This window comes from Aequorivita sp. CRS11 (assembly GCF_059693805.1).
In genome coordinates this window covers 1-349,188 of record NZ_JCATIG010000005.1, presented here as the reverse complement: position 1 = coordinate 349,188, position 349,188 = coordinate 1, and the positions used below count along the sequence as shown (strand labels likewise).

General features: G+C 38.8%; 306 protein-coding genes and 5 tRNA genes. 138 read left to right on the top strand and 173 right to left on the bottom strand.

The genetic code is table 11. The features are described from left to right. Nucleotides 1-187: 187 nt before the first annotated feature. On the bottom strand, nt 188-769 hold the full coding sequence (locus AC58DT_RS12420) for a hypothetical protein (protein WP_497217132.1): 582 nt from the start codon (nt 767-769) through the stop codon (nt 188-190). Nucleotides 770-1,082: 313 nt separating this feature from the next. Here AC58DT_RS12420 and AC58DT_RS12415 point away from each other — a divergent pair, with 313 nt between their 5' ends. Further along, nucleotides 1,083-1,757 (top strand): class I SAM-dependent methyltransferase, encoded by a 675-nt coding sequence (locus tag AC58DT_RS12415; RefSeq protein ID WP_497217131.1) that lies wholly within the window; start codon nt 1,083-1,085, stop codon nt 1,755-1,757. 162 nt (nt 1,758-1,919) lie between these two features. Beyond that, entirely contained in the window at nt 1,920-3,044 is a 1,125-nt protein-coding gene (locus AC58DT_RS12410; protein ID WP_497217130.1) for a M23 family metallopeptidase, read from the top strand. A gap of 76 nt (nt 3,045-3,120) precedes the next feature. Here the strand turns inward: AC58DT_RS12410 and AC58DT_RS12405 are convergent, their stop codons facing one another. The 3 genes from AC58DT_RS12405 to AC58DT_RS12395 form a co-directional block, all read right to left on the bottom strand. Continuing rightward, nucleotides 3,121-4,023, bottom strand: coding sequence for a DMT family transporter (locus AC58DT_RS12405; protein ID WP_497217129.1), 903 nt, complete (start codon nt 4,021-4,023; stop codon nt 3,121-3,123). A gap of 85 nt (nt 4,024-4,108) precedes the next feature. Next, entirely contained in the window at nt 4,109-4,423 is a 315-nt protein-coding gene (locus AC58DT_RS12400) for a thioredoxin family protein (protein WP_497217128.1), read from the bottom strand. Nucleotides 4,424-4,436: 13 nt separating this feature from the next. After that, nucleotides 4,437-4,892 carry a hotdog fold thioesterase gene (locus tag AC58DT_RS12395; RefSeq protein WP_497217127.1) on the bottom strand — a complete coding sequence of 152 codons (456 nt, stop codon included), beginning with the start codon at nt 4,890-4,892 and terminating at the stop codon, nt 4,437-4,439. Between the two features lie 247 nt (nt 4,893-5,139). Between AC58DT_RS12395 and purK the strand changes: the two genes are divergently transcribed. From purK to AC58DT_RS12380, 3 genes are all read left to right on the top strand, one after another. Continuing rightward, entirely contained in the window at nt 5,140-6,294 is a 1,155-nt protein-coding gene (purK, locus tag AC58DT_RS12390; RefSeq protein ID WP_497217126.1) for a 5-(carboxyamino)imidazole ribonucleotide synthase, read from the top strand. Nucleotides 6,295-6,367: 73 nt separating this feature from the next. After that, nucleotides 6,368-6,859, top strand: a complete 492-nt coding sequence (purE, locus tag AC58DT_RS12385; RefSeq protein ID WP_497217125.1) for a 5-(carboxyamino)imidazole ribonucleotide mutase — start codon at nt 6,368-6,370, stop codon at nt 6,857-6,859. A 141-nt stretch (nt 6,860-7,000) separates the two neighbouring features. Beyond that, complete coding sequence (locus AC58DT_RS12380) at nt 7,001-9,019, top strand: M3 family metallopeptidase (RefSeq protein ID WP_497217124.1); 2,019 nt, start codon at nt 7,001-7,003, stop codon at nt 9,017-9,019. 82 nt (nt 9,020-9,101) lie between these two features. Here AC58DT_RS12380 and AC58DT_RS12375 read toward each other — a convergent pair whose 3' ends face one another. Then, nucleotides 9,102-10,556: a M20/M25/M40 family metallo-hydrolase gene (locus tag AC58DT_RS12375; RefSeq protein WP_497217123.1), complete on the bottom strand. Its 1,455-nt coding sequence runs from the start codon at nt 10,554-10,556 to the stop codon at nt 9,102-9,104. Between the two features lie 169 nt (nt 10,557-10,725). On the opposite strand from AC58DT_RS12375, the gene AC58DT_RS12370 reads away from it, so the two are divergent. Together AC58DT_RS12370 and AC58DT_RS12365 are read left to right on the top strand one after the other, a co-directional pair. Beyond that, nucleotides 10,726-11,274 carry a sigma-70 family RNA polymerase sigma factor gene (locus AC58DT_RS12370; RefSeq protein WP_497217122.1) on the top strand — a complete coding sequence of 183 codons (549 nt, stop codon included), beginning with the start codon at nt 10,726-10,728 and terminating at the stop codon, nt 11,272-11,274. 5 nt (nt 11,275-11,279) lie between these two features. After that, nucleotides 11,280-11,534: a hypothetical protein gene (locus AC58DT_RS12365; protein ID WP_497217121.1), complete on the top strand. Its 255-nt coding sequence runs from the start codon at nt 11,280-11,282 to the stop codon at nt 11,532-11,534. Here AC58DT_RS12365 and AC58DT_RS12360 read toward each other — a convergent pair. After that, nucleotides 11,531-12,349, bottom strand: coding sequence for a UbiA prenyltransferase family protein (locus AC58DT_RS12360; protein WP_497217120.1), 819 nt, complete (start codon nt 12,347-12,349; stop codon nt 11,531-11,533). The two genes, AC58DT_RS12365 and AC58DT_RS12360, sit on opposite strands and share 4 nt — an antisense overlap. A 131-nt stretch (nt 12,350-12,480) precedes the next feature. On the opposite strand from AC58DT_RS12360, the gene gcvP reads away from it, so the two are divergent. The 3 genes from gcvP to AC58DT_RS12345 all read left to right on the top strand — a co-directional run bounded on the left by gcvP (nt 12,481) and on the right by AC58DT_RS12345 (nt 17,013). Beyond that, complete coding sequence (gene gcvP / locus AC58DT_RS12355) at nt 12,481-15,330, top strand: aminomethyl-transferring glycine dehydrogenase (protein ID WP_497217119.1); 2,850 nt, start codon at nt 12,481-12,483, stop codon at nt 15,328-15,330. A 103-nt stretch (nt 15,331-15,433) separates the two neighbouring features. Beyond that, a complete protein-coding gene (locus tag AC58DT_RS12350; protein ID WP_497217118.1) occupies nt 15,434-16,492 on the top strand; it encodes a 3-oxoacyl-ACP synthase III family protein in 1,059 nt (352 codons plus the stop codon). Further along, the gene (locus AC58DT_RS12345; RefSeq protein ID WP_497217117.1) at nt 16,492-17,013 is read left to right on the top strand and encodes a class I SAM-dependent methyltransferase; all 522 of its coding nucleotides are present in this window, start codon (nt 16,492-16,494) and stop codon (nt 17,011-17,013) included. Before AC58DT_RS12350 ends, AC58DT_RS12345 begins: the two co-directional genes overlap by 1 nt. Here the strand turns inward: AC58DT_RS12345 and AC58DT_RS12340 are convergent, their stop codons facing one another. After that, nucleotides 17,014-18,570 carry a T9SS type A sorting domain-containing protein gene (locus AC58DT_RS12340; protein WP_497217116.1) on the bottom strand — a complete coding sequence of 519 codons (1,557 nt, stop codon included), beginning with the start codon at nt 18,568-18,570 and terminating at the stop codon, nt 17,014-17,016. 53 nt (nt 18,571-18,623) lie between these two features. Here AC58DT_RS12340 and AC58DT_RS12335 point away from each other — a divergent pair, with 53 nt between their 5' ends. The 4 genes from AC58DT_RS12335 to AC58DT_RS12320 all read left to right on the top strand — a co-directional run bounded on the left by AC58DT_RS12335 (nt 18,624) and on the right by AC58DT_RS12320 (nt 22,226). Next, nucleotides 18,624-19,478, top strand: coding sequence for a glycosyltransferase family 2 protein (locus AC58DT_RS12335; protein ID WP_497217115.1), 855 nt, complete (start codon nt 18,624-18,626; stop codon nt 19,476-19,478). Between the two features lie 71 nt (nt 19,479-19,549). Further along, nucleotides 19,550-20,656 carry an alkaline phosphatase gene (locus AC58DT_RS12330; RefSeq protein WP_497217114.1) on the top strand — a complete coding sequence of 369 codons (1,107 nt, stop codon included), beginning with the start codon at nt 19,550-19,552 and terminating at the stop codon, nt 20,654-20,656. Nucleotides 20,657-20,724: 68 nt separating this feature from the next. After that, nucleotides 20,725-21,465, top strand: a complete 741-nt coding sequence (locus AC58DT_RS12325; protein WP_062621748.1) for an MlaE family ABC transporter permease — start codon at nt 20,725-20,727, stop codon at nt 21,463-21,465. Beyond that, a complete protein-coding gene (locus AC58DT_RS12320; RefSeq protein ID WP_497217113.1) occupies nt 21,462-22,226 on the top strand; it encodes an ABC transporter ATP-binding protein in 765 nt (254 codons plus the stop codon). The genes AC58DT_RS12325 and AC58DT_RS12320 overlap by 4 nt, the downstream gene beginning before the upstream one ends. Nucleotides 22,227-22,229: 3 nt before the next feature. Here AC58DT_RS12320 and AC58DT_RS12315 read toward each other — a convergent pair whose 3' ends face one another. Genes AC58DT_RS12315 through AC58DT_RS12305 form a run of 3 tightly spaced genes read right to left on the bottom strand, consistent with a single transcriptional unit; the run spans nt 22,230 to nt 25,348 of the window. Continuing rightward, nucleotides 22,230-23,666: a DUF389 domain-containing protein gene (locus AC58DT_RS12315; RefSeq protein WP_497217112.1), complete on the bottom strand. Its 1,437-nt coding sequence runs from the start codon at nt 23,664-23,666 to the stop codon at nt 22,230-22,232. Next, nucleotides 23,667-24,746, bottom strand: a complete 1,080-nt coding sequence (locus tag AC58DT_RS12310; protein ID WP_497217111.1) for a mannose-1-phosphate guanylyltransferase — start codon at nt 24,744-24,746, stop codon at nt 23,667-23,669. A gap of 5 nt (nt 24,747-24,751) precedes the next feature. Continuing rightward, nucleotides 24,752-25,348 (bottom strand): SprT-like domain-containing protein, encoded by a 597-nt coding sequence (locus AC58DT_RS12305; RefSeq protein ID WP_062621756.1) that lies wholly within the window; start codon nt 25,346-25,348, stop codon nt 24,752-24,754. Nucleotides 25,349-25,598: 250 nt separating this feature from the next. On the opposite strand from AC58DT_RS12305, the gene AC58DT_RS12300 reads away from it, so the two are divergent. Beyond that, the gene (locus AC58DT_RS12300; protein ID WP_497217110.1) at nt 25,599-27,980 is read left to right on the top strand and encodes a TonB-dependent siderophore receptor; all 2,382 of its coding nucleotides are present in this window, start codon (nt 25,599-25,601) and stop codon (nt 27,978-27,980) included. 72 nt (nt 27,981-28,052) lie between these two features. Further along, on the top strand, nt 28,053-29,210 hold the full coding sequence (locus tag AC58DT_RS12295; protein WP_497217109.1) for a PepSY-associated TM helix domain-containing protein: 1,158 nt from the start codon (nt 28,053-28,055) through the stop codon (nt 29,208-29,210). Here AC58DT_RS12295 and AC58DT_RS12290 read toward each other — a convergent pair. The 6 genes from AC58DT_RS12290 to porU all read right to left on the bottom strand — a co-directional run bounded on the left by AC58DT_RS12290 (nt 29,200) and on the right by porU (nt 38,512). Then, on the bottom strand, nt 29,200-29,880 hold the full coding sequence (locus tag AC58DT_RS12290; RefSeq protein ID WP_497217108.1) for an SDR family NAD(P)-dependent oxidoreductase: 681 nt from the start codon (nt 29,878-29,880) through the stop codon (nt 29,200-29,202). The genes AC58DT_RS12295 and AC58DT_RS12290 overlap by 11 nt on opposite strands. 76 nt (nt 29,881-29,956) lie before the next feature. Continuing rightward, nucleotides 29,957-31,636, bottom strand: a complete 1,680-nt coding sequence (locus tag AC58DT_RS12285) for a pyruvate dehydrogenase complex dihydrolipoamide acetyltransferase (RefSeq protein ID WP_497217107.1) — start codon at nt 31,634-31,636, stop codon at nt 29,957-29,959. A gap of 3 nt (nt 31,637-31,639) precedes the next feature. After that, nucleotides 31,640-32,638 (bottom strand): pyruvate dehydrogenase (acetyl-transferring) E1 component subunit alpha, encoded by a 999-nt coding sequence (gene pdhA, locus AC58DT_RS12280; protein WP_497217106.1) that lies wholly within the window; start codon nt 32,636-32,638, stop codon nt 31,640-31,642. Between the two features lie 346 nt (nt 32,639-32,984). Continuing rightward, nucleotides 32,985-33,467 (bottom strand): cytidine deaminase, encoded by a 483-nt coding sequence (gene cdd, locus AC58DT_RS12275; RefSeq protein WP_497217105.1) that lies wholly within the window; start codon nt 33,465-33,467, stop codon nt 32,985-32,987. Nucleotides 33,468-33,471: 4 nt separating this feature from the next. Beyond that, on the bottom strand, nt 33,472-34,641 hold the full coding sequence (gene porV, locus AC58DT_RS12270; RefSeq protein WP_062621770.1) for a type IX secretion system outer membrane channel protein PorV: 1,170 nt from the start codon (nt 34,639-34,641) through the stop codon (nt 33,472-33,474). A 34-nt stretch (nt 34,642-34,675) separates the two neighbouring features. After that, on the bottom strand, nt 34,676-38,512 hold the full coding sequence (gene porU / locus AC58DT_RS12265; protein WP_497217104.1) for a type IX secretion system sortase PorU: 3,837 nt from the start codon (nt 38,510-38,512) through the stop codon (nt 34,676-34,678). Nucleotides 38,513-38,735: 223 nt separating this feature from the next. Here porU and gldJ (AC58DT_RS12260) point away from each other — a divergent pair, with 223 nt between their 5' ends. Further along, nucleotides 38,736-40,409 (top strand): gliding motility lipoprotein GldJ, encoded by a 1,674-nt coding sequence (gene gldJ / locus AC58DT_RS12260; protein ID WP_497217138.1) that lies wholly within the window; start codon nt 38,736-38,738, stop codon nt 40,407-40,409. A gap of 69 nt (nt 40,410-40,478) precedes the next feature. Beyond that, nucleotides 40,479-41,759 (top strand): UDP-N-acetylmuramoyl-tripeptide--D-alanyl-D-alanine ligase, encoded by a 1,281-nt coding sequence (locus AC58DT_RS12255; protein WP_497217103.1) that lies wholly within the window; start codon nt 40,479-40,481, stop codon nt 41,757-41,759. Nucleotides 41,760-41,761: 2 nt separating this feature from the next. Here the strand turns inward: AC58DT_RS12255 and AC58DT_RS12250 are convergent, their stop codons facing one another. The 14 genes from AC58DT_RS12250 to AC58DT_RS12185 all read right to left on the bottom strand — a co-directional run bounded on the left by AC58DT_RS12250 (nt 41,762) and on the right by AC58DT_RS12185 (nt 54,431). Next, the gene (locus tag AC58DT_RS12250) at nt 41,762-42,190 is read right to left on the bottom strand and encodes a phage tail protein (protein WP_497217102.1); all 429 of its coding nucleotides are present in this window, start codon (nt 42,188-42,190) and stop codon (nt 41,762-41,764) included. After that, on the bottom strand, nt 42,191-42,646 hold the full coding sequence (locus tag AC58DT_RS12245; protein ID WP_497217101.1) for a phage tail protein: 456 nt from the start codon (nt 42,644-42,646) through the stop codon (nt 42,191-42,193). Nucleotides 42,647-42,825: 179 nt separating this feature from the next. Continuing rightward, nucleotides 42,826-42,900: transfer RNA gene (locus AC58DT_RS12240), tRNA-Val, on the bottom strand. Nucleotides 42,901-42,953: 53 nt separating this feature from the next. Beyond that, complete coding sequence (locus AC58DT_RS12235) at nt 42,954-43,934, bottom strand: YitT family protein (protein WP_497217100.1); 981 nt, start codon at nt 43,932-43,934, stop codon at nt 42,954-42,956. Nucleotides 43,935-44,047: 113 nt separating this feature from the next. Next, nucleotides 44,048-44,125: transfer RNA gene (locus tag AC58DT_RS12230), tRNA-Val, on the bottom strand. A gap of 65 nt (nt 44,126-44,190) precedes the next feature. After that, complete coding sequence (locus AC58DT_RS12225) at nt 44,191-45,408, bottom strand: bifunctional folylpolyglutamate synthase/dihydrofolate synthase (RefSeq protein ID WP_497217137.1); 1,218 nt, start codon at nt 45,406-45,408, stop codon at nt 44,191-44,193. Between the two features lie 12 nt (nt 45,409-45,420). Next, complete coding sequence (locus AC58DT_RS12220; protein WP_497217099.1) at nt 45,421-47,919, bottom strand: T9SS type A sorting domain-containing protein; 2,499 nt, start codon at nt 47,917-47,919, stop codon at nt 45,421-45,423. 62 nt (nt 47,920-47,981) lie between these two features. Further along, nucleotides 47,982-48,800 carry an energy transducer TonB gene (locus AC58DT_RS12215; protein WP_497217098.1) on the bottom strand — a complete coding sequence of 273 codons (819 nt, stop codon included), beginning with the start codon at nt 48,798-48,800 and terminating at the stop codon, nt 47,982-47,984. Nucleotides 48,801-48,855: 55 nt separating this feature from the next. After that, entirely contained in the window at nt 48,856-49,248 is a 393-nt protein-coding gene (locus AC58DT_RS12210; protein WP_045081168.1) for an ExbD/TolR family protein, read from the bottom strand. Beyond that, nucleotides 49,248-49,946 carry a MotA/TolQ/ExbB proton channel family protein gene (locus AC58DT_RS12205; protein WP_497217097.1) on the bottom strand — a complete coding sequence of 233 codons (699 nt, stop codon included), beginning with the start codon at nt 49,944-49,946 and terminating at the stop codon, nt 49,248-49,250. The genes AC58DT_RS12210 and AC58DT_RS12205 overlap by 1 nt, the downstream gene beginning before the upstream one ends. Nucleotides 49,947-49,994: 48 nt before the next feature. Further along, nucleotides 49,995-51,374: a sodium:proton antiporter NhaD gene (gene nhaD, locus AC58DT_RS12200; protein ID WP_497217096.1), complete on the bottom strand. Its 1,380-nt coding sequence runs from the start codon at nt 51,372-51,374 to the stop codon at nt 49,995-49,997. Between the two features lie 22 nt (nt 51,375-51,396). Further along, nucleotides 51,397-52,623: a Glu/Leu/Phe/Val dehydrogenase dimerization domain-containing protein gene (locus AC58DT_RS12195; protein WP_497217095.1), complete on the bottom strand. Its 1,227-nt coding sequence runs from the start codon at nt 52,621-52,623 to the stop codon at nt 51,397-51,399. A 149-nt stretch (nt 52,624-52,772) separates the two neighbouring features. Then, nucleotides 52,773-53,330, bottom strand: coding sequence for a DUF922 domain-containing protein (locus AC58DT_RS12190; protein ID WP_497217094.1), 558 nt, complete (start codon nt 53,328-53,330; stop codon nt 52,773-52,775). 42 nt (nt 53,331-53,372) lie between these two features. Beyond that, nucleotides 53,373-54,431 carry an anhydro-N-acetylmuramic acid kinase gene (locus AC58DT_RS12185; protein WP_497217093.1) on the bottom strand — a complete coding sequence of 353 codons (1,059 nt, stop codon included), beginning with the start codon at nt 54,429-54,431 and terminating at the stop codon, nt 53,373-53,375. 249 nt (nt 54,432-54,680) lie between these two features. Between AC58DT_RS12185 and AC58DT_RS12180 the strand changes: the two genes are divergently transcribed. Further along, the gene (locus AC58DT_RS12180; protein WP_497217092.1) at nt 54,681-55,823 is read left to right on the top strand and encodes an acyl-CoA dehydrogenase; all 1,143 of its coding nucleotides are present in this window, start codon (nt 54,681-54,683) and stop codon (nt 55,821-55,823) included. Nucleotides 55,824-55,919: 96 nt separating this feature from the next. On the opposite strand, the gene AC58DT_RS12175 is transcribed toward AC58DT_RS12180, so the two are convergent. Next, complete coding sequence (locus AC58DT_RS12175) at nt 55,920-57,803, bottom strand: putative porin (RefSeq protein ID WP_497217091.1); 1,884 nt, start codon at nt 57,801-57,803, stop codon at nt 55,920-55,922. A 201-nt stretch (nt 57,804-58,004) separates the two neighbouring features. Here AC58DT_RS12175 and rnhB point away from each other — a divergent pair, with 201 nt between their 5' ends. The 6 genes from rnhB (at nt 58,005) to AC58DT_RS12145 (ending at nt 66,176) form a co-directional block, all read left to right on the top strand. Next, on the top strand, nt 58,005-58,604 hold the full coding sequence (rnhB, locus tag AC58DT_RS12170) for a ribonuclease HII (RefSeq protein ID WP_497217090.1): 600 nt from the start codon (nt 58,005-58,007) through the stop codon (nt 58,602-58,604). A 105-nt stretch (nt 58,605-58,709) separates the two neighbouring features. Next, on the top strand, nt 58,710-61,163 hold the full coding sequence (locus AC58DT_RS12165; RefSeq protein WP_497217089.1) for an NHL repeat-containing protein: 2,454 nt from the start codon (nt 58,710-58,712) through the stop codon (nt 61,161-61,163). Between the two features lie 101 nt (nt 61,164-61,264). After that, nucleotides 61,265-64,201 (top strand): hybrid sensor histidine kinase/response regulator transcription factor, encoded by a 2,937-nt coding sequence (locus AC58DT_RS12160; RefSeq protein ID WP_497217088.1) that lies wholly within the window; start codon nt 61,265-61,267, stop codon nt 64,199-64,201. Nucleotides 64,202-64,490: 289 nt separating this feature from the next. Beyond that, nucleotides 64,491-64,799 carry a hypothetical protein gene (locus AC58DT_RS12155; RefSeq protein WP_497217087.1) on the top strand — a complete coding sequence of 103 codons (309 nt, stop codon included), beginning with the start codon at nt 64,491-64,493 and terminating at the stop codon, nt 64,797-64,799. Nucleotides 64,800-64,924: 125 nt separating this feature from the next. Then, the gene (locus tag AC58DT_RS12150) at nt 64,925-65,464 is read left to right on the top strand and encodes a hypothetical protein (RefSeq protein WP_497217086.1); all 540 of its coding nucleotides are present in this window, start codon (nt 64,925-64,927) and stop codon (nt 65,462-65,464) included. A gap of 22 nt (nt 65,465-65,486) precedes the next feature. Then, complete coding sequence (locus AC58DT_RS12145) at nt 65,487-66,176, top strand: TapB family protein (RefSeq protein WP_497217085.1); 690 nt, start codon at nt 65,487-65,489, stop codon at nt 66,174-66,176. Between the two features lie 33 nt (nt 66,177-66,209). On the opposite strand, the gene lipB is transcribed toward AC58DT_RS12145, so the two are convergent. Further along, nucleotides 66,210-66,923 carry a lipoyl(octanoyl) transferase LipB gene (lipB, locus tag AC58DT_RS12140; protein ID WP_497217084.1) on the bottom strand — a complete coding sequence of 238 codons (714 nt, stop codon included), beginning with the start codon at nt 66,921-66,923 and terminating at the stop codon, nt 66,210-66,212. Between the two features lie 180 nt (nt 66,924-67,103). Between lipB and AC58DT_RS12135 the strand changes: the two genes are divergently transcribed. Next, nucleotides 67,104-69,347, top strand: a complete 2,244-nt coding sequence (locus AC58DT_RS12135) for a zinc-dependent metalloprotease (protein WP_497217083.1) — start codon at nt 67,104-67,106, stop codon at nt 69,345-69,347. A gap of 320 nt (nt 69,348-69,667) precedes the next feature. Here AC58DT_RS12135 and AC58DT_RS12130 read toward each other — a convergent pair whose 3' ends face one another. From AC58DT_RS12130 to AC58DT_RS12120, 3 genes are read right to left on the bottom strand one after another with little or no spacing between them, the layout of a single operon-like run. Next, nucleotides 69,668-70,207: a hypothetical protein gene (locus tag AC58DT_RS12130; RefSeq protein WP_497217082.1), complete on the bottom strand. Its 540-nt coding sequence runs from the start codon at nt 70,205-70,207 to the stop codon at nt 69,668-69,670. 55 nt (nt 70,208-70,262) lie between these two features. Next, the gene (locus tag AC58DT_RS12125) at nt 70,263-71,003 is read right to left on the bottom strand and encodes a hypothetical protein (protein ID WP_497217081.1); all 741 of its coding nucleotides are present in this window, start codon (nt 71,001-71,003) and stop codon (nt 70,263-70,265) included. Between the two features lie 4 nt (nt 71,004-71,007). After that, entirely contained in the window at nt 71,008-71,166 is a 159-nt protein-coding gene (locus AC58DT_RS12120; protein WP_076692431.1) for a YqaE/Pmp3 family membrane protein, read from the bottom strand. 196 nt (nt 71,167-71,362) lie between these two features. Here AC58DT_RS12120 and lysS point away from each other — a divergent pair, with 196 nt between their 5' ends. The 3 genes from lysS to AC58DT_RS12105 all read left to right on the top strand — a co-directional run bounded on the left by lysS (nt 71,363) and on the right by AC58DT_RS12105 (nt 74,346). Continuing rightward, complete coding sequence (lysS, locus tag AC58DT_RS12115) at nt 71,363-73,054, top strand: lysine--tRNA ligase (protein WP_497217080.1); 1,692 nt, start codon at nt 71,363-71,365, stop codon at nt 73,052-73,054. A 421-nt stretch (nt 73,055-73,475) separates the two neighbouring features. Continuing rightward, the gene (locus AC58DT_RS12110; RefSeq protein ID WP_497217079.1) at nt 73,476-73,904 is read left to right on the top strand and encodes a DUF4890 domain-containing protein; all 429 of its coding nucleotides are present in this window, start codon (nt 73,476-73,478) and stop codon (nt 73,902-73,904) included. 94 nt (nt 73,905-73,998) lie between these two features. Beyond that, entirely contained in the window at nt 73,999-74,346 is a 348-nt protein-coding gene (locus AC58DT_RS12105) for a hypothetical protein (RefSeq protein ID WP_131807708.1), read from the top strand. Nucleotides 74,347-74,454: 108 nt separating this feature from the next. Here AC58DT_RS12105 and hemL read toward each other — a convergent pair whose 3' ends face one another. From hemL to AC58DT_RS12090, 3 genes are all read right to left on the bottom strand, one after another. Continuing rightward, nucleotides 74,455-75,744, bottom strand: a complete 1,290-nt coding sequence (hemL, locus tag AC58DT_RS12100) for a glutamate-1-semialdehyde 2,1-aminomutase (protein WP_497217078.1) — start codon at nt 75,742-75,744, stop codon at nt 74,455-74,457. A gap of 66 nt (nt 75,745-75,810) precedes the next feature. Beyond that, nucleotides 75,811-76,647: a glucosaminidase domain-containing protein gene (locus AC58DT_RS12095; protein WP_497217077.1), complete on the bottom strand. Its 837-nt coding sequence runs from the start codon at nt 76,645-76,647 to the stop codon at nt 75,811-75,813. 1 nt (nt 76,648) lies between these two features. Further along, a complete protein-coding gene (locus AC58DT_RS12090; protein WP_497217076.1) occupies nt 76,649-77,572 on the bottom strand; it encodes a 1-aminocyclopropane-1-carboxylate deaminase/D-cysteine desulfhydrase in 924 nt (307 codons plus the stop codon). 244 nt (nt 77,573-77,816) lie between these two features. Between AC58DT_RS12090 and AC58DT_RS12085 the strand changes: the two genes are divergently transcribed. Genes AC58DT_RS12085 through AC58DT_RS12070 form a run of 4 tightly spaced genes read left to right on the top strand, consistent with a single transcriptional unit; the run spans nt 77,817 to nt 83,561 of the window. Beyond that, nucleotides 77,817-78,635 (top strand): phage tail-like protein, encoded by an 819-nt coding sequence (locus tag AC58DT_RS12085; RefSeq protein WP_497217075.1) that lies wholly within the window; start codon nt 77,817-77,819, stop codon nt 78,633-78,635. A 44-nt stretch (nt 78,636-78,679) separates the two neighbouring features. Then, complete coding sequence (locus AC58DT_RS12080; RefSeq protein ID WP_497217074.1) at nt 78,680-79,492, top strand: phage tail-like protein; 813 nt, start codon at nt 78,680-78,682, stop codon at nt 79,490-79,492. A gap of 22 nt (nt 79,493-79,514) precedes the next feature. After that, nucleotides 79,515-80,330, top strand: coding sequence for a phage tail-like protein (locus tag AC58DT_RS12075; RefSeq protein WP_497217073.1), 816 nt, complete (start codon nt 79,515-79,517; stop codon nt 80,328-80,330). 42 nt (nt 80,331-80,372) lie between these two features. After that, on the top strand, nt 80,373-83,561 hold the full coding sequence (locus AC58DT_RS12070) for a choice-of-anchor B family protein (protein ID WP_497217072.1): 3,189 nt from the start codon (nt 80,373-80,375) through the stop codon (nt 83,559-83,561). A gap of 263 nt (nt 83,562-83,824) precedes the next feature. Here the strand turns inward: AC58DT_RS12070 and AC58DT_RS12065 are convergent, their stop codons facing one another. Then, complete coding sequence (locus AC58DT_RS12065) at nt 83,825-86,317, bottom strand: DUF5686 and carboxypeptidase-like regulatory domain-containing protein (protein ID WP_497217071.1); 2,493 nt, start codon at nt 86,315-86,317, stop codon at nt 83,825-83,827. A 36-nt stretch (nt 86,318-86,353) separates the two neighbouring features. Continuing rightward, nucleotides 86,354-87,334: a pyruvate dehydrogenase complex E1 component subunit beta gene (locus AC58DT_RS12060; RefSeq protein ID WP_497217070.1), complete on the bottom strand. Its 981-nt coding sequence runs from the start codon at nt 87,332-87,334 to the stop codon at nt 86,354-86,356. A 219-nt stretch (nt 87,335-87,553) separates the two neighbouring features. On the opposite strand from AC58DT_RS12060, the gene AC58DT_RS12055 reads away from it, so the two are divergent. The 4 genes from AC58DT_RS12055 to AC58DT_RS12040 all read left to right on the top strand — a co-directional run bounded on the left by AC58DT_RS12055 (nt 87,554) and on the right by AC58DT_RS12040 (nt 91,956). Further along, complete coding sequence (locus AC58DT_RS12055) at nt 87,554-88,294, top strand: electron transfer flavoprotein subunit beta/FixA family protein (protein WP_497217069.1); 741 nt, start codon at nt 87,554-87,556, stop codon at nt 88,292-88,294. Nucleotides 88,295-88,408: 114 nt separating this feature from the next. Beyond that, on the top strand, nt 88,409-89,374 hold the full coding sequence (locus AC58DT_RS12050) for an electron transfer flavoprotein subunit alpha/FixB family protein (protein WP_497217068.1): 966 nt from the start codon (nt 88,409-88,411) through the stop codon (nt 89,372-89,374). A gap of 155 nt (nt 89,375-89,529) precedes the next feature. Beyond that, the gene (locus AC58DT_RS12045) at nt 89,530-90,153 is read left to right on the top strand and encodes a bifunctional nuclease family protein (RefSeq protein WP_497217067.1); all 624 of its coding nucleotides are present in this window, start codon (nt 89,530-89,532) and stop codon (nt 90,151-90,153) included. 93 nt (nt 90,154-90,246) lie between these two features. Further along, nucleotides 90,247-91,956, top strand: a complete 1,710-nt coding sequence (locus AC58DT_RS12040; RefSeq protein ID WP_497217066.1) for a NupC/NupG family nucleoside CNT transporter — start codon at nt 90,247-90,249, stop codon at nt 91,954-91,956. Here the strand turns inward: AC58DT_RS12040 and AC58DT_RS12035 are convergent. Further along, nucleotides 91,953-92,318 carry a hypothetical protein gene (locus tag AC58DT_RS12035; protein WP_497217065.1) on the bottom strand — a complete coding sequence of 122 codons (366 nt, stop codon included), beginning with the start codon at nt 92,316-92,318 and terminating at the stop codon, nt 91,953-91,955. The genes AC58DT_RS12040 and AC58DT_RS12035 overlap by 4 nt on opposite strands. Nucleotides 92,319-92,464: 146 nt before the next feature. Between AC58DT_RS12035 and AC58DT_RS12030 the strand changes: the two genes are divergently transcribed. The 5 genes from AC58DT_RS12030 to AC58DT_RS12010 all read left to right on the top strand — a co-directional run bounded on the left by AC58DT_RS12030 (nt 92,465) and on the right by AC58DT_RS12010 (nt 96,500). Beyond that, nucleotides 92,465-93,289, top strand: coding sequence for a thymidylate synthase (locus AC58DT_RS12030; RefSeq protein ID WP_497217064.1), 825 nt, complete (start codon nt 92,465-92,467; stop codon nt 93,287-93,289). Between the two features lie 19 nt (nt 93,290-93,308). Next, the gene (locus tag AC58DT_RS12025) at nt 93,309-93,743 is read left to right on the top strand and encodes an energy transducer TonB (protein ID WP_497217063.1); all 435 of its coding nucleotides are present in this window, start codon (nt 93,309-93,311) and stop codon (nt 93,741-93,743) included. Between the two features lie 4 nt (nt 93,744-93,747). Continuing rightward, entirely contained in the window at nt 93,748-94,248 is a 501-nt protein-coding gene (locus AC58DT_RS12020) for an energy transducer TonB (RefSeq protein WP_497217062.1), read from the top strand. A 100-nt stretch (nt 94,249-94,348) separates the two neighbouring features. After that, nucleotides 94,349-95,512 (top strand): ergothioneine biosynthesis protein EgtB, encoded by a 1,164-nt coding sequence (gene egtB, locus AC58DT_RS12015; RefSeq protein WP_497217061.1) that lies wholly within the window; start codon nt 94,349-94,351, stop codon nt 95,510-95,512. A gap of 16 nt (nt 95,513-95,528) precedes the next feature. Beyond that, nucleotides 95,529-96,500: an L-histidine N(alpha)-methyltransferase gene (locus AC58DT_RS12010; protein WP_497217060.1), complete on the top strand. Its 972-nt coding sequence runs from the start codon at nt 95,529-95,531 to the stop codon at nt 96,498-96,500. Between the two features lie 65 nt (nt 96,501-96,565). On the opposite strand, the gene AC58DT_RS12005 is transcribed toward AC58DT_RS12010, so the two are convergent. After that, a complete protein-coding gene (locus tag AC58DT_RS12005; RefSeq protein ID WP_497217059.1) occupies nt 96,566-97,651 on the bottom strand; it encodes an aminotransferase class V-fold PLP-dependent enzyme in 1,086 nt (361 codons plus the stop codon). Nucleotides 97,652-97,737: 86 nt separating this feature from the next. Here AC58DT_RS12005 and AC58DT_RS12000 point away from each other — a divergent pair, with 86 nt between their 5' ends. Genes AC58DT_RS12000 through fabD form a run of 4 tightly spaced genes read left to right on the top strand, consistent with a single transcriptional unit; the run spans nt 97,738 to nt 100,482 of the window. Then, nucleotides 97,738-98,175 carry a 2TM domain-containing protein gene (locus AC58DT_RS12000; RefSeq protein ID WP_497217058.1) on the top strand — a complete coding sequence of 146 codons (438 nt, stop codon included), beginning with the start codon at nt 97,738-97,740 and terminating at the stop codon, nt 98,173-98,175. Continuing rightward, nucleotides 98,172-98,657: a dihydrofolate reductase gene (locus AC58DT_RS11995; RefSeq protein WP_497217057.1), complete on the top strand. Its 486-nt coding sequence runs from the start codon at nt 98,172-98,174 to the stop codon at nt 98,655-98,657. The genes AC58DT_RS12000 and AC58DT_RS11995 overlap by 4 nt, the downstream gene beginning before the upstream one ends. A 60-nt stretch (nt 98,658-98,717) precedes the next feature. After that, a complete protein-coding gene (locus AC58DT_RS11990) occupies nt 98,718-99,563 on the top strand; it encodes a fructosamine kinase family protein (RefSeq protein ID WP_497217056.1) in 846 nt (281 codons plus the stop codon). Nucleotides 99,564-99,600: 37 nt separating this feature from the next. Beyond that, complete coding sequence (fabD, locus tag AC58DT_RS11985; protein WP_497217055.1) at nt 99,601-100,482, top strand: ACP S-malonyltransferase; 882 nt, start codon at nt 99,601-99,603, stop codon at nt 100,480-100,482. Nucleotides 100,483-100,817: 335 nt separating this feature from the next. On the opposite strand, the gene AC58DT_RS11980 is transcribed toward fabD, so the two are convergent. From AC58DT_RS11980 to AC58DT_RS11970, 3 genes are all read right to left on the bottom strand, one after another. Next, nucleotides 100,818-101,009, bottom strand: coding sequence for a hypothetical protein (locus AC58DT_RS11980; protein ID WP_497217054.1), 192 nt, complete (start codon nt 101,007-101,009; stop codon nt 100,818-100,820). Between the two features lie 102 nt (nt 101,010-101,111). Continuing rightward, nucleotides 101,112-102,131, bottom strand: coding sequence for a UDP-glucose 4-epimerase GalE (gene galE, locus AC58DT_RS11975; protein WP_497217053.1), 1,020 nt, complete (start codon nt 102,129-102,131; stop codon nt 101,112-101,114). After that, nucleotides 102,131-103,288: a DegT/DnrJ/EryC1/StrS family aminotransferase gene (locus tag AC58DT_RS11970; protein ID WP_497217052.1), complete on the bottom strand. Its 1,158-nt coding sequence runs from the start codon at nt 103,286-103,288 to the stop codon at nt 102,131-102,133. Before AC58DT_RS11970 ends, galE begins: the two co-directional genes overlap by 1 nt. A gap of 114 nt (nt 103,289-103,402) precedes the next feature. Between AC58DT_RS11970 and AC58DT_RS11965 the strand changes: the two genes are divergently transcribed. From AC58DT_RS11965 to AC58DT_RS11950, 4 genes are all read left to right on the top strand, one after another. After that, entirely contained in the window at nt 103,403-104,638 is a 1,236-nt protein-coding gene (locus tag AC58DT_RS11965; RefSeq protein ID WP_497217051.1) for a 3-deoxy-D-manno-octulosonic acid transferase, read from the top strand. 153 nt (nt 104,639-104,791) lie between these two features. Beyond that, the gene (locus AC58DT_RS11960) at nt 104,792-105,016 is read left to right on the top strand and encodes a hypothetical protein (protein WP_497217050.1); all 225 of its coding nucleotides are present in this window, start codon (nt 104,792-104,794) and stop codon (nt 105,014-105,016) included. Between the two features lie 30 nt (nt 105,017-105,046). Continuing rightward, nucleotides 105,047-105,298 (top strand): hypothetical protein, encoded by a 252-nt coding sequence (locus tag AC58DT_RS11955; RefSeq protein ID WP_497217049.1) that lies wholly within the window; start codon nt 105,047-105,049, stop codon nt 105,296-105,298. 45 nt (nt 105,299-105,343) lie between these two features. After that, nucleotides 105,344-105,595, top strand: coding sequence for a hypothetical protein (locus AC58DT_RS11950; protein WP_497217048.1), 252 nt, complete (start codon nt 105,344-105,346; stop codon nt 105,593-105,595). Between the two features lie 36 nt (nt 105,596-105,631). Here the strand turns inward: AC58DT_RS11950 and AC58DT_RS11945 are convergent, their stop codons facing one another. After that, entirely contained in the window at nt 105,632-106,414 is a 783-nt protein-coding gene (locus AC58DT_RS11945) for a LexA family transcriptional regulator (protein ID WP_497217047.1), read from the bottom strand. Nucleotides 106,415-106,517: 103 nt separating this feature from the next. Here AC58DT_RS11945 and AC58DT_RS11940 point away from each other — a divergent pair, with 103 nt between their 5' ends. The 4 genes from AC58DT_RS11940 (at nt 106,518) to AC58DT_RS11925 (ending at nt 109,374) form a co-directional block, all read left to right on the top strand. Continuing rightward, nucleotides 106,518-107,801 (top strand): putative DNA modification/repair radical SAM protein, encoded by a 1,284-nt coding sequence (locus AC58DT_RS11940; protein WP_497217046.1) that lies wholly within the window; start codon nt 106,518-106,520, stop codon nt 107,799-107,801. Further along, nucleotides 107,798-108,565, top strand: a complete 768-nt coding sequence (locus AC58DT_RS11935) for a TIGR03915 family putative DNA repair protein (RefSeq protein WP_497217045.1) — start codon at nt 107,798-107,800, stop codon at nt 108,563-108,565. Before AC58DT_RS11940 ends, AC58DT_RS11935 begins: the two co-directional genes overlap by 4 nt. 157 nt (nt 108,566-108,722) lie before the next feature. Next, complete coding sequence (locus tag AC58DT_RS11930) at nt 108,723-108,860, top strand: hypothetical protein (RefSeq protein WP_497217044.1); 138 nt, start codon at nt 108,723-108,725, stop codon at nt 108,858-108,860. Between the two features lie 79 nt (nt 108,861-108,939). Continuing rightward, a complete protein-coding gene (locus AC58DT_RS11925) occupies nt 108,940-109,374 on the top strand; it encodes a hypothetical protein (protein ID WP_497217043.1) in 435 nt (144 codons plus the stop codon). 16 nt (nt 109,375-109,390) lie between these two features. Here AC58DT_RS11925 and AC58DT_RS11920 read toward each other — a convergent pair. From AC58DT_RS11920 to mutS, 3 genes are all read right to left on the bottom strand, one after another. Then, nucleotides 109,391-109,474, bottom strand: a tRNA-Leu gene (locus AC58DT_RS11920). 61 nt (nt 109,475-109,535) lie between these two features. After that, nucleotides 109,536-109,608, bottom strand: a tRNA-Gly gene (locus AC58DT_RS11915). A gap of 98 nt (nt 109,609-109,706) precedes the next feature. Continuing rightward, the gene (gene mutS, locus AC58DT_RS11910) at nt 109,707-112,322 is read right to left on the bottom strand and encodes a DNA mismatch repair protein MutS (RefSeq protein WP_497217042.1); all 2,616 of its coding nucleotides are present in this window, start codon (nt 112,320-112,322) and stop codon (nt 109,707-109,709) included. Nucleotides 112,323-112,454: 132 nt separating this feature from the next. On the opposite strand from mutS, the gene AC58DT_RS11905 reads away from it, so the two are divergent. Then, on the top strand, nt 112,455-112,994 hold the full coding sequence (locus AC58DT_RS11905) for a TrmH family RNA methyltransferase (protein ID WP_497217041.1): 540 nt from the start codon (nt 112,455-112,457) through the stop codon (nt 112,992-112,994). A 16-nt stretch (nt 112,995-113,010) separates the two neighbouring features. Here AC58DT_RS11905 and AC58DT_RS11900 read toward each other — a convergent pair whose 3' ends face one another. From AC58DT_RS11900 to AC58DT_RS11880, 5 genes are all read right to left on the bottom strand, one after another. Further along, a complete protein-coding gene (locus tag AC58DT_RS11900) occupies nt 113,011-113,922 on the bottom strand; it encodes a geranylgeranylglycerol-phosphate geranylgeranyltransferase (RefSeq protein ID WP_497217040.1) in 912 nt (303 codons plus the stop codon). Nucleotides 113,923-113,947: 25 nt separating this feature from the next. Beyond that, nucleotides 113,948-114,844, bottom strand: coding sequence for a hypothetical protein (locus AC58DT_RS11895; protein WP_497217039.1), 897 nt, complete (start codon nt 114,842-114,844; stop codon nt 113,948-113,950). A gap of 5 nt (nt 114,845-114,849) precedes the next feature. Further along, entirely contained in the window at nt 114,850-116,298 is a 1,449-nt protein-coding gene (locus AC58DT_RS11890) for an MBOAT family O-acyltransferase (protein ID WP_497217038.1), read from the bottom strand. A gap of 68 nt (nt 116,299-116,366) precedes the next feature. Then, entirely contained in the window at nt 116,367-118,871 is a 2,505-nt protein-coding gene (locus AC58DT_RS11885) for a T9SS type A sorting domain-containing protein (protein ID WP_497217037.1), read from the bottom strand. Between the two features lie 85 nt (nt 118,872-118,956). Then, a complete protein-coding gene (locus tag AC58DT_RS11880) occupies nt 118,957-119,895 on the bottom strand; it encodes a mevalonate kinase family protein (RefSeq protein ID WP_062621914.1) in 939 nt (312 codons plus the stop codon). A gap of 216 nt (nt 119,896-120,111) precedes the next feature. Between AC58DT_RS11880 and AC58DT_RS11875 the strand changes: the two genes are divergently transcribed. Both AC58DT_RS11875 and AC58DT_RS11870 read left to right on the top strand, forming a co-directional pair. After that, on the top strand, nt 120,112-121,242 hold the full coding sequence (locus tag AC58DT_RS11875) for a hypothetical protein (RefSeq protein WP_497217036.1): 1,131 nt from the start codon (nt 120,112-120,114) through the stop codon (nt 121,240-121,242). Between the two features lie 108 nt (nt 121,243-121,350). After that, nucleotides 121,351-124,602 carry a CHAT domain-containing protein gene (locus AC58DT_RS11870; RefSeq protein ID WP_497217035.1) on the top strand — a complete coding sequence of 1,084 codons (3,252 nt, stop codon included), beginning with the start codon at nt 121,351-121,353 and terminating at the stop codon, nt 124,600-124,602. Here AC58DT_RS11870 and AC58DT_RS11865 read toward each other — a convergent pair. Further along, a complete protein-coding gene (locus AC58DT_RS11865; RefSeq protein WP_497217034.1) occupies nt 124,599-125,681 on the bottom strand; it encodes a diphosphomevalonate decarboxylase in 1,083 nt (360 codons plus the stop codon). The two genes, AC58DT_RS11870 and AC58DT_RS11865, sit on opposite strands and share 4 nt — an antisense overlap. A gap of 330 nt (nt 125,682-126,011) precedes the next feature. On the opposite strand from AC58DT_RS11865, the gene AC58DT_RS11860 reads away from it, so the two are divergent. From AC58DT_RS11860 to AC58DT_RS11840, 5 genes are all read left to right on the top strand, one after another. Continuing rightward, on the top strand, nt 126,012-127,601 hold the full coding sequence (locus AC58DT_RS11860) for a T9SS type A sorting domain-containing protein (protein WP_497217033.1): 1,590 nt from the start codon (nt 126,012-126,014) through the stop codon (nt 127,599-127,601). Nucleotides 127,602-127,769: 168 nt separating this feature from the next. Then, nucleotides 127,770-128,159, top strand: coding sequence for a hypothetical protein (locus tag AC58DT_RS11855; RefSeq protein WP_497217032.1), 390 nt, complete (start codon nt 127,770-127,772; stop codon nt 128,157-128,159). A gap of 228 nt (nt 128,160-128,387) precedes the next feature. Beyond that, nucleotides 128,388-130,721, top strand: coding sequence for a T9SS type B sorting domain-containing protein (locus AC58DT_RS11850; protein ID WP_497217031.1), 2,334 nt, complete (start codon nt 128,388-128,390; stop codon nt 130,719-130,721). Between the two features lie 81 nt (nt 130,722-130,802). Continuing rightward, a complete protein-coding gene (locus AC58DT_RS11845) occupies nt 130,803-131,903 on the top strand; it encodes a DUF4407 domain-containing protein (protein WP_497217030.1) in 1,101 nt (366 codons plus the stop codon). A 107-nt stretch (nt 131,904-132,010) separates the two neighbouring features. After that, the gene (locus tag AC58DT_RS11840) at nt 132,011-135,013 is read left to right on the top strand and encodes an aminotransferase class III-fold pyridoxal phosphate-dependent enzyme (protein WP_497217029.1); all 3,003 of its coding nucleotides are present in this window, start codon (nt 132,011-132,013) and stop codon (nt 135,011-135,013) included. Nucleotides 135,014-135,154: 141 nt separating this feature from the next. Here AC58DT_RS11840 and AC58DT_RS11835 read toward each other — a convergent pair whose 3' ends face one another. Then, nucleotides 135,155-136,075, bottom strand: a complete 921-nt coding sequence (locus tag AC58DT_RS11835) for an AI-2E family transporter (protein ID WP_497217028.1) — start codon at nt 136,073-136,075, stop codon at nt 135,155-135,157. Nucleotides 136,076-136,224: 149 nt separating this feature from the next. On the opposite strand from AC58DT_RS11835, the gene AC58DT_RS11830 reads away from it, so the two are divergent. After that, nucleotides 136,225-136,653 (top strand): YybH family protein, encoded by a 429-nt coding sequence (locus AC58DT_RS11830; protein ID WP_497217027.1) that lies wholly within the window; start codon nt 136,225-136,227, stop codon nt 136,651-136,653. Here the strand turns inward: AC58DT_RS11830 and AC58DT_RS11825 are convergent. The 9 genes from AC58DT_RS11825 to ruvC all read right to left on the bottom strand — a co-directional run bounded on the left by AC58DT_RS11825 (nt 136,650) and on the right by ruvC (nt 144,429). Further along, nucleotides 136,650-137,645: a metal-dependent hydrolase gene (locus AC58DT_RS11825; protein ID WP_497217026.1), complete on the bottom strand. Its 996-nt coding sequence runs from the start codon at nt 137,643-137,645 to the stop codon at nt 136,650-136,652. The genes AC58DT_RS11830 and AC58DT_RS11825 overlap by 4 nt on opposite strands. A 113-nt stretch (nt 137,646-137,758) precedes the next feature. Continuing rightward, nucleotides 137,759-138,583 carry a hypothetical protein gene (locus AC58DT_RS11820; protein WP_497217025.1) on the bottom strand — a complete coding sequence of 275 codons (825 nt, stop codon included), beginning with the start codon at nt 138,581-138,583 and terminating at the stop codon, nt 137,759-137,761. Between the two features lie 170 nt (nt 138,584-138,753). Then, complete coding sequence (locus AC58DT_RS11815; RefSeq protein ID WP_497217024.1) at nt 138,754-140,526, bottom strand: MutS-related protein; 1,773 nt, start codon at nt 140,524-140,526, stop codon at nt 138,754-138,756. Nucleotides 140,527-140,542: 16 nt separating this feature from the next. Further along, entirely contained in the window at nt 140,543-140,902 is a 360-nt protein-coding gene (locus AC58DT_RS11810) for an MmcQ/YjbR family DNA-binding protein (protein WP_497217023.1), read from the bottom strand. Next, nucleotides 140,899-141,510, bottom strand: a complete 612-nt coding sequence (locus AC58DT_RS11805) for a DUF4230 domain-containing protein (RefSeq protein ID WP_497217022.1) — start codon at nt 141,508-141,510, stop codon at nt 140,899-140,901. Before AC58DT_RS11805 ends, AC58DT_RS11810 begins: the two co-directional genes overlap by 4 nt. A 4-nt stretch (nt 141,511-141,514) precedes the next feature. Further along, on the bottom strand, nt 141,515-141,865 hold the full coding sequence (locus AC58DT_RS11800) for a DUF4260 domain-containing protein (protein WP_497217021.1): 351 nt from the start codon (nt 141,863-141,865) through the stop codon (nt 141,515-141,517). Between the two features lies 1 nt (nt 141,866). Then, a complete protein-coding gene (locus AC58DT_RS11795) occupies nt 141,867-142,613 on the bottom strand; it encodes a cyclase family protein (RefSeq protein WP_497217020.1) in 747 nt (248 codons plus the stop codon). Next, a complete protein-coding gene (hemW, locus tag AC58DT_RS11790; protein WP_497217019.1) occupies nt 142,613-143,770 on the bottom strand; it encodes a radical SAM family heme chaperone HemW in 1,158 nt (385 codons plus the stop codon). The genes AC58DT_RS11795 and hemW overlap by 1 nt, the downstream gene beginning before the upstream one ends. Before the next feature lie 50 nt (nt 143,771-143,820). Then, nucleotides 143,821-144,429 carry a crossover junction endodeoxyribonuclease RuvC gene (ruvC, locus tag AC58DT_RS11785; RefSeq protein ID WP_497217018.1) on the bottom strand — a complete coding sequence of 203 codons (609 nt, stop codon included), beginning with the start codon at nt 144,427-144,429 and terminating at the stop codon, nt 143,821-143,823. A 41-nt stretch (nt 144,430-144,470) separates the two neighbouring features. Here ruvC and AC58DT_RS11780 point away from each other — a divergent pair, with 41 nt between their 5' ends. From AC58DT_RS11780 to AC58DT_RS11770, 3 genes are read left to right on the top strand one after another with little or no spacing between them, the layout of a single operon-like run. Further along, complete coding sequence (locus AC58DT_RS11780) at nt 144,471-145,427, top strand: hypothetical protein (protein WP_497217017.1); 957 nt, start codon at nt 144,471-144,473, stop codon at nt 145,425-145,427. After that, a complete protein-coding gene (locus AC58DT_RS11775; protein ID WP_497217016.1) occupies nt 145,424-146,551 on the top strand; it encodes a glycosyltransferase family 2 protein in 1,128 nt (375 codons plus the stop codon). Before AC58DT_RS11780 ends, AC58DT_RS11775 begins: the two co-directional genes overlap by 4 nt. A gap of 50 nt (nt 146,552-146,601) precedes the next feature. Continuing rightward, entirely contained in the window at nt 146,602-147,492 is an 891-nt protein-coding gene (locus AC58DT_RS11770) for a hypothetical protein (protein WP_497217015.1), read from the top strand. On the opposite strand, the gene AC58DT_RS11765 is transcribed toward AC58DT_RS11770, so the two are convergent. The 10 genes from AC58DT_RS11765 to AC58DT_RS11720 all read right to left on the bottom strand — a co-directional run bounded on the left by AC58DT_RS11765 (nt 147,493) and on the right by AC58DT_RS11720 (nt 157,490). Then, complete coding sequence (locus AC58DT_RS11765) at nt 147,493-147,972, bottom strand: hypothetical protein (protein ID WP_497217014.1); 480 nt, start codon at nt 147,970-147,972, stop codon at nt 147,493-147,495. Nucleotides 147,973-148,099: 127 nt separating this feature from the next. Further along, complete coding sequence (locus AC58DT_RS11760) at nt 148,100-149,515, bottom strand: M56 family metallopeptidase (RefSeq protein WP_497217013.1); 1,416 nt, start codon at nt 149,513-149,515, stop codon at nt 148,100-148,102. Then, a complete protein-coding gene (locus AC58DT_RS11755) occupies nt 149,512-149,880 on the bottom strand; it encodes a BlaI/MecI/CopY family transcriptional regulator (RefSeq protein ID WP_497217012.1) in 369 nt (122 codons plus the stop codon). The genes AC58DT_RS11760 and AC58DT_RS11755 overlap by 4 nt, the downstream gene beginning before the upstream one ends. A 128-nt stretch (nt 149,881-150,008) precedes the next feature. Beyond that, a complete protein-coding gene (locus AC58DT_RS11750; protein ID WP_497217011.1) occupies nt 150,009-150,563 on the bottom strand; it encodes a nitroreductase family protein in 555 nt (184 codons plus the stop codon). Nucleotides 150,564-150,617: 54 nt separating this feature from the next. Further along, nucleotides 150,618-152,684 carry a glycosyltransferase family 9 protein gene (locus AC58DT_RS11745; RefSeq protein ID WP_497217010.1) on the bottom strand — a complete coding sequence of 689 codons (2,067 nt, stop codon included), beginning with the start codon at nt 152,682-152,684 and terminating at the stop codon, nt 150,618-150,620. Nucleotides 152,685-152,771: 87 nt separating this feature from the next. After that, nucleotides 152,772-153,392, bottom strand: coding sequence for a hypothetical protein (locus tag AC58DT_RS11740; protein ID WP_497217009.1), 621 nt, complete (start codon nt 153,390-153,392; stop codon nt 152,772-152,774). Nucleotides 153,393-153,501: 109 nt separating this feature from the next. After that, on the bottom strand, nt 153,502-155,166 hold the full coding sequence (gene gldJ / locus AC58DT_RS11735; protein ID WP_497217008.1) for a gliding motility lipoprotein GldJ: 1,665 nt from the start codon (nt 155,164-155,166) through the stop codon (nt 153,502-153,504). 243 nt (nt 155,167-155,409) lie between these two features. Continuing rightward, entirely contained in the window at nt 155,410-155,805 is a 396-nt protein-coding gene (locus AC58DT_RS11730) for a hypothetical protein (RefSeq protein WP_497217007.1), read from the bottom strand. Nucleotides 155,806-156,512: 707 nt separating this feature from the next. Continuing rightward, the gene (locus tag AC58DT_RS11725; RefSeq protein ID WP_497217006.1) at nt 156,513-156,950 is read right to left on the bottom strand and encodes a DUF5675 family protein; all 438 of its coding nucleotides are present in this window, start codon (nt 156,948-156,950) and stop codon (nt 156,513-156,515) included. Then, the gene (locus AC58DT_RS11720) at nt 156,951-157,490 is read right to left on the bottom strand and encodes a hypothetical protein (RefSeq protein WP_497217005.1); all 540 of its coding nucleotides are present in this window, start codon (nt 157,488-157,490) and stop codon (nt 156,951-156,953) included. Nucleotides 157,491-157,722: 232 nt separating this feature from the next. Between AC58DT_RS11720 and AC58DT_RS11715 the strand changes: the two genes are divergently transcribed. Further along, nucleotides 157,723-157,938, top strand: coding sequence for a hypothetical protein (locus tag AC58DT_RS11715; protein ID WP_497217004.1), 216 nt, complete (start codon nt 157,723-157,725; stop codon nt 157,936-157,938). 367 nt (nt 157,939-158,305) lie between these two features. Here AC58DT_RS11715 and AC58DT_RS11710 read toward each other — a convergent pair whose 3' ends face one another. Then, a complete protein-coding gene (locus AC58DT_RS11710; RefSeq protein WP_497217003.1) occupies nt 158,306-159,127 on the bottom strand; it encodes an RteC domain-containing protein in 822 nt (273 codons plus the stop codon). A gap of 141 nt (nt 159,128-159,268) precedes the next feature. Between AC58DT_RS11710 and AC58DT_RS11705 the strand changes: the two genes are divergently transcribed. From AC58DT_RS11705 to AC58DT_RS11675, 7 genes are all read left to right on the top strand, one after another. Beyond that, nucleotides 159,269-159,988 (top strand): LytTR family transcriptional regulator DNA-binding domain-containing protein, encoded by a 720-nt coding sequence (locus AC58DT_RS11705; protein WP_497217002.1) that lies wholly within the window; start codon nt 159,269-159,271, stop codon nt 159,986-159,988. Nucleotides 159,989-160,201: 213 nt separating this feature from the next. After that, nucleotides 160,202-160,360 (top strand): hypothetical protein, encoded by a 159-nt coding sequence (locus AC58DT_RS11700; RefSeq protein ID WP_497217001.1) that lies wholly within the window; start codon nt 160,202-160,204, stop codon nt 160,358-160,360. After that, nucleotides 160,347-162,485, top strand: a complete 2,139-nt coding sequence (locus AC58DT_RS11695) for a tetratricopeptide repeat-containing sensor histidine kinase (protein ID WP_497217000.1) — start codon at nt 160,347-160,349, stop codon at nt 162,483-162,485. The genes AC58DT_RS11700 and AC58DT_RS11695 overlap by 14 nt, the downstream gene beginning before the upstream one ends. Further along, a complete protein-coding gene (locus AC58DT_RS11690) occupies nt 162,482-163,159 on the top strand; it encodes a response regulator transcription factor (protein WP_497216999.1) in 678 nt (225 codons plus the stop codon). The genes AC58DT_RS11695 and AC58DT_RS11690 overlap by 4 nt, the downstream gene beginning before the upstream one ends. 48 nt (nt 163,160-163,207) lie before the next feature. Then, nucleotides 163,208-163,879 carry a hypothetical protein gene (locus AC58DT_RS11685; RefSeq protein ID WP_497216998.1) on the top strand — a complete coding sequence of 224 codons (672 nt, stop codon included), beginning with the start codon at nt 163,208-163,210 and terminating at the stop codon, nt 163,877-163,879. Nucleotides 163,880-164,030: 151 nt separating this feature from the next. Beyond that, nucleotides 164,031-165,602, top strand: a complete 1,572-nt coding sequence (locus AC58DT_RS11680) for a MauE/DoxX family redox-associated membrane protein (RefSeq protein ID WP_497216997.1) — start codon at nt 164,031-164,033, stop codon at nt 165,600-165,602. Between the two features lie 13 nt (nt 165,603-165,615). Then, on the top strand, nt 165,616-165,879 hold the full coding sequence (locus AC58DT_RS11675) for a DUF6520 family protein (protein ID WP_417857512.1): 264 nt from the start codon (nt 165,616-165,618) through the stop codon (nt 165,877-165,879). A gap of 44 nt (nt 165,880-165,923) precedes the next feature. On the opposite strand, the gene AC58DT_RS11670 is transcribed toward AC58DT_RS11675, so the two are convergent. From AC58DT_RS11670 to AC58DT_RS11660, 3 genes are read right to left on the bottom strand one after another with little or no spacing between them, the layout of a single operon-like run. Next, a complete protein-coding gene (locus AC58DT_RS11670; protein ID WP_497216996.1) occupies nt 165,924-168,455 on the bottom strand; it encodes an alpha/beta hydrolase family protein in 2,532 nt (843 codons plus the stop codon). Between the two features lie 16 nt (nt 168,456-168,471). Further along, the gene (locus AC58DT_RS11665; RefSeq protein ID WP_497216995.1) at nt 168,472-169,884 is read right to left on the bottom strand and encodes a RagB/SusD family nutrient uptake outer membrane protein; all 1,413 of its coding nucleotides are present in this window, start codon (nt 169,882-169,884) and stop codon (nt 168,472-168,474) included. A 15-nt stretch (nt 169,885-169,899) separates the two neighbouring features. Further along, on the bottom strand, nt 169,900-172,959 hold the full coding sequence (locus AC58DT_RS11660) for a SusC/RagA family TonB-linked outer membrane protein (RefSeq protein ID WP_497216994.1): 3,060 nt from the start codon (nt 172,957-172,959) through the stop codon (nt 169,900-169,902). Nucleotides 172,960-173,544: 585 nt separating this feature from the next. On the opposite strand from AC58DT_RS11660, the gene AC58DT_RS11655 reads away from it, so the two are divergent. Beyond that, the gene (locus AC58DT_RS11655) at nt 173,545-173,910 is read left to right on the top strand and encodes a helix-turn-helix transcriptional regulator (RefSeq protein WP_497216993.1); all 366 of its coding nucleotides are present in this window, start codon (nt 173,545-173,547) and stop codon (nt 173,908-173,910) included. A 40-nt stretch (nt 173,911-173,950) separates the two neighbouring features. Here AC58DT_RS11655 and AC58DT_RS11650 read toward each other — a convergent pair whose 3' ends face one another. The 4 genes from AC58DT_RS11650 to AC58DT_RS11635 all read right to left on the bottom strand — a co-directional run bounded on the left by AC58DT_RS11650 (nt 173,951) and on the right by AC58DT_RS11635 (nt 179,059). Next, nucleotides 173,951-175,240: a hypothetical protein gene (locus AC58DT_RS11650; RefSeq protein ID WP_497216992.1), complete on the bottom strand. Its 1,290-nt coding sequence runs from the start codon at nt 175,238-175,240 to the stop codon at nt 173,951-173,953. Between the two features lie 2 nt (nt 175,241-175,242). After that, on the bottom strand, nt 175,243-177,447 hold the full coding sequence (locus tag AC58DT_RS11645; protein ID WP_497216991.1) for an ATP-binding protein: 2,205 nt from the start codon (nt 177,445-177,447) through the stop codon (nt 175,243-175,245). A 1-nt stretch (nt 177,448) separates the two neighbouring features. Next, complete coding sequence (locus tag AC58DT_RS11640) at nt 177,449-178,711, bottom strand: DNA methyltransferase (protein ID WP_497216990.1); 1,263 nt, start codon at nt 178,709-178,711, stop codon at nt 177,449-177,451. Between the two features lie 114 nt (nt 178,712-178,825). Then, nucleotides 178,826-179,059 (bottom strand): DUF2188 domain-containing protein, encoded by a 234-nt coding sequence (locus AC58DT_RS11635; RefSeq protein ID WP_497216989.1) that lies wholly within the window; start codon nt 179,057-179,059, stop codon nt 178,826-178,828. A gap of 267 nt (nt 179,060-179,326) precedes the next feature. On the opposite strand from AC58DT_RS11635, the gene AC58DT_RS11630 reads away from it, so the two are divergent. Next, nucleotides 179,327-181,105 (top strand): hypothetical protein, encoded by a 1,779-nt coding sequence (locus AC58DT_RS11630; protein WP_497216988.1) that lies wholly within the window; start codon nt 179,327-179,329, stop codon nt 181,103-181,105. Between the two features lie 639 nt (nt 181,106-181,744). Beyond that, the gene (locus AC58DT_RS11625) at nt 181,745-183,028 is read left to right on the top strand and encodes a DUF4365 domain-containing protein (RefSeq protein WP_497216987.1); all 1,284 of its coding nucleotides are present in this window, start codon (nt 181,745-181,747) and stop codon (nt 183,026-183,028) included. 44 nt (nt 183,029-183,072) lie between these two features. Here the strand turns inward: AC58DT_RS11625 and darG are convergent, their stop codons facing one another. The 26 genes from darG to AC58DT_RS11495 all read right to left on the bottom strand — a co-directional run bounded on the left by darG (nt 183,073) and on the right by AC58DT_RS11495 (nt 220,879). Further along, nucleotides 183,073-184,128 carry a type II toxin-antitoxin system antitoxin DNA ADP-ribosyl glycohydrolase DarG gene (darG, locus tag AC58DT_RS11620; protein WP_497216986.1) on the bottom strand — a complete coding sequence of 352 codons (1,056 nt, stop codon included), beginning with the start codon at nt 184,126-184,128 and terminating at the stop codon, nt 183,073-183,075. 3 nt (nt 184,129-184,131) lie between these two features. Then, complete coding sequence (gene darT / locus AC58DT_RS11615; protein WP_497216985.1) at nt 184,132-184,758, bottom strand: type II toxin-antitoxin system toxin DNA ADP-ribosyl transferase DarT; 627 nt, start codon at nt 184,756-184,758, stop codon at nt 184,132-184,134. A gap of 341 nt (nt 184,759-185,099) precedes the next feature. Continuing rightward, the gene (locus tag AC58DT_RS11610; RefSeq protein WP_497216984.1) at nt 185,100-187,934 is read right to left on the bottom strand and encodes a type I restriction endonuclease subunit R; all 2,835 of its coding nucleotides are present in this window, start codon (nt 187,932-187,934) and stop codon (nt 185,100-185,102) included. 35 nt (nt 187,935-187,969) lie between these two features. Continuing rightward, the gene (locus tag AC58DT_RS11605) at nt 187,970-189,730 is read right to left on the bottom strand and encodes a GmrSD restriction endonuclease domain-containing protein (protein ID WP_497216983.1); all 1,761 of its coding nucleotides are present in this window, start codon (nt 189,728-189,730) and stop codon (nt 187,970-187,972) included. Nucleotides 189,731-189,773: 43 nt separating this feature from the next. After that, the gene (locus tag AC58DT_RS11600; protein WP_497216982.1) at nt 189,774-190,223 is read right to left on the bottom strand and encodes a GIY-YIG nuclease family protein; all 450 of its coding nucleotides are present in this window, start codon (nt 190,221-190,223) and stop codon (nt 189,774-189,776) included. A gap of 6 nt (nt 190,224-190,229) precedes the next feature. After that, complete coding sequence (locus tag AC58DT_RS11595) at nt 190,230-191,420, bottom strand: PDDEXK-like family protein (protein WP_497216981.1); 1,191 nt, start codon at nt 191,418-191,420, stop codon at nt 190,230-190,232. Nucleotides 191,421-191,468: 48 nt separating this feature from the next. Beyond that, nucleotides 191,469-192,698, bottom strand: coding sequence for a hypothetical protein (locus AC58DT_RS11590; protein ID WP_497216980.1), 1,230 nt, complete (start codon nt 192,696-192,698; stop codon nt 191,469-191,471). Between the two features lie 12 nt (nt 192,699-192,710). Then, a complete protein-coding gene (locus tag AC58DT_RS11585) occupies nt 192,711-193,940 on the bottom strand; it encodes a restriction endonuclease subunit S (RefSeq protein WP_497216979.1) in 1,230 nt (409 codons plus the stop codon). Nucleotide 193,941: 1 nt separating this feature from the next. Further along, the gene (locus AC58DT_RS11580) at nt 193,942-195,504 is read right to left on the bottom strand and encodes a type I restriction-modification system subunit M (protein ID WP_497216978.1); all 1,563 of its coding nucleotides are present in this window, start codon (nt 195,502-195,504) and stop codon (nt 193,942-193,944) included. 59 nt (nt 195,505-195,563) lie between these two features. Further along, complete coding sequence (locus AC58DT_RS11575; RefSeq protein WP_497216977.1) at nt 195,564-196,178, bottom strand: hypothetical protein; 615 nt, start codon at nt 196,176-196,178, stop codon at nt 195,564-195,566. Beyond that, the gene (locus tag AC58DT_RS11570; protein ID WP_497216976.1) at nt 196,171-196,962 is read right to left on the bottom strand and encodes a hypothetical protein; all 792 of its coding nucleotides are present in this window, start codon (nt 196,960-196,962) and stop codon (nt 196,171-196,173) included. Before AC58DT_RS11570 ends, AC58DT_RS11575 begins: the two co-directional genes overlap by 8 nt. Then, the gene (locus AC58DT_RS11565) at nt 196,952-200,632 is read right to left on the bottom strand and encodes a hypothetical protein (protein ID WP_497216975.1); all 3,681 of its coding nucleotides are present in this window, start codon (nt 200,630-200,632) and stop codon (nt 196,952-196,954) included. Before AC58DT_RS11565 ends, AC58DT_RS11570 begins: the two co-directional genes overlap by 11 nt. Then, entirely contained in the window at nt 200,625-202,565 is a 1,941-nt protein-coding gene (locus AC58DT_RS11560) for a hypothetical protein (protein WP_497216974.1), read from the bottom strand. Before AC58DT_RS11560 ends, AC58DT_RS11565 begins: the two co-directional genes overlap by 8 nt. An 81-nt stretch (nt 202,566-202,646) precedes the next feature. Then, complete coding sequence (locus AC58DT_RS11555; RefSeq protein WP_497216973.1) at nt 202,647-204,575, bottom strand: ATP-dependent DNA helicase; 1,929 nt, start codon at nt 204,573-204,575, stop codon at nt 202,647-202,649. 497 nt (nt 204,576-205,072) lie between these two features. Beyond that, nucleotides 205,073-205,822, bottom strand: a complete 750-nt coding sequence (locus AC58DT_RS11550) for a hypothetical protein (protein ID WP_497216972.1) — start codon at nt 205,820-205,822, stop codon at nt 205,073-205,075. Between the two features lie 267 nt (nt 205,823-206,089). Continuing rightward, complete coding sequence (locus AC58DT_RS11545) at nt 206,090-209,074, bottom strand: DNA polymerase III subunit alpha (protein WP_497216971.1); 2,985 nt, start codon at nt 209,072-209,074, stop codon at nt 206,090-206,092. Further along, the gene (gene dinB, locus AC58DT_RS11540; protein ID WP_045081302.1) at nt 209,074-210,288 is read right to left on the bottom strand and encodes a DNA polymerase IV; all 1,215 of its coding nucleotides are present in this window, start codon (nt 210,286-210,288) and stop codon (nt 209,074-209,076) included. The genes AC58DT_RS11545 and dinB overlap by 1 nt, the downstream gene beginning before the upstream one ends. Before the next feature lie 324 nt (nt 210,289-210,612). After that, on the bottom strand, nt 210,613-211,917 hold the full coding sequence (locus AC58DT_RS11535; RefSeq protein ID WP_497216970.1) for a leucine-rich repeat domain-containing protein: 1,305 nt from the start codon (nt 211,915-211,917) through the stop codon (nt 210,613-210,615). A 134-nt stretch (nt 211,918-212,051) separates the two neighbouring features. Continuing rightward, nucleotides 212,052-212,125: transfer RNA gene (locus tag AC58DT_RS11530), tRNA-Asp, on the bottom strand. Nucleotides 212,126-212,284: 159 nt separating this feature from the next. Continuing rightward, complete coding sequence (locus AC58DT_RS11525) at nt 212,285-213,214, bottom strand: DUF58 domain-containing protein (RefSeq protein ID WP_497216969.1); 930 nt, start codon at nt 213,212-213,214, stop codon at nt 212,285-212,287. An 11-nt stretch (nt 213,215-213,225) separates the two neighbouring features. Further along, nucleotides 213,226-213,687, bottom strand: a complete 462-nt coding sequence (locus AC58DT_RS11520; RefSeq protein WP_497216968.1) for a copper resistance protein NlpE — start codon at nt 213,685-213,687, stop codon at nt 213,226-213,228. 5 nt (nt 213,688-213,692) lie between these two features. Further along, nucleotides 213,693-214,238, bottom strand: a complete 546-nt coding sequence (locus AC58DT_RS11515; protein WP_062622015.1) for a ClpP family protease — start codon at nt 214,236-214,238, stop codon at nt 213,693-213,695. A 93-nt stretch (nt 214,239-214,331) separates the two neighbouring features. Then, entirely contained in the window at nt 214,332-214,649 is a 318-nt protein-coding gene (gene trxA / locus AC58DT_RS11510; protein ID WP_062622016.1) for a thioredoxin, read from the bottom strand. A 101-nt stretch (nt 214,650-214,750) separates the two neighbouring features. Next, nucleotides 214,751-219,181, bottom strand: coding sequence for a DNA polymerase III subunit alpha (dnaE, locus tag AC58DT_RS11505; RefSeq protein WP_497216967.1), 4,431 nt, complete (start codon nt 219,179-219,181; stop codon nt 214,751-214,753). A gap of 262 nt (nt 219,182-219,443) precedes the next feature. Continuing rightward, nucleotides 219,444-219,893, bottom strand: coding sequence for a ferritin-like domain-containing protein (locus AC58DT_RS11500; RefSeq protein WP_497216966.1), 450 nt, complete (start codon nt 219,891-219,893; stop codon nt 219,444-219,446). A gap of 191 nt (nt 219,894-220,084) precedes the next feature. Beyond that, the gene (locus AC58DT_RS11495; protein WP_497216965.1) at nt 220,085-220,879 is read right to left on the bottom strand and encodes a DUF6252 domain-containing protein; all 795 of its coding nucleotides are present in this window, start codon (nt 220,877-220,879) and stop codon (nt 220,085-220,087) included. A 135-nt stretch (nt 220,880-221,014) separates the two neighbouring features. Between AC58DT_RS11495 and AC58DT_RS11490 the strand changes: the two genes are divergently transcribed. From AC58DT_RS11490 to AC58DT_RS11460, 7 genes are all read left to right on the top strand, one after another. Beyond that, a complete protein-coding gene (locus AC58DT_RS11490; protein WP_497216964.1) occupies nt 221,015-221,617 on the top strand; it encodes a 30S ribosomal protein S16 in 603 nt (200 codons plus the stop codon). Between the two features lie 11 nt (nt 221,618-221,628). Further along, nucleotides 221,629-222,153, top strand: coding sequence for a ribosome maturation factor RimM (rimM, locus tag AC58DT_RS11485; protein ID WP_497216963.1), 525 nt, complete (start codon nt 221,629-221,631; stop codon nt 222,151-222,153). A 107-nt stretch (nt 222,154-222,260) separates the two neighbouring features. Beyond that, complete coding sequence (locus AC58DT_RS11480) at nt 222,261-222,998, top strand: tRNA1(Val) (adenine(37)-N6)-methyltransferase (RefSeq protein ID WP_497216962.1); 738 nt, start codon at nt 222,261-222,263, stop codon at nt 222,996-222,998. Nucleotides 222,999-223,048: 50 nt separating this feature from the next. Beyond that, nucleotides 223,049-224,227 carry an acyl-CoA dehydrogenase family protein gene (locus AC58DT_RS11475; protein ID WP_497216961.1) on the top strand — a complete coding sequence of 393 codons (1,179 nt, stop codon included), beginning with the start codon at nt 223,049-223,051 and terminating at the stop codon, nt 224,225-224,227. 132 nt (nt 224,228-224,359) lie between these two features. After that, on the top strand, nt 224,360-224,905 hold the full coding sequence (locus tag AC58DT_RS11470) for a cysteine peptidase family C39 domain-containing protein (RefSeq protein ID WP_497216960.1): 546 nt from the start codon (nt 224,360-224,362) through the stop codon (nt 224,903-224,905). A 102-nt stretch (nt 224,906-225,007) separates the two neighbouring features. Beyond that, nucleotides 225,008-225,904 (top strand): metallophosphoesterase, encoded by an 897-nt coding sequence (locus tag AC58DT_RS11465; protein ID WP_497216959.1) that lies wholly within the window; start codon nt 225,008-225,010, stop codon nt 225,902-225,904. A gap of 13 nt (nt 225,905-225,917) precedes the next feature. Beyond that, nucleotides 225,918-226,610 (top strand): SGNH/GDSL hydrolase family protein, encoded by a 693-nt coding sequence (locus AC58DT_RS11460; RefSeq protein WP_497216958.1) that lies wholly within the window; start codon nt 225,918-225,920, stop codon nt 226,608-226,610. Here AC58DT_RS11460 and AC58DT_RS11455 read toward each other — a convergent pair. From AC58DT_RS11455 to trmB, 7 genes are all read right to left on the bottom strand, one after another. Further along, nucleotides 226,607-226,936 carry a 2Fe-2S iron-sulfur cluster-binding family protein gene (locus AC58DT_RS11455; protein ID WP_497216957.1) on the bottom strand — a complete coding sequence of 110 codons (330 nt, stop codon included), beginning with the start codon at nt 226,934-226,936 and terminating at the stop codon, nt 226,607-226,609. The two genes, AC58DT_RS11460 and AC58DT_RS11455, sit on opposite strands and share 4 nt — an antisense overlap. Nucleotides 226,937-226,939: 3 nt before the next feature. Next, nucleotides 226,940-227,992 carry an NAD(P)/FAD-dependent oxidoreductase gene (locus AC58DT_RS11450; protein ID WP_497216956.1) on the bottom strand — a complete coding sequence of 351 codons (1,053 nt, stop codon included), beginning with the start codon at nt 227,990-227,992 and terminating at the stop codon, nt 226,940-226,942. A 64-nt stretch (nt 227,993-228,056) separates the two neighbouring features. Further along, complete coding sequence (locus AC58DT_RS11445; RefSeq protein WP_497216955.1) at nt 228,057-228,299, bottom strand: NifU family protein; 243 nt, start codon at nt 228,297-228,299, stop codon at nt 228,057-228,059. Between the two features lies 1 nt (nt 228,300). Then, entirely contained in the window at nt 228,301-229,440 is a 1,140-nt protein-coding gene (locus AC58DT_RS11440) for an Mrp/NBP35 family ATP-binding protein (protein WP_497216954.1), read from the bottom strand. Nucleotides 229,441-229,579: 139 nt separating this feature from the next. Beyond that, entirely contained in the window at nt 229,580-229,903 is a 324-nt protein-coding gene (locus AC58DT_RS11435) for an MGMT family protein (RefSeq protein ID WP_497216953.1), read from the bottom strand. Nucleotides 229,904-229,905: 2 nt separating this feature from the next. Further along, nucleotides 229,906-230,532 carry a LysE family translocator gene (locus AC58DT_RS11430; RefSeq protein ID WP_497216952.1) on the bottom strand — a complete coding sequence of 209 codons (627 nt, stop codon included), beginning with the start codon at nt 230,530-230,532 and terminating at the stop codon, nt 229,906-229,908. 38 nt (nt 230,533-230,570) lie between these two features. Further along, the gene (gene trmB, locus AC58DT_RS11425; protein ID WP_497216951.1) at nt 230,571-231,245 is read right to left on the bottom strand and encodes a tRNA (guanosine(46)-N7)-methyltransferase TrmB; all 675 of its coding nucleotides are present in this window, start codon (nt 231,243-231,245) and stop codon (nt 230,571-230,573) included. A 12-nt stretch (nt 231,246-231,257) separates the two neighbouring features. On the opposite strand from trmB, the gene AC58DT_RS11420 reads away from it, so the two are divergent. Continuing rightward, nucleotides 231,258-232,379, top strand: coding sequence for a glycosyltransferase (locus tag AC58DT_RS11420; protein ID WP_497216950.1), 1,122 nt, complete (start codon nt 231,258-231,260; stop codon nt 232,377-232,379). Here AC58DT_RS11420 and AC58DT_RS11415 read toward each other — a convergent pair. Both AC58DT_RS11415 and AC58DT_RS11410 read right to left on the bottom strand, forming a co-directional pair. After that, nucleotides 232,353-233,390, bottom strand: a complete 1,038-nt coding sequence (locus AC58DT_RS11415) for a sensor histidine kinase (protein ID WP_497216949.1) — start codon at nt 233,388-233,390, stop codon at nt 232,353-232,355. The genes AC58DT_RS11420 and AC58DT_RS11415 overlap by 27 nt on opposite strands. A 92-nt stretch (nt 233,391-233,482) precedes the next feature. Then, nucleotides 233,483-234,163: a response regulator transcription factor gene (locus AC58DT_RS11410; RefSeq protein WP_497216948.1), complete on the bottom strand. Its 681-nt coding sequence runs from the start codon at nt 234,161-234,163 to the stop codon at nt 233,483-233,485. A gap of 290 nt (nt 234,164-234,453) precedes the next feature. Between AC58DT_RS11410 and AC58DT_RS11405 the strand changes: the two genes are divergently transcribed. Both AC58DT_RS11405 and AC58DT_RS11400 read left to right on the top strand, forming a co-directional pair. Next, on the top strand, nt 234,454-235,389 hold the full coding sequence (locus tag AC58DT_RS11405; RefSeq protein WP_497216947.1) for a T9SS type A sorting domain-containing protein: 936 nt from the start codon (nt 234,454-234,456) through the stop codon (nt 235,387-235,389). A gap of 77 nt (nt 235,390-235,466) precedes the next feature. Further along, on the top strand, nt 235,467-236,456 hold the full coding sequence (locus tag AC58DT_RS11400) for a LuxE/PaaK family acyltransferase (protein WP_497216946.1): 990 nt from the start codon (nt 235,467-235,469) through the stop codon (nt 236,454-236,456). A gap of 164 nt (nt 236,457-236,620) precedes the next feature. Here the strand turns inward: AC58DT_RS11400 and tyrS are convergent, their stop codons facing one another. Beyond that, the gene (gene tyrS / locus AC58DT_RS11395) at nt 236,621-237,919 is read right to left on the bottom strand and encodes a tyrosine--tRNA ligase (protein WP_497216945.1); all 1,299 of its coding nucleotides are present in this window, start codon (nt 237,917-237,919) and stop codon (nt 236,621-236,623) included. Between the two features lie 107 nt (nt 237,920-238,026). Between tyrS and AC58DT_RS11390 the strand changes: the two genes are divergently transcribed. After that, a complete protein-coding gene (locus AC58DT_RS11390; protein WP_497216944.1) occupies nt 238,027-239,037 on the top strand; it encodes an NAD-dependent epimerase/dehydratase family protein in 1,011 nt (336 codons plus the stop codon). Here the strand turns inward: AC58DT_RS11390 and AC58DT_RS11385 are convergent. The 3 genes from AC58DT_RS11385 to AC58DT_RS11375 all read right to left on the bottom strand — a co-directional run bounded on the left by AC58DT_RS11385 (nt 239,029) and on the right by AC58DT_RS11375 (nt 241,615). Continuing rightward, nucleotides 239,029-239,460: a DUF4296 domain-containing protein gene (locus AC58DT_RS11385; protein ID WP_497216943.1), complete on the bottom strand. Its 432-nt coding sequence runs from the start codon at nt 239,458-239,460 to the stop codon at nt 239,029-239,031. The two genes, AC58DT_RS11390 and AC58DT_RS11385, sit on opposite strands and share 9 nt — an antisense overlap. After that, complete coding sequence (locus AC58DT_RS11380) at nt 239,460-240,800, bottom strand: dihydroorotase (protein ID WP_497216942.1); 1,341 nt, start codon at nt 240,798-240,800, stop codon at nt 239,460-239,462. The genes AC58DT_RS11385 and AC58DT_RS11380 overlap by 1 nt, the downstream gene beginning before the upstream one ends. 65 nt (nt 240,801-240,865) lie before the next feature. After that, nucleotides 240,866-241,615, bottom strand: coding sequence for a polyprenol monophosphomannose synthase (locus AC58DT_RS11375; RefSeq protein ID WP_497216941.1), 750 nt, complete (start codon nt 241,613-241,615; stop codon nt 240,866-240,868). Nucleotides 241,616-241,675: 60 nt separating this feature from the next. Here AC58DT_RS11375 and AC58DT_RS11370 point away from each other — a divergent pair, with 60 nt between their 5' ends. Both AC58DT_RS11370 and AC58DT_RS11365 read left to right on the top strand, forming a co-directional pair. Beyond that, nucleotides 241,676-242,383, top strand: a complete 708-nt coding sequence (locus AC58DT_RS11370) for a DUF4271 domain-containing protein (protein WP_497216940.1) — start codon at nt 241,676-241,678, stop codon at nt 242,381-242,383. Nucleotides 242,384-242,415: 32 nt separating this feature from the next. Next, nucleotides 242,416-243,165, top strand: coding sequence for a uroporphyrinogen-III synthase (locus AC58DT_RS11365; RefSeq protein ID WP_497216939.1), 750 nt, complete (start codon nt 242,416-242,418; stop codon nt 243,163-243,165). Nucleotides 243,166-243,236: 71 nt separating this feature from the next. On the opposite strand, the gene pckA is transcribed toward AC58DT_RS11365, so the two are convergent. Both pckA and AC58DT_RS11355 read right to left on the bottom strand, forming a co-directional pair. Continuing rightward, nucleotides 243,237-244,838 (bottom strand): phosphoenolpyruvate carboxykinase (ATP), encoded by a 1,602-nt coding sequence (gene pckA / locus AC58DT_RS11360; RefSeq protein WP_497217136.1) that lies wholly within the window; start codon nt 244,836-244,838, stop codon nt 243,237-243,239. Between the two features lie 70 nt (nt 244,839-244,908). Continuing rightward, on the bottom strand, nt 244,909-245,280 hold the full coding sequence (locus AC58DT_RS11355; protein ID WP_497216938.1) for a DUF423 domain-containing protein: 372 nt from the start codon (nt 245,278-245,280) through the stop codon (nt 244,909-244,911). 97 nt (nt 245,281-245,377) lie between these two features. On the opposite strand from AC58DT_RS11355, the gene AC58DT_RS11350 reads away from it, so the two are divergent. Further along, complete coding sequence (locus AC58DT_RS11350) at nt 245,378-246,745, top strand: saccharopine dehydrogenase family protein (protein WP_497216937.1); 1,368 nt, start codon at nt 245,378-245,380, stop codon at nt 246,743-246,745. Between the two features lie 112 nt (nt 246,746-246,857). On the opposite strand, the gene AC58DT_RS11345 is transcribed toward AC58DT_RS11350, so the two are convergent. From AC58DT_RS11345 to AC58DT_RS11335, 3 genes are all read right to left on the bottom strand, one after another. Continuing rightward, nucleotides 246,858-247,547, bottom strand: coding sequence for a zinc metallopeptidase (locus AC58DT_RS11345; protein ID WP_497216936.1), 690 nt, complete (start codon nt 247,545-247,547; stop codon nt 246,858-246,860). Between the two features lie 53 nt (nt 247,548-247,600). Beyond that, nucleotides 247,601-250,609 (bottom strand): leucine--tRNA ligase, encoded by a 3,009-nt coding sequence (locus AC58DT_RS11340; RefSeq protein WP_497216935.1) that lies wholly within the window; start codon nt 250,607-250,609, stop codon nt 247,601-247,603. Nucleotides 250,610-250,695: 86 nt separating this feature from the next. After that, nucleotides 250,696-251,508, bottom strand: coding sequence for a UbiA family prenyltransferase (locus AC58DT_RS11335; protein ID WP_497217135.1), 813 nt, complete (start codon nt 251,506-251,508; stop codon nt 250,696-250,698). A gap of 180 nt (nt 251,509-251,688) precedes the next feature. Here AC58DT_RS11335 and AC58DT_RS11330 point away from each other — a divergent pair, with 180 nt between their 5' ends. The 6 genes from AC58DT_RS11330 (at nt 251,689) to AC58DT_RS11305 (ending at nt 255,768) form a co-directional block, all read left to right on the top strand. Next, entirely contained in the window at nt 251,689-252,567 is an 879-nt protein-coding gene (locus AC58DT_RS11330) for a cell division protein FtsX (RefSeq protein WP_497216934.1), read from the top strand. 63 nt (nt 252,568-252,630) lie between these two features. Then, the gene (locus tag AC58DT_RS11325) at nt 252,631-252,894 is read left to right on the top strand and encodes a DUF3098 domain-containing protein (protein ID WP_497216933.1); all 264 of its coding nucleotides are present in this window, start codon (nt 252,631-252,633) and stop codon (nt 252,892-252,894) included. Further along, on the top strand, nt 252,894-253,688 hold the full coding sequence (locus AC58DT_RS11320; protein WP_497216932.1) for an undecaprenyl-diphosphate phosphatase: 795 nt from the start codon (nt 252,894-252,896) through the stop codon (nt 253,686-253,688). Before AC58DT_RS11325 ends, AC58DT_RS11320 begins: the two co-directional genes overlap by 1 nt. Next, a complete protein-coding gene (truB, locus tag AC58DT_RS11315) occupies nt 253,688-254,377 on the top strand; it encodes a tRNA pseudouridine(55) synthase TruB (RefSeq protein WP_497216931.1) in 690 nt (229 codons plus the stop codon). The genes AC58DT_RS11320 and truB overlap by 1 nt, the downstream gene beginning before the upstream one ends. A 71-nt stretch (nt 254,378-254,448) precedes the next feature. Then, complete coding sequence (locus tag AC58DT_RS11310; RefSeq protein WP_497216930.1) at nt 254,449-255,171, top strand: hypothetical protein; 723 nt, start codon at nt 254,449-254,451, stop codon at nt 255,169-255,171. A gap of 27 nt (nt 255,172-255,198) precedes the next feature. Continuing rightward, a complete protein-coding gene (locus AC58DT_RS11305) occupies nt 255,199-255,768 on the top strand; it encodes a DNA-3-methyladenine glycosylase I (protein ID WP_497216929.1) in 570 nt (189 codons plus the stop codon). A 5-nt stretch (nt 255,769-255,773) separates the two neighbouring features. On the opposite strand, the gene AC58DT_RS11300 is transcribed toward AC58DT_RS11305, so the two are convergent. The 6 genes from AC58DT_RS11300 to AC58DT_RS11275 form a co-directional block, all read right to left on the bottom strand. After that, nucleotides 255,774-256,115, bottom strand: coding sequence for a hypothetical protein (locus AC58DT_RS11300; protein WP_497216928.1), 342 nt, complete (start codon nt 256,113-256,115; stop codon nt 255,774-255,776). A 159-nt stretch (nt 256,116-256,274) separates the two neighbouring features. Next, nucleotides 256,275-256,610 carry a hypothetical protein gene (locus AC58DT_RS11295; protein WP_497216927.1) on the bottom strand — a complete coding sequence of 112 codons (336 nt, stop codon included), beginning with the start codon at nt 256,608-256,610 and terminating at the stop codon, nt 256,275-256,277. A gap of 139 nt (nt 256,611-256,749) precedes the next feature. Next, the gene (locus AC58DT_RS11290) at nt 256,750-258,498 is read right to left on the bottom strand and encodes an agmatine deiminase family protein (RefSeq protein WP_497216926.1); all 1,749 of its coding nucleotides are present in this window, start codon (nt 258,496-258,498) and stop codon (nt 256,750-256,752) included. Between the two features lie 70 nt (nt 258,499-258,568). Further along, nucleotides 258,569-259,210: a leucyl/phenylalanyl-tRNA--protein transferase gene (gene aat / locus AC58DT_RS11285; RefSeq protein ID WP_497216925.1), complete on the bottom strand. Its 642-nt coding sequence runs from the start codon at nt 259,208-259,210 to the stop codon at nt 258,569-258,571. A gap of 98 nt (nt 259,211-259,308) precedes the next feature. Next, on the bottom strand, nt 259,309-259,686 hold the full coding sequence (locus AC58DT_RS11280) for a DUF3127 domain-containing protein (RefSeq protein WP_497216924.1): 378 nt from the start codon (nt 259,684-259,686) through the stop codon (nt 259,309-259,311). A gap of 30 nt (nt 259,687-259,716) precedes the next feature. Then, nucleotides 259,717-260,592 carry a flavin reductase family protein gene (locus AC58DT_RS11275; protein ID WP_497217134.1) on the bottom strand — a complete coding sequence of 292 codons (876 nt, stop codon included), beginning with the start codon at nt 260,590-260,592 and terminating at the stop codon, nt 259,717-259,719. Between the two features lie 120 nt (nt 260,593-260,712). Between AC58DT_RS11275 and AC58DT_RS11270 the strand changes: the two genes are divergently transcribed. Then, entirely contained in the window at nt 260,713-261,867 is a 1,155-nt protein-coding gene (locus AC58DT_RS11270) for a sensor histidine kinase (protein WP_497216923.1), read from the top strand. Nucleotides 261,868-261,869: 2 nt separating this feature from the next. Then, the gene (locus AC58DT_RS11265) at nt 261,870-262,217 is read left to right on the top strand and encodes a hypothetical protein (protein ID WP_497216922.1); all 348 of its coding nucleotides are present in this window, start codon (nt 261,870-261,872) and stop codon (nt 262,215-262,217) included. Here the strand turns inward: AC58DT_RS11265 and AC58DT_RS11260 are convergent. Then, the gene (locus tag AC58DT_RS11260; RefSeq protein WP_497216921.1) at nt 262,207-262,602 is read right to left on the bottom strand and encodes an HIT family protein; all 396 of its coding nucleotides are present in this window, start codon (nt 262,600-262,602) and stop codon (nt 262,207-262,209) included. The two genes, AC58DT_RS11265 and AC58DT_RS11260, sit on opposite strands and share 11 nt — an antisense overlap. Before the next feature lies 1 nt (nt 262,603). Next, the gene (greA, locus tag AC58DT_RS11255; protein ID WP_497216920.1) at nt 262,604-263,080 is read right to left on the bottom strand and encodes a transcription elongation factor GreA; all 477 of its coding nucleotides are present in this window, start codon (nt 263,078-263,080) and stop codon (nt 262,604-262,606) included. Between the two features lie 183 nt (nt 263,081-263,263). Between greA and AC58DT_RS11250 the strand changes: the two genes are divergently transcribed. Further along, nucleotides 263,264-263,701, top strand: coding sequence for a hypothetical protein (locus AC58DT_RS11250; RefSeq protein ID WP_497216919.1), 438 nt, complete (start codon nt 263,264-263,266; stop codon nt 263,699-263,701). A gap of 13 nt (nt 263,702-263,714) precedes the next feature. Here the strand turns inward: AC58DT_RS11250 and AC58DT_RS11245 are convergent, their stop codons facing one another. Beyond that, nucleotides 263,715-265,895 (bottom strand): TonB-dependent receptor, encoded by a 2,181-nt coding sequence (locus tag AC58DT_RS11245; RefSeq protein ID WP_497216918.1) that lies wholly within the window; start codon nt 265,893-265,895, stop codon nt 263,715-263,717. 367 nt (nt 265,896-266,262) lie between these two features. On the opposite strand from AC58DT_RS11245, the gene AC58DT_RS11240 reads away from it, so the two are divergent. Further along, complete coding sequence (locus tag AC58DT_RS11240) at nt 266,263-268,722, top strand: ATP-binding protein (protein ID WP_497216917.1); 2,460 nt, start codon at nt 266,263-266,265, stop codon at nt 268,720-268,722. Between the two features lie 2 nt (nt 268,723-268,724). Here the strand turns inward: AC58DT_RS11240 and AC58DT_RS11235 are convergent, their stop codons facing one another. The 9 genes from AC58DT_RS11235 to AC58DT_RS11195 all read right to left on the bottom strand — a co-directional run bounded on the left by AC58DT_RS11235 (nt 268,725) and on the right by AC58DT_RS11195 (nt 275,721). After that, on the bottom strand, nt 268,725-270,086 hold the full coding sequence (locus AC58DT_RS11235) for a sigma-54-dependent transcriptional regulator (protein ID WP_497217133.1): 1,362 nt from the start codon (nt 270,084-270,086) through the stop codon (nt 268,725-268,727). 124 nt (nt 270,087-270,210) lie between these two features. After that, a complete protein-coding gene (locus AC58DT_RS11230; protein WP_497216916.1) occupies nt 270,211-270,645 on the bottom strand; it encodes a hypothetical protein in 435 nt (144 codons plus the stop codon). 214 nt (nt 270,646-270,859) lie between these two features. Then, on the bottom strand, nt 270,860-271,264 hold the full coding sequence (arfB, locus tag AC58DT_RS11225) for an alternative ribosome rescue aminoacyl-tRNA hydrolase ArfB (protein ID WP_497216915.1): 405 nt from the start codon (nt 271,262-271,264) through the stop codon (nt 270,860-270,862). Continuing rightward, a complete protein-coding gene (locus AC58DT_RS11220) occupies nt 271,261-272,805 on the bottom strand; it encodes a DUF4301 family protein (protein ID WP_497216914.1) in 1,545 nt (514 codons plus the stop codon). The genes arfB and AC58DT_RS11220 overlap by 4 nt, the downstream gene beginning before the upstream one ends. 87 nt (nt 272,806-272,892) lie before the next feature. After that, nucleotides 272,893-273,423, bottom strand: a complete 531-nt coding sequence (locus AC58DT_RS11215; RefSeq protein ID WP_497216913.1) for an AAA family ATPase — start codon at nt 273,421-273,423, stop codon at nt 272,893-272,895. After that, complete coding sequence (gene pnuC, locus AC58DT_RS11210; protein ID WP_497216912.1) at nt 273,420-274,058, bottom strand: nicotinamide riboside transporter PnuC; 639 nt, start codon at nt 274,056-274,058, stop codon at nt 273,420-273,422. The genes AC58DT_RS11215 and pnuC overlap by 4 nt, the downstream gene beginning before the upstream one ends. Beyond that, nucleotides 274,042-274,302 carry a thiamine-binding protein gene (locus AC58DT_RS11205; RefSeq protein ID WP_045081418.1) on the bottom strand — a complete coding sequence of 87 codons (261 nt, stop codon included), beginning with the start codon at nt 274,300-274,302 and terminating at the stop codon, nt 274,042-274,044. The genes pnuC and AC58DT_RS11205 overlap by 17 nt, the downstream gene beginning before the upstream one ends. An 87-nt stretch (nt 274,303-274,389) precedes the next feature. Then, entirely contained in the window at nt 274,390-275,082 is a 693-nt protein-coding gene (locus AC58DT_RS11200) for a phosphoglycerol geranylgeranyltransferase (RefSeq protein ID WP_497216911.1), read from the bottom strand. A 3-nt stretch (nt 275,083-275,085) separates the two neighbouring features. Then, the gene (locus AC58DT_RS11195) at nt 275,086-275,721 is read right to left on the bottom strand and encodes a 4'-phosphopantetheinyl transferase superfamily protein (protein ID WP_497216910.1); all 636 of its coding nucleotides are present in this window, start codon (nt 275,719-275,721) and stop codon (nt 275,086-275,088) included. A gap of 93 nt (nt 275,722-275,814) precedes the next feature. On the opposite strand from AC58DT_RS11195, the gene ahcY reads away from it, so the two are divergent. The 6 genes from ahcY to AC58DT_RS11165 all read left to right on the top strand — a co-directional run bounded on the left by ahcY (nt 275,815) and on the right by AC58DT_RS11165 (nt 282,610). Next, nucleotides 275,815-277,131 (top strand): adenosylhomocysteinase, encoded by a 1,317-nt coding sequence (gene ahcY, locus AC58DT_RS11190; RefSeq protein ID WP_497216909.1) that lies wholly within the window; start codon nt 275,815-275,817, stop codon nt 277,129-277,131. Between the two features lie 113 nt (nt 277,132-277,244). Next, complete coding sequence (locus tag AC58DT_RS11185) at nt 277,245-277,715, top strand: very short patch repair endonuclease (RefSeq protein WP_497216908.1); 471 nt, start codon at nt 277,245-277,247, stop codon at nt 277,713-277,715. After that, the gene (locus AC58DT_RS11180) at nt 277,708-278,847 is read left to right on the top strand and encodes a methionine aminotransferase (protein ID WP_497216907.1); all 1,140 of its coding nucleotides are present in this window, start codon (nt 277,708-277,710) and stop codon (nt 278,845-278,847) included. The genes AC58DT_RS11185 and AC58DT_RS11180 overlap by 8 nt, the downstream gene beginning before the upstream one ends. A gap of 133 nt (nt 278,848-278,980) precedes the next feature. Next, entirely contained in the window at nt 278,981-281,260 is a 2,280-nt protein-coding gene (katG, locus tag AC58DT_RS11175; protein ID WP_497216906.1) for a catalase/peroxidase HPI, read from the top strand. A 73-nt stretch (nt 281,261-281,333) separates the two neighbouring features. Continuing rightward, complete coding sequence (locus AC58DT_RS11170; protein ID WP_497216905.1) at nt 281,334-281,810, top strand: ankyrin repeat domain-containing protein; 477 nt, start codon at nt 281,334-281,336, stop codon at nt 281,808-281,810. 20 nt (nt 281,811-281,830) lie between these two features. Then, complete coding sequence (locus AC58DT_RS11165) at nt 281,831-282,610, top strand: amidohydrolase (RefSeq protein WP_497216904.1); 780 nt, start codon at nt 281,831-281,833, stop codon at nt 282,608-282,610. Here AC58DT_RS11165 and AC58DT_RS11160 read toward each other — a convergent pair. Together AC58DT_RS11160 and AC58DT_RS11155 are read right to left on the bottom strand one after the other, a co-directional pair. Continuing rightward, nucleotides 282,597-284,201: an Ig-like domain-containing domain gene (locus tag AC58DT_RS11160; protein WP_497216903.1), complete on the bottom strand. Its 1,605-nt coding sequence runs from the start codon at nt 284,199-284,201 to the stop codon at nt 282,597-282,599. The genes AC58DT_RS11165 and AC58DT_RS11160 overlap by 14 nt on opposite strands. Nucleotides 284,202-284,280: 79 nt before the next feature. Further along, a complete protein-coding gene (locus AC58DT_RS11155) occupies nt 284,281-284,943 on the bottom strand; it encodes a ComF family protein (protein WP_497216902.1) in 663 nt (220 codons plus the stop codon). 83 nt (nt 284,944-285,026) lie between these two features. Here AC58DT_RS11155 and AC58DT_RS11150 point away from each other — a divergent pair, with 83 nt between their 5' ends. Both AC58DT_RS11150 and AC58DT_RS11145 read left to right on the top strand, forming a co-directional pair. Then, complete coding sequence (locus AC58DT_RS11150; protein WP_497216901.1) at nt 285,027-285,914, top strand: DUF8428 domain-containing protein; 888 nt, start codon at nt 285,027-285,029, stop codon at nt 285,912-285,914. A gap of 85 nt (nt 285,915-285,999) precedes the next feature. Then, on the top strand, nt 286,000-287,538 hold the full coding sequence (locus AC58DT_RS11145; RefSeq protein ID WP_497216900.1) for a glycine--tRNA ligase: 1,539 nt from the start codon (nt 286,000-286,002) through the stop codon (nt 287,536-287,538). Between the two features lie 73 nt (nt 287,539-287,611). Here AC58DT_RS11145 and AC58DT_RS11140 read toward each other — a convergent pair whose 3' ends face one another. Together AC58DT_RS11140 and AC58DT_RS11135 are read right to left on the bottom strand one after the other, a co-directional pair. Continuing rightward, nucleotides 287,612-287,995 (bottom strand): hypothetical protein, encoded by a 384-nt coding sequence (locus AC58DT_RS11140; protein WP_497216899.1) that lies wholly within the window; start codon nt 287,993-287,995, stop codon nt 287,612-287,614. Between the two features lie 39 nt (nt 287,996-288,034). Continuing rightward, nucleotides 288,035-291,499, bottom strand: a complete 3,465-nt coding sequence (locus AC58DT_RS11135) for a DUF8818 domain-containing protein (protein WP_497216898.1) — start codon at nt 291,497-291,499, stop codon at nt 288,035-288,037. A 124-nt stretch (nt 291,500-291,623) separates the two neighbouring features. On the opposite strand from AC58DT_RS11135, the gene AC58DT_RS11130 reads away from it, so the two are divergent. Then, entirely contained in the window at nt 291,624-292,388 is a 765-nt protein-coding gene (locus AC58DT_RS11130) for an exodeoxyribonuclease III (RefSeq protein ID WP_497216897.1), read from the top strand. 2 nt (nt 292,389-292,390) lie between these two features. Beyond that, nucleotides 292,391-293,428, top strand: coding sequence for an NADP(H)-dependent aldo-keto reductase (locus AC58DT_RS11125; RefSeq protein ID WP_497216896.1), 1,038 nt, complete (start codon nt 292,391-292,393; stop codon nt 293,426-293,428). A gap of 96 nt (nt 293,429-293,524) precedes the next feature. Here the strand turns inward: AC58DT_RS11125 and AC58DT_RS11120 are convergent, their stop codons facing one another. The 3 genes from AC58DT_RS11120 to radA all read right to left on the bottom strand — a co-directional run bounded on the left by AC58DT_RS11120 (nt 293,525) and on the right by radA (nt 297,482). Then, the gene (locus AC58DT_RS11120) at nt 293,525-294,889 is read right to left on the bottom strand and encodes an acyl-CoA dehydrogenase family protein (RefSeq protein WP_497216895.1); all 1,365 of its coding nucleotides are present in this window, start codon (nt 294,887-294,889) and stop codon (nt 293,525-293,527) included. A gap of 64 nt (nt 294,890-294,953) precedes the next feature. Next, complete coding sequence (locus tag AC58DT_RS11115) at nt 294,954-296,087, bottom strand: peptidoglycan DD-metalloendopeptidase family protein (protein WP_497216894.1); 1,134 nt, start codon at nt 296,085-296,087, stop codon at nt 294,954-294,956. A 33-nt stretch (nt 296,088-296,120) separates the two neighbouring features. Next, on the bottom strand, nt 296,121-297,482 hold the full coding sequence (radA, locus tag AC58DT_RS11110) for a DNA repair protein RadA (protein ID WP_497216893.1): 1,362 nt from the start codon (nt 297,480-297,482) through the stop codon (nt 296,121-296,123). A gap of 47 nt (nt 297,483-297,529) precedes the next feature. On the opposite strand from radA, the gene AC58DT_RS11105 reads away from it, so the two are divergent. Together AC58DT_RS11105 and AC58DT_RS11100 are read left to right on the top strand one after the other, a co-directional pair. Further along, complete coding sequence (locus tag AC58DT_RS11105; RefSeq protein WP_497216892.1) at nt 297,530-300,397, top strand: sensor histidine kinase; 2,868 nt, start codon at nt 297,530-297,532, stop codon at nt 300,395-300,397. Further along, complete coding sequence (locus AC58DT_RS11100) at nt 300,398-301,051, top strand: response regulator (protein ID WP_497216891.1); 654 nt, start codon at nt 300,398-300,400, stop codon at nt 301,049-301,051. Between the two features lie 2 nt (nt 301,052-301,053). Here the strand turns inward: AC58DT_RS11100 and AC58DT_RS11095 are convergent, their stop codons facing one another. The 4 genes from AC58DT_RS11095 to panC all read right to left on the bottom strand — a co-directional run bounded on the left by AC58DT_RS11095 (nt 301,054) and on the right by panC (nt 304,463). After that, the gene (locus AC58DT_RS11095; RefSeq protein WP_497216890.1) at nt 301,054-302,202 is read right to left on the bottom strand and encodes an alpha/beta hydrolase; all 1,149 of its coding nucleotides are present in this window, start codon (nt 302,200-302,202) and stop codon (nt 301,054-301,056) included. A 79-nt stretch (nt 302,203-302,281) separates the two neighbouring features. Continuing rightward, nucleotides 302,282-303,253, bottom strand: a complete 972-nt coding sequence (locus tag AC58DT_RS11090) for a lysylphosphatidylglycerol synthase transmembrane domain-containing protein (protein ID WP_497216889.1) — start codon at nt 303,251-303,253, stop codon at nt 302,282-302,284. A 1-nt stretch (nt 303,254) separates the two neighbouring features. Then, nucleotides 303,255-303,605, bottom strand: a complete 351-nt coding sequence (gene panD, locus AC58DT_RS11085) for an aspartate 1-decarboxylase (RefSeq protein WP_062622913.1) — start codon at nt 303,603-303,605, stop codon at nt 303,255-303,257. 12 nt (nt 303,606-303,617) lie between these two features. Then, nucleotides 303,618-304,463 carry a pantoate--beta-alanine ligase gene (gene panC, locus AC58DT_RS11080; RefSeq protein ID WP_497216888.1) on the bottom strand — a complete coding sequence of 282 codons (846 nt, stop codon included), beginning with the start codon at nt 304,461-304,463 and terminating at the stop codon, nt 303,618-303,620. 129 nt (nt 304,464-304,592) lie between these two features. Between panC and AC58DT_RS11075 the strand changes: the two genes are divergently transcribed. From AC58DT_RS11075 to AC58DT_RS11035, 9 genes are all read left to right on the top strand, one after another. After that, complete coding sequence (locus AC58DT_RS11075; protein ID WP_497216887.1) at nt 304,593-305,399, top strand: glycogen/starch synthase; 807 nt, start codon at nt 304,593-304,595, stop codon at nt 305,397-305,399. 66 nt (nt 305,400-305,465) lie between these two features. Next, complete coding sequence (gene bamH, locus AC58DT_RS11070) at nt 305,466-307,010, top strand: BamH family beta-barrel-assembly machinery protein (RefSeq protein ID WP_497216886.1); 1,545 nt, start codon at nt 305,466-305,468, stop codon at nt 307,008-307,010. Nucleotides 307,011-307,019: 9 nt separating this feature from the next. Continuing rightward, complete coding sequence (glmS, locus tag AC58DT_RS11065; RefSeq protein WP_497216885.1) at nt 307,020-308,867, top strand: glutamine--fructose-6-phosphate transaminase (isomerizing); 1,848 nt, start codon at nt 307,020-307,022, stop codon at nt 308,865-308,867. Nucleotides 308,868-308,908: 41 nt separating this feature from the next. Beyond that, a complete protein-coding gene (locus AC58DT_RS11060) occupies nt 308,909-309,631 on the top strand; it encodes a sulfotransferase-like domain-containing protein (protein WP_497216884.1) in 723 nt (240 codons plus the stop codon). Between the two features lie 8 nt (nt 309,632-309,639). After that, nucleotides 309,640-310,533 (top strand): aminotransferase class IV, encoded by an 894-nt coding sequence (locus AC58DT_RS11055; protein ID WP_497216883.1) that lies wholly within the window; start codon nt 309,640-309,642, stop codon nt 310,531-310,533. Nucleotides 310,534-310,700: 167 nt separating this feature from the next. Then, nucleotides 310,701-312,206 (top strand): F0F1 ATP synthase subunit beta, encoded by a 1,506-nt coding sequence (gene atpD / locus AC58DT_RS11050; protein ID WP_497216882.1) that lies wholly within the window; start codon nt 310,701-310,703, stop codon nt 312,204-312,206. A 93-nt stretch (nt 312,207-312,299) separates the two neighbouring features. Further along, a complete protein-coding gene (locus AC58DT_RS11045) occupies nt 312,300-312,575 on the top strand; it encodes a F0F1 ATP synthase subunit delta/epsilon (RefSeq protein ID WP_497216881.1) in 276 nt (91 codons plus the stop codon). A 144-nt stretch (nt 312,576-312,719) separates the two neighbouring features. Further along, a complete protein-coding gene (locus tag AC58DT_RS11040) occupies nt 312,720-313,574 on the top strand; it encodes a cupin-like domain-containing protein (RefSeq protein WP_497216880.1) in 855 nt (284 codons plus the stop codon). A gap of 41 nt (nt 313,575-313,615) precedes the next feature. Further along, the gene (locus AC58DT_RS11035; protein ID WP_497216879.1) at nt 313,616-314,131 is read left to right on the top strand and encodes a DUF6646 family protein; all 516 of its coding nucleotides are present in this window, start codon (nt 313,616-313,618) and stop codon (nt 314,129-314,131) included. A 60-nt stretch (nt 314,132-314,191) separates the two neighbouring features. Here the strand turns inward: AC58DT_RS11035 and AC58DT_RS11030 are convergent, their stop codons facing one another. From AC58DT_RS11030 to AC58DT_RS11010, 5 genes are all read right to left on the bottom strand, one after another. Continuing rightward, entirely contained in the window at nt 314,192-314,383 is a 192-nt protein-coding gene (locus AC58DT_RS11030; RefSeq protein ID WP_068762576.1) for a helix-turn-helix transcriptional regulator, read from the bottom strand. Next, complete coding sequence (locus AC58DT_RS11025) at nt 314,380-314,793, bottom strand: hypothetical protein (protein ID WP_497216878.1); 414 nt, start codon at nt 314,791-314,793, stop codon at nt 314,380-314,382. Before AC58DT_RS11025 ends, AC58DT_RS11030 begins: the two co-directional genes overlap by 4 nt. 84 nt (nt 314,794-314,877) lie before the next feature. Beyond that, nucleotides 314,878-315,354, bottom strand: a complete 477-nt coding sequence (locus AC58DT_RS11020; RefSeq protein WP_497216877.1) for a regulatory protein RecX — start codon at nt 315,352-315,354, stop codon at nt 314,878-314,880. A gap of 85 nt (nt 315,355-315,439) precedes the next feature. Then, the gene (locus tag AC58DT_RS11015) at nt 315,440-316,984 is read right to left on the bottom strand and encodes an Rne/Rng family ribonuclease (RefSeq protein WP_497216876.1); all 1,545 of its coding nucleotides are present in this window, start codon (nt 316,982-316,984) and stop codon (nt 315,440-315,442) included. Nucleotides 316,985-317,338: 354 nt separating this feature from the next. Then, nucleotides 317,339-317,629, bottom strand: a complete 291-nt coding sequence (locus tag AC58DT_RS11010; protein ID WP_014782104.1) for an HU family DNA-binding protein — start codon at nt 317,627-317,629, stop codon at nt 317,339-317,341. Between the two features lie 129 nt (nt 317,630-317,758). On the opposite strand from AC58DT_RS11010, the gene mutY reads away from it, so the two are divergent. The 7 genes from mutY to rpmA all read left to right on the top strand — a co-directional run bounded on the left by mutY (nt 317,759) and on the right by rpmA (nt 323,012). Further along, the gene (mutY, locus tag AC58DT_RS11005) at nt 317,759-318,823 is read left to right on the top strand and encodes an A/G-specific adenine glycosylase (RefSeq protein WP_497216875.1); all 1,065 of its coding nucleotides are present in this window, start codon (nt 317,759-317,761) and stop codon (nt 318,821-318,823) included. Between the two features lie 110 nt (nt 318,824-318,933). Then, nucleotides 318,934-319,389, top strand: a complete 456-nt coding sequence (locus AC58DT_RS11000; protein ID WP_497216874.1) for a single-stranded DNA-binding protein — start codon at nt 318,934-318,936, stop codon at nt 319,387-319,389. Nucleotides 319,390-319,410: 21 nt separating this feature from the next. Beyond that, nucleotides 319,411-320,733: a gliding motility-associated protein GldE gene (locus tag AC58DT_RS10995; protein ID WP_497216873.1), complete on the top strand. Its 1,323-nt coding sequence runs from the start codon at nt 319,411-319,413 to the stop codon at nt 320,731-320,733. Next, complete coding sequence (gene gldD, locus AC58DT_RS10990) at nt 320,720-321,283, top strand: gliding motility lipoprotein GldD (protein ID WP_497216872.1); 564 nt, start codon at nt 320,720-320,722, stop codon at nt 321,281-321,283. The genes AC58DT_RS10995 and gldD overlap by 14 nt, the downstream gene beginning before the upstream one ends. A 91-nt stretch (nt 321,284-321,374) precedes the next feature. Beyond that, nucleotides 321,375-321,833 carry a DUF4199 domain-containing protein gene (locus AC58DT_RS10985; RefSeq protein WP_497216871.1) on the top strand — a complete coding sequence of 153 codons (459 nt, stop codon included), beginning with the start codon at nt 321,375-321,377 and terminating at the stop codon, nt 321,831-321,833. 181 nt (nt 321,834-322,014) lie between these two features. Next, nucleotides 322,015-322,713: a 50S ribosomal protein L21 gene (gene rplU, locus AC58DT_RS10980; RefSeq protein ID WP_497216870.1), complete on the top strand. Its 699-nt coding sequence runs from the start codon at nt 322,015-322,017 to the stop codon at nt 322,711-322,713. Nucleotides 322,714-322,748: 35 nt separating this feature from the next. Beyond that, on the top strand, nt 322,749-323,012 hold the full coding sequence (rpmA, locus tag AC58DT_RS10975) for a 50S ribosomal protein L27 (RefSeq protein WP_045081398.1): 264 nt from the start codon (nt 322,749-322,751) through the stop codon (nt 323,010-323,012). Between the two features lie 76 nt (nt 323,013-323,088). On the opposite strand, the gene AC58DT_RS10970 is transcribed toward rpmA, so the two are convergent. Then, nucleotides 323,089-324,069, bottom strand: a complete 981-nt coding sequence (locus tag AC58DT_RS10970; protein WP_497216869.1) for a DUF1028 domain-containing protein — start codon at nt 324,067-324,069, stop codon at nt 323,089-323,091. Between the two features lie 325 nt (nt 324,070-324,394). On the opposite strand from AC58DT_RS10970, the gene AC58DT_RS10965 reads away from it, so the two are divergent. Then, complete coding sequence (locus AC58DT_RS10965; protein ID WP_497216868.1) at nt 324,395-326,515, top strand: tetratricopeptide repeat-containing hybrid sensor histidine kinase/response regulator; 2,121 nt, start codon at nt 324,395-324,397, stop codon at nt 326,513-326,515. A gap of 39 nt (nt 326,516-326,554) precedes the next feature. On the opposite strand, the gene AC58DT_RS10960 is transcribed toward AC58DT_RS10965, so the two are convergent. The 7 genes from AC58DT_RS10960 to AC58DT_RS10930 form a co-directional block, all read right to left on the bottom strand. Beyond that, the gene (locus tag AC58DT_RS10960) at nt 326,555-329,011 is read right to left on the bottom strand and encodes a T9SS type A sorting domain-containing protein (RefSeq protein ID WP_497216867.1); all 2,457 of its coding nucleotides are present in this window, start codon (nt 329,009-329,011) and stop codon (nt 326,555-326,557) included. Nucleotides 329,012-329,158: 147 nt separating this feature from the next. Next, nucleotides 329,159-329,905, bottom strand: a complete 747-nt coding sequence (locus AC58DT_RS10955) for a succinate dehydrogenase/fumarate reductase iron-sulfur subunit (RefSeq protein WP_045081400.1) — start codon at nt 329,903-329,905, stop codon at nt 329,159-329,161. Between the two features lie 48 nt (nt 329,906-329,953). Beyond that, nucleotides 329,954-330,331 (bottom strand): four helix bundle protein, encoded by a 378-nt coding sequence (locus AC58DT_RS10950; protein ID WP_497216866.1) that lies wholly within the window; start codon nt 330,329-330,331, stop codon nt 329,954-329,956. Nucleotides 330,332-330,381: 50 nt separating this feature from the next. Beyond that, on the bottom strand, nt 330,382-332,385 hold the full coding sequence (locus tag AC58DT_RS10945) for a fumarate reductase/succinate dehydrogenase flavoprotein subunit (RefSeq protein ID WP_497216865.1): 2,004 nt from the start codon (nt 332,383-332,385) through the stop codon (nt 330,382-330,384). An 11-nt stretch (nt 332,386-332,396) separates the two neighbouring features. Next, a complete protein-coding gene (locus tag AC58DT_RS10940) occupies nt 332,397-333,059 on the bottom strand; it encodes a succinate dehydrogenase cytochrome b subunit (protein ID WP_062622941.1) in 663 nt (220 codons plus the stop codon). Between the two features lie 152 nt (nt 333,060-333,211). Then, on the bottom strand, nt 333,212-334,318 hold the full coding sequence (locus tag AC58DT_RS10935; protein WP_497216864.1) for a T9SS type A sorting domain-containing protein: 1,107 nt from the start codon (nt 334,316-334,318) through the stop codon (nt 333,212-333,214). A gap of 44 nt (nt 334,319-334,362) precedes the next feature. Further along, nucleotides 334,363-337,203, bottom strand: coding sequence for a WD40/YVTN/BNR-like repeat-containing protein (locus tag AC58DT_RS10930; protein WP_497216863.1), 2,841 nt, complete (start codon nt 337,201-337,203; stop codon nt 334,363-334,365). 797 nt (nt 337,204-338,000) lie between these two features. Between AC58DT_RS10930 and AC58DT_RS10925 the strand changes: the two genes are divergently transcribed. After that, nucleotides 338,001-338,513, top strand: a complete 513-nt coding sequence (locus tag AC58DT_RS10925; RefSeq protein ID WP_497216862.1) for a hypothetical protein — start codon at nt 338,001-338,003, stop codon at nt 338,511-338,513. 476 nt (nt 338,514-338,989) lie between these two features. Here AC58DT_RS10925 and AC58DT_RS10920 read toward each other — a convergent pair whose 3' ends face one another. The 3 genes from AC58DT_RS10920 to AC58DT_RS10910 form a co-directional block, all read right to left on the bottom strand. Then, nucleotides 338,990-340,075: a hypothetical protein gene (locus AC58DT_RS10920; protein WP_497216861.1), complete on the bottom strand. Its 1,086-nt coding sequence runs from the start codon at nt 340,073-340,075 to the stop codon at nt 338,990-338,992. 780 nt (nt 340,076-340,855) lie between these two features. Beyond that, entirely contained in the window at nt 340,856-341,632 is a 777-nt protein-coding gene (locus AC58DT_RS10915; protein ID WP_497216860.1) for an RNA polymerase sigma factor, read from the bottom strand. Between the two features lie 6 nt (nt 341,633-341,638). Then, complete coding sequence (locus tag AC58DT_RS10910) at nt 341,639-341,827, bottom strand: hypothetical protein (protein WP_497216859.1); 189 nt, start codon at nt 341,825-341,827, stop codon at nt 341,639-341,641. Between the two features lie 123 nt (nt 341,828-341,950). Between AC58DT_RS10910 and AC58DT_RS10905 the strand changes: the two genes are divergently transcribed. The 7 genes from AC58DT_RS10905 (at nt 341,951) to AC58DT_RS10875 (ending at nt 347,829) form a co-directional block, all read left to right on the top strand. Then, complete coding sequence (locus AC58DT_RS10905) at nt 341,951-342,370, top strand: helix-turn-helix domain-containing protein (protein WP_497216858.1); 420 nt, start codon at nt 341,951-341,953, stop codon at nt 342,368-342,370. Between the two features lie 277 nt (nt 342,371-342,647). Continuing rightward, complete coding sequence (locus AC58DT_RS10900; RefSeq protein ID WP_497216857.1) at nt 342,648-343,772, top strand: tyrosine-type recombinase/integrase; 1,125 nt, start codon at nt 342,648-342,650, stop codon at nt 343,770-343,772. Nucleotides 343,773-343,945: 173 nt separating this feature from the next. Then, on the top strand, nt 343,946-344,491 hold the full coding sequence (locus AC58DT_RS10895; protein ID WP_497216856.1) for an STM3941 family protein: 546 nt from the start codon (nt 343,946-343,948) through the stop codon (nt 344,489-344,491). Between the two features lie 243 nt (nt 344,492-344,734). Then, nucleotides 344,735-345,553: an AraC family transcriptional regulator gene (locus tag AC58DT_RS10890; RefSeq protein ID WP_497216855.1), complete on the top strand. Its 819-nt coding sequence runs from the start codon at nt 344,735-344,737 to the stop codon at nt 345,551-345,553. A gap of 76 nt (nt 345,554-345,629) precedes the next feature. Continuing rightward, the gene (locus tag AC58DT_RS10885) at nt 345,630-346,106 is read left to right on the top strand and encodes a hypothetical protein (RefSeq protein ID WP_182043840.1); all 477 of its coding nucleotides are present in this window, start codon (nt 345,630-345,632) and stop codon (nt 346,104-346,106) included. A gap of 2 nt (nt 346,107-346,108) precedes the next feature. Continuing rightward, entirely contained in the window at nt 346,109-346,537 is a 429-nt protein-coding gene (locus AC58DT_RS10880) for a DoxX family protein (protein WP_182043839.1), read from the top strand. Nucleotides 346,538-346,539: 2 nt separating this feature from the next. Continuing rightward, the gene (locus AC58DT_RS10875) at nt 346,540-347,829 is read left to right on the top strand and encodes an APC family permease (RefSeq protein WP_182043838.1); all 1,290 of its coding nucleotides are present in this window, start codon (nt 346,540-346,542) and stop codon (nt 347,827-347,829) included. Between the two features lie 246 nt (nt 347,830-348,075). Here AC58DT_RS10875 and AC58DT_RS10870 read toward each other — a convergent pair. Then, nucleotides 348,076-349,188, bottom strand: a 1,113-nt coding sequence (locus AC58DT_RS10870; protein WP_497216854.1) for a transposase, incomplete at its 5' end; no start/stop codon positions are given.

Genomic DNA, 349,188 nt, shown 5'->3' with positions numbered 1-349,188 from the left:
ATGGTATTGAAATAGTGATAATCCTATCGGAATTATCAACATTCCAACACCCCAAAATCATCATTATGAGATAATTAAAATAAAAATATTATTTTTGAAGAACGGGATTAGTGCTTTTCATAGGATACATTGTTGTGTGCTGGCGTTGTGCGTAATGTTTCGATTTAGTTTCAATTTATATTTTTTGTCAATCAAAGAAAAACTCAAAATGAGCAAATATAAAAATGACAAACAAAAGAATAGTTGATAAGCATAAAATCAAGAGTTTTCGATTTTTTTTAAATTTAGGAATGAAAATTAATATTATCGATGCTATTAGTAAAAATAAAATCGTAACAAAAGAAGCTGTTCCTAAGACACTATCAAAATAATATTGAATTTTCCAAAATTCATTTCTATCAATAACTTTATATATGTTGTCAAATAAATAATCTGAAAATATCATAATTAAAAGAAATGTCAAGGTCATTATCCATTGAACTTTTGACAACCACAAATTCTTTTTAAAAATCAAATGCAACAATAAAACACTTTCGATATAAATTAAGTAGGGGATAATCGCCATTGGATAATGAAAACCCCAGTGTCTATATTTTGCCAAATTATCTCGGCCGTAAGAAAAAGTCGCTTGTGTTTCGATGTAACCTGGAACTAATTCAGGATTAGTTATGTAATTCCAGTTTATTATCAGAAATACGCTGAATGCAGTACATAGCAAAAGGATTATTCCGATAATAGTGTTATTTATAAATTTAGAATATTCTGTCAAAATAAAGGTTTATTTTTTTTCGCTTGCACACAACATGTATATATACGACATCCCTATTGCTGCTATACCACACATGTGCGAAGGTTTAATTAATTTATTCAAATGTATCAAAATTCAAAACCCACCAATTACGGAAAACCGTAAAGGGTTCTTATTTAATCGGGGAGAATACCAAATATAGGGTTTTATTTTTTTATTGGCTGTATGATTTAGATCAAGAGTCATTAGTTATTAGTTATTAGTTATTAGTTATTAGTTATTAGGAAAAGTGAGAGAATTATAATAGTACATTTGGATATTTATAAATTTATTGATGGAGAGCAACCAAAACCATCCCAAAAAACCAAAACCCCCGTGGCCCACAAAGGCAGCTATGGAGCAGGTTTATGCACAAAACCTTTGGGGTGGGGATAATGCAGATTTCTACTCTGGCGAGGGCTCGCATCTGCCTGCCATAGTAAAACCGTATCTGGAGGCTGTAACGGCTTTCTTAACTTCCTTTTCACCCCCGCTGACGGTATGTGATTTAGGTTGTGGCGATTTTAACGTAGGTAAAAACTTGGTGCCACATACCAAAAAGTACATTGCAATAGATATAGTGCCCAGCCTCATAGTCCGCAACCAGCAACTATTTAAGGCTCCTAATTTGGAATTCCATTGTCTGGACATTGCAACAACCCCTTTGCCAGCTGCAGATTGCGCCATCCTCCGGCAGGTACTTCAGCATCTATCAAATGCCGAAATACAAAGCATTGTAAACAAGTTGGCTGCTTATAAATATGTTATTCTAACGGAACATATTCCCAATGGTGCTTTTAAGCCCAACAAGGATATCATCTCCGGACAGGGCAACAGATTAAAAGTAAAAAGCGGCGTAGATCTATTGGCTACGCCTTTCAATCTCAAACCAAAAGAAGAAACACTACTATCAGCAGTTGTATTAAACGACGGCAAAGGAGTTATCAAAACCACACTCCTATATCCATAAATAAACTTAATCGCAAAACACCTCAATCCCCCCTTTGAAGGGGGCCAGGGGGATGTCAACCACAACAGAAAACAGTACCCCCCCTTTGAAGGGGACTAGGGGGATGTTAGTCCCCTCAAAAAAATCTCCTATCTTTAAAATTTCAATTACAAAACCCCAACCATGTTATTCAAAAACCAAAACATATTAATAGCACTTTTCATAATCCTCCTCGCCGCCTGCAACAAAAACGAACCCCAAAATGACGCATACGACCTGCTGGTAGCCTTACCCACCCCGCCAGTGAAAGTAATAAACACCAGCGGCACTTGGTTTGTGTATGAAATGCATATAAAAGTCCCCACCCTTCAAAAAGTAGAAATCTTCAACAATAGCAATCTACAACTGTCCTATTCCGATTTCATCACCAGGGACGATTTGCATATAGCCAGTATCTGGCTGCCCTACCCTGCACAGGGCTGGGAAAAGGAAGAGTTGGTGCACCTATTTCAGTATGAAGATGCCGAAGGCACTGCAAAGCAACACACCTTCACCTTAAAAATAGAAGAAGAATACCTAGACCCTATAACCATTGCCTTTCCTGTGCCCCAAGGTATCTGGTTGGCGGAAGCTGCGGCTGGCCCAACCTCCTACCACACCCGCGCCATTTTCCCCTATCCCGAACCTGTTTTTGATCCCACCCAGCAAGGTTATTTAATAGGAAACAATCCCCAGCGCTACGCCATAGATTATGCCAAGCTGGTTGATGGCCTGCCCTATCAAAACGACGGCAGCCAACTGGAAGATTGGTACTGTTATAATCTTCCTATACTTGCCGCTGAAGGTGGAAAAGTGATTTTTACTGAAAACAACATTCCAGACAATATGACCCCGGGTGAAATAGACTACCCAATAGACGCCTCAAACGTGACCGGCAATGTAGTTTATGTAGAACATGCAGACGGCAGCATAGGCACCTACTGCCACCTTGTTCCCAATTCCGTTTTGGTTGAAGCGGGAGACACAGTAACCAAAGGCCAAGAGCTGGGCCGTTTGGGAAATTCAGGGAATTCCTTCGCCCCGCATCTGCATATGCACGTGCTCACCAATCCAGAAGGCAAGCAAATAGTTGAATACGCTGACGGCCTTTATTTTGAAAGCTTGCCCTACAAATTTTCACAATTTACGAAGTTGGGCGCCCTTCCCCCGGGATATATGGACGAACCTCCGTTGACACCCTTCGTACCTACAATGGCGGAAACGCAAAGCAATACTTACCCTTCTGAAAGCGACGTTATAGAATTTTGAAATTTTAAGACTAAAAAAGGTGTTGTTTATTGAGTGGTAAGCGTTGGAGCTTAGTCCTTTTTCAGAAAAAATAAAATTACTCCCCACCCCTGAACCGCAACTGTTTAAAGCTTATCTTATCGAAAGTCAGCCCGCCCACAATAAGAAAGAGTCCAATGATTGTGGGAAAGCGAATAGGTTCTTCCAAAATAAAATAAATTACCACCAAAGATAGAAAGGGCACCAAATAGACAAGATTACTCACCTTAGCTGCCGTAATTGATTTTTTAAGGGCGATGGACCAGATAACGAAGGTGATTCCCATTTCAAAAAACCCAACATATACCGCGCTTAGCCACGATTTTAGATTGACGAATACTATTTCTGAAGTGAGTAGCAAGGCAATAACTATATAAATAAAACCGAAGAGAAAATTGAGGAACAATTTACTTAGTTCATCGCGTTCATCCTTAATGTTGAAAATCCAGAACAGGGCCCAAATTATAGCCGATGCCAGCCCAAAAACCACCCCTTGACCGTTGGAAAAAGACAAATTAATCAAGTTCCCCCCCGTGGCAATAATTAGCACCCCTATAAAGCTGATACCAATGGCGACCACATTCTTGAAACTTATTTTTTGATTGAGCAATGGCACTGCCAGCAAACTGAGCATGATGGGCCAAGTATAATTAAGCGCTTGGGCTTCTTGGGCAGGCAAGAGTTCATAGGCCTTAAACAAAATGATATAATACAGAAACGGATTAATGGCGCCATAAAATGCCGACTTCAAAACAGCCTTTGCAGGAAGCTTAGTTAAATTGGCAAACTTCTTTCGCACCGCCATCATTACGCCCAAGGTCAATAAAGCAGTTGCCGAAGACCAGAACAGCAACTGCATAAAGCTATAACTCTGAAGTGCTATCTTCATACTGGTAGCCACCGTACTCCATAAAACTACAGCGATACCCGCATAAATATATGCCTGTTTTTGATTTTTCATTTAGGCCCTTTTTTAGAAGTTTAAATGTAAATTGATAAAAAAGTTTGACCAAGCTATTCTAAATATATTTTATGCAAGAGAAGTTTTAAAAAATCATATTATAGGGCCGCTCAATTTTATCTTTAAGTTCCTGAATCCCCATCAACCTAACTTTTCTCAAAAACTCTTTTCCTTCAAAAAACACCAACAAAGTAGGTGCGGAAAAAACACCGAATTCCCCAGAGATTTCTGGTGAATTTTCTATTTTAATGTGAAGAAATTTTACCGCAGGAAATTCTTCTGAAAACAGCGCTTCCACCTTGGGCCGTAATGCTTCACAAACGCCGCAATTGGGTGCGGCAAAGTAAACCGCTACGGCAGTTTCAGCAACAATTATTTCGTGTAAAGCAGCAGCTGTCATTATTTGTAAAAAGTTAATTTTTGTCGTCCGCGTTTTCTTCGGAATGGGTATTCATTCTAATAAAATTATAGACTCCTTTTCCTTCTGCTATTAATCTGTCGTTTTGAAAAGCTTTCATCCGTGCCACGAGTATTCTATTGCCAAAGCGAATAATTTTCCCTTCAACCATAATTGCTTCCGGTTCGGCACCTCGCAGATAATCTATCCGCAAATCTATGGTGGCAATTTTGTCGTCCAGCGAGGTAAAATGGGTCGCGCCAATTACGCCGCCCACAGAATCCATAACGGTTGCAATTACGCCGCCGTGCCAGCGGTTATTTCTAAAGTCGCCCACCAATTCCTTTCTAAACGGCACACTAATGCGCACGAAACTCTTTTCGAGCAGTTCAATTTTTAACCCCAAAAACTTATGCATTGGGATGGTTTCTTCAAAAGTGGTTTTTATAAGTTGGAAATTGTTTTGGAGCATTTTGTAGTCGTTTTGCTATTTTCAAATTCGTTTTTCAAAATTAGGGATAATAGCTAACATTGGGTGAAACTTTAAGTTGGGAAAAATAGTCGTTTCACGAAATTCGAAATACCTATCTTTGCATTCGTAAAAAGCGTTAAGCGTTAAGCGTTAAGCGTTAAGCGTTAGGCGTTAGGCGTTAGGTGTTAGGTGTTTGGCAATAAGCACAAGACGACTGATAACAGATAACAGACAACACACAACAGACATGAACTACTTCTCCACCAACTTCACACTTGGCATCCTGGGCGGCGGACAATTGGGCAAAATGATGCTTTACGAAACCCGCAAGTGGGACATCCGCACCAGCGTCCTCGACCCCAGCGCAGAAGCCCCCTGCCGCATAGCCGCAGACCACTTTCAGCAAGGAGACTTAATGGATTATGAAACCGTTTATAACTTCGGAAAAAAAGTAGACGTACTCACATTTGAAATAGAAGGCGTAAACATAGAGGCCTTGGAAAAGCTGGAAAGCGAAGGCATAAAAACGTATCCCAGCGCTGCAACACTCAGAAATATTCAGGACAAGGGGGTGCAGAAACAGTTCTACAAAGACCACCAAATACCTACCTCACCTTTTAAGGTTTATAAAGACAAGTACGACCTCAACGAAGCCATAGTTAGAAAAGAACTACACTTTCCCTTTGTATGGAAAAGTTGCACCGGCGGTTATGACGGGAAGGGCGTAAGCATTATCCGCACCGCAGAAGATGTAATTCCACTTTCGGAAGGCGCTTGTATTGCTGAGAAACTGATTCCTTTTAAAAATGAATTGGCTGTAATAGTAGCCCGCAACCCTTCCGGGGAAGTAACCACCTATCCAGTGGTAGAAATGGAATTCCACCCAGAAGCCAACCAAGTGGAATACGTAATCTGCCCCGCCCGTATAGACGAAGCAGTTGCGCAAAAAGCAAGAGCCGTAGCCACAAAAGTTTCCGAAGCGTTTAAGCACGTAGGCCTTTTAGCGGTAGAAATGTTCCAAACAGAAGACGATGAAATATTGGTAAACGAAGTAGCTCCAAGACCCCACAACAGCGGCCATTACAGCATAGAAGCCAGCTACACCAACCAGTTTGAGCAGCAAATAAGAGCCATTTTAGGTTTACCTTTGGGCAACACCGATAGCAAAGTTGGTGGTATTATGGTTAACTTAGTAGGCGCCGAAGGCCACACCGGCCCAGTTGTCTATAAAAACATAGAAAACATTTTGGCGATGGAAGGCGTAACGCCACACATATACGGCAAAAAAGAAACCCGCCCCTTTAGAAAAATGGGCCACGTAACCATAGTAAACAAAGACCTCAACAAAGCGCGAAAGATTGCGGAGGAGGTTAAGAAAACGATAGAAGTTATTAGTAAATAAATAAGCACCAAATTTCAAGTACCAAATTCCAGAAAAATGGATTTGGGATTTGGAATTTTAAAATTTGGAATTTATGCCGAAAGTAGCAATAATAATGGGCAGCACCAGCGACCTGCCAGTAATGCAGGAAGCAGTAGATATTTTAAAAGGATTCGACATAGAAGTGGAAGTGGACATCGTTTCTGCCCACCGAACTCCGGACAAACTTTTTGATTACGGAAAGAACGCACATACCCGTGGTATTGCGGTAATTATTGCAGGCGCGGGAGGCGCGGCGCATCTTCCGGGAATGATTGCTTCGCTTTCGCCACTTCCTGTAATCGGCGTGCCCGTAAAATCCAGCAACTCCATTGATGGGTGGGACAGCGTGCTTTCCATACTCCAAATGCCCGGCGGTGTTCCCGTTGCCACAGTTGCATTGAATGGCGCAAAAAATGCGGGGATTCTTGCCGCACAGATTATCGGCGCTTCAGATAAAGCTGTTTTGGATAAGATTGTGGCCTACAAAGAAAGCCTTAAAAAGAAAGTTGAGGAAGGGGCAGAAAAAGTACGCAGTAGTCAGTAGTCAGTAGTCAGTAGTCAGTAGTCAGTAGTCAGTAGTCAGTAGTCAATGTTATGTGTAAAATATAATCTATAAAAACTTTCAACCTTTAAACTTGAAACATTTTTTATAAACTCATAAACTTTTAAACTCATAATCTTTTTTATGAACCCCCTATTACAACCATACAACACCGCCCCATTTTCTAAAATTGAAAACGCACATTTCCTGCCTGCCATCAGCAAATTAATTGTCGAAACTAAGGCTGAAATTGATGCAATCACTTCAAATTCGGAAGACCCGACTTTTAAAAATACAGTGGAAGCCCTTGAAAATACAGGAGAACTTTTAGACCGCGCAACAAGTATTTTTTTCAATTTGAATAGCGCCGAAACTAATGACGAAATTCAAAAGATAGCACAGGAAATTTCGCCTATGCTTACGGAATTCAGTAACGATATGTTATTGAATGAAGCTTTGTTCGAAAGAATAAAAACGGTTTATAATCAAAAAGATACTTTAAATCTTTCCGATGAACAGCAAATGCTGCTCGATAAAAAATACAAGGCTTTTTCAAGAAACGGTGCCAATCTTTCCGAAGAAAAGAAAACCCAATTACGTAAAATTGATGCTGATCTTTCTAAGTTGAAACTTACTTTCGGGGAAAACGTTTTGGCGGAAACAAATAGGTTTGAACTTCACATTACTAATGAAAAAGATCTCTCCGGCCTACCCGAAGGGGTAATTGAAGCCGCCGCCCAAACCGCCGAGGAAAAAGGAAAAGAAGGTTGGGTTTTTACTTTGGATTACCCAAGTTACGTTCCTTTCTTGACCTATGCAGACAACCGCGAGCTTCGCAAAAAATTGGCGATTGCCTTTGGTGCAAAAGGTTTTCATAATGACGAATTGGACAACCAACAAAATGTATTGCAGATTGCTAACCTTCGCCATAAACGAGCAATTTTATTGGGCTATAAAAGCCACGCACACTTAGTACTGGAAGAGCGCATGGCCGAAACTCCCGAAAAGGTAAAATCATTTTTGGACGAATTGCTTGAAAAGGCAAAACCTGCAGCGCAAAAGGAATTTGATGAATTGACCGCTTTCGCGAAAGAACTTGACGGTATCGATCATTTGGAAAAATGGGACGGAGCATATTATTCCGAAAAATTGAAACAGAAACTCTTCAATCTGGACGATGAAAAGTTGAAGCCTTATTTTGAATTGAAAAATGTTATCAAGGGCGTTTTTACCGTTGCGGAAAAACTCTACGGACTTCATTTTGAAGAAGTGCAAAACATAGACAAATATCACGCAGACGTAAAAACCTATGAAGGAAAGGATGATGAAGGCGAGTTGGTCGCCATCTTTTACGCAGACTTTCATCCACGTGCAGGAAAACGAAATGGCGCTTGGATGACTTCCTATAAACCGCAACAAATAATAGACGGCAAAAATGACCGTCCGCATATTTCCATAGTTTGCAATTTTACTAAGCCTACGGCTAGCAAACCCTCACTTTTAACTTTTAATGAAGTAACAACGCTCTTCCACGAATTTGGTCACGCCCTACACGGCATGCTTGCAAACACTCACTACTCCAGCCTTTCGGGAACCAGTGTGTATTGGGACTTTGTGGAGTTACCCAGCCAGATTTTAGAGAACTGGTGTTACGAAAAAGAGACTCTGGAACTCTTCGCCACACATTACAAAACAGGAGAAGTAATCCCGATGGAATACGTTGAAAAAATAAAGGATTCTGCTACTTTTTTGGAAGGAATGGCAACTTTGCGACAGTTAAGTTTTGGAATGCTTGATATGGCTTGGCACGGCAGCGATCCTTCAGGAATAAAAGATGTAAAAGCTTTTGAGGTTGCCGCTTTTGATGACACCCAACTTTATCCCGACGTGAAGGAAAACTGCATGAGCACTTCGTTTTCACATATATTCCAAGGGGGTTATTCGGCAGGTTATTACAGCTACAAATGGGCTGAGGTTTTGGATGCGGATGCATTCGCACTATTTAAACAAGAAGGCATTTTCAATAAAAAAGTAGCCGATAGATTTAAAGGTTTCGTGCTTTCACAGGGAGGAACGATGGACCCGATGGAACTCTACATAAAATTTCGAGGGCAAAAGCCAGATCCCGAAGCACTTTTAAAACGGGCGGGATTGCTTCAATAAATATTTAAGGCTTCAAAAGTTCAGAACTTTTGAAGCCTTACATAATTTGCAGATCAATAAAAGCTTATTGCCTACAGCTATATCAATTCAATATAAATTTCTTTGTGAATGCATGGCCATTTTCCAAAGTGAACTGCGCAATATAAAAACCTTTGGCAAATTGCTGAAGGGTTACACTTCCAGATTCATTGTTCATTTCTTCAGAAATTATTCTTTGTCCCGCTACGTTATAAACAGTTACCTCCTTAACGTTTGAAACTGTATTGTTCAAACGATAGTTTAATGTTTTGTCTTTCACGAAAACCCGGATAGCATTATCAGAGAAGTCATCCACGGATAGAATTTGGGGTTTGGCAGCTTCGATCAAAAACTCCAATCCCAATTTTGCGAATTTTACAGAATGTGTTGTTTCTCCAAAGAAAGAATAGACATCTCCTGGACTGTGAATATTTGGATTGTCTTGCCCCATTGCTGCTTCAAATGGGAAAGCGGCGTCAAAACCATTATCTGCCCAACTGGCATGATCTGAACAACCATAACCACATTCTGTATAGCCATAGGTAAAGTTATGGTTATTGTTTGGGTTATTGCTGTTGTAATGATCCATCAATTCGGTCAAATATGTATTCAACGAATTGCTGTTGTACCAATCTGTGGTAATATAAATATCGCTATTGGAGCCATTGTAGCCCGTCATATCAAACTGTACATATGCAGCAACATTAACTCCTTGATTGGCATAATCCTCTGCAATTTCAGCTGAACCTACAAGACCAATTTCCTCGGCGGCAAAAGCCATTACTTCTATACTTCTATTAGGAACAAAATCTTTTTCCAATAGCACACGTACCATTTCATTCAGGGAAGCAATTCCCGAGGCATTATCATCTGCGCCCGGCGCATTGTTTTTATCGCCAAAGGTTGTGGAATCTATATGTCCACCAATAATTACAAATTCATCTGGCGTATTCGCGCCATCAAAGGTTAAAATTACGGAAGGCATCTGGGTATTTACGTGGTTGTAGATTCGGGTGTGTACATCGGTTCTTCCAGCGGCCAGAATCATTGCGTCCCATTTTGCCTGTTGATCCATAACTGCTTGTACCGCTTGTGATTTGGTGTGGTATCGAGTTCCGTAAGCTTGAAGCTCTAAGATATCATCTTCAATATTCTGTCCATCCACAAGGTCTAAGCATTCGTTTACAAATGTATCTTCAGTGATGCTATAATCTATCTGTGGGCCACGGTTTGCAACTTGGTTTAAGGCTTGAACCGCTTTTTCTTCGGAAGCCCTGAATATATAACCAGGACCGTGGGTACGTACATTGTCGTGGATAGCATGGGCCACTTCTTCAGAAAGCAACACCGCTGCCTGCTTATCGTTGCTTGCTAAAATTGCAATATCCTCTGGATAGAGCGTTTTAAAAGTAATTGCATCGGCAGCATCCATTGTGGCATAAAAAGCATTGCCGTGTTGGGCAAAGCCTGTAAAAGTGAATAAAAGGAACATTAAAATTCCTGTAGTAAATTTTTTCATTGGGAAGTATATAGGATTAATTCCTGTAAAAATAAGACATCTATTGGACTTAGGTTTAAAATATAAAAGTTTAACTATTTCAGCAATAACCCCATAAAACTAAATGGCCGGTAATTTCGTATATGTTTGTAAAACTTCCCTATTTTTGAAATAGGCAAAAATTATTCTTTTGGAACTACTGAATCCAGACCAATGGGTTGACAAATATGCTGATTACCTCTACAATTACACAATTGTAAGGGTAAACGACCATATTGTGGCGCAGGATCTGATTTCAGAAACTTTTTTGGCGGGACTTAAATCGAAAAACAACTTTAAGGGAGAGGCAACGGAACGCACTTGGCTCATCTCTATTTTAAAGCGAAAAATAATCGATTATTACCGCAAGATAAATTCCAAAAAAGGAAAGGCTGAAGTACACATTACATACCGCGATGACGACTCTGAAGGCGACTGGCTGGAAGAAAATGCTGCCGACCCTTTTGACAAAACGGCTGAGGACAAAATGGAAAACCGTGAACTCGGGCTGGCAATTTTGGAATGCTTGGATCAACTTCCTGAAAAACAAGCACGTATTTTCAAGATGAAAACTGTTGAAAATTTTGACACCGAAGCCATTTGTAAAGAATATAATATTACGCCGTCTAACCTTTGGGTAATAATACACCGAGCACGTAAGTCGTTGGCAGAGTGCTTGGAAAAAAATTGGTTTAACTAAAAAATATGAAGTTTTTTTTAAAATGTGACGATGCCGCACACGTTTGCGACAAAACCCAGTACAAAGAAGCTGGTCTATTTGATAAACTAAAGTTGAAGATACATTTGCTAATGTGCAAATTGTGTCGCGGATACGCCAAACGCAATACCAAGCTTACCGAGACTATGCAGTCTGCAGACATCAAAACCCTTTGCCCAGAAGTAAAGGAACAAATAAAAAAGAAGCTTCAAGATGAAATAAAAAACGGGCACAACTCCTAAAACTGTTCAAACAGTTTAAAAACTAGCAACCATAAAATTGGCAGCCCCTCCACCCAAAAAGAAGAAAAATATCGGTTCTGCACTGGTTTTGAAATAACTAAAAGCCACCCTAAAACCACACAGAAAATTAAAAGGCTTATAATGTAGGCCACTTTAAAGTCTTTTTTAAAAAATTCACATCCCAAGCACAGTAAAAGTACACTCAGCCCCAATAACTTCGCATTTCTCACCCCCACTTGCTGTGGAAGGGTTTTGAGGTTTAAGCCATCATAAGGTATATCACGTATTTCAAAAGGGAGAATAAGCGCCACCACAATTAAAATGCGCTGAAAAAATGTAAGCAGTACATCCAAATCTATTTTCACTTCAGAAGCTGCAAAAGGCAAAATCACGGTTACTCCCGCCCATACAAATGCCACCACAAAAATCTTAATTCCTGAAAAATTTCGAAGATTTTTACTTCGTATAAAAGGAACCGCATAAAAAAAGGTGGTTAGCCCAAAGGCGGCAGCAATCAACAACACATCTATGGGCAACCGAAAAGCAATAGTGGCAAGCGCCACAAAACAAACCGCAGATAAAACCTGGATGGTTTTTAAGGAATTGGTTAAACTACGGTGGTGCAGACCGGCAACTTTAGCATATTTCACAAAATTATAACCCGTTAAAGCGCCTAAGAAAACAAAGCTCCACAATTCCCAGGAAATGGTTAGGCCATACTCCAAAACGGTAATTGCCAGGAGTGCCACAACTGCCAAAGCAACGTGAATGCTGCTGTTTATATAAAATGCAAAAACACGGGAGAAAACCTTCATACTCCCAAAAGTAACCAAAGTGTTTATAACCTTGTTATTTAGTTGAAAAAATTAAGTTTTCAACTTCTTAAAAGGGAGCTATTTCACGTTTAATATTGTAATTTTGCCACCTAAATTTCAAACGCAAATTAATGAACACAGATTCTTTTGCTTTAAGGCATATCGGTCCCCGGGAAAGCGATCTTCCCGAAATGCTTAAAACCATTGGTGTAAGCTCTATTGATCAACTTATTTATGAAACCGTTCCAGACGATATTCTGCTGAAAAAAGCACTCGATCTGGACACGGCAATGAGCGAGCAGGAATATCTTGAGCATATTACCGAACTTTCCACAAAAAACAAACTATTTAAAACATACATAGGGTTGGGTTATCACCAATCCATCACCCCTCCGGTAATTCAACGAAATATCTTGGAAAATCCGGGATGGTATACAGCTTATACGCCTTACCAAGCCGAAATTGCCCAAGGAAGACTGGAAGCCTTGCTAAACTTCCAAACCGTGGTTAGTGATTTAACAGGAATGGAACTCGCTAACGCCTCCCTTTTGGACGAATCAACGGCGGCTGCAGAAGCAATGGCGCTTTTGTACAACGTTCGTGAAAAGGAAAAGAAAAAAAATAATGCCTCAAAGTTTTTTGTTTCTGAAGAGATATTGCCGCAAACCCTTTCATTGCTACAAACCCGTTCGGAGCCTTTGGGAATTGACTTGGTCGTGGGCAATCACGAAGATTTCGATTTTTCGGAAGAGTTTTTTGGAGTAATCCTTCAATATCCTAGCAGAACTGGGAAGGTTCACAATTATAAAGAATTCATCCAAAAGGCGAATGACAACCAAATAAAAGTTGCCGTAGCTGCAGATATTTTAAGCTTGGTGATGCTGGAATCTCCAGGTCATTTCGGTGTTGACGTAGTTGTTGGAACCACCCAGCGATTCGGGATTCCTTTAGGTTATGGTGGCCCACACGCAGCTTTTTTTGCCACAAAAGATGAATATAAAAGAAGTATTCCGGGCCGTATAATTGGTGTTACAAAAGATACCGACGGCAATCGCGCCTTACGAATGGCACTTCAAACAAGAGAACAGCACATAAAGCGTGACAAGGCAACTTCAAACATTTGTACCGCCCAAGTTCTTTTGGCCGTTATGGCTGGAATGTATGCGGTTTATCACGGACCGGAAGGTTTGAAATACATTGCAAGAAAAGTACATAACGGGGCTGCAACACTTGCTAATGCTTTGGAAAAATTAGGTTTTGAACAAATAAACGAAACTTATTTTGACACCATCGCCATCAAGACCGATGCTACCAAAATTAAATTTTTAGCGGAAGCGAAGGAAGTGAATTTCTATTATCCCGATGATGAAACGGTTTCAATCTCAATCAATGAAACTACAACTCCAAAAGATTTAAATAAGATAGTTTCAATCTTTTCTGAAGCCATCAAAAAAGATTTCCAAAAAATTACCGAATTGGAAACTGGCAATAAAATACCAAAAGAAGTAGCTCGTAAAACAGCATTTTTGCAGCAGGAAGTTTTCAACAAATACCACAGCGAAACCGATTTGATGCGCTACATCAAAAAACTGGAGCGCAAGGATCTTTCCTTGAACCATTCCATGATTTCCTTGGGCTCTTGCACAATGAAATTGAACGCCGCGGCTGAAATGCTTCCGTTGAGTGACCCAATGTGGGGCAATATGCACCCCTTTGTTCCCGTGGAACAAGCTGAAGGTTACCAAATTATTCTGAAAAAATTAGAAAAGCAACTTACTGAAATCACAGGTTTTGCCGGGACATCCTTACAGCCCAATAGTGGCGCGCAAGGTGAATATGCCGGCTTGATGGTTATTCGCGCTTATCACGAATCGCGTGGTGAAAGCCACAGAAACATATGTTTGATTCCATCTTCCGCACACGGAACAAACCCCGCAAGTGCAGTTATGGCTGGAATGCAGGTAGTTGTAACAAAATCTACGGAAGAAGGAAATATTGATGTAGATGACCTTCGCGAAAAAGCGATACAGCATAAAGACAATCTTTCTTGTTTGATGGTTACTTACCCATCAACACATGGAGTTTATGAATCTGCAATTCGAGAAATAACAAGTATCATACACGAAAACGGCGGACAGGTATATATGGACGGTGCCAATATGAATGCACAGGTTGGTTTGACCAATCCCGGCGCCATCGGAGCAGATGTTTGCCACTTGAACCTTCACAAAACCTTTGCTATTCCGCACGGTGGTGGGGGACCAGGCGTTGGCCCCATTTGTGTTGCAGAGCAGCTGGTTCCTTTTTTACCATCAAATCCTGTTATTAAAACTGGGGGAGAAAATGCTATTACTGCAATTTCCGCTGCGCCCTATGGCAGCTCTTTGGTTTGTTTAATTAGTTATGCATATATCTGCATGCTTGGCGTAAATGGCTTAAAGAAAGCTACGCAATATGCAATTTTGAACGCAAACTATATCAAAGAAAGGCTGAACGGCCATTATGAAGTGCTTTACGCCGGCGAGCGCGGCCGTGCTGCCCACGAAATGATAGTGGATTGCCGTCCGTTCAAAGCAAAAGGAATAGAAGTTACAGATATCGCCAAACGATTGATGGATTACGGTTTCCACGCTCCAACGGTTTCTTTCCCAATTGCAGGAACGTTAATGATTGAGCCTACTGAAAGCGAAAGCAAAATGGCCCTGGATCAATTTTGTGAAGCAATGATTTCTATTAGAAAAGAAATTGAAGATGCTGAGAAAGACGAGCCAAACAACGTGCTGAAAAATTCACCACATACTTTAGAGATGCTCACTGCCGATGTTTGGGATTTCCCATATAGCAGACAGGAAGCGGCATTTCCATTGGAGTATGTTTCAGACAATAAGTTTTGGCCGTCCATACGTAGAGTAGATGAGGCATACGGTGATAGAAATTTGATATGCACCTGCAACCCGATAGAAGCTTATATGGAAGTCTAAAAAAGTTTGCAGTATTCGGTTTAATTCTGAAGGGATTTACTGAAAACTGCGACTAAATACTAATAACTGATTTTTCCGTATTTTTAACGAAACTTTCTAATTTATGAATGTCAAGATTACAGGCATAGGCAGTTATATTCCGAGTGAGGTTGCCAAGAACGAACATTTTGGTGACCATCATTTTTATAATGAGGATGGCACCCGCTTTGGCAATGAAAATACCGTAATTATTGAAAAATTTAAGGCTATTACGGGCATACACGAAAGACGCTATATTCCCAAGAATTTATCAACTTCAGATATTGCCTCGTTTGCGGCGGAAAACGCTATAAAAAACGCAGGCATAGATAAGGAAACGCTGGATTATATTATTGTGGCCCATAATTATGGTGATGTAAAACACGGTGCCGTACAGAGTGATACGGTGCCGAGTATTGCTACCCGTGTGAAACACAACCTTAAGATTCAAAATCCTACTTGTGTGGGGTACGATGTACTTTTTGGCTGTCCCGGTTGGGTAGAGGGCATGATACAGGCTTATGCTTTTATAAAAGCTGGCATAGCTAAAAGATGTTTGGTTATTGGCGCAGAAGCACTTTCGCGCGTTGTGGATCCACACGATCGTGATTCTATGATTTATAGTGATGGTGCTGGTGCCGCAATAGTTGAAATTAGTGAGGAATCCGGTGGAATTCTGTCGCATTTCAGTGCCACTTATGCTTTTGAGGAAGCACATTTTATCTTTTTTGGCGAAAGCAACAATTTAGAGAAAAAAGACAACCGCCGCTATATTAAAATGTACGGTAGAAAAATTTATGAATTTGCACTGAACAATGTACCCGACGCCATGAAAACCTGCTTGGACCAAAGCGGGGTTGACATTGACGAAGTGAAAAAAATTTTCATCCACCAAGCCAATGAAAAAATGGACGAGGCCATCGTAAACCGTTTTTATAAACTTTACGACAAGACCGCTCCTGAAAAAATAATGCCCATGAGTATCAATAAACTGGGCAACAGTAGTGTGGCGACTGTACCAACACTGTATGACCTAGTATTGAATGGCGAGCTGGAAGGACACTCCATCCAAAAAGGAGATCTGGTTATTTTTGCAAGTGTTGGCGCGGGAATGAATATTAATGCGATAGTTTATAAAGTGTAATGTACGAAGGTAAGTTTCCAACGAAAAGATACAAACACACGCTTCGCTTTTTAAAGAATGTTATTTCAAAAGAAGAAAAAATACTCGATTTAGGCGTTCCCAACCCTTTCTCAGAAATTCTCACACAAGAAGGTTTTGACGTTACAAACACCAAAGGCGAAGATCTCGATTTGGAAACGAGCGTTGTAAAAACGGAAGAGTTTGATGTAGTTACAGCTTTTGAAATCTTTGAACATTTGGTATCACCCTTTAACGTTTTAAAAGATATCCAAGCCAAAAAGCTGGTAGCATCCGTACCTTTAAAACTTTGGTTTGCTTCGGCTTACAAAAGTAAAACAGATGAGTGGGACCGACACTATCATGAGTTTGAGGATTGGCAGTTTGACTGGCTTTTGGAAAAAGCTGGCTGGCGAATTGTAAAGCGTGAAAAATTCACCAATCCCATAAAAAAAATTGGCATACGCCCTATACTTCGTAGAATTACACCAAGATATTATTTGGTTTATGCTGAAAAGTTATAGTTATTGTTTTATCAATTTAAAACTTCTTGAGTTTTTATCTTCAATGGCAATTGTTACTATATATTCGCCGACCGGTAAATAAGAAACATCAAATAGATTTGTATTTACATTATCATAACTTACTATCTCTCGTCCATTAATGTCAAAAATTTTGATGTTGGAGACACCTTCGATTTCATTAAGGCTAAAAGAATTTCTTGATGGATTGGGGTAAAGAAAAATAGCATTAGACTCGGGCACAATCTCTTCAATGGATAAAATTTCACCCAATTGTAAAATCCATACACTTCCTTTTTCAAAACCTCCTTCATCATCAGAAAAAGCTCCAACTGCAATACAATTTTTTTCAGTTAATTTCCCAATATTACTTACACTGAAACCAAATGAATCCTCTTCATCAATATCTCCATCAAAATGTTGAAAACCTTCTGTGTATTTAACGTAGCTATTTACAGTACCATCATTATTTAAATTGAGAATATAAAAAGCCCCGAAATTAAATGCCCCATCATTTTGATACCCTCTGGCTCCAACTACTATCTCAATCATTTCATCGCCATTTAGATCTCCCATCAAGTCAATTGATTTCCCAAAAAACATTTCATCATTAAATTCAGCATCAAAATTTCCTGAAATATCACTTATTTTTTGCAAGTTATTCACCGTGCCATCTATATTCATAAACAAAATGTATATAGCGCCCCTATTTAAACCCCCATCATCATCTCTATATGCTCCCACAGCCAAATCAATTATACCATCGCCGTTTAGATCCCCAATATTTGCAATGGAACCTCCAAAATAATCACCTTCCTCTAAAATACCGTTTAATCCACCTTGTGTATCACTTATTTTTTGATAATTTTTTACCGAAAAATCACCATTTAAAAATAAAATATAAACTGCACCTCTATCTGAACCTCCGTCTGGATCTCTTCTAGCTGAAACTGCAATATCCTTAAATCCGTCACCATCTAAATCTCCAATAGATTCAATATCTGTCCCAAATACATCTTCATCGTCTAGCGGTGCGTCAAACCCTCCTTCAGTATCGCTAATTTTAGCATAGGAATTTACCGTTCCATCTGTATTCAAAGTTAAAATCCAAGCGGCTCCATGCCAATAGCCTCCATCTCCGTCATATTCTGCACCAACCCCAATTTCAATTAAGCCATCGTTATTCAAATCACCTAAATATGATATTGAGGTACCGAATATATCCCATTCATCCAGCTGTCCATCAAAACCACCTTCGGTATCACTAATTTTTTGAAAACTGGCTACTGAACCTTCAACGTTTAAAAAAAGAACATACACTGCTCCATGATTAAATCCACCATCATCATCTTTTATGGCAGACGCCGCTACATCATTAATTCCATCACCATTTAAATCGCCAATTCCTTCAACAGCATAACCAAACCAATCTTCATTATCTAAACTATCACCAAACCCTCCAATTTCAAAACCTATTTTTTCGTAAATAGTTACATCATAAATCTGTGCAAAAGTTGGATTAATGAATAAAAATGCTATAAAAAATAATAATCTGTGCATAAGGGAAATTTTAATATTACATAATATCACTAAATATATAATATTTTTACAAAATGAAGATATACATCATCATACCTGCCCACAATGAAGAAGCATATATCCATGAAATGCTTCAATCAATTGTAGGACAGACCTTTATTCCAAAAAAGGTAATCGTTGTAAACGATAGTTCAACAGATGGCTCGCAAAAATTAATCGATCAATTTTCAAAAAAATATTCTTTTATTCAAAGCGTTCTTCACCATTCTGCAAAACTGCATGAACCCGGAAGCAAAGTAATAAATGCTTTTTACAAAGGTTTTGAAACTTTAGATACTGATTTTGATTTTATAGGAAAATTTGATGCAGACATCGTCTTGCCTCCAAATTATTTTGAAAATGTTTTAGCGCTCTTTTCTTCCGATGAAAAAATCGGCATCGCTGGCGGTAACCTTTACATAGAAAAAGAAAACTGTTGGGAGTTTGAAGCCATTTCAGAAAAAACAAAAGTGCGCGGGCCCATAAAATTGTACCGCAAAAAATGCTTTGAAGATATTGGAGGTTTAAAAAAGTCCATAGGCTGGGACACTGTGGACGAACTCCTGGCGCAATATCACGGTTGGAAAGTAAAGACAGATACCTCGCTTCACGTAAAACATTTAAAACCCACCGGGAAAGTTTATTCAAAGTCTTCAAAATACAAACAGGGTGAAGCTTTTTATAAAATGCGCTATGGGTTTTGGCTCACGCTTATCGCCTCGGCAAAGCTTGCTTCCAAAAAAAATAGTTTCCAGTTTTTCATGAATACCATGAAGGGTTTTTCCAAAGCGAAAAGAGCAAATCATAATTTTATTGTCTCAGAAAAAGAAGGCGAATTTATTAGAAAACTTCGTTGGCAAAAAATTCGCGAAAAATTGGGAATGCGTTAATTCTACATTTCGCAACCTTTCTTTAACATCCGAACATTTTATAATTCCTACTTTTGCAAATAAAATCCCCAATGCAAGTAAAACGTTTCTTCCTCAGCACTTTTTTAGTATTAACAACCCTTTTTACTTCCTGTGTTTCTGTTCAAGTAAAGGAGAACACGGTATCAAATATTTCTTCTGAAATAAAAAAACCTAAAAACATTATTCTTTTAATTGGCGACGGGATGGGGCTTAGCCAAGTTTCCGCAGCAATTTATTATAAGGATGGCAAACCCAACTTCGAACGTTTTAGCACAATTGGACTCAGCAAAACTTCATCTGGCAGCGATTTGGTTACAGATTCAGCCGCTGGAGCCACAGTTTTTTCGGCAGGTGTAAAAACGTATAACGGTGCAATTGGTGTTGACAAGGACACCATAGCAGTACCGACTATTGTTGAACAATTATCAAAACGCGGTCTATCTACAGGCATTGTTGCAACATCTTCCATTCAGCACGCTACTCCTGCAAGTTTTTATGCACACGTAAAAAGCAGAAGAATGTATGAGGAGATAACCGAATTTGCTCCAAATTCCGGCGTAAACTTTTTTGCAGGTGGGGGATTGAAATTCTTTAACAAAAGAAAAGACGGAAAGGATTTATTGGCCGAAATGAAAGCCAACGGTTATAAAGTGACAACAGATCAACTTCCGCAAGCACCCGTTGAACAAAAAGAGCTCATTTTGCTAGCAGAAGATGGAATGCCGAAGATGAGCGAAGGCCGCGGCGATTTTTTACCAAACGCCACAAAACTGGCTTTGGAAAAACTTTCAAAAAACGAAAAAGGCTTTTTCTTAATCGTTGAAGGAAGCCAGATAGATTGGGGCGGCCACGACAATGATGCAGATTACCTTATACAAGAGCTTATGGATTTTGACAAAACTTTAGGGGTTGCATTGGATTTCGCAAAACAAAACGGCGAAACTCTAATAATTGTAACCGCAGACCACGAAACTGGTGGATTTACACTTGCTTCTGACGGTAGTGATTACAACAAAATTAAACCTAGTTTTTCTACTCCCGGACATTCCGCTACAATGGTTCCAGTTTTTGCTGAAGGTCCCGGCGCCACCCTATTCAACGGAATTTATGATAGCAACCAGATTTATCATAAAATGATGGCCTTTTTTGATAAATAAAAGCTAAAAAAAGCTTTTTCAATCTACAGTGCCCTAATTTTAGTATTTTAGCTATAGCTATCTTTTTTATGAAGTACTTACAAGATATTGGTTCCTATTTTTTAATGCTCAAAAGGGTGTTTGGCAGTTTTACCAAAACATCGGTTTTGCGGCATCTTATCTTTAAGGAAATAAACGATTTAATAATTAGCTCTTTGGGGATTGTTGCTTTTATTTCCTTTTTCGTGGGCGGTGTAGTTGCAATACAAACCGCGTTGAATATGGATAATCCCTTGATTCCAAAAAGCCTGATAGGTTTTGCAACGCGCCAATCGGTAGTTTTGGAATTTGCACCTACCTTCATTTCAATAATTATGGCCGGAAAAGTGGGTTCGTTTATCACCTCAAGTATTGGCTCGATGAGGGTTACAGAGCAGATTGACGCTTTAGAGGTTATGGGTATCAATTCACTTAATTATTTGGTATTTCCAAAAATTGTTGCCTTAATGTTCTATCCTTTTGTTATTGTATTTTCAATGTTTCTCGGGATAATGGGCGGATGGGTAGCCGGGGTCTATGGAGGGTTCGCCAGTTCTTCAGATTTTATCGCGGGGCTACAGGAGGATTTTATACCCTATCACTTATTCTATGCTTTTTTCAAAACCTTTGTCTTTTCATTCATACTGGCAACAGTGCCCTCGTGGCAAGGGTATTATATGAAAGGTGGTGCGCTGGAAGTGGGCAAGGCAAGTACCAACTCCTTTGTGTGGACCAGTGTATTGATAATTGCCGCAAACTATATTATAACCCAACTCCTTTTAAGCGCATGATAAAAGTAGAAGACGTACATAAGAGTTTTGGTGACGAAGAAATCCTTAAAGGAATAACCACAGAGTTTGACAAGGGAAAAACAAACCTCATCATAGGACAGAGCGGTAGCGGAAAAACCGTTTTGCTTAAATGCCTTTTGGGTCTCTTTAGACCTGAACAGGGGAGAATATATTACGAAGACAAGGCCATCCAAGATATGGACGACGAAGAACAACGCAAGCTTCGCGAAGAAATTGGGATGCTTTTTCAGGGTGGGGCGCTATTTGACTCCATGAATATTGAAGAAAATGTAATGTTTCCGCTGCGGATGTTTACCAAGCAAAAGAAAGCCGATATGCTTGAAAGGGTAAATGAAGTGTTGAAACGCGTGAATCTTGAAAACGTAAACAAGAAATTCCCTGCTGAAATCTCTGGAGGGATGCAAAAGAGGGTTTCCATTGCACGGGCTATTGTAAACAAACCAAAGTTTCTTTTCTGTGATGAACCAAACTCCGGCCTTGACCCAAAAACCGCAACGTTAATAGACACACTAATTCAGGAGATAACCCACGAGTACGATATTACTACTGTTGTTGTAACCCACGATATGAACTCAGTAATGGAAATAGGCGAAAAAGTGGTTTTGCTGAAACATGGAAAACTTGTTTGGCAGGGCACCAATCAGGAAATCTTCAAAACCGATAACGAAGATGTAACCAATTTTGTGTATTCCTCAGATCTTTTCAAAAAAATCCGTGATGTTCAGCTGAAAGAAGGGTAATCCTTAAGGATATTCAGAAACCTGAAGCGTATCCAATTTCATTTTAAACTTTAGCCAAGCCTCTATTTTTTTCAAATCTGCTTTTCGATCATTGGTCGACACATTTCTTTTCCAGCGAATGTTAACCACAGGAAGTGTATCCGTTTTTTTGAAATCTGTAGTTATTTTGTTTGAATAGCTGAAAGTTTCAATATTATCATAATTGATTTTTATTTCTTCGCTAAGCTGTTGAAAAGGTACATTTTGGATTTTCAAAAGCGCTACTTCATTCTCCAGAAAACGAATTTGTTCGTCTTTATCCTGAATTATCTGTTCATTTTTAACATATAAATCTTCTAGGATACCCGCTTTAATTTCTCCAGATAGCTTTGCCGCCATTTCGCCACTTTGGTCGGCCCCTTGATAAATACGCAAACGGCTACCTTCTAAATTTTCCGTCTCTTCAAGTTGCGTTAACCAGTCATTTATCTTATTCTGTGGAACGGGACGTCCTATTAAGTAAACGTCAATGTTTTTCGACTTATAATCCTGTGTGAATTTAACAACCTCAGCTCCCTCATAATTAATAACATTCTTTACAAACTCCTTTGTTTTATTTTCAAAAACCTGCTGGTCCAATAATTTAATAAACAGCCAAACACTTGGAACCATTACCGCAATTGCAATCAAGGAAGCGATCTGCGCAGTTCGTTTTCTACGTTTGCTGTTTGCATAACGCACCAATGGAAACTGCAATATTTTGGAAACGATAAAGGTGGCCAGCGCGATAAACACCGCATTTATTGAGAAAAGATAAAGTGCACCTCCGGCATACGAAGCATTGCCAATGGCCAAGCCATAACCCACGGTGCACAATGGCGGCATAAGCGCGGTGGCAATGGCCACACCAAAAATCACACTCGCTATTGTTCCACTTTTGGTTTTAGCGACTATCAAGCCCAAACCGCCAAATATGGCGATCAATACGTCTAATATGGTCGGGTATGTCCTGGCAATAAGTTCCGGTGTTTCTTCCGTAAGCGGAGAAAGCTTAAAATAAAGAAAAGCAGTAAGTACACTCAAAAAAACCATTACCCCAAGATTTATGAGGGAGCGCTTTAGCGTATCCACATCATTAATGGCCACGGAAAGACCGATCCCCACAATAGGGCCCATTAATGGCGAAATAAGCATCGCACCAATAACCACAGCGGTGCTACTCACGTTCAACCCAATGGAGGCGACGAATATGGAAAATATAAGAATCCAGGCAGTGTGTCCCTTAAAGGAAATATCTTTTTTAACGGCCTCAATCGTTGCATCGCGATCTGAGTCTGAACGAATATCAAAAAGCTCAGTCAGGAATTTTTTTATACTCTGCCATGTATTGAGTTTTACATTCTCAAACTCGTCATCGTTGGGTGTAATTTTTATATCGTTATTATTTTCAGTTGTACTCATTTACACATATTTTTTACCAAATTTATGCGACACCTCGTTCAAAAGTTCCTTAATCTGCTGTTCCTTCTTCTTCGGAAACAGTAACAGAACATCTTCTTTATCTACCACAATATACTCTTCAATTCCGTCTAAAACAACAAGTTTCTTTGTATCGGTAAATATCATATTACTTGCCGAATTCTTCAATAAAGTTTCAGCATTTACAACTGCGTTTTGGTTTTCGCCCTTTTCCAGTTTATCGTAAAGCGCGCCCCAAGTTCCCAGATCGTTCCAATCAAAGGTTGCTCTTTTTACAAAAACATTGCCTGCTTTTTCAAGAATCCCGTAATCAATCGAGATGTTCTCTGCTTCGGAATAATTTTTTTCAATGAAATTTTTCTCTTCGGAAGTATTCAAAACAGCCATTCCTTTTGAAAACAATGAATTCATTTCAGTCAAATATTTTTCAAAGGACGCGACAATACTTTTGGCGCTCCAAATAAAGATGCCCGCGTTCCAAAGAAAATTTCCAGCCGAAAGAAATTGTTTAGCAGTTTCATAATCAGGTTTTTCGCGAAATTGCTTTATTTTTTTAATTTCCGAAACATCGCTTTTGTCGCTTTCAATATAACCGTAACCTGTATTTGGAAAGCTTGGCTCAATTCCTAAAGTGAGTAAAATATTATCTTTTTCTGCTGCATCAAAACATGTTTTAATATCACTTGCAAAAGCATTTTCATCCTCAATCCAATGGTCGCTGGGCGCAACAAGCATTAGGGCGTTCGGATTTTCTTTTTTTATTTTTAAGGCGGAAAGCAAAATACAGGGTGCGGTATTTCGCATTGCAGGCTCCAGCACTACCTGTTTTTCTGAAATTTCCGGCAATTGCTTCAGCGTAATTTCCAGATATCGTTCATTGGTAAGAATATATATATTTTCCGAAGGAATGATCTTGTTGAGCCTAGAAAAGGTTTTTTGCAGCAACGTCTGTCCAGTGCCCAGCATATCGTGGAACTGCTTTGGAAATACTTGGGTGCTCACGGGCCAAAATCGGGAACCGATTCCGCCTGCCATAATCACTGCGTAATAATCTTTGTTCATTTAAACTATTTTAAAAATTCCACCTCAGCATTTGGATTGAAAAGATACATTCTTCCCGTGGCCACTTCCAAACATTCAAAACGTTTTACGCGCTGTTTGCCGCGCTTAAAAATTTTACCATTGTACAATCTGAAATGTCCTCCAAAGGGAATTTCAAAGATATAGTTTTTATCGTTCTCTGGGTCGAACTGCTTTAATGCCAAAGCCAACGTTGCATCGGTATCGCTCGAGGCTTTTGGGTTTTTGAAATGGCGGGCCAATAAAGGCAACAATTGATTTGGAAAAACCTCAGGCCGCAAAAAAGGCAACATCAAAAGCTGAAAGGTACGTTTCCACTCCAGCCCATGGGGTTTTATAAGCCTCCCGTATTTTGTGAACGCCTCCAAATGCGCAATTTCGTGCACGAGCGTGATTAAAAACCGATACTTATTCAACGACGCATTTACGGTTATTTTGTGCTGGCCATTGGGCATTTTTCGGTAATCGCCGTGGCGGGTAACGCGCTCGTTTACGATTTTGAGATGGACATTGTGGGTTTTTATCAGTTCAAAAACAGAAGCTACGGAAGCTTGGGGAATATATTTTTCGAGGATTTCTGTCATATGCGGGAAAGAGTTGCCAACTTTTCTATCAACGTCAAAAATAACCAGTCTTGTACAATATCGCGAGCGTTTCAGTGATAAAATTGTGGCTATTAATTGATTTTTTCAAAATATTTATGCTTCCATATATTTTGGTTTCAGGATATTAGAAATCGTTATTTAAAATTGCTCTAAATAAACTTTGAAATTCAAAACTTCCGATTTAGATTTGCATCCAATTTAAAACCAATCTAAATAAAAATAATACAAAATGAAATTCATCACCACCCTATTTTTACTCTTGGGCACACAGTTTATATTTTCACAAGAAATAACAGAAATCAACGGCACAGTAACAGATGTTGACAATAATCCAATTCCCTTTGCAAGCGTTTATCTTCCCGAACTGAAAAAAGGAAATGCAGCCGATGCCGACGGAAAGTTTACCATCAAGAACATACCTTACGGACTTTGGCAACTTTCGGCGAGCGCCGTGGGCTACAAAGCTTCTACCATTACCATAAATTCTAACGAGCCTGTTTTGAATGGAGTACGTTTTCAACTCGCCCACGACAACGAACTCGACCAAGTGGAAGTTTTCGGTAACCGAAACGACCACCCCGACAAAATTGAATCCATTACCCGATTGCCGCTAAAACCTTATGAACAGATCCAGAGTATCTCAGTGCTTTCAGAAAAATTGATTGAGGATCAAGGAGCGCTGACCATTTCCGAAGCCACCAAAAACGTACCGGGCGTTTACACTTTCGCAACCTATGGCAATAAACGGGAAAGTATGTCGTCCCGTGGATTTAGGGGGATTCCTATTTTGAAAAACGGAGTACGGATTCATTCAGATTTTCGCGGTGTCGGTGTTCTGACAGATATGCAAGGTGTAGATAACATCCAAGTCCTAAAAGGAACCGCCTCCATTACACAAGGCGTAGCAACCGATTTGGGAAGTCCGGGGGGAATCATAAATATTGTTACCAAAACTCCAAAATATACTACCGGAGGAAGCGTGAGTCTGCGCGGAGGAAGTTTTGGGCAAATACGGCCTACATTCGATGTTTATGGGCCACTTAACAAAGAAAAAAATATTGCGTTCCGTTTGAATGGTGCTTTGGAAAGAGCCGATAGTTTTAGGGATTTGGTGGAAAAGGAAAGTTTTTATTTCAATCCTTCCTTTGAATGGAAGATTAATGAAAAGACAACGGTAACTTTAGAATTGGATCATTATTACGACAGCCGTACCCCAGATCTGGGCACTGTAAACTTGGCTGAAAATGATATGAATGCAATTTATGATCTTCCGCATTCACAATTTTTAGGTTTTGAAAACGATCGTTCCATCACCGAAAATACTACCTATGCAATCAGAATGGATCGTGAATTAAGCGAGAAACTTACATTAAAAGGAGCTTTCTATAGTTCGTCACTAAGCTTGGATGATAAAGGTGCCGGTTTGGGAAAAACTATTGAGGAAAATGAAATGCCTATTTACAATATTCGCCAACGCAGCTACTCCACCTCTACCCGCGATGACAACAACAGTGTGCTCCAATTTGACTTGATTGGGGATGATGTTTACACAGGTTCTATAAAACACACTTTCCAAGTTGGGTTTGATTATCGGGCCTCACGGTTTAGCACTACCAGCCAATCTGCCGGCGTGGTTGACACTATTAATGTTTTTCAAAACATAGAACACAGATTGCCCAATGTTACCCTGGGAGAAGCAAATGTGAACGGCGGAAAAACAAATTCATTAGGTTTTGTTGCCCAAGACGTGATTTCTTGGAACAGTTGGCTGAAAACATTTTTAGGCGCTCGTTACAGTTCAACCGAAACGCTTTCAGAAGTTGAAAACACACGTAGCGATGCTTTTAATCCGCTGGGAGGAATTATAATTTCGCCAATAAAAAATGTAAACGTTTTTGTTTCATACACCAACAGTTCCTATCCACGAACAGCTTCACGTTTGGGTCAAAATGGAGAAGAATTGGGGAATGAGCGCTACGACCAATTAGAAACAGGTTTCAAAACAACTTGGCTCAACGACCGACTGCGATTTAACTTGACGCTTTATAAAATCAACAACAAAAACATAAACCTTCCTGTTTATGACGAAACTTGGACAAACATTTTATACTACGCAAAAGGCGGAAACGATCAACGCCAAGGTATCGAAGTAGAGCTTACCGGACGGCCACTTGAAAATCTGGAGCTGATTGGCGGGTACGCATATATTGATGCGCAATATAAAGAGCATACCTCCTATGTTTATGGTTCTGCACCGCTAAATACTCCAAAACATACCTTTAATGCCTATGCCAATTATTCTTTCAGAAATAACATTTTGGAAGGGCTTTCGGTTGGCGCTGGTGCTTATTATACCGGAGAACGTCCTATCAATGATTGGTCGTCTGGGCCTGTTACCCACCAAGGAATTGTGCCAAACCAAAAACCCTTTGATGTAGAAGCCTACACCTTGGTAAATTTTCAGGCGGAATACAAATTCAATAAAAACTGGAGTCTTCAATTTTTGCTGAACAATGTTTTCGATAAAATAGGTTACAACGCCTATAGAACCAGTTATATCAATCAAACCGATCCACGAAACTTTGCAGGAGTCCTGCGCTATAATTTTTAGTTGTTTGAGTGTTAGTTTATAAAGGCATGACTTAGGTTGTGCCTTTTATATTGTTTTAAAATTTTCCTATTTATGAAATCAAAAAAATATACTGTCCGAAAGTTTATAAGCGACGTCCATCTGTGGCTGGGAATTGGCAGCGGCATCATTCTGCTGATTATTTGTTTAACAGGAACGGTGCTAACTTTTGAAGAAGAAATAAAAAGTCTTTTTTCTGAGGAAATGATCGTTTCTCCAAAAGAAACTGTTTTTCCAATAGAAACGCTAACAACAAACCTTGCCGCTGAAGGTGAAGTGACGCGCGTAAGCATAAGCCCAGAAAAAACAAAACCATACGAGTTTTCGGTAAAAACGAACAAAGAAGACAGACGTGGAACAACCTTTTTTGTGGATCAATATAATGGAACTTACACGAAATCGGAGCCCAATGTGCTTGACGGATTTTTTATGACAATGTTTAAAATGCACCGTTGGCTTCTTTTGGATATGTCTATAGGTAGACCGATTGTTGGTGTGGCTACTATCATTTTTTTGATACTTTCCATCACAGGTATTGTGCTTTGGTTTCCGAAGAAGAAACTGAAAAAATTGAAATGGAAACATCTAAAACCCGGCTTCAAAATAGCTTGGCGCGCAAAATGGAAACGCGTAAACCACGATTTGCACGTAACCTTGGGATTTTACACGGCTATATTTTTAGTGATTATGTCGCTCACCGGCCTTTTTTGGTCTTTTGAATGGTACAAAGATGCGGGAAGCGCAGTTTTGGGAACGGAAGTTTTTGGCGGGCGCGGAGGCGGACCAAAAATTGATTCCAAAGCAAATCCCTCTTCAAAAACTATAGATTTTGCCGAAGTCATAAAAATCACGGCAAGTGAATTGCCTTTTGAAGGAACCACCGTTTTTCAAATTCCCGCTGATGAAAAAGATATTTTTAGCATTCGCAAATACCACGATGAAGATTTTTTGGAAACTGCCGTTGATGAACTGAAAATTGATCGCGATGGCACTATTATTTCAAAGGAAATTTTTTCAGAAAAACTGTTGAATGTTCAAATCGCAAGTTCTATAAAAGCGATTCATATGGGAACTATCTTTGGATGGTTTTCAAAGACTATTTACTTTATTTCCTGTTTGATTGCAACAAGTCTCCCAGTTACAGGAATCATTATTTGGCTGAACAAACTGAAGAAAAAACCTAAAAAAAAACAGAAACCACTCAAGGGGTAGTACTCGAAACCTGCAATATTTTTCCGTTATAAAATTTATTTCCAGTGAGGGAAAAATCCATTATATATTGGGCCATTTCGGTTGCGGAAAGCGGCGCTTCAAAACCAGGGAAAGCCTCTTCCAGCATTTCAGTTTGCACCGAGCCCAACGCCAAAACATTGAAGGATGGGCCGGTTTCTTTATACTCTTCGGCAAGCAATTCAGTTAGCGTAATGATTGCACCTTTACTACTGCTATAAGCACTCAAGCCTGGGAATTTCACACTGCCCTGCACGCCGCCCATACTGCTAATGTTTACTATATGCCCGCTCTTTTTCATAAATGGAAGTACGGTTCTCATTAATGAAGCAACGCCAAAAACGTTCACGTCGTAGCATCTTTTAAATTCTTCGGAAGTGATTTCTGAAAAAGGTTTGTTCACCAAAAAACCTGCGTTGTTTATCAAAACATCAACAGATTTCATCCCTGTTTGAAGATATGCGGAAAGCTTTAAAATTTCAGATTCATTGGCAATGTCAAATTCCAAAGCCGTAACATTCTTCAGCTTTAAATCTGAAATAGGTTTTGAATTCCGCGAAAGCGCCAACACATTGTGTCCAGCATCCGAAAATAATTTTACCATCTCAAAACCGATTCCTCGGGAAGTGCCTGTGATAATTATGTTTTTCATTTTTTAAATATACACAAATCCCGATAGTTTCTTTAATGAGAAAGCTATCGGGATTTAATTAAATTCTTAAATTTTCTTATACAAACATCGTCACGGGATTTTCAATATACTGTCGTAATGTTTGCAGGAATTTAGCTCCTGTAGCTCCGTCAACCGTGCGATGGTCGCACGCCAAAGTTACTGTCATAGTATTGCCTACCGCAATCTGTCCATTTTTCACTACTGGTTTTTGAACGATCGCCCCAACTGACAAAATTGCTGAGTTTGGCTGGTTTATGATAGAAGTAAATTCGGTTATTCCAAACATTCCAAGGTTTGAAACCGTAAACGTGCTACCTTCCATTTCCTGTGGCGTAATTTTCTTGTTTCGCGCCTTTCCGGCAAGTTCCCTTACCTGTGCGCCAATTTGTGAAAACGTCATTTGGTCCGCAAATTTCAGAACAGGAACCAATAAACCTTCGTCAACCGCAACAGCAACGCCTATGTGAATGTGCTTAGCGATTTTAGTCACTTCTGGCGTCCATTGGCTGTTTACCTGGGGATGCTTTCTCAAAGCCATCGCACAAGCTTTTATTACCATATCATTAAAGGAAATCTTTACATCCGGATCTGCGTTTATTGCTTCGCGGGCTGCTATGGCATGATCCATATCCAACTCAACTGTCAAGTAATATTCCGGTGCTGTGAATTTAGATTCAGCCAAACGTTTTGCAATGGTTTTGCGCATTTGGGAATTTTTCACCTCCTCAAAACTTTCAGTTCCCACAGGAATGTAAGCTTGGCCACCACCAGCGGCAGGTTGGTAATTTTCAATATCGCTTTTAACGATACGGCCGTTCTCACCACTTCCGCGAACTTGACGCAAGTTGATTCCTTTTTCCTCCGCCAGTTTTTTCGCCAAAGGTGAGGCAAAAATGCGGCCTTCATTTGTGTTTTGCGAAGATTCTGATTTCTTTTCGGAAGAGGTTTCCTTTTTTGTTTCTTCTTTTTTTGAATCGGAATCTGAAGTCTGCTTTTCTTCCTTTTTATCTTCCGAAGATTTTTCTTCTTTAGTTGAAGACTTTCCGTCTTTTTTAAAGTTTTCGGCAATGCCGGAAACATCGGTGCCCTTTGGGCCAATGATTGCTAGCAAAGCATCAACCGAAGCAGATTCCCCTTCGCCCACGCCAATTTTTAAAAGCGTTCCTGCGTAGAACGATTCAAATTCCATGGTGGCTTTATCGGTTTCAATCTCTGCTAGAATATCACCTTCTTCCACTTTATCGCCTTCGTTTTTAAGCCAAGTGGCAACGGTACCTTCAGTCATGGTATCACTCAAACGGGGCATGGTGATTACCTCAACGCCTTCTGGTAATTTTGCTGAAGCGGAAGCACTTTCAGATTTTTCTTCGGAAGCTTTTTCTGTAGCATCCTTACTTTCTTCTTTGTCTTTCTTACTTTCTGCTTTTTTATCAGAGGTTTCTTTAGTAGCCTTTTTATCTGAAGATTTCCCATCAATCAAATCTGAAATATCTTCATCCTTTTCACCAATAATCGCCAAAAGCGAATCTACTTTAGCAGTTTCCCCTTCTTTGATTCCAATGTGAAGTAAGGTTCCTTCATAAAAGGATTCGAACTCCATCGTGGCTTTATCGGTTTCAATTTCGGCAAGAATATCACCTTCCTTTACGGCATCGCCCACTTTTTTAAGCCAGGTGGCTACCGTGCCTTCTTCCATCGTGTCGCTCAAACGCGGCATGTTTATTACTTCTGCCATTTCTTATAATTTATCTGATAAAAAAGGGTAATCTTCCTGCTCATATACAGCATCAAACATTACATTCTTTTCTGGATATGGAGACTCTTCTGCAAATTTTTCACATTCTTCAACCAACTCTTTTACTCTCTGGTCAATTTTTTTAATCTCCGCCTCCGTTGCCCATTTGTTTTCATAAATCTGGTGCAGCACATATGAAATTGGATCTTCTTCCTGCTTTTTGGCAACTTCTTCTTTGGTGCGGTAATGCTGCGCATCACTCATGGAATGCCCACGATAACGATACGTGCGCAATTCCAAAAATGTAGGGCCATCACCGCGACGGGCGCGTTTAATTGCCTCATCCATTTCCTTCGCCACAACTTCTGGCTTCATTGCGTCTACTGGCTTGCAGGGCATTTCATACCCCAACCCAAGTTTCCATATATCTGTGTGGTTGGCCGTTCGTGCCACGGATGTTCCCATAGCATAACCATTATTCTCCACACAAAAAACAACTGGAAGTTTCCAAAGCATTGCAAGGTTGAAAGTTTCGTGAAGTGAGCCTTGGCGGGTTGCGCCATCGCCCATATAAGTAAGCGTTACAGCATCTCTTTCAAAATATTTATCTGCAAAGGCCAAACCGGCACCAAGTGGAATTTGTCCACCAACAATACCGTGCCCCCCATAAAAGCGGTGTTCTTTGGAAAAAATATGCATGGAGCCACCCAAACCTTGCGATGTTCCGGTACCCTTTCCGTATAATTCTGCCATTACTTTTTTGGGATCCACGCCCATCCCAATGGGCTGTACGTGGTTTCGGTAAGCGGTTATCATACGGTCTTTTTTAAGATCCATAGCGTGCAATGCACCTGCCAGCACGGCTTCCTGACCATTGTAAAGGTGTAGAAAACCCCTTACTTTTTGATTGATATATACTTGCGCCAATTTGTCTTCAAACTTGCGCCAAAAGAGCATGTTTTCGTACCAATCCAGATACGTTTTTTTGGTGATTTTCTTCATCTATCAACTATATGGTTTTCCCGAATGGGAAAATTTATTAAACGGATAACAAAAGTAGCACTTAAATAGGTTAAATCACAAATTCCAAATTCCAAATACGAAATAAATTCCAAATTCTCATTAAATTCCAAATTCAAAGCACCATCCCGATAGCTATCCGGAACAAATAAATCTCAAAATTCAAAAAAACAAATGACAAACTCGGTTGTTAATAGATTATTTAATGACAACTAATATTTCAGAAAATAATAAATTCAAAGTTTGAATTTTTATTGTTGAGCTTTTTTTGGTTTTGGAATTTGTTTTGTTTGGAATTTGGTGCTTGAGATTTGGTGCTTTTTTTTCTTTAGAGGTATTTTGCATCAAAGCCAAGCGGCAACAAATCCATTACAGAAGCCACTTTGATGATTTCTCCGGTTTCGCCCATAAAGTAGATTGCTATTGGGCTTTTTTGTTTTTGTTCATACTCCGCCAAAGCTTGGCGGCAAGCCCCGCAGGGGGCAATGGCCTCGGCAACTTTGTGGCTTTCGGCACGTACGGTAATTGCCAAGGCGGTAATTGTTTTATGTGGAAAGTTAGCGCCAGCGTTAAATACTGCAACCCTTTCAGCACACAGACCAGATGGAAAAGCTGCATTTTCTTGGTTGTTGCCCGCAACTATTTCTCCGGAAGAAAGCCGCAACGCCGCCCCTACCCTAAAATGCGAATAAGGCGCATAAGCATTTTCACGTGCTTGCTGCGCCTTATTCATCAATTCTTGAATGTCTTTTGGAAGTTCGGAAATGGATTCGAAAACTTCTAGTGCGATTTCAATTTTTTGTTTTTTCAAACTATTAATATTCGTCGTAGGTATCGCCGAAGTTGAAAGTCAGACCAAAACGAAGGGTCCCGTCCAATGGGCTGTTTGCCAATTTGGAAGTAGAGAACAAATACGAAATATCGATATTGATTGCGGTGTAACGAAAACCTGCTCCGATTGAAGCAAACTTTCTTGAACCCTTATCATCACTTTCGTTAAAATAACCTCCCCTAAAAGCAAAAACATCTTGGTACCAATATTCTGCACCCAAAGCCCAAGTAAATTCTTTCAACTCTTCGCTGAAACCATCAGGAGCATCGCCAAATGATGAAAACATTCCTCCGAAAAAGCTTTCGTTATAATAATCATCTTCATTATTAATGAAACCATCGTTGTTTGAATCGCTAGGTGTTGGAACCAAAAGCTTATTAACTTGTGCAGACACACCAACTTTATTGTATTCGTCAAGAATAAAATCAAAACCACCACCCAAAGCAAGGTTTGTTGGCAGGTTACTTTCTGAACCTACTTCATCATATTTTAGCTTCGGACCTATGTTTGAAATATTGAAACCCATTCTCCAGCGACCGTCAAAATCGTTATAAGGTATTTCTTCACTTTGGTAATATCCAGCAATATCAACAGCAAATGAATTTGCGGCAGAAGCATCTGCCAAGGCAGTTTGAAGTTTCAGATCTGAACGAATATATCTACCGGCAACGGCCATTGCAAAACGCTCGCTAAGTCTAAGGGAGTATGAAACGTCAAACAGCAATTCGTTTGGTTTAACCAGCAAAGGCTCTTCATCTGCTGTTTGGCGTAACTCAATCTCTCCATTACTGAAATAACGGAAACTAGCTGCTACAGCACTACGCTCATTCAATCTATTATAATAAGTTAAATTTCCTAAGAATATATCGTTCACCAATTTGCTTAAGTAAGGAGTGTATGTTACCCCAACACCTTGTTTTGACAAGGAGAAAGCATATTTTGCAGGGTTCCATTGTTGTGAGAAAGCATCTGCAGAAGTAGTGACCCCTATATCACCCATACCTGCTGCACGTGGATCTGCAGCTATCAAAATAAAAGGAACACCTGTTGTGATTACGCGATTCTCGATTCCTGTATTTTCGTTACCCGGATCTTGCGCCATACCCTTAAAGGCAACTAAACTTAATAAAATTGGAATAAATAATTTCTTCATATTAAATAATTTTGGACAAATATAATTTTAATTTTTAAAGGATTACTAGTTTCTCGAATTTTTCAACCCGCTGATTGGTTAACGAAGATCTCACCGTTATCTTGTACACATACACCCCTTTTCCGATACGGTCCCCAAAATCATCACGCCCGTCCCAAGTAATTTCACGGCACAGATAGCTTCCGGATGGTGGCAGGGTAGCGTTTTGGGTCCAAACTACTTTTCCGGTTACGGTAAAAACCTGGACTTGCACATCCAAGGTTTCATCGGGCCTGTTATGATTGAACCAAAACTGGGTATAATTTACAAATGGATTGGGATAATTAAGTACGCGGGTAATTTCGAGCTTGTCGTTCCCAGCAACGATAAACTGTATTTCAGCGGTAGAAGAGTTATTATAAACATCCCACGCCTTGAGGGTAAGTGTATGCAACCCATCTTCGAGATCCCGGAATTTATATGTAGCTTTTCCTTTGGAATAATCGTCAACATCAGCTTGATAAAATTCATTCAGTAAAAATGGGTTGGACTCATCTCCGTCTAAAATTGCAACTATATCGTGACCAATACCACTCGCTGTATTAATACCGTTGGGATCTTCCAGCTTTGCAAGCAACATCGGGGAATCGTCGGTTATACCCCCTGAAACAAAACTTTCATCATTCATATATAGTTTAATTAAAGGACCTTCATTATCCTCGGGTGCGTTTTCGTTTAAACCACCCACATCTAAGTCTAAACTCACGCCTGCTTGATCCTCAAATGTATTATCTCGTTTGGAATACAAGCTTACCCTGCCTTTGCCTACGGGTATTTGTATATCCCGGGGAACTACAAATTCAAATTCAAACACACCATTGGAAACAGTGGCCTGTCCATTGAAAATTCCCTCGCCCAAGGTTATAAAATCCATCACAAAGTTGAAATTATCGTTATCCAAGGTCTGGCGCATTACGTTTTTATCAAACACCTTTGCCTCAAGAATACCATTATAATCTGTCATAAGCATTCCTGATTCATTTAAAACCTCACCTTCAAGTTTTATTTTACTCAAGGCTTTTAATGTATCTGTAGCTTGGCCAATGGGCACTCCATTTAGTTTTGTTAACCGAATACTTTTTTTAGGAAAAGCCAAGTTCATGGCCGGATCGCCAATATAAAATACCACACGTCTTAAATCGCTATCAATTTCCTGTTTAGAGAGACGGAGTCCCTCAGCAGGTGTATTTGGCACATCCCTTCCGTATCCAAAAAGATTATCTGCCAGTAATTGGTTAAACTCAACTCCCGTAGAAACATAGATTGCCCGAGTAGTAGTTACCAAGGAAATAGCGCCGCCTTGCCTGTTTTGATATGTGAGCTCCCCAGCCGTTATGCGTAAAGGATTATCAAACTTTGTAAACTCGCAGGTTACCGTTACCATACAAGGAAGGTTGTCCTTGTTAGTGAAGTTTTGGGCTGCTTCTTTTGTGTAGATGTATTCTGAAGCGAGTCCGTCTTCACCTCCGTGCCCAAAGTAATCAATGATTATTGCCCCAACGTCAAAAGCGCTTTTTATGGCTTCGTTCACCTCTGGATATCTATTCCCTCCGGCTGAAGCTTCTTGCTGATAGGCATCAGTATGAATTTTTTTTATGTTTATGAAAGGTTTCTCTTGTGAAATTTCATCGCCAAGCGCATCCAGTTTTAGCTCCAACTGTTTATCGTTATCTTTATCGATATCGTCTGATATTAATACGAAATTGGTTCTCCAGTTGCCATAGGAACTTTCAGAAGTATATTTTATTATTTTGTCTACCATTGCATTGGCGAGTGAAACATCATCAGCCAATATTCTTCCCATAGCTATATCCAACAAATCATTGTCATCCCTGCCCGTACCAATGGCGCCTTCGCATTCGTCCATATTTCCGAAGAAATCATCAGACATATACGATTGTGCAATGCTTACACCCGTAAGGGTCTGGAAGGTTGGCACAATATTATTGTTGTTTGCAAGTCTATTTTTATAATCGATGGAAGCATCACCGATAATGCCCACATATTTTACGCGTTTTGCTTCTGTTGACGCATTATGGTAAACGTAGCGCACAAAGTTTCGGATGGCGCTGATATCCTGCCTCCCCGAGCTGAATTCTTCATAAATCTTATCTGTGGTAACAACCTTTACATTTAAGCCCTGAAGATTTTTATGGTATGTAGCCAACCGCAAAGCAGGCTGAATAAGGAATGGCGCAGTAATTATAATGTAATCAACATCTTGAAAATTACCCGAGGCATCTTTAAAAATAGTGCCTTTCAAATTTTGGTTCTGAACTACCGGCTGTGCTGTTTTAATGGGGACAAAATAGTTATTTGGGTTTATCGCTACATATTCACGAACCTCACCAAGTGTCTGTTTAAAGCTAAACGTGGACGCGTTCCCTTCATTTTGTTTGGAAGTTATGAATTGCGTATCGGTAACATCCCAAACTTGTGAAAACTGGGAAGCATTACTAATTTGATATTCACCCACGCCAGCTAGTGTAGTTGCAGCCTTATATCTGAAATTAAACTGCCCATCCACTCCGCTCAATTTGCGGACTGCCCATAATCCTATATAGTCCAAATATGCTATGCTCGATGGATTACCGGCATTGTTGTACATTAAATCTACCTGTACTGATTCATTACTTGCTGCAATTTCCTCATAATAATCATCCAAATCCAACAACCCTCCTATTCCCAATCTGCTAAATGTAATTGGGTCCAAGCTCGTGCTGTTTACGGTTACAGCCATAGAGGTATTACTTTCAGAGGCCGCAGCAGATTTGATAGTTAACTGCATAGGCTTGCCTGCAACTATATTCGGAAATTCAAAAGTGAAGCTCTGTTCATTTTCGATATCAAAACGATTACCGAACCACTTTCTTCCCAACTTTGTAGGGCTTTCTTCGTCTTCTTCGTGAAATTTATAATCGTCAAATTCGTTGATTGTAAATTCTACAGCGCCCGTAGGTTCTACCATGGCCCTTACCCTTTTGCCCGGGGCTCCATCAGCAGTGATGTAATAATATGATTCGTTACTATAAGGGTTTAAGTTAGAATCGTTTTCTTCAACATAACCCTCGGTGTTTGACCCATAAAACAATATATAATCGCCCCCATCAAAAGAGCCATCTTCTTCACCCACAACCTGGATTGCGTTTTCGGGAAGATCAAAAAATTTGTTTTCTGAATTCAACAACGGCAAAGATTTTCCGCCAAAACCATATATTTTTATATTTCTTGGATTGATACCGTCGGTATTCATTCCCAAGCTGTTCAGGAAAGATTTATCAATTTTATGGATGCCCGTTTTTTCTACCTTAAATTTAAACCATTGCCCTGTGGCAAGTACAGAGTTTATAATTTCTGGAGTATAATCGGGGCAGGCTTGTGGAGTATAACGGTAATCTACATTAAAGGATATAACTTTTTGGTAGCCCCCAGAAGTTTTAACAATAGGTGAAATTTTCAATATTGTGAAAAGCTTATCCCTAGACCGGGTGCTACCTATACTATATTCCAGATTGTTCGGCACCAGCTCTGTATTGATTTTGTTCAATTCTGCGGAGGAAACGGAACCATAACGAACATTGGTAATTCTTAAAGAATTTTTATCAGCAATGTTCGCATCTTCCCATTTTGTTTGGTAGATGACCCTCTCCTTGTTTAATTGAAGCTTTAAGGACGCGATAGCCTTTTCTTTCGCAGAAACTGATGATTTATTAACCCCGACACTGCTGGCAGTTGGACTGGAATCTCCCCAATCTATGGTTACACTTTTTGACTGTGCCTTTCCTATAAAAGGCATAACAAATAAAATAAAAAGAAGTATTGCTTTTCTCATTAGTACCAATAACGCTTCAAATATACACTTAGTATAAGCCAACACCCCTAAACTTTTTCTCTATTGTGGTATTAGGATAATAATTTTAAAACTAATACGTTTGCATTCGGGATTGGTCGTAAAACCTTTTAAAACCCCACAGCGCAATAATAACAAAATATTATTGTGTTTTTGTCGTTAATTACTATATTGCGAACCCAATTTTATCATATTTGAATCTATGATGTTAAGAAAAAACCTAGCATTAAAGCTATTTGTTACTGTAATAGTGGCCTCACTCTTTGTAGGTTGCAACAAAACTAGGGACTATAAAAACAGTTCCCGTGCCACTGGTTGGAAAATGAACGCCAAAGAAGGCGGCTTTCAGTATGACCCCCAAACCAAAGAACAGGAAACTGGCCCAGGGCTAGTATTTGTTGAAGGAGGAACCTTCACTATGGGAAGAGTTCAGGACGATCCAATGCACGATTGGAACAACTCTCCAAATCAACAGCACGTACAATCCTTTTATATGGATGAAACAGAGGTTACAAACCTTATGTATCTTGAATACTTAGATTGGTTGAAAAAAGTATTCCCACCCTCTGATGAAAACTACAGAAGAATATATGAAGGCGCAGTACCAGATACACTTGTATGGAGAAACCGCTTAGGTTTTAATGAGGTTATGACCAATAACTACCTTCGTCACCCTGCGTATGCAGAATATCCAGTGGTTGGTGTTAGTTGGGTACAGGCAGTTGAATTCAGCAATTGGAGAACAGACCGTGTAAACGAAATGGTTTTGGAAACCGCAGGTGTTACATCGCGTAACGCACGTTATGATGTTGAACCGGGTGAAACTTTCAACACAGAAACCTATTTAAATGCTCCAACGCTAACCTACGGAGGTAATGATTCTATTACCCGTGGAGGAAAAAAATCTGAATCTATTGCCAAAAGAAGCAAAGACAGCACAAACTTATATATTCAGCGTAAAGATGGCTTATTAATGCCTTCCTACCGTCTGCCAACCGAGGCAGAGTGGGAATATGCAGCACTTGGCCTAGTGGGTCTTCGTAATTATAATGTTTACAGAGGAAAGAAAAAGTATCCTTGGGAAGGTCAGTACACTCGCTCTGGAAAAAGAAGATCTCGAGGTGACCAATTGGCAAACTTTAAGCAAGGTGATGGTGATTACGGAGGAATAGCAGGATGGAGTGATGACGGTGCAGATATAACTGCACAAGTAAAATCATACGAGCCAAACGACTTCGGACTTTATGATATGGCCGGAAACGTTGCAGAATGGGTTGCCGACGTTTACCGTCCGATTGTAGATGATGAGTTTAACGACTTTAACTATTACCGTGGAAACGTTTACACCAAGAACGCTATTGGTGAAGACGGGAAAGTAAAAGTGGTTACTATGGACTCCATAATTTATGACACATTAAGCAATGGAAAAATCGTAGCCCGCAACTTACCTGGAGAAATTCTTCAAGTGCCGGTTGATGAAAACGAAACTTATTTACGCACAAACTTCTCCGAAAGCGACAACCGTGATTACAGAGATGGTGACAAACGTTCGTCCCGTTACTATCAATCATTCGCTGACGATGAAAGCGAAAGTGGTGATGGAACGAACCGTATGTACAATTCGCCTATCCAAAAAGTATATGCTGATAGCACTGGTGCATTAGATCGTCAATATGACAAATCTTCAAGCAGAACAACTTTGGTGGATAATGAAGTTCGTGTTTACAAAGGAGGTTCTTGGAGAGATCGCGATTACTGGCTAGACCCAGCGCAGAGACGTTATTTCCCGCAAGATATGGCAACAGACTATATCGGGTTTAGATGTGCTATGAGTCGTGTGGGTTCAAAATCCAAAAAAGGAAAACGCCCTAGAAACTAAAATTTCAAAATTTATAAAAACAGCCCTCCTGGCATACAGCTTCGGAGGGTTTTTTAGTATATTTATTTTATGAATATAGCAACTCTACATCACTATTTTTTACAGAGTAACGGAATAAGTACAGACACTCGTAAAATATTCAGGGACTGTCTTTTCTTCGCTTTAAAAGGTGAAAATTTTAACGGAAATCTTTTCGCCCAGGAAGCATTGGACAAAGGTGCATTTAAGGTTGTAGTGGATGAAGAAGTTTTTCATAAATCAAACGGGGAAACAATTTTAGTTGAAAATGTACTTTTGGCGCTTCAACAATTGGCGAGTTTTCATAGAAAATATTTAGCCCTCCCTATTATTTCCCTTACTGGAAGTAATGGAAAAACTACTTCCAAAGAACTCATTAACGCAGTTCTTTCCCAAAAATTCAACACTGTTGCAACAGAGGGTAATTTAAATAACCACATAGGCGTTCCCTTAACGCTTATGAAGATGAATAAGCAAACCGAAATAGGTATTGTTGAAATGGGCGCTAACCATTTGGGCGAAATCAAATTGCTGAGCGAAATTGCACAGCCCGATTACGGCTACATTACAAACTTCGGGAAGGCTCATTTGGAGGGATTTGGAAGCCTTGAAGGCGTAGTACAGGGCAAAACCGAACTTTATCAATTTCTGAAAAAACACAATAAAAAAGTTTTTGTCAATGCCAATGACCCTAAACAAATGACCAATTCAGAAGAAATTGACAGAATAACATTTGGCACTGAACAAAGTGATTTCAACATTCAATTATTGGACAGTTCGCACCATCTTTTGGTAGCGTTTGACGGCACAAATATTCAAAGTAATTTAGTGGGCGCTTATAATTTTGTAAACCTTTCTGCGGCCATTGCAATAGGCTCCTATTTTAAAGTTTCTTCTGAAAAAATTAAAGCTGGGATTGAAGCATATGTGCCCTCCAATAATCGCTCGCAGTTAATAAAAAAAGGCTCTAACAGCATTTTAATGGATGCCTATAATGCTAATCCAACAAGTATGCTTGCTGCTTTGGAGAATTTTAAACATACCCATGGCGGAAACAAGATATTGTTTTTGGGAGATATGTTTGAACTGGGAAAGGATGCCAACAAAGAGCACCAAAACATCGTTAATTTTTTAATAGAAAATCCTTTTGGAAAAGTCTATTTAATAGGAAGCAATTTCTTTAAAACATCAAACACTGCTTCTCATATAAGGCAATTTGAAACTTTTGAAGAGTTAAAAAAGGAGCTCATAAGCGAAAATCCCAGCAATGCTACAATCTTAATTAAAGGCTCCCGTGGAATGGCTCTGGAAAGGGTTTTGGACGTTATTTAAAATTATTGAAAAGAACCATAAGCAAGTTCTAAAGATTCAATCATAATCTTATTATCAGAATTTAAATCTGAAACCGCCCATTTTACGGGCCAGGCATTCACAAAACTCCAAGATTTAAGAATATTTCTGGCTTCATCCAGCAAGTTAACAATTATATTTTTGGTCTCGATTGAGCTTTCTAAATTACCGTTAAAGCTTCTTAAACACCAAGTTACTATTTCAGAATCTATGGAAGCCATACCTCGCTTTAAAACTAAGTTTGAGAATTTTGCAGAAGGGTGAACGCGATGTTTGAAGCTGTTATCTGAAATTTCCTCTGTGTTCATTTCCATTGAAATTCCAGATAATTCCTTAAAAACAACAGTGTGGTTTGCAGTTATATCACTAAAACTTAGTTGAAAATAAAAAGCCACGGGAAGAAACTCATTCATCTATCCGTTTTTAATAGTTAAACCTTCATGGCGGAGTTCTAAAGTTTCTACAGTAACTTCATTTGCATCCGATTTCATATCAGTTGCTGTTATTTTTGTGGGCCGAGCATTGTTTAAAGTCCAAGTCATTACAGGGCTTCCAGTTTCGTCCAAAAGTTGGATGGTAACAGTTTCTCTTTTTATGGTATTCATTTTTATGGCATCATACCATTTTCTGAAATTGATGTCATTTATAAAGATACCCTTCTTCAAGGTTACATTTCCTGTTTTAGTGATACCCGGCATATCTATCGTAGAAAATTGCACGCTATCATTGTGCCTATATTCTATTACTTGGGCTTCAATATCTAAGCCTGAAACTTCTTGAAAGGAAGCTTCATTATCCTGTGAACCTAAATGTACAGTAAAGTAAAATTTGGGTAAAGGCCAATTACTATCTTGCGCTTCTCCTGCCATTTTATATAGTATAAAAGTGATTATATAATATTAGTTATAAAAGCTTTTATTCCTATAAGTACTACTACGTATATTATAGAAACAAAAAAAATCCCGAAGAAAATTCTCATCGGGACTTTTTATGTTGGGACATACTGTTCCGAAGTACCTGTAGAACAGTGACTTTAAATATTATTTTGTGGGTCATACTGGATTCGAACCAGTGACTTCTACCCTGTCAAGGTAACACTCTGAACCAACTGAGTTAATGACCCTTTTTTATTAAATGCGAAGATACAAATTCCAAAATCCAAAAGAAACAAGATATCTATTTGTCGAATTTTTTTATAGGTTTCTTTTTTATCATTCCGCCTTTTGCGTCCTTCACCGAAGTCATAATCATAAACGCCTGCGAATCAATCTTATCTACTTCCGTCTTCAATTTACTCATTTCCAAACGTGTAATTACAGTATATACCACATCTACGGGCTTTCGGGTTTCACCTTCTTTTGCAAACCCATTTTCGGCTTTAAAAATAGTACAGCCACGGCCCATTTTTTCAATAATGGCCAAGCGTATTTCCTCATTCTTTTCTGAAATAATGGTTATTCCCATAAATTCTTCAATCCCGTCAATTACAAAGTCAACCGTTTTTGAAGCGGCGAAATAGGTAAGGATTGCATACAATGCGATTTCCGTAGAAAGAAAATAGGCCGCCGTTATAAAAATGATCACATTGAAAATCATAATTACATTTCCCACCGTTAGGCTTGTTTTTCGGCTTATGAATATTGCCAAAATCTCGGTGCCATCAATAATTGCACCGCCCCGAATGGCCAACCCTATTCCCAGCCCTAAAAAAAGTCCGCCGAAAGCGGCCACTAGAATTTTATCATCGGTAATCAACGGATAGGGTATTAGCGCAACCGCAGTTGCCAAAAGTATAATGCCTAGCACACTTTTTATTGCAAATCTTCTGCCTACTGAAAAATATGCCAACGCCAAAAAAGGAAGGTTAAAGCACACCAACAACAGTGGAAATGAAATACCCGCCAGTTCATTTACCATCAGTGAAATACCCGTTACCCCGCCATCTATAAAACTGTTTGGCATCAAAAAACCTCGCAAACCGAAAGAAGCCGAAATTACACCCAACAGCAAATAGAAAAAATCCCAGACTTCGTGAACTACTTCTACCTCTAGGTTTTTTACCCGTTTTTCAAAAGGCTCAGAAATCTGTGAAGGTTTCTTATGCTTTTGACGGTTTTTTACAACGTTGACTATTATGTTTTTAAAGAATGGGTTCAAGGATTTTTGTTTTTAAAATATGAATTCAGCCAAAGTTAAACTTATTAATTTTAATATGAAATGTGGAATAGTATAATAAAAAAACCGAAGCTTTCACTTCGGTTTTTAAAATCTGGTGGGCGATGAGGGGTTCGAACCCCCGACCCCCTCGGTGTAAACGAGGTGCTCTGAACCAGCTGAGCTAATCGCCCTCATTGTTTTGAGGTTGCAAATATAAGTTAGTTTTTAATTCCCGCAAACATTTATTTGAAAAAAATCACAAAACTTCCGCAACCACAAAAGTACTTCCGCCTACAAAAATCAAATCATTTACTGAAGCCGCATTAATCGCGGCCTTATAAGCTTTTGAGACTGAAATATATTCCTCTCCCTCAAGCCCAAAACCTCTTGCTCTGGTCAATAACAGTGAAGCATCCAAACCCCGCGGAATATTGGGCTTACAGAAATAGTAAGTTGCGTTTTTTGGAAATAGAGGCAAAACCGAACCCAAATCCTTATCGCTTACAACACCAAGAACAATATGAAGGTTTTGAAAATCTTCTTTTGCAAGCTGCGCCAGCACCATATGTAACCCTTCTTTATTGTGTGCCGTGTCGCAAATTGCTGTGGGATTCTCGTTTAAAATTTGCCAACGCCCCATTAAACCTGTATTTTTCACTGTATGCTTCAATCCGGTCTGAATATTTTCTTCGGAAATATTCCAACCTTTTTCCTGCAAAACTTTCAAAGTTGCCAAAACAGTTTTTATGTTTTTTTGCTGATAAAAGCCTTTTAAATCAGAAGTATGTTTTGAACTATCACAAGTTTCAGCAAAAGAAATTGGCGCATTCCTTTTCGAAGCAATTTCTTCAAAAACCTGTTTTGTTTCCGGCAGCGTTTCTCCAATAACAACAGGCACTCGATCTTTAATTATCCCAGCTTTTTCTGATGCAACTTTTTCCAAGGTATCCCCTAAAAACTGAGTGTGATCCAAACCTATATTCGTAATCACCGAAACTTCGGGCGCAAGGATATTTGTGCTGTCCAGCCTGCCGCCCATCCCTACTTCAATAATGGCAACATCCACTTTTTCATTTCTGAAATAATCAAACGCCAAACCCACCGTCATTTCAAAAAAAGAGAGTTGATTGTCTTCGAAAAAAGGTTTGTGTTTTTCGACAAAATTTGAAACGTATTGCTCCGAAATCATTTCGCCATCAATCTTTATCCGCTCCCTGAAATCCTTCAAATGCGGCGAAGTGTAAAGCCCGGTTTTATAGCCCGCTTCCTGAAACACCGAAGCCAGCATATGGCTCGTACTGCCTTTACCATTGGTACCGGCAACATGTATACTTTTAAAACTTTCTTCAGGATTTTTTAGATAAGCGGCAAGCTTTATGGTCGCGGCTAAATCTGCTTTATAGGCAGACTGCCCCACCCGTTGGTACATTGGCAGCTGTGTGAAAAGCCACGCGATGGTTTCTGAATAGTTGATGGCCAAAAGATTTTATTTAACAATCAGTATTTTTGTGGTCTGTTTTTTTCCTTCGGAAATTTTCAAATAATAAATTCCGGGCTGAAAATTTTCAACGGAAAGCTGAAGCTCCTTGCCCTTGAAATCAAGCTGTTTCACAACTCTTCCCATAACATCATATATTGATACAGAAGATTTCTCAGAATTAGATGCGTTTGAAATCGTAACCATTTCTGAAGCAGGATTTGGATACACTTTTACTTCCGAAGAAAACACGGTTTCATCTTGGGTTAAAATATCATTTGAAATATCAATTTTATATGTTGAGCGCCCAAAAGTAGCGGCGAACAAAAACTGGGATCCTTCGTGAATATGTAAATCCGTAACTACTACGGAAGGCAGATTCTCCCCCAAAACGCTCCAATTCACGCCTTCATCGGCAGTGGCGACAACGCCCACGTCGGTAGCCACAAAAAGATTTCCAAAACCGTCCTGCACTATATCGTTTACGGGAATATCTGGCAAACTGGCGGAAATATCAACCCAATTGTTTCCCAGATCAGTGCTTTTATAAACGTGGCCCACATCTTCTCCATATCGATATCCCGAAAGCGTTAAATAAACCGTGTTCGGGTCTTCCCGGGAAGCCAGGATTTTGGTAACCCATCTGTTGGGAACTCCCGCAGAGATATCTGTCCAATTAGAACCTCCATTTTGCGTTACCCACGCTTTTCCATCATCAGTACCCACAAAAATAATTTCATTGTCCAAGGGCGAAACACTAATGGTTGTTATTGTGCCGTATGTAAGGTTTCCGCTGTGGGGGCCATTGGTCAAGTCTGGACTTATTGCCGCCCAATTACCAGCGGCATTTGTGGTTTTATAAACTCTATTTGCACCGTAATAAAGGGTTTGCGAATTTGAGGGATCAAAAGTAATAGGCGTATCCCAATTCTTTCGGTCGCCACCGGAAATTCCACTAGTAGCATTGGAAAACGAGCTGCCATTGTTAGTAGATTTTCCCAACGACCCATATTGATATAGCGCATAAATTACATTCGTATTTGTAGGGTCAACCAGCGGTTGAAAGCCATCGCCGCCATAGATTATATTCCAATCCGTTAAACCTCCTGTTTGGGTACGACTTGTGCTGTTGTCTTGGGCTCCACCATAAATTTTATTTTCGTTTTGCGCATCTACGTGCATTCTATAAAATTGTGTAATGGGAAGCTTTACATTCTTTACCGAAGAAGAACCACCATTACTGCTGTAATAAAGCCCACCATCATTTCCGAGCAAGACTTCTCCAGGCACAGAAGCGTTGAAGGCAAGCGCATGCTGGTCAACATGTGCGTTTGTAAAAGAATTTCCCCAACTTACTCCTCCGTTTGTAGATTTTTGCACTTCAAAATCCACATTGTAGATTGTGTTTTCATCTGTGGGATCGATAAAAATTCCACCAAACCACCAATGAAAACCTACATCGGTCAACTGACTTGAGTTAACGGCAGTCCAAGTATCGCCGCCGTTTGTGGTTTTATATACACCTTGAATGTTTCCCGTTGCATCTGCGTACCGGGTATAAAGCACATTTGGGTTTGATTGCGAAATATCTATACTGATTCGCCCTTTTTGGAAAGCTAGGTTTGGCAAACCGTTGGCCAGTTCCGTCCAATTGGTACCACCATCCGTGGTTCTATAAATTCCCGAGGTTATTCCACCGTATTGTCTATTGTTTGGGCGCCGAATACGTTCCCAACTTGCTGCATAAACGATATTTCCATTGGTGGGATGAATCGACATATCTATCACTCCTGTAGAGTCACTAACAAACAGAACCTGCTGCCAGCTATCGCCTCCGTTCGTTGTTTTATATACGCCGCGATTGGCACTATTTCTGAACAAGGGCCCCATTGCCCCAACAAAGGCCGTGTTGTCGTTATTTGGGTCTAAAACAATTTTGCCCACGCTGCCTATATCCGGCAAACCTTTGGATTGCCAAGTTGCACCACCATCGGTACTTTTATAAATTCCATCGCCATCGTAAACTAATGAACCTCCACCAGCATTTACTTCACCTGTTCCAACCCACACTAAATTATTGTCTGTTTTTGAAATTTCTATATCGCCAATGGAAAGCATTTGCTGCTCGTCAAAAATTGGGGTCCAATCATCGCCACTGTTTATGGTTTTAAAAATCCCGCCCGATGCAGCACCCACATAATAAACTTCGGGTTGTGTGGAAGGAATTTCAACATCGGTGATTCTTCCTCCTATATTCAGCGGGCCGCTGAACTCCCAAATAGCAGTAGCATTACCTTTATTTGCAACTTGGCGTTTCCATTCTATTGCTTCGGAATATGCCGCAGTGTTCAATTGCCCATTGGGATAGGCTCTTTGCATAAACATAAAGTCGTGCGGATATTTTTCTTTTTTTTCTTCTTCGGAAATTTTTGAAATGGTTTTTTCGGAAGAATTTTTACATCCAACAAAACAAATTATAATTAGCAGAAAAGTAGAAATACGAAGCATAGTATCTTTTTTTGAAGTTTAAAGATACTGAAAAAATAAAGGCATTCCTTTAAAGGAATTTGCTATTGTGACAGACTGAATTTATAAATAATCTTGCCAATCTGTTTTGCGGGAGCTTTATCGTCGGCATTAAATTTTGTGGCCAAAGCGGCTCTTTTGGCGGGCTCCAATAAACAACGGGTATTGTTTGTTGTTCCGCGCACACCTGGGGTTGCACTAATCACTCTCCCGCTGCGGTCCACTTCTATGCTAACCACAACCGTTCCAGCCTCGTTGCAATCCTGTACAAACTTTTCCTTATTCAGCGCTTTTCTTCCACCGAGTAAATAATTACCATCGCCATCCAAACCTTTGCCGGTGCCGTAATACGCACTTGCGTTGGGATCGCCATCGGGGCTTCCCTTGTCACCCGGGTTAGCGTCGTTGCCTTCGCCTCCTTTTGCGGTTCCGTCACTTTTTGGGCCGTTTAAAATACTTGAAAGCGCATCGGTGGTAGCTTTATCGGGTTTGGGATCTGGCTTTTTTACTTCTTTTTTAGGCTGTTCCTTTACTGGAGTTTCAGTTTGCTCCTTTTTGGGTTTTTCCTTTTTAATTACCGGTGCGTCTTCATTGTCTTGGGTAACTACTTCTTCCTTTATTTCAGACTTTGGTTGTGAAACAGGTTGAGCTGTGGTTTTCTGCGGTGCGGACTGAATTTTTTCAGTGGGCTGTATGTTTCCACTACCAGTATCGGTAGTTCCAAAATTTACCGCTATGCCCTGCTCCAATGGAGGATCCATATATTTCATCCCCACATAAAACAAAAGAATAAGAATGATTACATGCACAATTACCGTGATGGTCATACTTTTTCGTTTATGTTCAGTATCGAGCAGGCTCATGGGTGAGAATTATTATTTCTTTTCTTTTTCAAAAAATATGCCGAGAAGCATTTTATTAGTTCGGACGAACCGCTAGCACCACTTTAAAATTGTTGCGGTTTGCTATATCCATCACAAAAACGGCATCTTCAATGGGCACTCCCTCTTCGGCGCGTAGAATGATAGTAGGTTCTTCTTGCCCGGCAAGTGTTTTTTTCAATTCGCTCTCTATGCTGTATTCACTTACACGTTCTTTATCTACATAATAAGCGCCATCTTTTGTGATGCTGACGGAAGCTTTCTGCACATTTGACGTTTTTCCTTTTGCCTTCGGAAGTATCAAATCCAAAGCATCTGGTGTTATTGCAGGCGAAGTAAGCAGGAAAAACACCAATAACAGAAAAACAATATCTGTCATGGAACTCATGCTGAACTCGGCACTAACTTTATTTCTTCCTCTTAAGTTCATTAAGCAGGTTCATTTAAAATGTCAAGAAAATCAACAGCCGTGGCTTCCATTTGGTGTACAACTTTATCAGTCTTAACAACCAAATGGTTGTAGCCCATATAGGCAATAATACCAACAATCAAACCTGCCACAGTGGTGGTCATTGCAGTATAAATACCTTCGGCAAGACTTCCCATTTCGGCCTGGCCGCTACTGGTGGCGAGTTGGTGGAAAGCCAAAACCATCCCGATAACGGTTCCCAAGAAACCAATCATAGGGGCTGCTCCCGCTATAGTTGCCAAAACACTTACGTTTTTTTCGAGTCTGTACACTTCCAAACGCCCTGCATTTTCAATTGCAGTGTTTATGTCTTCCAAAGGGCTTCCTATTCGGGAAATCCCTTTTTCGGTCAAATGCGAAACCGGTGTATTATTCTGGGCGCAAAGCACTTTTGCTGCCTGAATGTTGCCTTTTGCTACGTGATCACGAATCTGGTTCATAAAGTTGCTGTCCATTTTGGAAGCAGCCTTAATGGCGAAAAGGCGTTCAAAATAAATATACACAGCAACAAACAAAAGCACAAAAAGCACCATTATTATAACTTGTCCGGCCACTCCTCCGTTTAAAAGAAGGTCCATTATGGAAAGGGTTTTTTCTTCAGAAATCGGTTCAAGATCCTGCGCTACCTCAGCACCCTCTTGAATAAAGAAGTTTAACATAAAAAAGGTTTTGTTTTAGTGAATAACGGTATAAGGTTTCAGAAATTGTTATGCATTGTGAAATAGCACTCTTTCGATTAAAAGGAATACTCCAGCACCTGCAATAAAACCAATGAATGCAAGCCAAGCAATCTTTTTAAGATACCAGATAAAGTCTATGCGCTCCATTCCCATTGCAGCCACACCAGCGGCAGAACCGATAATGAGCATACTTCCGCCCGTACCGGCAGAATAGGCAATAAAGTGCCACAAGACGGAGTCCATTGGCAAATCGTACATTCCCATAGAAGCAGCTACTAAAGGAACGTTGTCTATAATTGCAGATAAAATACCAAGCAAGATAACTACGATATCCTGATTGGGGATGGCGCTTTGCAACACTTCGGCCAAGTAGCGAAGCGTTCCTACCTCTTCCCCGTTAACAACTCCATATACAAGACTTTCAAGCCCTGCAACGGCCATTAAGATTCCGAGGAAGAAAAGAATGCTCGAAATTTCAATACGCGACAATGCTTTGTGTGCGGAATACAGGTGTCTTCTTTCCTTGCTGAAATCTTCTTCTGGATGAATATATTCTGAAACAAGCCAAACCACACCCAAAGCAAGCATCATGCCCATATAAGGCGGTAAATGCGTTAATGTTTTAAAAACAGGTACGGAAACAATCATTCCCAAACCTAGAAATAACATGGTCCTGCTGCTCAAAAGCGCTTCCTCCTCTTTGTCTTCACGCGCGTCAACCTCAATGTGTCCACGGAAGGCGGGCATATAGCTTGCTACTATGAATGGCAGGGCAAAACAAACAATGGAAGGTATTACTACATATTCAATTAGGCCCGCAGCAGATACTTTTTTGGCAATCCAAAGCATGGTGGTCGTAACATCACCAATTGGAGACCAAGCTCCACCCGCATTAGCAGCTATTACCACCATTGCGGCATACCAAAGTCTATCTTCTCTTTTATGAATCAGCTTTCTTAATAATGTAATCAATACAATAGTTGCGGTAAGATTATCAATAATTGCAGAAAGGAAAAATGCAAGTACCCCAATGATCCACAAAAGCTTTCGTTTGCTCTTTGTTTTAACGGCACTTTTCAGAACTTCAAAACCGCGGTGAAGGTCAATGATTTCAACAATCGTCATAGCTCCAATAAGAAAAATGAGTATTTCAGCCGTTTTTCCTAAATGATGAAGTAGCGTTCCTTCAAAGCCTTCCATGGCATGTTCACCCCCGGAAAGAAAATTAAAAGCCTGCTCTTCTGTATTTATTACATCAAACCATCCACTGGTAAACCCAATGGCCAAAACAGCCCAAATAAGCGAAGCCATAATAAGAGCAGGTACCGTTTTGTCAAGTTTTAAGGGATGTTCTAAGGTTATAGAAAGATATCCTATTACAAAAATTAAAATGATAATTGATTCCATAATAAATGCTGATTATTGAAAATTATAACAATTGCTTCAACGCTATTTCAAAAGCGGTTTTGCTAATGTTTGTTTTTGTACTGTTGTTATCAAAAGTATTTTGTATCGCGTTTTTGATGGTAATGGATGTATCGTTAAAGATAGCCTCATCCGTCATTTGAACTTTACGCTCCATAAAGTATGCAAAAACACGTGCCATTCCGCAGTTACTAATAAAATCTGGTATCAAACTCACGCGCTCATCGGTAAATTCCATTATAGGCCCGAAGAAAATTTCTTTATCGGCAAAGGGCACATTCGCACCACAACTTATAACTTCCAAACCAGTTTCAATCATTTGTGAAATCTGTTCTTTAGTGATCAATCGCGAGGCCGCGCAAGGTGCAAAAATCTCTGTTTCAAGTTTCCAGATTTTCTCATTTATCTCCTCAAAAGGGATCATTTTATCAGCAACTAAAGTATTACCGTCCTTTTTAAGAAAAAGTTGTTTAATCTCTTCAAAAGAAAAACCCTCTTTATTGATGATTCCTCCGTCGCGGTCAATAATGCCCACAATTCTGACTCCCATCTGCGAAAGATAATAAGCAGCAGCGGCACCAACATTTCCAAACCCTTGAATCACGGCACGTTTTCCTTTTACACTTCCACCATAAATATCGTAATAATGATGTACAGCTTCGGCAACGCCATAACCAGTTATCATATCGGCCACAGTGTATTTTCTGGAAACATCTGGGGAGAAATTTACGTTCTCCAAAACTTTTATAACTCCCTGGCGCAACTGACCAATTCTGTTGATTTTATCTGCTTCCGTTGGGGAAAAATGTCCGTTAAAAACGCCCTCCTGCGGGTGCCAAACAGCGCTTTGTTCGGTCATTGGGATTACCTCGTGAATTTCATCAACGTTTAAATCGCCTCCAGTACCGTAATACGCTTTTAGCAAAGGCGAAACTGCCTTAAACCAGCGTTCCAAAACACCTTTTTTACGTGGATCCGAAGGATCAAAGTTGATACCGCTTTTGGCGCCGCCAATTGCTGGTCCTGCTACCGTAAATTTCACTTCCATTGTTTTTGCAAGTGAGAGCACCTCATTGGCGTCAAGTCCCTTTCGCATTCTGGTTCCACCTCCGGCAGCACCGCCGCGCAAAGAGTTAATGACCGTCCAGCCTTCGGCCTCGGTTTCGGGGTCATTCCAATGAAAAACAATTTCGGGATCTTTTTCTTCGTACTTTTTAAGTAATTCCTTCATTAAGTGTGGAGAGTTAAGTCACTCCTTCGCTAAAGCTTCGTAGTGTGAGGACAAATATAAAAAACTTGTGAGGGGTTTATATTTTTTTTAGGTAAAATTTATGGAAGAAAAGCTAACGGTGAAAAATGGTTGATAAGAAACTTGAAGACTTACTTGAATTCATTCAGTTCCATAATTTCATTCAATACCTTATTTATCCAAATATTATTTTCCTCAGTTAGTATACCATTCTTTGTTTGGGAATCGTACATTTTCTGATATTCCCTGCATTCTTGCCATAAAATCTCATATGCCGAAGCATAAACAGCAAACCGTTGTTCATTAACACTCTTTAATTCTGAAAATTTTTTCCTGATTTTTCGCGCGTATAATTCAGCAATATCAAAGTGCAATTGCTCATGGGCAAGTAACCCATCCGTTCTGGATGTTGCCCAAGACTTATCTTTATAAAATTTTGCCACTACAGTCAAATTCTCATAATTTTGAATATTATCTTCAGCATCTACTAAAACATTTTCAGGGATAATTTCAATCTTATAACTTGTCAATGCATTTCCAAAAAGATTGGGATCCAGAGCTCCTGTGAAATCTTTCCATTCTAATTTTTTGTCTTGATTCCAAATAATTTTATTCGATTCATATTCATCATCAGTATTTTGAGACAAAACTACCGTAGTAAAAAGAAAGATAATCCAGTAAAGTTTCATATATATTAATAATAGAAGAAGCGAAAGATAATAATATTATAATTATCTATAAACTTTCCCCGAGGAATGATCTTTTTTAGCCCCCGTTACACTCGCCAAACAATTTACCTCATCGCGGAATTTCAACACACCCAAAAGTCCAAAAATAAGGGCTTCCTTATATTCTAAAATTTCTGCTGAAGGAATAATAACCTCAACCGGAGCGAGATTTTTCAAACGTTCAATCAAAAAAGAATTGTATGCGCCGCCCCCAGTAATTAATACGGAAACTTTATCTGAAAACTGATTGGCAAGCTGCACGGCAATGTGCTCCGTAAAGGTTCGCAAAATAGCTTCGGAAGAAATTTCAGAAGCTTCCAATAACGGAAAAATATACCCTTTCACCCATTCCAAACCCAAAGATTTCGGAGGTTTTTCAACATAAAAAGAAAGTGCGTTCAATTTTTGAAGCAACCCTTCGTCCAAGTTTCCGGAAGCGGCCAATTTTCCACCTTCGTCAAAATCCTTTCCCAGTTTTTCGGCATAATGATTTAAGACAATATTCACTGGGCAAATATCATACGCAATTCGTTCGCCGTTTTTTTCAAAGGAACAATTTGCAAAACCGCCCAGATTCAAACAATAATCATATTCGGAAAAAAGCAATTTATCTCCTATGGGTACCAGCGGAGCGCCCTGTCCGCCCAACTCCACATCCTGCACTCTAAAATCGCAAACTACAGTGTGGCCGATCATTTTTGAAATGCGCGGCAGATTGCCTATTTGATATGTAAAACCCTTTTCGGGCTGGTGCAGAATGGTATGGCCATGGCTACAAACTGCGTCAATTTCAAGAATGTTATGTTTTTTTATGAATTTTGAAATCTCTTCGGAAAGCCTTTCGGTGTATTTAAAATCCAGCCGCTCAAGTTTCTCTTCGGAATAATTTATGGCTTCGCGCAGCTCGTTTTTCCAAAATGATGAATAGGGAACAGTTTCCGTAGCGAGTATTTCAAAATTCCAAACTTCATTAGAATAGTCAAAAACAATTTCCGCCAAATCAATTCCGTCCAGCGAAGTGCCGCTCATAACGCCGATGATATGGTATTTTTTATTTTTCAACTTTTTGGGAACATTATAAGTTTAAAGATACTAATGATGTTTTGAAAAATTCCAAATTACAAGCTCCAAATTCCAAAGAAAATCCAAATTACAAGCTCCAAATTCCAAAACTGGTTTTTTTGGATTTTGGGATTTGGGGTTTGGTGCTTTTTGTTTTTTGGAATTTGGAATTTGCTTTTTTGGAATTTGCTTTTTATAAGTACCTTTGCTCTTTCTTGTTAAAATATAACTTTTACTTATAAAAAGCCTATGGATTTCAGTCTATCCGAAGAACAGTTAATGATTCGCGACGCCGCTCGCGATTTTGCCCGCACCGAATTGCTTCCGGGCGTTATAGAACGTGATAATCATCAAAAATTCCCGACCGAACAAGTGAAGAAAATGGGCGCGCTCGGGTTCCTGGGAATGATGGTGGACCCAAAATACGGCGGCGGCGGAATGGATACCGTGAGTTACGTTTTGGTTATGGAAGAGTTAAGCAAGATTGACGCTTCGTGTTCCGTAATCGTTTCAGTAAACAATTCATTGGTGTGCTATGGCCTTCAAGCCTATGGAAATGAAGATCAAAAGCAAAAATATCTAACAAAATTGGCAACGGGTGAAAAGCTGGGCGCGTTTTGTTTGAGCGAACCGGAAGCGGGTAGCGATGCAACATCACAAAAAACAACTGCCATTGACAAAGGCGACCATTATATTTTGAACGGTACCAAAAACTGGATTACCAATGGTGGAACCGCAGATTATTATTTGGTAATCGCGCAGACCGATAAGGAGAAAAAACACAAGGGCATCAATGCATTTATTGTTGAAAAAGGCTGGGAAGGTTTTGAAATTGGCCCAAAGGAAGACAAGCTTGGTATCCGTGGGAGCGACACCCATTCCTTGATTTTCAACGACGTAAAAGTTCCTAAGGAAAACAGAATTGGCGAAGACGGCTTCGGTTTCAAGTTTGCGATGAAAACACTTTCCGGGGGAAGAATAGGTATAGCGGCACAAGCCTTGGGGATTGCCGCTGGAGCTTATGATTTGGCTCGCGAATATTCAAAGGTTCGTAAAGCATTCGGAACCGAAATCTGCAACCATCAAGCCATTGCCTTTAAACTTGCCGATATGCACACTAGCATTGAAGCTGCACGTCACTTAGTGATGAAAGCAGCTTGGGACAAGGATAACGGCAACAATTATGATATGAGCGGTGCGATGGCAAAACTATACGCCAGCCAAGTAGCCATGGATGTTTCCGTAGAAGCGGTACAGGTTCACGGCGGAAATGGCTATGTTAAGGAATATCACGTGGAACGCTTGATGCGTGATGCAAAAATTACTCAGATTTACGAAGGCACTTCAGAGATTCAGAAAATTGTAATTTCTAGGGGGCTTTTGAGGGATTAAGAAGAAATTAGGTCTCGACTTTAGTTTATCCTGAGCGAAGTAAGTCGAAGGGCTCGATCAAACAAAACATCAAACCCGTCCAAAGTGGCGGGTTTTTTAAAGGAAGAAATTCCACACCAAACCAAAGCGCAATACATTGTCGCGATACGGCTGGCCGGGGGCTGAAAAATATTCGTTCTTTCCGCCGAAGAGTGCGGTAAAGTTTTCATAAATAAAGTAAATCCGCGTCTGCCGTATTTTCGCATTGAAAAAAATATCCACCAAAGGGAAACCACCCAATTCCTGCTCGTTCTGCACATAAAACTCTGCGAGCACAGGGTCGTAAGCATTCATGTTGTATTTGGTGAAATATTTAAAACCCACCCCAGTCTGCAAAAACAAAGCGCGTTTAAACCAATGATCCTCAAAATAAAGTGTGTTTCTAGTAATAATTTGCGGCACGTTAAAAACCGTTTCACCACTCAAAACTTGCTGGTACATTACGGTATTTTCCAATCCGAAGTGCCCAAATTTAAAGTCCTTTTCAGCCGTTATCTTTAAATAATCTACCCGTTCCGAAGCCTGCAATGGTGAAGGTGTGCTGTCATTTTCCTTGATTCCGAAGTAGGCGTAATCGTCAATTCCCGTATAGCTTACAGACGCATTTCCAAATTTTTTGGTGTTTATTTGAAATTTCAGTTCCTGGGTTTTAACATTATTCAGCTCGGTCTTCCAATTGTAGTTTTGGTAGTCGCTTTGGTACAGCAAAAAGTTGAAATTGGGGGCCACCGAATGTACGGTTATGGAAGCTTCCGCATTATAATCTTCATTCAAATCAAAAGATGCTGCGCCTTGCAGATAGTTTCCATCATAATCGCCGGCCACATTTATCGCCCCTTTTCCACGAAGCTTAAACCCTCGATATTCCTTTTCGTAAGCCGCACCAGCTTCAATGATATTTCCTTTAATTCTGTTGGGGATACGCTGTTCGTCTAAAATCAATACTGAATTGTACCCATAATTGAAATCGTTATAGCCTGCCCAAGCCGTAATTTTTCCGATAAGCGAGTTGTTAAAATCGGCATACGCCTTTACGTTGAAATCTTCAAGTTTCGTTTTAGTAAATAAATCAGTTGCTTCATACGAGGGCCCAAATTCTGCAAATGACGCGGTTTGGTTGTATCGAAAAAATTTGTCCTCATAGCTCAACACGTTCCCAATTGTCAATACCGAATAGCCCGTACTGTCGGGCTGGCTCAACAATTCGTAATAATGATCGCCGTAAAAACGAAGGCCTTCCAGTTTGTTTTCCGCATTCTCAAATTTCACGTCCAATCTTCCACGGTCGCGAAATTCGGGATCGTCATTAATAAAAAGCTGCAAGGAATTATCGGTCAACCCGCCATTTTCCTCATTCAAAATATCCTGTGCGGCTACGTGGGCACGTGCAACGTAACGTTTGTTTTTGGTGTGATAATTTGCCGTAAAAAGAAAGTTCCCCGTACTCGTTAAAATATGTTGGTATTTCCCCAATGACCGAACCCCTTTATAGCCAATTGAAAAATTGAACTGTGGCGAAGTATTTACCGTAAAAAAAGCATCTAGCTGCTGCCCCTGCTCGTAGGCAGTTTTAAAGTAGAGTTCCGTTAATGGCGTGGGCACATTAAAATAATTTACATCTTCAATTTCCTTATAATTGAAATGATGCGACTGAGCCACAAAAAGCGGTTTCAAATTCAACCTATCAAAAGAATAGGCAAGTGAATTATATGTCTGCCCCACGTTTGAAAATTGTAGCAGTTCAAAATTGTCCCTTCTCAAATAATTAAACTTATATTTTTTCTTGATTGAGAGCGTAGTATCTACGAATGTTGTATCGCGCGCCGTTGAAATGATTTTATAATAATCAATAGGCGGTTTTTCTTTTGTTGCATTTGGAGTTTGCGAAAACACAGTTGCCGGGGCACAAACCAAAAAGAAGAGCAAAAACAATTTTTTCATCTAGTGTGTTTCTATTGGGCAAAATAACGAAAAATATGTTCCAACTATTGGTTAAATTTCAAATTTCAAACTCCAAATTCCAAATTTCAAATTTTAGCCTTTAGGAATATGGGATTTGATTTTCATTTGGAATTTGTTTTTTTTGAGATTTGGCGCTTCTTTATTTGACGGTTGCTTTAATTTTTAAGAATTTTGAATAATATGCTAAAACTTAAAATCAATCATAATCTTCTGGAATGCGGCACCGATGAAGCAGGACGAGGCTGTTTGGCAGGGCCCGTTACCGCCGCCGCAATAATTCTTCCAGATGATTTTAAGCATCCATTTTTGAACGACAGCAAGCAACTTTCCGAAAAAAAACGACTGGAACTTAAAGCTATTATCGAGCGCGAAGCCATCTGTTTCAACGTGGTTCACGTGATGATGGACGAGATTGACAAAATAAACATTCTGAACGCTTCCATTTTAGGAATGCACCGCGCCATTAACGGACTCTCCTGCCCTCCCGAATTTATTGCCGTTGACGGAAACCGATTTAAACCTTTTGAGAAAATTCCTTTTGAATGTGTGGTAAAGGGCGACGGAAAATTTCTGCACATTGCAGCTGCCTCCATTTTGGCAAAAACCTACCGGGACGAATATATGGCCACACTCCACAATGATTTTCCGCAGTACAATTGGAAACAGAACAAGGGCTACCCTACCAAAGAACATCGGGAAGCCATTTGCGCTCATGGAAGTACTGTTTTTCACAGAAAAAGTTTCAAACTTTTACCAATGCAACTTGAGCTCAAGCTATAAGCTACACAATACTTCTGTGATAAAGAATTTGGACTGTTGAAAACCCGTCAATAAACTATTTCGACAATTTACAAAACCATCACATTTCCTTGCTACTTTTGTGTTATGGGAAAAATTCTGGGGAAACTTTTAGCACTTTTACTTTTTGTGCCAATGCTTTTGGGAATTTTTGGAAGTTGCGATAAAACACCTCCAAAAACGGGCACTTTGATGGATTTTGTTCCCGAAGATGCATCGGTAGTTTTTAAAATTTCAAATTTTGAAACTTTGCAGGCAGATATGGAAGCCAATTCACTGCTCTCAAAATTTGAAAATACGGCGCCCTATTCTTTTTTTACTGAAAAAAAAGTGGTGTTTAAAAACCTGCATCCCACTTCGCAAAGTCTTTTATGTATCAATCAAGTGAATGATTCCATTTCGGCATATACCTTTATTTCGAAACAAACGACAAATCTTTTTCAGCCAGATTCCATTAAAAACAAAACCATTGAAACATTAAAAATTGATGAACAAACATTTCAACGCATTACCATTGATAAGGAAATAGCCTATTCCGCAATTATTGATAGTGTTTTTGTGGTTTCTTCTTCGCAACAAATCCTGCAAGATATTTTGAAAGGAAAAACCGAAGGGGAAGAGACCTTCAAAAAAGTCTTCAACCTGCCTTCGTCAAACAGTTTTACTGCTTTACTGCGCGGCAATACAATCGCGATTAACGATTCCACAAAAATAAATTTCACGTCGTGGAGCGCGCTTGACGTGGCGATAGCGCCCGAATCTTTTACTGCCACGGGAATAACACTCGCTACTGACAGCATTCCACAATTGCTGAACGTTTTTGAAGGCCAAGTGCCGCAGCAGAACGACGTTTCAGCATTAATACCAACAGATGCTTTGGGCGCGGTGAGCTTTACATTTAACGATGCCGAAACTTTTCAAAAGAAATTACGAAATTTTAGAGGTGAAAAGGAAACCGTAAAAACTACCGGGATTTTTGGTTCGGTGAGCGAAGTGGGAAGTATTCAGCTTAAAACCGAGACCGCAATTTTTATAAAAAGCATTGATGCCGCGTTGACGAACGATGCGTTGGCGCGCTTTGTAACTTCCAAAAGTATTTTTCGGGAAATTGAAATAAGCAGTTTTGGCGAGCCGCAATTGTTTGAGCAAACTTTTTCGCCTTTTATAAATTCCGGAACGGCAAACTATATTTTTCAGCTTGATAATTTCTTCGTATTTACCGAAACCGAAAGCACCGCCGAACAACTTATCAGTGCGTTTCAAAACAATAATACGCTGAAAAATACTTCCTATTTTGAAAATACCGCGAAAGATTTGAGCACGGCGTCTTCGTTATTAATCTTGAAAATGCAGGGCGAATTTTCAGAGGCCATTTCAGGATTTTTCAATTCAAAAAGCAGTGCGGAAATCAAAAATATTTCTTTTGAAGAATTTCCGCTGGCAGCGCTTCAGTTTAGTTTTGATAGAAATTTTGCGCACGTAACACTGAGCTGCAAAGAGGCGGGCGCCACAGCAAAAAGTATATCGGGCAAGGTTTCGGAAAAATTCAATTTAAGCCTGGAATCCGCACTTTTAAATAACCCTCAATTGATAGAAAGCAACAATGGAAGTAGTAATGTTGCAGTTCAGGACATTGCCAATAAACTTTATTTTATTTCGGGAAGCGGAAAAATTCTTTGGTCAAAAAAATTAGGTTCTCCCATTTTGGGGAAAATTGAAACTGTTGAAATTGCCGGACGTGGCAACAAGCAAATTGCGTTTGCAACGAATGATGCATTTTATATTTTGGACCGAAATGGGAAGGATGCGAAAGGATTTCCAATAAAATTTAAAGACAAAGTAACACAGCCACTTTCTGTTTTTGATTACGACAACAACCGAAACTACCGATTTGTGGTTGTACAGGGTAAGGAAGTTTTAATGTATGACAAAACCGGGAAAACCGTAAAAGGCTTTGGCTTTAACAAAGCAAAAGACAACATAGCGCAATCGCCCGTACATATACGCATGGGTAATAAAGATTATATAATTGTTGCGGAAGAAAACGGTAAGCTGAATATTTTAAGTCGTGTTGGGAAATCGAGGGTTTCGGTTTCAAAGAATTTCAATTTTTCTGAAATTCCCGTTGCGGAAGAAGACAATACCTTTGTGGTGATAACAAAGGAAAACACCAAAGAGCGCATTTCGCAGGACGGAAAGATTTCTTCCCAAAAACTGGATGTGGGCAATAACTATTGGTTTGCCATACTGGGAAATACAAAAGTAACATTGGATGACAACCTTTTGCGGATTAATGGGAAACTTGCTGAATTGCCCCTGGGACTTTACACCAAGCCCCAAATTTTTTCAATAAACCGAAACAGCTATATTACCATTACAGAAACACAGGAAAAAAAGGTCTACGTTTTTGATAAAAATGCTGCGCTTCTCAATGGTTTTCCTGTTTATGGCATATCAGCCGCTTCAATGGGTGAAGCCAATCCAAAAAACCTAGTTGTTAAAGGAGATAACAACAGTGTAGTTTTTTACATTATTGATTAATTCCACAATAATTTGTTAGCTAGTATATTAGTCAGCTATCCTCAGCTTTGGTTCAAGTATTTTGCGTAAATTTAAATCGCAAACCAACCTTTTTGAACTTTATGAGAGCGCTCCTCTGCCTCCTTCTTTTGCTATTGGCTGATACTGCTTTTGGCCAAAATGAATTGCGCGAAATAAAACCTTCGCAGGGTGACTCCGTTATACTTGCCAATTTCAAAAAAAAGGTTTCACAATCCATCAATGCAAGTCCTGATAGTGCTCTAATTTATATTAAGGAGTTGCGTGAATTCAGTACTAAAAAGAATTATTTGGCTAGTTTAACCGATGCCGATTATCTCTATGCGCACTATTTCCGAAGAATACAGAAACCTGACTCTGCAATATTTTACTTCAAAAAACAGATTGAAGATTCAAAAAATATCAATTATTTCCGTGGCATGGCACAAGGCTACAATGGTCTTTGCAGAACCTACTATTTAATCGGTGAAATAGATAATTCAATCAAAGCCGGAAACCAAGCGCTTAAGTATGTGAAAAAAATTGACGATACCGGAAATTTTATTTTTGCAGATACCCAAAATGCTTTGGCAATCGCCTATTCAAGACAAAACAAAATGGAAGCCGCCATTGCACATTTGCTGGTTGTAGATTCCGTCCATAAAATAACCCCGATCCGCGGAGATATTATTGCTGCAGCATACCAAAGCTTGGGCAACATTTATCTTGAACTTAAAGATTACGATGCCGCCGAAAAATATTATTTAAAGGCAAACGACGAATTTAAAAAAATACCCGGGGCAGGTGATTTCTATTTCCATACCACAAATGTGTTTTTAGGACAAGTTTATTATCACAAAGGGCAACTGGAAAAGGCCGATAAACTCCTTTCCAAAACACTGCTTTTTTATGAAAACATAAAAGAAGAAAGAACGGTCGCAGAAATAAACAATTATTTGGGATTAGTAAATCTTGCAAAAGGAAACCTCAAAAAAGCAGAAACTTATTTACTGAATGCCTTTAATTTTCAGCAAAAAAACGATTACTCGCTTGAAGCAGCCCAGTCAGCATTGCAATTGGGGAAACTAAACATTAAAGAAGGGAGCGCTACAAAGGCAATAACTTTCCTGGAAGAAGCAATTGCATTTAATAAAGACATAAATAATGGCACCATAAACCAAAATGCCCACACTTTATTGGCAGAAGCCTATGCCCTACAAGGAAATTATAGAGCAGCTTTTACAAATTCCCAAATCGCAAAAAAAATAAATGATTCCATACAACTGGCGCAAAGTGCCGAAAAAATCAAAGAAATAGAAGGTGTATATCAAACCGAAAGCAGGGATCGGGAAATTGCATTGTTAACAACTAAAAATGAACTTGCAGAGCAGCAAAAACGAAACCAGCGCAATATGCTATGGGGAATTCTGGCCCTTATCGCCATTGCTGGAATTTTTGTTTTTTTTCAGTTTAAAAACCGACAGAAAACCACTAAAAAGTTACTTGAGTTAGACACTGCAAAAAACACATTCTTTACAAATATTTCACATGAATTCCGAACTCCTCTTACATTGATAAATGGCCCTATAGAAGACCAGCTCGATTCAGAAAAATTATCGACTTCAGAAAGAAAAAACTTAAAAGCAGCACTTAGGAACACACAACGATTAAAGGATTTGGTAGATCAGCTTTTGGCATTGGCCAAATTGGAAAGTGGAAATCTAAAGTTAAATATCCGATGTGCAAATATGCCCAATTTTTTAATAGCTAGCGCTGAAGCCTTTATTTTTAATTGTACTGAAAACAATATAAATTTTACCGTAAAGGTGCCGAAAGATGAAATAAACGACTGGTTTGATCAGGATATTTTAGAAAAAATACTTTATAATTTAATTGGCAATGCAATAAAGTACACACCCGAAAATGGATCAATAACCTTAAAGGGCGCAAGAGTAGATAACAAGTATGAAATTTCAATAATAAACTCTGGAAGGTATATTCCACTGGAGCAGCAAGAAAAAATCTTTGAGCGCTTCTATCAAACAAGCTCCAAAAATCCCGGGACCGGTATTGGTCTTTCCCTCACAAAGGAATTAACTGAAGTTCACAAGGGTTCCATCTCTATAAAAAGTGAGGAGAGTGGCTTCACGGAATTTAAAGTACAAATACCCGTGAATAAAAGTATTTATTCTGACCAAGAAATTTTTTCAGAATGTGAAGAATCTGGACAACCCGAAAAACCTGCTATTTTTGAATTATCTGCCCAAAAGGAAATCATTTTGCCCGAAGATGCTCCAACTATCTTGGTAATAGACGACAGCAAAGACATTCGCGATTATGTGAGTTCTATTTTTGAATATACCTTCACCGTCCATACTGCAAGTAATGGTAAGGAGGCCTTTGAAATTGCAATTGAAGTAATCCCAGATATTGTTATAAGTGATGTAATGATGCCTGGCGAAGATGGTTTTACGTTTACAAAGCACCTCAAAGAACACCAACTTACCTCTCACATTCCTGTAATACTGCTTACCGCCAAAACGCAGATTACCTCAAAACTGGAAGCAATGGGCATCGGCGCAGATGCCTATATTACTAAACCTTTTAATAGTCAATTACTGAAAGCTTCAGTTGAAAATCTTATTGAAAACCGAAGAAGGCTTCAGCAACGCTTTGCACAGGAGGTGGTCCTAATGCCGAAAGATATTGCTATTTCTTCTGCGGACGAAAAATTCCTGGATTTGCTTCAGAAGGTTTTGGATAAAAATATAACTGATTCAAACTTTACGATTGAAGATTTTGGGAAAGAAATGGGCGTGAGCCGCATGCAATTGCATCGAAAATTAAAAGCATTGACAGGACAATCAGCTTCCGAATTCTTAAAAACGCAACGCCTTAAATTGGCTTTAAAATTATTAAAGGAGAAAAAGATTTCCATTGCTGAAGTTGGTTACACAGTCGGTTTTAACGACCCGTCGTATTTTACCAAATGCTTCAAACAAGAGTTTGGACGTTCTCCTTCTGAATATTTCTCCACTTAACATAAACTGGCTCTAGAGCTTGCTAATACTGACTATGTTACATATGTTATAGCATCGGTTACAAAATTCACAGTACTTTGAAAGGCAACAACATACTTTTACTTCACCTTTTTCCCTGTTATGAAAAAAAGTAAACAATATTCCGGCAAACTGGAAATTGTTCCGGGAAAACAGATTTTTTTAAACATAAATAATCTGTCAAGAGGAATATACACTTTAAAAATAATGCTAAATAATAAAGTAGTAAAAGAAGTAACCTTTAAAAAGTAAACCTTAAAAATCAGATATTATGAAAATAGCTTTAACCATCTTATTCATTTGTACAGCCAGTGTTTGCAATGCACAATTTTTGGACAAACTGGGAGACAGAGCTGCCAACGCCGTGGAACGTACGGTAGAAAGACGTGTAGAAAAAGAAACCACAAAAAGTACGGACCGTGTGCTGGACACCATTGTAGATTCTCCCAAAAAGAAAAAAAAGAAAGAGAAAAAAAGAAAGAAGAAATCTTCTAGCGGAAACGTAATTGGCGGAGATCCTGTGGACGATACCACACAGTCAAAAAGCCAACAAAACGAAGAAGGCATTATAGAAGAATAAAAGAGCAATTAACTTAGTTTCTGGAACCCTATAACCTCATTGTGTCGATACAAAACAGCATTATATTTATGGTTGTTAGTTTTCTCCCCATATTCACTAATTAGAAATTTTAAAAATTAGAAATTATGAGAAATTCAATCATTTTGAGCATTTTATTACTGAGCCTAAGCCTAACAAGCTGTAAGACCACTATTCCAGACAGAGATTCCGTGGTACCAACAATATTCTTTCAATTAACTGGCAGTGGACTTTCCACGGGCGATGTAGAGATAACAGAAACTTTTGATTTTGATAATCAAGCATTGTACTTGGAAAGAAACAAAACCTACAACGTACTTCTCTCTGGTAAAGATTCTGGAGGGGTTTCTCAAATAACTTGGGAACTTCCCAACAATGGGATTGTAGAAATACCTGACCCCATCCCAAGTCCTTGGACCGACGGCGCTGGAAGCATCGGCACTAGGCTTTTACAAGTTGAAGGTAACCGTTCAGACCCGCGATCGTCCATACTATTGGGCACTAAAATAATTGGACGAACTTTAGATACAGGTGGAACCGAGAATAGAGATTTTGTTTTCACTGTTAAAGATTACCACGATAACACACTTAATAAAACCTTGAGGGTAATCATTGGCGCGGGACCTACGCGTATTGGACCAAGATAATAATTAACCTAAAATAATATTTATGATCAAGACATTCATTATTTCATTATTGTTATTAGCAACAGTATTTCCACAAGCGAATGCACAAACTGGCTGCAGTAAGTTTTATCCCTTAAAGGAAGGAACAAAGGCCGAGTTAACATCTTATGATAAAAAAGGGAAAATAGCTGCGGTGGTAGATTATACTGTTTTAAACAAAACCCAGACTTCCGAAGGGGAAGTTGCTACAATGAAATCTTCCATTAAGGATGACAAAGGGAAACTGATAGCCGAAACAGAATATGACGTTACCTGCGATGGGACCAAAATTTCAATTGACTACAACTCGATGGTAAGCCCTATGATGATGGAGCAGTTTCAGAATATGGAATATGATATTAGCGGGGTTGATTTGGAAATTCCCAACAACCTATCCGTAGGTCAAGAGCTTCCAGATGCCGAAATGAATATGAAAATAAGTATGAGCGGCATTAACATGAATATGGATCTGACCATAACAAACAGAAAAGTAATTGGCAAGGAAGACGTTACAACTCCTGCCGGAACGTTCTCTTGTTTTGTGATAACCTACGATATGAGTACAAAAATGGGAATGACCCAAACAAGTAATTCAAAACAATGGATTGCCGAAGGTGTAGGGATGGTTAAACAGGAAGACTATCAAAGAGGAAAAGTATCCTCAAGCAGCGTACTCACTAAATTTTCAAAGTAAATTAAAACCAAATTAAATTTCAAAAACCGAGGCTTAGGCTTCGGTTTTTTCTTTTATTTCGGCATCAAAAAGTATCAGAAAATGTTTTAACAACCTTACTTTTACTTCCGCTAGGTTAATTTTTGTTTTACCTAATTCAACATTTAAAGAGGTAACCGCCTTTCCCCTAATTCCACAGGGAATCATATGGTCAAAATAACCCAGATCGGTATTCACATTTAAAGCAAAGCCGTGCATGGTAACCCAACGACTTGCCCGCACGCCCATAGCACAAATTTTTCTTGCAAAGGGAGTGCCTACATCAAGCCATACACCTGTTTCTCCTTTACTTCGCTCAGCTTTTAAGCCATATTCTGCCAAGGTGAGAATAATCATTTCTTCCAAAAAACGCATGTATTTATGAATATCGGTAAAGAAATTTTCCAGATCCAATATCGGGTAACCCACAATTTGTCCTGGACCGTGATATGTAATATCCCCTCCTCGATTGATTTTATAAAATGAAGCGTTTATGTCAGCAAGTTTTTTTTCAGAAATAAGTAGATTCTCCAGATGGCCGCTTTTTCCAAGGGTATACACATGCGGATGTTCAACAAAAAGGAAGAAATTGGGCGTTTCATATTGCAAATTCTCTTTACTGTTTTTGCTTTTTATCTGTAAAATCTTTTGAAAAAGATTCTCCTGGTAATCCCAAATTTCTTTGTAATCCCTTAACCCCAAATCATTTATTTCCAAATATTTGTTCAATTATTCTTTAGATTTTTTTGCGAACCAAAATTATCAATTAAAAATGTTTGAAATGGGTATTTCTATGCTTTTTTGAAGTTTTTTATACTTTTTCTTAAAGTTAATTTCTTAAAAATTTATTAAATTCCTTCAAGACTCTTATCTTTACGGTTCTAAACATTCATATAAACTACATCTAAAATGAAAAAAAGTACTTTTAAACCATTTCTGATTGTATGTCTTTTGCTTTTAAGCTTTGGATTGCAAGCACAGAATGCGTTGTGGAGCAAAGTATCGCCCACAGAGACGCAAAACCGACAGAAAGCCTTCCGCAATGCTATGCCGCAGGACTTTAACCTTTATTCCCTGAATACAACAGCTCTTAAAAACCAGTTGCTTAATGCACCTGAAAGATTTACACGTCTTTCAAATGTTGTAATTGAGCTTCCAACAAATAATGGCGAAATACAACGTTTCCGCGTTTATGAAGCTTCTATTATGGAGCCAGCGCTTCAGGCACAACACCCAAACATTCGTTCATACGCAGCCCAAGGTATTGATGATCCTTCTGCAGTTGCTCGTTTCAGTGTTTCAAATGTAGGAGTACACGTGATGATTTCATCTCTAAACTATTCTACTATCTATATTGATCCTTACACTCAGGACAAAACTTACTATATAGCTTATAATAGAGATCAGGTTCCTGCAGATCCTAATGCCCCAGTATGTATGGCTGAGGATAACGAAATTATCGATATGCCATTGGATTACAGAAATGCTGATGATGGAGTTCTTAGAACATACCGTCTTGCCTTGGCTTGTACTGGGGAATATGCACAGTACCACCTTAACCAACAAGGAATAGACCCGGGAGAGCCAGACCCTGTTAAGAAGGCCGCTGTTCTTTCTGCCATGAACGTTTCTATGACACGTGTAAATGGTGTATATGAAAGAGATGCTTCTCTTACCATGGTTATAATTGCAAACAATACCGATATTATATACTTAAATGCAGGATCTGACCCGTACACCAATAACAGTGGAGGTACAATGTTAGGTCAAAATCAAACTACTTGTGATAACGTAATAGGAAATGCCAATTATGACATCGGACACGTATTTAGTACTGGCGGTGGTGGAATTGCTGGTTTACGCGTACCATGTGTAACAGGTCAAAAAGCAAGAGGTGTTACTGGATTAACTGCTCCGATAGGAGATATATTCAATATCGACTTTGTGGCTCACGAAATGGGACATCAATTTGGCGCTAACCACACCTTCAACAACTCTTGTGGTAACAATAGAAATGCTGCAACTGCAGTAGAGCCAGGAAGTGGTTCTTCTATTATGGGTTACGCAGGTATTTGTCCTCCAAACGTACAAAGCAACAGTGACGATTATTTTACTGCTATAAGCATTCAAGAAATTTGGAACTTTATTAAAAACGGTTCTGGACAATGTGCTACGCAAACTCCAACCAACAACCTACCTCCCACTGCAGATGCTGGTCCTGATTATACACTTCCCATATCTACTCCATTTATCTTAAAAGGTATCGCTAGTGACCCAGATGGAGATGTATTATCACATTGCTGGGAGCAGATGAACCCACAGGTTGCTCCTATGCCACCTCAAAACAGTTCAACCTCTGGCCCGGCTTTTAGAACCAATGATCCTATTGGCTCTCCAGACAGATATATGCCCGCAATTGGAACTGTACTTGCTGGAAACACCCAAAGCACTTGGGAAGTGGTACCTTCTGTAGGAAGAACTATGAATTTCAGATATACCGTTCGCGACAATGTTGCCGGAGGTGCCGCCTCGGCAAGCGACAACGTATTGTTAACTTTTGATGGAGGTTCTGGTCCATTTGTGGTTACATCACAAAACACAGCCACTACTTGGACTATCGGAAATACCGAAACCGTGACTTGGGATGTTGCAGGAACCGATGTAGCTCCAGTAGATAGCCCTAATGTAGACATCTGGTTTTCTACCGATAACGGCCAGACATACCCAATTGCAGTTGCATTGAACTTACCAAACAACGGAAGTGCAGTTGTTAACGTACCAAACCTTAACACTACTACGGGTAGATTAATGGTTATTTCATCAAACAATATCTTTTACGACGTGAACAATGCTACGATTACTGTAGATGGTGTAGTGGGCGTTGAAGACTTTACATTTGATAATTTCTCAGTGTATCCAAACCCATCAAGCGGCACTTTCAATCTTTCTTTTACACCAGCTTCAAACGATAAGATTGAAATTTCGCTTTACGATTTAAGAGGAAGAGTAATCAACCAATACACTTTTGATGATGCTTCTACTTCAAGTACTTTCAGCAAGCAGTTGGAGTATAGCTATATCGATAGTGGAATGTATTTCCTAGTTGTGAAAAATGGCAACAAAGTAACTACTAAGAAGATTGTGAAAAATTAAGTTCCTGAATTAAGAACTTAAAAAAAAGAGAAAAGACAGGATTATTTCCTGTTCTTTTCTCTTTCTTTTTTTAGTAGAGTTTTTACAGACAGCCTCTTTAAAAGGTTACACTGAAATCATCCTCGTTAATAAACCGGGTTTTAAGGAAGCTTTTGAAATAAAGATTGGTTCGGGATGTAAATTCTGTTTATCTAAATCCTGAAAAGAAAAAAGACCCGTAGTTAACAGGTCTTTTCAGTCTAATTATTTGAGTTTAAGTAATAGAAATCGCCGCTTTCAAAAAATTATTGACTACCGGCTATAGCCTAAATACTACCTCATCATAGTTTAACCGTTTCTGAGATATTTGAAATTACCTGCGAAGTTTTTTCCACCTTAAAATTTAGGTTAAACGTAAGGGTTTTATCATTTGTAGAAACAGATAACTCTCCATTGCTTATTGGGTAATAACCTGCTTCTCCCTTACAAAAACAATGCTTGCCGTACAGCAATTTCACATCGCTTAATGAAGCGTTTACCTTGCTAACATTTTCAACCGCAGCGGGTATTTCAAAATGAATTGTTTCAGAATAGTTGCCATCGGCCGTTCCTTCGGGACCTTCTTTTAAATACGTATATACAACAACAGTGTTCTTTCCGGCAACCATTTCTGGATAAATAGCTCCTGTTCCATCTACCTTTATAGTAAGGTGACTGTTTTTATGAATTTTCACAGTGCAATTGCCTTCTTCAGGACAACCGGTTACACGTTCATTTAATTGTCCCATGGTAGAAGTTTTTTCCGTTGAGGTTACTGTGCCCGTCTGCGTTTTGCACGCGTTTATCATCAGTAGTGGAATTAAAAAATAAAATGCTTTCATAGTGTTAAGTTTTATGTTAGTATTACTTAATATACAAATACGTTGCCGAAGTCTGCTACTTTTCCAAAACCACCTCCAAATCCAGCACATCCGGGTTCTTAAAATATTCCATAAAGGGTTGTTGTAGGGTCACCGTTTTCCCGTCGGCCGAAAAAGTGGCCTCGGGATTGGATGTTTTCTTTATTTTCTTCGGAAAAGTATATTTCAACGTATAATTAGATCCACTCATAAAAGCTTCTGCCTGTTTCATACTATCCACTTGCTGCTGGTGAAGTTTTTTATCTTTTATATAGGCGTCGCGTTTAAAAACACCTTTTTTGAAAGTATAATTAACACCCACAACCTCTGGTGAATCCTCCTCTTTCTTTATTTCGGTGTTGGAATCTGGACTGGGCATTACATTGCTTGCCTGTTCTAGCCCATTCAAAATATCGTTAGCCTCGCTTATATCTTTAAAATTTGTTGAAATATCGTAAACCATTTCAGAAGATTCCGTATCCATCTTCATATGGATATTAAAGTTCTCCAGCTTTTTCAGTTTATCCTGCTCCGTTTTTGAAAGTTTGGAGATACTGTCTTTTTTCGCTTCCAAGAACTGTTTCATAGCTATAATAGTATCCATTTTCACACTCATGGAATCAGTAAGGGCAGATCCCCCAAAGGCCATCATTTCGTTCAGATTGACCTCCACGGCCATAGTGCCGCTACCATCTTCGTTCATAATCATTGTTTCGGTAAATTGACAGCTTACCAAAGTAAGGGCTATAGTAAAAAGAGCTAGTAATTTTAGTATCATCGGTCTATCTATTTGGGTTGTTTAAAATAATTAGGGCAGCAATTACGCCAGGAATCCACCCGCAAACGGTAAGTATAAAAACAATTAGTACAGAACCACAGCCTTTACCAATTACGGCAAGGGGCGGAAAAAGGATTGCAAGCAGAACGCGCCATAAACTCATAGAAACAAAGCTACAATTTATATTCGTTATTTTCAGACTTAGTTAATTAGTGATTTAAGAATTAGTAAATCATACTCACACCTCGTAAATCGCACTTCGTTATTTGTATCCACAAACTCCATAATTTCGTATTTCCCACTTCGTATTTCGTACTTCAATTACCTATCTTTGCAAACTTATTTTTAGAAACTATTGTATGCAACTGTCTGAACTGGAAATCATCCGAAGAGAAAAACTACAACAACTGCGCAATATGGGCATTAATCCCTACCCCGCAGACCTGTACCCCGTTACCGATACTTCAAAAAAAATAAAAGAGAATTTCGAGGAAGGAAAAAAGGTAGTTATCGCCGGCAGATTGATGTCCCGAAGAATTCAAGGAAAAGCTTCTTTTGCCGAACTTCAGGATGCAGATGGCCGTATACAGGTGTATTTTAACCGTGATGAAATCTGTACAGGCGAAGACAAAACCCTTTATAATGAAGTCTATAAAAAACTGCTGGACATAGGCGATTTTATAGGCATTGAAGGCGAACTATTCAAAACCCAAGTAGGTGAAAAAACCGTAATGGTAAAAAATTTCACCTTACTTAGCAAAGCTTTAAAACCGTTGCCACAGCCACGGGTTGATGCCGAGGGCAAGGTACACGACGCCTTTACCGACCCCGAACAGCGCTACCGCCAGCGTTATGCAGATTTGGTAGTAAACCCACATGTAAAGGAAATATTCGTAAAGCGAACCAAACTTTTCAACGCCATGCGAACTTTCTTTAACGAGCGCGGCTATTTTGAAGTGGAAACCCCAATTTTGCAACCCATTCCAGGTGGTGCCGCGGCGCGACCTTTTATTACGCACCACAACTCATTGGACATTCCTTTGTATATGCGAATTGCAAATGAATTGTATTTAAAAAGATTGATCGTTGGTGGTTTTGACGGCGTATATGAATTCTCCAAAAACTTCAGAAACGAAGGCATGGACCGCACCCACAACCCAGAATTCACCGCCATGGAAATTTACGTTTCCTATAAGGATTACAACTGGATGATGGATTTTTGCGAGCAATTGCTGGAGTTCTGTGCACTGGAAGTAAACGGCACAACAAAAGCAACCTTCGGAAAACACGAAATAGACTTTAAAGCACCCTACCCAAGGGTAACTATGGCAGAGTCAATAAAGCATTTTACAGGTTTTGATATCACTGGAAAAAGTGAGGACGAAATCCGAAAGGCAGCTTTAGATATGAAAATTCCTGTGGATGATACTATGGGCAAAGGAAAACTGATTGATGAAATTTTCGGCGAAAAGTGCGAGGGCAATTACATTCAGCCAACCTTTATTACAGATTACCCTAAGGAAATGAGTCCACTCTGCAAAGAACACCGCGACAATCCTGAACTTACCGAACGTTTTGAGCTAATGGTCTGCGGCAAGGAAATAGCAAACGCATATAGCGAATTGAACGACCCAATAGACCAACGCGAACGTTTTGAGGCCCAACTAAAATTGGCCGACAGAGGCGATGACGAAGCAACGGCATTTATAGATTACGATTTTCTTCGAGCTTTGGAATACGGCATGCCCCCCACCAGCGGTATGGGCATCGGGATGGACCGTTTGGTTATGTTTTTGACCAACAATCCTTCCATACAGGAAGTACTTTTCTTCCCGCAAATGCGCCCCGAAAAGAAAAAGGTGGAAATGACCGAGGACGAAAAAGCAGTTTACACACTTTTAAAAGCCAACTCACCCATCGCTTTGGAAGTACTAAAAGCACAAAGCGGATTAAGCAATAAAAAGTGGGATAAGGCCATAAAAGGATTGACCGCTTCAAAGGTTGCGAAGGTTGAAAAGACTGATGATAATTTGATGGTTTCAGTTTTATAAACCTTGCTTAAATACATACTAATTTCATAATTGGGCTACCGTTGAGGTGGCCCAACTCATTTATAAAGTTAGAAACCACCGCCCGCACTTTTTTCCTCCTTTTTGGCATAAGGGGCCTGACATCCCTGCCAGAAACGTGAGCGGTGGTATATAATCTTTTAAACTAGTTACCTAAAATTAAAAAAACCCTCCACTGCCCGCAATAACCACTTAGTCAAACACACCTTTCAGTGAGCAAAACAAACTTTTCAAAGCACAATTCAATGAAAACTAAAAACAAATACTTATTCCTCTTTACCATTCACTTTAAATAGTCAAGAAATTAAATATCAGCACTTACATCTCACACCTCACACCCCCCATTAAACCATTTCCAAATTCTCGCGTCATACTTACAGTAAACAATAAAAAACACAAAGTGATGAAAAAAGCAATGATAATCCTTATGGCGCTTACCACCTTCGCCATAACCGCACAAAACAAAAATCAGGACAGAAAGGAAAACCGCAGTCAGCTAAGAGAAAACCTAACCCCCGAACAACGCGCTGAATTGCATGCCAAAAAAATGACCCTCGATTTAAACTTAAACGAGACCCAACAAGCCCAAGTAAACCAACTACTGTTGGACATGGAAAAGAATAAGCCCGAACGCCCCGAGAACAGAAAAGAAATGACAGACGCACAAAAATTTGAGGCCAAAAACACAATGCTTGACAGACGAATAGCCATGAAAAAGGAAATGAAAAAGATACTTACCGAGGAACAATTCACCAAATGGGAAAATGGAAAGCAACGCCAAGAGCGCCGGTTCAAGAATAAAAAGAGAAAAGAAAAACGCAGCGAAGATTAGTAAAACCTTAAAAAGCATTTTTTTGGCGCAATTGTTGTTTTAATTATAGACAAATTGGTTACATTAGTAACTTGTAAAAACAAAATTTAAAACAATGAAAAACCTACTAACAGTATTTGCATTTGCAGTAACAATGCTTTTGGGTGTTCAAACAACCTCAGCCCAGCAGCTATCCCAAGATCAAAGCAGACCAGAAGTAATAGCCAAAACAGAAGCCGCAAAGCTCACCGAAGCCTTAGACCTTTCTGGCGATCAAAGCCGTACTATCTTTAGAGCCTTGGTAGCAAAACAAGTTGGCTATCAAAAAAATGTGGATGGAAAAGACGCCTCAAGCGCAGCAGTAATAGCAGAAAAGAAAAAAATTGACGCTCAGTTAAAAGATGCGATGAAAAAAACGCTTACTGATGATCAATACTCCAAATGGCTTAAAATGAATAATTAGTGATTAATTATATTTAAAACCAAGGCCCTTTCTAAATTTAGAAAGGGCCTTTTTTTTCATATGAAATTTTAAAAATTATCAAATGCGTGCCCTGGATCTATGTTTTTTTTAATTAAGATTCTTTGCTACTTTTCCACAGGCAGCAATAGTAACATCCAAATCTTCGTAGCTTAACGCATCACAAATAAACCAAGTTTCAAAAGCACTGGGTGCAATATAAACGCCTTCATTAAGCAAACCGTGGAAAAACCTTTTAAAATTTTCATTGTTAGCAGCTGCTGCAGATTCAAAATCGGTCACTGGCATATCAGAAAAATGGACAGAAATCATTGACCCAACCCGATTAATTGTAAACTTTATCCCTTCAGAATTGAGCGCAGCCTCCAGCCCTTTATGCAAATATTCAGTCTTCTTGTTTATTGAATCGTAAATATCTCTGTTCTTATTCAGTTCCTTTAGCATCGCCAATCCGGCAGCCATCGCCAGCGGATTTCCACTTAAGGTTCCCGCTTGATATACTGGTCCAATAGGTGCTAAATGATTCATAATTTCTTCTCTTGCGGCAAAGGCTCCCACTGGTAATCCGCCTCCTATTACTTTTCCAAAAGTTACAATATCAGCTTTTATGCCGTATAATTCCTGAGCTCCGCCAGCAGCCAATCTAAACCCGGTCATTACTTCATCAAAAATCAAAAGGACATTGTTTTCATCACAAAGTTTTCGCAAGCCTTCCAAAAACCCTTTTGCCGGAGGAATGCACCCCATATTTCCGGCTACGGGTTCTAAAATGATACAGGCAATTTCGTTTTTATTCGCTTTGATTACTTTTTCAACATTTTTTAAATCATTATAAATGGCGAGTAATGTATCCTTTGCAGTACCTTCGGTAACACCGGGGCTGTTGGGACTTCCAAAGGTAACGGCTCCACTTCCAGCTTGGATTAAAAAAGAATCACTATGACCATGATAACATCCCGCGAATTTTATGATTTTATCCTTGCCCGTAAAGCCTCTGGCCAACCGCACAGCGCTCATACAAGCTTCGGTACCGCTATTCACGAAACGAATCTTATCAATATTGGGCACCATGGCAACAGCAAGTTTGGCAATTTCAGTTTCTATTTCAGTAGGCATTCCAAAAGATGTTCCTTTCTTAGCCTTTTCAATTACAGCATTAACTACAGGTTCGTGAGCGTGCCCTAAAATCATTGGGCCCCATGAATTAATATAGTCAATCAGTTTGTTGCCATCAACATCATATAGATAAGCACCCTTGGCATTTTCAACAAAAATAGGCGTGCCTCCCACTGCCTTAAAAGCACGAACGGGAGAATTAACGCCACCGGGAATTACTTTTTGCGCCGCTGCAAATAGAGCGCTGCTTCTTTGGTATTTCATATTAATATATGTGTATTTTATTTTTTTTGAAGAAGGTTTGAGTTTTTACTCCCAATTAAAACTGATTTACTGATTTTTTACAGGATGTAGGTACAGAACCTGCCCAATTGCAAGATCATTACTTTTTAGACCATTGTATTTTTTTAGGGTTTCAACGGTAAGATTAAATCTTCTAGAAATGCTGTAAAGCGTGTCGCCAGCCTGGACGGAATAAGTTCCAATTTTTGAATCATCGGGGTCAATGGTGCTCACCCTTCTCCCCAAAACCTCATCATCATAAGCGGTAAGATTATATCTTTCAATAATGCCTATAAGCTTGTCAGGGTATTTTGGATCTGTGGCATACCCTGCTTTTCTCAATCCTTTTGCCCAACCTTTATAATCGTCTTTTCTAAGTTTAAACAAATCTTGATAGCGGCTACGCTGGGTTAAAAAGAGGGAATGGTCTCTATAGGAATATTTGGGGTCATTGTATTTTCTGAAACATTCACCGCGTTCATCATCATCGTGATATACACGATCTCCTTCCCAACCTGTATGGCATTTAATCCCGAAGTGGTTGTTGGCCTTCATAGTAAGTTCCCCTGCCCCAGCGCCACTTTCTAAAATGCCCTGCGCAAGGGTTATGCTCGCTGGTATTCCGTACTGAAGCATTTCTTCCTTGGCAATTTGAGCGTATTCATTAATATAATTTGCAACGCGTTCGCTATAGGGAATATTTACCGGCACTACCACAACCTCTGGTTCTTCTGCCTTTGTATCCTTTTCCTTTACGGTTTGATTTACCCTAACAACACGTTCGGTATTATGTTTTTTTCGATATTTAGTCGCGGTTTTTTTTGATTTGCAACTGCTAAAACAAACGATAACTACAAGAAGAAGGATAGTAATTCTGCCAATCATTTTATTCAATTATAGGAAGGTTTTTCTTTTTCAACTTTTGATTCATTCCGGCAATACCCTGCAGGCCTCCGGTATGGATCGCAAAAATACGGCTATTTTCTTTGAAATGCCCCTTTTTTAAAAGATCCACAATGCCAAACATCATTTTTCCGGTATAGATTGGGTCCAACGGAATATTGGTTTCTCTTTTAAACTTATTAATGAAACGTATCAAATCAACATCTATTTTACCATAGCCCCCAAAACAATACGCATCTGTGATAGAGAAATTGGTTTTTGATGTATATTTCCCAATTTCTTCCGATTGAAAAGTTCCCTTTAAAGCCGAAAATCCAAGAATTTGTTGATCTTTTCTTGAAGCTTTTACCAGTCCGGCCATAGTACCGCCAGTACCCACAGGCACACATATATAATCAGCATTTTCTGAGATATCCTCCAAAATTTCCTCACATCCTTGGACCGCCAAAGCATTTGTGCCCCCTTCGGGAAGTATATAAAAATCACCAAACTGTTCCTTTAAATGATTAATGAATTTAGTTTCGGTTTTCTGTCTATAAGCTTCACGCGAAATAAAATGTAACTTCATTCCACAATCTTGAGCGAAGGAAAGCGTAGTGTTTTCATATATTTTACTTTCAAGCTCCTCCCCCCGAATAATTCCAATGGCTTTAAAGTTCAGTTCTTTGCCAGCGGCTGCAACTGCAGCTATATGATTTGAAAAAGCCCCTCCGAATGTAAGTAAGGTTTCATAACCGTTAGCTTTGGCAAATTGGATATTGTATTTCAGTTTTCTGAACTTGTTGCCTGATACAAAAGGATGCAACATATCATCTCGCACTACATGTAGCGAAAATGGATTCAATCCAAACGAAGAAAGGGAAATATTCACCAAGCTACGATTTCTGAAGTTAAAAAAAAGGTTCATTCCTACAAAGATAATAAGACTTATACCATATAAAAGCCAGAAAGGCCTCACAGGGACAGTAGTCCAAAAAAATTAAAAAAGCAAACCAATGTCAGAAAAAACTTAAATAAATGTGAAAAAATGTAGGAAACAACTGATAAATAGCAATTTACAGAAAACAAAAACAAACATTTTATCCGAAAAATTTGCACTTTATCGAAATTTTATCATATTATTGTACCAATATTTTCAACAACCCCAAATTATGAAAATAAAACTACCTACAATGTGGTCAGCTTTTGCGACCGCTCTTTTCTTGGCTAATAGTGTTTCCTATGCACAAGTAGGAATCAATACTACTACCCCCAATGGAATTTTAGATATACATAGCTCAACACAAGGAGTGGTATTACCTAGAATGGCTCTTACAGCTACAAATATTATGGCACCAGCCAACAATCCCCAGTCGGGTAATATTCCAATTGGTACTACAATATATAACACTAATTCTACATCTACTGGAAGTAATGATGTATATCCTGGTATTTATGTATGGGACGGGACCAGATGGATAAATCAATTTACTAAAAAGGATATCCAAATAATTAAGCAATCTCCTTTGGGATATCGTTCGACTTCCTCGAGTAGTTATACGAATTTAGGAGGTATGGGAAGTCAAAACTTCAAACCCAAATATTCCGGAAGGTATAAAATAGAGGTTAGTATGAATTATGGAGCTGGATCACCTAAAACGGCAAGTAGTGATTTTAGGGCAATAACTTCAGAAGGCAACTTCAGGTTTACATTTAATGGCACAAACTATATTATACCCGCCAAAGCTTATAGTACTAGGTCGGGCAGTAATAGCGGTCAAGATTATTTTTTAATATGGGAGCAATATTCAAAAATTCTTTATGTAAACCTTGTTGCAAACACCAACTATAATTTTCGACTCCAGTTTGACCAATTACCGGCACCCAATTTTGATGGCAATGGGGATACAATAGGTTCGCTCTCTGGCGGCGCAGGTTACGTAGGATTCGATATTCCCTGTTCTGTTGAATTTATGTATTTAGATGAATAACAATAGTTTCACTTACTATAGCATAGTAACTTAAATAAAGAAATATGAAAATTCTTAGATATATTTTAGCTCTATCATCTTTTACAGCAATAGCACAAGTAGGAATTGGAACTTCTACCCCGAATGGAATTTTGGAGATAAATAGCCCAAACTCTGGACTTGTTTATCCCGTTGTAGCGCTTACCGCAACAAACCTACAGGGGCCTGTATCAAATCCCAATTCAGGATCGATTGTTGCAGGAACCGTAGTTTATAATACGAACTTGAACAATTCGGGAACTGAAAGCGTATATCCCGGCACCTATATGTGGGATGGAAATAAATGGATACCACAATTCAGTAAAAGGCAGTCCGAAATTTATTTTCAAAATGCCACAGTTTTACGCACGGAATCGGATTTAAGTGATCAAGATGTGTTAGGAATTGGAGTTTCGGATAACAAGTTTTTCAGGACTAAATATGATGGCTTTTATAGAATTGAAATTAGAGCCAATTTCGGTGCAGGTAGAGTAAATTCTCCAGTTACTGGCGCTGACAATGCTGCCTTCCAAGACGGAACCTTTAAATTCACTTTTAATGGGAGTACTTATCATTTAAATGTAAAATCTATTTCTACATATGACGATTCAAGCGGATCAACAATATTTTATGAAGGTGTATGGAAAGAATCCTATCTGGTTGTTTATGTCGATTTAGTGGCGGCTACTGATTATTATTTCAACTTAACATTTTCACAATCGCCTTCACCAGCATTCGTGGATGGCGGAAATTCTGGTGACGGAAGAGGGTATGTAGGAAAGGATGTTCCTTGCTCTATAGAATTTACTTATGTAGAAGATTATACTGCAGATAACTAAAAAATAACCAAGAGGATTCATTATGCAAAACATTAATTCAATATTAACAAAACATACCGTAACTGTCCTTCTGTTTATTAGCGCAATCGCTAGCTCACAAGTTGGCATAGGCACTTCCAATCCTGAAGGTATGTTGGATTTAGAAAGCAACCAACAAGGATTGGTATATCCCCGTGTGGCATTAACAAAGACTAATTTGCAATCTCCAGTTGTAAATCCAAATGGCGGTAACTTAGTTGCTGGCACAGTAGTATATAATACAAATACTACCAGTACTGGAGATCATGACGTCTATCCTGGCGTTTATGTATGGGATGGAGCCGCAGTAGACCCCAAATGGATTCCGCAATTTATAATAGAACACTCAGCCCTCTTTGAACAAAATCCATTGAATTTTAATGTCCCCTTGAGTGGTGGGTTTGTGGACGTCCCAAATCTTGGTAATGGCAGCTCCTTTACTGCAAAATATACAGGCATTTATAGAATTGAGGCTAATTTTAATTTTGGAGCGGGACAAGTTCTTAACCCAAGTGGCTCAGAAAGTGTACGAATGGCAACCCAAGAAGGATATTTTCGTTTTAGTTTTGACGGAAGTAACTATGATATTTACACACACTCCTACTCTATTAGAAACAACACTACTAGCCAAGATTTTAACAGTTTCCGCCATGACTCCTCTTTAATCCTTTATGTAAATCTTAGAGCAGGACAAACATATCCTATGAGACTACAAATGGATCTTCAAGTATCTAATTCGAATGATTATAATAGTAGCACAAATGGCATAGTCGGTATTGATGTGCCTTGCACTATAGAATTTACATATATAAAAGAATAAAGAAAGCCTCATTCTTTAAATGATAATAATATAACATACACTATGAAAAATAAATTACTCCTAATTTTTTTAATCTGCTCATTAGTTACTACCGCCCAAACCCCTTGTGTCAATGGTTTTGCTACAGTTGGTGGCAAAAGTTACCCTTGCAACGGTTTGACTTTACAAAGCTATATATCTGCGGCTACAATGAATGCTGCAGAAGCACAGGACTCATGGGGCTGGACCGATCCTCAGAGCGGTAAGGAATATGCCATTGTAGCATTAGATAACGGAACAGCCTTTGTAGATATAAGCAACCCAACAAATCCAAAATATCTTGCTAGATTAAATACGCAAGTATCCTCCAGCCTATGGCGAGATGTAAAAGTGTACAAAGATCACGCATTTATTGTAAGTGATGCCAATGGCAATCACGGGATGCAAATTTTTGATCTGAGAAGATTGCGAACGCTTACCGGTAGCTCTCCGGTTACCTTTACAAAATCACAAACCGATGGTAATTTGTTTTGGGACGGCAACGGCCCCAGTGGAAGGGGAAGTGCACATAATATTGTTGTTAATGAAGCCTCTGGCTATGCCTATATTTTAGGTTCACCAGGTTATAACAGTGGGGGACCGATTGTAGTTAAACTTGACAATAACGACAACGGTATACCTAACGACCCTGTGGTTGTAAAACTCTATTCTACATTAGGTTATTGTCACGATGCCGAAGTAGTAATATATGATGGTCCAGATCCTGATTACCAAGGTAGAGAAATAATGATAGGCGCCTTTAGCGGTAACAACAAGGTAAATATAATAGATTTTACAAATAAGAATAGTCCCACCCTGATTTCATCAGTAACCTATGCTGATAAATTTTACACTCACCAAGGCTGGTTTACTGAAGATAAAAGATTTTTTATAGCCGGTGATGAAGTAGATGAAGAGAATAGGGGGTTTAATACTCGAACCCTCGTCTTTAATGTTGAAGACCTAGATAACCCGACGCTTGTTTACACACATTATGGCGCAACCCCAGCCATTGATCATAATGGTTATGTGCGAGGTAATAGATTTTATCTTGCAAACTATGCCGCAGGTCTTAGAGTAATGCGAGTTGATGGTTTGTATAACCAATCTCCTACAATGACAGAAACAAATTATTTTGATTGTTATCCCACAAACAATAATGCTGCTTTTAACGGCACTTGGAATGTTTATCCATATTTTGAAAGCGGAAATCTAATAGCTACAGGATTTGGCAATGAAAATATTAGCGGAGATGGTGGCCTTTTCGTGATTAAAGACCCTCTCTACGACAATACCCCACCCGTGGCAAACTGTAATAATTTTACTGCTACTCTTGATAAAAACACTGGCAGTGTTACAATTACAGCGGACGATATTGATAATGGTTCAACAGATAATTTTGGAATTACAAAAAGAACTATAACTGCAGGGCAAACAACATTTACCTGTAAAGATGTTGGACAAACATTTAATATAACCCTAACCGTAGAAGACGACTATGCAAACAAAGCTTCATGTACTGCCGTGGTTACTGTTGCTGCGCCAACAACAATTTACTCAGGAAGCAGTTGGAGTAATGGAGCCCCAGGTCCTGGCTCAAATGCGATAATAAGTAGCAACTACGATACATCCTCCAAAGGAAGCATTAATGCATGTACTTGTGAAGTTGACGCCAACAAAACTCTAACAGTTGCCGCAGAAGATTATATTAACATCACAAAAGATATTACCGTAAACGGTAATCTAATTGTTGAACATCAAGGTAGCGTGGTACAATCTGACGATAGTGCAGTGGTCACCAACAACGGTACTATTAATGTAAACTACACAACCCCTTTTATGCTCCCCCGCGTATTCTTGGTAATGGGAAGCCCCATGACAGTTGAAACTCGGGATGGTGTTTTTGCCGATTCTTATATGTTCTTAAATCACCTTACTGAAAACTTTGTTCCCAATCCAGATGTTGAAGATCAGTTTCCTCTTGCCGAAAACTTTGCCGATGATAATAGGGATAACTGGGTGCTATATTCAGGAACAATAAATCCAGGAGAAGGTTATATTTCCCGTCCTCAACTGAACGGCAATGACGGAAATAAAACCTATGACATGACCTTCGAACAAGGCACTTTGAACACAGGCGAAGTAAATTTCACAGTAAAATATAACGGTAACAGAAACAGCAGCCCTAACGTACTAGCAAATCCGTACCCTTCTGCAATCAGTGCCGCAGATTTCATTAATGCAAACACAATGGTAAACGAGGTCTATTTTTGGAATCCAAATACACCTCCTAGCCCATCCCTTCCGGGTGCCTATGCAATGAATTTTAGCATGGAAGATATTTCTATGTATAACCTTTCGGGCGGAACCTATGCTCCATCAGACCCAACACAAACCCCTCCAAGTGAATATATTTCTACAGGACAAGGTTTTGGTATAAAAGCAACTGCGGCAGGTATAGCAAGTTTCAGCAACAGTATGCGGGTTATTGATAACAATAATACTGCACCAAGGCCGTCACAGGACGGTATAGACCGTGTATGGATCAGTGTTGAAAACGAACAATACAATATGCGCAATAATACACTTATAGCCTTTTCACCCTATGCCACAAGTGGTATTGACGCTGGGTATGATAGTAGAAGATTGGCTACGGTATTGTCACTCTATACCCACTTAGAAGATGGTTCAGAAGAATTGGGCATTCAAAGTCGCGAAACTTTTGAGGATGGCGCTAAAATACTTATGGGCTTCTCTTCTCTTTTAGACGAAAACCTTGAGTACACTATTTCTGTAAAAGATTTTCAGGGAGCTAGCTTAGAAAACGCTTCTATATTTTTAATAGACAATGAACTTAACATGCGTACCAATTTATCTCAGGATGACTATACTTTTAAAGTAGGAAAAGGCACATACGACCGTCGATTTACCATCCAATTTAAAAGCAACGAAATTTTGGGCGACGAAGGCGCAGGTCTTGCCAACGTATCGGTATATCCAAATCCCACTAACAATATTTTAAATGTTGTATCTCCTGAAGCCAAGGTCAACACTGTTGAGATATATGATATAAGTGGAAGAATCCTCCGAAATATAGACCTATCCACAACTACCCATTACCAAATAGACTTAAGCAATCTTCAAAATGCAATCTATTTTGTTAAGATAAGTACAGAAATAGGAGAAGTAACAAAACAAATTGTCAAACAATAAACAATAAATCCCCACAATCAATTATTCACTTAACCTAGAAAAGACCGCGTAAGAGCGGTCTTTTTTATCTAATAATTGAACTGATTTCAGAAACAAAATTATAGTATATTACAGCGTATATATAACGTATTTATAGTGTGTATATAGCGTGTTTATAGTATGTTTATAGCATAGTATATCTATAAAACATCAATCTAAATATTATAAATAAAGGAAAAGAACCACTGTAAAGAATAATAGAAAATAAACTTAACAGCGAAGAATTAAAAAGAAAACCCAAAAACTCCAGTAATGCCAAATTCTCGGGCACCAGGATTGTCAAGATAATTCCCCCGGAAATTGAAGTCCAATCTAAAAACCCGGAAGATATTACCCACGCCCACACTCCATTCCCAATAAATATCCTCTGGGGCTTGGTACACTATATTTGAAGCATTCAAGTCTATATTCTCCTGTGATATGGTTCCATACACAGCCCTGAAGCCAACTACTTCACGGAGGTCTAGCTTCCTAAGCAATGGAATTCTTGAGAATATTCTACCCCCAAAATTGTGCTGTAGATGAAGCGATGTGTATGTGTCACTCACAAATTCATAATAATCCAACTGTGTAAAACTGTTATAAAGGCTAAAATAAGTTTGGTTTCCCGGGATAGGATTCAACAAGCTTAGTGGTACGGCTCCTATGGTAGTACCGACCTCAACTGTTGAGAGCAAACGTCCCAACCCCCCAATGTTCCAAGGCTGTGTATAAAGCGCCTGCACCTTTTTATATTCAAAATCACCACCCATTACGCCCTTTAAACCATAACTGTACCCTGCATAAAACGACGGAAAGTCCCCATCATTGATAACAGTACGTTCCACCCCATAACCAGAGGTCTTCCTCCCAGGGGCGTATAAAAAGCCTAATTGTATTTCGGCCTGTTTCAATTCGCTTTTCACTTCTCCCGTGAAAACACCGTCTTCCATTACTTTATAATCGATACTGAAAGTATCGGTAGCAGATTTTAGGGTTCGGTAAGAGCCCGTGAGTCTTAAAATAAAGTTTTTCCAAGGTTCAATATCAAAACCTATTGTGCTGAGATTTATTCGTGACAGCCTATCATTAGCTCCCACAGAGAGCAATGAAGAAGAAGCTAAGCTTCGCCCCAGAACATCATTGCTATTGGTAAGACTGGCACCCGTTTGTTCCACATCGCGACGGTTACCGCCAAAAACAGTAAGTCTTGATTTTCTGTCCAACAACCATTTACCCGATATACCATATTTGAAACGTTCATCTTTAAACCCATAAGCTCCAAAACCTTCCAGTCGCCAAGGATCATTTTGACTAAAATAGGTCCTTCCTCCTAAACGAATACGCAAACCTTCTGCTTCATTGAAGCCGAAAATTGAAAATACCGGACCCACGTCAAAATTGTTAACCTCGTAATAACCACTGGCCAAAGTTGCGCCCACATTATAAAGCGCTTTAAAACGCCGAACTGTCTTTAATGTATCAAGCATTTTATAAACTCCCTTTTCATCCTTACTCAGCTTTTCCATTCGGTTCTTTTCCCAAAACTCATCCGGTCTATTGTACACTTCATATTGGTACGGATCCACCTGATCGCTGTAAAACTTTTTCCCTTTAGGAAGATTGAAGGAGTAATTATCATATAGGGTAGTGCGCTTTCCGTAAACTCCTTTCGCAGTTTCCTTTTTTTGAAAGCTGAAGTCACTCATAAAGTAATCTCGTGTAATCAAAAAGATAGAATCGTTCAATACGTCAAATTCCTGTTCTATATACACATCGCGCACCCAGTTTAAGTTGGCACTTTTTGAAGCTTGCAGATTTATTTCCTTAATAGCCCAAGTAGTATCATTTACCCAAAAATCACCCTTAAAGGTAAGCTCATTCTTTCGTCGAGGGTAGTATACAATATTATAACACCATTTATTGTCACGATAGGCGCTGTCGCGAAGCACATAGTTGTAAACGTCTATACCAGTTCGGGATAGTGGACTGGTAAATGCTTTATCAAAAAACTTCAAATAATTGTCGTAAACATCATATTCGCTGTAAAGATCTTTTACAAAAGCAATGAGGGTTTGGTTGTTTTCAAAACCAGAGTTTTTGTTTCCCTGTAATATTTCTTTTTCTTCATTCAGCAGATTGTCGCCATATACCTTTGAAGCTGCTTCGTTTATAAAAATTGGCAGGTAGGTATTTCCGGTAATATTTGAAGTGTCGGTCTGCTCAAAAACAAACTCCATTCCTTTAAAAATTCTACTTTTTATAAGCGCGCTGTCTATAGTATTAAGGTCAAACTCAAGTTTTTCGTATTTATCGTATTGGTACTGTTTAAATTTTTTAACGCCATTATCCCTTCGGTTTTCCCAAATTTTCCGAAGTATATCAATAGCTGGATTGTTCTTTTTTGAAGTTTTTCCGCTGTAAACAACCACTTCATCCAGTGCATCGGCACTCTCTTCCATAACCACTTCCATATTGTAAGTGCTTCGCGAAGTAAGCTCAACTTCTTTAGTTGCGTAGCCAATAAATGAAAATATAACTGACCTGTAAGTTTTATCGCTTTCCAAATAAAACCGCCCGTTTTCGTCAGAGATAGTTCCTTCCTGTGAATCCTTAAAAATTACGTTGGCAAAGGCAACCGGATAATCAGTAGCATCTTTAATAACACCGCTAACTTTGGTTTGGGCAAAAACCGAAGCCCCAATAACAATAAAAAAAGACAAAAAAAGGTACTTCATAAATTTATGGGACTGATATTTTTAGGGAATATAAAGTTAGTCTCTATAAAGAACTTTCTTTACAGCCTTAACAACATCTTCACTGTTAGGCAGCCATTCTTCCAATAAATTAGGAGAAAACGGCGCGGGTGTATCGGCAGTATTAATTTTTACGATAGGAGCGTCCAAATAATCAAAAATTCGGTTTTGAACCTGGTAAGTTATTTCAGTTGAAACGTTTCCGAAAGGCCAAGCTTCTTCCAAAATTACCAAACGGTTGGTTTTTTTGACTGATTCAAAAATGGCTTCATAATCCAAAGGACGGATGGTTCTTAAATCAATTATTTCACACTCAATACCTTCTTCAGCAAGGGCTTCAGCAGCTTTATATGCTTCTTTTATAATTTTTCCGAAAGAAACAACGGTTACATCATTTCCTTTTCTTTTAATATCGGCAACCCCAAGCGGAATTAAATATTCTCCTTCGGGCACTTCATCCTTATCGCCATACATTTGCTCGCTTTCCATAAAAATAACTGGATCGTCATCGCGGATGGCGCTTTTCAACAATCCTTTTGCATCAGCTGGATTACTTGGCACTACTACTTTCAGCCCCGGACAGTTTGCGTACCAGCTTTCAAAAGCCTGACTATGTGTTGCCGCAAGTTGACCGGCGGAAGCTGTTGGCCCACGGAAAACGATAGGGATATTAAACTGCCCACCGCTCATTTGGCGCATTTTGGCAGCATTGTTAATTATTTGATCAATGGCAACCAAAGAAAAGTTGAAGGTCATAAACTCTACAATTGGCCTATTGCCGTTCATGGCAGAGCCCACGGCAATACCTGAAAACCCCATTTCGGAAATTGGAGTATCAATAACCCGTTTTGCGCCAAACTCGTCGAGCATTCCCTTACTGGCTTTATAAGCCCCGTTATACTCGGCAACTTCTTCGCCCATTAAATATATAGATTCGTCGCGACGCATTTCTTCGCTCATCGCCTCGGCTATTGCCTCTCTGAATTGTAATGTCTTCATCTGTCTAAATTGAAATGTAAATAACTGAAATTTTTCAGGGATAGCAAAAATACTATAATTACCATCTGTTTAGGTATTATTTCTTCACTTTTAATCAAATTTTATTATGCGTGCATAACAAAAAAAGGAAATATATTCTTAACTTCGCACACGAGCAATTTGAAACCCTTTCAGTTTTTTTCAATTGCTGAAATCTACAATCCAAAAACACTTTTAAAGATGAAAATATTAGTCTGTATAAGTCACGTACCGGACACTACCTCGAAAATCAATTTTACCGATGGCGATACCAAGTTTGACACAAACGGGGTTCAATTCGTAATCAATCCAAACGACGAGTTTGGCCTTACCCGCGCCATGTGGTTTAAGGAAAAACAAGGCGCTACCGTACATGTGGTAAACGTGGGCGGTGCCGAAACCGAGCCTACACTTCGCAAGGCATTGGCAATTGGCGCCGATGAAGCAATTCGTGTAAACACTCCAGCAACCGATGGTTTTTCCGTTGCAAAACAGCTTGCAAATGTTGCAAAAGAAGGCGATTACGATTTGGTAATCGGAGGTCGAGAATCTATTGATTACAACGGCGGAATGGTTCCAGGAATGGTTGCCAAATTAATTGGCGCAAACTTCGTAAATACCTGCATCGGCCTTGAAATGGAAGGTGATACAGCCACTGCAATTCGCGAAATTGACGGCGGAAAGGAAACATTGAAAACGTCACTTCCGTTAGTAATCGGCGGCCAAAAAGGTTTGGTTGAAGAAAGCGATCTTCGCATCCCCAATATGCGCGGTATTATGCAGGCCCGCACAAAACCGTTGAACGTAAAAGACCCTGTGGATGCAAATGCCGAAACGAACACGGTGGCATTTCAAAAACCTGCCCCAAAAGGCGCAGTAAAGTTGGTTGACAGCGTAGATGAATTAATAAATCTTCTTCACAACGAAGCGAAGGTTATTTAAATTTCAAATTTTAAGCACCAAATTCCAACTTTGGAATTTGGGATTTTAGACTTGGAATTTTCGAATTAACTGACGATTCCAAATCTTAAGTATTAATTTCAAAATAATATTAAAATGATATTAGTTTATACAGAATCAGAAGAAGGAAAAATCAAAAAAATAGCTTTGGAAGCAGTTTCGTACGCCAAGGGAATTGCCGACCAAATGGGAACTTCGGTTACCGCGGTTAGCATTAATGCGAATGACGTTTCAGAATTGGGAAAATACGGCGCTTCAAAAGTTTTGCAGGTTTCCAATGACAAATTGAACAAATTCAATGGCGAAGCGTATGCAGATACAATTGGACAGGCCGCAAAAAACGAAGGCGCACAAGTTATCGTATTAACTTCCAGCGCAAACAGTAAGTTTTTAGCCCCTACTTTGGCGGTAAATCTTGAAGCCGGATATGTGGCAAACGTAATTTCACTTCCGGAAAGCACCTCACCGTTTAAGGTAGAGCACAGCGTTTTTACGAACAAGGCTTTTGCTACTACCGAAATCAAAACCGATATTAAAATAATAGGTTTGGGAAAAAATTCATACGGATTAAAGGAAAATGAAACTTCCGCCACAACCGAAGCCTTTTCACCGAATCTTGATGCGCACGATTTTGATATGGAAATTGTTTCCGTAGATAAAGCAACCGACAAAGTAACCATAGCCGATGCCGAAATAGTAGTTTCCGGCGGTCGTGGGCTTAAAGGTCCCGAAAATTGGGGAATGGTTGAAGACCTTGCACAAACATTGGGCGCAGCAACGGCTTGCTCAAAACCAGTGAGCGATATGGGCTGGAGACCCCACAGCGAGCACGTTGGGCAGACAGGAAAACCAGTTGCATCCAACCTTTACATTGCCATTGGTATTTCTGGTGCAATCCAGCATTTGGCTGGTATCAACGCTTCAAAAGTAAAAGTGGTAATAAACAATGATCCCGAAGCACCTTTCTTTAAGGCTGCAGATTATGGTATTGTTGGCGATGCTTTTGAAATTGTACCAAAACTCACCGAAAAATTAAAGGAATTTAAAGCACAGAACGCATAATTTTTTATTAATTTGTGCCCCGAAAAAGGGCTGTTTAGATAAGGAAACATCCAAATTTAAACAGCCTTTTTTTATTGTTTTTTTATTCGTTACTTTTATAATCAATTGTTTAACTGAACACAGCGTACTATATAACGACCACTGATTTTTGAAGAATGAGTTTAGTAAAACTTACCATAAAAGGAATATCTTACAGCCAAACGCAGAATGGCGCCTATGCCCTTATTTTGAACGAAGTGGACGGTGAACGTAAACTACCTATAGTAATTGGCGCTTTTGAGGCACAGTCCATCGCCATCGCGCTGGAAAAAGACATTACGCCACCACGACCGCTTACCCACGACCTTTTTAAAAACTTCGCAGACCGTTTTGAAATTGTGGTGAAACAGGTAATTATCCACAAACTCGTGGACGGAGTTTTTTATTCGAGCATCATTTGCGAACGTGATAAAATTGAGGAGATTATAGATGCTCGAACCAGCGACGCCATTGCATTGGCGCTTCGGTTTAAGGCGCCTATTTTTACGTATAAACATATTTTGGACAAGGCTGGTATCTATTTAAAAACATCTACTTCCAAAAAAGCACTGTCAAAAAAAGAAGAAGCGGTTATTGAAAATTTAATTCTTGGAGAGGATAAGGAATCTGTAAAGCCTTCAAGCGAAGATTACACTAAATTTAGTCTAAGCGAGTTAAATAAAATGTTGGAAGAATCAGTAAAAAATGAAAACTACGAAAAGGCAGCAAGCATACGTGATGAAATATCAAAAAGGGAGTAGTTTTAATATTTATTAAAAAATAAAATATAGTTTCCCTGAGCGAGCCTGTATGAAGCCAGTGCAAGTATTGAAGGGTTGGAGTTTAAAAAGAATATGCAAAAATTCACACTTGTAGCCATTGCGCTTTTTTTCATCGGAAACACTTTTGCACAAAGTATTGAGAAAACCTGGCAATTTTCAGAAGTAAAAGATGAAAGTGGCCTTTCCGTTTTAACCGTAAACCCTGAAAAAGATTTCCTTAAACTCGAAAACGGTGTTTTTGAATATCAGGTTGCCAATGATAGCTTAAAATCGGGCGGTGATTATATGTTTCAAAATAATTTATTGGTGCTGTTTTTCAATAATCCCACAGACAGCATCAGAAGATTTCGCGTAGAGAAAGTTACCGATAGCACCCTTTCCCTTTCTGAAAACAATTACAAATACCAGCTAAAAACACCAAGCACAGAAAATGCTTCGGCATTGGAAACGGTTACTAAAACTTCAGGAATAATTCCGAGTCAAGGTTTTTCAATGGAAAGCCTATGGCGTGGGGTTTTGGGCATGATTTCACTTTTGGTCATTGCTTTTCTTTTCAGCTCAAATAGAAGAGCAATTAACTGGAAAACCGTCGGAATTGGGTTAGCATTCCAGCTTTTGATTGCCATTGGAGTTTTGAAAGTAAATTTTATAAAAAGTGCTTTTGAAGGCGTGGGCCAACTGTTCGTAAACGTTTTGGATTATACCAAAGCAGGAAGTGAGTTCCTCTTTGGAGGGATGCTGGACATCAACTCTTTCGGTTTCATTTTTGCCTTTCAGGTTTTGCCAACCATTATATTTTTCTCTGCACTTACTTCTGTGCTTTTTTACTTCGGAATTATACAAGTGGTGGTAAAAGGAATGGGATGGCTGCTTACGAAGCTTTTAAATATTTCGGGAGCCGAAAGTTTGAGCGTTGCCGGAAACATTTTTTTGGGCCAAACCGAAGCCCCTCTTTTGATTAAAGCGTATTTGGAAAAAATGAACAAGAGCGAAATGCTACTTGTTATGATTGGCGGAATGGCCACGGTAGCGGGAGCGGTACTTGCTGCGTATATAGGCTTTTTGGGCGGTGACGACCCCGAACTTCGGTTGACATTTGCCAAACATCTTTTGGCAGCCTCTGTAATGGCAGCGCCTGGCGCCATCGTGATTTCTAAAATACTTTATCCACAGACTGAACCCATTAATACCGACGTAAAGGTTTCTTCAGAAAAAATTGGCTCCAACTTTTTGGATGCTATTGCTAACGGAACTACCGAAGGCCTAAAACTTGCTGTAAACGTGGGCGCCATGCTTTTGGTTTTTGTAGCTTTTATTGCAATGCTCAATGGAATATTAGGATGGTTTGGCGAAGTAACTTCAATCAATAGTTGGGTGGCTGAAAAATCTGCTTATGATAGTCTTTCTTTGGAAGCAATTTTGGGGACTGTATTCGCTCCTTTAATGTGGCTTATTGGCGTGGCAAAAGAAGATATGATGATGATGGGTCAATTATTGGGAATAAAGCTCGCAGCCAGTGAATTTGTAGGGTACATTCAGTTGGCAGAACTTAAAAACGTGACCAATGAGCTACACCTTAATTACGAAAAAAGCATCATAATGGCAACCTATATGCTGTGTGGGTTTGCGAATTTTGCATCCATCGGAATTCAGATTGGCGGTATAGGCTCTTTAGCACCTGGGCAACGAAAAACTCTTTCTAAATTTGGGATGAAAGCCTTGATTGGAGGGACTATTGCATCGTTAATATCTGCAACCATCGCGGGAATGATTATTGGCTAATAGCTCCTCACAACTGTTTTTACCCAGTCTGCAGCTTCCTCTATAGACTGAAAATAACTAAAGGCACCCGCAAAAAGACCTTGCTCCTCGATAGCTTCATTTTTAACTGCATTGTTATTTGAAACTATCGCTATGCCTACCACACTTTTAGATTTTATACTATTGTAAACCTCTGGGTTCACTCTTTTTGCCATTTCCCTATTAGAGACCACAACAGATTTTCGTCCCCTATAATGCGAATCGATGATTTCCACAAACTCTTCTGCCTCTTCATGATCATAAACTGATGCATTAAAGTGAAAAATTGCGTACAATGGATAACATTCCAATATACCCGTGGATAGCTGATATTTATTTTCCATATGTTTAAGGATTTCGATTTAAATTTAATCAAAATCTTAACACATCTGAGAATCGTTAATAACTTATTTAAAAGCAATTCCGAAATAATTTTAGCATCAACATCCCTATTAGTATTTTTAGACCAATAATTTATTTGCTCAAAAAAATGAAACAATATCACGACCTTCTTAAACATGTAATAAAAAAAGGCACTGTAAAAGAAGACCGCACGGGCACAGGCACCAAAAGTGTTTTCGGCTACCAAATGCGCTTTGATCTCAGTGAAGGTTTTCCCATGGTCACTACTAAAAAACTTCATCTTAAATCAATTGTTTATGAGCTTTTGTGGTTTTTGAACGGTGATACAAATATTAAGTATCTACAAGAAAAGGGTGTGCGCATTTGGAACGAATGGGCAGATGAAAATGGCAATCTTGGGCCCGTTTACGGTCACCAGTGGCGAAATTGGAACAGTGAGGAGATTGATCAGATTTCTGATATAGTTAAAACCCTAAAAACCAATCCTGATAGCCGCCGAATGCTTGTAAGCGCTTGGAACCCTAGTGTTTTGCCAGACACCTCAAAACCTTTTGCTGAAAACGTCGCTAATGGCAAAGCAGCGCTTCCACCCTGCCACGCCTTTTTTCAATTTTATGTAGCCGATGGAAAATTATCCTGCCAGCTTTACCAACGCAGTGCCGATATTTTCTTGGGCGTTCCTTTCAATATTGCATCGTATGCGCTTTTAACTTTAATGATGGCGCAGGTTTGTGGATACCAGCCTGGTGATTTTGTGCACACCTTTGGCGATGCCCATATTTACAGCAACCATTTTGAACAAGTTGAACTTCAATTATCGCGCAAACCGCGATCATTGCCAAAAATGTTGCTTAATCCAGAAGTAAAAGATATATTTGGCTTCACTTTTGATGACTTTACACTTGTAGATTACAATCCACACCCCCACATTAAAGGTGCTGTTGCCATATAACTTAAATTAAAACCCCAAGATGAAGAACTTATTTATTGCTTTATGCCTACTATTTACCACCACCATTTTTGCCCAGCAAGAGTGGGGAGATGTTCAAAAAAATACAGTTACCCTGAAAGAAATAGGCCCAGTTTGGCCCGGTTGTGAAAACGGTAGCGCTGCCGAACGCGATAATTGCTTCAACAATAAACTTGCAACGCACATTGCCAAAAACTTTAAATATCCACCAGAGGCTTACAAAAAGAACGAGCAGGGTAGAGTGATTGTCGAATTTATTATAAATGAGCAAGGTTTGGTTGAAGTAAAAAATGTATCTGGAGGATCAAAAGCACTACAGGACGAAGCTAAACGAAATATTATGGCAATCCCGAAAATGGCAAAACCCGGTATGATGGGCGGTAAGGCACGACCTATTAAATTTACGGTTCCTTTTACTTTTAAAACGGGAAAATAAGATGATGAAAAACATATTTCTAGCCTTAGTTCTAGTAATTATCTCGTCCACTTTATACGCTCAGGAAGAAACGGTAACCGAAGTTTCAGAATCCGAAATGACTACAGCTGATGTACCTTATGCCGTAATTGAAAATGTTCCTGTATATCCAGGGTGTGAAGGTAACGGCAATCAAGAATTGAAAAAATGCATGTCTACCAAAATTTCAGAATTTGTCAACCAGAATTTTGACATGAAAAAAATTGAGGCTTTAGATCTACCCCCTAAAGTTTATAGAACTTCAGTTCAATTTAAAATAGACAAAGAAGGTAAAGTTGTTGATGTTAGAGCACGTGCGCCGCATCCTGAGATTGAAAAAGAAGCAGTTCGCGTGGTAAGCAACCTTCCCCAAATGCAACCGGGAAAACAAAGAGGAATAGCGGTTGGAGTGCTATATTCACTTCCAATTATTTTCAAAGTTGAACCTCCAACAAAAGATGAAAAGAAAAAGAAAAAACAAAACTAGATAAAACTAGTTTAACAACTGTTTAACGCAAGTTAAATAGTCTTCAACAATTTTAATATTTATATTTAAAGTGTCGTCAAAAAAATGCGGCACTTTTTTTATGATTGCTACAGATACACTGGTTTCACTTTTTATAGAAACCCGCGAATATACCGAAACTATATGCCAACCGCTGGAAATTGAGGACTATGTAGTCCAGCCAATTGTGGACGTTTCCCCTCCAAAATGGCACTTGGGCCACACCACTTGGTTTTTTGAGGAATTCATTTTAAAGCCACACAAACCAAATTACCGATTGTTTCATGAAGACTTCGCATTTGTCTTCAACAGTTATTACGAAAATGTTGGGAAACGGGTACTTCGAACCGATCGCGGAAACCTTTCCCGACCCGGCGTGGCAAAGGTTTACGATTATCGACGCTACGTTACTAATGAAATGAAGGATTTTCTTTCTGAAGACGTTTCAAAAGATATAGAAGAAATTCTGTTAATAGGAATACATCACGAAAAACAACACCAAGAACTGCTTATAACAGACATAAAGTACATTTTGGGCAATAATCCCTTATTGCCAAAATACAATGATTCCTTTTTAGAAAACCCCCTCCAAAATTTTCAACAGGAATGGATTGAAATGAAGGAAGGTATTTATGAGATAGGCCATAAAAATTCCGACGAATTCTGCTATGACAATGAGTTGGGAAGGCACAAAGTATATCTTCACGACTATAAAATTTCAAACAAACTTGTTACGAATGCCGAATTCCTTGGATTTATTAAGGCCGTTGGCTACAAAGATTTCAATCTTTGGCATGCAGAAGGCTGGGAGTGGGTACAGCAAAACAATATTTCCCAACCTATGTATTGGCACAATATTGATGGCGAATGGCACCAATATACATTGAATGGACTTCAAAAATTAAATACTGATGCCCCACTTACACACATTTCCTATTATGAAGCTTTTGCCTTTGCGCAATGGAAAGGCTGCCGTTTGCCCGCAGAATTTGAATGGGAAGCTGCACAGGAAAATTTTAAATGGGGCACCCGTTGGGAGTGGACGGAGAGCGCGTATCTGCCGTACCCAGGCTACACAAAAGCACCCGGAGCCATTGGCGAGTACAACGGGAAATTTATGGTAAATCAAAAGGTGTTGCGCGGCGGTTCCGTGGCAACTGCTCCCAAACACACAAGACCTACGTACCGCAACTTTTTTCAAACCAACCTGCGGTGGCAATTCACTGGGTTAAGATTAGCAAAATAATTACGACTATCACCTTATGGCAACAACTACAGCAATCATATTAAACACAACTTTTAAAAAAGAAGTTTTTGAAGGCTTGAGCGCTTTCCCAAAATATATATCGTCAAAATATTTCTATGATCAAAAGGGCGATAAGCTTTTTCAGGATATTATGGCGATGCCTGAATATTATCTCACAGGATGCGAGTTTCAAATACTTTCTTCAAACACTGAAACCATTGGAGAGCTTTTCCGCGACCGCGAAAATGGTTTAGATTTAATTGAATTGGGACCGGGAGACGGAAAAAAAACAAAATTATTGTTGAAATACATGGCCGAAAACAATTTCAATTTTGTTTACAAGCCTATTGACATTAGCGCAAACGCCGTGGAATTACTTTCAAAAAATTTGTCCGAAGAAATGCCCTCGCTAAAAGTTGATGCAGAAGTAGGCGAATATTTTGAGGTTTTGGAAAGACTGAAAGGTTTCAATAAACGCAAAAAAGTAATTATGGTTTTAGGAAGCAATATTGGCAACCTTAAACACCCTAAAGCGATTGAATTTCTCTCAAAATTGAAAGACGCCATGCTTCCCGACGATTTGCTTTTTATGGGTTTTGACCAGAAAAAAAATCCTCAAACATTACTCGATGCGTACAATGATGAAGCTGGAATTACAGCTGCTTTCAACAAAAATGTTTTAACCCGAATAAACCGTGAACTCGACGGAAATTTTGAAGTTGAAAAATTCAAACATTGGGAAATGTACAATCCCGAGACAGGCACGGCCAAAAGTTTTTTGGTGGCTACAGAAGCTATGCAGGTAACTATCGAAAAACTACAGTTAACGGTAAATTTTGATAAATGGGAAACTATCCATACTGAAATTTCGCAGAAATACGATGATAAAACAGTGCAATGGCTTGCAGAAAAATCCGGTCTCGAAATTGAAACTTCCTTCACCGATGAAAAAGAGTATTATAAAAATTATGCCTTTAGAAAGTTGTGATGCAAGCTGCTGAACCTTAAACTTATAAAATATTAAATCTATCGATTTTTCAACATTTCGACTTTTCAACTCATCGAACCCATAATTTCAATAAGTTTTTGCAACTCCGCTTCGGTGTTGTAATAATGAAAACTTACACGAATGCCACCACCACGGGGCGAACAGATAATATTGTTTGCTTGTAACTTTTTAAATATTCTATTATCTCCTTTCAAATTATAAATTGATGAATGGTTTTTTCGAAATAGGGTATCATTTTTTAACAAATCCATTTCGGCAAAACGTTCTTTCGCATTTGCTGAGAGCGTAGCAATTTTTTGATGCAGATTTTCACGTCCCAGTTTTTGCTGAAACAACAGAGCCTGCTCCAAACTGCCATAGTTCAAAGTATCTTGATGGCCCGGTTCAAAATGTTTCATAAAAGCAGTTTCCGTTGCCAGACTTTCAAAGCGTTCAGCGGAATTGAAACCAATTGTCTTCGGAAAAATACGTTCGCGGGCAGCTTCCTTCACTATAATAAACCCAATGCCGTACCCCGCCGCAAGCCATTTATAGGCGCTCGCACCTAAAGCATCAATGGCGTTTTCGGCAAAACTGAAATTTTCCGTTCCCAAATATTGAGTGCCATCCGCAATCAAAAGCAGGTTTGGATGATAGCTTTTCAACTGCTTAAGAAATTCAAAATCTATCTTTATACCGTTTAGCCATTGCACAATGCTGAACATAAAAACATCCGGTTTGTGTTTTGCCACAGCTTCCTCAATATTTTGCTCCAAATTTTCATCAATTTCGGCATAGCAAACATCAAAATCACGGGTTTCAACAGGCCAATTTACGGAGGGATAATCATCTTTTAAAAGCAGTACTTTTTGTCCTTTCGGAAGTCCTTCCATAATTGTATTTATCGCAAAAGAAATATTCGGCACCAAAGCGGTCTCTTCCGCTGAAGCGTGAAAGAAATTGGAAACCGCTTGGCGAATTTGTTCAATATGTAGTTTGTGCTTATCGCGAAAAACACTCGCTTGGTTCATCAAGTCAAGGTCGTGCTGTCTGCGCCATTCAATAACAGGTTTGGGAATTACCCCATTTGACGCGGTATTTAGGTATGTACAAGATTCCAAAGCCGGAAAGTGTTTTCTTAATTCTTCCATAAGTAATGGCCAAAATGGCGAATTTTAGGTATTTTTACAATACTGGAATTTTCAGTGATTTTGAACTTCAACGAAAGTAACCAACTATGTTTTCAAAAACTAAAAAAACCGAAAGAATTGATGCCGAACAGCGCGAGCAGTACGAGTACGCCCGTCGCCGCATAAAACAGAAAAAAAACCTGATGCGCCATTTTATATTGTTTTTGGTGGGCTCGGTACTACTTATTATTATAAACCCAGTGTTGGGTTATGGCGAAAATTTCTTTATAAAGGATTGGTTTATTTGGGCTATTTTAATTTGGACTTTTATATTCCTCGTACATCTTTTCAACGTTTTTGTGATGAATAAATTTATGGACAAGGAATGGGAAGACCGCCAACTCGAAAAACTGAAAGCCCGCCAAGCCGAACGCATGGCCGAGCTTCAGAAAAAAGTGGATGCCGAACTGCAACTGCCCACAAACCCACCGGCCACTTCAAAAAAAAACGAGCTGAACAACCCGTTACCGCCAGACGTACAATGATTACAATGATTGCCGCCGCTGGCGAGAATAACGAACTGGGAAAGGATAACGACCTGCTTTGGCACTTGCCGGATGATTTTAAACGCTTCAAAAAACTCACCACCGGACATTACATCATTATGGGGCGAAAGACTTTTGAGTCGTTCCCGAAACCGCTTCCCAATAGAACTCATATAGTTATTACCCGAAACACTGATTACAGAAAAGAAGAAGCTGTGGTGGTTCACGATATTGAAAAGGCGTTGAAAATTTCAAAAGAAGATGCGCAGCCCTATATTATTGGTGGCGGCGAAATTTATAAATTGGGACTTCCCATTGCCGATAAAATTGAACTTACCCGCGTACATGGCACGTTTGCCGATGCCGACACTTTTTTTCCAGAGTTTTCAGAGGAGAAGTGGGAGCTTGTTTCCAAAGAAGAACATCCCAAGGACGAGAGACATAACTATTCCTTTACGTACGAAACTTGGGTGCGAAAATAATGAATTCCAAACCCCAAAGGTTTTTGAAACCTTTGGGGTTTTGCTTCCAAAAAAACTCTTTTGAAAACCATCTTAAAACATATTGCTTCCCAAAACAACTTCAACTGTCTCGATAGCAAACCCCTTTCGGGTGGCGATATCAACGAGGTTTTTCTTTTAAATTGTAGCGAAGAAAATTTTGTCGTCAAGATTAACAGTGCCTCAAAATTCCCAGCAATGTTTGAAGCGGAAGCAAGCGGATTGCGATTGCTGAAACAAAACAGTGGTTTTAAGATTCCAGCGGTGATTGCCAAAGGAATATATCAAAACACGGCCTATTTGATATTGGAATACATTTTCCCTGGAAATCCCTCAAAAAACTTTTTGGAAAAATTTGCCGAGGCGCTTGCGTGCCTGCACAAAACAACTGCCAAAAATTTTGGACTGGACCACGACAACTACATTGGCAGTCTTCCGCAGCAAAACAACTTTTGCAGTTCGGCTTCAGAATTTTATATCACGCAACGTTTGGAGCCACAGTTCAAAATGGCTGCAGACAACGGTTTTAATTTTAAAAACTTAGAGAAATTTTTTAAGAATATTTCGGAAGAAATCTCAAACGAGGCTCCAGCTTTAGTCCACGGCGATCTTTGGTATGGCAACTATATGGTTTCCGAAACTGGCAAGCCGGTTTTGATAGATCCAACCGTAGCCTTTGCACCGCGCGAAATGGATATTGCAATGATGAAATTGTTCGGTGGGTTTTCAGAAGAAATTTTCTCCAATTACAATGCTGCTTTTCCTTTAGGCGAAGGCTGGAAAGAAAGGCTTCCCCTTTGGCAATTATACTATTTGCTGGTACACCTCAACCTTTTCGGAAGTGGTTATTTATCGCAGGTCAATTCAGCAATAAAAAAATATTCATAGAATTAATCCTATTTTTGTATTTCTAAACCAATCGAAAATGAAAGCATATATATTTCCCGGACAAGGTGCCCAATTTACCGGAATGGGCAAGGATCTTTATGATAATTCCACGAAAGCGAAAGAACTTTTCCAACAAGCCAATGATATTTTGGGTTTCGACATTACTAAAATAATGTTTGAAGGTACAGCCGACGAACTGAAAGAAACCAAGGTTACCCAACCCGCTATTTTCCTTCACTCCACCATTTTGGCAGAAGTGATGGGAAATAAATTCCAGCCAGATATGGTTGCGGGACATTCCCTGGGAGAAATTTCAGCATTGGTGGCTAACAAAACTCTTGCTTTCAGCGATGGATTGCAATTAGTTTACAAACGTGCCTTGGCAATGCAGAAAGCCTGTGAACAAACGCCTTCAACAATGGCGGCTGTTTTGGGATTGGACGATCATTTGGTTGAAGAAATCTGCGCAAACACACCCGGAATTGTTGTTGCCGCAAATTATAACTGCCCCGGACAATTGGTAATTTCAGGAGATGTGGATGCCGTGGGAAAAGCTTGCGAAAGTTTAAAGGAAGCTGGCGCACGCAGAGCTTTGATACTGCCCGTTGGCGGTGCTTTCCACAGCCCGTTGATGGAACCTGCGCGGGAAGAGCTGGCGGCGGCCATTGAGGCAACAACTTTTACCGAACCTGCCTGCCCAATCTATCAAAACGTTTCCACCTTTGCGGTTACTGAGCCTTCGGAAATTAAGGAAAACCTTATTTTTCAATTGACCGCTCCGGTTAAATGGACACATAGTGTACAAAATATGATAAAAGATGGGGCAACAAAATTTATTGAAGTTGGTCCAGGCAATGTTTTGCAGGGGCTCGTGAAGAAAATTGATGCATCTGCAGAAACTGAAAAAGCGGAAGTATAATTTGATATTTTTATATAGTCTGTATTTGGATATTTGGCTTTTTAAATCACCACTTACTGACTTTTTTAAAGATTTTAAATAGAATATATAGAAAAACTAGAATTAATGTGAAAATAAAAAATTGCCAAAGGAGTAATCCAATGCTAAAATCATTCATAAATTTTTCCATCCATCAAATTTTATCAGTTTTACTTATCTAAATTCATTACGCCTATATTTCAAACTTATCATTTTTATAATATAATTCCAAATTTACCCTAAATTCAAAATATAAGTTTAAAAAAACACCGAACAGAAAATTCCGTTCGGTGTTTTTATTTCATTTAGTTTTCTATCTATGCGCTTATCCTACAATCTGCACAATCTTTCACCTCGCCATAATAGGTTTCGCGGTATTTATGTATGGTTTTAAAAGGAACTCTCAAAAAAGTTTTTTTAATGTAAATTACACTTGTGGTGAACATTCCCATCTTTTCTGTAAATCGTTTTTCTGTTTTTGTTTGTCGTTTCACTGAAACTAACTTCATAACTTTTGTTTATCGGTTTGCGGCAAAGAAACAAAGGCTTAGGGCCAATTCCAAATTATTAGCGTTAAACCTTTTATAAAAACTATTGTAATTTACTGATAATTAAATATTTCTGATTTTCCTTTCCCACTTCCACGCAGATTCAAGAGCGTCTTCCATCGTTTTTTCAGCTTTCCATCCCAATACTTTATTTGCCTTTTGAGTATCTGCATAAACGGCTATAACGTCTCCCGGTCTTCGATTCACAATTTTATAATTCAGCTTTTCGCCAGTTGTTTTTTTGAAGGAATTCACAACTTCCAAAACAGAACTTCCTCTACCTGTTCCCAGATTAAAAACCTCAAACTGGGTTGCATTTTTTGCAGAAAGCAATCGTTGCAACGCTATAACGTGTGCTTTAGCCAAATCCACAACATGAATATAATCGCGTACACAACTGCCATCTTCTGTAGGATAATCATCTCCAAAAACAGAAAGTTGTTCCCGTACCCCAGCCGCCGTTTGGGTTATAAACGGCACTAAATTCTGCGGCACTCCCGCCGGAAGCTCACCAATTTCTGCCGTTTTGTGTGCTCCAATGGGATTGAAGTACCGTAACGCAATCGATTTTAAAGCTGAAATAGAACATGTATCCTTTAATATTTCCTCACTGATTTGCTTTGTATTTCCGTAAGGCGAAGTAGCAGGCTTAACTGGCGCATCTTCAGTAATAGGAAGGGAATCCGGTTCACCATAAACCGTGCAGGACGAACTGAAAATAAAATTCTCAATTCCGTAAGCATTGCATTCCTGAAGCAGATAAATAAGCGTATTTAAATTGTTTTCGTAATAAAGCAATGGATTTTGAACGCTTTCGCCCACAGCCTTACTTGCCGCAAAATGGATAATTCCTTCAATGTCCTGATTTCTTTTAAAAAAATCAGAAACATCGGCTTTAATGCGCAGATCGAGCCGTTCAAATGTCGGGGCTGATTTAGTAATGTTTGTAATTCCTTCCAAAACATCCAAAGATGAATTGGATAGGTTATCGATAATTAAAACCTGATAACCAGAATTTTGAAGTTCAACAACTGTGTGCGAGCCTATGTAGCCCAAACCGCCGGTAACGAGTATTTTTTTCATTATTTGGTAACGAAATTTATAACAGTTTCTGTAATATAATCAATTTGCTCATCATCAAGCTCGGTGTGCATTGGCAGCGAAATCACTTCTTTCACCAATTGGTTTGTAACCGCAAAATCTTCCTCTTTGTAGCGTTCATCTCTGTAAGCTTTTTGAAGGTGCAATGGTATGGGGTAATACACCCCGCACGGAATTCCTTTTTCATTTAAATGATTTACCAGCGCGTCTCGGTCTGCTTTTAAAATTTTTAAAGTGTATTGATGAAAAACGTGACAGTCACAAACATCGCATATGGTTTGAGTGTTATCGCAAAAACCGGTTGGTGTAATTATATTTTCTATTCCGACGAAAGCTTCACTATATTTTCTAGCCGCATTTCTACGCGCAGCATTGTATTCATCCAAATATGGCAATTTTGCTCGAAGCACTGCCGCCTGGATGGAATCCAACCTGCTATTCACACCCACCACATCGTGATGGTAGCGCACATACATACCATGGTTTACAATACCGCGAATTATGTGGGCTAAATCATCATCGTTAGTGAATATTGCTCCTCCATCACCATAGCATCCCAAATTTTTTGATGGAAAAAAAGAAGTGGAAGCCACGTGCCCAATGGTTCCGGCTTTTTTTTTAGTACCATCTTTTGAAGTGTAATCGGCGCCAATACCTTGTGCGTTGTCCTCAATTACATACAGGTCGTGCTCTTTGGCAATAGCCATAATTTCATCCATATTTGCCGTAAGGCCGAAAAGATGCACGGGAACAATTGCCTTGGTTTTTGGCGTAATTGCTTTCTTAATCGCTTCAATATCTATATTGAAATTTATGGGATCCACATCTACCAACACAGGCGTTAACTGCAAAAGCGCAATAACCTCAACGGTTGCTGCAAATGTAAAATCGGCCGTAATCACCTCATCACCGGGCTTTAGTCCAAGCCCCATCATTGCAATTTGCAGAGCATCGGTACCGTTGGCACAGGGAATTACGTGCTTTACACCTAAATATTCCTCAAGCTCCTTTTGAAATTCGTGAACTTCGGGACCGTTTACAAAAGCGGTAGTTTCAATCACATTCATTATGGAACTATCCACGCGTTCCTTTATATTTTCATATTGACCTTTTAGGTCAACCATTTGTATTTTCTTCATGCTGCTGAAATAATATTGAATTCGGTAAAATTACAAAAATGATATTTGTTAAGGGTTAAGTTATAAGATTAGGTTTTGGTATTTGGTACTTGAAATTTGGTATTTTTGTTCGGTATGCACACCATCTACAATTTACTGATTCTCTTTGTCTCCTTTCTTTTGAAGATTATGGCGCTTTTCAGCAATAAAATGAAACTTTTTGTAAATGGCAGAAAGAACGTTTTTAAAACACTTCATCAAAAAATCTCCAGTACCGATAAAACCATATGGTTTCACTGCGCCTCGCTGGGTGAATTTGAGCAAGGCGTTCCAATTATGGAGGAAATAAAAAAACTAAAACCCGACCACAAAATAGTTGTCAGTTTTTTTTCGCCTTCAGGCTATGAAGTAAAGAAAAACACACCTTTGGCTGGTGCGGTAGTCTATTTACCGATGGACACAACCACAAACGCAAAAAAGTTTGTTACGGCAGTTCACCCTTCGCTTGCACTTTTTGTGAAATATGAATTTTGGCCCAATTATCTTTTTGAACTTCAGAAGAAGAACATTCCCACCCTATTAGTGTCGGGTGTTTTCAGGGAAAGCCAAATCTTTTTTAAACCTTACGGAGGCTTTATGCGAAGGGCATTAGCTAGTTTTGATCATTTCTTTTTACAGGATAAGAATTCTGAAATGCTATTAAAAAGTATTGGTTTTAGCAATACCACCGTAAGTGGCGACACACGTTTTGACAGGGTTTCGCACCAAATTGAAATGGACAACACCCTAAAATTTGCAGAGGATTTCAAAGGAAATTCGCTCTGTGTGGTTTGCGGAAGCACCTGGTTCGAAGATGAAGCCGTACTTCTGGATTATATAAATTCCGCTCCCGAAAACGTAAAATTCATCATTGCTCCCCATAAAATAGAAGCAGATAAAATCGAGGATTTCACAAAAAAGATTGTCAAAAAAACGGTGCTTCATTCCAGTATAGACGAAGTGAACATATCAGATTATTCTGTTTTGATAATTGACTGTATCGGCTTGTTGAGCAAATTATACAGCTATGCAGACATAGCGTATGTAGGCGGGGCGATGGGCAAAACGGGGCTTCATAATATTTTGGAACCTGCCACTTTTGGGGTGCCCATAGTTATAGGAAAGAATTTTAATGAATTCCCAGAGGCGAAAAGACTTCGGGATTTAGCAGGTTTGTTTTCAATTTCAAACGCTGCGGAATGTACCGAAATTCTTAACAAATTAATTCTAAATGATTCGCTTCGAAATAAAACAGGGATGATTGCTGGGCATTTTGTCAATAAAAACACAGGCGCAACCAAAAAAATAATTGATTACCTTAAGGCAGATTGAAAACACTTAAAACTGATATTTTTAAGAAAATCAATTCATTTTTAAAATACATTTCACTGAATTAATACTATTTTCACAATTTTTAGTATATAATTATACATTTCACAATTTTAAAAAGCTAGCTTTGTTTTAACAATTAAAAACAATCTAATTATGAAAAAACTTTTTATTGTATTAGCATTAGTTTCACTAGCCTTTGGTTCGTGTCGTGAGCAAAAGACCGAAACCAAGGAAGTAATCAGAGAAGTTGAAGTTGAAGTTGAACCAGAAACTTCTGATGAAAATGAGGGAATACTTGAAAGGGCTGCTAAAGAAGTGGACAAAGAGGTAAATGAAGAAATTGACAAGAAAATTGAAGACATCGGCAACGATGATTAAAATAAAACATTAACCATAAAACTCTATATTATGAAAAAATTAATTTTAATACTAGCGCTGACTTTCACCTTTGGCACAACGTTCACTTCCTGTCGCGAAAATAAAAAAGCCGACGATGTTGAAGATGTAGTTGATGATGTTAATGATGCTATGGACGATGTAGAAGATGAGGTGAAAGACATGACCGACGATGATGCCACAGACCCAGTAGAAAACACCATTCAGGAAGGGGTTAATGAAATTCAAGAAAATACCGGTACCGGTGGAACAGATGATATTTAAACGAAATCTTTAAAACAGCCTAATTAACTTTTAAAATCAACAAATATGAAAAAAGTAGCATTATTTATTTTGAGCACAGCTTTTATAGCTGCCAGTTTTACTTCTTGTCGTGAAAACAAAGAAGAAGTAACTGAAGAAGAAGCAATCATCCAAGAAATGCAGGATGAGGGTGCTGATGTGAAAATTAAAGAAGACGGCGGCGATACCAAAATAAAAATGGAAACCGATGAAAAGGAAGTAAAAATTAAAAAAGATGAAGATGGGGACACTAAGATAAAGATTGACGAAAATAATTAACCCCCAATTTTAAAAAACATAAAAAAACCGACTCTTTCAGTCGGTTTTTTTGTCTACAGTATCCCTCATTTGAGCTTTTAGTTCTTCCATAGATTGTTGTAATTGACGGAGTAAATTACTCTCCGAAGGTTCATCGACCCCAAAAGTCAACTTACTGTTTACCATCCAGAGCTCCTGAATATCCGTCACTTTCACATCTATTGGCAAATATTCATTATTTGAGGAAATAAGCCGTAGGCTTTGGGGGTTATTTGGAATTTTCTGAAGTTTTTTCACCAAAACCGAATCCCTGAGCACGACAATATAAATCTTACTATCAGTCGCCTCATTTATACTCGGTACAGCACGGCCCAACACCCACTCATTCGGTTTTATGTTTGGCAACATACTGTCTCCCTCTACTTGAAAACCGCGATAAGACGCATTTCTGTATTCAGGTAAAGGTATATTGAAAGCGGGTAAGGTTTGGTACCAACCTGTGTCGTGGATGTTATTGGGGTATCCTGCCGCTGCCTTCTGGTTTACCAATAAAATACTATCATTTCCCGTGGAATCTATTGTCAAAACTTTCGGACTTACATCACCACGCGAAGTGTCTATATATTTTTCAAAACTTTTACCGTAAATCCATAAGGGATTGATATTGAATTGGGCCATAAGCTCCATAACCACTTTTCCAGTTATTTTGGTCTTGCCTCTTTCAATATCAGCCGTAGTAGCGCCAATATCGAGCAATTCTGCGAAAGATTGCTGGGTATGCCTAAGTTCTTCACGCAATTTCTTAAATCGTTGCGCTTCAATGGGTAGCTGTGTTTTCATACCCAAATATATAATATTTTGGAAAATATCCAAATAAAATTTTGGACTATATCCATATAATTTGGAATATTTCCTTATTTTTGGCAATACTCCAAATTTTGCTATGGATTTTAATCGAATAAATGAAAAACTCAGCATTTTAGCCGATGCCGCAAAGTATGATGTTTCCTGTTCCTCAAGCGGAAGCAAGAGACAAAATAAAAACAACGGCCTGGGCAATAGTAGCGGAATGGGCATCTGCCATAGCTACACGGAAGACGGTAGATGCGTTTCGCTGTTAAAAATTCTGCTTACCAATCATTGCATTTTTGATTGTGCCTATTGCGTAACTCGAAAAAGTAATGATATAAGGCGCGCAGCTTTTAAGGTACAGGAGGTTGTGGATTTGACAATTAATTTTTACAGGCGCAATTACATTGAGGGCCTTTTTTTAAGCAGCGGAATTTTTAAAAACTCAGATTATACCATGGAACGTTTGATTGCGGTTGCAAAAAAGTTGCGTGAGGAAGAGAATTTTAATGGATATATTCACTTAAAGTCCATTCCTGGTGCAAGCGATGAATTGATGCGGGAAGCTGGCCTGTATGCAGATCGTCTTTCGATAAATATTGAAATTCCCACAGAAAAAGGTTTGAAATTACTTGCGCCGGAAAAGAACAAAAAAGATTTTATAAAACCTATGGAAAAGGTGAAGAATGAAATCATTCAATATAAAAATGAAAAAAAACTTTTGAAAAAAGTCCCTCTCTATGCCCCGGCGGGTCAAAGCACCCAAATGATTGTGGGCGCAAGCGGTGAAAGCGACGCTGAAATAATGTACACTTCAGCTTTTTTTTATAAATCATTTAATCTTAAAAGGGTTTATTACTCCGGCTACGTTCCCATAAGCTATGACAATCGCTTACCCTCTATCGGCACTGCGGTTCCGCTTTTACGTGAAAATAGACTTTACCAAACAGATTGGCTCCTTCGGTTTTATGGTTTTGATGTACGTGAATTGCTGAATACCGAATATCCAAATCTGGAATCGGATATAGACCCCAAGTTAAGCTGGGCATTGCGCAATTTAGACCAATTTCCAATTGATATAAACAAGGCAGATATGCGTATGTTACTTCGCGTACCGGGCCTTGGGGTAAAATCGGTCCATAAAATTATTGGTGCACGCAGATATCGAAAACTTAATTGGGAAAACCTTAAATCAATTGGCGCCGCACTGAATAGGGCAAAATACTTCATAACCTGTGATTCCAGAATTTTTGAAGGAAAAGATAGAACAGCCGCACAATTAAAAGGATTGATAATGAATAGCTCCGAAAGCAAATTCAGAAAAGAACTAAGTACCCAGCTGAATTTGTTTGATAATCAAAGTTTACTGCCCAAATGAAAACCATTTTGATTTATGACGGGAGTTTCGATGGGCTTCTTTCCGCTATCTTTTATGTTTTTGAGTTCAAGCTAACAAATGTTTGCATTAAAAAGCGAGAGCACTCACAACAAAATTTCTTTGATGCTGAAGAAGAAATTATAACCGATAAAATAAAAGCAACACGCGTTTGGAAAGGGCTTTCAAAAAAACTTTCGGCAAGAGGGATGCAAAAAATCTACAAAGCTTTCTTGAGTGAAATTCCAACAATTGAAACTGCCATATTAAACTTTATAAAACGTACGTTTTCTTCTGAAGTTCCTATTGAAAATGATTACAGTGACCCATCAATCCTTGAAATAGAAAAAGTTGCAAAAAAAGTAGATCGTGAAAAACACAGAATGGATGCCTTTGTGCGCTTTCGACTAACCAATGACGGTATTTATTTTGCGACCATAGAACCAGATTTCAATGTTTTACCACTGAATACAGCACATTTCAAAAAAAGATATGCAGACCAAAAGTGGCTAATTTATGATCTGAAACGCAAGTATGGTATTTACTACAATCTTCAAAATGTAGCGATGGTTGAGTTGGAAATTTCGTCCGAAGTGAACAACACATCCAAAGCTCTCACGTATTTTACAGTTGACGAAATAAATTTTCAGGAACTGTGGGGCATTTACTTTAAAAACAGTAATATACCTTCCCGAAAGAATATGCGTTTGCATATAAAACATATTCCGAAAAGGTATTGGAAATATTTACCCGAAAAAAAGCTTTGAATTAATTTTTTAATTACTTTTGCACACTATTAATCACTAATCTATTTCAACAATGAAAAAATTATTTTTATCACTTGCCGCTCTTGCATTGGTTGCTTCAGTTTACTCTTGCAGAGATACTAAAACTGAGGAAAACGCAGAAGAGACTGCTGAAACTATGATGGACAACGCTGAGGAGTCTATTGAAGAAGCTGGTGACGCTGTAGAAGAAGCTGCTGAGGAAACTGGTGACGCTATCGAGAATGCTGCTGATGAAACTGAAGAAGCTGTAAAAGACGCTACTGACGGTCAATAAGCATTTTTTGCTAAAAAAATGAAAAGCCCTTTCAAATTTGAAAGGGCTTTTTTATTTTGCATTCACAATTACATCAGATATGCTAGAAACCATAATAGAAAAATTCAGAAAAGTTTCCTTTATGGAATTGTGCATTTACAGCACACTCTATTTAATGACAGGCATTGTAATGAATAGTATAGGAATTTATTTTGAAATTGTTCGATTTGAGAATTGGTGGCAAATAATTACTTGTTATGCTATGTATATGGTGCCTGTGTCAATACTGATAAAAGAGTATTCGTTTTTCAACCAGTATTGTTATGGCCTTTTAGCAATAGGTTTATTAGAACTTTGCGGCTATACATTTCAAACCTCCTATGTATATCCCAACAACCTGCTGTCGCAATTGTTCACCCCATATAATGTAACCTTGGCCATGACATTATTTTTTGCCGTTTACTTCCCCTTGGGTAATATGCTAGTAAATTATATCTGCAAAAAATTCACCCCACAAAAAAAGCTCCTTCAGTAACGAAGAAGCTTTTAAGTACTCGAGGCGGGACTTGAACCCGCACGACCAAATGGTCACAGGATTTTAAGTCCGGCGTGTCTACCAATTCCACCACTCGAGCAGTTGTTTTATACAACTCGGACTTAACAAAAAATGCCGAATTGCATCGGCATTCAAGGTTGAGCGAAAAACGGGATTCGAACCCGCGACCTCCACCTTGGCAAGGTGGCGCTCTACCAACTGAGCTATTTTCGCAAAAAATTTAATGAACGTTGCTTCCTATTGAAAGCGGGAGCAAATTTAAAAATTTTACTTCAAAAGCAAAGTCTTTTTTAATAAATTATTACTGAATTTTATTTTTTCAATTTTACTGCTGCATTCCGTTGCAACATGCGCCGAATTTCGTTGAGTTTCATCAAAGCCTCTACTGGCGTAAGTGTATCAATATCAATGTCTAAAATCTCTTCGCGAAGTTCTTCCAGTAGCGGATCGTCGAGTTTGAAAAAGCTCAATTGCATTTCTTCTTTGGAAACTGCTTTCATTTCTTCGGTCAATTCTTCGGAAGCATGGCTCTTTTCAAGCCTTTTCAATATTTTATTTGCTCTTTGAAGCACTGCTTGCGGCATTCCGGCCATTTTTGCAACGTGTATTCCGAAGCTGTGGTGGCTTCCGCCGGGAACCAGTTTCCGAAGAAAAAGTACGGTATTCTTCAATTCCTTTACCGAAACATTGTAGTTTTTTATTCGCGGAAATGTTTCCGTCATTTCATTCAGTTCGTGATAATGGGTGGCAAAAAGCGTTTTGCCACGGGTAGGGTGCTCGTGCAGATATTCACTGATGGCCCAAGCGATTGAAATTCCGTCGTAAGTACTGGTTCCACGGCCTATTTCATCTAAAAGAATCAAACTCCGTTCCGAAAGATTGTTCAGAATACTTGCCGTTTCATTCATTTCAACCATAAAAGTAGATTCACCCATCGAAATATTATCGCTAGCTCCTACCCGTGTAAAAATTTTATCAACACAACCCATTCTTACGGCTGAAGCAGGAACAAAACTGCCCATCTGCGCCAAAAGTACAATTAAAGCCGTTTGCCGAAGAATGGCAGATTTACCACTCATGTTGGGCCCGGTAATCATAATAATTTGCTGATTTTCACGATCGAGAAAAACATCGTTTGCAATATAGGGTGCATCGGGCGGAAGTTGTTTTTCAATTACTGGATGGCGGCCTTCTTTAATATCTAAATCAAAAGTTTCGTCTAAAAGTGGACGCGTGTAATTCGCTTCTTTCGCCTGTGTTGCGAAGGAACAAAGGCAATCCACCTGCGCAATCAAGGCCGCATTTTGCTGCACAGAACCAATAAACTGAAGCATCCACTCCACCAGTTTCGCGAAAATCTCTTGTTCCAAAGCGAGAATTTTTTCCTCGGCGCCAAGAATTTTTGTTTCGTATTCCTTTAATTCTTCCGTAATATATCTCTCGGCGCTTACGAGTGTCTGCTTGCGGATCCATTCCGGCGGAACCTTGTCTTTATGTGTGTTTCGGACTTCAATATAATATCCAAAAACGTTGTTCGAAGCTATTTTAAGTGAAGAAATTCCTGTGCGTTTGGTTTCGCGTTCCAGCATTTCATCCAAATATTCCTTTCCGTTGGCTGAAATATTCCGGAGCTCGTCAAGTGTTTCCGAAAAACCTTCAGCGATGGAATTTCCTTTTAAAATATTTACGGGCGCTTCCTCAAAAAGTGTTTCTTTTATTTTGTTCCGAAGCAATTCGCAATCGTGCAATTGTTCGCCAATAATTTTAAGCGATTCGTTTTTTGAATTTATAGCGAGTGCTTTTATGGGAACAACGGCCTCCAAAGAATTTTTAAGCTGAACCACTTCGCGCGGGTTCACTTTTCCGGTTGCAACTTTTGAAATGAGTCGCTCCAAATCGCCGATGCGTTTTGTGTATTGTTGGGTTTTTTCTAAAGTGATAGGATTGTCTAAAAGAAAACTCACAACTTCGTGACGACGATTTATTTTTTCTGCATTTTTAAGCGGAAGCGCCATCCACCGTTTTAAAAGCCGCCCGCCCATTGGTGAAATGGTTTTGTCTATCACATCCAAAAGCGTCACCGCATTTTGCTGATTGGAATGGTACAATTCCAAATTGCGAATGGTAAAACGGTCCATCCAAACGTATTCATCTTCGGCAATGCGCGACAAGCGGGAAATATGCTGCAGCTTTGTGTGACGCGTTTCACTCAAATAATGAAGCGCGGCACCAGCCGCGATAATACCTTCTTCCAAATGATCTACACCGAAACCCTTCAGATTTTTTGTGTCGAAATGTTTTGTGAGCGTTTCAAAAGCATAATCAGTTTGAAAAATCCAATCTTCCAAGTGAAAAACGTGGTAATTATTGCCAAAAGTTTCAGAAAAAAGCTTTCGCTTCTGTTTTGAAAAAAGCACTTCCGACGGATTGAAATTCTGCAGTAATTTATCCACATATTCCGCAGAACCTTCCGAAACCAAAAACTCACCCGTGGAAACATCCAAAAACGAAACGCCCAAAGCCTTTGAACCAAAATGAACCGCCGCCAAAAAGTTGTTCGATTTCGATTTTAAAATATCATCGTTAAAAGCAACGCCCGGCGTGACCAATTCAGTAACGCCACGCTTTACGATGGTTTTGGTCATTTTTGGATCTTCCAGTTGGTCGCAAATAGCAACCCTACAACCTGCCATTACCAGTTTTGGCAAATACGTATTCAGGGAGTGATGCGGAAAACCAGCGAGCTCCACATTATCGCCCCCGTTATTTCTGGCCGTAAGGGTGATGTTCAAAATTCCCGCAGCGCGGATAGCATCTTCCCCAAAAGTTTCGTAAAAATCGCCCACGCGAAAAAGCAACAAAGCATCAGGATACTTGGCTTTAATCGTGTTGTACTGCTTAATCAACGGGGTTTCCTTCTTCGCCATAACTCAGAAAATTCTTTAATCGATAAATGTAACTAAAATGCTGTTTTTTTTAAAATGAAGTGATTAGGATTTATTGGGTTTTATCAACAATTGACTTCACTTTTAGCCAGCTAACGATTAACTTTGCCGCCTATGAAAAATCGAAAACTGAAAAATAGCGAACTGGACCGCATCAATCCCGAAGAATATAAAGCTTCGAAAAAAACGCCGCTCATAATTATTCTCGATAATATTCGCAGTTTAAATAACATTGGTTCTGTTTTTCGCACGGCGGATGCTTTTTTGGTGAAGAAAATCTACCTCTGCGGTATCACTGCGCAGCCACCTCACAAAGACATCCAAAAAACGGCTTTGGGGGCAACGGATAGCGTGGAATGGGAATATGCCGAAAATGTTATGGAGGTGGTTTCGAAATTACAAAATGAAGGTGTGTTTGTAGCTTCCATCGAGCAGGCAGAACTCGCTGTAAACCTGGATGATTTTTCAGTTCAAAAAGAAATGACTTACGCTATTATTTTTGGGAATGAAGTAAAAGGTGTACAACAAAAAGTAGTTACTGCTAGCGATGCGGTGATTGAAATTCCGCAGTACGGCACCAAACATTCATTGAATATTTCGGTAAGCGTGGGCGTTGTGGTTTGGGATCTTTTCACAAAACTGAAAAACCAATAACCTCCAATTTCCAATTCTAGGAAAAACGGTTTAACAGTAATTCCACATCAATTAGAACAATACTAAAAACACCGATGACGATGGCAAATTTCAAAATATTGTGCAAAACCATATAGTGAATTTTGTTTTTTGAATACCACAAAACTATGAGAAAAACAGCCAGTCCGGCAATGCTTGCGTAAAAATAATAATCCATATAGCCTATTTCTTCCTTAAACTTGGTAATCAGCAAAATGGTTGGAACCAAGGTTAAAACACTTAAAAGTGTGAGCATCCTTTTTGAAGTTTTTTCGCCGTAAACCACTGGAATTGTTTTATAGCCATGGGTGAGATCGCCTTTTAGGTTTTCGAGGTCTTTCACCAATTCGCGCATAGAGATAAGCAGGAAAAGGAAAGTGGCGTGCACAAAAACTACAATGTCAAAATTTGCATAATATACGAAAATGGCAAAGAAGGGAACTACCGCGAGAACAGCCGCCGTAATGTTGCCAATGAAAGGATACTTTTTTAATTTGTGCGAATAGAACCAAAGAAAAAAGATATAAATCGAAAAAAACAAAACTGCCCTAAATGAAACATAACTCGCAAAAATGACCGACAAAAAGTTGAGCACAAAATAGGCCGAAAGTTTGGTACGCTGACTCACAAGCTTGTCAAGCATGGTTTTACGCGGACGGTTTATTAAATCCTTTTCACTGTCGTAAAAACTGTTTATAATGTAACCACCAGCTATTGCAGAAGAAGATGCCAAAACGAGCATCAACAAGTTTACATCAAAAAGAACCTGCCGTACCGGCAAATCTGGCGCTAATATATAGATGCTGGTAAGGTATTGAGCGATTACAATAATTAGAATATTATAACCACGAACCACAGAAAACAGGCTAAAAAACTTTAAAAGGAAGAGTTTTTGTTTTCTATTGAGCATTTTTTTAGAGACAAGTATTTAGTTTTTACTGTTTGGATATGCACTTTCCTACTTCATCAGAAACATCTTTCGCTGAATCTTTATAAAGATGAATACCATCCGTAAAGGTAAACTTTGTATCGGAATTCATTAAATTTAAATATGGAACGGCTGCAGATTTAGCCAATTTGTCAATTTTTTCATCGAAATTAGGAAGCAGTCTTGCCTCAATCTCTGCAATCCTATCGTCTACAGGGAGTTTCACCAAATAAACCTTTCCGTGGTTTTTCAGTGTTTCAATCGTTTTTTTTAAATATTCAAATCGTGTTTGGGAAAACTTGTAGTTTTTCAATTTTGTTTTTTGCTCCTGAATATTTTCAGCAATTCTACTTTTCATTGAAGTGGAATCCATGGGCGGAAAAACCTCCAACCACCCATCGTCATGTACTTCCATTAGGGAAAAATTCATTAAAATCTTAATGTAGTTATCGCCATAACTATTCAATAGATACGAAATATTCGGCTTTGAACTAAAGGAAGACAGCTTGCCCATAAACGATTTTGATTCGCCGAACTGGTTTTCATCATTGGGGTCAATTCCATCACTGGAAATGCTCCACGGGTCTACCGTGATAATAAAAACACCATCTTTTGAATTTGGCCCCAGTTTCTTTTCAATGGCGCTGAGATAAGATGGACCAAAGGGACTATGCGCCACGGTAAAAGAAAAGTTATAAATGTCAGTTTCCAAATAAGGGTTTAGGACCTCCGGCATCAATCCCTGTGCTGCCTTTGAGCTTCCGAGTATAAGTGATGATTGTTTTGGCGTTGTGGTTCGGGAATAAAAAGGATCGCTCTTTCCGTCGGCTTGAAGAAAAACAAAGTAAACCGAAGCAATAATTGCAACGGAAAACAGAGTAGTTTCTATCAGAAATTTTTTCATCCCTCTTAAAATTGAAAATATATAAATGCCTGCTCCTTTCCGCCGAATAAAAAGAGGAACATAGCCAAACTATAGTAAAAAACATATTTTAAGGGCTTTGGCCAAGATTCCCCAAAGTTTTCAATGGCGTAATTTGTTTCCCTTCCCTTCCATTCAAACATCAAAAAAGCTACAATTAAAAGTGAAAGAACATACACTTTGTTCAACGCCAAAAAATTGGGCGCTTCAAAAATTGATTGCGAAAAAAGCAATGAAATATATTCAAAAGCGCTGCTGAGTGAATTGGCTCTAAAGAAAATCCAGGCAAAACAAGTAATCGTAAAGGTTAAAAGTATTTTGAAGAAATCTGATATACTTGGCAAAAATCTATCTTTTGCCACAACTTCTATATGCTGCCTGTTTCTTTTCAAAAGTAAAAGCGGAAGAAAGTACAGGGCATTGAGCGCACCCCAAAAAATAAAGGTCCAGTTGGCACCATGCCAAAACCCGCTTACAATAAAAATGATAAAAATATTACGGACTTTTAACCAATCGCTGCCACGACTGCCGCCCAAAGGAATATAAACATAGTCGCGAAACCAAGTGGAAAGCGAGATATGCCAACGCCTCCAAAACTCGGCAATATCCCTTGAAAAATATGGATATGAAAAATTCTTCATCAAATTGAAACCAAAAAGCCGGGCCGTCCCGATGGCAATGTCTGAATAACCAGAAAAGTCACCGTAAATCTGAAAGGCAAAAAACACTACCCCAATTGCAAGCGAACTCGCAGTATAATCCTGCGGATTGCTGAAGGCCAAATTCACAAACTGTGCACAATTATCGGCAATCACCATTTTTTTGAATAGTCCCCAAAGTATTTGGCGCAAACCATCCATTGCCATATAATAGTCAAACTTTCTTTTTTTGAAGAATTGCGGCAAAAGATTGGTAGCCCTCTCAATAGGCCCAGCAACCAATTGCGGAAAAAAGCTAACAAATGAAAAGAAAGCAATGAAGTTTTTTGTAGGTTCCATTTTACGTCTATAAACGTCTATGGAATAGCTCATTGTTTGAAATGTATAAAAGCTGATTCCCACGGGAAGAATAATATTCAAACGTGATGCTTCAAAAGAATAACCTAGGAGTGTAAATGCTTCTGCAAAACTTTCAGAAAAGAAGTTGAAATATTTAAAAAAGCCTAGAAAACCAAGGTTTACCAAAACACTCAGCATTAAAAGTGCTTTTCGTTTTTGGTGCTTTTCGGTTTTTGATAGGCCAATCCCCACAAAATAATCAACTGCAGAACTAAATACAATTAATGAGAGGAAACGCCAATCCCACCAGGCATAAAAAATATAGCTTGCAAGAAGTAAGAGAAAATTCTGAAGTTTTAAATTCTTATTGGCTACAAACCAATAGAGCAAAAAGACAATGGGCAGAAAGATTGCAAAATCAATGGAGTTGAAAAGCATGAAGCATCTTTAATTAATTTTGTGATTTCCTATAAAAGTAAAATTTAATAAGGTGTTTACCCAAAAACTTATTCTTTCAGAAATCTTTGTAACCCAACCTCGCCGTTAACTGTTCGTATTTTAATAAAATAAAGTCCTACCGTTAATCCTTTAACTTCAATTTTTGGATTGTCTGTATCTCGAGAAATTTGATTGGTTAAGATTAATTGTCCCAAACTGTTATATACCTCCACACTTGTCAACTGCTCTTGGGAAACGATATTTAAGAAATCTGATGAGGGATTTGGATAGATAGAGAAATCAAAAAAGCTTTGTTGTTCCAGTCCTAATATAAGGGAATTTTTAAACCATATTATTTCATTTGTCAATTCCATAATAGCAAAAATATCCACATCACCATCTGCGTCTACATCATCAGCATACACAAAATTGGTCCTATGGGCATCATCTTTTAAAATATTTTGTGTCCCAAAGTTTCCTAAACCGTCCAAATTTTCATACCACACGATTTTTTGATCATAATAGGATGCTGAAATTACATCCAGATCCCCATCTTTATCAATATCTGCCGAATAAGCCGTTATCGGGTAAATCAAATTTGATGTTATACTTTTTTCTGAGCTAAAGTTGCCTTGTCCATCTAAGTTTTCAAACCATATAACACTATTTTGATTTCTATTAGTGGCAACGATGTCCTTATCATTGTCACCATCAATATCTGCAGCTTCAACATAATATAAAATATCTAATGTGATTGATTGAGGAGAACCGAAAGTTCCATTTCCCAAGTTTTTTATCCAAGTTATCCCTTCTTCTCCAAATGTTCCTATGGATGAGCACAGAATATCAATTTTCCCATCGTTATCAATGTCAGTTAAATCCATAGAAATTGGAGCGAAACCATAAACACTGTATATTATATTTCTTGGGCCAAAGGTCCCATTTCCATCTAAATTTTCTTGATAAACTAATTCATAATCACCATAAGACGCATAAACAATATCTAAATCCCCGTCCCCATCCATGTCCGCCGCATTTATCTCATAAATTGATGGGCCTGTAATATCTTCATAAATAATATTCTTTGTGCCGAAATTTCCATTTCCATCTAAGTTTTCATGCCAAGCCACCATAAAATCTGTTGAGTACAGGACATCGACATCACCATCGTTATCCATATCAACTCCTTGAACACATTTTGCCCCAAAGTTTTTCTTTGATATTGTCCTTTGAATACCAAAATTTCCATTTCGACCATTTTTTTTATACCACGCAATTTCTCCATCTAAATAAGAGGCTGAAAGCACATCCAAAAAACCGTCGTTATCTAAATCAACTAAGTCTACATACCTGGGACTATCTACATTATATGTAAAAAAAATTTGTGGCCCAAAATTGCCTATTCCATCCATATTTTCGTGATAACCAATTCTGTCTTCTGAAGCAAATAGGATGTCGAAATCTCCGTCATTATCAACATCTGCATTATATACAGAAACAATAATTAAGGAATCGGCATTTACAGTCTGGGGTGGGCCAAAGTTGCCTATTCCGTCTATATTTTCATTCCAAACTATCGCAGGGTTAGAATCAGAATAATAACCTGATACTACATCAATATCCCCATCCCCATCAATATCTGATGGGAAAACCGCATAAAGACTTCTTATATAATCATTAATAATCTGTCTGACACCAAAACTTCCCATACCATCAATATTCTCATACCAAGAAACTCTTTCGCCTCCTGTGGAAAGTACATCTAGATCACCATCATCATCAATATCTACAGCATGAATATCACTATCGTTCCCAGAATTCGAAATTGTTCTTATAGATCCAAATTGTCCTTGAGAGTTCATATTTTCGTACCACCCAAGTGGACTATTGCTTCCTGCCCCTGACAAAACATCCATATCTCCATCGCCATCGATATCTGCAGCAAAAATTGCAATTACTGTTATTGCATTGTTATTGAGAATGTTTTCTGTACCATAAGTACCTAAACCATCCAAATTTTCATACCAAACTAATTTACCTCCATTTGGATTGGTGTAAGACGCTAAAATATCATTATCGCCATCGCCATCAAGATCAGCTGAAAAGATAGATCGGTATGCCATTGGCTCTTCTGCTATAACTATTTGGTCCCCAAAGTTTCCTAGTCCATCTATGTTTTCGTACCAAGCCACTTTGCCTTCATTAAAATTTCCAGATCCTGATACTACATCTATATCGCCATCGCCATCAATATCTATTGCAAATACAGAATTAGCGTCTGTTGCTTCTAAAGAAATTACTTGTTGGTTACCATAATTTCCTTGACCATTTAAATTTTCATACCAAGCAATTTTGTCATCAAATATTGAGGATGAAATCATATCAATGTCGCCATCACCATCTAAATCTGCACCAAATACCGAACTAGGATTATTTGTTGCATTATCATTTCCAATAACAATTTTTTCTACAAAGTCTATTTGACCATAACTATTTAGGAAAATGAAGGAGAGCAACAGTAATAATAATTTTCTTTTCATTTTTGGAAATTTAGAATTGAATAATGTTGCCAAAATACCAAATATTTATTAATTGAAAACAATTAATATTTAACCATCCGAAATGGTTTAAAGAAAAAAATATGTTGGAAAGAAATTTCTAAAAACTATAAACCACTTCCAGCTTATAATCTTTCAGTGCTTTGCGGGCTTTGTCAATATCTTCGGTAAAGCCAAGCATATAGCCTCCGCCGCCCGAACCACAAAGTTTTAGATAGTATGCATTGCTGTCAATTCCCTTCTTCCAAAGTTTGTGGAACTGCGCAGGAATCATTGGTTTAAAATTATCCAAAACAACTTTTGAAAGCTGCTTAATGTTTCCAAAAAGCGATTTCACATCACCCTGTAAAAAATCCTCAACACAGGCATCAGTATGTTTTACAAACTGGTCCTTTAGCATATTCCGAAATCCTTCCTGCTTCATATTCTCCATAAAAATCTGCACCATTGGCGCGGTTTCGCCAGTGCTTCCACTGTCCAATAAAAACACAGCGCCCTTTCCATTTTCAGTTTGCGAAGGTATGCCCGCAGGTTCTATATTATCTTTGGAATTGATTAATATAGGAAGGCTCAAATAACTGTTCAAAGGGTCCAGCCCAGAAGATTTGCCGTGGAAAAAAGATTCCATTTCCGCAAAAATAGCTTTTAATGTTAGTAATTTTTCGCGAGTTAGATTCTCAAGTACTGTAATTTTATCATTTGCGTATTTATCATAAATGGCGGCTACCAATGCCCCGCTGCTACCTACGCCGTAACCCTGTGGAATACTGCTATCAAAATACAATCCGTTTTCCACATCCTTTTTTAGGGCTTCCATATCAAAAGAAACCAGTTTTGGATTTTCGGTTTGAAGCGTTTCCAGATATTCCGCAAAGCGCTTAAGGCTTGCGTTAGACTTATGGGTAGAAACAGTATGGTGTTTATCAATTTTTAAGGCACCGTTATAAAAATTATACGGAATTGATAATCCTTTGGAATCCTTAATAATTCCATATTCACCGAAAAGTAAAATTTTTGAGTAAAACAGGGGGCCGCGCATAAGCTTAATTATTCTAACAATAAAATTACAGATTTTAGTTTTAAAACCTTGAATCTGTGGCAAAGATAACCATTTTAACAAATATATATTCAGAAATATTTGTGAATATATAGTATTAAACCGCACCAAGAAACTATAAATGAAGAGAGTAGCTTTTTTTGATGACATTTCAAAAAACTTCCCGATGTGAAGATATACTTACAAAATAGCTTTATTATGAAATCATCACCTCTCTTTCTGGCCATTGTTTCAATTTTTTTCGCTTCATGTTTTAATGGCGAAAAGCAAAATTACGATGAAGATGACAACTTCCAAGAATACTACAATGAAGAAATCACATCAGAAAATCATAGAAACAACAATAATCAAATTGCAAATAACGATGCCTTGAAATATTTTAACACTATTGATTCCCGAAACGGAATGGTAATGTCCCGCATTCCGTTTCCTGCATCTTGGCAGAAACAAAATGGCGGCCAGTACCTTTATACTGGGCCCAATGACATAAAAGTGCACGGCGAGCGCGGTGGCAGCTATATGTTTTCAAACGATCCGCAAATGAACCAAATGTATCAGCAGAGTGGGATGCAAGTGCAGCTTCCGAAATCCATCGATCAGGTAATAAACGAGGGGTTTATGGAATATGCCAACAAAATAAACCGCAAACTGGTACGAAAATACCCAATGCCACAGTTTGCCGCATGGGACAAACAGTTCGATGATCAATTGTATAAGAGCGTGCCTTCACAAAAAACTTTCAATGTTATGGGGCTAGAATGGCGTGATCCGGATGGGACTTCATTCTTAACCATTCTGCACCATTTTGTTTCCTACGATCAATATGGAGGATATTGGGGCATTACATATTCGGTATTGGAAGCTTCTGAAAGTGTTTTTGAAGATGCAAAAACACACTACATCAACGGTCTGTTAAACCAGCAGATAAATCCGCAATGGCTACAGGCCGTTAATCAAAAGGATATGCAAATTGCACAGCAGAGCAATGCCGCACACCAACAGCGAATGGCAAACATAAAATCTTTTGGCGACCAAAACACTGCCCGTTTTAACGACCGCATGGCCGCTATGGACCAGAACATGGCGAGCTGGCGTGCCAATCAAGCTGCAAGTGACCGCAGTCAGGAAAAATTTGTAGATTATATTCATGGAAATACAAACGTAAGCGACCCAAACACCGGACAGACCTATAAAGTTGAGGCAGGGGCCAACCAATACTGGATGAATAACCAGGGCGAATACATTAAAAGTGATAATTCACTCTATAATCCAAATCTAGATCAAAATATAAATAACCAGACCTGGACGGAATACGAAGAGCAAAACTGAACATTTAAAACGAAAAGTTAACCCACATAATACATCAACGGAAAATAAATTGTATCTTTCTTTACCATATCCCCGGACACTTTTTATTTTTTGAAGTATTATTCAATTATGGCACCTAAAAACCGGAGATTTTCTTTTGTCCTTCAACTGTTCTTCCTTTTTACATATTTTCTTGGATTTTCACAGGAGAAAAACTCTACCGTAAAGAAAATTCAAACCCTTATTGAACAGGATTCCTTGATACGGGCACGTGCGGAAGTAGTTGAAAATATTGCTTTCTATAAAGCCGAAAAGAACTATGACAGTTTGTATTCTTATATTCAGTTTGAAGGAAGTTTTAAATTGAACAGCGGCAACAAAAAACTCGCCGTAAAAAAAGCCGAAAATCTTACAGAAGAAATAAAAAAGTACGCCAGTCCACATTATGTGGTTGAAGCAATAACCGAACTGGGCTGGATATATGATGATGCCGGGAAGCACAAAGAGGCATATAAACTTCTTAAAACTGCAATTCCCTTTGCCCAAAAAAACACAGAACTCAATAACACCGATCTGGCAGGCCTTGAATATCGTCAAGGCTTTTACGCAGCAAAACTGGGCGATTTCCCCTTGGCAAAATCACATTACCTCAAAGCATTAAAACTGTTGCTAAAAACGGGGCAGAAGGACTATGTTTTTTTCAACCAAATTTACAATGCTCTTGGTGGAATGATGTGGCAGGAAGCAAAACTGGACAGCGCCAAATATTATTTTCAGGAAGCCGTAAATGTTCTCGAAAAAACAGACGAAACCGATATAATGAATCGGTATTATCGTCCCGCATTAGTAAAGATGAACCTTGCCGTGCTGTGGAATGCCTTGGGAAAAAATCAAGAAGCCATCGCCATTTCAGAAGAATCAATCGCCGGATTTCAGGAATATATTAATCGCTCCACAGATGAGGCGCGAACCTACAAGGCCAAGAGCCATCAATGCGTGGTAATAGACAATATGGCTGCATTTTACAACACCTTGGGAGAACATTCACGCGCACAGGAATTAATTGAGTATTCTTTTGAACAAAAGAAAAAACTTTTTGAGGAAAACGATATTAATATCATCATTTCAAACATCATTCTTGCGGAAGCAAAAACAGCCAGCCGTGATTTTGAAGGTGCCGCAGAAAATGCCGATACCGCTTTACAGCTTTTAAAAAGTAGCGGCAGTGCAGATTTGTATTGGGAAGCGGCCGCCCTCTCCACCCGGGCCACTATTTATGAACACGAGGAAGATGTAGAAAACGCAGCCCTTTTTTATGAGAAAGCAAGAATAGTCTATCAAAAAACGATGGGCACTACCTATACAAAGGATTTTTTAGACAATATTTTGGAGTATTCCCTATTTGCCGCCAAAAACGGAAAAAAGGAAAAAGCCCTTGCCTTGGCCAATGAAACTTATAATTTCACACACAACGGTGATTTCAAAAACACCATTCAGGAATTCTACCACATCATAAATCTAGCGCAGGTACATTATCTTTTAAAGGATTATATTGAAGCGGTAAAATATAGTAATGAAGCACTTGGCTTCAACATTTTGGGTGATGGAAGAAAAATAAGCACTACAGATTCCATTCTTAGCCAGTACAGAAAACCCCAAGCCTTATTGATAAATGCTGCTTCAAAATACTATTTGGCAGAAAACAGAAATCCTTTTCTTTTAAAAGAACTTTTGCAGCAAATTGAAGAAGGAATATCAATTCTAGACCAACGCAAAAAAATAATTACCAACCACGAAGATGTAACACTTCTACTAACAGAAAATGAGGAACTTCTAAATTTCGCTGAAAAGTTACGACTGGAACTCTTTGAAACCACCAAAGACCCACAATATTTAGACAAGCTTATTGCCCTTCATGAATCCAGTATATACAACCGCATACGCTCACGGTTAAACCTAAGGGACAATGTACGTTTTCAACACATTCCACCACAGGTATTAGAGCGCGAAAACATCTTAAAAAACAAAATGAGGTCTTCCTTAAATGATTCTGAAAACAGCAGTCTATCCTCCTTTTTTGAAGCTTCGGAAAACTGGGAACACTTTCTGGATTCGCTCAAGCATCATTTCCCCAAATATTATAAAATGCGTTACGCCACTTTGGAGGAATCCTTGAAGGATCTTCAACAAAAAATCCCTGAAAACACAACGGTTGTACGCTATATTTTTATCGAAAATAAATTGTACGCCTTTGTGGTTTCTCGCTCAATAAAAAAAATGATGCGTTTAAATTACTCTTCGGTCAAAAACCACATTTCAACAATAAAAAATGATGAATTTTCCGTTGAAAAAACCAGACCGCTACTCTATGAACTCTATAGGGCGCTTTGGTTTCCTCTAGAAAAATATGTGCTTAGTCCAAAAGTAGTACTTGTACCGGACAGGGAACTGTTCAATCTAAGCTTTGAAACGCTTACTCCCAAACCGATAAAGAATTTTCAGGAAATGGCCACAAACAGTCTTTTGGCAAAATATGATATTTCATACAATTTCAGTTTGTTGCTCTATAAGGACAAAGGCAACGTAGCTGATTACTCTTCAGATTTTATCGCCTTTGCCCCAGGTTTCAACAAAAAGATGATGGATGAATACCAATTGGGCATTAAGGATTCAGTAAAACTGGACAAAACATATCTTACCCTTTTGCCGCAACCTTTTAGTGAGGAATTGGTAAAACAGTATTCCAAAATTTTCAACGGCCGTTATTTTGTGAATGAAAATGCAAGCAAGGATTTATTTATCAACCAAGCAAAGGAGCACAAAATAATTCACATAGGCACCCACGCAGAAAGCAATAACCTAAGCCCAGAATTAAGCCGACTTATATTTGCAAAAAAGGTTGAAGACAAAGAAAATTATGATGAAAACTCATTGTATTCCTATGAAATTTACAATATAGACCTTTCTTCAAACCTGGCCATTCTCACGGCCTGTGAAACCGGGAAACCCACTTATCAAGCAGGTGAAGGAATGATTTCATTGGCACATGCCTTTAATTATGCAGGAAGTGAAAGCATATTGACCAGTCTATGGGAAATTGATGAAGAATCGAGCGCTAAAATTGTAAAGCTATTTTATGATAATCTTTCCAAAGGAATGCCAAAAGATGAAGCCTTGCGCCAAGCAAAATTAAGTTATATTGAAACTGCCGAAGGCCGTACTGCCGCCCCTCAATATTGGGCAGGACTCGTTCTTATTGGCGATACCGCCCCAATAGATTTAAAAGCTCGCGTTGCTTGGTGGTGGTATTTGGCGGCTGGAATTGTAGCCCTCATACTTGTTTTGCTGCTAATAGGCAATAAAAAGGGAGAAACGAATTAGACCAGGATATTGGTAGCTCCCAAACCAACCTCATCTTCAATAAACTCACCATTTTTACAATACTGCAAAAGTTCCTTCTTAATGAAATGCAAAACGTTATCTTTTTCCAGCTTTGGATAAAGTACGTGCACATTGGCACCAGCATCCAGTGTAAAGCAAACCTTGCTACCCGTTTCATCCCGAAACTTCCAAATACGATTGATTATTTCTAAAGTATTCGGTTTCATCAATATGAAATAAGGCATAGAGGTCATCATCATTGCGTGCAATGACAAAGCCTCGCTTTCCACTATTTTAATAAATTCTGAAAGGTCTCCGTTTTTAAAAACCGGACGTAACTTTAAAAGATTTTCTTTTGCTTGCCTGAAGCGTTGTTCCGCAAAAGGATGGTCCAGCATCAAGTCGTGGCCTAAGGTGCTACTCACCTGTTTTTCGCCTTTATCCACTAAAAGAATTGTGTCCTGATAATCATTAAAATTTTGATGGACATCAAAAGGATATTTTATTCCAAAGCAATTGTTGCTGCCGTTAATTTCTGCATGTTCACCCCATACAATCAAAGGCCCCTCTACACTTCGGCAAGCACTGCCTGAGCCCAAACGTGCAAGAAAGGAAGCTTTTTCATTAAAATAATCAGTGGTAATGGCTGGCTGCATCTGTCTTTCCATATCCATTAAGCAAAGTGCCAAAGCACTCATCCCGCTGGCCGAAGATGCAATACCGCTACTGTGCGGAAAACTATTTGTTGTTTCAATTTTAAATTTGAAGTCTTTCAAGAACGGCAAATACACTTCTACCCTTTCAAAAAACTTTTGAATCTTCGGTTCAAAGGAAACTTCTCTTTTTCCATCGAGAAACACCTCAAATTCAAACCCTTCGGACTGTTTCTTTTCAAATGAAAGACAGGTCTGGGTATTGCTGTTTTGTAAGGTAAAACTAACGGATGGGTTCATCGGCATCTGTTCCCCATACTTTCCCCAATATTTCACCAATGCAATATTGCTAGGCGATTGCCAGCTAACTTTTCCTGATGATAATGCTTGGGTATAGTTACAAACAATAAATTTGTGTTGCGGCATAGTGATAGGGATAGATTACAAAAATAGAATTCTTTTTTGGTTTAAAACGATGACATAAGCAAAAGCTTTCGATGTGAATATACAAATGCTAAAGAAGGATCAACCACTTTAAGGATTATAAAACAATGATCTTTCAATAGCTTGTAAGGTTGAAAGCAACCGGAATGCCTTCTGAAATATGGAGGCATTTTTTTATCCTGAACAAAGCGAAGAAATCATTTCTATGATCGAAATATTTTTGCTAGCATCCGCTTTCCTTCTTCCCTCTTTCCTGATGACATTTCCCCAACCCTTCCGATATATCCATAGTAATCCTTAACAACCAAAAAAATGAAAACTTCAATTACACTTTTAGCATTACTTTTCTGCATCTTTGAATCTTATCCACAGGATCCAGCCATTATTTGGCAAAAAACTATTGGTGGGAGCGACACCGATTTTTCAACAGTATTTCAAGCCACCACAGATGGCGGCTACATACTTGGCGGCTATTCCACCAGCAACATTTCTGGTGAAAAAACCGAAAATAGCAACGGCCAGATTGATATTTGGATTGTAAAAGTTGACGATTCCGGAAATATTCAATGGCAAAACACCATCGGCGGCAGCGGCGACGACTTTCTTATTTCACTTCAACAAACAACTGATGGCGGCTATATTGTAGGCGCAGGATCAGACTCAAATATCTCTGGCGACAAAACCGAAAACTCCCGCGGAGGTTTGGATTATTGGTTATTAAGATTGGATGCTTCGGGCAATATCACTTGGCAAAAAACCTATGGCGGCAACCAACCAGAATTTGATACCTATATAGTAGAAACCGCAGATGGCGGCTATTTCGTGGGTGGTTATTCGGATAGTGATGTAAATGGGGATAAAACTGACCCTACCAACGGACAGCGCGACTTCTGGGCATTAAAACTGGATAGCAGCGGCAACCTAGTATGGCAGAACAGCATAGGTGGCAGTTTGGTTGATCGTCCACAAGCAGCGTTTCAAACCACTGATGGAGGTTTTATAATCGGAGGTTTTTCAAACTCCCCAAGCTCGGGCGATAAAACCGAAAACACTCGGGGCGGTAATGACTACTGGATTGTAAAACTAGACGCCAGCGGAACCTTGCAATGGAACCGCACCTTTGGCGGAAATGACAGTGATGTGTTTCGTGATATGATACAACTGGCAGATGGCGGATATCTTGTTGGCGGATATTCCAAATCAAATATTTCTGGAGACAAGACCGAAAACTCACAGGGCGATTATGATGCCTGGATCTTAAAACTGGACAGTAGCGGAAACATGCTTTGGCAAAACACTATCGGCGGCAGCGGCATTGATTACCCGCGCGATGTAATGCAACTGTCCGATGGCACCTTTATGGTTGCCTGCTGGAGTAGCAGCAACATAAGTGGCGATAAAACCCAAAACAGCAACGGCGGCTATGATTATTGGCTCTTAAAACTTAATTCCGCTGGCGGAATTATCTCCCAAAACTCCATCGGTGGTTCTGCCGATGAGAGCGGCTCTTACATTCTCCCCACTAATGATGGTAATTTTGCCATGTTCTGCTCTTCAGACTCAAACATCTCTGGCGACAAAAGTGAAAACAGCAGAGGCCTAGACGATTATTGGATATTTAAAACCACCCCAGCAATTCTTGGCGTTTCAAAAAATACTTTCGCTTCCTCCATCAGCGCCTACCCAAACCCTTCAAACGGTAAGTTCACCATAAACCTGGGGCAAAGATATTCAGAAACCAATGTCACCATAACCAATGTACTCGGGCAGCAAGTTTCTATTTCCAACTATACCAACACCCAAACCCTGGTTGTGGAAATCAATGCCGCGGCGGGACTCTATTTCGCAACCTTGAAAACTAACGATGGGAATCAAGCTACCCTAAAGATAGTCAAACAATAATTTTTTTAATCAATAATTAGTCAAATAAGAAAGCCCCAACTACAAGGGGCTTTCTTCATTCCTCTTTTTTCCATCATATTAACCTTCCGCTATTTAAAAAAGCATAAAAATTCCTATCTTCACAAAAGTTTAAAAACACAATAAATCAATTCATTAAAAAATATACTTATGAAAAATGCAATCATGCTATTCGTTCTCGCCCTTTTTGCCACTTCGGTACACAGCCAGTCGCTTACCCAAAAAGACCTCACCGGCACTTGGCTCGTGACGAATATTGAAAATAGCAGTAGCAACTTAAAAATGGCCACTGCAATGAAGAACGCCGTTATAAATCTTTATGCCGACAACAGTTTTGAAATAAAGGAAAAACAAGATGATGGAACCTATTCATATAAATCCACCACAAACAAAAATGCCACCTGGAGCTACAACCAAAGCACCCAAACCATAAGCACCACCCGCACAAAAATGACGCTTAAAGTTTCACAAAGCGGAAGCAAAACTTATTTTACAGATGCTGATAGCGGCCTTAAGTTTGAGGTCACTAAACCCATTTAGAAATAAATTCTGACTTTTTATATAAACCCCATTGCAAAATCCGTCAGGATGGTGCCTTGGGGTTTTTACATCCCACAACCTACCACTGTGACACTGAGTAGCTTCTCCAGAGTGGAGTCCAAGTGCACAACCCAAAGTGAAAAAGACTAAATTTTAATAGAAGAAACTTGAAACCAGCACACAGAAACCATAAATTTGCACCCGCTATAAAAAAGTTAGGAGCACCTTTTGAATAAGTATATTTTTTTTCTGTGGTTCGTTTTGTGCTGTATCCGGCTCGTCCCCGCACAAAACATTCAGGTAGATGCCACCACCTACACCCCCCAACAACTCGTTGAGGACGTCCTTATAGACAGCGGCTGCATCAGCAATGTACAGATTACCTCCACCACAAGCGGCGACTTCCCCGATGGCGATAAGAGCTTTGGTTATTTCAGCGCCAACGGCAGCAATTTCCCTTTTGAAAAAGGCATTGTAATGAGCACCGGCAAGCTACAAAACGTCCCCGGCCCCAATACAACCCTCAGTGATGACGATGCCCCCAATTGGCCCGGCGATACAGACCTGGAAGCTGCCCTCAATATCTCAAACACCACCAATGCTACAATCATCGAGTTCGATTTTGTCCCGAATGCAGACAATATACAGTTCCGCTACCTCTTCGCTTCCGAAGAATACCAACAAGGCGACCCCAACACCTGCATTTATAGCGATGCCTTCGCCTTTTTAATCAAGCCACTCGGCGGAAATTACACAAACATTGCCCTCGTTCCCGGCACAAACACCCCCGTACTCGTCACCACCGTCCATTCCGGCATCCCCGGAGCCTGTCCGCCCATAAACGAAACCTATTTTGAAGGCTGGAACGGCCCAAACGTGCCGATTAATTTCAACGGACAAACAAAGGTTCTCATCGCAGAAACTCCAGTAACTGTAAATCAAGCCTATCACATAAAACTTGTAATCGCAGATGAAGCCAATTACCGTTACGACTCCGCAGTTTTTTTGGAAGGCGGGAGTTTTAATATTGCAGCCAACCTAGGCCCAGACCGAAGCTTCGTAACAAACAACCCCCTTTGCGAAAACGAAACCTACATCCTCGATGCTACCCCACAAGGAACCTCTCCCTTAGGCTATAAGTGGTTCAAAGATGGCATAATCATCTCCGGCGAAACCACCGCTCAACTTATCGTTACCGCACCTGGCATTTACAAAGTGGAAGTAGACTATGGCAATTCCTGCATCGCAACCGATGAAGTCTTGATCGAGTACACAAGTCCGGTCAACGTCCAAAATACCGAATTATACCAGTGTGAACCCCTCGCAAACGGCCTAGCCACCTTCAATCTTTTTGATGCAGAAGAAATAATCATCAATGGAAATCCGTTACTTCGCGTATATTCCTTCCACAAAAGCTTTACAAATGCCCAAAACAATGTAGATGCCATAAGAAACCCCGATAGATATACTAACACCCAGCCAAATGAAATAGTCTATGCCCGCGTAGTTTCAGAATATGGTTGCATAGGCGTGGCCGAAGTAACATTGAAAACCACCACAAACACTGTTTCAGATCTCTTTTTGGTGAATTGCTCTACAACTGGCACCCCGGGATTTGCAAATTTCAACTTTTCTGAAATCACTTTAGAATTGCAAGCGCTCTTCGGAAATAGTCCGGAAGTAACCTACCACCTTTCCTACAGCCAAGCCATTTCACAAACCAATCCGCTACCAAACCCATTCACCAATACCCAAGCAAACTCCCAAACAATCTATGCTCGAGTCAGTGGCGACCGCGGTTGTCTTGGTACTGCAAAAATTAACCTGAGCGTAGTCAACACCCCAGAGTTTGAAGGGGAGGAAACGTACACCTATTGCCTAAACACATACCCCAGTACCATCACAATTTACTCAGGGTTGATAGGAACCATTTCAGATGCAACTTTTCTCTGGTCCAATGGCGAAACTTCTCCCTCCATTGAAGTTAACGAACCGGGCAACTATACTCTCACTGTCACTCGAAGTAAAACCATTAATAATGAGGAGTATTCTTGCACCAGTACGCGTACGTTTACTGTAATTCCTTCCGAAACTGCTCAGGTCACTTACGAACTTACGGGAAATATTGGCAATCCCATCCTAACAGTAATCGCAGAAGGCACGGGCAATTATAGCTACTCGTTGGACAACGGCCCTTATCAGCAAAGTGCCGTCTTTGAAAATCTCAGTCCCGGTGATCATCTTCTTAAAGTTAAAGATAAAAACGGTTGTGGTATCTCAACTATCACGATATATATATTGGGTTTCCCAAACTTTTTTACCCCCAACGGTGACGGTTATCACGACATTTGGCAAATTGCCGGACAAGATCCCGACAATCCCCAATTGCAGCGAATAGAGATTTACGACCGGTTCAGCAAGTTACTTTATGTGCTGAACCAAAGCAGCAACAGTTGGAATGGCTCCTATAATGGTACTCCAATGCCCTCATCAGATTATTGGTTCAAAGCAATTTTTAAAAACGGAATGACTTATCGTGGCCATTTCACCTTAAAACGATAGTACATTTTCACAATTTCTTAGTTTAGCCTGTAACAAACTGATTCAAATTGCGTTATATAAACTCATCAATCTAAAAAACCTATGTTACAACGCTTTTTCATTTTCTGCTCCGGCGCAGATACCGCCATCCTTGACGAATGTTCGCCCGGCGAACGCACCAAATATGCCGGCATTGGCGCTACCGTTTTCTTTACCGCCGTTATGGCAACCATTGCCGCCGCCTATGCCCTCTACACAGTTTTTGATAGTTACTACTCCGCAATATTCTTCGGAATTATTTGGGGATTCTTGATTTTCAACCTCGATAGATTTATCGTTTCCACCATCAAAAAAAGAAACAACTTCTTTGATGAATTGATACAGGCTTCACCCCGAATTGCCTTGGCAATAATCATTGCCATCGTAATTTCAAAACCCTTGGAAATGAAGATTTTTGAAAAGGAAATCAACCAAGTTTTGCTTACCGAGAAAAACGAAATGACCCTCGCCAACAAAGACCAATTGGCACTTCAGTACACACCTTCCGTAAATGCTTTGGAAGCAGAAATTGCAGGTCTAAAAAAGGAAATAACCGAGAAGGAAGCCGAAGTAAACGCCCTGTACAACACCTACATCGCCGAAGCTGAAGGCACTGCCGGCACCCAAAAATTGGGCAAAGGTCCCGTTTATAAGGAAAAACGCGAAAAACACGACACCGAGCTTGCAACCCTGACCGAACTAAAGAAAACAAACGCTGAAAAAATAGCCGCCGCCGAAGCACAAATAGCAACCCTCGCCACCGAATACCAAACCAAGGTCGCAGATACCCAACCCGTAATTGACGGCTTTGATGGTCTGATGGCACGCGTAAATGCATTGAACAAACTTCCGCTATTGCCGTCCCTATTTATCTTTTTGCTCTTCCTCGCAATAGAAACTTCGCCCATTTTGGCAAAACTGCTGTCCCCAAAAGGCGCTTATGATTTAAAGTTGGAAGAACAGGAAAGTGCATTAAAGTCGTGGGTAACCCAACAAAAAGCGCAACGCGACGTACTTGTAACTACAGACCGCGACATCAATAACAGAGTGTACGCAGACATAGCCGAAGAGCAGGAACTCTACGATTACAAACGCAAAAAAGCCCGCGAATTGATGCAAATGCAGGCCGATGCGTTTTATAAGAAGCAGAAAAGCGTGCTTTAAATAATGAAATACGAAATTAGAAGTGTGAAAATTTAAATCGTACTTCTAATTTCATACTTCTTATCTTTTTTTGGTAATATTGTTTGTCCAATAGCCGCAACAATACTATGCACAAAACCACGACTGAAGAAGCTTCGCAAATCGCACAAGAATATTATAGTATTTCAGCCAAAGCATCCAAACTTGATGGCTACGTTGACGAAAATTTTATACTAAAAACAAGTTCGGGTGAAAAATTTCTTCTGAAAATTTCCTCAGAAGAAAATAGCGAGCACCTGGATTTCCAAATTGAAATACTAAAACATCTTTCAACAAAAAGTTTAGATATATCCCTTTCTGAAGTTGTTCCAAATAAAGAAGGAAACCTGCTCACTTCCATTCAAAATAATAAAACCGCAAGAGTATTGACCTGGCTTCCCGGCAGGCTTTGGGCAACGGTAAAGCCAAAAACCGAAAGTCTGCGAAACAACCTGGGCGAAGCCGCCGGAAGTTTGACAAAAGCATTGCAGGATTTTGAACATCCCGCTGCACACAGAAACTTGGACTGGGATTTGGCAAATTCCGCTTGGACTTCAAAGCATAGCCATCGTTTTTCGGGTCAGCAAAAAGAAATGCTTCAATACTTTCAAACCCGTTTTGAAGAAATTCAACCAACTTTTAAAAATCTTCCGAAGAGCATTGTCCACAATGATTTAAACGATTTCAATATTTTGGTTTCCGAAGATTTAAGCAACCCAAAAGTTTCGGGTTTGATTGACTTTGGTGATGCAGTTTACACCCAAATAATTAACGATCTCGCCATTGTTTTGGCATACGCAATTATGGATCTCCCCGATCCGCTTTCCGCAGCTTTGGAGGTGATTGAAGGTTACAACACACAGTACAACCTTTCAGAAAAGGAATTGGAATGTCTGTACATTTTAGTCGGAATGCGCCTTGTTACGACCGTTACAAATGCTTCGCTTAAAAAAGAGGAATTTCCCGACGATGATTATTTCGGAATCAGCGAAAAACCAGCGTGGGGTTTATTGGAAAAATGGTTTATAGTGAATGAAAACTTTGCCTATTATTCCTTCAGAAATGCTTGTGGATACGCATCCCATCCGTTGGAAAAGAAGTTTGAAAATTGGGCAAAAAACAATCAAGTTTCTTTAAAAACAATGTTTCCAACCGTTGCTTCTGAAAGAGTAGTTAATCTCGACATGAGCGTGGGCAGCACTTTACTCGGAAACCTCTCGGAATACAACGATCCCGAAGTTTCTGAATTCAAACTGAAACAATTTCAGAAATATCACCCCAAAACCATTTTACTGAACGGCTATTTGGAAACACGTCCGTTTTATACCACTGAAGCTTTTAAAAGTGAGGGTAACGACGGCCCACAATACCGTACCGTACATTTGGGAACCGATTTCTGGGTTCCTGCTGAAACGCCCGTACACGCTCCGTTTGATGGAATTGTAAAAATAATACACCACAACAATTACGATAAGGATTACGGCCCGATGCTCATTCTGGAACACACTTTTGAAAGTGGGAAATTTTATTCCCTTTATGGGCATTTAACCCTTACTTCGCTTAAAATATTAAAGGTTGGACAGAGCGTAAAACAGGGTGACCTCATCGCCTATATTGGTGCGCCAAATGAAAATGGCAATTGGGCGCCGCATCTTCACTTCCAGCTTATTTTGGATCTATTGGGAAATAATGAAAACTTCAATGGCGTTGCCTTGCCTTCAAGAGTTGGAGTTTGGAAAAGTATCTGCCCGAACCCGAATTTAATTTTTAAGGAGGAATTGGATACTTCGGAAAAAATGATTTCAGAAGAAAATATAATCAATTTCAGAAAAGACCATCTTGGCAAAGGTTTGAGTCTTTCCTATGACAAGCCGTTGCACATCGTGCGTGGCGAAGGAGTTTACTTGATCGATATTGAAGGCAGAAAATATCTTGACACCGTAAATAATGTAAACCACGTAGGCCATCAGCACCCAAAAGTAGTTGCCGCGGGTCAAAAACAGATGGCGGTTTTAAATACGAACACACGTTATTTGCACGAAGAAATTATTGCCTATGCAGAAGCTTTGCTGAAAAAATTGCCGCCACATCTATCTGTAATCCATTTTGTGAATTCAGGCAGTGAAGCCAACGAGCTTGCATTGCGAATGGCAAAAACCGTTACGGGTAATAAAGATGTTTTGGCGATAGAAGTGGGGTATCATGGCAATACAAACGCCGTTATGGACGTAAGTTCCTATAAATTTGAAGGAAAAGGCGGCTTCCCGAAACCTGAAAACACGCACATTTTACCTTTGCCAGATTCCTTCCGCGGAAAATATATTTCTGAAAATTGCGGAATTGATTACGCAATTCACGCAAAGGAAATTATTCAAAAATTAAAAGCTGAAGGCAAGGGAATTGCTGGTTTTATAGGCGAAAGTATGATAAGCTGTGGCGGACAGATTGTGCCGCCAAACAATTATTTTAAGGAAATTTACAAATTCGTTCACGAAGCTGGAGGCATCTGTATTGCGGACGAAGTGCAAACAGGTTTTGGAAGGATGGGGAAAACTTTTTGGGCTTTTGAGCTTTACGACGTTCAGCCAGATATTGTAACGATGGGCAAACCTGCCGGAAATGGCCATCCGCTTGCCGTGGTTGCCTGCACAAAAGAAGTAGCCGAAAAATTCAATACGGGAATGGAGTATTTCAACACCTTTGGCGGCAATCCTGTTTCTTGCGCCATTGGCCGCAGTGTTTTGGAAGTTATCGAAGAAGAAAATCTGCAGCAAAATGCGTTGGAGGTTGGAGGCTTTTTAATTGCTGAATTGAAAACCCTTCAAAAGCAATTTCCAATCATTGGCGATGTACGTGGCGAAGGTTTATTTTTAGGGTTTGAATTAAATGATTCAGAAAAAAATCCATTGCCGGAGCATGCTTCCTATTTGGCAAATAGAATGAAAAAATTGGGAATTTTGATGAGCATAGACGGACCGGACCACAACGTTCTAAAAATAAAACCGCCTATGGTTTTCAGCAAGAAAAATGCAGAGGAACTTATCTATAGGTTGAATATGGTTTTTGGAGATGATTTTATGAAGCGCTTTTAGAAAACAACTCTCTGTATACTTCAGCAACAATCATTCGTTTTTCTTAATCAAATACGCATAGGGTTCCATGCCCTTGGTATGTTCAAAAATAACTTTTAAAACCCCAATAATTGGTAGGGCAATAATGGCGCCCACCATTCCTCAAAGCATGGAAAATAATATGATTCCGAATACGGTAATAAAAGGGTTTAAATTGGTTTCATCACCAATAATCCAAGGTGTCAAAACATAATTTTCAAGAAGTTGTGCTGCCGAAATCACACCAATCACAATCAAAGCGGGAGTGGTACCTGCGTAAAGATAGGAAAGGATCACGGCAATGCCCCCACCAATAATATTTCCCACATAAGGAATAATGGAGAAAAGAGCTGCAAATATCGCCAAAAACAACGCATACGGCACCGAACCGAAACGAAAGCCCAAGTAATATATTACAAAAAGAAAAACCATAATCTTACCTTTTCCTAAAAGATAGTTGCTAATAATTTTTGATGAGTCCGTCAAAATGGAACCCATAGCGGAAGGGTTTGAGGATAGTTTTTTAAAAAACCCGACAAACATTTTTTTCTGCATCAATAACAACACCACATACACAAAAATAATAAGTGATTGTGAAAGCAGATTCATCACACTCGACAAAAACGCACTCGCAAAGCTTTCGGCTCGTTGCACCAAACGTTTGTTGTTTTCTATGTAGTTTTCATAATCCCAGTTTAACTGTTCGTTAGCCCACTGGGAAAGACTGTTCAGTTTTTCACTTGCCTTATCCTTAATGGTAGGCCAATCGCTCGCAATATTATTTATTTGCGAACCAATAAGCCACGACAGTAAAAAAAACACGATAATCATAAGAAGCAACGACAAGATTATGGTCAGCCAATTGGGGAGTCCCCATTGTTTGAATTTTTTTGTGGGCTTGTCAAGCAGCGCAGCTATTATAGCAGCTACAAGCAGCGGCAAAACAAGGCTTTCCCCTATATAGCAAAGCGCCAAAATACCTCCTACAATTAATAGAGTCTTTATTAAATAACTTCCCGAAATGTCAATTTTGGAATTCGTCAAAAGTAGTTTTTGAATTAGTTGTATGTTGGTTTCACATAGTAATGTAAGTAAATTTAAAGGAAATTTTTTTATTCCCCTACAGGAGAAATTATTAGTTGAAATCTTTATTCGTAAATTTAACCAGACTTTTAAATCAACACCTAACAATTATGAAAAAACTATTGCTTTTTATCTGCTTACTTGCAACATTTAACACTATTTCCCAAACCGAAGCTGAAGACAAAAAAGCAATTTTAACTGTTTTGAGAATGCAGGAAAACGCTTGGAACCAAAACGATCTTGAAGGTTTTATGCAGGGTTACTGGAAAAGCGATTCCTTAAAATTTTACGGAAGTAGCGGAATTACGCAAGGCTGGCAGAAAACCTTGGACAATTACAAAAAAGGCTACCCTTCAAAAGAATATACGGGGACGCTAAGTTTCACTATTGAGGCAGTTACCAAAATTGAAGACAATTCCTATTACGTGATGGGGCAATTCCATTTGGTTAGAAATGCAGGAAACGCAAACGGAGTCTTTATGATTATCTTCAGAAAAATAGAAGGCAAATGGAAAATTATTTCAGATTTAAGCTGCTAATTTCCTTTAATCCGTTCCCAAAGATCTGAAAGTAATTTTTCTGCATTACGGGTGTTTTTCGCCTCTTCAGTGATAGTTACACCATTGCCTTCCTTTTCAATAAGAAAACTGAAGGCAAATTTTTCTGCTTGCGGATCAACGCTCATCTTTCCGAAACGGAGGTCGTTCAAATAAATACCATCCGGTCTTTCAGAAATGGTGTACCAACCTTGGGTAATGTTTATAAGCCGTTGTACTTTTTCTTCTTCCGCCAAATCTCCAAGCGCCCCGTGATTTTTTGGATGTGGAAAAAACTGAATCGGCTTCGTATCAAAAAAGGAATAATCGCCTATTAAAAAGGCATCTTCGGTTTCCACATTTGCAGTCCAGAGAATAGTGTTCATCGGGCTGGGTTTGGTTTCCAAAGCAGCATACGCTATTTTTTGATTCTCTAGCGCGGTTTCAAATTTAGAATATGTAATTCCCTTCAGAATTATAGTAACCAACATATAAGCACTACTTACAATCAACCCCAGATTATTGAATTTTCGTCTTTTGACACTTTCTCTTTTTTGAAACATTGCCAATATCAAAAACATCAAAAAAGGCAATGTATAAAGCGGATCAATCACAAAAATATTTTTGTATGCCAAGCGAAGATCAAAAGGCCAAAAAAGCTGTGTGCCCCAAGTAGTGTGCGCGTCCAGCATTGGATGCGTTACGAAACACAAAAACCAAAACCACGACCATTCCTTTAAACTGGCACGTTTGTCCCAAAGCGAGAGCAGCCAACCAAAGAGCAATCCGAAAACTACCGCAAAAACAATGGAATGTGTAAATCCGCGGTGTATTTCCAAGGCGGAAACAGTATCTGTAAAGTAATTTGCAATAATGTCCAAATCAGGAATTGTTCCAGCAATGGCGCCCAAAACCATGGCTTTATTGCCAATCTTTTTTCCCAACACCGCTTCGCCAACGGCGGCACCCAAAACAATTTGTGTTACTGAATCCATATTCGGAGTTGCCTTTTTTAATAGCAACGACGCGAAAATACGGTCTTCTTTGGTATTAAAAAAAGGATGTTTTTTTAAACATCCTTTTCTGAAAAAATATAATTTCTGAAGTTTTATTTAGAAAGCTCCGCAATTAAGGTATATGCAGCATCCCCGTGAATACCAGTAAAATATTTACCCCATTTTTTTCCTCTTTGTTTTCCAGAATCTCCAGGCCAGGCTTCACCAATCAACTCGCCATTTTTATCGAACATTTTTTCCATATCGCACAAGGAATCAACAAAGAAGGCTTCCACGAATTCAGTTTTGTCACTTCCCCACGCATGAACATTTGGGTAATAACCCTTTATGTACGGGTTTCTTGAAATGACTTTTGCAACATTTTCTGCGTGCATATCATTAAACTCCTTTTCAGAACCATCCTCTGGAAAAGTGAAATAGGTTCTTCGAACATACATCACTAAATCTTCCTTATTGTCCTGTGGTAGAAGCTTGGCTCCACCTATGGGAGCATAGATTTCATCGGAATGATTCACTGAAAAATAGCTGTCACGGTTTCTAAAGTATGCTTCTCTTGCTTTGTCATCTGGCCATGCTTGTTTTGCAAGCTCTTCAGCACGACCCACAGCTTTATCCATAGCTTCCCAAGATGGATAGGTTTGTACGTAAATCACTTCTGAGTTGTCTGGTGAAAAAAGATGCATGTAATAGGAAGCTGACAAAATGTGTTGATTCTGGCTGACTACTTTCTGTAGATATTCTTTTTCTACAGCCTTCCAAGCATCCATGCTGAAATCTTCCTTATTCATATTCCAGTGCATGGTTGTCACGGAAATGTACTGTGGCCGGGTCGCTTCATTTTGAGCGAAAATGCTAAAATTCAAAAGCAACATCATTGATGCTATTGCAATAAACTTAAGGTTGGTAGTTGTTTTCATAATCCCATAAAATTAAATTAGTATAAATATTAAAATTGATTACTATTTTAAATTTTGGGGCAAACCGAGGAGATTAAAAAGCTAACATGGAGAGGTTATGGGGAACAAAACTGTTCTAAAAATAATAAAAAAACAAATACAAACTATTGTATTTGTGGTAATTATAGAAATTAATCCACAATTTGCATTTTTTTCAGTAGAAAGGATGCATTCATATTTTGGCAGATTCCGGGTTTGAAAGTATAGTCGAAAAAGAGTTCGTCGTTTTCAATTCGGGCATCGAAAAAATAGTTTTTTATTTCGGGCAGTTCCTCAGCCGCCACGCAAAGACTTAAATCGTGAGTAGCGATAATACCCGTGGAATTGCTAGCAACCAATTTCTCCACAAATTTTCTGGAGCCGATGGCTTTATCTGTGCTGTTTGTTCCTTTCAAGATTTCATCCAGAATGATAAAATAGCGATCGGTTTTTATTTCATCAACAATAAATTTCAATCGTTTCAATTCACTGAAAAAGTAAGACTCATCATCCGTTAAACTATCTGTAGTTCGCATACTTGTAATGAGTTTTATTGGGTTGTATTCGGCCTTTTCGGCACAAACCGGCAAACCGATATTCCCCATTACAATTTGAAGTGAAACTGTTCTCAGGAATGTACTTTTTCCAGCCATATTGGCGCCGGTAACTATAAAAAATTCTTCGGAATTAATCTGGAAATCATTTCGAACCATTGTAGCTTCCTTCAATAAGGGATGGCCCGCACCTTTAACTTTTAAAACGGGAACATCATCGTTGATTTTCGGAAAAACATAATTGGGATGATTGAAAGCGAAATTGCCCAAACTATTGTAAGTATCAAAAAAAGCGATCACGTCAAACCACACAGGAACACTGCCCTTGTGGCTTTCAACCCACCGTTCAATATTGTAACTCTGGCGAAGATCGCGTAGCATAAAACCGTTGGCAATTATACCGATAAGCATATTGCTGCGTTGGTCCAGCGAATCCAAATGTTTAGCGAATTTCTTTAAATCCGAAGAAGCTTTGGAAGTAGTATTTATAATCTTACTTCTTTTTTCAGAAAGCAATTCTGAAGAAAATTTTTGGGTTTCAATTTCTAAAATGAGTTTATGAAACTGCTCAAAAGTGCTTTGAATTTTTGAGGTATGCGACGAAAGATCGTTAACCTTTTTGAGATACCTGCCCGAAATAGCCAAACCCAAAAAGAACCAGCCGGCCAGAGCGTAGCCCGAAACCAAATCGAGGTAGTTCAAGAGAATTAATCCCACCGAAATAATTGAAAACAGCAATGAAACCGGTTTGATCCATTTTGGGACAAAACTTTTATAGTTTTTAAGCCAGTCTATAACTTCTGTTGCGGCAACCTCGGTTCTTACCAAAGACCCAATTGCTGAAAATTGCTGTCGCCATTTGGGCATTTCAGAAAGCTCGGTGATTGCTTTTTGCTTTGTTTGGATGGAATCAATTTTGTTTTCAATGAAAAGTTTCGCCAAAAGATCTGAGCCACTTTCCAAGGCAGTTCTGTTCAAATATTGAAAAAAAGAACCTCGTCCAAAAAGATCTATATCCTGACTGTAAAAATGTAGCGGATCTTTATATTTTTCGCCGGATGGTAAATTATGAAAGGCACGATTAAGCACATCAAGTTCGGTCTCATTTTGAGCAATCAAAGCTTCTATCAATTCACGCTCGTACTGGAGATTGCTGTGTTTTGTAACCAAATAAACAAATGCTACAACGGCTAAAACTATGATGGCAATTATTGCTTTAGTATTTCCAAAGAAAAAATAAACTCCCGCACAAGCAAGCAAAAAAGTTACTAATCTTATCGTGCTTGAAAGAGCCAATTTACGCTTTACTTTTTTTAGGTTCTCTGCGTGGATATCAATCTGTAATTTGTAAAAATCGGCGGGATGGCTCATTTAATTTTTGGCTGTTTTAAAGGGAAGCAAGTTCAGTTTGAAGTTTTTTGGTGAGACTCTTTACCACCAAATCATAAGAATGGTCAATCAATTTCAATAGCAATTCGTTGGGAATATTTCTTTCCAGTTCCACAGTGTTCCAATGAATTTTGCTCATATGCCAACCTGGACGTATCAATCCATCATATTTTTCGCGGAGTTCAATGGCGCGTTCGGGATCACATTTTAGGTTGGCTTGGGCGGGATTATATTCCAAACCCGTAAGTGCAAACATTTTTCCCATAACTTTAAACACCAACGTTTTTTCGTCAAACGGAAACGACTCAGTAACGCCTTTTTTAGAAATGCAATATTCACGGAAATGTTCTATATTCATTGCTTTAATTTGGGTTTTTCCGCAGCTGAATAAAGGGCGGTATAATCAAGTTTCCAATTAATGGTTTCCACTAATTTTTCCATAAGTTGAATAGTTTCCAAAGCTTGTTTCGAAGCTTCGTTCAATAAGCCGCTTTCGGGAATTTTATCTACTATGTGTTTTTTTGCCTCTTGGTTTATTTCGGTCAAATCTGTTGCGGTAAATGGGTTTGCCCAACCTTCGCGTTTATCGTAATATTTAAAATCTGTTTCAATAGTGAGCAGTTCGGGTTGTGGAAAATTGGTTAAAATTATAGTTTTGTTTTTTGTGTCAGCGTGCATTTTCACTTTTGTGAGATCAAACCCAATGTGTGCCTTTGCTTCAATCAAAACCAAGGCTTTCTTTTTTCCCAATAGTAAATTCAGCCATTTGTCCTTCACATTTTCATAATGGAAAATTTCAGAAAAATCGCCTTCCACGGTAATGAACTTACAGACACTGCGAATTTTTTCCATTAAAACTACCGACTGCGTGTTCACTCTTTCCCGTTTCCGAACCCCGCTGAAACGCGCAAAAAGAAAGTAGGCCACAATGGCTCCAACCGCTAAGCCTATAAATAGATATTCCATGATATTATTTTCCAATGCTTCCCAAGTGTGTGTTTTTAAAACTGTCCGGATATTTCAATCCGTAACCAAAAATTCTGTCGAAGGAAGCGTGTGAGAACAAAATTACACCTATTAAAATTAACAGTGAATTGTTCAAATAAAATCCTGACAGGCCAATGGCAATGGCAATTGCTTTGTGGTGAAAAATATTGTAAGTGAAGGCTCCAATTTTAGAATTAAATAGATAACCAATCATTCCAATATCTGGTGTAAGCAATAAAACAGGGAACCACCACCAGGCATTATCCAATTGCGCAAAGAGGAAAATTCCCAAAATAAATTGTGCCAATTCTTCAATTCTTAAAGTTGTCTTCATCCTAAAATATTTTATATAAAACTGGCTTACTGGGCGAAGCATCGTTATGGAACGAAGCTATCTGCAAATTCAACAAATAGCTGCCGTCATTAATTGCATTGGGAACATAGATCAATTCTGTAATTGTGCAATCTTTACGCGGGTTTTGAGGGTAATTCCAAAAAGCCCTGTGCGCCAAAAGTTGGCCCTCGTCCTTTTCTTTGTCTACGGAAGGCAAATCAGTCAACAAATGTTTAACGCCCATTTCCCGTAAAAATAGAGCCGCTTTTTCGTGAAGAAACGGCCAATTGGTGTCGGACCAATGCTTTGATTTTTTTTCTGAAGTGTTCGGAAGCGTTCTGATTATAACCGCTTCGGGCGTATTTCCATTTAATGCTTTTGCAATACTTTCTTCGGAAATAACCTCATCTTCCCCAACTTTTTCGGGCTGTACCGAAATCACTTCAGCTAAAAAAAAGAAGGTTTTTAATGTTTCGTTTACGGAGTGAAATTCTTTTGAAATATGTCCAAAACATTCGGTATGCGTACCGTGGGCATGTGGATTGAAAAATACGTTGTTGAAATTCACCGAAGCGCCCTCTGAAACTTTGCCAGTCCAATCACCCATTTTTACTGGCTCTATCGCAGGTTTGTTTTGATACCATGCCAGTGGGTTTTCTTCGGAAGCCCGCAAAGGGATTGAAATATCCAATGGCTTGGAAAGATCAACAATAATTGTTTTATGTTTAATCTCAAGGGTTGCTTTCATCAATCTAAATTTACTAAGAATAAGTCTGCCGCAATGCCATCACTCAAAAACTTTCCTTTTTTTGAAATTTTCAAAGTGTTTTTTTCGAGAATTAAAAGTTCGTTTTTAATAGGATTGGCAGCTTGTTCCAAAAGGTATTTGGAAAAATCTTTCCCGAATTCACTTTCCACTTTTTCCAATGAAACACCATTTTGGGTACGCAAACCAGTCATTATATATTCATTGTACATATCCTCTTTTGAAAGATTTTCCCTTTCCGATGGAAGTTCTCCAGCTTCAATGCTTTTGATATATCTTGTGTTGTTGGCAACGTTCCAGCTGCGTGATTTTCCATCATAACTGTGTGCGGATGGCCCGATGCCCAAATAGGATTTTCCTTCCCAATAGGCGGTATTGTTACGGGAATGGAAACCGGGTTTTCCAAAATTTGAAAATTCGTAATTCTCCAATCCTGCTTTTTCGGTTTCAGAAAGCAAAATTTCATAGTGCTGTTTTGCCACCTCCTCATCAACGGGAGGGACTATACCTTTTTCAATGAATTTTTTTAAGGCAGTTTTTGGTTCAATCGTTAAAGCATAGCACGAAAGATGCGGGACGTCCAATTTTAAAGCGATTTCGAGGTTTTCCTTCCATCGCTCGTTGCTCATTCCCGGGATGCCGTAAATTAAATCGATACTGATATTTTCAAAATATTGTTTCGCATCTTTTATACATTGCAATGCTTCGGAAGCGTTGTGGGCGCGGTTCATCAGTTTTAAATCTTCTTCATAAAAAGATTGGACGCCAATGCTTAGACGGTTAATTCGTGAATTTGTGAATTTGTGAACTTGTGAACTTGAAAGATCATCGGGATTTGCTTCGAGAGTGATTTCGGGGTTTTTGGAAACTTTATAATTTGAATAAATAGTATCTAAGATCTGTTGCAATTCTTCCGAAGAAAGAAGACTTGGAGTGCCGCCCCCGAAATAGATGGTTTCAACTTCGCCAACTATCTCCTCTTTCCGAAGCACTAATTCTTTGCACAGTGAATTAACCAATTCGCTTTTTTTCTTCAAAGAAGTAGAAAAATGGAAATCGCAATAATGGCACGCCTGTTTGCAAAAGGGAATATGAATGTACAAGCCCCCCCCGCCCCCTAAGGGGTAGCTTTCACTCAATCCGAAATTTTGCTGGACACTGGAGGGCAAATTCTTATGTTCTTAACTCGTTAGTTATTTGACTTTTTTTTACTCCTCAAATTTACGGATAAAACTCCCCCTTTGGGGGTCGGGGGGCTATTCTGTTTCACAAAAGCCTCCCAACCCGTGTAGCTTTTTCCAACCTCAACTTTGCCGGAGTTATAGAAATGGCACACGGCCGCCGCCAAACCATCGGTACTGTCCAAATTTTTTGGAAGTTCTTTCAACTGCAAAAGACTTTGGAGCATTTTTGCCACTTGTTCCTTACTGGCGTTTCCGTTGCCGGTAATGGCCATTTTTATCTTTTTCGGCGAATATTCGGTGATGGGAATTTGTCGTGAAAGCCCCGCCGCCATTGCCACGCCCTGTGCCCTTCCAAGTTTAAGCATGGATTGCACGTTCTTCCCAAAGAACGGAGCTTCAATTGCAATTTCGTCAGGATGATGTGTATCTATAAGTTCCACCGTACGTTCAAAAATGAGTTTCAGTTTTAGATAATGGTCATCATACTTTTTGAGTTGCAACTCATTCAATTGGATGAATTGCATCTGTTTGCCCACTACTTTTATGAGGCCGAAACCCATAATCGTAGTTCCGGGGTCAATTCCTAAGATGATTTTTTCAGTTTTACTTTCCATTTATAAACCCTTGCGAAGACAGTAATTTGTATTTTAGCACAATGATTGCCGTACCCCACAAAGCTAAACAATATCTGCTTGCCGTCGCCAAAGTTTTGGTGATTGCTATAACATTCGGGTATATTTTTTACAAACTGAAAAACAATACTTCATTGGGATTTAGAGAGTTTACGACCACTATTTTTTCCAAAGGAAGTATTGCAAAATATTCATTATTGTTTTTTTGTTTTTTAGCAGCCGCCAATTGGTTTTTTGAAATCCTGAAATGGCAAACCTTGGTTTCCGCTTTTGAAAAAATAAATTTCAAAACTGCGCTAAAACAAAGTTTAGCCTCTCTCACGGTCTCTTTGGCAACCCCCAACCGCATTGGCGAATACGGCGCGAAGGCACTTTTTTTTGAAAACAGAAAGCGAAAAAAAATATTGATGCTCAACTTCATTTCGGGAATGGCGCAAATGTTTGTCACAAGTTTTTTTGGTTTTTTTGGCCTCCTTTATTTATTGCCAAATTTCAACATCTACTATTCGGTCACGATGATTTGCTATTTTGGAATTGGGGTTATTTTGCTCTTTGCAATCGGTTATTATTTCAAGGAAAAAGAACTTTTGTTAAAAGGCTTTTCAATTGTCAAAGTGATTCAATTTTTCAAAAAGATTCCGTTTCAAATAAAGTTTAAAACAGTACTTTTTTCAGCATTCCGCTATGCAATATTCAGTGGAATGTTTTATGGAATTTTAGTCTTTTTTGGAGGGAAAATTCCTTTTTCCGAAGCTATTCCATTAATTTTTGCGATGTATTTTTTGGTTTCCATCTTTCCCACACTTTTTATTTTTGATGTGGTAATCCGCGGTAGCGTGGCGGTTTGGCTGTTTTCGTTTGCTGGCGTTCCAGAATTGATTGTTCTATCAACGGTCCTCGCCATGTGGCTTTTCAATTTTGTACTTCCCTCACTTTTGGGTAGTTTTTTCGTGCTTACCTACCAACCCGCTACACGATGATTTGGGCCTTAATTTTACTTTTTGCAGTATATTTTATTTGTATGATGGCTTTGGTTTTCGGTTTTCAAAAAGTGTCTCTTTTTTCTTCTGAAACAAAGCATCCCGAAACTTGTTTCAGTGTGATAATCCCTTTCAGAAATGAGGCGGAAAACCTTCCGAATCTTTTGAAAACAATTGCCGAATTGAATTACCCTTCGGAATTGTTTGAAATCATTTTTGTGAATGATGCATCTGAAGATAATTCCGAAGCAATCATTACTTCGGCAATTGAAAAAAGCAAGTTTTCAATAAAAGTCATTGAAAATAAACGCATTTCCAATTCGCCAAAAAAAGACGCTATTACCGAAGCGATCAAAAACTCAAACTTTCAATGGATCGTTACTACCGATGCAGATTGTGAGCTTCCAAAAAACTGGCTTAACGTTTTTGATAGTTACATTCAGAAAAACGATTGTGCTATGGTCTGTGGCCCCGTTATTTATAAAAGCAAAGGAAACGGTCTCGAAAATTTTCAGCAATTGGATGGTTTGAGTCTGCAGGCCGTGACCATAGGCAGTTTTGGACTGAACAATCCATTGCTCAGTAATGGGGCAAATTTGGCTTATAAAAAGGAGGATTTTCTAAAAGTAAACGGTTTTTTGGGAAATGACCATATTGCAAGTGGCGACGATATTTTTCTGTTGGAAAAGATGAAAAAAGCCTTTCGGGAGCAGGTTCAGTTCTTAAAATCGAAGGAGGCAATTGTTTTCACAAAACCTAAGCAAACAGTTAAAAATGTTATAAACCAGCGAATCCGCTGGGCTTCGAAAACTTCGAAACAGGAAAACACAACTTCCCTACTTTTGGGAATATTGGTTTTTTTGGTAAACATTTCAATTTTAATAATTCCATTTTTTATGGTTTTCCATTCTGAATATATACTCCTCTACACTTCTTTTCTTTTTTTTAAAATAATCACGGATTATATTATTGTGAGGCAAGCGGCACTATTTTTTGGAGAAGAAATTCTACTTTGGAAATTTTTGTGGCAACCATTTGTGTATGCAATTATCGTTTTGGCAGTAGTATTTGGAAGTTTCCGCGGAAACTATTCCTGGAAAGGGCGAAGCTTCGAAAAGCAATGATAAATTGATTTAATTTTTTACCTTAGCCGTACCTTTAAAAACACGCCCTTATGAAATCGCTAATCCCCCTTTTCGCTTTGTTTTTTATACTTTCTGCAGGAACGCTGCAGGCTCAACAGCAATATACCGTGGAAGGCCAAACTTACAACTTGAATACTGAAGTTGAAGGCGCACTGACTTTACTTTGGAACACCATCGATGGTGAATACCGTTATTTTTCAAAAAAAGGAAATGATATTGTTGAACTGAAAAACACAAAACAAGACGGCGATTACCAAGAGGAATACAAAAACACCTTGCAGCAACAAACTAGTGATGCTGCTGTTTCAACTGAAAAAGTGAAGCTGACATTGCCAAGTTTACATGCTTTTTTTGTTACGTACAACAAAAAGAAGGATCCCAACTTTAGCGAAACCGAAAAATCCATAGATCTACAATTTCGACTTGGAGCTTTTGCTGGTGTGGGAAATAGTGTTTACACAGAAAACCCTACAAACGAATTGCAGCCTATTGCTGGAATAGATTTAGAATTGATTGATAATGTTAAGTTGCGAAGACATTCTATCGTATTCCGGTTCAAGCAAACTTTTGAAAGCAGCGAATACAAATATTCAGCTTCGCAATTGTCATTGAATTACCGTTTCAAATTTGTAAAAAGCCCAAAGTTCGATGCTTTTATAAATACCAAATTTGCGGCGCTCACTTTTTCAAAAAGGGAACAAACATATATTTTGGCACCCGATGTTTTTCCTAATATAACATATACTGAAAAAACTTCAGGCAGCGATTTTAGCGCTCCAATTACTTTTGGTTTGGGCGCAGATTATAAAGTTGGCAACGGTTACATTACCTTTAATTACAACGATATTGTGGGTTTAAGCGTGGATAGCAATGGTGAGTTTCCAATTGATTTTACACTCGGTTATAAATTCAACCTGTAATCAATTTGTTTTAATGATGACTGGTAAGGTGAATTGGGTCTTTACAGGAATTCCTCGTTTATAGGCGGGAGCCACAGGCTTCAATGAATCAATACTTTGTAAAATCCACATTTCCAGATCTGGGAATTCCTTTTGCAACAAGGTGTCCATTTTTATTTTGAGGATGGAAAGTTGGCCATTGCTGCTTACTTCAAAATTTACTTTTATCGTATCATAAACTTCCCGCACGGCAACCATCTCATCATGGCTTATGGATTGGTACAAATGTGAATTGATAGTGTTTATAAAACAGTCTTTCTGTTCGGGTTTTTCCAAAATGTTCTCACAGTTGGAAAAAGAAGGATACCGATCTACGTCTTTCCAATCAATGGTTTTAATCTCTTCTTTGTAAATTTCTTCGGAAGAAACTTTTTCGGTCTCAAAAAACTGGCAGGAAGTTACCAGCAGTAGTATAAAAACCAAATGGAAGCGCTTTATCATTTCAGAAATAAATTCTACTTTGAAAAGTACAAATTTATTGAAACTTACTGGGTTGGTGGCTGCTGTTATTTCAAAAAAATAATAGCCGAAGAAATTCTTCGGCTATTAAAAAGATGTGGCTAAAAATTTATTTCACTTCAAAAACAATCGGCAAAGAATAGATTACGTTCACCTTTTTGCCCTTTTGCTCACCTGGTTGCATTTGCGGAAGCTTTTTAATAATGCGAATGGCCTCGGCTTCGAGTTCTGGCTTTGGAGCTTTTGCTTTTACGTCAACAATGTTTCCCGCTTTGTCAATTTTAAATTGAACAACAATACGTTGTCTGCCCGTGAGACCCAAATCGTTCCCGAGTTTTGTGTTGAAATTTTCCCCCACAAACCCACTAATACGTTGTGTGAAACACTGCTTCAAAGCTTCATTGCCACCTTCACAACCCGGATAGGTTGGTACTCTTTCTATTTCAGTAAAAGCAACGGACATATCTCCGTCTTCATCGGTTTCATCCAAATATTCTTGCACAGAGGTATAAACTTTGTCGCCCGGTTGTGCTTCCGTGGTAAGTAATTTTAGCGCTTTTTCTTCTTCGGGAGTCATTTCGCCCTTTTTCATGATGGCTTCGGCCAATTCGTTTATTTTGTTCATCACTTCAGAGTCTGACTGCTGGACGATCTGTGTTTCCTCTGCTTTAGGGTCGTTGCTGCAGGCAGTGTAGATTAACATAGTGCAAATTGCTGGCAATAGTAATAAATACTTTAGCTGCGCTGTTTTTCTTGATTTTGATTTTTGTAACATACTGATTCGTTTTTTGATTAATGATTGATTGAAAAATGTATTGATGAATGAAATTTTTTCGGTTTGGAACACTTCAGAAAGAAGGTTTTGATAGTATTGCTTTTTGTCTTTTTTGGCAGTAACCTTTTCATCGGCAATAAACTCGTGCAGGGTTGCCATTCTGTTTTGGAATAAATAGACAAGCGGATTGAACCAAAAGACGATGCGGAGTGTTTCAAAGAAAAGTAAGTCCAACGAATGTTTTTGTTGAATATGTATTTTTTCGTGGGCAATAATATTGCTACTGTTTTCTTCGGAAATGTTTTCACCCAAAAATATAGTGTTGAAAAAAGAGAAAGCCACCTCTGTCTTGGGAAGGATTTTAAGTTTAAACCCATCAGAATATGCTGTGGTTCCCGAGAAATACAGTTTTGCGATTTTGAAGAATTTCCAAAAGAAAAATACTGCACTTAGCCCGATTCCCAAAAGCCAAAGATCCAACAAGCTTGGAAACCAAAGCGAAGACGCACTTGGAATTGCTTCAGAAATAGTACCACCAACAACAACTGCCGGCAACTGAACTATGTATTCCTGCGGAATGCTTTTTTGAATGAAGTCAATACTAATAAAGGGCAATACCGTACCCAAAATTGGGGTAAGCAACAAATAGATTCTATTTAGATTGAAAAAAGTTTCTTTCTTCAAAAAGGCTTCATATACTGCCAGAAACAGTATTTGAAAAACGAGTATTTGTATGAGTGAATGTATCATTTTTCAGTCTTTTCAGAATTAATTTCTTCCATAATAGCCTCCATTTCGTGAATGCTTATATCGTTTTTCTTCATAAAAAAAGATACCATACTTTTAAAGGAACCTTGAAAATAACCATCCATAAGTTTGTTTAAGGATTGGTTGCTATATTCTGTTTTCTTCACCTTTGGAAAATAAACATGGCCCCTTCCTTCCTTTCTATAATCAACAAAATCCTTGCTCTCAAGAATTCGAACAATGGTAGAAACCGTGTTGTAGGCAGGCTTTGGCTCGGGCAATTGTTCTATAATTGAAGCTACATTTGCTTCTTCCAGATCCCAAAGAATTTGCATAATGTCTTCTTCTGCTTTTGTTAATTGTTTCATTTTGGTACAGTTTGATATTTCAAATATAACTAAATAAATAGTTTAAACTAACTTTTTAGTTGTTAATTATTAAAAAAAACCTCGCAGCTTATATTTCCTGTGAGGTTTTTTATTTTTAGAAGTGGATTTTACATCCAAACAGTTTTATCCTCAATATTGCTATTGCGGACACCTTCAGGCAAATCTCCATCGTATTTGCCTAAGTAGAAAAAACCGAGGCATTGTTCTCCTTCTTGTAGTTGGATAAATTTGTCCATATATTTTAGAATTCCCGGAGAAGCCCAATAAGCGCCAATCTTCATTTCGTGTGCCGTAAGCCACATGTTTTGCACCGCCATAGCTGTAGCTGCAATTTCTTCCCATTCTGGAATGCTTGCCTTTGGGTCGCGCTGCATACAGATAGCTATTACACAGCCCGCTTTCACGGGATTGTCCATAAATTTATTATATGTAAATTCTGAAAAGTTTTCTGTGGTTTGTTTGTAGGTTTCGGCAAGAAATTTTCCCAAAGCAACTTGAGATACACCGTGAAAAACCTTAAATCGCCAAGGCTCTGTACGTTTGTGGGTGGGTGCCCAATTTGCACTTTCAAGTATGGTTAAAATTTCTTCTTTGGTGACTGGTTGTCCGTTATATTGTGCAGGAAAAACCGCCCGGCGGTTCTTTATAATGTCTGAAATCATTCTTTTTAATTTGGCTCGTGAAGATAGTAAAAGCCCTCTTGAAAAAAAACAATTTTAATTGAATGTGGGAACTTTAAAAATAATTTTTTGTTGTATTAAAACATCTGCCACCAATTTCAGATCTCCACTCAATGGCGTCTCCAAAGTCTGGTTTGAAAGCAACTTCTCTACCTCGGTTTTCATTTCTGAACTATGGTACTCCAATAGCAATTCGTTTTCTCCCAATTTAATAAGGCAATCCTTTTTTCCAAACTCCATAGCAGCCTGTGGATTTGGAATAAGCTTAACATCATTATTGGGGTATGCTTGCTGTAGAACCATGTAAAGCGCTTCTAACACCCTATTGTCAGTAACAGAGGTCAAACAGATTCTATGGCCACAATTTAAGATAACATCATAATTGCACTTTAGGTTGCACACGCCCTTTTTACCCCAAATAAGGTGGTTATGTTGTGCAAAACTTCCCCAACTTCCAGGACCGGTGGGGCCATAGATTCCCACAGTGGGCACATTGAAAGCTCCTGCCACGTGCGTTATTCCTGCATCATTGCCAATATGGAACATTGCTCCTGCCATTGTCTCGCCCACCTCAACCATTCCACCAGTGATGAACTTTATATGAGGCATGGGTTTAGTGAAATATTGTGCAATATCAGGATCGTCGGGGCCCATAATAATTTTGCAATCTAGATTTGGAAAGATTTCCGCCAACATTTCAATCAACCTTGCATACTTTTCAGTTGGCCATATTTTTAACAAAAATCCTGCTCCGTGATGAATAACAAAATACGGATTGTTCAAGTTCTTATCACTTTCAAAATAGGGATAGCTTTCCAAATGATTGTCAATATCAATATGAAGTTTTGAAACCGTGTCTATATAATGCTGGATTGCGTGCTGTTTTACTTTTTTATGGGTTGGATATTTTAGTGCGTGAGGCAAATCGTAGCCGCGGAAAGCAGGATAGTTGCCCAGTTCATAAACATTATTATAGGTGGATTCGCTGTTTCTAGCATCAGGTTCACTCACTACTTCAATGCCTTTTAAGTGTTTGGCAAAAAAATCTACAAGCCTTGGCGCTACCGCAAAATGAAGCTCTTCCGAAACCTTGGCAAGTTTGTAGATTGCAGGGATGGCAAAGAAAATATCGCCGAGGCCCCCATAGCTTTTATACACCAACACTTTTTTGAGTTTTGGGGTTTGGGTTTTTTCTGAATTGTTCAGTATTTCAGAGACTGCAGCCCAAAAGTTTTCGGGTGCCTGCAGCATTTCGGCAATAGCCTTTTCAAAATCATCAGGATAAAAATCAAAAGAAAAAGTTCCTATTCTATCGTTTGAAAGAATTTCACAACCTGAAAGAAATGCTTCTGCGGCAAGTCTTCCCGAAGGTTCTGGCCATACAGGCTTACAAATAAACTGCTTTGTTTTTCCAAGAATTTCAAGTACTTCCGCATTTGAAATTGGGTCATGAAAAGTCATGTTCTTTGGCATTTCACGACGCAAACGGTTTTTTCCGAAAACCTTAAAGTTTAGGTTTGGATGTTCTTCGGCATAGGTAACATAGTCATGGCCGCCTTTTAAAAAGTTGAGGTCGCCAAAAAAAGGAATGGTTTCTTCATCTTTTTCTTCGGAAGGCTTTAGTTTACAAACATCGACGGTAGGCGGCATGATCAAGTGATTTGCTACTGCCTCACCATAAAAGTCGAAATGTGATTGATAATGTTTTGGGGATTGAAAAACATTTAGGGCTGCGCCGGAAAACAGCTTTCTGAAAAGGTGAAATTTATCGGGATTGCAGCAATTACGGATGTTATAATCCACTGTACAGAGAATATTTCGGCGTACACAGAAATTATAATCATATTCAACCTTAATGTACGGAACTTGTTGGGAAAGAAGATATCGCACTAAATCCAGCTCAAAATGACAGCGGGAGGTACTGTTTAAAACTACTAAATCTGTTTTTGAAATTTTGGATTTTGTTGCTTCAAAATTCTTAAGAAAATCCACTGAAACGGAATACCCTTTTCTTTCCCCCAGCGCCATCAATTCCTTAATGGTAAGTTCGGCACCGCGTGGTGTTTCCAATAATGTATCGTGAAGAAATAGGATTTTTTTCAAAATAAAGGAGGGTTTAAATAAGATTGGACATTTCTGATAGAATTCAAAGAAATGTCCAATCAATTTAAAAAAACACTAACAAACAGACTATGCTTTTTCAAAAATTAAAATGTCGGTTCCACCGCCGCCTCCACTTACATCGCGCAGCTCAATTCTTGTAGGCATTACGCTTATAATGTCCCACCCATCATTGAATTCATCAAAAGGAGAGCCGTTAAAGTTTAAGTTTAGTTCAGTTCCCGAACCGTTAACAGACCAGCTTCCGTTATTGGTATTGCTTCCGTTAGTGGCAGTTACTTGGTCGTTAACTTTAAAATCAACGGTATAGCCATTGTAATCTGATGTTTCGTCGTCTCCGCTATCTATATAGCTGGCAACTTTCCAGTTTGTTGCAATTAAAATATCGCGAATTACTTGGGCATCGCCATAGTAGCCGTCGTCGTAGTAGCCATCATCATAATAACCATCATCGTAGTAACCATCATCGTAGTAACCATCATCATAGTAACCATCATCGTAGTAACCGTCATCATAATAACCATCGTCGTAATAACCGTCACCGTAATACCCATTATCATAGTAGCCATCATCAAAAAAGTCATCCGAATCATCGGAAGAACAAGAAGAAATAATAGCTCCTGTAATGGAAATAGTTGAAACGGCAAGCAGAGCCTGTCCCGATTTCTTTATAAAATTCCTACGTTTCATAAAAAATGTATTAATGGTTATTATAAATATACTAAAAAAAGATTGTTTTTTCGGTATTTATATATTGAACAATTATCTTCGAAAATACCCTACCCTTGTTAGTAAAAAATTATCGGCGCGGTCGTTTTTTCTTATTGGTCTTAGAACCCACCCTGGACATAGCGCACCTAAAGCCAATATAGTCTGCAGCCATGTATTGAGGCAAAAAACGTCTTTGGGCTGGGTCCAGCCAATAATCCCTATCGCGCCACGAACCGCCTTTATAAACGCGGACCTCATCATTTATCAATGTAGTTCTATTGGAACTTTTATCATATTCACGATGTATTTTGCCTGTGCTATCCACAAAGACCTTATGGATCGGCGCGTTGTACATCGGATAATCGGTGGAAGATTGGTTTTTGGCATTATACAGTTTTGACCTTTGATCGCCGTCCATAAAATTTCTGTTATCACTTTCAGAAAAATTAATGCGGAGATAGGTTTCCCATTCATCTACGGGAACTTGAATGAGTTCACCCGGAAGTTGCTTTGGAATGAGTTTGCCGGTGGGCAGGGTGTCATAAATTATGGAATCTATGGTGACGACGTTAAAAGTGCCATCGGGGTTTCGGGAGTCTTTGGTGTAAACATTTCCACGATAATAGTTGAAGTCGTTATAATCATCTTCCACAATGGGTCTGTAAACATCGGCTACCCATTCTGCCACATTGCCTGCCATATCATATAGCCCGTAGTCATTTGGGGGATAGCTTTTTACTTGGGCAGTAATATCGGCATTGTCATCGCTCCAACCGGCTATTCCACCGTAATCGCCATCTCCTTGTTTAAAGTTTGCCAATTGGTCGCCACGCGATTTACGTTTTCCGGAGCGAGTGTATTGTCCGTTCCAAGGATACTTTTTTCGTCCTTTGTGAATATTATATTCCCTAATTCCGTCGAGCCCCAAGGCAGCATATTCCCATTCAGCTTCAGTGGGTAGGCGGTACTCTGGAAGGAAGATCCCATCACGGCGCTGCATATATAAATCGGTATGTTTAGCACCCAGAATTGTACTATCTTTTTTAAGTTCTACAAGACGACTGGAACGTTTACCGCCATTTAAGATGGAATCATTACCTCCATATGCTAAGGTAGGGGCTTTGATATAGGTTTCTGTTGAAAATATTTCATTGGCCTTTACATTGTATCTAGCATTAAGTGCCGTAAAATCTGCATCTTCCAATAACTTTTCATTAACCCTGTCGGTACGCCATTTGCAAAAATTAAGCGCTTGTAACCAACTAACCCCCACCACTGGATATTCCGAAAAGGCGGGGTGGTGTAGATAATTTTTCACCATAGCTTCATTAAAACCGAGGGAGTTTCTCCAGACTAAGGTGTCTGGCACTGCACTGGAATAAATATGGCTATAATTCTCTTCATGGGGTGGGAATACCCGTTTTATCCAATCTAGGTATTCTGCATACATCAGATTAGTAACTTCGGCTTCATCAATATAAAAAGACATAACATGCTGCTGATTTGGGGTATTGTTCCAATCACCAATGGGATCATCCTGGATACGGCCCATCGTAAAAGTACCACCCTCAATAAAAACCAGGCCGGGGCCTGTTTCCTGCTCCTTGGTTTTTTTATTATAATCTTTTGCAAAACCGCCCATTCGGCCAATCATTTTCCAGCCTGTGGCACGTGAACTGTTTTTATAGTCCTCCTTTTTAGAACAGGAGACAGAAAGTAAGGTTAAAAAGAAAGCAAGAAGCAATCGGCTCATTAAACGGTTAGTTAGAAGTATCAAAAATATAATTATTCCCCATCCAACCAAATTCACAGTAGATAGATTTTAAGCAAAATAAGTAAATATGGGTTAGTTCTTACTTTTCTCAAATTCAGTTGAGAAAAGAAACACCAAAAAAAGCCCCTTCTCTTCAGCCTAGTTTATCTTGAGTCTATTGAAAGACTCAGTGCAGGCTTTAGAAAAAGCTTTTCATTGGTCTATTTAACTATAATGATGTAATTATAGTTCAGAATCTCCTTCTGCTAAAGGTTCGCTTGAGGTTGTGAGCCTCCAGGAATTAATACGCGTCGCGGTTGAACCAGATTCCATTTGTTGCCATAAGAAACTCAAAGGTTTTTCGGATCTAAGTACATCATACAGGTCGTGAAAATCATTTAATGGAATTAATATTTTAATTCCCCTACTGGAACGAACACCATTCTCATAATTGGGAATATGTGCCGGATCTTCAAAAAAATTCAATTCTGCCGTGGTTACGCCATCCCCAAACCTTCCTGGATTTAAGTTCAGCTTTATATAGCGTTGCCATGAGTGGCCAAAATCTCCTGATCCAGGAGAACTTCTACCAATATTCAATTGATAGGATCTAATTTCCGCAAAATATACTTGTGCCATACAATAGGCTTTAAATTAAGAACTTAAATATAAGAAAATACTAAAAATATCTGCTATGGAAAGAAATCTAATCAGCCTTAGTATTCCAAAAACAAAAAAAGCCTCTCCACTTCAGCCTAGTTTATAGTTTATTGAAAGACCCTATGCAGGTTTAGGAAAAGCTTTTCTTCGGTAATCTCGATCTGGGATTTAACCACAGCCCAAAAAGCTAGGGCAACTAAGGCTACAAAGTGCAAGGACATACTAAAAAAAACCGTTAGGATATAAGATTCCTAACGGTTTTGATATTTAGGAGGGTTATAATTTCTTAAACCATCTTCTAATTGTGGAGAAATATGTGGTTGACACAGCTACAATTTTACGTAAGAGGAGGGTTGTAAAGAAACTAACTATTGCCCCTATAATCGCCAAGATACAGGTTGTGATAAGTTGTTGGGAACCTATATTGGGGAGCGTAGAAGCCAAAAAACCTCCAATGGTGCCGGCTATAAAGGGAATCTCCTTAGAGGCCACCATTAGGCGCTTGTGGGGGCTCAGGATCCTCACCCTGAACCGTTGCCTGACTTACAGCCGTGGCCACTGTGCCAGCGACCACTACGTAGGTAGCGGCGGAAAGCAGCCAGGCCGGAAGGGCTACAGGCGCCGCGAGCAGGGTGCCGCCGGCCGTTGCCAAGCCGAGGCCCACATTGCGCAGGGTTCGAAAGAACTTAGGAGTAGGACTTTTGTATCTGTTTAAGATATTCATACCGATTTGAATTAATGTTAAGGATTACTTTTTCATTTTTATCCCTAGCCTGATGGTATAGGGAGAGGAGTTTCTGTAGGGCCAGTTTAGAGTTGATACCCGTACCAATACCCGTTAACAGGTTGACCGGGGCAATACAGCCACGCAGTTGGGTGATGGCATTGTTTGCGGGATGGATTAGGATATAACTTCTGTTTGGCACGTCCAAGATTTCCAAGTGGTTATGGAATTTGGTGGAGGTTCGGGACCTCAGTTCGTAGTTGCCTTCCGGGATGCAGGAACTATTTTGTTTGTTCTCTTTCCAAGGAAGCTCAATGGTAAAGCAGACGAAGTGTCCGTTTAAGGTGAGGGTACCATTGGTACCCCCACGCTTATAAACCCTTGTTAGGACAAGTTCCATTTACACATCGTCAACATTTACCACATTCAGGGCGTTGAAGGCACCATTCTTTAGGGAATAGTACTCGCCATTTACCTCTTGGTAAAATTCGATACCCATAACGACTACTACCGGCAGGGTTGAATTGGGGTTTACCGAAGCGGTAAGGTTTGCCGCTGCTACAGCCGAGTTGTCGTAGGGCAGGATACCCATGTGCATCTCGCTGAAAGAAAAGGTTTTGTTTGGGAAATCCAACTCAGCGACGCCCATTGCCAATTTAAAGTGGCTAGTACCCGATGGAGCGCCAATTTGCTCAGTGGCGGTAAAGGCTTCGATGGCAATGGTGGCATCGCCCGTAACCCGATCAAAACTTGGGATGAACTGGCCGAAGAAGCTGGTGCCCAGTTTTCCATTAATGTTAAAGTCGAAGTCCTCAAGCATTGCCAGGTTGCCTTCCGAAAGGTTACGATTGCCACGGGAGTTTACGGCATCGGTTTTAATGATAGCCAGTAAGAGGGTGGTGAGCCTACTTACCACACGGCGGTCCTTAGCCTTTTGCATCAGGGATCGGAGGGCGGTGCGAATTAATTTACCGCCCTGGCCTGCCCGACCGAATTCGGAGTTGTTCTCACGGGTGCGTGCAAATGCAGCACTGTGAAGGATCTTGTCGCGGTCAACTCCTCCCTTAGCTCGGGCAAGGTGACCGTCTGTGGTTTTGTAAAAGGCGATATCATCGATAGTACCTTTTAACTTGATAATTCCAGTTTGTTTAGCCATAATAAAAAGATTTAAAGTGAGCTGCAAAGATGGGATGTGGGAAAAGCGATTATTCACAAGTGGGGTGTATATGGGGTACGATTTATTTTTAGAAAGATTGGGAAAGGCTGGAAATACTGGGAAAGAGGGCTTACAATTTTTTGGAATTTTTATGGATGAGGAATTTTTGAGCGATTTAAGAACGGAAATAGATGAAAAATTGGAAGTGGGATGCGGGAAAGAATGGTTTTAAAAATGTGTATGGATGCACAAAAAGCCTTGTTAATTAAAGCGTTGAAACACAATCCGGAGGGTTGGCAGGCTTGAGATTTTACCCGAGTAGTTCCCAAGGGGGAAAGGAAGGAATTGCATTTTGTAGGAAAAAACAAGTGTTTTCTTACATTTTAATGACTTTGCTATGGCTTTGGTATGGCTTTGCTATGGGGTATCGGGGAATGGGGTTTCAGGTTTCAGGTTTCAGGTTTCAGGCTTGTAGAGTCCTAAAACAACTATACAGGTTGAAGAATAAATCCTGATATAGTTATACAAATATACTGATATCCCTTAAAGAACTATACTGTTGTTCTTTCATAGTTAAGATACTTCTTATAGGTAATTCCTTAACTATCAGTTTCAATTATGCGATTGTGGAGGCTTGTTTTGAGGAGGTCGAGGAGTTTGGATGGATTGGATTTGCGCATTCGTATTTCTAGAAAAATTCTATAGTAATCGCCCACCTCCACATTAAACAATTGTTCCAGGGCGGTGGCAAGGTCCTTGATCCCCACATTGCCGTTATTGACTAGGCCCGAAGCCTGCAGAGCATAGACCAGCTCCACCAGATCTACCTTTTGGCCCGTCCATTTTAAGGGGGAGGCCTGAGATAGGGCCTTTTCTTTGTTGGATGTCATTTGTCCCGACAACAATTCAATTGTTTTCAAGTTTCCGATTATTTGGGCAAACACCATATCCTTGGCCGTGGAAAATTGTGCGTCGAGGAGGGAGGGCAAGGAATCGGCATAGACGGGAACTCCGGAATCTTGTCTGGTAAAATATTCCAGATCCCGATGGGAATGCCCGCGCATGTAGTAGTGATAAAGTTCGCGATGTTCCCCAAAATACCCTCTCAGATAGGCAATATAACCTGAATAAAATTCTTTGGTCTCCTTGGCCGAAACGGTGGGGCGGTTTAAGCTTAGATGGATACAGTTCATATAGAAGATTAGCGAACCCACAACCTGTGGCTTGACTGTCTTAAAAAACCGACATTCCTCTTCCTGGGACCGAAATCCTTTTTTTACCACGCCTTTGCGCATACACGCTAAGGTATTTCTACACAAATTGATTCCCTTTTCCGCAATTTCGCAATCAAATGGATTAAAGGGTTGCAGTTCCTTTAATTCCCTTTCCAAACTGGAGAGTAGCCGTAAATAAGTTTCCATACCGGGGCAAGTATTGATTGGTAGGCACAAATTATATAAAGCCGCATAAAAAAAATGAAGGTTGAACCGTCAGAATTGACGGTTCAACCTTCAACTTGCAAAAAAATAATGCGGTAATATGCAATTCCAAAAGCTAATGTTTTGCGGAATTATCTCCTTGTCGGAAAACCGGACCCTGCCTTGGCGGCTGCCCTTCCCCTTTTTGAGGAAGCGGGCGGGTTTAGGTGTAGTCAGATTATAGGTACCGAGGATGTCAGGTGGACTACAATTCAGGTATCGCCCCCCGAATTGGTGCTGGTAAATCTTGACGCCAGCGCTCTGGATTGGATGGAGGTTGTGGCCAAACTGAACCACTTCCTCGGACATATTCCCAACTATATAGGTCTTACATCCTCTCATAAAATGGGATTTGAAGCCTATAAGGCGGGGTTTGCAAATGTAATTCTTACTCCTTGCGTTACCGAGGAAGTAGTCGCAGCCCTTAATGCCTACAAGTACTCATCGCGCATACAAAAAAGCTATTGCGTTGCATGGTATAACGATTACCACTATGTCAATCTAGATGATATAGTCTTGGTAAAGGCAGCAAGTGATACTTGTGAATTTATAATGAAGGACGGCAGCACTATCCACAACTTTCAAAATCTCAAAAGCGCCTATCAAACCTTGCCTACCCATTTTCAAAGAATCCATCGCAGCTGGGTTGTAAACTCCCATTTTGTGTACCGCATCAATATGCGCAAAAGCAGGGTGTATTTACGAAATTATAAAGACCCCATCCCCTTTACCAAAAGGTACAAAATGAATTTGATAACCCTAAAAAAGTTATTGAGCCAGCCAAGCTTCATTCTCTTCCAATAATCCATTCGCCTGGTTTTCTACCCCTATTCACATGATACCAGCGGTCATTCACAGGATTGTACCCCAAATGTTATGGTTACTAAATTATAGCCGATATCTTAGCCATAAGGAAGTTGCTCTCCCCCTGGCCCAACCGCCAGTTTCATTGTGCACGATGAATCCCTCCACAAACTGGGGGACCGTATCCAATTGTTTAACATAAAAAAATACACAATGAAAACAAAGCCAATATTCCTGAGTCTTGCCTTAATGGGCTTGCTATCGTCTTGCACCCCTACGCCTACCATTACCGAAAGCAGCGATTATGATGCACCCCCTATCTATGGCACGGGGGGAGAACACAGCCGGGAGCCAGATAATGAAAAGGACTGAAGTACATAACTATCTGATTTTGAGAGAAGCCTTTTATAATAGAAAGGCTTTTCTTACTTTTGCTTACTCCCCAAAGCCGTTAGCTATGAACACCTACACTTTCCTCAGTGGGCGGGAGATGGCGTATGCCATTACACTTTTTTTAATCATATTGCCCCATTATTCCCACGCCCAGGACCAACGCCTACAGCGCAGTTATGAAACCTACCTACAAAAAGCAAGGCAGGATACCTTTTCCATGGAAGTCCGCAAGCACTATCTCAGCCGCGCATTAACTACCATAAAGACGCTTCCGCCCGATAGCGTAAAATATTCCAAGATCAGTAAGCTGGTGGAGCTTTCCTCCCACCTTGAGGATTCGTTGCTCTTTCAAGCCTTGGCCCGGAGCGGCCACCAATTGGCACGGCAAATCAAACACCCGGCCTTGGTAGCCGACTCGCACTGGAATTATGGTACCTATTACTTACGGTTGCAGCGGTATGACAGTAGTTATTATCACTACAACCACGCCTATACCCATTTTATAGCTGCGGGCAGGGAGTATTACGCGGGAAAAATGCTGTACAATATGGCGTATATAGCCAGTGAGACCAACGATCTTACCGGCGCGGAGATTTTATTGTACAGGAGCATTGAGATTTTTGAGCGCACCCACAAACCACTACAACAGTATCGCTGTTATAATATCTTGGGCAATAATGCGGATGATCTGGGCGAATTTGAAAGGTCGCTGGTGTACTATAGAAAGGCGGCCAGTCTTATTCCCCTGTTGGAAAATGCGAGGTATTACCGATTGGAGAATTACAACAATTTAGGGGTACGGCTTTATAAGATGGGATTGTTTGAGCAAGCAGTAGCCACCTTTGAAAAGGCCTTGCGGGAAACGAAAGTACTTCAGAAGAAGGATGCGCTCTATGCCAAGCTGTTGGATAACCGGGCCTTTTGCCTCGTTGCCCTGGGTCGGGATAGCGATGTTGCCCCTGCCATGCAACAGGCCATGGATCTTCGCGACAGCATTGGTGATGTGGCCGGGTCCGTAACCAGCCGCCTGCGTTTTGCGGAGTATTACGGGAAGATAGGCGATACCATAAAAGGAATCGGTTTTGCACAAGATGCCCTTACCCTCGCAGAAAAGCATTCCTTGATGCGGAACGTCTTGGAGGCCTTGGAGATATTGGCCGGGCTGGACAGCCCCAGGACAGAGACCTATTTACGGCAGCATATCAATTTAAATAAAGCCCTCCAGGCCCGGGACCGCCGCCTGCGGAACAAGTTTACGGCCATACAGTATCAAACCGATAAATACATACAGGAGAACGAGCGGCTATTCCGCCAACGGCTATGGATCAGCCTTGGGGCTATAGGGCTTACTTTTATCCTACTTCTTATTTATTGGAGCAGTAGGCAGCGGGCCAGAAACCGACAATTGATGTTTGAACGGGAGCAGCAGCAATATAATGAGGATCTGTTCCTGTTGCGATTTCGGGAAAAGTCGAACCTGGAAAAAGGCAGGGCGGAGGAACGGGAGCGCATTTCGCAGGAGCTCCACGACGATATAGTTTCGCGGCTATTTGCGCTGCGGTTTCGGTGGGGAGCGGTAAAAGTGACGGGAGAAAGCCCTATGATGCTTTTGCACCGGCAGTTTCTGAATCTGTTGGAAACCATAGAAACCGACGTTCGAAACCTGTCCCATGACCTTAGGAACCTTATTGCCTTTAAGGAAGAAGAATTCCTCCGGCTTGTAGAGCAGATCCTGGAAGAAAAGAGGGAGGTGGGCAGCTTTAATAGTTACTTTGCCTGTGAGAATCCGGGCGATTGGGAACAGCTAAGCCACTTGGCAAAAATCCATTTGCAACGCATTTTGGAAGAAGTGTTACAGAATATCGTAAAACATGCCAAGGCCAAGGAGGTACGGGTACAGATGGGGCGGAAGGACGGGTTTTTGGAATTGTGGATCCATGACAATGGCAAGGGCATGGACCTCTCCAAAATACGGAAAGGGATGGGAATGAAAAGTCTGGAAAACAGGACCGAAAAACTACAGGGCAAGGTGGAGGTGAAAAGTAGCCCAGGCAATGGCACCATGGTTAAACTTTATATTCCATTTAAATTAAATATAGTATGAAGACAGAGGTGATAAATATTTTGATGATCGATGACCATGCCATGATCTTACAGGGATATGTAGATGCCCTAAAAAATATGGAAAGGGAAATGGGGCCATATCGCTTTGCGGTAGAACAGGCACATTCCCTTGGGGAGGGTCTGGCCAGTCTGGAACATACGTATAAGATAAGAAAGCTCCATTTGGTACTGCTGGATATTGGCCTGCCCCGGGAAGACCATTATATGTCCGGATTGGACTTGGGGGCAGAAATCAGAAAGACCTTTCCAGATACAAAGCTTATAATAATCACCGGATATGACAACTTCCCCCTTATCCAAAAAACGATGGAAACCCTAAAGCCCGAAGGGCTGCTTATAAAGGGAGAACTAAAACCGGAAGGCTTGGTGCTGGCGGTAAGGGAGGTTTTGGAGAACATACCCCATTATACAAAGACAGTAAGAAAGTATCTGACCCATATAAACACCAAACCCACGCTCTTGGACCATTACGATATATTGCTCCTCTTCCATCTGTCTGAAGGAAAGCAGACCAAGGAGCTACCTAAATTACTTCCCCTTTCCTTGGCCTCGATAGAAAGGCGGAAGCGAAAACTAAAAGAGCTTTTAAACCTTGGGAACAGCAGCAGCGATATACAGCTGCTGAACCGGGCGAAGGAAGCGGGGTTTTTATAGAGCGTGGACTGGCCAGCGAGAAGTAGCAACAAGTAGCATGGAAGCAACATGGAAAGACAGGGACTGAAATATCTGTTATTGGAGCCGTTGCCGATATTACGGGAGGCTTTTTATCAGGGAATTGATATGCTAAAGGCAAGCTACCCACAATACAGCTGGATAGGAAAGGAACTAAACAGCCGGGAAGCGCGGGAAGCCTTAAAGGAAGATCCTGGCACCGCCCAAGGGTATCAACTTATCTGGCTGCATCTGGACCCCGCCAAGCAGGAAAAGGAAAATCCCTTTAAATTGCTGGCCGCCTGGCAGCTGCACAGTCCGGAAGCCCACATCGTCGTAAGTTTGCAACAGGCTACCATTTACCTGATTCGGAAGGTTTTACAGAAAGTAAATCCCCACGGCATGCTGGCGCTTGTAGATTGTGAGCAGGCGGCAATAGGTGCGGCCCTTACCGCCGTGCTCCGGCAGGAAGTATTCTATAGCAAAACAGTACTCCTCCTTTTACATACATTTTTTCAAACGTTTGAGGCGATGGATAGGGCAGATTATGCCATTTTGCACGAAATGGATAAGGGCACGCCTATCACACAACTGCCAGAGAAGGTGCTCCTCTCCCATTCCTCCATCCTTAACCGCCGAATCCAACTTAAAGCCCTCTTTGATTTGGAAGGGAAAACCGATGCCCACTTGCTACAGCAGGCCAAAAGATTGGGGTATATCTAAGCAGCCCATTTTTTTTAAGGGGATTATCCTTGGTCCTTTACGGATAATCATTTTATTTTCAATCTTAACCCCTCTATTTTCAATTCATTTCCCACCCCTCCCTTCGTTTTCTAAGGTTAATTTTAGGTAACTAAGAACAGCACTGCACAATATGTGGACGGGAAATAAAATATCACACCTTAAAAATGCGATTATAACCGGTAGCAGCTATTTATTTATACTGCTCTTCCTCTATGCCGCCATAAGCAAGCTTTTGGATTTTGAAACCTTCACCGACCAACTGGCACAGTCGCCCCTGCTCAGTGCCTATGCGGGAATAATTGCATGGCTTGTACCGGCCCTGGAAATAATCATAGCTGTCTTGTTGGTGTTTGAACGGTTCAGGATCCCTGCCCTTTTCGCGGCCTTCGCCCTTATGGTGATGTTTACCGCCTATATTGTTATCATCCTTAACTTCTCCGATTTTATTCCCTGCTCCTGCGGCGGGGTGCTCGAAAAATTGAGTTGGACCCAGCACCTTATCTTTAATATTGCTTTTATAATCCTCGCAGGGGTAGCGGTCTTTCTTGTGCGCACCCATAGCCCAAAAAGGATTTTGCTTTTGCTGGTATCACTTGCTATAATGGGGATAGGAATAGTGACTTTGTTGTTTGTCTTTTCGGAAAAGAAGATGCACCGGAATAATGCATTTCAAAGAAGATATATGCCCCATCCCCTTATAAAGATTGGAGAATATGACCTAGAAAAGTTTGGACACTATATTGCAGGCGTAGCCGAGGATGCTATTTATTTGGGTGATTATACCGCACCACTCTATCTAAGGGCTATCGATACTACTTTAAAAGAAATGCAGGAGTTTAGGGTTACAATTTCAAATACCGATTTACCCTATAGGCGAGCAAAAATCACAGTTCAGCCACCCTATTTTTATTTGGGGGATGGTACGGTACCGGTACTATTTAAAGGCAAAATGAATTCCTGGAGCGCCAACCCCTTCTCCTATGAGGAAGCATACTTTACCCAATACACCGTAGCCGACTCCCTTTTAACAGGCTTCATTACCACCAGCAGTAAAACAGGTTCAAATGCCATTGGAATCTTCGATAAAAGAGATTCCATAGATACTGTTCAATTAAATATAAAGATCTTGGGAAAAGAAAAATACGGCAAGATAAAAACTGATGGGAACCTTCTCTATAATCCAGAATTTCAAAAATTCATTTATCTCTACTATTATATAAATAAGTACGAGCTTTTAGATAAACAACTTACTCATGAGCTTTCTGGAAAAACCATTGATACCATAAGCAAGCCCATTTTGGATATAGCCCATCACAGTAAAAAAGGAGAAACCAAGGTTGGCGGTAAATCTGTTCTAGTCAATTTGCAAAGTACTACAAGTGGAAACTATTTATATATACATAGTAACAGATTGGGCAAATATGAGGACAACAGAATTCTAAATACTGCCTCCATTATTGATGTGTATGATTTAAGGGATTACACCTATGCCTTTAGCTTTTATCTCTTCCATCAACGGGATGAAACACTAACGGAAATTCAGGTAAATAAAGATTTATTAGTAGCTATAGTCGGTGATAAGCTATGGTTATATAGGTTGAAGCCAGCATATTTTGACACTGGCCCCAACCCAACACATACTGCGCAGTATCAGGAAAAAGACCGAACACCTGTAAAAAATAGTAGGTCGCTAATTCATTAAAAATTTTTGTACAATGAAAACAAAACTTTTAAAATTCGGCATGCCCTTGATGGCATTTTTACTGGCAATCGTGTTTGCTTTTGCCACGAACTCCAAACCTGTACCAGAAGATATAGCTTTGGTTAATGGGTACATTATGCAAAATGGGAAATGTACCTTGGTAAGAACCTGTAGTACTAACCCAGGACCCAAATGTTTCGTAGGAGGAACTATCTTACGTACTAAAATCAATGAGACCCAGTGCGGTGCTGAACTTTTCCATTGGAACAATGGATAGTTCATTTACTCCAATGCCTAATTTTATTTAGGCATTGGAGTTTTTTACTTTAAATACCTGTCAAACCAATTCTTGATTCTTATCGTCAAGTCCTCTTTGTTTTTTTCGTTATTGAAGGTGTGACCTTCACCTTTATAATAAATCAATTTTGCTGGTTTTCTTAGGCGTCGTAAGGCAAGATACATCTGCAAACTTTGATTGGGATTTACATTGGTGTCTTCTTTTCCTGCCCACACTAAAAGTGGTGTTTTTATTTTAGCGGCTTGATGCAAAGGAGAATTCGCCCTATACGGCTCAGGATTCTCAAAAAACGAACTGTGCATATTAAATATATCATTTTCAATTCTTGATATTTCTGGTAGCCCTGCTAGTTTATAGATGTCAAAATAAAAACTTTCAAAATTAAATATTCCACTACCTGCTACAGCGGCAGCAAACATGTCAGTTTGAGTGATTGTAAATCCAGTATCATACCCTCCATGGGAATGACCTATCAACCCAATTTTCTTTTCGTCAATTGATGCCAAATTCACTGCCGTTTTAACAGCTTTTTCAATACAAATAGCGGCTGAAATTCCTGGTGCATCCTTTCTGTATTGAATATCAGGAAGTAGTACAAAATAGCCATCCAGTGCGTAATTAAGGTAATTAAAACCAATTTCATTATTAATGGAGGGGGGCGAAAATTCATGGTATAAAAAAGATTGTTTTTCATAGGTACTTACTACCATTGGGTATTTTTTCCCACTATCGTAGTCAATCGGATATATCAAAATTCCGTTTAAGGAATTAGCTACCTCGGTATCGTAATGAATAAGTTCTCTTTGTGGCCATTTGTATTGATCCCATTCGGGGTTGCTTCTATAAATCACCTTCGACTCCTTAGCCTTTATATCTAGACATTCTATGGCCGTAGGTTCGGTAAAGCTCTGTTGCAGGAATATAAAATTATCATCACCCATCTTGATCAAATCAGTAAGGCGTTTATCTCGCCAAGTAATTTGACGCAACTTATTATCCTTCCATAAGAAATAACCCATACCAAGATTGTAGCGATTTTTGGCAGAAAGCATTACCTCTGAAGAATCATCTATCACGGTTGTATGAAATCCAAATTCCCAAGAAACTATATTGTTATTGCTATTAACGATTCGAAATTCTCTTTTGCTTTCGCGCCCATTTGTAAGTCTATTGATATGTTTACCATTGATGCTAACTTTCCAAACATCAAACTTATCGTACAGATATACATTTTTTCCATCTCTAGACCAGCCTGCAAGACCATAAGGTTCCGGCAAATCAGTACGGGACGATGCCTCATTGAATACTGGGCAGGGAATATCTATTGTTAAATTGGCATGGCTTCTGTCTTTTAAATCGTAGAGCCACCAGCTTTTATCTTTAAAGTAGGTAAGAAAATTTCCATCAGGGGATAAATGAACATAGCTTATTGCTATAAATTGATCGGATACCACCAATTCTCTTCTTCCGTTTTTCATGTTTACTGCATATATATCAACAACAGGATAATACTTGAATTGGGGTTCCTTCGCATAGGCATCAAAGACCAAGGCATAATCTGATTCTGGATGGAATAAAGTATATGGCGTTTCAGTATCGCCAAGAGCAATGATTTTATTTTCGCCGGGCAACCAAACATTTTGCCATGGACCCCGCTTCCCAGAACTCACAAAATTTTTGCGTGGGTAAATAATCTTATCGAAGGTGTCCCATATTTCGGGTCCGGAATCGTCAATCGCTAAGAGTTTTTGTGGAATGACTTGAAAATATACTTTTTCTCCAGAATTTGATACCGATATTTGAGTGTTTGTAATCGCTAAGGCCTCATTTGAAAGGGCAGCCCAATCCAATATCTTACAGGTCTTAGTCTTTAGGTCAAACATTCCTATATTAAAAGTTATTCCATTATCATTTGAATAAATAAAACTCAGTTTTTCTCCATTGACACTCCATTCCATTCGTGGGAAGCTAACATATTTGCCTTCCATAATCACATAGGTAGCGAAAGTATCAAAATCCAATAACTGAAGGCTTTCGCCATCATTTGTTTTCATAGCCATTACCATAGCATCCATTTGTGGGTTGAGTGCAAATTCCTTGCTGGTACCCGTCTTGTAAACCTTCTTTATGTCGAGAGCACTGATGGTTAAGGAATCTTTGGTAGAATGGGTTATTAAGTAATTACCCGTATGGGAGAAATGATGTAACAGTATATTGTCAAAGGTATCCATCGTTCCCTTTTCCAAATTGTTGAGAACCAATACATTTGAATTCAGGGGCATTGTAAACCATTTACTATTTGGGCTGAACTTGCCCCCATTGCCCTCCGAAAAAGAAAATGTTTTCGAAGTATTAACATTCTTGATGTGCCCCGTACTCGAACCGTCCATAAAATAATTGTTATAATGTATCCACGAACCATCGGGAGAGGAATCGATAAGATAGGTATGAAACCAATTTTTTTCAATCGGAGAATCCTGTTGTGCAGAAGCATCTAGTGCTGACCATAATGCGCATAGAACAACCATTGCAATAAAATTTTTAAAATAAATCATTGGTTAGCCTATTTGGTTAATATCCGGGATTTTGGGGTTCTAAGTTCGGATTTAGCAGAATTTCAGATTCCGGTATGGGAAGCAAAATATCGGTGGGCTTCCAACCCGATTTGATCGGTCCAAGAATTTCGTTTGCGAGCCCCTTACGCCGCAAATCGAACCATCGGTGACCGTGTTCGGCAAACATTTCAAAGCGTCGCTCCTGCAATATTACTTGTTCTAGTTCTTCCGCTGTATTTGCAGTTGTGTTTTCCAGACCTGCCCTGTTGCGGATTCTATTTAAATCCTGTCGCGCTCCGCTAACATTATTTAGCTTCGCACGTGCCTCCGCCCTAATAAGGTACTGTTCCGCCAATCGGAAAACAATGGAATATTCCATACTAGTGCCCGTATTAAATTGCTGCTTGTATTTATATGGGTAAAACCAGGATTGGGTGCCATCACTCACCTCCCCAATCCAATGTATCTTACGCAAATCATTTGGCTCCATGGCATCTACCATGGCCCGGGAAAGTGCAACAAAGGGAGGCGGTGGGAAGTCAAATATGTAGGTACTGGCTTCCTGTGTATTGGAACCCTCATTCTGAGGCTTGAGCTGCAGGATGGCGGCACTGCTCTCCTTTAAAAATACGTTGGTCAGATCTGTTTCCATGTTATAGAACGAAGTATTGCCAATAATTGCAGTGCTCTCCATTTCCGCTTCCATCCACTGTCCGTTGTATAAATACACACGGGCCAAAAGTGCTGAAGCCACCCAACTGTTGGCTCGTATCCTTTCGCCACTGGGATAGTCATCGCTTAAAAGGCCTTTTGCTTCCAAAAGATCCATCTCGATTTTTTCATATACCTGTCCAATGGGCTTTTTGTTTATCCTAATATTGATTTGGTAATCTGTGGTGGTGGGATAAGGTATTTCCCCAAACAGGTTAACCAGATAGAAATGCACCAGACCCCTTACGAAAAGAGTTTCCCCTCTTAATTGCTGCTTTAACTGTTGTGGAAGTTGAGGAGCATTTTCCAGTCCTTCCAAGACGGCATTGCACATATAGACCAAGCCGTAGGCACTATCCCAGATACCCTGGGTGGCCGGATCGCTAGCCAGCACGTTGTGTAGATAAAAGGTTTCATAAGTATCGCCAGGATATCCATAATAATCCAGTTCATCGGCATATAATCCCATCAGGACGCCCATTCCAGATGAGGAGCCAGTAAGCAATACCTCATCACGCAATTTGCCATAAAGGGAAGTAACGGCAGCCGTTGCGGTTGCTTCATTGGAAAAAACCTCGTCATGGGGCAATTGCCCTAAAGGATCATCAGTTTCCAAAAAATCTTCACAACCGCTAATGGAAAAACTTATAAGCAATAGCCATATTGCTATCATCTTATTAGGATACGCGGGTATATCTTTAAATATAGTTTTCATCATAATTGTATTAAATTGTTATAGATTCAGTTGAATGCCAAAGGATAATCTAGTCAATGGGGGCAGATAGCCATCGGCCTGTTCGGGATCGCCGCCCTCAAATTTGGTAAAGGTGAGCAGGTTTTGTCCCGTGAGAAAGATTCTACAAGAATTTGGTGCCCGCCCTATACCGCTTAGATTATAGGCAAGTGAAAGTGTTTTTAAACGGATAAAGGAAGCATCGGAAATAATACCACTGCTTTGCGTAAATCGATAATAAGCCATATAGGCCTCGGGATCGGCACCGGTAGTATAACGTTGCATTTTAGCCACATCTCCCGGCTGTTGCCATCTGTCTAAACTAGTGACAGGTTGATTTGCCATGGTGCCCGAGGGTTCCGTAAGCCTGTATTGGTTATAACCCTTTTTCTTAACCCATTGGAAAAATACGTCGAGTTGCCATTTTCTATATCTCAGGGTATTGTTTATGCCACCAAAATACTTTGGCGATAGATCGGCAATGTATTGTCGATCATCCTTAGCCGTAAGTTCTCCGTCATTATTGAAATCTTCAAATTCAAAAAGCCCGGTTTCTGCATTAACTCCCTTAAGCATGTAAAGCTTGACAATATCAAGGGGTTGCCCGATTACAAATTTATTGGCGTAGGTAGAGTTCTCGAGATCGGGAAAAGCCAGCAATTTATTTTTAGGGAAAGAGAGATTGAGGGAACTGGACCATTTAAAATTTTCGGTTTGAAATTGGAAGGTGGAAAGATCAAACTCCCATCCACGGTTTTGAACCTCCGCATCTAAGTTTGTCAAGATCGCATTAAATCCTGTAGTAGTAGGGAGCGAGTAATTGATAAGCTGGTTTGTGGAGAAATTGTTGTAGTAGGCAGTCGTAAGTAAAATTGTATTTTTCAGGAACCCTATCTCAAGTGCAACCTCTCCTTTCCTGTTTTCTTCCCACTTAAATTCCGGATTGTATAATCTAGCGGGTTGAAGCCCAATATTTCCATTATAGGAGTGTTCGGTGATAGTAAAGGTACGCAGGTACTGGTAATCGCCAATCTGGTCATTCCCAGTAATGCCATAACTAGCCCGTAACTTTCCATAGCTGAGCCAGGGAACTCCAAGGTCGTCTGAGAACACATAGGCCCCGCCAAGCGCTCCAAAGTTGCCATATTTATTGCCTGAACCAAAACGGCTGGAACCATCGCGTCTTCCCGTGATGTTCAGAAAAAGTTTTTCCTTAAATTCATAATTGATACGGGCAAACCACGATTGGGTGTTATACTGAATATTTAGTTCATTATTAACCAGGATGGTTGTTGCGGCACTCAGATTGGTAATAAAATCGTTTGTGGGAAAACCTATACCGTAAAGACCATACTGATTGAATTCCTGTTTTTGGAAGGTACTCCCCAATAATACGTTTAAGGCCATATTATCCCAGCTCCTTTTCCAATTTAACTGTGGTTCGAGAATCCAGTATGTTTTATTTCCCTCATTAGTAGTAAGCATGGAGTTGGCACTGGTCATACCCCATGCAGGATTGAAGGCTGTATGGGGTGCAATTACCCGATCAAAAAGGCTAGTTGCGCCATAGCCTGAATTTATCTTCACTTCCACTTCTGGCCATGGTCTATAGGCAAGGCCCAAACTGGAAAAAAGAGTCTTGGCTTTGCTCTTATATTTATTCTCAAATTGCGCAATGGGATTATTCCAAGTGCCATCAGCCCAATTTATATTGCCTTCCTCATCGTACAGGGCAGGGGCATTAGGGGGAAGATAAGTGGCATTATAGGAGGGATCGCTGCCGGGAAGATCGTTATCCTCCAAGGAATAACCCGCGTTTATATCTAAGGAAATTCTCTCTTCCCTATCGGAATGGTGCAGATTTGAATTTACGGTAATTCGGTCATAATTGAAATTTCCCGGAAACACGCTAGTTTCGTTCTGGTACATTCCATTAATATAAAATTTCGTATTATCCCTGCCCCCTGAGACCGAGCCTTCAATTTTCTTTGTATTGGCAGTGTGCCCAATAAGCATTTCCTCCCAGTCCGTATTTCGGTCTTGATCCCATGTGCCGTTAATATCATAAGCATACTCGGGGTACTCCGCGATACCATCATTTAGAAAGGCCTCACGCCGCATTTCTAAATATTGTTCGGTAGTGAGCATCTCCCTTTTTTGGGTAATATGCGCTATCCCCGTACTACTGCCGATCGTATATTTTGTCTGTCCAGTCTTTCCTTGTTTGGTGGTTATAAGAACAACCCCATTCGCACCACGTGAACCATAGATGGCCGTAGCATCTGCATCCTTTAGTACTTCTATAGATTCAATGGTTTCGGGATTGATTGCACTTATAGGACTTGCATTGCCTCTAGGTATTATTCCTCCAGAGGCAAAATGGGAACTTAAGGATTGTGAGTCAAACGGGATGCCGTCAATTATATAAAGAGGTTCATTTCCTCCCATAATACTGTTCTGACCCCGGATGCGCACCCTAAGGCCGGCGCCCGGCACACCAGATGTTGTAACGATATTGACGCCAGATAATCTTCCCTGTAATGCTTCCAAAGGGTTATTTATGGGCTGGTTCCCAATTTCGGCAGCAGCAACCCGAGCAATACTCCCAGTCTTCTCCCTATCGGAAACTTTATAATACCCAGCATTAATAACCACCGCATCCAAAGCCTGCGCATCCACCTCCATAACAACATTAAAAACAATATCACCATTACTGCCACTGCCACTGCGACTGAGACTGCCACTGAGACTGCGACTGAGACTGCGACTGCCACTGAGACTGCCAACTGAAACCTCCTGCGTTTTATAGCCCACATAGGTAAACACCAACGTATCATTTGCGGATACCTTAACGGAATACCGCCCCTCCAGATCGCTTATGCTGCCACGAACGGTGTTTTTTACCAGTACGTTGACCCCGCTAAGTGGGCCATCGGCATCGGTAATGGTTCCACTAATGGTTTTTAGCGGAAGGTTCTGCGATAAAAGTGGGGAGTTGTAGGTTAGGAAAAGGGCGAAAGTAAATGTAAGCGCAAGGCTCCGCCTGTAATTATTTTTCATAATTTTGCATCAGTTAAGTTTAGACAATTATTTAACTACTGGCCTGCTCCGATGTGTTCGACTACTGGGAGCGGGTCATTTTTTTGAGTAGGAATTAGTGAAGAGCAAAAAGCGAATAGACGCTTCTCAATACTCAATACTAACTACTCAATTGATACAGGAGTTAGCGAAGAGCGAAAAGCGAAGAGGGTCTCTTCGTTAGTGGCTCAATACTAACTACTCCTTACCATAGTTGCGAGGCTTCTTAAGGGAAGAAACAATAGCCTTGAAAAAAAAGTTGAGTTTGGGGAGAATTTAGATCCTTGCCAAATACAAAAAGGCGCGGAACTCAACTTATTGTTATCGAGGTACTGGCGGTACCTTTACCACGAATAAGAGAGCCCACGCCCGGGTCGTGAGCATCTTGCTTATCCTCTCGTGGTTAAATAAAACGCCAGTTTTCGATAACGAGATTCAAAGCGAGTGCTTCTAATGTTTTGCTTTTAGAAGAATCGCAAATTTATATATGGAGTGCAATATAATAAAATATTCATTCAATACAAATATGTATCGAATAAAAAATTATGTTATTCCAATTTTTACCATATGGATTTGTATGACAAAAAATATATTGAATTACTTAATATCCAGATTGGTTGTATACTTAAATTACACCGTCTTCAACAAGGTTTCTCCCAACAGCAAATCGCGGTTGCAATTGATTCCACTTCCACCACAATAGGTAGAATTGAACGAGCAGAAGTTGTAGGGGGATGGGATAAAATATATATGATATGTCATACTCTTAATATTAGGTATGACCAATTATTTATTCTTCTACCCCTAAAGAAATTATTAAGACTAGTTGACGAAATTTATAGTCTCGATCAGAAATTAAGTAATGAAAAAAGAGAATATTATTTAAAACTAAAGGAAACTCTTATAATAAAATATGATTCTGTAAAAAAATAAAACACGAATTATTTTAAATTAGTAAGAATTCCGTACCTAATTATAACGACTTTAAGTTCCAAACTCGAGCATAAGTTGAGAGTGCAGGAACGCCAACCCTACCTATATATGATATGTACCTTTGCCTAATCTGTTGAATATAAGGTGAATTAATTTTAAAATTTCTATCAAATTTTTTCAAATCAGTACTTTTTATCCTTTTCGACGCTAGTCGAAAATCAATTAACATAGAAGAATTATAATTATTATCTATGGGAAATGAGGGCAAGAAGTGAAGTCTCGGATCATCTTGATTAAAATACTTTTTAAGACCATCTTTTCTTGATTTATTAAGGTCTTCATATGTTGTAAAATTATCGGGTAATTTAGATTTTATATAACTATTAAAATCATTTTTATGAAAAGTCAAAAGCTCAAATTCAAGATCAACATTATTTTTAATATGCCGAATATCGCACTCAGGAGTAATTATTATTCCATAAAAATCTCCACTAATAATGCAGATATCTCCAGTCATTATAGGGGCGTCTGTTTTCAATTTAGAATAGCTTAGAATGCTAAATAATTTACTTATTGATTTCTCATATTTGCTTGGATCTTCTAGTTCATACTCAATTTCTGCACTTCCCTCACCTTTAATGGTATTTATCAGTTCCATATTTTGAACCAAGTTTTCTGATAAAAGTAATTGCATTAATTCAATAATAAATAATTCAGGGTCTACCCCGTCACTCCCTGCAGAATCATAAAGATGTTTTATCCAATTATGACTTGCGTCGGATAATTCTTTAAAAACTTTCTGTATAGATAAGTTAATCGCCTCACTCCATTTAATTGGAGCTGATAGGTTTTTATTTTCTTTTTCCCATTCTCCAATTTCATTAAGAATGTCAGTTTTAATGTTTTCAATATTTGCCTTTATAAATTGGTCATCCTTAATTTTGAAACGTATTCTATCACCAAACTTTTCTTTGAGTTTTACCCCAATTTCACTATTCTCAATATCTTTTTGAGAAAAAATATAAATTAAAGAATAGAATTCGTTTTCATTAAGAAAATCAAAAGTTTCATTTTCTTTTACAGTACCTAGTGAAATGGGCTGCTTAAGATTAATTTCTTCTGCTATATCCTCGAAGTTTTCTCTGTTTGAGAATTGCCAGTCAAGAATGATTGCTCGGAAAGACCCTATAGCTTTTGTAGATTGCTCAACGAACTTCAGGTTATCCATACCTAAAACAGGAGTGGTTTTTCTTAATTCTTCATATAATGCACATTCTGGTCTGTCAGCAGAAAAAATATGATCATCAGCAAATAGTACTACACCTTCCATTTTTATATTTTGAAGATTATTTTAAAATTAGCGCCCGATAAAATTTTCTCGTTAGGATTTGTAATTAAAAATATTTGAGCATCTATACGATCTAAAAGTTCTTTTACAATATATAAACCTAATCCTCTTCCTTCAGATTTTGAAGAATAAAATTCTTTAAACACAATATCTTTACGTTCTTCTTCCACACCTACGCCAGAATCAGCAAAAATCAAATAACTTTCCTCCTCATTTATAAATAGATTTATTTTCTTATTTTTAGTTTGTCTATTTAACCAGTATATGGAGTTGTCCATGAGATTTAGTATTACCTGTAATATCAAACCTGTATTAGTTTCGACGATGATATCATTCTCGCCGGAGATTATTTCAAATTGAATATTATCTTTTAATTCTTTTCTGAAGTATTGTGAAACTCTTTGAGAAGTCTCTTTAATGCTTACTTTTTTTGTAATTTTTCGTGCTCTTCTGAAAAGAGGTTGCAGAACTTGCAATTCTTGATATAAAAAGTCGATATTTTCTTTTAAATAATTAAAAAATTCTTCTAATTCTTTTTCCTTTATTTTATGCTGTTTAAATCTTTCAATAAAGTCTGCAGTATTCTCTTTAAGGGTAACAAGCAAGGACATAGTATCATGAGTGGCCTTTTCAACTACCATACCAGTGCCAGCTAAGTCTTGAGTAATTGATAATTCATCCTTAATTTGATTTAAATAATTGTTGCTTATTTCAAAAAAGCTTTTTGCTTTATCTAATAATATTCTATCTTCAAATTTCAAAATGTATTTTTTTAAATTATTTTGAGCATCTTGATAAATTCTATTAGCACTTTTCTCCTCATTATCCTTTTTTAACTTCTTTTTTGCTTTGTCAATCTCAACTTCATCCTTCATTATTTTTAAAGCAGCCTGAAGTAATGCAACAAATTCGTCCTTCGCACCATCAGTATTCATTAAACCTTCACGATCAGCCGCATCTCTAAGAATTGGGTTTTCATCTTGTGTAATGAAAACAAAACCAATTAAATCATTATAACTAAAATAATTTCCGGCCTTGTCTTCTGCTCTAAATTTGCTTAATTGTAACCAATCATCTCCTATTTCACCGTATGGATAAACTCTAATATTATCCCTATATAAATAAACTGAGGTTGCTTTCAAAAAATCCTTTTCTGATTTTTTTAAACCCTCAGATGGATTGCGTAAATCAAAACCATAAAAAAAGAACATAAATTCACCAATTGAAGGTTTTCGTATTATTTCGTCTCCTTTTTTATTTAAGAATAAATCTCTAAATAATTTTAATTTATTAATGTCATATTTTATACTTTCTTCATTAGACTCAAATAAATTAAACTTAATTTCTTTTCTTTTTTTGTTATGTATATATGTAGCCTCTATTTTTCCATTCTGACTTATAGATCCCTCAAAATAAAACGGTGCCATTTCTGACATTTCGTCAAATGTCATTAACTGCGTTTGATACTTTTTGCCGTTCCAAAAGATTTCAACATCAAAATCCTTCTTAACATTCAGATTTGGCAATGCTGGAGGCATCATTCGAAAGAAAGCATTCGATAATTTTTTTAAATCATCCTGCTTCCAATTGTTGCGTGGAGAAGAGATTCTAATAAGAGTACCTTGACCTTTTTTATTTATAATTTTTTCTGGAGTTTCATTAATTTCCCATTTGTTCAATATTTCATGTAAAAACTTATCCTGATGACCTGTTTCTTCAAAACTATCATCCGCATAAGGTCTAAAGTCCAGAGTCAATTTTATTTCATTTTCATCCTTCTTTTTAGTGTAAACTTCCACATAATCACCTAATTTATATACGGCAAATCTTCCAACACCTTTGTCCCCTTGCATCATTCTTCCCTTTTCGGTTCTTCGAATCTCTTCTTTACGGGATTTTTTTCTGTTTAATTTATTTGGCGTTGCAGGTTTCATCCATACATTGAGAACAGTATCTATATTCATTCCAATACCGTCGTCCTCTATTTCAATTAAACCTTGAATGGGGTCGGAACTTATCTCAAATTCATCAAACCTAATTTTAACTTTCTCGGCATCTGCATCGTAGGAATTTTTTACAATTTCTATAATTCCCACCCACTTATCACTAATAAGTTGATCACCCAAAATACTGATTAATCTAGCATAAGGTTGAAACGCTATTTCACCCGACATTTCTTCTTCTTTCATATTATTTCTGAGCAATGATTATATATTCTTCTGGATACACCCTTTTGCTATTTTTACTATTTATTTTTGCAAATTTTCCAGTCTTTTTATCTCTAATAGTAGGAATTAGTTTATTAGGTATGGAACGTTTAATTACTTCATCAATTTGAAAACCAACTAATTCAAGGAGCTCTGCCATAATTTCGGCAGATTGTATCTTAACATCCTTTAAGGTTGTATTTCCTATGACAATAAAGGTCTTTCCGCCATCTCTAAGTATTCGATACATTTCAGTGGAAACTTTATGCATATCAATAAAATAATTAGCCACTTCTTTGGCGGTTCTTAAATCTATTTCTTTTAAGCTATTTATAATTTGTTGAGCTAAAGGTGAAACAGATAACAAATTATTTTCATAGGAATAAAATGTTCCTATAAAGTCTTTCCTAAATTTTAATAAATTATCTACATAGTCAAACCAATAGGCGGTTAGTTGATGTAAGTCCGCATACTCATATGATGTAACATATGGGGGTGAGGTTATAACGGCACTAACAGAATTTGAAGTAATTGAAGTATTCCTTGCATCTTCTAAAAATATATGAGCTCTTGTATTTGTAAATCCTCTTACTTCTAATTCCTGAAAGAATTCATTATTTTTTTTAATCATAGTTTTTACTTGCTTTTTAAACGCAACAAAAACATCCTTTGGTTCTTTTTCAGGATCAACTTGGGGTTTGGTGCTACTTTGGAGCCATTTAGAACAATTTTTAAGAATGTTCGAAAGTGCCACTAAAAAGAAATTCTTTTGGGATTGACTTATTTCTGCATCCAAAATAATCTTATATAAAAAAGCAATTTTACGTTTGGCATCTGGAAAAAACCAATAATCAATCCTTTCATGTTTCTCTAATAATGCAAAATCAGATTCTGAGTAATTATCGAATTGAATCGCCAAATTCTCATAACTATGAAATAAATTAATGGGGTCTATGGGATTAGTTTTCACTTTCGTGATGAGTTCCGCAACCGGATTAATATCAACCCCAACCGACTCCCTGCCGTGAATTTTAGACTCTACTAGGGTAGTCCCGCAACCCGCAAAAAGATCCGCTATTACATCTCCTTCCTGAGTATGTTCTTCTATTATTTTTTTAACTATGTTGGGTAAAAATTTTGCAGGATATCTATGATAGCCATGAGTCCACTGTTCAGTAGAACGGGTATTTTTAAATACCCAGCTTTCGTTTACTGTAAGATTTTCAAAAGGTACAGTTAGAGGCATATGAAGTTAGTTTAACTACCAAATATAAAACTTATAACATAAGAAACAATAAAATTTTATAAAATACAGATTAATAAACAGTTACGGAAAATTCTAAAATGTAAAAGGTTAAATTTAATTCTTATCCTTTGGCGGGTTGGGGTCGTTGCCGTGGCTAGCTGGGTTTTGGATAGTACCATCCTTGCGGTGTAGGATAAGCTCTGAACCTTCCTCCTTGCTTTTATCGCGGCTCCATTTCATTACATCGTCTTTTGTTTCAAAATGCTTGGAGGCTTTTTTTGCATTTTCTCTTTTGGAGTCCCAGCCGCCGTCTTTGTTTGGCACTACATGCCTTTCTTTTCTGCTCATAATATTTTGTTCTATGGTTTATGAGGCTAAGGTATGGAAGGGTTTTGGGTTTGTTTTACGGGATTCAGTAATAGCTAGGAATTAATTTTTTTGGAAATTAAAAGTTATTAGAATCCTAAAAATAAGATAGTTAGTTATTTTATTTGTCAAAAATCATTATATTTGGTATTCTCCCCGGTTAAAAGCCCATCCTTACGGTTTTCGTATAGGATGGGCTAAATCTATTTTATTTTAATTGTATATATTCACTAACTTATACCAACTATTATGAACAAACTAATTTTAACAATTTTACTTTTTTCAATTTCATTCACTTCATTTGGACAAACTGAAGTAATACTTGACTCAAGCAATCAGGCAACAAGTCTTGGAATGGCTATAACGACAATTGGCAGTAATAGGGGGACAATTACAATTAAAAGGAAGGTAATAGTTTCTTCACCTACTACCGTTCCCGAAAATATTACTCTCAATTTTTTTAATGGAGGGATGTTATCGATGAGCACAGCTTTAGCCCTAAATATTGAAGGTAATATTATTTCGCCCCTCAACCCGATATTTGAATTTACTTTAGGTGTTCCCCAAAATCATAATTTAACTATAGAAAATAAAAATCAACCAATTTATCCTGAATGGTTTGGCACTTGCACATATCAAAATTCATTACTTACTGATGATAAAAATACCATTCAACAAGCTATTAACGCAATGACAGTAGGGGGAGAAATTGTTTTTAAAGGGAATTATACTGTAAGTGAGCCTATAAACATTACTTCAACTGAAGCTGCAATCCGCATTAAGGGTATTGGAGCATATTTAAATGTGGACAGCAATACTAATTTTATAAAAAATAATAATGATGGCGCAGAAAGCCCCATTTTTAATATTTCAACTTTTGGTATTAGACTGTCAGATTTAAACTTTAGAGCAAAAAAACCAACTACCAAAGGAATAGATGCAGTTGGAAAGGCTCTCAATTTTGTAAGAGAAGATGGCTCTAAAGATCTAGATGCAAACATCTCAAATTGCATGTTTGAAAATTTCAGAACAGCTATTTATGGAGAAGGGGCAAATTTAAAAATTAATGATAATACATTCACGTCATGTTATATGGGAATTCACATAAAAGAGGCTCAAGAAAATAGTGGTCTTGACAAAGGACAAACTAGGGGTCATATTATTTTAAGAAATAGATTTCATTCAATGGGGGGATTTTTAAATGATTCTAGTTTAATTGGTTCCTCCTGTGTAAAAATAATTCATGATGTTGGATACACAGAAGATTCATCACCACAATTAAAATATTATGTATATGGATATTATAATCAAATTTCAAATAATTATGCTGACGATTGTAAGACATTTTTTGAGGGAAGTCTAGATAGAACAATAATTAATGGAAATTCTATTCTTGGTTCAGCAGATACTGCAATTAAAGCATTTGCTGGAAATTATGGAGTTATCTCCAACAATATAATTGATGGTTCTCAAACTTGGAATCCACATAAATTATTTGATTATGCAGAAATTGGCGCCGGAAGTGGTGATACTTTTCCCCAGGGTCACGGTATTCACGTGAGATATTCTCATCGTCTTAATATTAATAACAATACTATTACTAATAAACGCTATCATGGTATTTATATCGAAAGGTCCATAAATACTTCAATACAATCAAATACTATAATGAATTTTAACCGGCACGCTTACGTAAGGCCAGAAATAAATGGGCAGAAACAAACAATAAGCACGATAGATTTGCAGAGATATGATGGTATTCATATTGATTGTACGGAATTAGTTGCTCCAGAAAATAGCCACAGATATAATATTCAAAACATTGTGGTTAACAATATTATTTCATTCCCATTTAATCCATTGGGAGATACCAATTCAGTTGGTCGGTATGGAATTTTTGTTGGTGATGGAGATTCATATGGATTTGTGAAGGATAACTTTATAGTAAGCGCACGGTTGTTGCAGCCTATTTTGATTCTGCCTCCAACAGGTGAGTGTCCCCCTGTTATAGCAGATGATAGTGAGTAGATGTTACTTTCTCCCCACTTTAAGAGCCAATATTTAAGGTTTTTGAAAGGGGAGGAGCGCGCTAAATAAACAAAATCAAGGCTTACATAAATCATCTCGCTGCGCTCGTCGGAGGCGATAAAATTTCTATATCTGCGGCGCAAAAATAAAGTTTGGGAATTCTTAAGATTTTTTAGCGAATTAAAGAATGCTTGCACTTTTAAGGATTGCTTGCACTAAGAAGGATTTTTGCTTTATCCTCTAATAAATTCATTTTCTACGGAATCTTTTCAAAGGCGAGGGGGTGAGCGATGGAATTATTAACTTTATTAACCTAAAGATAAAAAAATATTTGGTATTCTCCCCCGGTTTAAAGGCCTGCTCTTAAGGATTTCCGTAATTTACGAAAACCCCTAATACTATAAGGTTTGGGTATTCTCTTTAATTATAAGAATTATAATCTGACCCAATTGCTTGAAAACAACAAGTCAGAACAACCGTACCTTTATTATAATGAATGGGTACTTCGTTGTATTCACAATGTCGCTCACTTTGATTAAACTCAGTGAATAATATTATATTTGATGAGGATAGCACCTAGGGGTTTTGATACAGCTAAATAGTGTTTTGATTTTATAAATTTTAATTTTTAGTAAAATAATGATTTACCCTAATAGACATGAAAATCACATACTTGAAAGTGCATCTGAGAGATATGTTAAGTATCATTTACCAAAAGAATGGACTTTTACTAAACCTTCTGCCGATTATGGTGTGGATCTTTTATGCGAAGTGGTAATAGAAAATGAAATTAGAGGTTACGAATTTGGAATACAATTAAAAGCTAAAAGAACTGATAAGAATAGGGACAGTACTGTTATTAAGGGTATAAAAAGGCGCACTATTAACTTGTGGTTGGATTCTATTAAACCAATAATGGTAATAGTTTTTATTGAAGATGAAGAAAAGGCATATTGGTCATGGATAAATGAATCTTCATTTGACTTAACCAAGGATAATGAGGAATTCCAGCTAAAAATTAGTAAAGGGAATATAATAAATTCAACCAGTTCAATTATAATTGGTAATTATATTAAAGACTATAATTTAAGGATGTTGAAGTTGAAAAATCTACCTAATGTTAAGGAAGATTATGGCTGGCAATTATATTTAGAAAGAAAGTACGATGAAGCTTTGCCATATCTTAAGAAAACCTCTCCAACCTTAGATGTTTTAAATGCAATTGCTATCTGTTATTTTAAGAGTTTCCAATATCAAAAAGCATTAATTTGGGTAAATGAAGCTATAGAAATCGATAATAAAAATATGGTTGTTTTGAGCAATAAAGCCTCCATTCTCATAGAATTGGGCAGTAATACAAAAGATGAAAATTTGATTAGGGAGGGAATAAATATTATAGAGGCAATAATTGAAAATGGTGAAATTACAAATAACACTTATTTTAATTATGGAAATGCGTTAATGGCTTTAGGTTTTTACGAAGAAGCTAAAGAGGTTTTTAAAGTTGTTCTTAGTGAAGACATTAACAAAGAAGAGGCCTGGAAAAATTTGGGGATGGTTAATCACATGTTAGGTTTATATGAAGAGGAAATAGAATGTTACGATAAAAGTCTTATAATTAATCCTTTTTTAATTGAAGCTCTGAGTTCCAAAGCGATTACTTTATTTTTGGTTTACAAAGATTATTTTAGAGCGCTTGATATATTTATGAAGGTTGTTGAAATAGACGATACAAAGAGATATAAATTTGAATATCCCTATATTGATTTTTATATTTCTGAATGTCACCACAGAATAGGTAATATTGACAAGGCTATTCACTGGAATGCTATCGGTTTGAAGAATAACCCATCAGATGATTTTTTCTTAACCCAAAAACTAAGATTGCTTGATAATTTTGGCACTAACCCACCCAATGTATAGTTTTAAAATATCAGTGGTTGGATTCATTTAAGTAAAACAGGGGGTCACGCGAAATTTAATTTCTGCCCATACTCCTCCAAATGCTCATAGGCAATATCAACGTATTCGGCAGTAATTAAATCGCTTTTGCGTTTATTCCATTCCTTAATTTTAGATACAATTTCATCTTTTTCGATTTTAGGATTGTTGGCTGTTATAAAGTGGACGGAAGAAAGAATTTCCAAAGAAAGGGTAGATTCAAATCCTTCAATAGCTTGGAACAATCCACGCAATCTTTCTTTTTGGTCTTCGTTTAAGCGAGTATCCACAAATTCCTTAATTTCACCAAAACGCTCATAATTCAACGCTAGAGGCTCAAAAGGTTGGGCATCCATTTGTTCCAGTCCTTTTAAATATTTGCCGTTAAGCGCATAGAGTACTTTTTCTACAGCCTGGGCGTATGGGCCATAGGTGTAGGGTTCAAATTTTAGCTTGAGGTTTTCACCGCTCTCCTGAAGAAAATACGCCAATTTATTTGCGGTAAAAACGGTTGAGTATTCCCCGTATTTTTCATATTTAAATAAGGCATATAATAACATTGCACGGGCAGGTGTAAGGTTTATTTCCTTTTTAGTCTTAGTGTTTTCCTTTTGTAGTATTTCTTTTATTTTTTCATTAGGTTCATAAACTACTACCTCAGTATCAAGGAGGTTTCCCAGATAATTATTGAGCAATAATTTTACTTTTTCCCATTTTAGACCTCCATTGCCACAACCTAATGGGGGCAGACTAATGGATTTAATATCCATTTCTTCTATTACGCGAACCAGATCCTTTAATCCGTCTTCTATCCAACTGTATTGCGATTTTCGATACCATTCTTGTTTTGTAGGAAAGTTGATAATGATTTTTTCACCGTGAAGGTCGGTTTCGATGAATACAAACATTTTTCCTGTTTTTACTTCTCCTCGCTTACAAGCTGCCGCATAGGCCTTAAAATTTTGGGGAAACCGTTCTTTAAATTGCAAGGCAATTCCTTTACCCATAACGCCTACTGTATTGACTGTATTAACAATGGCCTGAGTATCGGAAGTCAATAAATTTCCTTTTACAAACTTCATAAGCTAAAAGTAAAATGCTTTTTTGATTTTAATATCTATATCCAAATTTAATTCTTGTATAATTTGGTGTACTCTATCTTTTGCTTCCTGATTATAAACAGCTATGCCTTTAATTCTATTGCTTGGGACGTGATCCCTAACTAAAAATTCGGCGTGTTTTTTTCTGATTCTGTCTTCATCCCCATCGGCATTATCATGACTAAAATCTGTTGCCTTAATTGAGCGCCAATCTAAGGAATCTATAGCCGTCAAATCTGTATAATATCTTGTAATACGTTTAGCAGCATTACCATCTGTAAAGCACCAATTAAAATCTGGATTTGCCAAATCTAATATAGGAATACATAAATATACAATATTTTTTTGATGTATTTGTGGAACCCCACGCCCTGAATGAATGTTATATAGCATCGGCGTTCTAACAGAAAAATAAAATGGAACAAAATTATTAACCACAGTTCCTGGAAAGCATAAGACGCCTCTCATATCCCTTTGCGTTATGATTTCTTTATTTCCAATAACGGTTCTTATCCCATCCTCAGGAGCGTTCAATTTAGAAAACAAACCTTGTTTTAAGTCGGCCTCTAAATTGTCAATAGAAATTATTCTAAACAGCCATATGTGATTCAAATTCGGCATTTTATGAATTTAAAATTAGGGTGAAGATAGCATTTTTGCAATAAAAGATATACTAAGTATATCCGAGTTTTATGTTTGTTAAGGGAACAATAATTATAGTTTATTATAAATTTAGAAGCCATATTATGGTATTAGTTTGGACATAAGCTTGGACAAGGTGTCCAAGTAGATAGCAATGGTGGAAGGAAAAAGGTAAAGCTTGGACATTATCATTCCTTAGAACATGTTACCCACTATACCATAATAAATTAATAAAACCCATTAAATAGAATTTTAGGAAAATAAATTTAATACGCTCTAAGCAATCCGCTAAATAGGAATCTCTATAACAACTACCCCATCCCCTCAATAAAAGTATTAATAAAGTCTTTTATTTTAGTAATTATCCTTTCTGATGAACTTGCACGGTTTTTTAAACTTGGACGCTCATTCATTACCGCAATAACCTCATCGCGTAAAGGTTCTTTTTCTGTAAATAGATAATTGCTTATTACATCCACCAACCTTTTGAAATCTAGGTTTTCCTCTTTGCTTAAGTTGTCTATTGCTTTTTTCTTTTCGGTGGTCCAGAAAGTATCAAATTCTGTAACTACCAAATCTGAATCCCTTATAAGCGGTAAATTTTCTTCAATAAACTTTTCTATAAGTTCCTTTTTACTTCTCAATTGGGTTTCAGAAGAAAGCATATCCGAAATCGCTTTACGCTGTAGTTCTTGTTCTTTTGGTTTGGAGTCGTAGAGTTTTGCTAAAAGACTCAGAATATATGCAACATTAATTTCATCCCTGCGTATCAACTCCAATTCAAAATCTATATCATTTAAGATCGAAACCTTTTCTTTTTGGGTTTCAGATTTTATGGTGTCGTATAGGTCTAAATATTTGCTTTTGTAGTTTTCAAAAGTCTGCTCGTCCATTCCCAAATCCTCATAACTAAATTCAACAAACGTACTCAGTACGTTTTTTAAGCGCATCAATTCCCGGAAAGCTTTTACAAACTCCAATTCCGCTTCTTCAGAAATCAAATCACTTACGCTGTCAAATGTTGGCGCAATTGCTTTTACCCTTTCTACCGCTGCATTAAACTTTTCAATATAATCTTCATAAGGCTGTATGATTATTTCCTCAATAGCTTCTTTATTAGAAAAAAGCGTTATTGCCTCGTCCGTTGCTTCCTTTAGATTTCTAAAGGCTACTACATTACCCTGGCTCTTTACCTCATCCAATATTCTATTGGTACGGGAAAAGGCCTGCACCAATCCGTGAAACTTCAGGTTTTTATCTACGTAAATTGTATTCAATAGCTTACTGTCAAAACCAGTTAAAAACATATTGACCACCAATAGAATATCCACCTGCTTGTTCTTTACCCGCTTGCCAATATCCTTATAATAACTATAAAACTCATTGGTGGAATAGTTTGTCTGGAAGAGCCTATTGTAGTCTTTAATAAAGTCGTCCAACTCCTCCCTTGTGTGCTTGGTGTCGTATTTAGAAGAGGGTTCAGCGGCAAAGTCTTCATAATCTTCATCGGGAATAAATCCCTGCGCATCTTCATCCAATTGGTTTGCTTGGTATGAAAAAATAGTAGCCACATTTAAATCGTGCAAGCTTTCCTCTTTTTTTTCCTTAAATAACTTGTAATAGGCAATAAGTGTTTTTACATTATGCACACAGAATATTGCCGTAAACTTTTTATTGTGGGTTTTGCGAGTGTGGTTGTTGATTATAAAGTTTACATTATTCTCCAGCCGTTCCGGCGCTTCCATAACCTCAGCGGTATCTATGGCTTCCACCTGTATATCAACAACGCCTTCCTTTAGTTTTACGGTATTCATATATTCAATGGAAAACTTCAATACGTTTCTATCCCGTATGGCATCGGTAATTACGTATTTATGCAAACACTCTTCAAACAAATCTTTTGTGGTTCTTTCCCCCAAAGCATTTTTTACAGAGTTATCGGCAAAGATCGGCGTACCCGTAAAACCAAACATCTGTGAGTTTGTAAAAAACTCTTTTATTCTATTATGCGTATCGCCAAACTGACTCCGGTGGCATTCGTCAAAAATAAAGACAATGCGTTTGTCTTTTAGACTTTCCATTTTTGCCAAATGCTTTGGCTTTAGTACGGCAGTGTTTAGTTTTTGAATGGTGGTAACTATCAGCTTGGTATCATCATCAAACTGCTTTACTAAACTTTGGGTATTGTTGGTAGCATCAACGCTGCCCTCTTTAAAGCTGTTGAACTCCTTGATGGTTTGGTAATCCAAATCTTTTCTATCCACCACAAAAACCACTTTATGCACCCCTTCCAGATTGGTAAGTATTTGTGCAGTTTTAAAGGAGGTCAATGTTTTTCCCGAACCTGTGGTGTGCCATATATAGCCAAACTTGTTGCTTTGCTTTACCCGCTCCACAATTGCCTCAGTTGCATAATATTGATAAGGACGCAACACCATCAAGGTATTTGAGGTATTAAGCACTATGTACTTGGTAATCATTTTTGACAGAAAGCAAGGCTCCAGAAACAGCTTAGAGAACTCCGCCAACTGGGTTATAATTTTATTCTCTACATCTGCCCAATAAAACGTCTGCTTAAAAGAACGTGCTTTTACAGGGTTGTTTGCGTAGTATTTAGTATTTACGCCATTGCTAATTACAAAAAGCTGTACAAATTGAAACAACCCCCTGCCCGAATTAAAGGAATGCCGCTCATACCGATTGGTTTGGTTAAAAGCTTCCTTTAGTTCCAAACCTCTACGTTTTAACTCTACTTGCACCAATGGCAACCCGTTAATAAGTATGGTAACATCATAACGGTTTTTGTAGCTACCTTCCATTGTGATTTGGTTGGTAATCTGATATTGGTTTTTACACCAGTGTATTTGGTTTATAAGCTCTACATAACCCTTTTCGCCATTGTCTTTGTTATAGGTTATTCTATCGCGAAGTATTTTCGCACGTTCAAAGATGTTACCTTTGGAAAGGTCGTTTAATATTTGGGCAAACTCCGTTTCTGAGTAACTCGCTTTGTTATGCTTTTCAAGCTGGATTTTAAGGTTGCTAATAAGGTCTTGTTCATCTTTTATGACCACTCTTTTATAGCCCAATTCCTGTAATTGGGTTAGTAGGTTTTCTTCTAAAATGTGTTCGGGTTGGGTAGTCATAGTTAACTTAAATCAGAACAGAAAATAATATGTAATTATACTCTTTCTTTTAGTTTATGAAAAGCATCTTTTATTACTAATGCCATGGATTTCCTTCTTTCTATTAAAAAATCTTTGTAATCCATATCTTGCCAATTTACGGGAAGAGCGTGCCAATAATACATTTGTTTTAGTTCAGATTCATTAAACCTATTTATATATTTTGGCAGGTATTTGGCAGGTGCTTTATCTAATATTTCCAAATTATCATCCCATTCCACTAATGCATAATTTGCAATTTGGTTTCTGTCGCGTTGTTCACTATATCCATTTTTTTGCAAATAAGATTTTGGAAATAAATGATGTCTTTCCAAAGCAGATTTTTTAGAGCGTATTCCTTGTTGCAACAAATCATTTATCTTGAGATTTGAGAATAATCCTTTTGCATCCAAAATACTTAAAGATGCATAGTAAGAATATATTGCTGGGGAACTTGAAGAAGATGTGGCCAAACCATCCATTGGCAAAATAGTTGTCCAAAAATCATCCGTAATGGCATTGTCTATAATCCCATTAATGACCTCTTTAAATTCAATATCACTAGATATCCCCCTTAATTTTGCAAGATCTATTTCCATCTGAGTCTCTGGAGAGCTTGTGTACCTTTTAGTTATTGTGACCATAAAAAACCATTTTGCGATTAAGTTTTTCAGTTCATGTAAATTTACCTTAAACTGAACCTTTCCAATTAAAAAGAATACATAACTATAAAGTAAGTTATTATTGGAACTGATATAATCACCTTTTATAAAACCTGCCAAATGGATCGATTTAAGAAAATCGTGAAAGTTTTGCACATTTAAAGTTTGTTCCTGCGCATTTTTTAATATTTCAAATTGTTCAATTCTTCTTTCCTCACTGAACTTGCCTGTCTCCAAATCCTTACCTCTTAGGATACTGTACACATATTGTAATCTAGCTCGGTGAAATCCTAATCCCACTGCTACCCGCAACATCTGGTCTGGCTTGGGCTCTATGATATAATTGAAAGATGTTGCTTTTGATTTGTTTGGCAAACGCGAATCTTGGCAAAACTGTTCTATTTCTTTTCTTCCATCATCCCAAAATACGCTCATCAATGTAAGGATGAAATCTGCCATATTTAAATTCTTACCTTTACTATTTATTCTCACAAACACATCTGCAACCTGTTCTTCATCAATGGATGCGTTCAGTTCCAAAGCCGAAAAAGGGTAATTTTCCAAGTTCTTTAGACGCTGTATATTATTCTGTATTTTTAAAACATCTTCATCTGATAGGGTTCGAGATTTCTGTAATTTAATTACGAAATCATTGGTTATTTTAAAAAGGTTGGCTTCTGGGTTAAAAATCTCTGAAATATTCTGAATATATTCGGCACTCCTTCGTGTAGCGGCATCTGGGATTTCAAATTTTTCCTCTAGAGGTTTAAAGGATATAACTATATGCTCTCTGGAAAAATTTTCCCTGATTATTTCTTGTGCCCTAGTAACAGCATATAAGGAGGTGAGTCTTTGTTGTCCATCCACAATCAATAAATCCGGGGTCTTTTGTTTACCATCTGTCCCAATCGTTTTATTGTCTTTAGTATATGAGTTTGCCCAAAACAAGAAATATCCAACTGGATAGCCTTTATACATTGAATCAAAAAGGTCCCGCACCTTTGTATCTTTCCAAACGAAAGGGCGTTGGATGTCTGGCAGCCCAATTGTACCAATACTAATTTGTTGAATTAAGCTCTGTAGGTTATAATCTACTTTTTTAAATATTGTAGTCATATTTTATTATATGGTATTATTTCTTTCCAAAAACTGTTGTTATTTATATTAACGCAATTCTATTGCGTTTACCGATAGAATTTAAAATGCCTTCATTTTTATATTTATGCATAAGTCGTGATTCTATTTCCAGTCTCCCAAATGAAACAACAACAAATGTGAAATAGATATTTTGAATATAGTATTTATTAAGAGCCTCCTCAATATCTGGCGGAAACTTACCTTTAGCAATAATTGAATCTGGATAGAGATGCTTACCTAACTTTCTTCTAAAGGAATGGTTGTATGTACTTTTTATTTCCTTCATACGTTCCTTTAAATTTGCTGATTCCCCTACATATACCATCTTATCTTTGTTGAAAACAGCATAAACGCCTGGTTCTTCACTAAAATTTGAAGACCATTTTTTATCAATATCAAACTTGATTTTTGGATTTGTCAGTAATTGGTTTTCAACAGAACTGACTATTTCCTGTATTTTAATTTCCTCCATTTTTATTTATTTTTCCAACAAAACCCGATGCGCTTCAATAAAATCCTTAATCTGCTGTGCAACACTTATAGCTGCTGCTTCCATCACAGCTGGGTTACTTATTTTTTGTTGAAAGGCCAAGTCTGCAACATTTATTTCTTGGTTTTCATAATATAAACGTTGATGATGTACCCATCCCTTATTAATGGAAACAAAATCTTCCCTACTTTTCATTAAACTAAGCTCATCATATATTCCTACATATAAATTTCCTCCTATGTTTCCAGCTCCACTAAAACTTTCAGCACCAAATGATACTTTATCAAATGCTTTCAGAGCATCGTTATGAAACCAGATGTGGGAAAAGCTTTTGGTAACTGACTCTTGTTTTGTAATGTAAAACTCCTCCATTGTTTCATTTAATATTTCAAATACGCGGTCTCTGAATTTCTTTCTTATTTTTTGAATCACTTGATGATATTTCGAGGCAATCAACGAGGCTTCCTCTAAATTATCTTTTACCATTTCCGCAAGCTGTTTATCTTCTTTGTCTTCCAATGTGTTTGTAATTTGTTGAATTAATATACGGTACTGCTTTATACTTTCCCTGAGCAATGGTTGGTCATATGCAAGCTGCTGACAAGAGTGCAGCCAAGCTATAATTTCAGTTTTATAGCTTATAATATGGTAGTCTAAATCCTTTTGTAATTCACCCCTACTATGGTCTTTAGGCTCCGTACCTTCCTTGGATAAATAGATCACCCTATTGTTTGGTTTGTTATAATTACAATACCGTTCTACCTGCTGGTCTTGGTCACCTGCATCTATTTTGTTTTCTATACAAATGGTGTTGCCCGTACCGTCTTTCAACAAGATATCAATACGTCCGCCTGTTTTGTGTTCGGTATCTATTAGGCCAATATGATATTCCACAAAGGCGTGGGCGGTTTTATTGTCTAAATGGCTGGCAAAATCATGTTCGGGTAGCAATTGTAGAAAGGCCTCCAAAAATACAGTCCCCATTAAATGACTGCCGTGGGGGTTTAACAATTCTGCAAGGAAGGCCGAATGAGTACGGACCTCGTTGGTTTTTAAGTTTAGTATGTTGTAGATATTAAAGGTTTCTCCCTTTATCCTTGCAAGTTCCTTATGGTGAACCGTGAGGCTTTCTACCCGGCTTAGCATCCACTTCTGTTTATATATTATTTCGCTATCCATATTTTACTATACAACGATCAGCAGCAATAGCCTCTTCAAAATTAGTATTTATCTAAATTTTCTAAAAGCCTGTATTGTTTGATATATTCCATAACCGATAGCCATTCTTCCAGCAATATCCCCCACATAAAACCATTTACTTATTTCGTGGGTTTTTAAAAAATCCTCTCCTAAAAAGTCAAATTTGTGTGTTGGCAATAGATAATTAGCATACTCTGGAATGTTTTCTTTAAATATTTGCATATCAAAATTCCAAGCAAAATCATATAAATCGGTCTGCATAATAGTCAAGTAATAACAAATACCTCCCATAGCTAATGTAAAAATTAAGCTTTGTATGTATGCTACGCCAAAATAACTTGATACATAATTGGCGGTTAATACAAAAAGGTTAAAAAAGGATTTTATCTTCAAACTAATTATTTTCCAAATACCTAGTTCATCATACTGAAGTTTACTCAACCGAGATAATTCGTATCTGTTCTCTTTGGAGAGTGTTCTTTTCTCCAAAACATTGAAATGTAATGATTCCGCTATATTATTATTGGTTTCAAAATATTTTTTTAATATTCGATATGTTTCTCTTTTATTTTTTATAGGGATATCTCCCGTTGTTCCAACATGTTTTTCAAAATCCTCTTCCACTAAATAAGAAGTATTGGTATTAAAATTTTGAAGTTCTACATCAAACACACTTAGCTCTCCTGAAATAATTGCTAATGATAAATCAAGCCCTTTTTTAAATTTAGTGCCGCGAAAAATTATAAGCTTACTAATTAATGTATAGGTAAATAATACATTTTCGTTAAACTGTGTTGCAGAAAATACTGCGGTATTATGAAAATCGGTTTTATAAAGAATTAAGGGGTTTTTAAACTTACTAAACCAAAAGTCTGCTAGTTCATTAAAAGTAGCATTCACAAAATTGACGTCACCCTTAAATACACAACTATGAAAACGCATTTTACCTGGATAGGTTCGATTCTTGAAGCTTACTTTTTTATGAAATACGCAATTAACAAACCAAAGCCCTTTTTCATATCCCCTAAAACCAATCGAATTATGAAAATGACAATTCACAAATTTTATTCGGTGATTATTATTGATTAAGTTCCTATTTTCCATTTTAATTCTACCCATTGGAAAAGGAATAAATAATGTTTTCTCTTCTTCAATAGTAATCTCTAAATCATTCCAATAATTATGAGAACCGCTTTGGTCATTAAAATTAATGGTTTTTGATATCAACTCATCTAAAGTATGTACTGACTGTCTCATCAATTATATATGTTACACAAACATCTGTTGCAACAACCCCTTTTTAAACTGTTGGGAGTTTTCTATTTGGTTGGTTACCAGTTCTATTTTTTTATCCAGCGCACTTAAAAAGTTGGCGATTTTGGCTTGTTCTTCTTTGTTAGGGAATGGAACTTTAAACTTTTTTAAATCACTTCCATTTATTGAATTAATTGTAGCTCCCAAATTTTTATGAACTTCCTTTTTATAATCTTCCGAATCAAAATAATGGAATAAGAATGAATTGTAAATACTTCTATAAACTGTCATAAAAGCACCAAAAGCTAGTCCTTCTTGACTTTTTGAAATAATTGCATTCTTTCCAATTAAGCGCTTACTTCCATTTCTTACACAAATTAATATATCATTCTCAATTACTGGATTGAAAGATCCTTCACTAACATTTACAAAAACATTGTCCTCTAGCACAATTGTTCTATCTTTTACATTAGAGGAACGCAATACTAAAACACCATTTTCATCTATATCATTTGGGCTATAAGTAAGTCCATTTACAATTTTTCCAATTTTACCCAACCTCTTCTCCTCCCAATCCGGATAATCACTACCATCCTCATTTTTAAACCGCAACGCCTGACTAAATAGCTGCTGCATCACCCCTTTTTTATAGTTTTCCAAAAAGGTTTTCTTTTGTTGCAACTTTTCCAGCTTTTTTTCTACCGCCGAAAGGAAAGTGGCTATTTTTTTTTGTTCGGGGAGCGAAGGAGATCGGAAGATAAATTTTTCAACAATTTTATTATTAAAGCTTTGTTGCTTTGTCCCCTGAGCATATCCATAATAAAGTTCAATTCCAAATCTATTATACCAGTAAAACAAAAACTTATTATGAATAGTTTCAATCTCTTCGAATGCCATACAAGACTGATTAGTTGCAGCTGGCACCATATTTATTGCACATCTACCCCTTGTTCCGGGCGCTTCAAGCCCAGTTATTGCAATGAAAAAAGTGTTTGGAGGGTAAATTTTTAAATTTGTGTTTCTTACCGCCTCTTCAGTTATATATTCTTTGGTTTCATAGATTTCATTATAGTCTAATTCTCCACTTGTTATCCAGGGAATTTGGCCATTATAATATTTTGGAATTGACCTACTAGGCGTCATTCCGGTTCTTAAATTTTTATAATAATCTCCTATACTTTGATCTTTCCAGTTTTCATAAAAACCGAGAAAGCGTAAACTAGGAGTTAATTTAACCTTTGTCATTTTAAAATGGTGTATTAATTCTTAGTTCCGTACAAAAAGTTTCAATTGTAGAATCAATATTTGCTATTTCTATTTCTAAGTTTTGTAATTTGGAAGAAACCAACTCCAAATCAATAGATTCTTCTTCCTTAAACATATCAACATATCGCGCTATATTTAGGTTATAACTGTTTTCCAATACCTCATCCAGCGTTGCTACATAACTGAATTTGTCGGTGGTTTTGCGCTCACGGTAGGTTTCAATAATAGTGTCTATATGGTCTTCGGTTAGTTTGTTTTTGTTGCCGTCCTTTTCAAAATTGTTGGAGGCATCTATAAATAAAATATCGCCATCATTTACGCGGCATTTGCTCAATACCAAAATACAAGTAGGAATACCAGTGCCGTAAAAAATATTGGCGGGCAGGCCAATAACGGCATCCAAATAGTTGAGTTCTTTAATAATATATTCCCTAATAGTGCCTTCCGCCGCGCCACGAAATAAAACCCCGTGGGGCACTACCACCGCCATGGTTCCGTTCTCCGCCAATTGGTAGAGCATATGTTGTACAAAGGCAAAATCTGCCTTGCTGGTGGGCGCCAACCTGCCGTATTGGCTAAAACGTTCGTCATTTTCATTTAAAGGGTTGTTCTTGCCTTTCCACTTTGCGGAAAATGGCGGGTTTGCCACTATGGCCTCAAAACGCATATCAAGATGTTGTGGGTGCTCCAGGGTATCGTCCTGCTTAATATCAAAATGGCGGTAATGCACATCGTGCAAAATCATATTCATCCGCGCAAGGTTAAAGGTGGTGCGGTTCAGCTCCTGCCCAAAGAAATCGTCCACAGGTACTTCCCTATTTACACGAAGCAACAACGAGCCGCTGCCGCAGGTTGGGTCATACACATTTTTAAGGCGTTTCTTTCCTGTGGTAACAATCTTTGCCAAAATCTTGGAAACTTGTTGGGGTGTATAGAATTCCCCTGCCTTTTTTCCTGCTCCGCTTGCAAATTGGCCAATTAAATATTCGTAGGCATCACCAAGCACATCGGCATCGGCATCTTCCAGCGCAAAGTCTATTTTATCTAAATGTGAAAGTACTTTGGCAATCAGTTTATTTCTGGCTTCAGTAGTTCTGCCCAATTTGGTACTGTTAAGGTCCAGATCTTCAAAAAGCTTGTTGAAATCATCCTCACTCTCGGTACCCATCGTACTTTGCTCAATACCATTCAAGATAGTTTCCAAATCCTGAAGGATAAAGTTACTTTCGGTTTCGGTATTGGCGTTTCCTTTTTTGGCAATGGATTCAAACAATTCATTGGGTCTTAGAAAATACCCCAACTTTAAAAGTGATTCTTCACTAATGGCCTTTAAATCTTCTTCATCAGTAATTTTTAGGTAGTCTTTTACCTTTTCGGTTTCTAGGAGTTGGTTTGCGTATAGGTGTTGTTTTTCTGAAAGATATTTGTAAAATATAAAGCCTAGGATGTAATCCCGAAATTCGTCTGCGTCCATCTTGCCACGCAGTTCATTGGCTATATTCCATAATTGTTGTTCAAGTAGTTTTTTTTGTTCTTCGGACATTGGTTGATCTGGTTTTTTTCAAATTTTAGAATAGTCGTAATTATTATATGGAATTATAGCTATTGCCCTTTTTCATTCGCTTTTAGTTGATTTTGCAATCTTTTATTCAAAACATTATTTAAAGAATCAATTTGAGTTTCTAAAATTTTTATTTTTTCTGTTTTTTGTTGAAGGGAATCCAATATCAATTGATCTTTTAGAATGATACTATCCACGAGACTTCTATTTATATTTTTAATTTTTGTAATTAATTCTTTTTTATTTCTTTGAATTTCATTTCTATTTTGTCTCTCATGCTGAATATTTGCTTGTAGCAATGAAATTGTTCCCCCGATAAAGGATATTGGTAAAAATAAAACGATGAGCCACATCCAAAATATAGAAAAAAATCCAAATAGCTTATTTGCCATATTATTAGTATCAGTAATACTATTCCAAGGATTAGTACTGATTTTCTCTTTGTTCTTATCATTATTGGAATAACTGTTAGCTATCTTGGTTAGTATATAGGATAAAAAACCAAATATAAAGCCACACACAATAGAAATAATATGATAATAGTTTTTGTTGTCAATTAATAAAATTTCTACCACAAAGGAAGATACAATAACCCCCGATAAGAATATTATAAAATCCTTAATCCTAAAATAAAATTTTGAAATTTTTTCAAGCATTTAATTGTTCGTTTATAATATTATCATTCAACAAACTGTAATCTCCTTTTTCAATTACTAGGTTAATCATGTTTTTAAAATTCTCATTTATATTTTCGTAATTATATTTCTTTTTTATAGCTTCCAACCATGAATATCTATTCATTTGATTACTACCTGCACCACCAATCATTTTAATTACCTGATTTAATCTTTCAAAAAACCTAACTTCTTCCGCCTGTCCAATTACTTTCCCAATTTTAAGAATTACGTATGCAAAATATTCTGGATTTAAAATTTCATTCCCAAAATAGCCTTTATGAACCCAGTCGAAAGTCCCTGTATATTCCTTTTCATATTCTTCAATCCCTTTTGATTTTTTTACGCTTAGACCAAAAAATCCTTTTTCTCTTTTTTCATCTTCGATAGATGTTTTACTAAAAAACACTACGGGAAGTATCTTTTTCCCATCAATTTGTCTTTTTTTATTAATTTCAAAAGCTAAATCAATTCCTGTGTGACAATAGCTGGAACCGCCTAAAATGTGATCCATAAGGATTAATTCAATTGAATTTTGAGGATCATTAACAATTTGAATAATATTATCAAATGCTTTTTCTCTATATACTTTATCATATTGTTCGTTCACCCAAACCCTAATATTATCTATATATTCAATAAATTTATCTTGTTCTTTAAAATTTGGAATCGGCGCATAATTCTCTGAACAACAAACAAGCCTTCGAATTTCTTGGAATTGCCAAAACTGATTTTCTACGATTAAAATATTTTGCTTATTTCCCATCGTTTCTATCCATAGGTTTAAGTATTAAGGAAATCGTATTAGTATATAAAAAACAGGTACAAGTCTTTTCAGAATCTATCCTCAAATCATTTTCCTTATCTAATATTTTTAACACACTGTGAACAAGGTTCAGACCTGATATCTCATTATCAGGTTTCACTTTGACCCCAGAATTAATCTTCCTTTTTATATCGTTTGGAACTTCTGGACCTGATCCTATCATTTTGATAATTAATTTTTCAGATTTCATTTGAAAATCGACTTTTAAAAAGTTTTCACATTGGGAGGCTGTTTTTTCAATAAAATGATATCTATTTTTTTTTGCATTGATAAATAGTTCAAAACAAATGAATTTTAATACATCAGGATTAAAATAGAAAGATGGCTCATTTATTAAGTTGTTAACAGTTATCTTTAGAGTTAACTCATTGTCGATAAATTTAGATTTATAAATGGAGTCCCCAATATTTTTGATTTCATCAATTACAGAATTATTTATTATACCTCCATAAAGAAATAGGCTTTTGAATAATTTTTTAACACTTATTATCTTTGTATTTACTGAATTACCCTCTACCGTAATCCATTTTGTAGCGAATAAATACTGTAGTTTTTCCATTGTGTCAACAATGGGTCTGAATCTACTTTGTTCATCGTCTTCACTAGCTAATTTTTGCATCATTTGACGTCCATGTCCCGCTAAATAAGCAAAACGTCTTACTAGCTCCGCTTCTCTCAAAGCGGCAAACTCATCGTTCGCGTGATGTTCTTTTATGAATTTTCCTAAATCCTTTCTAAGCAACATTAGGAGTTGCTTAGCCAATGGGTCATTTTTTAAATCAGAATTCCCATAAAAACCCATTAAACCAAGTGTCTTAAAAGCCGAATCACTTATTCGAATCATCAAAACCCACTCGCAACCAGAAATAAATTTAATTTCTGTTTCAGCTTTTTTAGGATATGTCCCATATAAATCAATCCATTTTTCTCCTATAAGCTCGTATTCAATTATACTCTTTTTGGGTTTAACAAAGTCATGATCATCCGTTTCATCTTCCGAATAGGAAGCGTTCTCACCTTTCATAAAGTCAAAAATCAGTTTGTGTTTTTCTTTATCCAATTCACCTATAAAATCCTTCATTAAGTTATCTTTATCATAAACGAGATGGGACCCGCCTCTGCCATCTTTTACAACAAAGAAAGCTCCTACCTCACAATGCGATTCAAAAAACAACTTAAACTTTGAAAAAAGTGCTTCTGTTTTTTCTGTTAATGAGTTTTCAATCTTAATTTTAGATTTTGTTGCAAGGGTATCAGTATATAGAAATTGTTTCACCCATAAAAAATTGGTAAATTGTGATTTAAATTCATCACCATTTTTTAAAGTTAATACATTATCGGCAAGTTCAAATTTATTAGAACTTAAATACTTTTCATTCTCAAGAGATAATAAAAATTTAAGAATATTATTATTTTCAATTTCTATCACTTTCTTGTCCTTTATATCTTTTAGAACCCAGTAGTGTTTTTCTACAGGCAGAATCTCATAAAAATCATTAAGGACACACCCAGCTTCTATTTTTATCATCCTAATGAACTGTTTCGCTTGTGATGTACTTAAATGATTGAGGGGTAAATTGTCAATGTTCTCTTTTAATTTTGCCGCGCACCATCCATTTTTTTCAAATAGCTCGGTATAGTTATTAATAAGATAAATATGAAATAACCTCAAACTCTTTTCTTTTATATTATCTGAAAGAATGTCTCTAAAATTTGATGTATCTAAATTCAATTTGGCTTGCACATCCTTTATTTGCTCTTCATCTTTTCCGGAATCATATTTATCAATAGCAATAAATACTTCATCTATTAGTTTTAAAAAAGCATCGGAAAGAATATGATAATTACTTAGGAAAACACCTCTCCTAATCAGAAATTTTAACTCTCTAAAATCGCTGTATTCATAAGTGTTATTAATTAATGCTTTAGTCTGGTCTATTATAGCCTTATTAAGCCAGTTTTTATGCCACTTAAAACATAGTTTGCGAACAGGTTCATATAAATAAAATGGATATTGGCTCAGCACTTTTAGCACTATCATCTTATCTTCCTTACCCTCAGCGAAACCTATATTTTTCAGTAAATCATCAAATGTGATTTTTGTAATATCTCTATTGTTATTAAAATATTCATATATTTTATGGGTTGCCTTAAACATCTTTAAATGTCTATCAGTCTTATCAGATATCCCCCTAATATTTGGTTCTATATTTTTTCCGCTTATATCCTTTGATTTATCTAGAAAGTGTTTTTGAATGGCATCATGAAGTACCTTCTTATAAACATTTTTATATCTAAATGCTTCGTACTCTAAAGGGTTTTTTTCAAATATCTTGGGACTAACAGGTAAATTTATATTTACGAAGGAGAATAGATTAATGCTTTCTTTAGAGTTTATCTTTTTTGTAACAGTCCTTCCTACCCGTTTATTTACATCTTGGGAAGATTTATTACTTAAAAATATAGCTCCACTCAAACCTTTATCTAAATCATAACCTGTGGCATTGCGATACAGTTCATAAATTTGAAAAAAACTTCTGCCTGAAATCAAGGAGTCATCCACAAAATAAATCTTTAAATCAATTTGATTCAAAAATTGTTTGTTCAATAACTTAAAATTTGCCAGATAATCCACATTTGTTTGATGGTGTATTACAGTAGCCGAAGAATTAAACAATTTATCGTTCACAAGATTTATGAATTCAGAATTTGAATAATGATTTGGGGAAAGAATAACCACATGATCCGAAGGTTTTATTTCAAGTTTTGCTTTAATACTATTCAACCATTCATTTATTTTTTCATTGTTATTGTTTATTAATACTGAGGTGATTGAGGAATATAAAAAATGCTCTTTATTTCTTTTTACTTTTCTATAGAGTATAGCATCATCAAAATTAACTTCTCCAAATTCAGTAGTTATGGGGTCTGCCGATACTTCTTTTGCTGTAGGCAAATCAAATATTAAGGTTGGTATAAGTGATGATTTATCTGTTTCAAAAATGGGACGGGATTCTTCATTATTAAAACACCACGGACATTTAATAGGATTTTTCCAAGTAGTTTGCATTTCAATAATACCCTTGTTTTTGGTTGTCGGAAAACTAGGATCAAATGCTTTTATAACGGTATAAGATTTAAAAGCTTCTTCCTTTAAATCTTCTTTTATTTTTTTTATTTCTTCCTTAATTTTATCGGACGTGCTCCCAGTACTTGAAATAGGAACAATGATTATAATTCTATCTTTCAGTTCAGTATTTAATTCCTTATAATTGGGTATAAACTTTATCTTGCTATCTGCATCTGTTGCTACAAAATGATTAATGGATTTCACTCCATACTCTTTTAAAAATTTTTCTACCAAACTCAATAAAAGCTCGCTGTAAAGTTCATATCCAATTAGTGTTATGGGTGTTGTCTTTATTTTTATTTCATCCTTTATTTTAATGGCTAACAATAGTGCGATACGAGCTGTGTAATAACTATTTTGAAAAAGACGTTTAGCATAAAAGAAATCGGATGTATGTACTTTAGCTCCAATTTTAAAATGAGTTTCGCTCATCTTATAGCCATCCAATCCGCTTATATACTCAATTAAATGTTTACTCATTGGAATCTTCTTTATTAATTGCGGTTATTTCTGTATCCAAAAGTGTTACAAGGTTGGTTTGAAAAACCGTGTAATTTTCTTCTATAGGCAATAGAATGTCGAAGGGCAGCAAAGATGATTGAAAAAAATAGCTATCTAAATTTTCGGGTACTTGAAACCCTTTATAATCATTTGTCTTATTGGTCAGTGAACGTGTATTTGGAAATGTATGATGTATAATTTTATTGATAGCATTAAACTCATTTTCATCCTGACCAAATATTAAATCTGCAAAATAAAATTTGCGATCTTCAATACTTGTGTAAAAAAGAATGGCTCTGTTTTTATACCAATATGGTATATTATCATCGTAGATCTTTACTCTTTCATAAAAAGTCGTGTTATCCCTAATCATTTCATTAAACACCACATAATCCATATTGTAAATGATTATAGATTGGTCATAGTTTATCGAAAGATGAGCTAAAAAGCGAAGTAAACTTGATTCAGAAACGTTTAATTCAACATTACCCATATTAAAAGCAATGTATTTGACTTTTTGTTTCTGTGAATTCTCAAAATTTAGCTTCTCATCTATTCCCCTGAGTAGTTTTGCTTCATCATCTCTATTCCTTATTACCATTTTGGGAAAATCAATAACTAATATTGTATTATCCTTAATATCTTCTAAGTTATCTGTTATTTCTAACTTCATTATTTCAGTTATCCCGCCAATGGTTTCGTAGGTGCCTTGATAGTTGGTACTTGCAGAAGTAGCTTGTACTGATTTGAATAGTTCATGTTTAAAAGGTAGTTTAAAAAAATAAGATGTCCCTTTTGCAATAGGTCTACCTTCATTGTCTTTTCTATAAACATCCTGTTTTTCCTCAATTGTACTAGTAGTAGCTGATAAAATCGATCCTTCATTAACTTTAATAAGTTGGTAAAACTTCATTAAACCAAAATGTGATATGTCTCTAGAAATTTGTTGATGCAGCTGCTTCTCTATTTTTGGCTCAATAAAATCTATTAAGGTGAAATTATTATTTAAGGTTTCTAAATCTTTCTCTAAGAACTTGTGTATTTTTTTATTATCGTTTGTAAATTTCTTAAGTTTTTCAATGATTCCCTTTTCACCAAAATCAAAAACGTGTGTTTCTAAAACTTTTCCGGGATTGTTATCTTTTTCGTCCTCATTATAAATCCTAATTGTAATCATCCCTATTCCGCTATTAGAAGTATGACCACTATGCTCAACAATGTTTTTGGCCAACTCGTGCAATCCGCTCACATATTCTTTTGTAAACTCCCATAGTTCTTCAGTTCTTTCAATTGGCTTATCTAATCTATTTGTTTTTTTAAATGGCGCGAACCAGATAAAAAGAATATAAAAAACAAAGGTGTGTATGGTGGATGATTTTTCTAGAAGAGTAAACACCGAATTATCTGCCTTAAGATAGTCAACTAATTTAAAGCCATTAACTTGGTTCGTTTTAATTCCTTTTGGTAATTCTAAATATGTGTTTCTAAGTTTTTTTAGTTCTTCGTTTAAAGTTTTTGGCTTTTCGAAGAATTCTACAATTGTCTTTTCATTAATATATAGTATTGGTGCAAACCTTGTTGAAGCAACTAAATCACCTTCCTCTATATTCTGTATGTTCTGAAATGTTTCGAATACGTCTTTAAATTTAATATTATATAAAACTTCGCAATGTTTAATACTTTGTCGTGTTTCAAAAATTTTCTCGACGGTTCCCGGGTATCTAATAACAAACTTTATTTGCTTAGTTATGTGTATTAAAATTAATCCCGCAATAAAAACAATATCAAATTTCTCAATATCATTCGAGAAATTGATTTCAATTATCCCATCTGTATTAGGGTTAAGCTCTAAAATTAGGTTGAGTTCCGTTACTGAAACTATTGGGTTGTTGGGAATATCTTTTTTACTCATTTATATGCTGGATTATTATAAATGTTTTATTTCAAATTTAAATTATTAACACCGGGAAGGAAAAACATATAAGAAATAGTCTTATTTTTTTCCAACTATTTTGTTATACCATTTCAAGTTTTTTAATCGTTCTATCTCTATTAACTTGGCTTGATTTTCTTTACACTTTGCATCTAACTCTAATTCAGTTTTCTTCAACTTGGCCTCAAGACTTTTCAACTGCGATTGTGAGTCTTTTACTTCTTTTTCTAAACGTTTTACTTCCTTTTTAAATCGCTCTGTTTCATTTTCAAATTCTATTGTTTTATTCAATAGCAGTTCAATTGAAGAATTTTGTTCTGAAATTTTGATATGTTTTTCCGATAGTTCTTGATCTTGTAACTTTACATTTTCCTTTGTTTCTGAAAACTCATTATTGATTAAATCAATTTTCTGGATAAGTGAAAAATTCTTTTGTTTGAAGTTCAAAAGTCGTTGTCCGTGTACTACTATGAATTTTTCAAAAATATCTGTGTCTATATCATTACGAAATTTTAAAGCTCTCTTAAAAAATTCAAATGCCAATTTGATTTTACCTTTTCCAAAATCTTCTCTTGCCTTTTTATAGAAGAAATCGGCTCTACCTGTATTAAGTTGTTCAATTATTAAGGTTCCAGGTGTTTCATTCTGGGCAAATTCAATAACTCTTGGATCAGTTTTTATAGCATAAGTATTAAGTTGGGTTTTAAGCATCAAGCCGCTAAATGAAGTACAACGGCTTAAAGCTACATAAACCTGTCCAGGTGCAAATGCTCGTCCTAAATCTGCAATCACTTTTTCAAATGTCAGTCCTTGACTTTTGTGGACAGTAATTGCCCAAGCCAACCGAATTGGAAACTGCTCAAATGTCCCCACTATTTTTTCTTCAATTTTTTTCTGCTCTCTGTTATATGAATATTGAATATTATCCCAAACAGTTCTTTCAACTTCTACTTCTACTTCATTATCAAATACTACGGTAATAGAAGCTTTCTCAAGTTCTTTTATCTTTCCAATTTTCCCGTTGTAATATCTTTTGTGTTGCCCAATATCATTTTTTATAAACATTATTTGCGCACCAACCTTTAATTTTAAAAAGTGATCTGTTGGTTTATGCTTCTCTGGGAAAGTTCCAGTTATATTGGCTTTATACACGAATAATTCAGATTCAAGTTGATTTAATTTTGTGAGATTCGTTTCATTAACAATATTGTTATGTGTTGCGAGAATGATATAATCCCTTCCATTTCCCGAAAAAGTAGGATCATATTTAGCATTGAGTACACTAAAATCGTTTGCAGATACTTGATTAACTCTCACCCTGTTCAATAAGTCAATGAATTCTTGTTCGTTTTGCCTATAAATTTTCTTTAACTCAATGTATAAGGGTGTGTTTTGTTCTATAATTTTAGAACTAAAGAAAAAAGGGGTCTTGTAAAACTGTGATAGAATAGACCATTGTTCATTATCAGCAATTGGCGGTAATTGAAAAGTATCCCCGATTAATATTACCTGAACACCTCCAAATGGTAAAAAGGGGTTTTTACGAAAAACTTTTAATATTCTATCAATAACATCCAACATATCCGCTCTTACCATTGAAATTTCGTCAATGATAAGCAAATCCAAATTCTCTATTATTTCTCGTTTGTCATCACGGTATTTAAAAGTTGTAAAAATAGTTTCGGGATTTTCTGTACTTGTTGTGGTTGTTCGTAATCTTGAATCGTCAGGAACAAAAGGCCCAAAGGGTATTTGAAAAAAAGAGTGAATAGTAACACCTCCTGCATTAATTGCGGCAACTCCTGTTGGAGCAAGGATAACGGTATTCTTATTTGTAGTGTCTTTTATGTATTTAAGGAAAGTAGTTTTCCCTGTTCCTGCTTTACCCGTTAAATAAACTAACTTATTTGTATGTCGGACAAATTCAGCAGCGTGGTTGAATTCAACATTATCTTTATCAAGTTCTATGTTGTCAACTGACTCAGTCATTTCACTCACCTCTATAGTAGGAATATTGGTTAATAATTTTGTTAATTAAAGTTGTTTGCTTTAAATATAAAACAATCAAAACGCATCCCATTACGGGAATCCGCATTGGCGACAAATTTTCTGGGGAGAAGAACGAATATATTAAAATTCTTAGATAGTTATTGGGCAAAAGAACTTTTCTCGATAAAAGGAAAGACAAATTACGAAATACTATATCTGTAGGTTTGAAGACAGAGTAAAGTACCACTCTGGGTGTCCTCTATTTTTGCCATAGTATTATGGGAATGTTATTTCTTAAGAACTTTGAAACTTTCTTTTTTTCCATCTTCAAAAGTAATTTGAAAAGCAAAAACCCCATAGTTCAATCAACCATAAAACTCCCGTACAATTTGAAAAGGAAATAAAAATGAAAAAAGAATTAGTAACTTTACAATAAATAGATTAACCAACTCCTAAAAACAGTCAATCCTATTTAGGACTCTACAAACCACAAACCATCAACCCCCAACCCCCAAAACCTCCACCCCAAGAGCATTCGCACTCTTAAATAAATAATAAGTATTCTCCACCTTCTGGTAAAACTTCAACCCCAAAACCGCCAAAGCAAGCCCGCCCACCTCAGGTAGGCCAGTATTCATATCAAAGGAAGTTGCACTGTAGTGCTTATCCATATAAAGCGGTGTGCTATTTTTTAAACTGAACTCCAAAGTATCAAAATCAAAGTGCAGACGCCCTACAGTAAGTGCCATATGTGTCGCTCCAGCAGGAAAACCAACATTCTTTATATCAAAATTTGTAACCCTAAGTGTTCGGGTATCAAAATCATAGTTTAAGGAACAAGCCAATACTTCTGTAATAATACAAGAAGGGGTAAAAGCAAAATCCCTTAGTAACTGCTTACCCTTAGATGTGTCTAATCCACGCCCCACCCTCCTTTCACCTCGCTTATTCACAGCATCCAAATCCTTCAACTTGGTAAACAATTGAACCATCCGTCCATGAAGTTCTCCATCCTTGCGAACGCATAAAAAAGGAGCAAGTGCATTTTTAAAAACCCGCTTTGTAGTACTACAACGGCCAAACTCCGTAGCATTTTCCATAGTGCGTACCATACTTTCCTTGTGCATGGCTCCTTTCTGAAACCCACCCCCAGCTGCGCGCGCCAAATGTCCTCCATTTTTGGATTTGTAATAATTGATATCCCCAATAGTTCCCTTTAGCTTAATACTTCCTGTTTGCTTTGCCATAATACCTGATTGTCAATCACTAAGATAATCAAAATTACTAAATAAGAACACTATAAAGTATATTTATAGTATATATAAAGTATATATATAGTAACTTTATAGTATGTTTAAACCGTACAAAAGTTAAATAATCCAGTATACAATAAGCCAAAGCACCGCATATCATCTCGGTGACCGAATGAATTTCAAAGAGCAAAGCAAAGTGAAATTAGACTGTTGGCTTTGATATAGAGGTTGGGAGGCTGAGATATTGATTTATTACAAAGGCTAAATTACTTTTTGATTTTTGTTACTATCTGAAAACCTGGGATCTGGGATAGGTGGAATTTTTATTAATTGTGATGTTATAATGGAATAATAACCCAAATCTTCAGCAACGGTGCCTTTAATCCAGTAAATACCTATTCCAGAAATAGGGTATTGTTCCTTAATCTTTGGAAATTGTACCGAATCAAAACATTCCCCATTTTTATCCAGAAAGGTTGAGAACGCCATAAAATCGCCTTTTGAGGTTTGTGTACTTTTTGAAGTAACCAGTTTTCCAATTATGGTAAATTCCTTGTTTACAAATGATTTTAAATCGGCTGCCACGTATTTAGGATAATTTCCGGGTTTAATAAGCTGGAAATCATCTTGGAGGGTAAAGCCCAATAGTTCCAGATTATCATAAGCATCAATAAGGTTATTCCCTTTTAATGCCGGCAAAGTATAATTGGTTCTTTTAGGTTTAAAAAGTTGCGGATGGGGATTGGGGTTTTTTTGTTTATTTCCGTTTATATGGGCATACCACATTAAGTTGTGTTTATTGGGTTCAAAAGTTCTAAAGACATTGAGGCGAATAAGCAGTAAAATCTGTTCCAAACCTAGTTTGCAACGATCTAAAAAGTCATTAAAATTTTTAAACTTTCCATAGAGTTGTCTTTCATTTAAAATTTTCTGTATGCTACGGTGCTCTAAATCCTTTATCATTCCAAAACCTAAGTACACCGTTTTGCCTTTTATGCAATTAGCGTGGTCGCTATTGTTTATGCAGGGATTTACAACCGTTCCCCCACATCTAAAAATTTCATTGATATAGGTGTCCAGGTTATAAAAGCCACCGCCGTTATTTAAAACCGCTGTCATAAACTCCAGGGGGAAGTATTTTTTGAGATAGAGGCTTTGGTAGCTTTCCACCGCATAGGATGCGGAATGCCCTTTGGCAAAAGCATAGCCTGCGAATGCCTTAATCTGTTCCCATACCTCAGCAATTACCTTAGGAGTGTACCCTTTTTGGGTACAATTGGAATGGAATTTTTTTTCGAGGGCATCAAACTGTTCCTTGGAACGGCCTTTACCGCTCATACCTCTTCTGAGCACATCAGCCTCTGAAAGGGTAAGACCCGCAAAATGATGGGCTGCCTTTAAAACATCTTCCTGATATACCATAACCCCATAGGTTTCAGGCATTATTTCCATAAGTACGGGGTGAGAATCCTTTCGTTTTTCGGGGAAACGATGACGCTCTATGTAAGCGTTTTTCATACCGCCATTGGTAACGCCGGGACGAATTATGGAACTTGCAGCCACTAGCCCAAGATAATCCTGCGTTTGTAATCGGGTCATCAATGTTCTCATTGCAGGGGATTCCACATAGAAAACACCCATGCAATCCCCCACTTTTAATAAATTATTTATGGCGGGGTCATTTTTAAAAGGCTCGGTATCATCAATATCCTTTAGATGGGCTTGGGGTTGGTTTTCCTTAATGAGCTCAATGGCGTCCTTGATTTTTGAAAGTCCGCGTTGTGCAAGGATATCAAACTTAAAGATGCCCACGGATTCGGCAATGTGCATATCGATTTGGAGGGTTTGAAAACCTTTGGGAGGCATAAAGGTGGCGCAATATGATTGTATTGGATTTTTAAGTATTACAATACCTCCAGAATGCACACTTAGGTAATTGGGAAACCCGTGAATAAGTTTACCATACTTCATTACCAATTTGAAATAATGGTCGTTTTTTTTGTTTTGCACATTCCCTTTTAAAAAATCATCTATCTCGGATTTTGGAAGGCCGAAAACCTTGGCAAGCTCACGGACCACTGCACGATATTTAAAAGTTACATAAGTACCCATTAATGCGGTGTTGGGAAATCTTGTAAAAATGTAGTGTGTAACATCATCCCTATCCTTCCAAGAGAAATCAATATCAAAATCAGGTGGAGAGGAGCGATAGAGGTTTATAAAACGTTCAAAATATAAGTCAAGTTCAATAGGGTCTACATTGGTAATGCCCAGAATATAAGCCACCACGCTATTTGCCCCACTACCCCTACCAATATATGGGTATTCATTTTTAATTGCATACTGGATAATATCATAATTTATAAGAAAGTAGGAGACAAAATCCATTTGCCGAATTGCCTGTAGTTCTTTTTCAATGCGGGTTTTAATAATTTGGTCAACGATTCTATATCTTTTGCTTATTCTTTCATAAACCAACTTTTCCAAATATTTATAATCCTCTTCCTTATTGGAAAAGTAAGTAGCTTGGTTTTGGTTAATCCGCACATCATCAAACGCAAAAGAAATTTTACAATCATCCAATAGGGATTGGGTGTTTGAAATTATATGCTCAAAACCTTCAAAACGCTCCCTTATTTCGCTTTGCGAATACATTCTATCCTTTTGGCTTCCCTGTTCCAATTCGGGCAATTTACTGAGTACTATATTGAGGTCTATGCAACGAAGGAGGCGGTGTATATTTAGGTGTGACTGACTGGAAAAGGTTACTGGTTGCAAGAGCACCAATTTTGAAGTATGGGACTTTAAATGGGAGAACTTTAATTTGTTGAGGTCTGCTACGGAAATACCGATGTGCCAATCTTCTGCAAAAGATTCCATTTCAAATTCAAGTACCTTTTCAAAGGGAAAAATTGTTATGACATTTGAAAATTGGGGCGGTATTTCTGGAAAGTCCTTTTGTGGGTGTAGGTGTTGGGTAAGGAATTGATTAATTTCCAGATAGCCCTTATTGTTCTTTGCCAAACATACATAACATCTATTGCTGCCATTGCGAATATCTGCGCCCACAATTGGTTTTATATTTTTTTTGGTAGCTTCCCTAATAAATTCAAGACAGGCCGAGGTATTATTAATATCGGTAAGTGCAAAAGCTGTGAGGTTATTTTTAAGTGCCAATTCCAATAATTGCGGTACGGAAAGTACCCCATAGCGGAGGGAATAATATGAATGGCAATTGATATACATTATTGATTTCTATGTGCGAGTAAAACCGGGGGTTCCCCATCGAATGGATTACGTCCGGAAATAACAGTGCGGACATCAAGCGTTGAGGCCTTTAAGACACTAGCTGCACCAAAACGATTGCGGATATGGTCCAGCGATTTGTATAGGTTGAGGGTTTTCTCATTGTCATCAAAGAGGTTTATTTGATAATGCCCACCGACCAAATGGGAAAATTTTACTCCAATCAAGCGTACCAATACCCTGCGATCATACAACTTATTGAAAAGCTCCATTACGGCGGGAACAAGGATATGGTCTGCGCTTGTATATGGAATACGGACTTGCTTGTTATAGGTCTGAAAATCTGAATACCTAATTTTGACGGAAACACAGCCCGTCATTTTTTTGCCCAACCTAAGTTGATAACAAAGGGTGTCTGCCATAGCAGTAAGGGTGTCTCGCAATTTTTGGACATCTATGGTATCTAAATGGAATGTACGCTCATTGGAAATTGATTTGCGCTCGGAATAGGGAATAACGGGAGTATTGTCGATTCCATTTGCACGGTTCCAGATGGTCTGTCCGTTTTTACCCATTACGGATGTAAGCATTTCCACTGGCATATCCTGTATTAATTTGACCTTATCAATGCCAAGATGTATTAAAGTTTGGGCTGTTGCCTTTCCAATCATTGGGATTTTGCGGATGGGAAGGGGTGCCAAAAAGGATTTTTCAAAACCTTGGTCAATTTTCAATTGATTATTGGGTTTTGCCTCTCCGGTTGCAACCTTACTGACAATCTTATTTTGGGAAAGCCCAAAAGATATGGGTAGACCTGATTCATTTATAATCCTTTTGCGAAGTTCGGTTGCAAATTTATAATTGCCAAAAAACCTGTCCATCCCCGTAAGGTCCACATAAAACTCATCTACACTGGTTTTTTCAAAAAGGGGAACGGAATCGCGGATGATGTCAGTAATAAGACTTGAATATTTCATATAAGTTCCCGCATTCCCCCTTATGACTATTGCCTGTGGGCATAATTGCCTTGCCATTTTCATTGAAATGCCAGAGCGGATACCATATCTCCTGGTTTCGTAACTACAAGCTGCCACTACCCCACGATTGCCCGTGCCACCTACCAATACAGGTTTTTTAAGCAACTCGCTATTAAGCAAGCGCTCTACGGAAACGAAGAAGGTGTCGAGATCGAGATGTAGGATTGATTTGTTCATCAATACAAAATTATGGAATATTTCCTATAATATGGAAATATTCCATTTAATTAATTAATTTTATTTGGAAAGGGAGAGGTGTAAGGCGTAATAGTAGCAGGTGAGGGTGAGCGCAGTGAGACTCGTTTAACCATAAAAACCAAGTTGTTTGTTAAGGCTCTTCAGCTCCGCTCAGGCAGGCTACTTAGGATGTATTGTTCAGGGTTACGGTTATGCTCCTACTAGGGCCTATTTATTCAGGTTTTTTGATTTTATAAAAACCCAAAAACAAAAAAGCCTCTCCATTCGGAAAAGCTTCTCATCGGTTATTGTAAATGCAAAGAATTAATTCTTTATAATCTTTTTTATTACCAATTTTTCTTTTGTCTTGAATTTTAAAAAGTAAATACCACTCTTTAACATAGAAATATCTATTGTCTGATAATTGTTATGTTTGGTAATTACTAATTCACCCAATGTGTTGTATATCTGAAGTGTTTCAACTTTTAATTCGGAATTGTATTCCAAATGTAATATTCCATTTTCAACTGGATTTGGGTAAAAAGAAATCGAATCGTATGTATAATTATTCGTGCCGAGTATACAATTTTCACTGTAATTTGCCCAAGAATCTATACACCATCCATCATAAAATGGAGGATTAATATCACAAATTTGTGCATTTGCATATTGTACATCGTCCACATTCACACAAAATAAATTGGGATTGTTAATTGCAATCATTTCCGTCATAATTTGATTATTACCATTTCTAATATTCAAGTTTGTCAATAAATTTTCTGAACAGAATAATGCAGTTAAATTTGAAAGGTTGCTTACATCTAAGTTTGTTATTTGATTAGCTCTACAATCCAAAAGTCCTAAATTATGATTTTGCGAAACATCTAAACTAGTAAGGTTGTTATAAATTAATCTAAGTTCAGTAAGGTTTGGACTTTGAGATATATCTAAACTTGTTAATTGATTATTTAAGGCAGATAATATTTCTAGATTTGGATTTAATAATTCCAAATTTGTCAATTGGTTTGATTCACAATATAAAAACTCCAAAAAAGGATTTTCAGAAACATCTAAACTTGTTAATTGATTGGAGACACAGGATAAAACTTTTAGATTAGGATTTTGGGTTAAATCTATACTCGTAATTTGATTGTAAGAAAACCATAAAATTTCTAAATTAATATTATGGGATATGTCGAGGCTGCTTAATTCATTACTTCCACAATCCAATTCAATAAGATTGGGACTTTGGGGTATTAAAAGACTCGTAATATTATTAAAATAACAATCTAAAATCGTAAGATTGGTGTTTTGTGATAAATCTAGATCAGTAAGTTGGTTGACTTCACAGTTTAAATATTCAAGATTTGAAAAACTCTGAATTCCCTCCAGGGAATGTATTGCTTTATAAGAAACATTCAACCCGATTACAGCCTCAGCTTCGGCTTGTTGAATCTCTCCATCATTATTGCTGTCAGCATCAATATCACCATTTCCATCACCGTTAATATCTACGCAATTAGAATTAACCAACGTATTTTTAAAATTTGCATCTGGTATATTTACAATTTGAGCCTGTGAAAAACAAAAGGTCATGAGTGTAAGAACGATAAAGTATAGATTTTTCATAAAGAGTCGGATAAATATTAAGATGGATTAAATATACCAAAAAACAAAAAAAGCCCATCCATATGGATAAGCTTCTCATCGGTCTATTTCTAAACCACAAGCCACTTTAAGTGACTCAACACAACATCTTGTTGCGGTCTGGACGAGACTCGAACTCGCGACCCCCTGCGTGACAGGCAGGTATTCTAACCAACTGAACTACCAGACCAAGTTTTCAACCTTTCTTGCGAAAGATCCCAACAACAGTTGGGCAAAGTGAAAAATTGTTACCATACTTTTTGGGATTGCTCCCTTGCTGTATTAAGCGGTGGCAAATATACTACTCCATTTTATATCCGCAAACTATTTTTTTAAAAAATAATAAATTTTATCCAAACTTCTGACGCTCCACTAGATAGGTAGTCAATATTTTGTTGAAACTTTCATTTATATCGGTGTGCACATACTTAATACGGTATTGTGCACATCGCAATTGAAGTTCGGTGAAGTAATTTTGGACCGCCTCTTCATATTGCTCCTTAATATTGTCGGCATAAAGGTTTACATGTTCCCCGGTTTCAACATCAACAAAACGCTTTGGGCGGTTGCTGAAATCAAAATTTACCTCTCGTTTTTTATCGAAAGTGTGAAAAAGGATTACTTCGTGCTTGTTATATTTTAAATGCTGAAGCGCTTCAAAAAGTTTTTCGGCTTCGGCATCACTTTGAAACATATCTGTAAAAAGGAATACCAAGGAACGCCGCTTTAGTTTTTCAGCAATTAAATGAAGGTGCTCATAGGTTTTGGTCTGCGATTTCTCTTCGGAAGAAATCAAGGCTTCGTTCAACTTTTGAAGCAACATTTGATGGTGGCGCTCACTTCCTTTTTCTGAGGCATAAAATTCATAATCATCACTGTAAATACTCAATCCCACGGCATCGCGCTGACGTTTCATCAAATTCATAATGGCTGCCGAAGCCAAGACAGAAAAACCAATTTTATTCAAAGAATTAATATTGAATTGTTTCATCTTTGGATAATGCATGGAATTGCTGTTGTCCACAATCAAATGGCAGCGCAGGTTGGTTTCCTCTTCGTAGCGTTTGGTGTAAAGTTTATCGGTCTTGGCAAAGAGTTTCCAGTCTATATGTTTGGTGCTTTCACCGTTGTTGTAAATTTTATGCTCGGCAAATTCTGCGGAAAACCCATGGAACGGACTCTTATGAAGTCCAGAAATAAAGCCCTCCACCACCTGTTTTGCAAGCAGCTCCAGATTTTTAAAACCTGTTATCTCATTTATTTCTTTCTCTATATTCAACGGCCAACCTATTATTGAAGCGTTTTTTTCAAAATATAAAATTCCGCTAAATCGCCTTCTACAATATTGCCGGAACTGTCGAGCATCCACAGTTGGTTTTCGCCTACCTTATACTGAAGGGTGTCGCTTTCGGATTTTAAAAGTACTTTGGAACCACTTTCGTCCCAAACAAAATTGCCAGTCTGCACAAATTCATTTTCGCCTTCCATCTTCCCTAAATAAGTTTGGGAAAGGGTGTAGGTTTTGTCGTCTCTCAACTCCAATACAGTTTTAATTCCCTCACAATCGGCGCAGGGCGTTGTTCCTTCATACACGCCCGCCCAATCCAGCGAGTTTTCGGAATTGTGTGAATCTACAACATTGGTGTCCGTCGTTTCCATTGTTTCATCGGAAACATTCTCCTTGTTTTCAACGTGTTTGCAACCAATAAAGATGGTTGTTGCAATTCCAAATGCCAAAAATATTTTTTTCATACTCCCTATTTTAAAATACCATCAACAATTCCATAATCTACAGATTCTTCGGCATTCATCCAATGATCGCGATTAAAATCCTTCATCACTTTTTCGAAAGATTGTCCGCAATTTTCGGCCAAAATACGTGCGCTAATTTCTTTTGTCTTCAAAATTTCCTGCGCCGTAATTTCTATATCGCTCGCTACGCCCCTCGCACCGCCACTGGGCTGATGGATCATAACACGGGCGTGCGGCTGGATAAACCTTTTTCCTTTTTCGCCAGCGGAAAGCAAAATACTTCCCATGGAAGCTGCCAGACCGGTACAGATGGTTGAAACCGGACTTTTAATTTCACGCATGGTATCGTAAATAGAAAACCCGGAAGTTACATATCCTCCGGGACTATTTATGTAAAATTTAATCTCGTCGTGGCTCAGCGCGTCTAGATACATTAAACGGTCCACAACATGGCGTGCGCTCTTATCATCTACCATTCCCCAGAGGAAAACTTTGCGTTCTTCCAGTAATTTACTGTCAATTTTATCCTGTACTTTATTAGTTTTTTCCATAGTATTTTCTTGATTGGACTTTGCACTAAAATAACAAAAGGCCCAGCAATACGCCAAGCCTTTTATTGTTTAATTTTTCTTTTTTGAAATATTTTACAAAAGTGAATCAATCGCTTCCGCATAAACATTCTTTGGAGCAACGCCTACTTGACGGCCCACTACTTCGCCATTTTGAAACACCAAAACGGTCGGAATATTTCGCACGCCATATTTTGCGGCAAAATCTTGGTTTGCATCCACATCTACTTTTCCTACTACGGCCTTGCCTTCGTATTCTTTGCTTATTTCTTCAATGATGGGCCCTACCATTCGGCAAGGTCCGCACCAGGCTGCCCAAAAGTCAACCAATACCGGTTTGTCACTCTTTAAAACCGTTTCTTCAAATGTTGCGTCTGTTATTTCTAATGCCATAATCTTTGTTTTTAATGATTGTCAAAAATAGTTAAATTTTATTCTTTTTGCCGTAGTGTTAATATATGTTTAGGAAATGATTGTATTGGTTAATTCTATTATTAATTCAACTTATAATGCAACTGCTCTCTGTCCAGTTCATCCAGCAATTCCTTTGATATGTTTATTTTGTGTTTTCTACTGGGCATAGTGAGATGTATCTTTTCTTCGTTTTCATATACTACAAAAAACAATTGCTTTTCACCTTTGTGGGTTTTTACAAGGTTTTTGAGCGAATCAATCTTTCCTTCCCTTAAGTCATTTAAAGGCATGGTAATGGTCAATTTTTTTCCGTGGGTTTCCATTACATCGTGAAGCAATTGGATGCTGTTGTATTGAAGCCGCGGTTCGCCTTTTTTACCAGTATCACGGTTCGTCCAACCTTCCTTTACAAAAACGCGACCATAAATAAAGCTATTCGGAACCAAGAAATGGCGCCATTTTAGATACTCTTCCCCAAAAATTTTGAAATCGTAGCTGTCCTCATAATCCTCGACGGTGAAAATGGCCCAGCCCTTTCCAGCCTTTGATTCCCTGTGCTGCACATCGCTCACCACGCCGCCGAAACACAGTTCTTTATTGAGATAATCCTCCAAATGGTTAAAATGCGAAACCTTGCAATTTGTAAAGCTTTCCATCTCTATTCTGAAATCGTCCAGCGGATGGCCCGAAATATAAACGCCCACCACTTCCTTTTCCTGCTTCAGCTTTTTCATGGTGCCCCATTCCTCGCAGGGCGGAACTTCGGGTTCGGGGATTTGCACTTCGCTGGCATCGCCAAAAAGACTTACCTGTGAAGAATTCTGCGTTTCCTGATATTTTGCTGCATAGCGAAGTACTTTTTCAATAAACATCACTCCATCGCCATCGTCGTGCAGGTATTGTGCGCGGTGGGTATCAAAACTGTCGAAACCTCCAGCCAAGGCCAAGTTTTCAAAGGCTTTTTTATTTGCGGAACGCAGGTCAATCCGCTTCGCCAAATCAAAAACCGATTTGTATTTTCCATCCTTTCTGTTTTCAACAATCGTTGCCACGGCACTGCTGCCCACGCCTTTTACGGCGCCCATTCCAAAACGGATGGCGCCTTGGTCGTTTACCGTAAATTTGTGGAAGGATTCGTTTACATCGGGACCCAAAACGGTCAATCCCATCCGCTTGCATTCGTCCATAAAAAAGGTTACCTGTTTTATGTCGCTCATATTATTTGAAAGCACCGCTGCCATATATTCCGCGGGATAATGGGCTTTTAGATAGGCCGTTTGATAGGCAATCCAAGCGTAGCAAGTAGAGTGCGATTTATTAAAAGCGTAACTTGCAAAGGCTTCCCAATCCTTCCAGATTTTTTCAAGTTTTTCGGGGTCGTGGCCTTTTTCGGCGGCTTGGGCTACAAACTGCGGCTTCATTTTATCGAGTACCGCTTTTTGCTTTTTCCCCATCGCCTTTCGCAGAACATCAGCTTCGCCTTTGGTAAAACCTGCCAATTTTTGTGACAAAAGCATCACCTGCTCTTGATAGACCGTGATTCCGTAGGTTTCCTTTAAATATTCCTCCATCGCCGGAAGGTCATATTCAATTTCTTCTTCACCGTGTTTTCTTTTTACGAAACTTGGAATATATTCCATCGGCCCAGGACGGTACAGCGCGTTCATCGCAATCAAATCTGCAAAAACCGTGGGTTTTAGCTCCTTCATATATTTCTGCATTCCGGCAGATTCATACTGAAAAATCCCTACCGTATCCCCTCTTTGGAAAAGCTCGTAGGTTTTTTCATCGTCGAGCGGAAAGGTATCCGGATCCAGATCAACGTTGTGTTTGTGTTTTACAAGTTTTACCGTGTCCTTTATAAGCGTCAAGGTTTTCAGACCGAGGAAATCCATTTTCAAAAGGCCCGCACTTTCCACCACCGAGTTGTCGAATTGGGTCACGTACAGATCGGAATCCTTTGCCGTGGCAACGGGTACGAAATCGGTAATATCGCTGGGCGTAATGATTACACCACAGGCGTGGATTCCCGTATTGCGGACAGAACCTTCCAATATTTTCGCTTGGTTTATGGTTTGGGCTTCCAGATCACTTCCTTCGGAAAGGTTTAAAAGTTCATTTACCTTCGGCAGCTCATCGCTTCGGAAACGGCTTCGCAATTCCGCATCGCTCAAACCGAAAATTTTGTTCAGTTTGGTCATATTCGGAATCAATTTTGAAATACGATCGGCTTCATTCAACGGCAAATCCAAAACCCGCGCGGTATCGCGAATGGAGGATTTTGCCGCCATGGTACCATAAGTGATAATCTGCGCCACTTGGTTGCTGCCATATTTGTTGATTACGTAATCCATAACCTTGCTTCGGCCTTCATCGTCAAAATCGATATCGATATCGGGCATACTCACACGGTCCGGATTTAGGAAACGCTCAAAAAGAAGATCGTACTTAATCGGGCAAATATTCGTAATTCCCAAACAGTAAGCCACCGCGCTTCCCGCCGCCGAACCACGGCCCGGCCCAACGGAAACGCCCATTTTTCGGGCTTCCGCAATAAAATCCTGCACAATCAAAAAGTAGCCGGGATAGCCCGTGTTCGCAATTACTTCCAACTCAAAATCGAGGCGTTGCTTAATTTCCTTTACGCGCTGCGATGCATTTTCGGGAATTTCAAAATCGGTCAAGGCTTCGTAGGAAACCTCCAATAATTCTGGGTAGCGTTTCTTGGCACCTTCGTAAGTTAAATGGCGTAGATACGCGTTTTCGCCACGCTTGCCGCCATCGATATCCTCGGGGTTCAAAAATTCCTGCGGTATGCCGAAATTGGGCAGCAAAACATCGCGGTGCAAAGAGAAGGGCTGGATTTTTGAAACCACTTCGTCTATATTCAAAATGGCTTCGGGAAGGTCCTTGAACAAGACCTTCATTTCATCCTGCGATTTGAAATAATATTCCTGGTTTGGCAAACCGTAGCGATAGCCGCGGCCACGGCCAATGGGCGTTGCCTGCTTTTCGCCGTCCTTTACGCACAGCAAAATGTCGTGGGCGTTGGCGTCTTCCTTCTTTATATAATAGGTGTTGTTGCAGGCTACGATTTTTACATTGTTACGCCGCGCCATTTCAATAAGCACGTCGTTTACACGCCTTTCATCTTCTTGATTGTGGCGCATAATCTCAACATATAAATCCTCGCCGAACTGTTCCTTCCACCATAATAAAGCTTCCTCAGCTTGGTTTTCGCCAATGTTCAAAATCTTTCCGGGCACTTCGCCGTATAGGCTTCCCGTGAGAACGATAATGTCCTCTTTGTATTTTTCAACTATATTTTTATCGATTCGCGGTACGTAATAAAAACCCTCGGTGTAAGCGATGGAAGCCATTTTTGCCAAATTGTGGTAGCCGTTTTTATTTTTGGCAAGCATCACGATTTGGTAGCCGTTGTCTTTATGATTTTTGTTTAAATGGTCCTCGCAGACAAAAAATTCACAGCCAACAATTGCTTTTATGGGTTGTGGGGGATTTTCATCTTCTTCATTTTTCGGCAAATCGGCGAGCGATTTGTTATAATTGGCAACGGCCTGCACAAAGTGGAAAGCGCCCATCATATTGCCGGAATCGGTGAGGGCGACGGCGGGCATGTTATTTTCAACGGCGGCATTTACCAAATCCATCGTGCTGGAAGTGGATTGCAGAATGGAAAACTGCGAGTGGTTATGAAGGTGCGCGAACGGCGCATCTTCCAGTGTGGCGATGTTCTCTTTTATTTCTTCGGAAGAAATTTGCTCGGTATCCGAAGCGGCCTGCATTTGCTTTCGGATGCTGTCCGAAGCTTTTTTGAGATTGATATGCTCCAGCCCAATCAATTCAATTGGCTGCGGATTTGCTTCGGAAAAGTTTTCGAAATAATCTGGCTGCACGTCGAGTTCTTCCTTCGTAAAAATCTGGCGGCGCACCAATTCCAAAAAGCAGCGAGTAGTTGCTTCAACGTCGGCCGTAGCGTTGTGTGCCTCGGCGAAAGGCTCGTTAAACAAAAACTCGTGAAGCTCAGTAAGAGTGGGCAATTTAAACTTTCCGCCACGCCCGCCGGGAATTTGGCAAAGCTGGGCGGTGGTTTCGGTACAAGTGTCCAAAACGGGTAATTTGGGCAATGGGTTTTCAATTCCCAATCGGAAAAATTCAGCACCCATAATGTTTACGTCAAAATCTACATTTTGGCCGACGATGAACTTGGTTTTTGAAAGTGCGTCCTGAAATTTTTCAGCGACTTCTTCCAAGGAAATTCCTTCGGCCGTGGCCAATTCGGTAGAAATTCCGTGGATTTTTTCAGCATCAAAAGGGATGTTGAAACCATCTGGCTTTACCAAATAATCCTGATGCTCTATCAAATTCCCCATAGCATCGTGCAATTGCCACGCAATCTGGATACATCGTGGCCAATTGTCGCTATCGCTTACGGGCGCATTGTAGCGTTTGGGAAGACCTGTGGTTTCTGTATCGAAGATTAAATACATTGGGATTGACGATTAACGATTAACGATTGTTGATTTCAGGATTTTGGGTTAAGAGCGTGAACACTTAACACTTAACACTTAACACTTAACACTTAACACTTAACACTTAACACTTAACACTTAACACTTAACACTTAACTGAGGAAGTAAAAATAGAAAAACCGACAGCTTTTGGGAAGTTAAATTATCACGAGTTGTTCACAATAAAAAAACCGCTTTCGGAAATTCCGAAAACGGTCTTTTGGTCTTCTTTTTCAAATTATTAGGATACTACGGCTTCAAAGTTTTTGGCACTTTGCCAAGCGTTTTGAATGGTATCACGCTGCTTGGTCAGGATTTGCTGTGTGGTTGGAGGCAATGTAGTATCTTTAATCACTTCATTGTACTCTTCAACAGCGGCTTTTTCACCTTTTTGAACTTCTTCCAAAATGGTTTCTTCGTTATTTGAAGAAAACGCGGTTTCAATATCCATCCAAGTTCGGTGTAGAGCTCCAGTGGTACTTCCGCCTTTGTCTGGCGTTTCACCGTAGTTTTTGATTTCAGTCTTAATTTCGTGACCGAAGTCATATCTTTTTTGGGCCTGTTCGTTAAAGAATTGCTTCAGTTTTGTGTTATCCACTTTTTCCGCAGCTTTCTTATAACCCTTCTCGGCGTCATAATTCTTCTCTAACAGTTCATTTAATTGGTTCGACATTTTTTCAGTAAACTTCATAATCTCTTTCGTTTTAAATTATACAGTTGTTTTTCTTCATCATAATTACTCCTCTAAAGACAACTGTTCAACTTCATTCGGATATATCCTAATATACCATGAATAAAGGGGTTTCAACGAATTATTAACCTAAGTTTAGTGTAAATTAACAAGGTTTAACCTTTGCCGTGAAATATAAGGTAAAATGTTAATTAATAAGTAACATCAAATTGACCCTCGGTGATATCTGTGCGGTTTGTTATAAAGGAAAAAGTACCTTTAATTGATTTTTCAGAAATGTTATGTTCCAAAATAGTGACAAGCCCCTCCACAGTATCTTCGGGCCCGGTAACGCCTTGGTATTTGGCGGCAAAACCTCCTCTTGGCAAGGTGTAATCACCAGGTTCAACATTAGCTGTAACGGAAATTACAATGGTGGCATTGGCAGTACTTCCGGAAGTTATGATGGTATTTCCTGTATTACGGGAAGAAACGGTTACAGGTATAAATTGATTTCCGTCAACCTTTGCACTAAATAAGCCTGCGTTGGTGGGATCTACTATATCTCCGCCTGTATACGAAACATTATATAAGGTACCTTGAGAAATATATATAGTATCTATACCAGGCAAGAAGGCATTAAAATTAAAAGTTCCCGAAAGTGTTTTATTGGTTTCATTAAGTTCTGAAATAGTTACTACGCCTTCGCCGTTTGGATTAGTGGTATATATGCTGCCCCCCATATCTTCATAAACAGCATAATTATAACTTCCCTCTCCAATGGTAAAATTACCTTCGCCTAAACGCGAAAGTTGAATTGTCATGGATTCTTCATCATTAAAACCTTGTATTGTAAGTGTACCATCTTCATTTAGTGCGGCACGTGCGTCTGTTGATGTATATAACCTGTCATCTACTTTAGCTTGGAGGGCAACTTCATTGGTCTGTGTATCTTCGCAAGAAATAAGCGACATAATAGCTAAAAGAACAAATAGAAACTTTTTCATCGGTTAAGGGGTATTTAGGGATTTTGACAAATGTAAAATAAAAACTTTAATTGGTTGAATTTCAAAAAGAAAATATACTATCTTTGCCGTCCTTAATTATAACCGGGGTCGGGAACCCCAAAAATTAATTTAAACATGCCTGTAAAAATCAGACTACAAAGACACGGAAAGAAAGGTAAGCCTTATTTCTGGATTATCGCGGCAGACAGCCGTTCAAAAAGAGATGGTAAATTCCTTGAAAAAATAGGACATTACAATCCGACAACAAACCCTGCACAGATTGAACTTGATGTGGACAGCGCTGTAAAATGGCTTCAAAATGGAGCACAACCTACAGATACTGCCCGTGCTATTCTTTCTTACAAAGGAGCTTTAATGAAAAACCACCTTGCTGGTGGTGTTCGTAAGGGCGCTTTGACCGAAGAGCAAGCTGAAGCAAAATTCAACGAGTGGTTGGAATCCAAAAAAGGATCAATCGACCATAAGAAAGCGAGTCTTTCTGAGGCCAAGGAAAAAGCTAAAGCTGAAAAACTTGCTGCCGAAAAAGCCGTAAGCGAGAAGCGCGCTGCTGATGCCGCTGCCGCTGCTGCACCTGCAGAAGAGGAAGCAACTGAAGAAGTAGAAGCAACTGCTGAAACTGCGACTGAAGAAGCTCCAGCTACTGAGGCTCAAACTGAAGAAGCAAAGGAAGAAACTCCTGCTGCTGAAGAAGCCAAAGAAGACGAAAAAGAAGCATAAATTTTAAAACGATGCAAAAGGAGAATTGCTTCTACTTGGGCAAAATCGTTAGAAAATACAGCTTTAAGGGGGAACTGCTCATAAAACTTGATACAGACGAACCCGAACTTTTTACTGAAATGGAATCGGTTTTTGTGGAACAACGCAAAAACCTGATTCCATTTTTTATTGAAGAAAGTTCACTGCACAAAAGCGAATTGCTTCGCGTACGCTTTGAAGAGGTAAAAAACGAAGCAGAAGCAGATGCTTTGATTGGCGCACATCTTTATCTGCCCTTGGAATTTTTACCAAAACTTACAGGAAACAAATTTTACTTTCACGAAATCATTGGTTTTACCGCCGAAGATGAATCCTTTGGAATAATTGGGAAAATTACTGGTGTAAACGATACTACTTCACAAGCACTTTTTGAAATTGACCGCAGCGGAAAACAAATATTGATTCCGATGATTGACCATTTCATTAAAAAAGTGGATCGGGAAACCAAGACCATACTTTTGGACGTGCCCGAGGGGTTGATTGAAATGTACCTTTAATAGGAAATTCCAAATGTCAAGCACCAAATTCCAGATAAATTCCTAAAAGTAAATCCCAAATTCCAAAATCTTCAATCAGCAATCGTTAATCGAAAATCTAAAATCCATTGAAGCCTTTTAAATTCAAGCAATTTACTATTGAGCAAGACCGCTGCGCGATGAAGATTGGCACTGATGGGGTTTTGCTCGGGGCTTGGGTTTCTTTAAAAAACAATCCGTTTTCAATTTTGGATATTGGCGCGGGCACAGGAATTATCGCTTTGCAATTAGCGCAACGCTCCCACGCCGAAATGATTGACGCTCTTGAAATTGATGAAAACGCCTATGAACAGTGCGTTGACAATTTTGAAAACTCACCTTGGGGCGACCGTTTGTTTTGCTATCACGCTTCTTTGGAAGAATTTGTGGAAGAAATTGAAGATAAGTACGACCTCATCATTTCAAACCCGCCATTTTATTCTCCCCCTCTGCCTTCAGCATCTCCCCCGAAAGGGGAGAAAATAATTTCTACTTCTCGAGAATTGGCTCGTTTTAACGATGCGCTTCCTTTTGATGAATTGATTGAAAGCGCTTCGCAACTACTTTCTGATGAAGGGATTTTTGCGGTCATCATTCCGCGGAAAGAAGAAGAAAATTTTATCAAAATGGTTTCGGAAGTAAATCTGTTTCCGAATAGGATTTGCAGGGTTCGCGGCACTGAAACTTCCGAAGAAAAAAGAAGCATGCTTGAATTTTCTTTTGAAAAGATTTCGCCAAAAATAGAAAACCTTACCATTGAAACTTCACGCCACATTTATACCGAACATTACAAAAATCTGGTGCAGGATTTTTACCTGAAAATGTAGGTCTTTAAGCTTGTGATTTCTACATTTGTATTCCTTTTAAACACTTATAGATGAAACCAGACCTATTCGAAGCTCCCGACTATTACAATCTTGACGAATTACTTTCAGAAGAACACAAATTGGTACGCCAAGCCGCCCGCGACTGGGTGAAGCGCGACGTATCGCCTATTATAGAGGAATATGCCCAAAAGGCTGAATTTCCAGAACAGATAATCAGCGGTCTTGCCGAGATTGGCGCCTTTGGCCCGTACATTCCCGAGGAATATGGCGGAGCGGGGCTGGACCAAATTGCCTACGGTTTGATTATGCAGGAAATCGAGCGCGGCGATAGCGGCGTTCGCAGTACAGCTTCTGTGCAATCTTCCTTGGTTATGTACCCCATTTGGAAATACGGCACCGAGGAACAACGCAAAAAATATTTGCCCAAACTTGCCTCGGGCGAATGGATGGGCTGCTTCGGGTTAACAGAGCCGGACCACGGAAGCAATCCGGGCGGAATGACCACAAATTTTAAAGACAAGGGCGACCACTATCTTTTAAACGGCGCCAAAATGTGGATCAGCAATGCTCCCTTCGCACAGGTTGCCATAGTGTGGGCAAAAAACGAGGAAGGAAGAATCCACGGTTTAATTGTAGAACGTGGCATGGAAGGTTTTTCCACCCCTGAAACACATAATAAATGGTCGCTTCGTGCTTCGGCAACGGGTGAACTTATTTTTGACAATGTAAAAGTTCCAAAGGAAAATTTGCTTCCGAATAAATCAGGCTTGGGGGCGCCACTTGGCTGCCTTGATTCCGCACGATACGGAATCGCTTGGGGCGCCATTGGCGCTGCGATGGATTGTTATGACACGGCGCTTCGTTATTCCAAAGAGCGAATACAATTTGGCAAGCCAATTGGCCAGTTCCAACTTCAGCAGAAAAAATTGGCGGAAATGATTACCGAGATTACCAAGGCCCAACTTTTAGCTTGGCGTTTGGGCGTTTTGCGAAATGATGGCAAGGCAACTTCCGCACAAATTTCAATGGCAAAGAGAAATAATGTTGATATGGCAATTAACATAGCCAGAGAAGCAAGACAGATTTTGGGCGGAATGGGCATTACCGGTGAGTACAGTATTATGCGCCACTCCATGAACCTTGAAAGCGTTATTACGTATGAAGGAACGCACGATATCCATTTATTAATTACTGGGCTTGATATTACTGGTTTAAATGCGTTTCAATAAATGAGAAACTTTATTTTTTTTATTATATCTCTGTTTTTGCCGCTTTTAGGCTTTTCGCAGGCAAAAGAGAATGAACAAGTAAGCTTAGACGCTTTACTGAACGATACCCAATTCAGTAGTGACAATACACAGATGTTTGAATTTATTTGGTGGTTGCCCAGAAAATTTTGGGAAGTTTCTTATGCACAGGACCCCACTTCTTCTAAAGAAGATTTTATGGAATTAAATGAAATTTTTGAAGATTACGAACTTTTTGGGGTTGTTAAGGGAGAGATTGGTCATTTTGGGGGAATAACCTATTACCCTGAAGAAGCAATTTTAAAGGAACTAGTAATTAATTATAAAGGGGAAAATTTAATAATTGTACCAAAAGAGGAGATATCAGCAGATTTTTCAAATTTCTTTATGATAATTCAGCCTATGCTTGGCAATATGCTTGGGCAGATGGGCAACAATATACATTTTGTTCTTTATAAAAGCATTCGAGGCAACGAAGTGTTACCAGTAGATCCCTTAGGCAGTGGCGTACTAACCATAAAACTAGGTGATTTTGAGCGCACGGTGAATCTTCCATTAAATAGTTTATTACTTGAGAAAAAATGTAATGAGGACGGTAAATTATATTCAGGTAAATATATTTTTTGCCCCATCCACGGTAAAAAGTTAGTTAATCAATAAAAAAATTGATTCTTTGAAAAGCTTCTCCACGTGGGAAGCTTTTTTTATTTCCCGTTACTGTCGTACTGTTTCAAATTGTATCTTTAAAAAAACAATTGATAAATGTCTTCTAGAAACCGAATGTCCCGAGCTTACAGAACTGCCCGTCGCATAAAGTTTAATGACGACTCAAAGTTTATAGTTTTCAGCGACTGCCATCGGGGCGACAATAGCTTTGCGGACGACTTTGCCAATAACCGAAACATCTATTTTCACGCCCTACAGAATTATTACAAACAAGGCTTCACTTATTGTGAAGTTGGCGATGGAGATGAACTTTGGGAAAACCTATTTTTTAAGGATATTTTTGAAGCCCATCAAAATGTGTACGAGTTGATGAAGCTATTTTATGCAGAAAATAGATTGTACCGAGTGGTTGGAAATCACGACATGGTTTATATGAACCAAAAATTTGTTGAAAAAACACTTTATACCTATTTCGATAAAATCACAGGCAAGGACGCACCTCTCTTTCCGGGTATTCAGTTTACGGAAGGGTTAATTTTACAACACGAAACAACCGGACAGGAAGTTTTTATGATGCATGGCCACCAAGCCGATTGGATGAATTATGTGGGTTGGAAATTCAACCGGTTTATGGTTCGGGCGCTGTGGCGACAACTTCAGATTTTCGGCATTGGCGATCCCACGAGTCCCGCAAAAAATTACAAGGAGCTCATAAAAGTTGAAAGACGAACCAAGCGGTGGATAGTTGAAAATAAAAACATTTTTACCATTATTGGCCATACACATCGCCCACGTTTTCCAGAGCCTGGCGACATAGCTCTTTTTAATGATGGTAGTTGCGTACACCCCCGAAGTATAACTGGACTGGAAATAGAAAACGGGGAGATTTCCTTGGTAAAATGGCAAATCTCCACCACGGAAGACGGCACATTAAAGGTACAACACGTATTGCTGGAAGGACCGCAAAAATTGATCGACTACAAAACTGAATAAAAAATCTTACAGAATGAAATCCATAACACTCCTAATTCTGCTCGCTTCTTTTTCATTATTTTCCTGTGCTATTTCAAAAAAGAATACTTCTGCGGAAAAAACAACTTATAAATATTTAGCACTTGGCGATAGTTATACCATTGGTGAGAGTGTTTGCAGTGACTGCAACTACCCAAAGCAAGTAACGGATAGTTTAAACGATGTTTTAAAAGAAAAAACTTCCGTAAAAATAATTGCTAAAACAGGCTGGACAACAACTGATTTGTTGGGTGCGATTGCTGCTGAAAACCCTCCGAAAGATTATGATTTGGTAACGCTACTTATTGGCGTGAATAACCAATACCAAGGAAAACCGTTTTCGCTTTACGAAGAGGAATTCCCGAAATTACTGGATATGGCCATCGCTTTTGCAAAAGGAAATAAGCAGAATGTGATTGTACTTTCCATTCCCGATTATGCTTTTACGCCTTTCGGACAGAAATCTGGGAAAAGTGAAAAGATTACTTCGGAATTAAAAAAATACAACGCTTTCGCGGAAAAGATTGCGGAAGAAAAAGGAGTGCTTTTTAAAAACATTACCCCAATAACGCAGCAAGGATTGGAAAACCCAAAATTGGTTGCTTCGGATGGGTTGCATCCTTCGGAAGTTGCCTATAAAAAGTTTGTGGAAATGATGTTTGGCAGCGTTTTGAAAATACTTCGTTAAACTTCAGGTGCGAGTTCCACCTCCAACCCTTCAAGCTCTTCCTTTATAAAAATCTGGCAGCCCAAGCGGCTGTTTTCTTGCACATTAAAAGCTTCGGAGAGCATTAAATCTTCATCGTAACTCATTTCGGGAAGTTCGTGATCGCTCAACACATAACATTGGCATGACGCGCACATTGCCATTCCACCACAGATGCCGATAGTTCCTTCAGGAGCAAGTTCATAAGAGCGAACTATTTCCATTAAGTTCATATTCATATCTGTGGGAGCGTCAACCTCATGTTTTACCCCTTGGCGGTCTATGATCGTGATTTTTACGTCGGTCATCAATTAATCAATTGATTTAACAATAGCTTTTGGTGCTTCCTTTTTACTTCCGTCAAAACCTTCCACACCGCCAACGGTAGTATATTTCATAACATAACGTTTATCAGGGAAAATACGCTGATAGGCACTTTGACACATTAAGGTTGCCTCGTGGAAGCCGCAAAGTATAAGTTTCAGTTTTCCGGGATAGGTGTTTACATCTCCAATGGCGTAAATTCCAGGGATGTTTGTTTGATAGTCTAGAGTATTATCTACTTTAATTGCGTTTTTTTCAATCTCGAGCCCCCAATCTGCTATTGGGCCAAGTTTTGGGGACAATCCGAACAACGGAATAAAATGGTCGCACTCACGGTTGAAAACCTCAGCACCTTGCTTAATAACTACTTCTTCCAAACGATTATTTCCCACCAAACCAATAACTTCGGCAGGAGTTATGAGTTCAATTTTTCCAAGGTTTTTTAATTCCTGTACTTTTTCAACACTGTCCAATGCGCCCCGAAATTCATTTCTTCTGTGAATTAAAGTCACATTTTTTGCAACATCGGTTAGGAAAATGCTCCAATCCAAGGCTGAGTCTCCACCACCAGAAATAACTACATTTTTATTTCGATATAATTCAGGATCGCGGATGATGTATTCCACTCCTTTATCTTCAAAGTCTGAAAGATTGGTAATTGGTGGCTTTCGAGGCTCAAAACTTCCCAATCCACCTGCAATTGCAACAATTGGGGCATGATGCTTTGTGCCTTTATCTGTAGTAACTATGAAAGTACCATCCTCCAGTTTTTCAATTGTATCTGCACGTTCGCCAAGGGTAAAACCAGGCTGAAATGGTTCAATCTGCTTCATCAAATTTTTCACCAAATCGCCAGCCAAAACTTCTGGAAAACCGGGAATATCGTAGATAGGTTTTTTTGGATATATTTCAGTACACTGACCGCCAGCTTGCGGGAGCGCATCAATCAAATGACATTTAAGTTTAAGTAATCCTGCTTCAAAAACGGCGAAAAGACCCGTAGGTCCTGCACCGATGATGAGAATATCTGTTTTTATCATGAAAGACTATTTCTTAATTGAGTTCAAAAATAGTTTTGAAATTGGGTTAAAAAAATGACGGTTGTCATTGTGCAACACTAACAACCTTTTCAATTTGTGGAGCATATTTTTTTATGGTCATTTCCACACCGCTTTTTAACGTCATTTGGTTGACGGAACAGCCAACGCAAGCTCCTTGCAACTGTACGTTCACTATCTTATCTCCTTCTATAGAAACTAATGAAATATCGCCTCCATCGTTCTGTAAAAACGGGCGAATCTCGTTCAGTGCTTCTTCTACTTTTGTTGTTAGTTCTTGCGTTGTCATATTATTTTTTTACGGCGCTGCAACCTGCCATTGTTGTAATTTTTATTGCTTCGGTTGCTGGAAGATTTTCGTTTCTTCTTACGGTTTCTTCAACAACGTTTTTGGTGATAGCTTCAAATGCTTCCTCAATTGGGGTCGCGGTTTGCAGTGCCGCTGGTCTTCCTGCATCACCAGCTTCTCGGATGCTTTGCACCAAAGGAACTTCACCTAAAAATGGTACTTCCAAATCTTCAGCCAAATGCTTGGCGCCCTCTTTTCCAAATATATAATATTTATTTTCAGGAAGTTCAGCAGGGGTGAAATAAGACATGTTTTCAATAATACCCAAAACAGGGACGTCAATATTTTCTTGACGGAACATCGCCACTCCTTTTCGGGCATCGGCCAGAGCGACGGTTTGTGGCGTACTGACTACAACAGCACCCGTGATTGGCAATGACTGCATAATGCTCAAATGAATATCTCCAGTTCCGGGCGGAAGGTCTATTAACATAAAGTCCAACTCTCCCCAGGCGGCATCAAAAATAAGTTGGTTTAAGGCTTTGGCAGCCATTGGCCCACGCCAAATTACTGCTTGGTCTGGCTGAGTGAAAAAGCCAATGGAAAGTACTTTTATCCCGTAGTTTTCAACTGGTTTCATCTTGCTCTTTCCGCCAACGTTTACCGAAAGTGGTTTTTCCATTGCCACATCGAACATAATTGGGATAGACGGGCCATAAATATCGGCATCTAGAATCCCAACTTTGAAGCCCATCTTTGAAAGTGTAACCGCCAAATTTGCCGTTACCGTTGATTTGCCAACGCCTCCTTTACCCGAAGCCACGGCAACTATATTTTGAACTCCAGGGATTGGTTTTCCTTTTATTAAATTAGGGTTTTGAGGTTTTGCTGGTGCTTCAACCTTTATGTTCACTTGCACTTTGGCATTTGCGTCCACTTTATCGTGAATGGTCTTGATAATATCTGCCTCGGCGCGTTTTTTTATGTGAAGTGCCGGCGTGGATAGTTTTAGGTCCACGATAATTTCGTCTGCAAAGGTCACTACATTTTGCACGGCACCGCTCTCTACCATATTTTTTCCTTCGCCAGAAACTGTAATTGTTTCAAGGGCTTTAAGAATATCTTGCTTTGAAATGCTCATTTTTTATTTGTAATATTTAGATTCATTCTAAAGTGCAAATATACTAAAATAAGTTGGCAGTATTCAGTAGCAGAACGCAGTAAGTTTTATGGAAAACGATTTCTTATTATTTGTAAATTTTTTAAATATTAGGAAATAGTCAAAGCTCCTTATTAGGATCCCAAAAATGTCTTTCAAAATTTTGGATTTTATTGTCTACCACTTGTATTCCTTCACTTTCCAACAGTTGCTGCATCAAGTTTGTGCCTTGAAAGTGATGTTTACCCGTCAGCAATCCATTTCTATTTACAACACGATGTGCAGGAACGTCTTTTTTTACACTTCCGTTCATTGCCCAACCAACCATTCTGGCACTTCCGGCTGCCCCCAGATAGTTTGCGATTGCACCATAGGATGTTACCCTTCCGTAAGGGATTAATTTAGCCACTTGATAGACTTTTTCAAAAAAACCTTCATCAGCCATTTTTAAATCTGTCTTAAAATCTTGAAGAATGTGATTATGGATATAACAGCTGTAACTAGGCCTATAACATAATTCATATTTAATTTTAGCTTTCGCGAATCCTCTTTTGCTCTAAAAAACTGAACGTACAGGGCAAGACTTGCAAAAGTACCAACTCCCGACGCGATTACCGCTAACAAAAGTTGTGGTTGTGTAAAGGAAAAAGCCCCAAATGCCGAAAATGTAATGCTGAGATACATCCAATATGGTAATGGCAACAGATTTAGCATTGCAATAAATATACCTAGAAAGAAACGGTTTCTTTTGGAGTTTTCACCGTGGGTACGAATTTCGCGGCGAGTGTCCTTTGCAATAAATATAAAGTAGATTGTAAGACTTATAAAAATGCCTAAAGCTACTTTTTGTAGCATACTTACAATTTCGGGATGTTTGCCAATATATCTAGCAAAAAGAAGCGCTATATACGTTTGCAGCATTACCGTAATACATACACCCACTGAAAAAAGAAGTCCTCTCTTCCTACCTTCCCTCATACTTATTTTGGCTGCATACATATTGATTAAGCCTGGTGGAAGCACGCCTATAAATGACCCAAAAAAACCAATAAGCAAGTTGTAAAATATTGTCATTTAGGGCGGTTGTTTTTGTGAATATACTGAATTTATAACTAACGGAACTTAAACCGAATGTAAGTAATCTTTTTGCCTATTTCCAGATATTGCTGTTCATAAAAAGTTTGAATGTTTGTTACAGCTTCTGGGGCTCCTTGGCTTCCATACACATCGTGATGGGCGTATTCAATTTCTTCTTCTAAACCATGAAGTAGCCCAAGGGTGTAGCCGTGCATAAATTCACTATCGGTTTTTAGGTGGACTACGCCACTGGGCTTCAATATTTTTTTATATTTCCGAAGAAAATCTTGATTGGTCATTCGGTGTTTGGTGCGCTTGTATTTAATCTGTGGGTCTGGAAAAGTAATCCAGATTTCGTCTACTTCGTTTTCATCGAAAATATGATCTACCAATTCAATCTGTGTTCGTAAAAAACCAACGTTGTGCAGGCTGTTTTCCAATGCAGTTTTTGCACCTTTCCAAAAACGGGCGCCTTTTATATCTATACCCAAGAAGTTTACGTCGGGATATGCCTTGGCAAGATTTACTGAATATTCGCCCTTTCCGCACCCCAATTCCAAAACCAATGGATTTTCGTTTTTGAAAAATTCCTTTCGCCAATTTCCCTTCAGTTTTAAGCTATTGCCCAATACTTCCTCGCGTGAGGGTTGCACAACGTTTGAAAAAGTTTCATTGTCCCTAAAGCGTTTCAATTTATTTTTACTTCCCAAAATTTTAAATTTTTGGTAAAATTAAGGAAATATACTGCCGCAGCAATTATTGCTACCTTTGTTTTTATGCCGAAAAAGAAGACAATATTGGTTGCTCCTTTGCATTGGGGTTTGGGCCACGCTACCCGTTGCATACCCATAATACGGGCTTTGCTGGAGCATAATTTTAGTGTTATATTGGCTTCAGACGGGGCTGCGTTGTTATTGTTGCAAAAAGAATTCCCCCATTTGAAAGCTGTGGTGCTCCCTTCTTACAATATTACATATCCCAAAAAGGGGAGCTTTTTTAAATGGAAAATTCTTTTAAAATTTCCGCAGATAAAAAAGACTATGGCTGCAGAAAGTAGATTGGTCAATCAACTTGTAAAGGATGGTAAGATTCAAGGCATTATTAGCGATAACCGATTTGGGGTCAGAAATAGTGATATTCCCTCGGTTTTTATAACACATCAATTGAATGTTTTAACCGGAAGCACTTCTTTTTTCACTAGCAAAATGCATCAAAAAATTATAAAAAAGTTTGATGCTTGCTGGGTACCGGACGTGGATGATGTGGTTATGAACCTCAGCGGAAAATTAGGCCACCTTAAAAAAGAACCGTTCCCCATTCAGTACATTGGGGTTTTAAGCCGCATGGAGAAAAAAGAACTCCCCAAAACAATTGATATCCTGCTCTTGCTTTCTGGTCCTGAACCACAGCGCACCTTGTTTGAGGAAAAATTGAAAACTATTTTTAAAGGAAGTGAAAAGAAAATTTTATTAGTTCGTGGTTTGGTTGAAAAAACTCAGGAATGGGGTAGTTTTGAAAACATTGAAATGGTAAATTTTATGAAACGTAAAGAATTGGAAGAGACCATTAATAAAAGTGAAATAGTTGTTTCCCGCTCTGGATATACAACAATTATGGATTTGGCAATACTCGAAAAAAAGGCATTTCTTGTGCCAACGCCAGGCCAATACGAACAAGAATATCTGGCAAAACGGCTTAAAAGCTTAGGAATAGTCCCTTCCTGTAAACAGGAAAAGTTTAAACTAAAAAAATTAAATAAGGTTACAGTCTATAAAGGCCTGAAAACTTTATCGCAACAACCGGTAAATTACTCTGAATTATTTTCCCTTTTCGAGGGTAAATGAAAACTCGGAGCCAATGCCCAATTGGCTTTCTACATATATCTTTTCGGTGTGGGCTTCCACAATGTGCTTCACGATTGAAAGACCGAGTCCGCTCCCGCCTTCTTTTCGCGAACCACTTTTATCTACGCGGTAAAAACGTTCAAAAATGCGAGGTAGATTTTCTTTGGAAATACCTTCGCCGTTATCTGTTACGCGTATTAAAAATTTATTTTTTGCAAGGCTTTCAACACTTACTTCTGTAGTTCCATCCTGTTTTCCATATTTCAGAGAATTTACGATAAGGTTGGTTAGCACCTGTTCTATCCGTTCTTTGTCGGCATTTACAATTATTTCGTCAAAATATTCTTTATCAAAAACGAGTGAAATGTTCTTCTTTGCCGCTTTCATCTCAAGCAGGTCAAAAACATTTTGCACCATAGTGAGAATATTGAAATTTTCTTTATTCAGAATAAGGCCACCTACTTCCAATTTGGTTATCATATCCAAATCCTTGATAATATAAATGAGTCTTTCCACCCCTTTATTAGCGCGCTGCAGATATTTTTTACGTACTTTTTTGTCTTTCATTGCGCCGTCCAAGAGGGTAAGTATATATCCTTGAACGGTGAAGAGGGGGGTTTTGAGTTCGTGCGATATATTGCCCATAAATTCCTTTCGGTAGTTTTCGCGAATATTTAAGGTTTCTATCTCAAGTTTTTTGTCTTGCGCAAATCGTTCCACTTCCCGGGTAAGCACCTCCATATCTGTCGTGATAGATGGTTTGGGTAAACTTTCTTCATCTAGCAGTCTAACGTCTTCGTAAATCTTCTTTATTCTGGAATAAATAAATTTTTCTACTCGATATTGAAGTATGAAAAACGAAAGTATAAAGGAAAAAAGAAAAAAAAGTAGCAACCAAAAGAATACAATTTCTAAAACTGCGTATAAAAAAATTGTCATTGCCAGGGTAGAGAAAACGGCAATTAACAAGGATGTAGAGGCTGCAAAATTATATTTTTTGGAAAATTTCATCTGCTTTAATACTTTTTTAAGGTCAGATGGAACATCTTACTTGTACCTGTAAATAAATTATTGACACGTTAAGCTTTGTTGTTTCATTTCCGCTAAACTACAAACTTATAACCAACTCCTTTTACTGTTTTAAATTTATCGTCGCCTATTTTTTCACGAAGTTTTCTAATGTGGACATCAATGGTACGCCCACCAACGATTACTTCATTGCCCCAGATTGAATCAAGAATATCTTCTCGCTTAAATACTTTTCCGGGTTTGGATGCTAAGAGTGCCAATAATTCAAATTCTTTTCTTGGCAGGACCATTTCCTTTTTGCCCAATATAATTTTGTATTCCTCCCGGTTTATAGTCAGGTTTCCGAGCTTTATTTTTTCATCCTCCTCTTCTTCCTTGAATCTTCGCAGCAGTGCCTTTACTTTGCTTACCAATACTTTTGGCTTAATGGGTTTTGTGATGTAATCATCTGCGCCAGCCTCAAACCCTGCCATTTGTGAGTAGTCTTCGCCCCTAGCAGTTAAAAATGTAATCACTGTTTCGGATAGTTCGGGGATGTTTCTTATTTTTTCACACGCTTCAATACCATCCATTTTGGGCATCATTACATCCATGATAATCAATTGTGGCCTTACATTTTTTGCTTGTTCTATTGCTTCCAGCCCATTTTCGGCAGTTTCGACTGTATAGCCTTCGGAAGTAAGATTGTATCTAATTATTTCAAGAATATCCGGTTCATCATCAACCAACAAAATTGTAATATCCTTTTTTTTCATCTGTACAAACTATTTATCAAATTGGAATACCTGCTGTTTTTATCTTTAAATGTGCTTCACTGATTGGCAGTATTTCTTTTTTTTAACGTTTCAAAGATACCATTATTTAACCTGAGCTCAAGTTTAGCACGCTTATTGTTAACCATTATATAACGTTACGGTAACATTACGGGTTATGCGATTATAATTCTGAGGTTATCATTTCGTTAAAATAAGAATTTCATTTAAAATCAATCTTTTAAACCTAAAACATTTATTTATCTTTGCACAATAATTTTAAAAAAACTCTGATGAAAAAAATTACATTACTTGCGGCTCTTTTTGTAGGTGCCGTTTCTTTTGCCCAAGTTGCGGGAACCAGTTTTGAAGAGCCAGCACTTTTTCCTGGCCAATATACAGATACCGGAGACCCAAACACAGCACATGATTTAATAAATAATACAGATGAACCATTAGTAGATTACACAAGTACAGGTGGCGAATTAGGCTATAATGCTACTTACACTCCCTATGATACACCGGATGTTGGGCTTACCGATGGCGATTTTGTGGGTGTTACAGATTTTGCTCCTACTGGATCAGATCCTTATACCGATGGAGATCAAGGCTATCAAATAAGTGATGTTGATGGTAACTATACCTTAACTTTTGATGCTGTTGACCTTACAGGAGTAGCAACTCCAGCTATCAGCTTGGATTATTTCATTTCTGAAACCGGATATGAAGGGGACGGAACTTCAAACGAATCTGGTTCTGACAGATTACGCATTTATGTGAGGGATTTAACCAACAGCACCGAGATTGACATCCTGAATACCGAAGGAAACGACATAAACGATCTTGGCATTGAAGGTTCTTGGATTACGGGAAATGCAGTTTTAACCTCAAACACAAACGTGCAGTTGGTTATAGAAGCTAGAACAAATGCAAGTGCAGAAGCTTTCTTTTTTGACAACATCATTTTTTCTGGTACTCTAGGGACAAACGCACAATCTGAGTCTCAATTTGCAGTTTATCCAAACCCTACAAGCAAAGGCTATGTGAACATTACTTCAAAAGTTGCCGGCGCTAAGAGTGTATCTATCTTTGACGTACTAGGAAAGCAGGTTGTTAAAACTACACTTATTGGTGATAGATTGGACATTTCAAAATTGAACAGTGGTGTTTACATTGTGAAAATAGAGCAAGGAAAAACTTCAACTACCAAAAAATTGGTTGTTAAGTAATCCATTTTAAAAATATTTTTTAGAGCTCCTGTTTCGGCAGGAGCTTTTTTATTTACCTATTTTTGAAAAGATTTTGTATGATTGAAAAACCTATGCTTGAAAAGGAAATTTTTAAAATTAAAACCGCAGCGGAATTTCAACCACTTGCTATTGAAGTGTTCCGTTTTCAGTATGAAAATGTGCAGGTTTATCGTAATTTCTGTGATCTTTTCAATATTAGGTCTTCCGAGGTAAAAACGATTGAAGATATTCCTTTTCTCCCTATTCAATTTTTTAAAAGCCATAAAATAATTGCTGAAAAAAAATCAGAAGAAACAATTTTTACCAGCAGCGGCACCACGGGCAGCATAACCAGTAAACATCACATTGCCGATTTAAAAATATACGAAACAGGTTTCCTGAAGGCTTTTGAAATGCAATATGGCAATCCTTCAAGTTTTGCGATTTTAGCCTTGCTTCCGTCTTATTTGGAACGCGAAGGTTCTTCCTTAATTTATATGGTTGAAAAGCTTATTGAACAAAGCAACAATCCCCACAGCGGTTTCTATTTATACGAGATGGATGCACTTATTGAAAAGTTGGACGCTTTGGAAAAAAACGGACAAAAAACATTACTTATTGGAGTTTCCTATGCGCTTCTCGATTTAATTGAAAAAAGGAAATTTCAGCTTAAAAATACAATTGTAATGGAAACCGGCGGAATGAAAGGCCGCCGAAAGGAAATGATAAAGGAGGAACTCCACGAGATTTTAAAAAAAGGTTTTGGTGTAGAAAAAATCCACAGTGAATATGGCATGACTGAACTGCTCTCGCAAGCCTACTCCATAGGCAATGGAATCTTCAATTGTCCACCGTGGATGAAAGTTATAACGCGCGATACGGAAGATGCGCTAAGCTACATTTATGGAAAAACTGGCGGAATTAACGTAATTGATTTGGCCAACATTTATTCATGTGCCTTTATCGCTACACAAGATTTGGGAAAGACTTTTCCCGACGGATCTTTTGAAATTGTAGGGCGTTTTGACAGTAGCGACATCCGCGGCTGCAACTTGATGGTTTTTTAAAAAAACTTTAACACAAACTGTTGAAATTCAACGTAAGTTGTTTGATAAATGCTCGACCAAACCATTGTGAAAAACTGATGATTTTTCATAATTTGGTTGGTTAGTTAATTGAGAAATCCCCGTGCAATCTTTGCCGGGGATTTTTTTATTATCGTGCTTTAAAGTTAAACCACCTTAATAATAAAGTAGTTTTTCTTACCTCTTTGCAAAAGGACAAATTGGCCATTTATTAAATCATTTTCAGAAATAGTATAACCATCGGAAACCTTTTCTTTGTTTACTGAAATTGAATTTTCCTTCAATGCTCGTCGTGCTTCACCATTCGATTTTAAAAAGCCTGTTTTTTCTGCCAAAGCTGCAATAATATCAACCCCTGATTTTACTTCTTCTTCTGAAATCTCGGCCTGTGGCACACCGTCAAAAACATCGAGAAAAGTTTTTTCGTCAAGTGTTTTCAAATCTTCGGAAGTTGAATTCCCAAATAATATTTCCGAAGCCTTTACGACCTTTTCAAACTCATCGGCACTGTGCACCGTTGTGGTGACCTCCTTCGCCAAGCGTTTTTGGAGCAAACGCGTGTGGGGCGCTTCCTTTTGTTCAGCAATTAGAGTTTCAATGGTTTCTTTATCTAAAAAAGTAAAAATCTTAATATACTTTTCGGCATCATCATCGCTGGTGTTCAGCCAGTATTGGTAAAATTTATAAGGTGACGTTCTGTTGGCGTCCAGCCAAATATTTCCACCTTCACTTTTTCCAAATTTGCTGCCGTCACTTTTTGTAATCAGCGGGCAGGTTAACGCATACCCTTTTCCACCAGCAATTCTTCGTATTAACTCCGTTCCGGTTGTAATATTTCCCCACTGGTCGCTACCGCCCATTTGCAGGGTACAATTTTGATTTCTGTAAAGGTGAAGAAAATCGTAGCCCTGTATTAATTGATAGGTAAATTCGGTAAACGAAAGTCCGTCAGCACTCTCGCCGCTCAATCTCGTTTTTACGGAATCCTTGGCCATCATATAATTTACGGTAATGTGCTTGCCCACATTTCTGATAAAATCAAGAAACGAAAACTCCTTCATCCAATCGTAATTATTCACCATTACTGCTTGGTTTTCGGCACCCGAAGAAAAATCCAGAAATTGGGAAAGCTGATTTTTCACACACTCTTGGTTGTGGCGTAAGGCAGCTTCATCCAGCAGATTTCTTTCGGCGCTTTTCCCCGAAGGATCACCAATCATTCCCGTGGCACCGCCTACCAATGCCACTGGTTTGTGACCACAGCGTTGATAGAAAGACAAAAGCATAATGGGCACCAAGTTGCCAATGTGCAGCGAATCTGCCGTAGGGTCAAATCCTACATATGCAGATCGCATGGTTTCCATAAGGTGTGCTTCGGTTTCGGGCATTACATCGTGTACCATGCCACGCCATTGTAGTTCTTCAACGAAATTTTTCAGCTTCATTTCTATAAATTTTGTGCAAAGATAGGGTTCTCAATGAATAATTCAGAATGGAAGTGCTGAATATGGTCTGCTAAAATTTCTTCAGTAAAAAACAGTATTTTCGCTTTATGATATTAGTTACCGGTGGCACAGGCTTAGTAGGTTCACATCTGTTGTATTTTCTGTTGAAGGAAAACGCGAACGTACGCGCCATTCACAGAAAGAACAGTAACATAAAGGCTGTAAAAAAGGTTTTTGCGCTTTATACTGCGGAAGTGGATTCACTATTCAATAAAATTGAATGGGTTGAAGCGAACATTACGGATATTCCTGCGTTGACGCTCGCTTTTGAAAATATTATAAAAGTGTACCATTGCGCAGCTTTCATAAGTTTTGATCCCTCAAAATACAAAGTGCTCAAAAAAGCCAATGTGGAGGGCACAGCAAATATTGTAAATCTCTGTTTGGCCAGTAACATTGAAAAACTTTGCTATGTAAGTTCTGTTGCCACTTTGGGAAGCAATTTAAAAGATCAATTAATTTCCGAAGAAACGCCCTGGAATCCTGACGCTAAAAATAGCGTGTACGGCATAACTAAGTATGGTGCCGAAATGGAAATATGGCGTGGCACCCAAGAAGGCTTGGATGCTGTAATTGTAAATCCCGGGTTGATTTTGGGAACATCACCAGATGGAGGCGGAAGCAGTATTATAATTTCTTTGGGCGCAAGTGGCATTCCATTTTACCCCTCGGGAGCAATGGGCATAGTAGACGTACAAGATGTTGTGAAGACAATGATACTTTTAATGAATTCTGAAGTGAAAAATGAGCAATTTATTTTAGTGGGTGAAAACCTAACCTACAAGGATTTGCTTACAAGGCTAGCGCCAATGTTTGATAAAAAACCGCCCACAAAAAAGCTTCCAAAGAACATAATGTTTTTTTTAAGTGGAATGGATTGGCTCTCGAATAAGCTATTCAATACAAAAAGAAGGATTGTAAAAGCTACGGTCCGGTCTATGTTTACAATTTCGCTGTATGATATGTTTAAAATTAAAAACACGCTTGGTTTTCAATTTACCCCTACGGAAGAAACGTTAAAAAGGGTTGTCGCGGAAAAGAAAAAAACATCAAATTAAACTGTCCCTTACAGGTTCGGCACTTACATTTTCTTCAAATTTTCGTTTTCCTATACTGTCTTTTCTATTTTTATCGGCTTCGCGAATACTGTCCATTTTCTTTTGCATAGTTACAAGTCTAGCCTCAACTTTTTGAAAAATTTCCATATAGGTATTCACATCGGCTGCATAGTAGGCATTACTATTTGCGAATTGAAGACTGTCCACCCTAAAATTTTTGTAAATTAAGGAATCTATTTTTATTCCCTTATCCACAATAGCTTGATTGTTTACGCTTCGTGCTGCATTTGCCAAATAAGCCTCAGTAAGCAAATCGACCATTTTTTCTTTTGAAATAAGGTCTTTTGGCTTTTCAGGCTGTGCTACATTTTGACAGCCAGTAAAGCTTAAAACCAATAGGGAAAGAAGCAGTAGTTGTTTCATTATCTGTTAAAGGTAAGTCTTTCCGGATTGCTTTTGTTTGGGAACTTTGAATTTTCATAAACTACAACCCCGTTAACCAACGTATGTGTTACCCGCGATTTAAAGATTGTTCCTTCAAAAGGAGACCAACCGCACTTATAGAGTAGATTTTCCTTTTTAACAGTCCAAGGCGAGTTAAGATCAACCAAAACCAAGTCTGCTTTGTAGCCTTTTCGAATGTATCCACGTTCCTTTATTTGAAACAAAATCGCTGGGTTGTGCGCGGTTTTTTCTACGATTTTTTCCAATGAAATTTTCCCTTTGTGGTACATCTCCAAAAGAGCAACCAATGCATGCTGCACCAACGGCCCACCAGAAGGGGCATTTAGATATTTATTGTTTTTCTCTTCCAAGGTATGCGGTGCGTGGTCTGTAGCAATCACGTCTATTCGATCGTCCAGCAGTGCTTTAAGTAATCCATCTTTGTCCTTTTCTGTTTTTACGGCTGGGTTCCATTTTATTTTGGTACCTTTTGTTTTATAATCGGCATCCGTAAACCACAAATGGTGAATGCAAACTTCTGCCGTGATTTTCTTTTCAGCAAGGGGTTTTTTATTACTGAAAAGATGCGTTTCCTTTTCGGTTGAAAGGTGAAAAACATGAAGTCGAGCCCCTGTCTTCTCGGCCAGTTTTATGGCTTTTGAAGAAGAAATATAGCAAGCCTCCTCACTACGTATTTTTGGGTGAAGTTCTATTGGAATATCTTCTCCGTATTCGGCTTTATATTTTTCTAAATTCCCTTTGATGGTGCCCTCGTCTTCGCAATGTGCCGAAATAAGCAATTTGGTTTTGCTGAAGATTTCTTCCAGTGTTTTAGGATCATCCACCAGCATGTTTCCTGTGGAAGAGCCTAAAAATAATTTCAACCCGGCTACTTTCTGGGGATCTACTTTTAAAATTTCATCCAGATTATCATTTGTGCCGCCAAACATAAAGGAATAATTGGCCCAAGAAGTTTTGGATGCGATATCAAATTTTTCTTCCAATAATTCAATGGTTGTGGCTTGCGGAACGGTGTTCGGCATTTCAATAAAAGAGGTAATTCCGCCCGCAACTGCAGCTTTTGATTCAGTTTCAATGTTAGCTTTGTGCGTCAATCCGGGCTCGCGAAAATGCACTTGGTCATCTATCATTCCCGGCAGCAAATAGCTTCCGTCTGCATCAATCACTTTCGTATCGGCAGATTTTGCACTGATGGTTTCGGAAATTTCCGCAATGCGGCCATCCTGTACAAGTACGTCGCCTTTTACGATTTTTCCTTCGTTTACAATATTTGCGTTTTTAATTAAAACTGCTTTCATTTGGGTGTTATCTTCTTTTTAAATCTTACGAATGGAATAACTCGCCATTCATTTCTCATTTATGTTTAATGGAATGATGTTTTATTAAACCTTTTCTTATTAAACACACTTTTAAATTTCATTACTATCACTCCAAAAATAGCTTCGGAAATAATTCCCGAACTCATTTTTGATTCGCCCTTTGTGCGATCGGTAAATATTACGGGCACTTCCTCAATCTTGAATTTGCTTAAATACGCTTTAAATTTCATTTCAATCTGAAAAGCATAGCCCACAAAACGAATGTTGTCCAAGTTTATTTTCTGCAGCACTCTTCTTCGGTAACAAATAAATCCGGCTGTGGTATCATAAATGTCGATCCCCATTACAAACCTTACATATTTTGAGGCCAGCCAAGACATTAAAACCCTGCTCATGGGCCAGTTTACCACATTAACGCCCTTTACATAACGTGACCCTATTGCCACATCACTACCGCCTTTGTGGCAAGCGTTGAAAAGCCTGATAAGATCGTTGGGGTTGTGCGAAAAATCGGCATCCATTTCAAAAATGTAATCATACCCATTTTGCAAAGCCCACTTAAAGCCAGCAATATAAGCAGTTCCCAAACCGTTTTTTTCGGCTCTTTTCAGCAAAAAAAGTTTTTCGGGATAGGTTTTGAAATTTTCCTCAACCACTGTTGCGGTGCCATCGGGTGAATTGTCATCTACAACCAAAACGTGAAATTCACGTTGCAATGAAAAAACAGTACGCAGCAGTCGCTCTATATTTTCAATTTCATTGTAGGTTGGCACCACCACTACCGCCTTGGACATACTGCTATTTTAGCGCAAAAGTACCTTTTTTTTAATAAATAAATGTGAAGTAAATTCTAATTGAGCGCTAAAAAAGGAAAAATATTTTACAGTACCTTTACCAAAAAATTGAAGGTGGATTTCAGCGAAAGACTTATAAACTCAACCGATTGGGCTACCTATATGTTATTGGCATGCTTTGTACTTTTGGCGCTGGCAAAGTATTTCTATCCAAAAAGATTTTACGAATTTTCCCTGCTCCCCTTGACCAACCAGTATTTTTTTGTGCACGGCAAAAATGATGAATTGAACCATCCTTTTAACATGATGCTATTTGCGGTACAAATAGTATGTGTTTCCATTTTTGTTTATTTGTTTTTTAGGGTTTTCAATCCTACTGAAGTTCAACAAAATGAGTGGCTTTTTCTTCAAATTTGCACAGCGTACAGTGTGTTTGTTTTGATAAAATTTTCTATGGAAAAAATTGTGGCGAATATTTTTTCGATGGATGCGATCATCAACAATTATCTCTACCAAAAATTGAGTTATCGCAATTTTTTGGGCATTTTGTTTTTCGTCGGCAACCTTTTCTTTCTTTATATTTACCCTCCTACCTCTCTAGGGTTGCTTATTTTTGGTGGAAGTTTATTAACACTCAACGCTATTGCGCTGCTTTACAGCTATAAGAAAAACGGAAAATTGATATTAAGCAATTTCTTCTATTTTATTTTGTATCTTTGCGCACTTGAAATTTCACCTTATATTATCCTTTACAAAAGCTTTGTTTAAGGCGTAATATTTAAAAAAAAGCAGGACTATCTATGAAAGTGAAAACTATTTTGGTTTCCCAGCCCGAGCCTAAAATTGAGAATTCTCCATATTTTGATTTAATAGAAAAACAAAAGGTAAAAATAGATTTTCGGCCTTTCATACATGTTGAAGGTGTGTCAGGAAAAGATGTACGGGCCCAAAAAGTTGACCTTACTAATTACACGGCCATTATTCTTACCAGCCGTAATTCTGTAGACCATTATTTTAGAATTGCAGAAGAGCTGCGCTTTAAGGTGCCAGACAGTATGAAATATTTCTGCTTGAGCGAAGCGGTAGCCTATTATCTCCAAAAATATGTTGTGTACAGAAAGCGTAAGATTTATGTGGGAAAAAGAACCTTTTCTGAACTTGCACCACTTATTAAAAAATATAAAAACGAAAAATTTCTACTTCCATCCTCAGATAAATTGAAGCCGGAAGTCCCTGAAGTACTTAACGAATTGAAGGTTGATTGGAAAGAAGCTACTTTTTACAAAACCGTAATTAGTGATCTTTCAGATTTGCGCGATGTATATTATGATATTTTGGTTTTTTTCAGCCCCAGTGGAATACAGTCCCTGTTGGAAAATTTTCCCGATTTCGAACAGAACGAAACGCGCATTGCAGTATTTGGGAATACAACCGTAAAAGCCGCGACCGAAGTAGGTTTACGAGTTGACATACAGGCCCCAACCCCTGAAACTCCTTCTATGACGATGGCTTTGGAAAAGTACATCAAGGAAGTGAACAACAAGAAATAAGCTCGATTTAGTTGCAATTAAAAAAGGCTTGCCGCAATGGCAAGCCTTTTTTAATTAAAGATATTTTTATGCTATGCCGAAGCAGGAGCTCCGGAAAGAATTTCTTCATTAGCATAGGCTTCAAACTTGGTGAAATTCTCTTTAAATGAATTCGCCAATTCCTTCGCTTGAATGTCATAAGCCTTTTTGTTTTTCCAAGTTTCCTTCGGATTTAAAATTTCTGAAGGAACATTTGGGCACGATTTCGGCATCATAAGGTTAAAAATTGGATGTTTTTCAAACTCCACATCTTTCAACTTTCCTTCCAAAGCTGCAGCAATCATAGCTCTTGTGTATTTCAGCTTCATTCTACTACCTACTCCGTAAGGACCGCCGGTCCATCCAGTATTGATTAACCAAACATTAACCCCGGAATCTTTCATTTTCTTACTCAACATTTCAGCATATTCTGTTGGGTGAAGGGGCATAAATGGCGCTCCAAAACATGCAGAGAAGTTTGGGGTTGGCTCATTGATACCTTCCTCAGTTCCTGCAACCTTCGCAGTATAACCACTAATGAAATGATAGGCTGCCTGCCCTGGAGTTAATTTTGAAATAGGAGGCAAAACACCAAATGCATCTGCCGTTAAAAAGAATATATTCTTTGGATTGTGACCAATTGACGGAACCTGGATATTATTGATGTGATAGATAGGATAACTTACCCTAGTATTTTGAGTAATTGATGTATCGGCATAATCAACTTCGCCATTTTCGTTCATTACCACATTTTCTAAAATAGCCCCAGGCTTAATGGCATTGTAGATATCTGGCTCATTTTCTTCGGAAAGGTTAATCACCTTTGCGTAGCAACCACCTTCAAAATTGAAGATTTTGTTATCCTCAGTCCATCCGTGCTCGTCATCGCCAATTAATTTACGATTTGGATCTGCAGAAAGGGTAGTTTTACCGGTTCCGGAAAGACCGAAGAAAATCGCTGTCTCGCCATCTCCGCCAACGTTGGCAGAGCAGTGCATTGGCATTGTATTTTTATATACTGGAAGAATAAAGTTAAGGGCAGAGAATATACCTTTTTTAATTTCCCCAGTGTAACCAGTTCCGCCAATTAATGCAATTTTTCTGGTAAAGTTTAGAATCGCAAAGTTATGTTGTCTCGTTCCGTCAACTTCAGGATCAGCAGTAAAACCTGGTGCGTTTACAATAATCCATTCCGGATCAAAGGAAGCTAATTCTTCCTCGTTAGGACGAAGAAACATATTGTGGGCAAACATATTGGACCACGGCGTTTCGTTAATTACACGAATGTTCAGCTTGTATTTTTCATCGGCGCAAGCATAACTGTCGCGCACGTAAATTTCCTTTTCAGAAAGATAATTTACAACTTTATCATAAAGCCGGTCAAACATATCTGGAGGAAATGGAATATTTATGTTTCCCCACCACACCTTGTCGCGCGTAACATCATCTTTTACGATAAATCTGTCTTTTGGGGATCTTCCTGTAAATTCTCCAGTATTTACTGCCAAGGCGCCGCTCGCAGCTTCTTTTCCTTGATCTTTTTGCAATGTTTCGTTGTGAAGTTCTTCAGAAGAAAGTTGATATTTAACTTTTGCGTTTTTGATTCCGTATTTTTCAACTGAAATCGTTTTTGTAGCTTGGTTTTTACCGACCATACCTTTTTTAAATTTTGTAGAGTACAAAAGTAGCAAATCTTAGAGAGATTGAAGAAAATATGAAAGACATTTATTGCTTCTTTAACGTAACCATTTTAAATGCAAACCAAAACCAGCCAATTATAAATAACAATCCGCCAATTGGGGTTATAAAACCAATTTTTGCCGAATTGAAGGGCAATACCTCATTCAGTGCAAGTAAATAAATAGAGCCCGAAAAGAGCAGTATCCCTAAAATAAATAGCCAAAACACGGTTTTTTTAATTTTTTCCGGAATGGTTGGGGCCAACCCCAAAACCAGTATTGCAAGGCAATGATACATTTGGTAGCGGATGCCGGTCTCAAAAGTGTTTAAGGCCGCAACATCTACCATATTCTTTAAACCATGTGCGCCAAAGGCTCCCATTGCAATTGTAACTGCTGTAAGAAATGAAGCTGTCACAACTATTTTTTTATCAAAAACCGTCATTTTTAAAATTTGGAATTAGTAATTTCGTCCTTTACAAAACTTATCTCCAAAGTTAACAAAAAACTCCCCAATGAGAAACATATTAATTATCGGCGCAGGAAGATCTGCCACAAGTTTAATCCGCTATCTGCTGGACAAAAGTGATGCAGAAGACCTTTTTATTACCATTGGAGACATTTCTATTCAATCAGCGCAGAAGTTTACTTCCAATCACCCCAATGCCCGTGGAATTATGCTTGACGTTTTTAACGACGTACAAAGAAAACAAGCGGTGGAAAGTAGTGATTTGGTAATTTCCATGCTGCCCGCACGCTACCACATAGAAGTGGCGCGTGACTGCATTGAATTTGGAAAACATATGGTCACGGCCTCATACGTAAGCAACGAAATGCAGGCGCTTAATCACAAAGCCGAATCAAAAGGTTTGGTTTTTATGAATGAAATTGGTCTCGATCCCGGCGTGGACCATATGAGTGCCATGCAAGTAATTGATAGAATTCGTGCCAAAGGTGGAAAAATGCTTCTTTTTGAATCCTTTTGCGGCGGGTTGATTGCTCCGGAAAGTGATGACAACCTTTGGAATTACAAATTCACATGGAATCCCCGCAATGTAGTTTTGGCAGGGCAAGGAGGCGCTGCCGAATTTATACAGGAAGGTAAATATAAGTACATTCCATACCACAGATTGTTCCGAAGAACTGAGTTCATCAATATTGAAGAGTTCGGCAAATTTGAAGTGTATGCCAACCGAAATTCCCTGAAATATCAATCGGTTTACGGCATGGACAATATTCTCACTTTATATCGTGGAACCATTCGCCGTGTTGGTTTCAGCCGTGCGTGGAATATGTTTGTTCAATTGGGAATGACCGACGACAGTTACACCATTCCCGACTCTGAAAACATGAGCTATCGCGATTTCGTAAATCTATTTCTTCCCTATTCGCCTTCAGATTCGGTGGAATTAAAACTTCGCCATGCACTTAAAATAGAACAGGATGATTTAATGTGGGAAAAACTGGAAGAGCTTGATCTTTTCACCAAGGAAAAAAAGCTGGGTATTAAAGACGCAACGCCAGCAATGGGGCTTCAAAGAATATTGGAAGACAAGTGGACTTTGGCACCACACGATAAAGATATGATTGTGATGTACCATAAATTTGGGTACGAGCTTGAGGGCAAAAAATATCAAATAGACAGTCACATGACGCTTATTGGCGAAGACCAGACCCACACGGCAATGGCAAAAACTGTTGGGCTTCCCGTAGCCATTGCTGCGTTGAAAATTTTGAATGAAGAAATAACCACACCTGGCGTTCAGCTTCCCATTGCCAAAGAAGTTTACGAACCAATCCTAAAGGAACTGGAAGAAAACGGAATTGTTTTTCATGAAAAAGAAGTGAAATATTTGGGCTACAATCCTGATAATGTACATTGAGTAAAATGTTCAGTTTCTGTAGCAGTATTAGTAAAAAAACCCGCAAACTAGCGGGTTTTTTTATTCATAAATCGGCAATCTAATCCCGATAGCTATCGAGACGTTAATCTTTTTATCTTCTTCCCAAGAAAATTGAGATGAAATATAGCAAGGTTGCCAAAGAACCAAGTGCTGCAACCACGTAAGTTCTAGCCGCCCATTTCAATGCGTCCTTTGCGCCAGCGTGTTCCTGTGGCGTAACCATATTATTGGTTTCCAACCAAACAAGTGCCCGCTTGCTAGCATCAAATTCCACCGGAAGGGTGATGAAAGCAAAAGCTGTTGTAACTGCAAAAAGTAAAATTCCGACTCCAAAAATCCAAGTTCCAATAACCGAACCCGTTGCGAAAAGGATGATTCCAGCCATAATCACAAAATTGGAGAGTTTACTCGAAACACTTACCGCGGGAACGATAGTGGAACGCAATTTCAACCAACTGTATGCTGTGGCGTGTTGCACCGCGTGTCCACATTCGTGGGCCGCAACCGCTGCCGCAGCAGCATTTCGCTGCATATAAACTGGCTCGCTCAAATTCACCGTTTTCTTTGAAGGGTCGTAATGGTCCGTCAATTGACCCGGAACCGAAATAACCTGCACATCGGTAATTCCGTTGTCGGCGAGCATTTTTTCGGCAATTTCCTTTCCGCTCATTCCATTTTGAAGGTGGATTTTGCTGTATTCCTTAAACTTGCTTTTCAATTTGTGGCTAACGTACCAACTCACCAAAAAGATTATTCCTGCAATTATATAGTATCCAAACATTTTTTTAGTTTTTAAATTCTTACTTCAAATTTAATCAAAAAGCGTGCAAATTTTTAACCCACGATATTTACGATTTTTCCGGGCACGATTATTACCTTTTTTGGTGTGCGCCCCTCTAAATACTGGGCTGTCTTTTCATGTGCCATTACGGCAGATTCTATTTCTTCTTTTGAAATATCCAATGGCAATTCCAACGTAAAACGCATTTTTCCATTAAAGGAGATTGGGTATTCCTTAGTGCTTTCCACTAAATACTTCTCCTCAAATTTTGGGAAAGGCGCTGTGGAAATACTTTCCAAATGGCCCAATTTCTCCCAAAGCTCTTCCGCAATGTGCGGCGCATAGGGCGAAATAAGAATTGCCAACGGCTCCAAAACTTCGCGTGAATTGCATTTTTCTGCCGAAAGCTCGTTCACCGCAATCATAAAAGAGGAAACCGAAGTATTGAAACTAAAGTTCTCAATATCTTCCTGTACTTTTTTAATGGTTTTGTGAAGTGTTTTCAAACTGTCTTTTGAAGCGGCTTCTTCAGAAACATAAAAACTTTCGTTCTCGCCCGAATGATACAATTTCCAAAGTTTTTTAAGGAAACCGTGTACGCCCGTAATGCCGGCGGTGTTCCACGGTTTTGCTTGTTCCAGCGGGCCGAGGAACATTTCGTACATTCTTAAAGTATCTGCCCCATATTGGTTGCAAATATCGTCGGGATTTACCACGTTGTATTTGCTTTTGGACATTTTTTCTACTTCACGGGAAACTTTAAAATCCCCTCCCGGCCTCCCCGAAGGGGAGGAGTTTGGTTCGTAAATACTTCCGTCTTCCAAAATGAAAATAGCGTCTTTGTATTCCGGTCGCCAATTTTTGAATGCTTCGATGTCTAATTCATTATGGGTGTTCACAAATGAAACATCCACATGAATTTTTACATCAGTTTTTGTAATTAATAATTTGGGGTTAACTTTTAGTGCGATTTCTTTGATGATATCGATGTATTTTCCTGACACATAAATGCCTTCAGAAATAAAAATAATTGGACCAAAAGAGCTGGGATATAAATAAACAAACGCACTCTCCCCCAAAATCATCCCTTGGTTTATCAGTTTTTTAAAAGGTTCGTCTACGGGCACCAAACCGCGGTCGTGCATAAACTTTACCCAAAAACGGCTGTACAACAAATGGCCGGTGGCGTGTTCGCTGCCGCCAATATATAAATCCACGTTTTTCCAATAGTTCAATGCTTCATTTGAAGCAAAAACTTCGTCGCGCTTGCTATCACTTTCACTTTTCCCGGGTTCCATATATCTGAAAAAATACCAAGAACTGCCCGCCCAGCCGGGCATCGTGTTTAATTCCAGGGGATAGATGTCCTCCCCCTGCCCCTCCAAAGGAGGGGAGACAACCTCGCTATTTTTTTCGTCCCAATACCATTTTGCGGCGCGGCCCAAAGGTGGTTCGCCTTCTTCGGTTGGTAAATATTTTTCAACATCGGGAAGTCGCAATGGCAAGCATTCCGTGGGGATTATATGCGGCATTCCGTCTTTGTAATAAATCGGGAATGGTTCGCCCCAATAGCGCTGGCGGCTAAACACGGCATCGCGCAATCGGTAATTTATTTTGCCTTTCCCATTGCCTTTTTCTTCCAAGGCAGCGATAATTTTATCATTGGCTTCGGCATAGTTTAAGCCGTTGAGAAAATCACTGTTGGCAATAATCGTATTTTCCTTATCGGAATAAGCTTCCTCAGAAATATCCGCATCCTTAAATATATTCGGAATAGGCAGATTGAAATGTTTCGCAAAATCATAATCCCGCTGATCGCCACAGGGAACGCTCATTACCGCGCCCGTGCCGTAACCCGCCAAAACGTAATCGCCAATCCAAATTGGGATGGGTTCCTTTGTAAAGGGATGCTCCGCATACGCGCCCGTAAAAACGCCTGTAATGTGCTTTACATCTGCCATTCGTTCGCGCTCGCTGCGTTTTGCGGTGGCTTCCACATACTTTTCAACTGCTTCTTTCTGTTCGGCAGTGGTGATTTTTGAAACCAAATCGTGCTCCGGCGCCAAAACCATAAAACTTACTCCGAAGATGGTGTCGGGGCGGGTTGTGAAAACTTCAATTTCGAGGGATGAGGGATGAGGTATGTGGGATGAGGTTTCGCCAACTCCTAACTCATAACTCATAACACTAAACTTTACGCTCGCTCCTTTGCTTCTTCCAATCCAATTGGTCTGGGAATCCTTCAAAGGCTGCGGCCAGTCTATTTTATCAAGTCCGTCGAGCAAACGCTGGGCGTAGGCCGTGATGCGCATACTCCATTGTTTCATTTTTTTTCGCACAACCGGATAGCCGCCGCGTTCGGAAACGCCGTTTACTATTTCGTCATTTGCCAAAACGGTTCCCAGATGCGGGCACCAGTTTACTTCGGTTTCGGCTAAATATGTCAATCTATATTTTAGAAGAATTTCCTGCTTTTTCGTTTCAGAAAAATCCAGCCATTCCGAAGCGGTGAAATGCGCAATTCCCTCATCGCAGACTGCATTTACGTGTACATTTCCTTCCGAAGAAAAAATAGCGCGCAATTCCTCAATGGAACGGGCTTTGTCTGCATCTTTATCATACCAACTTTCAAAAAGCTGTATGAAAATCCACTGCGTCCATTTGTAATATTCAGGATTTGAAGTACGCACCTCGCGGCTCCAATCGAAGGAAAAACCTATTTTGTCAAGTTGTTCGCGGTAACGGGCAATATTTTCCTCAGTTGTTTTTGCAGGATGCTGGCCTGTTTGGATTGCGTATTGTTCCGCTGGAAGTCCGAAAGAATCGTAACCTTGTGGATGCAAAACATTAAAACCTTGGTGGCGTTTGTAGCGCGAATAAATATCACTCGCAATATACCCGAGCGGATGCCCCACGTGCAAGCCCGCGCCAGACGGATAGGGAAACATATCCAAAACATAGTATTTCGGTTTTTCGCTATCGTTCTCGGCCTTAAAGGTTTGATTTTCGGCCCAATGTTTTTGCCACTTTGCTTCTATCTCGTTGAAGTGATATTTGCCCATCTTCTTGTTTTTCTTTTGAAAATTATTTCCACTGGTGGAAAGAGCCGCAAATTTAAGGTTTATTGGAAGAAGTAAAACCCTATATTTTAAAAATTTGGATGCAGCAAATTTCCGGAATAAAGCACCCAAATCATCGAAAGAAATGCGGAAACGTTGATGGCGATCCCGAAGATTTTCATTTGCCTCAACGTATAAGGTTTGTCTTTGAAGAAAACGAAAATATCCAAAATAAGCCAAAGTGAAAAAGCAGCCAGAAAGCCCGACAGCACCCAATCATCAAACCAGAATTTGAGGATATAAACTTCAAAAAAAAGCAGAAAAAGCATTAGAAACTTAACTTTTTTTCTGCCAATCAAAACTGCTGTTGTTTTCTTTCCCACTAATCTATCTGGCTCGATATCCATAATTTCCCCAGCAATATGGGCTTGGAATGCAAAGAGTGAAAGATAGAGCAAGGTTTGCCACGGAAGCATTTCCAAATCATTCAAAAGTATGCTGAAAAGCGCCGTGAAAACATACCCAACTTGTATTAAAATCTCAAACGGCGGGCGCTCTTTTAAACGAAAAGGCTTGTAATTATATATGATGTTTATAACGATCATAAACAATAGAAGAATGAATAGCTCGCCGCCGCCAACATAAGCAAAGAAAGCCAAAAATGGTGTCATCACAAAAAAGATGTGCCGCGGCACCTTTGCCAATTGTTTTTTGCTAAAACGGGCACCAAAAAGGTAATTTCCCTTACGTGGGTTTAAGGAATCTGCTTTGCCATCGGTAAAATCGTTCAAGCCATATACCAAAAAATTAAGAGGAAAAGTGACAAAGAAGAGCCCAACCCAAAAAAGTGGCCTTTCCCAGAAGTTTGAAGATAGGTCAAAAGGAACCATATAAATCCAAATGGTTGGAAACCAAAGCCCGGGGCGGGAAATTTTTAATGATTTTAGTAGGGTGTTTTTGATAATACTTTAATTTAAGGCACCCCAAATTTAATCTTATTATAACAAATTGGAAACTTTCGGCGTTGTTTAACACAAGATGCAAAATTACTTGTATTTTTACGGCAAAATTCAACAAACCCTATGAGTTCTTCTTTTGAAAAATATCAAAAACGCAGATTGATTTCTTCCTATTTTTCAGTGGTCATCAGTATTTCGCTGGTGCTTTTTCTATTGGGATTATTGGGATTGTTGGTTTTGAATTCAAAAAAAGTTGCCGATTATTTTAAGGAACAAATTGCAATAACCGTATTTTTAAAGGATACGGCGAAGGAAGTTGAAATCACACAACTGAAGCAAAGTCTTGCCTTGGCAGAGTACACAAAATCTGCAACTTTCGTTTCAAAAGAAGAAGCCGCAAAAGATCACCAAGAAACCTTGGGTGAGAATTTCATAGAATATTTGGGGGACAACCCTCTGCAAAATAGCATTGACGTTTACATTTTGGCAGATTACGTGACGCCACAAAAAATGGAAGAAATAACCAACGAGCTGAAAAGCAAGGATTTTGTGGACGATGTAATTTATGACAAGCCCTTGATTGCACAGCTTACGGAAAATGTAAAACGCATCAGTTTTTGGGTTTTGATAATCAGCGGAATTTTCACTTTTATCGCCGTATTGCTTATAAATAGCAGCATTCGCTTGAGTATTTACGCAAAACGATTTACAATTAAAACAATGCAGATGGTGGGCGCTACAAAAAAATTTATTCGCAAACCTTTCGTTTGGAAAAGCGTTCGTTTAGGAATTGTGGGCGCCATTGTGGCGATGGTCGGTATGGGCATTGTACTTTATTACCTCAACCAAAGCTTCCCGCAATTACAACTATTGGGAGATCCCGTCCTGTTAAGCGTGCTGTTTATATTTATATTTTTAATGGGCGTTTTAATAACGTGGATCAGCACATTTATAGCTACGCAACGCTTTTTGAACCTGCGAACTGATGATTTATATTATTGATAGTTTCTTTACAAATCAGTGAAACCTGTAACTTTGAACTTGAAACCTGAAACTTTTTAAACAATGGGAGAGAAAAAACGAAAAGAAAATTACGAGCCGCAGTTTGTTTTTGATAAAAGAAATTACAAATTCATGCTTATTGGCATCGTCTTTATCGCCTTAGGTTTTATACTGATGACGGGCGGCGGCAGCGACGACCCGAATGTTTTCAATCCTGAAATTTACAATTGGAGAAGAATACGTTTGGCTCCCGCAATGGTGCTTTTGGGCTTTGCGATTGAAGTATATGCCATTTTATTAAAACCAGATAGCAAAGAAGAAAATTAGTGGATTATCTAGACGCCATTATTCTTGGTATTATACAAGGTTTTACAGAGTTTTTACCCGTTTCCTCCAGCGGCCATCTCGAAATAGGAAAAGCAATTTTGGGAGATACTTCCGTGCCCGAGGAAAGTTTGCTTTTTACGGTAATTCTCCACTTTGCTACAGCGCTTAGTACGCTCGTGGTTTTCAGAAAAGATATTATTCAGATTTTTGGAGGTATTCTGAAATTTCAATGGAATGAAGAGACGCAATTTGCTTTCAAAATCGTTCTTTCCATGCTGCCGGCCGTTATAATCGGTTTGCTTTTTGAAGAGGAGTTGGAATCATTTTTCGGTGGAAGCATTGCTTTTGTGGGCGCCATGCTAATAATAACCGCAGTTTTATTGTGGCTTGCAGATCGTTCCAAAAACACTGGAAAGCCAGTAACCATCAAGGATTCCATTATTATAGGAGTAGCGCAGGCCGTGGCCATGTTACCCGGAATTTCCCGAAGTGGCGCCACAATTTCTACCTCCGTACTTTTGGGCAATGACAAAACCAAAGCCGCCCGGTTTTCATTCTTAATGGTCGTTCCCTTAATCTTTGGGAAAATAGCAAAGGATCTTTTGAGTGGCGAAATATCTACCCACAACACAAATTTGGGTGTTATGGGCGTAGGGTTTTTGGCCGCATTTATCTGCGGACTTATAGCCTGTACTTGGATGATTTCACTCGTTAAAAAAAGCAAGCTGCGCTACTTTTCAATCTATTGCGTACTCATTGGCCTTATTGCCATCATTTCAAGTTTTTACGTGTAATGACTGCGGAAGATTATAGAGAAGGACAAGTAATTTTGATAGACAAACCCTTGGAGTGGACCTCATTCCAAGCAGTGAACAAAGTGCGCTGGTTGATCCGAAAATCCTTCGGAATCAAAAAAATAAAGGTTGGCCACGCGGGTACGCTTGATCCTTTGGCTACGGGGCTTTTGATTATCTGCACCGGAAAATTCACAAAAAAAATAGATACTTTTCAGGCGCAGCATAAGGAATATACGGGAACATTCACTTTTGGCGCCACTACACCCAGCTACGATTTGGAAACGGAGATTGATCAAACTTTTGATATTTCAAAAATAACTTCAGTAAAAATACACGAAGCCACAAAACAATTCATTGGTGAAATTCAACAGCAACCGCCCGTTTTTTCGGCTTTGAAAAAAGATGGAAAACGTTTGTATGAATTTGCCCGAAGTGGCGAGGAAGTGGAAATCCCGTTCAGAACAGTTACAATTTCAGAATTTGAAATCACAAAGATTGCGCTTCCAAAAGTAGATTTTAGAGTGGTTTGCAGCAAGGGCACCTATATTCGCTCCTTGGCGAATGACTTTGGAAAGGCCTTGGACAATGGCACCCACCTTTCCGCCTTGCGAAGAACCCGAATAGGCGAATTTTCAGTTGAAGATGCAGTGGGAATTGAGGCTTTTGAGGCTTCACTACCAAGTTAAAATATCTTTAATACCGTCTTAATTTTCAGCAGTTTTGTGGAATTTTGCACAAAATTTCGGTACTTGCAATAATGAATTTCAATTATTCATACAGAGCGTTCCTCATAACTTCACTGCTTACGGGCAGTTTGGTGCTTTTTCTATTCAGTGTAAAGCTTTCAAAAGAACAGGAAGAAAACACTGAAGAAACCTATGATGTGGTTATGGCGCCCGAAGAATTATTACCAGAAGATCTGGCTATTGCAGAACTCACCCCCGAGAAAGTAAAGATTGAAACGAATCGCGCCTATAACGAAGCCGAAAAGTTTATTTCCTCGGTCGAAAATGAAGACGAAGAAATAACCCAAACCACCGAAGGAAAACTTCAGGAAATGAATGATGCCTTAGAAAATTCCCAAACCGACAACGGCATCGGAGCTACAATTTCACCAAGAACCGAAAAAGAAAAAAAGAAGAAATTATCCAATAGCAATAGCGGAAAAGACGCCGAAGCGGTTGTAAAAGGAGGCAACAGAAATACAACAATAAGCTACCAATTGGTAAACCGAAAAGATATTGACCTGCCCAATCCCGTATATACCTGCTATGGCTCGGGAAAAGTGGTGATAAATGTAGAGGTGAACAATCTGGGAAAAGTTGTAAAAAATTCCTACAACAAAACCGCTTCTTCAACATCTAACGAGTGTTTGATTGATGCTGCGCTGGAATATTCTGAACAGGCACGTTTTACAACAGATGCTTCAAAAGCAAGGCAATTGGGTACAATAACCTTTAACTTTCCCGGGCAACAATAACCAATGATTAATTACCGGTAATCAATTATGAACTCTGAAAAAAAACGTTGTGGGTGGTGTGGAACCGATCCACTTTATGTAAAATATCACGATGAGGAATGGGGCGTACCGGTGAAGAATGATAAAACGATGTTTGAATTTTTACTTTTGGAAACCTTTCAGGCAGGGTTGAGCTGGATTACCATTCTTCGGAAACGCGAAAATTTCAGAAAAGCCTTTGACAATTTCGACTATAAAAAAATTGCGAAATACGACCAATCCAAAATTAACGCACTGCTGCAGGACGAAGGGATAATTCGCAATAAACTAAAAGTGCATTCAGCGGTTACCAACGCACAGGCATTTATGGAAATCCAAAAGGAATTTGGAAGTTTTACAGAATACATTTGGAGTTTTGTTAACCACGAACCCATTAAAAATATTTGGCAGACACACAAAGATGCACCAGCCACAAGTTCAGAAAGCGATGCTTTGAGCAAAGATTTAAAAAAACGTGGTTTTAAATTTGTGGGCAGCACCGTGGTTTACGCCCATATGCAGGCCACCGGAATGGTGAACGACCATATCGAGAGTTGCTTCCGATATAACGAAGTGTGATTTTATTAAAAGATATTATTTTTAGAATTTACATTATTGGCCGCAGCAACTGCCTTTAAGGCCTGATTGTACTGTATGGCCAATTCCGGATCTGTATTTTTCTCTTCGGAAAATAGTTTTTGAAACCAAGAAACGGCTTTATCATATTCACTTTTGAAATAATAAGCAGTGGCCAGTTTTTTATAGATGAAGGGGGTTCCGTAGCCTTCCTCTACAACTTGCTCATACACACGAACTACGTCAATATCTTTATTGACATCGGTCTTGTGTGATTTTGATTGCGAAAAAGAAACGGTTGAAAAACTGGCAAATACAAATAAGGCAAGCAGGTTACGCTTTGTAATCATGGGGGATATTGAGTTTAATGCAAACAATTTGTACGGGGATACAACTGTTCGCGAGGTTTGTTATCCTCAAAAACTGAAAAACGTTCAATATATTGCCACGACAGAATAATTTAACAAAATTACCCGTCAACCTTATATAATTTATTAAAAATACTTCTTTTAAATTTTTACGACAGCCTTGGAATTTTCAGAAGATTTTACTGCTTTGAGTGTTTGCTTATAACGCTGTAAAATATCTGGATCGTTGGTTTTTTCAGTTTCAAAAAGTTTTTCAAACCACAAAAGCGCTTTGTTGTATTCACTTTTGAAATAATAGGCATTGGCCAATTCTTTATAGATAAAGGCCGTGCCGTAGCCTTCAGATACCACTTGTTCATATACACGAACCACATCAATATCTTTATTGACGTCGGTTTTTGTGGCTGATTGTGAAAAGGAAACGGATGTGATTCCTGCAAATAGCAGGAACGCAAGTAGGTTAGACTTGAATTTCATTTGGGGCTAAATTTTAAAAACAAGCAACTGCAGTAATGTAGGTTTACAGTTGATTGTGTACGTTAATTTTGTAAAAAAACAAAAAAAACCACAATAAACTGTGGTTTTTTTTAATAAAATTTATTCTAAACTAAATGATTTACAGCTTAATAACTTTTTTGTGGATTTTTCCGAAGTCGCCTTCAAAGGTTACCAAGAGTGTTCCTTGCCAGTTTTGATTGAGGTCTAAAGTGATTTTTCCATTGCCATTATCGATATTAGTTTCATACAATTTCTGACCTAAAAGATTGTGAATTTTCACATTTACAGAACCTTGAATAGCATTCATATTAAAAGAAACTTTACCAGTGGTAGGGTTTGGATAGGCTGCTGAAATATGGTTCTGCGCCCACTCCTCTGCTGACAACGTTTCAACCTGAATGGTCCAATACCCTTCTGGTGCTACAATGGGACGATTTAATTCTTTTCCAGAAATAGCTCTCGCCCAAATATAGTATTCAATATTGACAGGGGAATTTGGAATTGTAAAATCTACAGCCCAATTATCGCCGTTGGATGGAGCCATTTCAGTTTCATTATAAGTATTTGATCCTTCCTCGCGCCAAAAAACTTTTGCCTGTGCAACCCCTGACATATGTTTAATCATTGCTTCAATAGTAATGGTACTTCCGGCGTTGGCCTCATCAACTGGTTGGTGAACTATCCAAAGTGGGTCTGCAACTCCAATGGTATGCGTGATACAATGGATTGCACCTAATGAATTTATCAAATTTTCTCCTGGATTATCTACATCAATTCCCACTACATTATAGCCCGGCAACATTTCCTGATATTGTGCTAAAGCTGGCGCATCAACTTCAGGGCGATAGGTGGGCACCATAATAGTTTTGTTGACAAAAACGGCATTGCTATACGTATTATATGGGCCTCCCGTATTTGGATAGTTTCCGTTTGTACTCGGTGGAGCATCAATCCATTCAATATCGTAAGGAGTTCCAAAAGGTGATTGAAAATTATCCAAAACATACTGAATATTCGCCTCAATCTGTGGGCCATCGGCTATGCCTGGCGGGTATTTGCTTACGAGGATGGTTTCTTCATCCAATAATTTCATATGCATATCAATATGATGGATTTGATCATACGGTAGCGTATTCATTTTCACAAACCGGTTGATGCCCATATATTCCTGCATAATGCCGTCTATTTGGGCTTCATTCTTAACGCTTACTCCGTAAGGATTACCAGTGGCATTTTCATTCAAAATAAGTTTAGAGGCAAAGGCATTTCCCAAACCGTCACTCATATAATTTCCTCCAGTGTTTACCAAATCGTTAGTACCCGTATTTGTGGTATAAAGTGGAATTCCAACTTGTGCCGCGTGGGCTATTGGCATCACATCATCATTTGGACGCGGACGGTTATAAATCCAATCAGTCAAGGCAAGTTCTCCAACATCATCGGAATATATAGTATTTCCGGCATAATCACGAATCCAGATACTGTCCCAATCTACATCCAAAAATGTAACATTAGTAAGGTCAACACCGTTGCTTGTTAAGTAATTTGCTACAGAAGCTTCATTTTGGGTAGTTATTATTACTTTACATTCCTGCACTCCCGCTTGTACTATTTGCCGAAGAATATTTGGGTAGTTGGGATTCCAAGTAACCAAAAGATATTCTACCTCTTCCCATTCAGCTGCGGCGCGAACAGGGCCTGAAGGTGGTGGTGAGAATCGTGGGCTTGTAAATTGAAAATCGGCCACCAATCCTTTCTCCGTTTCGGTGAGATTGTGCGGAAGGTTCGGTTTTTCCTGTGAAATGACGAATGCGGACTGCAATAGCATCATAAATACCAAAAGGTATTTTGCGTAGTTATTTTTCATAAGATTAATGAATTGTGGAATACGAAGATATAGTTTTAAATTATTTTATAGTTATCTGTTTTCTATAAATTTACAATACAAGCCTTCTCAAAAACTCCCCTCTCCCAATCTCCTCCGCACCCAAACTTTCCAAATGCGCATTGTAAATCTGGCAGTCTATAAATTTATAATTTTTAGCTTTTACATATTCTGAAAGATGAAAAAATGCAACTTTGGAAGCATCACTCACCAAACTGAACATACTCTCGCCGCAAAACACTTTTTTCTTCGGAAGATCAATTCCGTATAGTCCGCCAACAAGTTTTTCATCTTCCCAAACCTCAATTGAAATAGCATGTCCAGCTTTGTGCAAGGCAATATAAGCTTGCTGCATATCATTGGTAATCCACGTTCCCGCTTCCCCTTTCCGCGGAATTGTGGCGCAATTTTTTATGACTCCTTCAAAGTTTTGGTTGAAAGTGATTTTGAATTTTTCACTGTTTAAAGTCTTCCGAAGACTTTTGGAAACTTTGAATTTTTCGGGAAACAAAACCATCCGTGGATCTGGACTCCACCACAAAATGGGCTGATCGTCCTCAAACCAAGGAAAAATTCCCGAATGGTACGCCAGCAGCAAACGCTCCATCGAAAGATTGCCGCCAATTGCCAGAAAACCATCGGCAGTTGCTTCATCAGGATTCGGAAACCAAAGTTTATCGGTCAAATAATGCATTATTCAAATTTGCTAAAAATTTTCGCATAAAAAAACCTCGAAGAAAATTTGATTTCCTCGAGGACAATTTTAATTATGGGTATAATTACCGCCCTTAATTAAAAGGGAAGATCGTCATGTTCCTCTTCGTTAAAATCGTTTGCAGGTTCAAAAGCTTCCGCTGGTGGCATTGGCGGCATATCGCTACTGCCCGTGGTTTGAGATACATTTTCAATACGCCAGCCTTGAATGCTGTTGAAATATTTGGTCTCGCCCTGCGGATTCACCCATTCCCGACCGCGGACGTTGATGCTCACCTTTACGTCCTGCCCTACTTTATAACTATTTAGCAAATCTGTTTTGTCTTGAACAAATTCTATCATTATAACTTGTGGATACTGCTCTTCTGTAGTAATTACCAATTCGCGTTTTCTAAACCCATTGTTGCCGTAGGTTTTAGTTTCATCTATCAATTTGATTTTTCCTTGTAGTTCCATTTTCTTACTTAAATATTTATTATTCTTCTTTTATTTTCTGCTTAAAAGCACTTTCCAAGCTTCCTCAATTTTTCCTTCGCAAAGAAAGTCTTGGGCTTTTTTATGAATTTCTAAAACATTACCCTCATCCCGCAACCATTTCAATTCTTCGGAAGCATTTATAAAGGTATTAATTTCTTCCATATTTGGGAAATTTTCTACGTTGCCCAGCATCCCCAAATCATTTCCTGTCAACACTTTGCTCTCTCTAATATCTTCGGGAAGCATATCTACGCCTATTCCAAGGGTTGTCAAAGGCTTTGGCACTTCAAAAAGTCCTTCCTTGGCACGGCTGTACCAGTTGCCGCCAAGGCGAGAAACTGTATCAATCTTAAAGGGATCGATACTGCCATCTTCACTTAAAATTTCTTCTTTTATATGGAGTTTTACCACTTCACAAATTACCAAATTTCCTGCGCCACCTTCAGTACCGAGTTTAATCACGTCGTTCACTTTACATTCCAATTGAACGGGAGCTTCGGCAACACGCGGGGGTTTTACTATTTCGGAAGCAAGTTCGGTAAAGCCAGCTTTTTTGAATTCGTTGACCCCCTTGGCATATTCTGTAGAGGAAAGCGACATTTGCTGTACCATATCAAAACTTACAATGTTGATAACTACCTCGGGGACTTCCATAATATTTTCATAGGTATGTTTTGTAGTATTATCGCGACCGCGCCGCGCCGGTGAAAAAACCAAAATAGGCGGCTTAGCACTAAAAACATTAAAAAAACTAAAAGGCGAAAGGTTTACATTTCCTTCTTTGTCAATGGTACTTGCAAAACATATGGGCCTTGGCGATACAGCGCCTAAAAGGTAGCCGTGCAGTTTTCCGGTGGATAGTTCCTGTGGTTCAATAGAAATCATTGCTTGCAAATGTACCCAAAGATTATAGCTTGTAAAAACTTGATTGTACAATAATATCAACATATTTACTTTATATTTAAACCTGCTTTTGGAAAGCATCGCTGCAATTAATATTTATGTATGTTTCGCAATAAATCACTCTCCCGCTGGGGTTTTATTTTAGCTTCGCTTATCGTTATCAGTCTTATTTTGTGGAATACGTATGTGTTTTTCACCCAGTTAAAAGCCAATGAACGCGCTAAAATGGAGATTTGGGCGGCTGCCTATCAAGAACTACAACAAAAAAGCACCACTGATGACCCTACGGTGGGCGAATTGGTCCTGTCAGTAATTCAAAGCAATACTTCTACACCCATGATTCTTTATACCCTAAAGGAAAAAACTTATACTGAGCGTAATATTGATTCTTTAGAAGTTAATACACTTGAGAAAAAACAGGAGTTAATAAAGCGATATTCTTCAGAATACACGCCTATTGAAATAAGAAATGATAACGAACTATTGTCCACAATTTACTACGGAAACTCGCCAATTATAAACAAGCTGAAATACTATCCCGCTTTCTTAATATTGATCATTTTCCTTTTCATCTTGGCAATTTATCTTTTTTACAAAACATCGAAATCTGCCGAACAGAACAGGCTTTGGGCAGGAATGGCGAAAGAAACGGCTCACCAAATTGGCACCCCCCTTTCCTCTTTGGTGGGCTGGACGGAGATTTTAAAAAGTGAAAATGTAAATCCGGAATACGTAGCCGAAATGGAAAAAGATATTTCACGGCTGGAAACCATTACGGATCGTTTTTCAAAAATAGGTTCGGTGCCAAAATTAGAACGTTGTGATTTGGTTGCCGAAACCAAAGCCACTTTTTATTATTTACAAAAGCGAACCTCAAAACTCATTGATTTTCAACTCAATATTCCCGAAGAATCTATTTATATTGAAATGAATCCGCAGCTTTTCAGTTGGACAATAGAAAATTTGGTGAAGAATGGTATAGATGCGATGAAAGGGAAAGGAAAGATCACCATTTCTATAGAAAAAAATTCAAAATTTGCCTTCATTCGCATAAGCGATACCGGAAAAGGACTTACAAAAAGTGAGTTCAGAAGAATTTTTACACCAGGCTATACTACCAAAAAACGTGGTTGGGGCTTGGGCTTATCACTTGCAAAACGTATTATTGAAGAATATCACAATGGAAAAATACGCGTTTCCAAAAGCATCCCGAACCAAGGAACCACTATGGAAATAGCCTTAAAAACTACTGATTAAAAATGAGTTCTAAAATTCATTCACTACACACAGCCCGCTTAAAAAACAACTGCCCAACTTGTTTTGGAACTGACGGTATGGAATTTACCTTCACGCAAACGGAAAAAGAAACGCTTTTTTTTAAAAAACCAGCTACGAAAATAGATAACAGGCTATACTGCCATACTTGCAAAAACGATATTTACCCCGTAAGCTGGACAGAAGATATTGAGCGTGTTTTTGATTACAACAAAAAAATAGCGGAGACCAATAAACAATATTTAAAGGTAAAACCACTATTTTATATCTTGGTAATTGTGGCAATTGTATTGGTTGCCGCAATAGTTTATTTATTAATTCCTACTGTTTAAGTTTTTCGGAAATTGTATCTGCTAACATTTCAAATTCTTCCGAAGTCATTTTAACTTTTTTGGTGAATCGCATATCGTCCATCTCGTTCAATGGAATAAGATGAACGTGCACGTGAGGCACTTCCAATCCTACAACAGCCATTCCCACACGTTTGCAGGGAACCGTTTTTTCCAAAGCACGTGCTACTTTTCGTGAAAATTGCATTAACTGTAAGTACATATGCTCGCCCATATCAAAAACCTTGTCAATTTCTTCCTTTGGCACGCAGAGGGTATGACCTTTAGCGTTTGGATTTATATCCAAAAAAGCAATGAAATTGTCATCTTCCGCAACTTTATAACAAGGAATCTCACCTTCAATTATTTGTGTGAATATTGATGCCATATTAATCTCTTGAAATTTCCAATATCTCGAATTTAAGCACACCGTTGGGCACTTGTATTTCGGCCACCTCACCTTTTTGTTTCCCCAGCAATCCTTTTCCAATAGGAGAATCTACAGAAATTTTTCCCGCTTTAAGGTCAGCTTCACTTTGGGCTACCAACTTATAGCTCATTTCCATCCCATTGTTTTGATTTTTAATTTTTACGTTGGAATGTACTAAAACCTTGCTCAAATCTAATTGGGATTCATCTATTAATCGAGCATTTGCAAGCACTTCTTCCAGTTTTGCAATACGCATTTCCAGCATTCCTTGGGCCTCCTTGGCTGCGTCATATTCCGCGTTTTCGCTGAGGTCGCCTTTATCGCGAGCCTCGGCAATGGCATTAGAGGCTTTTGGGCGCTCCACATCGCGTAGATAATCTACTTCATCCCTTAACTTTTTCAATCCCTCGGCGGTGTAATAAGATACTTTACTCATAACTTCATCGTTTGTGTATTACAAACCCTTTTTTTAATTCTTAAAATTCTATATAATAAGATTCCCGCCAGCGCGGGAATAGAAAAATCCCATACGATGACGGGATTGTGTTTAACAAATATACTAAAAATTTAGTTGTTGTGTAATTTGTTGTAATTTCGGCCTTAAAATTTATTTGCTTCTATGAAAAATATAATCTTTTTTCTTTTAATAGTTTTTGCAATCTTTTCTTGTTCAAAAAATGATGATCAGAAAGAACGCAATCCTTATCTAACTGATCCGGTTGTAAGTTTGAACCTGAATCTGAACCTCCCAGAATACAACGGCCTGAAGTTTCCGGGCAATTACGTTATAACCTCGCAAGGCATAAAAGGTATTGTAGTTTATTGTGTAAGCGATACACAATATTTTGCATATGACCTTACAGACCCAAACCATGCACCAAGCAGCTGTTCACGGATGGAGGTTGATGGCACAATAGCGAGCTGTCCTTGTTCTACTGATGAAAACGAATATAATATTGTGAATTTTGGAAGGCACACCACAGAGCCCGACACCAAATACCCTATGCAATCCTACAGTGCGGTTCGCAATGGCAATACCATCAACATTAGCAACTAATTTTAGCTATCGTTTAAAATTTTACAGTTGCCCCTACCAAAAAGTTAATTGTTGCCTGCGGATAATAGCCCGCACCCTCAATTGTAGTAATCGTTCCCGGATTACTAAAATCGTCATCGTAGGTGTAAAAATAGCCGTTGGAAATATATTCTACATTGAAAATATTGTTCACCAAAGCCGAAAAAACCACTTCTTTTACCCACGGAAGATTGCCCAAAGTATAAACAATGTTCAAATCATGGATGAAATAGCTATCCAGTTTTGAAGCTTCGCTGTCAATATTGCCCATATACTGTTCACCCAGGAATTTTGAAAGGAAACCTAATTGCAATTTCTTTATTGGCGAATATTCCAGCATATTTCCAGCAACCACAGAAGGTGAAAAAGAAATATTGGTATTGCCCAGATTTACCAATTCGCCATCACGCGAAGTGACGAAATCTACATTTTTATTGGTGCTCAAAGCTATGTTTGGAAGGGTTCTCAAATTCTTCAAAAGCTGAATTTCCGCATCAACCTCCAGTCCCAAACGGTAACTTTTACCGCTATTGGTACGCAACGGTGCGCCAACATCATTCAACTCACCGGAAAGCACCAATTGGTCTTTGTAATTCATATAATAAATATTGGTGTTGACCTTTACCTTTTCGGAGGCGAATCGCCATCCAAGTTCAAAATCGTCCAACTTTTCGGGCGTAACAATTCCCTGTTCGTAATCATTTCGCGAAGGTTCGCGGTGCGCCTTTCCGTAGGAGAAATAAAATTGGTTTGAAGGGTTTAATTTATAGGTCAATCCCGCTTTCGGGTTGAAAAACGAATAGTTTTCGTCAACATTCAACGGCACCAAATCTGAAGTAATTCCCAAAGTTTTGTAATTCAAAAATCTGCCCTGCAAATCGCCGAAGACACTCCACTTGTCATTGATTCGATACGTCGCTTTGGAAAAAACGGTGAATTCACTTTTCACACCATTCCCTTCGTAATATCGGTCGCGAATTTCAGAATTGCTGCCGTACCGCACCCAGATTACTTCGCCAAAATGGTCGCCGCTGTAGTAGCTGTAAAATGCGCCACCCGTAAAATCTATTTTATTATTCTTATAGTTTACGTTGGCATTAGCCGCATAAAAATCATTATCCAACCAACGACGACGGATCAAATCGGTTGTATTTATAGTGTCGCCTCCAATTTCAATGGGTTCAAAACCGTATGTCACAAAGTTTTCGTCTTCCTTATATTGCTCAAAATAACCCTTTCCTTTTGTATAATTCAAAGAAACATTTGTGCTCCAATTATTGTTGAACCTGTGGTTTACAAGCAGTTGGTAATGATCCTGCGCATAATTGTCAACCTCATTGTCATAAAACTGAATGTTTCCATCCTCATCGGTATATATTCCAACGGTATTGTAGGTTCGGTCATTTTCAAGTTTTTCTGGATCTTCCAAGCCATTCCATGATTGGTAAGTTTCTTCGCGTCCACCAAAAACCAAGGCTTTAATTAAGGAATTTCTATTTACGAAAGCACCTTGTAGAAAATATGATTTCAAGTCGGAACTGGCCCTATCTATATATCCGTCAGATTGGATAGTGGAAAGTCTTCCCGCCACTTCAAAATGCTCGGAAAGCAAGCCAGTGCTGAACTTGACATTGTGTTTGCGTGTATTATAACTTCCGAAGGAGTTTGCAATTTCGCCATAGGCTTCATTGGAAACGGCATCGCTCAATAAATTCAAACTTGCACCAAAAGCGCCCGAACCGTTGGTTGAAGTTCCCACGCCCCGTTGCAACTGCAGACTTTGCACCGAGGAGGTGAAATCGGGCAAATTCACCCAAAACGTGCCTTGACTTTCGGAGTCGTTATACGGAATTCCATTAAGCGTAACATTCACGCGCGAAGCATCGCTACCTCGAACCCGAATGTAGGTATAGCCCACGCCGGCTCCAGCATCACTCGTGGTAACAACTGACGGAAGATAATTGAGCATATACGGAATGTCCTGCCCGAGGTTTCGTTTTTCGAGCTCCTCTTTATCGAGGTTTGAGTGGGTAATTGGCGAATCGGCATCTACTCGGACGGCTTGTACCAAAACTTCGTCCAAGGCTTCAATTTTTGTGGAATCCTGCGTTTTTTCCTGCGCGGAAACGGTAATAAACAGAGAAGTACAAACTGTTGTAATCAATAACTTTTTCATTCGTAATTTTTTAAATTTATACGAATAAAAGGGGCGTTATTCTTAGTTTGTTAAATGGTTACATAAAAAAACCCTGAAAACAATGCATCGTGCATTATTACAGGGGGTTCTTATTTGTTATCCCTTGGCGGCATTACCCGCCCAGGTTCTTTGGGTATAATCTCAGCCTTTTGAAGTTGGAATTTTGAGCGACGAGCGACGAAATAGTTTCGTAACTCGTATCTCCAATTTCGTACTTTGAAAAGCACCCCTTTGAGATATTCGGCAAAAGTACATTTCTTTTTTCAATTTCACTTTCTATTTCGTTTTCAATTTTTTTATCATATCCTTAATACTTCGCCTTTTCAATACTCTTTACATTTGGCTAATGGCCACTTCAAAAAATAAATTCACTTTTAAAATCATTCTCAGCTATCTGGTTTTGGGAGCTTTGGCTGTATTAGTGGGCTTTTTTTTATATTCCGAATTCAAAAATTTCACTGCGGAATCAACAGAAACCAAAGGCGAAAAAAAAATTATTGAAACAGGAACGCTCATTAATTTGGTTTATGAAACTGATGGATTTTCAAGGCTCGCGCTTTTAACCGAAAGCGATGAAGATTTTGAAAAATATATGGCGAAGACCGATTCGCTTTTCAGGAAAATAGACGAGATAAAATCGCTTACCACCAACGATTTTCAGCTAAAACAATTGGATAGCGTAAAATCGCTGCTCAAGGAAAAGAACCGAAACATTGAACAGCTGCGAATTCTTCGTTTGACGAACCAAAAAGACACTTCGCTGGATGATATTATGCGCGAAGTACGCAAACTGGAAGCTTCCGTGGGATTAAACTCCGTGGAGTCATTAATCAAAAATCCATCAAAATTAAACACGCGAGAACGCAAAATCTGGCAAAACTATGCCGATTATCTCAATAGTGACGCCACGCGCGATACTTCTACCGTAAAATCCAAAACGGTCGATTCTATGTTAACCGCGGCCCGTTATATAGTTTCTGAAGCAAAAAAGGAAAATTCTCGAATTCGCGAATCATTGATTCAAAAAGAGAATGAACTGATCCGCAATGACCTCAACATTTCCGAACGCTTGCGCGAGATTATCGCCAGTTTTGACCGTGAAATTACTAAGAACAACAATCTGGAAAAACAGCAACGGGCAAAATCCATGGAACGCACCAAGGAAATTCTGAAGTTTGCCGGAATTTTGGGCGGCATCGTGGTTCTGCTGTTTTCGTATTTTATCCTTTCAGATTTTTTTCGGGCAGAGCGCTTCAAAAAGAATTTGGAAGAATCTAAAAATTACGCAGAATCACTGCTCAAAAGCCGCGAACAGCTCATTTCAACAGTAAGTCATGATTTGAAAACGCCATTGAATACCATCAGCGGCTATTCCGAATTATTTGAAAATTCAACCCTTTCGGAAAAACAGAAATACTATTTGGCGCAAATTACTTCCAGCTCGCATTTCATTTCACATTTGGTGGATGATTTGCTGGATTTCTCCAAATTGGAAGCGGGAAAATTGCCCATTGAAAGCGTTCCCTTTTCTTTGGAAAATATTATCGTTGAAGCCGGGAATGCCGTAAAACAGCAGTTTCCGCAGAAAGCTGTCGATTTGAAATTTTCCATTTCGCAGGAAATTAAAAGCAAAATTTTTGAAAGCGACCCGCTGCGGATTCGGCAGATTATAAATAATCTCGTCGGCAATGCTTTTAAATTTACCGAAAACGGAAGCGTTGAAATTAAGGTTGAAGAACTTGACACTTCGACTGCGCTCAGTGTTCCAAAAATTTCCAAAATAAAAATCTCCGTAATCGATACTGGAATTGGCATTTCCGAAGAAAAACAGCAGCTTATTTTCAATGAATTTACGCAGGCCGAAACCGAGATTGCCCACAAATTTGGCGGCAGCGGTTTGGGGCTTGCCATTTCAAAAAAACTCACCGAGCTTTTGGGAGGAAGCCTAAAGGTGGAAAGTGTTTTGGGGGAAGGAAGCAAATTTATTTTAACCATTCCGCTGAAAATTTCAGATAGGATTTTGACGAAAACTATTCCGAAGGAACACATTTCGTTTGGAGGTCTGAAAGCCGTAATTATTGACGATGACGAATCGATGCGCGCACTTTTACAGGAAATTTTTGGACAGATGGATATTGCTTCGGAAGCATTCGACAATTTTGAAAATTTTCACGCTAATTTCGATTTTGATTTTGTTTTAACCGACATCCAAATGCCAAAAACCGACGGTTTTACGGTTTTGAAAAAACTGAAAAATGGCGAAATAAGTTCCTATAAAAATCAGCCCGTACTAGCAATGACGGGAAGTAGGGAGCACAGCCGCGATTTCTACCTCAAAAAAGGGTTTTCTGAAATGCTGCCGAAACCCTTTTCAAAAAAGCAACTGGTTGCAGTTTTGGAGCGCATTTTCCCAAACCGCAGGAATTTTTCGAAAGAAAATATTGTTGATGAAATTTTCAAATCAAATTCCGCAGACAATGAAAAATTCGACCTTTCCCTTTTAAAATCCTTTTTAAATACGTCCCAAGCCTTGGAAGAAGTGCTAAAAGTTTTCAACGCCCAAACCGAAAAAGATCTGCAGCAAATAAAAAATTCAATTGCCGAAAATGACACAAAAACTATTTCTGAAATTGCCCACCGAATGCTCACGATGTTCCACCAAATAATGGCAAAGGAAGTGATTCCCATTCTCGAAAAAATGGAGGATTACACAGCCGAAACAGTTGAACCTGTGGAAATGAAGATGGATTTTGAGAAGCTTATTTTGAACATTCGGGATTTACAAAATGAGCTTTCTAATAGCTGATTTTACAAATCTATTTGATAATGCTCCAGTTTATTATAAAGCGTTTTTCGGGTAATATTTAACAATTTTGCGGCTTTGGTTTTGTTGAAATCGGCTTCCTTTAAGGCGTTCAAAATAAGTTGCTTTTCGTTGCTTTCCTTTGAAAAATCTACGGTTTCCTTTTTCGTTTTTTCAGCAAACAAAACTTCGCGTGGAATCACTTCCAACGGAATCAATTGTGAATTGGTCAACAAAACAGAACGCTTGATTACGTTTTTTAATTCGCGCAAATTGCCCGGCCAAGCGTAGTTTTTAAAGGCTTCCTCTACTTCTTTTGAAAGTCCGATTACTTCTTTTCCCAAAGATTTATTCGCTTCATTTAAAAAGTATTCAATAAACAGAAAAAGATCCTCTTTCCGTTCGTGCAGCGATGGAATGTGGATTGAAAATTCATTCAAACGATGGTACAAATCTTCCCTAAATTTCCCCTCGGAAACGGCTTTCAGTAAATCTTCGTTGGTTGCGGAAAGTATGCGAACATCCACTTCGATTTCAGTATTACTGCCCACGGGTTTTATGCGCCGTTCCTGCAAAGCGCGCAGTAATTGGATTTGGTTTTCGTAGGAAAGATTCCCCACTTCATCCAAAAATAATGTGCCGCCATCTGCCGCTTCAAAATGGCCTCTTTTGTCGTTCACCGCGCCCGTAAAACTTCCCTTTACGTGGCCGAAAAATTCGCTTGCGGCAATCTCTTTCGGAATGGCACCGCAATCTACTGCCACAAAATTTTTATCCTTTCGGGAACTATAATTATGGATTGCCTTTGCCGCAACTTCCTTCCCCGTTCCGCTTTCGCCTTGAATGAGAACGCACATATCCGTTGGGCCGACCAGCTTTAAATATTCGTTGAATTTTTTGGATGCTTCGCTGATGCCGATGACAAATTTGGGCTTTTCAGAAGTTGATTGGAGAGCAGGTTTTTTCGGCTCAACAGTTTCTGAAATATGTTCTTCCGAAGAGTCCGTATTTTGAGAATCCGCTTCAATAATCATCAACAATTCCTCCGGCCGGAACGGTTTCGAAATATAGTCCAGCGCCCCTTTTTTAATGGCTTTTACCGCGGTATCCACTTCGGCATAACCTGTCATTAAAATCACTTTGGTATTTGGGGAAGCTTTTTGGGAAAATTCGAGCAAGTCAAGACCTGAATCGTCTGGCAGTTTCAAATCCGTAATCAGCAAATCAAAATTGCTTTCAGAAATTGTTTTTCGCGCCTTTTCGCCTGAAAGCGAAACAGTGACATTAAAACCTTTTCGCTCCAAAAAAGAGGTGAGCATTTTTACAAAAGCTACATCGTCTTCAACTATATGTATTTGCTGCGCCATTACGTTTTCTGAGAACGTAAAAATAGTGAGTATATGGCTGGGCAAACTTTAAATTTATCATAAAAAAAGGCGCCCAATTTATGGACGCCTTTCCCAGAAGTATTGAATCTAAAATACCTGCAGCTTACTGCTTCTTTAATTCATTTTTAATCCACTCGCCTTTTGCGTTTGCATACACCGTTGCTTTTTTGGCATCGGCAGTGGCAAGCTCGATTTTATAGTCTCCCTGTGCATTCACATAAGCCTTAGAAATAGTGGCACCGCTAAAATCCTTAGCTACGGCATCTTGAACGGTTTGTGGCACTTCAGAAGCTTTAACTTCTTTATAATCTTGGGCAACATCTGCTGCTGCGATTTCAGCAGTTGGTGCATCTGTTGCAACTGTAGCTTCTGTTTCAACAACGGCATCGGCATCTTGGGCGGCTTCAATTCTGCTTTCCACTTGCGCTTCAACGGCAGTTTGTTTTTGCTCGTTCATTGCAGTTGGCTCTTTATCTTGCGCGGTTGCTGCGGTTAAACCTCCCAATACGATTGCTGTGCTTAAAATTAACTTTTTCATTGTTTTTTGTTTTTAAAAAATTATTTATTCGTTTCTAAGTTTGTTTGGTGCCTTGTATATAGAAAAAGTAGTGCCATAGAAAATATGGAACAGAAAAAACCAGCAAATAACTACAAAACAGCTGTTTAAGGAATATTCTATCGTTTTGTATTTTAAGAAAAGTGTGTAACGGAAAGAACAGTTGTATAAAAATTACACAGTTGTTGTGTAAACACTAGTCAATTTTGGGCGGTTTGCGATTGGACTTTTTGAGCGCACGTTCCTTTTTGGATTTTAATCGTCTTTCAATCGCGCCTTTTGAAGGTTTTGTTTTCTTTCGCGGTTTTGCGACTTTCAGATTTTTCTGAAGCAATTCAATAAGCCTTTCAATAACGATTGCTTTGTTGCGGTGCTGGCTTCGGGTTTCGCCGCATTGCAGGGTAATGACTCCTTCGGAAGAAATTTTTGCGGAAAGTTTGTTGCGGAGTCGTTCCTTTTCAATTTCCGAAAGTGCTTCGGAAGTTTCCAAATTAAAGGACACCTCCACCTTTGAAGCCGTTTTGTTCACGTGCTGCCCGCCCGGCCCGCTGCTGCGGATGGCTTTAAAGGAAATTTCAGAAATTAATTGCTCTGTGTTCATTGCGGCTGGTGTACAGGGTTCAAAAGGTCGTTTACCGTTTTTACGGGATTGAAGGTGATGAGTGGCACTTCCACAAAAACCGTGTTCCAGTTTGCCATCGCGCCATTCCAAAGTCCGGGCAACTCCAGTGCCTTGATGGGTTTTCCGTGATACGATTTATTCGAAATAAAACCCGCCTCAGGGTCTGAAAACTGAAGCAAATCATACTTTTCACCTTTATAATTTCGCAAGCCGCAGACCAAATCCACCGGATTGAAATGTGTGGCCTTTTCAACCAATTCCCTTTGTTGCGGATTATTGGTATCAATCTGGCTCATTTCCACGATTTGATAGGAAAGGTGTCCGTTCTTGTCTTTTATAAGAAATGGGCCGCCGCCGGGAGCACCCGTATTTTCAACCACACCGCAAACGCGGATGGGCCGTTCGAGGGCTTTTAAAATTTCCTCTTTATATATAGAAGTGTTTTTTATGAAAAGTTCTCGGGAAATAAAGTCCGAAGCGTTTTTCAAAACCTCTTCCGCCCCGGCGGACAGGTCAGAAGGATTTGCAGCGTGAAGTTTTTCCACAAAACCGAAGATTTTTTGCTGCAATGAAAGCAATTTTCCGGCAAGCACTTTTTTCTGAAAAGCGATGGTTTCCACATAATTTTGCGAAACCACGTTGTCAATATTTTTTATGAAAACAATGTCGGCATCCACTTCATTCAAATTTTCCAAAAGCGCGCCGTGCCCGGACGGACGGAAAACCAAATCGTCGTTTTCATCTGAAAAAGCTTTGTTTTCAAGAGTTGCGGCAACTGTATCAGTTTCCTTTTTCTGATAGGAATAGGAAATATTAAACTTTACGCCTGTTTTATTTTCAACAATTTCCTGTATTTCTTCGAATCGTTTTTTGAACTTTTCCTCGTGCTCCGCGGAAACCGTAAAATGTAAATTGGCTATGCCGTTCGAGCTTGCATAAAAAGCTGCTTCGTACAATTGCTCGCCAAAAGCGGTAACATAATTTTCACCGTATTTGTGAAATGGAACGAGCCCTTTCGGGGTGTTGCTAAAATTTAAACCAGTTTCTTCCAGCATTTCCTTTACGAAGAAATAGTAGCGTTTTCCTTTTTCGAAGTTTTCAAAATCGGGGAATTTCGCTTCCAATTTCTCTTTCACCAAAGAAAAAAAAGCAAAATTTTCAATTGATTCAAAAAAGATTTTCAAATTTCTATTCTCTTCCTTTTGAAGAAACGCATCGATGTCTTCATTTTCAAAATCATAACTCTCCAAAAACTGATGCAAAAACTTAAACATTCGCGTAGCAGCGCCCGAAGCTGGCACAAATTTTAGCAAATCAAGTCTGTCTTTTTCAGTTTCAAAAAGCGCTACAAAATGGTTTTGTTCCGATTCTGAAAATACCGCAATGCCATTATCCGCCGAAGCTGGTTCAACAACATTTGCGAACGGGATTCCTTCCTTAAAAATTTCGAGTTGTCGCGTTACTTTAGCTTCGGAAAGCCCGTGATTCTTTATTTGTTGTATGTTTTTTTCTGTAAACATTTTATTCAATGTAATTGCAAGTTTCTTCGTGACCTTTGCGCCTTTTCGGTAAATTATCACCGCAGAGGCGCAGAGAACGCAAAGGTTTTATCTATCCAATAATGTATCAATTATTTCGGTTGCTTTTTTAAACCGTTCTTCCTCGTTTCCCTTTATAATTTTATACGGAAAACCCTGTTTTTTCAATTCGGCCTCGAAAATACGAAACATTTCCCCGCGGTTGTTTGGACGGTCGCGCAAAATATCCGGCTCCCAAGGCGTGTCAACATAGGTCAAAAGGTAGATGCTGTAATTGGCTTTGGTTGCTTCGGTTTTTATTTCCGAAGGACAAAATCCGTCGTAATAATATTCCGAATAGACTTTTAGTTCGAGCAAATTCGTATCGCAAATCAGCAGATTTTCAGCCTTTTGCGAAGCATCCTTTTCAAGTTGCAATTGCCCTTTTGCAATGGGAATTAAATCTTCTTTTTCAACTAATTTCTTTTCAGAATCCCACTTTTTCTGAAGGTATTCCCGCATAAATTCCGGCACCCATAATGTTTTATAATGTTGTGCTAATTGTTTTGCGAGTGTTGTTTTTCCCGTAGATTCGGGGCCGTATAAAACTACTTTAATCAATTCAGCAGGCTGGTTTCGGGTATGTTTAGGTTTCTTTTCCAAGCGCGGTATCCGTAAATGGCAATAATAGTAAATAAAAGATATTGAAACGAAGTAAACACGAGTCCTTTATAAAAGTATAGTGGCACGGAAATTAGGTCGCCAATAATCCAATAGATCCAGTTTTCGAGTTTCTTTTTCGCCATAAGCCACATTCCCACGAAGAAAATTGCGGTCGTAATCGTGTCAACATAGGCTGTCCAACTGTTCCATTTGTCGAAAAATTCATAGACCGCAAAAACGAAAATAAGCGTTGCGATAAAAATGTAAACAGACTGTTTGTTATCGGTTTTTGTGCCTTTTGTGATGGGCGTATAATGGGTCGCATCCACTTTTCGGGTCCAAATATACCAGCCGTAAATACTCATTACGAAGTAATAGGCGTTTATCATCATATCACCCAAAAGCCCATAAACAGCCAAAATATAAACAAAAATAGCCGTACTGATAATCCCCGTGGGATATACGAGAATATTATCCTGCTTGCTGAACCACACGCTCAAAAAACCAAAGAACACGCCGATTAGTTCCAGCACTATTAAATGTGTGGGAACTTCGGCATATTGCGCAAAAAACCAATCAAAAATGGGGCTCATAGTCGCTGCGGTCTGATTTTACTATTTTGATGTAAAGCAAACCTCTTTCCACGGCTTCCAATGCGACTTTCATTTCCTTTTGCAGCAAATTCATCACCGCATCATAATCGCCGTAAACCTGTGTACTTAGCGGATTTTCCAAAACCGTCAGCCCAGAATTTCGAAGGCTTTTTATAAAATTGATTATTGCGGGTTCGTAATCGTCCTGTAAAGGCGTGAGGGTTAATTCTACAGAAATTTTCATTTTTTCATTTTTTTCAAAACTACGATTTTAAAAAGTTTTCAGTCGCAGTTTGCAGTTTTTGGAATCTGGTTTTTTAAGATTTGGAATTTATTCAAACGCCGTTCCCATCACAACCATATCTGTTCCGGCTTCGTAAGCGGTATTTTTTTGTGCTTCGGTTTTTATTCCGCCGCCAACGATCAAGGGAATTTTAATTGCTTTTTTTACTTCGGAAATGATTTCGGCTTTTACGGGAAATTTTGCGCCGCTACCCGCTTCCAAATAAATAATCTTCGCACCCATAAATTGTCCCGCCAAAGCAGTGTGCACAATATTTTCGATGTTTTCCTGAGGAAGCGGTTGGGTATTCGTCACTTTTGAAACCGCCGAATCATTGCCGCCATCAATTAAAATGTAACCTGTGGAAATAATTTCCAATGAACTATTTTTCAGTTTTGAAATGGACTTTATTTGTTGACCAATTAAATATTCAGCGTTTCTTCCGGAAAGCAACATTAAAAACAAAAGCGCATCGGCAAAGGGTGTAATATGCGACCAGTCGCCCGGAAATAAGAAGATTGGCAATTGTGTTTCGGCTTTCAACGCTTTTACGGTTGCTTCGGTTTCGCCATTGGCAACGGTGCTTCCGCCCACAAAAAGATGGGTGGTTTCTTTCGGAATTTTTTTTAGAAACGAAACGGTTTCAGCAATATTGAACTTATCGGGGTCAATCAAAATGGCGAGCTGCCTTTCCTTTTCGGCTATGGATTTCAGAAAATTTTTATAAAAAATGTCTTCCATCTGCTATTTTTCAGAAATAAGCGCATAGGCACAAGTGAATTCCTCAAACTCCAGAAAATCTACATCGTACGTTTGCTCTTTGTCCTCGTAAGTCACGGTAGCAGTGGTTTTGGTGTCGTCGAGCCTAAAGTCTTCCACATAAATATGTTCCAAAAAGCTCACGCCTTTTTCAGCAAAACTTTTATAAAGTGATTCCTTGGCGCACCACACAATTGTCAGTTTTCGCATTAGAGCATCTTCATTGGCAATGGTTCGATATTCTTCGATGGGAGTGAATTTGTGCGCTATTTTTAGGATTTTGTTGCGCTGCTTTTCAATGTCGATTCCCACTTCAATATCGCTAATGATTATCGCCGCAAAGTTGAAGGAATGGGTAATGGATATATGCTTGTCGCCCGTTAAATGCGGCTTTCCGTTTTCGTCATAATACAAATCGTGATCGGTAAAACCTTCCAAAGCCATCAAATGCCGGATGCTCATAAATCCACGACGATGTAGGTCACTTTTCATATTTTCAACTCTTCCGGAGCAATTTCCGGTAAGCGATATTCCTTCGGAAAGTGCTTCAAAAGACTCTTCAATCTTCCAAATGAAGACTTTAGTGTGGGGATTTACTGTTATAGTTTTGTAAAGTGGCATAAACTTTTAAAGGATATTGTGTACTTTTGCGGACTGAAAAACAGAAATTATTTTTAACAAATGCCCGCTTTTATGGGTATAAATATAACAAATATGTCAACGAAAACTGTGCCTTACACGGCGTTTAAAGTAAAAGATATTTCCCTGGCAGACTGGGGAAGAAAAGAAATTGAGCTTGCCGAAGCTGAAATGCCGGGGCTTATGAGCCTGCGTGAAGAATACGGAGACGAGCAGCCTTTGAAAGGTGCGCGCATTGCGGGATGTCTTCACATGACCATCCAAACGGCTGTGCTTATTGAAACTTTGAAAGCTCTTGGCGCTGAAGTTACTTGGAGTTCTTGCAACATTTTCTCTACACAGGATCACGCTGCTGCTGCAATTGCCGACGCTGGAATTCCAGTATATGCTTGGAAAGGGATGACCGAGGAGGAATTTGACTGGTGCATTGAGCAAACGCTTTTCTTTGGCGAGGACCGCAAACCGTTAAATATGATCCTTGACGATGGTGGCGATTTAACCAATATGGTCTTGGACAAATATCCAGAGCTTGCTGCTGGCGTAAAGGGTATTTCTGAAGAAACTACTACCGGTGTTCACCGTCTTTACGAGCGTATGAAAAAAGGTACGTTGCCAATGCCCGCAATCAATATAAATGATAGCGTTACAAAAAGTAAATTCGATAACAAATACGGGTGCCGCGAAAGTGCCGTAGATGCAATCCGTCGTGCTACTGATATTATGATGGCCGGTAAACGTGTGGTTGTTTGCGGTTATGGTGATGTGGGTAAAGGAACTGCCGCTTCTTTTAAAGGCGCGGGAAGTATTGTTACCGTTACCGAAATTGACCCCATTTGTGCGCTACAAGCCGCAATGGACGGGTTTGAAGTGAAAAAATTGGAAACCGTTGTTGGCAATGCTGATATTGTAATTACAACAACTGGAAACAAAGACATCGTTCGCGGAGAGCATTTTGAAGCGATGAAAGACAAAACCATCGTTTGTAACATTGGGCACTTTGACAATGAGATTGCCGTTGCTTGGCTGAAGAAAAACCACGGCAACACCCACGTTGAAATTAAGCCACAGGTTGATAAATATACAATAGACGGAAAAGACATCATCCTTTTAGCGGAAGGCCGATTGGTAAACTTAGGTTGCGCTACGGGACACCCAAGTTTTGTGATGAGTAACAGTTTTACCAACCAAACTTTGGCGCAGATTGAGCTTTGGAAAAATGGCGAAAACTATGAAAATGAAGTGTATATGCTTCCAAAACATTTGGATGAAAAAGTAGCGAAACTTCACCTTGAGAAAATTGGGGTTGAGCTAACTGAACTTTCAAAAGAACAAGCCGATTATATTGGTGTGGAAGTTGAAGGGCCTTTTAAGCCGGAGTATTACAGATACTAAATCAAAGTAAATTTGAAAAGTATAAAACCCTTATCCCGAAGTTTTGGGATGAGGGTTTTTTATTGGAAAATATTTAACTTTTAAAAAGCAAAGATTATTCATACTTTAAATGAATGGTTTATGAAGAGGAAAAAATAAAAGTCCCAAAATTCAATGAAGAATCTGGCTTTTACACTACGAAAAAGCGCTCAAAAATGATGAGCAAAATTCGCGGGAAGAATACGAAGCCGGAATTGCTTTTCAGAAAAGCGCTTTGGAAAAGAGGTGTTCGTTATCGCATCGACAGTAAAAAACTTCCCGGAAAACCTGATGTTTCCATTCAAAAATACAAACTTGCCATTTTTATTGACGGCGAATTTTGGCACGGTTACAATTGGCCGGAACGCAAAGAAACCTTAAAAAGTAATCGTGGCTTTTGGGTTCCAAAAATTGAACGGAATATGCAACGCGATCGCGAGGTAAACCATCAACTTGAAGAAATAGGTTTTACTGTTTTCCGTTTTTGGACCAACGAAATAAAACATAATTTAGACAAATGCATCAACGATATTTTGGTGTATATAAATACAGGACAAAATGATTAATTCAAAACTCCCAAACATCGAAACCTCCATTTTTGCCAAAATGAGCAAAATGGCGACTGAACACAACGCCTTAAATATATCGCAGGGGTTTCCAAACTTCCCCAGCGATCCCGCTTTAAATGCCCTGGTGGACCAAGCAATGAGCGACGGTTATAACCAATATGCACCAATGCCAGGTGATTTCGAGCTGCGGATGGAAATTTCAAAAAAGATTGAAACCCTACACAACCGTTTTTACAATCCCGAAACTGAAATTACAATTACGGCTGGCGCTACGCAGGCCATTTTCACAATAATCGCAGCTAAAATCGACAAAGGCGATGAAGTAATCATTTTCACCCCAGCTTATGATTGCTATGCCCCAACCGTGAAATTGTTCGGCGGAAAGATTGTTCCAATTCAACTAAAACCTCCTTTTTATAATGTGGATTGGCAGGAAGTTTCGGATAAGATTTCTTCCAAAACGAAAATGATTATCATCAATTCACCTCACAATCCAAGTGGGATGCTATTTTCAAAAGAAGATATGCTCGAATTGCAGAATTTGGCAGAAAAAAATGATTTGTTGATTTTAAGCGATGAAGTTTACGAACACATAATTTTTGATGGAAACTCGCATCAAAGTGCCTCAAAATTTGAAGCATTGGCAGCACGAAGTTTTGTTACAGCTTCCTTCGGGAAAACGTTTCACAATACGGGCTGGAAAATGGGTTACTGCGCTGCGCCCGAAAAATTGATGAAGGAATTCCAAAAAGTGCATCAGTTCGTGGTTTTCTGTGTAAATCATCCCATTCAAAAGGCGTTGGCTACTTATTTAAAAGATGAAAACCACTATCTAAAACTCTCCGATTTTTATCAGCAAAAGCGGGATTTTTTTCTTCACTTAATGGAGGGTTCCAAATTCAAGATAATTCCATCGAAAGGAACATATTTTCAAATGCTGGATTTTTCAGAAATTTCAACTGAAAACGATATCGCTTTTGCGGAAAGACTTACGAAGGAACATAAGATTGCGACCATTCCAACTTCCGTTTTTAACGAAGGAGGAAAAGATTTCAAACAAATACGCGTTTGTTTCGCTAAAACAGATGAAACTTTATCACAAGCTGCTAAAATTCTTCAACAGCTATAATTTATAAATGTTATCAAATTCCCTTCAAAGAATAAGTTTTATCAATCCAAAGATTAAAACAACCGATTGATTTTTAAGGTTTCAGCATTTTTAATTGTTATTTTCGTAGCAGACACTTCAAAATTCTTCAATCATGGAAAATAATAAAGATAAAAATTATCACAAAAACGGAAATCAAAGCGGGAATTCGGGCGAGGCTTGGGAAATTAATGATGACGGTGCAGCCGCGCAATGTCCCTACTTTGGAAATATTCAACACCAAGTTGCAGGTGGCGGAACAAAAAATAGCGATTGGTGGCCAAACAGCCTACGATTAAATGTATTGCGCCAGCAAAGCTCAAAGTCGGATCCTATGGGTAACGATTTTGACTATAAAAAAGAATTTGGAAAGCTCGATTACGATGCCCTTAAAAAGGATTTGACAAACTTAATGACCGATTCGCAAGAGTGGTGGCCAGCAGATTACGGCCATTACGGCGGACTTTTTATAAGAATGGCTTGGCATAGCGCGGGAACCTACCGAGTTACGGACGGTCGTGGCGGTGGAAATACCGCAAACCAACGTTTTGCACCATTAAACAGTTGGCCGGATAACGGGAACTTAGATAAGGCCCGATTACTACTTTGGCCGATTAAGCAGAAATACGGTAAAAAAATTTCTTGGGCAGATTTATTGCTTTTAACGGGGAATGTTGCTTTGGAATCTATGGGCTTTAAAACTTTCGGTTTTGGCGCAGGACGCGAAGATGTTTGGGAACCCGAACAAGATGTGTATTGGGGTTCAGAAACAACCTGGTTGGGTAACGACAAACGTTATGAAGAAGGGCATCTTGAAAAACCTTTGGCAGCTGCACATATGGGATTGATTTACGTGAATCCTGAAGGACCAAACGGAGTGCCAGATCCACTTGGTTCTGCGCACGATATTCGTGAAACTTTTGGAAGAATGGCGATGGACGATTATGAAACCGTAGCACTTATTGCTGGCGGGCATACCTTTGGGAAAGCCCACGGAGCAGGCGATGCCGAAAAGTATGTTGCTGCGGAACCTGCTGGTGCTGCGATTGAACACCAAAGCAAAGGTTGGATAAGCAGTTATAAATCAGGTTTTGGAGATGATACCATAACCAGTGGTTTGGAAGGTGCTTGGACCCCCACTCCAGACAAATGGGATCATGAATATTTTAGAGTATTGCTTGATTACGATTGGGAATTAACCAAAAGTCCCGCAGGCGCGCATCAATGGAAACCAACTGCGGCTTCCAATGCAAGTAAAGCTCCGATGGCGCACGATACTTCCAAAACACAGGATTTAATGATGAGTACGGCAGATATTGCTTTAAAAACCGATCCCGCTTATTTAAAAATCTCAAACCATTTTAGAGACAACCCCGAAGAATTCGAAGATGCCTTTGCGCGCGCTTGGTATAAATTATTACACAGAGACATGGGGCCTCTTTCTCGATTTTTGGGTCCCGAAGTTCCGAGTGAAGAATTGCTTTGGCAAGACCCTATTCCTGCGGTTAATCACACTTTAATTGACGAAAAGGATATTGCATCATTAAAAGGAAGAATACTGGATACAGGTTTGTCAATTTCTGAATTGGTTTCAACCGCGTGGGCTTCTGCTTCAACTTACAGAGGTTCCGATATGCGCGGGGGTGCAAATGGCGCCCGAATTCGTTTGGAACCACAAAAAAATTGGGAAGTGAATAATCCAAAACAACTTTCAAAAGTTTTAGATAAGCTCGAAAGTATTCAAAAAGATTTCAACAATAACCAAAGTGGCGACAAAAAAGTTTCAATGGCAGATTTGATTGTTTTGGGCGGAAGCGCAGCAATTGAAAAAGCAGCCAAAGATGCAGGACATAATGTAACAGTACCTTTCACTCCTGGAAGAGGTGACGCTTCACAAGAACAGACAGATGTTGATTCCTTCAAACACTTGGAACCGGCTGCAGATGGTTTTAGAAATTATTTGAAAAACAACCAGCACGCTTCTTTTGAAGAATTGTTGGTTGATAAATCACAATTATTAACGCTCACTGTTCCAGAAATGACAGTTCTTGTGGGTGGAATGCGCGTTTTGGATACAAATTGGGATGGTTCCAGCCACGGTGTTTTTACCGATAAACCTGAAACATTGACCAATGATTTCTTCGTAAATCTTCTTGATTTGGGAACAACTTGGAAAGCCGTCGGTGATGATGACCGTATTTTTGAAGGGCGCCACAGAGCCTCGGATACTTTTAAATGGACCGGAACTCGGGCAGATTTAATTTTTGGTTCCAACAGCGAACTTCGCGCAATTGCAGAAGTTTATGCCTGTGAAGATTCCAAAGAAAAATTTGTGAACGATTTTGTTGCAACTTGGAGCAAAGTGATGAATTTGGATCGTTTTGATTTAAAATAATCAAAATGCAAATTTTTTTATAAATGAACAGAGTTGCAAAATATGTGACTCTGTTTTTTTACTTTTATAACAAATGAAGGAACAACTTTTTAACGCCATACGCCAGGAAGATTTATCTGAAGTCGAAAAACTTTTGGGAGAAAATCCTGAACTGGCATCCGTCAAAGATGCCCGTGGTTCCACGCCTTTGTTACTTGCAACTTACTATGGGCTGTACGATATTTCAGAAATTATTTTAAAGTTTCCGCAAAATATTGATGCGCAGGACGCATCAGGCAACACCGCTTTGATGGGAGTTTGCTTTAAAGGTTTTGACCATATTGCGAAACTTTTGTTGGAACACCGTGCCAATCCCAACATTAAAAATTTCAACGGTGCTACGGCTTTAATTTTTGCCGCTACTTTTGGACGAAAAGGAATAGCGTGGATGCTTTTGGACAAAGGTGCAGACAAATCCATAAAAGATGACAGAGGGTTGACGGCTGCAGACCACGCAAAAATGCAGGGTAACCGGGAGATGGTTGAATTGCTTGAAGAGAAAAAAGAATAGAAAATAAAGAAAAAGAAGGTTTGAGCAAAAATTTAAAAATAACAATTATTCAAAGCGAACTTCACTGGGAAAATGCGGAAGCAAATCGCGCGATGTTTTCTGAGAAAATTCAAAATATTGAAGGCGAAACGGATTTGGTTGTGCTTCCCGAAATGTTCACTACTGGGTTTTCAATGAATGCCAAAAAACTTGCTGAGCCAAATGATGGCGAAACTTTTAAGTGGATGGTTTCCGAAGCGGAAAAAAATAACTGCGCCATTACTGGAAGTGTTATTATTTCTGAAAATGGAAATTTTTATAACCGTCTATTTTTCGTTTTTCCCGATGGAAATTTTAAAAAATATGACAAAAAACACACCTTCACTTTAGCAAAGGAAAACGAAACCTATAAAGCCGGAACCGAAAGATTGATTGTAAATTACAAAGGCTGGAAAATCTGCCCTTTGATCTGTTACGACTTGCGTTTCCCAGTTTGGGCGAGAAATACGGAAGATTACGATGTTTTAATTTATGTTGCCAACTGGCCAAAAGTTCGCACCCCTGCCTGGGATACATTATTGCGTGCCCGAGCCATTGAAAATATGGCGTACTGCATCGGTGTAAATCGTGTGGGTTTTGATGGAAATAATCACGAATACATTGGCCATTCTGCAGTTTACGATGTTTTGGGAAAGCAGGTTTCAACAGCTAATTTTGAAAATGAGTTTGCCGAAACTATTGTTTTGGAAAAAGAGCACATTGAAAACAACCGAAAACACCTTCAGTTTTTAAACGATCGCGATCAATTTATTTTAAAATAAAGGTCTCATTCAAACTCCAGTTGGCCCTAACTTCAATTTGTGTTGGATAATAAATAATTCGTTCGGGCTCCATTCGGTTTAGGAAGCTGCCGGTGTCCCATCTCCCGTTTTCGTTGGCGTCGTAAATAATTCGGAGGAAATATTTATTTGGCGAAAGCGCTTCGAAAAACACCTCTTTATTTTCCGAAAGATATTCTGAGGCCACCAAATTATATTTGGTATCCAATAGCTGTACGATAACAGGAAACTGTTCCACATTCTGCAAGCTAAGCTTCAAAGTGCCGTAATCGCTTTCCAAGCGGGTGTTTACGTTAAAAGTGAGGGTGTCATTCGTCTTCTCAAAAAAATCTGTCAGCGCTCCCGGAAAGAGTTTTATCAGATAGCTTTGGTCTTCCGTCTTTGGAAAATATACTTCGGCCCAGTTGTACTTTTTATTTAGTTTAACAGTCGTTTCAACAAAAGAGGAATCTTTGGCCATTACTTGAAATTGTTCGGCATCAAAGGTTACAAGCGGTGTATTGGCGCGCAGTTTAAAAGTATCCTTCAATTTTACGGTTCCGGTTTTCAATGCAGAAATAGTCAATGAATCTTTAAATAGCTCGCGCATTCGCACGGTAGCGGTATCAATAAAACTTCCGTTAGTCACTTTAAAAATCAGTGAATCTGTTTCAATGGCAGGCTTAAACCAATAATGCAATGTGTCCTTTTTTTCGTCTTTAAAAACCGCGGAGGTATAGTCTTCTGGCATTTCAGAAAGCATTTCAATATTTAAACTGTCTGCACGGCCTTCATATCCAAAAACAATATGATTTTTACCTATTTGGCTTGCGCGCACAAATTTATAATCAGGTGTTTCCTTAAAAATCGTCAGCGTGTAACTTGAATCTGAGGGAAGGGTGATAATTTCTCTTTCAAAACCTATTTTATCGTTTTGGGGCTGAAAAATATAATCGTTGTTCTTTTCCTTCAATGCCAAAAGTAGGTATTTTCCCTCCTTTAAATTGGTCAATTCAAAAACACCCGTGCTATCTTTGGTAACGGTTATGTAAGTAGGTTTTTCAGAATAAATAATTGAATCTGTAAAAGTCTCGTTTACTTCATAAAGCATTACCGTTGTTGGAATTTCGGGCGCTATTAATTGTGCATCTTTCACCCTTCCCGAAAGCTTCAAGCTATCAATATAACTTCCTGTGGAAAAAATATATTTAAAGTAATCAAACTTGTTCTCCTCGTTATTGTCCACAATACTATTCCCAAAGTTGAAGGAATACGTGGTGTTTGGTTTCAAGGTATCGATTATTTTGATCCTTAGGGTTTTTGAAGTACTTAAAGGCGTAATAACGGGGGCGTATTTCATTGGTGGCGAAATGATGAGCTCTTTGTTTACTTCTTTCAGCTTTATGTATTCATCAAAACGGATTTCAATTTCGGCTCCCGTAAAATTTGTAGTGTAATTTTCAGGACTGCTTCTTACTATTACAGGTGGAATGGTATCCCGCGGCCCGCCCGATGGAGATCCTTTTTTTGCACAGTCAACGAATGACAAAATCATCAAAAAAGCTATGGGAATGTAAAGCAGGCGGTGTTTCACTTAGTATTCTTTAAAATTTTGTGGCGCTGCGGCGCGGGTTCAAAATTAAACAATATGTAGCAACAATTTACAAATAACTTTAGGCTACTGCAATTGTGGCGATGCTTATACTTACCTTTTCACCTTTTAGCAGTTGGAGCGCGCACTTTTCCAGTGTGGCGCCCGTGGTTATTATATCGTCAACCAATAAAACGTGCTTATGTTTTATTGCATCAAGATTTTGAATTGAAAAAACCTCCTCGGCCTCAAAACGCAGTATTCGGGTTTTGAAAACTTGTGAGCCCGATTTTGAAATTTTTATTAACACATCATCCCGATAGGGCACATCCAGCGCTTTGGCTATTTCCTTTCCAAAACCTTCCACTTGATTATATCCACGCTTTTTAAGTTTTTGTTTATGAAGTGGAACAGGGATAACCAAATCGATTTTTTTATAGGAATCCATTTCCGCTAGTTCTGCCCCCAGCCATTTTCCAAAGAAAGTACTCACCTCTTTCTTTCCGCGGTATTTTAGATTGTGCAAAAGTTCCTGCGTCAATCCTCTTTTCTGAAAATAAATAACTGCCGTAGCATTTTTCACTAAAAATCTTCCGTAAAATTTATCTTTTAAAATATTGTTTTCGGTTTTGTGGAATGAAGCAATTGGAAGCGAATGGGTACACTCCGTACACAACCCCTCTTCCTGCTTCATTAATTGTTGCTTGCAACCCACACAAACCCTTGGAAACAGTAGATTTAACATATTTTAAGAATTTTTACCATTTTGTAAACGTTTGTTAAAGAAATACCTGCCTACTTTTACTACCTAAACTTAACTTATTAATTATGAGTACCGAAAATGAAAACAATAGTGGCAAATTCAAGATTCTGATTGGTGTACTTTCAGTATTACTTATTGCCTTAGCCGTTTATACTGTAACGTTGTTCAACGATAGTAAAAATACGGTATCAAATCTTGAGATGCAAAAAGCAGATATTGAGCAAGAGCTTGAAGGTCTTATTGCAAATTATGATGAAGTAATAAAGGACAATGAATTAAAAGACAAAGATCTATTGGCCGCACGTGAAAGAATAACCATTCTTTTGGATTCTGTTAAAGATGCCAAAGCAAACGTTGCTTTGATTGAAAGATACAAAGCCGAAGTTGGTAGACTTAAACAGGAACGGTCTATGCTCTTTAAACGTGCCGATAGTTTGATTGCGGCCAACAAGCAATTGGCAATGGAGCGCGATAGCACTTCGATGGAACTTTCAAACACACGTATGGTGGTAGATTCGGTGAGTCAGGAAAACATGGCAATGAACGAAACCATTAAAAAAGGGTCTATCGTTAAAGCAACCGATCTTCGTGGTGAAGCGGTAATCATCAGGAACAGCGGAAAAGTTGTGGATACCAAACGTGCCAGTCGCGCCGATAAAATAAGAGCGTGCTTTACTTTGGCGCCAAACGCTATTGCCCAAAGAGGCGACCGTACACTTTACGTGCAAGTAATAAATCCTCGCAACAAAATGATGGGAGATGACGCCGTAAAACAGTTTGAGGAAAAAAACATCAATTATAGCAGTTCAACAAATGTATTTTACGAGAATGACGAATTGGACGTATGTATCTTAGTTAATTCAGCTGAAGCAGATCTTGTGGAAGGACGCTATACCATCAATCTTTTTGATGGGTCAAACCAAATAGCCACCACTACAATGGAGCTTAAATAATTATATTTTAAAATTAAGAGTAGGTAATTTTAAAATAAATGAAACCGCTGTGAACTTATCACGGCGGTTTTTTTATTTTTGCGCTATGGCAAACAACGACGATCAATTTAAAAAAGTAGTCTCCCACGCAAAGGAGTATGGTTATATTTTCGCTTCAAGTGAAATTTACGATGGCCTTAGCGCTGTGTACGATTACGCCCAAAATGGTGTTGAATTAAAGAAAAACATCCGTGAATATTGGTGGCGCAGCATGGTGTATATGCACCAAAATATTGTAGGCATAGATTCTGCTATATTGATGCACCCCACCACATGGAAGGCTTCCGGCCACGTTGATGCTTTTAACGATCCTTTGATAGACAACAAAGATTCCAAAAAACGTTATCGCGCCGATGTCCTTATTGAAGATTACGCCGAAAAGCTATACCAAAAAGCACAAAAGGAAATTGAAAAGGCAAAAGGGCGTTTTGGAGATAGTTTTGATGAGGAACAATTTGTAGCCACAAACCCTCGCGTAGTACGCTATCTTGAAGAGCAGCGTACCGTTTTGGAGCGAATGGCCCGCTCGCTTGAAAAGGAAGATTTAGCAGACGTAAAAGCTTTAATCGAAGAATTAGGTATTGCTGATCCAGAAACGGGTTCAAAAAATTGGACCGAAGTACGCCAATTCAACCTTATGTTTGGCACTAAACTAGGAGCTTCCGCAGAAAGTGCGATGGACCTTTACCTTCGCCCAGAAACTGCCCAAGGTATTTTCGTAAACTTTTTAAATGTGCAAAAAAGCGGAAGGATGAAAATTCCTTTCGGAATTGCCCAAACGGGAAAAGCATTTAGAAACGAAATAGTTGCGCGCCAATTCATCTTCCGTATGCGTGAATTTGAGCAGATGGAAATGCAATTCTTCGTTCGCCCAGGCGAAGAGCTGAAATGGTACGAGTATTGGAAAGAAACCCGTTTAAAATGGCACCTTTCTTTAGGTATGGGTGAAGAAAACTACCGTTTCCACGATCACGAAAAATTGGCGCATTACGCGAATGCCGCGGCAGATATTGAATTCAACTTTCCTTTTGGTTTTAAGGAATTGGAAGGAATTCATTCCCGTACCGATTTCGACTTAAAAGCCCACGAAAAATTCTCTGGAAAAAAATTACAGTTTTTTGATCCAGAATTAAATGAAAGTTATGTTCCGTATGTGGTTGAAACCTCTATTGGTTTGGATAGAATGTTCCTTGCCGTACTGAGCAACTCGCTACAAGATGAAACTTTGGAGGATGGAAGCGTGCGAACCGTTTTGAAACTCCCGGCTATTTTGGCACCCGTAAAAGCTGCCGTTTTACCCTTGGTGAAAAAGGACGGTCTGCCCGAAATTGCCCAAAAAATAATTGACGATCTTCAATGGGATTACAACGTAATCTATGACGAAAAAGATGCGGTGGGAAGACGCTACCGCCGTCAGGATGCCGCAGGTACGCCTTTCTGCATCACTGTGGACCATCAAACTATTGAAGACAATACCGTTACTATCCGCTACCGTGATACCATGGAACAGGAACGTATCAAGATTTCAGAAATTTCAGAAAAAATGAAGGAAACCATTTCATACAAAAACTGGCTATCCGAATAATTTTTTTAAGTGGTTAATTCTATATTTCGAAGGAGGAGGATATTTGGTTATCCTCCTTTTTTTGACACATAAATTATTCATCCCGATTCTTAATTTCGGTAATTTCAACCGGAGCGGCCTTTTCACAACGGTTTATTCTACGAAGACCATTAAATTTCACCCACACTGTTTGATTGTCTCTTCTAAAATTTTCACTCAAATTAATGGGGTCTACATAATAGAAATCTTTTTCCCCTTCCTTTAGTTGTATAGTGTATTCACAATCATCGGCCAAATCAGAGTACAAAATTCTGCCCGGCAAATAACCATCGGCTATCATTTGTGCCGCAAGTGCTTTTTTAGCCTCTATTTCTGCCGCGCTATTGGTTTCCAAGTTTCGGGATTGGTTTTGTGAAGAAACGCAAGATAAAACTGTAAAACTTAGCAATAATACCGAAAGTGAAATCTTAGTCAACATTCTTTATGATTTTTTAAGTGATGTATGAAGATACAAAAATTAAAAGTACGCCCGCAACTGAATGCTACCCGTATGTACTGTTTTTGTGGTCTCACTTTTTCTCCCGAAATAGGAAAGATTGGCATCCAAATATTTAGTTATCCGTTTCTGAAAAAGCAAACGCCACGTAAAATTGGTTCCAGGCTGTAAGCCTTCCAGCATTTGGTAGGCCACGGGCGAAAAAGGACTGCCCTCAAACTGGTTGTCTATATAATTGAATTCTCCATTTATTGAAATCTTTTCAGCATTGGTGTATGCGAAGGAAAAACCTAAGGTCTGCTGGTTCAACTTTTCCATCTCGCCCAATTGATTGTCTTGGTTGGCGAATTCATAAAAAACATCAAAACGTGTTTGTTGGCTCAGCAAATAGGAAATTTTTGGATTGAATTCATAGGAATCGAGAAGGTAATTTCTATTCGCAAAATTTTCCGAAAGACTTTCGTTGCTGCCCGTTGCGCCTTTTAAATTCAACAACCAGCTTTCCCAGAATTTATGATTAAAATTAAGCTGGTGACTCTTCAAATTATTTCGTTGCAATCCTACGGCTAATAAATTATCTGCTGAAGTAGAAATAAAAGTATAGCTTGTGGTAAAATGCTGCTTTCCGCGGTTGAAAAACAAAGCATTTCTAAAATTCAGCGTAAGCCCCAATTGGTCATCGCCTCCATCTTCAAAAGGATTTATATTGAACCCATCATTCTTTCGTTTTACTTTTCGGTCTAAAACATAGGAAGTTTGATTATAAAAATGTGAAAGTATCTTTTTAAAGCCTTCTTTGTTGGACCAATTTTGTGGATTTAACGTAAGAATTTGACTAAACTTGTTCTGTCTGATTTTCAAAAAAACCTGATTGGGCAGCAACACCCTAATATACTCCGCTTGGTCCTGAAACTGGGCCACTTCAAATTCTTCCAGTTCCTGTATACCATTGTTGTTGTAGTCAATCCAGGTGTAAACACCCTGCCCCGGCTCTGTCTTAACATATGTAAATTCCTGTTGCGGAATCACTCCATTGTTGGACTCCAATGCGGTATTTAATCGAATACCACCATCAAAAAGCGCTTGATTGTAAATTATTCGAGAATTCAACGAACGCTCAGTTTCTCGATTATCAATAGTTACTGGCAACGAATCATTCGGGTCAATGCCAGGATCTGGATTTGGTTCGTATTTTAAAGTTCTGTAATTCGCAAAGGTGGAAAGTTGGGTGTTTTCAGTATTTATAAGTCGCGATTTTAAATAATACGTATTTGAAGAATTCACCTTTTGAAGCACATTATTGCGAACACTATCATTCACCCGAAACTGGTAACCAGCTTCCACAAAAACTTTGGTACTATCGCCAATGCCGGTAAAAGCCTCAAAAGCTGCAAATTTTTGACTAATTGGCGAAATACTATCGCGCTGTACATCTCTAATTTGATTATCTTCCAAAGCCACTTTGCCACCCACCCAAGCCTTTTTTAAAGAATAGGTTGTTGTATTATTCAATCTGAAAAATTTTGAAGAAATAGAATCTGCCTTGCTGTTTAAAAAGCTGCCGTAGGTCTGTAACCTCAGTTTTTTCAGCTTTATTTCTGAAGCGATTACGTGCCGAGTCCCGTTGAAATTTTCAGAATAATTCAAATTTTGAAATTCATAACGCCCACCGCCTATTTTTGGATGAGACACCTCAACTCCTGAAATCACAAAACTCTGATTGCCTATAGGGTTAATAAGGTTCCAATCGCGATTAAATTCAATATTATAAAGCCTTTCAATGGTCCTGAAATCTTTTTGAACAAAATCCAACGAGCCGAAACCATCTATTTTCAATGTATCTGACGTAGTCAATAACCGTTGTTTAAAAGCCAATCTACCTGCAAAACCATCGTTGTTGTTGTCATCAATATCACTAAAAAGGTTCAGGTCGTTCTGGCTTCCGGCCACTTCAAAATCAATACGCGTTTTTTCTGAAGGGTGAAAACTTCCGTTTAGGCCGCCAACCTGCAATTTTATTGGCGCATTTAACCGAATAACCGGTGCATAATTTCCTTGGGGCACGCCATTAACGGGAGCTACGTATTCAAAAATACGACTGATAGCATTGGTTTCACTTATTACATAATTGCCATTATTGGGACCCACGAGAGAAAACCGTACACTAAAAAGTTCATCCTCGGGATTGCTTGAAAAAACGAAGACTTCTTCGCCGTTTATAATTTCCTTTTTATAAAGAATTTTATTTTCAGAATAAGTATCAGGTACTGCGGAAGGTGCGTTCATTAGTTCCCGATCATCACCAGCTGCCTGTAAAATAGCCACTTGTTCTTCGGAAAGATTTTGTTGCAACGGTTGGTTTTTGGCATCATTTTCTGAATAAACATAAACGCCCAAGTCCAAATTATCACTGGTATAATTTCCACCCCCATAACCAATGAAACGGGTGTAACTTCTATCGGTATATTGATACTCCACCGAAATCCGCATATTACTGGTAATAGGGTATGTTGGATTGAATTTAATTTCTCCAGCGTTGTAATCTATTACATAATCCTCGTTTTCGCCGCGCTGTAAAAGCAACCCATTAACGTAAACCCGTTCGCTGCCCGAAACCACCAAAATGTAAAGTTCGCCATTTGGCCCAATCAATTTATACGGACCTTGGTTTCCTTCCTGCCCAATAAATTCACTTTTCGAAAAAACACCGCGTACCAAAGCTCCAGAAGCATAAGCCGAAATTTTTGAGCCATCTTCGTTATTAAAGGTTCCTCCGAGTGAAATTCCCTGTACCTTTTTGGTGAATCTTCCAAAATAACTATTGCTGTTTTGAAGATCTATATCGCCGGCGCGAATGTTCCAATTTTCTCCAAAAAGTTCGATGAAAATTTGGTCAAATTCATTCAAACTTTGCGAATAGCCGCCTTCCTGCGCTGGAATATTTGCATCCTGAATAGAGGCCCGAATGGAAACCTTTTCGCTCAATTTTCCTGTAATTTGAAGATCGAGTTCGCTGTTCACCACCGCATTTTGATTGTTGCCAATAGTAATGCCGCGCGAAATGCTTCCCGAAGTATTTAAACCATCAAAGGGCGTGAAAACATTTTTATTCGTGCTTTCATCCAGCGAATACAATTTGTCTATTTGCCCGGTATTCTCAACAATAATTTTTGGATCGAGGGCGAAATATTCCCGCGTTAAAAATTCCGGATACTGCAAATATTGAATGGTGAGTGAATCGTTTTGTTGCTGCAATTCTTCAGAAAAAACAATAAATCCCTTTTTAAAATCTATTCGATAACTGAAAGGATCGGGTGAATTTCCATCCTTATCGAGAATTGCAAACCGCTTTGGATTGATGCCCGCGCTATCCAAAACCACTGTATCCCTTAGTGCTACTTTTTTCTCTTTATAGTTGGAAGAAATATCCTGCGCATAGCCAACAGCCACAATAAAAATGAGAAAAACAGACAGGTATAACTTCATTACCAATATAACTTAATGTAGCCGATTATATTTTGTGAATATATTATGAAAATCTTTACGGGCGTGGGCCGTGTAAAAATACAATGTTAATTAACTTAGTGGCCTTTAATAAACGCTACTTACAATGAAAATCATTTCATATAACGTAAACGGAATTCGCGCCGCGATGCGCAAAGGTTTTATTGATTGGTTGAAAGCTGCAAACCCAGATGTTATATGCCTTCAGGAAACAAAAGCCAATTTTGACCAAGTGGAAATCGAGGAAATCGAAGAAGCTGGCTATCCGTATCATTATTGGTACAGTGCTGTAAAAAAAGGATACAGTGGGGTGGCGATTTTTTCAAAAATAAAACCGAACCACGTGGAATATGGCACCGGCATAGAATATATGGACGCCGAAGGAAGAAACATCCGTGTGGATTTTGATACTGTTTCGGTGATGAGCCTGTATTTGCCAAGCGGCACAAACATTGCTCGTTTGGAACACAAGTTTACATATATGGACGATTTCCAGAAATATATTGATAACCTGAAAAAAGAAATACCAAATTTAGTGATTTGTGGTGATTACAACATTTGTCACGAAGCGATAGACATTCACGATCCTGTTCGCAATAAAAATGTTTCCGGTTTTTTGCCTGTGGAAAGGAAATGGCTGGACGGTTTTATGAAAAGTGGTTTTATTGATAGTTTTCGCCATTTCAACAAAGAACCGAATAATTACACCTGGTGGAGCTACCGTGCCAACGCCCGAAACAATAATAAAGGATGGCGTATAGATTACAATTTGGTTTCAGAACCATTGTTGAAAAACCTAAAACGAGCAGTAATTTTACCCGATGCAATGCACAGCGATCATTGCCCGCATTTGGTAGAACTTGAATTTTAAAAATGAAGCACACAACATTCCCAAATACAAACCTAAAAATTAGCAAACTCTGCCTTGGCACTATGACTTGGGGTCAGCAGAATACAGAAGCAGAAGCCCACGAACAGCTTGATTTCGCCATTGAAAAAGGTATCAATTTTATTGATTGTGCCGAAATGTATCCCGTTCCCGCAAACCCAAAAACGCAGGGAAGAACCGAATCATATATTGGTAATTGGCTTGTAAAAAAGAAAAATCGGGAGGACTTGGTTTTGGCTACCAAAATTGCCGGGCCCAGTCGTTCGATGGATCATATTCGCCAACCATTGGATTTCAGTAAAAAATCTTTGGAAGATGCGATTCATAAAAGTTTAAAAAGATTACAAACCGAATATATCGATTTATATCAACTTCACTGGCCGGAACGAAACACGAATTATTTCGGACAGCGCGATTATACCCATAAACAAAATGAAGCATGGAGCGATAATTTTGTAGAAGTTTTAAATACTTTGGAAGAATTGGTGAAAGCAGGAAAAATTCGCCACGTCGGGCTTTCAAACGAAACCCCTTTTGGCGTGATGCGCTGTATGGAAGAAGCACGGAAAGGAAAATTGAAAATGGTTTCGGTTCAAAATCCTTATAATTTGGTGAATAGAAAAGATGAAATTGGTTTAAGTGAAATACTTCAACGTGAAAATGTTGGGTATTTACCCTATTCGCCGCTCGGTTTTGGAACGCTCACGGGCAAATATTTAGATGGAACGGCTGATGCAAATTCACGCATCAATCAATTTAAACAATACAGTCGCTATAGCAATAAACAGGCTTTGGAAGCCACCGAAAAATATTATGAAATAGCGAAAAAGCATAATTTAAGTTTTGCGCAAATGGCCTTGGCATTTATCCTTCAGAAGAAATTTGTAACCGCTCCAATTATTGGTGCCACTTCAATTAAACAACTTTCGGAAAACATTGAAAGCATCCATGTTTCACTTTCGAAAGAAATTTTAAAGGAGATTGAGGCGGTACATAACCAAATTCCTAATCCGGCACCATAGGCCCCCTAACCCCCGAAGGGGGAATGGCCCCACCCAACCTCCCCGAAGGGGAGGAGTTCGAGTACAAGTTCCCCCTTCGGGGGTTAGGGGGCTTTTTTACACAAACGCACTATAACCAGTAATTGCCCGCCCAACAATCAACGAGTTGATTTCCTTGGTTCCCTCGTAACTGTAAATTGCTTCGGCATCCGCTACAAAACGGGCAACGTCGTATTCCAAAAGTATTCCGTTGCCACCCATTACCTCGCGGGCCTGGCTTACCACATCGCGGGTTCGCATACTACAAAATACTTTTGCGAGCGAGGCGTGTTCATCAGTCAACAAACCTTCGTCTTGCAATTCGGAAAGTCGGAAACACATGGTTTGCATTGCTGTAAGATTGGCCACCATTTCAACCAAATGATTTTGCACCAACTGAAAGGAAGCAATCGGCTTTCCAAATTGTTCGCGTTTTTTGGTGTATTTCAGCGCAGCTTCATAAGCACCGCGCGCGCATCCCACGGCTTGCCAAGCCACTCCAGCGCGTGTCATCCGCAATACTTTTGCGGTATCTTTAAAAGAATCACATTTTTGAAGTCGGTCGCTTTCGGGGATACGGCAATCCGTCAAGGTTATCAGTGCATTCTGCACTGTGCGAAGCGCCATTTTATTTTCCATCTTTTCAGCTTTAAAACCTGGGTTCCCTTTTCGCACTAAAAAACCTTTCACTTGATCGGAAGTTTCGTCGCGCGCCCAAATGATAGTAACATCTGCAAAGGTGGCGTTCCCGATCCATTTTTTCTGTCCGTTTAAAACCCACTCATCGCCTTCCTGTCTGCAGGTAGTTCCCAAACCACCCGCAACTGCTGAACCCACTTCGGGTTCCGTAAGTCCGAAGGCGCCAATAAGTTCCATCTTTGCCATCTTGGGGAGCCATTCCTGTTTTTGTTCTTCACTGCCGCATATATAGATGGAGCCCATCGCCAATCCGCTGTGAACCCCAAAAAAAGTAGAAATGGAAACATCCACACGGGCAAGTTCCATAGCAATAATTCCTTCCATTACATAGGTTTCATAAGGAGTTCCGTAACCATCATAGGTAAGTCCGCAAATGTTCAATTCTGCCATTTTTGGAATAATTTGAAAGGGAAATTCGGCTTTGTTCCAGTATTCGTTGGCTATCGGCTTTATTTCATCTTCCATAAAATTGCGTACTTTTATTTGAAGTTCACGCTGCGCAGGAGTTAGTTTTAATGCCAAATCATAAAAATCGCCATCAATGGGCGGTAGTTTGTGTTGTCCTTTTTTTCCGCTTTTGTGTTTCAGCATCTTCATCAAACCTGCCAATTGCCGATCATCGAGCTCACCAACGGTTTTCATAATTTCTGAAAGATCTACTTTTTGCGAAAGTTTCCCCAGCGCATCCAGATCAATATCCCGCATTAAGTGAATGGTCTGTTTTATTTTTGAAAAGAAGGACATAATAGTTTTTTAGAATTGACTTCTAAAGATACCATTAAGCACATTTCTTAAGGCTAAAAAAAAGTTAATTTGGAGGAAGTGGCTTTATTTCGGTTTCGTTTACGTAGCCTTTTAAACTATCTGGAGTTTGAATATGATACCATTTTTGGTTTTTACCCAAAACGATTAGGGTATCGTTTTTTTTCAGACTTCCAAATTGCTCAAAAACAGAAGCAGGACCTTTGTGAACGTCAGCGCGGTTTTTTAAAGTGACTGCCTTAATAATTGTCGAAGGTTTTTCACTGGGTTGTATCTCGGTTTTTTTAATAAACGAAAGCGGATTAACAGCGCCGCGCGATTTATAAATTCCGAAGTGAAGATGTGGTTCCGTGGTTTTTGCATTGCCAGTATTGCCTACAAAACCGAGCGTATCGCCAATTTTCACTTTTTTACCCTCTGAAACAGCGATACTGTCCAAATGCGCATAATAAATGGTTTTCCCAAAAAGACCATCGCGAAGCCAAATCTGTTTGCCGCCCAAACCGCGCTCGCCTACAGAAACAATTCTTCCATCCGTAACAGCAACAACCGGGGTGCCTTTGGCTGCAAAAATATCGACTCCTTCGTGGGAGCGACTTCCCGCATCGCGCGGATCTGCCCAAAAACTTTGGATGTTTTTATTTCCAGCGCCACTCACGGGAAATGTGTAAACAGGTTCGGTATAAATTTTCAGCACAAATGGAAATTGCAATTTCATTTGTGGTTGGACTATGATTTTGTAAAACCCGGGTATTTCGATTTCCTGCAATAGAGTTGCCTTTTTGTTTTCGGAGCTTTTTAAAAGTTTAAAAGACTGGAGGGAATCGGTCTTCGCTTGAAATAAGTCGACAAATACCAAAGCCGACTCTAGCTGTTTTTCAACTTCCACCACAATGCGCTCGCCTTCTTTCAATTGAATGTTGTAGCTGTAAACATTGAAATATTCTTCAGAAAAAATGCCGCTTTCCGAATACGGAAGAGTGATTTGGATACTGTCGTGTTTTGCATTTTTAAAAGCGTTTTTCCACTGAAGCAATAGTGAATCGTTTTTTGAAAAATTACGTTCGTAAACCTCTCGGGCGGTTGGCTGCACGATTACATCAGCTGCTTTGCGTACTTGCTTGCAGCCAATAAGCATCATTCCGAAAAAGAGGGTAATAAAGTAACATCTCAAATTCATAGTGATGCTAAAATAGCAGAAATTATACCACAATCAACCAAAAAGATGATGCACTACATCGTGCACCTTTGCCACTTTGATGACGTTTATGTGAAAATTGTTCTTTGGAATTTTACAGTATTTTGAGATTACTATTGAAGTAAAACCAAGTTTTTCCGCTTCCAAAATACGTTGCTCCACACGGGTAACGGGGCGAACTTCTCCCGCAAGACCAACCTCAGCAGCGAAGCAGAGGCGTTTGTCAATCGCAATGTCAATATTTGAGGAAAGTACCGCAGCTACCACCGCTAAATCTATCGCGGGATCGTCAACGGTGATTCCGCCAGTTACGTTTAAAAAGACATCTTTTGCGCCAAGTTTAAAACCTGCGCGTTTTTCCAAAACTGCTAAAATCATATTTAAGCGTTTGGCGTTATAGCCAGTGGCGCTCCGTTGTGGAGTGCCGTAAACGGCGCTACTAACCAAGGCTTGAATTTCTATCATCAAGGGGCGCATGCCTTCCAAGGTTGCGGAAATTGCAGTCCCGCTCAAGTCTTCATCATTTTTTGAAATCAAAATTTCCGAAGGGTTTGATACTTCGCGCAAGCCACTGCCCTGCATTTCGTAAATACCCAATTCTTTGGTGCTACCGAAGCGATTTTTATTGGCGCGCAAAATTCTATAAATATGGTTTCGATCGCCTTCAAACTGGAGCACCGTATCTACCATATGCTCCAAAATTTTTGGTCCGGCAATGTTGCCGTCTTTTGTAATATGGCCAATGAGAATGACGGGCGTTGCGGTTTCCTTTGCAAATTTTATAAGCTCTGCGGTAGTTTCCCGAATTTGGGAAATACTTCCTGCAGTACTTTCAATATGGTCGGTGTGCAAGGTTTGAATGGAATCGATTACCACAATATCTGGTTCAATTTCTTCAATATTTCGAAATATATTTTGCGTTTTTGTTTCTGTCAAAATGTAGCAATTTTCAGAAATAGGTTGAATACGTTCTGCGCGCATTTTTATTTGTTGGGCACTTTCTTCCCCCGAAACATAAAGCGTTTTGTACGGAAGTTGGAGCGCAATCTGTAGCATCAGCGTACTTTTACCGATACCCGGTTCGCCGCCCAAAAGTGTTAGGGAGCCCGGTACCAATCCGCCGCCGAGGACGCGGTTTAATTCGTTGTTTTTAGTATTTAACCGGGCTTCGGCCTGGGTAGATATTTCTGAAATACGTTGCGGCTTGGCAATTCTCTTTGAATTGGTTTCGGAAGATTTCCAACTTACCTTTTCGGCTTTTTGGATTACTTCCTCGGCAATAGTATTCCATTCTTTACAAGAATTGCATTGCCCTTGCCATTTGGCAAATTGGGCACCACAATTCTGACAGAAAAAGGTTGATTTTGTTTTGGCCATAATAGTTCCGCTAAAATAAATATATTTACGCTACAAACCTTCGCTAAATGAAACGCTTATTCCTCACATTTTTTTTATTGTGTTTTTGTTCGTTGGTTTCCACCGCACAACGATACCAATTTAAAAAATATAAAACGGAAGAAGGATTGGTTAACAACGAAACCTATGCTATCCTACAAGATAGCCGTAACAAAATTTGGGTAAGTACTACGGGCGGAATAAGTTGTTTTAACGGAAAAACTTTTAAAAACTACACTACGGAAGACGGCTTAGCTTCCAATATTGTTTTCAGCATTTTTGAGGATAGCAAGGGTCGTATTTGGGCTGGAACACTGGATAATGGTATAAGCATTATTGAAAACGGAAAAATTACAAACCCAAAAGGTGTTGATTTTGACTTTTTGGGAAGTGCCACCTATATTTTGGAAGGTAGCGACGGTACTATTTATATCATTTTCGTAAAAGGCATAGTGACCTACAAAAACGGAAAGCTGGAGTATTTGCTAAAAGGAACTGAGGGAAACCAAATCTCCGGGCTTCAAAGTGCAGATTGGCATGATGACAATACTTTATATATAGCTTCATCTAATAGGGGAATTTTTAAAATGTCACTTAATCCTCTAAAAATTGAAAACATTTACAATGAAAAAGACGGGATAAACAACATTTGCTATTCAGTTTTTGTGGATGGTAAAAAGGATGTTTGGGTGGGTGCTTATGGCGAGTTATATAAAATATCAAACGGGAAGCTTACAAAGTATAAATTCAAGCAAGAGGATTTTGACGAAAACCGTGTTTATGGAATTCTCGAAGAAAATGAAAACGAGCTCATTTTAAGTTTTGAAGGCAATGGCTTTGGAATATTCAAGAAGCAAACGGGAGATTTAGAGGTCATTAATGAAGCACAAGGTCTTCCTTCCAAATACATTTATCGAATGATTAAAGATACTGAAGGCAATTACTGGATGACCAGTTATGGCGAAGGTATTATACGGTTTAGGGATACGGCTTTCAAAATTTATGATGACACACAGGGGTTGCCGTCCAAATCTGTAAATGCAATTGTGGAATGGGACGGGGAATTGCTCATGGCCACAAATGACGGCGTATTTGCATTAGATGAACACAAGAAAATTCGGCCCATCACTAAAAGTGGTGCAATAAAGAATCTATTTGTTACACCAAATGATAACCTTCTCTATACTACAGAAACAGCAGTTTTTGAGCATTCAAAGAGCAACCCCAGGCCTAGATTAATAGATGAGGGCGATTATAACCTTTTGTTCAAAGAGCAGAATAAAACTTTTCTTTTTGGTACCGATAAAATTAAAGTTTTGACATTAGATTCAACCTATTTTATAAAATCTCGAAGAGCTATAACCATTGCGCCTATCGCAGATCGATATATACTTTGCAAAATCGGAGGTCTGTTTCAAATGAATGATAGAAAAACAGATACCATTCCTGGACTTCATCCCAATTTGCACAATGACTTTAGAAGCTTGGATGCCATTAATGCAAATGAAGTACTGGCTGGAAACGAAAAAAAATTATACCACATAACACTTCAGAACGAGCATTTTAAAATTCAGACTTTTGAGATGAATCGATTTGCCTCCTTAAAACAATTTCGGGCATTGAAGGTTGATGGAAAAAATTTATGGTTGGCTGGCAGAGATATGTTGCTGAAAGTTGATTTGGAACTTTTGTTACAAAAAGATAGCATTGTATCAAAAAAATATGCCACTGTGTCCCATTTTTTAGAAAATGACATAGATTTCAATTCGCTTTTAATTACAGAAGACAAAACTCTTTTAACCACTTCCCTCAGCGGAATGCTTGCCTTTAATGAAGAAGCATATCTTCCAAATAAGCAACCTCCAAAACTGGATCTTTCGGAAATTCTTCTGTTCTCAGAACCTTTAGAGGATAGTCTTTACAAAACCGGCAAAGGCATTGTTCTTCCCCACCAAAAAAACTATTTAAGCTTTTCAATGGAAGCGATAACGTTCACCAACCCAGAAAACGTTCACTATAAATATAGAATGAAAGGACTTCGGGATGGAAATGAATGGACCCAACCTACAAAAGACCCTATCGCAGTGTTTTCTTATCTTCCGCCAGGTGACTATACTTTTGAGTTTACTGCAGACAATGGTGATGGTATATGGCAAAACCAACCTTTTCAATATGCATTTGTGATAACTGTTCCTTTTTGGAAAACTTGGTTTTTTTGGGTTTCTTTATTATCTGTTTCATCATTAAGTGTTTTTTTATTTTATTATCTCAAAAACAAAGCAGAACAAAAAAGAAACGAAGCCTATACCCACAATCTCATAAAAGCGCAAGAAGAAGAACGTACGCGTGTGGCGCGCGAGCTTCACGATAGCGTTGGACAAAAATTGATGCTGCTCACAAAAAAAACCAAAACAAACGGCAACCAAGAAATGGAGTTTTTAGCGGCTAATACTTTGGAAGAACTACGTGCAATTTCGAGAGGTCTCCATCCTTCAACACTGGAACGCTTGGGTCCCACGGCTGCCATTCGAAATATGGTTGATGAAGTGGACTCTAACACAAATATTTTCTTTACCCATGAAATTGATGATATAGACGCTTTGTTAAGTAGAGAGGCATCATTACATTTGTATAGGATTATTCAGGAAACTTTAAACAATATGGTGAAGCATGCTGAAGCCAAAGCCGCTTCGGTTACAATTGAAAAAAAGGGTCATACCATTGAAGCTACTATTGCAGACAATGGAAAAGGCTTTGAAATTTCGGAAAAAGTAAAGACCAGTACTAGCCTCGGGATGAAAACTTTAATGGAACGCGCAAAAATTTTACACTCAAAAATTGATATAAAAAGTCAAATCAATAAAGGAACAACCATAACGCTAATTATCCCGATATAAATGCTTGAAAAGAGTAAAATTTCCGTTGTTATTGCAGATGACCATCCTATGATTTTAAAAGGACTGCATGATGAGCTACAGGCAAATAACTATAATGTTTTGGGCCAAGCGGCCAATGGCATGCAGGCGCTGGAACTTATTTTAACACATAATCCAACCATAGCTCTTCTTGACATTGATATGCCACTTTTAACGGGTTTTGAAGTTATAAAAATGGCCAAACAAAAGAAGGTTGACACTAAGTTTATAATCTTATCCTTTCATAAAGAGAATGACTACCTATCCCAGGCCAAAGCACTTCAAATAAATGGATATCTTCTGAAGGAAGACTCATTTTCTGAAATTGAAGATTGTATTCAATGTGTATTAAATAATGATGTATGCTTTAGCCGCTCGTTTGCCGCCTCTTCATTAGCAACCGTTTCAGAAGATTTAAAAAAAATAAAGCATTTAACCTCTTCTGAAAAAACGATTTTAAAGTTAGTAGCGGAACAAATGAGCAGCAGCGAAATTGCAGAACAACTTTTTATTTCAATTCGCACGGTAGAGAAGCATCGAAGCAATATAATCATGAAACTGGAAATTGAAAATACCACTACCAATGCCTTGACCAATTGGGCATATTTGCACAAAAATGTTATTAAAGAGCTTTAGGGTTAATACCCAAAATCATTTTTTATCTTGTCTGCCCTATCCAGCAATTTATCAATGGTTATAAAATCCACCTCTTCTTTGTCATAGGCTCCCTGAAAGATTTTCATGGCTTTTTTGGGCTCTCCGGTTTCTTCATAATAACGTCCCAGATAATAATCTCCCAATACCGTATCTGGATATTGTCTTTTTGCCAAGGTTGCAATTTCTCGCAAAGATTCCCATTGGTTTCTTTTTTCTGCAGCAGTGGCCGTAGCAATAAAGTCATTAACGCGAATGTTATTCGTAATACCAAAAAGATCCTCTATTACCTTATATTTATCAAGCAGATATTGGCTAATTGGCGTATCCAATTTCAATAAAACTTCAGTGTATTCCTTTTTGCTAATTGGTCTATAAACCGAAAATATTTTTTCCAAAGCATTCGGAATACCACGCCCACCCAAAGAATAGTGGGTAGCACCATCAAAATTATCATAATAATAATTGAAGGATTTGCTTTTCAAACCGTTTAATTGGTTGTGAAGGTCTTGGGTAGATTCCATCAAGCCTTTAATATCGTCGGTTCCCGTAGCCAAATAATAGAATATTTTTCCGGGAATTTGTGGAATGCGTTCCACAAGGCGTTCTTCCATCATAGGCGCCATATCTGGACTTAGATTTATATAACCATTCAGCAACGGTGGATCTTTAAAGAGATAATAATTTAAAAAATTGGCCGTAAAATCGTGCCCTACACCAATGATGAACTTTGCGGTTCGGTACTTTTTATCAATATATGGAATAAGTTCCATCCCAATAAATTCAAAAAATTGGGCACCCTTTTCGCCAGGCATAAAAGTATTGTCGTCATAAGAGCAATCTTCATAACGTAAATCACCTTGCATAACGCCAACTACTATAGACTCTGGCATATCTTCCCAATAACTGAAATAATCAACGTTTCCAGCTACTGGCTCAAAAAGATAATCGGCATCCAGCACCAAAACTATGGGGTATTTTTTATCAATATTGGTATCGTAATTTCTGGGAAGTTGAATTTTTAATCTTCGAGACTCGCCAAGTTTGTCAGAATTGAATTCTTCGTAAATTATTTGGGAAAATGAAGCATAATTAAGCAACACACAAACTGCGAATAGTAGGATTTTTTTCATTGGTTAGAATTTTTAGGCTGCGGAAAGATAACAAATTTTCAATTTGTGGTTTTTTCACCGAAAAATTATTTCGAAAAAATTACAATTTTAGCCGTTTTCGATTGTAAATAGGAAGTATCACCAATGAGAGCACTCCAAAGAATACAATGGAAGAAATATTTGAAATCCAAACAATCCATCCAAAAGCAACGCCAACGGTTTTGGCTACTCCAAAAACAGTCAAAATTCCCGCAACTGCAGCAGGATAGGTTCCAAAGCCACTATTGGTAAAAGCAAAAGTGAAGCTCCCGACAACAAAGGTGATTATAATTGTTCCAAAAGGAATATTTGTAGTACCCGGCAATGCGTGCAGCGCAGTGTAGAAAGAAAGTAAGTAAAGGCCCCAAATGATGAAAGTATGAAAAAGAAAAGCCCCCTTTTTCTTCATTTTCAAAATACTGAAAACTCCTTCTTTCAATCCAATAACGAAGCTTTTTATTTTTTTATTGATATTCGATTTTGAAAATTTAATGTACAGGGGAATGCTCACGCCCATTAAAACAATTCCGAAGATAATTATATATAAAAGTGAAGGCGGAATACTTTCAATCACGTAATCATACAATACATCAAACTTTATAACAAGTGCCAAAGCAGTGAAAAAAAGAAGGAATAAAAGATCAACAACCCTTTCGGAAATAATAGTTCCAAATCCTTTTTGAAAAGGCACTCCTTCATATTTATCCAAAATGATCCCTCGGGAAACTTCGCCGCTTTTCGGAATAAAAATATTCATCAAATAAGCCACGGAAACTGCCATAAAGTTATTGGCCAATTTGGTTTTATAACCCAATGGCTCCAACATAAAATTCCATCGATAGGATCGTGATAGATGGCTTAAAACACTAAATACAACAGAAAGCAAGACGAAACCATAGTTTGCATTGGCAAAATATTTTTTAGTTTCGGCAAGTTGTTGTGCTGTAAACGATTGGTAGATATACCAAATCAAAAAAAAACCCAATCCCAGCGGAATCGCAATCTGCAAAAATTTTGAGAGGGAGCGGCTCAATTTATCGGAGTAGATTTGTTTCCTCGTCTGGGAAGACCAAAGCCGGTTTGAAGACCTTTGCCTCTTCCACTTCCATTAAGGCATAGGTAATAAGAATAAGCACATCACCGGGCGCCACGCGTCTTGCGGCGGCACCGTTTAAAGTAATTTCGCCACTGTTTCGAGGACCGGGAATGGCGTATGTTTCGAGGCGTTCGCCGTTATTATTGTTTACTATCTGGACTTTTTCGCCTTCAATAATGTTGGCTGCATCCATTAAATCTTCGTCAATAGTGATGCTACCGATATAGTTTAGATCGGCACCAGTAACTTTTACTCTATGGATTTTAGATTTTACTACGTGTATTTGCATGGTGCAAAGGTATTAATTTAAAGGCATATTATCTATTAGCCGAACATCGCCCGCAAAAGCTGCTATAAAAGCTCTGTATTTTGAAGCTTTGTTTTTTCGCTTTGCGGTTTTGAGTGTTTTTTCGTTGGCTATTTCAAAATATTCCAAATTCAAGTTGGGGTTTTGCAAAAACCGTTCCGCAACCAAAGCATTCAATTCAGCAATGGATTTAGAACTGAATTTCTCGTTCACCTCTTTTAGGGTTTTATAAATAATTGTAGCTTCTTTAAATTGTGTTTCGCTTAGTCGTTTATTTCGTGAACTCATTGCAAGTCCGTTTTTCTCTCTCAAAATTGGGCATCCCACAATTTTTACGGGTAGCTTTTCGATGGCAACCAACTTTTTAACAATCTGTAATTGTTGAAAATCCTTTTCGCCAAAATAGGCTGTGTTTGGTTTCACAATTTTTAAAAGCTTGCTTACAATAGTTCCCACTCCGTCAAAATGTCCTTTTCGGTGCTTGCCCTCCATTTCATTTTCGAGGTTTCCAAAATTGTACTTTTTTGCGGAAACCGAAGCATCATATAGATCTGAAACCTCTGGCAAGTACACAATCACATTTCCTTTTAGATTTTTTAATAGTAAAATATCATCTTCGGGAGTGCGCGGATATTTTTCAAGATCTGCACTATTATTAAATTGTGTGGGGTTTACAAAAATGCTCACCACCACCGCATCATTATTTTCTAAAGCATTCTTTACCAAAGATATATGCCCTTCATGCAATGCACCCATTGTTGGCACAAAACCTATTTTGTCATTTTTTGCCCCGGAAGACAAAGCCTGCACCAAGGTTTCTTTCTGGGTATGTATTACCATAAAATTGGGTTAAGAGCGGGCAAAATTAATATATTAAAGACAATCTACATAAATTTTCGTAATTTTGCGTGTTTTTAAACGCCTCGAGACATTGGGGCAAATTGCAATAATTCCTAAAAAACCCAATAGATGAAAGATAAAAGAGTCTTGTATGTGTCTTCAGAAGTTATACCTTATCTTCCCGAGACCGAGATTTCTTCAATGTCGTTTGAAGCTCCCCGAATGATCAACAATAATGGCGGCCAGATAAGAATCTTTATGCCACGCTATGGCAATATTAACGAAAGAAGGCACCAATTGCACGAAGTGATTCGCCTTTCTGGAATGAACTTGGTAATAAACGATCTCGATATGCCACTGATTATAAAAGTGGCGTCAATCCCTAAAGAGCGCATCCAGGTTTATTTTATTGATAATGAAGATTATTTTAAAAGAAAGGCAACCTATGCTGATGAAGAGGGAAATTTTTACAAAGACAATGACGAGCGCGCCATTTTCTTCGCAAAAGGCGTTATTGAAACTGTAAAAAAACTGAACTGGGCGCCAGATATTATTCACGTTCATGGATGGCTTGCTTCTTTTCTTCCTTTATATCTACGGAATTATTACGGAAACGAACCCCTTTTTGAAAATAGTAAAATAGTTACTTCTGTGTACAATCAAGGCTTCGATGGAACGTTAGCTAAAAACACAATAGATAAAGTTAGGTTTGATGCTATTGATGACGAAGTTATTACTATACTTGAAGAGCCAAGTTACGTAAACCTTATGAAAATAGCCGTCAAAAATTCTGACGCAGTCATTGTAGGATCTGAAGAAATACCAAAAGAGCTTGATGAATTTATTAACACTTTAGACAAACCTGTGTTAAAATATCATAATATGGAAAATTTTTCCCAGGCATATTTAGACTTTTACAGCTCAAAAGTCTTATAGTAATTTCTTCAACAATCTTATTGAAATGAGCTAATTACATTTCACCCAAAACAATTAATAGAACAAATGAAAATTAAAAATTTGTTGCCCCTTGCAGGTGCTATTTTCTTTATAATAATTGCATTCTCTTCTTGCCAAGAAGATATCTCAACTTTGGGCTCTGAAGTATTGGGAACTGAAACCCCCAACGGAATCTTAGATGAATCACAATCCGTCATTGCATACAGTAGAAAACTTGGCCCATTACAGAGCAATAGGCTGCCAGCCTATCAATTAGGGGTTTATAACGATCCTGTATATGGAAAATCAACAGTGAATCTTTTATCACAGCTTACCCTTGCATCAAACGACCCCAGCTTTGGCGAGAATGCCACGGTAGATAGTGTTTTTGTGTATTTACCATACTTCAGTACAGGAACCACAGTGGACAGTGTAACTACTTATGAGCTTGATTCTATATATGGCACCACGCCTATAAACGTGTCCATATTTGAATCAAAATATTTTTTAAGGGAATATGACCCCAATACAGGTTTTGAGGAATTTCAAAACTACTACACTACCCAAGGAGACGTTTTTGAAGGCTATCTAGGTGAGGAACTAGCTTCAGTAGAAAATTTTCTGCCAACAGAGAACAGCTATGTTATATTTGAAGGAGAAGAAAATGAAGAGGAATTAACACCCGGCCTTCGTATAAAGCTAGATTCGACCTTCTTCCAAACCAATGTGATTGATATGGAAGGAACTCCAGAATTGCGAAACAGCAATAACTTTAAAAACTTTTTAAGAGGTCTATATTTTAAAGTTAATTCACCAACGGACAATGGCAGCCTCTTTATTTTTGATGTTACCAAAGCATACGTCTCTATATTTTACAGTTACGATAATGAAGATGAACCCGATGAAAGAGACAACGCTGTATTTAAATTGAATTTTAGTGGGGGCATAAGTGTAAATACTTTTACAAACCAACTGCCCACCCAAATACAAACCGCAGTAGAGAATCCAAATATTGAAACCGGAAATGAAAATCTCTACCTTCGCGGTGGTGATGGAATCATTTCAGTTGTGGAACTCTTCGGGAAAGACAATGATAATAACGGCGTGGCAGATCAACTTGAAACTCTTCGCGATAAAAAATGGCTGGTCAATGAGGCAAATCTCATTTTTTATGTGAATCAGGATTTAATGGTAGGTGGTGCTACAGAACCTGAACGTATAATAATCTATGACCTTAAGAACAGTAACGTACTGGCAGATTACAATCTGGACCCAACGAATGGTCTGGAAGCTGTAGATGCCCTTACAAACCATTACGGAAAACTACAAAGAGGAAGTGATGGCAACGGTGAATACTACAAATTAAAAATAACAACCCATATCAGTAATTTGATTAATAAAGACAGCACAAATGTACCTTTGGGCATAGTGGTATCTCAAAATGTTTTAACAAGGACGACGCAGAAACTTCAAAACTCTATGGAGCCAAATATTGAGCAAATACCCTCCAGTACTGTAATTTCACCTGAAGGAACCATTCTTTACGGAAATGCAACGCCAAACCAAGAAAAAAGATTAAAACTCCAAATTTATTACACTGAACCTAATTAAACCCTGCGTATGTGTGGAATTGTAGGCTATATCGGCAAAAAAGAAGCATACCCAATTATTCTCAACGGATTGAAACGTTTAGAATACAGAGGTTATGACAGCGCCGGAATTGCACTTTTTGACGGAACAGATATTCAACTTTGCAAGACAAAAGGCAAGGTGGCAAGTCTGGAAGAAAAAGCTGAAAAGGAAATTTCCCGAAAGGGAAGCCTCGGCATAGGGCATACTCGCTGGGCAACACACGGAGTTCCTAATGACGTGAACAGCCACCCGCATTATTCCAATAGCGGCGATTTAGTTATTATCCACAATGGAATTATTGAAAACTACGATTCCCTTAAAAAGGAATTGATTAAAAGAGGCTATACCTTTACTTCAGATACAGATACCGAAGTTTTGGTAAACCTTATAGAGGATATTCAAAAAAACGAAAACGTAAAACTTGGGAAAGCTGTACAAATAGCATTAAACCAAGTTGTGGGTGCTTATGCAATTGCACTTTTTGACAGAAAAAAACCTGATGAAATTGTAGTGGCAAAACTTGGAAGCCCATTAGCAATAGGCATCGGCGAAGATGAATTTTTTGTTGCCAGCGACGCTTCTCCATTTATTGAATTCACAAACAACGCCATCTATTTAGAAGATGAAGAAATGGCCATCATCCGTCTAGGGCGTGATGTAAAAGTCAGAAAAATAAAAGACGATAAATTAGTTGCCCCATACATTCAAGAGCTTCAAATGAATCTTGAGCAAATTGAAAAAGGCGGTTACGAACATTTTATGCTGAAGGAAATCTACGAACAGCCTTCCGTAATAAAAGACACCTATCGCGGGCGTTTACTTGCCGAGAAAGGCATTGTAAAGCTTGGAGGTCTTGAGGATTATATTGAAAAATTCATCAATGCAGACCGCATTATTATCGTGGCCTGTGGAACTTCGTGGCATGCAGGTTTAGTGGCTGAATATATTTTCGAGGACTTGGTACGCATTCCTGTGGAAGTAGAGTACGCCTCCGAATTCCGTTACCGAAATCCAATTATTTCAGAGAAAGACGTAGTAATCGCCATTTCACAAAGTGGTGAAACCGCAGATACACTTGCCGCTATAAAACTCGCAAAATCAAAAGGTGCGTTCGTTTATGGAGTTTGTAATGTTGTAGGCTCAACTATTTCCAGAGAAACCCACAGCGGATCCTATACGCACGCCGGACCTGAAATTGGCGTTGCTTCAACCAAAGCTTTCACAACCCAAATTACGGTTTTGGCTATGATAGCCCTGCGTTTGGCAAAAGCAAAAGGCACCATCAGCCAAAGTGATTTTATGCTCTATTTACGTGAATTGGAACTTATTCCAAAACATGTAGAAGAAGCTTTAAAGACCGAAGACAAAATAAAAGAAATAGCAACTGTTTTTAAGGATGTTCGCAATTTCCTTTATTTGGGAAGAGGCTACAATTTCCCAGTAGCTTTGGAAGGCGCATTGAAACTAAAGGAAATTTCATACATACACGCCGAAGGCTATCCAGCCGCTGAAATGAAACATGGCCCTATCGCACTTATAGACGAGCAAATGCCCGTTGTGGTCATCGCTATAAAAAGTGATCATTATGATAAAGTAGTGAGTAACATTCAAGAAATAAAGGCTAGAAAAGGTAAAATTATAGCCGTAGTCTCCGAAGGCGATACTGCTGTTAGGGAAATGGCAAATTATGTTATGGAAGTGCCGCACACTCCTGAGGCATTGTCGCCATTGGTGACTACTATTCCGTTGCAATTACTGTCATACCACATTGCCGTAATGCTTGGCAGAAATGTGGATCAGCCACGTAATTTGGCGAAATCTGTAACAGTAGAATAAAACATTTTCAGACATACTTTTTTTGATGTACTTTTATTCAAATGAAAGTCATCAACCTTATCTCTGGTCCGCGGAATCTCTCCACGGCAATTATGTATTCTTTTGCGCAACGTGAAGACCTGAAGGTATTGGACGAGCCTTTTTATGGGTTTTATCTGAAAAACGCTTCGCTGGAAAACCAACATCCTTCACAACAGGAAATCCTGCAAACCATGGAACTGAAGGAAGAGAAAGTGATTGAAAGCATAAATTTACTTTCAGAAAAGCAGCATGTTTTTGTAAAAGGAATGGCGCACCATTATCTGACTGAGTCGCCGGAATTTATTTTGGATTGGGAAAATGTAATTTTGATCCGGCATCCCAAAAAACTGATAGCTTCCTTTTCAAAAGTAATACACACCCCAACCCTTAATGATATTGGTATTAAAAAAGCTTCGGAATTATTTTTATTTCTGAAGAAAAACGGAAGAACGCCAATAGTGATCGATAGTGACGAACTTTTAAAAAATCCAGAAACATATTTGGAAAAACTCTGTGATTTGCTGAATATTCCCTTTTCTGACAAAATGCTTCAATGGAAAAAAGGTGGAATTCCGGAAGATGGCATTTGGGCAAAACATTGGTACGGAAACGTCCATAATTCTGAAGGATTTACTTTTCAGAAAAGCAGTTCGCAACCTTTGCCAAAACATTTGGAACCTTTATTGAACGAGGCACTTCCTTATTACGAAACTTTAAAAAATAATATTTTAACCAACTCATAAATAAAAAAATGCTTCAAAAATCCAACCCCAAGAACGACAACATACAAATTTTTATAAAAGACAGACTATATCCACGCAGCGAAGCCAAAGTTTCGGTTTTTGACAGCTCGGTGCAGGGCGGTGATGCCGTTTGGGAAGGATTGCGTGTGTATCCCGAAGGGGTGGTTTGTTTGGACAAACATTTAACGCGTCTGCAGGAATCTGCGAAAACGCTCATATTTACAGACATTCCTTCCAAAGAATTCATCAAAAAAGCAATAAAGCAAACCCTCGATGCCAACGGTATGACGGACGATACGCACATCCGTTTGACCTTGACGCGCGGCGAAAAAATAACCAGCGGGATGGATCCGCGCCTCAATCAAAATGGCTCTTGCTTAATTGTTTTAGCAGAATGGAAACCCTTGGTTTATGACAACGACCATGGCATAAAAGTGATAAGCACCAGCCAGCGCCGCAATTCTCCACAATTTTTGGACAGTAAAATTCACCACAACAATTTGCTCAATAATATAATCGCAAAAATACAGGCCAACATTGCCGGAAAAGACGCGGGATTAATGCTTGACGATCGCGGGTTTATTGCAGAACTGAATGGAAGCAATCTTTTTATGGTAAAAAATGGAAAGATCTTTACGCCTTTTGGCCACGCTTGTTTACCAGGAATCACAAGAAATTCAGTGATTGAAATGTGCAAAAAGCACAATATAGAAATCATTGAATCGGACATCACCCTTTCACAATTCTACAATGCTGATGGCGTTTTCGCAACGGGAACGATGGGCGAGCTTACGCCGATTGTTGAAATTGATGGACGCAGCATTTCCAAAGATGATGCACTTCAGAAAAAAATAATTTCACTTTTCAAAACGGAAGTTCGCGGATTGTGTGAAAAGCTTTAGTTGGCGGGTTCTATCTGGTTTTAAAAACCTATTGAAACTCATCAGCAAAATCTACAAATTTTTTAAAATTTCCATTGCAAATTTCATTCAGAAAAAACTATCTTTGCACCGTTCAAAACAGAGGCGGTATTTTCGCCCTTAGATAACTATAAAATAAACAGTTACTCATGTCACAAAGTACAGGAAAAGTTGCACAGATTATTGGCCCGGTAGTTGACGTTGCGTTTGATAGCGGAACGGAACTTCCAAAAATATACGACTCTTTGGAGGTAAACAACAACGGAAACCTTTTGGTTCTCGAAGTTCAATCACACATTGGCGAAAGCATGGTACGTACCATATCAATGGATTCTACTGACGGTCTTAGCCGCGGTGTGGATGCCGTTGCAACTGGCGCGCCTATCCAAATGCCGATTGGTGAAGATGTTTACGGCCGACTTTTCAACGTAATCGGTGATGCTATTGATGGTATTGGAAACTTGCCAAAATCTGGCGACAATGGGCTTCCAATTCACCGTGAGGCTCCAAAATTTGAAGATCTTTCAACTTCTACCGAAGTTCTTTTCACAGGTATTAAAGTAATCGACCTTATTGAGCCTTATGCAAAAGGTGGTAAAATTGGTCTTTTCGGTGGTGCTGGTGTAGGTAAAACGGTACTTATTCAAGAGTTGATTAACAATATTGCAAAAGGCCACGGTGGTCTTTCGGTTTTCGCAGGTGTAGGGGAACGTACTCGTGAGGGTAATGACTTGCTTCGCGAAATGCTTGAATCCGGTATTATTAAATACGGCGACGATTTTATGCACTCTATGGAAAATGGTGGATGGGATCTTTCAAAAGTAGATAAAACTGCAATGAAAGAATCTAAAGCTACTTTCGTATTCGGACAGATGAACGAACCACCTGGAGCACGTGCACGTGTTGCACTTTCCGGATTGACCATTGCTGAGTATTTCCGTGATGGAGCTGGCGAAGGTCAAGGGAAAGACGTTCTTTTCTTCGTAGATAACATTTTCCGTTTTACGCAAGCGGGTTCTGAGGTTTCTGCACTTCTTGGGCGTATGCCTTCTGCGGTGGGTTACCAGCCAACTTTGGCAACAGAGATGGGGGCGATGCAGGAGCGTATTACTTCAACTAAAAGAGGTTCTATTACATCTGTACAGGCGGTTTACGTACCTGCGGATGACCTTACGGATCCAGCGCCGGCAACAACTTTTGCCCACTTGGATGCTACAACCGTACTATCTCGTAAAATTGCCGAGCTTGGTATTTATCCTGCGGTGGATCCATTGGATTCTACCTCTAGAATTCTTACTGAATCAATCCTTGGAAAAGAGCACTACGCTTGCGCGCAAAGAGTAAAAGAGCTTTTACAGCGTTATAAGGAATTACAGGATATCATCGCGATTCTTGGGATGGAAGAACTTTCCGAAGACGATAAACTGGCAGTAGGCCGCGCGCGTCGTGTACAGCGTTTCCTTTCACAGCCGTTCCACGTGGCGGAGCAGTTTACAGGTATTCCTGGAGTCTTGGTAGATATTAAGGAAACCATTAAAGGTTTCAATATGATTATGGATGGCGAACTGGATCATCTTCCAGAAGCAGCCTTCAACCTGAAAGGAACCATTGAGGAAGCCATCGCCGCTGGTGAGAAAATGCTTGCGGAAGCATAACGAGCAGAGCTCGAAAATCACAATAAATTAAATCCCAAATTCCAAAATCAGGTTTTGGAATTTGGTACTTGAAATTTGTAATTTTAGAAAAATATGTACTTAGAAATAGTAACCCCCGAAGCATCTTTAGTTGCTGGTGAAATAGAAAGCGTAACCGTTCCGGGTGTGGAGGGCGAATTCCAAATGTTGAATAACCACGCTCCTATCGTTTCCGTTTTGCAGGAAGGAAAAGTGAAGTTTAAAGGAAACCTAACTATTGCAGAAGGTTTTGAGCAAAAATTCACAAAGGAAAACGATAAATGGGTTCTTGAAATTTCTGGCGGAACCGTTGAGTGCAACAATAACAGAGTGATGGTTTTGGCAGATTAAATTGCCAAAAATTCAAAAAAATATCAAATCCCAAATTCCAAAATGGTGGAGTTTGGGATTTTTGTTTTATAAAAACTTAAAGTTATATTAACGCCGCCATAACATTCTATACAGGATTTGTAAATTTGCGTGTTGATGAAAACTATGCAATTACAGCAAATAGACAGGGTAACGACCATTACCAAAGAAGATTTTCTAAAAAAATATTTTAAGCCCCAAAAACCAGTTATCATTGAAAGGTTTGTTGAGGATTGGCCTGCTTTCACCAAATGGAACCTTGATTATATCGCCGAAGTTGCAGGCGATAAAATGGTTCCGCTTTACGACAATCGTCCGGTAAGCCACCAAGATGGGTTCAATGAGCCACATGCAAAAATGAAAATGCGCGATTATGTGGAATTACTAAAAACCGAGCCTACCAAATACCGCATTTTTCTGTGGAATATCTTGAAAGAAATTCCTCAACTTCAAAACGATTTTTACTATCCAGATTTCGGACTGAAACTGATGAAAGGGCTGCCCATGCTTTTCTTCGGCGGAAAGGACTCATACACTTTTATGCACTACGATATTGATTTGGCAAACATCTTCCATTTTCACTTCCAAGGGAAAAAGGAAGTGATTCTTTTTGACCAAAAGCAGAACGATTATTTGTATAAAATTCCGCATTCCTTAATTACGCGTGAAGACATAGATTTCCACAATCCCGATTACAAAAAATGGCCTGCGCTAAAAAAAGCGGAAGGTTACATTGCAAATTTGGAACACGGGAACGTTTTGTACATGCCTGAAGGTTATTGGCACTATATGCGCTACATTACGCCCGGTTTTTCAATGAGCTTGCGCGCCATAGCTCGTAATCCAAAAAATTTGGCAAAAGCGGTTTACAACGTTGCCTTTATGCGTTATTTTGATCAAATAATGCGAAAATTGAAAGGCCAAAAATGGATTGATTGGAAAAACGAGCAGGCTATTGTTCGTACCCATAAAGCATTATAATTACTGGATAATTCATTAACTTTCCTGTAAAATTATTGGTGATGAAGTTATTTGCAACAATTATTACGTTTCTTTTCATTCAACTAACTTTTGCACAGGCCTATTCGGGAAAAGGTGATGTCAAATTTCAAATCGGGGCCAATTTTCAAAACAATGGCACCGGGATTCTGGGAAGTCTTGATTTTGGCATAGGTGAAAACATTTCGCTGGGCGTAGCTTCTTCCTATCTTTTGGGAATTGAAAAAGTCAAAGATTTAGAAGGCAATGAAGAGCCTTTCGCAAAATTTGAGGATCGTTTTGACTTCCGCGCTCGCTTTAATGCAAATCTTGGCAACGTGATAAACGTTGATGGAAATTTTGATGTATATCCCGGACTTTACGCCAGCTTAAAAAACTTTGGTGGGCATTTGGGGGCTCGTTATTTCTTTACCAGCGGCTTTGGGGTTTTTACGGAAGTTAGCATCCCCATCTCCAAATACAATACAGATTCCTTAACGCCTGCTGAGAAATTGCACAATCAGATTTCGTTTAATGTTGGGGCTTCGTTTAATATTTAGCCAGACTCTTATTAAATCCTCAATGGCATGAGTTTGCGGCTCATGCCATCATAAAAAATATCATTCATCAATAAATATAGTTTCTATTGGCAAATCAAATAATTTTGAAATCTTAAAAGCGAGCGGCAAACTTGGATCAAATTTTCCTGTTTCAATAGCGTTTATAGTCTGTCTTGAAACCTCAACGGCAACCGCCAGTTCGGCTTGGGTCATGTTGTGTTCTGCGCGAAGTACTTTTATTCGGTTTTTCATTTGTATCTATTTAAACCAGCAAAAGTTGCTATTAAATATGTTATCCCAATAAGCATAACCAGGTCTGCTATTTCCGCATCAAAACCGATAACATTTGCCTGATCTAGTAATGAATAGCTTAAGCCAATAACCACGCCAACTCCTAAAGAAATAGCCATTGCCTCAATATGTACTTTTCGTTGCATTTCATCCAAACTGTTGATGTACTTTCGGTTCATAAGGATCATCCCTACGCCAACAAGAGTAGCAATAAAAATAAATATGATGGTTAAGACAGTATTGCCTTCCCAAAAATATTTTTGCCCAAAGGAGGCTATTGCCATTGCCACTACCCACCCTCCGGTCCAGTAGGCTAATTGCCTTATATTCCTTTTTGAGGTTGCTTTCCATGTATTCTGTTTTGTTTCCATAAGTAAAGTGTATTTGATTATATGTAAAGTTATCTTGACACAAATATAAAATAAAAATTTATTAAATGTCAAGTTTTATTTACATTATTTTGAAATTTCATTCACTTTCCCATAAACCATTTCACTTTCCCACCCGCGATAAAAAAGATAGTCCGCCAACTTTTTTCGTTTTTTTAGAAGATTTTTTTCTGAAGATAATTGTTGTAATCGCTTTTCTGCCAAGGCTTCAAAGGTTTTGTAATATTCGGAATCGGGTATTTCCTTTAAGGCAATTTGAATGTTGTATTTTGAAATTTCTCGGAGTTTCAATTCATTCACTATTCTATTCCTTCCCCATTTTTTGACTCTAAATTTTCCTCTTGCAAACGCTTGGGCAAACCTTGTCTCGTTTAAGAAATTGTGCCTAAGTAAATGATCTATTATTTCATCCACCGCTACAGGAATCATCCGCATTTCATACAGTTTTTGATGTACTTCTTTATGGCAACGCTCCTGGTAAGCACAATAGCGCTCCATCCTTTTGGTGGCTTCATCAACGGTGTATGTTTTGTGTGATTCCATTAGATTAGTTCTCGACTGCGCTCGAACTGACAGTAAAACTAACAAAAAAACCCCTTCCGAAGTAAGTCTTCAAAAGGGGTTTTGGTTATTTTATCAATTCACCATCTTTATCGTGAAAGTGATATTCAAGATACGTATAAGCATCCCGAGGTTGGATTTTTACCCATTTCTTGTGCTCCAAAAACCATTTGGTACGCACACTTGGGAAACCTTTGGTTAAAAAGGCCGCTATAAAAGGATGCGTGTTTAAAGTTATCTTTTTATAGTCTTTTTTAAAGAGACGTTTTACCTCTTCGTTTATTCTATTTATAACGATGATAGGTGCTTCAATCTCGCCGTCGCCTCCATTACTGGGGTCTTCCTCGCGAGTTTTGATGTTCATCTCTGGCCTAACTCGTTGGCGGGTTATCTGTATTAACCCAAATTTACTTGGCGGAAGAATTTTATGCTTTGCTCTGTCATCCTTCATTTCTTCACGAAGGTGGTTGTAAAGCTGTTTGCGGTGATTGGCATTTGCCAAATCAATAAAATCCACCACAATAATTCCTCCCATATCGCGCAACCTTAGCTGTCTTGCCACCTCGGTGGCTGCAATCATATTCACTTCCAGCGCTGTGCCTTCCTGTGTTTTTTGCTTGTTGCTTCGGTTACCGCTGTTCACGTCTATTACGTGCATTGCTTCGGTGTGTTCAATTACCAAGTAAGCTCCTTTGCTACCTGATACTGTTTTTCCGAAGGAAGTTTTAATCTGTCTTTCTATTCCGAATTTCTCAAACATCGGAACATTGGAATCATAAAACTTTACGATATTGTCTTTTTTTGGTGCAATTTCCTGCACATAATCTTTTATTTGCAAGTAAAGGGTTTCATCGTCAATATGTATTGCGGAGAATGAATCGTTAAACATATCACGGATGATAGATGCTCCCCTATTGAGCTCGCTCAGCACTTTTGAAGGGTGGTGCGCCCCTTGTAGCTTCTTACACATTGCTGTCCAGCGTTCGGTAAGGTTCTGTAAATCTTTGTCCAGTTCTGCTACTTTTTTGCCCTCGGCTACGGTGCGTATTATTACGCCAAATCCTTTTGGTTTAATGCTTGTTATCAAACGTTTTAACCTGTCTTTTTCTTCGTTGCTTTCTATTTTTTGTGAAACAGAAACTCTATCGGAAAATGGAACCAACACAATATATCTTCCAGCTATAGAAAGCTCGGAACTTATACGTGGTCCTTTGGTGGAAATGGGTTCTTTTACAATTTGAACCAAGATGGATTGATTGCTTTTTAAGGCATCGTTTAAGTTGCCATGCTTATCAATCTCTTTTTCGAATGGAAAATTGGTCAAGGAATAATCCTTTAATTTACCAGAACTCACACTTTTCACAAATTTCAGTTGTGAAAGCACTTTCGGGCCGAGATCGTGATAGTGTAAAAAACCATCTTTTTCATAACCAACATTCACAAAGGCGGCGTTTAGACCAGGGACAGTTTTACGTATTTTGGCAAGAAATATGTCGCCAACGGTAAAATTGTTATCCTCTTCCTCTTTGTGAAGCTCTATAAGTTTTCCATCCTTTAAAAGGGCAAAATCAACTTCTTGTGAACCGGACCTAATAAATAATTCGTAGTTCACGTTACATTAATTTTGTTGCCCCGAATTCACTTCGGGACTAATTAAACAATATTTTTCACAGATTTATATAAAATCCGGCGAAACTGCACCAAAGCCAAAAGCCGGCTGTTGCAATCTCATTTTCAAAGAACGATTTTTCGTTTGATTTATTCGGAAATAGCGCCAAAAAGGCAAAATTTCCAAAACACTTTTAAAACAGAAAAAGTAGTTTAGAAACTACTTTTTCTTTTTGTGGCGGTTAGCGCGACGACGCTTTTTACGCTTGTGGGTCGCTACCTTATGTCTTTTTCTTTTTTTACCACTTGGCATACTAAAGTCTTTTTTAATGCTCCACCAAAGTGGAACGGGTTAGAATTATTTTACGTCCACGTTGGTCTTTACCCCTTCAACAAAAACTTTTGCAGGTTTAAAGGCCGGAATATTGTGAGCTGGTATTTTGATTGTTGTGTTTTTTGAAATATTTCTTCCTGTTTTTTCGGCTCTTGTTTTGATAATAAAACTTCCAAAACCTCTTAAATAAACGTTGTCACCACCTTCAAGAGAATTTTTCACTTCTTCCATAAAGGTTTCAACAGTAGCTTGTACTTCATTCTTTTCCATTCCTAGTTTTTCTGAAATCTTCGCTACGATATCTGCTTTCGTCATTACTTTTAAATTTTAATTAATTTTCTTTTACTAGATTTTTTTTAGAGACCGCAAATATACATATTTTAAAATCAATAATTCAAACCTTAATCCTTTAAAATTTAAAGGGATATAGATTAATTTTACACAATGCCCAAAATAGCCCCACATTTTTCCAATAAACTCATTGCGTGGTATTTACAAAACAAACGTGACTTACCATGGCGAAATACCGCCAATCCTTACCATATTTGGCTTTCCGAAATTATGCTCCAGCAAACACGAGTTTTGCAGGGTTTGCCCTACTATTTGAAGTTTGTTGAAGCCTATCCAAAAATAGAAGATTTAGCAAACGCTACCGAAGATGAAGTTTTAAAACTTTGGCAAGGTTTGGGCTATTATTCCCGCGCTCGAAATCTGCACGCTACAGCAAAAATGGTTTCAGAAGAAATGAAAGGTGCTTTTCCAAATAATTACAAAGATTTATTGAGATTGAAGGGCGTGGGCGATTATACCGCGAGTGCAATCGCAAGCATTTCTTTTAACAAACCCGAAGCGGTTGTGGACGGAAATGTATATCGCGTGCTTTCACGTTTTTTTGGAATTTCCACTCCTATTAATACAACCAACGGAATAAAGGAATTTAAAAAGCTTGCGCAGCAACTTATAGACAAAGAACAACCCGGCACTTTCAACCAAGCTATTATGGAATTTGGCGCACGCTATTGTGTTCCGCAAAACCCAGATTGTGGAAACTGCATATTTAATGACTCTTGCGTGGCTTTTCAGCAGAAAAAAGTTTCGCAACTTCCTGTGAAAATTAAGTCGAAGCCCGTAAAAATTAGGTTTTTTAACTATTTGGTATTTCTTTCGGAAAACGAACGCACTATTTTGAAACAACGAAATGGAAAAGGAATATGGCACAAACTCTATGAATTTCCACTAATTGAAACTTCTGAGGAAATCAATCTTTCGATGTTGAAAAAACTTCCACAGTTTCAAGATTTTTCAAAAAAAGTGAATATTGAAAATATTTCCCTTTTCAATGAAAAACCGGTTGTCCACAAACTTTCGCACCAACATTTAAACACGCGTTTTTGGATTGTTGAAACTTCGAAAGCAAGTGAAAGCACAATCCCAATATCTGACGTAAAAAATTATGCCGTACCTGTTTTGATCAAAAATTTTGTTTCAGAATTTTTTGAAAATTATTGATTGTTCACATCTTAACGTGGCAACAGCAAATCATTTCATATAAAAATTTAAAAAATCCTTATATTTAAAACGCAAAATTTACCTTTGCACAAATTGAAAAAGAAAGAATTATGAGTGGAACTTTGAATAAAGTAATGCTGATTGGGCATACGGGCGATGATGTGAAAATGCATTATTTTGAAGGCGGAAATAGCTTAGGCCGTTTCCCGCTTGCAACCAATGAAACCTATACAAACAAAACCACAAACGAACGCGTAACCAATACCGAATGGCACAATATCGTTGTTCGCAACAAAGCTGCGGAAATCTGCGAAAAATATTTGAAAAAAGGCGATATGGTCTATATTGAAGGCCGTTTAAAAACGCGTAAATGGCAAGACGATAAAGGCTTGGACAGATATAGCACTGAAATACATTGCACAGATTTCACTTTTTTAACCCCAAAGGGCGAAAGCAATAGTGCTTCAAATAATAATTCTGGACAAAATACACAGAAACCTGAGCCTACATCAGCGCCACAAAACAACAATTCAGTTTCTGAAGAAGAGGATGATCTTCCTTTTTAATGTTTAACTAAAACCAATAACTTGGACACGGAGCCCCCTGGTTTACTTTTCTTTTTTAACGTTTTGGATGTAACCCAAATAACAAGTGGCGCATTGTTGCTTGTTCTTTTAGCCTGTTCAGCCCTTATTTCTGGTGCCGAAGTGGCTTTCTTTTCGTTGACGCCTTCTGATTTTGAAACCAATGAAGAAAAAGGGATCGCAAAAAAACTGGGAATCGTACAGCGATTGCTTGCAAGGCCAAAAAAATTGCTGGCCACCATTTTGGTTGCCAACAACTTCATAAATATAGCTATCGTCCTCCTCTTCGATTCCTTAAGCGATGATTTGTTTTCAGGAATTGAATCAAATTTTTATGGGATTGATGTACGCTTTATTGTTGAAGTAGGTGTAGTAACGTTCTTTATCTTGCTTTTCGGCGAAATTCTTCCGAAGATATACGCCAACCGCAACCGTATCTCTTTCGCTGTATTTATGGCGCAGCCGCTGAATATTTTGGACACTTTATTGTCGCCAATTAGTTTGCCCATGCGTTCTGCCACTATATATCTTCACGACCGTTATGGCAAGCAAAAATCAAACATCAGCGTGGACCATCTTTCACAGGCTTTGGAGCTATCAAATAAAGATACCACACACGAGGAACAGAAAATTCTACAGGGAATAGTAACCTTCGGAAATACGGACACCAAACAGGTAATGAAAAACCGAATGGATATTTTCGCGCTTAACGAGGAGCAGCCCTTTAAGGAAATTCTCCCAGAAATTATCCAGCACGGCTATTCACGCATTCCTGTTTACAAGGATAGTATGGACAACATAACGGGTATTCTGTATGTGAAGGATTTGATACCTTACACAGACCGGAAAATTCTGGACTGGAAAACATTAAAACGTGAGGCCTACTTTGTTCCCGAAAACAAAAAACTTGACGATTTGCTCAACGAATTCAAAGAGATGAAAATGCACCTCGCTATTGTCGTGGACGAGTACGGTGGCACGAGCGGCTTGATTTCTTTAGAAGATATTATCGAGGAAATTGTTGGCGAAATTAGCGATGAGTTTGACGATGAAGACTTGATTTTTTCAAAATTGGACGACAACACATTCGTTTTTGAAGGAAAAACCCCGCTGAAAGATTTTTATAAAGTAATAAAACCTGAAAATTCTGAGATTTTTGAAGATGAAAAAGGCGAAGCAGAAACGCTCGCCGGTTTCCTTTTGGAAATTTCAAAAGGATTTCCGAAGAAAAACGAAATAATATCCTTCCACAATTATGCGTTTACCATTGAAGCGTTTGAGGGCAAACGAATAAAACAAATAAAACTTACCATTGAAAATCAATAGAATCGTTTTCCTTTTACTTTCAATCATTTTTATCCTCGCTTCATGTGAAGATGATGTTTTGGTGAAACCTTCAGCCATGCTCCGGCTAGACTATCCACACCCCGATTACCGTACCATAAATACGGATTGCCCCTATTCTTTTGAAATAAATGAGAACGCCACTATGGTTAAAAAGAACAATTGCGGCCTCAATATAACCTACTCCCACATGAGGGCAACTTTGTATATAACCTATCAAAATGTACGCGATAATAACTTGGATTCATTATTGCAGGATGCGCAAAAATTAGCTTATGACCATACCATAAAAGCAAATAGCATTCCCGAGCAACCCTTTATAAATCCGGACAAAGAAGTTTATGGTATGTTTTATATGATAAACGGAAACGCCGCTACCCAAGCTGAATTTTACGCTACCGATAGTATCAACCACTTTCTAAACGGTGCACTTTATTTTGACGCCAAACCAAATTTTGATTCTATATACCCAGCTGTAATATACCTTCGTGAAGACATCCGGAAATTGATGGAAACCATCACTTGGGAATAGCTCCCTCTCAACTTCTTCGAAAAAAAGTTAACAAACCCTTTGCAAAAGGTTCGTCAAGTTTTCGTAACTTTTGACTGTAAAACCATTGATTATGTTCAAAGTATATTCCAGTTACGGTGTTTGGGTTGCAATTGTTCTTATTGCATATTTCCTTCTTTTAAAATTAATTGGGCTGCATCAATACCCAGTATTGAGCGCTGTAAACGGAATTATTTTTGGCATTGGAATTTATATGGCATTGAAGAAATATGCTTCCCGAAAAAATAAATTTCAGTATGAAAAAGGATTTGAAGTAGGTTTGCTTTGTGGTGGAATAGCCTCTATAATATTTACTATTTTTATGGCAATCTATATGTATCAAATAGACACCGAATTTGCGGCCAATATTATGGAAGTGTGGAACCTAGAATATGATATGGGTACGCTAATGCTCGTTTTATCAATCTTGATAATGGGCTTTTCTACCACTTTGGTTTTAACGCTTGCTTTTATGCAACTTCTCAAAAATTCCTGGAACACCCAAGACGGAAACAGGAACACCCTGAAATAAAATTTTCAAACTTCAAAATTAATAGGCATCACCCCTTTAAGACTTCTGACTACTTGGATAATTGGTTCTGAAAAGATTAAATAAAAAACACTTTGCCGTTTGCATTTTAAAAATTATATTTGCACCCGCTTTTACTGGATGGTAGAAGCATTTTGTTTAACTAATTTATAAACGATTCGCTATGTACGCAATTGTAGAGATAGCAGGGCAGCAAGTAAAAGTTGCGAAAGACCAAAAGGTTTTTGTTAATCGTTTGCCAGTTGAAGAAGGAAAAAAAGTGTCTTTTGACAATGTTCTTCTTATTGGTGACGGAGACAAAATTACCATTGGCGCCCCAGCTATAGACGGAGCTCAAATAGGAGCCAAAGTCGTAAAACACCTTAAAGGTGACAAGGTTATTGTATTTAAAAAGAAAAGAAGAAAAGGTTTCCGTAAGAAGAACGGGCACCGTCAGTATCTTTCTGAAATCGTAATCGAGAGCATTGTAGCTTCAGGAGCTACACCTGCCAAAAAGGAAGAAGCTAAAAAAGCTGAACCAAAAAAAGAAACTAAAGCTGCTGCTCCAAAAGCAAAAGCCGAAACAAAAGCACCAGCTAAGAAAGCCGCTCCTAAAAAAGCAGCTAAAGCAGACGATCTTAAAAAGATTGAAGGTGTTGGACCAAAAGCCGCAGAGGCTATGGTTGCCGCTGGACTGGACACTTTTGCAAAAGTTGCAAAAGCAAAACCAGAAGCTATCGCAACTATTCTTTCTGAAGCGAGTTCAAATTTAGCACACTTAGTTACCGACACTTGGCCAAAACAAGCAAAATTGGCAGCTGACGGTAAGTGGGATGAGCTTAAAGAATTACAAGACAAATTAGACGGTGGGATTGAAAAATAATCCTGCTAAAGTATAATATTTAAAACCGAAACAAAATGGCTCACAAAAAAGGAGTTGGTAGTTCCAAAAACGGTCGCGAATCAGAATCGAAACGTCTTGGCGTTAAGATTTTCGGAGGACAGGCCGCCATTGCTGGAAATATCATTGTAAGACAAAGAGGTTATACCCATCACCCAGGTGAAAACGTATACGGCGGTAAAGACCATACCCTTCACGCACAAGTGGATGGTGTTGTAAAATTTACCAAAAAGAAAGATAACAAGAGCTACGTTTCAATCGTTCCAAACGCTGAGGCATAGTAACATCTTGTTTTATTAATAAAAAAACCTTCACAATATTGTGAAGGTTTTTTTATTCCTATTTAAAATTTTAAAACTATCTAAGCAGTAATTTTAAATTTTCTTCGGAAACATTAAGTAAGCCCACCTTAGGCAGTCTTCGGGTAAGTTCCCGCCAGTTTTCATCCTTGGCGTATATTTTTTGCAGCATTTCCGAAGCTTTCTCCATTTGTTTATCGTTCGCCAGAGTGATGGCGGTCCAGTATTGCATTTCCAAATTATCCGGAAACATTTCCATAGCCGCATTATAGGCCTCCATGGCGTTTTTCATTTCATTCTTTTCTACATATAAATCGCCTTCGTTCATATATTCATAAGCCCTAAACACTTTTAAAAGCCTGTCAATTTCTTTTATTGGGTTTTCAGAATCATCAACTCTTAAATCAATTAATTTATCATTCCAGGGTTCTTTAGAGGCTTCCCCAGCAAAGACCACCAATGCCGCCGATTGTTTTCCGCGAATGTCGCCGCCTGTCTCTTGCGCAGCCTGCAGCACTGCGACCATTCTTTCGGCCAAAGGCATTTCACTATTCTCAATCCAAGCTTTTTCCATTGCGGGGACTACTTTATCATTCAGCATCATATTAGCCTGGACCGAAAAATCCTTGCCATTGGCGTGGCCTGCATAATCAATACAGCTTTTTCCAGTGTGTGTTGCAACCCTCCCTTGTTTATCTAAAATTGCAACCTGCCGAAAATCCCTTCCTTCATCATCACTCAACAAAATGTCCAAAACCTCTTGAGGAGATTTTCCTTTTTTCAGCAAATCCAAGCCGTGAATTCCAAAAGATCTGTTAGTAAACGATTGCGTGGCAACAACACCTACGCCTGCTTCGCCCCAAGAAACACCAGTACCTACGCTAAACCAATGGCTTTGCACAGCTACAGCCATTTCACCGGTTTTGGCATCCCTGGCTACTATTGAAAAAGTATGTGCTAGCGGATCATTTGGCTTATTGTTTTGAGCAATAGTTATAAAAGTTGAAAAAAAACTAAGTATTAAAAATATCTGTTTCATGATTTTCCGGTTTTGTCTAAAGATAATTTTTTGTTGCGAGATTCTATATGCTTTACTGTTGAATGTAAGCAAGAATTTAATCATTACCGTATATGAAGAGTTTCAGCTTTTTTCGAATCCTACACAACGTTTTAATAGTTGAATTTCATTATTATATGTTATTTTAGTACTCTTAAAAATCCATTTTCAACTTTTCTGAACTTTGAATTATTTACGCCTCACCATATTTTTAATTTCCTTTATCGGATTTGCGCAAAATAGCAAAGATACTTTATCTTCCCAAAAAGCATATGGCCTAGAAGACCTTAAGGACTCTCTCAAATTAATGCAAGATAGAACAGATAGGAGCCTGTTTGAAGGAAAATATGATTCCGTAATATTAACCTCTATTGATAATATCAGATTTGCCGAACATATTGGTGACACTGAGGCTGCATTCTATTCGCGCTATATGATGGGAGCAGCATTTATATATTTAAAAGATTTTAAGAATGCCCACGATTATGCTGATGCTTATTTGGAATATGCCGAACAATCAAAAGATGAATTTAAAATAGCGCGAGCCTATAATCTTATTGGCGCACTGTACCTCACAGAAAAAAAGTATGATTCTGCACTTCCTTTTCTCAAAAAAGCACTTCCTCTTTCATTAAAGAGAAAAGATACATTAGAAGCATCGATGGCCTATTACAACTTATCTGAATCATACCTTAATAAAGGCGATATGCAAAAGGCGCAGCTTTATTTTACAAAGGCTGAAGAAGGAATAGAAGCTATGGCGTTTAAAGGTTTAACTACCGAAATGAATTTGCTTCAGGGCAAGCTGAAACTTGCTTCAAACAAACCCAGAGATGCCATTGAAAATTTCAAAAAGGCAATTGCATTTGCAGAAGCAGGAAATTATATTGATGATATTTTAATTGAAGCATATAAGGAATACAGTTCCGCTCTATATGAAACAGGAGATTTTAAACAGGCTTTTTTAATCCGAAAAAAGTTTGATAGCCTTACACAAATCCAGTTTGAAAAAGAAAAACTGATGGCCATTCAGAATGCTGCGGCCCAATTTAGTGTAAATGAATATAAAAAACAGGCCCACCAAGCAGAACTGGAAAAAAAGTTACTTTCTGAAAAAGGGTTGTTGAATAATATTTTGCTCTCCTTTTTTATCAGCGCAGCCATATTGATGGGAATCTTTTTGGTAATTCTTTACATTTCGCACAGGGGGAGAAAAAAACTTACCCTCACCCTAAAAGAGAAGAACCAACAATATCTAAAAGCAAAAGAGAAATCTGAAAAACTGGCCTTGGCAAAGAGCAAATTCTTTTCCACGGTTAGTCATGAATTGCGTACTCCGTTATATGGCGTTATTGGTTTAAGTTCTGTACTCTTGGAAGATGAGTCCCTAAAAAACCATCAAGCAGATTTAAAAAACCTAAAGTTTTCCGCAGACTATCTGTTAGCGCTTATTAATGATGTACTTCAAATAAGCAAGTTGGAATCCAACACCCTTGAAGAAGTAAGAGTTCCTTTTGATTTAAGGGAATTGGCCCAATCCATAGTCTCATCATTTCAGTATGCCCTTGTGCAGAATAAAAACCAATTACACGTAGAAATATCAGAAAACATTCCAAATACTATCATTGGGGACCGGGTGCGTCTATCACAAATTCTTATGAATTTAGTGGGTAATGCCATTAAATTTACAACCAATGGAAATATTTATATTTCGGCCAGAGAAGAATTTATTTCTGAAAGCGAAGTAACTATTTACTTTAGTATACAAGATAATGGAATTGGTATTCCAAAAGAAAAACAGAAAGCAATATTTGAAGAATTTCAGCAAGTAGATTCCGAAGATTTTAAAATACAGGGCACCGGGCTTGGCCTAACCATTGTTAAAAAGCTGCTTGAAGCATCAAATTCTTCCATCAACCTTCAAAGCGAGCCTGGAAAAGGATCAACTTTTAGTTTTACGCTGAAATTTGAAATTTTAAAGCATCTTCTTAAAGATAAAATATTGGGCGATAACAATATTTTGAATGATAAAAAAATACTTGTGGTAGACGACAACCGTATAAACCAAATTGTTACCAAGAAAATTTTGGAGAATCACGGTATGGTTTGTGGCATTGCCGAAAACGGCGATATTGCCATAGAAAAATTACAAAAGGAAACTTTTGACCTCGTGCTGATGGATATAAATATGCCCGGCAAAGATGGGATTGAGACCACAAAAGAAATACGAAAATTTGACACTTCAACTCCGATTGTTGCCTTGACCGCTATTGAAGTTGAAGAGATGAGAAATAAAATTGAGGCTTCGGGGATGAATGATATTATTGTTAAGCCTTACGATACGGACAAATTTTTGAAAATAATTCTTAAAAATTTGTCTCAAGAAGAGGATTCAGTTTATAGTTCTGAAAAGTTCTCGGTTAGCTGAAAAATGAAAGGATGATTGGCGAAAACTTATTGATAAATATTATTTCTTGACTACTTTTTTTAAGATAATATTTTTGGTCTCATCATATATTTTTAAAAAATATAAACCTGAAATAATTTTTGAAACATCTATTGTGTTTTGACGCTCATTTTCTAAAACTAATTGGCCCAGTTGATTGTATATCTCCAATTTCACAATTTCTTTGGCGGAACCAATCCTCAAAACACCCGAAGTTGGATTTGGATAAATAATAAATTCATCCAGATTATTTTCGGCTACGGACAAGGGGCCTAAGTTTTCGTACCAAGCAATTTTATCATCCCCGTTTGAAGTTGATAAAACGTCTATATCGCCATCACCATCCATATCCGCAGCATATACTGAGGTGGGATATATTACATTTGAAGTCACAATTTGTTGATCTCCAAAATTTCCCTCGCCATCATTTTCAAACCAGGTTACAAAACTGGGGTTGCTGGATATGGAAACCACATCCATATCGCCATCGCCATCAAGATCTTCGGAAAAAACACTTCTATTGTAATTTGCATTGGAAGATATAATTTTTTGGACACCAAAATTTCCCTGTCCATCCAGATTTTCATACCAAGCCACCTTATCATCGGCACTTGAAGCGGAAAGTACGTCCAGGTCGCCATCACCGTCCAAATCGGAAGCATATACGGACAGCGCATAATCGGTTTCGGTAGAAATTATTTGTTGAGGACCAAAAGTGCCCATTCCATCCGTATTTTCATACCACGCTATTTTATCATCTTCGGTAGAGGCAGACAGTACATCATTATCGCCATCGCCGTCCAAATCTATGGCATAAATGGAGTAAGGCCAATCTGCGTTTGCGGTAATCAACTGGGGCGCACCGAAATTTCCTTGTCCATCCAGATTTTCATTCCAAAAAATTTCACTATCGCCTCCCGTTGATGAAACAAGGTCCAAATCGCCATCGCCGTCAATATCGATGGGGCAAAGACTCAAACCAATAAGCATCCCGTCAGATACCACTCGGGGTGGGCCAAACGTCCCTTGTCCGTCTGTGTTTTCGTGCCAGGCCGTATTATAGTCATCTCCCGAAGTGGAAAGCACGTCCATATCGCCGTCGCCGTCAATATCGGCGGCCCTAACAAAACCCGTCCCATTTGAGTTGACGGTTATTATTTGCTGGACACCGAAAGTTCCCTGCCCATTGAGGTTCTCGTACCAAGCTATTTTATTGTCAATGCTCGAAGCGGAAATGGCGTCCAGATCGCCGTCGCCATCAATATCTACAGGAAAAACAGACAGAGGGAACACGGCTTGGACAACAATGTTATTGAACGCTCCAAAATTGCCCAGACCGTCCAAATTTTCATGCCACGCCACAAGATCATCATAAAGGGAAGCAAAAACTACATCTTTATCGCCATCGCCATCAATATCGGTGGCAAGGCCCCATACGGCGGTTTCAATATCTGGATTTATTATTTGTCGTGATCCAAAGTTGCCCATTCCATCGATGTTCTCATACCAACAAACCTGGTTGTTTCCCGTTGTTAAAACATCCATATCGCCATCGCCATCAATATCATTTGCAGAAACGTGGTAAAGCAAGTGGTCATCAATAGAATATGAAATTTCATGGGGAACAAATAATCCTTGTCCATTTGTGTTTTCGAACCACACCGTGCTGTTTTCAAAAAAAATGACCGAATCTGAAGCATTTATGACAATATCCATATCGCCATCCATGTCAAAATCTGCAGCCACAACGTTTTGAAGGCCCCAATAATCCACTGAAATTATCTGTTGGTTTCCAAAATTGCCCAAGCCATCGGTATTTTCATACCACGCAGTTTTATTGTCAATATATGAGGTGGAAAGCACATCCTGATCGCCATCGCCATCAATATCCGCAGTGTAGACCGATTTTGCGCCTTGGATAGCTGTGGAAATTATTTGTTCTGAACCGAAGTTGCCCAAACCATCCAAATTTTTATACCAAGCAATTTTATCATCGTTGGCAGATGCAGATAATATATCCATATCGCCATCGCCATCAATATCGGCTGCAAACACCATTTCTGCACCATCTGCGTTTAAAGAAATAGTCCGTTCAGTACTAAAACTACCTTGTCCGTCCGTATTTTCATACCAGGCTATCTTATCGTCATCAAAAGAAGCGGAGAGCACATCCACATCGCCATCGCCATCAATATCGGCAGCATATACGGAAATTGCCAAATTCGCATTTGTGGAAATAGCCTGCTGGGTCTGAAAATTGCCCGCGCCATTGTTTTTATACCAAGCTATTTTATTGTCATCGCGTGATGCCGAAAGTAAATCCATATCCCCATCACCATCAATATCGGCAGCGTGTACTGAAAACGGACCATTGGGTAAAAATGTGTCATCAATGATAACGTGATCCTGAAATTGAATTTGGGCAGTTAGGCTACCAAAAATCAAAAGAAACGTAAAGAAGGGTAGTTTTGCACACATAAATTCCTGATTTAATGGTATAAGTTAGTAATTTTTTTGATAGACAAGATTAAAAATCCCACCCATTACCACATTCACCTGTTTTATATATAAGCAAAAAAACCCCCGCATTGGCAGAGGTTTTTAAAAAATTAAAACAATAAAAAATTATCCCTTCAAGCTCGCGCTTAAATACTCGCGATTCATTCGGGCTATGTTTTCCAAGGAAATTCCTTTTGGGCACTCAATTTCGCAGGCTCCGGTGTTGCTGCAGTTTCCAAAACCTTCCTTATCCATTTGTGCAACCATATTCAATACGCGCTCAGTGGCTTCAATTCTTCCCTGAGGAAGCAGAGCAAACTGGCTCACCTTTGCGGAAGTGAACAGCATCGCACTCGCATTTTTACAAGCTGCCACACAAGCGCCACAACCAATACAAGTAGCTGCGTTGAAGGACTCATCGGCATCGTGCTTGTTTACGGGAATGGTATTGGCATCTATGGTATTTCCAGAGGTATTCACGGAAATATAACCTCCCGCTTGTTGAATTCTATCAAAGGCGCTTCTGTCCACCACCAAATCCTTTATAACCGGAAATGCCTTGGCTCGGAAAGGTTCAATCACAATGGTATCGCCATCGTTGAACATTCGCATATGCAACTGGCAGGTGGTAACTAATCTATCGGGGCCGTGCGGCTCACCGTTTATTTGCAACGAACAGCTTCCGCAGATCCCTTCGCGACAATCGTGATCAAAAACTACGGGCTCCTCGCCCTTGTTAATTAAACCTTCGTTGAGAACGTCGAGCATTTCAAGAAATGACATATCTCCCTCAATACCGTCGATGGGATAGGTTTTCAATTCACCCTTTGCTTTATTATTTTTCTGTCTCCAGATTTTTAGTGTTAACTTCATGTTGTTAAAAGTTAATTGTTATTTGTTAATTGTGGCTTCTATAATTTGTCATTTCTCTTTCGATATGCGCAAGAGATAATTTATATACCCATTAAGAACAGCCAAGCAATCATATATTTGTTTTCTAAATTTTTGATATACTTCCTCTGAGATATACTCTTCATCATTTGCAGTAATGAATTGATCCAGCAATTCATATAAGGAACCTCGTGATGTTCTGCAAAACTGAATATTTTCTTTGTAATGAAACCTCCCGTATCCTTCTGAAATATTATGGGTTACCGATCTTGACGCCCTTCTCATTTGTGAAATCAGTTCATATTTTTCAATGTCGGGAAATGTTTTAATTAAATCCTTTACATCGTTCCGAAGCTCCCTTCCCATTTTCCAACAATTCAAGTCTTCAAAACTATTAATATCAGCCATCTTGAACCATTTCCAATTAACTATTGCCTTTTAACATTTAACAATTAACCCTACTTATAACTTCTCGATTTAACCTCAATATTCTCATACTCCAATGCTTCTTTATGGAGAATTTCATTTCCGGGGTCTCCGGTGTATTCCCAAGCGGCAACGTACATAAAGTTTTCGTCATCGCGCAGGGCTTCTCCCTCCTCGGTTTGGTATTCTTCGCGGAAGTGACCTCCACAGCTTTCATTTCGGTGAAGTGCGTCTTTTGCAAAAAGTTCGCCCAACTCCAAGAAATCTGCCACGCGGGTTGCTTTTTCTAACTCAGCGTTCATTTCGTTCATTCCGCCGGGAACTTTTACATCTTTCCAGAATTCTTCGCGCAGTGCTCTAATTTCAGCCATAGCTGATTTTAGGTCTTCAGCATTACGCGCCATCCCACATTTGTTCCACATAATGTGACCCAATTTCTTGTGGAAATAATCTACGGAGTGTGTTCCTTTATTGTTTACCAATTTCTCCAAAAGTTCGCGAACCTTGTTCTCGGCTTCGTCAAATTCTTTTGTATCGGTTGGAATTTTTCCTGTTTTGATATCTTTTGAAAGATAGTCGCCAATGGTATATGGCAATACAAAATAACCGTCTGCCAAACCTTGCATCAAAGCTGAAGCTCCCAATCGGTTTGCCCCGTGGTCGCTAAAGTTGGCTTCACCCGTAACATAACAGCCCGGAATGGTAGATTGCAAATTATAATCTACCCAAACGCCACCCATAGTGTAGTGCACTGCAGGATATATCATCATTGGAGTTTCGTATGGATTTTCATCTACGATTTTCTCATACATTTGGAAAAGGTTGCCATATTTATTCTCGATAACCTGTTTTCCGAGTTTTGTAACTTCATCCTTGCTAGGATTATGGTTTCCGTGGATTGCTGCCTGCTCCTTTCCGTAGCGCTCGATTGCAGAGGCAAAGTCAAGATATACAGCCTGCCCAGTTTTATTTACACCATAACCCGCATCACAACGTTCCTTAGCAGCACGCGATGCAACATCTCGCGGCACTAGGTTTCCGAAGGAAGGATATCTTCTTTCCAAGTAATAATCACGTTCTTCGGCTGAAAGATCGTTCGGTTTTTTCTTGCCTTGGCGAATGGCCTCAGCATCTTCTTTTTTCTTTGGAACCCAAATTCTTCCATCATTTCGAAGTGATTCAGACATCAAAGTCAGTTTACTTTGATGGTCTCCCGAAACTGGAATACAGGTAGGATGAATTTGCGTGTAGCAGGGATTGGCAAAATAAGCCCCTCTTTTGTGGATTTTCCACGAAGCGGTAACATTACTTCCCATAGCGTTTGTGGAAAGGAAGAAAACATTTCCATAGCCTCCCGAGGCAATAACCACAGCGTGTGCGGAATGTCTTTCTATTTCACCTGTAACCAAATCGCGAGCAATAATCCCTCTTGCCTTGCCATCCACGATTACCAAATCCAGCATTTCGTGACGGTTGTACGGAGTAATTTTTCCACGATTAATCTGTCGGTTCATTGCGGAATACGCTCCCAAAAGCAATTGTTGCCCTGTTTGTCCTTTCGCATAAAAAGTACGCGAAACCAACACCCCTCCAAAGGAACGGTTGTCCAAATAACCACCGTATTCACGCGCAAAGGGAACGCCCTGAGCTACACATTGGTCAATAATATTTGCAGAAACCTCAGCAAGACGGTATACGTTTGCCTCACGCGAACGGTAATCGCCCCCTTTTATGGTATCGTAAAACAATCTATAATTTGAGTCGCCATCACCTTGGTAGTTCTTGGCAGCGTTGATACCTCCCTGCGCTGCAATGGAATGCGCGCGGCGAGGAGAATCCTGATAGCAGAAGGTTTTTACGTTATAGCCCAATTCTGCAAGGGTTGCGGCGGCACTTCCACCGGCAAGGCCTGTACCGACCATTATTACGTCTATATTACGTTTATTGGCTGGGTTTACCAGGTTTATATCGTTTTTATGTTTTGTCCACTTATCGGCTAAGGGTCCTTTGGGTATTTTGGAATCTAATTTCGACATTGCTTTTTCTTTTAGTGGATTTGATTAAAATGAAGGTAAAGGGCAATAAAGATAAAGCCTAACGGAATGAATATTGCGTAAAACTGTGTGAATGCTCTTAGCCCCCTTGAATATTTATTGCTCCAGCCCATACTTTGAAAAGAAGATGAGAAGCCGTGCCAAAGGTGAAGTGCCAACAAAACAAAAGCCAAACAGTACAAACCAGTACGTATGGGGCTTTCAAATTTGTGCACCAATTCAGGATAATAGCGTGTGGCATCCAATGGGTTGCTTTCTACATATTTGTGCACAATTTCCGGAAACCAGAAATCGTAAAAATGAAGTCCTAAAAACGCCAAAATAACAGCACCGCTAATAATCATATTTCGAGAGGCCCAAGTAGAATTCCTGTTTCCTTTGAAAGATTTGTAACTTATCTGTCTTGCATTATTGTTTCTTATTTCGAGTATAATTCCCATAATAAAGTGGAAGACCACGCCAAAAATCAAAACAGGCTGTAGAACAAATTGCACCAAAATGTTATGCCCCATAAAATGTGACCAACTGTTAAAGGTATCTGGGTCAATTACCGAAGTGAAATTGATTGTAAAGTGTTGTGCCAAAAAGAAGACAAGAAATAAGCCCGAAAGTGCCATAGCTACTTTTCGAGCAATTGAAGAGGATAGTATTGCCATTATGGTTTTATTTCAAGAATAGTAGCACAAAAATACGATACCAAAAACTGAATGCCAAAAATTTAGACCCATTACGCCGTTATTTAGATTTGTTATACGAAAAAAGCCGTTCATTTAGATGAACGGCTTTTGAATTTGTTTTGAATTAATGCTTATTGAACGATCAATTTCTTAGTAGCAGAAACTTTGTTTTGAGTAACGCTTACCATATAAACACCAGCTTTCAATGAAGAAATATTCAATTCATTACCAGCAACGGTAGTATTGATAACTTGCTTACCCAATACATCATAAACAACTACGTGCTTTTCTCCAGCAACTGTAGTGTTTATATTAACTCTTCCGCTTGCAGGGTTTGGAGAAAGGCTGAAGTTTGCTAAAGCGTTGTCATTAACGCCAGCAAGATCTGCCAATTCAATTCCAAATAACTGATCTAGTGGAGTACCTTGGCTTACACCAACGATAGCAACTTTTCCAGGAACAACTTCGTCAGAAATAAACAAACCACCAGCGATACCAGTGTTACCAGCAGGTTGGCCAGAAAGGTTGTAATCGTAAACAAGACCAGTAGGAGTTCCACTTGGCAATTGAAGCTGAACAACTAAATCTCCACCTCCAGCAGAGGTTTGGTCGTGAATCCAAAGATATGGGCCACCAGCAGTTACTAAATCAACAGCACCCCCATAAATAGTAGTTCCGTGAGTTGCGTAAGGAATTACAGACAATTCATTTCCATCCATGTCAAAAGAAGCGATATCTGAACTAAAGTTACCAGTCCAGAAGCCTCCATTCCCACCATCAAGTGTTGGGTCAAAAGCAACCATTCTAGCAGTAGCATCAGTAGATGGAGTGATGTTAATTGTATTATCAATAGTTCTGCTTACAGGATCAATTTGGTAAATTTGTGTTGAAGCTGTACCTATATAAATGTTTGTCCCATCCCAGCTCATAGAACGAGTTCCAGACACACCAGGAATTGTGAAAGTTTCTAAATATAAACCAGTGTTATCCAAAACATGGATTAAGTCTGAAGCCCAGGCTGAAACCCAAAATTGGTCGTTAACAAAGCACACTCCAGCGTTACCTTGTGCGCCAATAGCGGTACCAATATCATAGTTAAAAAGAAGGTCAAAAAGCGCATTTGTGTTCTCAGTGTTTGAGTTCCCTTGAACCACAGGTGCTGCTTCAGCATTTTGTGCATAGTTAGAAACACTAGTTCCTAAAGCAAATGCAATTGAAAGAATAAGTAATTTTTTCATCATAAGTAATTTTTAAATTGTTTAGAAAAACCAAATATATCAATTTATTCAATCAAAAAAACAGTTGAAGCTGATTTATCCCTTAATTTTAACACTACCCTATATTTCCCCTTTGGCAGATAATACTTACCGTTTTCGGCCTTTTTGATTTCTAAATCACTGTTCGTCAGTGTCTTTACCCCTTTTTCTGAAATAGCACAATCATAATTCAATACATTAACACCCCTTGACGCCTCCACGCTAAATTGCTGCAACTCCTTTCCTTCTTCGGTTTTGATGGTGATATTTGCATTCCCTGCTTGCGGACTGTAAAACTGAATCTTGGCTTTCGGCTCATTCACTTCACCCCAAGTGCTCCATTTGCTGCCCCAGCGTGGGGAAAAATTTATAGTATCCATTTCTGCAAGTACCACTTCATCCATAGTTTTGGAGTTCAATTTTTGGAGCAGTGAAATATCAGCCACATACAGTGACCTGCCGTGGGTGCCCAAGACCAAATGTTTTGCTTGGGGTTGGATAACCAAATCGTGTACCGCCACATTGGGCAATTCCTTTGAAAAAACTTCCCAACTTTCGCCACGATTGAAGGAGACATAGGCACCGTTATCTGTTCCCAAATACAGCAAATCTTGATTCACTGGGTCTTCTTTTATAACATTCACTGGCGAACCTGGAAGGCTGCTGCTGATGTCTTTCCAAGTAGCGCCAAAGTTATCACTTACATACACATAGGGTTTAAAATCATCCCAACGGTAGCCGTTCAGCGTTATATAAACGCGCTCTTTTTTATGTGAAGAAGCAATCACGCGGCTTACCCATAGATCCTTTGGAAAGGTGTCTGAAATTTTCGTCCAGCTACCGCCCGCATCTTTTGAAACGTACACCAAGCCATCATCGCTGCCGGTGTAGAGCAAGCCAAATTGGAAGGGCGATTCGCTAATGCTGGTAAGTGTTCCGTAGGCTACGTTTCCGGGTTTTCCGCCTTGCGTTAAATCGTCAGAAATGGCCGTCCAATCATCGCCTTGGTTCATGCTTCGCATTAATTTGTTTCCACCTAAATAGAGAATGTCCTGATTGTGCGGACTCAGCAGAATAGGTGTTTGCCAGTTGAAACGGTAGGGACTGTCGCCCAACTCGTGCTTTGGCTGAATGTAAACGGGGGCTCCCCCTTTTCTATTCAACCTATAATAATTGCCAAACTGAAAGCCTGTGTAAACGATGTCGCTATTTCTATTGTCAATCTGCACGTGCATGCCATCGCCGCCCATAAGGAACTCATAGGGGTATTTACCCTCTTGCATCCAGCCGGGGTTTGCTTCATAATTGTTGGGGCCTACCCAGACGCCATTGTCCTGCAGACCGCCGTACACATTATAGCTTTTTTGGAGATCCACATTTACGGAATAGAATTGGCCCACTGCTGGGGCATTGTTCTTTATCCAGGTTTTGCCATCGTCATAACTTATGTTTACGCCGCCGTCGTTGCCATTAATTAAGTGGCCTGACATTTTGGGGTTTATCCATAGGGCGTGATGGTCTACGTGAACATTATCTGCATTGATGCTTTCAAAAGTGTTTCCGCCATCGGCAGATTTTAGGATGGGGACGCCGTACACGTATATTTTATTGGCATTGCTGGGGTCTACGTGTATTTTCCCGAAGTAATAGCCATAGGAATAATACAGATCGTCTAAAAAGCCCTTGTGGGTTTTGTTCCAGGTCTTGCCACCATCGGTGCTTTTGTACACCTCAGCGCCTATTACGGGAGTGTCAAACAAAGCGCTGTTGGCATCCTCCAGATATTTTGCCAGATCTTCAGGTTTTACGGTGCCTACGCGGATCATCTGTTTTACATTTTCGGCCCGGTATTTTTCCTGAAAACCGTTCATTTTGAGGAATTGGTTCAACTTTTTATCGTCTAAGGCCAGAAAGGCATCTAGGTCCATTGTTTTGAAATCGTCTTTGGTGAGAATATCAGTTTCTTCCTTTTTGGGTTCTTCCTTTCTGTGGAATTGGTTGTCAACAATCAAATACACCGTATTGTCATCCACCACGGCGGTGCCCATACGCCCCATTCCCTTGCCTATTGGCAGGCCACTATTCTCGGTGGAAACCTTCACCCAAGTATTACCAGCGTCGGTACTTTTATACACGCCGCTGCCCTCGCCGCTGCCGTCAAAATTCCAAGCTTTGCGATCTTTGTCCCAAGCGGTGGCATACATCGTATTGAAATTTTTGGGATTGGCTGAAATTTCAATAATACCCGTTTCATCATTTATATAAAGAGTTTTGCGCCAGGTTTTTCCGCCATTGGTGGTTTTGAAGACGCCGCGCTCATCGTTTGTTGAATACAAATGCCCTACTGCGCCCACAATCACCTCATCAGGATTGGAAGGGTTTATAAGAATACTGCTAATGTGGTGGCTATCGGTAAGCCCCACGTTTTGCCAGGTTTTGCCTTTGTCGTCACTTTTCAGCAAGCCGACTCCTGCGTATGAGGAACGGCTGGCATTTACCTCGCCTGTGCCTACCCAGATGGTGCCGTTTTGCCAATCTACCGCTACGCAGCCTACGTTTTGGGTAGGGCTATTATCCATAACCGGTGTAAAGGAGGTGCCGTTATTGTTGGTGTGCCATAGCCCACCACTGGCATAGCCTACATAAAATTCGATGGGGTTGTTAGGGTTAACCGCAAAATCTACCACCCGGCCGCTCATAATGGTTGGGCCAATGCTTTTAAAGGGCAGGTTTTTAACAGGGGAAGTCGCTGCCAGTTGTGTTTTTTGAGCGATGCTACTTGACACAGTAGTTGCGGGAGTAGCGGGTTGTTGTGAAAAAGCGACTGCAGCAGCTAGGCAGAGCGCCGAAAAGAAAAGGTTTTTCATGGATTAAATTTTTAAAAGTTGAAGGTACTTAAATGGGTTGGGTTTTACAATAGTTGGTTTAGCGAAGAGGAGTTAGCAAAAAGGAGTTAGCGAATGAGGAGTTCGCTACGAAGTTTGAAAGACGAAGCGACTAAGGATGAGGTACGAGAGACGAGAGACGAGGTTGGAAAACGAGATGGGACTTAGTAGGCTTCAAATGAAAAAAATTATTTATGAATACTTAGTTGGCGGCAGTGATTTCAGGGCGCTTATAAAGCAGTTTTACCTAACGTTTTAAATTTGTAGGAAAAAAACCTTTTCCTGCAATTTAATGGCTTTGCTATGGAGTATCCGTGGATGGGGTGTCGGTTGGCGGTTGTCTCCACCTTCGCCAAGGCTTGTGCCTCCGCTAAAGCTTCTGCGACACGCGAGTGGTGGACGAGTGTTGTCGGTTGTGGGGGCTGCGTCCTCGGGTTAGATTGGATGAATCATGAGGTGTTGTAGGGGTTATCTAGGGAGTATCTAGGAAGTATCTATGGAGTACGGTCGGCATGGTGTCGGCATGCAGTCGGCATGCGGTCGGCTTACAGTTGGCATGGAGTCGGCTTATGGATGGCATAGTGAACTTGTATTTTATAGGAAAAGGTTTTATATTTATCTAAAAACCAACAAGTTCAGCGACGGGAGGATTCACTTACGAAAATAATAAAAAAAACCCAAGAATTTACAAAAATTCTGATGAATTTGGGTTGTGCAGTTTATTTGTCAAGGAATTTAGGATAGCATTACGCCCCCTGTTAAAGTATAAAAACGTTGGAATGCTCCACCAGCGGCTTATGCGGCTATGTTCCCGAATAAAATTACTGGATTCCACTTCGGAAAAGGGTAGCCGGAATATGGGAGGGGGATTGCGGACGCTTAAGGGCAAGATGTTGCTAAGGGAATTTGTCTTTACGCCCAAAGCGGGCATACGACAGCATTTTGGGAATCCGGAAATTGATGAAGCGGATTTCACATTGACCTGGCGGGGATTTGATCCCTCTTCGGCCCGATTTCCGAAGGGTGCTACTGATTTTGAACTATTATATTTGGTGCTAACTTATGATCCAGATGTAAATTTATTTACTACCTATGAAGCCATTCCCATTAGAAGATCAAAACAGGGGAAAGCGGAAATGTTGGTGATGAAGCTTGAGAGAAAAGTCGGTAAAAAAGCAGGGATGCACTGTATTCCCGTAGTTGGACTTCGGTTTTTAGAGATTCTTGGGGAGGAGGAGTATGAGTGTTTAGGGCAGGATGCTGTGGGTATTGAGATTTTGGGGGTTTATTAAGGGGTTGTCGGTTATCCGTTGTCTGTTCTCGGTTCTCGGTTGTGGGTTGTGACGACACGGATGGTGGATTGAACCGTCATTGCGAGCGCAGCGCGGCAATCTTTTGAAGTTGCTTGTTATCATGATTGGACTTTTGAGCCAGTGGCCTCGATACACTTCGACAGGCTCAGGGCAGGCTAGAAACAAAAAAATCAAGGCTTACGAAAGGGTTCCTGAAAATTTCTTTATCTGCGGCGCAAAAATAAAGTCCCCCTAGCCCCCAAAGGGGGAATTTTCGTTCTCCTTGTTGAATGTGCCAAAAGGATTTTTGCTTCTCCCTCCGATATATTCATTTTCTACCCTTTCCTTCGACGAGCTCAGGACAGGCTGCTCAGGGCAGGCTACTTTTCGAAGGCCAAAAAATGGTTCTTTTGATTTTTTATAGTTTAAAGTGAAAAGTTCCAAATCCCAAATCCCTAATCCCTAATCCCTAATCCCTAATCAACAATAAGTTCGATGCCTGCTTTTTCGGCTTTGTATTTTATTTTTTCCATCAACTCGTAATAGCTCCAGTTTCGCAAAACAAATTCTTCTTCCTTTGCTATTTCTATTTTGTCTTCTTGGTTTAATAAGACCAATGTTCCTGCCTGTTGTTTTATGCAGAAGTCTATTAGTTGTCTGCTATATACATGGAGGCGGTTGTGCACATAATTGCGTTCCTTTTCACGGTAGCTTTCTACTGCCTTTAACTTTCTCTTTGTGCCATGTCCGGAACGGGAATAGGTGGCGCCCGCCTGGGCTCTTCTCCGTGCTGCCTGTATGGCGAGCCTTCGGTGGAGAAATTCTTCCCTGCTGCCTATGGTAAGCCTTGTCCTGTGAACTTTTACTACTATAGGAAATTCCAACGAGAGGGAGGCCTCGGCGATTACTTCTGGTCTTAATTGGTGGTTTTCTTTTTCAATTGTAAACACCGCCAGCCAAAAGATCTTGCCATCCTTCAGTTTGAGGTGGGAGGTGCGGATGCTGGTCTCACCTGCAATGGCGCGTTCGAGCAGCTTGCGCTTGTCGGTGAAGTCTTTTCCCAGATAGATACGGAAGGGAATCTTGAACAGCCGAAAGCAAAAGGCTTTCTTTTCTTCGTTATAGTGCAGGCCGTGGATGCACTCATCGGGGGCAAAGGGGAAAGCCATGTCCCTCCTAAAGTTTTTTAGCGAACGCTCGCCCTTCCAGTATGCGGTTTTCTCCTTGTTAAACGAGAGGAGGAGGGAGCGGTTGAGGTTGGAAAGGATGTCGGTTGGGATTTCGCCCTTAAAGCGGTCGGAAACCAAACGGTAGGTAGTGTTGTTCCGGGATTGCTTGAATATGCCCAAGGCATCCTTCTTTTCATCAACCAATTTGTACTGCACTTTCTCCGAGAGGTACAAAAACTCCTGTATCATTTCCTGTATGTAGTGGTGGGAGGCGATGAGGTTGGCCGCACGATAGGCACGGTTTTGCCAACGGTACAACTTTTTAAAGGCTTCCTCTCTTTCTTCCCCTTCCGGAAGGTCTACAATAAGCTGCAGCTTCCGGGTTAATTTCATTATTTGCATAGTCTGTTGTCGGTTATCTGTTATCGGGTGTCTGTTATCGGTTGGACCGTCATTTGCGAACTGAGTGAGGGAATCTCTTGAGGCTACTTATTATTATGACTGGACTTTCGAGTCGGTGGCCTCGATACAAATCCCAATTCGCTCCGCTCCTTGGAATTCACTCGGTCACCTTTGATTTTGCTTTTAATTTTTCTTTCGTTTTTTAATTCATTTAGACACTCCAGTTTTTAAAAGTCGAGTACCCACGCCGTTGTATATGCCGGAGCATTCAGTGAGTGCCGGAGCCTCACCTTGCGGGTCTACAAGAACCCTCTTTTCGGTTATCAGTTATCAGCTATCAGCTGTCTCCACCTTCGCTAAAAGCTTGTGCCTCCGCTATAGCTTCTGCGACACGCGGACGGTGGACGAGTGTTGTCAGCTATCAGTCTATTTGGTTTACCCAATTACAATTCAACACTTAAACAATTCACTAATCACGTCTCACCCTTCACCCTTCACGTCTCACAATTAAACAATCCCTTAAAAAGAGAGTACCCACGCCGTTGTATATGCCGAAGCATTTAGTGAGTGCCATTAGCCTCACCCTGTGGGTTTACAAGAACCCTCTTTTCGGTTATCAGTTATCAGTTGTCAGTTGTCAGCTATCAGTTATCAGTCTATTTGGTTTGCCCAATTACAGTTCAACACTTAAACAATTCAATACTCACGTCTCACCCTTCACGCTTTCACAATTAAACAATTCCACAATTCCACAAATTCACCCATCACCCATCACGCCGATTGCTGCTGATCTTTTTCCTCCAATATTCTGTATGCCGTCATAAATTCCCGATGTACTTCCTTTTCAGTTCGGTTTAGGGTTAGGGCTATGGTGGCGAAGGAGTATTTTTTTTCGCAGCGCAGCTGCAATATTTCTGCCTGTGCGGGGGTCATGGTGCCCTGTAATTTTATCGTGGCGGGCTTTTGTGCACTGTTTGGTGTGCCGCCTTGGTCTATGATGGTCTTGAGGGTGGCAATGGCGCGTTTTATCTTTAGGCTGACATCGGTTATGCTGGTGCCCATGGCTTGGGCGATGGCCTTGTATTGAAAGCCGTATTTTAGGCAGAGCTCTATAAGGTGCCTGCCCTCGGCATCGAGGAGGGGGAGGACGCTTTGTATGCGCTCGAAGTCCTGTTGGTCCTTGGCCTGTGCCTTTTGGGCTTCCATATCTGTACGCGGGTCGTAGCCCGCCATATAGTCTAGGTAGTTGTCAAAGCTTTCGAGGGAGCGGATCTTTCTGTGGAAATCGTTCCTAGGCCGGGTGTAGTAGGAGATGCACTCGCGTTTCATCACGAAAAGGAGGAAGAACAGGATGTGTTGCGGCCCCTCGATGCGGTCGCGGTGTACCCATAGTTTTAAAAAGGTGTCCTGCACGAGGCATTCTATTACAAAATCGTCTCGGAGCAGGTACCTGCCCATGCCAAAGATGCGCCTGCGGTACTGGGCGTAAATGGCAGCTAGGGCTTGGGGACAGCCTTGTTTTAGTTGTTCATAGGTGTTGGGTTTCATAAGAACCTATTTAGATTTGCACTCCCTTTCAATAACATTTTCAATTTTATTTATAAATCTTTTGTAATCCTTTTTAATTTTATCAGCAAAGGATGGGGAGCGCTCTCCTTTGAGGCAATATCTAACATAACGTGGCGATATCTTATACTTTTTAGCAAGCGCCTTTACAAGGGTTGCATTATAAGTTTGCTTCATTTTAGCTATATTTACAGATTAAATAATCTGTTCCCAATTATTGAACAGTTTTTTATACTGAAAATCAAATATATAAACGTTTTGTTTATTGTGCAAATTTTTATACATAAATAGTTTATTGTTATGGATAAAGCCATAATGTTGGATAGGATTAAGGACTATTACAGTTTTAAAACTGATGTGGGCTTTGCCAAGTTTTTAGGTATTACACCCCAAGTATTGTCCAATTGGAAAGGCAGAAATTCTTTTGATGCCGAGCTTTTATATAATAAATGCCCAGCATTAAATCCCTCTTGGCTTTTATGCGGAAAGGAACCTATGATCACTGATGAAATGCAGCAGCTTCAGGTAAACGAAGCAAAAAGCCCCTACATCCTCCGTAAGAAATTGACTTATCTTGAAGATGAGCTAAAGGCACTTACCGAAGCCGATAAAATAATGAGCGAATCCGGCAGCCAAATCAAGAAGGCCATTAAGCTTCTAACCGATCAATTTCAGCTAACTGAAAAGGAACTTAAGAATGTGCTGAAGGAGAAAAAGTAAAACCTATTAACAATTGATACTAGGGTAAACTTCATTGTGGCGCTCCTTTCAAAAATGAGCAATCATATTAAAGCATTTGCCCACAACCCATCAACCCTTCACCCATTCACCACCTAGTCAACAGCTTAAAAACAATTGCTAATTGCTAATTATTAACTGATTTTTACTATATTTGATATTCTCCCCTATTAAAAAAGCTCAGTGACAGCATTTTTCTTAATTGAGTTATTTTAAAATGATTTATAGTTTCATACGGATTTTTCTATAAAATGGAGGAATGCAAAAAATCACCCTAAGTACTATAGCGCATAAGGGTAAAATAGCCTACCGACTTCACTTTGCCTATAATGATGCTTTAAAGGAAGTAATAAAATCCCTTCCCTATATACACTGGAGCGCTACCCACAAATGCTTTTATGCCTTTTATGACACTATACCTTTTAAGGCACTTTATAAACAGTTGCGGGACCTAAACCTGTTTGTAGATTATAGCCAGCTACAAAAAACCCGTGGCGTTACCACCTATGTTAAAACACCCAGCCCTTTAAAGCTACCACAGCTAGCCGAAAGCACACAAAGGGATTTGTCACGTTTTGTTAGGTGGATGCAGGAAAAAAGGCTGGCCGTAAGTACCGTAAATACCTATCACGCTGTTACCGCCCTTTTCCTTCAGTATCTTCAGCTAAAGCAGGTTGCGAACCCAGACGCATTATGGATCCAACGCTTTAACCACGACTATATACTAAAGGGCGGGCACAGCGTTTCTTACCAAAACCAATGCATCAACGGCATAAAAAAATACTTCGCCTTTAAAAACCTGGAGGTAGAAAACATGAAGATTGAGCGCCCCCGAAAAGAGAAAAGGCTCCCTGTGGTGCTTAGCAAAGAAGAAATAAAAAGCATTTTTGAAGCCACCCACAATTTAAAACACCGGACGCTGCTATCGCTTATCTATTCGGCGGGTCTTCGCATTGGTGAAGCTCTTGCGCTACGACCTCAAAATATAGACCGCCACCGGATGCTAATACACATAAAAATGGCCAAAGGAAAAAAAGACCGCTACACCCTACTTTCCCCGAACATACTGCAATTACTGGAAACATATTACCGGATTTATAAACCAAAAAATTATCTATTTGAGGGGCAAGACGGCGGGGCATACACCTCTAGCAGTGCACAGCAAGTATTAAAAAAAGCAATGCGAAAGGCTGGCATTTTCAAACAGGGCATTACACTACACAGCCTAAGGCATAGCTTTGCCACCCATTTGCTTGAAAGTGGGACAGACATTCGGTACATACAATCCCTTTTGGGGCACAACAGCCCCAATACCACCATGATATACACCCATGTGAGTGAAAAAAGCTTGAAAAACATAAAAAATCCCTTTGACGATCTATAAAAAAAAAGTAGGTTTGGTAAATCCCTATAAAAAGCGTCACTATGCTGTTTTTACTAAACACAACAAATTTGATAAAACTTGGGCATAGCCATACAGAATGACGGGATAAACCCAATAAAGTTGGGAGTATAAACAAGTTACCTTGCATTTGAACTCACATAAATCTACAGAAGTTGAATAATAGAATTGAAATACCATTAAGTAAAAAGAAAATAGCAATGCTTTTATTAGGTTCAATTGCATTTGTTGTCGGCGGAATTTGGATTGCGACCAATCCCGAAAGGTTTATTCCTAACATTTTCAGAATAACTGACCCAGAAATTATCAGAATTGGAGGAATTGCTGGAATATTGTTTTTTAGTACAACAGGAATTTATGGAATTAAAAAACTATTTGACAAAAAAATTGGACTCATTGTTGACTCGGACGGAATAACTGACAACTCAAATGCGTCAAGCATCGGACTTATCGAATGGAACGACATTTCTGAAATCAGAACAAAACAAATAATGTCGACAAAATTCTTGCTGATTGACATTGTAAACCCTGAAAAATATATCGGAAAAGCTAAAAACGGACTACAAGCCAAACTTATGAAAGCAAATATGAATATGTACGAAACACCTCTTTCGATTACATCCAATACGCTGAAATATGACTTTGGAGAACTTGAAAAACTAATACAAACTGAATTTAAACGGAATAAAAACGCAAGGTAACAACGGCTATAGTTCATTGCTTCTGACTTTCCTCGCGGAAAGTCCTCGCAAATTTGCTATCTTCGGTTTACGGCGGAAAATCCTTGCGGATTTTCACGCAACGAAACCATAGCCAAACCGTTGTAGGTAATGCAAAAAGCCGGCCCGCATTAGGCACATTTGGTTTTTTGCCGACACCCAAAGCCAACGCTGAAAAACCAAAAGAGCCTAATTTTGCCACCGCACGGACGGACAAGACAATAAATGAAAACAGAACTCGAAATAAAAGACAAAACCAGACAGACCGAAGGACTAAAAATTGCTCCGTTCAGACAACACATCAGAAAAACATCTCCACACAAACACAACAGCTATTTTGAAATTATCTACCTGACTAAAGGAAAAGGTTCACACACCATTGACACCAAAGAATATGAAATAAAACCGCCTGTAATCTTCACTATCCGGAAAGAGCAAGTTCATTTTTGGGACATTAAAACAGAACCCGAAGGCTTTGTGCTTATAATCAAAAAATCCTTTATCGACAACTGTTTGGACAAAGATATCAAACGTCTTATTTCAGAATTGAGCGCACAAACTTGTCTTTTCCCCAAAGACAATACTGCAATAGATATTTTCAAGATTTTACTAAACGAATATCAAGCAAAGAAAAAACCAAATCGACCGATAATAGACGGACTGTTAAAGGCACTTTTGGCAAAACTTCTTGAATCGGCAACACCAAAGACTTCTAAAAACGGCAACAGCACAATCTTTCAAAAGTTCATTGACCTTTTGAGCAAAGAAAATGAACTCACAAACAAGGTAAACCATTATGCCAAATTGTTGAACACCACTCCGCAAAACCTAAATGCCATTTGCAGAAAAGAAACAGGACTATCTTCTGCCGAGATACTTTCAGAACACATCATCAATGAAGCAAAAAGACTTTTGCTTTACACAGACATTACCGTAAGCGAGATTGCTCACAGACTTGATTTCAAAGACAATTCCCATTTTTCAAAATACTTCAAACGACACGTTGACCAAACTCCAGTGGGCTTTAGAAGCAACAACAACTAAATACCACTCTTTTTTCAAATAGACCATACTATTGGTTAAGTGTTGTATAATTTTACGACATTAAAAACCACGAAATATGAAATGGTCAATATCAATTATCGCTTTGCTTTTGCTTTGGTCTTGTGGAAAAAATCAAGAGCAAAATGCACAAGGCAAATGGATAAAAGGAACGGAACAGGAAAAATTAGAAACCATTGAAAACCAATTCAGGGGTTTTGATATGGCAATGGTAGAAACAGGCTACCGTTATCAGGAACTGTATTGGGCAGGACAAGACGAAAATTGGGAATATGCCGACTATCAAATTGAAAAAATCCGAAAAGCAATTGAGAACGGATTAGAACGAAGACCCAAACGTGCAAAATCTGCAGAACATTTCTTAACCGTAGCACTTCCAGAAATGGAAAAAGCACTTGAAAAAAGAGATACGGTTGTGTTCAACAAAAATTTCCGAATACTGACAAACAGCTGTATCAGTTGCCACGCAATGGAAAAAGTACCGCACTTTACAGTAAAGAAACCACTTTACAGACAATCACCAATTCGCAAATAAGTATGTTTCAAAAAATAATTAATTCAGACCATTCAAAAACCACCATCATTATTCGCTTAATGGTCGGTGCGGTTTTTCTTTCCGAAGGCATTCAAAAGTTCTTATTTCCTGCTATTCGTGGTGCAGGGCGATTTGAAAAAATCGGACTTCCATCACCTGAATTTCTCGGTGCTTTTGTCGGCACGTTTGAAATTGTTTGTGGCGCATTGATTTTACTTGGCTTGCTGACAAGATTGGCAAGTATTCCAACACTCGTAATTATGTTGGTCGCCATTGCTACTACAAAATCAGAAGTTTTAGCCAATGATGGATTTTGGGCAATGATGCACGGCAGCCGAACTGATTGGGCAATGCTTTTGGGAAGTCTGTTTTTGATAATTAAAGGTGGTGGGAAATGGTCAGTTGACTCGATATTTCAAAAAAATAATTAAGAATGAAGAACGAACTAAAACGAGAACTAAAAACACCAGGAGCCATTTTAATGGGCTTGGGTTCAATAGTAGGGACAGGCATTTTTGTAAGTATAGCCATTGCTACCCAGATAGCAGGTAGTGGCATTATTATCGCAGTGGTAATCGCTGCTGTACTTGCAGCTTTCAATGGTTTAAGCAGTGCCCAACTTGCTGCTGCACATTCGGTGAGTGGAGGCACATATGAGTATGGAAACCGCTTTCTAAACTCTTATTTTGGATTTGCTGCCGGATGGATGTTCTTGATAGCAAAGTCAGCGTCTGCTGCAACGGCAGTATTAGGTTGTATAGGCTACCTGTTTTATGCTTTTGGTGTAAACGCTGACAATGTGGGCATTGTAGGAGCCGGACTTTTGTTACTTTTTGTGATGACATTACTTGTTTCCGGTGGTATTAGGCGAAGCAATCAGGCCAATATAATAATTGTTTCTGCAACCTTATTAGGTCTTACTGCACTCGTAATTGTCAGTTTCTTTGTTAAGGGCTTTCCTGTTCAACCAATTGTTGACTCTGTAAAAGACACCTCTATTACATCAATTCTCTATGGGTCAGCCCTTATGTTTGTGGCATATACCGGATATGGGCGAATTGCAACACTCGGGGAAGAGGTATCCGAGCCACGTAGTACAATTCCCAAAGCCATTATTCTAGCAATGGTAATTATTGTAATACTCTACCTTGCCGTTTCACTTACAGCGATAAATGTAATGGGAGCGGAAGCATTTGGTTTAAGCGTTGAGGGAAAAGCAGCGCCCCTGATGCTAGTTGCTCAGTCACTTTCCGTACCTGTTATTGGCCCTGTAATCACTATTGCTGCCATTACTGCTATGTTAGGTGTAGTGCTTAATTTACTGCTTGGTTTGTCGCGTGTAATTCTAAGTATGGCACGGAGAAAAGACCTGCCCACTAAATTGTCCAAAATAAATCATAAGACTCAAAGTCCGGCTATTGCTGTTTGGGTGACAGGAGGAATAATAGGAGTATTAGTGTTAAGCGGAGATGTGGTTTTTACTTGGTCATTCAGTGCGTTTACGGTATTAATTTATTACGCTATTACTAATCTTGCAGCTCTGAGAATGCCTGCGGACTTACGCTTATATCCTCGTTGGATTCCGGCTTTTGGGTTATTTGGATGCCTGTTTCTCGCCTTTTGGATTGAACCCACTTTTTGGATAGGTGGTCTTGCATTACTAGGTGTTGGTTTGATTTGGCATTCAATCGCTTTAAAGTTGAAATCCCGAAGCAAAGATTAATTTAACCGTCTAAAGTCTAACTACTTCAATTAACATTAGTAGGAAAGCCAACGCTCGACAGCCACACACATTGCCAAGCCGCTCGAAATCAGCCGCACAATCCCAAGCTTGTCAATAAGTGTGTCTGCCCCAACGCACGGACGAAAAAGAAAGCACTACCTACAACATTGGTAACCGTTGCACAACCCCTTAATTTTTTTAGACCTGAACCAATATAAGCGGTTTTAAGCGGCCTTGCTTTTTTGGTCAGGCTTGAGTAGGAACCAGATTTGGTCCTCTTAAAAAATGCCATGCTGCATTCTGGAGCACTGTTTTTGGCAAAAAACACAGAACAAGGCTTTCCGCCCCGCTCTTTGCGCGTTTTGGGATAAACTTGAGGTATTTCTTGAGGTTGTAGGCCATCGCCGAGAGATGCATGCATTTGTTGGCCTGTTTAATGCCAATGGTATTGACCTTGCGAAGCCCCATAAACTCCTTGAGGGTTCCAAAGATAGGCTCCACGGTGCTTTGCCGTTTGCTTTTTAGATACCGACCAGTGGGGCTTTTTATTCTCGCTATGTTGCGCTCGTATTCTTCCCGGTAAGCAGTGATATTGATCCGCTTTTCGTGGCTCTTGCCTATACAGCTTTCTTTGATGGGACATCCCTTGCAATCACTTCGTTTTGTAAAATANTCATATTCTTCCCGGTAAGCAGTGATATTGATCCGCTTTTCGTGGCTTTTACCTATACAGCTTTCTTTGATGGGACATCCCTTGCAATCACTTCGTTTTGTAAAATAATTATCCTTTAATGTGCCTTTTTCAAGTTTCTGCTTGCGGAAGGTTACTTTCTTTCCCTGTGGGCACAGCCAGTAGTTACCTTCTTTTATATATTTAAAGTCTTCGGGGCCGCCTTTGTAAGTTCCGTGGGGCGGAATGTAGCTTTTAATGCCCCTGGCTTCCAGATAGGCATAGTTCTCCCCACTGCTGTAGCCGGTGTCTGCCAAGAGGTGCTCCCAAATCATTCCCTCCTTTCTCAACCGCCTGTTAAGTCTTGCCACGGTGTCCTGCAAATACTGGTGGTCCTTCTTGTCGGCGTGGTAAGCCTGCACATCGGTAATCACGTGGCCCCCGGTATCTACGCTTATGTTGCACAGGTAGTTGAGCTTTCTTGCCTTCCCGGGCTTGACACTTATCCTGGAATCGGGATCGGTAGGACTATAATGGGTTTTGTTGCTGGTGTAACGGCTGCCTTTGTTCTTGGCTCCCGGGCGCATATCCTGGTCTTCGCTCCATCTTTTGTTACGGCTCTTGATCTCCTGTAATTCTTTTTTACTGGCCGTTATTTCTTGTTGTTCTTTAGGCGCTTTATTCTCTTT

What these genes read in the sequence shown, in the direction of transcription:
- AC58DT_RS11365 (WP_497216939.1), top strand. Translation starts at nt 242,416, where the DNA reads ATGAAAGTGAAAACTATTTTGGTTTCCCAGCCCGAGCCTAAAATTGAG.
- AC58DT_RS11180 (WP_497216907.1), top strand. Translation starts at nt 277,708, where the DNA reads ATGATTAATTCAAAACTCCCAAACATCGAAACCTCCATTTTTGCCAAA.
- AC58DT_RS12255 (WP_497217103.1), top strand. Translation starts at nt 40,479, where the DNA reads ATGAATATAGCAACTCTACATCACTATTTTTTACAGAGTAACGGAATA.
- AC58DT_RS12245 (WP_497217101.1), bottom strand. Translation starts at nt 42,646, where the DNA reads ATGGCAGGAGAAGCGCAAGATAGTAATTGGCCTTTACCCAAATTTTAC.
- AC58DT_RS12030 (WP_497217064.1), top strand. Translation starts at nt 92,465, where the DNA reads ATGAAACAATATCACGACCTTCTTAAACATGTAATAAAAAAAGGCACT.
- AC58DT_RS11875 (WP_497217036.1), top strand. Translation starts at nt 120,112, where the DNA reads ATGAAATCATCACCTCTCTTTCTGGCCATTGTTTCAATTTTTTTCGCT.
- radA (WP_497216893.1), bottom strand. Translation starts at nt 297,482, where the DNA reads ATGGCCAAAACAAAATCAACCTTTTTCTGTCAGAATTGTGGTGCCCAA.
- AC58DT_RS11305 (WP_497216929.1), top strand. Translation starts at nt 255,199, where the DNA reads ATGAACTCTGAAAAAAAACGTTGTGGGTGGTGTGGAACCGATCCACTT.
- AC58DT_RS11900 (WP_497217040.1), bottom strand. Translation starts at nt 113,922, where the DNA reads ATGCTCAATAGAAAACAAAAACTCTTCCTTTTAAAGTTTTTTAGCCTG.
- AC58DT_RS11725 (WP_497217006.1), bottom strand. Translation starts at nt 156,950, where the DNA reads ATGGAACTTGTCCTAACAAGGGTTTATAAGCGTGGGGGTACCAATGGT.
- AC58DT_RS12175 (WP_497217091.1), bottom strand. Translation starts at nt 57,803, where the DNA reads ATGAAAAAATTGTTTTTGCTCTTCTTTTTGGTTTGTGCCCCGGCAACT.
- AC58DT_RS12080 (WP_497217074.1), top strand. Translation starts at nt 78,680, where the DNA reads ATGAAAATTCTTAGATATATTTTAGCTCTATCATCTTTTACAGCAATA.
- mutS (WP_497217042.1), bottom strand. Translation starts at nt 112,322, where the DNA reads ATGGCGAAGAAGGAAACCCCGTTGATTAAGCAGTACAACACGATTAAA.
- AC58DT_RS11520 (WP_497216968.1), bottom strand. Translation starts at nt 213,687, where the DNA reads ATGAAAAAAATATTTTTGGCATTTGGAATTGCAACAACCATCTTTATT.
- AC58DT_RS11665 (WP_497216995.1), bottom strand. Translation starts at nt 169,884, where the DNA reads ATGATGAAAACTATATTTAAAGATATACCCGCGTATCCTAATAAGATG.
- AC58DT_RS11590 (WP_497216980.1), bottom strand. Translation starts at nt 192,698, where the DNA reads ATGAGACAGTCAGTACATACTTTAGATGAGTTGATATCAAAAACCATT.
- AC58DT_RS11895 (WP_497217039.1), bottom strand. Translation starts at nt 114,844, where the DNA reads ATGAAAAAATTTCTGATAGAAACTACTCTGTTTTCCGTTGCAATTATT.
- AC58DT_RS10930 (WP_497216863.1), bottom strand. Translation starts at nt 337,203, where the DNA reads ATGAAAAACCTTTTCTTTTCGGCGCTCTGCCTAGCTGCTGCAGTCGCT.
- AC58DT_RS11800 (WP_497217021.1), bottom strand. Translation starts at nt 141,865, where the DNA reads ATGAAGACAACTTTAAGAATTGAAGAATTGGCACAATTTATTTTGGGA.
- AC58DT_RS11995 (WP_497217057.1), top strand. Translation starts at nt 98,172, where the DNA reads ATGATTACAATGATTGCCGCCGCTGGCGAGAATAACGAACTGGGAAAG.
- lysS (WP_497217080.1), top strand. Translation starts at nt 71,363, where the DNA reads ATGCAACTGTCTGAACTGGAAATCATCCGAAGAGAAAAACTACAACAA.
- AC58DT_RS12360 (WP_497217120.1), bottom strand. Translation starts at nt 12,349, where the DNA reads ATGAAGGTTTTCTCCCGTGTTTTTGCATTTTATATAAACAGCAGCATT.
- AC58DT_RS10915 (WP_497216860.1), bottom strand. Translation starts at nt 341,632, where the DNA reads ATGAAACCCAACACCTATGAACAACTAAAACAAGGCTGTCCCCAAGCC.
- AC58DT_RS12105 (WP_131807708.1), top strand. Translation starts at nt 73,999, where the DNA reads ATGAAAAACCTACTAACAGTATTTGCATTTGCAGTAACAATGCTTTTG.
- AC58DT_RS11445 (WP_497216955.1), bottom strand. Translation starts at nt 228,299, where the DNA reads ATGACAACGCAAGAACTAACAACAAAAGTAGAAGAAGCACTGAACGAG.
- AC58DT_RS11750 (WP_497217011.1), bottom strand. Translation starts at nt 150,563, where the DNA reads ATGATTTCAGACATTATAAAGAACCGCCGGGCGGTTTTTCCTGCACAA.
- AC58DT_RS12320 (WP_497217113.1), top strand. Translation starts at nt 21,462, where the DNA reads ATGATAAAAGTAGAAGACGTACATAAGAGTTTTGGTGACGAAGAAATC.
- AC58DT_RS10945 (WP_497216865.1), bottom strand. Translation starts at nt 332,385, where the DNA reads ATGTCGAAATTAGATTCCAAAATACCCAAAGGACCCTTAGCCGATAAG.
- AC58DT_RS11700 (WP_497217001.1), top strand. Translation starts at nt 160,202, where the DNA reads ATGAAAACAAAGCCAATATTCCTGAGTCTTGCCTTAATGGGCTTGCTA.
- truB (WP_497216931.1), top strand. Translation starts at nt 253,688, where the DNA reads ATGACTGCGGAAGATTATAGAGAAGGACAAGTAATTTTGATAGACAAA.
- AC58DT_RS11825 (WP_497217026.1), bottom strand. Translation starts at nt 137,645, where the DNA reads ATGGATTCAGTAACACAAATTGTTTTGGGTGCCGCCGTTGGCGAAGCG.
- AC58DT_RS11230 (WP_497216916.1), bottom strand. Translation starts at nt 270,645, where the DNA reads ATGAAAAAGTTAATTTTAAGCACAGCAATCGTATTGGGAGGTTTAACC.
- AC58DT_RS10875 (WP_182043838.1), top strand. Translation starts at nt 346,540, where the DNA reads ATGAAGAACGAACTAAAACGAGAACTAAAAACACCAGGAGCCATTTTA.
- AC58DT_RS11410 (WP_497216948.1), bottom strand. Translation starts at nt 234,163, where the DNA reads ATGAAAAAAAAGGATATTACAATTTTGTTGGTTGATGATGAACCGGAT.
- AC58DT_RS11025 (WP_497216878.1), bottom strand. Translation starts at nt 314,793, where the DNA reads ATGGAAACAAAACAGAATACATGGAAAGCAACCTCAAAAAGGAATATA.
- AC58DT_RS12380 (WP_497217124.1), top strand. Translation starts at nt 7,001, where the DNA reads ATGAACCCCCTATTACAACCATACAACACCGCCCCATTTTCTAAAATT.
- AC58DT_RS10920 (WP_497216861.1), bottom strand. Translation starts at nt 340,075, where the DNA reads ATGAAATTAACCCGGAAGCTGCAGCTTATTGTAGACCTTCCGGAAGGG.
- AC58DT_RS12315 (WP_497217112.1), bottom strand. Translation starts at nt 23,666, where the DNA reads ATGAGTACAACTGAAAATAATAACGATATAAAAATTACACCCAACGAT.
- AC58DT_RS11490 (WP_497216964.1), top strand. Translation starts at nt 221,015, where the DNA reads ATGCCTGTAAAAATCAGACTACAAAGACACGGAAAGAAAGGTAAGCCT.
- darG (WP_497216986.1), bottom strand. Translation starts at nt 184,128, where the DNA reads ATGAAGTTTGTAAAAGGAAATTTATTGACTTCCGATACTCAGGCCATT.
- AC58DT_RS11610 (WP_497216984.1), bottom strand. Translation starts at nt 187,934, where the DNA reads ATGACTACCCAACCCGAACACATTTTAGAAGAAAACCTACTAACCCAA.
- AC58DT_RS11345 (WP_497216936.1), bottom strand. Translation starts at nt 247,547, where the DNA reads ATGTTTGGATACTATATAATTGCAGGAATAATCTTTTTGGTGAGTTGG.
- ahcY (WP_497216909.1), top strand. Translation starts at nt 275,815, where the DNA reads ATGTCAACGAAAACTGTGCCTTACACGGCGTTTAAAGTAAAAGATATT.
- dnaE (WP_497216967.1), bottom strand. Translation starts at nt 219,181, where the DNA reads ATGTATTTAATCTTCGATACAGAAACCACAGGTCTTCCCAAACGCTAC.
- AC58DT_RS11235 (WP_497217133.1), bottom strand. Translation starts at nt 270,086, where the DNA reads ATGGCGCAGCAAATACATATAGTTGAAGACGATGTAGCTTTTGTAAAA.
- AC58DT_RS12155 (WP_497217087.1), top strand. Translation starts at nt 64,491, where the DNA reads ATGAAAATAGCTTTAACCATCTTATTCATTTGTACAGCCAGTGTTTGC.
- AC58DT_RS10925 (WP_497216862.1), top strand. Translation starts at nt 338,001, where the DNA reads ATGCTCCACCAGCGGCTTATGCGGCTATGTTCCCGAATAAAATTACTG.
- AC58DT_RS11000 (WP_497216874.1), top strand. Translation starts at nt 318,934, where the DNA reads ATGAGTGGAACTTTGAATAAAGTAATGCTGATTGGGCATACGGGCGAT.
- AC58DT_RS11870 (WP_497217035.1), top strand. Translation starts at nt 121,351, where the DNA reads ATGGCACCTAAAAACCGGAGATTTTCTTTTGTCCTTCAACTGTTCTTC.
- AC58DT_RS11635 (WP_497216989.1), bottom strand. Translation starts at nt 179,059, where the DNA reads ATGAGCAGAAAAGAAAGGCATGTAGTGCCAAACAAAGACGGCGGCTGG.
- AC58DT_RS10960 (WP_497216867.1), bottom strand. Translation starts at nt 329,011, where the DNA reads ATGTGTGCAAAACTACCCTTCTTTACGTTTCTTTTGATTTTTGGTAGC.
- egtB (WP_497217061.1), top strand. Translation starts at nt 94,349, where the DNA reads ATGATTGCTACAGATACACTGGTTTCACTTTTTATAGAAACCCGCGAA.
- AC58DT_RS11450 (WP_497216956.1), bottom strand. Translation starts at nt 227,992, where the DNA reads ATGATAAAAACAGATATTCTCATCATCGGTGCAGGACCTACGGGTCTT.
- AC58DT_RS10885 (WP_182043840.1), top strand. Translation starts at nt 345,630, where the DNA reads ATGAAATGGTCAATATCAATTATCGCTTTGCTTTTGCTTTGGTCTTGT.
- AC58DT_RS11965 (WP_497217051.1), top strand. Translation starts at nt 103,403, where the DNA reads ATGCACACCATCTACAATTTACTGATTCTCTTTGTCTCCTTTCTTTTG.
- AC58DT_RS11570 (WP_497216976.1), bottom strand. Translation starts at nt 196,962, where the DNA reads ATGGGAAATAAGCAAAATATTTTAATCGTAGAAAATCAGTTTTGGCAA.
- AC58DT_RS11145 (WP_497216900.1), top strand. Translation starts at nt 286,000, where the DNA reads ATGGCAAACAACGACGATCAATTTAAAAAAGTAGTCTCCCACGCAAAG.
- AC58DT_RS11140 (WP_497216899.1), bottom strand. Translation starts at nt 287,995, where the DNA reads ATGTTGACTAAGATTTCACTTTCGGTATTATTGCTAAGTTTTACAGTT.
- AC58DT_RS11275 (WP_497217134.1), bottom strand. Translation starts at nt 260,592, where the DNA reads ATGATTTCTATTGAACCACAGGAACTATCCACCGGAAAACTGCACGGC.
- AC58DT_RS11980 (WP_497217054.1), bottom strand. Translation starts at nt 101,009, where the DNA reads ATGAAGTTAGTTTCAGTGAAACGACAAACAAAAACAGAAAAACGATTT.
- AC58DT_RS11580 (WP_497216978.1), bottom strand. Translation starts at nt 195,504, where the DNA reads ATGTCCGAAGAACAAAAAAAACTACTTGAACAACAATTATGGAATATA.
- AC58DT_RS11240 (WP_497216917.1), top strand. Translation starts at nt 266,263, where the DNA reads ATGGCCACTTCAAAAAATAAATTCACTTTTAAAATCATTCTCAGCTAT.
- AC58DT_RS10935 (WP_497216864.1), bottom strand. Translation starts at nt 334,318, where the DNA reads ATGAAAAAATTACTTATTCTTTCAATTGCATTTGCTTTAGGAACTAGT.
- AC58DT_RS11155 (WP_497216902.1), bottom strand. Translation starts at nt 284,943, where the DNA reads ATGTTAAATCTACTGTTTCCAAGGGTTTGTGTGGGTTGCAAGCAACAA.
- AC58DT_RS11415 (WP_497216949.1), bottom strand. Translation starts at nt 233,390, where the DNA reads ATGAAATTTTCCAAAAAATATAATTTTGCAGCCTCTACATCCTTGTTA.
- AC58DT_RS11780 (WP_497217017.1), top strand. Translation starts at nt 144,471, where the DNA reads ATGATTGCCGTACCCCACAAAGCTAAACAATATCTGCTTGCCGTCGCC.
- AC58DT_RS11185 (WP_497216908.1), top strand. Translation starts at nt 277,245, where the DNA reads ATGGTTTATGAAGAGGAAAAAATAAAAGTCCCAAAATTCAATGAAGAA.
- AC58DT_RS11600 (WP_497216982.1), bottom strand. Translation starts at nt 190,223, where the DNA reads ATGGAGGAAATTAAAATACAGGAAATAGTCAGTTCTGTTGAAAACCAA.
- AC58DT_RS12410 (WP_497217130.1), top strand. Translation starts at nt 1,920, where the DNA reads ATGTTATTCAAAAACCAAAACATATTAATAGCACTTTTCATAATCCTC.
- AC58DT_RS11045 (WP_497216881.1), top strand. Translation starts at nt 312,300, where the DNA reads ATGTACTTAGAAATAGTAACCCCCGAAGCATCTTTAGTTGCTGGTGAA.
- AC58DT_RS12345 (WP_497217117.1), top strand. Translation starts at nt 16,492, where the DNA reads ATGTACGAAGGTAAGTTTCCAACGAAAAGATACAAACACACGCTTCGC.
- AC58DT_RS11120 (WP_497216895.1), bottom strand. Translation starts at nt 294,889, where the DNA reads ATGTCCTTCTTTTCAAAAATAAAACAGACCATTCACTTAATGCGGGAT.
- AC58DT_RS11055 (WP_497216883.1), top strand. Translation starts at nt 309,640, where the DNA reads ATGCTTCAAAAATCCAACCCCAAGAACGACAACATACAAATTTTTATA.
- AC58DT_RS11630 (WP_497216988.1), top strand. Translation starts at nt 179,327, where the DNA reads ATGAACAAACTAATTTTAACAATTTTACTTTTTTCAATTTCATTCACT.
- AC58DT_RS12325 (WP_062621748.1), top strand. Translation starts at nt 20,725, where the DNA reads ATGAAGTACTTACAAGATATTGGTTCCTATTTTTTAATGCTCAAAAGG.
- AC58DT_RS12065 (WP_497217071.1), bottom strand. Translation starts at nt 86,317, where the DNA reads ATGAAGTACCTTTTTTTGTCTTTTTTTATTGTTATTGGGGCTTCGGTT.
- aat (WP_497216925.1), bottom strand. Translation starts at nt 259,210, where the DNA reads ATGCATTATTTGACCGATAAACTTTGGTTTCCGAATCCTGATGAAGCA.
- AC58DT_RS12285 (WP_497217107.1), bottom strand. Translation starts at nt 31,636, where the DNA reads ATGGCAGAAGTAATAAACATGCCGCGTTTGAGCGACACGATGGAAGAA.
- AC58DT_RS11595 (WP_497216981.1), bottom strand. Translation starts at nt 191,420, where the DNA reads ATGGATAGCGAAATAATATATAAACAGAAGTGGATGCTAAGCCGGGTA.
- AC58DT_RS11400 (WP_497216946.1), top strand. Translation starts at nt 235,467, where the DNA reads ATGATTGAAAAACCTATGCTTGAAAAGGAAATTTTTAAAATTAAAACC.
- nhaD (WP_497217096.1), bottom strand. Translation starts at nt 51,374, where the DNA reads ATGGAATCAATTATCATTTTAATTTTTGTAATAGGATATCTTTCTATA.
- AC58DT_RS11680 (WP_497216997.1), top strand. Translation starts at nt 164,031, where the DNA reads ATGTGGACGGGAAATAAAATATCACACCTTAAAAATGCGATTATAACC.
- AC58DT_RS11270 (WP_497216923.1), top strand. Translation starts at nt 260,713, where the DNA reads ATGTTTCGCAATAAATCACTCTCCCGCTGGGGTTTTATTTTAGCTTCG.
- AC58DT_RS12070 (WP_497217072.1), top strand. Translation starts at nt 80,373, where the DNA reads ATGAAAAATAAATTACTCCTAATTTTTTTAATCTGCTCATTAGTTACT.
- AC58DT_RS11515 (WP_062622015.1), bottom strand. Translation starts at nt 214,238, where the DNA reads ATGGAAAAAACTAATAAAGTACAGGATAAAATTGACAGTAAATTACTG.
- AC58DT_RS11105 (WP_497216892.1), top strand. Translation starts at nt 297,530, where the DNA reads ATGAAACGCTTATTCCTCACATTTTTTTTATTGTGTTTTTGTTCGTTG.
- AC58DT_RS11560 (WP_497216974.1), bottom strand. Translation starts at nt 202,565, where the DNA reads ATGAGTAAAAAAGATATTCCCAACAACCCAATAGTTTCAGTAACGGAA.
- AC58DT_RS12190 (WP_497217094.1), bottom strand. Translation starts at nt 53,330, where the DNA reads ATGAAACTTTACTGGATTATCTTTCTTTTTACTACGGTAGTTTTGTCT.
- AC58DT_RS11195 (WP_497216910.1), bottom strand. Translation starts at nt 275,721, where the DNA reads ATGCCACTTTACAAAACTATAACAGTAAATCCCCACACTAAAGTCTTC.
- AC58DT_RS11775 (WP_497217016.1), top strand. Translation starts at nt 145,424, where the DNA reads ATGATTTGGGCCTTAATTTTACTTTTTGCAGTATATTTTATTTGTATG.
- AC58DT_RS11955 (WP_497217049.1), top strand. Translation starts at nt 105,047, where the DNA reads ATGAAAAAATTAATTTTAATACTAGCGCTGACTTTCACCTTTGGCACA.
- AC58DT_RS12060 (WP_497217070.1), bottom strand. Translation starts at nt 87,334, where the DNA reads ATGAAGACATTACAATTCAGAGAGGCAATAGCCGAGGCGATGAGCGAA.
- AC58DT_RS10955 (WP_045081400.1), bottom strand. Translation starts at nt 329,905, where the DNA reads ATGAAGTTAACACTAAAAATCTGGAGACAGAAAAATAATAAAGCAAAG.
- AC58DT_RS11575 (WP_497216977.1), bottom strand. Translation starts at nt 196,178, where the DNA reads ATGCTTGAAAAAATTTCAAAATTTTATTTTAGGATTAAGGATTTTATA.
- AC58DT_RS11840 (WP_497217029.1), top strand. Translation starts at nt 132,011, where the DNA reads ATGCACAAAACCACGACTGAAGAAGCTTCGCAAATCGCACAAGAATAT.
- AC58DT_RS11675 (WP_417857512.1), top strand. Translation starts at nt 165,616, where the DNA reads ATGAAAACAAAACTTTTAAAATTCGGCATGCCCTTGATGGCATTTTTA.
- AC58DT_RS11340 (WP_497216935.1), bottom strand. Translation starts at nt 250,609, where the DNA reads ATGGGCAAATATCACTTCAACGAGATAGAAGCAAAGTGGCAAAAACAT.
- AC58DT_RS11205 (WP_045081418.1), bottom strand. Translation starts at nt 274,302, where the DNA reads ATGAAAATTTCTGTAGAATTAACCCTCACGCCTTTACAGGACGATTAC.
- AC58DT_RS11565 (WP_497216975.1), bottom strand. Translation starts at nt 200,632, where the DNA reads ATGAGTAAACATTTAATTGAGTATATAAGCGGATTGGATGGCTATAAG.
- AC58DT_RS12010 (WP_497217060.1), top strand. Translation starts at nt 95,529, where the DNA reads ATGGCAACAACTACAGCAATCATATTAAACACAACTTTTAAAAAAGAA.
- AC58DT_RS12340 (WP_497217116.1), bottom strand. Translation starts at nt 18,570, where the DNA reads ATGCACAGATTATTATTTTTTATAGCATTTTTATTCATTAATCCAACT.
- AC58DT_RS11260 (WP_497216921.1), bottom strand. Translation starts at nt 262,602, where the DNA reads ATGGCATCAATATTCACACAAATAATTGAAGGTGAGATTCCTTGTTAT.
- AC58DT_RS11740 (WP_497217009.1), bottom strand. Translation starts at nt 153,392, where the DNA reads ATGAAACGTAGGAATTTTATAAAGAAATCGGGACAGGCTCTGCTTGCC.
- AC58DT_RS11170 (WP_497216905.1), top strand. Translation starts at nt 281,334, where the DNA reads ATGAAGGAACAACTTTTTAACGCCATACGCCAGGAAGATTTATCTGAA.
- AC58DT_RS11455 (WP_497216957.1), bottom strand. Translation starts at nt 226,936, where the DNA reads ATGACCGACGTAAAAATCACGATCATAGACCGCCAAGGGGTAAAACAT.
- AC58DT_RS11130 (WP_497216897.1), top strand. Translation starts at nt 291,624, where the DNA reads ATGAAAATCATTTCATATAACGTAAACGGAATTCGCGCCGCGATGCGC.
- AC58DT_RS12110 (WP_497217079.1), top strand. Translation starts at nt 73,476, where the DNA reads ATGAAAAAAGCAATGATAATCCTTATGGCGCTTACCACCTTCGCCATA.
- AC58DT_RS11500 (WP_497216966.1), bottom strand. Translation starts at nt 219,893, where the DNA reads ATGAAGTTTACTGAAAAAATGTCGAACCAATTAAATGAACTGTTAGAG.
- rimM (WP_497216963.1), top strand. Translation starts at nt 221,629, where the DNA reads ATGCAAAAGGAGAATTGCTTCTACTTGGGCAAAATCGTTAGAAAATAC.
- AC58DT_RS12150 (WP_497217086.1), top strand. Translation starts at nt 64,925, where the DNA reads ATGAGAAATTCAATCATTTTGAGCATTTTATTACTGAGCCTAAGCCTA.
- AC58DT_RS11940 (WP_497217046.1), top strand. Translation starts at nt 106,518, where the DNA reads ATGGATTTTAATCGAATAAATGAAAAACTCAGCATTTTAGCCGATGCC.
- AC58DT_RS10965 (WP_497216868.1), top strand. Translation starts at nt 324,395, where the DNA reads ATGCAAGATAGAACAGATAGGAGCCTGTTTGAAGGAAAATATGATTCC.
- AC58DT_RS11905 (WP_497217041.1), top strand. Translation starts at nt 112,455, where the DNA reads ATGAAAAATCGAAAACTGAAAAATAGCGAACTGGACCGCATCAATCCC.
- AC58DT_RS11545 (WP_497216971.1), bottom strand. Translation starts at nt 209,074, where the DNA reads ATGTATATCAATTGCCATTCATATTATTCCCTCCGCTATGGGGTACTT.
- AC58DT_RS11860 (WP_497217033.1), top strand. Translation starts at nt 126,012, where the DNA reads ATGAAAACTTCAATTACACTTTTAGCATTACTTTTCTGCATCTTTGAA.
- AC58DT_RS11645 (WP_497216991.1), bottom strand. Translation starts at nt 177,447, where the DNA reads ATGAAAGAAGAAGAAATGTCGGGTGAAATAGCGTTTCAACCTTATGCT.
- AC58DT_RS11010 (WP_014782104.1), bottom strand. Translation starts at nt 317,629, where the DNA reads ATGACGAAAGCAGATATCGTAGCGAAGATTTCAGAAAAACTAGGAATG.
- AC58DT_RS11815 (WP_497217024.1), bottom strand. Translation starts at nt 140,526, where the DNA reads ATGAGCCATCCCGCCGATTTTTACAAATTACAGATTGATATCCACGCA.
- AC58DT_RS11830 (WP_497217027.1), top strand. Translation starts at nt 136,225, where the DNA reads ATGAAAAAACTATTGCTTTTTATCTGCTTACTTGCAACATTTAACACT.
- AC58DT_RS12020 (WP_497217062.1), top strand. Translation starts at nt 93,748, where the DNA reads ATGAAAAACATATTTCTAGCCTTAGTTCTAGTAATTATCTCGTCCACT.
- AC58DT_RS12400 (WP_497217128.1), bottom strand. Translation starts at nt 4,423, where the DNA reads ATGACAGCTGCTGCTTTACACGAAATAATTGTTGCTGAAACTGCCGTA.
- AC58DT_RS11930 (WP_497217044.1), top strand. Translation starts at nt 108,723, where the DNA reads ATGATGGACAACGCTGAGGAGTCTATTGAAGAAGCTGGTGACGCTGTA.
- AC58DT_RS12165 (WP_497217089.1), top strand. Translation starts at nt 58,710, where the DNA reads ATGGGAAAAATTCTGGGGAAACTTTTAGCACTTTTACTTTTTGTGCCA.
- AC58DT_RS11465 (WP_497216959.1), top strand. Translation starts at nt 225,008, where the DNA reads ATGTCTTCTAGAAACCGAATGTCCCGAGCTTACAGAACTGCCCGTCGC.
- AC58DT_RS11805 (WP_497217022.1), bottom strand. Translation starts at nt 141,510, where the DNA reads ATGGAATATCTATTTATAGGCTTAGCGGTTGGAGCCATTGTGGCCTAC.
- AC58DT_RS12035 (WP_497217065.1), bottom strand. Translation starts at nt 92,318, where the DNA reads ATGGAAAATAAATATCAGCTATCCACGGGTATATTGGAATGTTATCCA.
- AC58DT_RS11265 (WP_497216922.1), top strand. Translation starts at nt 261,870, where the DNA reads ATGAGTTCTAAAATTCATTCACTACACACAGCCCGCTTAAAAAACAAC.
- AC58DT_RS11040 (WP_497216880.1), top strand. Translation starts at nt 312,720, where the DNA reads ATGCAATTACAGCAAATAGACAGGGTAACGACCATTACCAAAGAAGAT.
- AC58DT_RS12365 (WP_497217121.1), top strand. Translation starts at nt 11,280, where the DNA reads ATGAAGTTTTTTTTAAAATGTGACGATGCCGCACACGTTTGCGACAAA.
- AC58DT_RS12040 (WP_497217066.1), top strand. Translation starts at nt 90,247, where the DNA reads ATGCAAAAATTCACACTTGTAGCCATTGCGCTTTTTTTCATCGGAAAC.
- purE (WP_497217125.1), top strand. Translation starts at nt 6,368, where the DNA reads ATGCCGAAAGTAGCAATAATAATGGGCAGCACCAGCGACCTGCCAGTA.
- AC58DT_RS11150 (WP_497216901.1), top strand. Translation starts at nt 285,027, where the DNA reads ATGAGTACCGAAAATGAAAACAATAGTGGCAAATTCAAGATTCTGATT.
- arfB (WP_497216915.1), bottom strand. Translation starts at nt 271,264, where the DNA reads ATGAACACAGAGCAATTAATTTCTGAAATTTCCTTTAAAGCCATCCGC.
- AC58DT_RS12295 (WP_497217109.1), top strand. Translation starts at nt 28,053, where the DNA reads ATGAAATCAAAAAAATATACTGTCCGAAAGTTTATAAGCGACGTCCAT.
- AC58DT_RS12050 (WP_497217068.1), top strand. Translation starts at nt 88,409, where the DNA reads ATGATATTAGTTTATACAGAATCAGAAGAAGGAAAAATCAAAAAAATA.
- AC58DT_RS11245 (WP_497216918.1), bottom strand. Translation starts at nt 265,895, where the DNA reads ATGAAAAAGTTATTGATTACAACAGTTTGTACTTCTCTGTTTATTACC.
- AC58DT_RS11330 (WP_497216934.1), top strand. Translation starts at nt 251,689, where the DNA reads ATGAGTTCTTCTTTTGAAAAATATCAAAAACGCAGATTGATTTCTTCC.
- AC58DT_RS11115 (WP_497216894.1), bottom strand. Translation starts at nt 296,087, where the DNA reads ATGAATTTGAGATGTTACTTTATTACCCTCTTTTTCGGAATGATGCTT.
- rplU (WP_497216870.1), top strand. Translation starts at nt 322,015, where the DNA reads ATGTACGCAATTGTAGAGATAGCAGGGCAGCAAGTAAAAGTTGCGAAA.
- AC58DT_RS12160 (WP_497217088.1), top strand. Translation starts at nt 61,265, where the DNA reads ATGAGAGCGCTCCTCTGCCTCCTTCTTTTGCTATTGGCTGATACTGCT.
- AC58DT_RS11720 (WP_497217005.1), bottom strand. Translation starts at nt 157,490, where the DNA reads ATGCAAAAGGCTAAGGACCGCCGTGTGGTAAGTAGGCTCACCACCCTC.
- trxA (WP_062622016.1), bottom strand. Translation starts at nt 214,649, where the DNA reads ATGGCATTAGAAATAACAGACGCAACATTTGAAGAAACGGTTTTAAAG.
- panC (WP_497216888.1), bottom strand. Translation starts at nt 304,463, where the DNA reads ATGGTAATACATACCCAGAAAGAAACCTTGGTGCAGGCTTTGTCTTCC.
- AC58DT_RS11770 (WP_497217015.1), top strand. Translation starts at nt 146,602, where the DNA reads ATGAAATCGCTAATCCCCCTTTTCGCTTTGTTTTTTATACTTTCTGCA.
- AC58DT_RS11200 (WP_497216911.1), bottom strand. Translation starts at nt 275,082, where the DNA reads ATGGAAGACATTTTTTATAAAAATTTTCTGAAATCCATAGCCGAAAAG.
- rnhB (WP_497217090.1), top strand. Translation starts at nt 58,005, where the DNA reads ATGCTAAAACTTAAAATCAATCATAATCTTCTGGAATGCGGCACCGAT.
- AC58DT_RS11710 (WP_497217003.1), bottom strand. Translation starts at nt 159,127, where the DNA reads ATGGAAACTTATTTACGGCTACTCTCCAGTTTGGAAAGGGAATTAAAG.
- AC58DT_RS12310 (WP_497217111.1), bottom strand. Translation starts at nt 24,746, where the DNA reads ATGAACAAAGATTATTACGCAGTGATTATGGCAGGCGGAATCGGTTCC.
- AC58DT_RS11660 (WP_497216994.1), bottom strand. Translation starts at nt 172,959, where the DNA reads ATGAAAAATAATTACAGGCGGAGCCTTGCGCTTACATTTACTTTCGCC.
- glmS (WP_497216885.1), top strand. Translation starts at nt 307,020, where the DNA reads ATGTGTGGAATTGTAGGCTATATCGGCAAAAAAGAAGCATACCCAATT.
- AC58DT_RS12335 (WP_497217115.1), top strand. Translation starts at nt 18,624, where the DNA reads ATGAAGATATACATCATCATACCTGCCCACAATGAAGAAGCATATATC.
- AC58DT_RS11440 (WP_497216954.1), bottom strand. Translation starts at nt 229,440, where the DNA reads ATGAGCATTTCAAAGCAAGATATTCTTAAAGCCCTTGAAACAATTACA.
- AC58DT_RS11730 (WP_497217007.1), bottom strand. Translation starts at nt 155,805, where the DNA reads ATGGCACAAGTATATTTTGCGGAAATTAGATCCTATCAATTGAATATT.
- AC58DT_RS11795 (WP_497217020.1), bottom strand. Translation starts at nt 142,613, where the DNA reads ATGAAAGCAACCCTTGAGATTAAACATAAAACAATTATTGTTGATCTT.
- porU (WP_497217104.1), bottom strand. Translation starts at nt 38,512, where the DNA reads ATGAGAAAAGCAATACTTCTTTTTATTTTATTTGTTATGCCTTTTATA.
- AC58DT_RS11695 (WP_497217000.1), top strand. Translation starts at nt 160,347, where the DNA reads ATGAAAAGGACTGAAGTACATAACTATCTGATTTTGAGAGAAGCCTTT.
- AC58DT_RS11495 (WP_497216965.1), bottom strand. Translation starts at nt 220,879, where the DNA reads ATGAAAAAGTTTCTATTTGTTCTTTTAGCTATTATGTCGCTTATTTCT.
- AC58DT_RS12195 (WP_497217095.1), bottom strand. Translation starts at nt 52,623, where the DNA reads ATGAAGGAATTACTTAAAAAGTACGAAGAAAAAGATCCCGAAATTGTT.
- AC58DT_RS11650 (WP_497216992.1), bottom strand. Translation starts at nt 175,240, where the DNA reads ATGGAAGGTGTAGTACTATTTGCTGATGATCATATTTTTTCTGCTGAC.
- gcvP (WP_497217119.1), top strand. Translation starts at nt 12,481, where the DNA reads ATGAACACAGATTCTTTTGCTTTAAGGCATATCGGTCCCCGGGAAAGC.
- AC58DT_RS11655 (WP_497216993.1), top strand. Translation starts at nt 173,545, where the DNA reads ATGGATTTGTATGACAAAAAATATATTGAATTACTTAATATCCAGATT.
- AC58DT_RS11405 (WP_497216947.1), top strand. Translation starts at nt 234,454, where the DNA reads ATGAAAAAAATTACATTACTTGCGGCTCTTTTTGTAGGTGCCGTTTCT.
- AC58DT_RS11390 (WP_497216944.1), top strand. Translation starts at nt 238,027, where the DNA reads ATGATATTAGTTACCGGTGGCACAGGCTTAGTAGGTTCACATCTGTTG.
- AC58DT_RS12405 (WP_497217129.1), bottom strand. Translation starts at nt 4,023, where the DNA reads ATGAAAAATCAAAAACAGGCATATATTTATGCGGGTATCGCTGTAGTT.
- AC58DT_RS12005 (WP_497217059.1), bottom strand. Translation starts at nt 97,651, where the DNA reads ATGGAAGAATTAAGAAAACACTTTCCGGCTTTGGAATCTTGTACATAC.
- AC58DT_RS12215 (WP_497217098.1), bottom strand. Translation starts at nt 48,800, where the DNA reads ATGAGCCTGCTCGATACTGAACATAAACGAAAAAGTATGACCATCACG.
- AC58DT_RS10910 (WP_497216859.1), bottom strand. Translation starts at nt 341,827, where the DNA reads ATGAAGCAAACTTATAATGCAACCCTTGTAAAGGCGCTTGCTAAAAAG.
- AC58DT_RS11375 (WP_497216941.1), bottom strand. Translation starts at nt 241,615, where the DNA reads ATGTCCAAGGCGGTAGTGGTGGTGCCAACCTACAATGAAATTGAAAAT.
- AC58DT_RS10905 (WP_497216858.1), top strand. Translation starts at nt 341,951, where the DNA reads ATGGATAAAGCCATAATGTTGGATAGGATTAAGGACTATTACAGTTTT.
- AC58DT_RS11820 (WP_497217025.1), bottom strand. Translation starts at nt 138,583, where the DNA reads ATGAAAACAACTACCAACCTTAAGTTTATTGCAATAGCATCAATGATG.
- bamH (WP_497216886.1), top strand. Translation starts at nt 305,466, where the DNA reads ATGAAAATTAAAAATTTGTTGCCCCTTGCAGGTGCTATTTTCTTTATA.
- AC58DT_RS11035 (WP_497216879.1), top strand. Translation starts at nt 313,616, where the DNA reads ATGAAGTTATTTGCAACAATTATTACGTTTCTTTTCATTCAACTAACT.
- AC58DT_RS11310 (WP_497216930.1), top strand. Translation starts at nt 254,449, where the DNA reads ATGAATTTCAATTATTCATACAGAGCGTTCCTCATAACTTCACTGCTT.
- atpD (WP_497216882.1), top strand. Translation starts at nt 310,701, where the DNA reads ATGTCACAAAGTACAGGAAAAGTTGCACAGATTATTGGCCCGGTAGTT.
- AC58DT_RS11100 (WP_497216891.1), top strand. Translation starts at nt 300,398, where the DNA reads ATGCTTGAAAAGAGTAAAATTTCCGTTGTTATTGCAGATGACCATCCT.
- mutY (WP_497216875.1), top strand. Translation starts at nt 317,759, where the DNA reads ATGCCCAAAATAGCCCCACATTTTTCCAATAAACTCATTGCGTGGTAT.
- AC58DT_RS12075 (WP_497217073.1), top strand. Translation starts at nt 79,515, where the DNA reads ATGCAAAACATTAATTCAATATTAACAAAACATACCGTAACTGTCCTT.
- AC58DT_RS10985 (WP_497216871.1), top strand. Translation starts at nt 321,375, where the DNA reads ATGTTCAAAGTATATTCCAGTTACGGTGTTTGGGTTGCAATTGTTCTT.
- AC58DT_RS11765 (WP_497217014.1), bottom strand. Translation starts at nt 147,972, where the DNA reads ATGATAAAGCGCTTCCATTTGGTTTTTATACTACTGCTGGTAACTTCC.
- AC58DT_RS11300 (WP_497216928.1), bottom strand. Translation starts at nt 256,115, where the DNA reads ATGATTACAAAGCGTAACCTGCTTGCCTTATTTGTATTTGCCAGTTTT.
- AC58DT_RS11640 (WP_497216990.1), bottom strand. Translation starts at nt 178,711, where the DNA reads ATGCCTCTAACTGTACCTTTTGAAAATCTTACAGTAAACGAAAGCTGG.
- panD (WP_062622913.1), bottom strand. Translation starts at nt 303,605, where the DNA reads ATGCAAATACACGTAGTAAAATCTAAAATCCATAGAGTAAAAGTTACT.
- AC58DT_RS11950 (WP_497217048.1), top strand. Translation starts at nt 105,344, where the DNA reads ATGAAAAAAGTAGCATTATTTATTTTGAGCACAGCTTTTATAGCTGCC.
- AC58DT_RS11760 (WP_497217013.1), bottom strand. Translation starts at nt 149,515, where the DNA reads ATGATACATTCACTCATACAAATACTCGTTTTTCAAATACTGTTTCTG.
- AC58DT_RS11060 (WP_497216884.1), top strand. Translation starts at nt 308,909, where the DNA reads ATGAAAGTCATCAACCTTATCTCTGGTCCGCGGAATCTCTCCACGGCA.
- AC58DT_RS12290 (WP_497217108.1), bottom strand. Translation starts at nt 29,880, where the DNA reads ATGAAAAACATAATTATCACAGGCACTTCCCGAGGAATCGGTTTTGAG.
- AC58DT_RS11880 (WP_062621914.1), bottom strand. Translation starts at nt 119,895, where the DNA reads ATGCGCGGCCCCCTGTTTTACTCAAAAATTTTACTTTTCGGTGAATAT.
- AC58DT_RS11625 (WP_497216987.1), top strand. Translation starts at nt 181,745, where the DNA reads ATGATTTACCCTAATAGACATGAAAATCACATACTTGAAAGTGCATCT.
- AC58DT_RS12025 (WP_497217063.1), top strand. Translation starts at nt 93,309, where the DNA reads ATGAAGAACTTATTTATTGCTTTATGCCTACTATTTACCACCACCATT.
- porV (WP_062621770.1), bottom strand. Translation starts at nt 34,641, where the DNA reads ATGAAGAAATTATTTATTCCAATTTTATTAAGTTTAGTTGCCTTTAAG.
- AC58DT_RS10970 (WP_497216869.1), bottom strand. Translation starts at nt 324,069, where the DNA reads ATGAAACAGATATTTTTAATACTTAGTTTTTTTTCAACTTTTATAACT.
- AC58DT_RS12085 (WP_497217075.1), top strand. Translation starts at nt 77,817, where the DNA reads ATGAAAATAAAACTACCTACAATGTGGTCAGCTTTTGCGACCGCTCTT.
- AC58DT_RS11460 (WP_497216958.1), top strand. Translation starts at nt 225,918, where the DNA reads ATGAAATCCATAACACTCCTAATTCTGCTCGCTTCTTTTTCATTATTT.
- AC58DT_RS12250 (WP_497217102.1), bottom strand. Translation starts at nt 42,190, where the DNA reads ATGAATGAGTTTCTTCCCGTGGCTTTTTATTTTCAACTAAGTTTTAGT.
- AC58DT_RS11290 (WP_497216926.1), bottom strand. Translation starts at nt 258,498, where the DNA reads ATGAAAAATAACTACGCAAAATACCTTTTGGTATTTATGATGCTATTG.
- AC58DT_RS11550 (WP_497216972.1), bottom strand. Translation starts at nt 205,822, where the DNA reads ATGGCAAAGCAAACAGGAAGTATTAAGCTAAAGGGAACTATTGGGGAT.
- AC58DT_RS11325 (WP_497216933.1), top strand. Translation starts at nt 252,631, where the DNA reads ATGGGAGAGAAAAAACGAAAAGAAAATTACGAGCCGCAGTTTGTTTTT.
- AC58DT_RS11475 (WP_497216961.1), top strand. Translation starts at nt 223,049, where the DNA reads ATGAAACCAGACCTATTCGAAGCTCCCGACTATTACAATCTTGACGAA.
- AC58DT_RS11960 (WP_497217050.1), top strand. Translation starts at nt 104,792, where the DNA reads ATGAAAAAACTTTTTATTGTATTAGCATTAGTTTCACTAGCCTTTGGT.
- katG (WP_497216906.1), top strand. Translation starts at nt 278,981, where the DNA reads ATGGAAAATAATAAAGATAAAAATTATCACAAAAACGGAAATCAAAGC.
- greA (WP_497216920.1), bottom strand. Translation starts at nt 263,080, where the DNA reads ATGAGTAAAGTATCTTATTACACCGCCGAGGGATTGAAAAAGTTAAGG.
- AC58DT_RS11810 (WP_497217023.1), bottom strand. Translation starts at nt 140,902, where the DNA reads ATGAATATAGAACATTTCCGTGAATATTGCATTTCTAAAAAAGGCGTT.
- AC58DT_RS11925 (WP_497217043.1), top strand. Translation starts at nt 108,940, where the DNA reads ATGCTAGAAACCATAATAGAAAAATTCAGAAAAGTTTCCTTTATGGAA.
- AC58DT_RS12375 (WP_497217123.1), bottom strand. Translation starts at nt 10,556, where the DNA reads ATGAAAAAATTTACTACAGGAATTTTAATGTTCCTTTTATTCACTTTT.
- AC58DT_RS10940 (WP_062622941.1), bottom strand. Translation starts at nt 333,059, where the DNA reads ATGGCAATACTATCCTCTTCAATTGCTCGAAAAGTAGCTATGGCACTT.
- AC58DT_RS11890 (WP_497217038.1), bottom strand. Translation starts at nt 116,298, where the DNA reads ATGCTTTTCAACTCCATTGATTTTGCAATCTTTCTGCCCATTGTCTTT.
- AC58DT_RS12045 (WP_497217067.1), top strand. Translation starts at nt 89,530, where the DNA reads ATGAGTTTAGTAAAACTTACCATAAAAGGAATATCTTACAGCCAAACG.
- AC58DT_RS11385 (WP_497216943.1), bottom strand. Translation starts at nt 239,460, where the DNA reads ATGAAACAACTACTGCTTCTTTCCCTATTGGTTTTAAGCTTTACTGGC.
- AC58DT_RS12205 (WP_497217097.1), bottom strand. Translation starts at nt 49,946, where the DNA reads ATGTTAAACTTCTTTATTCAAGAGGGTGCTGAGGTAGCGCAGGATCTT.
- AC58DT_RS10890 (WP_497216855.1), top strand. Translation starts at nt 344,735, where the DNA reads ATGAAAACAGAACTCGAAATAAAAGACAAAACCAGACAGACCGAAGGA.
- AC58DT_RS11585 (WP_497216979.1), bottom strand. Translation starts at nt 193,940, where the DNA reads ATGACAAAGGTTAAATTAACTCCTAGTTTACGCTTTCTCGGTTTTTAT.
- pdhA (WP_497217106.1), bottom strand. Translation starts at nt 32,638, where the DNA reads ATGAAGAAAATCACCAAAAAAACGTATCTGGATTGGTACGAAAACATG.
- AC58DT_RS12130 (WP_497217082.1), bottom strand. Translation starts at nt 70,207, where the DNA reads ATGAAAGCATTTTATTTTTTAATTCCACTACTGATGATAAACGCGTGC.
- AC58DT_RS12220 (WP_497217099.1), bottom strand. Translation starts at nt 47,919, where the DNA reads ATGCTTCGTATTTCTACTTTTCTGCTAATTATAATTTGTTTTGTTGGA.
- AC58DT_RS11555 (WP_497216973.1), bottom strand. Translation starts at nt 204,575, where the DNA reads ATGACTGAGTCAGTTGACAACATAGAACTTGATAAAGATAATGTTGAA.
- AC58DT_RS11945 (WP_497217047.1), bottom strand. Translation starts at nt 106,414, where the DNA reads ATGAAAACACAGCTACCCATTGAAGCGCAACGATTTAAGAAATTGCGT.
- purK (WP_497217126.1), top strand. Translation starts at nt 5,140, where the DNA reads ATGAACTACTTCTCCACCAACTTCACACTTGGCATCCTGGGCGGCGGA.
- AC58DT_RS11125 (WP_497216896.1), top strand. Translation starts at nt 292,391, where the DNA reads ATGAAGCACACAACATTCCCAAATACAAACCTAAAAATTAGCAAACTC.
- fabD (WP_497217055.1), top strand. Translation starts at nt 99,601, where the DNA reads ATGAAAGCATATATATTTCCCGGACAAGGTGCCCAATTTACCGGAATG.
- AC58DT_RS11135 (WP_497216898.1), bottom strand. Translation starts at nt 291,499, where the DNA reads ATGAAGTTATACCTGTCTGTTTTTCTCATTTTTATTGTGGCTGTTGGC.
- AC58DT_RS12120 (WP_076692431.1), bottom strand. Translation starts at nt 71,166, where the DNA reads ATGAGTTTATGGCGCGTTCTGCTTGCAATCCTTTTTCCGCCCCTTGCC.
- AC58DT_RS12395 (WP_497217127.1), bottom strand. Translation starts at nt 4,892, where the DNA reads ATGCTCCAAAACAATTTCCAACTTATAAAAACCACTTTTGAAGAAACC.
- AC58DT_RS11845 (WP_497217030.1), top strand. Translation starts at nt 130,803, where the DNA reads ATGTTACAACGCTTTTTCATTTTCTGCTCCGGCGCAGATACCGCCATC.
- AC58DT_RS11350 (WP_497216937.1), top strand. Translation starts at nt 245,378, where the DNA reads ATGAGAAACATATTAATTATCGGCGCAGGAAGATCTGCCACAAGTTTA.
- AC58DT_RS12000 (WP_497217058.1), top strand. Translation starts at nt 97,738, where the DNA reads ATGTTTTCAAAAACTAAAAAAACCGAAAGAATTGATGCCGAACAGCGC.
- AC58DT_RS11690 (WP_497216999.1), top strand. Translation starts at nt 162,482, where the DNA reads ATGAAGACAGAGGTGATAAATATTTTGATGATCGATGACCATGCCATG.
- ruvC (WP_497217018.1), bottom strand. Translation starts at nt 144,429, where the DNA reads ATGGAAAGTAAAACTGAAAAAATCATCTTAGGAATTGACCCCGGAACT.
- AC58DT_RS11670 (WP_497216996.1), bottom strand. Translation starts at nt 168,455, where the DNA reads ATGATTTATTTTAAAAATTTTATTGCAATGGTTGTTCTATGCGCATTA.
- AC58DT_RS12145 (WP_497217085.1), top strand. Translation starts at nt 65,487, where the DNA reads ATGATCAAGACATTCATTATTTCATTATTGTTATTAGCAACAGTATTT.
- AC58DT_RS12300 (WP_497217110.1), top strand. Translation starts at nt 25,599, where the DNA reads ATGAAATTCATCACCACCCTATTTTTACTCTTGGGCACACAGTTTATA.
- AC58DT_RS11095 (WP_497216890.1), bottom strand. Translation starts at nt 302,202, where the DNA reads ATGAAAAAAATCCTACTATTCGCAGTTTGTGTGTTGCTTAATTATGCT.
- AC58DT_RS11075 (WP_497216887.1), top strand. Translation starts at nt 304,593, where the DNA reads ATGAAAGATAAAAGAGTCTTGTATGTGTCTTCAGAAGTTATACCTTAT.
- AC58DT_RS11295 (WP_497216927.1), bottom strand. Translation starts at nt 256,610, where the DNA reads ATGAAATTCAAGTCTAACCTACTTGCGTTCCTGCTATTTGCAGGAATC.
- AC58DT_RS10900 (WP_497216857.1), top strand. Translation starts at nt 342,648, where the DNA reads ATGCAAAAAATCACCCTAAGTACTATAGCGCATAAGGGTAAAATAGCC.
- AC58DT_RS11280 (WP_497216924.1), bottom strand. Translation starts at nt 259,686, where the DNA reads ATGGAACTACAAGGAAAAATCAAATTGATAGATGAAACTAAAACCTAC.
- AC58DT_RS11535 (WP_497216970.1), bottom strand. Translation starts at nt 211,917, where the DNA reads ATGAAAAATCTATACTTTATCGTTCTTACACTCATGACCTTTTGTTTT.
- AC58DT_RS11030 (WP_068762576.1), bottom strand. Translation starts at nt 314,383, where the DNA reads ATGAAAAACCGAATAAAAGTACTTCGCGCAGAACACAACATGACCCAA.
- AC58DT_RS10880 (WP_182043839.1), top strand. Translation starts at nt 346,109, where the DNA reads ATGTTTCAAAAAATAATTAATTCAGACCATTCAAAAACCACCATCATT.
- gldJ (WP_497217008.1), bottom strand. Translation starts at nt 155,166, where the DNA reads ATGAGCCGATTGCTTCTTGCTTTCTTTTTAACCTTACTTTCTGTCTCC.
- AC58DT_RS12305 (WP_062621756.1), bottom strand. Translation starts at nt 25,348, where the DNA reads ATGACAGAAATCCTCGAAAAATATATTCCCCAAGCTTCCGTAGCTTCT.
- AC58DT_RS12095 (WP_497217077.1), bottom strand. Translation starts at nt 76,647, where the DNA reads ATGATTGGCAGAATTACTATCCTTCTTCTTGTAGTTATCGTTTGTTTT.
- rpmA (WP_045081398.1), top strand. Translation starts at nt 322,749, where the DNA reads ATGGCTCACAAAAAAGGAGTTGGTAGTTCCAAAAACGGTCGCGAATCA.
- AC58DT_RS10950 (WP_497216866.1), bottom strand. Translation starts at nt 330,331, where the DNA reads ATGGCTGATATTAATAGTTTTGAAGACTTGAATTGTTGGAAAATGGGA.
- AC58DT_RS11470 (WP_497216960.1), top strand. Translation starts at nt 224,360, where the DNA reads ATGTTTGAATTTATTTGGTGGTTGCCCAGAAAATTTTGGGAAGTTTCT.
- AC58DT_RS11250 (WP_497216919.1), top strand. Translation starts at nt 263,264, where the DNA reads ATGAAAAATATAATCTTTTTTCTTTTAATAGTTTTTGCAATCTTTTCT.
- AC58DT_RS12210 (WP_045081168.1), bottom strand. Translation starts at nt 49,248, where the DNA reads ATGAACTTAAGAGGAAGAAATAAAGTTAGTGCCGAGTTCAGCATGAGT.
- AC58DT_RS12415 (WP_497217131.1), top strand. Translation starts at nt 1,083, where the DNA reads ATGGAGAGCAACCAAAACCATCCCAAAAAACCAAAACCCCCGTGGCCC.
- AC58DT_RS11435 (WP_497216953.1), bottom strand. Translation starts at nt 229,903, where the DNA reads ATGGCTGATGAAGGTTTTTTTGAAAAAGTCTATCAAGTGGCTAAATTA.
- AC58DT_RS11970 (WP_497217052.1), bottom strand. Translation starts at nt 103,288, where the DNA reads ATGAAGAAAATACAAATGGTTGACCTAAAAGGTCAATATGAAAATATA.
- AC58DT_RS11855 (WP_497217032.1), top strand. Translation starts at nt 127,770, where the DNA reads ATGAAAAATGCAATCATGCTATTCGTTCTCGCCCTTTTTGCCACTTCG.
- AC58DT_RS12330 (WP_497217114.1), top strand. Translation starts at nt 19,550, where the DNA reads ATGCAAGTAAAACGTTTCTTCCTCAGCACTTTTTTAGTATTAACAACC.
- tyrS (WP_497216945.1), bottom strand. Translation starts at nt 237,919, where the DNA reads ATGAAGCTGAAAAATTTCGTTGAAGAACTACAATGGCGTGGCATGGTA.
- galE (WP_497217053.1), bottom strand. Translation starts at nt 102,131, where the DNA reads ATGAAAAAAATACTCGTTACCGGCGGTTTGGGCTACATAGGCTCGCAC.
- AC58DT_RS11865 (WP_497217034.1), bottom strand. Translation starts at nt 125,681, where the DNA reads ATGCCGCAACACAAATTTATTGTTTGTAACTATACCCAAGCATTATCA.
- AC58DT_RS11685 (WP_497216998.1), top strand. Translation starts at nt 163,208, where the DNA reads ATGGAAAGACAGGGACTGAAATATCTGTTATTGGAGCCGTTGCCGATA.
- AC58DT_RS12125 (WP_497217081.1), bottom strand. Translation starts at nt 71,003, where the DNA reads ATGATACTAAAATTACTAGCTCTTTTTACTATAGCCCTTACTTTGGTA.
- AC58DT_RS11935 (WP_497217045.1), top strand. Translation starts at nt 107,798, where the DNA reads ATGAAAACCATTTTGATTTATGACGGGAGTTTCGATGGGCTTCTTTCC.
- pckA (WP_497217136.1), bottom strand. Translation starts at nt 244,838, where the DNA reads ATGGTCGGTAAAAACCAAGCTACAAAAACGATTTCAGTTGAAAAATAC.
- AC58DT_RS12135 (WP_497217083.1), top strand. Translation starts at nt 67,104, where the DNA reads ATGAAAAAAAGTACTTTTAAACCATTTCTGATTGTATGTCTTTTGCTT.
- AC58DT_RS11220 (WP_497216914.1), bottom strand. Translation starts at nt 272,805, where the DNA reads ATGTTTACAGAAAAAAACATACAACAAATAAAGAATCACGGGCTTTCC.
- hemL (WP_497217078.1), bottom strand. Translation starts at nt 75,744, where the DNA reads ATGAAATACCAAAGAAGCAGCGCTCTATTTGCAGCGGCGCAAAAAGTA.
- AC58DT_RS12090 (WP_497217076.1), bottom strand. Translation starts at nt 77,572, where the DNA reads ATGAACCTTTTTTTTAACTTCAGAAATCGTAGCTTGGTGAATATTTCC.
- AC58DT_RS11020 (WP_497216877.1), bottom strand. Translation starts at nt 315,354, where the DNA reads ATGGAATCACACAAAACATACACCGTTGATGAAGCCACCAAAAGGATG.
- gldJ (WP_497217138.1), top strand. Translation starts at nt 38,736, where the DNA reads ATGTTAAGAAAAAACCTAGCATTAAAGCTATTTGTTACTGTAATAGTG.
- AC58DT_RS12180 (WP_497217092.1), top strand. Translation starts at nt 54,681, where the DNA reads ATGGATTTCAGTCTATCCGAAGAACAGTTAATGATTCGCGACGCCGCT.
- AC58DT_RS11380 (WP_497216942.1), bottom strand. Translation starts at nt 240,800, where the DNA reads ATGAAAGCAGTTTTAATTAAAAACGCAAATATTGTAAACGAAGGAAAA.
- dinB (WP_045081302.1), bottom strand. Translation starts at nt 210,288, where the DNA reads ATGAACAAATCAATCCTACATCTCGATCTCGACACCTTCTTCGTTTCC.
- AC58DT_RS12350 (WP_497217118.1), top strand. Translation starts at nt 15,434, where the DNA reads ATGAATGTCAAGATTACAGGCATAGGCAGTTATATTCCGAGTGAGGTT.
- AC58DT_RS11605 (WP_497216983.1), bottom strand. Translation starts at nt 189,730, where the DNA reads ATGACTACAATATTTAAAAAAGTAGATTATAACCTACAGAGCTTAATT.
- AC58DT_RS11755 (WP_497217012.1), bottom strand. Translation starts at nt 149,880, where the DNA reads ATGAAACAATTAACAAAAGCAGAAGAAGACATTATGCAAATTCTTTGG.
- pnuC (WP_497216912.1), bottom strand. Translation starts at nt 274,058, where the DNA reads ATGAGCCCCATTTTTGATTGGTTTTTTGCGCAATATGCCGAAGTTCCC.
- AC58DT_RS11430 (WP_497216952.1), bottom strand. Translation starts at nt 230,532, where the DNA reads ATGACAATATTTTACAACTTGCTTATTGGTTTTTTTGGGTCATTTATA.
- AC58DT_RS12055 (WP_497217069.1), top strand. Translation starts at nt 87,554, where the DNA reads ATGAAAATATTAGTCTGTATAAGTCACGTACCGGACACTACCTCGAAA.